The sequence below is a fragment of the Pantoea sp. EABMAA-21 genome (assembly GCF_030053335.1).
Lineage (GTDB): Bacteria > Pseudomonadota > Gammaproteobacteria > Enterobacterales > Enterobacteriaceae > Pantoea > Pantoea communis.
This window is the reverse complement of record NZ_JASGBX010000005.1, coordinates 1-324,125: the sequence shown is the minus strand read 5'-3', so window position 1 is coordinate 324,125 and position 324,125 is coordinate 1. Positions and strand designations below refer to the sequence as shown.

Annotated in this window: 297 protein-coding genes, 4 tRNA genes, 1 rRNA gene, 1 other RNA gene, 1 pseudogene and 1 other annotated feature; of the genes and pseudogenes, 168 read left to right on the top strand and 136 right to left on the bottom strand. The window is 53.0% G+C overall.

What is annotated here, in order from left to right; translation table 11 throughout:
• Nucleotides 1-251: 251 nt before the first annotated feature.
• The 3 genes from rrf to dkgB all read left to right on the top strand — a co-directional run bounded on the left by rrf (nucleotide 252) and on the right by dkgB (nucleotide 1,519).
• Nucleotides 252-367, top strand: a 5S ribosomal RNA gene (gene rrf, locus QMZ65_RS10355).
• 102 nt (nucleotides 368-469) lie between these two features.
• Nucleotides 470-546 (top strand) — tRNA-Asp (locus QMZ65_RS10350).
• A 169-nt stretch (nucleotides 547-715) separates the two neighbouring features.
• Nucleotides 716-1,519: a 2,5-didehydrogluconate reductase DkgB gene (dkgB, locus tag QMZ65_RS10345; RefSeq protein WP_160834045.1), complete on the top strand. Its 804-nt coding sequence runs from the start codon at nucleotides 716-718 to the stop codon at nucleotides 1,517-1,519.
• 12 nt (nucleotides 1,520-1,531) lie between these two features.
• On the opposite strand, the gene yafC is transcribed toward dkgB, so the two are convergent.
• The gene (yafC, locus tag QMZ65_RS10340; RefSeq protein WP_283215943.1) at nucleotides 1,532-2,440 is read right to left on the bottom strand and encodes a DNA-binding transcriptional regulator YafC; all 909 of its coding nucleotides are present in this window, start codon (nucleotides 2,438-2,440) and stop codon (nucleotides 1,532-1,534) included.
• A gap of 100 nt (nucleotides 2,441-2,540) precedes the next feature.
• Here yafC and QMZ65_RS10335 point away from each other — a divergent pair, with 100 nt between their 5' ends.
• Together QMZ65_RS10335 and QMZ65_RS10330 are read left to right on the top strand one after the other, a co-directional pair.
• A complete protein-coding gene (locus QMZ65_RS10335) occupies nucleotides 2,541-3,719 on the top strand; it encodes an MFS transporter (RefSeq protein ID WP_097117582.1) in 1,179 nt (392 codons plus the stop codon).
• 148 nt (nucleotides 3,720-3,867) lie between these two features.
• Nucleotides 3,868-4,668 (top strand): endonuclease/exonuclease/phosphatase family protein, encoded by an 801-nt coding sequence (locus tag QMZ65_RS10330; RefSeq protein ID WP_058961574.1) that lies wholly within the window; start codon nucleotides 3,868-3,870, stop codon nucleotides 4,666-4,668.
• On the opposite strand, the gene QMZ65_RS10325 is transcribed toward QMZ65_RS10330, so the two are convergent.
• From QMZ65_RS10325 to gloB, 5 genes are all read right to left on the bottom strand, one after another.
• The gene (locus tag QMZ65_RS10325; protein ID WP_283215942.1) at nucleotides 4,665-5,360 is read right to left on the bottom strand and encodes a cyclase family protein; all 696 of its coding nucleotides are present in this window, start codon (nucleotides 5,358-5,360) and stop codon (nucleotides 4,665-4,667) included. The genes QMZ65_RS10330 and QMZ65_RS10325 overlap by 4 nt on opposite strands.
• Before the next feature lie 7 nt (nucleotides 5,361-5,367).
• Nucleotides 5,368-5,754, bottom strand: coding sequence for an MFS transporter (locus tag QMZ65_RS10320; RefSeq protein ID WP_283215941.1), 387 nt, complete (start codon nucleotides 5,752-5,754; stop codon nucleotides 5,368-5,370).
• Nucleotides 5,712-6,686: an MFS transporter gene (locus QMZ65_RS10315; protein WP_283215940.1), complete on the bottom strand. Its 975-nt coding sequence runs from the start codon at nucleotides 6,684-6,686 to the stop codon at nucleotides 5,712-5,714. The genes QMZ65_RS10320 and QMZ65_RS10315 overlap by 43 nt, the downstream gene beginning before the upstream one ends.
• Nucleotides 6,687-6,991: 305 nt before the next feature.
• On the bottom strand, nucleotides 6,992-8,362 hold the full coding sequence (mltD, locus tag QMZ65_RS10310) for a murein transglycosylase D (RefSeq protein ID WP_034825415.1): 1,371 nt from the start codon (nucleotides 8,360-8,362) through the stop codon (nucleotides 6,992-6,994).
• Nucleotides 8,363-8,433: 71 nt separating this feature from the next.
• Entirely contained in the window at nucleotides 8,434-9,189 is a 756-nt protein-coding gene (gene gloB, locus QMZ65_RS10305; protein WP_283215939.1) for a hydroxyacylglutathione hydrolase, read from the bottom strand.
• 40 nt (nucleotides 9,190-9,229) lie between these two features.
• On the opposite strand from gloB, the gene QMZ65_RS10300 reads away from it, so the two are divergent.
• Nucleotides 9,230-9,964 (top strand): class I SAM-dependent methyltransferase, encoded by a 735-nt coding sequence (locus QMZ65_RS10300; RefSeq protein ID WP_097117577.1) that lies wholly within the window; start codon nucleotides 9,230-9,232, stop codon nucleotides 9,962-9,964.
• On the opposite strand, the gene rnhA is transcribed toward QMZ65_RS10300, so the two are convergent.
• On the bottom strand, nucleotides 9,949-10,416 hold the full coding sequence (gene rnhA, locus QMZ65_RS10295) for a ribonuclease HI (RefSeq protein ID WP_034825410.1): 468 nt from the start codon (nucleotides 10,414-10,416) through the stop codon (nucleotides 9,949-9,951). The genes QMZ65_RS10300 and rnhA overlap by 16 nt on opposite strands.
• Nucleotides 10,417-10,469: 53 nt before the next feature.
• Here rnhA and dnaQ point away from each other — a divergent pair, with 53 nt between their 5' ends.
• Both dnaQ and QMZ65_RS10285 read left to right on the top strand, forming a co-directional pair.
• On the top strand, nucleotides 10,470-11,201 hold the full coding sequence (gene dnaQ, locus QMZ65_RS10290; protein WP_034825408.1) for a DNA polymerase III subunit epsilon: 732 nt from the start codon (nucleotides 10,470-10,472) through the stop codon (nucleotides 11,199-11,201).
• A gap of 134 nt (nucleotides 11,202-11,335) precedes the next feature.
• A tRNA-Asp gene (locus QMZ65_RS10285) sits at nucleotides 11,336-11,412 on the top strand.
• A gap of 79 nt (nucleotides 11,413-11,491) precedes the next feature.
• On the opposite strand, the gene QMZ65_RS10280 is transcribed toward QMZ65_RS10285, so the two are convergent.
• The gene (locus QMZ65_RS10280; RefSeq protein WP_097117575.1) at nucleotides 11,492-12,985 is read right to left on the bottom strand and encodes an NCS1 family nucleobase:cation symporter-1; all 1,494 of its coding nucleotides are present in this window, start codon (nucleotides 12,983-12,985) and stop codon (nucleotides 11,492-11,494) included.
• Nucleotides 12,986-13,130: 145 nt separating this feature from the next.
• Here QMZ65_RS10280 and QMZ65_RS10275 point away from each other — a divergent pair, with 145 nt between their 5' ends.
• Genes QMZ65_RS10275 through puuE form a run of 3 tightly spaced genes read left to right on the top strand, consistent with a single transcriptional unit; the run spans nucleotide 13,131 to nucleotide 15,575 of the window.
• The gene (locus QMZ65_RS10275; protein ID WP_097117574.1) at nucleotides 13,131-13,853 is read left to right on the top strand and encodes a GntR family transcriptional regulator; all 723 of its coding nucleotides are present in this window, start codon (nucleotides 13,131-13,133) and stop codon (nucleotides 13,851-13,853) included.
• Nucleotides 13,850-14,581, top strand: a complete 732-nt coding sequence (hpxA, locus tag QMZ65_RS10270) for an allantoin racemase (protein WP_283215938.1) — start codon at nucleotides 13,850-13,852, stop codon at nucleotides 14,579-14,581. Before QMZ65_RS10275 ends, hpxA begins: the two co-directional genes overlap by 4 nt.
• Nucleotides 14,582-14,615: 34 nt before the next feature.
• Nucleotides 14,616-15,575 (top strand): allantoinase PuuE, encoded by a 960-nt coding sequence (gene puuE / locus QMZ65_RS10265; RefSeq protein ID WP_097117572.1) that lies wholly within the window; start codon nucleotides 14,616-14,618, stop codon nucleotides 15,573-15,575.
• 107 nt (nucleotides 15,576-15,682) lie between these two features.
• Here the strand turns inward: puuE and hpxZ are convergent, their stop codons facing one another.
• From hpxZ to QMZ65_RS10245, 4 genes are read right to left on the bottom strand one after another with little or no spacing between them, the layout of a single operon-like run.
• Entirely contained in the window at nucleotides 15,683-16,066 is a 384-nt protein-coding gene (gene hpxZ / locus QMZ65_RS10260; RefSeq protein WP_097117571.1) for an oxalurate catabolism protein HpxZ, read from the bottom strand.
• A gap of 2 nt (nucleotides 16,067-16,068) precedes the next feature.
• Nucleotides 16,069-17,466, bottom strand: a complete 1,398-nt coding sequence (locus QMZ65_RS10255; RefSeq protein WP_211727992.1) for an AtzE family amidohydrolase — start codon at nucleotides 17,464-17,466, stop codon at nucleotides 16,069-16,071.
• Nucleotides 17,463-17,648, bottom strand: a complete 186-nt coding sequence (gene hpxX, locus QMZ65_RS10250; protein WP_211727993.1) for an oxalurate catabolism protein HpxX — start codon at nucleotides 17,646-17,648, stop codon at nucleotides 17,463-17,465. The genes QMZ65_RS10255 and hpxX overlap by 4 nt, the downstream gene beginning before the upstream one ends.
• An 11-nt stretch (nucleotides 17,649-17,659) precedes the next feature.
• A complete protein-coding gene (locus QMZ65_RS10245; RefSeq protein ID WP_211727994.1) occupies nucleotides 17,660-19,246 on the bottom strand; it encodes a gamma-glutamyltransferase family protein in 1,587 nt (528 codons plus the stop codon).
• Between the two features lie 175 nt (nucleotides 19,247-19,421).
• Between QMZ65_RS10245 and hpxU the strand changes: the two genes are divergently transcribed.
• The 10 genes from hpxU to katG all read left to right on the top strand — a co-directional run bounded on the left by hpxU (nucleotide 19,422) and on the right by katG (nucleotide 29,091).
• Entirely contained in the window at nucleotides 19,422-20,261 is an 840-nt protein-coding gene (gene hpxU, locus QMZ65_RS10240; RefSeq protein WP_097117568.1) for a MurR/RpiR family transcriptional regulator HpxU, read from the top strand.
• Between the two features lie 194 nt (nucleotides 20,262-20,455).
• Nucleotides 20,456-21,241 (top strand): transporter substrate-binding domain-containing protein, encoded by a 786-nt coding sequence (locus QMZ65_RS10235; RefSeq protein ID WP_097117567.1) that lies wholly within the window; start codon nucleotides 20,456-20,458, stop codon nucleotides 21,239-21,241.
• Nucleotides 21,242-21,245: 4 nt separating this feature from the next.
• Nucleotides 21,246-21,914 carry an amino acid ABC transporter permease gene (locus QMZ65_RS10230; RefSeq protein WP_038648825.1) on the top strand — a complete coding sequence of 223 codons (669 nt, stop codon included), beginning with the start codon at nucleotides 21,246-21,248 and terminating at the stop codon, nucleotides 21,912-21,914.
• Nucleotides 21,911-22,567, top strand: coding sequence for an amino acid ABC transporter permease (locus tag QMZ65_RS10225; RefSeq protein ID WP_058961561.1), 657 nt, complete (start codon nucleotides 21,911-21,913; stop codon nucleotides 22,565-22,567). The genes QMZ65_RS10230 and QMZ65_RS10225 overlap by 4 nt, the downstream gene beginning before the upstream one ends.
• Nucleotides 22,548-23,279, top strand: coding sequence for an amino acid ABC transporter ATP-binding protein (locus tag QMZ65_RS10220; RefSeq protein ID WP_034825388.1), 732 nt, complete (start codon nucleotides 22,548-22,550; stop codon nucleotides 23,277-23,279). Before QMZ65_RS10225 ends, QMZ65_RS10220 begins: the two co-directional genes overlap by 20 nt.
• Before the next feature lie 20 nt (nucleotides 23,280-23,299).
• Nucleotides 23,300-24,535, top strand: a complete 1,236-nt coding sequence (locus QMZ65_RS10215; protein WP_097117565.1) for a pyridoxal-phosphate-dependent aminotransferase family protein — start codon at nucleotides 23,300-23,302, stop codon at nucleotides 24,533-24,535.
• Nucleotides 24,532-25,791 (top strand): allantoate amidohydrolase, encoded by a 1,260-nt coding sequence (hpxK, locus tag QMZ65_RS10210; protein ID WP_283215936.1) that lies wholly within the window; start codon nucleotides 24,532-24,534, stop codon nucleotides 25,789-25,791. Before QMZ65_RS10215 ends, hpxK begins: the two co-directional genes overlap by 4 nt.
• Nucleotides 25,792-25,802: 11 nt before the next feature.
• A complete protein-coding gene (gene uraD, locus QMZ65_RS10205; protein WP_160834033.1) occupies nucleotides 25,803-26,297 on the top strand; it encodes a 2-oxo-4-hydroxy-4-carboxy-5-ureidoimidazoline decarboxylase in 495 nt (164 codons plus the stop codon).
• Entirely contained in the window at nucleotides 26,294-26,629 is a 336-nt protein-coding gene (gene uraH, locus QMZ65_RS10200) for a hydroxyisourate hydrolase (RefSeq protein WP_097117562.1), read from the top strand. The genes uraD and uraH overlap by 4 nt, the downstream gene beginning before the upstream one ends.
• Before the next feature lie 263 nt (nucleotides 26,630-26,892).
• Nucleotides 26,893-29,091 carry a catalase/peroxidase HPI gene (gene katG, locus QMZ65_RS10195; protein ID WP_097117561.1) on the top strand — a complete coding sequence of 733 codons (2,199 nt, stop codon included), beginning with the start codon at nucleotides 26,893-26,895 and terminating at the stop codon, nucleotides 29,089-29,091.
• Between the two features lie 41 nt (nucleotides 29,092-29,132).
• Here the strand turns inward: katG and QMZ65_RS10190 are convergent, their stop codons facing one another.
• The gene (locus QMZ65_RS10190; RefSeq protein ID WP_097117560.1) at nucleotides 29,133-29,906 is read right to left on the bottom strand and encodes an amidohydrolase; all 774 of its coding nucleotides are present in this window, start codon (nucleotides 29,904-29,906) and stop codon (nucleotides 29,133-29,135) included.
• Complete coding sequence (locus tag QMZ65_RS10185) at nucleotides 29,894-31,054, bottom strand: pyridoxal phosphate-dependent aminotransferase (protein WP_283215935.1); 1,161 nt, start codon at nucleotides 31,052-31,054, stop codon at nucleotides 29,894-29,896. Before QMZ65_RS10185 ends, QMZ65_RS10190 begins: the two co-directional genes overlap by 13 nt.
• 130 nt (nucleotides 31,055-31,184) lie before the next feature.
• Between QMZ65_RS10185 and QMZ65_RS10180 the strand changes: the two genes are divergently transcribed.
• Genes QMZ65_RS10180 through QMZ65_RS10170 form a run of 3 tightly spaced genes read left to right on the top strand, consistent with a single transcriptional unit; the run spans nucleotide 31,185 to nucleotide 33,023 of the window.
• Nucleotides 31,185-31,799, top strand: coding sequence for a methylthioribulose 1-phosphate dehydratase (locus QMZ65_RS10180; RefSeq protein ID WP_160867981.1), 615 nt, complete (start codon nucleotides 31,185-31,187; stop codon nucleotides 31,797-31,799).
• A complete protein-coding gene (gene mtnC / locus QMZ65_RS10175; protein ID WP_034825368.1) occupies nucleotides 31,796-32,479 on the top strand; it encodes an acireductone synthase in 684 nt (227 codons plus the stop codon). The genes QMZ65_RS10180 and mtnC overlap by 4 nt, the downstream gene beginning before the upstream one ends.
• Nucleotide 32,480: 1 nt before the next feature.
• Nucleotides 32,481-33,023 (top strand): 1,2-dihydroxy-3-keto-5-methylthiopentene dioxygenase, encoded by a 543-nt coding sequence (locus tag QMZ65_RS10170; RefSeq protein WP_034825366.1) that lies wholly within the window; start codon nucleotides 32,481-32,483, stop codon nucleotides 33,021-33,023.
• A 168-nt stretch (nucleotides 33,024-33,191) separates the two neighbouring features.
• On the opposite strand, the gene mtnA is transcribed toward QMZ65_RS10170, so the two are convergent.
• A complete protein-coding gene (gene mtnA / locus QMZ65_RS10165; protein ID WP_160834031.1) occupies nucleotides 33,192-34,211 on the bottom strand; it encodes an S-methyl-5-thioribose-1-phosphate isomerase in 1,020 nt (339 codons plus the stop codon).
• A gap of 105 nt (nucleotides 34,212-34,316) precedes the next feature.
• On the opposite strand from mtnA, the gene mtnK reads away from it, so the two are divergent.
• Nucleotides 34,317-35,516, top strand: a complete 1,200-nt coding sequence (gene mtnK, locus QMZ65_RS10160; RefSeq protein WP_283215934.1) for an S-methyl-5-thioribose kinase — start codon at nucleotides 34,317-34,319, stop codon at nucleotides 35,514-35,516.
• A gap of 124 nt (nucleotides 35,517-35,640) precedes the next feature.
• Here the strand turns inward: mtnK and fadE are convergent, their stop codons facing one another.
• Nucleotides 35,641-38,085 (bottom strand): acyl-CoA dehydrogenase FadE, encoded by a 2,445-nt coding sequence (fadE, locus tag QMZ65_RS10155; RefSeq protein ID WP_097117554.1) that lies wholly within the window; start codon nucleotides 38,083-38,085, stop codon nucleotides 35,641-35,643.
• Between the two features lie 243 nt (nucleotides 38,086-38,328).
• On the opposite strand from fadE, the gene lpcA reads away from it, so the two are divergent.
• Both lpcA and QMZ65_RS10145 read left to right on the top strand, forming a co-directional pair.
• A complete protein-coding gene (gene lpcA / locus QMZ65_RS10150) occupies nucleotides 38,329-38,907 on the top strand; it encodes a D-sedoheptulose 7-phosphate isomerase (protein ID WP_283215933.1) in 579 nt (192 codons plus the stop codon).
• Between the two features lie 49 nt (nucleotides 38,908-38,956).
• Nucleotides 38,957-39,724 carry a class II glutamine amidotransferase gene (locus QMZ65_RS10145; protein WP_058961548.1) on the top strand — a complete coding sequence of 256 codons (768 nt, stop codon included), beginning with the start codon at nucleotides 38,957-38,959 and terminating at the stop codon, nucleotides 39,722-39,724.
• Here the strand turns inward: QMZ65_RS10145 and dpaA are convergent.
• The gene (gene dpaA, locus QMZ65_RS10140; RefSeq protein ID WP_058961547.1) at nucleotides 39,695-40,438 is read right to left on the bottom strand and encodes a peptidoglycan meso-diaminopimelic acid protein amidase; all 744 of its coding nucleotides are present in this window, start codon (nucleotides 40,436-40,438) and stop codon (nucleotides 39,695-39,697) included. The genes QMZ65_RS10145 and dpaA overlap by 30 nt on opposite strands.
• A gap of 243 nt (nucleotides 40,439-40,681) precedes the next feature.
• Between dpaA and dinB the strand changes: the two genes are divergently transcribed.
• A complete protein-coding gene (gene dinB, locus QMZ65_RS10135) occupies nucleotides 40,682-41,737 on the top strand; it encodes a DNA polymerase IV (RefSeq protein WP_097117553.1) in 1,056 nt (351 codons plus the stop codon).
• Nucleotides 41,738-41,810: 73 nt separating this feature from the next.
• On the opposite strand, the gene QMZ65_RS10130 is transcribed toward dinB, so the two are convergent.
• The 4 genes from QMZ65_RS10130 to pepD all read right to left on the bottom strand — a co-directional run bounded on the left by QMZ65_RS10130 (nucleotide 41,811) and on the right by pepD (nucleotide 47,200).
• The gene (locus QMZ65_RS10130; protein ID WP_283215932.1) at nucleotides 41,811-42,881 is read right to left on the bottom strand and encodes a sugar ABC transporter substrate-binding protein; all 1,071 of its coding nucleotides are present in this window, start codon (nucleotides 42,879-42,881) and stop codon (nucleotides 41,811-41,813) included.
• 27 nt (nucleotides 42,882-42,908) lie between these two features.
• On the bottom strand, nucleotides 42,909-43,907 hold the full coding sequence (locus QMZ65_RS10125) for an ABC transporter permease (protein ID WP_160834030.1): 999 nt from the start codon (nucleotides 43,905-43,907) through the stop codon (nucleotides 42,909-42,911).
• Complete coding sequence (locus QMZ65_RS10120; protein ID WP_160834029.1) at nucleotides 43,904-45,409, bottom strand: sugar ABC transporter ATP-binding protein; 1,506 nt, start codon at nucleotides 45,407-45,409, stop codon at nucleotides 43,904-43,906. The genes QMZ65_RS10125 and QMZ65_RS10120 overlap by 4 nt, the downstream gene beginning before the upstream one ends.
• Before the next feature lie 330 nt (nucleotides 45,410-45,739).
• Nucleotides 45,740-47,200: a beta-Ala-His dipeptidase gene (pepD, locus tag QMZ65_RS10115; protein ID WP_166933648.1), complete on the bottom strand. Its 1,461-nt coding sequence runs from the start codon at nucleotides 47,198-47,200 to the stop codon at nucleotides 45,740-45,742.
• Nucleotides 47,201-47,454: 254 nt separating this feature from the next.
• On the opposite strand from pepD, the gene gpt reads away from it, so the two are divergent.
• The 3 genes from gpt to crl all read left to right on the top strand — a co-directional run bounded on the left by gpt (nucleotide 47,455) and on the right by crl (nucleotide 49,793).
• Nucleotides 47,455-47,913: a xanthine phosphoribosyltransferase gene (gene gpt, locus QMZ65_RS10110; protein ID WP_034825338.1), complete on the top strand. Its 459-nt coding sequence runs from the start codon at nucleotides 47,455-47,457 to the stop codon at nucleotides 47,911-47,913.
• 121 nt (nucleotides 47,914-48,034) lie between these two features.
• A complete protein-coding gene (frsA, locus tag QMZ65_RS10105) occupies nucleotides 48,035-49,282 on the top strand; it encodes an esterase FrsA (RefSeq protein ID WP_283215931.1) in 1,248 nt (415 codons plus the stop codon).
• A 109-nt stretch (nucleotides 49,283-49,391) separates the two neighbouring features.
• Nucleotides 49,392-49,793 carry a sigma factor-binding protein Crl gene (gene crl, locus QMZ65_RS10100; protein ID WP_097117548.1) on the top strand — a complete coding sequence of 134 codons (402 nt, stop codon included), beginning with the start codon at nucleotides 49,392-49,394 and terminating at the stop codon, nucleotides 49,791-49,793.
• A 111-nt stretch (nucleotides 49,794-49,904) separates the two neighbouring features.
• On the opposite strand, the gene ompC is transcribed toward crl, so the two are convergent.
• Nucleotides 49,905-51,023, bottom strand: coding sequence for a porin OmpC (gene ompC, locus QMZ65_RS10095; protein WP_097117547.1), 1,119 nt, complete (start codon nucleotides 51,021-51,023; stop codon nucleotides 49,905-49,907).
• A gap of 246 nt (nucleotides 51,024-51,269) precedes the next feature.
• Here ompC and proB point away from each other — a divergent pair, with 246 nt between their 5' ends.
• From proB to QMZ65_RS10040, 11 genes are all read left to right on the top strand, one after another.
• Nucleotides 51,270-52,373: a glutamate 5-kinase gene (gene proB / locus QMZ65_RS10090; RefSeq protein ID WP_034825331.1), complete on the top strand. Its 1,104-nt coding sequence runs from the start codon at nucleotides 51,270-51,272 to the stop codon at nucleotides 52,371-52,373.
• A gap of 10 nt (nucleotides 52,374-52,383) precedes the next feature.
• Entirely contained in the window at nucleotides 52,384-53,637 is a 1,254-nt protein-coding gene (gene proA / locus QMZ65_RS10085) for a glutamate-5-semialdehyde dehydrogenase (protein ID WP_097117546.1), read from the top strand.
• Nucleotides 53,638-53,989: 352 nt separating this feature from the next.
• Complete coding sequence (locus QMZ65_RS10080) at nucleotides 53,990-54,721, top strand: S24 family peptidase (protein ID WP_283215930.1); 732 nt, start codon at nucleotides 53,990-53,992, stop codon at nucleotides 54,719-54,721.
• A gap of 413 nt (nucleotides 54,722-55,134) precedes the next feature.
• Nucleotides 55,135-55,413: a transcriptional antitermination N peptide gene (locus QMZ65_RS10075; RefSeq protein WP_283215929.1), complete on the top strand. Its 279-nt coding sequence runs from the start codon at nucleotides 55,135-55,137 to the stop codon at nucleotides 55,411-55,413.
• A gap of 181 nt (nucleotides 55,414-55,594) precedes the next feature.
• Nucleotides 55,595-56,062, top strand: coding sequence for a glycoside hydrolase family protein (locus QMZ65_RS10070; protein WP_034825324.1), 468 nt, complete (start codon nucleotides 55,595-55,597; stop codon nucleotides 56,060-56,062).
• Between the two features lie 2 nt (nucleotides 56,063-56,064).
• Nucleotides 56,065-56,409 carry a DUF7940 domain-containing protein gene (locus tag QMZ65_RS10065; protein ID WP_176505737.1) on the top strand — a complete coding sequence of 115 codons (345 nt, stop codon included), beginning with the start codon at nucleotides 56,065-56,067 and terminating at the stop codon, nucleotides 56,407-56,409.
• Nucleotides 56,406-56,699: a hypothetical protein gene (locus QMZ65_RS10060; RefSeq protein WP_283215928.1), complete on the top strand. Its 294-nt coding sequence runs from the start codon at nucleotides 56,406-56,408 to the stop codon at nucleotides 56,697-56,699. The genes QMZ65_RS10065 and QMZ65_RS10060 overlap by 4 nt, the downstream gene beginning before the upstream one ends.
• A gap of 201 nt (nucleotides 56,700-56,900) precedes the next feature.
• Nucleotides 56,901-58,646 (top strand): putative phage tail protein, encoded by a 1,746-nt coding sequence (locus QMZ65_RS10055; RefSeq protein WP_283215947.1) that lies wholly within the window; start codon nucleotides 56,901-56,903, stop codon nucleotides 58,644-58,646.
• 1,180 nt (nucleotides 58,647-59,826) lie between these two features.
• The gene (locus tag QMZ65_RS10050; protein WP_283215927.1) at nucleotides 59,827-61,134 is read left to right on the top strand and encodes an oligosaccharide flippase family protein; all 1,308 of its coding nucleotides are present in this window, start codon (nucleotides 59,827-59,829) and stop codon (nucleotides 61,132-61,134) included.
• Entirely contained in the window at nucleotides 61,131-62,126 is a 996-nt protein-coding gene (locus tag QMZ65_RS10045) for a glycosyltransferase family 2 protein (RefSeq protein WP_097117542.1), read from the top strand. Before QMZ65_RS10050 ends, QMZ65_RS10045 begins: the two co-directional genes overlap by 4 nt.
• A 497-nt stretch (nucleotides 62,127-62,623) precedes the next feature.
• Nucleotides 62,624-63,913, top strand: coding sequence for an HAAAP family serine/threonine permease (locus tag QMZ65_RS10040; RefSeq protein WP_283215926.1), 1,290 nt, complete (start codon nucleotides 62,624-62,626; stop codon nucleotides 63,911-63,913).
• A 37-nt stretch (nucleotides 63,914-63,950) separates the two neighbouring features.
• On the opposite strand, the gene QMZ65_RS10035 is transcribed toward QMZ65_RS10040, so the two are convergent.
• The 3 genes from QMZ65_RS10035 to dbpA all read right to left on the bottom strand — a co-directional run bounded on the left by QMZ65_RS10035 (nucleotide 63,951) and on the right by dbpA (nucleotide 68,276).
• A complete protein-coding gene (locus QMZ65_RS10035) occupies nucleotides 63,951-65,507 on the bottom strand; it encodes a methyl-accepting chemotaxis protein (protein ID WP_166933664.1) in 1,557 nt (518 codons plus the stop codon).
• Between the two features lie 300 nt (nucleotides 65,508-65,807).
• The gene (locus QMZ65_RS10030) at nucleotides 65,808-66,770 is read right to left on the bottom strand and encodes a chemotaxis protein (protein ID WP_034825306.1); all 963 of its coding nucleotides are present in this window, start codon (nucleotides 66,768-66,770) and stop codon (nucleotides 65,808-65,810) included.
• Nucleotides 66,771-66,896: 126 nt separating this feature from the next.
• The gene (gene dbpA, locus QMZ65_RS10025; protein WP_283215925.1) at nucleotides 66,897-68,276 is read right to left on the bottom strand and encodes an ATP-dependent RNA helicase DbpA; all 1,380 of its coding nucleotides are present in this window, start codon (nucleotides 68,274-68,276) and stop codon (nucleotides 66,897-66,899) included.
• 388 nt (nucleotides 68,277-68,664) lie between these two features.
• Between dbpA and QMZ65_RS10020 the strand changes: the two genes are divergently transcribed.
• Entirely contained in the window at nucleotides 68,665-68,862 is a 198-nt protein-coding gene (locus QMZ65_RS10020) for a hypothetical protein (RefSeq protein WP_034825302.1), read from the top strand.
• Between the two features lie 78 nt (nucleotides 68,863-68,940).
• On the opposite strand, the gene QMZ65_RS10015 is transcribed toward QMZ65_RS10020, so the two are convergent.
• Both QMZ65_RS10015 and QMZ65_RS10010 read right to left on the bottom strand, forming a co-directional pair.
• Nucleotides 68,941-70,308: an amidohydrolase family protein gene (locus QMZ65_RS10015; protein ID WP_283215924.1), complete on the bottom strand. Its 1,368-nt coding sequence runs from the start codon at nucleotides 70,306-70,308 to the stop codon at nucleotides 68,941-68,943.
• 89 nt (nucleotides 70,309-70,397) lie between these two features.
• Entirely contained in the window at nucleotides 70,398-71,258 is an 861-nt protein-coding gene (locus tag QMZ65_RS10010; RefSeq protein ID WP_058961528.1) for a LysR family transcriptional regulator, read from the bottom strand.
• Between the two features lie 87 nt (nucleotides 71,259-71,345).
• Here QMZ65_RS10010 and QMZ65_RS10005 point away from each other — a divergent pair, with 87 nt between their 5' ends.
• The 6 genes from QMZ65_RS10005 to yniD all read left to right on the top strand — a co-directional run bounded on the left by QMZ65_RS10005 (nucleotide 71,346) and on the right by yniD (nucleotide 77,046).
• Nucleotides 71,346-72,515 (top strand): cyanate transporter, encoded by a 1,170-nt coding sequence (locus QMZ65_RS10005; protein ID WP_283215923.1) that lies wholly within the window; start codon nucleotides 71,346-71,348, stop codon nucleotides 72,513-72,515.
• A gap of 228 nt (nucleotides 72,516-72,743) precedes the next feature.
• Nucleotides 72,744-74,393, top strand: a complete 1,650-nt coding sequence (gene lldP, locus QMZ65_RS10000) for an L-lactate permease (RefSeq protein WP_097117535.1) — start codon at nucleotides 72,744-72,746, stop codon at nucleotides 74,391-74,393.
• On the top strand, nucleotides 74,390-75,175 hold the full coding sequence (gene lldR / locus QMZ65_RS09995) for a transcriptional regulator LldR (RefSeq protein WP_034830467.1): 786 nt from the start codon (nucleotides 74,390-74,392) through the stop codon (nucleotides 75,173-75,175). The genes lldP and lldR overlap by 4 nt, the downstream gene beginning before the upstream one ends.
• Nucleotides 75,175-76,365, top strand: a complete 1,191-nt coding sequence (gene lldD, locus QMZ65_RS09990; RefSeq protein WP_097117534.1) for an FMN-dependent L-lactate dehydrogenase LldD — start codon at nucleotides 75,175-75,177, stop codon at nucleotides 76,363-76,365. The genes lldR and lldD overlap by 1 nt, the downstream gene beginning before the upstream one ends.
• Before the next feature lie 66 nt (nucleotides 76,366-76,431).
• Nucleotides 76,432-76,860, top strand: coding sequence for an OsmC family protein (locus QMZ65_RS09985; protein ID WP_034830472.1), 429 nt, complete (start codon nucleotides 76,432-76,434; stop codon nucleotides 76,858-76,860).
• 78 nt (nucleotides 76,861-76,938) lie between these two features.
• Nucleotides 76,939-77,046, top strand: a complete 108-nt coding sequence (gene yniD, locus QMZ65_RS25245; protein WP_097117533.1) for a small membrane protein YniD — start codon at nucleotides 76,939-76,941, stop codon at nucleotides 77,044-77,046.
• Nucleotides 77,047-77,157: 111 nt separating this feature from the next.
• Here the strand turns inward: yniD and QMZ65_RS09980 are convergent, their stop codons facing one another.
• Together QMZ65_RS09980 and QMZ65_RS09975 are read right to left on the bottom strand one after the other, a co-directional pair.
• The gene (locus QMZ65_RS09980) at nucleotides 77,158-77,391 is read right to left on the bottom strand and encodes a hypothetical protein (RefSeq protein ID WP_283215922.1); all 234 of its coding nucleotides are present in this window, start codon (nucleotides 77,389-77,391) and stop codon (nucleotides 77,158-77,160) included.
• A gap of 111 nt (nucleotides 77,392-77,502) precedes the next feature.
• Nucleotides 77,503-77,673, bottom strand: coding sequence for a hypothetical protein (locus tag QMZ65_RS09975; RefSeq protein ID WP_007887091.1), 171 nt, complete (start codon nucleotides 77,671-77,673; stop codon nucleotides 77,503-77,505).
• Between the two features lie 213 nt (nucleotides 77,674-77,886).
• Here QMZ65_RS09975 and QMZ65_RS09970 point away from each other — a divergent pair, with 213 nt between their 5' ends.
• Nucleotides 77,887-78,072: a hypothetical protein gene (locus QMZ65_RS09970; protein ID WP_034830477.1), complete on the top strand. Its 186-nt coding sequence runs from the start codon at nucleotides 77,887-77,889 to the stop codon at nucleotides 78,070-78,072.
• Nucleotides 78,073-78,114: 42 nt separating this feature from the next.
• On the opposite strand, the gene QMZ65_RS09965 is transcribed toward QMZ65_RS09970, so the two are convergent.
• Nucleotides 78,115-78,762: a CPBP family intramembrane glutamic endopeptidase gene (locus QMZ65_RS09965; RefSeq protein WP_034830547.1), complete on the bottom strand. Its 648-nt coding sequence runs from the start codon at nucleotides 78,760-78,762 to the stop codon at nucleotides 78,115-78,117.
• A gap of 216 nt (nucleotides 78,763-78,978) precedes the next feature.
• Here QMZ65_RS09965 and QMZ65_RS09960 point away from each other — a divergent pair, with 216 nt between their 5' ends.
• The 3 genes from QMZ65_RS09960 to QMZ65_RS09950 all read left to right on the top strand — a co-directional run bounded on the left by QMZ65_RS09960 (nucleotide 78,979) and on the right by QMZ65_RS09950 (nucleotide 82,683).
• Nucleotides 78,979-81,573, top strand: coding sequence for a bifunctional diguanylate cyclase/phosphodiesterase (locus tag QMZ65_RS09960; protein WP_097117532.1), 2,595 nt, complete (start codon nucleotides 78,979-78,981; stop codon nucleotides 81,571-81,573).
• Nucleotides 81,574-81,893: 320 nt separating this feature from the next.
• Nucleotides 81,894-82,193, top strand: a complete 300-nt coding sequence (locus QMZ65_RS09955) for an I78 family peptidase inhibitor (RefSeq protein WP_097117531.1) — start codon at nucleotides 81,894-81,896, stop codon at nucleotides 82,191-82,193.
• A gap of 172 nt (nucleotides 82,194-82,365) precedes the next feature.
• On the top strand, nucleotides 82,366-82,683 hold the full coding sequence (locus QMZ65_RS09950; RefSeq protein WP_097117530.1) for a hypothetical protein: 318 nt from the start codon (nucleotides 82,366-82,368) through the stop codon (nucleotides 82,681-82,683).
• A 114-nt stretch (nucleotides 82,684-82,797) separates the two neighbouring features.
• Here the strand turns inward: QMZ65_RS09950 and QMZ65_RS09945 are convergent, their stop codons facing one another.
• A complete protein-coding gene (locus tag QMZ65_RS09945; RefSeq protein WP_097117529.1) occupies nucleotides 82,798-83,052 on the bottom strand; it encodes a biofilm development regulator YmgB/AriR family protein in 255 nt (84 codons plus the stop codon).
• Nucleotides 83,053-83,445: 393 nt separating this feature from the next.
• On the opposite strand from QMZ65_RS09945, the gene QMZ65_RS09940 reads away from it, so the two are divergent.
• The gene (locus QMZ65_RS09940; RefSeq protein WP_034830491.1) at nucleotides 83,446-84,753 is read left to right on the top strand and encodes a multidrug efflux MFS transporter; all 1,308 of its coding nucleotides are present in this window, start codon (nucleotides 83,446-83,448) and stop codon (nucleotides 84,751-84,753) included.
• Here the strand turns inward: QMZ65_RS09940 and QMZ65_RS09935 are convergent.
• Nucleotides 84,692-87,772, bottom strand: a complete 3,081-nt coding sequence (locus QMZ65_RS09935; protein WP_283215921.1) for a beta-galactosidase — start codon at nucleotides 87,770-87,772, stop codon at nucleotides 84,692-84,694. The two genes, QMZ65_RS09940 and QMZ65_RS09935, sit on opposite strands and share 62 nt — an antisense overlap.
• Nucleotides 87,773-88,025: 253 nt before the next feature.
• On the opposite strand from QMZ65_RS09935, the gene QMZ65_RS09930 reads away from it, so the two are divergent.
• The 7 genes from QMZ65_RS09930 to QMZ65_RS09900 all read left to right on the top strand — a co-directional run bounded on the left by QMZ65_RS09930 (nucleotide 88,026) and on the right by QMZ65_RS09900 (nucleotide 94,457).
• The gene (locus tag QMZ65_RS09930; protein ID WP_166933682.1) at nucleotides 88,026-88,172 is read left to right on the top strand and encodes a hypothetical protein; all 147 of its coding nucleotides are present in this window, start codon (nucleotides 88,026-88,028) and stop codon (nucleotides 88,170-88,172) included.
• Between the two features lie 210 nt (nucleotides 88,173-88,382).
• Nucleotides 88,383-88,637 carry an anti-adapter protein IraP gene (iraP, locus tag QMZ65_RS09925; RefSeq protein WP_034830496.1) on the top strand — a complete coding sequence of 85 codons (255 nt, stop codon included), beginning with the start codon at nucleotides 88,383-88,385 and terminating at the stop codon, nucleotides 88,635-88,637.
• Nucleotides 88,638-88,773: 136 nt separating this feature from the next.
• Nucleotides 88,774-89,076: a PsiF family protein gene (locus QMZ65_RS09920; RefSeq protein ID WP_034830548.1), complete on the top strand. Its 303-nt coding sequence runs from the start codon at nucleotides 88,774-88,776 to the stop codon at nucleotides 89,074-89,076.
• A gap of 235 nt (nucleotides 89,077-89,311) precedes the next feature.
• Entirely contained in the window at nucleotides 89,312-90,835 is a 1,524-nt protein-coding gene (locus QMZ65_RS09915; RefSeq protein WP_283215920.1) for a sodium:solute symporter family protein, read from the top strand.
• 2 nt (nucleotides 90,836-90,837) lie between these two features.
• A complete protein-coding gene (locus tag QMZ65_RS09910) occupies nucleotides 90,838-91,611 on the top strand; it encodes a glucosamine-6-phosphate deaminase (RefSeq protein ID WP_283215919.1) in 774 nt (257 codons plus the stop codon).
• Between the two features lies 1 nt (nucleotide 91,612).
• Nucleotides 91,613-92,767: an N-acetylglucosamine-6-phosphate deacetylase gene (locus QMZ65_RS09905; RefSeq protein WP_283215946.1), complete on the top strand. Its 1,155-nt coding sequence runs from the start codon at nucleotides 91,613-91,615 to the stop codon at nucleotides 92,765-92,767.
• A gap of 154 nt (nucleotides 92,768-92,921) precedes the next feature.
• The gene (locus tag QMZ65_RS09900) at nucleotides 92,922-94,457 is read left to right on the top strand and encodes an FAD-dependent oxidoreductase (RefSeq protein WP_283215918.1); all 1,536 of its coding nucleotides are present in this window, start codon (nucleotides 92,922-92,924) and stop codon (nucleotides 94,455-94,457) included.
• Between the two features lie 66 nt (nucleotides 94,458-94,523).
• Here the strand turns inward: QMZ65_RS09900 and proC are convergent, their stop codons facing one another.
• The gene (gene proC / locus QMZ65_RS09895; RefSeq protein WP_034830503.1) at nucleotides 94,524-95,336 is read right to left on the bottom strand and encodes a pyrroline-5-carboxylate reductase; all 813 of its coding nucleotides are present in this window, start codon (nucleotides 95,334-95,336) and stop codon (nucleotides 94,524-94,526) included.
• 141 nt (nucleotides 95,337-95,477) lie between these two features.
• On the opposite strand from proC, the gene QMZ65_RS09890 reads away from it, so the two are divergent.
• The gene (locus QMZ65_RS09890) at nucleotides 95,478-95,921 is read left to right on the top strand and encodes a YaiI/YqxD family protein (protein WP_034830508.1); all 444 of its coding nucleotides are present in this window, start codon (nucleotides 95,478-95,480) and stop codon (nucleotides 95,919-95,921) included.
• Here QMZ65_RS09890 and QMZ65_RS09885 read toward each other — a convergent pair whose 3' ends face one another.
• The gene (locus QMZ65_RS09885) at nucleotides 95,922-96,626 is read right to left on the bottom strand and encodes a DUF2076 domain-containing protein (RefSeq protein WP_058961466.1); all 705 of its coding nucleotides are present in this window, start codon (nucleotides 96,624-96,626) and stop codon (nucleotides 95,922-95,924) included.
• Between the two features lie 286 nt (nucleotides 96,627-96,912).
• On the opposite strand from QMZ65_RS09885, the gene aroL reads away from it, so the two are divergent.
• The 7 genes from aroL (at nucleotide 96,913) to ppnP (ending at nucleotide 102,530) form a co-directional block, all read left to right on the top strand.
• Nucleotides 96,913-97,437: a shikimate kinase AroL gene (aroL, locus tag QMZ65_RS09880; RefSeq protein WP_034830512.1), complete on the top strand. Its 525-nt coding sequence runs from the start codon at nucleotides 96,913-96,915 to the stop codon at nucleotides 97,435-97,437.
• Nucleotides 97,438-97,548: 111 nt separating this feature from the next.
• Complete coding sequence (locus QMZ65_RS09875; RefSeq protein WP_034830514.1) at nucleotides 97,549-97,740, top strand: YaiA family protein; 192 nt, start codon at nucleotides 97,549-97,551, stop codon at nucleotides 97,738-97,740.
• A 290-nt stretch (nucleotides 97,741-98,030) separates the two neighbouring features.
• Nucleotides 98,031-98,783: an IclR family transcriptional regulator gene (locus QMZ65_RS09870; RefSeq protein WP_034830515.1), complete on the top strand. Its 753-nt coding sequence runs from the start codon at nucleotides 98,031-98,033 to the stop codon at nucleotides 98,781-98,783.
• A 170-nt stretch (nucleotides 98,784-98,953) separates the two neighbouring features.
• Entirely contained in the window at nucleotides 98,954-100,513 is a 1,560-nt protein-coding gene (locus QMZ65_RS09865) for an OPT/YSL family transporter (RefSeq protein ID WP_058961463.1), read from the top strand.
• A gap of 15 nt (nucleotides 100,514-100,528) precedes the next feature.
• A complete protein-coding gene (locus tag QMZ65_RS09860) occupies nucleotides 100,529-101,461 on the top strand; it encodes a DUF1177 domain-containing protein (protein ID WP_283215917.1) in 933 nt (310 codons plus the stop codon).
• Between the two features lie 2 nt (nucleotides 101,462-101,463).
• Nucleotides 101,464-102,141 carry an AroM family protein gene (locus QMZ65_RS09855; RefSeq protein ID WP_160834046.1) on the top strand — a complete coding sequence of 226 codons (678 nt, stop codon included), beginning with the start codon at nucleotides 101,464-101,466 and terminating at the stop codon, nucleotides 102,139-102,141.
• 104 nt (nucleotides 102,142-102,245) lie between these two features.
• The gene (gene ppnP, locus QMZ65_RS09850) at nucleotides 102,246-102,530 is read left to right on the top strand and encodes a pyrimidine/purine nucleoside phosphorylase (protein WP_034830521.1); all 285 of its coding nucleotides are present in this window, start codon (nucleotides 102,246-102,248) and stop codon (nucleotides 102,528-102,530) included.
• Nucleotides 102,531-102,635: 105 nt separating this feature from the next.
• Here the strand turns inward: ppnP and rdgC are convergent, their stop codons facing one another.
• Nucleotides 102,636-103,547 (bottom strand): recombination-associated protein RdgC, encoded by a 912-nt coding sequence (gene rdgC / locus QMZ65_RS09845; RefSeq protein WP_034830523.1) that lies wholly within the window; start codon nucleotides 103,545-103,547, stop codon nucleotides 102,636-102,638.
• A 145-nt stretch (nucleotides 103,548-103,692) separates the two neighbouring features.
• Between rdgC and mak the strand changes: the two genes are divergently transcribed.
• Entirely contained in the window at nucleotides 103,693-104,604 is a 912-nt protein-coding gene (mak, locus tag QMZ65_RS09840; RefSeq protein ID WP_058961461.1) for a fructokinase, read from the top strand.
• Nucleotides 104,605-104,669: 65 nt separating this feature from the next.
• On the opposite strand, the gene eat is transcribed toward mak, so the two are convergent.
• Complete coding sequence (gene eat, locus QMZ65_RS09835; RefSeq protein WP_034830527.1) at nucleotides 104,670-106,034, bottom strand: ethanolamine permease; 1,365 nt, start codon at nucleotides 106,032-106,034, stop codon at nucleotides 104,670-104,672.
• 270 nt (nucleotides 106,035-106,304) lie between these two features.
• On the opposite strand from eat, the gene QMZ65_RS09830 reads away from it, so the two are divergent.
• Nucleotides 106,305-107,309, top strand: coding sequence for a phosphotransferase enzyme family protein (locus QMZ65_RS09830; protein WP_283215916.1), 1,005 nt, complete (start codon nucleotides 106,305-106,307; stop codon nucleotides 107,307-107,309).
• A gap of 352 nt (nucleotides 107,310-107,661) precedes the next feature.
• Complete coding sequence (gene qhpR, locus QMZ65_RS09825; RefSeq protein ID WP_283215915.1) at nucleotides 107,662-108,723, top strand: AraC-like transcriptional regulator QhpR; 1,062 nt, start codon at nucleotides 107,662-107,664, stop codon at nucleotides 108,721-108,723.
• Here the strand turns inward: qhpR and QMZ65_RS09820 are convergent.
• The 3 genes from QMZ65_RS09820 to sbcD form a co-directional block, all read right to left on the bottom strand.
• On the bottom strand, nucleotides 108,683-109,102 hold the full coding sequence (locus QMZ65_RS09820; protein ID WP_160834007.1) for a cell envelope integrity TolA C-terminal domain-containing protein: 420 nt from the start codon (nucleotides 109,100-109,102) through the stop codon (nucleotides 108,683-108,685). The genes qhpR and QMZ65_RS09820 overlap by 41 nt on opposite strands.
• A gap of 192 nt (nucleotides 109,103-109,294) precedes the next feature.
• Nucleotides 109,295-112,972, bottom strand: coding sequence for an SbcC/MukB-like Walker B domain-containing protein (locus QMZ65_RS09815; protein ID WP_283215914.1), 3,678 nt, complete (start codon nucleotides 112,970-112,972; stop codon nucleotides 109,295-109,297).
• Entirely contained in the window at nucleotides 112,969-114,180 is a 1,212-nt protein-coding gene (gene sbcD / locus QMZ65_RS09810) for an exonuclease subunit SbcD (protein WP_283215913.1), read from the bottom strand. Before sbcD ends, QMZ65_RS09815 begins: the two co-directional genes overlap by 4 nt.
• Nucleotides 114,181-114,377: 197 nt before the next feature.
• On the opposite strand from sbcD, the gene phoB reads away from it, so the two are divergent.
• The 6 genes from phoB to proY all read left to right on the top strand — a co-directional run bounded on the left by phoB (nucleotide 114,378) and on the right by proY (nucleotide 121,828).
• Nucleotides 114,378-115,067 carry a phosphate response regulator transcription factor PhoB gene (gene phoB, locus QMZ65_RS09805; RefSeq protein WP_100702243.1) on the top strand — a complete coding sequence of 230 codons (690 nt, stop codon included), beginning with the start codon at nucleotides 114,378-114,380 and terminating at the stop codon, nucleotides 115,065-115,067.
• Nucleotides 115,068-115,082: 15 nt separating this feature from the next.
• Nucleotides 115,083-116,393: a phosphate regulon sensor histidine kinase PhoR gene (gene phoR, locus QMZ65_RS09800; protein ID WP_097117511.1), complete on the top strand. Its 1,311-nt coding sequence runs from the start codon at nucleotides 115,083-115,085 to the stop codon at nucleotides 116,391-116,393.
• A 92-nt stretch (nucleotides 116,394-116,485) separates the two neighbouring features.
• Complete coding sequence (locus tag QMZ65_RS09795) at nucleotides 116,486-117,406, top strand: PstS family phosphate ABC transporter substrate-binding protein (protein WP_045833908.1); 921 nt, start codon at nucleotides 116,486-116,488, stop codon at nucleotides 117,404-117,406.
• 173 nt (nucleotides 117,407-117,579) lie between these two features.
• Nucleotides 117,580-118,683, top strand: coding sequence for a cobalamin-independent methionine synthase II family protein (locus QMZ65_RS09790; protein WP_160834003.1), 1,104 nt, complete (start codon nucleotides 117,580-117,582; stop codon nucleotides 118,681-118,683).
• 402 nt (nucleotides 118,684-119,085) lie between these two features.
• Complete coding sequence (gene brnQ, locus QMZ65_RS09785; RefSeq protein WP_160834002.1) at nucleotides 119,086-120,405, top strand: branched-chain amino acid transporter carrier protein BrnQ; 1,320 nt, start codon at nucleotides 119,086-119,088, stop codon at nucleotides 120,403-120,405.
• Nucleotides 120,406-120,472: 67 nt separating this feature from the next.
• Nucleotides 120,473-121,828, top strand: coding sequence for a proline-specific permease ProY (gene proY, locus QMZ65_RS09780; protein ID WP_283215912.1), 1,356 nt, complete (start codon nucleotides 120,473-120,475; stop codon nucleotides 121,826-121,828).
• A 127-nt stretch (nucleotides 121,829-121,955) separates the two neighbouring features.
• On the opposite strand, the gene QMZ65_RS09775 is transcribed toward proY, so the two are convergent.
• The 3 genes from QMZ65_RS09775 to QMZ65_RS09765 all read right to left on the bottom strand — a co-directional run bounded on the left by QMZ65_RS09775 (nucleotide 121,956) and on the right by QMZ65_RS09765 (nucleotide 125,746).
• Nucleotides 121,956-123,908, bottom strand: coding sequence for an acyltransferase family protein (locus tag QMZ65_RS09775; protein WP_160834000.1), 1,953 nt, complete (start codon nucleotides 123,906-123,908; stop codon nucleotides 121,956-121,958).
• A gap of 282 nt (nucleotides 123,909-124,190) precedes the next feature.
• Nucleotides 124,191-125,000 carry an inositol monophosphatase family protein gene (locus QMZ65_RS09770; RefSeq protein WP_097117506.1) on the bottom strand — a complete coding sequence of 270 codons (810 nt, stop codon included), beginning with the start codon at nucleotides 124,998-125,000 and terminating at the stop codon, nucleotides 124,191-124,193.
• A 164-nt stretch (nucleotides 125,001-125,164) separates the two neighbouring features.
• Nucleotides 125,165-125,746, bottom strand: coding sequence for an ACP phosphodiesterase (locus QMZ65_RS09765; protein WP_097117505.1), 582 nt, complete (start codon nucleotides 125,744-125,746; stop codon nucleotides 125,165-125,167).
• Nucleotides 125,747-125,851: 105 nt separating this feature from the next.
• Here QMZ65_RS09765 and queA point away from each other — a divergent pair, with 105 nt between their 5' ends.
• Genes queA through secF form a run of 5 tightly spaced genes read left to right on the top strand, consistent with a single transcriptional unit; the run spans nucleotide 125,852 to nucleotide 131,295 of the window.
• Nucleotides 125,852-126,922 (top strand): tRNA preQ1(34) S-adenosylmethionine ribosyltransferase-isomerase QueA, encoded by a 1,071-nt coding sequence (gene queA / locus QMZ65_RS09760; RefSeq protein ID WP_283215911.1) that lies wholly within the window; start codon nucleotides 125,852-125,854, stop codon nucleotides 126,920-126,922.
• Between the two features lie 38 nt (nucleotides 126,923-126,960).
• The gene (gene tgt / locus QMZ65_RS09755; RefSeq protein ID WP_097117503.1) at nucleotides 126,961-128,085 is read left to right on the top strand and encodes a tRNA guanosine(34) transglycosylase Tgt; all 1,125 of its coding nucleotides are present in this window, start codon (nucleotides 126,961-126,963) and stop codon (nucleotides 128,083-128,085) included.
• A 25-nt stretch (nucleotides 128,086-128,110) separates the two neighbouring features.
• Nucleotides 128,111-128,443 carry a preprotein translocase subunit YajC gene (gene yajC / locus QMZ65_RS09750; RefSeq protein WP_034831018.1) on the top strand — a complete coding sequence of 111 codons (333 nt, stop codon included), beginning with the start codon at nucleotides 128,111-128,113 and terminating at the stop codon, nucleotides 128,441-128,443.
• A 25-nt stretch (nucleotides 128,444-128,468) separates the two neighbouring features.
• Complete coding sequence (gene secD / locus QMZ65_RS09745; RefSeq protein ID WP_160867942.1) at nucleotides 128,469-130,316, top strand: protein translocase subunit SecD; 1,848 nt, start codon at nucleotides 128,469-128,471, stop codon at nucleotides 130,314-130,316.
• Nucleotides 130,317-130,326: 10 nt separating this feature from the next.
• Entirely contained in the window at nucleotides 130,327-131,295 is a 969-nt protein-coding gene (gene secF, locus QMZ65_RS09740; RefSeq protein WP_038648607.1) for a protein translocase subunit SecF, read from the top strand.
• Between the two features lie 59 nt (nucleotides 131,296-131,354).
• Here the strand turns inward: secF and QMZ65_RS09735 are convergent, their stop codons facing one another.
• Complete coding sequence (locus QMZ65_RS09735) at nucleotides 131,355-131,918, bottom strand: SadB/YajI family lipoprotein (RefSeq protein ID WP_097117501.1); 564 nt, start codon at nucleotides 131,916-131,918, stop codon at nucleotides 131,355-131,357.
• A 15-nt stretch (nucleotides 131,919-131,933) separates the two neighbouring features.
• A complete protein-coding gene (lysM, locus tag QMZ65_RS09730; RefSeq protein WP_045833917.1) occupies nucleotides 131,934-132,371 on the bottom strand; it encodes a peptidoglycan-binding protein LysM in 438 nt (145 codons plus the stop codon).
• A gap of 172 nt (nucleotides 132,372-132,543) precedes the next feature.
• Between lysM and nrdR the strand changes: the two genes are divergently transcribed.
• From nrdR to pgpA, 6 genes are all read left to right on the top strand, one after another.
• On the top strand, nucleotides 132,544-132,993 hold the full coding sequence (gene nrdR, locus QMZ65_RS09725; protein WP_034831027.1) for a transcriptional regulator NrdR: 450 nt from the start codon (nucleotides 132,544-132,546) through the stop codon (nucleotides 132,991-132,993).
• Between the two features lie 3 nt (nucleotides 132,994-132,996).
• Entirely contained in the window at nucleotides 132,997-134,100 is a 1,104-nt protein-coding gene (gene ribD / locus QMZ65_RS09720; protein WP_283215910.1) for a bifunctional diaminohydroxyphosphoribosylaminopyrimidine deaminase/5-amino-6-(5-phosphoribosylamino)uracil reductase RibD, read from the top strand.
• Between the two features lie 93 nt (nucleotides 134,101-134,193).
• Nucleotides 134,194-134,664: a 6,7-dimethyl-8-ribityllumazine synthase gene (gene ribH, locus QMZ65_RS09715; protein WP_160867938.1), complete on the top strand. Its 471-nt coding sequence runs from the start codon at nucleotides 134,194-134,196 to the stop codon at nucleotides 134,662-134,664.
• 19 nt (nucleotides 134,665-134,683) lie between these two features.
• Nucleotides 134,684-135,103 carry a transcription antitermination factor NusB gene (nusB, locus tag QMZ65_RS09710; RefSeq protein WP_038648596.1) on the top strand — a complete coding sequence of 140 codons (420 nt, stop codon included), beginning with the start codon at nucleotides 134,684-134,686 and terminating at the stop codon, nucleotides 135,101-135,103.
• Between the two features lie 47 nt (nucleotides 135,104-135,150).
• Complete coding sequence (gene thiL / locus QMZ65_RS09705) at nucleotides 135,151-136,128, top strand: thiamine-phosphate kinase (protein WP_034831036.1); 978 nt, start codon at nucleotides 135,151-135,153, stop codon at nucleotides 136,126-136,128.
• Nucleotides 136,118-136,606, top strand: a complete 489-nt coding sequence (pgpA, locus tag QMZ65_RS09700; protein ID WP_034831038.1) for a phosphatidylglycerophosphatase A — start codon at nucleotides 136,118-136,120, stop codon at nucleotides 136,604-136,606. Before thiL ends, pgpA begins: the two co-directional genes overlap by 11 nt.
• 149 nt (nucleotides 136,607-136,755) lie before the next feature.
• Here the strand turns inward: pgpA and QMZ65_RS09695 are convergent, their stop codons facing one another.
• The 4 genes from QMZ65_RS09695 to xseB form a co-directional block, all read right to left on the bottom strand.
• Complete coding sequence (locus QMZ65_RS09695) at nucleotides 136,756-137,730, bottom strand: aldo/keto reductase (protein WP_097117498.1); 975 nt, start codon at nucleotides 137,728-137,730, stop codon at nucleotides 136,756-136,758.
• A 62-nt stretch (nucleotides 137,731-137,792) separates the two neighbouring features.
• Entirely contained in the window at nucleotides 137,793-139,658 is a 1,866-nt protein-coding gene (gene dxs, locus QMZ65_RS09690; protein WP_166933712.1) for a 1-deoxy-D-xylulose-5-phosphate synthase, read from the bottom strand.
• A 19-nt stretch (nucleotides 139,659-139,677) separates the two neighbouring features.
• The gene (gene ispA / locus QMZ65_RS09685) at nucleotides 139,678-140,577 is read right to left on the bottom strand and encodes a (2E,6E)-farnesyl diphosphate synthase (protein WP_034831043.1); all 900 of its coding nucleotides are present in this window, start codon (nucleotides 140,575-140,577) and stop codon (nucleotides 139,678-139,680) included.
• Complete coding sequence (xseB, locus tag QMZ65_RS09680; RefSeq protein WP_034831045.1) at nucleotides 140,577-140,819, bottom strand: exodeoxyribonuclease VII small subunit; 243 nt, start codon at nucleotides 140,817-140,819, stop codon at nucleotides 140,577-140,579. The genes ispA and xseB overlap by 1 nt, the downstream gene beginning before the upstream one ends.
• A 233-nt stretch (nucleotides 140,820-141,052) precedes the next feature.
• On the opposite strand from xseB, the gene thiI reads away from it, so the two are divergent.
• The gene (thiI, locus tag QMZ65_RS09675) at nucleotides 141,053-142,501 is read left to right on the top strand and encodes a tRNA uracil 4-sulfurtransferase ThiI (RefSeq protein WP_283215909.1); all 1,449 of its coding nucleotides are present in this window, start codon (nucleotides 141,053-141,055) and stop codon (nucleotides 142,499-142,501) included.
• Between the two features lie 121 nt (nucleotides 142,502-142,622).
• Here thiI and yajL read toward each other — a convergent pair whose 3' ends face one another.
• On the bottom strand, nucleotides 142,623-143,234 hold the full coding sequence (gene yajL / locus QMZ65_RS09670; RefSeq protein WP_097117495.1) for a protein deglycase YajL: 612 nt from the start codon (nucleotides 143,232-143,234) through the stop codon (nucleotides 142,623-142,625).
• A complete protein-coding gene (panE, locus tag QMZ65_RS09665) occupies nucleotides 143,188-144,108 on the bottom strand; it encodes a 2-dehydropantoate 2-reductase (RefSeq protein WP_283215908.1) in 921 nt (306 codons plus the stop codon). Before panE ends, yajL begins: the two co-directional genes overlap by 47 nt.
• Before the next feature lie 125 nt (nucleotides 144,109-144,233).
• Here panE and QMZ65_RS09660 point away from each other — a divergent pair, with 125 nt between their 5' ends.
• On the top strand, nucleotides 144,234-144,725 hold the full coding sequence (locus QMZ65_RS09660; RefSeq protein ID WP_034831052.1) for a YajQ family cyclic di-GMP-binding protein: 492 nt from the start codon (nucleotides 144,234-144,236) through the stop codon (nucleotides 144,723-144,725).
• Here QMZ65_RS09660 and QMZ65_RS09655 read toward each other — a convergent pair.
• Complete coding sequence (locus QMZ65_RS09655) at nucleotides 144,722-146,494, bottom strand: sigma-54-dependent Fis family transcriptional regulator (RefSeq protein ID WP_283215907.1); 1,773 nt, start codon at nucleotides 146,492-146,494, stop codon at nucleotides 144,722-144,724. The genes QMZ65_RS09660 and QMZ65_RS09655 overlap by 4 nt on opposite strands.
• Nucleotides 146,495-146,785: 291 nt before the next feature.
• Between QMZ65_RS09655 and exaC the strand changes: the two genes are divergently transcribed.
• Both exaC and adhP read left to right on the top strand, forming a co-directional pair.
• On the top strand, nucleotides 146,786-148,306 hold the full coding sequence (gene exaC, locus QMZ65_RS09650; protein WP_097117493.1) for an acetaldehyde dehydrogenase ExaC: 1,521 nt from the start codon (nucleotides 146,786-146,788) through the stop codon (nucleotides 148,304-148,306).
• A gap of 36 nt (nucleotides 148,307-148,342) precedes the next feature.
• Complete coding sequence (adhP, locus tag QMZ65_RS09645) at nucleotides 148,343-149,377, top strand: alcohol dehydrogenase AdhP (RefSeq protein WP_176505736.1); 1,035 nt, start codon at nucleotides 148,343-148,345, stop codon at nucleotides 149,375-149,377.
• 61 nt (nucleotides 149,378-149,438) lie between these two features.
• Here adhP and QMZ65_RS09640 read toward each other — a convergent pair whose 3' ends face one another.
• From QMZ65_RS09640 to QMZ65_RS09605, 8 genes are all read right to left on the bottom strand, one after another.
• Nucleotides 149,439-150,803 carry an MFS transporter gene (locus tag QMZ65_RS09640; protein ID WP_034828088.1) on the bottom strand — a complete coding sequence of 455 codons (1,365 nt, stop codon included), beginning with the start codon at nucleotides 150,801-150,803 and terminating at the stop codon, nucleotides 149,439-149,441.
• 256 nt (nucleotides 150,804-151,059) lie between these two features.
• Nucleotides 151,060-151,947, bottom strand: a complete 888-nt coding sequence (cyoE, locus tag QMZ65_RS09635; protein WP_034828090.1) for a heme o synthase — start codon at nucleotides 151,945-151,947, stop codon at nucleotides 151,060-151,062.
• Nucleotides 151,948-151,960: 13 nt separating this feature from the next.
• On the bottom strand, nucleotides 151,961-152,290 hold the full coding sequence (locus QMZ65_RS09630; RefSeq protein ID WP_034828092.1) for a cytochrome o ubiquinol oxidase subunit IV: 330 nt from the start codon (nucleotides 152,288-152,290) through the stop codon (nucleotides 151,961-151,963).
• Nucleotides 152,290-152,904 (bottom strand): cytochrome o ubiquinol oxidase subunit III, encoded by a 615-nt coding sequence (locus QMZ65_RS09625; RefSeq protein WP_038648564.1) that lies wholly within the window; start codon nucleotides 152,902-152,904, stop codon nucleotides 152,290-152,292. Before QMZ65_RS09625 ends, QMZ65_RS09630 begins: the two co-directional genes overlap by 1 nt.
• Entirely contained in the window at nucleotides 152,904-154,886 is a 1,983-nt protein-coding gene (cyoB, locus tag QMZ65_RS09620; protein ID WP_034828096.1) for a cytochrome o ubiquinol oxidase subunit I, read from the bottom strand. Before cyoB ends, QMZ65_RS09625 begins: the two co-directional genes overlap by 1 nt.
• Before the next feature lie 4 nt (nucleotides 154,887-154,890).
• Complete coding sequence (gene cyoA / locus QMZ65_RS09615) at nucleotides 154,891-155,817, bottom strand: cytochrome o ubiquinol oxidase subunit II (RefSeq protein WP_034828097.1); 927 nt, start codon at nucleotides 155,815-155,817, stop codon at nucleotides 154,891-154,893.
• A gap of 440 nt (nucleotides 155,818-156,257) precedes the next feature.
• On the bottom strand, nucleotides 156,258-157,745 hold the full coding sequence (gene ampG, locus QMZ65_RS09610; RefSeq protein WP_283215906.1) for a muropeptide MFS transporter AmpG: 1,488 nt from the start codon (nucleotides 157,743-157,745) through the stop codon (nucleotides 156,258-156,260).
• A 54-nt stretch (nucleotides 157,746-157,799) separates the two neighbouring features.
• Complete coding sequence (locus tag QMZ65_RS09605; protein ID WP_034828101.1) at nucleotides 157,800-158,378, bottom strand: lipoprotein; 579 nt, start codon at nucleotides 158,376-158,378, stop codon at nucleotides 157,800-157,802.
• A gap of 267 nt (nucleotides 158,379-158,645) precedes the next feature.
• Between QMZ65_RS09605 and bolA the strand changes: the two genes are divergently transcribed.
• From bolA to QMZ65_RS09560, 9 genes are all read left to right on the top strand, one after another.
• On the top strand, nucleotides 158,646-158,960 hold the full coding sequence (bolA, locus tag QMZ65_RS09600) for a transcriptional regulator BolA (RefSeq protein WP_034828103.1): 315 nt from the start codon (nucleotides 158,646-158,648) through the stop codon (nucleotides 158,958-158,960).
• A 301-nt stretch (nucleotides 158,961-159,261) separates the two neighbouring features.
• Nucleotides 159,262-160,566: a trigger factor gene (gene tig, locus QMZ65_RS09595; RefSeq protein ID WP_045833927.1), complete on the top strand. Its 1,305-nt coding sequence runs from the start codon at nucleotides 159,262-159,264 to the stop codon at nucleotides 160,564-160,566.
• A gap of 336 nt (nucleotides 160,567-160,902) precedes the next feature.
• Complete coding sequence (clpP, locus tag QMZ65_RS09590; RefSeq protein WP_008103933.1) at nucleotides 160,903-161,526, top strand: ATP-dependent Clp endopeptidase proteolytic subunit ClpP; 624 nt, start codon at nucleotides 160,903-160,905, stop codon at nucleotides 161,524-161,526.
• A gap of 127 nt (nucleotides 161,527-161,653) precedes the next feature.
• Complete coding sequence (gene clpX, locus QMZ65_RS09585) at nucleotides 161,654-162,925, top strand: ATP-dependent protease ATP-binding subunit ClpX (RefSeq protein ID WP_034828109.1); 1,272 nt, start codon at nucleotides 161,654-161,656, stop codon at nucleotides 162,923-162,925.
• Between the two features lie 186 nt (nucleotides 162,926-163,111).
• Nucleotides 163,112-165,466 (top strand): endopeptidase La, encoded by a 2,355-nt coding sequence (lon, locus tag QMZ65_RS09580; protein ID WP_034828111.1) that lies wholly within the window; start codon nucleotides 163,112-163,114, stop codon nucleotides 165,464-165,466.
• 213 nt (nucleotides 165,467-165,679) lie between these two features.
• Entirely contained in the window at nucleotides 165,680-165,952 is a 273-nt protein-coding gene (gene hupB / locus QMZ65_RS09575; protein ID WP_034828113.1) for a nucleoid-associated protein HU-beta, read from the top strand.
• Between the two features lie 237 nt (nucleotides 165,953-166,189).
• The gene (gene ppiD, locus QMZ65_RS09570; protein WP_034828529.1) at nucleotides 166,190-168,058 is read left to right on the top strand and encodes a peptidylprolyl isomerase; all 1,869 of its coding nucleotides are present in this window, start codon (nucleotides 166,190-166,192) and stop codon (nucleotides 168,056-168,058) included.
• Between the two features lie 139 nt (nucleotides 168,059-168,197).
• Nucleotides 168,198-168,521, top strand: a complete 324-nt coding sequence (locus QMZ65_RS09565) for a ComEA family DNA-binding protein (RefSeq protein ID WP_283215905.1) — start codon at nucleotides 168,198-168,200, stop codon at nucleotides 168,519-168,521.
• A gap of 101 nt (nucleotides 168,522-168,622) precedes the next feature.
• A complete protein-coding gene (locus tag QMZ65_RS09560; protein ID WP_058962233.1) occupies nucleotides 168,623-169,030 on the top strand; it encodes an acyl-CoA thioesterase in 408 nt (135 codons plus the stop codon).
• A gap of 236 nt (nucleotides 169,031-169,266) precedes the next feature.
• Here QMZ65_RS09560 and queC read toward each other — a convergent pair whose 3' ends face one another.
• Nucleotides 169,267-169,962: a 7-cyano-7-deazaguanine synthase QueC gene (queC, locus tag QMZ65_RS09555; protein ID WP_283215904.1), complete on the bottom strand. Its 696-nt coding sequence runs from the start codon at nucleotides 169,960-169,962 to the stop codon at nucleotides 169,267-169,269.
• A gap of 26 nt (nucleotides 169,963-169,988) precedes the next feature.
• Nucleotides 169,989-171,704, bottom strand: coding sequence for an SgrR family transcriptional regulator (locus tag QMZ65_RS09550; RefSeq protein ID WP_283215903.1), 1,716 nt, complete (start codon nucleotides 171,702-171,704; stop codon nucleotides 169,989-169,991).
• 93 nt (nucleotides 171,705-171,797) lie between these two features.
• Between QMZ65_RS09550 and cof the strand changes: the two genes are divergently transcribed.
• Entirely contained in the window at nucleotides 171,798-172,619 is an 822-nt protein-coding gene (gene cof / locus QMZ65_RS09545) for an HMP-PP phosphatase (protein WP_283215902.1), read from the top strand.
• A 34-nt stretch (nucleotides 172,620-172,653) separates the two neighbouring features.
• Here cof and QMZ65_RS09540 read toward each other — a convergent pair whose 3' ends face one another.
• Nucleotides 172,654-173,688: a PLP-dependent cysteine synthase family protein gene (locus QMZ65_RS09540; RefSeq protein ID WP_283215901.1), complete on the bottom strand. Its 1,035-nt coding sequence runs from the start codon at nucleotides 173,686-173,688 to the stop codon at nucleotides 172,654-172,656.
• 115 nt (nucleotides 173,689-173,803) lie between these two features.
• Between QMZ65_RS09540 and QMZ65_RS09535 the strand changes: the two genes are divergently transcribed.
• From QMZ65_RS09535 to amtB, 5 genes are all read left to right on the top strand, one after another.
• Entirely contained in the window at nucleotides 173,804-174,265 is a 462-nt protein-coding gene (locus QMZ65_RS09535) for an Lrp/AsnC family transcriptional regulator (protein WP_034828126.1), read from the top strand.
• 24 nt (nucleotides 174,266-174,289) lie between these two features.
• Nucleotides 174,290-176,059 carry a SmdA family multidrug ABC transporter permease/ATP-binding protein gene (locus QMZ65_RS09530; RefSeq protein ID WP_211728044.1) on the top strand — a complete coding sequence of 590 codons (1,770 nt, stop codon included), beginning with the start codon at nucleotides 174,290-174,292 and terminating at the stop codon, nucleotides 176,057-176,059.
• Nucleotides 176,052-177,827, top strand: a complete 1,776-nt coding sequence (locus tag QMZ65_RS09525; RefSeq protein ID WP_283215900.1) for a SmdB family multidrug efflux ABC transporter permease/ATP-binding protein — start codon at nucleotides 176,052-176,054, stop codon at nucleotides 177,825-177,827. The genes QMZ65_RS09530 and QMZ65_RS09525 overlap by 8 nt, the downstream gene beginning before the upstream one ends.
• A 259-nt stretch (nucleotides 177,828-178,086) precedes the next feature.
• A complete protein-coding gene (gene glnK, locus QMZ65_RS09520; protein WP_007886947.1) occupies nucleotides 178,087-178,425 on the top strand; it encodes a P-II family nitrogen regulator in 339 nt (112 codons plus the stop codon).
• 33 nt (nucleotides 178,426-178,458) lie between these two features.
• Entirely contained in the window at nucleotides 178,459-179,748 is a 1,290-nt protein-coding gene (amtB, locus tag QMZ65_RS09515; RefSeq protein WP_038648536.1) for an ammonium transporter AmtB, read from the top strand.
• 72 nt (nucleotides 179,749-179,820) lie between these two features.
• Here the strand turns inward: amtB and tesB are convergent, their stop codons facing one another.
• On the bottom strand, nucleotides 179,821-180,684 hold the full coding sequence (gene tesB / locus QMZ65_RS09510; protein ID WP_034828133.1) for an acyl-CoA thioesterase II: 864 nt from the start codon (nucleotides 180,682-180,684) through the stop codon (nucleotides 179,821-179,823).
• A gap of 204 nt (nucleotides 180,685-180,888) precedes the next feature.
• Here tesB and QMZ65_RS09505 point away from each other — a divergent pair, with 204 nt between their 5' ends.
• Complete coding sequence (locus QMZ65_RS09505) at nucleotides 180,889-181,446, top strand: YbaY family lipoprotein (RefSeq protein WP_034828134.1); 558 nt, start codon at nucleotides 180,889-180,891, stop codon at nucleotides 181,444-181,446.
• A 306-nt stretch (nucleotides 181,447-181,752) separates the two neighbouring features.
• Here the strand turns inward: QMZ65_RS09505 and QMZ65_RS09500 are convergent, their stop codons facing one another.
• Nucleotides 181,753-182,064, bottom strand: coding sequence for an MGMT family protein (locus QMZ65_RS09500; RefSeq protein ID WP_097117484.1), 312 nt, complete (start codon nucleotides 182,062-182,064; stop codon nucleotides 181,753-181,755).
• 176 nt (nucleotides 182,065-182,240) lie between these two features.
• Between QMZ65_RS09500 and ffs the strand changes: the two genes are divergently transcribed.
• An RNA gene (ffs, locus tag QMZ65_RS09495) (signal recognition particle sRNA small type) lies at nucleotides 182,241-182,337 on the top strand.
• A gap of 128 nt (nucleotides 182,338-182,465) precedes the next feature.
• On the opposite strand, the gene hha is transcribed toward ffs, so the two are convergent.
• From hha to QMZ65_RS09480, 3 genes are all read right to left on the bottom strand, one after another.
• On the bottom strand, nucleotides 182,466-182,684 hold the full coding sequence (gene hha / locus QMZ65_RS09490) for a hemolysin expression-modulating protein Hha (protein ID WP_034828137.1): 219 nt from the start codon (nucleotides 182,682-182,684) through the stop codon (nucleotides 182,466-182,468).
• Nucleotides 182,685-182,708: 24 nt separating this feature from the next.
• Entirely contained in the window at nucleotides 182,709-183,086 is a 378-nt protein-coding gene (gene tomB / locus QMZ65_RS09485) for an Hha toxicity modulator TomB (RefSeq protein WP_283215899.1), read from the bottom strand.
• Nucleotides 183,087-183,232: 146 nt separating this feature from the next.
• Nucleotides 183,233-183,586 (bottom strand): hypothetical protein, encoded by a 354-nt coding sequence (locus QMZ65_RS09480; protein ID WP_283215898.1) that lies wholly within the window; start codon nucleotides 183,584-183,586, stop codon nucleotides 183,233-183,235.
• Between the two features lie 343 nt (nucleotides 183,587-183,929).
• Here QMZ65_RS09480 and QMZ65_RS09475 point away from each other — a divergent pair, with 343 nt between their 5' ends.
• From QMZ65_RS09475 to QMZ65_RS09465, 3 genes are read left to right on the top strand one after another with little or no spacing between them, the layout of a single operon-like run.
• Nucleotides 183,930-184,586, top strand: a complete 657-nt coding sequence (locus QMZ65_RS09475; protein WP_034828143.1) for a metal ABC transporter ATP-binding protein — start codon at nucleotides 183,930-183,932, stop codon at nucleotides 184,584-184,586.
• On the top strand, nucleotides 184,583-185,422 hold the full coding sequence (locus QMZ65_RS09470; protein ID WP_045816335.1) for a metal ABC transporter permease: 840 nt from the start codon (nucleotides 184,583-184,585) through the stop codon (nucleotides 185,420-185,422). Before QMZ65_RS09475 ends, QMZ65_RS09470 begins: the two co-directional genes overlap by 4 nt.
• Nucleotides 185,423-185,443: 21 nt before the next feature.
• Nucleotides 185,444-186,322 (top strand): metal ABC transporter substrate-binding protein, encoded by an 879-nt coding sequence (locus QMZ65_RS09465; RefSeq protein ID WP_283215897.1) that lies wholly within the window; start codon nucleotides 185,444-185,446, stop codon nucleotides 186,320-186,322.
• A 44-nt stretch (nucleotides 186,323-186,366) separates the two neighbouring features.
• Here QMZ65_RS09465 and ykgO read toward each other — a convergent pair whose 3' ends face one another.
• From ykgO to QMZ65_RS09445, 4 genes are all read right to left on the bottom strand, one after another.
• On the bottom strand, nucleotides 186,367-186,507 hold the full coding sequence (gene ykgO, locus QMZ65_RS09460; protein WP_008103894.1) for a type B 50S ribosomal protein L36: 141 nt from the start codon (nucleotides 186,505-186,507) through the stop codon (nucleotides 186,367-186,369).
• Between the two features lie 14 nt (nucleotides 186,508-186,521).
• Complete coding sequence (locus QMZ65_RS09455; protein WP_034828149.1) at nucleotides 186,522-186,779, bottom strand: type B 50S ribosomal protein L31; 258 nt, start codon at nucleotides 186,777-186,779, stop codon at nucleotides 186,522-186,524.
• A 159-nt stretch (nucleotides 186,780-186,938) separates the two neighbouring features.
• Nucleotides 186,939-190,088, bottom strand: a complete 3,150-nt coding sequence (locus tag QMZ65_RS09450) for a multidrug efflux RND transporter permease subunit AcrB (RefSeq protein ID WP_034828151.1) — start codon at nucleotides 190,086-190,088, stop codon at nucleotides 186,939-186,941.
• A 17-nt stretch (nucleotides 190,089-190,105) separates the two neighbouring features.
• A complete protein-coding gene (locus QMZ65_RS09445) occupies nucleotides 190,106-191,296 on the bottom strand; it encodes an efflux RND transporter periplasmic adaptor subunit (RefSeq protein ID WP_034828153.1) in 1,191 nt (396 codons plus the stop codon).
• A gap of 142 nt (nucleotides 191,297-191,438) precedes the next feature.
• On the opposite strand from QMZ65_RS09445, the gene acrR reads away from it, so the two are divergent.
• Nucleotides 191,439-192,077, top strand: coding sequence for a multidrug efflux transporter transcriptional repressor AcrR (acrR, locus tag QMZ65_RS09440; RefSeq protein WP_097117479.1), 639 nt, complete (start codon nucleotides 191,439-191,441; stop codon nucleotides 192,075-192,077).
• Here acrR and rsmS read toward each other — a convergent pair.
• The 3 genes from rsmS to priC all read right to left on the bottom strand — a co-directional run bounded on the left by rsmS (nucleotide 192,074) and on the right by priC (nucleotide 193,174).
• Entirely contained in the window at nucleotides 192,074-192,229 is a 156-nt protein-coding gene (gene rsmS, locus QMZ65_RS09435; RefSeq protein ID WP_064511361.1) for a pleiotropic regulatory protein RsmS, read from the bottom strand. The genes acrR and rsmS overlap by 4 nt on opposite strands.
• A gap of 12 nt (nucleotides 192,230-192,241) precedes the next feature.
• Nucleotides 192,242-192,487 (bottom strand): GlsB/YeaQ/YmgE family stress response membrane protein, encoded by a 246-nt coding sequence (locus tag QMZ65_RS09430; protein ID WP_034828157.1) that lies wholly within the window; start codon nucleotides 192,485-192,487, stop codon nucleotides 192,242-192,244.
• A gap of 174 nt (nucleotides 192,488-192,661) precedes the next feature.
• Complete coding sequence (gene priC / locus QMZ65_RS09425) at nucleotides 192,662-193,174, bottom strand: primosomal replication protein PriC (protein WP_283215896.1); 513 nt, start codon at nucleotides 193,172-193,174, stop codon at nucleotides 192,662-192,664.
• A 57-nt stretch (nucleotides 193,175-193,231) separates the two neighbouring features.
• Here priC and QMZ65_RS09420 point away from each other — a divergent pair, with 57 nt between their 5' ends.
• The 6 genes from QMZ65_RS09420 to htpG all read left to right on the top strand — a co-directional run bounded on the left by QMZ65_RS09420 (nucleotide 193,232) and on the right by htpG (nucleotide 199,657).
• Nucleotides 193,232-193,612: a DUF454 family protein gene (locus tag QMZ65_RS09420; RefSeq protein ID WP_097117477.1), complete on the top strand. Its 381-nt coding sequence runs from the start codon at nucleotides 193,232-193,234 to the stop codon at nucleotides 193,610-193,612.
• A 153-nt stretch (nucleotides 193,613-193,765) separates the two neighbouring features.
• Entirely contained in the window at nucleotides 193,766-194,317 is a 552-nt protein-coding gene (gene apt / locus QMZ65_RS09415) for an adenine phosphoribosyltransferase (RefSeq protein ID WP_097117476.1), read from the top strand.
• A 285-nt stretch (nucleotides 194,318-194,602) separates the two neighbouring features.
• Entirely contained in the window at nucleotides 194,603-196,696 is a 2,094-nt protein-coding gene (gene dnaX, locus QMZ65_RS09410; RefSeq protein WP_283215895.1) for a DNA polymerase III subunit gamma/tau, read from the top strand.
• Nucleotides 196,038-196,099, top strand: a sequence feature (DnaX frameshifting element). It overlaps the preceding gene by 62 nt.
• Before the next feature lie 52 nt (nucleotides 196,697-196,748).
• The gene (locus QMZ65_RS09405; protein ID WP_031377860.1) at nucleotides 196,749-197,078 is read left to right on the top strand and encodes a YbaB/EbfC family nucleoid-associated protein; all 330 of its coding nucleotides are present in this window, start codon (nucleotides 196,749-196,751) and stop codon (nucleotides 197,076-197,078) included.
• The gene (gene recR / locus QMZ65_RS09400) at nucleotides 197,078-197,683 is read left to right on the top strand and encodes a recombination mediator RecR (protein WP_097117474.1); all 606 of its coding nucleotides are present in this window, start codon (nucleotides 197,078-197,080) and stop codon (nucleotides 197,681-197,683) included. Before QMZ65_RS09405 ends, recR begins: the two co-directional genes overlap by 1 nt.
• Nucleotides 197,684-197,782: 99 nt before the next feature.
• Entirely contained in the window at nucleotides 197,783-199,657 is a 1,875-nt protein-coding gene (gene htpG, locus QMZ65_RS09395; RefSeq protein ID WP_058962244.1) for a molecular chaperone HtpG, read from the top strand.
• Nucleotides 199,658-199,747: 90 nt separating this feature from the next.
• On the opposite strand, the gene QMZ65_RS09390 is transcribed toward htpG, so the two are convergent.
• Complete coding sequence (locus tag QMZ65_RS09390; protein ID WP_034828181.1) at nucleotides 199,748-200,617, bottom strand: LysR substrate-binding domain-containing protein; 870 nt, start codon at nucleotides 200,615-200,617, stop codon at nucleotides 199,748-199,750.
• Nucleotides 200,618-200,808: 191 nt separating this feature from the next.
• Between QMZ65_RS09390 and QMZ65_RS09385 the strand changes: the two genes are divergently transcribed.
• From QMZ65_RS09385 to QMZ65_RS09370, 4 genes are all read left to right on the top strand, one after another.
• Entirely contained in the window at nucleotides 200,809-201,639 is an 831-nt protein-coding gene (locus QMZ65_RS09385; RefSeq protein WP_097117473.1) for a DUF6024 family protein, read from the top strand.
• 151 nt (nucleotides 201,640-201,790) lie between these two features.
• A complete protein-coding gene (adk, locus tag QMZ65_RS09380) occupies nucleotides 201,791-202,435 on the top strand; it encodes an adenylate kinase (RefSeq protein WP_211728052.1) in 645 nt (214 codons plus the stop codon).
• Between the two features lie 117 nt (nucleotides 202,436-202,552).
• Complete coding sequence (gene hemH, locus QMZ65_RS09375) at nucleotides 202,553-203,512, top strand: ferrochelatase (RefSeq protein ID WP_097117472.1); 960 nt, start codon at nucleotides 202,553-202,555, stop codon at nucleotides 203,510-203,512.
• 57 nt (nucleotides 203,513-203,569) lie between these two features.
• Nucleotides 203,570-204,871: an inosine/guanosine kinase gene (locus QMZ65_RS09370; RefSeq protein ID WP_283215894.1), complete on the top strand. Its 1,302-nt coding sequence runs from the start codon at nucleotides 203,570-203,572 to the stop codon at nucleotides 204,869-204,871.
• A 140-nt stretch (nucleotides 204,872-205,011) separates the two neighbouring features.
• Here QMZ65_RS09370 and ybaL read toward each other — a convergent pair whose 3' ends face one another.
• A complete protein-coding gene (gene ybaL / locus QMZ65_RS09365) occupies nucleotides 205,012-206,700 on the bottom strand; it encodes a YbaL family putative K(+) efflux transporter (protein WP_034828192.1) in 1,689 nt (562 codons plus the stop codon).
• Between the two features lie 220 nt (nucleotides 206,701-206,920).
• Nucleotides 206,921-208,117 (bottom strand): MFS transporter, encoded by a 1,197-nt coding sequence (locus QMZ65_RS09360; RefSeq protein WP_034828194.1) that lies wholly within the window; start codon nucleotides 208,115-208,117, stop codon nucleotides 206,921-206,923.
• Nucleotides 208,118-208,279: 162 nt separating this feature from the next.
• On the opposite strand from QMZ65_RS09360, the gene ushA reads away from it, so the two are divergent.
• On the top strand, nucleotides 208,280-210,031 hold the full coding sequence (gene ushA, locus QMZ65_RS09355; protein WP_283215893.1) for a bifunctional UDP-sugar hydrolase/5'-nucleotidase UshA: 1,752 nt from the start codon (nucleotides 208,280-208,282) through the stop codon (nucleotides 210,029-210,031).
• Nucleotides 210,032-210,059: 28 nt separating this feature from the next.
• On the opposite strand, the gene QMZ65_RS09350 is transcribed toward ushA, so the two are convergent.
• The gene (locus tag QMZ65_RS09350) at nucleotides 210,060-210,491 is read right to left on the bottom strand and encodes a multidrug/biocide efflux PACE transporter (RefSeq protein WP_160832663.1); all 432 of its coding nucleotides are present in this window, start codon (nucleotides 210,489-210,491) and stop codon (nucleotides 210,060-210,062) included.
• A gap of 90 nt (nucleotides 210,492-210,581) precedes the next feature.
• Here QMZ65_RS09350 and QMZ65_RS09345 point away from each other — a divergent pair, with 90 nt between their 5' ends.
• Entirely contained in the window at nucleotides 210,582-211,451 is an 870-nt protein-coding gene (locus tag QMZ65_RS09345; RefSeq protein ID WP_034828200.1) for a LysR family transcriptional regulator, read from the top strand.
• Here the strand turns inward: QMZ65_RS09345 and ybaK are convergent.
• From ybaK to copA, 3 genes are all read right to left on the bottom strand, one after another.
• Nucleotides 211,448-211,927 carry a Cys-tRNA(Pro)/Cys-tRNA(Cys) deacylase YbaK gene (gene ybaK, locus QMZ65_RS09340; protein ID WP_045816347.1) on the bottom strand — a complete coding sequence of 160 codons (480 nt, stop codon included), beginning with the start codon at nucleotides 211,925-211,927 and terminating at the stop codon, nucleotides 211,448-211,450. The two genes, QMZ65_RS09345 and ybaK, sit on opposite strands and share 4 nt — an antisense overlap.
• Before the next feature lie 333 nt (nucleotides 211,928-212,260).
• The gene (locus tag QMZ65_RS09335; protein WP_166933757.1) at nucleotides 212,261-213,061 is read right to left on the bottom strand and encodes a TraB/GumN family protein; all 801 of its coding nucleotides are present in this window, start codon (nucleotides 213,059-213,061) and stop codon (nucleotides 212,261-212,263) included.
• A 71-nt stretch (nucleotides 213,062-213,132) separates the two neighbouring features.
• Nucleotides 213,133-215,631 carry a copper-exporting P-type ATPase CopA gene (copA, locus tag QMZ65_RS09330; protein WP_283215892.1) on the bottom strand — a complete coding sequence of 833 codons (2,499 nt, stop codon included), beginning with the start codon at nucleotides 215,629-215,631 and terminating at the stop codon, nucleotides 213,133-213,135.
• A 110-nt stretch (nucleotides 215,632-215,741) separates the two neighbouring features.
• Here copA and cueR point away from each other — a divergent pair, with 110 nt between their 5' ends.
• Complete coding sequence (cueR, locus tag QMZ65_RS09325) at nucleotides 215,742-216,158, top strand: Cu(I)-responsive transcriptional regulator (protein ID WP_283215891.1); 417 nt, start codon at nucleotides 215,742-215,744, stop codon at nucleotides 216,156-216,158.
• Here the strand turns inward: cueR and QMZ65_RS09320 are convergent.
• The 5 genes from QMZ65_RS09320 to tesA all read right to left on the bottom strand — a co-directional run bounded on the left by QMZ65_RS09320 (nucleotide 216,134) and on the right by tesA (nucleotide 219,935).
• Nucleotides 216,134-216,592 (bottom strand): NfeD family protein, encoded by a 459-nt coding sequence (locus tag QMZ65_RS09320; protein WP_283215944.1) that lies wholly within the window; start codon nucleotides 216,590-216,592, stop codon nucleotides 216,134-216,136. The two genes, cueR and QMZ65_RS09320, sit on opposite strands and share 25 nt — an antisense overlap.
• Nucleotides 216,592-217,506 carry an SPFH domain-containing protein gene (locus QMZ65_RS09315; protein ID WP_034828210.1) on the bottom strand — a complete coding sequence of 305 codons (915 nt, stop codon included), beginning with the start codon at nucleotides 217,504-217,506 and terminating at the stop codon, nucleotides 216,592-216,594. The genes QMZ65_RS09320 and QMZ65_RS09315 overlap by 1 nt, the downstream gene beginning before the upstream one ends.
• Nucleotides 217,507-217,569: 63 nt before the next feature.
• Entirely contained in the window at nucleotides 217,570-218,424 is an 855-nt protein-coding gene (locus QMZ65_RS09310; RefSeq protein WP_034828212.1) for a thioredoxin family protein, read from the bottom strand.
• Between the two features lie 79 nt (nucleotides 218,425-218,503).
• A complete protein-coding gene (locus tag QMZ65_RS09305; RefSeq protein ID WP_283215890.1) occupies nucleotides 218,504-219,277 on the bottom strand; it encodes an SDR family oxidoreductase in 774 nt (257 codons plus the stop codon).
• 31 nt (nucleotides 219,278-219,308) lie between these two features.
• Entirely contained in the window at nucleotides 219,309-219,935 is a 627-nt protein-coding gene (tesA, locus tag QMZ65_RS09300) for a multifunctional acyl-CoA thioesterase I/protease I/lysophospholipase L1 (RefSeq protein ID WP_224934094.1), read from the bottom strand.
• Between tesA and ybbA the strand changes: the two genes are divergently transcribed.
• The gene (ybbA, locus tag QMZ65_RS09295) at nucleotides 219,903-220,589 is read left to right on the top strand and encodes a putative ABC transporter ATP-binding protein YbbA (RefSeq protein ID WP_160867904.1); all 687 of its coding nucleotides are present in this window, start codon (nucleotides 219,903-219,905) and stop codon (nucleotides 220,587-220,589) included. The genes tesA and ybbA overlap by 33 nt on opposite strands.
• Nucleotides 220,586-223,003 carry a putative ABC transporter permease subunit YbbP gene (ybbP, locus tag QMZ65_RS09290; RefSeq protein ID WP_211728061.1) on the top strand — a complete coding sequence of 806 codons (2,418 nt, stop codon included), beginning with the start codon at nucleotides 220,586-220,588 and terminating at the stop codon, nucleotides 223,001-223,003. Before ybbA ends, ybbP begins: the two co-directional genes overlap by 4 nt.
• Before the next feature lie 44 nt (nucleotides 223,004-223,047).
• On the opposite strand, the gene purK is transcribed toward ybbP, so the two are convergent.
• From purK to ppiB, 4 genes are all read right to left on the bottom strand, one after another.
• Nucleotides 223,048-224,112, bottom strand: a complete 1,065-nt coding sequence (purK, locus tag QMZ65_RS09285; protein ID WP_211728062.1) for a 5-(carboxyamino)imidazole ribonucleotide synthase — start codon at nucleotides 224,110-224,112, stop codon at nucleotides 223,048-223,050.
• On the bottom strand, nucleotides 224,109-224,618 hold the full coding sequence (purE, locus tag QMZ65_RS09280) for a 5-(carboxyamino)imidazole ribonucleotide mutase (RefSeq protein WP_034828223.1): 510 nt from the start codon (nucleotides 224,616-224,618) through the stop codon (nucleotides 224,109-224,111). The genes purK and purE overlap by 4 nt, the downstream gene beginning before the upstream one ends.
• Before the next feature lie 202 nt (nucleotides 224,619-224,820).
• On the bottom strand, nucleotides 224,821-225,537 hold the full coding sequence (gene lpxH / locus QMZ65_RS09275) for a UDP-2,3-diacylglucosamine diphosphatase (RefSeq protein WP_283215889.1): 717 nt from the start codon (nucleotides 225,535-225,537) through the stop codon (nucleotides 224,821-224,823).
• Nucleotides 225,537-226,031, bottom strand: a complete 495-nt coding sequence (gene ppiB / locus QMZ65_RS09270; RefSeq protein WP_034828227.1) for a peptidylprolyl isomerase B — start codon at nucleotides 226,029-226,031, stop codon at nucleotides 225,537-225,539. Before ppiB ends, lpxH begins: the two co-directional genes overlap by 1 nt.
• Before the next feature lie 218 nt (nucleotides 226,032-226,249).
• On the opposite strand from ppiB, the gene cysS reads away from it, so the two are divergent.
• On the top strand, nucleotides 226,250-227,635 hold the full coding sequence (gene cysS, locus QMZ65_RS09265) for a cysteine--tRNA ligase (protein WP_034828229.1): 1,386 nt from the start codon (nucleotides 226,250-226,252) through the stop codon (nucleotides 227,633-227,635).
• A 174-nt stretch (nucleotides 227,636-227,809) separates the two neighbouring features.
• On the opposite strand, the gene ybcJ is transcribed toward cysS, so the two are convergent.
• Nucleotides 227,810-228,022, bottom strand: coding sequence for a ribosome-associated protein YbcJ (ybcJ, locus tag QMZ65_RS09260; protein ID WP_058960844.1), 213 nt, complete (start codon nucleotides 228,020-228,022; stop codon nucleotides 227,810-227,812).
• Nucleotides 228,022-228,888, bottom strand: a complete 867-nt coding sequence (gene folD / locus QMZ65_RS09255) for a bifunctional methylenetetrahydrofolate dehydrogenase/methenyltetrahydrofolate cyclohydrolase FolD (protein WP_211728064.1) — start codon at nucleotides 228,886-228,888, stop codon at nucleotides 228,022-228,024. The genes ybcJ and folD overlap by 1 nt, the downstream gene beginning before the upstream one ends.
• 176 nt (nucleotides 228,889-229,064) lie before the next feature.
• Between folD and QMZ65_RS09250 the strand changes: the two genes are divergently transcribed.
• The 10 genes from QMZ65_RS09250 to QMZ65_RS09205 all read left to right on the top strand — a co-directional run bounded on the left by QMZ65_RS09250 (nucleotide 229,065) and on the right by QMZ65_RS09205 (nucleotide 237,853).
• A complete protein-coding gene (locus QMZ65_RS09250; RefSeq protein ID WP_211728065.1) occupies nucleotides 229,065-229,568 on the top strand; it encodes a DUF1198 family protein in 504 nt (167 codons plus the stop codon).
• A 170-nt stretch (nucleotides 229,569-229,738) separates the two neighbouring features.
• Nucleotides 229,739-229,815: transfer RNA gene (locus tag QMZ65_RS09245), tRNA-Arg, on the top strand.
• Between the two features lie 164 nt (nucleotides 229,816-229,979).
• Nucleotides 229,980-231,182, top strand: coding sequence for a tyrosine-type recombinase/integrase (locus QMZ65_RS09240; RefSeq protein ID WP_283215888.1), 1,203 nt, complete (start codon nucleotides 229,980-229,982; stop codon nucleotides 231,180-231,182).
• Nucleotides 231,179-231,991 (top strand): DUF6387 family protein, encoded by an 813-nt coding sequence (locus QMZ65_RS09235; RefSeq protein WP_283215887.1) that lies wholly within the window; start codon nucleotides 231,179-231,181, stop codon nucleotides 231,989-231,991. The genes QMZ65_RS09240 and QMZ65_RS09235 overlap by 4 nt, the downstream gene beginning before the upstream one ends.
• A gap of 169 nt (nucleotides 231,992-232,160) precedes the next feature.
• Complete coding sequence (locus tag QMZ65_RS09230; RefSeq protein ID WP_283215886.1) at nucleotides 232,161-232,367, top strand: helix-turn-helix transcriptional regulator; 207 nt, start codon at nucleotides 232,161-232,163, stop codon at nucleotides 232,365-232,367.
• Nucleotides 232,368-232,671: 304 nt separating this feature from the next.
• Entirely contained in the window at nucleotides 232,672-233,877 is a 1,206-nt protein-coding gene (locus tag QMZ65_RS09225; RefSeq protein ID WP_283215885.1) for a site-specific integrase, read from the top strand.
• 1 nt (nucleotide 233,878) lies between these two features.
• A complete protein-coding gene (locus QMZ65_RS09220) occupies nucleotides 233,879-235,201 on the top strand; it encodes a site-specific integrase (RefSeq protein ID WP_283215884.1) in 1,323 nt (440 codons plus the stop codon).
• Nucleotides 235,194-236,960 (top strand): DNA-binding protein, encoded by a 1,767-nt coding sequence (locus QMZ65_RS09215; RefSeq protein ID WP_283215883.1) that lies wholly within the window; start codon nucleotides 235,194-235,196, stop codon nucleotides 236,958-236,960. Before QMZ65_RS09220 ends, QMZ65_RS09215 begins: the two co-directional genes overlap by 8 nt.
• Nucleotides 236,953-237,351 (top strand): hypothetical protein, encoded by a 399-nt coding sequence (locus QMZ65_RS09210; protein WP_264253444.1) that lies wholly within the window; start codon nucleotides 236,953-236,955, stop codon nucleotides 237,349-237,351. Before QMZ65_RS09215 ends, QMZ65_RS09210 begins: the two co-directional genes overlap by 8 nt.
• Nucleotides 237,352-237,445: 94 nt before the next feature.
• Nucleotides 237,446-237,853: a hypothetical protein gene (locus QMZ65_RS09205; RefSeq protein ID WP_283215882.1), complete on the top strand. Its 408-nt coding sequence runs from the start codon at nucleotides 237,446-237,448 to the stop codon at nucleotides 237,851-237,853.
• A 315-nt stretch (nucleotides 237,854-238,168) separates the two neighbouring features.
• Here the strand turns inward: QMZ65_RS09205 and QMZ65_RS09200 are convergent, their stop codons facing one another.
• The 3 genes from QMZ65_RS09200 to QMZ65_RS09190 form a co-directional block, all read right to left on the bottom strand.
• On the bottom strand, nucleotides 238,169-238,756 hold the full coding sequence (locus QMZ65_RS09200) for a DUF4755 domain-containing protein (protein ID WP_283215881.1): 588 nt from the start codon (nucleotides 238,754-238,756) through the stop codon (nucleotides 238,169-238,171).
• A gap of 295 nt (nucleotides 238,757-239,051) precedes the next feature.
• Nucleotides 239,052-240,152, bottom strand: a complete 1,101-nt coding sequence (locus QMZ65_RS09195) for a relaxase/mobilization nuclease domain-containing protein (protein ID WP_283215880.1) — start codon at nucleotides 240,150-240,152, stop codon at nucleotides 239,052-239,054.
• 9 nt (nucleotides 240,153-240,161) lie between these two features.
• Nucleotides 240,162-240,554 carry a hypothetical protein gene (locus QMZ65_RS09190; RefSeq protein ID WP_283215879.1) on the bottom strand — a complete coding sequence of 131 codons (393 nt, stop codon included), beginning with the start codon at nucleotides 240,552-240,554 and terminating at the stop codon, nucleotides 240,162-240,164.
• 471 nt (nucleotides 240,555-241,025) lie between these two features.
• On the opposite strand from QMZ65_RS09190, the gene QMZ65_RS09185 reads away from it, so the two are divergent.
• The 4 genes from QMZ65_RS09185 (at nucleotide 241,026) to QMZ65_RS09170 (ending at nucleotide 247,010) form a co-directional block, all read left to right on the top strand.
• Nucleotides 241,026-241,679: a Pycsar system effector family protein gene (locus tag QMZ65_RS09185; RefSeq protein WP_283215878.1), complete on the top strand. Its 654-nt coding sequence runs from the start codon at nucleotides 241,026-241,028 to the stop codon at nucleotides 241,677-241,679.
• Nucleotides 241,676-243,073, top strand: a complete 1,398-nt coding sequence (locus QMZ65_RS09180; protein WP_283215877.1) for an adenylate/guanylate cyclase domain-containing protein — start codon at nucleotides 241,676-241,678, stop codon at nucleotides 243,071-243,073. The genes QMZ65_RS09185 and QMZ65_RS09180 overlap by 4 nt, the downstream gene beginning before the upstream one ends.
• A 65-nt stretch (nucleotides 243,074-243,138) precedes the next feature.
• Nucleotides 243,139-245,256 carry an ATP-dependent nuclease gene (locus QMZ65_RS09175; protein ID WP_283215876.1) on the top strand — a complete coding sequence of 706 codons (2,118 nt, stop codon included), beginning with the start codon at nucleotides 243,139-243,141 and terminating at the stop codon, nucleotides 245,254-245,256.
• A 2-nt stretch (nucleotides 245,257-245,258) separates the two neighbouring features.
• Entirely contained in the window at nucleotides 245,259-247,010 is a 1,752-nt protein-coding gene (locus QMZ65_RS09170) for a UvrD-helicase domain-containing protein (protein WP_283215875.1), read from the top strand.
• Nucleotides 247,011-247,570: 560 nt separating this feature from the next.
• On the opposite strand, the gene QMZ65_RS09165 is transcribed toward QMZ65_RS09170, so the two are convergent.
• The 5 genes from QMZ65_RS09165 to zorA1 form a co-directional block, all read right to left on the bottom strand.
• Nucleotides 247,571-248,407 carry a DUF4942 domain-containing protein gene (locus tag QMZ65_RS09165; RefSeq protein WP_211728198.1) on the bottom strand — a complete coding sequence of 279 codons (837 nt, stop codon included), beginning with the start codon at nucleotides 248,405-248,407 and terminating at the stop codon, nucleotides 247,571-247,573.
• Nucleotides 248,408-248,684: 277 nt separating this feature from the next.
• Nucleotides 248,685-251,927: a type I Zorya anti-phage system protein ZorD gene (gene zorD, locus QMZ65_RS09160; protein ID WP_211728066.1), complete on the bottom strand. Its 3,243-nt coding sequence runs from the start codon at nucleotides 251,925-251,927 to the stop codon at nucleotides 248,685-248,687.
• A complete protein-coding gene (gene zorC, locus QMZ65_RS09155) occupies nucleotides 251,927-253,609 on the bottom strand; it encodes a type I Zorya anti-phage system protein ZorC (RefSeq protein WP_211728067.1) in 1,683 nt (560 codons plus the stop codon). Before zorC ends, zorD begins: the two co-directional genes overlap by 1 nt.
• Entirely contained in the window at nucleotides 253,606-254,346 is a 741-nt protein-coding gene (gene zorB1 / locus QMZ65_RS09150; RefSeq protein ID WP_211728068.1) for a type I Zorya anti-phage system protein ZorB1, read from the bottom strand. Before zorB1 ends, zorC begins: the two co-directional genes overlap by 4 nt.
• 13 nt (nucleotides 254,347-254,359) lie before the next feature.
• The gene (gene zorA1, locus QMZ65_RS09145; RefSeq protein ID WP_211728069.1) at nucleotides 254,360-256,549 is read right to left on the bottom strand and encodes a type I Zorya anti-phage system protein ZorA1; all 2,190 of its coding nucleotides are present in this window, start codon (nucleotides 256,547-256,549) and stop codon (nucleotides 254,360-254,362) included.
• Between the two features lie 331 nt (nucleotides 256,550-256,880).
• On the opposite strand from zorA1, the gene QMZ65_RS09140 reads away from it, so the two are divergent.
• Genes QMZ65_RS09140 through QMZ65_RS09125 form a run of 4 tightly spaced genes read left to right on the top strand, consistent with a single transcriptional unit; the run spans nucleotide 256,881 to nucleotide 264,309 of the window.
• On the top strand, nucleotides 256,881-258,590 hold the full coding sequence (locus QMZ65_RS09140; RefSeq protein WP_211728070.1) for a class I SAM-dependent DNA methyltransferase: 1,710 nt from the start codon (nucleotides 256,881-256,883) through the stop codon (nucleotides 258,588-258,590).
• On the top strand, nucleotides 258,580-259,998 hold the full coding sequence (locus QMZ65_RS09135) for a restriction endonuclease subunit S (protein ID WP_249221614.1): 1,419 nt from the start codon (nucleotides 258,580-258,582) through the stop codon (nucleotides 259,996-259,998). The genes QMZ65_RS09140 and QMZ65_RS09135 overlap by 11 nt, the downstream gene beginning before the upstream one ends.
• Nucleotides 259,991-261,178, top strand: coding sequence for a DUF4268 domain-containing protein (locus tag QMZ65_RS09130; RefSeq protein WP_211728071.1), 1,188 nt, complete (start codon nucleotides 259,991-259,993; stop codon nucleotides 261,176-261,178). The genes QMZ65_RS09135 and QMZ65_RS09130 overlap by 8 nt, the downstream gene beginning before the upstream one ends.
• Nucleotides 261,178-264,309, top strand: a complete 3,132-nt coding sequence (locus QMZ65_RS09125) for a type I restriction endonuclease subunit R (RefSeq protein WP_211728072.1) — start codon at nucleotides 261,178-261,180, stop codon at nucleotides 264,307-264,309. The genes QMZ65_RS09130 and QMZ65_RS09125 overlap by 1 nt, the downstream gene beginning before the upstream one ends.
• 341 nt (nucleotides 264,310-264,650) lie before the next feature.
• Here QMZ65_RS09125 and QMZ65_RS09120 read toward each other — a convergent pair whose 3' ends face one another.
• The 4 genes from QMZ65_RS09120 to QMZ65_RS09105 all read right to left on the bottom strand — a co-directional run bounded on the left by QMZ65_RS09120 (nucleotide 264,651) and on the right by QMZ65_RS09105 (nucleotide 270,304).
• On the bottom strand, nucleotides 264,651-266,102 hold the full coding sequence (locus QMZ65_RS09120) for a hypothetical protein (protein WP_211728073.1): 1,452 nt from the start codon (nucleotides 266,100-266,102) through the stop codon (nucleotides 264,651-264,653).
• Nucleotides 266,102-267,064, bottom strand: a complete 963-nt coding sequence (locus QMZ65_RS09115) for a hypothetical protein (protein WP_249221615.1) — start codon at nucleotides 267,062-267,064, stop codon at nucleotides 266,102-266,104. The genes QMZ65_RS09120 and QMZ65_RS09115 overlap by 1 nt, the downstream gene beginning before the upstream one ends.
• A 141-nt stretch (nucleotides 267,065-267,205) precedes the next feature.
• Complete coding sequence (locus QMZ65_RS09110) at nucleotides 267,206-268,189, bottom strand: helix-turn-helix transcriptional regulator (protein WP_211728074.1); 984 nt, start codon at nucleotides 268,187-268,189, stop codon at nucleotides 267,206-267,208.
• A 21-nt stretch (nucleotides 268,190-268,210) separates the two neighbouring features.
• Nucleotides 268,211-270,304: an AAA family ATPase gene (locus QMZ65_RS09105; RefSeq protein ID WP_249221616.1), complete on the bottom strand. Its 2,094-nt coding sequence runs from the start codon at nucleotides 270,302-270,304 to the stop codon at nucleotides 268,211-268,213.
• A gap of 334 nt (nucleotides 270,305-270,638) precedes the next feature.
• On the opposite strand from QMZ65_RS09105, the gene QMZ65_RS09100 reads away from it, so the two are divergent.
• Nucleotides 270,639-271,886 carry a PDDEXK-like family protein gene (locus tag QMZ65_RS09100; RefSeq protein WP_283215874.1) on the top strand — a complete coding sequence of 416 codons (1,248 nt, stop codon included), beginning with the start codon at nucleotides 270,639-270,641 and terminating at the stop codon, nucleotides 271,884-271,886.
• Nucleotides 271,887-272,229: 343 nt separating this feature from the next.
• The gene (locus tag QMZ65_RS09095; protein ID WP_283215873.1) at nucleotides 272,230-272,856 is read left to right on the top strand and encodes a response regulator; all 627 of its coding nucleotides are present in this window, start codon (nucleotides 272,230-272,232) and stop codon (nucleotides 272,854-272,856) included.
• A gap of 13 nt (nucleotides 272,857-272,869) precedes the next feature.
• Here QMZ65_RS09095 and QMZ65_RS09090 read toward each other — a convergent pair whose 3' ends face one another.
• On the bottom strand, nucleotides 272,870-276,478 hold the full coding sequence (locus QMZ65_RS09090) for an ATP-binding protein (RefSeq protein ID WP_283215872.1): 3,609 nt from the start codon (nucleotides 276,476-276,478) through the stop codon (nucleotides 272,870-272,872).
• 7 nt (nucleotides 276,479-276,485) lie between these two features.
• Complete coding sequence (locus QMZ65_RS09085; RefSeq protein ID WP_034828290.1) at nucleotides 276,486-277,109, bottom strand: response regulator; 624 nt, start codon at nucleotides 277,107-277,109, stop codon at nucleotides 276,486-276,488.
• 738 nt (nucleotides 277,110-277,847) lie between these two features.
• On the opposite strand from QMZ65_RS09085, the gene QMZ65_RS09080 reads away from it, so the two are divergent.
• Entirely contained in the window at nucleotides 277,848-280,547 is a 2,700-nt protein-coding gene (locus tag QMZ65_RS09080) for a cation-transporting P-type ATPase (RefSeq protein ID WP_283215871.1), read from the top strand.
• A gap of 30 nt (nucleotides 280,548-280,577) precedes the next feature.
• Here QMZ65_RS09080 and QMZ65_RS09075 read toward each other — a convergent pair whose 3' ends face one another.
• Both QMZ65_RS09075 and QMZ65_RS09070 read right to left on the bottom strand, forming a co-directional pair.
• Complete coding sequence (locus QMZ65_RS09075) at nucleotides 280,578-281,579, bottom strand: AI-2E family transporter (RefSeq protein ID WP_034828294.1); 1,002 nt, start codon at nucleotides 281,577-281,579, stop codon at nucleotides 280,578-280,580.
• Between the two features lie 63 nt (nucleotides 281,580-281,642).
• The gene (locus tag QMZ65_RS09070; RefSeq protein ID WP_097117448.1) at nucleotides 281,643-282,746 is read right to left on the bottom strand and encodes an AI-2E family transporter; all 1,104 of its coding nucleotides are present in this window, start codon (nucleotides 282,744-282,746) and stop codon (nucleotides 281,643-281,645) included.
• A gap of 182 nt (nucleotides 282,747-282,928) precedes the next feature.
• Between QMZ65_RS09070 and QMZ65_RS09065 the strand changes: the two genes are divergently transcribed.
• A complete protein-coding gene (locus tag QMZ65_RS09065; protein ID WP_211728080.1) occupies nucleotides 282,929-283,168 on the top strand; it encodes a DUF1272 domain-containing protein in 240 nt (79 codons plus the stop codon).
• Here QMZ65_RS09065 and QMZ65_RS09060 read toward each other — a convergent pair.
• Complete coding sequence (locus QMZ65_RS09060; protein ID WP_176505734.1) at nucleotides 283,141-283,308, bottom strand: 2-thiouracil desulfurase family protein; 168 nt, start codon at nucleotides 283,306-283,308, stop codon at nucleotides 283,141-283,143. The two genes, QMZ65_RS09065 and QMZ65_RS09060, sit on opposite strands and share 28 nt — an antisense overlap.
• 253 nt (nucleotides 283,309-283,561) lie before the next feature.
• Between QMZ65_RS09060 and QMZ65_RS09055 the strand changes: the two genes are divergently transcribed.
• From QMZ65_RS09055 to QMZ65_RS09045, 3 genes are all read left to right on the top strand, one after another.
• Entirely contained in the window at nucleotides 283,562-284,011 is a 450-nt protein-coding gene (locus QMZ65_RS09055; protein WP_283215870.1) for a hypothetical protein, read from the top strand.
• Between the two features lie 102 nt (nucleotides 284,012-284,113).
• A complete protein-coding gene (locus QMZ65_RS09050) occupies nucleotides 284,114-284,587 on the top strand; it encodes an RcnB family protein (RefSeq protein ID WP_034828301.1) in 474 nt (157 codons plus the stop codon).
• Between the two features lie 109 nt (nucleotides 284,588-284,696).
• Nucleotides 284,697-285,524 (top strand): Cof-type HAD-IIB family hydrolase, encoded by an 828-nt coding sequence (locus tag QMZ65_RS09045; RefSeq protein WP_097117446.1) that lies wholly within the window; start codon nucleotides 284,697-284,699, stop codon nucleotides 285,522-285,524.
• A gap of 159 nt (nucleotides 285,525-285,683) precedes the next feature.
• Here QMZ65_RS09045 and QMZ65_RS09040 read toward each other — a convergent pair.
• Nucleotides 285,684-286,996 (bottom strand): annotated as a pseudogene (locus QMZ65_RS09040) (iron-containing alcohol dehydrogenase).
• 125 nt (nucleotides 286,997-287,121) lie between these two features.
• Between QMZ65_RS09040 and gntT the strand changes: the two are divergent.
• Nucleotides 287,122-288,438 (top strand): gluconate transporter, encoded by a 1,317-nt coding sequence (gntT, locus tag QMZ65_RS09035; protein WP_045816524.1) that lies wholly within the window; start codon nucleotides 287,122-287,124, stop codon nucleotides 288,436-288,438.
• A 47-nt stretch (nucleotides 288,439-288,485) separates the two neighbouring features.
• On the opposite strand, the gene QMZ65_RS09030 is transcribed toward gntT, so the two are convergent.
• Nucleotides 288,486-289,568, bottom strand: a complete 1,083-nt coding sequence (locus tag QMZ65_RS09030; RefSeq protein WP_211728084.1) for a malate/lactate/ureidoglycolate dehydrogenase — start codon at nucleotides 289,566-289,568, stop codon at nucleotides 288,486-288,488.
• 108 nt (nucleotides 289,569-289,676) lie between these two features.
• Nucleotides 289,677-289,922 (bottom strand): hypothetical protein, encoded by a 246-nt coding sequence (locus tag QMZ65_RS09025; RefSeq protein WP_008103719.1) that lies wholly within the window; start codon nucleotides 289,920-289,922, stop codon nucleotides 289,677-289,679.
• Nucleotides 289,923-290,181: 259 nt separating this feature from the next.
• Here QMZ65_RS09025 and QMZ65_RS25340 point away from each other — a divergent pair, with 259 nt between their 5' ends.
• From QMZ65_RS25340 to QMZ65_RS09010, 4 genes are all read left to right on the top strand, one after another.
• The gene (locus tag QMZ65_RS25340; protein WP_017346848.1) at nucleotides 290,182-290,265 is read left to right on the top strand and encodes a small membrane protein YohP; all 84 of its coding nucleotides are present in this window, start codon (nucleotides 290,182-290,184) and stop codon (nucleotides 290,263-290,265) included.
• A 600-nt stretch (nucleotides 290,266-290,865) separates the two neighbouring features.
• Nucleotides 290,866-291,438 carry a lipid IV(A) palmitoyltransferase PagP gene (gene pagP / locus QMZ65_RS09020; protein WP_349306764.1) on the top strand — a complete coding sequence of 191 codons (573 nt, stop codon included), beginning with the start codon at nucleotides 290,866-290,868 and terminating at the stop codon, nucleotides 291,436-291,438.
• Nucleotides 291,439-291,588: 150 nt separating this feature from the next.
• The gene (gene cspE, locus QMZ65_RS09015; protein ID WP_034829024.1) at nucleotides 291,589-291,798 is read left to right on the top strand and encodes a transcription antiterminator/RNA stability regulator CspE; all 210 of its coding nucleotides are present in this window, start codon (nucleotides 291,589-291,591) and stop codon (nucleotides 291,796-291,798) included.
• A gap of 357 nt (nucleotides 291,799-292,155) precedes the next feature.
• Nucleotides 292,156-292,587 (top strand): GNAT family N-acetyltransferase, encoded by a 432-nt coding sequence (locus QMZ65_RS09010; protein ID WP_283215868.1) that lies wholly within the window; start codon nucleotides 292,156-292,158, stop codon nucleotides 292,585-292,587.
• On the opposite strand, the gene QMZ65_RS09005 is transcribed toward QMZ65_RS09010, so the two are convergent.
• Nucleotides 292,565-293,920: an aminotransferase-like domain-containing protein gene (locus tag QMZ65_RS09005; protein ID WP_283215867.1), complete on the bottom strand. Its 1,356-nt coding sequence runs from the start codon at nucleotides 293,918-293,920 to the stop codon at nucleotides 292,565-292,567. The genes QMZ65_RS09010 and QMZ65_RS09005 overlap by 23 nt on opposite strands.
• Before the next feature lie 135 nt (nucleotides 293,921-294,055).
• Between QMZ65_RS09005 and QMZ65_RS09000 the strand changes: the two genes are divergently transcribed.
• The 6 genes from QMZ65_RS09000 (at nucleotide 294,056) to tatE (ending at nucleotide 298,745) form a co-directional block, all read left to right on the top strand.
• Nucleotides 294,056-295,015, top strand: coding sequence for an ABC transporter substrate-binding protein (locus QMZ65_RS09000; protein ID WP_283215866.1), 960 nt, complete (start codon nucleotides 294,056-294,058; stop codon nucleotides 295,013-295,015).
• 2 nt (nucleotides 295,016-295,017) lie between these two features.
• Nucleotides 295,018-295,812: a deaminated glutathione amidase gene (locus QMZ65_RS08995; protein ID WP_034829032.1), complete on the top strand. Its 795-nt coding sequence runs from the start codon at nucleotides 295,018-295,020 to the stop codon at nucleotides 295,810-295,812.
• A gap of 21 nt (nucleotides 295,813-295,833) precedes the next feature.
• Entirely contained in the window at nucleotides 295,834-296,721 is an 888-nt protein-coding gene (locus QMZ65_RS08990) for an ABC transporter substrate-binding protein (protein WP_283215865.1), read from the top strand.
• Nucleotides 296,718-297,668 (top strand): amino acid ABC transporter permease, encoded by a 951-nt coding sequence (locus QMZ65_RS08985; protein ID WP_058960807.1) that lies wholly within the window; start codon nucleotides 296,718-296,720, stop codon nucleotides 297,666-297,668. The genes QMZ65_RS08990 and QMZ65_RS08985 overlap by 4 nt, the downstream gene beginning before the upstream one ends.
• Entirely contained in the window at nucleotides 297,665-298,435 is a 771-nt protein-coding gene (locus QMZ65_RS08980; RefSeq protein WP_160832616.1) for an amino acid ABC transporter ATP-binding protein, read from the top strand. The genes QMZ65_RS08985 and QMZ65_RS08980 overlap by 4 nt, the downstream gene beginning before the upstream one ends.
• Before the next feature lie 106 nt (nucleotides 298,436-298,541).
• A complete protein-coding gene (gene tatE / locus QMZ65_RS08975) occupies nucleotides 298,542-298,745 on the top strand; it encodes a twin-arginine translocase subunit TatE (protein WP_034829040.1) in 204 nt (67 codons plus the stop codon).
• Nucleotides 298,746-298,877: 132 nt separating this feature from the next.
• On the opposite strand, the gene lipA is transcribed toward tatE, so the two are convergent.
• The 13 genes from lipA to leuS all read right to left on the bottom strand — a co-directional run bounded on the left by lipA (nucleotide 298,878) and on the right by leuS (nucleotide 312,412).
• On the bottom strand, nucleotides 298,878-299,843 hold the full coding sequence (gene lipA, locus QMZ65_RS08970) for a lipoyl synthase (protein WP_034829042.1): 966 nt from the start codon (nucleotides 299,841-299,843) through the stop codon (nucleotides 298,878-298,880).
• A gap of 176 nt (nucleotides 299,844-300,019) precedes the next feature.
• Nucleotides 300,020-300,670, bottom strand: coding sequence for a lipoyl(octanoyl) transferase LipB (gene lipB / locus QMZ65_RS08965; RefSeq protein WP_283215864.1), 651 nt, complete (start codon nucleotides 300,668-300,670; stop codon nucleotides 300,020-300,022).
• Between the two features lie 69 nt (nucleotides 300,671-300,739).
• Nucleotides 300,740-301,003, bottom strand: coding sequence for a DUF493 family protein YbeD (gene ybeD, locus QMZ65_RS08960; RefSeq protein ID WP_034829045.1), 264 nt, complete (start codon nucleotides 301,001-301,003; stop codon nucleotides 300,740-300,742).
• A 159-nt stretch (nucleotides 301,004-301,162) separates the two neighbouring features.
• Nucleotides 301,163-302,374, bottom strand: a complete 1,212-nt coding sequence (dacA, locus tag QMZ65_RS08955) for a D-alanyl-D-alanine carboxypeptidase DacA (RefSeq protein WP_034829047.1) — start codon at nucleotides 302,372-302,374, stop codon at nucleotides 301,163-301,165.
• Between the two features lie 122 nt (nucleotides 302,375-302,496).
• Entirely contained in the window at nucleotides 302,497-303,597 is a 1,101-nt protein-coding gene (rlpA, locus tag QMZ65_RS08950; RefSeq protein WP_283215863.1) for an endolytic peptidoglycan transglycosylase RlpA, read from the bottom strand.
• Between the two features lie 10 nt (nucleotides 303,598-303,607).
• A complete protein-coding gene (gene mrdB / locus QMZ65_RS08945) occupies nucleotides 303,608-304,720 on the bottom strand; it encodes a peptidoglycan glycosyltransferase MrdB (RefSeq protein ID WP_097117589.1) in 1,113 nt (370 codons plus the stop codon).
• A gap of 8 nt (nucleotides 304,721-304,728) precedes the next feature.
• Nucleotides 304,729-306,633 (bottom strand): peptidoglycan DD-transpeptidase MrdA, encoded by a 1,905-nt coding sequence (mrdA, locus tag QMZ65_RS08940; protein WP_034829051.1) that lies wholly within the window; start codon nucleotides 306,631-306,633, stop codon nucleotides 304,729-304,731.
• Between the two features lie 34 nt (nucleotides 306,634-306,667).
• Nucleotides 306,668-307,138 (bottom strand): 23S rRNA (pseudouridine(1915)-N(3))-methyltransferase RlmH, encoded by a 471-nt coding sequence (gene rlmH, locus QMZ65_RS08935; RefSeq protein WP_211728090.1) that lies wholly within the window; start codon nucleotides 307,136-307,138, stop codon nucleotides 306,668-306,670.
• Between the two features lie 3 nt (nucleotides 307,139-307,141).
• Nucleotides 307,142-307,459: a ribosome silencing factor gene (rsfS, locus tag QMZ65_RS08930; protein ID WP_034829055.1), complete on the bottom strand. Its 318-nt coding sequence runs from the start codon at nucleotides 307,457-307,459 to the stop codon at nucleotides 307,142-307,144.
• A 91-nt stretch (nucleotides 307,460-307,550) separates the two neighbouring features.
• A complete protein-coding gene (nadD, locus tag QMZ65_RS08925) occupies nucleotides 307,551-308,195 on the bottom strand; it encodes a nicotinate-nucleotide adenylyltransferase (protein WP_097117437.1) in 645 nt (214 codons plus the stop codon).
• A complete protein-coding gene (gene holA / locus QMZ65_RS08920; RefSeq protein WP_283215862.1) occupies nucleotides 308,188-309,219 on the bottom strand; it encodes a DNA polymerase III subunit delta in 1,032 nt (343 codons plus the stop codon). The genes nadD and holA overlap by 8 nt, the downstream gene beginning before the upstream one ends.
• Nucleotides 309,216-309,815 (bottom strand): LPS assembly lipoprotein LptE, encoded by a 600-nt coding sequence (lptE, locus tag QMZ65_RS08915; protein WP_211728092.1) that lies wholly within the window; start codon nucleotides 309,813-309,815, stop codon nucleotides 309,216-309,218. The genes holA and lptE overlap by 4 nt, the downstream gene beginning before the upstream one ends.
• 14 nt (nucleotides 309,816-309,829) lie before the next feature.
• Nucleotides 309,830-312,412, bottom strand: a complete 2,583-nt coding sequence (leuS, locus tag QMZ65_RS08910) for a leucine--tRNA ligase (protein ID WP_283215861.1) — start codon at nucleotides 312,410-312,412, stop codon at nucleotides 309,830-309,832.
• 343 nt (nucleotides 312,413-312,755) lie between these two features.
• Between leuS and QMZ65_RS08905 the strand changes: the two genes are divergently transcribed.
• Nucleotides 312,756-313,238 (top strand): zinc ribbon-containing protein, encoded by a 483-nt coding sequence (locus QMZ65_RS08905; protein WP_097117433.1) that lies wholly within the window; start codon nucleotides 312,756-312,758, stop codon nucleotides 313,236-313,238.
• Between the two features lie 74 nt (nucleotides 313,239-313,312).
• On the opposite strand, the gene QMZ65_RS08900 is transcribed toward QMZ65_RS08905, so the two are convergent.
• From QMZ65_RS08900 to miaB, 9 genes are all read right to left on the bottom strand, one after another.
• Nucleotides 313,313-314,038: an amino acid ABC transporter ATP-binding protein gene (locus QMZ65_RS08900; protein WP_034829065.1), complete on the bottom strand. Its 726-nt coding sequence runs from the start codon at nucleotides 314,036-314,038 to the stop codon at nucleotides 313,313-313,315.
• On the bottom strand, nucleotides 314,039-314,716 hold the full coding sequence (gene gltK, locus QMZ65_RS08895; protein ID WP_058960797.1) for a glutamate/aspartate ABC transporter permease GltK: 678 nt from the start codon (nucleotides 314,714-314,716) through the stop codon (nucleotides 314,039-314,041). It lies immediately after the preceding gene.
• On the bottom strand, nucleotides 314,716-315,456 hold the full coding sequence (locus QMZ65_RS08890) for an amino acid ABC transporter permease (protein ID WP_034829069.1): 741 nt from the start codon (nucleotides 315,454-315,456) through the stop codon (nucleotides 314,716-314,718). Before QMZ65_RS08890 ends, gltK begins: the two co-directional genes overlap by 1 nt.
• A gap of 161 nt (nucleotides 315,457-315,617) precedes the next feature.
• On the bottom strand, nucleotides 315,618-316,511 hold the full coding sequence (locus QMZ65_RS08885) for a glutamate/aspartate ABC transporter substrate-binding protein (protein ID WP_039330499.1): 894 nt from the start codon (nucleotides 316,509-316,511) through the stop codon (nucleotides 315,618-315,620).
• Nucleotides 316,512-316,950: 439 nt separating this feature from the next.
• On the bottom strand, nucleotides 316,951-318,477 hold the full coding sequence (gene lnt / locus QMZ65_RS08880; protein WP_283215860.1) for an apolipoprotein N-acyltransferase: 1,527 nt from the start codon (nucleotides 318,475-318,477) through the stop codon (nucleotides 316,951-316,953).
• 4 nt (nucleotides 318,478-318,481) lie between these two features.
• Nucleotides 318,482-319,363, bottom strand: a complete 882-nt coding sequence (corC, locus tag QMZ65_RS08875) for a CNNM family magnesium/cobalt transport protein CorC (protein ID WP_034829075.1) — start codon at nucleotides 319,361-319,363, stop codon at nucleotides 318,482-318,484.
• An 84-nt stretch (nucleotides 319,364-319,447) separates the two neighbouring features.
• Nucleotides 319,448-319,921, bottom strand: coding sequence for an rRNA maturation RNase YbeY (gene ybeY, locus QMZ65_RS08870; RefSeq protein WP_097117431.1), 474 nt, complete (start codon nucleotides 319,919-319,921; stop codon nucleotides 319,448-319,450).
• Nucleotides 319,918-320,991 carry a PhoH family protein gene (locus tag QMZ65_RS08865; protein WP_058960793.1) on the bottom strand — a complete coding sequence of 358 codons (1,074 nt, stop codon included), beginning with the start codon at nucleotides 320,989-320,991 and terminating at the stop codon, nucleotides 319,918-319,920. The genes ybeY and QMZ65_RS08865 overlap by 4 nt, the downstream gene beginning before the upstream one ends.
• 205 nt (nucleotides 320,992-321,196) lie before the next feature.
• Nucleotides 321,197-322,621 carry a tRNA (N6-isopentenyl adenosine(37)-C2)-methylthiotransferase MiaB gene (gene miaB, locus QMZ65_RS08860; protein WP_097117430.1) on the bottom strand — a complete coding sequence of 475 codons (1,425 nt, stop codon included), beginning with the start codon at nucleotides 322,619-322,621 and terminating at the stop codon, nucleotides 321,197-321,199.
• A 169-nt stretch (nucleotides 322,622-322,790) separates the two neighbouring features.
• Here miaB and ubiF point away from each other — a divergent pair, with 169 nt between their 5' ends.
• Complete coding sequence (gene ubiF / locus QMZ65_RS08855) at nucleotides 322,791-323,963, top strand: 3-demethoxyubiquinol 3-hydroxylase (RefSeq protein WP_283215859.1); 1,173 nt, start codon at nucleotides 322,791-322,793, stop codon at nucleotides 323,961-323,963.
• A gap of 86 nt (nucleotides 323,964-324,049) precedes the next feature.
• Here ubiF and QMZ65_RS08850 read toward each other — a convergent pair.
• Nucleotides 324,050-324,124, bottom strand: a tRNA-Gln gene (locus QMZ65_RS08850).
• Between the last annotated feature and the right edge of the window lies 1 nt (nucleotide 324,125).

The following is a 324,125-nucleotide window of genomic DNA, read 5'->3' as shown; positions in this document are numbered from 1 at the left end:
AATGACCCGTGAGGCTTAACCTTACAACGCCAGAGGCGTTTTTGAGAGACGCAGAAGTAGATTTTCAGCTTTGTTCATCCGGATAAAAGAATTAGCGATGTCCTGCGGAGTTAAGTCCGAAGGATTTTGCGCTGAGGCAAGGCGCCGACCGGGACGGAACGAAGGAGCATACTGAGGTATGTGACTGAGTTACGCGAGGGAGAGCAACGCAGCATCAGCACAAAAGACACAGGACAGAGCACAAGAATTTGCCTGGCGGCTGTAGCGCGGTGGTCCCACCTGACCCCATGCCGAACTCAGAAGTGAAACGCCGTAGCGCCGATGGTAGTGTGGGGCCTCCCCATGCGAGAGTAGGGAACTGCCAGGCATCAATTTAAGACTCATTCGTGAGTCGTGACCTTTCAGGTGACACTGAAAGGGCGAAACACACGAAGTCAGAACGGTTTTCTGATTTTGGTACAGAATCGGTGGAGCGGTAGTTCAGTTGGTTAGAATACCTGCCTGTCACGCAGGGGGTCGCGGGTTCGAGCCCCGTCCGTTCCGCCACTTAATTGAATAGCCCTGACTTAATAAGTCAGGGCTTTTTCATGTGCAAAATTCAGTGTTAATTATTGATTTAAACGCAATATTCTTCTGCTTATAAGCGGATTTTTCGTCAACAATAAAGCTGCCAAAATACTTCCCATCGCAATAATCCACAAACGATGAGGAAATCATGACAATCCCAGCCTTTGGTTTAGGCACTTTTCGCCTGCAAGATGATGTTGTAATCCATTCCGTGAAAACGGCACTGGAACTCGGATACCGTGCGGTCGATACTGCCCAAATCTATGAAAATGAAGCCGCTGTTGGTCAGGCTATTGCTGAAAGTGGCATAGCTCGTCATCAACTCTTTATTACTACCAAGATCTGGATCGAAAACCTATCGGCTGAAAAGCTAATACCGAGTTTGCAGCAAAGTCTGTCAAAACTGCGCACCAATTATGTTGATCTTACATTGATCCACTGGCCTTCACCCGGCGCAGCAGTCCCGGTGAAAGAGAGTATGCAGGCATTAATGGCAGCGAAAGAGGCGGGCCTGACGCGCCAGATTGGCATATCGAACTTCCCGATTGCGCTAATGAGAGAGGCCATTGCCGCAGTTGGCATTGAAAATATTGCCACCAACCAGATTGAACTCCATCCCTTCCTGCAAAACAGCGAGGTGGTTGAATTTGCTAAGCAGCAAGGAATGCACATCACGTCTTACATGACACTGGCTTATGGAGAGGCACTAAGGGATGCGACCATCCAGTCGATTGCGCACAAACATCAGGCGACACCGGCACAAATCGTTCTGGCGTGGGCGATGCAATCTGGCTTCAGCGTGATCCCTTCTTCAACTAAGCGCGATAATCTGGCCAGCAATATGGATGCTGCTAACTTAACGCTTGATGCGGAGGATATGAAAAGCATCTCATCACTGGATCGCCAGCAGCGGTTGGTTAGCCCTGAAGGGTTGGCTCCGGACTGGGATTAAGTGACGAAGTATTCAGCCCTGCATTCGCCAGGGCTGTTGCTTAACCCACTCACTGAGAAAGTCGATAAAAGCACGTGCACGTTGGCTAACGCCCAGATCGCTGTAATAGACCGCGTTGAACGGCATCGCTACGGGTACTCGCTGTTGTGCCAACACCTCAATAAATGTCCCATCCGCGATTTCACTGTCTACCATATAATCGGACAAACAAGCGATACCTTGATCATCGAGACAAAGTTGTTTAATAGTTTCACCGCTGTTTGAGGACATTCCCGGCACGATGTCATAAAGGTCATGACCATTCTCAGACACAGGCCAACGGTTCAGGCGCAGCGGTTCTACAAATCCAAGGCATTCATGATTTATCAAATCCGATGTAGAGAGGGGGACACCCCTTTTCGCCAGATAAGCCGGAGTTGCTACCAATTTGCGATAGCTGATAAACAGCAAACGTGCTCGTAAGGTCGAATCCGTCAGGTTGCCTGCGCGAATAGCTACATCGACTTTACGTTCAATCAGATTGATAAAGCTCTCCGACGAGATAAGCGACAGGGTGACGTCGGGGTAGCGCTCACGGAAGGGTTTAATCATCGGCAGAATCAAATGCAGAATGACCGGCGTGGCAGCGTCTATGCGCAGAAGACCTTGCGGAGCCTGCTGACGTTCCATGAGCTCATTTTCAGCGGTCGACATCTCCTGCATAAGTTTCTGAACGCGTTTAAAGTAGTCCTCACCTTCCTGAGTGAGCGCGAGCTGACGCGTGGTGCGCGTGAGTAATGCCACTCCAAGTTTATTCTCCAGCTTTTTAACTGTACGGCTCACCGCCGAATTCGCCATCTGCAGTTGTTCCGCCGCACGGCTAAAACTACCGCTTTCGACCACAGCAATAAAAACTTTCAACTCATCCGACGATGCTTTCATTATGCTCCCCGAGGCAAAAGTCTATTCTCACTTTGCATCTTTTTGTCATTAAAGCATGAGTCGATAATGACGCCCATCAAAACATTCATGGGAGTCAATCATGCCACTTGCACTCTGGGCGCTGACTATCAGCGCCTTCGCTATCGGAACCACAGAATTCGTTATCGTCGGTCTTATTCCTACGATTGCGGAACAACTTAACATCACGCTACCTTCAGCAGGTATGTTGGTCTCAATTTACGCCCTTGGTGTCGCCGTGGGGGCGCCAGTGCTTACTGCTTTAACCGGCAAAGTGCCGCGCAAGCCACTGCTGATAGGGCTGATGGTGCTTTTTACGGTGGGCAACCTGGTCGCCTGGTTGGCACCGAACTATGAGACGTTGGTCGTTGCTCGCTTGCTAACGGGACTCGCGCACGGTGTATTCTTCTCGGTCGGTTCAACGATTGCGACCAGTCTGGTGAGTAAGGAGAAGGCTGCAAGTGCCATCGCCATCATGTTTGGCGGTCTGACGGTGGCATTGGTAACCGGAGTGCCCTTGGGTACACTGATTGGTCAGCACTTTGGGTGGCGTGAAAGTTTCCTCGCAGTTTCCTTGTTAGGTGTCATTGCTTTAGTCAGCAGCATGGTACTGATACCGCGTAATGTTGCGCAGCCACCTGTTACCACTTTGGCACAGCAAGCGCGCGTCATGGTGAACCCACGCCTGCTATTAATCTATGCTATTACCGCGTTGGGCTACGGCGGCGTGTTTACCGCCTTCACTTTCCTGGCGCCGATGATGCAGTCATTGGCCGGTTTTTCCCCTGCAGCGGTCAGTGTCATTCTGCTGGGATACGGTATCTCCGTCGCCATCGGTAATATCTGGGGTGGCAAGTTGGCCGATCGTCACGGGGCTGTACCCGCGTTAACGCTGATCTTTAGCACATTGGCGGTATTGCTGTTGATATTCCAGTTTACGGCTAATACACACTTTATGGCGCTGGCAACGGTGCTGGTAATGGGGATTTTTGCCTTCGCTAACGTACCGGGCCTGCAGGTCTATGTGGTGCAGAAGGCTGAGTCCTATGCGCCTGGTGCAGTTGATGTGGCGTCAGGACTGAATATCGCGGCGTTTAACATCGGGATTGCTCTAGGGTCATTGGTTGGTGGTCATATTGTCGAACACTACGGTCTGGCTCAAACCCCTTGGGTTGGCGCTGTCATTGTTTTTATCGCGCTATTGCTGGTAAGACTGAGCGGTCAGCTCGACAAACCCCGTACTGCATTTGCCACGGAATAATGAGGTCAACAACCCGCTAAAGGGCGGGTTGTTACCGTAATATGCTGTGAAGCTAATTCCGACAATTAACAACGCCAATTGAAACCCTGTCCTAAAATCCCTATAACTGTCAGGTGAAGTTTTAGTCGTAAATCAGCCAGGCGGGAAAGTGCGAAAGAAAACATATGCAATGCGTTATACAGCGGGTCAGCCTGCAGAGCGGATATTTCCGCCTGGGGCGATGTTGCATCTGGGACAGGCGCTGCCGCCTGGTGCACCGTTACCTGCGGATCCTGCATTGCGGGTTTTAGTATGGAATATCTTCAAGCAGCAGCGGGCTGATTGGATGTCCGTACTGCAGGGTTTCGGCAAAGATGCTCACCTGGTTTTACTTCAGGAAGCACAAACCACCCCTGAGTTGGTCAAATTCGCCACCAGTAACTATCTGGCGGCCGATCAGGTACCTGCCTTCGTCTTACCCCAACATCCCTCCGGCGTGATGACGCTCGCTTCTGCGCATCCTGTGTATTGCTGTCCATTGCGTGAGCGCGAACCTTTATTACGCCTGGCAAAATCGGCGCTGGTGACGGCCTATCCACTGCCGACCGGCGAAATGCTGATGGTGGTCAATATTCACGCGGTGAATTTCAGCCTGGGTGTGGATGTCTACAGCAAGCAACTTGGGCCGATTGGCGAACAGATTCAACATCATCGCGGACCGGTGATCATGGCCGGCGATTTCAATGCCTGGAGCCGTCAGCGCATGAACGCGCTGTATCGCTTTGCCGCAGAGATGGCATTACACGAAGTGAATTTCACGGATGACCATCGGCGTAAAGCGTTTGGCCGTCCGTTAGATTTTGTCTTCTACCGTGATATGAAAGTTAGCGAGGCTTCTGTGCTGGTCACGCGCGCTTCTGATCACAATCCACTGTTAGTCGAGTTCACGCCAACAGCGCTTGCCCGCTAAGTCTCAATGAACGCAATCGCCCGCACCGGCGAGGCTGACCCGCGTTCAATTCGAAGTGGTAGTGCAAGAAAGCAAAAGTGCGCAGGCAACATCTCTAAGTTGGCCAGATTTTCGATAATAAGATTATCGTTACCCAGTACAGCTAAATGCGCGGGATTTTCTGCATTGCCAAAGGCATCAAGCGAGAGGGCATCGGTGCCAAATACCTTTACACCTTTTGCAATCAGATAAGCAGCACCTTCTGCAGAAAGCCCCGGCCAATCCTGCAGAAATGCGCTGTGATCGGGTTCAAGAGCCCATTTTTCATGCCAGCCTGTGCGAAAAATGACGATGTCATCAGCCTCAATTGCGCCAAAGTCCCTTTCCCAAAGTTGAATATCCTTAACACCAAAAGTGTGGCTGGGCGCAATATGTCGCATATCCAGCAGCAGGCCCCGGCCCATTAACTGGCATACATCAATGTTTTCAATTGTCTTGCCACCTTCAATAAAGTGTGAGGGAGCATCGACATGGGTCCCGCAATGATCCCCCATGATTATCTGGCAGTTATAATTTCCATCGCCGGTTGAATAAGTTTCATTATCCGCACGGATAAATTTCGGGTGTGTCGGCCATACGGGCATGCTGGTTTGATGTAAATGACTCAGTGCTACTATTTTGCTGCTGCGAATCTGTTTCCAGAGAGCTGTCATGTCATCCTCACTTATTCACATTTACCGTTTCTTTGAGCAGGGCAAGGGGAATGCAAGAAAGCAGCAGCATCCCGACGATTACGGCATAGTGCACGCTGAAACCCCACGTATGGATAATCCAGCCGCTAACAGGGGCGACCAGAATGCCAGCGATACCCACCGCCAAACCAATCATCAATCCAAGGCTCGAAGCTGCTGCATGAGTTGAAGGATCAATCAGCAGCGCATACGCAACAGGATAGGGCGAATTGCGGAACAGCCCCCAAAAAATCAGGATCCCCCAGGCAAGTGCAACAGAATGAATAAAAATGCAGAGCGAACAGGCAAGGATCCAGCCCGCGATAATGATCGTCAGAGATGTCTTACGCCCGCGTTTATCCGAAAAACTGCCCAAACGATCTGACCAATCCAGCCGGTGATGCCCGAAGCACCCGAAATGATGGCGGCGGTGGATAGGTCCAAACCGACCTCACGTGTGAGTTGGAGGGTTAAGAAGTTTGCAATCCCCATTTCAGCCCAGATAAAACCAAAGACCAGTGCAATCGCCATCAGGCAATTACGGTTTTTAAGGCAGCTAAAGGAATTTTTCAGGCTGGATTTCTGCGGTTTGGCTTCGATCGGGCGAGTCAGTTTGTGTTCGTCGATCCAATTAAAGACGCGTTGATGATTTTTTTTGGTTCCTATAATCAACTGCAATACCACGATGATTAATCCGATCAAAGGGATAAACAGAAATGCATGGCGCCAATCACCAAACATTAAAATCGCAGCAATTAAAATCGGACCAATGAATTGCCCAAGCGGAAAACCGGTGTGATGTACGCCAATGGCGAAACCTCGATTTTCTTTTTGCCACCACTCGCCGAGCAATGCCACATTAATTGGCTCTGAGCCGCCGGTACCCATCCCCATAAAAACACGCAGCGCCTGAAATGCCCCCAGCGATTTGCAAAATGCTGTAGCAACACCAGATATGATCTCCACCAAAACTGCCAGGCACCAGCTATAGCAGCGGCGATAACCGCTACCGATATAATCGGAAAGCAGGCCAAATAGCACCGCACCTGATAACGTACCGAAGAAGCTTAGCGAGTTAATCCACCCAGCCTGCACTTCACTAAGATTGAAATCCTTCATTATTGCCGGCAATAGGGTGGGTAAGATGATACGGTCTATCGAGTTCATCAAGATAGCAAGTGTCGTGATGACCAGCATGGCCCATGATAAAGAATGGGCACGTGGTAACCAGCGTGGTGTTGTCGTGTTCGTTTGCTGCCCTGAAGCATTACCTGCTTCCTTAAGCTGTTCGTTAAGGCTATCGCTCATTCTCAACCCTTATCCTACCGATGGTTTATCAAATCACTGAACTCACGGTTCAGCGATAGAGTGAATGCACGCCATGTAACATTTAAATTACGAATGCGGCGCCTTTCGTTAACACTATCGGTTGGCTTCTACCATACAAGTTGCTCCAGGTGGATATTTGACTAACATCACGTCTAAGGGTTTTTAATCGGGATAAAAGTCTTCAGAAGGGGAATGAGGAGAGAGGAGAGAGATAACAGGTTGCCACGACCTCGTTGAGGTAATAAAAATGAAAAAGGCTGACAAAAGTCAGCCTTTTCGACGCATTAGGTATCAGGTGTTGCGCTATTCTTCACAAACAGCGTGAGCTTATCGCCCGGCTGAATGTCTTTAGCGTCACTGTTCCAGCGCATAACATCCTGGGTGTTCACACCATGACGTTTTGCAATACTGGCAAAAGAATCACCCTTACGTACACGGTAGGTGATGCTGTTGCCGTTATCCGCCAACTGCGTTGCTTTACCGCCCACCGTCAATTTCTGACCGATGCGAACGGAAGCGCTACGCAAGTTGTTCTGCTGTTTCAGTGCACTGACGCTGACGCCAAGCTTGTTAGCAATTGCTGACAAGGTGTCGCCTTTGCGTACCGTGTAGTTGTTTCCTGCTGCACTGACTTTCGCCATTTCAACAGGCTGCACGGATGCAATGTCACCGGATGCCAGTGAATTGCGCAGTTTAGCAACGTTGGACTTAGGCACCATAATATAGTGCGGTCCGTTTGGCGCAGTGGTGCCATTTTTATAACCGGCGTTGAAGCTCTTCAACTTGTTGAGCGACATGCCGGCCATATCTGCAGCCTGCGTCAGTTCAATTTGCTGTCCCACTTCCACACGTGCTAAAGCACGGCTTTCGTTCGGGGTCGGCAATTTGATACCGTACTGCTTGTTGTTCTTGAGGATTTCACTCAAGGCCAACATCTTAGGTACATAGACCGTGGTTTCGCGTGGTAACGATAAGTGCCAGAAATCAGTCGGCTTGCCGCGCGCCTTATTCTGTTTTATCGCTTTCAGCACGCGTCCTTCACCGCTGTTATAGGCGGCCACTGTTAACAACCAGTCACCGTCAAACATACCGTTCAGACGCTGCATCATATCCAGCGCAACTTTGGTCGAGGCCACCACATCGCGGCGTCCGTCATACCATTGGTTCTGTTTCAAACCATAGTTTTTGCCCGTTTGTGCAACAATCTGCCAGATGCCAGCGGCATTCGCAGAAGATGTTGCATGTGGGTCAAAAGCGCTCTCCACTATGGGTAGCAGTACCAGTTCCATCGGCATTTTACGTTTCTGTATCTGCTCGACAATCCAGTACATGTACGGCTCTGCCCGTAATGTTACATCGTGGAGATAGCTCTTATTTTTTAAAAACTTTGTTTTTTGTTCGCGGATCCGGGGGTTTTCCGGAATCCCCATCTTCAACTCGTCACTAATGTGATTCCAGAGATCGGTATCTTCTGCGAGGCTTGTTCCATCATCCTGCCAGCGCTGCGATAATAATTGATCTCCGTACTTTCCATTTTCACCTTGACCAGCTGAAGACAGGCTCTGTGCATGCTGTACGGGGATATTGGCGTCATTCCTTGATGCCTGACATCCTACCAGCAAGACCGAGGCGAGTAAGATCGCTTTAGCCTTCATGTGTGTGTCAATAGTTCGCTTAAAAGACGAGCAACTATACGTTAGGGGTACACACAACACAACCTTAAATATCAAAAACGGTCTTTCTTCTCGCGTAGATCAGCGAAAGTTTGCCATAACGGGGAGGAAGCAACATTAGTCCCCAAAGCCTTTTGTAAATCAGCATCTTGCGTACGGAGAAATAAATTTATATCCCGCTCAAGTGCCAGTTTTGTTGGCAAAGTAATGCGATTTTCTGCACGTAAGTCCTTAATTTGCTGATACCTTGCCAAAATTTTCGTGTCATGAGGCAGAATAGCCGCAGCAAACTTCATATTGGATAAAGTGTACTCATGAGCGCAGCAAATCAAGGTGTCCGCAGGGAGTTGGTTAAGCTTTTGAAATGAATCAAACATTTGTTCTGCTGTGCCTTCAAATAATCTTCCACAGCCGCCAGAAAACATCGTGTCACCACAGAAAAGATAAGGTGAACTGAAATATGAGATATGTCCTAAAGTGTGTCCGGGTGTTGCGATGACACGGAAATCTAGCCCAAGCAGGGTAAATTCATCATTCTCAGAGACGATGTGTTTTGCCCCCTTATCCGCGGTTTCCTCTGGTCCGTAAACCGCGATATCGGGATAGTGTTGCAATAATTCGGCGACACCGCCGACATGATCGTGATGATGATGCGTGAGTAAAATGGCCACCGGTTGCCACTTGTTGACTCTGATTTTATCCAGCACCGGTTGAGCCTCGCCGGGATCGACGATCAGACAGTTTTTATCATCGTCCGTCAGTGTCCAGATGTAGTTATCCTGCAACGCGGGAATACTGGTAAGATTCATAAACACCTCTCAGGTCGTAGAAAAAGGATGATGGTAGAGCATGAAGCCAGCGAAAACACGCCAGGTTCTGACTGCGCCGCGCTCCTGGCGCGATATGCCATGGGGCGATTATTTTCGCGATGCACTCACGCAGCAGTTGCAGCCTTACCTTGGAAAGCTGTATGGCTTTCATATGCTTAAACTTGGCAGCCTCAGCGCAGAAATCAATACCCGTCAGTGTGCCATATCGCATCAGGTAAATGTGGGCATTGAGGGCGATGACTTGCAGGTGATCGCCAATACCACGCAATTACCTTTTGAAGCGAAATCGATTGATGCTTGTTTGATGGCGCATACCCTGGCATGGAGTCAGGATCCCCATCGCGTGTTACGAGAAGTGGATCGCGTCCTGATTGACGATGGTTGGATGATTATCAGCGGGTTCAACCCGTTCAGCTTGCTGGGGATCAGCAAAGGTATCCCGGGTTTGCACGCCCGTGCGCCATGGAGCGGACGCATGTTCAGCCAGGTACGCTTGCTCGACTGGCTCAGCCTGCTCAACTATGAAGTGGTCTATCGCACCCGTTTTCAAGTGGTGCCGTGGCATCGGCAGGGCGGCAAAGTAATCAGTGCGCACCTGCCCGCGCTGGGATGTCTGAACATTGTGGTGGCACGCAAACGAACATTCCCATTAACGCCCACCAAAGCGAAGAAGAGCTTAAACAAAGCGCAGGTCAGACAAACGGTGAATGCCACCCGGCAATTTCGTGCAGTGAAGGATCAGGATTCGACCTGATAGCCGACATCATCCTGCGTCGGATGACCGGCTGCGCTGCGTGCCAGTTCGTCGCAGCGCTCGTTTTCCGGGTGACCGGCGTGGCCTTTTACCCATTCCCACTTTATTTCATGGTGGCTGAGCGCGAGATCGAGCCGCTTCCAGAGATCGACATTTTTCACCGGCTTTTTATCGGCCGTTTTCCAGCCGCGCTTTTTCCAGTTATGGATCCAACTGGTGATGCCCTGGCGCACATACTGACTGTCGGTGCTGAGCACCACTTCGCAGGGCTGCGTTAGCGCCTCTAACGCCACAATCGCCGCCATCATTTCCATGCGGTTGTTGGTCGTGAGTCGATAACCGGCGCTGAACTCTTTTTCATGTGGGCCATAACGTAAAATGGCACCGTAACCGCCGGGGCCGGGATTGCCCAGGCAGGATCCATCGGTGAATATTTCTACCTGTTTGCGCATCTCTGGTAGACTTCCTTCTGACAAAACGCCAAGTCTGACATAAAACGAGTCCTATGAGCACTGCAAATAACCGCCAGATCGTCCTCGATACCGAAACCACCGGCATGAACATGATCGGTGTGCACTATGAAGGACATCGCATCATTGAAATCGGTGCGGTTGAGGTGATTAACCGTCGCCTGACCGGCAACAACTTCCATATGTATCTCAAGCCCGATCGGCTGGTGGATCCGGAAGCTTTCGGCGTTCACGGTATTGCCGATGAGTTTCTTGCCGATAAGCCGATGTTTGCAGACATCGCCGATGAATTCCTCGAATACATCCGTGGTGCAGAGCTGGTGATCCATAACGCGTCGTTCGATATCGGCTTTATGGATTATGAGTTTGGCATGCTTAAGCGCGGTATCGGCAAAACCGACACCTTCTGTCAGGTGACAGATAGCCTGGCGATGGCGCGTAAAATGTATCCAGGCAAGCGCAATAGCCTTGATGCACTGTGTAATCGCTACGAAATCGACAACAGCAAACGTACGCTGCACGGCGCATTGCTCGATGCCGAAATTCTGGCTGAAGTGTTCCTGATGATGACGGGCGGCCAAACTTCGCTGGCTTTCTCGGCGGAAGGCGATCAGAGCAGCCAAAATACCGGCGATAACATTCAGCGCATCGTGCGTCCGAGTTCAGGATTACGCGTGGTCAACGCCAGCGATGATGAGATTATCGCACATGAAAGCCGTCTGGATTTAGTGTTGAAGAAGGGCGGAAGCTGCCTGTGGCGGGCCTGAATGGGCTGATTTTGCGTGGAAAAGCAACGTAAAGCTGAAAAAATCGGCAAACGATTCATTCCCTCAGAAAAAGCATTGACGGTTCATAAGGCTGCCATTAATATTCGCCTCGTTCTCGACGGGGAACAAAGCGCGGAGCGGTAGTTCAGTTGGTTAGAATACCTGCCTGTCACGCAGGGGGTCGCGGGTTCGAGCCCCGTCCGTTCCGCCAATCATTAAAGAAGCCGATGCAGAAATGCATCGGCTTTTTGCTTTTTCAGGCTGGCATCGGCGCCAACCTGATCACCAGATCAATCCTTCTGCACCGCCACTTCCTGACGATAGGTGCCCACTGAGACTTCACGATCGGCGCGAGCCAGCCAGCGATAGCAACCTGCACCTAATGCCACACCAATAAACCAGCTGAAGTTTGCCACGGCATGCAGTGACGGAATAAAGCTGATCACCAGGCAAATACCTACCGACGGCAGCAGTGCGGCAATCGCTTTCGGGTTAAAGCCCCCGCGATACCAGTAGCGTCCTTTTGGTGTGTCATCAAACAGGTCGTCCACGTAAACCTTGCTGCGCTTAATCAGATAAAAATCGGCCACCAAAATGCCAAACAGCGGGCCGATAAAGGAGCCCAGCACATCCAGCGTGTAATGAATCAACTCCGGTGACTGGAACAGATTCCATGGCGTCAGCAGAACAGAACCCACTGCGGCAATCATTCCACCGGTACGGAAACTGATTTTCTGCGGTGAGCAATTTGAGAAGTCGAAAGCCGGGGAAACAAAGTTCGCCACGATGTTGATGCCGATAGTGGCGATAATCATGGTGAGTAAACCAATCGCGACGGCGACATCATTGCCAACCATGCTCACGGTCTCAATGGGATCGGTAATCATGCGGCCGAACAGCGATTGGGTACCTGACACGATCACCACGGTGACAATCGAGAACAGCAGGAAGTTAAACGGCAGGCCCCAGCGGTTCCCCCGGCGGATTTCCCCCATGCTTTTACCGTAGCGAGAGAAGTCACCAAAGTTGAGTAATGGGCCAGAGAAGTAAGAGACCACTAATGCGGTGGCGGTGATCATCTGCCAGGTTTGCTCACCAGTGCTTAACTGCTTGCTGGCCAGCGTAAAGGAGATACCGTCAAAGCCGGTTTTGTATACAATCCAGCCCGCTAGCGCCACCATCACCACGTAGACAGCCGGACCCGCCACATCGATAAAGCGTTTAATCGCGCTCATGCCGTGCCAGAACACCATCGCCTGCAGGAACCACATCACGCCGAAGCAGCACCAGCCCAGTTGAGACAACCCCAGCCAGCTGCTTTGCGTCATCCCGCTTAATGAAGGGAAGAACTTCAGCAGTACCAGCATCAGCGCATTAGCCGCTAAATAGGTTTGAATGCCATACCAGGCGAAAGCGATCAGGCCGCGAATCACCGCGGGGATATTGGCACCGAACACGCCGAATGCCTGACGTGAAATCACCGCGTAAGGCACGCCCGCCATCTGGCTCGGTTTGGCGACGAGGTTGGCACACAGTTGCACGATGCAGATACCTATCAGCAGACAAAGCAGCACCTGCCAGCTCGCCAGTCCCAACGTAAAGAAGCTGGCGGCGACCACATAGCCACCCATGCTGTGCACATCCGACATCCAGAAAGAGAAAATGTTATACCACGACCAGTTCTGGTCGCGCGTGGGCGCCAGATCTTCATTACACAGGCGTGGACTGTAGTGGGCGTTGGCGCCAGAGGCCACCCCGGAGGTCACTTCAGAATGATTTGGCATGAAACCTGCTCCTCTAACAACATGGGAAAAATAATCACAGCGTGAAACGGTATTGCAGGATCCAGGCCAGAATTGATTTCTTGTATACAAAAAATTAATTTCACGTATACGATGTGCTGTGCACAGATACTTACCGGAGCAGGTAATGAAGAGCGAAACAGGCCAGAAAACGGCTGCCGATCTGAATGATCGCGACGAACCCATCTATCAGGCATTACTCACCGCCATTGTGGAACATCAGCTGCCACCGGGCAGCAAATTGCCAGAAGAGGCGCTATCAGAAGCTTTTGGTGTGAGCCGTACCGGCATTCGCAAGGTGCTACAACGCCTCGCGGCGGTGCAAATGATCACCTTGTCGCCCAGGCGTGGTGCACAAGTGGCCACGCCGGGCGTTGACGAGGCGCGCGATATCTTTGCCACACGCAGCTTACTCGAGTGCGCCAATTTGCCCGCGGTGCTGGCTCACGTTCAGCCACCACACCTTGCTGCCCTGAGCACACTCATTGAGGAAGAGCAGCAGGCTCACGAACAGCACGATGGTGCGGCGGCAATTCGGCTCTCTGCGGCTTTTCATATTCAGCTACAGGCGATTTCCGGTAATCAGGTGCTGACGGATATGGTGACGCGCCTGACACAGCGCTCATCATTAGTGATTGCCGCCTATGGTGCGCCCTGGCAGCGCGGGTGTCGTTGCGATCATCACGATCGGCTGGTGGAGCTACTGCGGCAGAAAGATCTTCCCGCGCTCACCGCAGCCTTACAGCATCACTTCCAACACATCGTGGCCAGCCTGCATTTTGAGCGCAGCGGCGAAACCTTACCCGACTTCACCCGGTTATTTTCCGGTCACAATGGAGCCGCATCATGAGCCTGATTCAGGTGATCAACCCCAATACCAGCCTGGCGATGACAGAAACCATCGGTGCAGCCGCACGTGCGGTAGCGGCACCAGGAACTGAAATTCTGGCGGTGTGTCCGAGCCAGGGGGTGCCTTCGATTGAAGGGCACTTCGATGAAGCCATTGCGGCGATTGGCGTACTGGAACAGGTCAGGGTCGGCAAAGCACAGGGCGTGAGTGGCCACATTATTGCCTGTTTCGGCGATCCGGGATTGCTGGCCGCGCGTGAACTGGCCAGCGGTCCGGTGATCGGCATTGCGGAAGCCGCGATGCACACGGCAACGCTGGTGGCGACACGCTTTTCAATCGTCACCACGCTACCGCGTACCCTGGTGATTGCCCGCCATCTGCTGCAACAATATGGCTTTAGCCATCATTGTGCGGCGTTGCACGCTACCGATCTCCCGGTGCTGGCGCTGGAAGATGGCAGCGGTGTGGCGCAGGAAAAAGTGCGCCAGCGTTGCATTCAGGCGAAGCGAGAAGATGGCAGCGGCGCGATAGTGCTGGGCTGTGGCGGTATGGCCTCACTGGCACAGGAGCTGACGAAAGAGCTGGGTCTGCCGGTGATTGATGGCGTCAGCGCTGCGGTAAAAATGGTGGAATCACTGGTGGCGCTGGGCTTTGGTACCAGTAAACATGGCGATTTAGATTACCCGATCGAAAAACCGCTCAGCGGCGCATTTCAGCACCTAAACTAAGTGCTGGTTGAGGACTGACTAAGGAATTTACAGAATGAGCGATGTATCTGAAAAGAAAGAGTACAGCTTCAACAAAAACTACCCGCGTGACCTGATTGGTTATGCTAACCATCCGCCGCACGCACAGTGGCCGGGCAACGCGAAAGTGGCGGTGCAGTTTGTCCTCAACTATGAAGAGGGGGCAGAAAACAATGTGCTGCACGGCGATGCAGGATCTGAACAATTCCTATCCGATATCATTGGCGCCGCCAGTTACGCCGACCGCCATATGTCGATGGATTCTCTCTATGAATACGGTTCGCGCGCAGGCTTTTGGCGCATTCACAACGAGTTCCAGAAGCGCGGATTGCCATTAACGGTTTTCGGCGTGGCGATGGCGCTGGCGCGTCATCCGGAGATTGTGGACGCCATCAAAGTCGCGGATTACGACGTAGTCAGCCATGGCTGGCGCTGGATCCATTATCAGTCGATGGATGCCAAAACCGAACGTCAGCACATGCAGCAGGCGGTGGATGTACTGCGCGATCTCTTTGGTAAAGCGCCTACCGGCTGGTACACCGGCCGCGACAGCCCCAACACCCGCCGCTTAGTGGTGGAGAACGGTGGCTTCAGTTATGACAGCGATTATTACGGCGACGATCTTCCGTTCTGGACGCAGGTGACCTGCCAGGATGGCACGGTGAAACCGCATCTGATCATTCCTTATACGCTGGAATGTAACGATATGCGCTTCGCCTCGCCACAGGGTTTTAATACCGCCGAGCAGTTCTTTGTCTATCTGCGTGACACCTTTGATGTGTTGTATGAAGAGGGCGACACCGCGCCGAAGATGATGTCGATTGGCATGCACTGTCGACTGCTCGGCCGCCCGGGCAAATTCCGTGCCTTGCAGCGTTTCCTTGACCATATCCAGCAGCATGAGAATGTGTGGGTTTGTACGCGCCAGCAAATCGCTGATCACTGGATGGAGACGCACCCGGCTCCTGCTGTTTAACGACCAGCGATACTCCGCGCCGACACATTTGGCCGGTACGACATGAACTGTCGTACCGGCCCTGACCACGCGAGTTAAGTCTTACTGACGAGCGCCGGTTTACCCCGCTAGCTCATTAAACTCACCTGCGCCGCGACAATCCGCCACCCATAAGGCATGCGCACCCATGTTTGCTGCTGGCGACCAATCTTCTCCACGCCTTCACGCGTAAACTCAGTGCTGCACACCGCGTAGTCATCTCCAAAGGTGGTGATCACCGTATTACGTAGCGTGCGCGCCAATCCCTTCGATGGACGGGCAGCGCGAAATGAACGGATCTCATCAATGCCATACAGATTTTCCCCTGCGCCCAAACGCACGGTGCGATCGTCGTGCCAAAACAATTCATCCAGCACATCGACATTGTTGCTGATCAGCGCTTCTTCATAGCGGTAAAACGCAGCGGTCACCTCAGCCAGCACAGCAGGACGATCAATATGTTCAGGTGTCATGGTTACGCATCCATCAGGGTAGTTTGTGGCAGGGTCAACCCTTGCTGCTGCAGTGCCCAGGCGGCGCGCAGTGCAAGATGTTCTTTAAACGGTGCTGCGATTAACTGTAAGCCAATCGGTAATCCGCTGGCAGTTTGCAAAGGCACGGTACAGACCGGCAAGCCGAGGAAGGAAATCGGCTGCGTTAACATGCCCATACTGGCGCGCGTCGGCAAATCCTGGCCGTTAATATGAATCGTCTCTTGCCCAATGGTGGTTGCGGTGCAAGGGGTCGCCGGTGCAATCAGGACATCGAATTGTTCAAACAGCGGTAACACCTGCTGTTGGAAATGACGGCGGAAGCGCTGCGCCTGCACATACCACGCGGAAGGCAGCATCGCTCCGGCCAGCAGGCGCTCGCGAGAGTTCGGTTCGAATTGCTCGGGAATATTGCGCAAAGCGGGCAGATAGTGATTGCCGCCTTCTGAGGCGGTGAGGATAAAGGCCGCTGAACGGGCAATTTCCGCGTTGGCTAACGTGACGGCTTCGCTGGCATCCAGCGCTTGTGCCACCACTTGCACGGCGGCACGCGCTTCTTCGCTGCACCAGGTCGAAAAGAAACCACCCAGCACTGCGCTACGTATGCCTTCTGCGCCTTTTACTAATCCGTCACTGGCCGGTTCCTTCGCCTGCGCTGCCTGGAAAGCATCGCTGGCATCGTGACCTTGCAGCGCATCGTACACCAGACTCAAATCTTCCACCGAGCGAGCAAACGGACCGATATGATCGAGGCTGGCGACAAAAGGATGGCTGCCACTGCGCGATAAGCGACCAAAGGTCGGTTTGAGTCCATAGATACCGCACAACGAGGCCGGCACGCGGATCGAACCATTGGTATCGGTGCCCAGTGAGAAGTGCACTAAGCCTGACGCGACGGCCGCCGCCGAGCCGCCGGAGGAACCACCGGCCACGCGGCTCAAATCGCGCGGATTATGGGTCGGGCCATAATGGGTGTTTTCGGTGGTAAAGCCGTAAGCGTAGGCATCCATATTCAGCATGCCGGAGAGCAGTGCACCGGACTGACGCAGTCGACTCACCGCCCACGCATCTTCGCGGGCCGCTGCACGTTCACTGAATAAGCTGGCACCAGCAAGGGTGCTGTGACCGGCGACATCAAACAGGTTTTTAACCGCATAAGGAATACCCGCCAGCACAGGCAATACTTCACCGCGCTGGCGTTGCAAATCGACCTGATCCGCCTCGCGCAACATGCGCTGACCGGTGACTTCGGTCCACGCATTGAGTGCAGGATTGTGCTGTTCAATGGCGTTCAACGTCTGTTGCGCCACTTCACGGGCGCTAATATCACCTTGATTCAGCGCATGATTGAGCGCTTTGATGGATAACGATGCCAGTTTCATGGATGAAACACTCCTGCCACTTCCAGACGGTCATCCAGCGGGAAAGCCATGAGCGGTTCAGCCATGGCGGCGATGCGATTGAACTGCACCAGCAATTCAGTGCGACGTGCTTCGTCCAGCTCCAGAGCCAGAATCTGTTCCATTTGAGCGATATAAGCCGCCCAGTCCGGTTGCGAATGCATGATGGTTTCCTTTAAAAGCCGGCTGCGCTGCCGTTGCTACGTGGATCGAAGGCACCTTCCAGCATGCCGTTATTGTGTCTGACGATGGCGCCAGCGTGGCCGACGACTTCGCTGAAATCAGGCAACAGCTCAATGTCATGACCGAGTTCGCGCAACTGCTGCACCGTTTCTGCTGACATACGCGCTTCGAGTTTGAGAGAGTCAGAGGATTGTCCCCAGGTTCGCCCCAACAACCAGCGCGGTGCACTGACCGCCTGTTGAAGTGGCTGTCCCTGAATTACGTGGCGGGTAAAAATTGCTGCCTGCGTTTGTGGTTGGCCATCGCCCCCCATTGATCCGTAAACCATCGTGCGACCATCTTTCAGGCGCGCAGCCGCTGGATTTAAGGTATGGAACGGTTGTTTACCGGGTTTTAGTGCCAGCAGATGGCCCGGTTGCAGGCTAAAGGCTGCACCGCGGTTTTGCCAGGTAATGCCTGTACCCGGTAGCACGACGCCGCTGCCAAATTCGTGATAAATGCTCTGGATAAAGGAAACGGCCAGCCCGCTGCTGTCCATCACCCCCATCCATACGGTATCGCCAGGACCTCGCCCGGTTCCCCACGGCGCGGCTTGTTGGTCATTAATTTGCGTTGCCAGTGTGGAAAGATGATCGGCATCGAGCAGGTCTTGCACATTGAAGTCGATATGGCGCGGATCGGTGATGTGTTCGTCGCGCAAGGCAAAGGCTTTTTTGGTGGCCTCAACAATGCGGTGCACAGTTTGTGCCTCATCCGCCTCTGCCATGTTCAACCGGTCGGTGATGCCCAGAATGGCCAGCGACACCAAACCTTGCGTCGGAGGCGTCATATTCCAGATGTCGCCTTCGCTGTGTGCCAGATGTAGCGGCGTGCAGCGGCGCGCGTGCTGTTTCTGAAGATCTTCCAGGGTGATCGGCATACCCAGCGCGGTCATTTCACGTGCCAGATGGTGGGCCAGTTCGCCGCGATAGAAACTCTCCAGACCCTGTTCACTCAACACGCTAAGTGTATTGGCAAGCGCGGGCTGGGTAAAACGGCTACCGGCACCAGGCACGGTGCCGTCAGGCAAGAAGGTCGCCGCGAAGCCGGGTTGATCAAGCAATTCATGTTGCTTTGCGGCAGTGGCTGCAGCCTGCGATGCGGTAACAGGAATGCCATCGGCAGCATAGCGAATGGCGTCACGCAGCAAACGGGCTAACGGCAACGGCGCAGAACCCAGCTCTTCAGCCAGCGTTAACGCTTCCTGCCAGCCACTCACCGTGCCCGCCACGGTTAACGCGGCTTTGGGGCCGCGATGCGGGATGTGACTTTCGCCGTGATAGAAGTCGAGGTGGGCGAGTGAGCCTGCTGCGCCACTGGCATCGATAGCGATAGGATCGCCATTGAGCGGCACGACCAACCAAAACCCATCGCCACCCAAGCCGTTCATGTGCGGGTAGACAACCGCGATAGTGGCCGCTGCCGCTACCATCGCTTCAATCGCGTTGCCGCCTTCGCGTAAAACCGCCAGTGCGCTTTCACTGGCGAGATGATGTGGGGTGACGGCCATGCCGAGCGGGGCCATGTTGCTCTGTATCATAGTGAACTCTTCATCATTGATTCTTTTGTAGGGGGATTGGGTTAGTGGTCGCCGTAATGGGAGTCCCTACAAATCCGTGAGGTGATCTAAGCAAGAGCTGTTCCAGTTTTGGTCGGACATCAATGTGGATCGATTTGTGCTAGCTTGTGATGAAACGAAAGTTACAGGACCAATGATGAAACAGCTTGATGAACGCCTTCGCAGTCACTATCCGCAACTGTCGCCGCAGGAGCAGCGTATTGCCGATTTTGTGTTTGACCATTTTGATGACCTGATCAGCTACAACAGCGCCGAGCTGGCGCGGCTGAGCGGGGTATCGAAGGCGACAGTCAGCCGCCTGTTTAAACGTCTGGGCTATGAGAAATACAAGGACATGCGTGATGAGCTGCGTACGCTGCGTCAGAGCGGGATGCCCCTCACCGACAATCGCGATGCAGTGCAGGGCAATACCTTACTGTCGCGTCATTACAAGCAGGAGATGGCCAACCTGACGCAGTGGGTGAACAGCATCGACCCGCAGCAGTTTGGCGAAGTGATTCAGGCGCTGGGTGCTGCAAAGCGGGTGTTTATTATCGGCATGCGTAACGCCTATCCGGTGGCATTGCACCTGCGTCAGCAGCTGATGCAGGCGCGTCCGCAGGTACATGTGTTACCACAACCCGGCCAGACGCTGGGCGAGGAGCTGGTGGATATCACAGCGGAAGATATTGTGGTCGTGATGGCCTTCCGCCGCCGTCCACGTATCATCCGCCCGCTGATGCAGCAGCTACAGCAGAGCAACATCCCGGTGCTGGCGCTGTGCGAGCCGCAGGCACAGGGCATTATCACCCTGGCACACTGGCAGCTATGCGCGCCGCTCGATAGCGTCTCCGCCTTTGATAGCTATGCCTCGGCGATGAGTCTGATCAACCTGCTGGCAAATGCACTGCTGCATGAAATGCTGTCGCAAGGCCGTCAGCGTATTCATCAAATTGCCGATCTTTATCAGCACCTGGATGAACTGGAACACCGATAGTGGGCACCACTTTGGTGCTTTGCACCTTTTTTGATCGGGTTTTAATACGGGCGTAATGCCCGTTTTTATCGCCTTAAACTCCGTGTTTATTCGTTTTTCTTCCCTTTGCGCCCCACACCCTGCGGTTGGCACATTAGTTGCAAATCGTTTTATCAAGAATCTTTTGTTTCACGATAAACTCACCGGGGTGCATAATGAAAAAAGTTTTACTGGCAGTCGCAGGCGCAGCATTGCTGATGGCTCAGGTCGGCAGTGCGATGGCCGATCAGCTACAAGACATTCAGAAGCGTGGCGTCATCCGTGTTGCGGTACCGCAGGACTTCCCGCCGTTTGGTTCGGTAGGGACTGATTTACAGCCACAAGGCTATGACATCGACATGGCGAAGTACCTGGCGAAGCAGATGAAACTGAAGTTGCAGCTGGTGCCGGTCTCCAGCGCCAACCGCGTGCCTTATCTGCAAACCGATAAAGTGGATCTGGTGATTTCCAGCATGGGCAAAAACGCCGAACGCGAGAAAGTGATCGATTTCAGCCGTGCTTACGCGCCGTTCTTCCTTGGGGTGTTTGGCCCGAAAGGTGAGCCACTAAAAGATGCGGCAGCATTGAGCGGTAAATCAATTGGTGTGACGCGCGGTGCAGTGGAGGACATGGTGCTGAGCGATGTGGCGCCAAAAGATGCACAGGTGAAGCGTTATGAAGATAACAACACCACGCTGTCAGCTTACCTGTCAGGTCAGGTGCAGTATGTCGCGACCGGTAACCTCGTGGTGGCTGCCATTGCACGCCAGAACGCAGAAAAAGCGCCGGTGCCGCAGTTCATGCTGAAAGATTCACCGTGCTTTATCGGCCTGAAGAAAGATGAGCCAGCGCTGAAAGGTAAAGTGAACGCGTTGATTGAGCAGGGCATCAAAGACGGTACGCTGAACAAGCTGTCAGAAGAGTGGCTGAAAGCCCCACTGCCAGCCAACCTCGGCGCATAACGCAATGATTGGGCAACTCAATTTTGCAGATCTCTGGCCGCACTGGCCAGAGTTACTGGCAGGGCTGTGGGTCACGATTCAGATAACGGTTCTCGCCACCGTCGGCGGGGTGAGCCTGGGGATTCTCGGCGCGGCACTGCGCAGTGGCAAACCGAGCTGGGCGAGTCGCATCTGGGGCGTTTATGTCGAACTGATCCGTAATACGCCATTCGTGGTACAGCTGTTTTTTATCGTCTTTGGTTTGCCCAATCTTGGTCTGAAACTGACGGCGGGCGAAGCAGCGCTGCTGGCGATGTTGATTAACCTTGGCGCGTACAGCACTGAAATTATCCGCGCCGGAATTCAGGTGACGCCGAAAGGGCAGTGGGAAGCTGGCCGTGTGCTGGGGTTGACCCGCACGCAGACTTTTATCCGCGTGGTTCTGCCGCCGTCGCTGCAACGTATTTATCCGGCGCTAGTCAGCCAATGCATCATTGTGATGCTGGGTTCATCGGTGGTGTCGCAGGTGTCGTACGAAGAGCTGACCTTCGCCGCCAACCTGATTCAGTCACGCACTTTCTTGAGTTTTGAAGTCTATCTGGTGACCACGTTGATCTACCTGGCGTTGTCGATTGCCATGCGACAGCTGCTGCTGGCGCTGGGGCGTAAATGGTTTGGAGCGCAGCCCGCATGACAACCTTTACTGACTGGGACATCCTGCGCAACCTGCTGCTGGCGGCGCGCTGGACGATTTTACTGTCGCTGGTGGCCTTCTTTGGCGGCACGCTGGTGACCTTACCGCTGCTGTTTTTACGACTGCTGAAGCGCCCATGGTTGACGCGCTTGATTCGCTGCTACACCGAACTGTTTCAGGGCACGCCGTTGTTGATGCAGCTGTTCCTCGCCTTCTTTGGCGTCGGGCTGTTTGGCATTGATGTGGCGCCCTGGACCGCCGCTTCGCTGGCATTAACTTTCTACACCAGCGCATTTTTGGTGGATATCTGGCACGGCAGTATTCGTGCGCTGCCGAAAGGCCAGTGGGAAGCATCGCGTTGCCTCGGCCTGACTTTTGGTCAAACGCTGTTTCGCGTGGTGGCACCGCAGGCGATTCGCATCGCCATCGCGCCGACCGTAGGCTTTGCCGTTCAGGTGATTAAAGGCACCGCGCTGGCCTCGATTATCGGTTTCGTCGAGCTGACGAAAGCCGGCACTATTTTGAACAATGTGACGTATCAGCCCTTTAAGGTATTTGGCCTGGTGGCGCTGGGTTACTTCCTGATGTGTTATCCGCTGTCGCGTTACAGCCAGTACCTGGAGAAAAAATTCAATGCCGCTCATCACCATTAATCAGGTCCAGAAGTACTACGGCGACAACCACGTCCTGAAAGGTGTCGATCTGGATATCGACAACGGCGAGGTGATTTCGATCATCGGCCGCAGCGGCTCGGGCAAAAGTACCTTGCTGCGCTGCATGAACGGGCTGGAAGGCTACCAGGAAGGCAGCATCAAACTCGGCGGTATGACGATCACCGACCGTGAATCCCAGGCGCGTGAAATCAGCCGCTCGGTGGGCATGGTGTTCCAGAACTTCAACCTGTTCCCGCACATGACCGCGCTGGAAAACGTGATGCTGGCGCCGCGCCGGGTACTGAAGAAGAGCGAAGCCGAATGTCGCGAGCTGGCGACGCAGATGCTGGAAAAGGTCGGCCTTGGCGAACGCATCAACTACTACCCGGCCAATTTATCCGGTGGACAACAACAGCGTGTGGCGATTGCCCGTGCGCTGGCAATGCAGCCGAAAGTATTACTCTGTGACGAGATCACCTCAGCGCTCGATCCTGAACTGGTGGGTGAAGTGCTGAAGGTGCTGGAACAGCTGGCTGCCGAGGGCATGACCTTGATCCTCGTTACCCATGAAATGAACTTCGCCCGTGATGTGGGCGATCGCGTGGTGTTTATGCATCAGGGCCGTGTCTGGGAGCAGGGTGACAGCAAAACGCTGTTTGCCAATCCGCAGACCGCCGAGCTTAAACAGTTTATCTCCACCGTCCGTCTTTAAGTCTTCAAAAGGAATAGCACATGGATATCAGTCAGTTTTCGCAAATTAATCCACCACAACGCCTGCTGATGGGCCCTGGTCCTATCAACGCCGATCCGCGTGTCCTGCGCGCCATGTCGAGCCAGCTGCTGGGTCAGTACGATCCGGCGATGACGCACTACATGAATGAAGTGATGGCGCTGTATCGTGGTGTATTTCGTACCGAAAACCGCTGGACCATGTTGATTGACGGTACCTCGCGCGCCGGTATCGAAGCGATTCTGCTCTCGGCTATCCGTCCGGGCGACAAAGTGCTGGTGCCGGTGTTTGGCCGCTTTGGCCATCTGCTGTGTGAGATTGCCCGCCGCTGCCGCGCCGAAGTGCACACTATTGAAGTGCCGTGGGGCGAAGTGTTCACCCCCGATCAAATTGAAGACGCGATCAAAAAAGTGCAGCCGCGCCTGCTGCTGACGGTGCAGGGTGATACTTCCACCACCATGCTGCAGCCGTTGGAACAACTCGGCGCCATCTGCCAGAAATATGGCGTGCTGTTCTACACCGATGCCACCGCTTCACTGGGCGGTAACGTGCTGGAAACCGATGCCTGGGGACTGGATGCGGTCTCTGCCGGTATGCAGAAGTGCCTTGGCGGTCCGTCGGGTACTTCTCCGATCACCCTCAGCCCGCAGATGGAAGCGGTGATCCGCAAACGTAAGTGTGTGGAAGAGGGCATCCGTACTGCGGATCATCAGGATGGCGATGAGGAGATGATTTACTCCAACTATTTCGATCTCGGCATGATCATGGATTACTGGGGGCCGGAACGTCTGAACCACCATACCGAAGCCACTACCGCGCTGTTTGGTGCACGTGAGTGCGCGCGTTTGATGATGCAGGAAGGGCTGGATAACGGCATTGCACGTCATAAGTTGCACGGCGAGGCGATGCTGAAAGGCATTCAGGGCATGGGCCTCGAAACCTTTGGCGACCTGAAACACAAAATGAACAACGTGCTCGGTGTGGTGATCCCGCAGGGCGTGAATGGCGACCAGGTGCGCAAATTGGTGCTGGAAGATTTTGGTATTGAGATCGGCACCTCGTTTGGCCCGCTACACGGCAAAGTGTGGCGCATCGGCACCATGGGCTACAACGCGCGCAAAGATTGCGTGATGCAAACCCTGAGCGCGCTGGAAGCGGTATTGAACCATGTGGGTTACCGTTCGACACAAGGCGCGGCCATGCAGGCGGCGTGGGATCATTACGGGAGCCACGCATGAGCAAAAGCCTGATGACCGCCAGCGAGGCGCAGTCCGCCGCTGCCCGCGTCATGGCACGCTGCGATGCCCTGGCTGAAATCAGTGAAAGTGAGGATGGTCTGACGCGTGTCTATCTCTCGCCTGAACAGGTCCGCGCCAACGCCCGCGTGGCAGAATGGATGCAGGCGGCCGGCATGACCACCTGGCAAGATGCTGTGGGCAATATCTGTGGTCGTTATGAGTCTGCTGAACCCGGCGCGCAGGCGCTGCTGTTGGGCTCTCATCTGGACACGGTGCGCAATGCCGGGCGCTATGACGGCATGCTGGGTGTGCTGAGTGCTATTGAAACCGTACAGTGGCTGCACGATCGTCAGCTGCGCTTACCGCTGGCGATTGAGATTGTCGGGTTCGGCGATGAAGAGGGCACGCGCTTTGGCATCACGCTGTTGGGCAGCCGGGGTATTACCGGCACATGGCCCGAGAGTTGGGTAACGCATCCGGATGGAAACGGTATAACTGTGGCGGAAGCGATGCAGGATCTCGGTCTGGACGCTGCCAACATTTTGCAGGCAGCACGCGACGTCAACGACATTGCGGCTTACCTTGAACTGCACATAGAACAAGGGCCGTGTCTGGAACAGGAAGATTTGGCGCTTGGCGTGGTGACCGCGATTAACGGCGCGCGTCGTTTGAATTGCAGCTTTATCGGTGAAGCGGGCCACGCTGGCACGGTGCCGATGACCCATCGTAAAGACGCACTGGCCGCCGCCGCCGAGTGGATGGTGTTTGTTGAGCACACCACTGCCGAGCAAGATCCACAACTGGTGGCCACGGTCGGCACCCTGAGCTGTTTGCCGGGCGCCGTGAATGTTATCCCCGGTGAAGTGCAGTTTTCACTGGATGTGCGTGGGCCGCAGGATGAGCCGCTGGAGCGCCTGTTGTCCGCGCTGCTGACACAAGCCGAAGCGATTGCCTTGCGGCGTGGACTGACTTTTACCGCTAGCGAGTATTACCGTATTGCGGCAACCGCCTGTGATGCACGTTTGCAACAGGCGCTGAGCCACGCGGTGGAAACCGTACAGGGCCGCAGCGTTTCTTTGCCAAGCGGCGCAGGGCACGACGCGATTGCGATCGCCGATCGCTGGCCAGTGGGTATGCTGTTCGTGCGCAACTATCGCGGTATTAGCCATCATCCAGCCGAGTCCGTACAGGTAGCCGATGTGGCATTGGGCGTGCAGGCTTATCTGCAAGCGGTCAACGATCTGGCACAGGCTTAAGGAGCCGTTGCATGGAGTTAGCGGTGTTTAACGATGCCACGCCCAATGAGGCACACACAGCGATAGCCCACTGCGTGGCAATTCCTGACTGGCAGCAGGCGCTGGTGGCCGCACGGCCTTTTGCGGATGTGGAAGCGCTCTATACGACCGCCGAAACACTGGCAAAGCGCTGGCAAGGTGCCGAACTGGAACAAGCATTACGCGCTCACCCCCGTATTGGTGAAAAAGCCGCGGGCGCGGGCAAAGAGGCAGTATTGTCACGCAATGAGCAGTCGGCGATGCAGCAGGCCGATGGCGCGCTGCAATTTGCCATGCTGGCGGGCAATCAATCCTATGAAAAGCGCTTCAACCGGGTGTTTTTGATTCGTGCCAAAGGGCGGAGTGGCGAGGAGATGCTGGCGGAATTGCAGCGCAGGCTCAACAATGATGCAGAGACAGAGCAGCAGGAAGCGCTGACGCAACTGCGTGAAATCACCCTGTTACGGCTTAAGGAGAGCATTGTATGAGCACCATTACCACTCACATTCTGGATACCGCGCTGGGTAAACCCGCTATCGGCGTGGCCATATCCCTGGAGCAGAACAGCCCGGAAGGCTGGTTGCCGATAGCGGAGGGGGAAACCGATAGCGATGGCCGTATTAAAGATTTAACGCCCGAGCCGTTAGCACCGGGCCATTATCGATTGACCGCAGAGATCGGTGACTATTTCGCTGCTGACGGACGCGATGCGCTGTACGTCAGTGCACAGATTGATTTTGTGATTGGTTCGGCGGGCAGCCATTATCATCTGCCGTTTCTGATCTCACCGTGGTCGTGGTCAACCTATCGCGGCAGCTAATTTTGTCACGGCCACCCTAAATGGCGACCCTGCAACACTCCAGTGACTGCAGGGTGCGCATTTAGGGACAACTGGCTGCAAACGACACCTGTTTTAGGGACGAAATTATGCGCAGCTGACGATAAAGCCCTACTTTCTGTGCGCCATGTCACACGCTGCGCTTGAAAGACAGAAACTATCAAAACCTTCGGTTCATCCAAATATATTCTTTCACAAGGTACGGTTATCTTTACCGGACAATGTGAAGCAAACGGAGCCGAAAAATGAGCACGCACGACAATAACGATAATGCAGCAGCGTCAGGTAAGTGCCCCTTTCATCATGGGGCGTCTGAAGAAAAAAGCGTACTGGCACGTGGCGCGGGGAGCGGAACAACCAACCGCGACTGGTGGCCAAATATGTTACGTGTCGACCTGTTAAATCAGCACTCCAACCGTTCCAATCCTCTCAGTGAAAACTTCAACTACCGCGACGAGTTCAGCAAGCTGGATTACCCGGCGTTAAAAGCGGATATCCGCGCTATTCTGACCGACTCTCAATCCTGGTGGCCAGCCGACTGGGGCAGCTATATTGGGCTGTTCATTCGCATGGCGTGGCACAGTGCCGGTACTTACCGCACCGTGGATGGTCGTGGCGGTTCCGGCCGTGGGCAGCAGCGTTTCGCGCCGCTTAACTCCTGGCCAGACAACGTTAGCCTCGATAAAGCACGTCGCCTGCTGTGGCCGGTAAAACAGAAATACGGTCAGAAAATTTCCTGGGCCGACCTCTATATTCTGGCGGGTAACGTCTCGCTGGAAAATGCCGGCTTCCGCACCTTTGGTTTTGGTGCCGGACGTGAAGACGTGTGGGAACCGGATCTGGATGTGGATTGGGGTAACGAAACTGAATGGCTGGCGCATCGCCACCCAGAAAGTCTTGCCAATGCGCCGGTGGGTGCCACCGAAATGGGCCTGATCTACGTCAACCCGGAAGGCCCGGAAGCCAGCGGCGATCCGAAATCAGCGGCACCAGCGATTCGCGCCACCTTCGGCAATATGGGCATGAACGATGAAGAGATCGTCGCGCTGATTGCCGGTGGTCATACATTGGGTAAAACCCACGGTGCGGCTGCCGCCAGCCACGTGGGTGTTGATCCAGAAGCCTCGCCAATTGAAGCGCAGGGCCTCGGCTGGAGCAGCAGCTACGGCAGCGGTGCCGGTGCGGATGCGATTACCTCCGGTCTGGAAGTGGTGTGGACGCAGACGCCTACCCAGTGGAGCAACTACTTCTTCGAGAACCTGTTCAAATACGAATGGGTACAGACACACAGCCCAGCAGGCGCGATCCAGTTCGAAGCGGTGGATGCGGAAGCGATCATTCCAGACCCGTTCGATCCCGAGAAAAAGCGCAAGCCCACCATGCTGGTGACCGATCTGACGCTGCGTTTTGACGAAGAGTTCGGCAAGATCTCCCGCCGTTTCCTCAACGATCCACAGGCGTTCAATGAAGCCTTTGCCCGTGCCTGGTTCAAACTGACCCACCGCGATATGGGGCCAAAAGCGCGTTACATCGGCCCGGAAGTGCCAAAAGAAGATCTGATCTGGCAGGACCCGTTGCCTGCCGCGATCCACCAGCCAACCGTTGATGAGATCACCGATCTGAAAGCGAAGATTGCTGCTTCCGGTCTCAGCGCCAGCCAACTGGTCTCTGCTGCCTGGGCATCTGCTTCCACTTTCCGTGGCGGTGACAAACGTGGCGGGGCCAACGGTGCACGTCTGGCACTGGCACCGCAAAACGGTTGGGCGGTGAACGCCAGCGTGATTCACGATGTGCTGCCAACCCTGCAAAAAATTCAGCAGGAGTCTGGTAAAGCGTCGCTGGCGGATGTGATCGTTCTGGCCGGCAGTGTGGGTATTGAAATGGCTGCTGCAGCGGCGGGTGTGGCGGTGCAAGTACCCTTTACACCGGGCCGTGTGGATGCGCGTCAGGACCAAACTGAGGTGGAGTCATTTGACGTGCTGCAACCGCTGGCCGATGGTTTCCGTAATTATCGTCGTATCGCAGGTGGCTCATCCACCGAAACCCTGCTGCTGGATAAAGCACAGCAGCTGACGCTGAGCGCACCGGAATTAACCGTGCTGCTGGGCGGTTTGCGTGTGCTGGGCACCAACTTCGACGGCGGTCAGCATGGCGTGTTCACCGATCGTGTTGGCGTATTGAGCAATGACTTCTTCGTCAACCTGCTGGATATGCGCACCGCATGGCGCGCCACCGATGAGAGCGCCGAGCTGTTCGAAGGCCGCGATCGTGTCAGCGGTGAAGTGAAATACAGCGCCACCCGTGCCGATCTGGTGTTTGGTTCCAATGCTATCCTGCGCGCACTGGCTGAAGTCTATGCCAGCAGCGATGCCAAACAGAAGTTCGTCAATGACTTCGTGGCAGCCTGGACCAAAGTCATGAATCTGGATCGCTTCGATCTGTAATCAACTTGCGATAAATAAAACCCCGGAAAACCGGGGTTTTTTTATGACTTCAATGTATAGCCATCGGCATCTCGCCACGCCGGGAAGCGTTCGCGATAGGCTTGCAGATCGTCCAGCGACAATTCCGCATCGAGACGGGCGCGGGCAAAAGGCTCGCCTGCGGCCAGAATCTCGCCCAATGGCGAAATAATCCGACTGTCCCCGCTGTACTGATGGCTGTTGCCATCGCTACCGACGCGGTTGCAACCGGCAATGTAAGCCTGGTTTTCAATCGCACGCGCTAACAGCAGTGACTGCCAGTGCAGCGCACGTGGTGCTGGCCAGTTGGCAACGTACAGCGCCAGATCGTAATCATTGTGATTGCGAGAGAACACCGGGAAACGCAGGTCGTAGCAAATCTGTGGCAGAATACGCCAGCCGCGCCAGGTGAACACTTCTCGCGTATCACCCGCAACGTAATGCTGATGTTCATTGGCCATGCGGAACAGATGACGTTTGTCGTATTGGTGCACGGTGCCATTCGGTTCAACCAGCAGAAAACGGTTCACGGCGCCTTTTTCAGTCTGGATGGCTGCGCTGCCACCGACCAGCGCATTGCTGGTTTTCGCATGGCTGTGCAGCCATTCAATGACCTGTTGCTGCGGCAGCGAACTCTCTGCTGCTTCCATGGCAAAACCCGTGGTGAACATTTCGGGCAGCAGAATCAGATCGCGACCTTCAATGCCTTTCAATACGCCATCGAAGTGATGAAGGTTGGCTTCGCCGTCCATCCAGCTCAGGGTTTCCTGCAGAACGGTAATTTTTAAAGCTGACATAAGCGCTCCGCAGCGGCGATAAGTGTCGCGGGTTGTTTGGCAAAGCACAGGCGAATCAGCTTGTGCGGGAATGGATCGGCACAGAATACCGACAGCGGAATGGCTGCCACGCCGACTTCTTTGGTTAGCCATTGGCAGAAACTGACGTCATCCAGATCGGAAATGGCGCTGTAATCCAGCAGCACAAAGTAAGTGCCTTCGCACGACAACACCTTGAAGCGGCTACCCGACAATGCATCAACCAGACAATCGCGGCGTTCGCGATAGAAGGCCGGCAGGTCACGATAGTGTTCCGGCTCCTGACGCAGCATATCGGCAATCGCCAGCTGCGCCGGGGTATTAACCGAAAACGTCAGATACTGGTGTACTTTACGGATTTCGGCGCTGATCGCTGCTGGTGCAACACAGTAGCCCACTTTCCATCCGGTCATATGGAAGGTTTTGCCAAACGAAGAGACGGCAACGGCACGCTGGCGTAACTCGGCATGCGCTAACACGCTGGCGTGGCCCTCTGCATCAAAACAGATGTGTTCGTAGACTTCATCGCTCAACACATAGATTTCCTGCTCAGCGATCGCCTGCCATAACTCGGCATGATCGCTTTTTCGCCACACGGTCGCAGAAGGGTTGTGCGGCGTATTCAGAATGACTAAACGGGTTTTCGCGCTCAGCAAGCTGCGGAATTCACTCCAGTCAACGCGGAATCCCGGTGGCTGCAATGCAATGCGTTTCAGCACGCCGCCGGCCAGTTGAACAGCAGGCGCGTAACTGTCGTAGCTGGGATCGAAGCAGATCACTTCATCGCCCGGACGCACCAGCGCCGTAATCGCGGCATACAGTGCCTCGGTCGCGCCGGCGGTTACAGTGATATCACTGTTAACATCGGGCGTGTGACCGTAAAGCTCAGCCGTTTTATCGGCAATCGCTTCACGCAGGGGTAACACACCGATCATCGGCGCATATTGGTTTGCGCCCTGGCTCACATGATAGGCCAGACGATCCTGTAAATATTGCGGGCCGTCAAAATCCGGAAAACCCTGTGATAAATTGATGGCGTTGAACTGCGCGGCAAGGGCGCTCATTTGCGTGAAAATCGTGGTGCCGAGCGCCGGTAATTTGCTCTCGGGAGTCAGGTTGAGCTGCGTCATTATTTAGTGGCCTTAAGCGCGAATGTCGATGCGGAGAAACCCTGTGTTGCTGCCACTCTACACAGGATGCTAATATTTGGCAATCGAGACGCTTAGACGTCTAAAACAACTGCGGAGCCTCACCTTCACTATGACGGATTTTCTCCCACTGGAACATTTAGTGGCCGCCTGCCACTGGATTGGCGCAAAAGGCTGGGCACCCGCGACGGGCGGAAACATGTCGGTGCGCCAGGATGCCGAATATTGCCTGCTAAGCGCATCAGGTAAAGATAAAGGCAGTTTGACGCGTGATGACTTTATTCAGGTGGAGATCGCGACAAACAGTGTCCCTTCGGGACGTAAACCGTCGGCGGAAACCGGGCTGCATACCCTGATTTATCGCTTGTTCCCACAGGCCGGGGCTGTACTGCATACCCATACGGTGAATTCTACCGTACTGTCGCGTGTAGAGAAGGGCAGTGCGTTGCTGCTGAGCGGCTACGAGATGCAGAAAACCCTCGCGGGTCAGGACACGCATCTCAATACCGTTGCGATTCCGCTGTTTGATAACGACCAGGATATTGAGGCACTGGCGCAGCGCATTGAAGCTTTTGCGGCGGACACGCCGTTGCGGTACGGCTTCCTGTTACGTGGTCATGGCTTAACCTGCTGGGGCAAGGACGTCAACGAAGCGCGCCGCCACCTGGAAGGGCTGGAATTCCTGTTTGAATGTGAACTGCAACGTCGACTGCTGGAGACCCAATGATTCGCGCGATTGTTACTGATATCGAAGGCACCACCAGTGATATTCAGTTTGTGCACAATGTCCTGTTTCCTTATGCACGTCAGCATCTGGCAGCCTTCGTGCGGGATAACCAAACGGATGAGAAGGTGGTTGCGGCGCTAAACGCAGTGCGTGAAGAGTCAGCGGCGCCACAAGCATCGCTGGATGACCTCATCGCCACGCTGATCGGTTTTATTGATGAAGATCGCAAATCGCCGGGGTTGAAAGCGCTGCAAGGGATGATCTGGCGTGCGGGTTATGTTGAAGGTCAGTTCACCGGCCACCTTTATCCCGATGTGCTGCCCGCCTTTGAACGCTGGCAGCAACAAGGGATTGCCCTGTATGTTTATTCCTCGGGATCGGTGCCTGCGCAGAAACTGTTATTTGGCTACAGCGATGAAGGTGATTTAACCTCGCTGTTTAGCGGCTATTTTGATACAGCGGTTGGCGCCAAGCGTGAAACCCAGTCGTATCACAACATCGCCGAACACATTGGCCTGGCACCCTCTTCGTTGCTGTTCCTGTCAGATATCCATCAGGAACTGGATGCCGCGGCACAAGCAGGCTGGCACACATTGCAGTTAATTCGTGGCGAGGCCGATAACGCCAGTCGCCATCACCAGGTAAACGATTTTTCGCAGATTAATCCGGAGTCGATTTAACATGAGTGCACTGACAATTTTTAGCGATACCGAGTCCAGCCAGCCACTGTGGCACAGTACCGATGCCGAGGCGATTCGCGAGCGCCTGAACGCCAAAAACGTTCGCTTTGAGCGTTGGGAAGCGGATCGCGATCTGGGTAACGACCCTGACGCTGAAACGGTGATCAAAGCGTATCAGCACGCGATCGATCGTCTGGTGGCAGAGAAAGGTTATCAGAGTTGGGATGTGCTGAGCATGCGTGCAGACAATCCTAACAAGCAGGCGTTGCGCGAGAAGTTCCTGAATGAACACACGCACAGCGAAGATGAAGTGCGTTTCTTCGTCGAAGGGTCTGGCCTGTTTTGCCTGCATATTGGCAGTGAGGTTTACCAGATTCTGTGCGAGAAGAATGATCTGATTTCAGTACCTGAAGGCACGGCACACTGGTTTGATATGGGCTCTGAACCGCACTTTACCGCGATTCGTATTTTCGATAATCAGGAAGGCTGGATCGCCAACTTTACCGGCGACAAGATTGCGGATGCTTATCCTCGTCTGGCATAACGCGCTGTGCGCTTAAACCTGCATACGAATAAATGGAATCAGCCATTGAAAGGGCACTCTTCAGAGTGCATCTGACACCATAGGGCTCGGCAACGTAAGGTCGCCATTTATGGCGACTTTTACATATCTGGCGCACCGTCAACACAGGATACGCCATCTGGTGCACCCTTAAGGCTGAAAAATCCCTTCCTTAACCTGATCTGGCGTCACGACGCCAGTATCCAACACCCAGCCGCTAATCAGTGCAGCTGGCGTGACATCAAACGCCGGGTTGTAGACCACCGCATTATCCGGTGCCCACTGCACACTACCAAAACTGCCGGATACGCCGGTGACTTCACTGGCGGCACGCTGCTCAATCGGGATAGCATCGCCGTTCGGGCATTGACGATCCAGCGTGGTGTGCGGCGCCGCCACATAGAACGGAATGCCGTGATAGTGCGCCAGTACCGCCAGGCTGTAGGTGCCGATTTTGTTCGCCACATCGCCGTTGGCGGCAATGCGATCCGCGCCGACCCAAATCGCATCGACCACGCCGCGCGCCATTAAACTTGCAGCCATCGAATCGGTGATCAGCTGGTAGGGAATGTGCAGCTCGCCCAGCTCCCACGCGGTTAAACGACCGCCCTGCAGCAGTGGTCGCGTCTCGTCCACCCAGACGCTTTTCACCAAACCTTGCTGATGGGCATGCGCAATCACGCCCAGTGCGGTACCCACGCCTGCGGTGGCGAGACCGCCGGTATTACAGTGCGTCAGGAGCTGGCTGCCGGGCTTGACCAGAGCGCTGCCGGCGCGGGCAATGTTGTCACACAGCTGCTTATCTTCTGCCACCAGGCGCAGCGCTTCGGCGCTTAGGGCGTTGACGTGATCGCTCTCCGCCAGCGCAATCTTCATACGATCCAGATTGTTCATCAGGTTGACGGCAGTCGGGCGTGACGCACGCAACACCTCCAGCGCTTCCGCCAATGCCGCGCGGGTGACACCTTGCTCGCCCAACAGCGCCAGCAGCAAGCTGGCTGAAAGGCCAATCAGCGGAGCGCCGCGCACGCGGAGCGCATGGATATGATCAACCAACTGCGTCACAGTGTGCGCAGGCAGCCAGTTTTGTTGTTGTGGCAGCGCTTGCTGGTCGAGGATCCACAGTTGATTATCGCGGACCTCAAGACTGGTGGTACGAAGTGTTTGCATGGTGTGAAATCCCTGTTGCGTTAATGGCGGCTATTGTGCCAACATGCGTGACGGATGTATAGACGTCCAAACGGCTTATTACTATCGAATGTCGAGGAACAGGCAATGTCGCAATACCGTACCTTCACCGCTGCTGATGCGGTGGAATATGCTAAAAAATTTGGCGGTGTGGACGATCCGTCAGCGCTGGTCAGCGCAGAAGAGATCGGCGATGGTAATCTCAACCTGGTGTTCAAGATTTTCGATAACCTGGGACAGAGCCGTGTGGTGGTGAAACAGGCGCTGCCCTATGTGCGTTGCGTGGGTGAGTCCTGGCCGTTAACGCTGGATCGCGCGCGCCTCGAAGCGCAGACGCTGGTTGAGCACTATAAACATTGCCCAGAGCACACGGTTAACGTCACCCATTATGATGCCGAACTGGCGGTGATGGTGATGGAAGATCTCTCCAGCCATCGCATCTGGCGCGGCGAGCTGGTGCAAGGGGCTTACTACCCTGAAGCGGGTCGTCAGCTGGGCGAATATCTGGCGCAGACGCTGTTCCATACTTCTGATTTTTTTCTGCATCCGCACAAGAAAAAGGCCGAAGTCGCGCGTTTCATTAACCCGGAAATGTGCGAAATCACCGAAGACCTGTTCTTCAACGATCCCTTTATCGATCACGAGCGTAATAAATACCCGGCGGCACTGGAGCCGCTGGTGGTCAGCCTGCGCACTGACGATGCGCTGAAAATCGCGGTGGCCGGGCTGAAGCACCGCTTCTTTGCCGATGCCGAAGCGCTATTGCACGGCGATGTGCACAGCGGCTCCATCTTCGTGGCCGATGGTAGCCTGAAGGTGATCGATGCGGAGTTTGGCTATTTCGGTCCGATAGGCTTTGATGTCGGCAGCGCGATTGGCAATCTGCTGATTAACTACTGCTGCCTGCCGGGCCTGCTGGCCCCGCGTGAAGCGGCAGAAGGGCGCGAGCGTCGTCTGAGCGATGTGCATGAAGTCTGGACGCAGTTCTCCAGCCGCTTCCTCGAACTGGCACACGCCAACACTTCTGATGTGGCGCTGGCGTATCCGGGCTATGCGGAAGCCTTCCTGCGCAAAGTATGGAGCGACACCATTGGTTATTGCGGCACGGAACTGATTCGTCGCACCGTGGGCATGTCACACGTTGCCGATTTTAAACAGATTGCTGATGATACCATGCGTACCGAATGTATTCGTAGCTGCATCACGCTGGGCCGTACGTTGATTCTCGCGGCAGATCATATTGCGGATGTCGATGCGTTAATTGCGCGTATTCGTCAGGCGGGGTAAGTCAGGCTTCAATCTTATAAGTGCGCCATTCACTACCCGCTTTGGCAGCGAAACCGCTGTATGTATGCGGGATAAGTTATGCCAGGCCCCATTAAAAAAGCCTCCGTCAGGAGGCTTTTTCGTTTTATGCCGCTTCACTGGCGCGTGTGGCGCCTTTATCCTGCGGCTTCGGTGAGGCCAGTGCCTCCGGCACAAACTCATCGACGTTGATGGCTTTGAGACGGCTGGCTTCAGCGCGCGTCAGTACTTTGGCTTCGCTCTCATCAATCCAGCCCTCTTTCAACGCACGCTGTGCCAGCGCATCCAGACGGGTAAACGACAGATGTTTTTTCTGCTGCTGGCAAAGACGTTCATGAATCACTTCCGCTGCCATCACATCCTGCAGCGCCTGCTCCAGTTGGCCTGCTGGATTGTGTTCGCTTGGCGTCAGGTACATGCCACGGCCCAGCCGCGTACGAGTGGCTGACGGCAGTTGCAACAGCTTCGCCAGCTTGTGGTCCAGTTTGTCAGACGGTGCCGGGCAGTGTTTGCCACCGGCGAAAATCACCATGCGCAGCGCGCCTGCCACCAGGCGATTAGGGAAGTTACGCAGCAGGTCATCCATCGCCACCTCAGCCTGATGCAGCGCATCCTGTACGCCCCAGTGCACCAGCGGCAGATCGGCTTCATTGCGGCCTTCGTCGTCAAAGCGTTTCAGGGTGGCAGAAGCGAGGTACATCTGGCTCAGCACATCCCCTAGACGTGCTGAGATACGTTCACGACGTTTCAGGCTGCCGCCTAACACCGCCATCGACACATCTGACAGCAGTGCCAGGTTGGCGCTCAGGCGGTTGAGCTGCTGATAGTAGCGGCGGGTCACGTCGCGGGTTGGCGATGCGCTGGTGCGGCCTCCGGTCAAACCGAGCCACAGACTGCGCACTTTGTTGCTACCGACATGGCCAATATGGCTGAACAAGGCACGGTCAAAGGCCACCAGATCGTTTTTCGCCGCAGCGTTCATCTCTTCCAGCACCCATGGATGGCAGCGAATCGCGCCCTGGCCAAAGATGATCATGCTGCGCGTCAGGATATTGGCGCCTTCCACGGTAATCGCAATCGGTGCGCCCTGATAAGCCCGCGCCAGGAAGTTGTTGTCGCCCAGCATAATGCCTTTACCGCCGGCGATATCCATCGCATCGATAATGGCGCGCTGGCCTCGGTGGGTGCAGTGATATTTCACAATCGCCGACAGCACCGCCGGTTTTTCACCCAGCATAATGCCGCTAGTGATAAGCGTAGCCGCCGCATCCATCACATAGGCGTTACCGGCAATGCGTGCCAGCGGTTCCTCGATGCCTTCCATTTTACCGATAGAGACTTTGAACTGACGACGGATATGCGCATAAGCACCGGTTGCCAGCGCAATGCTTTTCAGACTACCGGTCGAGTTGGAAGGCAAGGTGATGCCGCGACCGACTGACAGACATTCAACCAGCATACGCCAGCCCTGACCGGCCATCGACGGGCCACCGATGATGAAATCGATCGGCACGAAAATATCTTTACCGCGTGTTGGACCATTCTGGAACGGCACGTTAAGCGGGAAGTGGCGATGGCCAATCTCTACGCCCGGCGTTTGCGTCGGGATCAGGGCGCAGGTAATGCCCAGCTCTTCAGTCTCACCCAGCAGATGATCGGGATCGGAGAGTTTAAAGGCCAGGCCAAGCACGGTAGCAATCGGTGCCAGCGTAATGTAACGCTTATTCCATGTCAGGCGCATGCCCAGCACTTGCTGGCCTTGCCATTCGCCCATGCACACCACGCCAGTATCCGGAATGGCACCCGCATCCGAACCCGCTTCCGGGCTGGTCAGCGCGAAGCACGGAATTTCATCGCCGCGTGCCAGACGTGGTAAATAGTGATCTTTCTGCTCATCGGTGCCGTAATGCTGCAACAGTTCGCCTGGGCCGAGTGAGTTAGGTACACCCACGGTGATCGCCAGGATACCGGAAACGCCCGCCAGTTTTTGCAAGACGCGCGCCTGAGCATAGGCGGAGAATTCGAGGCCGCCATACTCTTTCTTAATGATCATGGCGAAGAAGCGATGCTGCTTGAGATACGCCCACAGTTCCGGCGGAAGATCGGCCAGTTCGTGAGTGATCTGGAAATCATTCGCCATACGACAGGCTTCTTCGACCGGCCCCTCGAGGAAGGCTTGTTCCTCTTCCGTCAGGCGTGGCTGCGGATAGTTGTGCAGTTTCTGCCAGTCTGGCTTGCCACGAAACAGATCGCCTTCCCACCAGGTCGTACCGGCATCAATCGCTTCCTTTTCCGTACGCGACATCGGCGGCATCACTTTCTGGAAGCTGTGCAGCGCAGGTTTGGAGAACATACTGCGACGCATGGCCGGCAGATTGAAGGGCAGCAGGATAATCGCCAGTGGCAGCAGCAGCCACGGCGTCCACAGGCCTGCAGCAGCCAGCCCGGCGGTCCATAGCAACAGGATTACGCTGCTGAGCCGCAGCGAAACTTGATGGTAAAAGAGGGCGCTAATGACAATCAGCGTCGCGACAATCGAGGCAAGCAACATAATGAACCGCTCCGTAAGTTGTAAGAGGTCTGACCTGTTATAAGGTAAGGTTTAGAGCAGTGGTCGCTTTTTAGCAATCTGTTTACATCGCAATTACAACAGAACTCACAAAATCGCACTCTCTGGACACCAACAGAGCAGGAATGGCAAAGCCCGGGCCTTTTTCCCCGATGCAGGCGCTTTGCGGCTTTGTCCCATTCCGTTAAACTTGCAGAGTAAATCTTTCCTCTAAAGGACATCCCTATGTATCAGGACATTATTCGCTCAGAACTTAATGAAGCAGCCGATACGCTTAATAAATTCCTGAATGACGAAGCGAACATTCACGCGATTCAGCGCGCGGCAGTCTTGCTGGCAGACAGCTTCAAAGCAGGGGGCAAAGTGCTCTCCTGTGGCAACGGTGGTTCTCACTGTGATGCGATGCACTTTGCTGAAGAACTGACGGGGCGCTACCGTGAAAATCGTCCTGGCTACCCGGCGATTGCCATCTCTGATGTGAGCCACCTTTCCTGCGTCAGCAACGATTTTGGCTATGACCATGTGTTCTCGCGCTATATCGAAGCCGTAGGCCGTGAAGGCGATGTACTGCTGGGCCTGTCCACTTCAGGTAACTCGGCGAACATCATCAAAGCGGTAGAAGCGGCACGCGCCAAAGGGATGAAAGTGATTACCCTGACCGGTAAAGATGGCGGCAAAATGGCAGGCACAGCGGACATCGAAATTCGCGTACCGCATTTTGGCTACGCTGACCGCATTCAGGAGATTCACATTAAAGTGATTCATATCCTGATGCTGCTGATCGAAAAAGAGATGGTTAAGTAATGACGCGTCACTCCTGCTCACGCGGGAGTGCTGACTTAAGGCGGTTGCTATGTGCGAATTGCTCGGGATGAGCGCCAATGTCCCCACGGACATCTGTTTCAGTTTTACCGGTCTGGTGCAGCGTGGCGGCGGAACCGGGCCACATAAAGATGGCTGGGGCATCACTTTCTATGAAGGAAAAGGGTGCCGCACATTCAAAGATCCTCAGCCCAGCTTTAACTCACCGATCGCCCGTTTGGTGCAGGAATACCCGATCAAATCACATTCCGTGGTCGCTCATATCCGCCAGGCGAATCGTGGTGAAGTGTCGCTGGAAAACACCCATCCGTTTACCCGTGAGCTGTGGGGACGTAACTGGACCTACGCGCACAACGGGCAGCTGAAAGGCTACAAACAGCTGGAGACCGGGACTTTCCGACCCGTTGGCGAAACGGACAGTGAGAAAGCGTTTTGCTGGATCCTGCATAAGCTGTCTGAGCGTTATCCGCGCACTCCGGGTAACTGGCCGGCGGTATTTCGCTACATTGCTGAGCTGGCGGCTGAGATGCGCGAGAAGGGCGTGTTTAACATGCTGCTGTCGGACGGTCGATATCTGATGGCGTTCTGCTCGACCAATCTGTATTGGATCACTCGTCGTGCGCCTTTTGGCAAAGCCAAGTTGCTCGATCAGGATGTAGAAATTGATTTTATGCAGCAGACAACCCCGAAGGACGTTGTGACGGTGATTGCGACACAGCCGCTGACAGGAAATGAAACCTGGCACCGAATAGTGCCAGGCGAGTGGGCATTATTTTGCCTGGGTGAGCGCCAGGAATGACTTCGAGGCAGCATCCGGTGTAGAAATCACCGGCGTGCTGTTCACCGCATATTGACCCGTCGTCGTCACATTAACCGTTGGCGGTATGTGGTACTTCTCGAAGTACGCATAACCCGGCTGCAGTTCACGCCAGAAGTTGATGTACGTTGAGTAGCGATGACGCTGCATATTGCTATCGGTCATATGGAACGGATAGATATTGATCTGTACATCCTGCTGACCGTTGCGCAGCGCAGCGTTGACGTAGGTAAAGATCTCGTCCATTGATGCGTTGGTCATGGCGTAGCAGCCAATTGAGACGCAATCACCGTGAATCATCAAATAGTTACCGTCATAGCCTTTATCACGATCGTATTGATTCGGGAAGCCGGTATTAATCGCGCGGTAGAAACGGCTGTCCGGTTTTAACTGGTTCAGCTTAACGTTATAAAACCCCTCCGGACTTTTAAAATCGCCCTGACGACGCTTAGGCCCTAATCCGCCAGAGAAATTACAAATGCGATAGCTGTCCAGCAGACGATATTCATTACCGATTTTGCCGTACAGTTCCAGCGTACGCTCTTCCTTGAAGATCTGAATAAAAACAGGAGTGCCAAGTAATTGTTTCTTTAACTCTTTGCTCACCGGTGCCGACAGTTGCGTTGGCTCTGGTGAAATGGCCCAGCTAAGGACTGGCATAAGAATCATCGCAAGCCACAATGCGATTCTGCCCATTCTGTGTGTACCTTGAAGTGAAGAGAGACGATGACGCTGAGCGTCTTGGTATTGCATTATCGGAAATATCCGCTACCGCAGCGCAACATTAACATTGTCTGAGGTTTAATCAAGACAGTCTCCGTGAAAATGGTGCAATCCTAAAGGGATTACGACCAGAATTTTGTAAACTTTAATTCATCGCTCAACAAATATTGCCGAAGTTTTTTGCTGCTGTATACTTATCCAGTATTCGGAGGGCGTATGCGCAAAATCATTCATGTCGATATGGACTGCTTTTTCGCGGCCGTTGAAATGCGCGACGATCCTTCATTAACGGATATACCTATCGCCATTGGCGGCAGCCGGGTGCAGCGTGGTGTCATCAGCACCGCCAACTATCCCGCGCGCAAATATGGCGTGCGCAGCGCGATGCCGACGGCAATGGCGCTCAAGCTCTGCCCGCATCTGAAATTACTGCCTGGACGCTTCGATGCCTATAAAGAGGCGTCACGCCAGATACGCGATATTTTCTCACGCTACACCCCATTGATTGAGCCCTTATCACTGGATGAAGCGTATCTTGACGTCACCGATAGCGAGCATTGTCAGGGATCAGCGACGCTAATGGCGCAGGCGATACGTGCCGATATCCTGCGCGAAACCGGTTTAACCGCCTCGGCTGGCATTGCGCCGATCAAATTCCTCGCCAAGATCGCCTCCGATTTAAATAAGCCCAACGGGCAATACGTCATTACACCGCAAGTGATGCCGGATTTTTTACTGACGCTACCGTTGAGCAAAATTCCTGGCGTAGGAAAAGTGGCGACCAAAAAACTGGAAGAGATGGGACTGCGCACCTGCGCCGATGTGCAGAGAGCCGATCTCGCCTTGCTGCTGAAGAGATTTGGTAAATTCGGCCGCGTGCTCTGGGAGCGCAGCAACGGCATTGATGAACGCGATGTGGTGGTGGAGCGCGAACGCAAATCGCTCGGTGTCGAACGCACATTGATGGAGGACATCCACAACTGGGAGCAGTGTCTGGCAATCATTGATTACCTCTATGCTGAGCTGGATCGACGGCTGACAAATATCCGTCCCGACAAGCAAATCGCGCGTCAGGGCGTGAAGCTCAAATTTAATGATTTCCAGCAGACCACGCAGGAGCATGTCTGGCCGGTGTTGAACAAGGATGACATGATCGCAGTGGCGCGGCAGGCATGGGATGAAAGGCGTGCCGGGCGCGGCGTGCGGTTGGTGGGATTGCATGTAACGCTGGTGGATCCGCAATTGGAGCGGCAGCTAGTGTTGGGTTGGTAAAACCTTGAGTATGGCCTTGGCTATCATCCTGGCGGCTTGAAGCGCCGCCAGGATGCCCTATTCGCCCACTGAATTACTTCTTAGTGTACTTCGCTTCCAGCGTGGCAAACCACGGCGCAACAAAATCGTTGTTCACACCCCAGCCTGGAATAATCTTGTTCAGGGTTGCTACGTTAATCGCCCCTTGCTGGCTATTCAGCAACTGCTGCGAAATGGAAGACGCTTTAAACTCGTAGCTTGCCGGAGTGGCTTCACCCGCGATTTTATTGGCCACTAAGCGCATATTGACCGCACCGATGGTTTTTGGATCGACCGCGACCGTCTGCACCCATGGGCTGTTCTTCTCATGCATCAACTGCAAGTCCTGGTTGGACACGTCAATACTGTAGATTTTGATTTCAGTACGACCATTCTCTTGTAGCGCTTTATAAGCACCCTGACTGAACGCATCCCACGACGCCCAAATCGCATCTATTTTACCTTTAGGATATTTTGCCAGGATCGCACCCACTTTGTTGGCGGTGTCGCCCTGTACATCGGTAGAAACTGCGCCAATGGATTCCAGCTGATGAATGCCTGGATTCTCTTTCAGCAGTTTCTCATACACCACCTGGCGGCGTTCCTGCGGCGGGAAGCCTGCGACCCACAGTTTGATGATGTTGGCTTTACCATGGAAATCACTGATCAACTGACCCAGTGACGCCTGCGCCAGCGAGGCATCATCCTGCGCAGTGACGGTCACGCCATTGACCGGCGTATTTACCGGGGTATCAAAGACGGACAGTTTGATACCTGCATCGACAATGTGTTGCACCAGAGCGGTGGAGTAGGGTTCTTTGCCGTGAGAGAGAATGATGCCATCGTATTTCTGGCTGATCGCCTGATTAACAAAGTCCTGGAAACGCGCATCATCGCCGTTACTCAGGAAAGTACTGACTTTAAAGCCCAGTTGACGACCTTGCTGAATGGCACCGGCAATAAACTGCGTGGTGTTATCGTCAGACCCCAGGTTACGGATGATGGCGATGCGCACCGGACCTTCGTGATTCGCAATCGCTGCGGGAACCGGGGTAACGGTATCGGCAAAGGCAGCGCTGGCGTTCAGCAGGCTTAAGGCCAGCAGCGAAAGGGTAATTTTTTTCATTAGAATCTCTTTCTCAGTAAACGCGCCTTAGCGGCGCTGAATGTAGGTAATCGCCAGGGCCAGAGCCAGCACCAGGCCTTTGATAATGTCCATGGCGTAATAAGGCACGGACAACATCACCAGCCCGTTCTGCAACACACCCAGAATCACCGCGCCCACCAGCGTACCGAGCGCGTTAGGTTTGCCGGAACCGGCCAGCGAGAAGCCGATCCATGCCGCGGCAACGGCATCCATCAAATATCCACTGCCGGCGTTCACCTGCGAGGAGCCAATACGCGATGCCAGCAGAATGCCGCCTAATCCGGCCAGCAGCGATGCGAGTACATAGGCCAAAACGCGGTAGCGCGTGGTGCGAATACCGGAAAGGCGTGCGGCTTCTGGATTGCCACCCAGCGCGTACATGCGACGGCCATGCTTGGTCAATGACAGTGCCAGTTGTGCCACAATCGTCACTACCAGCATGATGATCACAATGGTCGGCACCTGACCCAACAGACCGAACGCTGCGGGGATAGTGCCCTCCGCCATATCGCCGCTTGGCATCACCATATTCTCGGTAATCGAACCGCCGAAGCTGTAAGTCATCGCCACGCCCTGAATGACAAACAGGGTGGCCAGTGTAGCCAGCATGTCGGGAATGCGCAGAATCACGATCAGGAAGCTGTTTAGCAGCCCCACCAGAGTGCACAGCAGCAGCGTGATGATAATGGCTTCGGTGGTGCCAAAGCCGTGCCAGACAAACAGCGAAATCACCAGCGCATTGGCCAGTGAGGCGGTTGAGCCTACCGACAAATCGAAGCCGCCGATGGTCAGCGAAATCGACACACCAATCGCAATTACCGTGACGATAGCAATCGAACGCAGGATGTTGATGATGTTGGTGGGCTCGAGGAAGCTGTCCGATGCCAGACCAAACCCAGTGATCAGAATCACCACGGTCAGCAACATGCCCCATTTATAGAGAAAATCGAATAGTTTATGACGCAGAGAAACCTGCGGGTTCAGGGATAGTTCTTTGCTGCTCACGCAGGGGTTCCTCCGGTGGAATAAAGCAATAGCATCTCTTCTGTGGCCTGACGACCTTCCATCTCTGCCACAATGCGCCCATCCCAGAGCACACAAATACGGTCACATAAGCCGACCAGTTCGGAAAACTCGCCCGAAGCGTAGATGATGCCTTTGCCTTCACGTGCCAGGCCGTCAATCAGGCTGAACAGATCGGTTTTGGCTTTGATATCGACACCTTTAGTTGGCTCATCAAGAATCAGCACATCGGCGTTGTTGCGCAGCCATTTTCCAATCGCCACTTTTTGCTGATTCCCGCCCGACAGACGACGCAGAATCTGCGCCGGGCCGGTGGTACGCACGTTGAGGCGCTGAATCACCTCTTCGGCCCAGCGCCAGGCCTGACGATGACCGAACAGGCTCCAGCGGGAAAAACTGTTGTCCGCGCTGACGCTCAGGTTCATGCTCACCGGTTCATCAATGAAAATACCCTCTTTACGACGCTCTTCCGGCACCAGCGCCATACGGTTTTCCACCGAATCATGTGGAGAACGCGGTCGCCACGGTTTGCCGTGCAGCTCGCCTTTTTCTACGCGGCTTTTGTTTGCACCAAACAGCGCCTTACACAGCTCGGTTTTCCCTGCACCCGCTAAGCCGGCAATGCCGAGGATTTCGCCTTTGCGCAGATGCAATGAAATGTCCGCCAGCAGTTGATCATCGTGCAGACCTTCCACCGACAGCAGCAGCGGTTGCTCACTCTGTTCACGGCGAGGTGGATAGACATCGGTCAACTGGTGCCCCAGCATTTTCTCAACAATCTGCTCGCCACTCAGTGCCGCCATCGGGCTGCTTTCAATCAAGCGGCCATCACGCAACACGGTTAAGCGATCGCAGATGGCTTTTAGTTCGTGAATGCGGTGGGAGATAAACACCACGCCAATGCCGTTGCTTTGTAAACGACGCACCACGGTAAACAGACGCTCGCTTTCATGCTGATCCAGCGGCGCGGTCGGTTCATCCAGAATGAGAAAACGGCAGTGATGGGAGAGGGCGCGCGCCAGCAGGATTTGTTGTTTCTCCGCCAGCGAGCAGCGTTCCACCAGACGATTAACATCGATGTTCACTTCCAGCTGATTGAGCAGGGCACGCGCCTGACGGCGGATCTCGCGCCAGCTATAGACATGGCCGGGTTCTGCCAATTGATCGAGCAGGATGTTTTCCGCCACGCTCAACTGCGGTACCAGCGCCACATCCACTTCCTGCTGCACCAAATGAATACCGAGTTTTTTGGCATCGCGCGGGGTGCGAATCGAGACCGGCTGGTCATCCAGCAGAATTTCACCGCTGTAATGATTATGCGCGCCGGATAGCACCGCCATCAGGGTGGATTTTCCTGCGCCATTGGCCCCGGTCAACGCATGCACCGATCCGCCCTCGGTCAGAAAATCGACCTGGGTCAGTGCGGCAAAACCGCCAAAAGCGATGGAGATATTACGCATCTCCAGGCGGTTAATCGCACTCATGGGGCAGGCCTTTCATTAAGAGAGTGGGTGGCATTTTTTCTGAACCCATAACGCTGGGCAACAAACGAAAGCGCATAAGCTAGCACGAAATCTTATTAGCCATCCAGACATCTGGGCGTAACGGCGTCTAAAACTAGAGAGAAAGTGTGGAGTGGTAGAATGCTGGGGTAATAAGCAGGATTTATAGTGAAATATGCTGCATGTTACTGTCGGTCTCAAAATGGATTCCGGCAAATATTGCGACCTTATTAGCAAGAGAATCCTTAACCTCAGGATTGCAGGCATAAAAAAACCAGGCCTTAGCCTGGTTCCTTACAGCATCGCAAAGACTTACGCCTTCTCTGGCACCACGTTCAGCAGCGCAGTCAGCAGTTTCCAGTACAGACCGACGCTCTCAATGTGCACCTGCTCATCCGGTGAGTGTGGACCGGTAATGGTTGGCCCAATCGACACCATATCCATGTTCGGATACGGCTTCTTGAACAGACCACACTCCAGACCCGCGTGAATCACCTGAATGTTTGGCGTTTTGCCAAACAGGGCTTCATAGGTTTTACGCGTCAGCGCCATCACCGGTGAATCAGCATCAGGCTGCCAGCCAGGATAACCGCCTTTTGGTGCGGTTTTCGCGCCAGCCAACTGGCCCAGTGAAGTCAGGGTTTCCACCACCCAATCTTTGCCGGTGTCGATCAGTGAACGAATCAGGCAGATGATTTCGGCATTGTCCTGATCCATGGTCACCACGCCGACGTTCAGCGAGGTTTCCACCACGCCTTTGGCCACGTCAGAGTTGCGAATCACACCGTTCGGGGTGCTGTTCAGCAGGTTGATGAAGCGATCGCGGCTGTCGGTGGTCAGCGCCTGGCCCTGATGTGCCAGCGGCTCGGTGGTTAACGCAATGTTCTTCTCTTTAATGCCCAGCTCGTTCAGCAGCGTGGCCTGGAAATGAGCCGCAGCCGATTTGAGTGCATCCACTTTATGGCTGTCGATTGCCAGCGTGGCAAAAGCTTCGCGCGGAATCGCATTACGCAGCGTGCCGCCAGTGAACTCAATCAGACGCACATCCAGTTCCTGCGCGTAGACCGCAAAGAAACGCGCCAGCAGCTTGTTGGCGTTGCCCAGACCATGATGAATATCGGCACCGGAGTGGCCGCCTTTCAGGCCTTTCAGCGTTAGCTTCAGGGTTTCAAAGCCCGCAGGTACGGCTTCACGGTTTAATGGCAGGGTGGTGATGAAATCAATACCCCCCGCGCAACCCATGTAGATCTCACCCTCTTCTTCAGAGTCGGTGTTGATCAGGATATCGGCTTGTAGCCAGTTTGGCTGAAGACCAAACGCGCCATCCATGCCCGATTCTTCGGTCATGGTCAGCAGCACTTCCAGTGGGCCGTGGGTCAGGCTGTTATCGGCCAGCACCGCCAGCGCAGAAGCCATACCAATGCCGTTGTCTGCGCCCAGCGTGGTGCCGCGCGCTTTGACCCACTCACCATCAACATAAGGTTGGATTGGGTCTTTAGTGAAGTCGTGGACCGTATCGTTGTTCTTCTGCGGCACCATATCAAGGTGCGCCTGCAGCGCGACAGGGGTACGTTTTTCCATGCCCGCAGTGGCCGGTTTACGAATCAGGATATTGCCGACCTGATCGCGCTCAACCCAAAAGCCTTGCTCTTTGGCCCAGTTGACCACGTGTTCGGCCAGCGCTTCTTCATGGTAAGAAGGGTGTGGAATGGAGCAGATTTTAGCGAAAATATCCCACAGCGGTTGGGGGGAAAGTTGCGACAATTCAGACACAATGCATCTCCTGTGTCAGCGCGGCGGACATACCGCTCGCACGCCGGGTTCCAGTGAAAGATCGCCGTCAGCACATCTGACGTGATGTGGCTGAGAATATCACTGTTTTTCACCGGGTGCGTACTCAGGCGCGCTAAAATCCTGCATCCAATGCGACAGATGCTGGTTTTTAACGCGTCAGATCCTTATAATCTCGCGCAACCTTTTCCCCCTTGCCTATTTTTAAACCAACATTGTTGGTCGGGATTTCTTTTATGAGCGAAAAATACGTCGTCACCTGGGACATGTTGCAGATCCATGCCCGCAAACTGGCCCAGCGCCTGCTTCCTGTGGAACAGTGGAAAGGTATCATTGCGGTCAGCCGCGGTGGTCTGGTTCCGGCATCGCTGCTGGCGCGTGAATTGGGTATTCGCTATGTCGATACCGTCTGCATCTCAAGCTATGACCACGATCATCAGCGCGAAATGAAAGTGCTGAAGCGTGCGGAAGGCGACGGTGAAGGTTTCATCGTGATTGATGACCTGGTGGATACCGGTGGCACCGCGCAAGCGATCCGCGATATGTATCCAAAAGCGCGTTTCTGCACCATCTTCGCTAAGCCAGCTGGTCGTTCGCTGGTGGACGACTACATTGTCGATATTCCGCAGAACACCTGGATCGAACAGCCCTGGGACATGGGCGTGGTTTACATCCCGCCAATCGTCAAAAGCTGATTGATGCAACGCAAACAACGCCCGGTTATGCCGGGCGTTGTGCATTCTACGCCTCGCACCCAACATGCGGGTGCAGTACACTCTTAGGCATCTATGCGACTATCGCCGGAGAACGTCTAAGATGTCGGATAAAAACCTCAGCGAAGAGCTTTTTAAGCCCCGCTTTAAACACCCGGAAACCTCCTCTCTGGTGCATCGTCAGCACCATCATCCGGTTCAGGTGCACAACACCCTCGAAGGGGATACCCAACCTTGCTGGTATCGCATGATCAACAAGCTGCTGTGGACGTGGCGCGGCCTGTCTCCGCAGGAGATCAGCGAAGTGCTGGCGCGCATCGCTATCAGTGAGTATGAGCACACCGATGACACCCAACTAGATACAGTGATTGGCTATCGCGGCGGGAACTGGAACTATGAGTGGTCGAAGCAGGCCGCCTTATGGCAACAGCGCGCGATGGAGAATGAAGATCACGAGGAAGCCGGGCATCAGTGGATGCGCGCATCTAATCTCTACAGTATTGCCGCCTATCCCTATATCAAAGGCGATGATCTGGCCGATCAGGCACAGGTGCTGGCAAACCGGGCATACGAAGAGGCCACGCAGCGTCTGCCTGGTGAGCTGAAAGCGCTGACCTTCCAGATCAGCGGTGGCAGCCCGGTCACCGGTTTCCTGCATATGCCTGCTGAGGCCAAAGCCCCATACCCAACGGTACTGCTGTGCGGTGGCCTGGATTCGCTGCAGAGCGATCATTATCGCCTGTTCCACGATTATCTGGCTCCGCGTGGCATCGCCATGTTGACGCTGGATATGCCCTCGGTGGGCTTCAGCAGCAAATGGAAGCTGAACCAGGACACCAGTCAGCTTCACCAGCAGGTGCTGCGTGAACTGAGCAATGTGCCGTGGGTTGATCACACGCGCGTTGCACTGTTTGGTTACCGCTTTGGTGCCAATGTCGCCACCCGACTGGCCTATCTGGAAGTGCCACGCCTGCGTGCGGTCGCGACACTGGGCGCGATGGTGCATAACGTGTTTGTCGATGAGCAACGCCAGCAACAACTGCCGGACATGTACATGGATATGCTGGCCAGTCGCCTGGGGATGCCGTCCGCGTCTGACAGCAACCTGCGCATTGAGCTCAATCGCTATTCACTGAAGGTGCAGGGTCTGTTGGGGCGTCGCACGCCGACGCCGATGCTGGCGGCATACTGGCCGGGCGATTTGTTCAGCCCAGAAGAGGAGGCTCAATTGATTGCCAACTCTTCCGCACAGGGCAAAGTATTGGCAATACCCGCCACGCCGGTGTTCTCCAGTTTTGAGAAAGCGTTAAATCAAATCTGTGACTGGTTAACAAAACAATTGGGTGTATGACTGGCAAAAAACCAACGTTCTGCTACTACTTATATCCGGGATATTTTGCGTTGCGCGCGTGATTCGCGTAACGAGAAACAATTTTACGGTTATTTGAGGGAGAGTTAGCATGACGTTACCGAGTGGTCATCCCCGTAGTCGCCTGCTGAAGCGCTTCACCGAATTGGGGCCGTACATCCGTGAAGGAAAATGTGAGGAACAGCGTTTCTTCTTTGATTGCCTGGCAGCGTGTGTCAACGTTAAACCCGCACCCGAACTCCGTGAGTTTTGGGGCTGGTGGATGACGCTGGAAGCGCACGAAGACCATTTCACCTATGAATACCACTTTGGGTTGTTTGATAAAGAGGGTGATTGGGGTGTGGCAACCATTAAAGGCAAAGAGAACAACGAGAAAGTGGAGAGTACGCTGCGTAATTTCCATGAGCGTCTAAAAGCGGTGTTGAAGGATCTTAAATTGGATCTTAAACCTGCATCGGGTTTTAAAGAAGAGCCGGTGAAGCTCAGCGCTTAATCACGCCATCGTCGGACTCGGCTTTTAAGCCCGCTAAACAGACAAAAAGAAGAAAGAGCCGGTGATGAGCCGGCTCTTTTTTATAGACACATTGAGGGTAAATCAGACGACTTAGAACTGGTAAGTCAGACCAACAGCAACGATGTCGTCGTTGTTCAGTGACAGACGGTTGTCGTCGTTCAGCTGGTTGATTTTGTAATCAACGAAGGTAGACATGTTCTTGTTGAAGTAGTAAGTCGCGCCAACGTCGATGTATTTAACCAGGTCCGCATCGCCGATACCTTCGATGTCTTTACCTTTGGTCTGCACATAGCCGATAGACGGACGCAGGCCGAAGTCGAACTGGTACTGTGCAACCAATTCAATGTTCTGCGCTTTGTTCGCTGCACCTGACACGGAAGCACCGGTCACTGAGTTGGTGCCGCTGATTGGGGTCATGTTGCGGGTTTCGGTGTAGATTGCGGCCAGGTAAACGCTGTTAGCGTCATACTTGATGCCCGCGCCCCATGAATCCGCTTTGTCACCAGAACCGTAAGCACGCGCTTGCTGCTGATTAGTACGGTCAGAAGAGGTGATAGCAGACATCAGGCTGATGCCGGTGCTGCCGATGGTGTAGCCCAGTGACGCACCGTAACCGTCGCCGTTCTGGCGAGAGGTATCAGTGGCGCTACCACGTGCGTTAGCGCTGGTAGAGTCGTTTTTACCCTGGTATTGCAGCGCGAAGCGCAGGCCATCAACCAGACCGAAGAAGTTGCTGTTACGATAAGTCGCAACACCCGTCGCACGCGCAGTCATGAAGTTATCAGTACGCGCAGTACCGTCACCACCGAATTCTGGGAATACGTCAGTCCATGCCTCAACGTCGTACAGCACGCCGTAGTTACGACCGTAGTCGAATGAACCGTACTGACCGAATTTCAGACCCGCAAAGCCCAGACGGGTTTTGTTACCTGAGTTAGCGTCAGAACCTTCAGAGTTGTTAACGTTGTACTGGTATTCCCACTGGCCGTAGCCGGTCATCAGATCGTTGATCTGGGTCTGACCCTTGAAGCCGATACGAACGTAAGATTTGTCACCATCGTTTGAAGCGGCATCACTAAAATAATGCTCAGCTTTAACGCGGCCGTAGAAGTCCAGTTTGTTACCGTCTTTATTATAAACTTCTGCGGCGTGTGCGGTGGAAGCCAGTGCCAGCGCTGATACGACTAATGCCAGTGTGCTCTTCTTCATTTGCTATCAATCCCAATGAGTAAAATTTGTTGTACCCTTGAAAGGGTTTGTAAAACAGGGGACTTTTTACCGACTGGTGATGAAAGTTTTATGACAGTTTTTCTGATTTCTTGTTAATCGCGAACTTTTGGTCTACTGCATTGTCAGGGGATTTTTGTGCTTTTCCCCTTGCTGTTATTGGCTTCCTCGCTCACTCCTGATAAAACGTCCCTTCGCAGAATTTTTTTCTTATATGGCAGGAAAAACATGAGTGGCAGTCAGACCCTTGTGGTCAAATTGGGTACCAGCGTCCTCACCGGCGGTTCGCGTCGGCTGAATCGTGCGCACATGGTGGAGTTGGTTCGTCAGTGTGCACAACTGCACGCGGCGGGTCATCGTATCGTTATCGTCACATCAGGCGCGATTGCCGCCGGACGCGAACACCTGGGTTACCCCGAACTGCCACCTACCATCGCCTCAAAGCAGCTGCTGGCTGCGGTGGGGCAGAGCCGTTTGATTCAGCTGTGGGAGCAGCTGTTCTCAATTTACGGGATTCATATCGGTCAGATGCTGCTGACGCGTGCGGATATGGAAGATCGTGAACGCTTCCTCTACGCACGTGACATGCTGCGTGCGCTGCTCGATAACCACATCGTGCCGGTGATTAACGAGAACGATGCTGTTGCTACCGCTGAAATCAAAGTGGGCGATAACGACAACCTGTCTGCGCTGGCGGCGATGCTCGGCGGCGCGGATAAACTGCTGCTGCTGACCGATCAACAGGGCCTGTTCACCGCCGATCCTCGCACCAATCCGGAAGCGGAACTGATCAGCGATGTGCACCAGATTGATGATGCGTTGCGCACGCTGGCCGGAGGCAGTGTTTCCGGCCTCGGCACGGGTGGCATGGCGACCAAACTGCAGGCGGCCGATGTGGCCTGCCGCGCCGGTATCGACGTGATCATTGCGGCGGGCAGCCGCCCGGATGTGATCAGCGACGTGCTGTATGGCAAACCGGTGGGCACCCGTTTCCACGCACAGCAATCACCGCTGGAGAACCGCAAGCGCTGGATCTTCGGCGCACCGCCGGCTGGCGAAATTGTCATTGATGACGGTGCACTGGCTGCGGTATTAGAGCGCGGCAGCTCACTGCTGCCGAAAGGCGTGCGTGAAGTGCAGGGCAACTTCTCTCGTGGCGAAGTGATCCGCATTCGTAACCTGCAAGGCCGCGATATCGCCCACGGCGTGACGCGCTACAACAGCGACGCCATGCGCATGATTGCCGGTCATCACAGCCAGGAAATCAGCGACATCCTCGGTTACGAATATGGCCCGGTTGCGGTGCATCGTGACGACATGATCGTCAGTTAAGGAGCAGATGATGTTAGAAGAAATGGGAAAAGCGGCGCGTGCAGCGTCGTACAAGCTGGCAGAACTCTCCACTGAACAAAAAAATCAGGTGCTGCTGACGATTGCCGATCGCCTGGAAGCGGAAAGTGCCGACATCCTGGCGGCTAACGAGCTGGATTTGGCCGATGCGCGGCAGAATGGCATGAGCGCGGCATTGCTGGATCGCCTGACGCTCAATCCACAGCGTCTGAAAGGTATCGCTGACGATGTGCGTCAGGTGTGCCGTTTGGCCGATCCGGTCGGACAGTTGATCGATGGCGGCGTGCTGGACAGCGGTTTACGTATTGAACGTCGCCGCGTGCCATTGGGCGTGATTGGGGTGATTTATGAAGCGCGTCCTAACGTCACCGTGGATGTGGCTTCTCTGTGTCTGAAAACCGGCAATGCGGCGATTTTGCGCGGCGGTAAAGAGACCTATCGCACTAACGCGGCTACCGTTCGCGTAATCCAAAACGCGCTGAGCGAGCATGGCCTGCCAAAAGGTGCGGTGCAGGCGATTGAAAACCCGGATCGCGAGTTGGTTAACCAACTGCTGAAACTTGATCGCTACGTCGATATGTTGATTCCACGCGGCGGTGCAGGGTTGCACAAGCTATGTCGTGAAAACTCGACGATTCCGGTGATCACCGGAGGTATCGGTGTGTGTCATCTCTATCTTGATGAAACCATGGAAATCGAACCCGCGCTGGAGGTGATTGTTAATGCGAAAAAACAGCGTCCAAGCGCCTGCAATTCACTGGAAACCTTGCTGATTCACCGCGATCAGGCTGAACGCTTTATTCCTGCATTTGTGCAGCGCATGGCGCAGGAAAACATCCCGCTGCACGGCGATGAAAATGTCCTGTCGCTGCTGCAAAACGGCCCGGCCAGCGTGGTAGCGGTGAAAACCGAACAGTATGACGATGAGTGGTTATCCAACGACCTTAACGTCAAGCTGGTGGCGGATCTCGACGATGCGGTTGCGCACATTCGCGAACACGGTACGCAGCATTCGGATGGCATCCTGACGCGCAGCATTGGCAACGCCAACCGCTTTGTGAATCAGGTCGATTCCTCCGCCGTTTATGTCAATGCCAGTACGCGTTTCACCGATGGCGGGCAGTTCGGTCTGGGTGCGGAAGTCGCGGTCAGTACGCAGAAGCTGCATGCGCGTGGCCCGATGGGTCTGGAAGCGCTGACGACCTACAAGTGGATTGGCTGGGGCGACGATACGCTGCGCGGCTAATTTTCACTTCTGCAACACAATGGGCACCGTAAGGGTGCCCATTTTTTTTGCTTCCGATCCAATTATTTCCAGAGCTTTTTGATTTATTTCTGTCATCTATGGCGCCGACGCGCTTTTTCGCGCATTTTTTGTTTTAGGTGCTGGTATCAGCGTCACAGAACAATCCTGAAAACCCCTGTCAGAACAAGCTGTAGGGCATTCATTGCTGGTTTCCACCCCGTCGAAGAGGATAATGATCATCCAGCTTCATTGATAAAAGCTGTTGGGTAGTAAACTGACGGTAATATAAAATGAACTGGTAGCAAAAAAGAAAATAACATTCAGTCTTTAACTGATGGCAGATTATTAACTGATGGTTAAAAAAGAGAGTAACAGACAAGCTTTTACTGCCAGGCTGATTGCCGCGTGTAATAGCGCGGGAATTGTCGGACATGGACGAAACAAACAGGTTGCACAGGCGCTGCAGAAAAGGGGATACAGGATCTCAACACCGGGGGTCTGGAAATGGTTTAACGCTCAATCGATTCCGGATGACAGTAATCTACTGGCGCTCAGCCAGTTGCTGGACGTGCGCGTAGAGTGGCTGCAGTTTGGCATGGAGCAACCCGATGCCACGGTGAGCCAGCATGCACTTATTGACCCGCAACATCGGTTCCGCGTCGAGAGTCTGGATATTGGGCAGCGAAGCGCTCAGGGCATTGCTGCGCGTGATGAACTGGTCGAAACCATTCAGGCTATCGAGTATGGGCTGGATGAGGCACGCGTGCTGTTCAGCGGCCGTCCGGCAGAGAGCATCCGCCTCATCGCGCTAAACAATGATTCGATGGCCGGCACCTTTGCGCCACGTGATCAGCTGTTCGTGGACATCAGCGTGCATCGCTTTGACGGAGACGGGATTTACCTGTTTACGCTGGATGATCAACTTTATCTCAAACGTCTGCAGCTGCAGCACAGAAAGGTCGCGGTCATCTCCGACAACAAGCGCTATGAGACCTGGTACTTAACGCTGGATGAGGCGGCCTCATTGCAGGTCGTGGCGCGCGTCATCATGAGCCAGGCGCGTGATTACCAGATTTTAGGTTGATCACAAAACGCGCTGAGCAGGTAAAAAAATATTCCGGCTGAAATCATAAATTTAACCGATGGTAAATAAAAAATTAACTGTTGGTGTTTGCCAATGCATTAGAACCTGTTAATAATTTGACCATGGAAGGACGACATCACTGCTCCCGGATGAGCCCGCTCTTAAACAATTGAGGCGCTGCACAAGCGCGATACCCACCACCCAAAGTCAGTGAATTTTGGGATGGGGTGGATGCGCATTATGCAGCGTCGTCAGCTCTCTTCTGACTTCACTCTCCTCTGCTTATCCCTGGCCGCGAACGCAGCCGGGCGGGTCGATGTCGAGTGTTTGCAGTGGAATCACGGACGCCTCGGCTTCAGCCGACACGCCGCGCCTGCCACCCCATCGCCAAAGACTCATTCACAGGAGGAGTTATGGCGATTATCCAGTATGGCAAGTCAGTCTTCACCGGGAACGCGCGCACCCGCCGTCACCGACGCCGCCAGTCACTTAGCCGCCTGAAGCGCAGTGTCGACTGCGCCTTAGGCCTTGAGCCCGATAACCCAAGCCTGCGTAGCGCAGAGCGCATCTGCCAGCGCCAGACGCAATCGCGAGTCGACTGTGCGGTAATGGCCCCCACACCACGTCAGGCCGAAAGCGCCAGCTTCGACAACTGCTGTCTGCCCCACGTCCATTTGTACGCCGTGCGCTAAATCCTTGTCATATTTCCCAGCTTTAAGCGGAACGTTTCGTTATTGCTCACTGTTTAGCCTCGCTTGAGCGTAGCGCGGATTACGCGTGGTCTCAGAAGGGCGGATAGATCAGTGAGATTTATGTTTTGGAGTCTTTGCGCAGTCATTTTTGCATCGTTGCGCCCGTCAAAGAGGAATCGCTATGAGCCAGATTATTGCCATTTTGAATTTTGAAGAGGGCTACCGCGAGGCGCCCTACCTTGATACGCAAGGGTTTCCTACCGTGGCCGGCGGTATCCGCATCGGGCCTAAAGGAGCCTCACTCAGCAACTACATCTTCCAGGTACCGCGACGAGTCGGGGATGTGTGGAAGCAGTGCATTGTGGAGAACAAAGTGCTGGAGATGAACCAGCGTGCTCTGGTGCAGCAAGCGCTAAGCAAGTGCAGTGAGGCGCGCTGTGATGTGCTGATCAGCATGGCATATCAATTGGGCGTTGATGGGTTATCCCTGTTTCGCGGCATGCTGAGCGCCATCACCCAGGGGGACTTTAATGGCGCCGCCAATGCCATGCTCGACAGCTTGTGGGCACGGCAAACGCCCGGGCGCGCACGGCGTCACGCTGAAGTCATGCGCAGCGGCAGCTACGACATTTATCGGGGGCTGTTATGAACATGAGATGGATGGTGTTTGTCATCGCGGTGCTGGCAGCAGTGATTGTGCTGTTGTTGCTCCAGCGTTTTACCACGCTGGAGTTTGTGAAGCATGCGCGACTGTTGTTCAAAACCTGGTCAGTATGGCTGGCTTCATTGGGTTCGATGCTCAGCGCCTGGGCGCAATCCTTCCCCTCATCCGCGCTGGATGCCTGGAATGCATTGCCTCAGGACATCAAAGACATTCTTCCCCACAACTACCTCGGGTTGATTGGTGCCTTCATGGTGGCGATGGGGGTTCTGGCGCAGTTTGTCCGACAGAAAAACCTGATTGAACAGCGCAAGACGCTGGAGGAGAAACCATGACGCTTATTACTTCACTGCTCGGAGGCAGCTGGCACTGGCTGGCTGCGCTGGCGGGCATTGTTGCGGCACTGGTGGCCAGCTACTTCGGTGGCAGAAAGATTGGCAAGGTGCAGCAACAAGCCAAATCAGAGGTGGACTCCGCGAACAAAGCGGCCGTGCAGGCTGTCGCGGTTAACCAGCAGCAACAACAGTTGCGCGAGGAGACTAAACGTGTGGAAGCCAGCAATCTTAATCTTGATGACGCTGCTGCTCGCGACAAGCTGCAGCACTCGAAATACAACCAGCCCTGAATCCCCCGTCGTTATCGACTCTGCTTGCACGCTTTTCTCCCCGATTTACACCCACGGCAACGATGCCGAGCGTATGGATGTTCGCACCGTGCGCGCCATCAACAACCACAACGATCTCTGGGATCAGCACTGCGGCCGATTGGCGCAGTAACGCCGTTCCCACACTTGCATTGCAAACCTGAAAAGGCCGAGGAGGCTATGATGATCGAAGTTAATTCATTCGCAGAACTGCGCACCACCACGCCGACTAAAAATGGCGATCTGGCGTTTTTGCGCCGCTACAACGCGGACTCCACCTTCCATGGAGGCGGTGACTTCACCGGTTTTATTGGCACCACTACTGCGACAGATGATGGCGGTACCTTAGCCATCGGTAATGGCTTTTACTGGAAACGCGTGATTAACGATCCTTCTGACGTGAACGTCTATCACTTTGGTGCCAAAGGAGATGGTTATGCCAATGACACGGACGCGGTTAATCGCATGCTAACCTGGACGCAGAATTACAGCGGTAATATTAAGGACCTGCCGATTCGTTTTCCCGGCGGGAAGTTTCTGATCAGTCCAATTGATATCAGCGGCACCGATAACGCCTTCTTCGGTCTGCAGGGTGATGATGTTGAGCTGGGTTCGTTGCCGCGTACCACGATTATCTCGGATAAGAGTGCCAACCCGGTATTCAAGGTGAAGGCGCGTCGCACCTCAATTCGCGGCATTGCCTGGAATGGTCAGGCTTCAGCAGATATCACCACCAACAAAGGCACCATCACGGCCGATATGTGCAGCAACGTGCAGCCGTTCTTCGAAAATACCTGTATCGAAGGCACCACGGTAAACATCTACTGTTTCCGCGCACAGAATAACGGCGGCACGGTGATTAAAGTGCTGGATACGCTGGACACCAAATTTGACCAGATTTATACCCTCTACACCTATGCGCGCGTCTTCGATGTGGGCTGGTCAAATTCACCGAATGGGGTATGGGATCACTCTACCGCGATTGAGATTTGTAACTGTAACTTCCAGACGGGTTATGGTGACGCCACGTTGTATATGCCGCGCTGTACACAGGGGATTTTGCGCAATGTGTGGATCGAGCACACGCGCAATCCAGGAGACTTGTCGGATGGTGGCTGGACCATTGATACGCTCAATATTGAGGATTGCGGCAATCCTTTCAATCTCAATAATGCGCGCGTGGTGATGCGTCAAATCAACCTGCAGTCTGGCGCGAAAGTGTCGAACGATCTGGTGGCCGGCAGATGGCTCTCCACCTTCGAATATGGTTATCGTCGCGACGAGAGCTACGGTAGTTTCCTGACCGGATCGCTACGTGCCGGCTATTATAGCGGCTACAAGATCACCAATAACACGTCAACTGACAACTGGTATCGCCTGGGGCAGCTGTTCTTCCCGAATGCGAACCAGCAGTGGGTGATGGAGTTTATTGGTAAAGCCGATGCCACCCAGCCCACCGGCACTGCCGGCACCCCGGTTAACGTGGCAAGTAGCGGCAAAACCTGGATCAATTTGCAACGGCTGGAAACGGTGTGGGCGGATGCTTTTCATATGGGGCAGCCCGCCATCCTGGATATGCGTTACGGCCGTGTCGGTACCACTTATGCCGTGGTGTGGGTGAAGCTAAAAGCGAACAGTGGCGACACCATGCTGAACCTGAAAACCACCGGCCCAACGCGTTTCGATTCAGGCTCATGCTCGCTGTTCCAGTCTGATCTGTCAGTTGTTACCGATACCACCAACATGGGCACACTGAAGCCAGCCGCACGCTTTGGCATGCACAATGGGCTGGCGGGGATTGGGGCTAATGAGAAGGGCGTGCTGACGATGGCCACCGCCGCCGGAACGCCAACCAATAAAACCGCGCCAACCGGCTTTGTGCTGGTGAATATCAACGGTGTCGATCGTAAACTTCCCTATTACGACTGAGACGCATCTATCTGGCGAGGCTGCGGCCTCGCTTTTTTTTTGACCAAAATACACGCAGAGCGTCTCAGGTGAGTTGTCTCTTTAACAGTGGTTCCTGGCACGCCAGCCGCATAGGATGGCGATATTCTCAGATGGAATGTGTTAATTCTCTTTTTATTTACGTTAATGCGTACAAAAAAACGTTAATCTGGAAATGGTGTAGTTTTTAGTACGGCACCAGGCAATAAAACGGTTCGATATATCAGGTCCGTTCTTATCTCCAGATTCATTACAGTTTAATTTGCCCGGATAATTTGCAGGTTAACTTACAGAACAAGGTGTTAGCGAAAAATGGTCTTGTAAGTCCATTTCGATCTTATTATTCCTAACAGTATTTGACTGTCGCCTTAATCAGTTTTCTGAAAACCGATTCATCCGCGCTAATCTTTCCCCTTCTGCGATATCCCATTTCCAGCTAAGTAAATTCCGTATTAACCTCCAGGCCATTGACCTCATCGCGTTGTCTGGTGAGAATGCGATTAAAAGTTTGAATCAGATCGCAAAATTAGGGCCCTGAGCCCATTGCAACACGGCTGCGAGAGCCATGTTGAATTAACGCCACTTGCCATTATCGAACAGCGAAAGACGCACCGTGATAATAAAATGGCAGGGCATACAGCAAACATCATTAATGTCGTGACGTTCGTTGAGAAGGCCGTCTAAAGATGCACCTTTTCAATCCCGCCCGGCATTCCTTATGGCGCGAGACAAATCAGTAAGCTGCACCGATTTTAATCATATTGAATGGCATATTGATGATTGGCGCTTTTTGTTGGCGTTGCGGTTAATGCGTTAAGCGCCATCTTGCTTTCAAAATGGATAGTCACATAACCACATGATATTTAACTGAACTTATCGGAGTGCAGTGTGGTTTCTTTGCGCCAAAAATAGCCCGTAACAGGTTGTCAGTACACTGGTAGCTGTAAGCCAGGGGCGGTAGTCTGCGCTTTTAGTTAAATGAATGAATAATAAAATTGCACGATTTGATTAGCGATAATCTTATTTAACCCACCGTTTTATGAGAGTTAAAAGGCCGGCGATTTCTGCCTGAGGAAACTCCTAAATAAATCAAATTTAATGTTAAGCCGGGCGAAAGGGACGTGAAGTTTGGCTTAGTCATGATTCTCACTGAGGTTGATCTGTGAAAGATAAATTAAAAAATTCGATGTGGATGATTGCTGAAAAACTCATCGCAGTGTTTGGTCTGATTTTTGTGACGTCCTATGTCGCGAAATATGTTGGACCGACCACCTTCGGCATTATCTCACTCTCCATGCTGGTGTTTCAGTTTATACAGTCGATCGCCGTGATGGGCAGCGATGTGATTTTGCTGAAGCGTATTTCGCAAAATCGTCATTCAGGTATTCGCCTGATGATGGCGACTTTTCTGCTGGTGATGCTGATTTACTGCGGTTTAGCGCTCAGCGGCATGGTGATCATGGGAGAGGCGTGGAGCCGTGAAGCGCTGGTATTTATCTGCGCAGCGGCGATGGCCTGTCTGTTCTCGTCGATTGATCTGGTCAATATCTACAACGAGGCCATGCTCAACGCTCGACTCAATGTGATCGCCAACGTGATCGGCCTCGCCATCAGTTTGTCAGTGCGCTTCATTATTTCGTATCTGCAACTGGACCCTCAGTTTCTGGCGATCCCCATTGTGCTGGCTACGTTGCTGCCGTTCAGCATCAAGCTGGCGATTTTCTGGCGCTATCATCGCCAGGGGCCGATTCCGGCGCTGCGCCACATCAAAAAGTATTCGCGCTACATGGTGGCTTCTGGCATTTCGCTGGTGTTCTCGGTGATCGCTATCGCGATTTATACCCGCGTCAACCAACTCAGCGTTTCGTATTTCCTCGGTGTAAAGGAGGCGGGGATATTTGCTGTTGCCATGACGCTGGCAACCTCATGGGTGTTTTTACCTAATGCCTTGTTGGCCTCATTTTTTCCGGCGTTCTTTGCCGAGCGTGATGATGAGCAGTCAATTGTCAAAACGCAAAAACTGCATCTGCTGGTCGTGGGGGTGTCCGCCATTGTGATCATGGCGATATGGCAACTCGCAGGCTGGTTTATCCGTGACTTTTACGGCGAGGCGTATCTCGATGCCATCGCGCCGACGCTGCTGCTCAGTGTGGGCGCGATGTGTGGTGTGCTCAGCAGCCTCATGGACCGTTTTATTATTAAGTACAACGGTTATCGCTTTTTAGTGAAAAAGACCTTTGCGGTATTAATTATCTGCCTGGCATCGTCCATTTTATTGGTGCCGCTTTTGGGTTTAACCGGCGCTGCCCTCAGCGTGGTATTAACCGAATTCCTCTCTTTCTCGCTGCTTAATTATTTCTTCACTGCGCAACCGGTGATGCGTATTCATCAGATTTTTATCAACCCCAGGAAACTATGGCAGTTATTTGTCAATTACAAAACCTCAGACAGTAAAGAGAGTTTATCATGAATGAAAAACCACTTTTCAGTATTATTATTCCCGTCTATAACTCACAAAAAACCATCAAGCGGACATTGCTGAGTGTGCTTAATCAGACGTTCAGCGATTATGAAATTGTGGTGGTAAATGATGGTAGCACTGATTCAACCCTAAACGTACTGGAGGAGTTTTCACGTTATTCTCAGGTCACGGTAATAAACCAAAGGAACGCCGGTGTCAGCGCGGCTCGCAACAGCGGATTGCAACAGGCCAGTGGGGAATATGTTCTTTTCCTGGATGCAGATGATTGGGTGGATGATGATTTTCTAATGATCTTCAAACTGAATCTGGATGCATGGCCAACGGAGTCGGTAGATTTGATGGTAGGAAACCTCAACGACGGCCGTGTGGGCAAGGTCTCTCAGGCTGGCTTCTTCAGCAACGAGGATATTCCTTATGTGCTCGGTGAGCTGGAGATGAGCGACAACATTGGTTATTTGCATAATAAGTGTTATCGCCGTCAGATACTGAGTGAGCTGAATCTTCGCTTTATTGAGGGGATCTCAATGAGTGAGGATCTTTTATTTAACCTCAAATTCTTCAGCTGTATTAGCAATTTTCTGGTCACTCAGGGAACGGCTTACCATTATGAAGATGTTGCCGGTTCATTATCCAAGCAAAAGGTGCATTACAGCGAGCTCAAAGTCAGAAAACAGTTTCTGACCACGCTGTATGATTCTATCGTTGAGAAATATCAGGGGAGTAATCTCGATTACCTGCTAAAGGGCATTTCAAAACGCGTGCTGGCGTTAGATATGCAAATTGTCACGGCGATGTATCATTCGTCGTTTTCACCTGCAGATATCGCGCAGGAAATTAATGAAATAAAGCGGGGGAAATACTCGAAAGGGATTTTCATTCTGCTGAATAAAAATGAAAAACTGAAGTACATGATTATGAATTTGAATACTATCACAGCGTACTATTTCCTCTATGCACTCTACAGAATGCGCGCATTCTGATTTGAAATTCTCCCGGGATTATTCTCTGTCATTGTCTGCTGCGGATATTCCTCAGAATACCGAGTGGAACATTGGCTTCGCCAGAGAGCAGTTGCCGGGGGAGTTTCACCTTTCTCTACTGCAGTGCCTGTGGCAACGGTTCGCCGTTGCCACATTTTCCCCGTCCGCATAGCCCACTTTCAACGCCTCCCACTCGCGCATCACTCTCCTGTCAGCATCCCGTTCAGCCTGCAAATCGAACCCGACAAATCCTTGCACTCCTTCATGCTCTCAGGTCAAATAGCGCTCCATGCAAACGTTTGCGCGCGTGAATCATGCATTTTTGTTGATTTAATAACCGATTCGCGCATTTATGACGGCTTTGTGATGCATGTCTTGCGTTCAGGCAACCTTAAGTCGTCAAAAACGCGTAGCATGTGCCCCGTCGCACCAATGGCATGTTTAGCCGCCGTGATTTCGGCAGCATTGTTTAAAAGCTTTAAATTCTGGAGAGACAGATGGACAACTCACAAACCGTTGCGCAGGGCACGGTTGAGGCCCGTTCAACAGGCTGGCGTAAGAGTGATACCGTGTGGATGCTGGGCCTCTACGGTACAGCGATAGGCGCAGGCGTTTTGTTCCTGCCTATCAATGCAGGAGCAGGTGGTCTAATCCCCCTGATTATTATGACCATCCTCGCGTTCCCCATGACCTACTATGCACACCGAGCTCTGACGCGCTTTGTGCTGTCGGGTAAAAACCCCGGTGAAGATATTACTGAAGTGGTGGAAGAGCATTTCGGTGTGGGCGCAGGCAAGATCATCACCTTGCTCTATTTCTTCGCTATTTTCCCGATCCTGCTGATGTACAGCGTGGCGATCACCAACACCGTCGACAGCTTTATCGTGCATCAACTCGGGATGGTCTCGCCGCCGCGCGTGCTGCTGTCATTGGTACTGATCATCGGCATGATGACGGTGGTACGCTTTGGCGAGCAAATGATCGTCAAGGCAATGAGCGTGCTGGTGTTCCCGTTTGTCGCGGTGCTGATGCTACTGGCCGCCTATCTGGTGCCACACTGGCACGGCGCAGCCCTGGAAACGCTGTCGTTCAGCCAAAGCGCTGACGATAGCAGCATCTGGATGACGCTGTGGCTGGCAATTCCGGTTATGGTGTTCTCCTTTAACCACTCGCCGATTATCTCGTCGTTCGCGGTGGCGAAGCGCAACGAGTATGGCGCAGCAGCGGAAAAGAAATGCTCACGCATTCTCGCGAGCGCACACTTGATGATGGTGGTGACGGTGATGTTCTTTGTGTTCAGCTGTGTGCTGAGCCTATCACCGGCGGATTTGCAGGCGGCGAAAGAGCAGAACATCACCATTCTCTCCTATCTGGCAAACCACTTTAATGTGCCGATGATTGCCTGGATGGGACCGATTGTGGCGATGGTGGCGATCACCAAATCGTTCCTCGGCCACTATCTGGGTGCGCGTGAAGGCTTCAATGGAATGGTGGTGAAATCGCTGCGCAGCCGGGGAAAAAACGTGTCGCCTCAGCGTCTGAACCGCGTCACAACCGGCTTTATGCTGCTGACGACCTGGCTGGTTGCCACCTGGAACCCGAGTATTCTCGGCATGATTGAAACCCTCGGCGGGCCGATCATTGCGATGATTCTGTTCCTGATGCCGATGTACGCGATTCAGAAAGTCCCGGCGATGCGTCAGTACAGTGGCAAAATCAGCAATGTGTTTGTGGTGATTGTTGGCCTGTTAGCGATTTCGTCGATTGCGTATTCGCTGATGCATTGATGCAAAAGGGCGGCGCGACTCCTCGCGCCGCTCTGTCTTACACTGCCGCTGTCTTGAAGACGCTCATTGACTGCGCCAGACGATCGGCCTGTTCCTGCAACGCTTGTGAAGCGGCAGAGGCTTCCTGCACCAACGCGGCATTCTGCTGAGTGACCGCTTCCATCTGGGTTATGGCCAGATTGATCTCACTAATACCACTGCTCTGCTCGCTGCTGGCAATGGTAATTTCACTCATGATATCCGCCACGCTCTTCACGCTGTTCACCACTTCACCAATGGTGGTTCCCGCGTGCGTCACCAGACGGCTGCCTTCATCCACTTTCGAGACTGAGTCTTCAATCAGGACTTTGATCTCTTTCGCGGCAGAGGCGGAGCGCTGTGCCAGATTACGCACTTCGGTGGCGACCACAGCAAATCCACGGCCTTGTTCACCGGCGCGAGCAGCTTCAACCGCAGCGTTAAGCGAGAGAATGTTGGTCTGGAAGGCAATGGAGTCGATCACGCTGATGATATCGACAATCTTTTTAGAAGAGAGAGTGATCGCCTCCATCTTCTCGATGACCTGTTCCATCACCACGCCACCCTCTTTGGCAACGGTTGAGGTGGTGGCCACCAGCTGATTGGCTTCACGCGCGTTATCCGCATTGTGCTTCACGGTCGCGGTCATCTGCTCCATGGCGGAGGCGGTCTCTTCCAGCGAGCTGGCCTGCTGCTCGGTACGGGATGAGAGATCAATGTTACCGCTGGAGATTTGATTTGAGGCCACGGCAATGGTGTCAGAACCGGCGCGTACGTTGGACACGATGGTCAGCAGGTTATCGTTCATCGCCTGCAGTGCCTGCATCAGCACGGCGGTTTCATCTTTGCCGCTGACTTCAATGTGCGAGCTGAGATCGCCCGCCGCGACTTTCTCGGCGATGCCTACCGCTTCATTTAACGGGCGGACAATTGAGCGCGTCAACATAAAGCCCAGCAGCACAGAGGCAGCGATCGCGATGGCTGAGAAGATCAGCGTGATTTCAATCGCAGTCGAGCCGTCATCAATAATGCCAGTGCCTTCTTTGCGCAGCTGATCGGACTGTGAGTTGGCGAAAGCCACCGCACTATCAAGGAAGGTATTCTGGGTGCTGGTGATTTTTTTCAGCACAAACGTGCTCGCCTCATCCAGTTTTCCTGCGCGCACTAAGTCCAACACTTCATTCTTTTGCTGCTCAAACAGCTGGCTGGCGGCCAGCAGACCGGCGATTTTCTTTTTACCGATTTCGGTAACCTGAATGGCTTCGATCTTTTTCATGGCGCTGTTGGTGCGCTCGGTTGCCTCATCCAGCTGCTTAAAACGCTGTACGTTGTTTTCCGGGCGCAGCGTATCAATCACCATGCCGCGTAAGTATTTGATCTGATCGTTCACACCATCGCGCACGTCAAAACCCAGACGGACTTTGACATAGCGGTCTTCCACAATGGAGGTGATGCCGTTTTTAATGTTGTTGATTTTCATAATCGACGTCACACCGACTACCCCCAGAAGGGCCACAACAAGTGCGAAGGCTATCCCTAAACGGACGCCCACTTTCATATTCTTTAAGCTCAACATTGGTTCTCCCCGTAATGCTAAATAGTGTTGTTTTCAAGACGGAAAAGCAGGCTGAGGGCCCGCATCAGGCTGATGTTTTATAAGGTAAAGATACTTTCCGGGCGTAATTAATCTGGTATGGCAGCACCGGTTCAAGCGCTATCAGTTATCGGTTGTTAATGTTTTAACTTTAATTTTTTAGAGGTGCGTCACAAAACCGTTAACATGATTAATGAGTGGATCGGTTTTATCAGGGAAGGCAGGACGTAAAAAAGGCGCGAATAACGCGCCTTATAGGGAGGTAGGTGAGATTAGAAAGGATTAACGTTTCTTTTCCAGCACGCGATGGATCACGCTCGACAGTTCATTAATCTCAAATTTCGCCACATAGCCATCGGCGCCGACTTTACGCACGTGGTCTTCGTTGGCACTGCCGGAGAGAGAGGAGTGGATCACCACCGGAATCTGACGCAATGCATCATCACGTTTGATATTACGCGTCAGGGTAAACCCATCCATCTCTGGCATTTCCAGATCGGTTAACACCAGCGCGATTTTGTCGTGGATCGACTCGCCTGCCGCAGCGGCCTCTTTCTGCATCTCGTTAATTTTGATCCAGGCTTCCAGACCGGTGTTATGCATGATGGCCGGAATGCCCATGCTTTTCAGACCCTGTTCCAGCAACTGACGCGCCACTTTGGAGTCTTCCGCGACAATCGCCACCTGGCCAGGCTTGAGGTTGAAATCTTTCGCCGTCTCAGCACTTGGCTCAACGCCACGCACCGAAGGGATGATGTCATACAGAATCTGCTCAACGTCCAGCACCATTGCCAGATTGTTGCTCTGACCGTCGGTATCGAGGCAGGCGATACTGGTGATATTGCGGCTGCCAATGCCGGCTTCGGCAGTGTGCACCTGGTTCCAGTCGAGACGGACGATATTCTCCACCGACTCAACCGCGAAGGCTTGGGTGCTGCGCGCATATTCGGTCACCAGCAGCAGATTGAGGCCGGTTTCCGGTTTACAACCGGTCACTGCGGGCAGGTCGATGACCGGGATAAACTGACCGCGAATACTGGCCATACCGAGCAGCGGTGACTGCATACCCGCTGCACGGGTAATGGTGGGCATCGGTACGATTTCGCGCAGTTTAAACACGTTAATGCCGTATAGCTCAGATTTGCCTTTCAGCTGATCGGAACCCAGGCGGAACAGCAGCAGTTCGAATTTATTGGAAAGCGCAAGGTTAGCGCGTTCATCGATCTCTTTCTGAAAATTATCCATCATGGCCTCAAGCGGAATCTGGGCGGGGTAAAGGGGCAATGATTAACTTATCGGCAGCGCGGAAAAAAAATGAAGGGGCGGGGCAGAAAATTTAGCGCGAGAGTGAATACCCTCGCGCAAAGGGGATTACTTCAGCAGGATGGCGCGGACGCTTTTGCCTTTGATCTTGCCTTCTTTCAGTTTGATCAGCGCTTTCTTCGCTTGTGCGGCATCGATCGCCACATAAGCGTGGGTTTGTGTAAGGTCGATCTTACCGATTTGATCAGCGCTGAATCCGGCTTCACCGGTGAGCGCGCCGAGGATATCGCCAGGGCGGATTTTGGCTTTGCGACCACCATCAATGCACAGCGTCATTTTGGTGGCAGGCAGAGCTTGCGCCGCTTTCCCTTTCAGGGTAGCGGAGGAAACCCAGTTGAGTTTCTGGCTCAGATACTCTTCCAGCGCATTAGCACGCACCATTTCATCGGGCGCGACGAAGCTGACCGCCAGTCCTTTTTCGCCTGCACGACCGGTGCGGCCGATGCGGTGGATGTGCACTTCAGGATCCCATGCCAGCTGGAAGTTCACCACCAACGCCAGCGATTTGATATCCAGTCCGCGTGCAGCCACGTCAGTGGCAATCAGCACGCGGATGCTGCCGTTGGCGAAACGGATCAGCACACGTTCACGATCGCGCTGCTCCAAATCGCCATGCAGTGCCAGTGCACTGATCTGACGATCGTTCAATGCCGCTGCGACGTCATCACACTCACGTTTGGTATTACAGAACACCACGCAAGAAGCGGGCTGCTGCTGGCTGAGCAGGGCACTGAGCAGATTGCCACGCTCACTGGCGCTGGCTTCGATAAATTGCTGATCAATGGCAGGCAGTTCCGCTTTGTCTTCCGTGGCCACGGCCAATGCATCGCGCTGGAAACGCTGGCTGAGGCTGGCGATGGTATCCGGCCAGGTGGCAGAGAACAGCAGCGTCTGGCGTGCATCCGGTGTGAAACCAATGATCGCTTCCATATCGTCGCGGAAGCCCATCTCCAGCATGCGATCGGCTTCATCTAACACCAGCGTTTGCAGTGCGTTGAGATCGAGGTTGTCGCGCTTCAGGTGATCAAGGATGCGGCCCGGCGTGCCGACCACAATTTGCGGTGCGTGCACCAGCGAATCGCGTTGCGCACTCATCGGTTGACCGCCACACAGCGTCAATATTTTGATGTTGCGGGTAAAACGTGCCAGCTGACGCAGCACATTACTCACCTGATCGGCCAGTTCACGCGTTGGACACAGAATCAACGCCTGAGTTTGGCTTCGGGTGTTGTCAATGCGCTGCAGCAAGCCAATACCAAAGGCTGCCGTTTTACCGCTGCCGGTTTTCGCCTGCGCACGCACATCGCGCCCTTCAAGAATGGCGGGCAATGAAGCCGCCTGAATAGGTGTCATGGCGTCGAAGCCCATCTCGCGCAGGTTGTCGAGTTGGCTGGCAGGGAGTTGCGTCAGGGTAGAAAAAGCGGTCACGGGAATGTCTCAAATAGCGGTCAGGATTGCGGCGGTCAGTCTCGCAGAAAGGGCTGCTATCGGCAATGCAAATCGCGCAATTGATAACACATTGAAATCAATTAGCGTGACGATCGTTTGATTAAATTTTCGCCTTTAATAGGTGTAAAATTCTAATCATTTTATTCTTTGTGACCGGTTGCTTCAAAAGATGTGAAACGTCTTTCCTGAATGAAAAGGTGCAATTAGCGTTGATAAAGGGACTATGTAGCGTCTTTTTGACCTGTTTTTGTCTATGTTACGCTTATGTGTCACTTAAGATGGGTAAAATTCCGATTAAAATAACCTGCCGTTTTGCTTTATATTTGGCGCGCCATTTGGCAAACAATAATATCTTCAGAGGTCCACTTTGAGTCTTTACGTCCAGGGACAAAACGAAGACATTCTGAAAATCGTCGGCCGCGCCGTGTTAACCCTGCATCTGCACGGAGAGACCTTATCTTCGGATAAAGTCAGCTCCATGATTGCCTGTTACGCGGAAGAAGAGCCAGCTAGCGACGATGAAAACCAGCGTTTGTATGCGCTGGCGATTCAGATGTTATCGTAAATCCAGCAACTCGTATGGGGCGCTTGCCGCCCCTGCATTTACCGTTCATCAAGCCTCCGTAAGGAGGCTTTTTTGATCTCAGACGCTGAACACCGGCATACCGCTGTGGAAGGTGGCTCGTACCAGCGAGATGCGGGCGACAGCCTCAGCGGAGCAGCTCGCCTCAACCAGCATCATGCTGGCGTCATCCTGGACTTTCGGCCACTGGCGCTCGCCCTGGTTCGATAGCGGCAAGATGCCGCCGGTGGCAATGTGCAGTGCCCGGCTCAAACCAAACTCATCCGAACCGCGATAGAGTTGTGCATACAGGTTGGCTTTCTCCAGCATGCTGCCGGTGCCAAACGGTGACCAGTGATCGATCACGCTGTCGGTGCCGGTCATTACCGTGATGCCCGCGGCCTGCAATTGCGGTAACGGCATGGTGAGTTTGCCGATGGGGATGGTGGACGCCACGCTCATCTGTTGTTCAGCCATGCCTGCAATCATCTTATCGAGCGTTTTGCCTTCCAGCGTGGCCAGCGCAAAGCCATGGCTCAGCGTCACTCTGCCTTTGAGCGGCGGGTTCTTCGCGATGGTGTCCACCATATACTGAATGGCCGCCACGCCAGAAGGTGCGGTTTCGTGCAGATGGATATCGACGCCACGATCAAAATCGAGCGCAATCTGGAACATGACATCCAGCGAGGCCTGCATCGCGCCATCCACATTGGTGGGATCCAATCCGCCAACGTACTGCACGCCCATCTGCATCGCTTCGCGCATCAGGCCATCCACTTTGGAATGCAGTAAACCGTGCTGTGGGAAGGCGACAATTTCACAGGGAAATTCGGGGTGGTTCGCCAGCGCCCGCTTCAGATGCTCCAGGCTTTTTAGGCCACTCACCGGATCGATGTTGCAGTGGCTGCGTGCTTCGGTGGTGCCTTTACTGTGCAGCAAACCGATCAAAGCTTCGGCACGCGCCTGTGAGGTGGGCAGTAACTGCGGGATTAATACCTGCTCACGGGCAATCATATCCATGATGGTTTTGCCCTGACGTGGGCGTGGCGCTTGCCAGGGGCCACTATAAAATGTTTTGTCCAGGTGGATGTGCATGTCACGGGTGCGCGGCAACAGCAGCGAACCATGGGCATCCCACTGCGGAATGTCGGCGTTGCGCGCTTTACCAGCGGCTTCGATGGCGGCAAATTTGCCGTCTTTAACAGTGATATCGTAAAGCGCAGTACGCGTCGCGATGATGTCGTTGCCGTCACGCTCAAAGCCTTCCTCGAGGCGTACGTTGAGCAATTGGTAATGATCCACGCGCGGCGGCGGCGTAGAGATTGGCGCTGCGGCGGAAGAGGGCGATGAGGCGGCGGCGTTCATACCGGCTGCCAGCAGGCTTCCGGCTGCGGTGAGGCGGACGCCCTGGCTAATGAAATCGCGACGGCTAGGTGAAGTGAGGTGCATCAGAGGCTCCAGTCAACAAGTAAAACGTTAATCTGGCAAAACCCGGGGCGCGGCGCTGCGATATTTCCCACTGCTGAGCAGTGGGAAAATCACTGCCACTTTAACTGGCAAAATTCCACTAACGCCACGGCCAGCGCCTGTTGCAAATCATCCTGTGGAGAGCGGCAAAACAGCGCCAGCTCAAAGTGGCTGATCGGCGGTAAGCCTGCGGCTTCGTCCAGCACACGATGGCCGGGCAGGCGACAACTGGCAGGCAGCAGCGTTAAACCTAATCCGGCCGCGCTGGCACTGGCGAGTGCCACCAGACTGGCGCTGCTGTAGCTGATGCGCCAGCTGCGGCCCAGCGCATCCAGCGTCTGACACATCTCCTCGCGATACAGTCCCTGCTGGGGAAATACCACCAGCGGCACTGGCGTCTGCTCAAAGCAGGGGTGTTCGGCGCTGTCCAGCCACAGCAGGGGCTCCGGTCGCGCTGCCAATGGGCGTTCACCGCCGGGTTGCTTGATCAGCATGATATCCAGCTCTTCTCGCTGCCACGCACGATGCAAGTCGACATACATGCCGCTCATCACATCGAGGCGCAGCTGCGGATGCTCGCGGCTGAACTGCGCCAGCAGTGCTGCGGTGGGGGCAGCAAAATCCTCCGGTACGCCGAGGCGCAGGACGCCATCGCGCCACTTGTCGCTCAGCACATCGTGCGCTTCACCGTTGAGCGCAATAATGCGGCGGGCATAGCCCAGTAATTTCTCTCCCTCTTCAGTTAACACCACCTGATGCGAGGTGCGCTCCAGCAACGCTTTGCCAATCATCTCCTCCAGGCGGCGCACCTGCTGGCTGACGGTGGATTGCGATAGATGCACGCGGTCGGCGGCGCGCGTAAAGCTGGCGGTTTCGCATACCGCAACAAAACTGAGTAACTGCTGTGGCGTAAACATCGGCTGACGATTCATTTTTCCACTGATCACTATGGTGTTATTTCATTTCCAAATAGTAATCATTGCTGCGACCCTGACAACCTTTCTACTGCAGGATTGTGTATGAACCGACATTCCAACGGATTGACGCTCGCCGCTTTGGTGCTGGCCGGGCTCAATATGCGTCCGTTACTGACTTCTGTTAGCCCATTGCTGGGCGAACTGCGCCAGGCCATGAGTCTCTCTTCCATTGCCGCTTCGTTGTTACCCGCCGTACCGATGGTGATGATGGGCGCGGTGGCGCTACTCAGTGCCTCCCTGATGCAACGTGTTCCGCTGCAACGTTTGTTGATCGCCGGGCTGGCCCTGCTGCTGCTGGCGCTGGCCGCACGCGGTGTGATTCACGACGGGCAATGGCTGGTTGTCAGCGCGCTTTTTGCCGGGCTGGGGGTTGGCGTGGTGCAGATGGCGATGCCAGGGTTGATCCGCCAGCGCTTTGCCCAGCGCAGCGCCCCCGTTACCGGGTTGTGGGCGGGCGCGTTGATGGGCGGCGGAGGATTGGGGGCAGCACTCTCGCCGTGGCTCAGTGCGCATTTCGGCTGGTCACTGGCGCTCACCGGTTGGGCACTGCCCGTATTGCTGGCGATTGTGCTGTGGTGGATCGTGCGTGTGCCGGTGGCGCAAAGCGCAGAGTCGGTATCTATGCCCTCGCTATGGCGAAAACCGCGCGCCTGGTCGCTGGCACTCAGTTTTGGCCTGGTCAATGGCGGTTATGCCACGTGCGTCGCCTGGCTTCCGGATGCTTATCACCACCTTGGCTGGTCAGCACAGGCGGGCGGCTCGTTACTGGGGGTGATGATCCTTTGCCAGGTGGCTGGCGCATTATTGATGCCCTTGCTGGCGCGCAAGGCGGATCGTCGTCCACAGCTGATCATCAGTCTGGTTTGCCAGCTGGTCGGTATGTGCGGTTTCCTGTTTGCTCCCCTGCTGGCGCCATGGTTGTGGGCGGCGATTGCCGGATTTGGTTTAGGGGCTGCGTTCCCGCTGGCGATGGTGCTGGCGCTCGATCACCTGCCACATCCGCAGGCGGGTGCACGCCTGGTGGCGTTTATGCAGGGCGCAGGTTTCATCATCGCCGGGTGTATGCCGTTTATCGCCGGTCAGTTGCAGGTGCTGACGCGCAGTTTTACCAGCGTGTGGATGATGCAGGGCGCCGTAACGGTGGGATTGATCGTGCTGAATCTTCGCTTTCATCCCCACAGTTATCGTCGGGCCTTTGGTCAGACAGAATGATGATTGGTCCTACCAAAGCGATTTAAATGTTGCCACATCGTCACAGAACACGAAAAATAACCCCAGCCTCGTTGCTTTAGGTTAACAATGCATTAACTATCTGGAGCCAGAAAGCCCCACACTGCAATTTGGTCCTACCAATTTCAGTGAGCAGAAGGGCAAGACCTGCGGCGCAAACCTGCATTGCCGTTGCGCTGCACTCATCTGGTAACCTCTGGAGATAACGGCATGCCGGTGTGGCAACAAAACTACGATCCTCTCAACAATCTGTGGCTCTCCAGCCTGGTGGCGGTGATCCCGATTGTGTTCTTCTTCTTCGCCCTGCTGAAGCTCAAGCTGAAAGGCTATCAGGCGGGCACCGCCACGGTGGTGATTGCACTGCTGGTGGCGCTGTTCCTGTATGGCATGCCGTTGGGCCAGGCGCTGGCTTCCGTGGTCTATGGCTTCCTGTACGGCCTGTGGCCAATCGCCTGGATCATCGTCGCGGCAGTATTTGTGTATAAAATCTCGGTGAAAACCGGGCAATTCGACATCATCCGTGCTTCGATCCTCTCCATCACACCCGATCAGCGCTTGCAGATGCTGATCGTCGGATTCTCCTTCGGCGCGTTTCTCGAAGGGGCGGCGGGTTTTGGCGCACCGGTGGCAATCACCGCAGCCCTGCTGGTGGGATTGGGCTTTAATCCGCTGTACGCGGCTGGCTTATGCTTGATCGTCAACACCGCGCCAGTAGCCTTTGGTGCGATGGGGATTCCGATTATTGTCGCCGGGCAAGTCACCGGACTCGACAGCTTCCAGATTGGCCAGATGGCCGGGCGTCAATTGCCGTTCCTGACCCTCATTGTGCTGTTCTGGATCATGGCGATTATGGATGGCTGGCGCGGTATCAAGGAAACATGGCCAGCAGTGATCGTCGCGGGTGGATCGTTTGCCATTGCGCAGTTCCTCAGCTCCAACTTCCTTGGCCCGGAATTGCCGGACATCATCTCGTCACTGGCCTCTCTTGTCTGCCTCACGCTGTTCCTGCGCCGCTGGAAGCCAGTACGTATTTTCCGTTTCGATGAGAAAACCGCCGTTGACCCGACGCAAACCTCTCAGCGCTATACGCTGGGCCAGATTGTGCGCGCGTGGATGCCATTCCTGTTCCTCACGGCTACCGTCACTCTGTGGAGCATTCCGCCGTTCAAGGCGCTGTTTGCTAAAGGTGGCGTGATGTATGACTGGGTGTTTAGCGTTCCGGTACCGCTGCTGCATGAGCTGGTGGCACGTATGCCGCCGGTGGTGAGTGCGGCAACGCCTTATGCGGCCATCTTCAAGTTTGATGTGCTGTCAGCCACCGGTACAGCGATTATCGTGGCGGCGGTGCTGTCCGTGATCTGGCTGCGTATGAAGCCCGCTGCGGCGATCCAGACCTTCGGTGAGACGCTGAAAGAACTGGCACTGCCCATCTACTCCATCGGTATGGTGCTGGCCTTCGCCTTTATCTCCAACTACTCCGGATTGTCTGCCACACTGGCCTTAGCGCTGGCGCACACCGGCAATGCCTTTACTTTCTTCTCGCCGTTCCTTGGCTGGCTTGGCGTGTTTCTGACAGGATCTGATACCTCTTCAAATGCGTTGTTCGCGGCGTTGCAGGCCACCACCGCGCAGCAGATTGGTGTGTCGGATGTGCTGCTGGTGGCCGCCAACACCACGGGTGGCGTGACGGGTAAGATGATTTCACCTCAGTCGATCGCCATCGCCTGCGCCGCCGTGGGGCTGGTGGGTAAAGAGTCGGATCTGTTCCGCTTTACCGTTAAACACAGTCTGATCTTCACCTGCATGGTGGGGGTGATCACAACGCTGCAAGCTTATGTCTTAACCTGGATGATTCCATGACAGAAAACACGCCGCGATTAGCGGAAACGCTACGGGCGCGATTGCTCGCCTGGATTGAGGAACACCAGCTGGAGCCGGGTATGCGCTTACCGGCCGAGCGCCAGCTGGCCGCTGAGTTCGGTGTGTCACGCTCATCATTGCGTGAGGCGATTCAGCAGCTGATCAGTAGCGGCGTGTTAATCAGTAAACGCGGCGGCGGTACCTGGCTGTGTGAGCCGCAGGAGCCCTGGTCGGAACAGCGTATTGTTGAGCCGATTCGCCAACTGCTGGCGGACGATCCCGATTATCGCTGGGATATTCTGGAAGCGCGCCACGCCATCGAAGCCAGCACCGCCTGGCACGCCGCCTTGCGTGCCACTGAAGCGGATAAAGAGAAGCTGCGCCTCGCTTTTGATGCTCTGCTCAAGATGCACGACTGTGACGATCCCGATATCGCGGCGCAGGCCGACCTGCGCTTCCATCTCGCCATCGCTGAGGCCTCGCACAATGTAGTGCTGCTGCAAACCATGCGTGGTTTCTTCGATTTGCTGCAGTCTTCGGTACTGCATAGCCGCCAGCGCATGTACACCCAGCCGGTGATTTTTAATCGCCTGAATGAACAGCACCAGGCGATGTTCGATGCGGTGATGGCCGGTGATGCCGAGGCGGCACGCCAGGCAGCGATGGATCACCTCGGCTTTGTGCATACCACCTTGAAATCACTCCATGAAGATGAAGCCCGGCAGGCGCGCATTACCCGCTTGCCAGGCGAATCCCTGGATAATCGTAAGGAAAAAAACTGATGATCATCTCTGCAGCCAGTGACTATCGCGCCGCGGCGCAACGCATCCTGCCCCCGTTCCTGTTCCACTATCTTGACGGCGGCGCGTATGCCGAACACACCCTGAAGCGCAATGTGTCCGATCTGTCGGACGTGGCGCTGCGTCAGCGGGTGCTGAAGAACATGTCCGATCTCAGTCTGGAAACCAAACTGTTCAACGAAACGCTGTCGATGCCGGTCGCGTTAGCGCCCGTGGGGTTGTGCGGCATGTACGCGCGACGCGGGGAAGTGCAGGCCGCGCGTGCAGCGGCACTGAAAGGTATTCCGTTCACGCTCTCCACGGTATCGCTGTGCCCGATTGAAGAGGTAGCGCCAGCCATTAATCGTCCGATGTGGTTCCAGCTGTATGTGCTGCGCGATCGTGGTTTTATGCGCAACGCACTGGAACGCGCGAAAGCGGCGGGCTGCTCGACGCTGGTCTTTACCGTGGATATGCCGACGCCGGGCGCGCGTTATCGTGATGCGCATTCGGGCATGAGCGGGCCAAATGCGGCGATGCGTCGCTACTGGCAGGCGGTGACGCATCCGCAGTGGGCGTGGGATGTCGGGGTGCATGGGCGTCCGCACGATCTCGGTAATATCTCCGCTTATCTTGGCAAGCCTACCGGACTGGAAGATTATATTGGCTGGCTGGCGAACAACTTTGACCCGTCGATCTCATGGAAAGATCTGGAGTGGATTCGTGAGTTTTGGGATGGGCCAATGGTGATCAAAGGCATTCTGGATCCCGAAGATGCGCGTGATGCGGTGCGCTTCGGCGCGGACGGCATTGTGGTCTCGAACCACGGTGGACGCCAGCTGGATGGCGTGCTGTCATCGGCGCGCGCACTGCCCGCCATTGCAGACGCCGTGAAAGGCGATATTGCCATTCTGGCCGACAGCGGTATCCGCAACGGGTTGGATGTGGTGCGCATGATCGCCCTCGGTGCAGACACTGTCCTGCTGGGTCGCGCCTTTATCTATGCGCTGGCGACGCATGGTCAGCGTGGCGTTGAGAATTTGCTGAATTTGATCGAAAAAGAGATGAAAGTGGCGATGACGCTGACCGGGGCCAAAACCATTGCCGAGATCACCCAGGACTCGCTGGTGCAGGCGAATGCGCTGCTGAGCGAAGCGGGTTTACATCCGGCTCGACCGCGTGCCGTGAGCTGAGGCGCGGAAAGCAAAATGAGTGGAGTTGTCTATACTGACTGCTGTCTGACTAACAGGAGGAATGACATGACCATTCATAAGAAAGGATCGGCCCATTGGGAAGGCGACATCAAAGGCAAGGGTACGGTGAGCACCGAAAGTGGCGTGCTGAGCAACCAGCCTTATGGCTTCAATACCCGCTTTGAGGGTGAGAAGGGCACCAATCCGGAAGAGCTGATCGGTGCTGCACATGCGGCGTGCTTCTCCATGGCGTTGTCGCTGATGCTGGGTCAGGCTGGGCATCCGCCTAAAAGCATCGACACCACCGCGGATGTGTCCCTGGACAAGAAAGGTGAAGGTTTTGCCATTACCAAAATTGCACTCACCAGCACCATCGCGCTGCCAGGCATCGACAGTGCCAAATTTGATGAGATTATTCAGAAAGCCAAAGCGGGCTGCCCGGTATCTCAGGTGCTTAATGCCGAGATTAGCCTGGACTACACGCTGAATAATTAATCGCCCTTACGGGTTACCAGCGGTAGAATAGCGATGCGCCTTAGGGCGCATCGTTGCTTTCTGCCGTCTGGAGGATGCGTGGGGAAAAAACTGGCTGCAACTAAACACTGGAAAATGATTGTGGTGCTGCTGTGCATCTGCGGCGCGCTGATGCTGATTCGCTGGGCGGCGATGATATGGGGCTGAAAGACTGGATCTGCCGCCATAAGCTCGGCGTGCTAGTGATGGTGATTTTGGTGCTGGAAGGGGTGCACTATCTGCTGACCGCCTCCTGGTTGCCATGGCAACTCGGTTGATTCAGGCGTACTCGCTGTCTGGATGGCGAACGTTACGCACACTGCTGCGCGCAATGCGATAGGCCTTGCGTGGGTCGCCCGCCACAAACTCAAAGGTCGGCGAGTAGTAGAATGGCAACCAGCCTTCAAAGCTGCTCTCCCACTCCCAACGCACCGGGCAGGGCCAGAGAATGCCATCATACAAAATGTAATAAACCCAGCGTCCGTTTGGACGACGGGGGCGAGTAGTCTTCATGGGATTCACAACGGTAATAGTGTAAAGCAGCTTATATTTTGGACGCTATGCGCCAATCTTGCAATGCCGCCTGGCTTATTTTTGTACAGTTCAAATAAAACTGGCACCGAATTAACGGTGCACTTCCCCGCACAGCAGGACCACATTCGGCCGGACTTTATGTATGCGGTCGGCCATTTGCTCACAGGCCACTTTGGTTGGGTAGATACGTTCTGACACGGGTAAGGCGTCACAGGCATCATGTCCACACGCGCTCACTAACAACACAAAACCAATCAGCATGATTGGACTCCTTTAACACGTTCCTGATGATACGGAAGCAGTGGCTGTTCGTTCCTTTTTTTAATCCAGTATAGCCAAACGGCACGAGAGTCAATGATCACCCTGAGCGGCCTGGTGGTGCGAACGGCGAGATTATAACCAGACGGACGCACAACAGCAGTACAATCTGGGCTAAACTGTGCGGCCCTGACAAAAATGATGAGTGAGTGACCAATGTTGAACGAAATTGCCCATCCGGCCAGCAGCCCAAAACAAGCCGCGCTGCAACTGGTGATTGAACTGGTGCGTGCAGGCAAACTCAGCCCAATGCAAGGCGATGCTTCAAACATGATTTCTATTTACGAGCAGTTCAAAGCCCATTTTGAGGCGGACAAGCACAAAGACTCGGCCATTTCCTGATGCTTTTATTCTGAAAACAGCGCAATCTCTTGCGCTGTTTTTTTATGCATAGAACCAGGCGGGCAGAATCGCGATCAGGTTATTCAGCGTATGCAGGAAGATGGGCAGCGCGAGGCTATTGCTGCGCAGACGGGCGTAACACAGCAACAGTGAAAACAGCGTCAGGGCCACGATGGTTTCCCAATGCACGTATTGCGTGTGCATCGCGGCGAACAGCAGCGAGGTGAGCAGCATGCAGGCGAAGCGACTTTTCGGCGCCCATAACAGAAACCCCTGTAACAGAAAACCGCGGAACAACACCTCTTCAAACACTGGCGCGAGCAGCACGGCGGTCAGCAGCAGGATCAACATCGAACTGCGACCCTGTTGGCTCTGGGCAATCAACCAGCCTTCCGGTTGCAGGAATTGCGTTTGCGCCACCATCAGTGCCACCAGCGCACCCACAAACAGCAACGCCTGGCCGGGACGCAGATATCCCAGCGGAATGTCAGTGCGGCGTTGGCAGTAAAAACGATACAGCGGGTAAATTACCGCGAATTCGAACAAGCAGAGCACCGGCACCAGTAAACCGTTATTACGCAGCGCCCCATAGTTGGGAAACAGCGTAATCAGCATGGTCACGACGTAATACACCACAAAGCTCGCGGCGTAGAACAGCGTCAGCGTCACCTTGTCGGATTGGGTGTCCATAGTCAGCTCAATGGGCAGAGGAAAACGCATAGTAGCAATGGCGATCATTGCTGTCGAGATGGCCCCACACAGAATCGCACTGCTCAAAAATTCCGCCGTGAGGACTAAATCTGCGGCGGCCTGCGCCGATAACCGAAAAAACCATTACAGGACAGAGGCGCCATGAACGCGCACCCTGTCTTCTTTTTTGCTGCCTCTGTTTTGCGAGCATATTGCATGAATTCTGAGTATCACCGGCACGCGACCTTGCCTGCCAGGGCTAATATGGAAGCACACACCGTTCGGGTGACGCGACGCAGTCTGCGCACTCTGACATCGCTGCTGTTTGGCGTGCTGCTGCTTTCAGTCGTGATGGTGCTGGTGATAGCCCACCGACAAAACAGCGACTCGATCCAGCAGGATGTCAACCTGATGCGCCAGGCCTGGCTACAGCAGCAGGAGAAGATGATCATCGATGTGCGTGATTATGCGAACTGGGGGGAAGGCTGGAAAAATTTGCACCTGACGGTGAATAAAGTCTGGGCGTGGGACGAAGAGAACTTTGGCCCCAGCCTGTACAAAGAGTATCACTACGATGGCGTGTTTGTGATCGATGGCGCCGGCAAAACGCGCTATGCGGTGGTGAATGGCAAATTGTCAGAGGCGTCGCTGGAGAGCTGGTTAGGTGGGCAAGCTGCACTATTGCTGGCCGCCGCACGTCACCAGCCCGAAGATGGCATCACACGTAACGTGATAATCAATCAGCAGCCGGCATTGGTGGTGGCCGCACCGATCACCCCAGGCAAGGTGCCCGATCTCCCCACCATCTCTGGCCCTTCTTCGGTGATGGTGTTCGTCAACATCATGACTCCGGAAAAACTGCAGGCGCTGGGCAAATCGCTCAATGTGATTGCGCCGCGTATTGCGAATGGCTTAAACGATGCGTTGTATGAACCGCGTCTGGTCGAACCGGTGATTCAGGGCGAATCGCTGGTATTGCGCTGGCAGGCCAAAAATCCCGGTTTTGGTGTGATATGGCTGATGATGCCGCTGTTGCTGTTTACGGCGTTAGCGGTTGCGCTGGTGACGCGCCGGGTGATTCGCCATGCGCTGCATAATGCAGTTATTTCCGATCGTCGCTTTGAAATGCTGGCCATCAGCCAGCGTGAACTGGCGAACAGTGAAGAGCGTTTTCGCGATCTTGCAGAAGCGGCCTCGGACTGGATTTGGGAAGTGGACGATCAGGGCCGCCTTTGCTATCTCTCCTCGCGGTTTGCCGCCGTGACAGGACACGAGGTCAAAAGCTGGATTGGGCGGCCGCTGGATCAACTCCTCAGTCATCCCAGCCATTCGCTGGTGGCCTGGCTGTTGCGTCAGGGCGATGAAATGCAGCATGTGCCGCTGCGCTGCCAGTTTATGGCCGCCAATGGTGAGCGCCGCATCGGCGAATTGATGGCGAAAACCATTCGTCGTAATGGACTGCGCACCGGCTTTCGCGGCACGGTGTCCGATATTACCCATGAGGTGGATGCAGAAGCGCGCATCCAGTTCCTGTCACGTCATGATTTGCTCACTGGCCTCGCCAACCGCATGCAGCTACAGGAATTCCTGACCACACATCTGGAAAATGCCACGCAAGAGGCACCGCTGTTTGTGATCAGCTTCGATCTCGATCAGTTCAAACCGATCAACGATTCTTGGGGCCACGCGGTGGGCGATGTGGTGCTGAATGAGATCTCTCAACGGCTGAAAAACCTGATCGGCCCAGATGAACTGGCGGCACGACTGGGCGGAGATGAGTTTATTCTACTGCTGCGCGAAAGCTCGCGCGCCGGTCTGGAGTATCGCTGCCGCGCACTGCAACGCGCCGTACATCAGCCGATTATCAGCGGATCGCATCAACTGAGTCTTACAGCCAGCATGGGCATCGTCAGCGCACCGCAGGACGCCAGCCAACCGGAAGCCTTGCTACGGCTTGCGGACATCGCTCTCGGCCAGGCACGCACGGCTGGACGCGATCGCTGGGTATGGTACTCCAACGATATGGCCAACCATATTCAATCGAAGCGCGATATGGTGCAGGCGATTGAAGAGGCGCTGCGCAACAACACATTTTCACTGCACTACCAGCCGCGCTATCAACTGCAAACGGGACAGCTGGCTGGCGCAGAGGCGCTGATTCGCTGGCAGGTGGGCGAGGATAAATGGATTACCCCTGACCGCTTTATTCCGCTGGCGGAAGAGAATGGGCTGATCGCTGCCATCAGTGACTGGGTGCTCATGCGCGCCTGCCATGATGCCAGCGATTGGGGCGACCAGCGCTATGTATCCGTGAACATTTCACCGGTGGAGTTCCGCAACAGCGATCTGGTGGATCGTGTGGCGCATGCGCTGGCGGTTAGCGGCTTACCGGCCACCCGACTGGAGCTGGAGATCACTGAAAACGTCACCTTCGAGCATCCCGATCGTGCGCTGGAAATCATGCAGGGGCTGCGTGCGCTTGGCGTGCGGCTAACGGTCGATGATTTTGGCACCGGCTATGCCGCATTGGGTTACCTGAAAACCTTCCCGTTCAATGGTTTGAAAATCGATCGATCGTGGATGAAAGAGTTCCCGGAATCCAGGCAGGCGCAATCAGTGGTGGCGGGGATTGTCGGATTGGCACGCGCCTTTGCGCTCACCATCACGGCAGAAGGGATTGAAACCGAAGCGCAACTCAACGAGCTAAAAGCGCTGTCGTGTGAAGAGGGGCAGGGCTATTTTCTTGGCAAACCGATGCCGCTTGCGGCATTTAATGCGCGTTTGCAGGATGAAAAAGAGGCCGCTCAATAGGCGGCCTCTCGTTGATGGCGGCCGTTTTGCCGCCAGCATTATCGTGGCTTAGCGCACCCGAACCGCAACCACGGTCATCAGGATGGCAAAGCCGATAAAAATAGCAAGTTCCATCATCGTCTCCTCAGATAATTCTTAGTTAATTATAGTGACTGAGTGCGTAATTTTTAGACAGCGCGTGCGATTAATCCTGGAAAATGAGAGGAAGATCGCGTGTTACAGCACAATTCTTCGACCAATCCGCTGGCATTGTTTTCACATCAACGGCTTGCTTTGTTACTCTCGGGAATGGTTCGTTTACTATCCAGGAGGAGAAACTTGTGACCCATTATGGAAAAGCGTTACTGGCCACGGCCTTTTTTGCCTTAACCGCCTGCCAGTCAGCCAGCAAACCGGACAGCACCGCTGCCGCCAGCCACGATCCCGAAACCGATCAGTGTGGCGCATCGCAATATCAGAATTATATCGGCCAGCCACTGAGCAGCCTTGATACCCAACGCTTTGCGGTGCCGGTGCGCGCCATTCCGTGGAACGGTGCCGTCACCATGGACTTCAACCTGCGCCGCCTGAACTTTACTGCTGATCAGAGTGGTAAAATTTCGCGGGTTTATTGCGGATAAATTCAAACGGACATCGCATTGTCATTGGGCTGTCATGGCGCCGGGCGAGGATAGCTGCGCATTACGGAGATTTCCTCGTCACTCTCGAATATGCAATGCTCGTCTTGTTTCTTCCCGCCTCGGCGGGAATTTTTTTATCTATTAATCCGTACTGGATTGATGAGGAGCGACGATGAGACACACCAAAAAAATTCTGCTAATCACCCTGCTATTAAGTCCACTGACGCACGCCTCGAGCGAAGCCGCCTGGCAGCAAAACAGCCAAACCCGGCAGCAAGCCTGTCTGAAAGCCAGCGGCCTGAAAGGGGTGAAGGTGGTGGGGAAACCGATTCAGTATGACGACAGCGTCGGCTACGACGCGGTACTGCTGGAAGGGCGTTATCCGCAGAAGCACATGAAAAATCAGATTGGGCGTGAGCTGTGCCTGTACCAGCGTACAAGCGGAAAAGCGGTGGTCAGCGAGGCCGATCACCTGCGCGCAGTGAAGTAACACGATATTGAGGCGCGCCCGCTTACGGCGCGTCTTGAAGTCCCTGAACGCTGCAGATGTCCTTTAAATCCACCGCACATAAGGCGATTTCTTCGGTGGTTTAATGACGGTACCTTACGGCTTTTGTTGCCTGTCTTCCAGCAACTGCGCCAGCAAATTACGATAGCTTTGGAGCTGCTGCTCATCCCCTTCAAACTCCAGTTTGGCAATCACCCGCGCAATGATCGCTTTGCTGGTCGCGGGCTGACCATCATCCATCAATTCGCGCATGATCGCTGCCAGCAGATCGCTCTCGTGCGGCGCATGCCAGGCAGGGCTGTTAAAGTAGTCGGTAATCGCCCGACTGGCGCTGTTAGGATGTATTCTCATGGCTGACCTCCGCAGAGACAACGATGCCCACCGCCGGTTATTGGCAGCATTGGGAAATATGGGTTAAGCATGGGAACTGTCCAGAACCGGCAGCGCCTCGCCAGCGATGGCCGGTGATTTTTTAAACATAGATGCGGCGTCGAATATTGTCAGTAATGGATAGACATATTTTTTCACGTTTGCGCTTCGTCGCGACGCGCTTATCTTGCTGAGTTGTTTGTTACAGCACATAAAGACACTATAAATCGTGTCCCTTACACTATTTGCTGTGAGCAGAATCACGCAAGGCAGCGGAAAACCGCGTTTTTAACCCGATGCCATGTTTTGCCGTCCAGCGATGTTATGAGGTTGTTAGACTGAACCCTCATTTCATTTTTTCTGATGTAGATGCCCATGCTACGCTCCATCGAGTCCTGGAAGGTCAATCTGATTTCGGTCTGGTTTGGCTGCTTTTTCACTGGATTGGCCATCAGCCAGATCATTCCCTTCCTGCCGCTCTACGTTGAGGAACTCGGTATCCATGGCGCCAATGCACTGAGCGTCTGGTCGGGTCTCACCTTCAGTATCACCTTCATCGTATCTGCTGCGGTGGCACCGCTGTGGGGCAGTCTGGCTGACCGCAAAGGGCGCAAGCTGATGCTGTTACGCGCATCCTTTGGCATGGGCGCGGTGATTCTGTTGCAGGCGTTTGTGACCGAAGCATGGCAACTGCTGCTGCTGCGTGCGCTAATGGGCCTGACATCCGGTTATATTCCTAATGCGATGGCGCTGGTGGCCGCTCAGGTTCCGCGTGAGCGCAGCGGCTGGGCATTGAGCTGTGTCTCCACCGGGCAAATTGGCGGTGTGATTCTGGGGCCGATGATTGGCGGGCTGCTGGCTGACTGGCTGGGACTGCGCATGGTGTTTATTGTCACGGCAGTGCTGTTGATGGTGAGCTTCCTTGTCACGTTGTTCCTGATCAAAGAGACCGGCTACACGCCAGTGAGCAAGCAGGACAAAATGAGCGGACGCGAGGTGTTCCGCAGCCTCGACAATCCTCGCCTGATGATGTGTCTGTTCGTCACCACCATGGTGATCCAGATGTGTAACGGTTCGGTGAACCCGATCCTGACGCTGTTCGTGCGTGAGCTGGCGCCCGATGCGCAGAATCTTGCTTTCCTCAGTGGTGTGATTGCCGCACTGCCGGGCGTTTCGGCGCTGATCTCCGCCCCTCGTTTGGGTAAGCTGGGCGATCGCATTGGCACGCAGCGCATTCTGATGGGCACCATGCTGTTTTCTCTGGTGTTGCTGATGGCGATGTCATTCGTTACCAGCGCCACTCAGTTAGGCGTGCTGCGTTTCCTGCTGGGCTTTGCCGATGGCGCGATGATGCCTGCAGTACAAACGCTGCTGGTACGCCACTCGCGCGATAATGTCACCGGACGCATCTTTGGCTACAACCAATCCTTTATGTATCTCGGCAACGTGGCCGGCCCGCTATTGGGTGCGGCGGTGTCTGCTGCGACCGGCTATCGCTGGGTCTTCTTCGCTACCGCCGTGGTGGTGCTGTTGAATGTCCTGCTTCTGCGCCGCTTCTATCGCCGCCCGAAAACTGAGCTGACTCCACCGCTGAGCCAGCAAGGTGAGGCGGCGAAGAAGTCTACTGGCGCAGCGTCAGCGCGTAGTGCCACTGCTGCTGAGAAAGCAAAAACTCCGGGCTGACGCTGGGGCTCCAGGAATCGTCACCGCCCACGCCCATATGGAAGCCATCAAGGTGCAGCCAGCAGCCTTCCTCTTCCCGCAACAGATGGCGATGCGAGGTATCACGCAGCTGTTCGAGGCTGTAGCGGCTGAGCGAGAACGCAAAATCGCCGCTCGCCTGCCAGCTGCCGGTATCAAGCTGGCGCGTACCGCAGCGCAATCCATTTTCACCGGGAAACACATAGGCGGTACTCAGCGAAGTCAGCGGCTGCTGCCAGTGTGAAAACTGCGCCGCCAGCTGACGATCCGGATAGTTTTCATGCGGGCCCAGGCCGAGCCAGCTCACACTCTGCGGCGCGCTCCTCAACTGACAACGCAACCCGATGCGCGCGGGAGCAGGCAAGCCCGGCGCCTGTTGCACCTCGACACTGACGCTCAACTCACCGTTGCCACCGATCTGATAACGCTTGTGGCTGGTAAAGATCACCTGCCCATTGGCCTCCCACTGATGCCAGGTTTCAATCAGCACGCTGTGTTTCAGACTATCGACCTGCATATCCAGCAGCACCGCTTCCAGCTGGTTATAGCCCGCGTGTTTCCAGCGCTCCACCCAGGCATTGGGATCGACATTGGCGGCTTCACTGGTGCCGATATCGTTATCAATCGGCGCGCGTACAAAGCACTCCTGCAATGACGTCAGCATCGTCTCTTCATCGTGAACAAACCATTGCACCAACTCCCCACTGCGGCGCGAGAAGTGCCAACGCTGTTGCGGCAGTTGCACGGCAACCAAATCATGATTGGCAATCAGCTCTGGCGCGGTGGGCGTGGCATCAATCACACGAGGCATTAACGCGGCGGGCAGCGGCCACTGATCCCAGGCCACGCGGGCATCGGCTTCCGACCATGCGGTGGCAGCGATCTGATGCACCGCGAGATTCAGCCACGCATTCCCCTGTAAATGTTCAGCGGCTGGAATATCAATCGTCTGGCTGCCCTGCGCGGTGAGATGCAGCGGTAATTCGCCCTGCGCGACGGAAACGCCATCCTGTTCAATCGACCAGCGCAGCACTTCATTATCGCTGCCGCGGAACAGGTACTCGCTGGAGATCGTGAAACGCCAGGCGTTACTGGCATCGCGCTGGAACTGGAAGAATTGCTGTGCACGCTGCGCTTCAAACAAAGCCGGATGCGGCGTTCGATCGGCAAACACCAGACCGTTCATACAGAACTGGCGGTCGTTAGGCGTGTCGCCAAAATCGCCGCCGTAAGCCTGCCATGGCTGGCCTTGTTCGTCATAACGCATCAGGCTTTGATCGACCCAATCCCAGACAAAACCGCCCTGCAGGCGCGGGAACTGACGGAAGGCCTGCCAGTATTTGGCGAAGCCACCGAAGCTATTGCCCATCGCGTGCGCATACTCGCACAGGATCAGCGGACGCGTTTCACCCGGCAGGCCAATCCATTTTTTCAATGACCACTTCGGTACGGCAGGGAAGGGCTGATCCTGATCGACGCGCGCATACATTGGGCAGACAATATCGGTGGCGGCAGTATTGGCGCCACCGCCTTCATATTGCACCGGACGGGTCGGATCGCTGCTTTTCACCCATTGATAGAGCGCATCATGGGTACTGCCATGGCCGGACTCATTGCCGAGTGACCAGATGATGATACAAGCGTGGTTACGATCGCGCTGCACCATGCGCGTGATGCGCTCGCTATAGGCGGCGAACCAGCGTGGATCGGCCGATAAACGGTTCATTGGCTGCATGCCGTGGGTTTCAATATTGGCCTCATCGACGACATACAGGCCATATTCATCGCACAGGCGATACCACAGCGGATGGTTGGGATAATGCGCACAGCGAACGGCGTTGAAGTTGTGGCGTTTCATTAATTCAATATCGCGCCGCATGCTGGCTTCATCCACCACCTGGCCATTTTCCGGATGATGTTCATGACGGTTAACGCCGCGAATCAGCAGGGCCTTGCCGTTGACGCACAGTTGACCGTTTTCAATGCTGACACGCCGGAAGCCGACATCGTAGGCTTCGGCTTCAATCACCTGCCCGTTGTCATCCAATAGCGTCACCACGGCACGATAGAGATGGGGCGTTTCCGCACTCCACAGCAGGGGATTTTTTATCGGCAGCACCAGCAGCGCGCGCTCTGGGTAATGCCCACGTTCGTCAATCACCGCACTGCCCGGCGCTTGTTCTTCACTGCCGATGCAGGTTTCGTCCTGCCACAGGCTCACACGCAGACGGCACTGATTAAGCGGTCGTTCACCGGCGTTAATTTTGACACTCACGCGCAGATCGCCACGGATATATTCCGGGCTCAGCGCCGTTTCGATTTGCACGTCGGCCAGTTGGGTTGATGGCTTATGGAGCAGGCTGACGTCGCGGAAAATCCCGCTCATGCGCCACATATCCTGATCTTCTAAATAGCTGCCATCGCTCCAGCGCAACACCATCACTGCCAGTCGGTTCTGGCCACGCTGTATTGCCTGACTGAGATCAAACTCGGCTGGCAGGCGGCTGTCCTGTGAATAGCCGATCCACTGGCCGTTACACCACAGGAAAAAGGCCGAGTTAACACCGTCAAACACAATGCGCGTTTGTCCTTGCGTCAGCCAACTCTCATCGACATTGAATGTGAGCGAATAACATCCTGTGGGGTTTTCCTTGGGAACAAACGGCGGGTTCACAGGAATCGGATATTGCACGTTAGTGTAGATTGGCGCGTCAAAGCCATGCAGCTGCCAGTTTGCAGGCACGGGCAGGGAATGCGCGCCAGGCAAATCCTGCAGCAACCAGCTTTGTGGCACCGCTTCAGGCTGTGAGAAATAGCTGAAACTCCACTGTCCATTCAGTAACTGGCGTGATGGAGAAGGGGCATCGTCGCGCGCACTGACTTCATCGCGCCAGCTGGAAAACGGCGGATGGGCATCCAGACGGTTCAGGCTAGTGATCACCGGATTTTCCCAGTCGCGACGCGCCAGGATATCACTGAGAGAAAGGGTGGGCAGGGTCATGGTAAGATCTCATTGATTGTAATGCGCTCACATTGCGTCATTTCGTGCGGCGTGTAAAGTGATCGACCGCCCGCAATGGTTGAAATTTTCTACAATATGATGATGCCTCTGTGGTTTTTTTGCGGGCGTAGTGCCAGTAATTTGTTAAGCGTGGTGAGCAGAGATGAATAGCGCCGGGTTGCAGAGAATTCTGTATTGTCGTGCCCGTTACCGCCTCATACACTCAGCCCGATTTCACCATCCAGAGGTAATTATGGTCCGTATTATTAAACTCGCTGCCGTTGTGGCATTGGTGACCGCGTTGAGCGGTTGTATCTTCCCACCGCCGGGTGGCGGAGGCGGTTGGGGTGGTCCTGGCGGCGGTGGCGGTCCAGGTCGTGGCTTTATGGGACCCCATTAATTAGCGCCAGACGTTAATGCATGAATACGCGCGAAACGTTTCGAGAAAGCCCTATCAATGAAGTGAAACGTTTCGCCGTTACATATTGAAATTCCGTTTCTTTTTTAACGCTGCGCTTATTCTAAATTTTAAGCAAACCGCCAAAAATCCCTGTTGTTTTAACCCCCTCAATGCTAACGTCTGTTTTCCATCTCTTATTGAGCCTGTCGCATGAAAAACCTTATCGCGGAACTTCTGCTAAAACTGGCTGAGAAAGAAGAAGAGTCAAAAGAATTAGTGGTCCAGGTAGAGGCATTAGAAATTGTGCTGACGGCCATGCTGCGTAAGCTGGATCCTGAACAATTCAACGAGATTGCGGCCGGTATCGCCACCGCGATGCCTCCACTTGCCCCTGCGGCAGAAACCCCAGATACCACTCTGCTGCGTAACTACGTTGAAAAGCTGCTGAATCATCCCCGCGTGTAAGCGTCACGCCACGCTGAAGAACCGATTTTGCTGTTAGCGTGCTCGCAGCAAGCTTTGGACGAGGGAATATATTTTTTTCTGCATTGCTTATTTCCTGCCATGATTAAGAGGCAATAATTCTATGGAGATTCCGGCAATGAAATCGTGTCTTTTGGCAATGATAGCAGCAGGCCTGCTGTTGGCGGGCAATGCGGGTGCAGCAGAGAAAACCGCCCAACAAAATAAAATGACCATGTGTAATCAACACGCATCTTCTCAGGATTTAAAAGGGGATGCGCGTAAATCCTTCATGAGCGACTGTCTGAAAAAAGACAGCAAGATGGGCAGCATGACGCCGCAGCAAATGAAGATGAAAACCTGTAATACCGACGCGGCTGATAAAAAACTCAGCGGCGATGCACGCAAGACCTTTATGAGTTCCTGCCTGAAAAAAGCCTAATCGAATTGCACCTGATTTAAGGGTTCATACTGTGTATGAGCCCTTTTTTATTGCTTCTCACTCGCTCCCATTCACCGGTCAGAAGAAAAAGTAATAGCCGGAGCGTCGTCACATTTTAAACGCGGTAATGCTGCCAGGATGTATTAATCCTAAATAAGGACTAATTAAAAAATAATCTATCCTTCCCCTCGAACCGGATGCTTTCGTCGGGCAGCTTTGACCTGTGGAGACGGCTATGAATGTGCTTGATTATGCTGTGATGGCGCTGTATGCGCTGATGATAGTGGCCATTACGCTCTGGGCGATGCGTAAAGTCGGCAGCACGCGTGATTTCTTTGCGGCAGGCGGGAAAATGCCCTGGTGGTTGTCGGGCGTCTCGCATCATATGTCCGGCTACAGTGCGGCCGTGTTCGTGGCCTATGCGGCAGTGGCTTATAACATGGGCATCACCATCTATTTCTGGTGGGCGTTTCCCATCTCCGTTGCGGTATTAATTGGGTCGCGCCTGTTTGCCCCACGCTGGGCCAGACTGCGAATCCATATGAATATCGAATCGCCGATGGAGTACCTCGCGACGCGTTATAACCTGCCAACGCAAATGGTGCTGGCGTGGAGTGGGGTGCTGCTGAAAACCTTCGACGTCGGCGCCAAATGGGCCGCCATTGCCGTGATCATCAATGTCTTTACCGGGTTAAATCCGTTGATTGGCATCTGCATCTCCGGGGCGCTTAGCCTGTTTTATACCGTGATGGGCGGTTTATGGGCCGATGCCTGTAATGATTTCGGCCAGTTTGTGGTGCAGTTTGTTGCCGCGATTGTCATGGTGGTGGCCGTGGCGATGCATCTGGGCGGTTTCGGCGAACTGTTCACCATCTGGCAGCACTTGCCCGCCACGCACACCGACATCGTTCAGGAGCCGTATACGCTCGGCTTTATCCTCGCCTACTTTGTGATTTACACCCTGAGCTACAACGGCGGCACCTGGAATCTGGCACAGCGCTTCATCGCCGCACCGGCGGGTCGCGATGCACGTAAAGCGGCGTTGCTCTCGGCCGCACTTTACCTGATCTGGCCGCTGATACTGTTCTGGCCGATGTGGGCGGCACCGCTGCTGTTCCCCAATCTTAGCGATCCCTCACGTTCATACTCTGTGATGGCGATGGAATTACTGCCGAATGGGTTAATAGGATTAGTGCTGGTGGCGATGTTCACTCACACACTGTCGATGACTTCATCAGATGCCAATGCCATCACGGCGGTGGTTACGCGTGACATTCTGCCCGGCATGCTGCCGCGCCATTTTCAGCGCGGTAAAAGCTCGCTGCTCGTCGCGCGTCTGACGGCTTTTCTCTTCATCATCACCACGTTGATTATCGCCATGAATGCCAGCCGTTTCGGCGGTGTGCTGTCTCTGCTGATTATCTGGTTCGGTGGATTAGTGGGGCCCATTTCGATTCCGATGCTTTTAGGCTTACTGCCCGCATTTCGTCGTAGCGGCAGTGCCGCGGCGCTGGTGAGTTGGGCCGTGGGCGTGGGCACCTTTTTCTGCGTGAAATTTATCTTAACTGATGTCAGCACTGCCACTCAGGTGGCCGCCCCCGTGATGTCATCGCTGGTGCTGTTTGTGGTGATGGGATGGCTGCGTCGTGCACCGGTCAGTCCGGAAGTCGACGCGCTGCTCGCGGCACTCAATCAGGATCAGGATATGCCCGCCAGTGCGCACTGGCCGAAAAGTCACAACGCTTCTCAGGAGGGATAAGAATGACGCTTTTACAACAGGGAAAGCGCGACTGCTTGTGGGTCAAGCGCTTCGCCCATCGTGATGCATTAGGCATCGCGGCGGCAGAGGATGCCATCGCCTATTTGCAGCAATTACTGCAACAGCAGGCGGTGGTGCGGATGGTATTTGCTGCCGCCCCCTCACAACATGAGTTTCTTGCCGCGCTGGCTGTCGCGCCGAATCTCGACTGGTCGCGTATTCACGCGTTTCATATGGATGAATACATTGGGTTGAATGAAGATGCGCCGCAGCGCTTTAGCCATTTCCTGCGTGAACATCTGTTTGACCGGGTACAACCTGGCGAAGTGTATCTCATCCCTTCAGGTGGCGATCCTGCGGGAGTGTGTCGCGAATATGCGCGCAAGTTGGAGGCGGCACCGATCGATGTGGTCTGTCTGGGCATTGGTGAAAATGGCCATCTGGCCTTTAACGATCCGCCGGTAGCGGATTTCAGCGATCCGCTTAGCGTCAAGACAGTGCAACTGGATCACGCCTGCCGTCAGCAGCAGGTCAACGACGGCTGTTTCCCCACACTCGAGCAGGTGCCGACGCACGCGGTGACGCTGACGATTCCCGCTTTGATGCGTGGCACCAGGCTGTTCTGCATGGTGCCGGGCGCGACCAAACGCGCAGCGGTGCAGGCAACATTGCACGACGCGATATCCACGGCTTGCCCGGCAACCCGATTGCGCCAGCATCCCAACTGCACGCTATATACCGACGCCGATGCCTGCGCGGAGGTGATTTTTGACTGAAATGCTATTACGCGGTCGCGATTACCGCACGCTGGATCCGATTGAGCTCTACATGTGTGAAGGCCTGCTGGCAGAGGTGCGATCGTTGCCAGATCCCGATAACGATCTGATTCTGGCGCCGGGGCTGGTGGATCTGCAAGTTAACGGCTTTCAGGGCGTGGACTTTAATCACTTTCCTTTTAGCGAACAGGATGTGCTGAATGCCACGCACGCGTTGTGGCAACAAGGGGTCACCAGCTTTATGCCGACGGTGATCACCGCTCAGCCCGGAGAGATTGCGCAAGCGTTGCAGCGACTGGCCAGCGCCTGTGAACACTATTCGGACGTCGCGCTGGCGGTGCCGGGTTTTCATCTGGAAGGGCCATTTTTGTCACCGGAGGACGGCCCGCGCGGTGCGCATCCACGGGAGGCGATCTGTGCGCCGGATGTGTTTCTGTTTGAAAGCTGGCAACGGGCCGCGCAGCAGCGCATTGGTTTGCTGACGCTCTCACCGGAATGGCCGCAAAGCAGCGAGCTCATCCAGCATTGCGTGAAGCAGCAGGTGCGGGTGGCGATTGGGCACACCTCAGCCTCTGCCGCGCAGATTCATGATGCGGTGCTGGCGGGCGCTTCGCTTTCAACTCATCTGGGCAATGGCGCGCACCTGCAACTGCCGCGCCATCCCAATTACATCTGGCAGCAGCTGGCGGAAGATGCGCTGGCGGCCACGCTGATTGCCGATGGTGATCATCTGCCCGCTGAGGTATTGAAAGTCTTTTTACGGGCGAAGGGCGAGCAGGCGCTGCTGGTGAGTGATGTGACCTGCTTTGCCGGGCAGCCGCCGGGCATCTACGATTCGGCAATAGGCGGACGCGTGCAACTGAGCGCGGAAGGGCGGCTGAGTATGGCGGATGCGCCACAGCTGCTGGCCGGTTCCGCGCGGGGCCTGCTGGATGGCGTCAATTTTCTGCTGCGGCAACAATTAGCCTCTTTGCAGCAGGCGATTGAGATGGCATCGATTCGTCCGGCACGGCAGTTAGATTTGCCACAGCAGCATGGGTTGGCACCCGGTGCGCCGGCGGATGTGTTGTTGCTGAAACCCCAGCCAGATGGGGGCGTGGCGTTATTCGCCTGTCTCAAACAGGGCAAAAAGGTGTGGCAAGCCGCCTCAGCCTGAAGCGCGATTTTATTTTCCTCGCTAACGGTGTGATAAGTAATAGCTTATCCGCCGTTACGCTTTGTTTCTTCAGCGAAATTCTCCTGCTTTGCCAGGCTTACTTTTTGAAGGGATTTAATGTCGTCAAATCCAATAACAACGCAGGAGGCTAATCGTGAGCTATCAATCTGTCGTGGAACTCAAGTCGCTGGCGCAGCACAAACCCACCAAATTCACCGTGGGTGATATCGATATGGTACTGGTTCGCGATGGCGAACGGGTGCAGGCGTTGCAGGCAAAGTGCCCCCATGCGGGAGCGCCGTTAGAGCAGGGTGCAATTTGCGGCGACAAGCTGGTGTGTCCGTGGCACAAGGCGGTATTTCAACTGCGCGATGGCAAGATGTGTGAGCCGCTGGCATTGGCCAACCTCAAACGCTATCCGGTGCGTGTTGAACAGGGCAAGGTGCTGGTGAATCCACAAGCGATGACACCCGCCAGTGCGCCCGCCGCTCAGGGCGAATCACCGGTGTGCGTGATTTTAGGTTCCGGAGCCGCAGGCAGTGCGGCGATCTGGACGCTCCGCGATGAAGGTTTCAGCGGGCGCATTGTGCTGGTGGAGCGCGAATCCGCCGCCCCTTACGATCGCACCGCGCTGAGCAAGTTTGTGCCTTCGGGAAAAATGGCGATTGAGGATGTGCCTAAACTCCTTAAGCCGGATGTGCTGGGTTCGCTACAGCGTATTCAGGGCGAGGTCGCGCAACTCAAGGCGCAGGATCAGAGGTTGATTCTTGCTGATGGTCAGACAGTGAAATTTGACCAGCTAATTATTGCCAGCGGCGGCGTGCCGCAGCCTCTTAACATCCCCGGTAAGGATTTGCAGGGTGTGCATCTGTTACGTTCGCTAAATCAGGCGGATGAACTGCTCAAACAGGTGGATCAAACAGAGCAGCTGGTGATCATCGGCAATAGTTTTATCGGTATGGAGATGGCGGGTGCACTGCGCAATCGTGATGTGGATGTCACGGTGATTGCCCGCCATCCATTGCCGTTTGCTAAGCAGTTTGGTGAAGAGATTGGACGCTATTTTCACGATCTGCACCGCAGCAATGGGGTGAAATTTGTTGAGGGTGAGCCGGAAGCGCTGGAAGGGAAAGAACAGGTGCAAGCGGTGCGTCTGAAAGGGGGCAAATCGGTGCCAGCAAGTCAGGTGCTGTTTGCCACTGGCGTGAAACCGGCGACGGATTTCATCCATGATTTGCCACTGCAGGACGATGGCAGCCTGCTCGCCGACGGGCAGCTACGCGTTGCTGACAATATCTGGGTCGCGGGCGATATCGCCAGTTATCTCACGCCGCGTGGCCCGCAGCGTATTGAGCATTATCGTGTGGCGCAGCAGCAGGGGCGAATCGCGGCTCTCAATATACTGGGCAAAGGTATGATGTATGATCGCGTGCCGTTTTTCTGGACCGCACACTACGGTACGCGCTACGAATATCTGGGCCATGCCGAAGAGTGGGACGACTACCGACTGCTGGGATCGCTTCAGGACAAAAGTTTTATCGCCTTTTACTGTCGTCAGGGCATCATCGCGGCGGTGTGTTCAGCAGGGATGTACACGCTGACAGCGGCGCTGGTGGAAACCATGCAGCAACCGATGACGCTGGCGCAAGGGCTGGCGCTGTTTGAAGCGTATCAGGGGCAGGGCGCGTAAAGAGCGCTGCACAACATTGGACGGATTCAGGTGCGCAGGCATGCGCACCTGATTAAACCGGGTAGGTTACTGCTTACTTAATGCTTCGGACTTGGCCATGCACTGCTGCATCGCGTTGATCACCGCCGCGCGGAAGCCTTTCTCTTCCAGCACTTTCACCGCTTCGATGGTGGTACCGCCGGGTGAGCACACCATATCTTTCAATTCGCCAGGATGTTTGCCGGTTTCCAGCACCATCTGCGCGGAACCTTTCACCGCCTGTGCCGCGAACTGATAGGCCTGCGCACGCGGCATGCCGCCGAGCACGGCAGCATCTGCCATTGCTTCGATAAACATAAATACGTAGGCCGGAGCCGAACCACTCACACCGACCACGGCATGAATCAGATATTCATTCACCACCGCCGCTTTGCCGAAGCTCTCGAAGATGCCAACCACTTCGTCGACTTCATGCGGTTCCACCAGTACGTTAGGGGTAATCGAAGTCATGCCTTCGTTCACCAGCGACGGCGTATTCGGCATCACGCGGATGATTTTGCGGTCGTGCCCCAGCACGGCAGCCAGTGAATCGAGGGTGACGCCTGCGGCGATCGACACCACCAGCGAATCCTTCTTCAATTGACCCGCGAGATCTTTCAGCACTTTGAGAATCACATTCGGTTTCACGGCACCAAACAGGATATCGACTTCACGTGCCAGACTCTCTGGGCTTTCAGCCGCTGTCACGCCATATTGCTCTGCCATCGCCTGATTGGTGGCCGGTTTGCGGTCGCAAACCCAGATGTTAGCCGGGGCAATCAGCCCGCTGTTGACCAGTCCGCTGATAATGGCCTTCGCCATATTGCCGCAGCCGATAAACCCGATTTTCTTCTCCAGCATCGCTCTATCCTTTAAGTGTTCATTTTCTCGTGCGAGTTAGCTTACGACAGCTGTGCTGAATAACAAGCCGCGTAAAAATATTTGCCATTCTGCCGCAAGCGGGCAAGATCGCTTGCAATTCTGTAGGAAAAAGGAAAACACATGTCGATTTGGGTTGATGCCGATGCCTGCCCCAATGTCATCAAAGAAGTGCTGTACCGAGCCGCCGAACGCGCCAAAATCACCGTGACTTTCGTGGCGAATCAGCCGCTGCGCGTACCGCCATCACCGTGGCTGAAAACGCTGCAGGTCGCGGCGGGATTTGATGTGGCTGATAACGAGATTGTGAAGCGTGTGCAGCCGGGCGAGCTGGTGATCACCGGGGATATTCCCTTAGCGGCAGAAGTGCTGGAGAAGGGCGCTGCGGCGTTGAATCCGCGCGGCGAGCGCTACTCACCGGATACCATTCGTCAGCGTCTGACCATGCGTGATTTTATGGAAACAATGCGAGCGAGTGGCGTGCAAAGTGGCGGCCCGTCGGCGCTAAACCAACGTGACCGCCAGCTGTTTGCTAACGAATTGGATAAGTGGTTACGCCAGCGTTAATCAGACGAAGCTGTCATCGTCGTCGTAGTCGCCGCCACCAAAGTCACTGAAGTCGTTGTTATCCGCAAAGCTGTTGTTATCCCAGCTGGCGTTGTCGTTCAGGAAGGCATTGTTGCTGTCATTACCGTTAAAGGTATCGAGGCTGTTATCCACCTGCGGCAGCGCCGGTTCGTTGATGATATTCACAATCTCTTCCGGCTGAGAATGATGGAACATGCTGGTGAGCATATCGGCCATCACCACGCCCCCGGCCACACCTACAGCTGTCTGTAATGCACCACCGAGGAAACCCGTGCCGCGCGCAGGCGGAGCCGCATATTGCTGTTGGGGCTGCGCGTATTGCTGCTGAGGCTGCTGCGGCGCGCTGCCCCACACTGGCTGTTGCTGCTGCGGTGCAGACTGGCGAGAACCGCCGCCAAACAGACTCGACAGGAAACCACCGCTGCTTTGCTGCGGTGCTTGCTGTTGTTGTTGCTGAGCCTGTGCCAGGCGATTCTCCAGGTCGGCCACCTGAGCGTTGAGTTTTTTCAGCGCTGCTTCCTGAATCAGGATTGCCTGTGACATGTAATAAGGCGCACCAGGCTGGCTCTGCAAGTGCTGTTTAATCAGCTGTTCGGCACCGGCATCACGCGGTCCGCTCTGGGTTTCAGCCTGTTTCAGTCGGCTAAAGAGATTATCAATTAACTGTTGTTCTTCATTCTGCATGGTGTGAACCTCCAATGATTCGTACCTTCTTATATGTGGTCAACGTGACAGAAAGTAAATCAATGGCCTGGTAAGGAAATGTTGCCCGTGCTTACAAATAGGTTGATGCACGAAATACGCATCATTTTATCTTTATTAATCATGTTGATAGTGAATTCATGGCCGTAAATACGCGTAAATCGTGCTTCGCGGGTGGCTGATAAAATAAAATCCAGGTATCATGCGACGCAATATTGACCTGATGACCTTGCCCGTGCGGCATAAATACGGCGGAGGATGAGCCCGGATGTCATTACCCATCTATCTGATCGGCGCACGCGGTTGCGGTAAAACCACTATCGGCCAGGCCCTTTCTCAGGCGCTTGGTTATGCCTTTAGCGATACCGATCATAACCTGCAGCTCACGACGCAGCGCACCGTGGCGGAAATCGTCGCGGCTGAAGGCTGGGACAGCTTCCGTGCGCGCGAAACTGAATCGCTGCGGGCGGTCACAGCGCCGGCAACGGTGATTGCCACCGGCGGCGGGATGGTGTTGGCTGAGGTGAATCGCCGCTTTATGCGCGAACATGGGCAGGTGATTTGGTTAAATGCCCCGTCAACGGTACTGGCTGATCGTCTTGAACGTCAGCCCGAAGCCGCACAGCGCCCGACGCTAACCGGTCGTCCGATTGCCGAGGAGATGAGCGATATTCTGCGCGAGCGCGCGCATCTTTACCGCCAGACCGCGCACCATGAAGTGAATGCCATGCAGGCGCCAGAACAGGTTGTTGATCAAATTCTGCAATCCCTCTCGCTCGCCCGCGCCAGCTAACCCCTTCAGATTTATCCCTCTTTTTTCTCGCGATCCTCCATTGTCTATACTTTATTAGAGACAGGGGGATCGCCGCTGTCTGTGTGGAAACCAGACATAAGAGGGAAATCTATGCCAACCAAACCACCGTACCCGCGAGAAGCGCGCATCGTTGCCGTTGAGAAAGGCGCGGCAGGCAATACTGTGACGTGGTATGAGTTACGCGCTGACCATCCGAAGCCCGATTCACTGATCAGTGAGCACAAAACTGAAGCCGAAGCGCAGGATGCCAAAGCGCGTTATGAAGACGCGGATAAAGAGTAAATCTCGCGGGCAGGGACGCCTGTTAATCAGTGATTACTTTCCGTGGCAAAACAGTTATTTTCAACTGCCTTAAAATGACTAATATGCCCGCCAGAACCGCCATCCTTTTCTGCTGTTATTCCTGCTTGCCTGATGACGTCACTTTATTTTCAGTTTGCGCCGTATTTTATGCTGCGTTAAATCGACGCAAATATAGCCGGTTCAAAATTTGCGCTTGACCCGATCAGCAGAGCGAATTACTTTCACTGTATTGATATAGGAACTCAGTTCCACATAGTGAAACCGACGCCATGACCACACTCGAAAACGCCGCTGCCGTACTTAAGCTTTTCCAGCGCTTTGGCGTGACGCAGGGCCATCCGGGCCTGACCTTCACCGAGGTGGTTGACGCGTTGGGATTGCCGAAAAGCACCGTTTCTCGCCTGCTGGCGACCATGGAAAGTGAAGGATTGCTTGAGCGTGATCCCGATAGTCGCTGTTTCCAGATTGGTCGTGTGTTGCTTTCAGTTGCGGGGCACTACTTATCAACGCCGTTGGTTGATAGTGCTTCTGCGCCGATGGCGCAGTTGGCGGCCAGCAGTGGTTGTATGGGGTACATCTCCGTGCTGGATGGGCAAGACGTTCTGGTGATGCGCATGTATCACGGCCGTTTTTTCACCCAACTCGTCACGCCGCCAGGTACGCGTGTTTCCCTTTCCGGTACCTCTACCGGGCGCGTGCTGCTGGCACAATTGAGTGATGACGAAGTGCGTGCGCGTTTTGCCGATGACTGGCAAGCCGCATCCGCAAACTCGCCTCTGAACATTGATGCACTCTGTAAAGAATTAGCGGTGATTCGCCAGCAGGGCTGGGCACTGGCACGCAATGAGACGTTGCCGGGCATCAGCTCACTGGCGGTGGCGGTCACCAATAAACATCGCGGCGAAAGTGCCGCACTGTGTCTCTCGTTTCTCTCGCAAGAAGCGGCCCCGGGTTATCCGGACGCGCTGCTCAGCGAACTGCGCGCAACGGCTGCATTGATGGCCGAGAAATACGGCGCATAACCTTATTTTCGATTTAAAGGCGTTTATTCGCGCCACACCAGGGAAATAGCAGGTCTTCGGACCTGCCTATTTCAAAAATCAGGGAACGATTTATTAAAAGCGTTGATGTCCCGCGTGTCGGGCATAAAACGTATTACGCGTTTTCTACAGGGTGAAAATACGGGGATAATATGCGTCAACATAATCCAATAAAAAGTATCGGCGTGGGCTTAATGCTGGTTCTGCTGTCTGTAGCAGGTGCCATCATCGGGGTTCAGCTGATTACCACCATTGGGGTGACACCCAATACCTCTATTATCGGTGCGCTGTTTGCCATGTTGCTGGCGCGCATTCCTCTGCAATGGTTCCGTCGTTATCGCTCCATCGAAGTACAGAACCTTGCGCAAACCGCCATCTCTTCTGCCACCTTTGGTGCGGCGAACAGTCTGCTGATGCCGATTGCCGTGCCGTGGGCGCTGGGTGAACCGCAGCTGGTACTGCCGCTGTTTGTCGGTGTCAGTGCGGCGATGCTGCTGGATGCCTATCTGCTATACCGCCTGTTCGATACCCGCGTGTTCCCGGCCAGCAATGCGTGGCCACCGGGCGTGGCAGCCGCGGAAGCGATCAAAGCCGGCGATAAAGGCGGCCGTCAGGCGTGGTTGCTGGTGGTGGGTATTGTCGGCGGCATTGCCGGTTCGATGTTGAAAATCCCCATGTCAGCCTTCGGTACTGCTTTTATTGGCAATATCTGGGCGCTGAGCATGTTGGGTATTGGTTTTCTGTTGCGTGCATATGCGCAACCGGTTGCTGGTATCGATATCAATGCGTTGTATATCCCACACGGCATGATGGTCGGCGCTGGATTGGTGGCGCTGATTCAGGTCGTGCAGGTGATTGTCAGCCGTCGCAACGATCAGCTGAATGTCAGCCGCAGCGACAGCGAAGTGAAGCGTTCTCTCGGCTTCGGCACCGTTGGCTACATCATCATCTCCACGCTGCTGGCACTGGCGGGCGGTTTGTGGAGCCAGATGGGCTTGCCGATGCTGGTGCTGTTTATCGTGTATGCCGCGTTTGCTGCCTTCGTGCATGAATTGATTGTCGGCATCGCCGCGATGCACTCAGGCTGGTTCCCGGCCTTTGCCGTAGCGCTGATAACCCTGATCCTCGGTATTTTGCTCGGCTTCCCGCCGCTGGCGCTCTGCCTGTTGTGTGGCTTCACCGCCGCAACAGGACCGGCCTTTGCCGATATGGGCTACGACCTGAAAGCCGGCTTTATCCTGCGCGGTAACGGTGCCGATCTACAGCAAGAGCTGTGGGGCCGCCGTATCCAGTTAATCGCCGCGATGATCGCCTTTGTGATCTGTATTCCAGTGGTGTGGTACGCACACAACCTGTTCTTCGCCGAAAACCTGCTGCCACCAGTGGCACGCGTTTACGCCAAAACCATTCAGGCCGGTGCCGAGCCAGGCATTGCCGGAAGCTTGCTGATGTGGGCGATTCCGGGTGCGATTATTCAGTTTATCGGTGGGCCGAAGCGTCAGTTAGGCGTATTGCTGGCGACCGGTTTGTTAATCAACAACGCCGCAGCAGGTTGGGCGGTGATGGTGGGGATCGCACTGCGTATCCTGATCATTCGAGTGTGGGGCGAGCGTGGACGTTCACCGATGGAGGTGATGGCCGCAGGGTTTATTGCGGGCGACGCGCTGTACAGCTTCTTCCATTCTCTTTTTGCCAGTAGCACCAAGAAATAACCCAGGGAATTCAATATGAGTTTACAGCAGACACTGCAGGTTTTTGAGTTACTCGATAGCGCCTACGTGGATGGCCAGCAGGTGGTGGATCTTTTTGCCGGCTACCCAGGCGTGACCGCCAGCTTCAAGCGCGTCACCGGCCCGAAAGGGCGTACTGATTTCGTGCGCATTGATATTCCTGGTGCGCAGGGCAAGAGCAAAGGCGGCACCGCACCCACGCTGGGCATTGTCGGTCGTTTAGGCGGCATCGGTGCGCGTCCAACGCGTATCGGTATGGTGTCGGATGCGGATGGTGCAGTAGCGGCGGTGAGCAGTGCGCTGAAGCTGGCACAGATGCAGACCAAAGGCGATGTGCTGGCGGGTGACGTGATTATCACTACTCACATCTGCCCGGATGCGCCAACCCGTCCGCATGAGCCGGTGGATTTCATGGATTCGCCTTGCGATGACATCACCATGAATGACAACGAAGTGATCGACGGTGTTGACGCGATTCTTTCCATCGATACCACCAAGGGTAATCGCATTCTCAATCACAAAGGCTACGCGCTGTCGCCAACGGTGAAAGAGGGTTACATCCTGCGCGTTTCAGAAGATCTGTTGCGCATCATGGAGATGACCAGCGGCCAGCCAGCGGTGACCTTCCCGATTACCACGCAGGACATCACGCCATATGGCAACGGTGTGTATCATCTTAACAGCATCCTGCAGCCGTCAACCGCCACCGATGTGCCAGTGGTTGGTGTAGCGATTTGCGCGGAATCGGTCGTGCCAGGTTGCGGCACCGGTGCCAGCCATGAAGTGGATATCGCGGCGACCGTGAAGTTTGCGGTGGAAGTGGCGAAAGAGTTTGGCCGTGAAACCTGTCAGTTCTATGACAAACAAGAGTACGCATTACTACACTCTTTGTATGGTAGTCTCAGTCACCTGCGTACGCGGAAAGCTTAATGATGAAACAGTCCCTGGTTACCTTAACGATTGGTCAATCCCCGCGTAGCGATATTCTGCCGCTGCTGCAGGATCACTTACCGGAAGAGCAAGTCGCTCACGCCGGATTACTCGACGGCCTGACACTCGCTGAGGTGGAGCAGTTCTTCTCGCCTGAAGCGGGTGAGAAAGTGCTGGTTTCGCGTATGACCACCGGCGAGCAGGTGCGCCTGTCGGGGCCAAAAGTTGAGCAGGGACTGCAACGCAAGATTACGGCGCTGGAACAGCAGGGCTACGATACGATTTTGCTGCTGTGCACCGGTGAATTCGGCACGCTGAAAACCGAAAAGGCGCTGTTGCTGGAGCCGGACCGCATTATCCCACCGTTGGTCAAGGCCATCGTGCAGGAACATAAAGTGGGGATTGTCGTGCCGGTAGAAGAGCAGATCGCTGAGCAGGCCAGTAAATGGCGGAATCTGAACAGCGCGCCATGCTTTGCCGTCGCCAGCCCTTATCTGGCACAGCAGAATGATTTGATCGAGGCGGGCCTGTCGCTGCAAGAGCAGGGGGCGGATGTGGTGGTGCTCGACTGTATTGGCTATCACCAGAAGCACCGGGATTTCCTGCAGAAAATGCTGGGCATTCCGGTACTGTTATCCAACGTGCTGGTGGCGAAGTTAGCGGCAGAGTTGATCGTCTGACTGAGGCCGATCACAAGTCGCGATCTGTATTGCTTTTTCGCGTGACAGATCAGCGAGTTCCCTTGTAATCTGCCAGACACCATAATGTGCTGTGAGGAAGTAACATGCTCAACGTAAGTGAGTATTTCGACGGAAAAGTGAAATCCATTGGTTTCGACAGCGTAACCATTGGCCGTGCCAGCGTTGGCGTGATGGCAGAAGGTGAGTACACCTTCGGTACAGGACAGCCGGAAGAGATGACGGTCGTGAGCGGCGCACTGAAAGTGCTGCTGCCAGGTGAAACCGAGTGGAAATGGTACGAAGCCGGTTCGGTTTTCAACGTGCCGGGTCACAGCGAATTCCACTTGCAGGTGGCTGAGCCAACGTCTTATCTGTGCCGCTATCTGTAAACGCTGACTTTCAGCATGAGTCATCATTAAACCGGGAATGCTTTTAGCATTCCCGGTTTCTTTTTGGCTTCAGCGTAGCCAGGTGGGGGGTAAACGATTCAGGCTTCAGCGCTTGGCTTCGCCGCCTAACGCTTCCACCAGATTACTGATCAACGCGGCCAGTTCGCCGGTCATCAGGGTGAAATCGGCATCAAAACGCTGGGCAAAATCATCGCGGTCGATGTCGTCATTCTGCTCACGCAACGTGTCGCTGAACTTCAGACGCTTGATCGAGGCATCGTCGGCAATCACCAGCTGAATACGCTCCTGCCAGTCCAGAGCCAGTTTGGTCACCACTTTGCCAGCTTCGATGTGGGTGGCGATCTCATCGGAGATCAGATCCTGTTTCTTACACCGGATCACGCCGCCGTCTTCCAGAATCGCTTTCAGCTCTGCTTCATCCATCAGCGCGAAACCGGCCGGCAATTCACCAGAACGCACCCATTCGGTCAGCGTCAGCTCAATCGGGGTTTCCAGCGTTAGCGGCACCACCGGCAGCGAACCGATGCTTTTACGCAACAGCGCCAGGGTGTCTTCTGCTTTTTTAGCGCTGGCGCAATCGACAATGATCAGGTTGTTCACGGTGTCGATCCACATAAACGTCTGACTGAAACGGCTAAACGCGCGTGGCAGCAGGCTATGCAGCACTTCATCTTTAAGCGAGTCTTTCTCGGTCTTCTTCAGCTTGCGGCTCTGTTCCGCTTCCAGCTTGTCGATCTTCGCTTCCAGCGCCTGCTTCACCACCGGCGAAGGCAGGATCTTCTGCTCAGTGCGGGCGCAAATCACGATCTGGCCGTTGATTTCATGCGTCAGCGCTTCGCCGCGGTTGCCCATCGGTGACACCCAGCCGGTTTTCGCCATATCCTGGCTGCCGCACGGCGAAAACGTGAAGGCGTCGAGCTGTTTTTCCAGATCGTCTGCGGACAGCGGGATGTCACGATTCAGACGATAAACCATCATATTTTTAAACCACAACATCGGGATTCCTTACCGTGGGTGCGATCGGGCGCACAAGTCTCAAAGTCAGCGCGCATGATAGCGAAACATCGGATTGGTTTCATTGCCTTTCCCGATTCAGCCTTCTACTGTATCTGTCACCTGAACGAATAATGAGGAATAAATCGTGCGTATTGGGATTGATTTAGGCGGTACCAAGATTGAAGTGATTGCGCTCTCCGATCAGGGGCAAGAGCTGTTCCGTCACCGCGTCAATACCCCGCGCGATGACTATGCCGCCACAGTCCAGGCGATTGTGGATTTAGTGCTGCTGGCAGAGGAGAAAACCGGGGAAAAAGGCACGGTGGGCATTGGCATTCCCGGCACGATTTCGCCGTACACCCAGCGGGTAAAAAACGCCAACTCCACCTGGCTGAATGGACAGCCGCTGGACAAGGATTTGGCGCAGGCGCTGAATCGTGACGTGCGCATCGCCAATGACGCGAATTGTTTAGCGGTTTCCGAAGCGGTGGATGGTGCAGGCGCGGGTCAGCCGTTGGTGTTCGCGGTGATCATCGGCACCGGTTCGGGCGCGGGCGTGGCGATTGGCGGTGAATCGCGCATTGGCGGCAATGGTAATGCGGGCGAGTGGGGCCACAATCCTTTGCCGTGGATGGATGAAGATGAACTTCGCCATCGCGAAGAAGTACCTTGCTATTGCGGTTTGCAGGGCTGTATTGAAACCTTTGTATCGGGTACCGGCTTTGCCATCGATTATCAGCGTTTGAGCGGTAAAGCATTGAAGGGCGCAGAGATCATCAAACTGATTGAGCAGCAGGATCCGGTAGCAGAGCTGGCGATGAGCCGTTACGAAATGCGCTTAGCTAAGTCGCTGGCGCAGGTAGTGAATTTGCTCGATCCGGATGTGATCGTGCTGGGCGGCGGGATGAGTAATAACGATCGCCTGTATCAGACAGTGCCAGCCCTGATGAAGCAGTGGGTGTTTGGCCGCGAGTGCGAAACGCCAGTGCTGAAAGCGGTGCACGGCGATTCAAGCGGTGTGCGCGGTGCGGCATGGTTGTGGCCGCTGAAATCCTAGAAAAAAGGTCGCCTCAATAGCGACCTTTGGACAGGGGCGCAGTTTTGCGCCCTCTGGTCCCGCGATTACTCACCCATCAACATCGCATCCTGCGGCGCATTCTGACGCTGAGTTTTGGTCGCGAGGAAGTAAATATATCCCACCACCATAATCCCCACGAACAGGCCGCCAATCACCGGGTTGAACCACAGCATGGCAATCAGACACACCAGTGACAGCACCAGCGCGATACCGGGAATAATCGGATAACCCGGCGCGCGGAAGCTGCGTTCCATGTCGGGTGCGGTGCGGCGCAATTTGAACAGGCTCAGCATACTCATCAGGTACATCACGATGGCGCCAAATACTGCCATGGTGATCATCGCCGCCGTCAGCGTCATGCCCTGCAGGTTGATCAGACCATCACTGTAGATTGCCGCGATACCAATTACGCCACCGGCAATAATGGCGCGATGCGGCGTCTGGAAACGTGACAGTTTCGCCAGACCCTGCGGCAGATAACCGGCGCGCGCCAGGGCAAAGAATTGACGTGAATAGCCGAGGATAATGCCGTGGAAGCTGGCGACCAGTCCGAATAAGCCAATCCACACCAGCATATGCATCCAGTTTGAATGCTCGCCGACGATCATCTTCATCGCCTGCGGCAACGGATCGTTGATGTCAGACAGTTTACGCCAGTCGCCTGCGCCGCCCGCCAGCAGCATCACGCCAATCGCCAGTACCACCAGCGTCAGAATCCCGGTGATGTAAGCTTTGGGAATGGTGCGCTTCGGATCTTTGGCCTCTTCGGCGGCCATGGCGGCGCCTTCAATGGCGAGGAAGAACCAGATGGCAAAAGGAATAGCCGCGAAGATGCCGGAAAGGGCTGGCATACCGAAATGATCGCTTCCCGCCCAACCGTTAGCGGCAAAATTGGCGATACTGAAGCCCGGCGACACTACGCCCATAAACACCAGCAGTTCCAGCACCGCCAGCACCGTCACCACCAGTTCAAACATCGCCGCCAGCTTCACGCCGAGGATATTGAGGGTCATGAAAACCAGATAAGCGCCGACCGCAGCGGTTTTCGGGTTGAGATCCGGGTACTGCACGTTGAGATAAGCACCGATCGCCATGGCAATCGCCGGTGGGGCGAACACAAACTCAATCAGCGTCGCCAGACCGGCAATCAAACCACCGGTTTCACCAAAGGCGCGGCGACTGTAAGCAAACGGGCCACCGGCGTGTGGAATGGCGGTGGTCAGCTCGGTAAAGCTAAAAATAAAGCAGGTGTACATGGTGGCGATCAGTGCGGTAGTGATCAGGAACCCCAACGTGCCCGCTACGCCCCAGCCATAACTCCAGCCAAAATACTCCCCGGAAATTACCAGTCCAACCGCGATACCCCACAAATGCAGAGTGCCCAGCGTGGGTTTGAGCTTACTCGTCATAATCGTCTCCCCGTCGTGATTGTTGTGCGGCGGCTGCACCGCGCTGTTTTGTTCTATGCACTACAGTGAAGTGATAATGCCGCCGCCTGCAGCGGGAAAACTTGACGCAGGCGCAGTGAGTTTTGTCCTCCACGGTCAACTCTGAGGCAAGAAAAGTGCCAGATGTACGCTGCGGTCAACTTTGGGTTATCTGCGGTCAAGCAGTCAGAACGCTGTCATCCCATGCTGATAACACTTGCTTCCTTTAAGATTGATGCTGGAGACAGATGAATGAGCGCCAAACAATCCGATACCCTTACTGATGCGGAAACCACCGTACTGGCACAGCAGGCGCTGGCCTGTTATCCCGCGCCCTTGCAGGGCGAGCTGAAGCTACTTTGTCGCTCGGAGAACGCCACCTTCCTGTTGCTGGCGGGCGGTAAGCGTTATGCGTTGCGCCTGCATCGACCTGACTATCACAGCAAAGCGGATATCCAGAGCGAGCTGCTGTGGCTCGACGCGCTGCGTGAGATTGGCATTATGGTGCCGCAGGCGATCCCGGCCAGTGATGGCGAAACGGTGCTGACAATAGGCATGCCCGATGGCGGCGTGCGACACGCAGTACTGTTCCACTGGATCGAGGGCGAGATGCCCACCACCGAGGTCGATCCCAAAGCGTTCCAGCAGCTCGGGCACATCACTGCGCGCCTGCATCAGCACAGTCGCAGCTGGCAAAAACCGGCTGGCTTCCAGCGTATCATTTGGGATCATCACACCATGGTCAGCGATCACAGCCACTGGGGCCGCTGGCAGGATGCGCCCAATCTCAATCCTGCCGATCATGGCATTGTCGCTGAAGCGGTAGCGCGGGTCGGGCAAGCGTTGCAGGGCTTTGGTAAAGGACAGGATCGTTATGGCTTGATCCACGCTGATCTGCGCCTCACCAATTTGCTGCTGCACAAAGGTGAAACCCGGGTGATCGATTTTGATGACTGCGGCATGGGCTGGTATCTGCACGATCTGGCGGCGGCGATCAGTTTTGTTGAGCATCATCCGCGTGCCGCCGAATGGGTGGATAACTGGATCCAGGGCTACGAGCGTGTGGCGCACATCACTGATGAGGAGATGGCGCTGGTGCCGACGCTGTTGATTCAACGTCGTATCCAGATGACCGCATGGATGGGCACCCATGCAGACACCGAGATGGCGCTGAGCCTGGGGCCGCGTTGGGCCGATCACTCGGTGCGTCTATGCCGTCGCTATCTGGAAACCAATCAGCTGCCGGTTGGCGTTTGAGTTGCACCAGTAGCGGGCAGCAGTGCGTCGTAGCGGCGCAATTTATTGCGATCTCTGGGGGTGACTTTCACGCCGTTGCGCCATCAATCGCTCCTTGATGTTGTGTGCTGAGCGTGAGCGGGGCGCAACGGAATGCCTCCGTATCCTTGAGCTGCGCTTAGCCAGATGCGCATCACTGCACAGGCTTCGGCATGACACCGGACCTTTAGCAAGGTGCGCATCAACGCGCACGCTGATAAAGGATACCGAATCTAGTCGGGTCATCATTGATGGCGGCCTCTTCAAGCGTCATGGTACGAATCTTGCTGGATCCCACCATTAGTTTCACTCGCGCGATCCCTGTGAGGTTCCGATGCAATCACTGATGACTCCTTCTGAAGCGTACAGCTCGTTCTCGGCACAAGCCAACAACCGTGGCGTGCTGGCAGCAGCTGCAACCGGCTTAAGCACCTTTATCACCGACAAAGGCGGCGATGTTGATCGTATTTTTGGTATCAGCGGCATTGATTCCGAACTGCTGGCCAGCCCGACGCTCAGCCTTGGTCTGGTCAACTATTGCCGAGTGATGGAAGAAGCGGCGCGCCACTCTGGTTTTGATAACTTCGGTTTGCATTACGGCAAGCAGTTCAAACCGCAGTCATTAGGGCTGATTGGCTATATCGGCTTATGCTCACCGACGCTGGAGCAGGCGCTGCACAACGTGGTGAATGCTTTCCCCTGGCATCAGCACGATACGCTGACGCGCCTGGTCGATAAAGGCGACTGCTGGCGGCTGGATTATCAGGTGCGACACGGGGCGATCCTCTCACGTCGGCAGGATGCGGAATTGACGCTCGGCATGTTCCTCAATCTGATCCGTCACGTGGCCGGCAAAAACTGGGCGCCGCGCGAGGTGCATTTTGAGCATCCCCGGCCGGAGCAGTGGCACGAGCACTGCAAAGTGTTTGATGCGCCAGTGTGGTTCGATCAACCGTTCAACTCACTGCTGATCCCCAAACGCGATCTGCTGCGCACCATGCCAGAGCAGGATCCGATGTTGTTAATGGTGATGCAAGATGCCATCCGTCGTCTGAATAGCAGCGCTTCACTGCAAAGCGTGGTGGAGCAGGCGCGTTCGCAGGTCAACTTATCGTTGATGCAGGGCGAACCGGTGCTGGAAGAGATCGCGGATAAAATGGGGCTGTCGAGCTGGTCGTTGCAACGGCGGCTGCGCGAAGAGGGCATCAGCTTCACCGCGCTGGTGGATAAAGTGCGTTGCGAAATGGCCACGCATTATCTTCAACAGAAGCAGCTACCCATCTCGGAGATGGCGCTGCTGCTGGGCTATTCCGAAGTCAGTGCGTTTTCACGCGCTTTCCGGCGCTGGTTTGGCATCAGCCCGCGCCAGTGGCGACAGGATGGGCTGGCGAGTTAGCCTGATGCGGCGCAAAGCCGAACCACGCGGGTTGGGTGCGATCCGGTGGCGGCGGTAATCCTTTCGACTGACCAATCAACTGCCAGGCGCGCAGGCACAGGGTTTCATCACCTTGCGTCTGCGTGACTGCATAGCGCCCGCTGTTTTGCCACTCCAGTCGCACCATACATTGCTGTCCCGCGTAATGTGCCGCATCGGAAAATTGCCGGTTGAGCTGTCGCTGCATCTCATCAGTCCATTTGCAGGATGCGCTGCCCGGTTCGCTCTGTGGCTGGCACAGGTTGGTCATACTTTCCATGGGATGCGATGGGGCATGCTGGCAGGCGCTGAGTAGGGTACTCAACAACAATGTGCCAGCAATACGGCGAAATACGTTCATCAATTTGCCCGGATTTGCAAAACATGGTGGCCAGTTTACCGAGCAGTAGGGGGATTGCTATGGCATTTCTCTGACTCTGATTAGATCCAGAATTTTTCGCTCAATGGCTCGCACGACGCACAGCTGAATATCAGGTGCGGCCAGACAGCCGCACCCTGTGAAAAGAGGCTCATTTGATGGCGGGACGGACGTTTATTCCCCCGGCAACTCCAGCTTGCTGTAACCCAGTCCATTCATCTTCCGCACCCTGATCTGCACCGGAATCCGCTCTTTCATCGCTTCAACGTGGCTGATCACGCCGATGGTTTTACCGCTGGCGTTCAATGCGTCGAGGGCATCCAGCGCGGTGTCGAGTGTTTCGGCGTCCAGCGTGCCGAAGCCTTCATCCAGGAACAGTGATTCAATGCGCGTTTTGTGGCTGACCAAATCAGACAGCGCCAGCGCCAGTGCCAGACTCACCAGGAAGCTTTCGCCGCCGGACAGCGTGCGGGTGTCGCGCGTGGCGTCGGCCTGCCAGGTATCGACCACTTCCAGCTCCAGCTCATCCGTCACGCGGCGCTGCAGTAAATAGCGTCCGTGTAAGCGATCCAGCTGACGGTTCGCCAGCCATACCAGATGATCGAGCGTTAATCCCTGGGCGAAGCGGCGGAATTTATCGCCTTTGGCTGAACCGATTAAATCATTCAGGCGACCCAGTTGCGTCAACTCCACCTCGTCATTGGCAATCTGCGTCAGTAATGATTGCTGCTGCTGACGCTGTTGGGCATCACTGTGCAACTGCTGCTGCGCTTCACCCTGCTGACGGGCATTGTCGCGCAGGGCCAGACGCAGGGATTCCAGCTGTTCAGCAATACCCGCCGCCACTTCGTCACTTAGCGTGGCAGGGCGCTGTTGCTGATGGGCAGTGACGCGCTGCGCCAGCTGTTGGTGCAGGGTAATCTGCTGCTGACGCTGTTGCTCCAGGGCTTGCAGATGCTGGCGCAGATGCTGAATGTCCTGTTCGTCCAGCAACGCGCTGCGCAATGCCTGCTCGTCGGCGAAGGCGCTCTGCTGGAGTGCGCTGTTAAACGCCGTTTCTGCCGCCTGCATACGCAGATGCATGGCCTGAATTTGGCTATCAATTTGCTCACACTGACCATTCAGGCTGTGCAGCTGGCTTTGTGCCTGCTGCCACAGTTGTAACTGCTGCGCCAGCGCCTGTTCGCACTGTTGCAGCAAGGCCTGCTGCTGCTGACGCGCAACGCTCACCTGACGATCGCCAAACAGTTGCTGACGCTGCTGCTGCTGTTCTGCGTGCTGCTGTTGCAGGCTGCTGAGCGCGTGCTGCAATGTCTCCAGCTGCTGCTGCTCGCGCGTCAGGTTGCTTTGCAGGTTGTTCTGCTCGCTGTCGGCTTTAGCCAGTTGCGGCTGTAACTCAGCCAGCAAGCGCTCACTCTGCTGCCAGGCTTGCCAGCGCTGCTGCAACGTAGCCAGCCAACTGGCACGGGCATCGCGTTCGGGCAGCGCAAACTGATGTGCCGTAAGCTGCTGTTCCAGTTGCTGCGCTAACTGCTGCCAGGCGCTATGTTCCTGAGTTTCCCGCTGATTAAGTTCATCCAGCGCTTGCTGCAGGTTGTTAAGTTGCTGTTGTGCCAGCAGTTGTGCGCTATGCTGCTGCTGCCACTGTTGTTGCTGTACCAGATGCGCGTCTTTGGCCTGTTGTAACGCTCGCGCCGCATTTTCGCGCTGCTGCAGTTGCTGCTGCTGCGTGGCTTCCTGCGCATCCTGCTGCTGTTGCCACGCCGTAAAGACTTCCTGCTGATCTAACGTGCAGGTAAGTGCCAGCTCACCGCTGAAAGCTTGCCACTGCTCGCGCGCCACCGCGAGTTGCTGTTCGAATTCGGCAATCTCCTGTTGCAGCACCTGCTGCTGCTGCAGCGACAGCTTGTGCTGTTCACTTTTCGCCGTGCCTGATTCTTTGAGCTTGTTAACCCGCGCTTCCTGTGCCGCCAGCCGCTGCTGGTTTTCACCCGGTTGTAATTGCTGATACTGCGCAATAGCCGGATGCTGGCACGAACCGCACAGCGGGCAGGGCTGATCGGGCTGCAGCCGGGCGCGTTCATCAGCCAACTGTGCAATGGTGCGCTCCAGCTCGCAGATTTTGCGCAGATCGAGCAGCGTCTGGTTCTCACGTTTGTAATCGTCGCGCAGTGCCTGCAAAGCGCGTTCGTCTTGCTGATGCTGTTGCTGTAACAGCGTGAGTTTTTGTTGCCGCTGTTGCAACTGCGGCTGCAACGATTGCCAGCGCGCCGCCAGTAAGCTGAGCTGGTGGCGTGCCGCGCGCTGCTGTTGATGCTGTGTCAGCGCGTCACGCAGTGAGGTGCTGCTGATTTCAGTCTCAAGTGAAGTGAGTACCTGCTCCGCTTGCTGACGTTGCTGGCTGGCCTGCGTCTCAGCCTGCTGCAGAGGTTGTAACCTGCGATTACCTTCGGCAATCACCTGCTGCTGCTGGGTCAGCTGCGCGTTTTGCTGCTGCTGTTGCGCACGAAGTTGTGTCAGCGCCTGCTCGCGTTCATCGAAACGGGCGATATCAGCTTGCCAGCGCGTCAGTTCTGGCCCCCAGTCTGCTACCGCCGCTTCACGGCTGCGAAATGTCTGCTGTTCTGCCAGCTGCTGTTGTAAGCGCTCACGTGTTAGCAGATGCTGACTGAGCGCGATCTGGCTTTGCTGCACTGTCTGTGACTGTTGCGCATGCAGGCGCTGCTGCTCCGCCAACTGCTGTGCTCGGCTGGCGAGCTGTTGGTCGAGCGGAATCACCTGTTCGGTAAGCAAGGTTTCCAGCTGCTGCTGATCGGCGAGTGCTTGCTCACGCTCCTGTTGTGCCGCCTGATAACTTTTTTCACCCTGCTGCAGCGCGGTTTGCGCATTTTGCTGCTGCGTGTGGAGCTGCTGCGCCTGCTGGGTTGCGAGCTGGTAATCTTGTTGCAACTGCTCACGCTGCTGAAGTTTTTCTCGCAGCTTTTCAGCCGGTTCCGCGCGTGCCAGGCGTTGGCGATCGCTTTCCGCCCGCTGCCATGCCTGTTCGGCATCCAGGTTCGCCTGTTCGACTTGCTGCTGCTCCTGCGCCAGCTGTTGCGAGTGCGTCAGCCACTGTTGTTGCTGTTGCGCTTGCTCAAGCTGCTCGCTCAGCGTTTTTTCCTGCGCCGTTAAGGCTTCAACCTGCTGCATCAGCTCTGTGCGACGCGTCTCATCCAGCAGCATCATGCCGCCAGCGCGGGCGCGCAGTGTCTCCAGATCGCTGCGTGCGGTGCGCCAGCGCTCGTAAATCTGCATCGAGATTTGGCCGTAAATTTCGGTGCCGGTGAGTTCTTCCAGCAGTTCGGCGCGTTCGCCCGGCTTGGCGTTGAGGAAGGCAGCGAACTGGCCTTGCGACAGCATCATTGAACGGGTGAAACGGTCAAAATCGAGGCCAGAAAGGGTTTCGATGAGCTTGAGTTTGTCACCCACCTTATCGGCCACAATCTGGTTATCCGCCACGCGCGCCAGCTCGACACGCGGTGCCTGCAATTTGCCATCCGCCTGGCCGCGTGCGCGGTTCTGGCTCCAAAAGGCGCGCCAGGCTTCGCCTTTGATCTCAAATTCCACTTCTGCCAGACATTCGGCGGTGTCACGGGTGATCAGTTCGTTTTGCGTCTGGGATAGCACGCCAAGGCGCGGCGTCTGGTGATAAAGCGCCAGGCAAATGGCATCCAGCAAGGTGGTTTTCCCCGCGCCGGTCGCGCCGGTTATGGCAAATAATCCGTTGCTGGCAAAGGGTTCACGGCGGAAATCGATAAACCATTCACCGCGCAGCGCATTGAGGTTTTTAAAGCGTAACGTCAGGATTTTCATGCGGACGGGTTCTCCAGCGCGGCGAGGGTGGTGCGGAACAGTTGGGTGAGTTGCTCGGCTTGTTCGGCATCTAACTGATCTTCCTGCGCCAGACGGCGGGCGAACACTTCTTCGACTTTCAATTCGCTTAGCGTTTCATTATCCATGCGTGCCAGGCTGCGCTGACGCTGTTCGCGGCTGCGGCGCACCAGCAGCACGTCCACCGGCAGGGCTTCGGTCAGTTGCTCAACGCGGCGCTGCAAATCGCTGAGATATTCTTGCGTATTGATTTCAATATCAAGCCAGACGGGCTGCTCGCGATCTCCCTCGCTAAATTCGCCCAGCTGTTGTTCGATCTCCGCCATTGAGCCTTTCAACATCTGCATCGGCTGGAACTGCGGGATCGGGAGGGGAGTGACGCTATCCAGCTGAGCGCTGAACTCCAGCAGGAACACGCTTTTCTCGCGACCTAATTCATCAAAGCTGAGCGGAATCGGTGAACCGCTGTAGCGAATATGATCGCTATCAGCAATGCGCTGGGCACGGTGAATATGGCCCAGGGCAATGTAATCCGCGGCGGGAAACGCCTGCGCCGGGAAGGCATCCAGCGTGCCGATATAGATATCGCGCACCGAGTCGCTTTTGGTCACGCCAACGGTGGTGAGATGACCGGTGGCAATGATGGGAAGTGCGCGATCTGCCCGCTCGGCCAGCGCTGCGGCATAACACTGTTGATAATGCTGCTCAATCGCTTCCAGCAGTGAGATCTGCTTCTCGCGCCCGGATTGTCCCGCCTGGCTGCGCAAAATATCGCGCGGACGTAAATAGGGAATCGCGCACAGCAGTGCGCCCGGCGTGCCATCGCGTTGATGCAGCGTCAGCACCTGCTGTTCGCCCTGTGGTGTGGCGCTGGTGATCACTCGCGTATTTAAACAGGCGAGTAACTCGCGTGATTCATTCAGGGTAGCGACAGAATCATGGTTGCCCGCCAGCACAATCAATTCACAGTGCGTTGGCTGTAGCGCCACCACGAAGCGGTTAAACATTTCACGCGCATAGCTCGGTGGCGAACCGGTATCAAACAGGTCTCCCGCGATGATTAAGGCATCCACCTGATGCTGCGTAATCTGTGCCAGCAGCCAGTCGAGGAAGGCTTGATGCTCGGCCGCCCGGCTTTTGCTGTAAAAGAACTGACCAAGATGCCAATCCGCGGTGTGAATGATGCGCATGAATACTCCCTGCTTCGTTAAGCGAAGGCGAATTATAACCTCTTCAGATCGCAAAGAAAAAAAAGCGATAGTCGTTGTCACATTTCTGTTTTATCACTATCTATCATAGGGAGGGTTTTTCATAAAAGTGTCATAAAACTGACGCATAATGGCGCCGCAAATCCCAGTGACCTATTGTCACAAAAGCAGGAGTTATAATGGCTAAGCGCATTTTGGTTGTGGAAGACGAAGCTCCCATCCGTGAAATGTTATGTTTCGTGCTGGAACAGAATGATTACCAGCCTATTGAGGCAGAAGACTATGACAGCGCGATTGGTAAGCTGATCGAACCCTGGCCTGATTTAATTCTGCTGGATTGGATGTTGCCTGGCGGCAGCGGTATTCAGTTTATTAAACATTTGAAACGTGAAGCCATGACGCGCGACATCCCGGTGATGATGCTGACGGCACGCGGTGAAGAAGAAGATCGCGTACGCGGTCTGGAAGTCGGCGCCGATGACTACATCACCAAGCCTTTCTCACCGAAAGAGCTGATGGCACGTATCAAAGCGGTGATGCGCCGTATTTCACCGATGGCGGTGGAAGAGGTGATTGAGATGCAGGGTCTGAGCCTCGATCCTTCCTCGCATCGCGTGATGTCGGAAAGTACCCCGCTGGAAATGGGACCCACCGAATATAAATTGCTGCACTTCTTTATGACGCATCCGGAGCGTGTTTACAGCCGTGAACAACTGCTGAACCACGTATGGGGCACCAACGTCTACGTTGAAGATCGTACCGTTGATGTGCATATCCGTCGTTTACGTAAAGCACTGGAAGTAACTGGCCACGATCGCATGGTTCAAACCGTACGCGGAACAGGGTATCGTTTCTCTGCCCGCTACTAAACGGAGTCTTTTACCGTGCTGGAACGACTCTCCTGGAAGAGATTATTGACTGAGCTGGCGCTGGTCTGTTTGCCCGCGCTGGTGCTTGGTCTGTTGTTCGGTTATCTGCCCTGGCTACTGCTGATCGCGGTGTCAGGTGTGATGTTTTGGCACTTTAGAAATCTGATGCGTCTGTCGCACTGGCTGTGGGTCGATCGTTCTATGACGCCACCCGCCGGGCGCGGTAGCTGGGAGCCCTTGTTCTACGGCTTGTACCAGATGCAACTGCGTAACCGCCGTCGTCGTCGTGAGTTGGGTAACCTGATTAAGCGCTTTCGTAGCGGCGCCGAATCCCTGCCCGATGCAGTGATCCTGACCACCGAAGAGGGCACCATTTTCTGGTGCAACGGGCTGGCACAACAGCATCTTGGGCTGCGCTGGCCGGAAGATAATGGCCAGAACATCCTCAATTTACTACGCTATCCTGAGTTTTCCCGCTATATCCGCCAACGCGATTTTGACAAGCCGCTGACGCTGGTGCTGAACAATCAACATCATATGGAATTCCGTGTGATGCCCTACAGCGAAGGGCAGTGGTTGATGGTGGCGCGCGATGTCACCCAAATGCACCAGCTGGAAGGGGCGCGGCGTAACTTCTTTGCCAACGTCAGTCATGAACTGCGTACGCCGTTAACGGTGCTACAGGGCTATCTGGAGATGATGGACGATGCGACGATGAACGAGCGCACGCGCGGCAAGGCGTTGCATACCATGCAGGAGCAAACGCGTCGCATGGATAGCCTGGTGAAACAGTTGCTGACCTTGTCGCGTATCGAGGCCGCACCGGCTATCGATCTCAAAGAGACGGTGGATGTTCCGGGCATGCTGCAACTGTTGCAGCGCGAGGCGGAAACGCTGAGCCAGGGGCGACACAGCATCCATTTCCGCACCGATCCGCACCTCAAAGTCTTCGGTAATGATGAACAGCTGCGCAGCGCCATTTCTAATCTGGTGTACAACGCGGTGAATCACACGCCGGAAGGGACGCGCCTGGATATCAGCTGGCTGCGCACCAAAGAGGGCGCGGAGTTCAAAGTGTGCGATAACGGACCGGGGATCAGCGAGGAGCATTTACCGCGCCTCACCGAGCGTTTCTATCGGGTGGATAAAGCCCGATCGCGCGCCACCGGCGGCAGTGGCTTAGGGCTGGCGATCGTTAAGCATGCATTGAGTCACCATAATGCACGGCTGGAAATCACCAGTATTCCGCATCAGGAAACCTGTTTTAGGTTCGTGCTGCCGCCACGTTTGATTGTGGCGAAGAGCGTGCACAGTAAGGTCAGTTAAGCACGATGAAGTGGCGCAATTGATTGCGTGATGAATCGCGGCGCGACAGAATGTGCAGTTCAATGTTCCTGACCTGATTTGCGGAAGACCTGATGAGATCGCTGTTGCTGTTCACGTTGCTGCTGTGCTCTACGCTGGCACAAAGCCAACAAACCATGCTCACCGGCAATTTGAGCAGCGTCGGTTCCGACACCCTCGGCTATCTGATGACCTTATGGGGCGAGGATTTCAGCCGCCAGTCACCGGGCGTTAACGTTCAGGTACAGGCGGCTGGATCCTCAACCGCACCCACCGCGCTGGCGGCAGGCGCTGCCCAGCTCGGGGCGATGAGCCGCCCGATGCAAATTGATGAACGCCAACTGTTTACCACGCGCTACGGCTATCCCCCGCTGGCGGTGCCGGTGGCGATGGATGCGCTGGTGGTGGTGGTCAATCAGGACAACCCGCTAACGCGTATCGATCAACCGCAACTCGATGCCCTTTTCTCTGTCACTCGTCTGTGTGGTGCGCACTCGGTGCCGCAGCACTGGGGCGATCTTGGCCTCAACCAGGGAGATTGGGCGCGACGCAGTATTCAGCGTTTTGGCCGTAATTCGGCATCAGGTACCTGGGGCTTCTTCAAACAGCAGGCGCTGTGTAAAGGGGATTTCCGCTCAGACGTCGCGGAGTTTCCCGGCTCGGCGGCGGTGGTGCAGGCCGTCGCGGCAACACCCAACAGCATTGGTTATGCCAGTTTTGGTTTTCACTTAAGCGGCGTGAAGATGGTGCCCATCGTCACTGCCAGCGGTGATAGCGTGATGCCGGACGCCGAAACCATTCGCAGCGGCCGCTATCCGTGGTCGCGTCCGCTCTATATTTACGTCAATAAAGCGCCGGGCAAACCGCTGCCGCCGCTGGTGAATGCGTTTCTGCATCAGGTGTTATCACCTGAAGGGCAGCGCCGAGTAACTGAAGCCGGTTATTTGCCACTTTCCGAAAGCCAGATGGCCCAGGCACGTGCCGCCATTGAGTAAAATGGAAGAACGAGCACCCGATCATGAATTTTATTCACGTCACCTGAATTTTCTTCCATTGCCCAATTTGTTTCAGCATGTCACTATTTATGGACATTTAGCCATCCAGATGGCTATAAATAACCGGGTGAAATTATACCCTGACGCAATTATGCGTTTAGCCAGGAGTGAACATGCCACAACAACAACCGTTCCGTGCCGATACCGTCGGCAGTTTTCTGCGTCCTGCGGCGATCAAGCAAGCGCGCGTGCAGTTTGCCAATGGCGAGATCACGGCTGAGCAGCTGCGTCAGGTAGAAGATAAAGAAATCCGCCACGTGGTCGAGCAGCAGCGCGCCAACGGCCTGCAAGTGGTCACCGACGGCGAGTTCCGTCGCGCCTGGTGGCACTTTGACTTCTTTGGCGATCTGCAAGGCGTTGAGCTATTTGAAGCGGAGCAGGGCATCCAGTTCAACGGCGTGCAAACCAAAGCGCACGGCGTGAAAGTCACCGGCAAGGTGGCCTTTAATCCACATCACCCGATGCTGGATCACTTCCGCTTCCTGAAAAGCATTGCGGGCGACGCCGTGGCGAAAATGACCATCCCAAGCCCAAGCGTGCTGCACTTCCGTGGTGGCCGTAAAGTGATCGATGCCACCGTCTATCCCGATCTGAAAGCGTACTTTGCTGACCTGGCGCAGACATACAAAGATGCGATCGCGGCTTTCTACGCGGCGGGCTGCCGTTTTCTGCAGCTGGATGACACTGTTTGGGCTTACCTGTGCTCTTCGGATCAGCAGCAGCAGATCCGTGAGCGCGGTGAAGATCCGCAGGAACTGGCGCGTATTTACGCTGAGGTGCTGAACAAAGCGCTGGAAGATAAACCAGCTGACCTGACCATTGGTCTGCATGTGTGCCGCGGCAACTTCCGCTCAACCTGGATTTCCGAAGGTGGCTATGAGCCGGTGGCCGAGATTCTATTTGGTCAGGTGAATATCGATGCTTACTTCCTCGAATATGACAACGAGCGTTCCGGTGGTTTTGAGCCGCTGCGCTTTATCAAACCCGGCCATCAGCAAGTGGTATTGGGTCTGATCACGACTAAGAACGGTGAACTGGAAGATCCGGAGCAGGTGAAAGCGCGCCTGCAGGAAGCTTCTCAGTTTGTGAGCCTGAACCAGATTTGCCTCAGCCCACAATGTGGCTTTGCCTCGACAGAAGAGGGCAACAGCCTGACGGAAGCGCAGCAGTGGCAGAAGATTCGTCTGGTGGTCGATATCGCCAATCAGGTGTGGTGATGCTGTAAACTTGTGCAAACAGGCGCGTAAATCGCGCCTTTTGTGCATTTAAGAGCCCGGTTTTGCGAGGAGATCTCCCGTGATGCGGAAACTTTAAGCAAATCATCTGAGGTGTTTTCACGCTATTCCACGCTGATAAACTGCTTTGCGTCACTTTCTTGTTATATCCTTCTGGTTTTCCGATCCCGTATTGCCTTTCTTCGCTATAAACGTTTTAATTTGCGCCGTTGTCGATTAATCCCTCTGCGAACAGAAGAAAAGTAGATTAAATCACCTGCGCTTTAACGATTAGGCCCGCATAACGCTCTGAACTCATCAGATAAGCCTTTGTTTTTGTGCATGCAGAGGACAACACGCACTCAACTTCCACCGCAACATCAGCTACAGGCAGTACAGAAGTTTATGACACATCGTTTAACCTCCAAGGATATCCTGGCGCTGGGCTTCATGACGTTTGCCCTGTTCGTAGGCGCAGGAAACATTATCTTTCCACCGATGGTGGGGATTCAGTCTGGCGAACACGTCTGGGTTGCCGCTTTCGGCTTTCTGATTACGGCCGTTGGCTTGCCGGTGATGACCGTTATCGCACTGGCGCGCGTGGGCGGCGGCATTGATGCCCTCAGCTCGCCGATTGGTAAAGCCGCAGGTCTGTTGCTGGCAACGGTTTGCTACCTGGCGGTCGGTCCGCTGTTTGCTACGCCGCGTACGGCGACCGTGTCGTTTGAAGTGGGGATTGCTCCGCTGACTGGTGATGGCGCGCTGCCGCTGTTTATCTACAGCCTGATTTATTTTGCGCTGGTGATTGGCATTTCCCTGTATCCTGGCAAATTGCTGGACACTGTCGGCCACTTCCTCGCTCCGCTGAAAATCGTGGCGCTGACCATTCTCGGTCTGGCAGCACTGCTGTGGCCGGCCGGTGGTATCGCGCCTGCTACGGCTGATTACCAGCGTGCGGCCTTCTCCAGCGGCTTCGTTAACGGCTATCTGACGATGGATACGCTGGGTGCGCTGGTGTTTGGTATTGTTATCGTCAATGCGGCACGTTCTCGCGGCGTTGAAGATGCGAAACTGCTGACCCGTTACACCATGCTGGCGGGCGTGATTGCCGGTGTTGGCTTGACGCTGGTTTACCTGAGCCTGTTCAAACTCGGTTCTGGCAGTGCTGGCCTGGTTGATCAGAATGCCAATGGTGCAGCGATTCTGCATGCGTATGTGCAGCAGACCTTTGGCGGCATGGGCAGCTTCTTCCTGGCAGCACTGATCTTCGTGGCCTGCATGGTGACGGCGGTTGGCCTGACCTGCGCCTGTGCGGAATTCTTTGCGCAATACCTGCCGTTGTCGTATAAAGCGCTGGTGTTTATTCTGGGTCTGTTCTCCATGGTGGTGTCGAATCTCGGCCTGAGCCACCTGATTCAGATCTCGATTCCGGTGCTGACGGCGATTTATCCACCGTGCATCGTGCTGGTGGTGCTGAGCTTCACCCTGAAATGGTGGAATAAGAGCACGCGTATTATCGCGCCAACCATGCTGGTGAGCCTGCTGTTTGGCATCGTTGATGCCATCAAAACCACCAATTTTAAAGATGTGCTGCCGCTTTTTAGCCAGCATCTGCCACTGGCCGATCAGGGACTCTCCTGGTTGCCGCCATCGCTGGTGATGCTGGTGATTGCCGCGGTGGTCGATCGGGCAAAAGGACGCGAACAGGTCGCTGCCCACTCGTAATCGACATTGCTGTTAATTTCAACCACGGGCTTGCCCGTGGTTTTTTCATTTACAAGGTATTGGTGTTATGCAAGAAACCAACAAGCTCAAACGCGGACTGAGCACGCGCCACATCCGTTTTATGGCGCTGGGATCGGCAATCGGTACCGGGCTGTTTTACGGCTCGGCGGATGCGATCAAAATGGCAGGCCCCAGCGTGCTGCTGGCGTACATCATCGGCGGTGCGGTGGCGTACATCATCATGCGTGCCTTGGGTGAGATGTCAGTGAATAACCCGCAGGCCAGCTCGTTTTCGCGCTACGCGCAGGACTATCTGGGGCCGTTAGCAGGTTACATCACCGGCTGGACCTACTGTTTTGAAATCCTGATTGTGGCGATTGCCGACGTGACGGCTTTTGGTATCTACATGGGCGTGTGGTTCCCGGAAGTACCGCACTGGATTTGGGTGCTGTCGGTGGTGCTGATTATCGGTGCCATTAACCTGATGAGCGTGAAGGTGTTTGGTGAAGTCGAGTTCTGGTTCTCCTTCTTCAAAGTCGCCACCATTATCATCATGATCATCGCCGGTTTTGGCATGATTTTCTGGGGCATCGGCAACGGCGGTCAGCCTACGGGTATCCATAACCTGTGGACCAACGGTGGCTTCTTCGCTCACGGCATTGTCGGTATGCTGCTGTCACTGCAGATGGTGATGTTTGCCTATGGCGGCATTGAAATTATCGGTATCACCGCCGGTGAAGCGGAAGAGCCTGAGAAGTCGATTCCACGCGCCATTAACTCCGTTCCGCTGCGTATTCTGGTGTTCTATGTCGGCACGCTGTTTGTCATCATGTCGATCTATCCGTGGAACCAGGTCGGCACCTCCGGCAGTCCCTTTGTGCTGACTTTCCAGCATCTGGGCATTGCAGCGGCGGCATCGATTCTTAACTTCGTGGTGCTGACGGCGTCACTGTCGGCGATCAACAGCGATGTGTTTGGCGTCGGGCGTATGCTGCACGGCATGGCGCAGCAGGGCCATGCGCCGAAGATGTTCCAGAAGGTCTCGGATCGCGGGATTCCTTGGGTCACCGTGCTGGTGATGATGGTGGCGATGCTGATCGCCGTGTATCTCAACTACCTGATGCCGGAAAAAGTGTTCCTGGTGATCGCGTCGCTGGCGACCTTCGCCACGGTGTGGGTGTGGATCATGATTCTGCTGTCGCAAATCGCGTTTCGCCGCAAAATTGGCATAGAGCAGGCGGGTAAACTGCAATTCGCCCTGCCTGGCGGCAGCAAAACCGCCTGGTTTGGCGTGGCTTTCCTGGTGTTCATCATTGCCTTGATCGGTTATTTCCCTGACACGCGCGTGTCGCTGTATGTTGGCTTCGCGTGGATTGTGCTGCTGTTGCTGGCCTGGCCGCTGGCGAAAAAGCAGAAAGCCTGATCATTCTGATGCGCATAACGGGTGGGATGTTTGCCCGTTAAGCGTGGAAGGATAGGTAGTGTTCAGGGCGGGAGAGATTCCCGCCCTGAGCTTTTAAGTATGATGAAAAGCGCAGGCCGAAGCACGACTACCAATTGCTACCCAACGCAATCTCTCCGCCCGCCGGGCTCAGGTGATTGTCATCATAATAGAGCGGCAATCCTCCGCTGGTGATCAAACAGCCCTGCTCATTACACAGATTCTCTCGCAGCGATAACACGCGTACGCCTTGTTGCTTATAGCGCTGCAATAATTTCTCCACGGCCTCTTCCGGGAACTGGAACAATCTGGTGCGCTCAGAGAGCAGCGGCGGAGCTTCCCACTTGCTCAGCCAGGCGCTCAATTCGCGACGAATCGGGATATTACGGTTATTGCTGTAGCGCAGCGGGTCAACGTCCACTGAAGGCGCATCCTCTATTACCGTGACCTTTTTGCCCGCCTGAGTCAGCTGAGCCACCACGCGATCCATACCCGCTTGCAGCGCCTCAAGATTACTCTTTTCAGGATGATCGGTTTCGCGGAAACCGGCACCGGGCAACAGGCTCATACCCGATGCCCAATAGGCGCTGATCACCACTTCGTCCACCTTGTCGCTCAGCACCATCTTCAGCACTTCCTGATTAAAAGTGATGCATTGCTGCGCATGATGTGGCATTTGGCTCACCACGCGCGTGGCACCAATCAGAAACGGGCAGGAGGCTTTGGTGAGTTGATACAGCGGTTTATGCTGACGTTGTGCATAGCCCGACACCGAAGCACGCAGTGCGGCAGCGTGACTGTCGCCAATTAAGGCGATACCGGGGCGATCGGTGTTTGGATGACACTCCTCATGCCTGGAGGGCAGGTTTGCCCCGTAATCAAGCAAGCACGGATTACGCTGCGCCGAAATTTTCCAGCTGTCCGCATTCACGACGAGTTCACTAACCCGCGATTTCATGCCTCCGGTTTGCCACAACAGTAGCATCGCACCCGCCGCAATCAGGGAAGAGGCACAGTAGCCGGGGATCACCCAACGCGTGCCCATGCGCGTCTGGCGGAAGGGCTGCTCGACAAAGCGCCAAGAAAACCAGGCCAGACCCAGCGCTGCGCCGCAGATCATCAAACCTTGCCAGACGGTAAGGGGGTGATCGCTACAGATGCGCGCCAGACTTAGCAGCGGCCAGTGCCACAGGTACCAGGAATAAGAGATCTTGCCGATAAAGCGCATCAGCGGATTTTCTAACAGTAACTGGTTAAGCTCGCTGCGCGCACCGATCATCAGGCAACCCGCCAGCACGGGAATGATCGCCAACCAGCCCGGAAATTGGCTATGGCTACTAAGCAACAGGCTGGCGGAGATAATCATCATCCAACCCAGCAGATTGAGCAGGCTGGCCGCTCGGCCGGTGAGGGGTTGTGGTTTCCACAGCGCCAGCAGCACACCGGCACCGAGTTCCCAGGCGCGGGTTGGCAACAGATAAAAGGCGTGGGTGGTGGCAAACGGTGTGATCCCGATACAGGCCACCAAAGAGATCACACTCAGTATCAGTACCACAGAGCGCATCGAACGTTTGAGTCGTACGGCCAAAAGCAGAATGAATGGCAGCACAATATAGAACTGTTCTTCTATTCCCAATGACCAGGTCATGAGCAGGGGATTTAAATCGGAATCGGTACTGAAATAGTCACCGCTCTTGAGTAGCAGCATATTGGGTACGGCGATAAATACCGCCAGGCTGTATTTGGCCAGCTGGCTGAACTCTAGCGGTGAGAGCAGGATGAAGCCCAGTAGCAGCAATATCGTCATCATGAAAAATAACGCGGGAGCGATACGTTTAATGCGGCGTAAATAAAATTGATAAAATGAGAAGTGACCCTCGGATATTTCCTTGCTGATAATACCGCCGATCAGAAAGCCGGAAATAACAAAGAAGAGGTCGACACCAATAAAGCCACCCTGCAGCGAGGTGACGCCGGAGTGAAAGAGTACCACCAGAATGATGGCGACGGCGCGCAGGCCGTCAATATCCGCCCGATAACGGTGAGAGGCATTCGCAGTCATAATTTAACCCAGAAGTTAGGATAAGAATGGTTATGCGTTCCAGAAAAAATAAATCGGCGCATCCTGTCGCCGAAAAAAGTTACAAAGGAGAAAAATGGGTATTACAAGGGATGATTGACGCTGACAGAATACGCGCTTTTAGCCGCTAAATATCAGGGCGGAAGAAAATTAGAATAATCGCAGATTAAGGTGGTATTTGTATTTACACCGCTGAAGCATAAATAGCGAAAAGATAAGCCCGGATTATCCTTCAGGCTTATCTTTCATGATGTGGTGAATCGGCTACAGGCTGATATGCGCGGGTAACAGTGCTTTGAGCTGAGGGTAGATAACGCTATTGGCGAGCAGCACAGGATTGCCCTGCTGCAGACCGTTGTGACCAAGGTAATCATTGGTTATGCCGCCGGCCTCACGCATCAATACAATACCGGGTAAACCGTCCCACGGATTCATATGCGCTTCGTAATAACCAATTAAACGACCAGCGGCGGCCCAGGCACTCATTAATGCGCCAGAGCCATTACGGATGAACATCCCGCCCTGTGACAGCAAGCCACCAATAAAGGCTGTTAGCGGTTCTACCGGTTGGCTGTTGGAACTACTAATGCCGAGCACGCCCTGATTGAGATGCTGAGCGCTGTGCGCCTGAATACGTTTTTCGTTAACCCATGCGCCTTTACCACGGCAGGCGTGGAAGGTTTCATGATGGTTGGGATCGCAGACCACGCCAATTACCGGCTCATTTTCACAGACAATCGCCAGTGACACGCACCAGTTATGTAATCCATTCAGGAAGTTACTGGTGCCATCAATCGGGTCAATCACCCAGACAAAGCGCGCACCTGTAGTTTCACCACCGCTCTCTTCACCCAGCACGGCGTCATCGGGAAAGCGTTCGTAAATCAGGTGCTTGACCAATTCTTCCACGTTGCGGTCGGCTTCGCTAACCACATCCTGTAAATCCTTTTTATGCTCAATCACCAGTTGATGACGCTGCTGATACCAGGATAAAGCGCGGCTGGCTGCAGTTTTAGCGACATCACAGGCAAAGTGATAACGCGCGTCAAGTTCGGTTAGCGTAGCTGATGACATCTTTCCCTCTTATCATTTTCTGACAAACGAAGTGACAAAAAACGCCGAAACAGGCGACCTGGCGGTGTGACCTACTTAACAAAAGTTAAGAAAGGTTTCATTAAGCCGCAGATGAGTGCGGCTGGCAAGAGGCGTAAATGCTGGGATTGTGAAAAAAAGCGGGTTTAGAGTTGCTGGTGGCGCGCAGCGTCCATCAGGCGCGGATAGAACTGGAAGAACAGCGGTTCAAGTTGCTGATAATGATCGACAAAATCCTGATAGGAGTCGCGCAGTGCTGCCAGACGCGGGCGGCGATGTGCCATACCGCTCAATACGCGGGCCAGCCGCGTTGGTTCGGCATAGTGCTCAAACCAGCGCTCGCGCCACATCACCGAATTGAGTTCGATGAATCCTTCTGGCGTGCCGGGCAGTTGCGGCATGATTTCACGCTCGGCTGCCGCCGTGAACGCGACCAGCGATTGGGAAGGGTGCAGCTGGTCCCAGTGCAGCGCGAGGAAATGATCCCAGATGACATCCAACGTGATGGGCGCAACGCGACGAGTTTCAGCGCGAAAGAATTGCCGCGCTTCACGCACTTCCGGCAGGTTATCCGTCAAAACATCCAGTCGGCGATGCATAGCGATGCCCGCCACAACCGGTTCCGGCCATTGCGATTGCACATTGCCGCGCACGAAGTCGGCCATCAGATTGCCCAGCAGGGAGCTGTCTGCCAGCTGTGCGAGGTGAAGGTGAGCGAGAAAGTTCATGGCGCATTATAGGCAGAATCACAGATATGCAGCCAGTTGTTCAGAATTTGCCGCTTTTCCGCTAAACTATGCCGCCTGTTTTTTGAGTCCTGAAAGAAGTGATGCATGCGTGTAGCCGATTTTGCTTTTGAGTTGCCAGAATCTTTGATCGCCCACTATCCGCAGGCGCAGCGCAGCGGTTGCCGCTTGCTGGCGCTGGATGGCCCAAGTGGGGCGTTAAGCCATGAAGTGTTTACCAACGTACTGGATAAACTCAATCCGGGCGACCTGCTGGTGTTTAACAATACCCGCGTTATTCCGGCGCGTGTCTTCGGCCGAAAAGCCAGTGGCGGCAAAATCGAGATGCTGGTGGAGCGCATGCTGGATGACAAACGCGTGCTGGCGCATGTGCGTGCCTCGAAAGCGCCGAAGCCGGGTGCAGAGCTGCTGCTGGGCGATGACGAAAGCGTCAAAGCCACCATGGTCGCGCGCCACGATACGCTGTTTGAAATCGAATTTGCCGATGACCGCGCAGTGCTGGATATCCTTAACAGCGTCGGTCATATGCCGCTGCCGCCGTATATTGATCGTCCGGACGAAGAAGCGGATCGCGAACTTTATCAAACCGTTTACAGTGCGCGTCCGGGTGCGGTAGCCGCACCGACCGCCGGTTTGCATTTTGATGAACCGTTGCTGGACGCGCTGCGCGCGAAAGGCATCGAAATGGCATTTGTCACGCTGCACGTTGGCGCAGGTACCTTCCAGCCGGTGCGCGTCGAGAACATCAATGACCACATCATGCACTCTGAGTATGCCGAAGTGCCGCAGGATGTGGTGGATGCGGTGCTGGCGTGTAAAGCGCGTGGCAACAAAGTGGTCGCGGTGGGCACCACCTCCGTGCGTTCTCTGGAGAGCGCGGCGCAGGCGGCTCAGGATGCGCTGATTGCACCCTTCTTCGACGACACGCAGATCTTCATCTATCCCGGCTATCACTATCAGGTGATTGATGCGCTGATCACCAACTTCCATCTGCCGGAATCGACGCTGATTATGCTGGTGTCAGCATTTGCCGGTTACAAAATTACCATGGCGGCTTACCAAAGCGCGGTGGCAGAGCAGTACCGTTTCTTTAGCTACGGGGATGCCATGTACATCACCCGTAATCCACAGGCTCCTGACGAAGTGGTTGGAGCTTAATAATCAGACTGTTTCTCTGATTATCTAATGAGGTCAATGTGAAATTTGAATTAGATACCACCGACGGGCGCGCGCGCCGTGGCCGTTTGGTGTTCGATCGTGGTGTGGTGGAAACCCCGGCATTCATGCCTGTGGGCACCTACGGCACCGTGAAGGGCATGACGCCGGAAGAAGTGAAAGACACCGGCGCGCAGATCCTGCTCGGTAATACCTTCCACCTGTGGCTGCGCCCGGGCCAGGAGATTATGAAACTGCACGGTGACCTGCATGATTTCATGAACTGGCAGGGACCGATCCTCACTGACTCCGGCGGCTTCCAGGTGTTCAGCCTCGGTGACATTCGTAAGATCACCGAAGCGGGCGTGCATTTCCGTAATCCGATCAACGGCGACCCGATTTTCCTCGATCCGGAAAAATCGATGGAAATTCAGTACGACCTCGGTTCAGACGTGGTGATGATTTTCGACGAGTGTACGCCGTATCCAGCAGACTGGGATTACGCCAAACGTTCGATGGAGATGTCACTGCGTTGGGCGCAGCGTAGCCGCGATCGCTTTGATTCACTCGGGAATAAAAATGCGCTGTTCGGCATTATTCAGGGCGGTGTTTACGAAGATTTACGAGATGTCTCGGTTAAAGGTCTGGTAGATATCGGCTTTGATGGGTACGCTGTGGGCGGCCTGGCGGTGGGTGAACCTAAAGAGGACATGCACCGTATCCTGGAACACGTCTGTCCGCAAATTCCGCAAGATAAACCGCGTTATTTGATGGGCGTCGGCAAGCCAGAAGATCTGGTGGAAGGCGTTCGCCGCGGTATCGATATGTTTGACTGCGTCATGCCAACGCGTAATGCGCGTAATGGTCACCTGTTTGTGACCGATGGCGTGGTGAAAATCCGTAACGCCAGGTATAAAGATGACACGGCAACGCTGGATGCGGATTGTGATTGTTACACCTGTCGCAATTATAGCCGCGCCTACTTGTATCATCTTGATCGTTGTAACGAAATACTGGGCGCACGTCTGAATACGATTCACAATCTGCGCTATTACCAGCGTCTGATGGCGGGTTTACGTAAGGCCATCGAAGAGGGTAAATTAGAGCACTTTGTTAGCGAGTTCTACCAACGGACGGGTAAAGCGGTTCCACCGTTAAACGTCTGATAATTCTATCAATGAGGGAAATTTAATGAGCTTTTTCATTTCTGACGCCGTTGCCGCAGCAGGCGCTCCGTCTCAGGGAAGTCCTTATTCTCTGGTGATCATGCTGGTGGTGTTTGGTCTGATCTTCTATTTCATGATTCTGCGCCCGCAGCAGAAACGTTCTAAAGATCACAAGAAGCTGATGGATTCCATCTCTAAAGGTGATGAAGTGTTAACCAGCGGTGGCCTGGTAGGTCGTGTGACCAAAGTGGCTGACAACGGCTACGTTTCTATCGCCCTGAACGACACCACTGAAGTAGTTGTAAAACGTGATTTCGTGGCCGCCGTTCTGCCGAAAGGTACTATGAAGGCGCTGTAATTTTTTCTTCCCGAAGGGAACTGCCGTGTTAAACCGTTATCCTTTGTGGAAGTACATCATGCTGGTCGTCGTGATTCTCGTCGGCCTGCTCTATGCGCTTCCTAACCTTTATGGAGAGGATCCGGCCGTTCAGATCACTGGTGCGCGCGGTGGCGCCGCCAGTGAACAGACGTTGGATCAGGTCCAGACTTTATTAAAACAAGATAATATCCAGAGCAAATCCCTCGCTCTGGAAAATGGCGCCATTCTGGCCCGTTTTGACAATCAGGATGCGCAGCTGCGCGCGCGTGATGCCATCACTACCGCGTTGGGCGACAACTATGTTGTGGCACTCAACCTCGCGCCGGCTACTCCGCGCTGGCTGACCATGCTGGCTGCACAGCCGATGAAACTCGGTCTTGATCTGCGTGGCGGCGTACACTTCCTGATGGAAGTGGATATGGATACCGCTCTGGGCAAGCTGCAAGAGCAGAATGCCGATGGCCTGCGCAGTGACCTGCGCGACAAAAGCATCCCGTATACCAACGTCAATAAAATCGCTAACTACGGTGTAGAAGTGCGTTTCCGCGACGGTGCCAGCCGTGATGCGGCGATCAGCTACCTGTCACCGCGTCATCGCGATCTGGTGATCTCCAGCGTCGGCAGCGATACGCTGCGTGCGGTGATGACCGATGCGCGTCTGAGCGAAGCCCGTGAGTATGCGGTTCAGCAGAACATCAATATCCTGCGTAACCGTGTGAACCAGCTTGGCGTTGCCGAGCCTCTGGTGCAGCGTCAGGGTTCTGACCGCATCGTGGTGGAACTGCCGGGTATTCAGGATACGGCGCGTGCCAAAGAGATTCTGGGTGCCACTGCGACCCTGGAATTCCGTCTGGTAAACACCACCGTTGATCCAACTGCCGCGGCGAGTGGCCGTGTGCCGGGTGATTCGGAAGTGAAAGAGACGCGTGAAGGCCAGCCAGTGGTGCTGTACAAGCGTGTGATTCTGACCGGTGACCATATTACCGATTCGACGTCCAGCATGGACGAGTACAACCAGCCGCAGGTGAACATTTCACTGGATGGCGCGGGCGGTAACATGATGTCGAACTTCACCAAGGACAACATCGGTAAAGCGATGGCGACCCTGTTTGTGGAGTACAAGGACAGCGGTAAGAAAGACGCCAACGGTCGTGCAATCCTGGTGAAACAGGAGCAGGTGATTAACGTGGCGAACATTCAGTCGCGCCTCGGTAACAGCTTCCGCATCACCGGTATCAACAACCCGAACGAAGCGCGTCAGCTGTCGCTGCTGCTGCGTGCCGGTGCGTTGATCGCGCCAATTCAGATTGTGGAAGAGCGTACCATTGGTCCAACAATGGGCCAGCAGAACATCACTCAGGGTCTCGAAGCCTGCTTGTGGGGTCTGATCGCGTCCATTCTGTTTATGGTGGTGTTCTATAAGAAATTTGGTTTGATTGCGACCAGCGCGCTGCTGTGCAACCTGGTGCTGATTGTCGGCATCATGTCACTGCTGCCGGGTGCGACCCTCACCATGCCGGGGATTGCCGGTATCGTGTTGACGCTGGCGGTTGCTGTCGATGCCAACGTGTTGATTAACGAACGTATTAAAGAAGAACTGCGTAACGGACGCTCGGTACAGCAGGCGATTCACGAAGGCTACAAAGGCGCCTTCTCCAGTATCGTCGATGCCAACGTCACTACGCTGATCAAAGTTATCATTCTTTATGCGGTCGGTACCGGCTCCATTAAAGGCTTTGCGATCACCACCGCTATCGGTATCGCGACCTCAATGTTCACCGCTATCGTCGGCACCCGTGCCATCGTTAACCTGGTTTACGGCGGCAAACGCATCAACAAGCTGTCCATCTGAGGAGTGCGTTGTGGCACAGGAATATAGTATTGAGCAGCTAAACCACGGGCGTAAGGTCGTCGACTTTATGCGCTGGGATACGCTGGCATTCATCATCTCCGGTCTGCTGATTGTGGCGTCTATCGCCATTATCGGTGTGCGAGGCTTCAACTGGGGCCTCGACTTTACCGGCGGAACGGTGATTGAGATTAACCTGGAAAAACCGGCCGATCTGGACGCACTGCGTGAAGGTTTGGTGAAAGCGGGCTTCCAGGAGCCGCTGGTGCAGAACTTTGGCAGCAGCCGTGACGTGATGGTGCGTATGCCGCCAGCCACCGGTGCAGCAGGTCAGGAGCTCGGCAACAAAGTCGTGACCTCCATCAATGAGACGACGCAGCAGAACGCGACCGTGAAGCGCATTGAGTTCGTCGGCCCAAGCGTGGGTAGCGATCTGGCGCAAGCCGGTGCGATGGCGCTGCTGTCGGCACTGATTGCGATTCTGATCTATATCGGCTTCCGCTTTGAGTGGCGTCTGGCGCTGGGTACCGTGCTGGCACTGGCGCATGACGTCATTATCACCTGCGGCATTCTGGCGTTGTCACACATCGAGATCGACCTGACGATTGTCGCGTCACTGATGTCGGTGATTGGTTACTCGCTTAACGATAAAATCGTGGTTTCCGACCGTATTCGTGAGAACTTCCGCAAAATTCGTCGCGGTTCTTCCTACGATATTACTAACGTGTCGCTGACCCAGACGTTGAGCCGTACCCTGATCACCTCGCTGACCACGCTGGCGATGATTCTGATTCTGTTCATCTTTGGTGGTGCGCTGCTGAAAGGCTTCTCGCTGACCATGCTGATCGGTGTCACCATCGGTACCGTTTCATCGATCTATGTTTCTTCTGCTCTGGCATTGAAACTGGGTATGAAGCGTGAACACATGCTGGTGCAGAAAGTGGAGAAAGAGGGCGCAGATCAGCCTTCTATCCTGCCTTAATTCTGCTGATGAAATGAAACGGGCTGCCTAAGGGCAGCCCGTTTTTTTATGCCTGCTGATCAGGGCGCGGTTTTGGTGGCTGCTGTGCTCTGCACATCATGCACGCGCACGAAGCCGAGTTGCTCCGGCGTCAGTCCGCTCAGGCGCAGCGGCACTGTTACCGAACTGCGTGGCATCAGACTCGCCTCAACCTGAATGGTCTGGCTCAGACTCTCCGCATTCAGCGGTTTGCCACTGGCTGGATCCAGCTCACCCCATACCACGGTGGCGCTCAGCGCGGGGATCGGCTGGTCATCGGTGGAACGGATATTCAGGTTGGCGCGACTACCACTGGCTTCCCCCTCGACGCGAGACAGTGACAGGCGCAATTTGCCCACCTGCGTCTGTAACTCGACGGGAGTGTTGGCTTGCGGCAACAGCCATGCCCCCTGGGTTGATTGCCCATTGAGTTGACCCTGAATTTCCAGCGCCGTTGCCTGATTGGTGAGCTTGCGCATCTGCTGGTTAAGCTGGCTGACTTCCTGATGTAACTCTTTGACCTGCGGTGAAGTCGGCGTTGAACTACAACCACTGAGCACCAGCAGCGAAAGTGCGGCGGGCGCCCAAAACGTCCTGATCGTCATGCATTGTCCTTTCTGTTATTTCGGAATACGTAATACCTGGCCGGGGTAGATCTTATCAGGATGCGTCAGCATTGGCTTGTTTGCTGCGAAAATCTTGTTGTATTCATTGGGATTCCCGTAGACCTGTTTGGAAATCGCACTCAGGGTGTCGCCTTTTTTCACCGTATAGAAATCGGCTTCTGGCGCACTGTCGGTGACGGTGACCTTGTCATCGACCTTGGTAATCCCTGCCACGTTACCGGCGGCCACCAGGATTTTCTCCTTCAGCTCCTGTGAAATGCCATCACCGCTCACGGTAACGGTGTCGCCTTGCACATCGACTTTGACTTTATCGCTGTCAGGTAAGCCGAGTTGATTAATATGATCCTGTAGTTTTTTGCTGGGATCGTCAGCGCCAGTGACGGCATCCCATAACTTTTCACCTGCTTCTTTCACGAAATTGAACAGACCCATGTGACCTCCTGCAAATGTGCCGGATTGGCTGTTTAAGCTTAGTGGCTTTTCTTGTTTACAGAGCGTGACATCCTGCATCTGTGAGCCAGGCGGTGATTCGGTCGCGTGTATTCAGTTGCTTTGAAGATCGCGCTACACTGTGTGGCCTATTTATCTCGCGACAGGAAACGTCATGCATTGCCCCTTCTGCTCCGCTGTGGATACCAAAGTGATTGATTCTCGCCTGGTCAGTGAAGGTTCATCGGTGCGTCGCCGCCGCCAGTGTCTGGTGTGCCATGAGCGTTTTACCACCTTTGAAGTGGCTGAGCTGGTGATGCCGCGCGTGGTGAAAAGCAACGATGTGCGTGAACCCTTTAACGAAGATAAGCTCGCCAGCGGCATGATGAAGGCGCTGGAGAAGCGCCCGGTGAGCGCCGATGCGGTGGATAACGCCGTCAACCACATTAAAACGCAACTGCGTGCCACTGGCGAGCGCGAAATTCCCAGCAAGCTGGTCGGTAATCTGGTGATGGAAGAGCTGAAGAAACTCGATAAGGTAGCTTACATCCGCTTTGCTTCGGTGTACCGCAGCTTCGAAGATATCCGTGATTTTGGCGAAGAGATCGCCCGCTTACAGGACTAAGCCATGACTGACGAACGCTACATGGCGCGTGCGCTGGAACTGGCGCGTCGCGGACGTTTTACCACCACACCTAATCCTAATGTTGGCTGCGTGATTGTACGCGACGGCGAGATTGTCGGCGAAGGCTGGCATCACCGTGCGGGCGAGCCGCATGCTGAAGTGCACGCGCTGCGCATGGCGGGTGAAAAAGCTAAAGGTGCGACCGCTTATGTCACGCTGGAGCCCTGCAGCCATCATGGACGCACGCCGCCGTGTTGCGATGCGTTGATCGCTGCGGGCGTCAGTCGCGTGGTGGCGGCAATGCAGGATCCCAATCCGCAAGTGGCGGGACGCGGCTTGTATCGTTTGCAGCAGGCCGGGATTGAAGTCAGCCACGGCTTAATGATGAGCGAAGCTGAAGCATTGAATCGTGGTTTTCTGAAACGTATGCGCACTGGCTTCCCGTGGATTCAGCTCAAACTCGGCGCATCCCTTGATGGGCGCACCGCGATGGCCAGTGGCGAAAGTCAATGGATCACCTCGGCGGCGGCAAGGCGCGATGTGCAACAATTACGTGCCCAGAGTTCGGCTATTCTTACCTCCAGCGCCACCGTGTTGGCAGACGATCCGTCATTAACCGTGCGCTGGGGCGAACTGAATGAAGATGCACGCCAGCAGCTGGATGAAGCCACGCTGCGTCAGCCGATTCGCGTGGTGATTGATAGCCAGCAGCGTGTGACGCCGCAACATCGACTGATGAGTCAGCCGGGCGAAACCTGGCTGATGCGCAGTGCAATCGATCAGCAAACCTGGCCAGACAGCGTCAGCCAGATTGCGGTGCCGCTGCGCGGAGAGCAACTGGATCTGGTGGCGATGATGATGATACTCGGCCAGCGTCAGATTAACTCGGTGTGGGTTGAAGCTGGCGCCAGTCTGGCGGGGGCACTGTTACAGGTTGGACTGGTCGATGAACTGATTGTCTATGTGGCACCGAAACTACTGGGCAATGCGGCACGCGGTCTGTGTGAGCTGCCTGGACTGGAACAATTGGCTGATGCGCCAGAGCTGAAGTTCAGCGATGTGCGCAGGGTTGGCGCGGACCTGCGGCTGACCCTGACGCCCGCTTAAGCACCGACTGAAAAGCCTGAGCGCGTCGCCGAAGAGTATGATAGAATCCGCCCCCTTCTGCGGGGCCATAAATCAAACACCCAAAGGATATGTATGAAAGTTATCGAAGCTCCTGTTGCCGCGCCTGATGCTCACATTGCCATCGTTATTGCGCGTTTTAACAACTTCATTAATGACAGCCTGCTGGATGGCGCGGTGGATGCGCTGAAGCGTATTGGCCAGGTCAAAGCAGAAAACATCACTGTGGTCTGGGTTCCAGGCGCTTACGAACTGCCTCTGGCAGCGCGCGCACTGGCAAAAGCCGGTAAGCACGATGCAATCGTGGCTCTGGGAACCGTGATCCGTGGCGGCACCGCCCACTTCGAATATGTGGCAGGTGAAGCCAGCTCTGGCATTGCCAACGTGGCGATGACCAGCGAAATTCCGGTGACTTTCGGCGTGTTAACCACCGAAAACATCGAGCAGGCGATTGAACGCGCCGGCACCAAAGCAGGTAATAAAGGCGCCGAAGCGGCCCTGACTGCACTCGAAATGATTAACGTATTGAAAGCCATCAAAGCCTGATTTTTGGAAGGGGAATTTTGTGAAACCTGCTGCTCGTCGTCGCGCCCGTGAGTGCGCTGTCCAGGCGCTTTACTCCTGGCAGCTGTCGAACAACGACATTGCCGATGTGGAATACCAGTTTCTGGCGGAACAAGACGTCAAAGACGTCGATATTAGCTATTTCCGCGAATTGCTGGCCGGTGTGGCGACTAACAGCGCGTACCTGGACGGTCTGATGAAGCCTTACCTGTCACGTCAGCTGGAAGAGCTGGGTCAGGTAGAAAAAGCCATTCTGCGTCTTTCGCTGTATGAGCTGAGCAAACGTTCTGATGTGCCTTATAAAGTGGCCATCAACGAAGGCATCGAACTGGCCAAAGTGTTTGGCGCCGAAGACAGCCACAAGTTTGTTAACGGCGTGCTGGATAAAGCAGCCCCACAAATTCGACCCAATAAAAAATAAATGCGAAAGGCCGGTTTACCGGCCTTTTTCTCATTGAGACCTGACTTATGTCCTGTGGTGAATTCGAACTGATCGCACGTTATTTTAACCGCGTTACCAGCTCCCGCCGCGATGTGGAGAAGGGAATTGGTGACGACTGTGCGTTACTGAACGTGCCCGAAAAACAGACGCTGGCCATTAGCACCGATACGTTGGTGGCGGGCGTGCACTTCCTGCGTGATATCCATCCTGCCGATCTGGGTTACAAAGCGCTGGCCGTGAATCTCAGTGATTTGGCGGCAATGGGTGCCGATCCGGCGTGGTTGACGCTGGCGATTACCTTGCCTGAAGTGAATGAAAGCTGGCTGGCCGCATTTAGCGACAGCCTGTTTGAGCTGCTGGATTACTATGATATGCAGCTGATTGGCGGTGATACCACGCGCGGACCGCTGAGCCTGACGTTGGGGATTCACGGTCTGGTGCCGACAGGACGCGCATTAAAGCGTTCGGGTGCCAAACCTGGCGACTGGATCTTTGTCACCGGTACGCTGGGTGACAGCGCGGCTGGCCTGTCGCTGCTACAACATCGTCATCGCCTGAACGATCCGGCTGTCCATGAAGTGTTGATCAAGCGCCATCTGCGCCCGATGCCACGCGTGTTGCAGGGCCAGGCGCTGCGCAATCTGGCGACCTCGGCGATCGATATCTCCGATGGTTTGATTGCCGATCTCGGCCATATTCTCACGGCGAGCCGCGTCGGTGCGCGCCTCAATCTGGAAGCGTTGCCGCTGTCTGCTGCGTTGCGCGATCATTTTGAGCCGGAACAGGTGCTGACCTGGGCGTTAAGTGGCGGCGAAGATTATGAGCTGTGCTTTACCGTGCCGGAAGTCAATCGTGGTGCGCTGGACGTGGCGCTGGGTCATCTTGGTGTGCCTTATACCTGCATCGGGCAGATTGCGCCTGAAGCCGACGGGTTGACGCTGCTGGAAAATGGCAAGCCACGTCGTTTTAATCACAAGGGATTTGATCACTTTAATGCGAAGTAAAGATGTAGCGAAAAGCCGCCTGCGCCTGAGCAATCCCTGGCATCTGTTGGCAACCGGTTTTGGCAGTGGCCTGAGCCCGATCATGCCAGGCACCGCCGGTTCGATTGCCGCGATTCCCTTTTGGTGGTTGATGACCTTTCTGCCGTTGCAGATTTACTCTCTGCTGGTGCTGATTGGCATTAGCGTGGGCGTTTATCTGTGCCATCGCACGGCGAAAGACATGGGTGTGCACGACCACGGCAGCATCGTCTGGGATGAGTTTATCGGCATGTGGATTACGCTGATGGCGATCCCAGCGATGAGCTGGCAGTGGGTGCTGGCCGGGTTTGTCATCTTCCGCATCTTCGATATGTGGAAACCCTGGCCGATTCGCTGGTTCGATCAGAACGTGCATGGCGGCATGGGCATTATGGTCGATGACATTATCGCAGGCGTGATATCAGCGGCAATTTTGTATGGATTGGGGCTGGTGCTTTAATTCGGCAGGTGCGCCTAACTCACGTGCCCTCTGTCACAACGCGTACGAAAGATTGAGAGCAAGCTGGTGCCGTTCAGGGGCTGGCAATCCGCAGCGTTAAACGGAATGAGTCTGCCAGGATAGCCCGCAGGACGCGGGCTGTGAAATCATTACTCGAATCCTACAACCGGATGCGGTTGATATACCGTCTCCAGCTCGGCGATATCCGTTGAACTCAGCTCCACATCCACTGCTTTAACCAACTCTGCAAACTGCTGCTCGCGCGATGCACCGATAATCGGGGCTGTGACCACCGGTTTATGCAGCAGCCACGCCAGTGCCACCTGTGCACGCGTCACGCCTTTATCGGCGGCAATGGTCGCCAGACGCTCTGCAATCGCCGCATCGTTCTCTTCGGTGCCGGTATAGAGTTTTTCCATCACGTTATCCGATACCGAACGTGCGGTGGTTTCGCCCCATGGACGTGTCAATTTGCCGCGTGCCAGCGGGCTCCACGGCAGCACCGCGATGCCTTCACGTTCACACAGCGGGTGCATTTCGTTCTCTTCCTCGCGCTGAATCAGGTTGTACTGATCCTGCATGCTGACAAAACGCGCCCAGCCATTCTGCTTTTGCAGATCCAGCGCCTGAGCGAACTGCGCAGCATGCATCGAAGAAGCGCCGATGTAGCGCGCTTTACCCGATTTCACCACCTCATTCAGCGCCTCAAGCGTCTCTTCGATCGGCGTGTCGTAATCCCAGCGGTGAATCTGCAGCAGGTCGACATACTCCATGCCGAGACGCGTCAGGCTATCGTCGATGGATTGCAGAATGTTCTTGCGTGACAGTCCCTGAGAAAGGTTGCTGAGCGGGAAATAGACTTTGGTGGCGACAACAACCTGATCGCGCTGGGCGAAATCTTTCAGCGCACGCCCGACGATCTCTTCACTGCTGCCATCGGAGTAGCTGTTGGCGGTGTCGAAAAAGTTGATGCCCGCGTCCAGCGCCTGCTTGATCAGCGGTCGACTGCTCTCTTCGGGCAGGGTCCATGCGTGATTGCCGCGCATCGGATCGCCGTAAGTCATGCAGCCTAAACAGAGACGCGAAACCTGTAAGTCGGTTTGGCCTAAACGAATGGTTTTCATGGGAGCTCCTGCTCTTATGCGTTAGGAATGCCCTAAGCATAGCAGCAGGAGCGGGGAGGGGATTACTGCGCCAGCCAGTCAGTGATTTGCTGCTGAATACCGGCGGCATCCAGCTGATAATCCTGACGAACTTCTTCCTGCGTGCCCTGTGGAATAAATTCATCTGGCAGGCCGAGGTTCAGCACGTGCACACGCAGGCGTTTAGCCATCACGTATTCGTTGACGCCGCTACCGGCTCCGCCTTTGATCGCGCCTTCTTCCAGCGTCACCAGCGAATCATGGCTGGTGGACAGTTCGGCAATCAAGGCTTCATCCAGGGGCTTCACAAAACGCATATCTACCAGCGTGGCGTTCAGCGCTTCAGCGGCAGCCTGTGCTTCAGGCAACAGCGTGCCGAAGTTGAGGATCGCCAGCTTTTCACCACGGCGCTTAACAATGCCTTTGCCCAGCGGCAGGCTGGCCAACGGCTCCAGCGTGGCACCGGTGCCCGTGCCGCGCGGATAGCGCACTGCACTTGGACCCGCCTGATAGTGATAGCCGGTGTAAAGCATCTGGCGGCATTCGTTTTCATCGCTTGGCGTCATGATCACCATTTCGGGCACACAGCGCAGGAAGGCGATATCGAATGCGCCCTGATGTGTTTGCCCATCAGCGCCAACAATGCCGCCGCGATCGATAGCGAACAGCACCGGCAGTTTCTGGATCGCCACATCGTGAATCAGCTGATCGTAAGCGCGCTGCAGGAAGGTGGAATAAATCGCCACCACCGGCTTATAACCGCCAATCGCCATACCTGCAGCAAAGGTCACCGCATGCTGTTCAGCAATCGCCACGTCAAAGTACTGTTGCGGATAGTCACGAGAGTAGCTGACCATGCCAGAACCTTCACGCATCGCCGGCGTCACCGCCATTAAACGCGGATCGTCCGCCGCCATTTCGCTCAGCCAGCTACCGAAAATTTTCGAGTAGCTCGGCAGGCCTGGCGCGCTTTTCGGCAGAGAACCGCTGGCCGGATCGAACTTCGGTACCGCATGCCAGGCGATAGGGTCTTGCTCGGCAGGCGCGTAGCCTTTGCCCTTTTTGGTCATGATGTGCAGGAACTGCGGGCCTTTCAGGTCACGCATATTCTTCAGCGTGCTCACCAGCGTCAGCACATCGTGGCCATCAACCGGACCGATGTAATTAAAGCCCAGCTCTTCAAACAGCGTGCCCGGCACCACCATGCCTTTCAGGTGCTCTTCGGTGCGCTTCACCAGCTCTTTGATCGGAGGTAGGCCGCCCAACACACGCTTGCCGCCTTCGCGCAGACGTGAGTAGGTTTTACCGGAGAGAATCTGGGCCAGACGATTGTTGAGTGCGCCAACGTTTTCCGAGATCGACATCTCGTTGTCGTTAAGGATCACCAGCATGTCAGGTTTGATGTCGCCTGCGTGGTTCATGGCTTCGAACGCCATACCCGCGGTAATGGCGCCATCGCCAATAATACAGGCAGTACGACGTCCTTTGCCTTCGCGCTCAGCGGCAACCGCCATGCCCAATCCGGCACTGATCGAGGTCGATGAGTGACCGACGCTCAATACGTCGTATTCACTTTCGCCGCGCCACGGGAACGGATGCAGGCCATTTTTCTGGCGGATAGTGCCGATACGATCGCGGCGTCCGGTCAGAATTTTGTGCGGATAGGCCTGATGACCAACGTCCCACACCAGATGGTCAAACGGGGTGTTGTAAACATAATGCAGCGCGACTGTTAGTTCGACGACGCCCAGACCCGAAGCAAAGTGGCCGGAAGACCGGCTCACGCTATCCAGCAGATACTGACGCAGCTCGTCACACAGTACCGGAAGTTTTTCTTTCGGTAGTAAACGTAATTCCTGAACCGTGCTCGCTAATGCCAGTGTCGGGTATTTTGCAATATCAAAACTCATCAGAGACTCATTATGAAAGTTATTTATCGCGTTCAATTATGAAGCTTGCCAGTGCTTGTAATGCGGTGGTGTTGTAGGACTGCGCCGCCAGAATCTCTAACGCGCCCAGTGCTTCCTGATAAAGATCCCACGCTTTACTGCGGGCATTATCCAGTCCCATCAGCGCCGGATAAGTGCTCTTACCCAATGCCTGATCCGCGCCCTGAGTTTTGCCCAGCACCGCGGTATCGCCCACCACATCAAGAATGTCATCCTGCACCTGGAACGCCAGTCCGATGGCGTTGGCGTAGGTATCCAGGACCGGAAGTGCCGCACGGCCACGTTCACCCGCCGTCAATGCGCCAAGACGCACTGCAGCGCGAATCAAAGCGCCAGTTTTATGACGATGAATCTGCTCGAGCTGGGCGAGGTCAATGTGCTTGCCTTCTGCGGCGAGATCCAGCGCCTGGCCACCGCACATGCCTGCCACACCGCTGGCCTGAGCCAGTTCGGAGATCATCGCAATGCGATCTTGCGGGCTGACGCCGGGCATCGGCTCATCGGCCAGAATCGAAAACGCCAGGGTTTGCAACGCATCACCAGCGAGAATTGCTGTATCTTCACCATATTTTATATGGCAGGTTGGCTGTCCGCGACGTAACGCATCGTCATCCATCGCGGGCAGATCATCATGAATCAGAGAGTAAGCATGAATGCACTCAACGGCAGCGGCCGGGGCATCCAGGCTGGCCGCATCGGCCTTTAACATCTCGCCCGTGGCGTAAACCAAAAATGGACGCAGACGCTTACCGCCTAATAGTGCCCCATATTGCATGGATTGCACCAGAGGAGAACTCTGAAAAGGAAGTGGATCTATTAAGCGTGTCAACGCCAGATTGACGCGTTCGTGATACGCGTTGAGTAATTTGGCGAAATCCATCAGTCATTTTCCGGCGTGAACGGCGCGAGCGCGGCATCTTTGTCATCGCTGAGCAGGATCTGCACGCGCTGTTCAGCCTGCTGCAGGGTTTGCTGACCGGTGCGTGCCAGCTGTACGCCGCGTTCAAATTCGTTCAGTGCTTCTTCCAGCGGCAGTTCACCACTTTCCAGACGGCTGACGATTTGTTCCAGCTGCTGTAATGCGCTTTCAAAACTGGCTGGCGCTTCGGCTTTTTTCGGCATAATCAGTGTCGACTCACAGGTTAGGAATCATCTTGCAATCGGTCATGGTAGCCGACGAGGATTAATTAGCAAAATAATGAATGTGATTGCGGTTGCAGAAGCGGTCATCTGACAAAGGTGGTATACTTTTGCGCCTCGGATGCGGGCGCCTCTGCGTTACCCGTAATTATATGATTTTACCAGTTAAGTGCCGATGGTTTTAGCACTTATTTGCCCAACGAAGCTGTGTCGCCATGAAGTTTATCATTAAGCTCTTCCCTGAAATCACCATCAAAAGTCAGTCGGTGCGTTTGCGCTTTATCAAGATCCTGACCGGTAACATCCGCAATACCCTGCGTACTGTCGACGACGAAATCGCCGTGGTGCGCCACTGGGACCATATTGAAGTGCGCGCTAAGAAAGAAGCGCTGCGTACCGTCGTTATTGATGAACTGACGCGCATCCCCGGTATTCACCATGTACTGGAGGTTGAGGATCAGCCTTACACCGATATGCACGATATCTTCGAGCAGACGCTGGCACTGAATCGCGAACGTCTGGAAGGGAAAAGTTTCTGCGTGCGCGTGAAGCGTCGTGGCAAACACAGCTTCAGCTCGATTGAGGTTGAGCGTTACGTGGGTGGCGGTCTCAATCAGCACATTGAGACTGCACGCGTGCAGTTGAAAAATCCCGATGTGACGGTCAATCTCGAGATCGAAGACGATCGTCTGCTGCTGATCACCGGCCGTTATGAAGGGCTGGGTGGTTTCCCCATTGGGACGCAAGAAGATGTGTTGTCACTGATTTCAGGTGGCTTCGACTCCGGCGTTTCCAGCTATATGCTGATGCGTCGTGGTTGCCGCGTGCACTACTGCTTCTTCAATCTCGGCGGTGCCGCGCATGAAATCGGCGTGCGTCAGGTCGCGCATTATCTGTGGCAGCGTTATGGTCGTTCGCATCGCGTGCGCTTCGTGGCGATCAACTTCGAGCCGGTGGTGGGCGAGATCTTAGAGAAAGTGGACGACGGCCAGATGGGCGTCGTGCTGAAGCGCATGATGGTGCGTGCAGCGTCGATGGTCGCTGAGCGCTACGGCGTTCAGGCGCTGGTGACCGGTGAAGCGCTGGGCCAGGTATCGAGCCAGACACTGACCAACCTGCGTCTGATTGATAACGCCTCGGATACCCTGATCCTGCGTCCACTGATCTCGCATGATAAAGAGCACATCATCGATTTGGCGCGCCATATCGGCACCGAAGATTTCGCCAAAACCATGCCGGAATATTGCGGTGTGATTTCGAAAAGCCCAACGGTGAAAGCGGTGAAGGCGAAGATCGAAGCGGAAGAGCAAAACTTCGATTTCGAGATCCTCAATCGCATGGTGCAGGAAGCCAGCAACGTCGATATCCGCGAGATTGCGGAGAAGGCACAGCAAGAAGTGGTGGAAGTGGAGACGGTGGTCTCGTTCACCGCAGAGGATGTGGTGCTGGATATCCGTTCTGTGGATGAGCAAGAGGCATCACCGCTGGCGCTGGAAGGCGTGGATGTGAAATCTCTGCCGTTCTACAAATTGAGCACACAGTTCGGCGATTTGGATCAGAACAAAACCTGGCTGCTGTATTGCGATCGCGGCGTGATGAGCCGTTTACAGGCGTTGTATCTGCATGAGCAAGGCTTTAAAAACGTGAAGGTCTATCGTCCGTAACGGTGATAACCTGGTAACGGCGTGATTCATCGCGCGTGTCACACTCGGCACCTTGCCACTGTGACATGCGCAATACATTGCGCCGCTACCGTTAAGTGCTTTCTACTGCATGACAATGCGGTTATTCACGCTCTTCAAATTCCTGATAGTTATAAATCCCCGCCGCTAATACCAACTGTGACGCCACTTCACGCGCTTTCTCTTTATCCACCAGCAGATCAATCAGCTTCAGTGCAAAATCAATCGAAGTGCCTGGACCCTGGCTGGATAGCAGGTTGACGCGCGGATCCCATACCACACGGCGATCCATCCAGTGTTTGTCAGGGATAGTGTCGCGCAAGCCAGGAAAGCCGGTCATATTGCCTACCGGGAACAGATCGTGCGGAATCAGCACCGTGCCAGGTGCGGCACAAATCGCGGCAACGATTTTCCCTGCCAGATGGAACTGGCGTACGGTTTCCACCAGCAGTGGGCTGTCACGGAAGGTCTCTGCGCCCTTGAGGCCGCCAGGCAGCACCACGGCGTCATAATCGTTATCCGCCACCTCAACCAGTGGCGCATCGGCCAGCAGGCGCACGCCGCGTGAGCAGACGATCTCGCGCGTGCCATCGCTTTCGACACTGGCGGTGGTGACGCTTAAGCCCGCGCGGACCAGCAGGTCGATAGTGGTGACAGCTTCAATCTCTTCACTGCCATGTGCCAGGCAAACCAGAACCGATGCGGTCGCGCTCATATTGGGACTCCTTGCGTTTAATCAGATCGTACAAACGGGTGTTCTCCGGCAGCGCAATGCCCTGCGCGCGAGCGCGGCGCAGCAGGTAGCCGGTGATGTAGTCAATTTCTGTCAGGCGCTGGGCGCGCACATCCTGCAACATTGAGGAGGTATTCGCTGCGGTGCTGTCGATGACGTCATAAATGATGTCGCGCAGGTTATCGACCGCAATGTGCTGGCCTTCACGCTCCATCACCCAGGCAATCTCTTCACACAGCGAGGCAATCTGCTGCGGCCAGGCACGCAGGGCACCGTTCTGGCAATCGTGTTCAACGGTAAGCGGATTAATCACGCAGTTCACCGCCAGTTTGCGCCAGCTGGCAGAAGCAATGTTGTCATGCCAGGCCACGTCCGGCAGCGCCTGATGCAGGATATCGGCGATATCGCTCATCGCGGCACTTTCACGTCCGGTGGGACCGATATGTGTGATGCCCTGCGCAACGTGTTTGATCACCGTGCCATCGCGCATCGCCGCGTGGGTGGTAATGCCGCGCAGCAGCGGTTGCTGCAACTCCTTCAGCTCTTCCAGCGTGCCCATGCCATTGTGCAATAACAAAATGGCAGCATGAGCAGGCAGGATGCTTTGCAGGTTTTTGACCGCCGGGGAAACCTGTGGCGCTTTAAGTGTCACCAGCAACAGCTGGCTTTCGGCAAGAAACAGCGGATCGTTGGCGATAAACGTGTGATTGCTGACTTGTCCTTGCGGATCAATTACGTTCACCGAGCAATAGGGCTGCGGCACGCGCAACCAGCCCTGAACCTCATGTCCCTGACGTGCGAGCGCGGCGAGCCAAATTTGACCCAGGGCGCCACAACCCAACACGGTAATTTTCATTTTGCCTCCCGCTGACGGGTTCTCAATTTCACGACATCGTTAAGTATAGCTTTCCGCGTATCGTGTTTAATTAGCGCCATAAGACGCGTATTATGCATGTCACTTTAGTATCAGGAGAAGAAAAGATGCCATCTTTCGATATCGTTTCCGAAGTCGAACTGCCGGAAGTGCGTAATGCGGTGGAGAATGCCAGCCGTGAAATCTCAACCCGTTTCGATTTCCGCAACGTGAGCGCCAGCATTGAGCTTAACGAAAAGAATGAGACCATCAAAATCACCAGCGAATCTGATTTCCAGGTTAAACAGCTGGTGGATATTTTGCGTGAAAAGCTGCTGAAACGCGGCATTGAAGGCGCAGCGATTGAAGTGCCAGAAGAGATCATTCACAGCGGTAAAAGCTGGAGCGTAGAAGCCAAGCTGAAAAAGGGTATCGAAAGCGATATCGCTAAAAAGCTGGTGAAGCTGATTAAAGACAGCAAGCTGAAAGTGCAAACGCAGATTCAGGGTGAAGAGCTGCGCGTGACCGGTAAATCACGTGATGATTTGCAGGGTGCAATGGCGCTGGTGCGCGGTGGCAACCTTGGTCAGCCCTTCCAGTTCAAGAACTTCCGCGACTAATCGCGTTTGTCGCGTGCGGCACGACGATAGAGCGTGCTGCGCGCGACACCTAATGCCTCCGCCGTTTTACTGATATTGCCATTGAAGCGTTGGAGCGTTTCGCTAATCAGCCGCTCATCATGGCTCTGCTTATCTTCCGCTGGCACCGCCGCTGCTCGGCGATATTCGGCTGGCAAATGCACATCAGTGACTTCTTCCCCTTCGTCCGCCAACGCCAGCAGCACGCGCAACAGACTGCGCAATTGCCGCACGTTGCCCGGCCATGGCAATTGTGCCAGCGATGCCAGCAAGGCGGGAGAAAGCTGGATATCGCGATCTGCGCCGCCCAGCTCAATCCACAACCGACCAATAAAGTCTTCGATATCTGGCCAGGCACGCAACGGCGGGATGGTCATGGAAAATTCCTGCAAGCGATAGAGAAGATCCTCGCGGAACTCGCCCTCGGCCACACGCTGCGCCAAATCACGGTGCGTGGCGCAGATCACGGCAAAATTCACCGGCCAGCTGCGACTGGAACCGAGCGGCGCGACCTCTTTTTCTTGCAGCACGCGCAGCAAACGGGTTTGTAGCGCCAGCGGCATATCTCCAATTTCATCAAGAAACAGCACGCCACCATCCGCCTCGCGGATTTTACCGATGTAGCCATTTTTGCTGGCTCCGGTAAAGGCACCAGGCTGATAACCAAATAGCTCGGATTCAATCAACGCTTCCGGAATGGCAGCACAGTTGATGGCGACAAACTTCCCATCACGCCAGCGACTCTGCTGATGCAGCGCACGGCTGACATACTCTTTACCGCTGCCGGTTTCACCGTGAATGCACAACGACACACCGGCATTCATAAGACGCACCATTTTCTCGCCATCGCGACCCAGTGAGAAGGGAATATCCACGCTGGGTTCACTTGGCGTAGCAAAGTGGGTGCGGTGCGGAGCGCGCAGGCGGAAGTAGTAGCGCTGTTGTGCAAAATGAATCGGTAAAGGAATGGTGTTGGCCTGCTGTTCGAGCTGATCAAACAGCTGCTGGAATGTCAGGGTGCCCAACTGCCCGGTGGTGAGATTGAGTTCACGCATCGCCAGGCGGTTTGCGGCGGTGAGCACATTATCGGAGAACACCAGCAGCAACTCATCACTGGTATCAATGCCGTGCGGCTCAACGTGCAGGCTCATCAACCATTGTTGGGGATGCAGGCTTTGCTTAACCCACAAATACTCGATCTGTTTAGCGGCGGCTTTGACCCATTGAAACGTTTGCGGATGCGGGAAGTGCGCTGGGCCAGAGATATCCAGCACGCCCGCAATCTGACCGTTGGGCATTTGCAACGGCATGGCGGCGCAGTAGAGCCCCTGATTCAAGGTGAGAAAATGTTGCTGGCCTTCAATTTCACAGCCATCGTCAATCGCTAGCGCGGTGCCAATCGCATTGGTGCCGCGCCCGCATTCGCTCCACAAATTGCCAGGGGCGAGGGCGAATCGCTGCGCTTTCTCCATCGATTGCATGTCGCCAAAGGTATTCAGTACCAGTCCGGTGGCATCAGAAAGAATCACTACGGATTGTTTTTCCGCCAGTTTCTGCGCCAGCTGTTTGATCACCGGTTGGGCAAATTGTTGCAGCCCGGCATTACTGGCCAGCACATCAGCCAGCTCACCCTGGCGGACGCGAGGAAAATCATCGGCGGTGCGGTCGAGACCATACAGCTGGCTACGAAACCAGGAGTCGCTTAACAGCGGGTTGGTATTAACGGCAGACGCGGCTGAATTTCCCTGCATTGGTAACCTCATGCCTAAGCGAAAGTGTTGCAGCATTGTAGCGGCTTGGTTTCTGCGGTGTTGCGATACGCAACACAGATGAGGATTTTGGTGGCAGAAACCGTGCGTTTAAAAGGGCTATTGGTTTTATAAATTGATGATAGATAAAACGATTTTTCGAAAATTCGCAAGCTGAAAAAAACTGGCACGCCCGCTGCAATAGGTATGTACGGCAGCGGGCTGTTCAATCTGTTGACCCACAGGTTGCCGCTGCCAGCTAACAATAAACGACCCTACACGAAGGAGTTTGCGATGCGTTATGCACATCCCGGCACGCCCGGCGCTTTGGTCACTTTTAAAGCGACCTACGGCAATTTTATTGCGGGCAAATTCACAGAGCCGCTCAGCGGCCAGTATTTTACGAACACCTCGCCTGTTGATGGCAGCGATATTGCGCAGTTTCCGCGTTCTGACGCGCGGGATATCGATTTAGCACTGGACGCTGCTCATCAGGCCGCTGACGCCTGGGGAAAAACCAGCGTGCAACATCGGGCCAATCTGCTGCTGCAGGTGGCCGACTGCATTGAACAAAACCTCGAAATGTTGTCTGTGGCGGAGAGCTGGGACAACGGCAAGCCGATCCGTGAAACCCTCAACGCCGATCTACCGCTGGCGGTGGATCACTTCCGCTACTTCGCCGGTTGTCTGCGTGCGCAGGAAGGCAGCACCGCTGAGATTGATGAAACCACCGTTGCCTATCACTTCCATGAACCGCTGGGCGTGGTCGGGCAGATCATCCCGTGGAACTTCCCGCTGTTAATGGCGGCATGGAAACTGGCTCCGGCGCTGGCGGCGGGTAACTGCGTGGTGCTGAAACCGGCTGAGCAAACCCCGCTGGCGATCACCTTGCTGATGGAGCTGATCGGCGATCTGTTCCCGGCCGGCGTGCTTAACGTGGTGCAGGGCTTTGGCCGTGAAGCCGGTGAAGCGCTGGCCACCAGCAAACGTATCGCCAAAATCGCTTTCACCGGTTCTACGCCAGTGGGCCGTCATATTATGGCGTGCGCGGCTGAAAACATCATTCCTTGCACCGTCGAGTTGGGCGGCAAGTCGCCGAACATCTACTTTGCCGATGTGATGGACGGTGAATCGGACTTTATCGAAAAAGCGGTGGAAGGGCTGGTGCTCGGTTTCTTCAACCAGGGCGAGGTCTGTACTTGTCCATCACGTGCGTTGATCCATGAATCGATCTATGAGCCGTTTATGGCGCGGGTGATGGAGAAAGTGGCAAACATCCGTCGGGGCGATCCGCTGGATACCGACACCATGATCGGTGCTCAGGCTTCCCGTCAGCAATTCGACAAAATCCTGTCTTACATCAACATCGCGCGCGACGAAGGGGGGCAAATTCTAACCGGAGGCGATCGCGCCAGCGTCGCTGCCGAACTGGATAACGGATTCTATATCCAGCCAACCCTGATTAAAGGCACCAACCAGATGCGGTGTTTCCAGGAAGAGATTTTTGGGCCGGTTATCGGCATCACCACCTTTAAAGATGAAGCGGAAGCCTTGTCGATTGCCAACGAAACCCAGTTTGGTCTCGGGGCGGGCGTGTGGACGCGTGATACCAATCTGGCGTATCGCATGGGACGTGGCATCAAAGCCGGTCGTGTCTGGACCAACTGCTATCACATCTATCCCGCACACGCGGCTTTCGGTGGCTACAAGCAATCGGGCGTGGGACGCGAGACGCACAAGATGGCGCTTAGCGCCTACCAACAAACCAAAAATCTGCTGGTCAGCTATGGCACCGCGCCTTTGGGCCTGTTCTGAGTCTGCATCCGATCAAATGAAGAGTGAAAGATGAATATGCAAATCAAAACCACCATGAAAGCCGCCGTTGTTAAAGCCTTTGGTGAACCGTTAGTGATTGAGCAGGTGCCAGTACCGCAAGTGGGACCGGGCCAGATTCTGGTGAAAATCGCCGCGACCGGCGTGTGCCATACCGACTTACATGCCGCCGAAGGCGACTGGCCGATTAAGCCCAATCCCCCGTTTATTCCTGGCCACGAAGGCGTAGGGCAGGTAGTGGCGCTCGGTGAAGGTGTGAAGCATTTAAAACTGGGCGATCGTGTGGGCGTGCCGTGGCTCTATTCCGCATGTGGCCACTGCGAGCACTGTCTGGATAGTTGGGAAACCCTGTGCCTGTCACAGCAGAATGCCGGTTATTCGGTGAACGGCAGTTTCGCAGAATATTGCCTCGCGGATGCGAACTATGTCGGCATCATCCCGGAAAACATCGATTACAACGAAATCGCACCAATTCTGTGTGCCGGTGTGACGGTGTACAAAGGCCTGAAAATGACCGATACCAAGCCAGGCGATTGGGTAGTGGTGTCCGGTATTGGAGGTTTAGGTCATATGGCGGTGCAGTACGCGGTGGCGATGGGACTGAATGTGGCTGCGGTTGATATCGACGATGAGAAGCTGGCGTTTGCTAAGCGGCTTGGTGCCAGTGTGGTAGCGAATGCGAAGAACGTCGATCCCGCAAAAGTGTTCCAGGAAAGTTTTGGCGGCGCGCATGGTGTGCTGGTTACGGCCGTATCACCTAAAGCGTTTGAGCAGGCGATTGGCACCATGCGCCGTGGCGGCACCATGGTGCTGAACGGTCTGCCACCGGGCAAATTTGATTTGTCGATTTTCGATATGGTGCTGGACGGGATTACGGTGCGCGGTTCAATTGTGGGCACGCGTAAAGATCTCCAGGAAGCGTTGGATTTCGCCGGTCGTCACAAAGTGAAAGCCAACGTGGCGGTTGAACCGTTGACCAACATTAACGACATTTTTGCGCGTATGCATGCGGGAAAAATTGAAGGGCGTATCGTGGTGGATATGTCGCTTTAATTAGCGTGATGGTTTGTGGCGGAGCGGTTAATCGCGCCGCCACAGAGTGTGTGACTACTAACTAACAGCTGGCGAGCAGCGCTTCGATTTCGACGCGGCTCGTCACTTTACTGTCGATCTTGATGTAAGCACTTTTCTCTTCCGGCACGATAAATACTGAAGAGACACCCGGCTGCGCTTTTAAACGCTTCTCAAGGTTAGGCACCGCTAATACGGCATCACTGAGTACCATGCGCAGGCTGCTGACGTAAGGTGGCTCCTGCATCGACATCGCCACAAACAGCCAGGCTGCCGCGACAATCGCACCCACCAGAAACACCGTCTGCGCATCAAAGTGACCGAAGATCCAACCGCCCATGCTGCCGCCAATCGCCACGCCAATGAACTGGCTGGTGGAGTAAATGCCCATCGCTGTACCTTTGTAGCCCGGCGGTGATTCTTTACTGATCAGCGAAGGCAGAATGGCTTCCATCAGGTTGAAGGCGAGGAAGAATAGCTGCACGCCAATCACCAGCGTCCAGAAATGACCAGCCGCACCCCACAGTACGATTTCCGCGATAATGATCAGTGCCACGCAGGTAACAAAAACGCGCTTCATGCGGCGTTTCACTTCGGCATAGATGATGAAAGGCACCACCAGAACGAAAGCGACCAGCATGGTGACCAGATAGACTTTCCAGTGTTCAGATGCCGGGAAGCCCGCTTGTTCAAACTGGCCTGGCAAAGCCACAAAACTCGACATCAGCAGGATATGCAGGCAAAGAATACCGATGTTTAATTTCAGGAGTTTAGGGTTGGCTAACACTTCACGAATGCTGGCTTTTACCATGCCGGATTCACGATTCAGCACGTGATTCGGTGCGCTCGGCACCACCAATAGCGTGATAACAATGCCCAGCGAGGCCAGAATAGCGATCATCCAGAACAGTGCATGCAAACCCAGAGCATGGGTGACAATTGGGCCTACCACCATCGCAATAGCAAAGGTCACACCGAAACTGATGCCAATAAACGCCATTGCTTTAGTGCGGTTTTGTTCGCGAGTGAGATCTGAGAGTAGCGCCATCACGGCAGCGGCAATTGCGCCAGAGCCTTGTAAAGCACGACCCAGGATCACGCCCCAGATTGAGGTGGTCATCGCTGCGATAATACTGCCCAGCACGAACACTAACAGCCCGCCAACTATGAGCGGTTTGCGACCGACGCGATCGGACAGCAGACCAAACGGAATCTGGAATACGGCTTGCGCCAGACCATAGATGCCAATTGCCAGACCAATTAAGGTTTCACTGGCTCCCTGCAACGCCATACCGTACGTGGTGAGTACCGGCAGGACCATAAACATTCCCAGCATGCGCAGGGAAAAAACTGTGCCTAAACCCCATGTAGCCCGAAGCTCTACTGGCGTCATTTTATTGTCGTTCATTCCAACCTCTGTAAGTTTATGCCCTTTATACTTCAAGCCGCAGATGCGTTGGCTGCGCACGTTCACCCAGGTCACTTACTTTAGTCAGCTCCCAGGGATTCATGCACTTGCCGCCTTCCTGCATCTCGAATTATTCCGGGCATTTAGCTCTCATTTTAGGGAGCAGGGCAGGGCGGGTAAAACAATTGTTGTTAAGCAGTGGTAACAAAAAGAAAGGGCGCGAAATTCGCGCCCTTTCTGGTGTTGCGGAGCTGTATTACCAGACGTAAGTCAGCAGGTCTTTAGAGGCCGGCGTCATAAAATCAACCGACATCATCACGCTCAATGCTGTGATAGCGACAATCGAGAACACAAACAGTTTACGCGCCCAAACTTTATCGTTTGAGGTTTTGTAACCTGAAAGCGCCATGCCCAACCACCACACACTCACTGCCGCGGCGACCACCAGATACTTGTAACCCGCGTAACCGCCGAGTGTCAGCATCAGCGTAGCAATCATGAACGCCAGGATGTATAGCGTAATATGATTTTTGGCTACCGAGATACCTTTCACGACAGGCAGAACCGGGATGTTAGCCGCCTGATAATCTTTGAAGCGGAAAATCGCAATCGCGTACGAGTGCGGCATCTGCCACAGGCTAAAGATAGCCAATAAGATCAGGGCGCCAGCATCAAACTGGTTGGTCACTGCGCAGTAGCCAATCACTGGCGGTGCTGCGCCAGAGAGGCTACCGATCAGCGTGCCATACACGGAGTTGCGTTTCATATACAGGCTATAAATGCCCACATAGACAACGAAGCCCATCACCGCCAGCCACATGGCCAGCGGGTTAGCGCCGAAATACAGCAACGCAAAGCCAGCAATACCCAATGCGGTTGCATAAACCAGGCTTACTTTCGCCGAGATCAGGCCTTTGACCAGAACACGGTTCCGCGTTCTCTCCATTTTGATATCGATATCGCGGTCAATCACGTTGTTGAATACACAACCCGATGCGACAACCAGCGAAACGCCCACCAGTGAATAGAGAAACAGGGGGTAATCAATGCTGCCTTTCGAAGCCAGCAAGAATCCACCGATCACAGAAATTAAGTTGCCGAAAATAATTCCTGGTTTTGTTACTTGCAGGTATTGCTTAATCATTACGTGTGACTCTTTAGTCGGCCATCATGTTGTAGTTGAGGTTCCACATGATCCACAGTGAGCCGACAACAACAATCAGAATGATGAGTGCTGAGAAGACTATCGCCACCATGTTCCAGCCACCCTCTGACTTGCTGTCTAAGTGCAGGAAGTAGACCAGGTGCACTAACACCTGAACCACCGCACACACCAGAACCACACCCAGAATCGTGCCGTGTGATGCGCCGCCATCCATTACCATCCAGAACGGAATACCGGTCAGGATGATAGAGAGGATGAAGCCGATCATGTAAGACTTCACGCTACCGTGAGAAGCGCCATGTTCGTTAACTGAATGACTCATTACATGGCTCCCATCAGATAGACAACGGTGAATACGCAGATCCAAACCACATCCAGGAAGTGCCAGAACAAGCTCAGGCACATGATGCGGGTGCGGTTGGTTGCAGTCAGACCACGTTTAGAAATCTGGAACATCATCACTGCCATCCAGATCAGGCCAGAGGTCACGTGCAGACCGTGGGTACCGACCAGCGTAAAGAACGCGGACAGGAAACCACTGCGGTCAGGACCGAAGCCTTCCAGGATCAGGTGATGGAATTCATAGATTTCCATGCCGATGAATCCAGCACCAAACAGGAAGGTCAGAGCCAACCAGCTGATGACTGAACCTTTGTTCTGGTTGTTCATCGCGATCACTGCCATTCCATAAGTAATGGAGCTGAGCAGCAGCAGCGCGGTTTCAACCAGCACAAACGGCAGTTCAAAGATGTCTTTACCTGCCGGACCACCGGCAGTGTTATTGACCATAACTGCATAGGTCGCAAACAGGGTTGCGAAGATAATGCAGTCACTCATCAGGTAGATCCAGAAGCCAAAGACTTTATTGGCTCCTGCATCGTGATGCCCATGCTCCGCATGGGCGTCGTGGTGGTGTTTTGCAGTTTCAGTTGACATTATTTCAGACCTGCTTTGCTGATTTCGTCAAAGTGCTTCTTCTCGATCTGCTCGACTTCAGCAACCGGAACGTAGTAATCCACGTCTTCATCGAAGCTCTTCACAATCCAGGTCACAATTGTGGCCAGGAAGGTAAGGCCAGCCAGCCACCAGATATGCCAGATCATCGCGAAACCAAACACAGTCATGAAGGCTGCGATAATCAGGGCTGCGCCGCTGTTTTTCGGCATATGAATTTCTTCATATTTTTCTGGTTGCTTATAGGCTTCGCCTTTCTCTTTCATTTCCCAGAACGCATCGCGCTCGTGGATTTCAGGGATAACAGCAAAGTTATAGAACGGAGGCGGTGAAGAGGTTGCCCACTCCAGCGTACGACCACCCCACGGGTCACCGGTCAGATCGCGGTTCTGGTCGCGGTCACGCACAGAAACGTAGAACTGAGTCAGCTGGCACAGGATACCGCATGCAATCAGTGCCGCACCGCCTGCTGCAACAACCAGCAGTGAGTGGAACTGAGGATCGATGTCCTGGCTGATACGACGGGTCATACCCATGAAGCCCAGTGCGTACAGCGGCATGAAGGCAACGAAGAAACCAATGATCCAGAACCAGAATGCACGGATACCCCATTTTTCGTTCAGGGTGAAGCCGAATGCTTTCGGGAACCAGTAGGTCACGCCAGCCATACAACCGAACACCACACCACCGATAATCACGTTATGGAAGTGTGCAATCAGGAACAAGCTGTTGTGCAGAATGAAGTCCGCACCTGGAACGGCCAGCAGAACACCGGTCATACCACCAATAGAGAAGGTGACCAGGAAGCCGATTGTCCACAGCATCGCTGAGTGGAACTCAACGCGACCCTGATACATGGTGAACAGCCAGTTGAAGATTTTCACGCCGGTCGGAATGGCGATGATCATCGTCATAATACCGAAGAAGGCGTTAACGTTGGCGCCGGCACCCATGGTGAAGAAGTGGTGCAGCCAAACGATGAACGACAGAACGGTAATTGCGATGGTCGCCCACACCAGAGAGGTATAACCGAACAGACGCTTTTTGGAGAAGGTTGCAGTGACTTCCGCGAACACACCGAATACCGGCAGAACGAGGATGTATACTTCCGGGTGACCCCAGACCCAAATCAGGTTGACGTACATCATCATGTTACCGCCCATTTCATTGGTGAAGAAATGGAAGCCGAGGTAACGGTCAAGCGTCAACAGTGCCAGCGTGACGGTCAGAACCGGGAACGCAGCGATGATCAGGACGTTGGTACACAGTGATGCCCAGGTGAATACAGGCATCTTGAACAGGTCCATACCCGGTGCACGCATCTTCAGAATGGTCACGAAGAAGTTGATACCGGTCAGTGTCGTACCGATACCGGATAGCTGGAGACTCCAGATCCAATAATCGACCCCGACGCCAGGACTGTATTCCGCGCCCGAAAGCGGTGGATAAGCCAACCAGCCAGTCTGTGCGAACTCGCCCACACCCAGAGAAATGTTCACCAGGATCACACCGATCGCAGTAAACCAGAAGCTCAGGTTGTTCAGGAACGGGAAGGCAACGTCACGTGCACCGATTTGCAGCGGTACCGCGATGTTCATCAGACCTACCACGAAAGGCATCGCCACGAAGAAGATCATGATCACGCCGTGCGCGGTGAAGATCTGGTCGTAGTGGTGCGGTGGTAATATGCCGGCTTCGCCTGCGGAAGCCATCACTTGTTGGGTACGCATCATTACTGCATCGGCAAAGCCGCGCAGCAGCATGACGAAAGCCATGATGATGTACATGATACCCAGTTTTTTGTGGTCAATGGAGGTGAACCATTCTGACCACAGGTATTGCCACTTACCAAAATAAGTAATCGCGGCAACCAGTGCCAGACCACCTAAGATGATTGCGGCTACCGTTACCACGATAATGGGTTCGTGGTATGGCACTGCATCCAGTGTTAATTTTCCGAACATCGTATTATTCCTCGGCTCCCGCAGCAGCGGCGTGATTCATGTCCATGCCTTTGTGCTCTGGCATGTCCATCTTCCCGTGGCTCATCATGAACTTATCAATAACCTGCTTGAACAGTTCTGGATTCGCAGTTGAGAAATATTCCACCGGGTGATTTTCGCTTGGCGCAGCCAGTTTCTCGAAATCATCCATGGTGGTCAGCGCGTTAGGTGCTGCTTTAACTTTAGCCACCCACTGCTGGAATTCCGCATCGTCTTTGGTTGCAATAGCTTTAAACTTCATGCCAGAGAAACCGCGACCACTGAAGTTCGCAGAGATACCGTCGAATGTTCCTGGCTCATTGGCGATCAGGTGCAGTTTAGTCTGCATGCCCGCCATGGCGTAGATCTGGCTACCGAGCGTAGGAATAAAGAAGGAGTTCATTACGGAGTTGGAGGTGATCTTGAAGTTCACCGGAGTATTTGCCGGGAAGGCAATCTGGTTCACGGTTGCAATACCCTGTTCCGGGTAGATAAACAGCCATTTCCAGTCCAGCGCAACCACATCGATCTCAACCGGCTTCACATCAGAGACCAGCGGTTTGCTTGGCTCAAGTGCGTGGGTTGATTTCCAGGTCAGCACGCCGAGGAAGATAATGATCAGGATTGGAATCGTCCAGACCACGGCTTCCACTTTGTTAGAGTGTGACCAGTTAGGGCTATAAGTCGCATTAGTATTGGTTGCCCGATATTTCCAGGCAAAGAATACTGCCATGAAGACTGCCGGGATAACCACGATCATCATCAAGCCAAAAGCTGTCAGAATCAGCGAACGTTGCTCCAGTGCAATCTGTCCTTTGGGATTTAACAACGCACTATCGCAGCCACTGAGTAATACAGCGCCTGCAATTAATGACAAAATCCCCAAACTTTTATTGTATTTCCTGAGTCTCATTTAACGACCTCAATGACAAAGGGCTCTATTGTCGTTTAAGTGTGCGCGCATTTTACGGGAAGGTTTATGCAGTGTAAACCAGCTTAAGGATGTGTCAGAAGGCTGTTGACACCTTTTGCTAAGGGTGTCACAGATGTTGCGCAGGGTGACAAATTATTAATTGCGACAAGCAGTTGGCGTCAATATAACAAAAAACAATGATAGAAACCGCAGAAAAATCAGGGAAAGCATAAACCGTACTATTAATGCTCATTTATTTAACAATTATGTAGCATTTGGGTGATGAGTTTTCTACAAAGTAATTGCGCACCGGATTTAAATATAATCCAGGGTTGTTAATTTAATGTTTCTTTTTCGCGATGAAAAAAATGCTATTCGTTAAAATGAGTTCGTTGTTATTTTTTTAGCCAAATATTTAGCCGCTGGCAAATTATCATTACTTAACTCAGATTTTTTCCCGGCATTTTTCTTAACGCCAGACAATCCAGAATCATACCTAGCGCCACGGCCACCAGCGCTAGTGCCATGCCCCACTCAAAAAGCGGAGTCAGCAAGGCATTGACATGCCAGACGTCAGCCGCATTTAGTGCCAGCAGCACTAACCAGAGCGCCAGCAGGCCACAGCCGGCGCTAAACAGGCGCACTGTCCAGCGATAGCCTTGCGGCCACAGGCTTCGCATGACAAAACGTCCGTCTTGCTGAATGGCTTGCAGAGTGCCGCGGCTGATCCACAACAGCAATAAGCCAGGCACGCCAGCGAACACAGTGAAAGCGTAGAAGGTCGGCCAGCCCCACAGCTCAACCAGCCATCCCGCTGCCGGTCCGACATAGACACGCCCGACGGCAGAAAGCGCCGAGAGCAGCGCGAACTGCGTTGCGGAAAACGACTTATTGCACAATGTCATCAGCAGCGCCACAAACGCGGCGGTGCCCATCCCGCCGCAAAGATTTTCTATGAACACCGCGCTCGCCATGCTCCATAAATGAGGTGGCGTCACGGCCAATAGCCAGTAAGCGAAGTTGGAAACGGCCTGAAGAATGCCGAAAATCATCAGGGCACGGAACAGGCTCAGGCGTTGCATCAGCACACCGCCGTACAGCGCACCAATGATGGTTGCCAGCAATCCCAGCGTTTTATTCACCAGTCCGACATCGCCGGCGCTGAAACCTACACCGCGAATCAGGAAGGTGGTGGTGAGCGACGCAGCAAAAGCATCACCCAGCTTATAAAGGATAATTAAGGTGATCAGCAGCCAGGCATTGTTACGCAGGAAGAAGTCTTTGAGCGGGAACGAAACGGCCTGACGCAGGGTGTGCGGCTCGCGCGCGGGTGCTGCGGGCTCTTTGGCCAGCAATGTCGCAATCAAACCTGGCAACATCAACAGTGCCATTAACCAGTAAGTCGCCTGCCATCCCAGATAGCGATCGGCCAGCCACAGCGCCAGTCCGCCTGAAATCAGCATCGCCAGGCGATAACCCAGCACGGTAATTGCCGCGCCGCTGCCCCGTTCTTCTGGCGGTAGCACATCGGTTTTCCAGGCATCAAACACGATATCCTGCGATGCAGAACAGAAGGCAACCAGCACGGCCAGGGCAGCCAGCAGCGTCAGATCGCGCGAAGGCTGCATAAAGCCCATGGCGATAATACCGGCGATCAGTGCGAGTTGAGTGACCAGTAGCCAGCCACGGCGACGGCCAAGAAACGGCGGGGTATAGCGATCCATCATCGGCGACCACAGGAACTTAAACACGTATGCCTGGCCGACAAGGGAGAAGAAACCGATGGTTTTCAGGTCGACATTCTCTACGGTCATCCACGCCTGTAGGGTCCCGGCTGTGAGTGCTAAAGGCAGTCCGGAAGCAAAACCGAGCAGCAGTAATACGGCTGCATTACGTTGGGTGAAAATGCGCAGATAGTGAGAAGTCATAACCAACCTGAAATGATGCCCGGCCAAAGATGACCGGGCAGAATAGCTGAGGAATTAGCGGGCGTTCTGTTTAATAAATTCGTGAACGCTGGTGTCCTGCGCCATATCAGCAATCACGTCGCTCAGGGTAGAGTTGACCGCGTTGGTGATCTTCGCGTTAGTGGCGGTGAATGCGCCTTCTACGCTGTAAGTCTGACGATAGTTTTTAACCTGCTTGTTACCGTTTTTCGCGGTGGCAATGATGGAAATGTCAGCTTTGGTGGTAATGCTGTAACGCACGTTACCTTGTGTCACATCAGCGTAAAGACCATTGACGACAATCTGCAGGTCAACCGCACCGTTTGGTCCGATCATATAACCGCGTGCTGTCATCTGCTTCTCCAGCACTTCCTGTAACAGGAAACGCAGATCGCGCGATGGTGTTAAGGTGACTAACTGACCGTCACGATTCACTTTTGCCAGTGCCTGATCGGAACGCTGATCGGCACCGTTAACGCTGATGGTGGCACCCATCAGACCGGGATCTTGCTGTGGCAGCTGGATCTTAGGCTGAATGTTCAGGGTGGTGTTATTGCTGGCACAGCCGGCTAAAATAAACGCAGCCAGCAGAGGGAATAACAGTTTTTTCAACATACTCATTCTCGTTAGCATATGGGTTGGTTTGCAAAACTGCGGCCATCATAGCATTGCGCGACGGCGAAAAAAGCCCCGTGCCAGTGGAAATTGATTGTAAAGGCTTTTTTCGGACAGGCGGTCATGCAACAGCATTGACCTGACGCATGAGCCCGTTAAGATGCGCAGCAGATCAGGAATTATTTCCGGCGCGCCTGCGGGTTGGGCAAAAAACCTACTAATATTTAAACAGATGGGCACAGCGCTCGCCGTTGAGGAGTGTTAACAATGATTCGCGAACAAATAGAAGAAAAGCTGCGTAAGGCGTTCGAACCTGCACATCTCGAAGTGCATGATGAAAGCTATCGTCATAACGTGCCCGCTGGTTCTGAAAGTCACTTTAAAGTGGTGATTGTCAGCGATGTGTTTACCGGCCAGCGATTCCTGCAGCGTCATCGCGCCATTTATGGCGAATTGACCGAAGAGTTAGCAGGGAGCGTGCACGCACTGGCACTACACACTTACACGCAAAAAGAGTGGGATGGCTTGCAAGATACCGTGCTGGCGTCACCGAACTGTCGTGGAGCGGGTACCCTCGCCTAAGTTCACACTTCATCCTCTCTCAAAACGGCCTGCGGGCCGTTTTCTTTTCATCAATTACCCTCAAACGCGATCCATGGCGCAAAAAAGCAGCAAAACCGCTAAAAAGTGGTGAGTTTGCAGCCTCGACTCATTCCAGCGATGCCGCTATAATGCGGCGTCTATTTTTCCGGAATGTCTTCGGGACGCTTCTGGTGACAGGGATTAGGTTCTGCCTGCAGAGGCCGTCCCGATTGTTGGATACGGCGCATTTAATGTGTGGTGTCTGAAGTTGACCGAGCACGTGATTTTTTGAGGTAACAAGATGACAGTTTCAGTAGAAACCACTCAGGGTCTGGGCCGTCGCATTTCGATTACTGTTGCAGCTGACAGCATCGAAAGCGCAGTGAAGAAAGAACTGGTGGAAGTGGCTAAGAAAGTCCGTATCGACGGTTTCCGTAAAGGCAAAGTGCCGGCAAACATCATTTCTCAGCGCTACGGTGCTTCTGTTCGCCAGGACGTGCTGGGCGAGCTGATGACGCGCAACTTCGTTGACGCCATCATCAAAGAGAAAATCAACCCAGCTGGCGCACCAAACTACGTGCCAGGTGAGTACAAAGAAGGTGAAGATTTCACCTACGCGGTTGAGTTCGAAGTGTATCCTGAAGTTGAGCTGAAAGGCCTGGATGCTATCGAAGTCGAGAAGCCAGTGGTTGAAGTCACCGATGCTGACGTTGATACCATGCTGGAAACCCTGCAGAAGCAGCAGGCGACCTGGAAAGAGAGCGATGCAGCAGCGACTGCTGAAGATCGCGCAACCATCGACTTCTCCGGTTCAGTAGACGGCGAAGAGTTCGAAGGCGGCAAAGCGTCTGACTTCGTACTGGCGATGGGCCAGGGTCGTATGATCCCAGGCTTCGAAGAAGGTGTTGTTGGCCACAAAGCGGGCGAAACCTTCACTATCGACGTGAAATTCCCGGACGATTACCACGCTGAAACCCTGAAAGGGAAAGACGCGAAGTTCGAAATCGTGCTGAAAAAAGTGGAAACTCGCGAGCTGCCAGAACTGACTGAAGAGTTCATCAAGCGCTTTGGCGTTGAAGATGGTTCCGTTGCCGGTCTGCGTGCAGAAGTGCGTAAGAACATGGATCGTGAGCTGAAAGGCGCTATTCGTAACCGCGTGAAATCTCAGGCGATTGATGGTCTGGTTGAAGCCAACGACATCGACGTGCCAGTGGCACTGATCGACAGCGAAATCGACGTTCTGCGTCGTCAGGCTGCTCAGCGTTTTGGTGGCAACGAGAAGCAAGCTTTCGAACTGCCACGTGAGTTGTTCGAAGAGCAGGCTAAACGTCGCGTTGTTGTCGGTCTGCTGCTGGGCGAAGTGATTCGCATCAACGAGCTGAAAGCTGACGAAGACCGCGTTAAAGCGCTGATCGAAGAGATGGCTTCTGCATACGAAGACCCGCAGGAAGTGATCGAGTTCTACAGCAAGAACAACGAGCTGATGAACAACATGCGCAACGTTGCGCTGGAAGAGCAGGCTGTTGAAGCGGTTCTGGCGAAAGCCAAAGTGACCGATAAAGCAACCAACTTCCAGGAACTGATGAACCAGACCTCAGCGGCCTGATTCGTTAGTTAACCGAAAGTGCGAAGCCCGCGACTGAAAAGTCGCGGGCTTTTTCGTTTTAGGGTGCTAACCGCATAGATTTGTCCTCTATTTGCCTAATTAATCGGCAAATTGTTCGCTAAGCTCTTTTTCCGTGTTAGCGAATGGGCAAAAGGTTGTTATGCTTGAAACAACTGGGCAGCATCCCCAGATACAGGGAGAATGCATGAAAACAGTGAGACTGGCTGATTAACCGTCCTGTTATGTCGGAGTGAGAAGGCAGCGCATAGTTTTCCCGACGCGCCTCACGTAATATCGGTACAGAATGTTGCCAATGAAATTTATCAGGAGACGGTAATGTCATACAGTGGCGATCGTGAATTTACTGCACCGCACATGGCGCTGGTGCCTATGGTGGTCGAACAAACCTCGCGCGGCGAGCGTTCATACGACATTTACTCCCGCCTGCTCAAAGAGCGTGTGATCTTCCTGACCGGCCAGGTTGAAGATCATATGGCCAACCTGATCGTGGCGCAGATGCTGTTTCTGGAAGCTGAGAATCCTGAAAAAGACATTTATCTCTACATTAACTCGCCAGGCGGCGTGATTACTGCCGGGATGTCGATTTATGACACTATGAAATTTATCAAGCCGGACGTCAGCACCATTTGTATGGGTCAGGCTTGTTCAATGGGTGCGTTCCTGCTGACTGCAGGTACCAAAGGTAAGCGCTTCTGCCTGCCGAATTCCCGCGTCATGATTCACCAGCCGCTGGGCGGTTATCAGGGCCAGGCGACGGATATCGAAATCCATGCGCGTGAAATTCTGAAAGTGAAGCAGCGTATGAATGAGTTGATGGCTGAACATACCGGCAAATCACTGGAAGAGATCGAACGCGACACTGAGCGCGATCGTTTCCTCTCTGCCAGCGAAGCGGTAGAGTATGGCTTGGTCGATTCCATCCTGACGCATCGCCAATAAGACACATCTGGCTGCCCCTTACGCTATAGTTAACGGGGCAGCACGATGAGTTGCATGAATATCGGCCGTTGATGTGCGGCCAGTGCCGTACACCAAATTGGGTCTGAGAACGAAAAGAGGTTAGCTGATGACAGATAAGCGCAAAGACGGTTCAGGTAAGTTGCTGTACTGCTCTTTCTGCGGCAAAAGCCAGCATGAAGTCCGTAAGCTGATTGCCGGGCCGTCAGTGTATATTTGCGACGAATGTGTTGATTTATGCAACGACATCATTCGCGAAGAGATTAAAGAAGTGGCTCCGCACCGTGAGCGCAGTGCACTGCCGACACCGCATGAAATCCGTCATCATTTAGATGATTACGTCATCGGTCAGGAAAGGGCGAAAAAAGTGCTGGCGGTAGCGGTCTATAACCACTACAAACGTCTGCGCAACGGCGATACCAGTAATGGAATCGAACTGGGCAAAAGTAACATTCTGCTGATCGGTCCAACCGGTAGCGGTAAAACCTTGCTGGCTGAAACCCTGGCGCGTTTGCTGGATGTTCCGTTCACCATGGCGGATGCCACCACCCTGACCGAAGCCGGTTATGTGGGTGAGGATGTGGAGAACATCATCCAGAAATTGCTGCAGAAGTGTGATTACGATGTGCAGAAAGCACAGCGCGGTATCGTTTATATCGATGAAATCGATAAGATTTCTCGTAAGTCAGATAACCCGTCAATCACGCGTGACGTTTCCGGTGAAGGCGTACAGCAGGCGTTGCTGAAGCTTATCGAAGGTACCGTTGCCGCCGTTCCGCCGCAGGGTGGACGTAAGCATCCACAGCAGGAGTTCCTGCAGGTTGATACGTCTAAGATCCTGTTCATTTGTGGTGGTGCTTTTGCTGGCCTTGACAAAGTGATTTCCCAGCGCGTGGAAACCGGATCCGGTATCGGCTTCGGCGCTACGGTGAAAGGTAAATCGCAAAAAGCCAGCGAAGGCGAGTTGCTGTCGCAGGTTGAGCCAGAAGATCTGATCAAATTTGGTCTGATTCCAGAATTCATTGGTCGTCTGCCGGTGGTGGCGACGCTGAGTGAATTGAGTGAAGAAGCCCTGATTCAGATTCTGCGCGAACCGAAGAATGCGTTGACCAAACAGTACCAGGCTCTGTTTAACCTTGAAGGTGTGGAGCTGGAGTTCCGTGATGAAGCGTTGACGGCGATCGCTAAGAAAGCGATGTCACGCAAAACCGGCGCGCGTGGTCTGCGTTCTATCGTAGAAGGTGCGCTGCTGGAAACCATGTACGATCTGCCATCGATGGATGACGTGGAAAAAGTGGTGATTGATGAGTCAGTGATTGACGGTCAATCCGAGCCGATGTTGATTTATGGTAAGCACGAAGCTCAGGCTTCTGGCGAATAAATAAACAATCTAACCATGTTGTTATCTTAAAAAAGGGGAAAATGTTTCCCCTTTTGTTTTTCTCTCTCCCCTGACATTGAATGTCGACCAAGCATCCCCATATACTCAATATCCTGTGGGTTGAACTGCAAACTTCTTTTACGCGGTACCCATCACCTGGCGGACATTAAACTAAGAGAGAGCTCTATGAATCCTGAGCGTTCTGAACGCATTGAAATCCCCGTGTTGCCTTTGCGCGACGTGGTGGTTTATCCGCACATGGTAATTCCGTTGTTTGTTGGTCGGGAAAAATCGATTCGTTGCCTCGAAGCGGCAATGGATCATGACAAGAAGATCATGCTGGTTGCCCAGAAAGAGGCTTCAACGGATGAACCTGGTATTAACGATCTCTTCTCTGTAGGGACCGTCGCTTCCGTATTGCAGATGCTCAAGCTGCCCGATGGCACGGTGAAAGTGCTGGTTGAAGGCTTGCAGCGTGCGCACATCACCACACTGGCTGATAATGGCGACCATTTTGTTGCCCAGGCCGAATACCTGATCTCGCCAGAAATTGAAGAGCGTGAGCAGGAAGTGCTGGTGCGTACGGCGATTAATCAGTTTGAAGGCTACATCAAACTGAATAAAAAAATTCCTCCTGAGGTTTTGACCTCACTGAACAGCATCGACGATGCGGCGCGTCTCGCCGACACCGTGGCAGCGCATATGCCGCTGAAGCTGGCTGATAAGCAGTCAGTGCTGGAAATGTCCGACATCAACGAACGTCTTGAATATCTGATGGCGATGATGGAATCCGAAATCGATCTGCTGCAGGTTGAGAAGCGCATTCGCAATCGCGTGAAAAAGCAGATGGAGAAAAGCCAGCGTGAGTACTATCTGAATGAGCAAATGAAAGCCATTCAGAAAGAGCTGGGCGAAATGGATGATGCGCCGGACGAATACGAAGCGCTGAAACGTAAAATTGAAGCGGCAAAAATGCCGACTGAAGCGCGCGAAAAAGCCGAAGCAGAACTGCAGAAGCTGAAAATGATGTCGCCGATGTCCGCAGAAGCCACCGTGGTACGCGGTTATATCGACTGGATGGTTCAGGTTCCGTGGGTCGCGCGCAGCAAAGTGAAAAAAGACCTGCTGAAGGCGCAGGAAACGCTGGATACCGATCATTACGGTCTGGAACGCGTGAAAGACCGCATTCTTGAGTATCTTGCGGTGCAGAGTCGCGTTAGCAAAATTAAGGGCCCAATTCTGTGCCTCGTCGGACCGCCAGGCGTGGGTAAAACCTCGCTGGGTCAGTCGATCGCGAAAGCCACCGGCCGTAAATATGTGCGTATGGCGTTGGGCGGTGTACGTGATGAAGCGGAAATCCGTGGACATCGCCGTACTTACATCGGTTCTATGCCGGGCAAACTGATCCAGAAAATGGCGAAAGTTGGCGTGAAGAACCCGCTGTTCCTGCTGGATGAGATCGATAAGATGTCGTCCGATATGCGTGGCGATCCGGCTTCGGCACTCTTGGAAGTGCTGGATCCAGAGCAGAACATTGCGTTCAACGATCACTATCTGGAAGTGGATTACGATCTCTCCGATGTGATGTTTGTGGCGACCTCTAACTCCATGAACATTCCGGCACCGCTGCTGGATCGTATGGAAGTGATTCGTCTCTCGGGTTATACCGAAGATGAAAAACTGAATATCGCCAAACAGCACTTACTGCCGAAACAGATTGAGCGTAATGCACTGAAAGAAAAAGAGATCAGTGTTGACGATAGCGCCATCATCGGCATTATCCGTTACTACACCCGTGAAGCGGGCGTGCGTAGTCTGGAACGTGAACTCTCCAAGCTGTGCCGTAAAGCAGTGAAAACGCTGCTGATGGACAAAAGTAAGAAGAGCATCAAGATTAATGGTGAAAACCTTCACGACTTCCTGGGCGTGCAGCGCTTTGATTATGGTCGAGCGGACACTGAAAACCGCGTAGGTCAGGTCACCGGTCTGGCATGGACGGAAGTGGGGGGCGATCTGCTGACCATTGAAACCGCCTGCGTACCGGGTAAAGGCAAACTGACTTATACCGGCTCACTGGGTGAAGTGATGCAGGAGTCTATCCAGGCGGCGCTGACAGTGGTTCGCGCACGTGCGGAGAAACTCGGCATCAACGGGGATTTCCACGAGAAACGTGACATCCACGTGCACGTGCCGGAAGGGGCAACGCCGAAAGATGGTCCAAGTGCCGGTATAGCCATGTGTACGGCGCTGGTTTCTTGTCTGACCGGTAACCCGGTGCGCTCTGATGTGGCGATGACAGGTGAGATCACTCTGCGCGGTCAGGTGCTGCCAATTGGTGGTCTGAAAGAGAAGCTGCTGGCCGCGCATCGCGGTGGCATCAAAACCGTGTTAATCCCGGATGAAAATAAGCGCGATCTGGAAGAGATTCCGCAGAACGTGATTGCCGATCTGACCATCCATCCTGTGAAGCGTATTGAAGAAGTGCTGAACCTGGCACTGGAAAATGCGCCTTACGGCATGCAGGTTGCGACGGCAAAATAGTGATTAACGGCAAAAACCGTTAAAAAGCGAAGCTGGCAGGCCAAATGGTGCTTGCCAGCTTTTTTTTGTGCCGCTAATTTAGGGGGCTGTTGAATCAACGATTAAGATGAATACCGTTGTTTCAGCTCCACAGGCTTGATATAACTGGCTGCGCGTTCGCACCGGGCGGGAAGCGCGGGTGCGATGTGAATAATAAAAGAGGGGATGAATAGAGTGAATAAGTCACAGTTGATCGACAAAATTGCTGCAGACGCTGACATTTCTAAAGCAGCAGCGGGACGTGTGTTAGATGCATTCATGGGCTCCGTTTCTGACGCGCTGAAAGGCGGTGATGAAGTGGCACTGGTTGGTTTCGGTACTTTCTCTGTACGTGAGCGTGCTGCTCGTACAGGCCGTAACCCGCAAACCGGTAAAGAGATCACCATCCCGGCTGGTAAAGTTCCGGGCTTCCGTGCAGGTAAAGCACTGAAAGACTCAGTCAATTAATGACCGCTGACACATCCATTGAAGCATTTTCTTCTATGGATTGAGGACGAAAAAGCCGTTCTCATGTAACATACGGGCACATCATTTTTGATGTGCCTTTTTTATTCTTGATGCGCGGCGATGGCCACAGGCTATTGTCTCCGCATGGTTGCCAACTGCCAGCCTGAACAGCAGTTGCACGATGATGACATCGTGTCAGAGCTTTACATTCACACTACAGCGGAGTGTTGTCATACCATGATGGACAATTTACGCGCGGCGTCGAATCATGTCGTGCTCAAGATCATTCTGGGATTGATCATCCTGTCTTTCGTACTGACCGGGGTGGGCAACTACCTGATCGGCGGTGGCAGCGATTATGCCGCCAAAGTTAATGGCCATGAGATTAGCCGTGCAGAGCTTGAGCAGGGCTTTAACAACGAGCGTAATCGTCAGCAGCAGATGCTGGGCGATCAATTCTCGCAGCTGGCCAGCAACGAAGGTTACATGCAGCAGATGCGTCAGCAGGCGCTGTCTCAGTTGATTGATCAGGCGTTGCTTGATCAATACATCAAAGATCTGAAGATTGGCATTAGCGATGATCAGATCAAGCAGGCGATCTTCAATCAAAAAGCTTTCCAGACTAACGGCAAGTTTGATAACGCGAAATACAACGGCTTAATCAATCAGATGGGCTTTACGCCGGATCAGTACGCGGCGGCGCTGCGTAAGCAGTTGGCCACTCAGCAGTTGATCAATGCGATCGCTAATACCGATTTCATGCTGAAAGGTGAAACCAGCAAGCTGGTAGACCTGGTCTCGCAGCAGCGTGAAATTCGTCAGGCGGTGATTGATGTTAACGCGCTGGCAGCGAAACAAACGGCCAGTGATGATGAGATCAATCAGTATTACCAGCAGCATCAGAACAGCTTCATGGCACCTGAGCAGTTCCGCGTCAGCTACATCAAAATGGATGCTGCCAGCATGCAGGAAACCGTGAGCGAAGCGGACATTCAGAGTTGGTTCGATCAACACAAAGCTGACTACTCACAGCCGCAGCGCAATCGCTACAGCGTGATTCAGACCAAAACTGAAGCGGATGCCAATGCCGTTCTGGAAGCGCTGAAGAAGGGTGAAGACTTCGCTACGCTGGCAAAAAGCAAATCCATTGACCCAATTTCGGCACGCAAAGGCGGCGATATGGGTTGGCTGGAGCCGGGTACCACGCCGGATGAGCTGAAAAATGCCAACCTGACGCAGAAAGGCCAACTGTCTGGCGTGATCAAATCTTCAGTCGGTTTCCTGGTGGTGCGTCTGGATGATATCCAGGCCGAGCAGATTAAGCCGCTGGCTGAGATCCATGACGCCGTTGCTGACAAGGTGAAGCAGGAAAAAGCAGTCGACGCCTTTTACAAGCTGCAGCAGAAAGTCAGTGAAGCGGCCAGCAATGACAACGAGTCGCTGGCGGGTGCTGCACAGGCTTCCGGTCTGAAAGTCACGGAAACCGGCTGGATCACGCGTGATAATGTTCCGGCTGAACTCGATTTCGATCAGGTCAAGCAGGCGATCTTCAACGGTGGACTGGTGGGCCAAAACGGTGCGCCGGGTAATAACTCTGACATCATCAGCGTCGATGGCGATCGTGCATTCGTGCTGCGCATCAGTGAGCACAAGCCTGAAGCCGTGAAACCGCTGGACCAGGTGAAAGCGCAGATTGCCGACACGCTGAAGCATGACAAAGCCACACAGCAGGCTAAAGCGCAGGCCGATAAGCTGCTGGTTGATCTGAAAGCCGGTAAAGAAGATGCGCTGAAAGCGGCAGGCTTGACCCTGAGCGCCAGCAAATCCTTTGATCGTAATGCACAAGATCCGGTTGCGCAGTCTGCCTTTAACTTGCCACAACCCGCGGACAACAAACCGTCCTGGGGCGTGAGCGAAGATATGCAGGGCAACGTGGTGCTGGTCGCACTGGATAAAGTCAGCCCGGGTAATATGCCGCAGGCGCAGATTGATGAGATGGTGAAAGGCGTGACGCAGAATAACGCACAGATTGCGTTTGAAGCGCTGCTGGAAAACCTGCGCAAAGACGCGAAAATCAAATACGGCGCGGCTGCACAAAACCAGTAAGCCTCACAAAAAATGTGAATCCGCTGCAACACTCAAAGGCCGCTTCTGCGGCCTTTTCCATTTCTGGAATTGCCCTTTTGAGCCTGAAAACACGCTGTGACACTCTGCTGTGGCTGTCAAACACAAGGAGAAACACAGCATGGTGAAATCAACTTTTCGCGCTCTATGTATCACGCTGGCGCTGGGTGGCGCACTCTATACCACCGGACTGTCCGCGGCCGAAAGCCCCAGCGAAACGCAGGCGACGCAAGTATCCTCGCCGCAAGAGGGACAGGTCAGCATCAATCAAGCCAGCGCTGAACAGCTCGCAGCCGCAATGAACGGCATCGGCCTGAAGAAAGCTCAGGCGATTGTCAGTTACCGCAAGCAATATGGTCCGTTTACCGCCATCGATCAGCTTAAGGAAATACCGGGCATCGGCAATGCGCTGGTCGAACGTAACAGCGATCGCCTGAAACTGTGAGGCGGGTCGCGACTTTGAAGGATTGATAAAGCACCCAATCAGGCTGTGCTATGCTCAACAGGTCATACCAGTTAGTATTCACAGTCTGAACAGGAGCAACAATGCAAACCACCATCAAAGTACGCGGCTATCATCTGGACGTTTATCAGCATGTGAACAACGCACGCTATCTCGAATTTCTGGAAGAGGCGCGCTGGCAATGGCTGGAGGATGTCGATGCTTTTCACTGGCTGATGGATCAGAAGCTGGCGTTTGTGGTGGTCAATATCAATATTAACTATCGTCGTCCGGCGGTGCTGGGCGACGTATTACATATTGAGAGCGAAGTGTCACAGTTGAATGGCAAAAGCGGCATTATTTCGCAGCGCGTGCTGCTGGCGGGTGATAACACCGTGGTGGCAGACGCCGCGTTAACTTTCGTCTGCATCGATTTGCGTACGCAAAAAGCGGTACCGATGGAAGGGGAGCTGCGCGACCGTTTGTCGGCATTGATGGTAGAAAGCCATTAACAGCGGAGCGAGCTGGCGTCAGAAACGCCAGCCAGCTAAACCGCTTAATAAGTTCCAGCCAGCGAAGCCGCTTAATAAGTTCTAGCTAGTTAAGTAGCCCAATGAGTTGCAGCGAACGAAGACGCTCAATCAGTTCCTGCTAGCGAAGCAGCTCAATTATTTCCTGCTAGCGAATCAGCTAAACTCTCCCAACCAGCCAGGCCGCGCAATCACTGCGAGCCACCGATTTAGCGCAATCAGTTAAGGCCGCTTTTTTGTTTCATCGCTGCCATGACGGCTGAAGCATTAGCCTGATAATCCGCCAACCCGCGCGCACGCAGATGGCAAGCCGCGCATTCACCACAGCCATCGCCTTTCACGCCGTTATAACAGGTCAGGGTTTCCGCCCGCACCAGTGGCAACTGCTGCCAGTAATCGGCCAGCGCCCAGGTTTCCGCTTTATTCAGCCACATCAGTGGCGTTTCGAAGCGAACGTTGCGCGCCATACCGAGACTCACGGCATTGTTGAGCGCTTTAACGAACTCATCGCGGCAATCAGGGTAACCGGAGAAATCTGTTTCGCAGACACCGGTAATCACCGCCTCGGCTTCCACCTGATAGGCGTAGATAGAGGCTAAGGTCAGGAACAGAATATTGCGGCCCGGCACAAAAGTGCTTGGCAACCCGCTGGCGTCAGGATCGTAAGTGGGTACTGGAATGTTATCGCGCGTCAGGCTGCTGACTGCCAGCTCATTGAGCAGCGTCACATCCAATACTTTGTGTGCACGCGCCCCCAGTTTGTGCGCCAGTTCTGCCGCGACTTCAATCTCTTCGCGATGGCGCTGACCATAATCGAAGGTGACACAGTGCACTTCACCATACTGCTGCAGTGCCTGAATCAAGCAGGTGGTGGAATCTTGTCCGCCACTGAATACGACAACGGCTCGTTTCATCTCAATTTCCCCAAAAATCAGTGCGTCTATGGTACTGGCTCGGGCGCGGGCTGAACAGCCCCTGCGGTTGCGGGCGGTGGAATCCAGGCGCGGGTGAAATCAAACCAGCCCAATGTATTGAGCTGGATGCCTTCAACGCCGGGCGGGGCAAACACCTGATAGCGATAGTTAAACAGCGGCAACAGATGTCCGTCACCCATCAGCTGCTGGAACAATTGCTGTGTTAATGCTGCGCGTTGCTCTGGGTCGGGCTGATGGGCGATAGCGATGAGTGGCGCTTGTAGTACCGGGGCACGTAAGGGAGTCCATACGGGATCGTTCTCCAGCCAGTTCACCAGGGTAAACAGCGGCGCATCGCCAATTAACCGGTCACCCATCACCACATCGGCATCGCTCAGGTCGATATCGTCACGCCAGTTTTTCACATCATGAAAAACGCAGGTTAATTCGCAGCCCTGATGGGCCAGCAAAGGCACCAGCGCCTGCGCCATCACATGCAGTTCGATAGGAAGATGGTAGTGCAGTGTGAGTTTTTCGGGCAGCTCGACGGTGGTCATCCCGGCAGAGGGAACGGGCCAACCGGGCAGCAACTCCTTGCTCGCGGTAATCAAGCCTTCATCCAACGGTAACTGCTGAATCACGCCACTGTGTTGTATTAATGCAATCAGTGTTGTTGCCTGAGCAGCAGTGAAACTGGCGGAAATGCGCGGTGCCAGATAACAGAAGCCGAGGCTGATGCTGTGATCGACCGGGCGCAATGCGTCCAGCTCGTCAGGATCACCAATGGCGATTTGCACCGGGTGGCGACAGCTGGTGCCGAGACCATGGGCAAACAGCTGTGGAGTAATCCAGTATTCCACCAGCTGAATCAGCGGTCGTTGCAGATGCCAGCGGGCATGACTTTCCAGGCGAACCAGCTCATCGGTGAAATGGGTCAGCTTCCAGGGGCCACTGCCTATATCCACTGCATCAGGATGTGGCAGCAGGCAGTATTGATGTGCCAGACGCTGCGGCAGCCAGTAGTCGCTCTGACGCAATTGAATACGCAGAGCCAGCGGATGTGGCGCCTCGATGCGTTCGATAGAGGCCAGCAGGCGGCTGCCGCGCACGGTTTGCATAATCTGCTGTAACTGAGCAACCAGCTGCGCAGCTTGAATTGGCTCATCGTTGTGCCAGCTGAGCTGAGGTCGTAACCAGAAATACCAGTCACAGCCGCTGCCATCATGTTGCCAGTGATGCGCAAGATCGCCTTCTACATCGTCGCCATTAAAGCGCGTCAGGCCAGAGAAAATCTGCCGCACCAGGTGCTGCTCAGCTCTTCCGGTCAGACGCAGCGGCCGCAGCGGCTCCATCGCGCGATAATAGGGAATACGCAGTACCGGTGCCTGATTCTGCCATTGGCCGCCCATCAGCGGTCTCAGCATTTTCACCAGCCGCTCAGGATGAAGATCCAATACCTGCAACGCTTGTATCGCTTCGCCCGCTTCCAGTTGCTGGGTTAGCAGCTGTTGGCGAAGTTGTTCAGGTGAGATCAGAAATGTCAGTTCGCCTTGTTTTCCCCGGCCGGACTCGCCGCGCCAGTGCAGCCAGCCTGCATCCTGCCACTGGCGTAATAAGGTACGTACATGGCGCTCACTGCAAAAACAGTGTTGTGCCATGGAGGCTACGCTCAAACGCAGAGGCTCGCCCTGGCTGAGTTGCCACAGGCGCTGAAATTGATTAACCCGATGAAGTTGGCGCATGGCTAAACCCGGAACAGTTTCTTGAAAGTATTCACTATTAGTTCCGTAATTACCAGGCGATAGTAGATTCCTCACTCAGACAGGAGACATTGCATGGCTCGCCTCGCGGCATTTGATATGGATGGCACGTTGTTACTGCCGACGCATCGGTTAGGGAATGAAACCATCGACACCCTGCATGCCTTGCATCAGCGCGATATCACCATTGCCTTTGCCACGGGCCGCCATCTGATGGATGTGCAGGTGGTACGTGAACAGCTCACCCTGCCGGCCTGGTTGATCACCGGCAATGGCACACGCATTCACGATCTGGAAGGTCAGCAGCTGTTTGGCTGTGATCTGTCCTCTTCTGTAGCCGAAGAGGTGATCCACACGCATTGGCAAACGCCGACATCGATTCATATCTTCAACGATGAGGGCTGGTTCACCGATAAACCGTTGCTGGGAGCATTGGAAGCACACGTGATGAGCGGCTTCCATTATCAGCTGCGCGATTTGCGTCAGATGTCGGCGCATGAGGTGACCAAAATTTGCTTTATTGCGCCGCATGAGATGCTGCAGGCGTTAAAAGTAGAGTTGCAGCAAGCCCTGGGCGAGCGCGCCAATATCTGTTTTTCCGCATGGGATTGTCTGGAAGTTCTGCCGCTGGACTGCCACAAAGGCGCGGCGCTGGCGCATCTGTGCCAGCATCTGTCGCTATCAATGGCGGATTGTATGGCGTTTGGTGATGCGATGAATGATCGCGAAATGCTGGAGCGCGTTGGCAGCGGGTTCATCATGGGCAACGCCATGCATCAATTGAAATCGTCGCTGCCGCATTTGCCCATTATTGGACATTGCGAGACACAGGCGGTGTCTCATTACTTAAATCACTGGATGAGCACACCACACCTCGATTATTCCCCCGAATGCTGAGGCTTACAGTGAACCGGACAGGATGTCCGGTTTTTTATTGCATCTCACGCAGCCACGGCTGAATATCCCCGATATGCTGCGCGACCCACTCCGGGTTGTAATAGGTGTCCGGATAACGCTCACCACTGTCGCACAGTAGTGTCACCAGCGAACCTTGCTCGCCATTTTTCCGCATGCGTTTCGCCACCTGCAGCATGCCCCAGAAGTTGGTGCCGGTTGAAGCGCCAGGGCGACGACCCAGAATTTTCTCCAGATGAAGCATCGCAGCCACTGTCGCGCCATCGGGTACTTTGATCATTTCGTCGATCACATCCGGTAAAAACGACGGCTCCACACGCGGACGTCCGATGCCTTCAATCATGCTGCCGCGATCGCTGCGCAGCGCGCTGTCACGACTATGCCAGAAATCAAAGAACACGGAGTGCTGCGGATCCACCACCAGCAGACGCGTATCGTGCCCCTGATAACGGATATAGCGGCCCAGTGTGGCCGAAGTCCCGCCGGTTCCCGCGCTCATCACCACGGTATGCGGCACCGGGAAAGGCTCATGCGCCATCTGACGGAAAATACTTTCTGCGATGTTGTTGTTGCCGCGCCAGTCAGTCGCGCGCTCGGCATAGGTGAACTGATCCATAAAATGACCGTTGAGTTCACGCGCCAGACGTTCCGATTCGCTATATAGCTGACAAGGATCGGCAACGAAATGGCACTCGCCGCCGTAAAAACGGATCATTTCAATTTTGCGTTTCGCCGTGCTGGCGGGCATCACGGCAATAAATGGCAGACCCAACAAACGCGCAAAATAGGCTTCTGACACCGCCGTGCTACCGGATGACGCCTCAATGATAGGCGTATTTTCGCGGATCCAGCCATTGGCCAACCCATACAGGAACAGCGACCGCGCCAGGCGATGCTTCAGGCTGCCACTCGGATGGGTGCTTTCATCTTTGAGGTAAAAGCGGATGCCCGGAAAATCCTCCAGCGCAAAGCGAATAAGATGCGTATCCGCAGAGCGTTGAAAATCGGCGTTAATTTCATTGATGGCGTGGCGAACCCAGGGCGTTTGCATGTGACGAATCCGTAATCATTATTGTGCACAGTGTAAGGCACTGGCAGGAAAATAAGGTTGCTTTAATCCGGGTATAATGCCTGAATAAGAGAAAAATTTTCTCCCGGAGCGCCGAATGCTAGATAAAACTGACCGCACTTTGCTGGCGATACTGCAACAGGATTGCACGTTATCACTGCAGGCCTTGGCGGATGCGGTGAATCTCACTACCACGCCGTGCTGGAAACGCCTGAAAAAGCTGGAAGATGATGGCATTATTCGTGCGCGCGTGGCTTTGCTGGATGGGGAGAAGATGGGCCTTTCTCTCACCGCTTTCATGTTTGTCAAAACACAACAGCACAGCAGCGACTGGTTTCAGCAATTTGTTGCCGTGGTACAGCAGATGCCTGAAGTGATGGCATTCTATCGCATGGCCGGAGAGTACGATTATCTGCTGCGCATCCAGGTGGCCGATATGAAAAGTTACGATGCATTTTATAAACGTCTGGTGAATGGCGTGCCAGGCCTGATTGATGTGACCTCCAGTTTCGCCATGGAAGAGATTAAATACACCACCGCGTTGCCGGTAGCGCCCTGAACGGGCACAGAAAGAGAGCGTCTTGTGCGATTATTCAGCCAATTAAGTTGGTATTTCCTGCGCGAGTGGCGGCGATATCTGGGTGCCGTCAGCTTGCTGATTGTGATTGCGTTATTGCAACTGCTGCCGCCGCATGTGGTCGGCGTGATTGTTGATGGCGTGACGCAACACACTTTAAGCAGCGGCAAAATTTTCATGTGGATCGGCGTGATGCTGGTGACGGCGGTCATCGTCTATCTGCTGCGCTATGTCTGGCGCGTGCTGCTGTTCGGTGCGTCCTACCAGCTCGCGGTTGAACTACGCGAAGATTTCTATCGCCAGCTGAGTCGCCAGCATCCGGCGTTCTACTTGCGCCATCGCACTGGTGATTTGATTGCACGCGCCACCAATGATGTCGATCGCGTGGTGTTTGCCGCCGGTGAGGGCGTCCTGACGCTAGTGGATTCGCTGGTGATGGGCTTAGTGGTGCTGGTGGTGATGAGCGTGCAAATCAGCTGGGAGCTGACGCTGCTGGCGCTGATCCCGATGCCGCTGATGGCGATTGCCATTCAGAAAGATGGTTCTCGTCTGCACCAGCGCTTCAAAGTGGCCCAGGCCGCGTTCTCCAGCCTGAACGACCAAACACAGGAGAGCCTCACCAGCATTCGGATGATCAAAGCCTTTGGCCTGGAGGATCATCAATCGCAGCAGTTTGCAGACATTGCCCGCGATACGGGTAAAAAGAACCTGCATGTAGCGCGGGTTGATGCACGCTTTGATCCCATCATCTATATCGCCGTGGGTTTCTCTAACCTGTTGGCGATTGCCGGTGGTGGCTGGATGGTGTGGCACGGTAGTTTGACGCTGGGTCAGCTCACCAGCTTCGTTATGTATCTCGGGCTGATGATTTGGCCGATGCTGGCGCTGGCATGGATGATCAATATCGTTGAACGTGGGAGCGCGGCATGGAGTCGCATTCGCGCGCTGTTGGCGGAAGCGCCGGCGGTGGAGGATGGACAGAAAGTCCTGCCCGCCGACGCTGGTGATTTACAGGTCGCCATTCGTGAATTCCATTATCCCGCCAACGCAGGCGCGGCGCTGAGCCATGTTAATTTTCAACTGAAACCGGGGCAAATGTTGGGGCTGTGCGGTCCAACCGGCTGTGGTAAAAGCACGCTGTTAAGTCTGATTCAACGTCATTTCGACATCGACCAGGGTGACATTCGCTACCATAACCTGCCGCTCACGCAGCTGCGACTTGATAGCTGGCGCAGTCGGCTGGCGGTGGTGAGCCAGACGCCATTTTTGTTCTCCGATACCGTGGCCAATAACCTGGCACTGGGGCGTCCGAATGCGTCTCAGGAAGAAATTGAGCGTGTGGCGCGCATGGCCTGTGTACACGATGACATTCTGCGTCTGCCGCAGGGCTATGACACCGAAGTGGGTGAGCGCGGTGTGATGCTTTCCGGCGGTCAAAAACAGCGTATAGCCATTGCCCGCGCGCTGTTGCTGAATGCGGAAATCCTGATCCTCGACGATGCACTATCCGCGGTGGACGGTCGCACAGAGCATGAAATCCTGCACAACCTGCGGCAGTGGGGCAAAGGCCGCACATTGATCATCAGTGCGCATCGTTTATCGGCGTTGACCGAGGCCAGTGAAATTCTGGTGCTGCAACAAGGTGCGGTGACTCAGCGCGGCGATCATGACAGCCTGCTAGCGAAAGAGGGATGGTATCGCGATATGTACCGCTATCAGCAACTCGAAGCGGCGCTGGATGAAGACGAAGCCACAGAGGAGGCGAATCATGGCTAAATCGCAACGTTTGTGGCCAACCCTGAAACGCCTGCTGTCATACGGCAAACCCTGGCGCAAATCGCTGTGGCTGGCGGTTGGCATGCTCTGGATCGCGGCGGCGGCGGAAGTCACCGGCCCGGTGCTGGTGAGCTACTTTATAGATAATTTGGTGGCGAAATACCAGATGCCCTGGGGCATCGCCATCGGGCTGCTGGTGTGCTTTATTTTGCTGCAACTGCTGGCTGCGGGTTTGCACTATTTCCAGGCGCTGCTGTTTAATCGCGCGGCGATTGGTGTGGTACAGCAGTTGCGCGTCGACGTGATGAACGCGGCACTGCGTCAGCCGCTTAGCGCCTTTGATACCCAGCCGGTGGGGCAGATTATCTCGCGCGTCACCAACGATACTGAAGTGATTAAAGATCTCTACGTCACGGTGGTAGCCACCGTGCTGCGCAGTGCGGCACTGATTGGCGCGATGCTGGTGGCAATGTTCTCGCTCGACTGGCGCATGGCGCTGGTGGCGATTGTCATCTTCCCGCTGGTACTCACGGTGATGCTGATTTATCAGCGTTACAGCACGCCGATTGCACGTCGTGTGCGTAGCTATCTGGCGGATATCAATAATGGTTTCAATGAAGTGATCAACGGCATGAGCGTGATCCAGCAGTTTCGCCAGCAGGCGCGCTTTGGTGAACGCATGGGCGAGGCCAGCCGCTCACACTATCTGGCGCGCATGGAAACTCTGCGACTGGACGGTTTCTTGTTGCGTCCGCTGTTGAGTCTGTTTTCGGCGATGATCCTCTGTGGGCTGCTGATGCTGTTCAGCTTTGCCACGCCCGGGGTGTTTGAGGTCGGCGTGCTGTACGCCTTTATCACCTATCTGGGACGCCTGAATGAACCGTTGATAGAGCTCACCACGCAGCAATCGATGCTGCAACAGGCGGTGGTTTCCGGCGAGCGTATTTTTGAACTGATGGATGCCACACAGCAGGGCTACGGTGGCGATAACCAGCCGTTGGCCTCAGGGCGTATTACCTTGCACGATGTCAGTTTTGCCTACCGCGATGATCGGGATGTGCTGAGCCACATTAGTCTGGAGGTTCCGGCGCGTGGGTTTGTGGCGCTGGTGGGGCATACAGGCAGTGGCAAAAGTACGCTGGCGAATTTACTGATGGGATATTACCCGGTGACACGCGGTAGCATCGAGCTGGATGGTCGTCCCTTACCGCAGTTGTCGCATGAAGCGTTACGCCAAAGTGTCGCTATGGTGCAGCAAGATCCGGTGGTGCTGGCAGATACCTTGTTAGCCAACGTGCGGCTCGGGCGTGATATCCCGGAAGAGCAGGTGTGGCAGGCACTGGAAAAGGTGCAGCTCGCGCCGCTGGCTCGCTCGATGTCGGAGGGCATCCACACGCGATTGGGCGAGCAGGGCAACAATTTGTCGGTCGGGCAAAAACAGTTACTGGCGCTGGCGCGGGTGCTGGTTTCGCTGCCACAGATTTTGATTCTTGACGAAGCGACCGCCAATATCGATTCCGGCACCGAGCAGGCGATTCAGCATGCGCTGCGTGCACTACGCCAGCACAGCACGCTGGTGGTGATTGCACACCGCCTTTCTACCATCACCGAAGCGGATCAGATTCTGGTATTGCACCGTGGTCAGGTTGCCGAGCGTGGCACGCATGCACAGTTGCTGGCTCAACAGGGTCGTTACTGGCAGATGTATCAGCTACAGCAGGCGGGTGATGAACTCGCGGCGAGCATCCCCGCACAAGCAGAAGGGTGAATTGCACCTTTTTTGCGCAGATTTATCGGATTGTTCTGTATTGATGCACTCCTTTGAGGCTGAAAGCACCAAAGGGGTGCAATATTGCAACACCTTTCTTTTGTCCTGTTTCCAAACTGAGCCACCCATCACATAACGAAGCGCGATACAGCGCGTCCAGGCCACTGACTGCTCACCTTTTTTCATTTATGGCACAGCGTTTGCTTATATCTCCTCGTGTCCGCGAGACTCACTAAATTTATTATCTGGAGGGGAACGTATGAAGCTGGTTACCGTGGTAATCAAACCATTTAAGCTGGAGGACGTGCGTGAAGCTTTATCCTCCATTGGCATTCAGGGACTGACTGTTACCGAAGTGAAGGGGTTTGGTCGCCAGAAAGGTCACGCAGAGCTTTATCGCGGTGCCGAGTACAGCGTGAACTTCCTGCCAAAAGTTAAAATTGATATCGCGATTGCGGACGATCAACTCGATGAAGTGGTGGATGTCATCAGCAAAGCCGCTTACACCGGCAAAATTGGCGACGGCAAAATCTTCGTCGCAGAACTGCAGCGCGTTATTCGTATTCGTACCGGCGAGACCGACGAAGCAGCACTGTAACTGGGGCTCTGAATTGTGATGGGATGGAAAGAAATGAATAAAATGATGACTAAGTTGGGCCTCACCAGCCTGGCACTGTTACCGTCTCTGGCCATGGCGGCAGCACCTGCCGTTGCGGACAAAGCGGATAACGCCTTTATGATGATCTGTACCGCTCTGGTACTGTTTATGACGATTCCGGGCATCGCCCTGTTTTACGGCGGTTTGATTCGCGGTAAAAACGTCCTGTCGATGCTGACCCAGGTTGCCGTGACCTTCGCATTAGTCTGCGTGCTGTGGGTGATTTACGGTTATTCACTGGCCTTCAGCGAGGGCAACGCCTTCTTCGGTAACTTCCAGTGGGCGATGCTGAAAAATATCGAGCTGAAAGCAGTGATGGGCAGCTTCTATCAGTATATTCACGTCGCGTTCCAGGCTTCTTTCGCCTGTATCACCGTGGGCCTGATTGTGGGCGCGATTGCTGAACGTATTCGCTTCTCAGCAGTACTGATTTTTGTGGTGGTCTGGTTGACGCTCTCTTATCTGCCAATCGCACACATGGTGTGGGCTGGCGGTCTGCTGGCGCAAGACGGCGCGCTGGACTTCGCTGGCGGTACCGTTGTTCATATCAACGCAGCCGTTGCGGGTCTGGTGGGTGCTTATCTGGTGGGCAAACGTGCTGGCTTCGGTAAAGAAGCGTTCAAGCCGCACAACCTGCCAATGGTCTTCACCGGTACTGCGATTCTGTATGTGGGCTGGTTCGGTTTCAACGCCGGTTCTGCTTCTTCAGCTAACGAAATCGCAGCATTGGCTTTCCTGAATACTGTTGTGGCGACTGCAGGTGCGGTGCTGTCATGGGTGTTCGGTGAGTGGGCAATGCGTGGCAAACCTTCTCTGCTGGGTGCGTGTTCTGGCTTTATCGCCGGTTTGGTTGCTATCACCCCGGCTTGTGGTTATGTCGGTGTCGGCGGTGCGCTGATTATCGGTCTGGCCGGTGGCCTGGCAGGTATCTGGGGTGTGACCACCCTGAAGAAATGGCTGCGTGTGGATGACCCGTGTGATGTGTTCGGTGTGCACGGCGTGTGCGGTATCCTGGGTTGTATTCTTACCGGTGTGTTCGCCTCCTCTTCACTGGGCGGCGTGGGCTACGCAGAAGGCGTGACCATGGGCCATCAGGTTTGGGTTCAGCTGTTCAGCTGCGGCGTGACCATTGTCTGGTCAGGTGTTGTCGCCTTCATCGGCTTCAAACTGGCGGATATGATCGTTGGCCTGCGTGTTCCAGAAGATCAGGAACGTGAAGGTCTGGATGTGAACAGCCACGGCGAGAACGCTTACAACCAGTAAGAAATGCGCGGTAGAAGAGCAGTGCGCTAAAACTATAAAAAGACGAGGGGGCGATAATATCGCCCCCTTTTATTATGCGTCGCGTTGGCGCATGACGCCTTCCTGAACGGTAGTCGCGACCAGTGTCCCATCCTGCGTGTAGAACTCCCCACGTACAAACCCACGTGCACCTGAAGCTGAGGTGCTCACCACGCTGTACAGCAACCACTCTGAAAGGTCGAACGGGCGGTGGAACCACATGGAGTGGTCAATCGTCGCCACCTGCATGTCAGGCTCTAAAAATCCTTTACCGTGCGGCTGTAGTGCCACAGGCAGGAAGTTGAGATCCGAGGCGTAACCCAGCAGGTATTGATGAATGCGGCGATCGTCCGGCAGCTTGCCGTTGGCACGAATCCACACCTGGCGCATCGGCTCATCAACACGGCCCTTGAGCGGGTTATGGATTTGCACCGGCCGGATATCCAGTGGACGTTCAGCGAGAAACTTTTCTTTGAGTTTGAGCGGCAAATGGGCTGCCAGTTTTTGTGCCAGATCCTGCTCCGAGGGGAGGTTATCCGGCCCCGGTACTTGAGGCATAGTGTTCTGGTGCTCAAATCCGCTTTCGGGTGCCTGGAATGAGGCTGTCATGTAGAAAATGGGGTGACCATTTTGCACCGCGCTGACACGACGCGCGCTGAAGCTTTTGCCATCGCGCAGGGTTTCGACATCGTAAATGATGGCTTTTTCGCTATCACCAGGACGCAGGAAGTAGCTGTGGAACGAGTGGATGATGCGCTCTTCCGGCACGGTTTGTTTTGCTGCGTATAACGCCTGACCGACGACCTGGCCGCCAAACACCTGGCGCAGGCCGAGATCTTCACTTTGGCCGCGAAACAGGCCTTCTTCGAGTTTTTCGAGATCGAGTAAATTAAGCAGGTTTTGCAGTGCCTGGCTCATAGCAGATTCCTCTGGGGGGCAATCGCGTCAGTGTGAAAGATCCGACCAGTTTCCGTCAATGATTTTGCCGTGATTTCAGTGAGCTGGCAGTGCTTTTGGGCGCAATCCGGTTTTTTGTGCCAGAATTAAGGGCATTCGGCGGTTGAAAAGCTACCCAACAATTTGTCCGCCGACAATCATAGTGTTCATAAGGAGACGACATCGATGAAACTCTGGCATGTTATTAGCGGTGTGACGCTGGCGGCAGCATTGGCTGGCTGTGCCGATCACAGTAAGCCGGTAGCCACCCCAACGTTAGGTTCCGCCGTTGCAGGACAGCAGGCCGCGATTACGCAGCCAAATGTTAGTGGTTCGGTGTATATTCGCCAGCGCATTGCGTTGCCGCCGGATGCGGTGCTGACCGTTACGCTGTCTGACGCTTCACTGGCCGATGCACCATCTAAAGTGCTGGCGCAGCATGTGGTGCGCACCGAAGGGAAACAGGCGCCATTCCAGTTTGTGCTGCCGTTTAACCCGGCCGATATTCAGCCGAATGCGCGGATTCTGTTGAGTGCGGCTATCGCTATTGATGGCAAACTGGCGTTCATTACCGATACGGTGAAGCCGGTGATCAATCAGGGCGGTACGAAAGCGGAACTGCTGTTGGTACCTGTGACCAATATGGCGATGCAGACCACGCCAGGCGCGGCGACAACGGTGCCGTCAACGTCGCCAACGCAGGTGGTGCCTTCTGCTTCGGTGCCTGCGCCGACGAGTATGTGAAAATCACTCGGTGCTAGTCTGGGCGCACTGCCTGGGAAGCATGTAAAAAACTGGGACGGGGGAGTGTACGGGTAGGCAACACTGTTGCGTAAAGTCGCTGTCTCGTCCCTGATCGCTCGGCACACGCCATCCCTGGCGTGTGACGCTTTACTCCACAGTGTTGCCTACCCGCACCTCAGCATGGGTGTGTTGGGGCGAGTTGTTCCATGGAATTAGCAGACTGCCTCTGATTACTCGTCACTTTCATCTTTGGCGGGGATGCTTTACTCCACAGTGTTGCCTGCCCGCACCTCAGCAGGGGGGCGCTTAGTACTCCCAGCGATACTTCTCTAATTCAATCTCACCGGCATCACTGACTTCGATGCCTTCGGCTTCCAGCGCATCGCGCTGGCGGAAGAGATCATCGCCCTGCAGAGAAATGCGGCCATGGCGATTGATGACGCGGAACCACGGTAATTTGCTGCCCTCGGGTAAGCGACGTAATACGCCGCCGACTTGTCGGGCTGCGCGCGGTGAACCGGCAAGCAGGGCGATATCGCCGTAGGTGGTGACTTTGCCTCTGGGGATTGCGGCAATAATTTGCCAGACGCGCTCGGAGAAATTGCTTGTGTCATTCATACACGCACCGGATTCAGCGAATAAAGGGCGACTTTAACATGCCGGGAGGGCGAGAATCAGGGTTTTACTGGCGAGCTGTTCAAGAAAACAACGGTCACCCGGCCTGCGCTTGCAATTGCCAGGGGGTTACTTGATAATGCCTGCGCTCTCGAAAGAGAGCTCGTCAATGGGGGCCCTGTTGGTTCTCCCGCAACGCTAACTTGTGAACTCGGTCAGGTCCGGAAGGAAGCAGCCGCAGCAGGCGACGCGTGTGCCGGGATGTAGCTGGCAGGGCCTCCACCATTTCTACTCCCCGAAAAAATCCTCAAGAAATCAGTACATAGCGAAACGCTGGCACTCCTTTGCCTGTGAATCATTCCCTGAAGGGAAAAGATGGCGTAACGAACAGCGGGTAAAAATAGTTAGCGGACGAACTTCCAGACAGAAACCGGTACTTTGTCGTAAAGCTTATTCATCGTCAGTTCAGCGAGACGATGATCGGCCGCAGAATAAAATACCGCGAGTTCGTTGTCAGATAATTCGTACTTGTTTTTTTCAATCACCCGTTCAAGGGTGTCAATTGAGCGACAACGACGCAGTCGCATCAAATAGTCTGTTTTGGTTAAGGCTTGGTTGCTCATAAATAAACCGGTCTCACTCTGATGCTAAAAGGAATGGCTGGGTTGTTGGAGAAAAGCGCACTCTTCGGCAAACAGATTAAATAAGCGTCTTGCTGAACGTTGCCACCGTTGAAGATCCTGAGTATTGATTCCATAACTGCTAAACAGCATAAAGGTATCGTCAAGATATTCATCGATTTGCGTAATCAGCGCTTCATCTTCAACGTGCTTAATTTTGTAATTCATCGTGAAAGACGCGATATGCTCAATCAAATCGTTGAGCTGTAAATTGCTTTCCGCAGTAGGGTCATTCACCCAGCCGTGATGGCTGTCAGTCAGTGTCGCCATACTTTCGTCAAACAGCTTCTCACACAGGAATTTAAGCTGGGCAATATCATGCCGTTTTGGTGAGTATTCGTCCATCTTTTTCCCCTCCAGAGCTTGCACAGTGACCGCAGCGCGGCGAGATTTGGAAAAGCTATCAGGAAGCGATCACGAATATTAAGAATTCAGCGACTTTTTAAATATAATCCACATTCATTAGCTTTGCTCACCTCGATTACTAAATATTACAATTCGTCGGCTGGCGAGGGGCGGGTATTGTCTATCACTGAAAACACCAGTGCGCCCGGTACTATCTGGAACAAAATCTCTTCATGCTGGGTAGATGTTTCGTTTAAATCCAGGCAAGGATTAAATAAATCCCACTTAAAATCGTAAAGCATTTTAAATCGATTGTTATTGTGCGGTTGAATGGAAATAATCTTAAAACTGTCGGGAACTAATTGCGCGTTTTGAGAATACCACTGTAAATCACCTGCAAGGGCTTCGGCTATTTTGAGAATATTCCCCTGGATAATAGCCTGCAACTTCTCGCAATCGTCCTCATCCACAGCAATATCACAATGAATAATAGACTGCATTTCGCTTCCGGTAAAAAAAGGAGGATGAATCTATCATTGGGGTTCTGGCCAAATATTGCAAGTTAACTCTGTGCAGAATACGTAATCGTTGCGATGGGATTTATCGCTCAATCGATTCAGATCCAGTGATAGCCACAGAGTAAGCGCCAAATGGTTAACTTTTGAAACACTTTCTCTCGGGTATCGCGCGGGGAAAATCAGGTAGTATAATTGTTATGTTATAACGTTTTTGGTCTCCCTCCATGAATCACAGTGGTTTACTCCTCTCACTTAGCGGCCGCCTGCTGGTCGCGCTGCTGCTTATCGCGTTCCTGGCGCTGGCTATCTATTGGGGAATGCAGAAATGATGCATTTCAACCGCTTGCAGGGCGGCTATCAGGGACAAGCGGTGACGCCGATAGTGACCGGAGAACTGGCGGCAGGCAGCATGACGGCATTAATCGGCGCGAACGGCACCGGAAAATCCACGCTACTGAAAACCATCGCCGGTCTGTTGCCGCCGATTGCAGGGACTTGCGAATTAAAAATTTCGCCTAAGGCGCTTGGCTGGTTACCGCAGCGTAGTGAGTTAGAAACCCGTTTCCCGCTTACCGTTTATGAGCTGGTTGCTATGGGATGCTGGCCGCGCTGCGGCTGGTTTGGTGGCATCAATCGTGCGATGCGACAGGAGATCGATGCCGCACTGGATGCCGTGCAGATGCGTGATTTCGCCGATGCGCAGCCTTCAATGCTTTCCGGCGGCCAGTTGCAGCGGGTGCTGTTTGCGCGCCTGATGCTGCAGCAAAGTAAAGTCTGGCTGCTGGATGAACCCTTTAATGGCATCGATACGCAAACCGTCACGCTGTTGATGTCAATCCTCGAGCAGCAGCAGCAGGCGGGCACCACCTTATTAGTCGTGTTGCACGATCGACCACTGGTCGCGCGTTACTTCAAAGATGTGTTGTCACTTGATGATGCTGACTCCGCTCAAACTCCACTGCTGCGCAGGGTGGCTTCGTGACATTGATTCAACCGTTTATCGAATTTGGTTTCATGCGCCGTGCATTAGTGGCTTGTGTGGCATTAGCGCTGAGCGCCACGCCGCTGGGTGTATTCCTTTCACTGCGCCGTATGAGTCTGGTGGGCGATGCGCTCTCCCACGCGGTGCTACCTGGCGCGGCGATTGGCTATCTGGTTTCCGGCTTATCGCTGGTGGCGATGGGCATCGGCGGGTTGATTGCGGGGTTAGCCGTTGCGCTGCTTTCTGGTGCCGTCAGTCGGTACACCCCCTTAAAAGAGGACGCCAGTTTCTCTGGCTTTTATCTCGGCTCGCTGGCGCTGGGCGTGACGCTGGTGTCATTGCGCGGATCGAGCGTCGATCTGCTGCACGTGCTGTTCGGTTCACTGCTGGCCGTCGATAACGCGGCCATCCTGCTGGTGGGCGGCATCGCGGCGTTCACTTTGCTGATGCTGGCAGTGATTTTTCGTCCGCTGGTGATCGATGCGTTCGATCCGGATTTCCTGCGTGCGCAAGGCAAATGGAGCGCGCCGATCGTGCACGGCATTTTCCTGATGCTGGTGGTGCTCAATCTGGTTGCGGGTTTTCAGGTGCTCGGCACGTTGATGTCGGTGGGATTGATGATGTTACCGGCCACCAGCGCGCGTTTCTGGAGTCGCCATCTCGCCTGCATGCTCGGCATCGCCATGCTGCTGGCGATGATCGCCGCGCTGGTAGGTTTAATTCTTTCCTGGCACTTCTCACTGCCAGCCGGACCTGCGGTGGTGCTGAGTGCGGCCGTACTGTTTTTGCTTTCTGTTTTAACAGGACCGTGTGGCGGCCTGCTGCGCCGTCGATAACTATACAATTAGGGGATACGAATGAAGAAGTTACCGTTGAGTCTGGCGATTGGCGCCATGTTGATTAGCCCACTGACCATGGCGAAAACCGTGGAAGTGGTAGCGAGTTTCACCGTGCTGGCGGATATCGTTAAGCAGGTGGGCGGCGATCACGTTAACGTGAAGTCGCTGGTGCAGCCTAACGGCGATCCTCATACCTTCGAACCAACGCCACAGGATAGCCAGGCATTGGCTAAAGCCAATGTGGTATTTGTGAGTGGTTTGGGGATGGAAGGGTGGATGGATCGCCTGATCAGCGCCTCCGGTTATAAAGGCACGATTGTGGTCGCCTCCAACGGCGTCAACACACGCAAAATGGAAGAAGACGGCAAAACCGTGACTGACCCACACGCGTGGAATAGCATGCACAATGGCGTGATTTATGCCACCAACGTGATGAATGCGCTGATTAAAGCCGACCCGCAAGATGCGGCGGATATCCGCAAGAGCGGTGAAAGCTACATTCAGCAGTTGGAAAAACTGGATAGCTGGGCAAAAACGGAGTTTGCTGCAGTGCCGAAAAGCAAGCGTAAAGTGCTGACCAGCCATGATGCCTTTGGTTACTTTGGCCAGCGTTACGGTGTGAGTTTCCTTGCGCCAGTCGGTTTCTCCACGGAAGCCGAAGCCAGTGCCAGCGATGTGGCATCGATTATCAAGCAGCTGAAGGCTGAGCACATCAAGACTTACTTCATGGAGAATCAGACCGATCCGCGTTTGGTGAAACAGATTGCCAGCGAAACTGGCGCACAGCCAGGTGGTGAACTCTATCCTGAAGCGTTGTCCGAGGCGAACGGTCCTGCTGCGACCTATGTTGCTGCCTTCAAGCACAACGTCGATATCATGTTGCAGAGCATGAAGTAAAAAAAAGGCCGGGGAGCATCCCGGCCAATTATCACGACACTTTCCTACCTTTTCTTTTTTCTTCCCTGAACCGCCTTAAAGCGCGGATTTGTTTTGCAGATCACGTAAATGCGACCTTTACGACGCACGACTTTGCAATCCTTGTGACGGGTCTTGGCAGACCGTAATGAACTTAAAACCTGCATGCGTTAACTCCTGATTAATTGCCGCGCGTCAGGAAGCTGCCGAAACGCTTGTTGAAGCGTGCGGCGCTGCCTTCTTTGGTGAGATCTTTTTGCTTGCCGGTGTAGTGGACGTGGGATTTAGACGAGACATCCAGCGTCACGTACGGCAGCACTTCGCCTTCGAACTCAATGGTGCGTTCGGTTTTAATGGTGGAACCGATTTTGAAATACTCATCGACAGAGGTGTCGTGGAACACCACGGGACGGTAATGAGGATGGATATTGGCTTTCATAACTGCACTCTCATGTAATGTTATAATATAACAATAGTATGAACCTGCAGAGAATTGATTGCAACCGCGATCGCAGTAAGGGTATTGAACGGTCGGGTGAAGGGCGGTGTTCAGGCAATAAAAAAGGCCGCTTGCGCGGCCTTTTCAACAGGTGACAACTTAGTGTTTGTGCTCGACCGGATGGCCTTGCTCAATCTCCGCTTTGTTTTTACCAAAGCGGCGACGTACCACCACGAAGAACACCGGTACGAAGAAGATTGCCAACGCGGTTGCGGTTACCATGCCGCCCATTACGCCAGTACCCACGGCGTTCTGTGCGCCGGAACCAGCACCGGTACTGATGGCCAGCGGCAGAACACCGAGGATAAAGGCCAGTGAGGTCATCAGAATTGGACGCAGACGCATACGTGCTGCTTCCAGAGTTGATTCCACCAAACCTTTCCCTTCCTTCTCCATCAAATCCTTGGCGAATTCAACGATTAGGATGGCGTTCTTCGCCGACAAGCCAATGGTTGTCAGCAGCCCCACCACGAAGTAGACGTCGTTACTGAGTCCGCGCAGGGTGGTGAAGATCAATGCACCGACCACACCCAGCGGCACCACCAGCATAACGGAGAACGGAATCGACCAGCTCTCATACAATGCCGCCAGACACAGGAACACCACAATCAGCGAGATGGCGTACAGGGCAGGGGCCTGGTTACCGGACAGACGTTCCTGGTAAGACATACCGGTCCAGTCATAGCCGATACCCGCAGGCAGTTTGCCCGCCAGCTCTTCCATCAGGTTCATGGCATCGCCGGAGCTCTTGCCTGGTGCAGCCTGACCCAGAATCTCCATTGATGGTAAGCCGTTGTAACGTTCCAGACGTGGTGAACCGTACTGCCACTTCGCCGAAGAGAAGGCTGAGAACGGAACCATAGTGCCGGAGCTGTTACGCACAAACCATTTGCTGATGTCATCTGGCAACATACGCGAGTCAGCCTGGCCCATGACGTACACTTTCTTCACACGACCACGGTCGATGAAGTCATTGACGTACGAACCACCCCAGCCCGCGCCCAGCGTGGTGTTGATGTCAGACAGCGACACACCCAACGCCTGCGCTTTTTCCTGATCGATGATCAGTTTGTACTGTGGCGTATCTTCCATACCGTTTGGACGCACGCCCACCAGCGTATCCGGATGCTGGGCAATCATGCCAAACAGCTGGTTACGCGCGGCGGTTAACTTCTCGTGACCCAGGTTACCCTGGTCCGTCAGCATGAAGTCGAAGCCGGTGGCGTTACCCAGCTCGATAATCGCTGGCAGGTTGAACGGGAAGACCATCGCATCTTTGATCTGACCCAACGCCTGCATGGCGCGTCCGGCAATCGCTGGCACTTTCAGGCTGGCATCGCCACGCTCATCCCACGGTTTCAGGCTGACGAAGGCAATACCGGTGTTCTGACCACGACCCGCAAAGCCAAAGCCGTTAACGGTAAATACCGAGTTAACGCTGTCTTTCTCTTTGTTCAGGAAGTAATCGGTCACCTGATCCAGCACTTTCTGCGTACGTTCCTGGGTTGCACCGGCTGGCAACTGCGCCTGCGCCAGTAACAGACCCTGATCCTCTTCCGGCAGGAAGGAGGTAGGCAGTTTCAGGAACAGATACGCCATGCCGACCACGATCACCAGGTAGATCACCAGATAACGACCGGTGCTACGCACGATGTGACCTACGCTATCGACGTAGTGGTTGGTGCTCTTGTCGAACAGGCGGTTGAACCAGCCGAAGAAGCCAGTGGTTTTACCGTGATCGCCTTTCTTGATCGGTTTCAGCATGGTGGCACAGAGTGCCGGCGTCAGAATCAACGCCACCAGTACTGACAGTGCCATTGCGGAAACGATGGTGATCGAGAACTGACGATAAATAACCCCGGTAGAGCCACCGAAGAAGGCCATCGGGATGAATACTGCGGACAGCACCAGGGCAATACCCACCAGCGCACCCTGAATCTGCTCCATCGAACGTTTCGTCGCTTCTTTCGGCGGTAAACCTTCTTCCGCCATCACACGCTCAACGTTCTCTACCACCACGATGGCGTCATCCACCAACAGGCCGATGGCGAGTACCATCCCGAACATCGTCAGAGTGTTTATCGAGTAACCAAAGGCACTGATAATCGCAAACGTACCCAACAGCACCACCGGCACCGCAATGGTCGGAATCAGCGTGGCGCGGAAGTTCTGCAGGAACAGGTACATCACCAGGAACACCAGCACGATCGCTTCAAACAGCGTTTTCACCACTTCGAAGATCGAGATCTTCACGAACGGCGTGGTGTCGTACGGGTAAACGGTTTTCATGCCAGCCGGGAAGAACGGCTGCAGTTTGGCCAGCTCATCTTTCACCGCTTTGGCGGTATCCAATGCATTCGCACCGGTTGCCAGTTTCACACCGATACCCGAAGCCGGTTTGCCGTTGTAGCGGGCGATGATCTCGTAGTTTTCACCACCGAGTTCAATCTTCGCCACGTCACGCAAGCGCACCTGTGAGCCATCCTGGTTCACTTTCAGCATGATGTTGCCGAACTCTTCAGTATTGGTCAGACGGGTCTGCGCAATGATCGAGGCGTTCAACTGCTGGCCAGGCACGGGCGGTGTACCCCCTAACTGACCGGCGGCGACCTGGGTGTTCTGGGTGCCCAACGCACTGATGACATCGACCGGCGTCAGCTGGTAGTTGTTCAGTTTGTGCGGGTCGAGCCAGATGCGCATCGCGTACTGCGCACCAAACACCTGCGTATCACCGACGCCAGGCGTACGGCTGATCGGGTCTTTGATGTTTGAAGCAACATAGTCAGAGATATCATTCTGCGTCATGCTGCCGTCATCACTGACAAAGCCCGCTACCATCAGGAAGCTGCTGGAGGATTTTTTAACCTGAATACCTTGCTGCTGTACTTCCTGCGGCAGCAGTGGCATCGCCAGCTGCAGCTTGTTCTGTACCTGTACCTGCGCGATATCGGCGTTGGTACCGGACTGGAAGGTCAGCGTCAGGGTTAAAGTACCGGACGAGTCACTGCTCGAGGCCATATACATCAGGCCATCGATGCCGTTCATGTTTTGTTCGATAACCTGGGTTACCGAATCCTGCAGCGTTTTCGCATCAGCACCCGGGTAGGTTGCCTGGATTTCAACGGCCGGCGGCGCAACATTGGGATATTGCTCAATCGGCAAGCTGATAATTGCAAGAGTACCTGCCAGCATAATGATGATGGCAAGCACCCAGGCAAAAATGGGGCGATCGATAAAGAACTTAGCCATGTATCAGTGGCTCCTGTTTAGGACGATGATTTAGCAGACTGTGATTCCGGTGCTGCTTTGGCATCATCTTTGACTTCTTGTGGTGTCACCTGCGCACCTGGCTTGGCACGCTGAAGACCGACGGTGATCACGCGATCGCCTTCTTTCAGGCCATCCGTTACCAGCCATTTGTCACCAAATGCCTGATTAGCGGTGATATTACGGACTTCCACTTTATTATCTGCGCCCACCACCATCGCAGTTGCCTGACCGGTTGGGGTACGGGTTACGCCCTGTTGCGGTACCAGCAGTGCGGTTGGGTTGGTGCCTTCATCCAGACGCGCACGCACAAACATCCCTGGCAGCAGGCGATGGTCCGGGTTCGGGAAGATGGCGCGCAGCGTGATGGAGCCGGTGGTTTCATCCACGGTCACATCAGAGAATTCCAATGTGCCTGTCTGCGTGTATGCGTTACCGTTTTGCATCAAGAGCGTGACGTTGGCTTTGCCGTCATTCTGTTTCAGCTGACCGGATTCCAGTTCTGCGCGCAAACGCAGGAAATCATCACTGGATTGGGTCACATCGACATACATTGGATCGAGCTGCTGCACGGTTGCCAGCGCAGTGGTTTGACCGCTGGAAACCAGAGCGCCCTCAGTGACTGACGATTTACCAATGCGACCGCTGATCGGCGACGTCACTTTGGTGTAAGCCAGATTGATGCGGGCGGTTTCCACATTGGCCTGGGCTGCCTGAACGGCTGCAGCCGTCTGTGCAGCGGTGGCCGCCGCGGTGTCATAGTCCTGCTGACTGATGTACTTAGTACCCAGCAGCGGCTTATAACGTTTGATGGTTAACTGCGCGACGTGTGCATTGGCTTGCGCCTGTGCTAAATCGCCTTTGGCGCTGTCATAAGCCGCCTGGTAAGTTGCCGGATCGATCTGATACAGGGACACGCCTGCTTTGATATCCGTTCCTTCCTCAAAATTACGCTTCAGAATAATGCCTGACACCTGAGGGCGTACTTCTGCCACGCGGAATGCCGAAGTACGTCCTGGCAGTTCGGTGGTAATTTTCAAAGGCTCGTTTTTTAACGTCACAACACCCACTTCTGGGGGCTGCTGCTGGGCGGCTTGCTGGGATTTATTATCATCACATCCTGTTAACACAAAGCTGCCTGAAAGCATCAGGACGGCCGCCAGAGGCGCTAATCCTCTGTTTTTATTCATAAATAAACCTCTAGTGTCCGATATCAAATGATCAATGGATCACAAACCGATAAACCCATTGCTGCGTTAAAACACGGGTCGTGCTATGGTACATACATTCACAAATGTATGTAAACTTGCCAGTTTGTAAAAAAAGTCCTCTATGGCACGAAAAACCAAAGCGCAAGCACTTGAAACGCGGAACCAAATTCTGGATGCCGCTTTAGCACACTTCTCTGAACACGGTGTGGCTGCCACATCCCTGGCAGATATCGCAACAGCGGCCGGCGTCACGCGCGGTGCTATCTACTGGCATTTCAAAAATAAAGCCGATGTTCTGCATGAAATCTGGCTTCGGTGTGACGCTGGGCTTGACGATGTGGAACTTGAGTATCAGACAAAATACCCGGACGATCCACTTTCTGTTATCCGTTCTATGTTGATCTATATCCTTGACGCCACAGCAAAGGATCCACAAAGACGCGCATTAATGGAGATTATCTTCCATAAATGTGAATTCGTTGGCGAAATGTCGACATTACAGGATATGCGTCAAAGTTTACTGCTTGAGTGTTACGACCGAATTGAATTGGTGCTACGTGAGTGTATCGAAGTGGGCCAGTTGCCTGCGGGATTGAACACGTTGCAATCGGCGCGTCTGATGTGCGGTTATATCAACGGTATGATGGAAAACTGGCTGTTTAACCCGCAGGCGTTTGATCTGGCGGCAGATGCGCCGCAGTTGGTGGATGCCTTTATTGATATGCTGCGGCTCAGTCCCACTCTCTCTTCGGCGCGTTAATTAACGCCCTCTGCCGCCTGTTTCTGCTGATAATCGCGTTGGACAATCGCCAGCGCGGCTAACACGGTTGCGGTAGGCACCTGGTTCTCTTCCAGCAGTTGTATCAAATCCACTGCCAGTTTGATCTCATCGGATGCAGTTTCCAGTGACATGATCTCTCCTTGTTAAATACGTAATTTTGCCGCCACCAGCAGCATCAAAATGGAACCCAGCAGTGCCACCCCAAAGCCAGCGGGGTGCAACGTCGCTAAATCACCCGTTGTAAAATAAGTCGCGATGTAACCCCCAATTAACGCACCAATCACGGCCAGCACCAGCGTCGGAACAAACCCACCCGGCCGACCGGGAAAAACCATGCGCTTGATGCAGCCAGCCACCACGCCAATCGCTATCCACATAATTAGGGTCATGATTTTCCTCCTTCATTCATAGGGGGAGTATATATCCTAAATAATTTCAGGTGCAGGCAAGTGGCAAAGGAATGAACCCGCAAGCGCTTACTCAGGTAAGAGATGGGGGGAATGAGCGTAGCCAACACACCTGCCGTGTGAAGTATGACGGGTATAGAGGAAAGTGGGCGGTGATTACCGTGCCGGGCCTGACATTTCCAGTTTGTGCATCGCATGGCGACAGCGTGCCAGCCGCTCGTGCAGCACTTCGATATCGCGGATCAACTGCTGCTGCACGCTGAGGGTTTCGGTGCGCGCCAGATGTTGCTCACGTTGTTCGATCATTGCCAGCAGGCGCGTTTCATAGCCCTGATACTCTTCGCGCTTCGACTGGCGCGGATCAACGCGAGGACGCTCACGCGGGGTGCGCAGTTGCTGGCTCTGGCATTCGCGTTGCAGGGCGGCAATCTGGTCCAGCACTTTCTCCGCCAGCCACTGGCGGCGCATCACATCAGTATCGGCTGCGCCAAGCTGGGTTAAATTTTGCTCCAGCTCAGCGAGATAATCAGCGAGCCGCGTGCCTTTGCAATGGAACAGTTGGGCGTCAAAACGGGGCTGTCGGCAGGCACCATCGCGTTGCTGCGCGATTTGCTGTCGTAGCTGATCGACAATGGCGAGCAGACGTTGATGTGCGGGCGGTTGGGGCATCACTCTGATTCCGACTGTGTTAACGTAGCGCAGTTCCGATTTTATCAGGCATCAGGCATGCAACGAATTTTTCTTCTGTGTCTTGGCTGGCTGGCGATTGTGCTGGGCACGCTGGGCATTGTATTACCTTTGTTACCGACCACGCCATTTGTGTTGCTGGCCGCCTGGTGCTTTGCCCGTTCGTCACCGCGTTTTCACCACTGGCTGCTGTGGCGCTCGCCGTTTGGTCGCTACATCCGCCACTGGCAACAGCATCGCGCCATGCCGCCCGGCGCCAAAGGCCGCGCCATGTTGCTGATTGTCATCACCTTTGCCGCTTCTATTTATCTGGTTAACATGCTGTGGGTGCGGATTATGCTGGGCATCATGTTGTGCGCGCTGCTTTTGTTTATGTGGCGTATCCCGGTAGTGGCAGAAAATGCTGACAGCGGCGATTAAGTGCGGCAGGGTTGCATTTAGACAGGTATTTGCATAGATTTGGGCATCTTCGTGCGTGGCTTCCCTTTTTAAACGTCTTCGCTTAACCCGGTTTCCGGGTATTGGCGCTGTCGGATGCTGCGCGTATTAGATATTTTTCCAGGCGTAACACTTATGACCGCAACTGCTCAGCAGCTTGAACTCATCAAAAACAGCATCAAAAGCATCCCTGACTACCCTAAGCCGGGCATCCTGTTCCGTGACGTCACCAGTTTGATGGAAGATCCGCAGGCCTATGCCGCGTCGATTGCCATTCTGGTTGAACGCTATCGTAACAAAGGTATCACCAAAGTGGTGGGCACCGAAGCACGTGGCTTCCTGTTTGGTGCACCGGTGGCACTGGGTCTGGGTGTCGGTTTTGTGCCGGTGCGTAAGCCGGGCAAGCTGCCGCGTGAAACCTACAGCGAGAGCTATGAGCTGGAGTACGGTTCTGATGCGCTGGAGCTGCACAAAGATGCCATTAAGCCAGGTGATGTGGTGCTGGTGGTGGACGATCTGCTGGCCACCGGCGGTACGCTGGAAGCCACAGTGAAACTGATCCGCCGTGCCGGTGGCGAAGTGAAAGATGCTGCGTTCGTGATCAACCTGTTTGATCTGAGCGGTGAAGCGCGCCTTAACGCGATCGGCATTGATTGCTACAGCCTCGTGAATTTCCCCGGCCATTAAGGCCCTGTGCGCCGCTGGCCTTGGCCATCGCGGCGCATTTCATTGCGCGTTCCTGCCGTCGTACCTTTGTATCAATGTCTGATAAATCGTACCGCTCAAGCGGATGCGCAATGAAATTCAGCGCCTGCAGCGCGGGTATAGGCATATCCTGTTGTGGCTGTTAGACTACTGCCCATATAAACAAGGGTTGCGAAGCTGCATTTTTCCTCTTTGTCTTGTGGCGGAACCCGGTTCACTTAGCCGCACCGCTGTGCCAACTCAATAAATTCCAGTGATTGAATCCACATGAGCTATCAGGTACTTGCGCGAAAATGGCGTCCCCAGGCTTTCGCTGACGTAGTCGGTCAGGAACATGTACTGACTGCGCTGGCCAACGGATTGTCACTGGGACGAATCCATCATGCTTATCTCTTCTCCGGTACACGCGGCGTGGGGAAAACCTCGATCGCCCGTTTGCTGGCGAAAGGTCTTAACTGCGAAACCGGTATCACCTCCACGCCATGTGGTCAGTGTGATAACTGCCGTGAAATCGAGCAGGGGCGCTTTGTCGATCTTATTGAGATCGATGCCGCGTCACGCACCAAAGTCGAAGACACGCGCGATTTGCTGGATAACGTGCAGTACGCCCCGGCGCGCGGTCGCTTCAAGGTTTATCTGATCGATGAAGTGCACATGCTCTCGCGTCACAGCTTTAATGCGCTGTTGAAAACGCTGGAAGAGCCGCCGTCGCACGTCAAATTCCTGCTGGCGACCACCGACCCGCAAAAATTGCCGGTCACTATTCTGTCGCGTTGCCTGCAGTTCCATCTTAAAGCGCTCGACGTCGAGCAAATTCAGCAGCAGTTAGTGCATATATTGCAGCAGGAGCAGATTGCCGCCGAGCCGCGTGCACTGCATCTGCTGGCGCGTGCCGCTGATGGCAGTATGCGTGATGCCCTGAGTCTCACCGATCAGGCGATTGCCATGGGGCAGGGCAGCGTGACGCGTGAAACCGTGGCGCAAATGCTGGGCACGCTGGATGACGAACAGCCGCTGGCGCTGATTGAAGCGCTGGTGGAGGGCCAGGGTGAACAGGTGATGGCACTGCTGAATCAGGCGGCATCGCGTGGTGTCGAGTGGGAAGCGCTGCTGGTCGAGATGCTGCGATTGCTGCATCGTGTGGCGATGGTGCAACTGCTGCCGGCTTCACTTGGCGAGGATGATGTGAATCAGGCACAGCGCTTGCGCGATTTAGCGCGCGTCTTACCGCCCGCCGATGTGCAGCTCTACTACCAAACTTTGTTGATGGGACGTAAAGATCTGCCGCTGGCACCGGATCGTCGCCTCGGCGTCGAGATGACGCTGCTGCGCGCGCTGGCGTTCCATCCGCAGGCGACCATTGCCGAGCCGGTTGCGCGGCCCAGTCTGATCCCGCAGGCGGCACCGCAAGCGTCTGCTGCATCCGCAGGCGTTGCTGCGCCGGCCTCCTCCGCTCAGGTTACAGCTCCAGCTTCGTCAGCCAACACTGCCGCGTCAGCAACGCCAGCGGCTTCCGCTCACGCTGCCGGACCTGCAGCCACTTCTTCGGCACCTCGCACCGCCTCTGCCGCGCAGCCGCAGATGGCGCCGCCAATGCAGGACGCGCCGCCGATGGCTGATGATTACGCCGATATGCAACCGGCGCCAGAACATATGTCCGACTCCACCAGCCAGCTGTTACAGGCGCGAACGCAGTTGCTGCGTCAGGGAGCCGGCAAAGCAAAAAAGAGTGAGCCGGCAGCGCGTCCCGCGCGGCCGGCGAACCCGGCGCTGGAACGTCTTGCCAGTGTCACCGAACGCGTGCAGCAGCGTGCGTCTGAACCCGCGGTAAAAACGCCCGCGAAGCCAGAAGCCTATCGCTGGAAAGCCCAGCAAACGGTCGAGGTAAAAGCGGAGCCCATCGCAACGCCAAAAGCCTTGCGTTCCGCTCTGGAGCATGAGAAAACGCCTGAGCTGGCGCTTCGTCTGGCCGAAGAAGCCCAGCAGCGCGATGCGTGGGCCGCCGAAATAGCCGCACTGACGTTGCCAAAACTGGTGCAGCAGGTGGCGTTAAACGCGTGGAAAGAGGTGGGCGAGAACGCCGTCACGCTGCATTTGCGCAGCAGTCAACGCCACCTGAATTCAGCGTCGGCAAAACAGGCGTTGACGGAAGCGCTCAGTCAGGCAGCCGGACAAACGGTTGAACTGACCATCGTTGAAGACGATAATCCTGCGGTGTTGACGCCACTGGAATGGCGTCAGGCCATTTATGAAGAGAAACTGGTGCAGGCGCGCCAGTCGATTGAAAGCGATACTCACATTCAGACATTGCGTCGATTCTTCGATGCCGATCTGGATGAAGAGAGTATTCGACCCGTTTGAACACCCGCTGTCGCAACGCGTTTGCGTACAGCCCCAGCAGAGAGAGAAGACTATGTTTGGTAAAGGCGGATTGGGCAACCTGATGAAACAGGCCCAGCAGATGCAAGACAAAATGGCCAAAGTTCAGGAAGAGATCGCCGCGCTGGAAGTGACCGGTGAATCAGGCGCTGGCCTGGTCAAAGTCACCATCAACGGTGCACACAACTGCCGTCGTGTTGAAGTTGATCCAAGCTTGCTGGAAGACGACAAAGACATGCTGGAAGATCTGATTGCTGCAGCCTTCAACGATGCAGCACGTCGCATTGATGAAACGCAGAAAGAGAAAATGGCCTCTGTGTCATCTGGTATGCAGCTGCCACCTGGCTTCAAGATGCCGTTCTGATGCAAACCAGTCCACTGCTTGAATCTTTGATGGAGTCGCTGCGTTGCCTGCCGGGCGTGGGCCCGAAATCGGCGCAGCGCATGGCTTTTCAGCTGTTACAGCGCGATCGTAGCGGTGGCATGCGTCTGGCGCAGGCATTGACCCGCGCGATGTCGGAAATCGGCCACTGTGCCGATTGCCGCACTTTCACCGAGCAGGAAATTTGCACCATCTGCGCCAATCCGCGTCGTCAACAAAACGGCCAGATTTGCGTGGTGGAGAGTCCTGCCGATATCCACGCCATTGAGCAAACCGGCCAGTTTGGTGGCCGTTACTTTGTGCTGATGGGCCACTTGTCACCGCTGGATGGTATCGGTCCGCAAGATATCGGTCTGGATCGGTTAGAGCAGCGCCTGGAGCGTGAAACGCTGACCGAAGTGATCCTCGCCACCAACCCAACGGTGGAAGGTGAAGCCACGGCCAATTACATCGCTGAGCTGTGCGGGCAATATGGCGTTGATGCCAGCCGCATTGCACACGGTGTGCCGGTCGGTGGTGAGCTGGAAATGGTCGATGGCACCACGCTGTCGCACTCGCTCGCTGGACGCCACAAGTTTAAATTCTAATCACTTGCCGATGTCTTCACCGACATCGGCTTGAAATTCCCATCATCATCCCCATTTCTCTCTCAACCTATGATCAACCCCGATTTAGTTGAGGTAGCAATGACCATGAAAGGACAAGAGACGCGTGGCTTCCAGTCAGAGGTAAAACAACTTCTGCACCTGATGATACACTCCCTCTATTCAAACAAAGAGATTTTCCTGCGTGAACTGATCTCCAACGCTTCGGATGCCGCCGACAAACTGCGCTTCCGCGCCCTGTCCACGCCGGATCTGTATGAAGGCGATGGCGACCTGCGCGTGCGTATCTCGGTCGATAAGGATAATCGTACGCTGACCTTGAGCGATAACGGTATCGGTATGCGCCGTGATGAGGTGATTGAGAACCTCGGTACCATCGCGAAGTCCGGCACCAAATCCTTCCTTGAATCCATGGGCTCAGACCAGGCGAAAGACAGTCAGCTGATCGGTCAGTTTGGCGTGGGCTTCTACTCGGCGTTTATCGTTGCAGATAAAGTCACCGTGCGTACTCGTGCTGCGGGCGCGAAAGCCGATGAAGCCGTGTTCTGGGAATCGGCGGGCGAGGGTGAGTACACTCTGGCAGAAATTGAGAAAGCCGATCGCGGTACCGAAATCACGCTGCACTTCCGCGAAGGCGAGGATGATTTCCTCGATGCGTGGCGCGTACGCAACGTGATCAGCAAATACTCCGATCACATTGCGCTGCCGGTTGAGATTGAGACCAAAGACGAAGAGAACGACACCACCACCTGGGAGAAGATCAACAAAGCCCAAGCGCTGTGGACGCGCAACAAGTCTGAAATCAGCGATGAAGAGTACAACGAGTTCTATAAACACATCGCCCATGATTACAGCGATCCGGCGATCTGGAGCCACAACCGTGTGGAAGGCAAGCAGGAGTACACCAGCCTGCTGTACATCCCGCAGCGTGCGCCATTCGACATGTTTAACCGCGACAGCAAACACGGCCTGAAGCTGTATGTGCAGCGCGTGTTCATCATGGACGATGCCGAGCAGTTCATGCCGAACTACCTGCGCTTTGTGCGTGGCCTGATCGATTCCAACGATCTGCCGCTGAACGTTTCGCGTGAAATCCTGCAGGACAGCCGTGTCACCCAGAGCCTGCGTGCCGCGCTGACCAAGCGTAGCCTGCAGATGCTGGAAAAACTGGCTAAAGACGACGCCGAAAAATACCAGCAGTTCTGGAAAGAGTTTGGTCTGGTCCTGAAAGAAGGCCCCGCCGAAGACAACACCAATCAGCAGGCGATTGCTAAACTGCTGCGCTTTGCCACCACGCAGAGTGAAGGCGCTGAGCAGACCATTTCGCTGGACGATTACCTGAGCCGCATGGTGGAAGGGCAGGATAAGATTTACTACATCACTGCTGACAGCTATGCCGCCGCGAAGAGCAGCCCGCATCTGGAACTGTTCCGAAAAAAAGGTATCGAGGTGCTGCTGCTGTCCGATCGTATCGACGAGTGGATGATGAGCTACCTGACCGAGTTCGACGGTAAAACCTTCCAGTCAGTGAGCAAAGCGGATGAGTCGCTGAGCAAACTGGCCGATGAAGAGACCGAAGAGCAGAAGGAAGCGGAAAAAGCGCTGGAGCCGTTTGTTGAGCGCGTGAAAACGCTGCTGGGCGAGCGTGTGAAAGAGGTGCGTCTGACCCATCGTCTGACCGACACCCCGGCGATTGTCACCACCGACGCCAACGAAATGACCACCCAGATGGCGAAGCTGTTTGCTGCTGCCGGTCAGGAAGTGCCGGATGTGAAGTATATCTTCGAAATCAACCCGGAGCATACGCTGGTGAAACGCGTGGCGGATACCCATGACGAAGCGCATTTTGCTGAATGGGTTGAGCTGCTGCTGGATCAGGCGCTGCTGGCTGAGCGCGGCACGCTGGACGATCCTAACCAGTTTATCCGTCGTATGAACCAACTGCTGACGGCGTAAGCCATTCAGCGCCCGCGCCGGTTGGCATCAATACCGGCGGCAGGGTTGGCAAGAGACAAAAAAGGTCGGCATTGAATGCCGACCTTTCTTTTAATGCAGCGCCTGATCGCGCAGCCAATCCCGGAACAACGTTATCTCCGCATCATGCTGACGTGACATTTTCGTCATCATCCAGGTGGCGCGGTCCACACGCACAAATCCCAATGGGGCGATAAGCGTACCGTCGCTCAACTCCTGCCTGACCAGTAAGCGCGGGGCCATGATCACCCCTAAGCCATTTCTCGCCGCCTGAATGCCCAGAGTGAGATTATCGAAATGCTTACCGACCCAATAATTGCCACGCGCACCGCTGGTTTTCGCCCACTCGGCCCAGGCGTGCAGCCGTGTATCGGCATGCAGCAGCGGCAGTGTGGCTAAATCCTGCTCATTGTGAAAACGTGCCGCGTATTGAGGCGCGCACAGCGGGCCGATGTAGTCATCGCTGATCAGCGTAGCATCAATATCCTCATCCGGTGACTGCTCATAGCTAAGGATCAGCACATCGGTGTGTTCACTGCGCAGCTGATCGATCTCCACCAGCGGCTGAAACTGCACTTCAATATCGGGATAGCGTTGATAAAAACTGCTAATACGTGGAATCAGCCATTGCGAGAGAAAACTGGGCGCGCAAGAGACGCTGAGGTGATGACGCATGCCGGTGCGAATGCTTTCGCAGGTGGTGGAGAGTTCGCTAAACGCCTTCTGACAACTCACCAGCAAGCGCTCGCCGTGTGAGGTTAATTTGACGCGCCCATTGGTACGGACGAATAAGGGCTTTCCCATCCAGCTTTCCAGCTGTCGAATCTGATGGCTAATGGCGCTGTGTGTCACATGAAGACGCTCGGCCGCCACGCTAAAACTGCTGTGCAGTGCTGCCTGATGAAAATAGTGCAGTGCACGTAACGACGGAAGCGCGGTCATACTCATCCCCTGTGTAAAAACCTAACAGGGATTGTCAGTTTATATCATTTTAATGTCCAGCCGCATTGGCCTAACCTTTCCCCCAGATTATGGCGGGTTGACGGATGGCGTTGTCTGTGTTTAACGCGGCTAATGTTCCCCCTCAATCTGCGACACACACAGCATCTTTATAATTAGAGAAATCTCACGCGATGGATCACCAATATGCTTCTGCCAGGGCGGCGGCAGCGCGCGATCGACTTCGCGGCTTGCTTTCACGTCACTATCGGCTGGAAAATTACGACCTCTTCTTTGCACCTTCTTTGCATATTTCGCGGGTGCTGCTCTCACAACTGTTTTTACGTCAGGAACAGGCGCGCAATCAAACGCGTTACGCTTCGCAATATCCGGTCAGTGAACTGAGTGTGTTACCCGCAGTGCCGATGATGGCTGGTAACATTGCGCTGGTGGAGCATGTCGACATGCTGCAGGGTCGGGTGCGTCCGCTGGCGGAGTGTCAAAGTCAGGGCGTGACCGACGCCTCGGAATCCTTTGCCACCTTGTTGCATAAACGATTAATCAGCGATGCGCGATTGTTTGTGGCGCGGCTCGATCGTCATGCGGCGTTAAGCAGTGACCTGGTGTTAATTGCATTGAAAACCTGCGATTTCAGCACGCTGGTGCGCAGCGAATTGCGGTTATTTGAGCAGGGACTGGCCTTTGGCTCGTCACTGGATCAAACCCTTGAAATGATGGAAAAGAGCGACTGGCGGCCGTTTAATATCGCTAGCGTGGATAATATTACGCTTGAGGCCCCGGTTCAGCTGCAATCGATTCAGCAGCACGGCTTACCGTTCGCCCTGTTCCCCATGCCGGTCAGTCTTACCTTGCCCGACTTACCGCAGGATATGCATCTGCTTCCCGCTCCTCACCGATTGCGCCTGCATGCCAACGTGCGCGGCGGTGTGAACAAAAATCAAAACGTCACGCCGATCCTGAAGAGACGTCTGAAAGACGTGTTAAGCGTTAGCCTTGATTCTTAAAAACGGGCACTCTGCTGGTGTTTTGCGCTAAAGCAAGTCAAAGTAAAGCTTTCACCGGAAGCGCGCCCGTTTCCTTGTGGTGCGCGGGTCATAATGGTATGTTCTTGGCCTTCTCAGATTGATCAATGCGATTCGCAAGGGGAATTACGCAATGCGTATTATTCTGCTCGGGGCACCGGGCGCAGGTAAAGGCACTCAGGCTCAATTCATCATGGAGAAATACGGTATTCCGCAAATCTCCACCGGTGACATGTTGCGTGCGGCAGTTAAAGCAGGCACCGAACTGGGCCAACAGGCGAAAGCCATCATGGATGCCGGTAAACTGGTGACAGACGAGCTGGTGATTGCGCTGGTTAAAGAGCGTATCGCGCAGGAAGACTGCAAAAACGGTTTCCTGCTCGATGGCTTCCCACGCACTATCCCACAAGCTGATGCCATGAAAGACGCGGGCATCAATGTGGACTTCGTGCTGGAGTTTGCCGTACCGGACGAACTGATTGTGGATCGTATTGTTGGTCGTCGCGTGCATGCGCCGTCTGGCCGCGTGTATCACGTCACCTATAATCCTCCAAAAGTGGAAGGCAAAGATGACGTGACCGGCGAAGAGCTGACCACGCGTAAAGACGACCAGGAAGAAACCGTGCGTAAGCGTCTGGTGGAATACCATCAGCTGACTGCACCGCTGATTGCTTACTACAGCAAAGAAGCGGAAACCGGCAACACTCAGTATCACAAGATCGACGGCACCCGTAAGGTGGCTGAAGTGAGCACGCAGCTGGCCGGTATTCTCGGTTAATGCGGATCAGGGGCCGGTTGTCCGGCCCTTTTGCAGCAATTGCTTTCCCCTCCCACGATTTCCGCTACAATTTCCCCCTGATTTTGATCCATTCGTTTTGACATCAAGGAAATACCAATGAGGCAAGAAAAGCCTGGGGTTTTGCTGGTCAATTTAGGCACACCTGATGCGCCTACAACACCTGCCGTTAAGCGCTATCTGAAACAGTTCCTTGGCGATCCGCGCGTGGTGGATACACCGCGTTGGTTATGGTGGCCGATTCTCAATTTCGCCATTTTGCCGTTCCGTTCGCCGCGCGTGTCGAAACTGTACGCCTCGGTGTGGATGAAAGAAGGCTCTCCGCTGATGGTGTTCAGCAAGCAGCAGCGCGATGCGCTGGCGCAGCGCGTGGATATGCCGGTTGAGCTGGGCATGAGCTACGGCCAGCCAAGCCTCGACGGGGCGGTACAGCGTTTGCTGGACCAGGGTGTCACCAAACTGATTGTGTTGCCGCTCTATCCGCAATTCTCGTGCTCGACGGTGGCTGCCGTTTGGGACGGATTATCCGCCAGCTTTAAACCGCTGCGCTCCCTGCCTGAAGTGGCTTTCATTCGCGATTATGCCGAGCATCCTGCCTATATCGCAGCACTGAAGGCTTCGGTTGAGCGTTCGTTTGCGCAGCATGGCGAACCGGACCTGCTGGTGCTGTCGTATCACGGCATCCCACAGCGCTTTGCCGACGAAGGTGATGATTATCCGCAGCGCTGCAAAGACACTACCGAGGGGCTGGCTGCCGCGTTGGGCATCGCGCCGCACAAAATCATGATGACCTTCCAGTCACGCTTTGGTCGCGAGCCATGGTTGACACCGTACACCGACGAAACCATGCAAGGTTTACCGGCCAAGGGCATCAAACATGTGCAGGTGATGAGTCCCGGCTTCTCCGCAGACTGCCTGGAAACCCTGGAAGAGATCAGCGAGCAGAACTGTGAGTTCTTCCTGCACGCCGGTGGCGAGAAGTTCGAATACATTCCCGCGCTCAACGCCGATGACGAGCACATCGAGATGATGGTTCAGCTGGTCAACGCACGCCGATAAAGTGCTGGCAGAGAGTGTGATATCATTCTCTGTCAGATTTCCCTTACGGCAGCCACGATGAAATTTCCCGGCAAACGCAAATCCAAACACTATTTCCCCGTTAACGCGCGCGATCCGCTGCTGCAAGCCACACCTCAAGAGCAGGAAGAGGGCAGTTGGGTGGTGGGTATCGACCAGACGCTGGTGGATATTGAAGCCAAAGTTGATGATGACTTTCTGCAACGCTACGGGCTGAGCGCCGGCCACTCGCTGGTGATCGAAGATGCTACCGCAGAAGCTTTGTATGACGAGCTAATGCGCGATGCGCTGATCAGCCATCAATTTGCCGGCGGCACCATCGGTAATACGCTGCACAACTATTCCGTGCTGGCCGATGACCGTTCCGTATTGCTCGGCGTGATGTGCAACAACATCCAGATTGGCGGCTACGCTTATCGCTATCTGTGCAACACCTCCAGCCGTATGGATCTCAACTTCCTGCAGGGCGTGGATGGCGCGATTGGCCGCTGCTTCATTCTGATTGGTGAGCAGGGCGAACGCACCTTTGCCATCAGCCCGGGTTTAATGAACCAACTGCAGGCGGACAGCATTCCGGAAGAGGTGATTGCCGGGGCGTCGGCGCTGGTGCTGACTTCCTATCTGGTGCGCTGCCAGCCGGGTGAACCGATGCCAGCGGCCACGCTGCGTGCCATCGACTACGCGAAAAAACATAACGTGCCGGTGGTGCTGACGCTGGGAACCAAATACGTGATTCAGGACGATCCGCAGTTCTGGCGCGATTTCCTGCGCGATAATGTGTCGATCGTGGCGATGAACGAAGAAGAGGCGCTGGCGCTGACGGGTGAGCAGGATCCGCTGCTGGCGTCGAATATTGCGCTGGACTGGGTGGATCTGGTGCTGTGCACTGCTGGCCCTACCGGTTTGTATATGGCTGGCTTCACCGAAGATGAATTCAAGCGCAAAACCAATCATCCGCTGCTGCCGGGCTCAATTGCCGAGTTCAACCAATATGAGTTCAGCCGCGCTATGCGTCATCAGGATTGCCAGCAGCCGCTGCGCATCTTCTCGCACATCGCGCCTTATATGGGCGGCCCTGAGAAGATCATGAACACCAACGGCGCGGGCGATGGTGCTCTGGCCGCGCTGCTGCACGACATCACTGCCAATAATTTCCACCGCCAGAAAGTGCCGAACTCCAGTAAACACGCACGCGGTTATCTCACCTATTCGTCGCTGGCGCAGGTGTGTAAGTATGCCAACCGGGTGAGTTATCAGGTGCTGAATCAGCATTCACCGCGTCTGATGCGCGGGCTGCCTGAGCGGGAAGACAGTTTAGAAGAGTCGTACTGGGACAGGTAACAGTGAACCCGTAACGGCGCGATTTATCGCGCGTTTGTTGGCAGCGGTGCTGCTTGAATTGCGCGATTAATCCCGCCGCTACGGTGTCTGTTGAATAGCGGCGCTACGGTATCAGTTGAATTATGGCGCTACGGTGTCTGTTATATCGGGCACTCCCGCACAATCGGGTTCTGCGCAATCTCTTCCTGCAGCACGTTCAACATGCTGTTGGCGATCTCACGCTCGCCCATCACCACGCGATTGGCACCGCGTTCCATGATGTAATTCACTTCATCGTCGTAATGCGCGCGGGCAATAATTTCGATATCCGGACGCTTCTCACGCGCGGCGGTGACAATTTCCCCGGCTTCGTAACCGTTTGGAATGGTCAGCAGCAGCCAGCGTGCACAGTCGAGTCGGGCTAACTCCATGGTATCGACGCGAGCCGCATTGCCCAGCACCGCCTTGATCCCTTGCTCACGCAGCGCTTCAACGCGCGGACGGGAATTTTCCACCACTACCAGCGGCACATCGGCTTCCATCAGCTGCTGGCCCAGCAAGCTGCCAACGCGGCCATAACCCACAATGACCGCGTGATTACAGATATCCAGCGGAATCTGCTTCTCTTCTTCAATCGCCTCTTCCAGCGTCTGCTCTTCGATGGTTTCAGTCTTATCGAGGTAGCGCTCCAGAAGGGTAAACAGAATCGGGTTGAGCATAATCGAGAGGATCGCAGCCGCCAGCACCAGATTGCGTCCTTCATCACTCAACATGCCGAGTGAAATACCTAATCCGGCAAGGATAAAAGCAAATTCCCCAATCTGCGCCAGACTCACTGAAATGGTCATGGCGGTGCGGCGCGAGTGGCCGAGCAGCGTCACCAGCAGCCAGGCGGCGATGGATTTCCCGAGCACGATGATCGCCAGCGCGCCCAGCACCGCCAGCGGCTGCTCGATCAAAATCATCGGGTCAAACAACATACCGACCGAGACAAAGAACAGCACCGCAAACGCATCGCGCAGTGGCAGGGTATCGTGCGCGGCACGGTGGCTGAGTTCGGATTCGTTAAGCACCATACCGGCAAAGAAGGCGCCGAGGGCGAAGGAGACATCGAAGAATTCAACCGCACCGAAAGCGATACCCAGCGCCAGGGCCAGTACGGATAAGGTAAAGAGTTCACGCGATCCGGTGGCGGCACTTTTTGCCAGAATCCACGGCACCACGCGACGGCCGACTACCATCATCAGCACCATAAAGGCGACGACTTTGCCGATGGTCAGCATCAGGTCCCAGAACAGCAGAGAGGGGCTGGCGTTGCCTTCTTCCAGCATCCCGGCAATGGCGGGCAGCAGCACCAGCGTCAGGACCATCACCAAATCTTCAACAATCAGCCAGCCAATGGCGATCTGCCCCCGCTGGCTATCAATCAGTTGACGCTCTTCCAGCGCACGCAGTAACACCACGGTACTGGCGGTGGAGAGACAGAGGCCAAACACCAGACCGGTCATCCACGACCAGCCCATCGCCCACGACAGCCCCATTCCCAGCAGCGTGGCCACCGCGATTTGCGCGATGGCGCCGGGAATGGCGATCGACTTTACCGACATCAAATCCTTCAGCGAGAAGTGCAAACCCACGCCAAACATCAGCAGGATAACGCCGAGTTCGGCGAGCTCAGGCGCGAGGTTAGTATCGGCGACGAAGCCCGGGGTAAAGGGACCGGCGAGCACGCCAGCCAGCAGATAACCGACCAGCGGGGAGATTCGCAGACGGTTGGCAATCATTCCAAGGATAAAGGCGAGGACCAGGCCCCCGACAATGGTGGTGATCAACGGTGTGGTGTGATGCATGCCTGTCTCCTTGTGTGCAAATGTATCCGCTTGTAACAACCTAGTGTAATGCACAATCGCTAATCACGTTTAAACATTTGAGCGGTGAAAAGCGATTAAATTGAAAAATTAAGAAGAAAACGCAGCTTAAGCAGCATTTTCCTCAGTTATCTCATACTATCGGCAGGTTTTACGCAGAATGGAGGGGGGCGAGGAAAAAGCGTTGCCCCCCAAAAGTGGCTTACGCGTGGCGGTTATCAGGTAAGAAAGCGGTTAAAAGGCCGATTAAAGGCAGCCAGGCACAGATTTGATATACCCATTCGATGCTGGTGTGGTCTGCCACTACGCCCAACACGGCGGCACCGAGCCCACCCATACCAAAGGCAAAACCGAAAAACAGCCCGGAAACCATACCAATACGCCCTGGCATCAGCTCCTGCGCATACACCAAAATGGCAGAAAACGCCGAGGCGAGAATCAACCCGATGATCACGCTCAACACGCTGGTCCACATTAAGTTGGCGTGGGGCAACAGCAAGGTGAAGGGCGCAACGCCAAGAATCGATACCCAAATCACGTATTTACGGCCGATTTTATCGCCAATCGGCCCGCCAATAATGGTGCCCGCAGCCACCGCGCCGAGGAAGGCAAACAGATGGAATTGCGAGGCCTGAACAGAAAGTCCGAACTTCTGGATTAAATAGAAGGTGTAGTAGCTGCTCAGGCTGGTGAGATAGAAGTATTTAGAGAAGATCAGCAGCAGCAAAATGCTGATCGCCAACGCCACTTTCTTACGCGGCAGCGGGTTAACCGGCGCAACCGTTGCCTTTGCCTTACTGGCGCGCTGCTGGTGGCTATACCAGCGGCTGACCTGCAGCAGCACGATAATGCCGAGCAGTGCCGCCAGCACGAACCAGGCAAGATGCCCTTTGCCGTAAGGGGCAACGATCATCGCTGCTAACAGTGGGCCTAACGCGCTACCAAAGTTGCCGCCCACCTGGAACAGGGATTGAGCCAGGCCATGACGTCCACCGGAGGCCATACGCGCCACGCGCGAAGATTCCGGATGAAACACCGAGGAACCACTGCCCACCAGCGCGGCAGCGAGCAGCACCTGCGGATAGGTGCTGGAGAACGTCAGCAGCACCAGACCACACAGCGTAAAGCCCATCCCCACCGGCAAAGACCAGGGTTTTGGGTATTTGTCGGTGTAATGACCGATGATCGGCTGTAGCAGCGAAGCGGTGACCTGAAAGGTTAGCGTTATCAGACCTATCTGGACGAAGTTAAGGCTAAAATCTTTTTGCAGCATCGGGTAGATCGCCAGCAGCAGCGATTGCAGCATATCGTTGAGCAGATGCGCGAGGCTGATGGCACCTAAAATGCCAAAAGCGGTCCGTCCCGGTGCGCGTGCCGGGGTTGCGATGTCACTTGCCATAAAAATCCTGAAGAGTGCGGTTATCGTTATCAGTTTGTTACTACCGCATGACTCTATAAGCCTTTAGTCTTGAGTTAAAGTGCCATCTGTGCGACACAGAAGGGTGATAAAGCACATTAAGTCCACGGCAAAGTGGAAAGACGCAGAATAAGGAGATCGGCTTTGTTGTTATTCCCGCGGAGAGGGCGCTGTCTGGCGCTGATCATGCTGTTGCTGCCGATGCTGGCGCAGGCATGGCAGACGGATCGCAGTTATCGATTCAGTATTCTGCACACCAATGATCATCACGGTCGCTATTGGACCAATGCGCAGGGCGAATACGGTCTGGCGGCGCAGAAAACGCTGATGGATAAACAGCGTTATGATGTGCAGGCCAAAGGCGGTGGTGCCTTGATCCTTTCCGCCGGAGACGTGAATACAGGCGTGCCGGAATCGGATCTGCTCAATGCCGAACCCGATATTCGTGGCATGAACCTCATCGGCTACGATGCCATGGCGCTCGGCAATCACGAATTTGATAAGCCGCTCAGCGTGCTACAACAGCAACAGAAGTGGGCCAAATTTCCCTTCCTCTCTGCCAATATCTATCAAAAGGGCAGCGACCAGCGTCTGTTCAAGCCGTGGGCGATCTTTAATCGCATGGGGCTGAAGATCGCGGTGATTGGCCTGACCACCACCGATACGCTGAAAATTTCCAATCCGGAAAATATTGCCAATATCGACATCCGCGATCCGGTGAAAGAGACGGAAAAAGCGGTGGCGGAACTGCGTGCCAGTGAAAAACCCGATGTGATTGTGGCGCTGACGCACATGGGCCATTACGACGATGGACAGCACGGTAGCAACGCGCCGGGTGATGTGGAACTGGCGCGCAGCCTGCCGCCGGGCACTATCAATGTGATCATCGGCGGCCACTCGCAGGATGCGGTGTGCATGGAAAAAGATAACGTCAGCGTGAAAGATTATCAGCCCGGCCAGCCTTGTCAGCCCGATCGCCAAAATGGCGTGTGGATCATGCAGGCAAAAGAGTGGGGCAAATACGTCGGGCGCGGCGATTTCACCTTCCGCAACGGCGAATTGACGCTGGACAGCTATCAGCTGATCCCGGTGAACCTCAAGCACGAAGTGAAGAATCTGGATGGCAGTGTTTCCTGGCTTACCTGGCAGGAAGAGATCCCACCCAACAGCGCAATGATGAAATTGTTGACGCCGTATCAACTGCGCGCGGCAAAGAAACTCGACGTCACGGTTGGCAGCAGTGATGGCGTGTTCGTGGGCGAACGCGACAAAGTGCGCTTTGAACAAACCAACCTTGGGCAGCTGATTCTGCGCGCGCAGATGGCAGCGACCCAAGCGGATTTCGCGGTGATCAGTGGCGGTGGCATTCGCACTTCACTGGCCGCAGGCAAACTGAGCTGGCGCGATCTGTTGCAGGTGCAGCCGTTTGGTAATCAGGTGGTGTCAGTCACGCTGACCGGAGACGAATTACTGAAGTATCTTGCCACGGTTGCCAATATCAAGACCAACTCCGGTGGTTTCGCGCAATTCAGCAATATCAGTCTGGTGGCGGATGGCAAAGCGGTTAGTGAGGTGAAGATCAATGGCGAGCCGCTGCAAAAAGACAAAACCTATCGCATGGCCACCAACAGCTTTAATGCCAGCGGCGGTGATGGTTATCCCAACATCGAGGCGCATGCGGGCTTCAGCAATACCGGACTGCGCGATGCAGATGTGCTGCGCGATTTTGTCACGGCGCACTCACCGCTGAAAATCGCCGACTATGCGCCAACCGGCATCGTGCATTTGACGGAGCAGCAGGTACAGGAGCGCGACAAAGCGCAGGAAAAACCCAGGAAGCGCAGCTACCCGCAAGCCATTTTGGCGTGGATCTGGCCGCGTGCGCTGCACAATTAAAAACGGCGCCCGATTGGGCGCCGTTGTTTTATGCCCGACAGGATTTCTGCGTCAGCCAGCGCTGGCGCAATTTATCCCACATCCAGTTATAAGCCATGGTATAGGGCAGGAAGAACAGGAAGAACGCCACTTCCAGCATGAAGGCTTCCAGCAGCGTGATCTTCAGCATCCAGGCGGCAATCGGCAAACCGATAACGATAAAGCCCCCTTCAAAGCCCAGCGCGTGGATGGCGCGCAGACCGAGGCCGCGTTTTCTCTGCGGCGGCCAGATGCGATCAAAACCGGTGTTATAGATCATGTTCCACAGCATGGCGACCGTTGACAACATAATCGCCAGCGCGCCCATCTGAAACAGCGGCTTTTCCATAATCCAGGCGGCCAGCGGAGCCACAGTGAGAATCGCCAGCACTTCAAATCCTGCAGCATGATAAAAACGTTCTTTCAGCGAACGGGTACGCATATAAACCTCCTTTTGGGTAACGCGACACATTTTCTCACCGCAAAATGCTAAGATAAAATGATTACCTATCGATAAAAGCGATGATTCACCATGAAATACTCCCCGGAATCCCTTGAGGCCTTTGTCCAGACTGTCGCCAGCGGCTCGTTTTCTGCGGCGGCGCGTGCGCTGGCCAAAAGCCAGTCCACCATCAGCAGCGCCGTGGCGAATCTGGAAGACGATCTCGGTTTCACTCTGTTCGATCGCAGCGGTCGCCAGCCGGTACTAACCGAGCAAGGACAGCGCGCACTGGCGCAGGTGCAGCAGATTCTGGCGGCCAGCCAGCGGTTGGATGAGCTGGCGGTGCGGCTGTCACAGGGCGTGGAACCGCGACTCAGTCTGGCGATTTCTGATTTCTGGCAGGCCGATCATCATGAAAATCTGCTCAACCGCTTTGAAGCGCGTTATCCGGATATTGAATTTGAATGCATGATTGCTGAGGACGCGGACGCGCTGGACCTGCTGCAGGCCGGTCGCGTGCATCTCGGCGTGGTGCGTGCGCAGCCGCAGCTGCCGCCTGATTTAGCGGTGGCACGTTTACAGGTGGGGGCGGAAATGGCGATCTATCTGCATCAGGAGCATGTGCTGGCGCAGTCAAAACAGGTGAGTGAAGCTCAACTCGGTGAATTACGTCATTTACGGCTTAATACCTGGGTGCAAAACCGTGAACCCTTGCCTGCTGGCCGAGTGTGGTCGGCGCCTTCTTATTTATTGCTACTGGAAATGGCGGAGCAGGGCTTTGGCTGGAGCGTATTACCGCGCTGGCTGGTGGAGCAGTTTGGTCATCAGGTGCTGAAAGAGTTGCCGGTGCCGGGCTGGCCACAGCGCATCGCGGTGGATGTGATCTGGTCGCGCCGCAATCCGCCGGGACCCGCCGGACGCTGGATGATCGATCAACTCTGCGCCCAGCAACCGGATTAATCGCGGCGCGCCACGTCGGCCAGTGTGGCATCCAGCAGTCGTGCCAGGTCCTGCGCCGCCAGTTCTATATCCAGCCCGCGCTTACCGCCGGAGACAAAGATGGTGGCAAATTCTGCAGCCTGCTGATCAATCACCGTTGGCAGACGTTTTTTCTGCCCCAGCGGGCTGATGCCACCCACCAGATAGCCGGTGACGCGCTGTGCCAGTTGCGGGTCGGCCATATCCGCTTTTTTGGCGCCCAGCGCCTTTGCCACTTTTTTCAAATCGAGCTGCGAGGAAACTGGCGTCACGGCTACCGCCAGCGCTTTGGCATCGCCGTTGAGCGCCACGAGCAGGGTTTTGAACACCTGGCGTGCATCGAGATTGAGCTTACGCACCGCCTCATCACCAAAATTTGTTTCGTGGCTGTCATGCTCATAAGGATGAAGGGTAAAGGCGACCTTTTGTTTTTCCAGCAGTTTTACGGCGGGTGTCATGTTCTGTCCTTGCTACGAAAATTCTTATTTCAGTTTTGGTGAATAATACTGGCGAAATTCTGAACTTTGCGCGAAAATTGGCCCGCGCCAGCAATGCTGGTGATAACCAAAATCATAAACAAATTCCTCTTTGACGGGCCGATAGCGATATTGGCCTTCTTTTTTGCCTGCAATTCACTGCTTACTGCTTACTGCTTACTGCTCATCCGCTGTGCCAACCCTCCGCCGCGCATCCGGCAAAGCACATTTCCGCACAATCAGAGAGACGCACGTCATCGATCTGATAACTTTCAGGACATGAGGATGCATAAGGTCTTGCGGTGACGGCATTTGTTACGATTTCAACAATCCTGGCAGGTTATCCTCGCCATACAGATGCAGTGCACCAACAGCCACCACATAGCGGCCTTTCGGCAGCGCCTGCAATAACTCGCGCCAGTGCTGATTACGATTGCGCATCAGCGTGTCATTGAGATCGCTGCTAAAGGTGGTCGGCAGGGCCACCGGTTGCTGCGTGGGCGGTGCATCCAGCCACCAGCTGATCATGGTTTGCAGCAGGCGGGCGTTGGTGTGCCAATGCTCCAGCGTGTCCAGTAACAGCGATAAACCCTCCTGCGGTAGCGACTTCAGCAGTGCGATCTGGGTCTCCGGGCCTTCCAGTTCAATAATGCGCTTATTAGCCGATTTCGCCGCCATCAGCAGTTGGTAATCAATGCCATATTGCGGCCGTAACCCCAGACGCTGCGCCTGTTGTGCCTGCAGCATCAAGGCGATTTGCCAGAACGGCAGCGTGTCGAACACTGCCATGGAAAGCGAAAGCTCATCGCACAGCACATCCAGTCGCTGCAACACCTCGGCATCCAGACGCATTGCCAGCGGTGCACAGGCATCATCATTGCTGAAGGGCGATGCACCCTGGGTAATATCCGCTTCGACAATCAGTGCGTCGGCCTTGCTCAGCTGACGCAACAGACCGGCGGGCAAAGGCTGCATATCGCGCGTGCCCATATGAATACTGCCCGCCAGATGCAGGCGTCGATCGCCCAATTTGATATCCATTGCCGGCCAGGTATAGCGTGCCGGGAAGAGGCTGGCGGCCATCTGCTGGAAGCTGTGCCACAGACTGCGTCTCATGCCCTGTCCTTTTGAAGTCAAAAATCCATGCTAGCGATTTCAGTCACTGAAAAACAGGGCAGAGAGGGCGATTAGCGTTTTGCTGGCTTAAAGCGCAACAAACGATTCGCGTTACTCACCACGGTAATCGAAGACAGCGCCATCGCCGCGCCCGCCACGATTGGGCTAAGCAGCAAACCCGTGAACGGGTAGAGCACGCCCGCCGCAATTGGAATCCCCAGGCTGTTATAGACAAAAGCCCCGAGCAAGTTCTGGCGCATATTACGCAGTGTCGCGCCTGCCATCGCCAGCGCATCGGCAACACAGTGCAAATCGTTGCGCATCAACGTCATGGCAGCGGTTTCGACGGCTACATCGCTGCCGCCACCCATGGCAATCCCCACATCGGCCTGCGCCAGCGCGGGCGCATCGTTGATGCCATCGCCGACCATCACCACTTTGCGCCCCTGCTGCTGCAACTGCGCAATCGCCTGCGCTTTGCCTTCGGGCAGCACGCCCGCGATCACTTCATCAATACCCGCTTCGGCAGCAATCACCTGCGCGGTTTTTTGGTGATCGCCGGTCAGCATGATTAACCGATAGCCCAACTGGTGCAGGCGCTGTAACGCCTCCGTGCTTTCCGGACGCAGGCTGTCACGCAGAGCGATCAGGCCGAGCAACTGACGGTGATCGGCCAGCAACACTGGCGTGGTGCCTTGCGCGGCGAAACGCTCGATATCTTGTTGTGCAGCGCGGTAATCAATCTGCTGCTCATCCAGCAGCGCCTGATTGCCGAGCAACAGCGTTCTGCCCGCCACTTTAGCGCTCACGCCTTTGCCGCGTATTGTACGAAATTGCTTAGTCGGCTCATCGCTGAGATCGGGTGCTGCCGCCAGAATCGCTTTCGCCAGCGGATGGTTCGAACTTTGTTCCAGTTGCGCCGCAGCGCTCAGCACCTGCTGACGATTCCAGTCGCCATACACCAGCACATCGCTCACCTGCGGGGTGCCACGTGTCAGCGTGCCGGTTTTATCAAACACGATGGTATCGACTTCGCTGGCACGCTGCAGCGCATCAGCATCGCGCACCAGCACGCCCAGTTCTGCCGCGCGACCGACGCCGGCAATCACCGACATTGGCGTCGCCAGCCCCAGCGCGCAAGGGCAGGCGATAATCAGCACCGTGGTGACAATAACCAGCGTGTAGGCCAACTGCGGCTGCGGGCCGACCAGATACCACACCAGACCCGCCAGCAGGGCAATCGCCACCACCACTGGCACAAACACCGCTGAGATGCGATCGGCCAGGCGGCCAATGTCCGGTTTACTGCTCTGCGCCTGGCGCACCAGGTTGATGATGCGAGCCAGCGTGGTGTGGCTGCCGGTGGCGCGTGCCACGAAGCGCAGCGTGCCATCCTGCACCAGTGTCCCGGCATAGACTTTATCGCCGGGCTGTTTCGCCTGTGGCACCGCTTCACCGGTCAGCATTGCTTCATCAAACCAGGCTTCGCCGCTGTCGACTTCGCCATCCACCGGCACGCGATCGCCGGTGACCAGCTTCAGCAGCATGCCGGGCTGGACCTCGCTCAACGGCATCAGCGTTTCGCCCTGTTCACCGATCACACGCGCCTGAGCAGGGGTGAGATCCAACAGGCGTTCGAGGGCTTTGGATGCCCGCTGGCGTGCTCGTTGTTCCAGCGCATGGCCGAGGTTAATCAAACCGACGATCATCACGCTGGCTTCAAAATAGAGATGTCGCGCCTGCATCGGGAAAAATTCTGGCCACAGCGCCACGCTCATCGAATAGAGCCAGGCGGCGCCAGTGCCTAAGGCCACCAGCGTATCCATGGTGGCGGTGCCGTGCTGTAGGCTGCGCCACGCACTGCGATAGAAATGGCCGCCGGCGATCACCATTACCAGCAAAGTGATCACGCCGAGCGAGCGCCATAACGTTTGGTTGGCGTCACTCAACATCATGTTGTCGCCGAGCATGCCCCAGATCATCATGGGCACGCCGAGCAGCAGCGCCAATGCCGCCTGCCAGCTAAAGCGGCGCATCGCCTGCTGTGCGCTGACCTGCTGGCGTTCACGGCGCGTCTGTTCATCGTCGATCACTTCAGCGGAATAGCCCGCCTGATCCACTGCGCCAATCAGCGCCTCGGCTTGCGCATCGCCTAACACCAGCGCGCTGCGCTCCCCGAGGTTGACGCGGGCCTGACTGACACCTGGCACTTTCTGCAACGCCTGTTCCACCCGGCTCACACAGCTGGCGCAGCTCATGCCGCCGATCAGCAAATGGTGAACAGGAAGGTTTTCTGCTGCCGGTTGCGACACCGTTGTCAGCGCCTCCGGCGGCGGCTCTGTTGCTGTCAACGGCTCAGGCTTTGGGCTGTCTTTCACCGCCGCGTGATAGCCGGCCTGTTCAACGGTCGCAATCAGATCGCTGGCGCTGGCGGCACCGGTAACGCGCGCTTCCTGCTGCGTGACATCCGCCTGTTCCACATCGTCGCGCTGCTCCAGCGCTTCTTTCACCCGTTTGACGCAGTGGCCACAGGATAAACCGTCCAGCGCCAGTAATTGTGTGTGTGACATCTTAAACTCCTTAAACGAGAGGTTTGACTGTCTGCAAACTTTGCATTAGTTATAGAGCCTAAACCTTCCATTCAGGGGAAGGTCAAGCGGTCATGAGGTGAAGACAAAAGATGAACATCAGCGATGTGGCAAAAAAAACCGGGCTAACCAGCAAGGCGATCCGTTTTTATGAAGAGAAGGGCGTGGTGACGCCGCCGTTACGTAGTGACAATGGCTATCGCAGTTATGCCGCGCACCATATCGATGAGCTGAATCTGCTGCGTCAGGCGCGTCAGGTCGGCTTTACGCTGGACGAGTGCCGCGAGCTGGTGAACCTGTTCAACGATCCCGCTCGCCACAGCGCGGATGTCAAAGCGCGCACCTTGCAGAAAGCAGATGAAATCGCTGCGCACATCGAAGAATTACATGCGATGCGCGCGCGACTGCTGGAACTTGCTGAAGCCTGCCCCGGCGATGACAGTGCCGAGTGCCCGATCATCAATCATCTGGCGGGCTGCTGCCATCAGGGCGAAGGGAAACGCGGTTGAATCTGCAGCGTGATACCGATCACACCGGTGACGATCACGGACGTTCCGGCGGGCAAATCTTCTGTCGCCTGCACTCGCCAACTGCTGTCGCCTATGCGCACATGGCCTAACCCATCTTTAAGGGTGTTATCAAGGGTCAGGTGCATCCCGATCAGCTGCGATCCTCGTTGATTCAAGGTGTTAGGCTGCTGAGCAACCTCGCGGTAGCGCATCCAGCGATACCAGAAGTAGACACACAGCAACGTCAGCACCGCGAACAAAATGCCCTGATGCGTCCACGAGAACGGGAAAAGCCATTCAATTAGACCGACCAGCACCGCCGCTAATCCACTCCACAGCAGATAACCGCTGGTGCCGAGCATTTCAGCCGCTAGCAGCAGGCCGCCCAGCGTCAGCCAGAACCAGTGCGGATGGGCAATCAGCTCAATCAGGATCACGGTTTACGCTCCTGACGGCTCTCCTTCAACAATTCGCCGATCCCGGCAATCGAACCCAGCAAACTACTGGCATCCAGCGGCATCATCACGACTTTGCTGTTATGAGATTCACCGATCTTCTGCAACGCATCGGTATATTTCTGCGCCACAAAGTAGTTCACCGCCTGAATATCGCCTGCGGCAATCGCTTCCGATACCGCGCGCGTGGCGTTGGCTTCCGCCTGCGCCTGACGTTCACGCGCTTCGGCCTGCAGGAAGGCGGAGGTACGTTCACCTTCGGCTTTCAGAATCTGCGACTGCTTGTCACCTTCAGCACGCAGTATCGCCGCCTGGCGCACGCCTTCTGCGGTAAGGATGTCAGCACGCTTGGTACGTTCGGCTTTCATCTGCGCATTCATTGCCGCGATTAATTCCTGCGGTGGACGCACGTCACGAATTTCGATACGGGTGATCTTCACGCCCCACGGATTGGTGGCTTCATCGACGATGTGCAGTAAGCGGGTGTTGATGTTATCGCGCTGCGACAGCATCTCATCCAATTCCATGCTACCCAGTACCGTACGGATGTTGGTCATGGTCAGATTGAGGATCGACAGCTCAAGATTGCTGACTTCATAGGCCGCGCGCGCAGGATCAACCACCTGAATAAAGCACACAGCATCAATGGTGACGTTGGCGTTATCTTTGGAGATGATTTCTTGCGAGGGGATATCGAGGACTTGTTCCATCATATTGATCTTGCGACCAATACGATCCATGAACGGCACGATCAAACTCAGGCCGGGGGGCAGGGTTTTGGTGTAACGGCCAAAACGTTCCACCGTCCACTGATAGCCTTGTGGCACAATTTTTACACCGGCCCATACCGTAACGAGTGCGAGCACGATAATGACGGGAATCACAGTCAACATATAACCTCCTGGTTGTCAGATTATCGGGCCGAGTCGTTCGGCCCGTTGCACGCGCGGTACCGATCAGTACAGCAGCGAGTACAGCTGGCGGCGATAGCGTGTGGCGAGAGCATCGCCCGTGCCGAGCGCGGCCAAAATCTCCTGGAACATCTTACGTACCTGACCTTCTCCGGCACTGAGATCGCTCTTCAGGAAGCTGAACAGCAGATCCAGCGCTTCTTCGTTACGGCCCACCTGGTGCAACTGTAATGCAAGTTTAGCAGCCAGTTCCGCATTCGCGGGCTCGGCTGCCAGTTGTTCCTGCAGTTGCTGAATTTCAGGGGTATCCGCAGCTTGTTTCAGCAGATCGATTTGCGATACCAGGCTTTGATAACGGGTGTCCTGATCCTGCAATGGCACCACCGCCAGCACCGCTTCTGCTTCTTCGCTGCGGCTCAGGGTGATCAGCACTTCTGCCAAGAGGAAACCAATTTCACTGTTCTGGTTGCTCAGCGCCCAGGCGTCTTTCAGCAACGGCAGCGCATCCAGCGGTTTGCCTTCTTCCATCAGCTGCATCGCCTGATGGGTTTTGATCTCTTCTTCACGCGGCAGCACTTTTTGCAGCAGCGCGCGGATCGCCTCTTCCGGCTGCGGGCCCTGGAAGCCATCCACCGGCTGCCCGTTCTGGAACAGGTACACGGTTGGAATCGAGCGCAGACCAAACTGCGATGCCACCATCTGCTCTTTATCACAATCCAGTTTGGCCAAAATGAACTGACCCGCATACTCCTGTGCCAGACGTTCCAGCACCGGCGTCAGCTCCTGACAGTGTTGGCTGCGATCGGACCAGAAATAGAACAGCACCGGCATCTGCGTGGATTGTTCCAGCGTCTGGTGCAGGTTGGATTCGTTGATGTCGATAATCAAAGCGTGTGACATGAATACGTCTCTTTGCAGAAAGTGTGTTGAGAATATGGGGGCAAGCTGCCCCGCTTCAAGTTCAAATCTAGCTTGTCGATCAGTTGCTGCGCAAGATGCGATCCAGCATCCAGCCCGGTAACAGGCGTTTCAGCAGGCTCATTACCCATGCGACCAGCGTCACCGGATAGCGCAGCCGCGGATGTTTGCTTTCCAGCGCGTGGCGCAGCTTGGGTAAAATGGCTTCCGGCGGCAGCGTAAAGCGTGCGGCAATGCCCGGATTACGCACCGGTTTATCCTGCTCGCCCTGATGCACATTATCGGTGAAGCGCGTGGCAATCGGGCCGGGCTCGATCAAACTCACACGCACGCCAGAAGCGCGGACTTCCATACGCAGCGCATCGCTCCAGGCTTCCAGCGCCCATTTGCTGGCGGCATAGGCACCGCGTCCGGGTGTGGAGATCAACCCCAGCACCGAGCTGGTATTGATAATACGCCCATTGCCGCTGGCTTGCAGGGCAGGCAGCAGGCGCATCGTCAGTTGATGGGTGCCAAACAGGTTGGTGGAGAATTGTTTTTCCAGCTGCGCGCGTGACACGCTACTCAACGGACCATACTGACCAAAGCCGCCGTTGTTGAACAGGCCATGCAGGCGATGCTCGCACAATTCCAGAATATGGTCGGCTGCGGCATCCACGCTGGCTTCATCATCAAGATCGAGCAGCACGCCAATAAAGCCCAGCGCCTCCATGCGCGCCACATCATCTGCGCGACGGCAGGCCGCAATCACGCGATAACCGCGAGACTGCAAATCGCAGGCGGCCGCTAAGCCGATGCCGCTGGAGCAGCCAGTGATTACAATTGTTTTTTGCATTTCTTTACCTGTTAAAAATCACACGCCTGCTTTAATTCTGCTTTACTAGCGGAGCCAGTTCGTTGGCCATCAGATTGGCGATAAATGGCTGCGCATCCGGATTGGGGTGAATACCGTCCTGCTGCATCCATTCCGGCTTCAGATAGACCTGCTCCATAAAGAAGGGCACCAGAGGAATGTTGTACTGCTGTGCCAGCTGCGGATAAATCGCGCTAAACGCTTCGGTATAACGACGTCCATAATTAGCGGGTAAACGAATTTGCATCAGCAGCGGCTGCGCTTTAGCCGCTTTGACTTCGTCGATCACTTTACTCAGATCCTGCGCGATATTGGCAGGCGGGAAGCCGCGCAGGCCATCGTTACCGCCCAATTCGATTAACACCCAACGGGGTTGATGCTGTTTTAATAGGCCAGGCAAACGCGCCAGCCCTTGTCCGGCGGTATCTCCGCTGATGCTGGCGTTAATAATCTGGGGCTGCTGTTGCCAGGTTTTATTGAGCAGGCTGGGCCATGCCGCAGTGGCGGACATGCGATACCCGGCGCTCAGGCTGTCGCCCAGTACCAGCAAGGTATCGGCGGCGGCGATGCGGGACACCAGCAGAAGCAATAACAACAGGAAGGGATAATGCCAGCGGAAAACATTGTTGCAGTTCATCATCTTACTAAGTCCGTCGGTCAGGGAGAGCATCAGCTGACCATCCTTACCGGAGTTGAGCTGGTTGTCAAACCAGCTGAGACCATTGCGCTGATTGGCGAATCGGGTTCCGGCAAATCCACATTACTGGGCATTCTGGCCGGGCTGGACGATGGCAGCAGCGGCGAGGTCAATCTGCTCGGCCAGCCGCTGCATCATATGAACGAAGAGCAACGTGCCGCGTTGCGCGCGCGGGAAGTCGGCTTTGTGTTCCAGTCCTTTATGCTGGTGCCAACACTCAATGCGCTGGAGAACGTGCAGCTGCCTGCCTTGCTGCGCGGTGACAGCGATCGCGATAGCCGCGCCCAGGCGGTGGATCTCTTAACGCAACTTGGCCTGAAAGATCGTCTGCATCACCTGCCCGCGCAGCTTTCGGGCGGGGAACAACAGCGTGTGGCGCTGGCACGCGCGTTTAGCGGCCGTCCCGGTTTGCTGTTCGCCGATGAACCGACCGGCAACCTGGACCGCAAAACCGGCGATCGCATCGCCGACTTACTTTTCTCTCTCAACCGCGATTTCGCCACCACGCTGATTCTGGTGACGCATGATGAGCAACTGGCGGCGCGCTGCGATCGTCGGCTGCGCCTGCGCGACGGCAAGCTGTGGGAGGAGACATGATTTGGCGCTGGTTCTGGCGTGAATGGCGCTCGCCGTCACTGCTGATTGTCTGGCTGGCTTTGACGCTGGCGGTGGCGTGCGTGCTGGCGCTGGGCTCGATCAGCGATCGCATGGAGAAAGGGCTGAGCCAGCAGAGCCGTGATTTTATGGCGGGCGATCGTACCCTGCGCAGCAGCGCGCCCGCGCCGGAAGCCTGGCTGAACAAAGCGCGCGATGAAGGGCTCTCTGTCAGTCGTCAGCTCAGCTTTATGACCATGACCTTCGCCGATCAGACGCCGCAGCTGGCGGACGTGAAAGCGGTGGATGATGCCTATCCGATGTTCGGCACCTTGCAGACCGATCCGCCGGGATTAAAACCGCAGGCGGGCACGGTGCTGGCCGCGCCACGCTTGCTTGCGCTGCTGAATCTGAAAGTTGGCGACAATGTTGATGTCGGTGACACCACGCTGCGCATTGCCGGTGAAGTGATTCAGGAGCCGGATGGCGGCTTTAATCCGTTCCAGACGGCGCCGCGCCTGCTGATGAACCTCGCGGATGTCGATAAAACCGGTGCCATCCAACCCGGCAGTCGACTCAGCTGGCGCTACAAGTTCTCCGGCGATCCGGCTCCGCTGGCGCGTTATGACAGCTGGATCCAGCCGCAGTTAAAAGCCGGTGAGCGCTGGATCAGCGTCGAGAACTCCGAAGATGCGCTGGGTCGCTCGATGCAACGCGCCCAGCAATTTCTCCTGTTATCGGCACTGCTGACGCTGATGCTGGCGATTGCCGCCGTGGCGGTGGCGATGAGCCATTACTGCCGCAGCCGCTACGATCTGGTGGCAGTGCTGAAAACGCTGGGCGCGACGCGCAAAGCCTTGCAACGGTTGATCATCGGCCAGTGGCTGGCGGTGTTGCTGCTGGCGGCGATAGCGGGCAGCGTGCTGGGGCAGGGGATTGAGGTCATCCTGCTGGCGATGCTCAAACCAGTGCTGCCTGCCGCCTTGCCTGCCGCCAGCTTCTGGCCGTGGCTGTGGGCGATTGGCGCGATGTTTGTGATTTCGCTGCTGGTGGGATTGCGCCCCTATCGGCTGCTGATGGCGACGCAGCCGCTGCGTGTGCTCCGGCGTGATGCGGTGGCGAACGTCTGGCCGCTGCGGTTTTATCTGCCTGCGATGGCGCTGGTGGTGGTTGGCCTGCTGGCTTTATTGATGGGCGGCAGCAAAATGCTGTGGGCGCTGTTGGCGGGCGTGGTGATGCTGGCGCTGCTGCTGTCACTGCTCGGCTGGGGCACGCTGTTGCTGCTGCGTAAGCTGGTGGTGCGCAATCTGGCGATGCGTCTGGCAATCAACCGTCTGCTGCGACAGCCGGTGATGACGCTGAGTCAGCTGGCGGCATTTTCGCTCTCCTTTATGCTGCTGGCGTTACTGTTGGTGATGCGCGGCGATCTGCTGGATCGCTGGCAGCAGCAGTTACCGCCGGATGCGCCGAACTACTTCCTGCTTAACATGACGCAGGAACAGGTGCCGCAGGTGCGCGACTTCCTCAATCAGCATCATGTTAAACCTGAATCCTACTATCCGATTGTGCGTGCGCGTCTGACGGAGCTGAACGGCAAAGAAGCCGATCCGAAGATGGATAACGCGCTGAACCGCGAGCTGAATCTGACGTGGCAAGCAGAGCGTCCGGATCACAATCCGCTGTTGGCCGGAAGCTGGCCACCGAAAGCGGGTGAAGTGTCGATGGAAGTGGAGCTGGCGGATCGCCTTGGGCTGAAGCTTGGCGATACGCTGACCTTCAGCGGTGATACCCAACAGTTCAGCGCCAAAGTCACCAGCCTGCGCAAAGTGGATTGGGAAAGCCTGCGGCCGAACTTCTTCTTTATCTTCCCGCCGGGTGCACTGGACCAACAGCCGCAAACCTGGCTCACCAGCTTCCGCATGGACAGCAATCCGGCGCTGCTGGCGCAGCTCAATCGCGCCTTCCCGACGCTGAGCTTGCTGGACGTCGGCAGCATGCTGAAGCAGATCGGTCTGGTGCTGGCGCAGGTCAGTCAGGCGCTGGAGATCATGGTGGTATTGGTGACGGTGTGCGGTGTGCTGCTGCTGCTGGCGCAGATTCAGGTCGGTATGCGACAGCGCAGGCAAGAGCTGGTGGTGTATCGCACGCTGGGCGCGAGTAAACGCCTGTTGCGCGGCACGCTGTGGTGCGAGTTTGCCTTGCTCGGCGTGGTGTCGGGTATTGCAGCGGCACTGGGTGCAGAAGCGGCGCTGTGGGGATTACAGCGCAAGATCTTCGATTTCCCCTGGGAGCCGGACTGGACGCTGTGGATGGCATTACCGATTAGTGGCGCGCTGCTGTTGTCAGTGTGCGGTGGCTGGCTGGGCGTGCGACTGCTGAAAGGGAAGGCGCTGTTCAGGCGGTTTGAAGCGGCTTAATCTAGTGCACAAAAATCAAAGGCCGCTTGCGCGGCCTTTTTCATTTACAGCTTCTCAACCGCCCAGGCAATTCCGCTGGCGTACTCTTTCGGTAGCAGCGGCACCAGCGCGTTCAGCGCCGCCGCGAGGCGTGCCTGATCGCTATCGGTGAGATTTAAGTGCCCAACCTTACGGCCCGGACGCACTTCTTTGTCATACCAGTGCAGATGCACCAGCGGCTGTTGCAGCCAGTCGACATTCACGTCGGTGCCAATCAGATTCACCATCACCGACGGCGCAAACACCACCGGCTTCGGCAGCGCCAAACCCAGCACCGCACGCAGATGCAGCTCAAACTGGCTGATCGACGCGCCGTTCTGCGTCCAGTGACCGCTGTTGTGCACGCGCGGCGCCAGTTCGTTGATCAGCAGGCCTTCTGGCGTGATGAAACACTCCATCGCCATCACACCCACGTACTTCAGCTCATGCATGATCGCGCTAAGCATCGCTTCCGCCTGCTGCTGTTGCGCAGCATCGGCCTGCGGAAACGCCACGCTGGTGCGCAGAATGCCGTCCTGATGCAGGTTATGCGTCAGTGGATAGAACACCGTGGTGCCATCCTGACCGCGCGCACCGACCAGCGACACTTCACCGCTGAAGTTGATGCCTTGCTCAACGATGCACTCGCCGTAGCACTCATCCGGCAGCGAATCGGTTTCATTGGCGCGCAGACGCCACTGACCACGACCGTCATAACCGCCGGTGCGACGTTTCACAATCGCCAGTTCGCCCAGCGAGCTGAATACCTGCGGCCACTCGCTTTTATCCGCCAGAAACTGCCAGGGCGCCGTCGCCAGGTTCAGCTGATCGAGCAGCTGTTTCTGCGTCAGGCGATCGGCCAGACGCGGGAAGATATCGCGGTTCACAAATGCCGGATGCAACGCCAGCTCGCGCGTTAACGCAGTTTCCGGCCAGCGCTCGATCTCTGCGGTGATCACGCTTTCGGCTATCGGCAGGGCAGAAGGTTCAGCATCCAGACCTACCGGATACACCGCGATGCCCAGCGGTTCACCCGCCTGGCGCAGCATACGGCCTAACTGACCGTTGCCGAGTACGCAAACCGGTTTCATGCATCCACCCGCGGATCTGGGTTGTTCAGCACTTCGTCAGTCTGGGTTTGACGCCAGGTGGCGAGACGCGCCGCCAGGTCTTTGTCATGCACCGCCAGAATCTGTGCCGCCAGCAGCGCAGCGTTAGCCGCACCGGCTTTACCGATCGCCAATGTGCCGACAGGAATGCCGCGCGGCATCTGCACGATGGAGTAGAGGCTATCCACACCGCTCAGCGCGGCGCTTTGTACCGGCACGCCCAGCACCGGCACCAGTGTTTTGGCAGCAATCATGCCCGGCAGATGCGCAGCACCGCCCGCTCCGGCAATAATCACATGGAAACCGTTATCTGCGGCGGTTTCGGCAAAGCTGAACAGTTTGTCTGGCGTACGGTGAGCAGAGACCACTTCAACGTGGAACGGAACATCCAGGCTGTTAAGAATTTCCTCGGCGAACTGCATGGTAGCCCAGTCACTTTTAGAACCCATGACGATGGCGATACGAGCCGGGGTGGCGTTGGATGACATGCGGTCAACTCCTGTGAATAGTCAAACGAACCTGGCCGGGCGGGCAGGTAAAGAAGGGCACAGAGAATAGCATGAGAAGAGAGCAAGGAAAACGGTTGCGTAGCCGGAAAACGGGCAATGATGCGTGAAGATGGGCAGATGATGAATCTTCATCCCGCTGAGTGCCGAGCACTGGCGCGCCCGACTATTTCAGGATTCGATTTTAAAACGGGAATTCGATCAGCTGCACGCCATCGGCATCAACCTGAATCATTGAGCCATTTTCATGCCAGGCGCCGAGCACCACGCGCTGGGCGCTTTCACCTTGCACCAACAGCTCATGCACCGCCGGACGGTGGGTATGCCCGTGAATCAGAATCCGCACCTGCTGGCGCGTCATCGTATCGATCACGGCTTGCTGATTGACATCCATGATGCTCATCGACTTGTGCTGATTGGCTTGCTTGCTGTCGGCGCGCATACGTGCGGCAATGCGCATGCGGATGCGCAACGGCAGGGCGAGGAACAAGCATTGTAGCCAGCGCTGATGCACTTTGGCGCGGAAGCGTAAGTAGCCTTCATCGTCAGTACACAAGGTATCGCCGTGCATAATCAGCACGCGATGGCCGTACAGGCTGAGCACTTGCTCTTCCGGCAGCAACGTCATCCCGCTGGCGCGTGCAAAACGCTTACCGAGCAGGAAGTCTCGATTGCCATGGATGAAGAATGTGGGGATCGGCAGGGCTTTCAGTGCCGCGGCGATTTCGCGGTGAAGCGGATTGGGATCGTCATCGCCAATCCAGGCTTCAAAAAGATCGCCGAGGATGTAAAGCGCATCGCAATCGCGCGCTTCACCCTGCAAAAAATGCAGAAAACCGGCAGTCATTGCCGGTTCTTCTGTGCACAGATGCAAATCTGCGATAAACAGCGTGCGCGACATTACTCGCTAACAGTCACTTTCTGGATGACAACGTCGTCAACCGGAACGTCCTGGTGCATGCCGCTGCGGCCCGTTTTCACCGCTTTGATTTTCTCAACCACGTCCATGCCTTCAACCACTTCAGCGAACACGCAGTAACCCCAGCCCTGCAGGCTTTCGTCACGGAAGTTCAGGAAGTCGTTGTCTGCTACGTTGATGAAGAACTGTGCAGTCGCTGAGTGTGGCGCCTGAGTACGGGCCATTGCCAGCGTACCTTTGGTGTTCTTCAGGCCGTTGTTGGCTTCGTTACGAATGTCTTCTTTGGTGTCTTTCTGCTTCATGCCAGGCTCAAAACCGCCGCCCTGGATCATGAAACCGTTGATAACACGGTGGAAGATGGTGTTGTCGTAGAAACCTTCACGGCAGTAGTCCAGGAAGTTTTTCACGGTAGCCGGCGCTTTGTCATCGAAGGTTTTGATTACGATGTCGCCATGGTTCGTCTGGAAAGTGACCATTATATTCGTCCTGTTACGGGTGTCGTCAGTATCAACTGCCGCGCCTGCTAAGCGGCGGGGCATTTTTGTAGACGCCTCTTATATCACAAATTCCGATGGCTCGTCAGTAAGGCAGCCACAGAAGGTAAGCGAGCGATGCACAACTGAGAAAAATACGGCACAATACCCAGCTACGCTGGAAAGGCGTATCCCGCAAACGTTAATAACGGAATCGTTCAATGCTGAAGATCTATAACACCCTGAGCCGTCAGAAAGAGGAATTCAAACCGATCCACGCTGGTCAGATCGGCATGTACGTCTGTGGAATTACGGTTTATGACCTTTGTCATATCGGTCATGGGCGTACCTTCGTTGCATTTGATGTGGTGTCACGTTATCTGCGCTATGTGGGCTATCAGCTCAAATATGTGCGTAACATTACCGATATTGAAGACAAGATCATCAAACGTGCCAACGAAAACGGTGAGAGCATCGAAACGCTGACCAACCGTATGATCGCTGAAATGCACAAAGATTTTGACGCACTGGGCATCCTGCCGCCGGATCTGGAACCGCGTGCCACGCGCCATATCCCTGAAATCATCGAACTGGTTGAGCGTTTAATCGAACGCAAACACGCTTATGTGGCCGATAACGGCGACGTGATGTTCGATGTGCTGAGCGACAAAGGTTACGGCGTGCTGTCGCGTCAGGATCTGACTCAGCTGCAGGCGGGCGCGCGCGTTGAAATCACCGAGATCAAACGCAACCCGATGGACTTCGTGTTGTGGAAAATGTCCAAACCTAACGAGCCCGCGTGGAATTCGCCGTGGGGCAACGGTCGTCCGGGCTGGCACATTGAGTGTTCCGCGATGAACTGCAAACAGCTCGGCACCCACTTCGATATCCATGGCGGTGGATCGGATCTGATGTTCCCGCACCATGAAAACGAAGTGGCGCAGTCAACCTGTGCGCACGACGGCGATTACGTCAACTACTGGATGCACTCCGGCATGGTGATGGTCGACCGCGAGAAGATGTCGAAATCACTGGGCAACTTCTTCACCGTGCGCGATGTACTGGCGCATTACGATGCGGAAACCGTGCGTTACTTCCTGATGTCGGGCCACTATCGCAGCCAGCTTAATTACGGCGAAGATAACCTCAATCAGGCACGTGCGGCGCTGGAGCGTCTCTATACCGCGCTGCGTCACACCGATGCCAGCGCTACGCCAGCAGGCGGCGAAGAGTTTGAAGCGCGCTTCCGCACCGCAATGGATGACGACTTCAACACGCCGGAAGCCTATTCGGTGTTCTTCGACATGGCGCGTGAAGTTAATCGCCTGAAAACTGAAGACAAAGCCGCCTCTGATGCACTGGCCGCGAAACTGCGTCAGCTGGCGAACGTGCTCGGCATCCTGCAACAGGATCCAGAGCAGTTCCTGCAGAGCAGTGCGCAGGTGAATGATGACGAAGTGGCAGAGATCGAGCATTGGGTCAAAGCGCGTTCTGATGCGCGTGCCGCAAAAGATTGGGCACAGGCGGATGTGGCGCGTGACAAGCTGAATGAGCTGGGCGTGATTGTCGAAGATGGTCCGCAGGGTTCGAGCTGGCGTCGTAAGTAATATTGTCGGGTGCGCGGTTATCGGCACCCGAATAGGCAGATTGAAGGGTGCGCTGTCATCAGCACTCGAATTCTCAAGTCGCAGAGTTCACGTTGATGCGTACCTGAATTTACCAGCCACAGAATAGCAAAAGGGGCGAACCGCAGTTCGCCCCTTTATTATTTGCCTGAATGCTTAAGCTACAACGGTAATTTCATAACCGGCGAACTCAACTTTCTGGCCTGCCACAATCTTGCAGCGCTTACGCGTTTCGATTGCGCCATCCACGCGCACTTCGCCATCCGCGATAGCCACTTTTGCCTGCGCACCGCTCTGCACCCAACCTTCAAGTTTCAGCAGGTCACACAAATCAACGTGGGCATGTTCGCCCAAAGAAAAACTGGCCATTATGCCTCCTCCACGTCGTGATACTCTTCGCACGCGACTAATGTATTTTGAATCAGGGTCGCAACGGTCATGGGACCAACGCCGCCGGGAACCGGGGTGATATAAGACGCACGCTCAGACGCGCTCGCAAAATCCACATCGCCCACCACTTTACCGCTCTCCAGACGATTGATGCCAACATCAATCACCACCGCGCCTGGCTTGATCCAGTCACCCGGAATAAAGCCCGGTTTACCGACCGCCACCACCAGCAGATCGGCATGCTCAACGTGATGACGCAGGTCTTTGGTGAAACGGTGCGTGACGGTGGTAGTGCAGCCCGCCAGCAGCAGCTCCATGCTCATCGGACGACCGACGATATTGGATGCGCCAACCACCACAGCGTTCAGGCCGTAGGTATCGATATTATAGCGCTCCAGCAGCGTGATGATGCCGCGTGGCGTACAAGGACGCAGCTTCGGCGCACGCTGGCACAGACGACCGATGTTGTACGGATGGAAGCCATCGACATCTTTGTCCGGCACGATACGTTCCAGCACTTTGACATTATCGATGCCGGCTGGCAGCGGCAGCTGAACCAGAATACCGTCGATTTCGCTGTCATTGTTCAGCGTATCAATCAGTTCCAGCAGTTCGGCTTCGCTGGTGGTCGCAGGCAGATCGTAGGAGCGGGAGATAAAGCCCACTTCATCACAGGCGCGACGTTTGCTGGCGACATAGATCTGCGACGCGGGGTTCTCACCCACCAGCACCACTGCCAAACCTGGTGCACGTTTACCAGCTGCCAGACGCTGCTGTACTTTTTCGGCAACCTCAAGGCGCACCTGCTGCGCAATCGTTTTACCGTCAATAATTTTTGCTGCCATCAGAGAGGAAATCCATCTGTAGAGAGTTAAATCGGGGATTGGCGCCTATTCTGTCAGAAGCGCGTGCGGCTGTCAGGTAGAGATTCATTTCGCCTGTGCGTTTCACGACTTTCCGCAGTGACGTGAGGCCGCCTTAACGCGTATTATGTCCCTCAGGAAATTATGTGGATGCCGTGATGATTTGGTTAATACTCGCCACGCTGGCGGTGGTGTTTGTTGTAGGGTTTCAACTACTGACGGCCGGTTCGCGCCATGCTGCGCAAGGGCTGAGTAAAAGGCTGCAACTGCCGCCGGTGCACATCGAATCGATGCTGTCGCTGATGGGTAAGGATGCGGCAAAAGAGTTCACCGATTACATCGCGGGCGATAATGAAACCCATCTGGCTAACGGCGCCGCGGTGATGCTGATCTGGCAGGTGTTGATTGTCGATGGCAGCGACGAGAACGCGGTGCGCTGGCACGGGATTCTGACTAAAGCTGGATTTTCGGGACTGATATCGCGGCAGCAGCTGTTGCTGGCGCTGGGATTTCTGCGTCAGCTGGAGCCGGAGAGTGCTGAACTGCATGCGCTGCGAGAGCAGTATAATGCGCGGTTTACGCAGCAGGGGATTGAGCTGGAAGGGGAGTCTGGCGAGGTGAGTAATCTGGTTTCGATGAGCGAGTGGCGTAAGCGGCATTGATGGCTGGGTGGATTGTTGGGCATGGGTATTGAGGGAGGATGGCGCGCGACGTGGGGCGTACTGCTCGGTCTTTGGGACGAATTGTTCAATGATTCAACACTCTGGCGCCGCAGGGCGGCAAAAACGTTGACGCGAGAGCGTGCAAACGTATAATCCGACGCAACCACTATGCGCCCTTAGCTCAGCTGGATAGAGCACCGGCCTTCTAAGCCGTAGGTCACAGGTTCGAATCCTGTAGGGCGCGCCATTTTTTCTTCTACCAACATCCTTTCTAGTCTACTTTTTCCTTTTAAATCAGAATATAACACTTCTCTACGGTCCAGTTTGGTCCAAGGTGACCTATTGCGTTCTTGTTTCGATTGGGGGCAGGATAGGGGGCATTGCTAGGTTCAATCAACTGGATGCCCCCAAATGAAGCTTACAGCTCGACAAATCGACTCTGCGAAGCCTAAGGAAAAATCATACAAGCTTGCCGATGGTGGTGGTATGTATCTGGAAATTTTTCCCAATGGAACAAAAAGTTGGAGACTTAAGTATAGGATTTTAGGTAAAGAAAAACGTGTAGTCTTTGGCACCTATCCAATACTTACCCTTGCTGAAGCAAGGATCAAACGATCTGAAGCTAAGAAACTCCTGTCTGAAGGTGGCGATCCAAGCCAGCAAAAACAGGATATCAAAGCAGCGAAGATTATGGCTATAAGCAACAGCTTTGAACTAATTGCCATTGAATGGCATGAACATAAGAAACCTTCCTGGTCTGAGGGCTATGCTGATGACATTCTTGAATACCTGAGGAAGGATGTCTTTCCCTACATAGGCAGAAGACCTGTTGCTGAGATCAATGCTAAGGAAATGCTCGATGTTCTTCGTAAAATGGAAAATCGTGGTGTTCTTGATAAGCTGAAGAAAACTCGCCAGGCATGTCGTCAAATCTTCACATATGCAGTCATTTCTGGCAGAGCAGAGCATAATCCAGTCTCAGATCTGGTAGGTGTGCTGAAAGCACCAAAACAAAAACATTTTCCACATCTTTCAGTAAATGAACTGGGTGAGTTCCAAAGGCACCTGGAGAACTATTCGGGAAGTAAAATCACTCAAATCGCTACTCAACTTCTTATGCTTACTGGACTCAGGACGATTGAGCTTCGTTCAGCAGAATGGACAGAAATTGATTTCGAAAAACGACTGTGGCAGATACCAGTGGCTCGTATGAAGATGAAAAGACCTCATATTGTTCCTCTATCCCAGCAATCAATTGGTCTTTTGGAAGAGTTAAAAAGTTATACTGGTGGCTTCAAATTTATTTTTCCTGGAAGAAATGACTCAAGGAAAAGTATGAGTGAAGCAAGTATAAACCAAGTGATTAAAAAGATTGGTTATGACGGAAAAGCAACAGGTCATGGCTTTCGTCATACATTGAGCACCATATTGCATGAACAAGGTTTTGATAGTGCATGGATTGAGACTCAACTTGCACATGCTGATAGAAATACTATTCGTGGCACCTACAACCATGCTCAATATCTGGAAGGACGTCGTGAAATGATGCAATGGTATGCCGACTATCTCAATAAATTAAAAATTGAATCTAAGCTCGGAAAGGTGAAGCAATGAAGGTGAACGAGATCAACAGAGAGCTTCAGTCATGGTTCAATATTGAAAATTATCAAGATGTAGAAAAATTATCTTTGAGGGAATTTTATAAAGAATTTCAAGTCAGGAGGAATATATTTGAAGGAATGGACTTCTTTGAAGGAGATGATACTACATTCGAAATGATCTTAGATGGAAAACCCTTAATCAGTCAAACAATGAATATGGGAGAGTTATCTAACCACAATAACAGCCATATTCATCAGGTAAGTTTTAGACAAATTGAAAGTTTAAAGAGAAATCTTGAGTTTTTTGCTCCTGATTCTTTTGTAAAAGGAACGGAAGAACTTAAAAACGAAATCAAATCTCAGCCTATAACTTCTATTATGAAAGATGTAATAAGAAAGGATAGTGATAATAGGCTGTTCATATCATTCGACATTAAAAACTCCTCTGATGAAGAAATTATAAATGCACTAAAGGTTATGCTTCCTGTTTGGAGGGACGATTATCAGATTAAAGAAAGCAAAATTGAAAAATTTGGATTGGCTAAAATCATCAAGCTTATAGATTATCGAATACTACCCATGATGGACTTACTTCTGTGGGCCAAGTTTAAAAAAATAGCCTTAACGAATACCGTTCTATCAAGGATTCTATACCCAAGATTAACAGATGAGATTCGAGGAGAAGAACAACTTAAGGAAACTGATCGTCCTTTAGCTGAGAAAGCCTTGTCTGGAGAGACATGCAAAAGCATTGAGAATTTTATAAATAAAAACAATCATATGGAGGGAATTCCTCTTAGTGGACTCAGAAGTTTACTGTAAGGAATTTCATGTTTAAATTAAATTTGCAAGTGGGAGATAAAATTAATTTTTTTCCTCCCCCTTTTTTCCAAGCGATTAACGCATAGAATTCTATACACCAAAACTCCCTTCAATAGCCTATCTGCTGGGTATTAGTATCAACTCATCGACCAGACGAGGAGATACAATCATGAATACAGCAACTCCAAGCACCACACGACTCATCCGCTTACCTGAAGTGCTACATAAAACTGGTTACAAGAAAGCATGGATTTACCGATTGATTTCTGAAAATAGATTCCCTAAACCTATCAAATTAGGTTCGAGAGCTGTGGCTTTTATTGAGACCGAGATCGAACAGTGGATTTTAGAAAGGGTTATTGAGTCTCGTAAATAAATATTATTTTGTAAAGTTTAAATGCAAAGGTAGGTGCATATTTTACTAAATTTTTAACAAAAAAAAATCGCACCTCTTTTTTAAAAGGTTTCGAGATGCTCTTCAAAATATCGGGTATGGATACCCGTAACTAGCCTTACCGGTTTCTTTCACGTGAAAGAAAATTTTTTTAAGCCTCTATTTTTATTAAATTAAATATAAACAAAGCCTACTTATTTAAAACGAAATTTGCAAAATTAAATCTCATGAAATAGAGATTAAGTCCGAATGATAACGCAATGTAAATATTTAGGAGGATTATAAAATGCCCTACAAGATAAAAAGATTAATTATGAGTGACGGTGAACGATATTGTCTGATCGTGAACAAGGAAGACGATATGCCTCTATATTATCCTAATCTCTTCATGACTTCGGTTTTGCGAAAAAAGGGAGCATCAGTTTCGACCCTGGAGATTGCATCAACAAATCTCATCGTTCTAATGAGATTTCTGAGCCGAAATAAAATTGACTTAGAGAAAAGAATCTTCAATAGAGAATACTTGACTCCTTTTGAAACAGAAGAGCTTGTTGACACTTTTAGGAGAAACTTCTCAGGTTTGAAAAGTAATAATAAAGTATTACCTATAAATAGTGATGTGGCAAAAGGAACTTATGGATATCGAATACATACAACATGCACCTACATTAAATGGTTATGCGATATAATTCATAAATCAAATAACATTAACGACAAGCAGAAGGTTAATACATTCATAAATAGCATCAGAGCGAATAAACCAAATCCAAACTCGTATAAAAATTATAAACCTAAAGAGAAAACTCTTAAAGACGAACAGATTTATATCCTGTTCAACTTGCTTGAAGTTGATAACATTGAGAATCCATTCAGTGTTGATGTTAGATTTCGAAATAAACTGGTTTTTTTACTCCTGTATCATCTCGGAATTAGAGCTGGTGAGCTGCTTAATCTACGAATTGCCGACTTCGACTTTTTGACGAAAACACTAACTATAAAAAGAAGACATGATGATAAGAGCGATATTCGGAAAGTCCAACCATTAGTTAAAACTTTAAGTAGAGAGATTCCTTTAAGAGATGACCTAATTGATGCAGTTTATCATTATATCTTTAATGATAGGGAAAGACATTGTAAAAATAAAAGCCATGATTACTTGTTGATTACTCATGGTAATGGGAGAAATGAAGGGGAACCTCTTACTGTTCATGCATATGAAAAATTAATATCAACTATAAAAACCAAAGATTCTAACTTAAATAATCTCTCAGGACATATGCTAAGACACACTTGGAACTATTCCTTTTCGAAATCAATTTCAAAAGGAAAATTAAAAACCTGTTCAGAAGATAAATTAAGAAATTATCTTATGGGTTGGTCTGATAATTCTAATATGTGTGAAATCTATAATCGTAAGTTTCTGGTCGAAAATGAAAAGGAAGTTGTTCAATCACTTTATGATTACAGAAATAAAATCTTAAAAGGAAACTAAAATGTTGGGATATAAAAATCTTAAGGCAGATATATGTCATGCAAGAATGAAAGGTTATTTATTTGAATTGAATGATGATAGGTGGAAGCTAAGTAAAGATATTATTGTATATCCAAAAAATGTAACCCAATATTTACATTCGGATCTTAAAGAAGGCTATGTTAAAACACTCGCTTATTTTGCAATGGAGTATAGTTCCGGGCATACAAAGAAAATCAATCAGATCTTTACACAATGGGGAAGGGAGTTAGGCTTAACAGTAATTAATAAGAAGTCGATTTTGGATTTCAAATCTTATCTTGGAAAGAATCAGGAAAATAGACTAAAAATCATTAAGAATTTCATTTTAAAATGGCATGAACTTGGCCACTTTGGTGTGGAGGTGTCTTCAGTTCAACTCCTTAATAAATTGTATATTAGGAGTGCAATTTGTGGAGATGCAGTAAAACGAAGGAATCCCGACTGTGGTCCCTTTGATCAGAGAGAAATGGAAAGCATCTTGAAAAAGATACATGCTCTTGATGATGAGGGGAAGATAAGTGTAGATACCTACTGCTTTCTTTTGCTGTTGATTTATACAGGAAGAAGGACACAACAAATTTCTTCCATGCGAATTAAAGATATAGTTAAAGTTGAAGATAATGTATTTATAAATATTCCGAAGGTTAAGCAGAGACAAAATTTCAGGAGTGAGTTTTCATCTGTTGAGATAAGTGATTTTTTGTATAAGAAGCTCACTGAACTTTCACAATCAGTATTAAGTATTGTTGAAAAACAGATTGGGGCGAAAGTTAATGAAAACATAGGTAGAGAACTGCCATTGTTTATTAACAAAAAAGAACTAGCATTTTGCTCAGAAGAAGGAATGTTAATCGCTAAAATCGAATCTGACTTTCTCCACTCAAAGAACAGAGGTATCACAAAGAGAATAGATAATCTTTTCAGAATTAACCCGGTTTTTTCTGCAAGGACAGACAAACCAATAAAAGTTAATCCTGCCCGTTTTAGATATACATTAGGAAGTGAATTAGCAAGGAAAGGAGCTTCAATTCACACAATTGCTAAAGCATTAGATCATAGTAGTGTAGCTTGCTCAGGTATTTACATTAAAAATCATGCCGATAATGCATCTGAAATAGACAAAAGAATGGATGTTTTTTTTGAACCGCTCTCAAAGTTATTTCTTGGAGTAGAACCTGAAACTAATGCCAATAGGTTTATAGAACTGATTAGATCTACTTTTCATGTTGCACAAAATGAAAGTAGTAATACTCATTGTAAAAACTGTAGGTTTTTTGAAAGCTGGGGAGGCATGTATGAATAATTATGATAATGTTAAGAGGTTAAAAGACACAATTTATTCGAAAAACTTAGACTGTTTCATAAAAGAAATGGAAGGCGATTTTTTTCTCGAAAAGAAAAAAATGGTATGGGATTCCCTTGTATGGGATCGATATTATAATTTCTATAAGTATAATTTTTTTAAAAGTAAACGGAAATTGCCTCTGGATTCGGGTTTTATGTTATTTTCAAAAGCATATATTAAACACTTACATTCTTATGGAAGAAGAAATGATTATAACCAGAGAATGAATGTGCTAAAAATACTGGAAGGAGTTTTATTGAATGAATTTCAGTCAGCTAAAATATATAACTGTAGTAACTTTATCTTCGAAAGATGTGTGGAGATTTTTACTAATATTTACTCTGAGACAACCGCATATAATGCAGGAAAAGAACTCAAAGAAATTGAAAAGTTCTTAAGGGAATACAATTTAGCTGATTTAGGATATGTGGAATGGTTTAATCCTCTTAAAATGCCAATCTATGAAGTTAAAAGCTATGATCACAATCTTGCAGGACATGACAAATTGCCTGATATTTCATACATAGTTGAACTCGCAAAAGTCTTTGCAAAGGATGATAAATCTCTCTCTAAAAGGGATATGTTCACTGCTTCAGTCCTGACTTTACTGATGTGTGCACCGAGTAGAATAAGTGAAATTCTCTCATTGCCAGCCGACTGTGAAGTGTGGGAACAAAACAGTAATGGTATAGAGAGGTATGGTATTAGGTTTTTTTCAGCAAAAGGATACGAGGGGGATGTGAAGTGGATTGCATCATCTATGGTTCCTGTTGCCAAAAAAGCTATAGCAAGATTAAAGCTGTTATCACAAAGCGGAAGAGAACTGGCTCAATATTTAGAGACATCTGAGATCTACAGGAACTCTCTAAGTAATGAGATAAATAATGACTATTTGTTATCAGCAGAACAAGTTTGCAGTGTGCTGGGCTTCACTAATTTATCCCCCTCATCAATAAATAAAAAGCTAAGCACATTAGATCTGATCCCTAATGATTACACTTATTCTTTAAAATCTCTAAACGAAATATTGAAACAATGGGCACCGGATGATTTTCCTTGGTATGACAGGAAAAAGAATATCAAATACTCGAATGCCCTTTGTTTGTTAAAAGTCTGTGATTTTAAGAGATTGTCTAAAAGTAGTGGTAAATTGTTCTTCAAACCAGTAAAGCATAATATTTCTTATGATATCGAAAATGGAGGTATTTTTTCCAGATCCAAACAGCAGTCTGCTTCAGACTCATCATTAAAAACTCATTCAATAAGGCATTTTCTAAACACATTGGCACAAATAGCTGGTATGTCTGAGTTTGACATAGCAAGGTGGTCTGGAAGGCAGTGTATAGCCCAAAACAGTGTTTATGATCATACACCACATGCTCATATGGTTGCTCAAGTTGTAAAAGCAAAAGCATTAGAAAAAGTCGGAAATGTAATACCAGTTAAAATGATATTTGAAAAAAAACTTGATGAGAATAAAGAAATTACTGGGACAACCTTAGTGAGCAAACATGGGCTTTGCAGGCTTAAATATGCAATGCAACCATGTAAGTATTATCCTGTGAGCGAATCTGGTAGTGATATAAAAGAAATAAGGGATTTGCAATGTAAAATACTCTCGATTGCTGAATCTGATTTCAGAGACGGTAATAGGGCGGCAGAAAAATGGAAAGACTTTCATACTAAAACAATAACTAAAGGAGAAATAAATGGCTAAACACCTATCAAGACTTGATGAAAAGAATATAATTCATGTTATTAATATCTGGTCTCACAACCAAAAGTTAACATGGGAAGCTCTATGTGATGAGGTAACTCTGATAATCGGAAAGAGACCTACACGACAATCACTTAGTAGTCATTCATTGATTGCAGAAGTATTTAATGAAAAGAAAGTAAAGATCAAAAGAGGGGATAAAGAAATTGTTAAGCCTGCTAATTTAAAAATAGCCGCTCAAAGAATCAAGAGACTACAAGCAGAAGTCGAGTCTTTGACTAAAATAAATAATAAACTTTCTGAACAGTTTGTTGTTTGGCAATATAATGCATTGCTTCATCAGGTTACTCGTGAGCAATTAGAAAGACCATTATCAAAGAAAAATCTTTAACTGATAGGTGTTACCTATTGACAGTGGTGGATTATTTGTTAAAAGTTTAATTGTCAGGATGACATTTCAAATAAATATAGCAAGGATGCTTATTATGAATAAATTACAACGATTTTTACCAGACCAGCGGTTTTTGATACTTCTAAATCGCTTTATTTTAAAATACGATGAATCTGAGTGTAATAAAGAGAAAATAGTAAAAGATGCATATCTTTTTTGCATAGGATATTTTCTAAAGTATCAACAGGATTATGATAACCCTGCTCTTAAGGGTTCAACAAACATTATCGCCGTTCTCACCTCTGCCTTACTCAGCCCTAACTTTCATACTATACCCGAGACCATTAGCCTCGAAAAAGTTCTCTATTTTTACAAGTTTATTGTCGAATACATAGTGTGGAATGAGTATGAAGTTGAGAAAAGCTTTAGAGATCATAAGCTAAATTTTGAAAGGACGGCAGTGTCACCGAAGTATAAATCATTGATAAAAAAGAGAATATGAATTTGTTTATTAATAAAAAGCACCTAACAGGTGCTTTTTTGTTAAGACTGTTTTATCATTACTGCGGGCTAGAGGCCCTAAAAATAATAATAAGACAGGGAGTTCAATATGAAATATTTATTTTTGATATTGATGTTCATTGTTTTAATGCTAATTAGTCCATCTGCTGGCGGTTGCATGTAAAACGGTTATACAACAGTGGTAGTGGATTCTACCACTGTTGTTTTTTTATATTCTATATTTTCGTATAAGTCAATTTTTATTATAGAGTCTCTAATTCTATAAAGTTAATGATCAATTTATTATGTTTTATAATCATGCTTTATTGATGACTTTATCAAAAATTTGCATCCATCTTTTCAACTGAACTTCTGTATTACGAGAACCCTCCAGAGAATTGAAGTCACCACTCGTAGGGAAAAACATAATTCGCCATTCAGGATATTCAATATCATCAACAGTGATGAAAAATCCTGAATCCTGGAAGTTATGTGTTCTATCAAGCTCTTTTTCGATACCAGTCCTTTGTCTGTTAGTTGTTAAGTTATACCGCCACTCTTTCACCGCCAAGAAAGGATAAGATTTTTGTTTATTTTCTTCTTTGAGATGAATAATTTCTTTCTGTTCATCGATTTTCATCCATGTAGGACCAAATTCATGGGTCCAGATTCCATCATTTTTAGTATTGAGATAGTCCCTGGTGCTGGCATTCCATTTTTTAATTCGAAACTTTTTATATGCAAACATTAAAAGCATGATGCTTACGAAAATCCAAACGAGAGCGAGCTGGATCAACCCTTGAATACCTGAGAAATAGAAAATGGCTACTGGTAGAGCAATAGCTATCCATACCCGTTTCATCATCAGAAAATTCGGCTGTTTTACTTCTGTCATCGCTGTCATGTAAATGTCCTATATGGGAGGGGCTGAATTTTGGGCGCACGTGTTTGTCAGCATTTTTGCCGATAATTCAGTAAGCTACATCGCTTTGTTTGAAGTCACTTTACGACTCAGAATTAGTTACTAGCAAATCATTTATACCGATCGATCGGTTTCTTTTGATAGTCATTAACTATCACGTGTAGATAATTGATCAGTAATAACGATCGATCGTTTTTGTCTATCAATATGATTTGAAATGGAAATATTTATTGCATTTGTCATAGGGGGCGATTTTAACTCACTGAAAACTAGTAGGTTAAACAGGTTTGAAGTGCGATTTTCTTACCGAATCTTGAGAATCCACTTTTGAAAATCCCAGCAGATTTGGATTTTCATCCATGATTTTCTTAATGAGACAGGCTTTCCTGGCTGGCTTAAGAACTGATAAGCCTATCGCTTTCATAATGCCAAGGAACTCGCTGAGGTAAGGTATCCACTGCAACCAGCGAGATCGGATAAGTTCTGTAGAATTTGCTGTAAGGGGTATATCTGTGGGATGAACTTCAATGGGTCCTGAAAAGTTTTTATTGAAGGCAATTGATACCAGAGCAACATCTTCAACTGGTTGAGCCATGATGACTCGCTTACTTAGGTTTGACCAACTGTATGCTTTACCGAGCTGGGATGCCTTAAATGCGACACCGCCATATTCGAATGAAAAACCGTTCATCTTGCCTGTAGATGCAACATTGGCTATCGCTAAAATATTTTGCTTTTGCAGTTCACCGATGAAGTCTTCAATAGTGATTTCATCAAAGAAGGTGAGAACTGCATCTATAGCTCCCTGTATCACTATCTTGGGAGGTTTCTCCTTTGTTCTGACCTGCATCATCTTTTCGTTACGAGTGAGCTTCTTTTGCTTCTGGGGCTGTTTTGCAGGAGAAGGACCTTTCGTTCTGGTGAGCTGATGCTCTCTTTCAAGCTCTTGAATGATACAAGTGCTGATGAGGTTTTCGTTCCTGCCGAGATAAAGTTGGCCATCTACCAAAACATTTATACGGGAAGCAATGATGTGTATGTGTTGACCTGCTTCGTCGTCATGCAGAACATAACAGCGCAAGTGAGTATCTGAGAAACCCATTCGCTTCATATAATCGTCAGCAATGTCTCTCCATTGATGATTTGTGAGTGATTCACCGACTGGGAGACGAAGGGAGTTGTGCCATACCGGTTTCGCAACATCTTCTCTCAGTTGCTGTGTTCTGGCGAACTCTGCTGTCAGCTCTTCTATTGAGATGCCCACAAGATTACCACCAATCACCAAAGGTGTGCTTTTATGGTGCGGAGCAGGGGCAAGAGCATACGAGATGACTCCACGGAAGTTCTTACCCCGGCGAATCCTGTTCATCCCCTTCATTTAGGATGTTTACTTATCGAATGTCAGCAGAGCATCTCTTACATGCGACAGCTTCACTTTCAAAGCAGTTAACTCTTGTGAAAGAGGCTGAGCATCTTCCCCTCTGCGGAGAAGGAATGACCCAAGATCGTTGAGTTTCTGTAGTGAAGCAGTTAGTTGTTGCCAGGCTTCATTATTTATCTCAGGGACCGATGGTGGCAATTGCTGAAGAGCCGAGGATCTTAGCCAACAGCTTTTACTAAGCTGGTTTCGAGAGTTATTGACTCGATTGAGTTCAAAATCGTTAAGACGAACCGTTACGGTATGCTTGCGGATGCGGTTAGATGGTAGCTTCTTTGCTTTTGGATCATCACTGAACGACGAGGGAAACTCGTCATCAAATATATTATTAAATTTCTCCATATCAACTCCTTCGATATTAATTAGATAGTAAGTCCGTATGCTATGCATAATTAATTATCATAATATGCAAATGTGTCAATGGCTTAGATGTTGATTTTGAACTTGATTTTCCTTTTTCAACCGGAGGGAAGAAAAAGCAAGGCAACTGAGCATCGCTCAGTTAGCCCTTGCTTCAAAGTAGAAGAAAGAAATTTAACGATTTAATAATGGAAAAATGAATGCAACTGAATATTTAATATAGCTAAAAGCTATTAAAACATTAATTAATATTCATTTATTGCATTTTTATTTAAGTTGTAAGCGGTAATTTTTTATTAAATATATGATATTTATAGATAAAATTTCATTGTGAGTTTGCTGAAACTTATTGACATACATTTATTAGACCTGTAATTTATTAGGAATGTTCTTATTTTTATGAAATGATCTCTATAAAGACATAAGGGAATTTTCTATGATTGGTCAAAATTGATGGATAAAGATAAAATTGAGTTGATTATCAAATCACTTACAAGGACCGATAGTTATCTAAACTATGCAAATACTAAGTCAACCATATTATTAACATTGTCATCAGCTATCTTGACTATAGTTGGTGTTAACCTGTCAAAAGTGCTTCCGTGTGGAATTGAAGGATATAGTAATTTTTCATGGGTTTTATTTATACTATTCCTTATTTTAGGAGTGTTGCTTAACATCTTTTCCATTATTAAGTCGCTAGGTTCAATGGCTCCCTTTATTAAGGAGAGTAGCAGAGAGAACATTTTTTCTTTCGTTGATATTACTCATTACTACAAAAGTGGAGATGACTACTTTAATAAAATAGCTAATGAGAATTATTTGGATTTAGGAAGGCAATTGTCAGTATTGAATTATACGCTATCAGAAGGATTAATAAAAAAGTACAAAGGGCAAAAAGAAGCAGTTTTATATTTGAAGTTGTCACTTTTGTCCTTTTTAATGACGATATCATTTCCTTGGGTAGAGTATGCTTTGGGTTTATTTAATGATGAAGAGAGCGGGGTAATAATTTTAAGTCTTCTTGTTATTTTGCTTCTATTAATTATCGTTATTTTGGTTGCCTTCATAATATACCTATTACTGATGGGAAGAAATAAAAAATGAGCATCAAAGATCTGTATAAAAATTTAAACTCAGACATTGAAAAAATATCTAAAAGAAGTAAGTCCGAAAGCTATGATTTCTTCAGCAAAAGAGCTTTTGACTCTGCGGGGATGGAGAATTTAGAGCCGGTATCGGAAAATGCGAGAGATGTGGCCCTAGAAAGTTTTGACAAATCAATACTTGAAAGTGTTAATTCACAGAATGTTGTAATAAGAGATGGCTTAACACCGATCAATGATTATGAAGGTGTTCGTGGCTTACGGGAAGCTTTTGGGAAGCCTCAGAGACAGGAAGTGCCTGCAATAGGAACCCATCCTGAATTTAGAGGTTTAGAATTAAATAACACAACTAAGTTTGGTTATGTAGTCACAATGTTTGTAGATATAATAGGCTCTACAAAACTTGGTCTTTCATACAGTCCTTCAGATGTATTTCTCTTTAAAAATAACATCATAACTGGAATTATTGAAACAATTAATGCATTTGACGGGCATGTGCATAGAATCATGGGAGATGCTGTCATGGCTTTCTTCCGAAGTAATGAAAACGAAGAACGCAATACGTTAGAAAATAGTGCTATCGATGCCATTAATTGTGCAGCATATTTTATTGAAGTAATGAATGAAATAGTAGTGCCGCAAATAAAGGAAGTGGCAGATGAAAATATCGGTATCAGAATAGGTATTGATATAGGTGAAAGTGATTATGTTCTATGGGGTAATTATGGGATACCTGGTGTTAATGAAATAACTGCCACATCTTTTTATGTAGATATAGCATCTAAACTACAGCATAAGGCTCCTAAAAATTCCATTATGCTTGGCGAGAGCTTAGTAAAAAAATTAGGGCTTACTACTGATGATTACCTTGAATATAAAATGAAAAATAGTGAGCGGGATAGGTATGTCATTGACTATACATCTAAAAATAAAGAGAGATTACGGTATCGGCAGTATTTGCTGAATCAAGCCAAATACTTTACACTCCTTCCGCACGGTGTTAAACCCTGTCGTATTAAAGTAGTGATTACTTATAGCAACGACGTATATGGATTTTCTAACAAACAGAATTATATAAGCTGTGGTTCAGTTGTTCCCAAAAACAAATGGATCAAGTTCCATGCTTTTTTTCATGAAGGTTATGGAGAGAACTATGAATCACTTAAATTCAAATTTCGTGTTGTGAACAACGGAGCTGAAGCAAGTAAAAAAAATAACAATGACAATCATGAAACTGAAATTACAAAAAAAGCTCATGAAAAAGAAAATGGTATATTTCATGCTTATCACCATGAAAAAGCCTCTTATAAAGGGTTGCAGCATATGTATATTTCTGTAATTTCAAATGGAAATACAATAGAAGGGGAGTTTCCGTGCAGTATATTTATACAGTAATGTTGTTTTAAATTATTTCCCCCTGCAATCATGTAGCTTATTCTTTTTTAAATCGGAGTTTTTCAATGTATATTAAAGAAATTTCAATAAGGAATTATAGAAATTTTTACAAGTCAAAATTCCAGTTTTTGAAGGGGGCTGTCAATACAATTATCGGAGAAAATGCTTCAGGCAAGACAAACCTTTTTAATGCCATGAGGCTGATCTTGGATGATTCGCTCCCATTAAATTCTCGGATACTTTCCAGTGAAGATTTTAATCGAGGTCTGGAAGAATCATTTGGGCATTGGATTATTATTACCTTGTATTTTGATGATTTGAGTGAATCTGAAGAAGAACAAGTAATTGCAAATTATTCATTAAATGATGGAAACGATGAGTTAGGAACTGAAGGTAATTATACTTTTATATTCCGTCCTAAATTTCATGTAAGACAAGAGCTTTATGATTTGTCTTTAGCTAATGATAATTATGAGGCAAGAAAAGATGCTTTTTCAGAGTATGTTTCAAATCATATTATCTCTAAAGAGCATTATGAGGCTGTTGCCTTTGTCAGAACGAAAATAGATTTTAGTGATGATGAAGTTTATAAAGACATAGTTGGAGATTTCTTAAGTCTAAGTTTTGCAAATCCAAATGATGATGCTGAGATGTTGGGTTGTAAAAAACCGCATTTCTTTTCTCTTGGTAGCGAGGTAGCCTGCACATATGTCAAGGCATTAAGAAATGTAGTTGCTGATTTAAAGTATTATAAAACAAATCCATTGTATAAATTGCTCACATTAAAAAGCAAACAAATTAATAGCAGTCCCGATATTGTTGATGATGTAAAAGGAGTTAATAAAAAAATATCATCTATATCTGAAATTAAAATGCTAAGTGAAAAGATTTCGGCATCCTTAACTAATACTGTTGGTTCAACATATTCTCCAAAAATAATGGTGTCGTCACAGCTTCCAGAGGATTTTGTTGAACTTATACAGTCACTCGGATTAGTTGTTGAAGACTCCTTAGATTATAACGGTTCAGGAAGATTAGATGATTTGAGTTTAGGTGGGGCTAACCTCATTTATCTCGCATTAAAACTTTATGAATATGAAGAAATCAGAGATGCTGAAGAACATATTACTCATTTCCTATTAATCGAAGAGCCAGAAGCTCATATCCATACCCATATTCAGAAAACTCTCTTTGATAATTTTAACTTTCAAAATACACAAGTATTTGTTTCTACCCATTCTACACAGATAAGCTCAGTATCAAATATATCTTCAATGAATGTTTTAGCACGACATAAAGGCTATACTGAAGTTTATAGGCCCTCCAATGGTTTAACCCCAAAAGAAATCTATTCGATTGAAAGATATCTCGATGCAATTCGCAGTGATTTGTTATTTTCAAAGAGTGTAATTTTAGTAGAGGGTGATGCTGAACTTATTCTTATACCTCCAATGATAAAGAAAACTTTAGGTATCAGTTTAGATGAGTTAGGTATAAGCCTTATAAAAGTTGATGGGACGGTATTTAAGCACTTAGCTAATCTGTTCCATAAAGACAGGTTAAAAAGGCGGTGTGCTATATTAACAGATTTAGATTCAGCCTATGTTACTAAGGCTGATGATATATTTGACTCTAAATTTGTAGAATCTTTAGTAAATGCTGATATTGATGGTGCCCAACGGAAAGCTAAATTGGATGTTGACATAAAGCATAACGAGTTTGTTTCAGCATTTTATGCTGATAACACATTTGAGACTGAGTTGATTAAATATAAGCAAAATAGTCAACTGTTTATAAAAGTTATGGAGGGAAGTTATAGCAAACAATCGGAACTTAGTAAAAATATTAATGATATCAAATCCGATGATGAAAGAATAAGGTATATGAGAGCTTTAAAATTTGCAAAAAGGATTGGCAAAGGCTGGTTGGCTACTAATATGGTTGAGTATTTAGAAGTTGATAATCGCATCCCAGATTATATTTTAAAGGCAGTTAAATATGTCATTAATGACAGGGAGCTACTTCCTGTTTTTGAGAAGATGCTTTCTTATAACTTATCTTTGATGCGAAAAGCTGAATGGGAAGAGGAAAGAAAAATATCTAATAAGCATGATTTTAATAGTAAAATGCAAGAGTATGGTGTCCTTTGCCCTGACAGTTTCTATAGACTTTGGGAGTTATAATTATGCCCTATAAAAATCTAACTGATGAGCAATGGAATGCTGTCAAACATGATGGTAATTTATTGTTAACTGCCTGTCCAGGCTCAGGCAAAACAAAAACTCTTGTGTCGAAATTATGTTACTTGTTAGAAAAAAAAGAATCCTCTGGGGTAAGTAAAAAGAGAATTATTGCACTAACTTATACGAATATAGCTGCTGATACTATTTATGAAAGGTTAATGTCTTTTGGTGTTGACACTAAAAACCTCTGGATCGGCACAATTCATAGTTTTTGTCTTAATTGGATTATTAAACCTAATTTAGATAGAATTCCGAGGCTGTCTAAAGGTTTTAGTGTTATTGATGAACATGAAAAAGAACATCTTATTGATGAATTAAAGGATAAGTATGAATTAGGATTTTTCGACCAAGTTAGCACTATATTGAATGCTGATTTTAAGCCAATTTATCTAAAGGGCGATATTCGATATGCTTTAGTGAAAGAATATCATTTCTATCTCAGCACTAACCGTCTAATTGACTTTGATTTAATTCTTAATATAACACTTAAACTATTGACTGAAAGGAAATCATTGTGTCGGAAAATATCTTTGTTATTCAGTCATATTCTTATAGATGAATACCAAGACACTTCTCTGTTGCAATATGATATCTTAAAGCGTTTATACAAAAACCATAATAACCATTTGACTTTAATTGGTGATAGTGAGCAAGCTATTTATACTGGGCTTGGGGCTATAGTAAAAAACGAAACTGAATTATCCGTTTTTTTTAATATTAAAGACTTAGCAGTTATGAATCTGACTGGTTGTTTTAGGAGTAGTCAATTAATTATTGATTTCTATAGCAAGTATAAAGATGGTAATTTTAAAATAAATTCGTTGTCAAAGTATAAGGATTTCCAGTCAGTCATTCTTAAGGAAGATTCTGTAGATAAGTCTCAATTATCATATTATGTTTCTGGTATTATCAAAACCCATATTAAACAGGGTATTAGTCCATGCGATATCGCAGTTCTTTGCCCAAGTTGGTTTGATGTTATAAAACTATCGGGTGATATTTTGCTCTTAAATAATGATTTCGAGTTAGACGGAGTTACTATTTCTCCTATTCCTAAGAACACTGAAAACCTTTGGTTGATGTTTATTAAGTTATTGTTTATCAAAAGAATACCTAATAATTTTATTATTCGAAAAAAAATAGTTGATGATTTCGTCGCTGAGATAAATATCAATTCTCCAAGTTTTAATGATTTCTCAAATAAATTCGTTTTGGCGAAAATTAATCATTTGGCTACTATTGCCAATTATAATGTAAATATCGAAGATTGGATTGTAAGTGTTATAACTGATTTCTGCAATTTTTTTAGATTGGATCTTAGTGATGGTTCTTTTTATCATAGCGAGATGAATTCTCTTGTTAATGCTACATTAAAGAGAATGAAAAAGTATAAGATGAAATATAAAGCCAATGATTTACCTGCCTTTTTTAATTCAAGATCTGGTGTTAAAATAACAACATGCCATTCAACTAAAGGTGATGAATATGAGGTCGTCATATGCACTGGATTGCTTGAGAATAAAATACCGCATTGGAGTGTTATTAGGAATAATAGTCGCCAGCATAGTGACTATGTTGCTAGGCGACTTTTATATGTAATTTCATCTCGTGCAAAGAAACATTTATATATGATCTCAGAGCGTGGTTATACAACAAGGAGTGGTATTCCTTATTCAGCCACACCTCAACTTTAGTTTAACCATCAAGGCTTAATAAATTTTCATAAGTTCTTTTCAAGAATTTTATAAGCCTTTTCCTTTCCTCGTAGTAGTTATATCTTTCATAGACTTTTTTCAAACCCTTTCAACTTGTGGTTGGGGCATCTCTCAGCAACATTTTGACGAACGGACAATGAAGTAAGCAGGCTTCGGTTGGTTCTTCTCAAATCATGCATAGGAAATATTCTACATCACCCATGATTTCAGGTAAATTTTCCTTAGCATGGCTTATGATGAACTATCAGACTTTAGTTTCGCCTGCTGAGTATGTCTTTTCCTTTGTGTTGGGACTTTCTAAGCATTAATAAAACTTTTATGCGTAATTGACTAAATAGTACAGGGGGCATTTCTGGGGGCAGATCACAAATTGAAATGAAAAAAATCACATATAGAACAGAAGACTGGCTAGAAGGTTTGAATCCTGTAGGGTGCCAAATTAAATCAATAAATTACATTTGTTCCCTTCTCGTATTTATAAAAATCAAACGTCTCTGTAACGGCTGGTATAAGTTAAGTTTGATCAACTTAAATCCATCCTAACGCGCTGCTGCAAGCATCCCCGGATAGTGCTTAGCAATGATGTCGTTCATCCTATCTACTAGCTCAGGCCTCTTAAACGTCAGGTGTGCAGTACCTTTCTTAAAGTAGCGAATTGTGAAGTAGGCATCATCGTAAACATCCTTGTCGGGATTATCGCGGATATGCTCCATCAGACGCATCGAAATATCGCCATGTGTATCGGATATCGTTTTGCTATCAAGCGAAAACAACATCCGTTCCAAATCTGCAAATTGGTCTAGACGAAATCTACTCGTTAGGCTGTAGCCCCAGCGGTTGTGTGTTACCAAGCTTTTCATAATGATTTTCTTACCAAAAAAGCACGGGCAGTTGGTTTTATAATCCCATGACAGCCCCTTGAATACATTGATAATCCCACGCTCAATCATATCGGTTGTGCTCTTATGCAACTGTTCAAAAGTGCTGAGAATATTCTCCTCACAGATAGCAGGAAAATCGCCATCTTCTAGATTCTGATACCATTGAGAACGAGCCTGCGCGTCCATCAGAGCTAGCATGCCGAATTTCAGCATCAGGTCTTGCCACACGCTGCGGTCGATATTTCGGGTGATCACTGGCATCGCTATCTCAATATTTTCCATCAGCCAGCAATCATACTGAGGTCCTGACTTCATTGCCCATTCAGCGGCACAGCCGCCACCGATCCCTGCAGTTAATTGAGAAATGGTATTAAGTTTCTGAATCAATTGCTTAATTTGTATCAGAGCTTCATCGCGTCCGTTTATGATGAACTTGATGTTGGTTGAGTTAACCAACTCGTTATGCTCAGTAATCACTTCTGGCTCAATGCGCATTGCAAAACCCCATAAAAAATCCCTGCCGGTAATGGCAGGGACATTATGCGATTTCAGAAAATGAACAGAATTTAAGAAAGATAAATCTGGAAAGCAGTACGCAATATTTAACCAAAGTTGAGGCATTTCCGTTTGGATTGACTCGAAAAGAATATGGTGAGAGTCAATTCAGAAGACCAAATTATCATCTTAACAAATTTCATTTCCGCAATGTGTCTATCCTGATTTTTAGATTTAAGATGAGCGAGATGAAATTTAACAACCATACTTTAAAAGCTCACACGCCCTTTAAAATTTCCCCAAAATCTGTAGTACTCAAATCAGGTGTAGAGCAAAGCATATCTCTAGCTAACGAACGTCGACGTTGAAGAAGATCATCAAGCGTTTCTTCAAAGGTTGTAATTTCACCGTCCCTCACGGTCGGATAATAGACGTACACATCTTTTGTTTGCCCTATTCGATACGCCCTATCTGTAGCCTGGTCTTCTTTGGCTGGATTCCAGCAGCGCGTAAAATGAATAACATGATTTGCCTTCTGGACATTAACACCAAATCCGACTGCAACAGTTGAGAGAATAATCACCCCAAATCCTGGCTGTGCCTGAAAATCATCAATCAGACGTTGGCGGCTGTTTTGACTATGATTTTTGGTGCTGGTATCACCATTTATTATTACAGGGCGGAAACCAAATTTTTGATTTATGGCGTGTTGAAGTTCGCGCTGCAAGTCACGAAGTTCAGTAAAAATAATCACCTTATCTTTACTAGTATGTTTAATTTCTTCTAGTTTCTTGATCATCCAGTTCAATTTTGGTGATTCCCCCTTGGAACGGAGATCTGGAACCACCACAGCAGGATGCGCACAAATGAGTTTCAGCTTGTGTAATAATCCCAACATACCTGTTCCGGCCTGCTGCATGCCTTCGCTTAGTGCTTGTTGTTGCTGCCAACTTGCAATAGATGAAAGGTACAACTGTTTTTGGGCGCTTGAGAGAGGCAGATGTTTACACTCTGCCACTTCAATTTTTTTTGGTAAATCACGCGCAACTTCTTCTTTGGTTCGACGCAAAGTTTGGGGTTCGATAAGAGCTCGCAGGTTATCAAGACGAGCAGTATCGCGGCCTAATTCATTCTCAATTGGGCGAACATAATGCTTACCGAACTCATTGAGTGCTCCTAGCAATCCTGGTTGAGCGAAATCGAATAAGCTCCACAAATCTACAAGTGTGTTCTCTACCGGTGTACCGGTGCATGCAACTTTAAATCTGGCTTGTATAGCGTTGGCAGCATGTGTGATTAACGCTGCTGGGTTTTTTATTTTTTGCGCTTCATCGCAAACCATAATGGACCAAGGTTGCCGCGCTAGAGAAAATTCTTGATCTCGTAGCGTTTCGTATGTTGTGAGAATGATTTTTGCTTCACCTTGCCAGCCCGGTTTAAGCAGGTTTTTAATGCCCTGAGACTGCAGATGTGCAGGGATGGCTTGTTTGGGATATTTCACCGCTTTAATAGTCTCACCATACAATTTCAATACCGGTAATCCTGTGGTATGGAAGAAGTTATCCAGCTCACGTTCCCAGTTATCCAGAAGAGAAACAGGGGCAACGATGAGGCTGGGTGGCTCATCTGGGAATTTTTCGATGAACCATACCAGGAAACTCAGGATTTGCAGCGTTTTCCCCAGCCCCATATCATCCGCCAGTAAGCAACCTGCCGTTTCCTGTGGTGAAAGAAGGAAGAGCTGCTGGAGCCACGCAACACCTTCCCGCTGATGATCTTTGAGCCGGATATGTTCTTTCAGACTAAGGGGAATTTCAGGCTCGGCATGACGAGCATTGAGGAGCGAATTCCGGCGCTGTTTGATGTAGGCCGCTTTTTCAATATTCTGTTCAATTTTAAGGACGGCCCGAGCCGCTTTAGCATCAACATTGCCCTGCGATTCATTTGCCGTGTTTTGCTGTTTTTCCCAGTTCTTACAGAAGGTTTTAGCCGTATCCAGTGGTAATTCAGCGTCATTCCAGGGGGAGATGATATGTGATTCACCAGCCGCTTCTGCCTGAGTGATTCTTTCCTGCAGTTCATCGAGATGGTGCAGGTTTTCAGGCTGCCAGCCATCCAGTGTTTCGACCGAAAATGCAGAGAAATCGATGTCATCGGGGAGCCAATTTTCACTTTGCGCTTTGGTCAGCCAGGGAGATGATATTTTTTCGAACTCGCCAATACCGATAACACGATCGCCATATTTACCGATATCAAGGACATCATCGAATTCTTTACCTTCGATTTCCTGCTGCCAGCGAGATAATAGTGACTGGCAATCATGCCATTGCTGTTCGGTGAATTGGCTCAGTTCCAGCTCGTAACCCTGCCAGGAGCCTGCAGGCATTTGTGCCGCAACACTGATTCCCAATGCCTGAATAAATTTATCCAGCTCCCAAGGGGCGGTAATGAGGAAGGTGACTTCCGGTTGTGGTACTGGCGAGACGGGCTCCAGAACCAACGTAATATCCTCTATCTTGTTCTCATCATTTAGACGGGGCTGGAGCCTAAAGTGATGGAAGAAAATATGGGCATCAAATAGTGCCTGTTCATGCTCTTCAGGGGCAATCACGCTAGCGGCATCTTCACCCAGGAATGTGTAGGGGTTGCGAACAAATGACAGAGCTTCGCTTCCGGCTACTCGGCGGCCTGGAATGGAATGAATTGAATTGAGAACCTCTTTCACCTCGGGAGGAATGATGACATGGCTGAGCTCGCCATTTTCTCCGGGGATGCGATAGCTATCATGAACCTGAGCGTTTTTGTCAAAACTGCCAAGCCAGTTGGCAGGCTGATCATCGAAGTGAGGCTCAATCTCTATCACGGCAGTATCAGCAATCGTTGCTTTTCGCAGGCGTAACGATAATGAGGTCGGTTTGATGACGTGTGTTTTTTCTAAATAATCATCAAATTTTGCAGCGGCTTGTTTCGCACATTTACGGACAGCAGCCCATCCCAACTGGTTAGTCGTTTCGCTGGGAGATTGTGATTGCTGTGCACTGAGTTGCTCAACCGACTGCTTGAGTGCCCAGTTTTCTCGCGATAATAAATGCTGCTGGTTTTCATGGTTAAAAATAGCACCAGTGCGGTTTAAACGTATGAGGTGACGGACCGGGAGCGTGGCCCATTCAGCAATCCAGACGCGAAAATCACTGTCGCTTAATGCCCCTCGCGAACTTAAACTTGCGCGTAATGGCAAAACCTTAGGGACGCCAATCAGAGGCAGGCTACTGGCATGCTCTTCATCTTCCAGCAGGCGGTACAACGCGTCCCAGCTCAGCAACCATCGGTCTGTGAGTGATATCAGATAGTCTTCTTCAACCAATTGCTCAAGCCAGGATGCCAGAGCCCAAAGCTCCGGCACATCAACCAACGATTGTGGAAAACTAAGGCCGCTGTCTTCGACTTGGTACTTATTCTTCAGATGACGTTCTATCTGCTGACGGTTTCCCGTCAGTTTACTTAACAGACGTTTGAGCATTATTTGATCCAGTAGCGATGTGGTTCTTTAGTGACGGGGGCGAAACCGAGTCGGAGCAACTCTCTTTCCGTTGTGTCATGCGGTGACTTGAGCTGAACAGACAGCACACCACCTTTTTGCCGGTTATCGCTGACGACGCAAGAGGTGTTTTCAACCAGACGCTGTATGGCTGTATCTCTCAATGGGTTGATGATCATAACATCAGATACAGAGACGGGAGAGGGAGCTTTCTTGTCTACAAACTTGATGGGTTCTTCAGCCATCCAACGGATACCCAGCTTGCGCAGCTCATCGTCGTATTTCAACATCCAGCCGGTAATACGGACCTTGTTATAGCCCTCAGCCCGAGGGGTATGCGGCAGTCGAAGAACATTACGGTATTTATCTTTTAAATGGATATTAATATCTAATGAACTTGTCTCTGGATTGAACGGCGCCTGACCTACTCGATAAGCGTACATTGCGTTCCCTGTCCCGGAAAACTCCACGAAAATGTAATCGTTAATCTGCATGATCATGGCGTTATCAAAGCTACGTCCACCACGCAAATGACTCAGCCGTCCACGATTCTCCTCGCGGAATTTCATAAAGTCGCTACCACGATCGTGCCAGGCATCTGGCCCCATCACGATACGAGTGAATCCCATCTGATTGGCGAAACGCAGCCAGTAGTGCAACCTTGCCTGGTCAACATCGCCATTGCCGCGAAGCAGTTCGAAGAAGTGCATCAGGTCTTGTTTTGCTAGCCAGCCCCGCACCATGGCTGCAACGGGTTCAGAAACATATTGATGCCACTTATTCTGCTGGCTTTTTAGCTGCGGGTTATCCCAGTATTCCAGTGCGGCCTGTTTCAGTGCTGTATGAGCCTGATCGCGATAAGTGGAATGGTAATAGCGCGTCAGCGTTGCGGTCATAATGTCGTCGCGAAAACGTAGCCACTGCGCAGCCAGACCTAACAACCAACTAATTTTCTCCAGGAATTGTTGATCGTCAAGCGTATCGAGTTGTGCCAACAACACCGTGAAAATACGCTTCCATAACCAGCTGCTATCGGGGATTTGCGCGATTTTTTCCAGTGATGATAGAGAGTTATTCTCACCGGAAAGTAGCTGTTGGGATATCATGCCGCCCGCTTGCGGTGTAAAAATATCGTGATAAAACTCAATGGTTTTCATCCACGACTTTTCTCTGCGGATAGCGGCTTTCACCACAGAGTAGCCCTGGGCGATGTGCCTACGTAGTACGCACCAATGTGGATTTGCCTCAGGAGATTCATGCTGATATGCAAAGTAACTTGAACAAAGCGCTGCCCAATCCTTTCGTTTCAATTCCTTAGATTCAAGCCGCTTCTTAATAGCGTTGTCTACCTCAGGAAAAAATACGTCATCCTCAAGCAAGATTGGTCGGTCTGGATATAACGGATCGTTATCGGCAAGACCATAAAATACCATCCGCCATTCTCGCTCCGTGAGTTCTTTTGCAAGACGAAGGCGACGTAGAGCCTCCAACCGCATTTCTTGTGGTGGTGAGGGGATTTTTTCTGCTTTATCAAACCGTTTTTCCATATCGAAGGCAGCGGAAGCCAACGTTTGGAAATCATTATGCAGATAATTTTCTTCCCTTTGATTGGAAAAGAGTCTCGCAGCAATGCGCTGAGAAAGAGAATCCAGGGCTGGCGTCATTGAGGCATTACCAACTGACAGACTTCTTTATTGACGACAGGGGTAAAATCCACCTCATCGGCTTTATCACGCTTATCTTTTAGCCCGAAAAACTGCATACGTAACTCGACGCGTCGGCTAGCTTCTTTACTTTCCTTAGCATTATTGAAGGAGACGCCACCCGCCAGGAAGAGTTTACGTATTTGGATCTGTTGTTCTGCAGTAATACTTTTTTGCAGCGAACTGCGGCTATCGAGCAAACTACACATTACCCATTCAGATCTTTGTAGAGAGAGATGTAGGTTATACAGATATGAGCCGTCAGTATCGGTAAACCCTTCAATGACAATTTGCTTAAACCACTTCTTACCTTCTTCACTGTCGGCAGCATCAAGCACCAGCGGAACAACATCCTGCAGTGCTTTTTGCCCTTCAGCATTCAGGAAAAAACGGTTGTGATCGAAACGCCCGGCTTCACCAAAACTGATTCGGTTATCATGGCAATCCACCACAATGCTTTTGTTAACATCACGGGCATGTAGCTCGAGGCGCTCACAGAGTCTGGATATATCCTGCCCTCTTGTTTTTTCACCTTGCTCGGCGCGTTGAATCCGCTGTGTAACTGAGCTTAACGAAGCGACCATGACGACCAGAAACAGGACCATCATGGCCGTCATTAGGTCGGCATATGAGATCCAGAACGGTTTCTCTGCTTCATCGCCGCGGCGTTTCTTAATGCCAAATGCATTTTCAAACATCAGCCGTTATTCCTTAGGCTCTAACGCGTGAAAGGACATCATCCAGCTCACTCACACTTTCACCGATTTGTTCTACAGAACTGGCGAGCAGATTTGAGGCTTTCGCCAATTCGACATCAAGTTTGCCCAGCGTTTTATCCAGACTGCGAGAAACCCCGTCTGAGAAGTCCTCAAATCCTTTTCCAAGCACGCTACTGACATTTTCCATGAACGTCTGTGCTTCACGGTTATAACTCTGCAGGCGCTCGCCATGCTGTTTAAGATCGGCAATAAATTGACTACGTGTTGTTTGTTCTGACTGAGTATTTGTGGCCAGAAGCTCCAGCATGGCAATGGATTTGCCGACAGCCTCTCGATTGTTACGATAATCAGCCACTATGGATGAGAGTTCGCTGGTGGCAAGGGAGAGGGATGAACCTGCGGATTGTGCTTTATTAAGCACATCAGCGGTAAGGTGATTGGCTTCCGAGACCCGATCTCCTGCATGTTCAAAACGTTCAGCTGCCTGGCGCATTTTGTCAGCGCCGTTTTGCATGTCCTGAATCTGTCGATTGTTTTGTTCTGCAAGCTGGCGAAGTGTTTCAGTTGTCCCTAGATGTTGGCTAGCAACAGTTTCAATCAGCTGTTTAATCTGATCGTCAACCTCACTCATTACACGCTGTGTCTGCTCATGAAGAGACTGCTGGTTCGCCTGCTGAGTTGCTGAAATTTGCTGCTGGCCCTTATCGAACAGCCCAAAAAGGCTACCCAACTGTTCACCAAGCGTCTCAACCGAGGTTGCCATCTTTTCCATTGTGGCACTTTGCCCTTGTTGTAAAGAGTTTTGAATGGCTTCTATAAAGGCGGCCATATGCTCTGCTTGTGCCTTTTCTCGCGCTTCGCTATCAGCGAACATTTTCTCCAGTTGTTGGGCCATACGCTCACCGGCCCCTTCACCTTCAGCGCCAATTCTGGCTACAGAGGCCTGCAGGCTGGTGAGCATATCATTCATGCCAGACTGCATAGCTTGCTGACCTGTCTTCATCTCTGATAACAATTGCTCAATAAGTTGGGCGCTACCCTGACGGGAATCATCACTCACCTGGCGCATGTCTTGTAATAAAGTGGCAAAACCAGTTTGCATAGTCTGAATGGCGCCAACGGTTTGCCCCATCATTTCGTTGAGATTAGTAAACTGTTGACCAAATGTTGTATCAAGCTTAGCCATAAACGCTGTCAGAACATCCTGTAGCATGTTCTGCACCATACCGCTTTGATCGCCACTTGCGGTCTGCACGGCACCAGCAATTTTATCTAGCGGTGACTTTAGACTGTTTTCAATTGCACTGCTTACATGCTCAGCAAACTGTTGCCCGGATTCGCGATAGGTGGTGCTAAGTGTGGCTGCCAGGCGTTCGTTTTCCACTTTTTGACTTTCGGCCAGATGCAGCAACATATCGCGTAAGTCGGTAACCAGACTCTCTTTTAGATGGCGTGCTTGGGTCGCACTTTCATTACTGGATTTCACTAACGAGGCGAGATACTCCTCGCCCACGCCACTGTCGTAGAGAGAATCCAGGGCGGCCGTGAATTTTTCCAGATATTTGTAGCATTTAGCGATGGACAGCTTTTCTAGCCAGGTAACCAGAATTGAGGCGAAAATAGCGACAGCTGATCCCAGAAAAGCGTATAGCACATCGTGCAGTAGGTTATTGACGCTGCTGGTGACTTGTTCTGGGGTGCTAGGATCAAAGTGACTGAGGCCGATCATCAGGCCATAGAAGGTGCCGATAATTCCCACGCCAGTCAGAATACCAGGAAGGTGCTTGAAGAATTCCGTGTTCAGTGGAATATCAACCAGTTGTTGTTCCGAGAAAAAGCTAGCGCTTGGGGCTGTAGCACGAACGCGAACGATTTTTTCTTCTCCATTCTCCAGTTCGCGCTGTTGGTGCAAAGACTCCCCGAATTCACTCCAGGCATGTTTTAGTTCAGGCCGATGAAACAGTTTCTGCAGATGCTCAAGCTGAGATTCTGGCTGGTTTTCTTTGATGGAGATGATGGATTGAGTGTGGTTTCTTAAGCCAAATATAATTCTGATAGCTCTGATTAAATAAAAGAAAAAAAAGCAAATGACTGCAAAACTCACCAAACTAATAACAGTGACTGGCACTTTATGGGGTTCCACAGAAGTAAGAACAGCTAAAATAGAATTAAGCCAGGACATTGATTTACCCGTATAAAAATTAATCCATTGTTAAATACACCAAAGACAACTTTCTGAATCAAATAAAAAATAAGCTGCAATGGTTGTCATTGTGTCTCTACGTTGTCCCTGTGTGACACAAAACGTTCAAGGGAGGAACGATACAAAGCAGAGCAACGAGTAAAGCGGTTGTCCAGTTTCCTCCTTTTTACCCGTTAAATGCAAACTTCTTTATGCTCCAATGTTTGTAATCATTGACGTACCGGGTATCATTTTGCGAAATGCATCCCAAAACCGAATCTGCGATCAGACATGGCTGCTTTTTCGCCGCGATCTACCCCCGAGGATTTTGATGAACAACGCTGAACAACAGTTTCTTAATGAGCTGGATAACAAATTCTGGAAAGCCGCTGACAAACTGCGCGCCAACATGGATGCCGCTAACTACAAGCATGTTGTGCTAGGGCTCATCTTCCTGAAGTACGTTTCTGATGCCTTTGATGCCCGTCAGCAGGAGCTAATCACTCTGTTTCGTGACGTCGGCAATCCTGACAACATTTATGCCATGTCTCGCGATGACTATGATTCAGACGAAGAATACGCCCAGGCAATTCAGGAAGAGCTTGAGGTCGAAGACTTTTACACCGAGAAGAATGTTTTCTGGGTTCCTAAAGCCGCACGTTGGGAAACACTGAAAAACAAAGCCATGCTGCCGACCGGCACAGTGCTGTGGGTGGATGAAGCCACCGGACAGGACGTAAAACTGCGTTCTGTTTCCTGGCTGGTAGATAACGCACTGGATGAAATTGAAAAAACCAACGCAAAACTGAAAGGTATTCTGAACCGCATCAGCCAGTACCAACTGAGTAACGAGGTGCTGACCGAGCTGATTAACACCTTCTCGGACGCTAACTTCAGCAATCCAGAATACAACGGTAAGAAACTTAGCTTAAAGAGCAAAGATATTCTTGGTCACGTCTACGAATATTTCCTTGGTCAGTTTGCCCTGGCGGAAGGCAAGCAGGGTGGTCAGTACTATACACCTAAAAGTATCGTGACCCTGATTGTCGAAATGCTGCAGCCCTACAACGGGCGCGTGTATGACCCGGCAATGGGTTCTGGCGGGTTCTTCGTCTCCAGCGACCGCTTTATTGAAGAACACGCAGGTGAGAAGAAATACAACGCAGCTGAGCAGAAGCGCAATATCTCTGTCTATGGTCAAGAGTCAAACCCAACCACCTGGAAGCTGGCGGCGATGAATATGGCCATTCGCGGCATTGACTTTAATTTCGGTGGCAAAAACGCTGATACCCTGCTGGACGATCAGCATCCAGATCTACGTGCCGATTTCGTAATGGCTAACCCGCCATTCAACATGAAGGAGTGGTGGAGCGCGAAACTGGAAAACGACGTGCGCTGGAAATACGGCACGCCACCGCAGGGCAACGCCAACTTTGCGTGGATGCAGCATATGATCCACCACCTTGCGCCGAAAGGCTCGATGGCACTGCTGCTGGCCAACGGCTCAATGAGTTCCAATACCAACAACGAAGGTGAAATCCGTCGTAACCTGATCGAAGCCGACCTGGTAGAATGTATGGTGGCGCTGCCAGGACAGCTGTTTACCAACACCCAAATCCCGGCCTGTATTTGGTTCCTGACCAAAGACAAAACAAGCGGCAACGATAAAGCGCATCGCAAAGGCGAAGTGCTGTTTATTGATGCTCGCCAGATTGGTTTTATGAGAGACCGCGTACTGCGTGATTTTACCCGCGAGGACATTGCCACAATTGCTAATACCTTCCACGCCTGGCAGGCGGATAAAGATTACGCAGATGAAGCTGGTTTTTGCTTCTCTGCAACGCTTGAAGATATTCAGAAAAATGACTTTGTTTTAACCCCAGGGCGCTATGTGGGTGCTGCTGAGCAGGAAGCAGATGATGAGCCGTTTACCGATAAACTGTTACGACTGACCGCACAGCTGAAAAACCAACTGGAAGAGAGCGAAAAACTGGAAGTGCAAATTAAAGTAAATCTGGGGGGGCTGGGTTATGAGTTCTGAGTGGCCTGTTGTACAGATAGATAACATTAAAGCTGATGTGAAAAATGCGATAACTATTGGCCCCTTTGGTTCAAGAATGAAAAGTGATTGTTATGTCGAATCTGGTATTCCAGTCATACGAGGAACGAACCTCGGCCCAACATCTAATTTTATAAATGACTTTGTATACATTACAGAAGATAAAGCCGACGAATTGGCTTCATGTAATGTTTATAAAAATGACATCGTATTTCCTCACAGGGGCTCTATAGGTGAAGTTGGAATTGTAGAAAATGATCAACGATACGTTCTTTCCAGTAGCTTGATGAAGTTAACATGCGATCCTCATAAGGCATGCCCCAGATTTATATACTATTTTTTTAAAAGTAATGTTGGTCGTCATGAGTTGCTCAAAAATGCATCTCAAGTTGGTACGCCAGGCATCGGACAGCCATTGTCATCTCTAAAATCTATTGAATTATCTTTACCACCGTTAAAAACACAAGAAAAAATAGCTATTATTCTTGGGGATTTGGATAAGAAAATTGACCTTAATTGGCAAATAAACCAAACCCTCGAGCAAATGGCGCAAGCCCTTTTCAAAAGCTGGTTTGTCGATTTTGAACCTGTAAAAGCAAAAATCACAGTGCTGGAAGCAGGTGGTACTCAGGAAGACGCGACGCTTGCAGCCATGACGGCGATTTCCGGGAAAGATGCTGATGCTCTGGCGGTTTTTGAGCGTGAGCACCCTGAGCAATATGCCGAGTTAAAAGCTACGGCAGAACTGTTTCCGTCTGAGATGCAGGATAGTGAGTTGGGGGAGATTCCTGAGGGATGGCATCATGGGCCATTGAGCAACATTGCTACTTTTGCCAATGGTAAAGTCGATGTTTGTTCTCTGACACCTGAAACGTATATTTCAACTGAGAATATGCTGGAAAATCGCGCTGGTATTTCTACAGCCTCTTCACTGCCCTCAGTAAATAGTGTTCCTGAATTTAGATGTGGGCACGTTCTAATTTCCAATATTCGTCCTTATTTTAAGAAAATTTGGTTGGCTCGTTTCAACGGGGGACGTTCAGCGGATGTGCTAGCTTTTGAAGCGCTAGACGCAGTCACTGTAGAATATGTTTATAACCTCCTTTATCAAGAGGCTTTCTTTAATTTCATGATGCTGACCTCTAAAGGTGTCAAAATGCCTCGTGGTGATAAAAAAGCGATAATGGGCTGGCAGTGCGTATATCCCGCAAAGAAAATTTCAAACGCTTTCTCAAAAGCAGTTGGTGAATATTATTCATTCATTGAAATTAACAATGCGCAGAATAAAACGTTAACCCAACTCCGCGACACCCTCCTCCCCAAACTGCTCTCCGGCGAAATCACCCTGCCGGAAGCCGAGCAGGCGGTAAGCGAGGCGGAAAATGTATAAAGTCGATACGCCGACCAATAGCCTGCACTCTCTGCAGGAGGTGTCTTTCAGCAGCCTCGGTTATACCGAGCGCTATCACCTGCAGGAGTGGCTGGCGAAGAACCCGCAGGCATTGACCCGCGATAACGACGACGAACTGCTGATTATCCAGAAAGAGTTCGCTGGGTTTGATGACACCAAAGAGCGCCTCGACCTGCTGGCGATCGATAAGCAGCGCAATCTGGTGATCATTGAAAACAAGCTCGATGACTCCGGGCGCGATGTGGTGTGGCAGGCACTTAAATATGCCGGTTACTGCGCCAACCTGCGCAAAGATCAGATCCTTGACATCTTCCAGCTCTATCTCGACAAATACGAACCGGAAGAAACCCGCCCAGCAGCGGAAGTGATGGCGGAGTTTCTGGAGTGCGAAAGCCTGGATGAAGTGCAAATCAATCAGAGTCGCACGCAGCGAGTGATGATGGTGGCGGCCAGCTTCCGCAAAGAAGTGACCAACACCGCGCTGTGGCTGATGCAGTTTGGCCTGCGGGTGCAGTGCTTTAAGGTTAAGCCCTACAAATTCAACGACGATGTGTTTGTTGATATTCGCCAGGTGATCCCCACACCTGAAGCCGAATCCTTCATGATTGGCATGGCACAGAAAGAAGCGGAAGAGCAGTCCACCAGCGGCGAACTGAAAACCCGGCATTATCTGCGCAAGGCCTTCTGGACCAAAGCGCTGGAACGCCTCAAAGCCAGCCAGTGTACGTTGTACAACAATATTAGCCCCTCGACCGACCACTGGCTCAGTGCCGGGTCTGGTATTAGCGCGGTATCGTATAACCTGATTTTCAGCAAAAAAGAGATCCGTGTTGAGCTGTGGATTGCCAAATCTTCGGCTGAGAGCAATACCTTTGCGTTTAACTGGCTCTATGAACACAAAGCGCTAATAGAGAAGTCGTTTGGTCATGGAATGAAGTGGGAACCGTTGCCGGGCAAAAAATCGTGCCGTATCTCTTTTGCCACGCCTGCTACCAGCCTCGATGAGAGCAACTGGCCAGCGATGATAGACTGGCTGCTGGTTAACCTGACGGCGTTTGAGAAAGCGCTCGAGCCTTTTATCGCCCCACTGAATATGGCGCTTAAAGATATTTCTAACGCGCCGGAAGAAACGGAAGAACCTGAGACAGAGGAAGCCTGATGCTGAGCGAAGACGATTTAGAGCAGCAATGCCTGAAATGGTTTGCTGAACAGGACTGGGAAGTGCTGCACGGGCCCGATATCGCGCCAGATGGCGACAATCCGCTGCGTGCCTCATTTCATGATGTGTTTTTGCGCCCAGTGATGCTGGAGCAGCTACAAAGTATCAACCCCCATCTCCCTGCTTCCGTGCTGGAAGAGGTGATACTAAGTATTACCCGTCCCGAAAGCCCGGATCTGGTCGTTAGCAATAAGGCCTTTCATCACCTGCTACTCGACGGTGTGCCCGTAGAGTACAAACGCGAAGATAAGACGGTTCACGATAAAGCGCTGCTGATGGATTTTAACCATCCTGGTAATAACCGCTTTATGGTCGTGAACCAGGTGGCTATTCAGGGGATAAAACAGATCCGTCGCCCGGATATTATCGGCTATATCAACGGCCTGCCGGTGGCGGTGATTGAGCTGAAAAGCCCGATTGATGCCAATGCCGATATCTGGGCTGCGTTTAACCAGTTGCAGACCTATAAAAACGAACTCAGCGACCTATTTATCTGCAACGAAGCGCTGGTGGTGAGCGACGGGCAGAATGCGCGTATCGGCTCGCTGACCGCTGATGAAGAGCGCTTCCTGCCGTGGAAAACCGTGGCTAACGAAGACGACAAGCCGCAGTTTGACTGGCAGCTTAAAACCGTGGTGCAGGGCTTCTTTAACCGGGAACTGCTGCTCGATTACATTCGTTTCTTTGTGTTGTTCGAAAATGACGGTAAACGGCTGATCAAGAAAATTGCTGCTTATCATCAGTTCCACGCGGTGCGTGAGGCGGTTGCGGCAACGATTGTGGCCTCTACCGGCAAACATCTGCCATTACGGAGTAACATCCAGCCCGGCAGTAAAAAAGCGGGCGTGGTGTGGCATACTCAAGGTTCCGGTAAAAGTATCTCCATGTGCTGTTACGCCGGGAAACTGCTGCAACAGGCAGAGATGAACAACCCGACCATCGTGGTAGTGACTGACCGTAACGATCTCGACGGGCAGCTCTACGCCACCTTCTGCCAAGCGCAAGATTTACTGAAACAAACGCCGTTACAGGCCAACGACCGCGACGAGTTGCGCGAGCTGCTCAATGCCCGTGAATCCGGCGGTATTATTTTTACTACCGTGCAGAAATTTGCGCCGTTGGACAATGAGCAGAGCCATCCTGCACTTAACGCACGCAGCAACATCGTGGTGATTTCCGATGAAGCGCACCGCAGCCAATATGGTTTGAGCGCCACGCTGGACAGACAAACTGGCGTCTATAAATATGGTTATGCCAAACACATGCGCGATGCGCTGCCGAACGCCTCTTTTATGGGCTTTACCGGTACGCCAATTGCGTCTGAAGATAAAGATACCCGTGCCGTGTTCGGTGATTACGTCTCTATTTACGACATTCAGGATGCGGTTGATGACGGCGCCACGGTGCCTATCTACTACGAATCCCGACTGGCAAAACTAGACCTGAATCATGAGGAGCTGGAAACGCTCTCCGGTCAGGTGGATGAGCTGGTGGAAGATGAAGAGACCGGCCAGCAAGAGAAAACCAAAGGTGACTGGAGCCGTCTGGAAAAGCTGGTGGGTTCTGAGCCGCGTATTGAGCAAGTTGCCGCTGACTTGGTTCAGCACTTTGAAACTCGTAACGCAGCCATGAATGGCAAGGCGATGATTGTCGCCATGAGCCGCGATATCTGCGTGAAGTTCTACAAGGCAATCGTGGCAATTCGCCCGGAGTGGCATAGTGAAGATGTCGAACAAGGGGCAATCAAAGTCATCATGACCGGCTCGGCATCGGATAAAGACCCTCTCCAGCCGCACATCTACAACAAACAGACCAAAAAACGTCTTGAAGCCCGCTTTAAAGATTTGAACGATCCGCTGAAGCTGGTAATCGTCCGCGATATGTGGCTGACCGGGTTTGATGCGCCGTGCTGTCACACCATGTATATCGACAAGCCGATGCGCGGCCATAACCTGATGCAGGCCATCGCGCGGGTTAACCGCGTGTTCCGGGATAAGCCCGGCGGGCTGGTGGTGGATTATATTGGTATTGCGAACGAGCTGAAGCAGGCGCTGAAAACCTATACCGACTCAAAAGGAAAAGGGCAGACCACGGTTGATGCCCGGGAAGCCTTTGCCGTCCTGTTGGAAAAAATCGACATCATCCACGGGATGTTTGCACCCTCGGCAGGAAAACCAGGCTTTAGCTACGTGGGCTTTTCTCGCGATCCGTTGGTGTTCTTGCGCGATGCGGTGAACTACATTCTGGGTCTGGATGACGGTAAAAAACGTTATCTCGATGTTTCATTGGCGATGAGTAAAGCTTGGTCATTGTGTAATACCTTGGATGAGGCGAAACCCTTACAGGAAGAATTCGCATTCCTCTCGGCAGTCAGAGTGGGGCTTATCAAGCTTGATCCCAAGGAAAAATTTAGCCAGTCGGAAAAAAATTCTCTGCTGAGTAAGATCCTTGATAACGCGGTTATTGCTACTGGGGTTGAGGATGTCTTCGCGCTGGCCGGGCTGGATAAACCCAATATCGGCCTGCTGTCGGATGAGTTCCTGGAAGAAGTGCGGGAAATGCCACAGCGCAATCTGGCGGTAGAACTGCTGGAAAAACTGCTGAATGACGGCATTCATGCCCGTTCTGGTAATAACGTGGTGCAGCAGAAGAAATACTCTGACCGCCTGAAAGCGGTTCTGCTCAAATACAATAACCGTGCGATTCAGACCGCACAGGTGATTGAAGAATTGATCCAGATGGCTAAAGAGTTTCAAGAGGCGATGGCGCGTGATGAAGCTTTGGGGCTGAACCCGGATGAAATCGCGTTCTATGATGCGCTGTCAGAAAACGAAAGTGCTGTGCGTGAGCTTGGTGATGATATCCTTAAGAAACTGGCTATCGAGGTGACGCTTAAATTGCGTAAATCTACAACCGTAGATTGGCAGGTACGCGAAAGTGTGCGTGCACGATTGCGTATTTTGGTGCGCCAGACGTTGCGTAAATACAAGTATCCACCTGATAAAACACCTTATGCTGTCGAACTGATACTCAAACAGGCGGAAGTTGTTTCGAATAGCTGGACGGTTTAAATTCGTTATATCTTAACTGGCTGTGGTGGATACGCAATTTTTCTCTGGCATGAATTTTCTGCAGACCATTACGACAAGTATTAAGATCTGCACCCATTCTCATTTTATAAAGAATGGGTGCAGATTCTGTTTGGAGTGTGTTTAAAACCTTTTGATAATTATTCATACAGAGCTATTCCATCACAACTAAACTCTATTGCTTCAGCTCATTTTGTATAACATAAAGTTTTCTGATTCTTTTAAACGCTGAATGATAATGATTGCTATGTAGCATACTGAATTAAATCATTCGCACCCGACTGGGGTTCATCCAGTGCACAACACAGGTCAGTAGCCCATCATCACGCCATCATAAAAGCATCCAAATCATCCGCGTCTTTAATAATCTTGTTTTCCTCTACTCCATAAGCTTGAGCGAGTGTAATACTGGCTTCGAGCAATTTGCGATTATTTTCGACATTGAAAGCTGCTGCTGTCAGTTCACCTAATGCCGTGAATTCGGACAGGATTCGCTTAAGCGCTAGCTGCTCAATGTCATTAAGTCGAAGGGTAAAGTGGTCCATTCTGGCTTGCAGAGCCCGCCGGGCTTTACTGTCCAGATTTTTGGCAACAGTGACCATGAACTTCCCAGAGATAGAGCCAATTACGGCCCCTAGCACTGGAATAGGGATTAACGACTGGCCTGCAATGGTCATAGCACCGACGATAGCGGACTCGGCACAAACAATGAGCCCGAGCTCGGTAAACTCATCAAGATCTATGTCACCCTGCTGGTAAGATAATGCAAGGCTTCCAACCCCTTTAGCTGCGGTGACTAGTGCACTGGCGAAAGGTGCTCCCATCGAGGCATAGTTAGTTAGTGTATAAATTGCTCCAGCGGATACCCCACCGATCGCTGCACCTTTTAGCGTATCCAGCCCCACGTCCTGCCAGTCTTGTGCGTCGAACTCACCACAAAAGATGTTTTTACCATCACGATACTTGCGATATATCCCCGTTCCGAGAGCAAAAACGCCACCAAAAGCAGCACCTATCGCTGTCGCCCGCATGGCTTCGTTCAGAGAGGGCTGATGGTCCTCAATAATTTCAGCTTTTTTAGCCTCGTTCTGCTTGCCTAATTCCTGATCATGCTTATCGAGTGTTTCATCGATTTTCCCCCATTGAACGTCTTTGTAATCTGAGACTCCAGGGCGCACGACATCAGTGAATGTCCGCCCCGTCGAGCTTTCAATTTCGGCAACTTTATCCTTAATTGCCTGCATAGTTTTTTCGCTCAATCCCTCTACCGGCTTGCCGTCAATGACGTCCTGGATGGTCTGCCAGGTATCTTTCGGAATATGATAAAATTGCTCACCCTTTGTAAAGTCGGGATAAGTTTCCATGTGGTTGAGGACATGAGTTAGATTTTTATTAATGCCATTTATAAATTTTGACTGTACTTCAATTCCATCAATCTTATAGTCCGCAGGGGCGGTGCGGCCCACCCCATTAAATGTTGCCCCTAAAGCCGACTCATCAACTAATCCTTCATTGATCGCCTGTTGTGCATTGCGCACGCCCACTTCAAGTTGTTCAGCAATCTCACCATGCTTGGTACTCATCGAACCCAGAATGTTATTTGGTGACGCAATAAAATCACGCACCTTCTGCATTTGTTCGCCCGCAAAAGTAAAGGCGCTGTCCTGCTGCGCCAACTTTAACAACTCATCCTTGATGCGGGCCTGGTTAAGGGCATTAACCGCACTGCCTATAACTTGATCGCCTACCGCATCATGACTATTCACACTGTTCATTACTGGATTTTCTTGTTAATCAGTTTTGACAACGCATTGATATGGTTAATCAACGCCCCTAACTGATCTTTCTGATGTGCATTGAACTGGCTATAGTCCCGTGGCGCGGTCTTTTCCAGCACATCAACAATGCTTTCAGTACCATGATAATGTTCGGACGTTAACACCTTCAGTTCTTGCGCACCGCGTTCCATTACTCTCAACTCGCTGGTTTTGGCACGAACATGGCGGTCTTCCTTTTGAGCTTCCTCAATAATTTTTCCATTCTTACGGCGAGCCAGTAAGGTGCCACTTGCTATGCCTACTGCGCCAATTCCCCAACCAACTGGACCCGCTAACGCCAGTAATGCACCTCCTGCAGACATGCCTCCGCCGCCAGCAGCCAACGCTCCACCACCAAGCCATGCCAATGCAGCATTTGTTGCTGCAGCGCCGCTTAAAGTTGCAATGGCGGTACCCGTTGAGGCCGTACCAAATGTCGTTGCAATGGCTAAGGCTGCCGTAGGGGCAAAGGCTGCGACACCAGCGCCAACTGCAACCCCTGCAGCTGCCGTGCCCTTTCCGACATGGGACGCGCGGTATTCCTCTTCCAGTTTTTCAACCACATTATCGAATTCAGCTATCTCCGCCTTTAATTCACTCCAGGATTTATCAAATTCTTTTGGCTTATTGGCTAATCGATTAACAAAGCTTTCGCCGCGCGTAATCAAATTTTTACTGCACTTTTGGCGTAGCAGGAAAAGGTCAGTAATTGCTTCCTGGGTATTTTTCGCTTGGGCCTCATATTGGGTAGTTGCCCTAGAGAGACTGGCTAAGGCTTCTTTTCTTTCTGAACCTCGTAACATTTTTAACTCCTGCTGTAAGTTGTCAAAATTGGTCTTAATTGTGTTGCCATCTTTTTGTGAATCGTCGCTTAGTATTCTTTTTTGCGCTGCCAAACGCTTAACTACTTCATCATCCAATAATCCTGTAATGAAATAGTTTTAATATTAGATATTTTCTTTCTGTCACCGCATTGCCAGCAACATTTGTAAGCTCTAAAACAGCACACTCATTTAATGCCCAGGCACTTTTATGAAATTAGTTATAAATCCAACATGACCTTATCCATAAACCGATTGTTTGGTCACTATCGGCACCCGTCTCACATCACTCACCGCATCACCAAACGCGGCCAAAAACCATTTCAGCATCGCGCTATCAACCACGGTGGCGGAGATTTCCAGTCGCTCTTCACCAATTTCCCGATGCGTTTGATCCGTTGATAACGGAGATTCAATTAGGTGGAGTCCAGCAGTGCGATCAATTTCAAAAGTAAGGAAAATCATTTCCCCTTCACCAAATCCAAAGCGGCCGTCGTCGTCATATTTTTTTAAGTTGAATTCGGATGGTCGCTCGAAGGTAAAGGTGCTGACGCTCGCGGAAAGGATACGGTTGAGCGCCAGACTACGTTCATTGTTGTAACCTTCGAAGCGGCAAACCAGATAGAGGCGAGGCCCTTGCTGCGCCAATCCCAATGGCATTACTGTGTTTTCGCTTTCTTTGCCGCTCGCATTGCGATAGGTGATGCGTAATAAGTGATTGAGATACAGCGCTTCACTGACGGATTCAAACACACCTTCAGCGATGGGGGGCGGCAGTAATGGCTGGCTGGTTGCCACGATACGCACTTTATCTGGCCACTCCGCTTCAAGGCGGGTAGGGCCGTTGTCATGCAAATTACGCTGCGCCTGGGTAAACAACCCGGTCATGGATTTAATCAGTCGGGTCGGCAAAATAGGCTTCAGATGCGCTTCTGCCATCGCCAATAGCAACGACTCCTGCGGCGTCAGCATTGGAAGTGAGACGCCACTAGAATTCTCCAGCCAACGATAGCCATAAGGACGGTTGCGGTCGTCGCGCTCGATATCAAAATGGTCGCAAAGCATCTCCAGATTGCGCTGAATAGTCCTTACATCGCGCTCGATTCCAGCATGCTGTAGCTGCTCATGAAGCTCTTTTGCCGTGATTTTTCTGCCGCGAGGAATACGGCGCAGAAGCTCAAGAGCGAGCACGGTGGTCTCAATGGTTTCAGGTCTTTTAGCCATTTTGATTTCCTATCAAATTACTTAGTGCAAAAAGCCAATCGCCGGTTTTTCGCGTTTCTTCATCCAGCACTCGGCTTTCAGTGCGGCAATAAAAGCCGCTGTTGAACTCACTGGCTTAAATTGATGCTGACGTGCTACCAGTGCAAAATCGCCCGGCGTCAGGTAGTCCAGTTTAGATATTTCTTTAATTTCAGTAGATTGCGGTTCATTGAGCTGAAGCTCACGAGAGTAAAGATTCAACAATGCGACCGCCTGGTCATCACACAAATAGTTGAACCGCACCTTAAGATCGAAACGACGCAGCGCGGCGGCATCCAGCACATCAAATCTGTTCGTGGTGGCGATCAGCACACCTTCAAACAGTACCATCTGGCTTAACATTTCGTTGGCACTACTCACTTGCCAATGGTGATGGAACTCGTCGCGTGCGCTAAGAAAACTATCAATCTCATCAATCAGCAGGATCGCATTGTCGCGATGCGCTTGTTCAAATAACGCCGCAATGTTCTGTTCATTTTCACCGACGTAGCGGCCAAAAAGCTGTGAAGCCTTGCGTTCTATAACGACCTTATCTAACTGCTTCGCAAGCCAATGTGCCCATGCCGTTTTACCCGTGCCCGAAGGGCCAGAGAGGCAAAAACGCGCTGAGTGACCAGGTGTCAGAGCTTTACCAATCTCATCGAGTGGATTATCACAATTGATAAATGCCGTGTCATACAACGCGGGTATTTGGGCCGCAACATGGTTTTTTATCGGCTTATGCCCCTGAGCCTTTAGGGTGTTATTGATTAAATACATTAAAGTCTCAGGGCGTTTTTCCTTTGAGAGCTTGTCGCCAATGCCCGCGAGGACGTTTGCTGCCCGGTTAATAACCGCTGGGGCCAGATAAGAGGCCTCCGCTAATTGGGCAACAGCGCCTGGTGCCAGTATTTCGCCACAAGCTTCTTGAATGATCTTTGCCCGCTGATGACGTGGTGGGGCATTGAGCTCAATAACCATGTCAAAGCGGCGTACCATTGCGGGGTCCATATAATCAATGTCATTGGCTACCCATAGAGTGGGAACAACATTCTCTTCCAATAGACGATTGATCCAGGCTTTCGCTAATGGAAGCGGACTGCTGTTATGAATCCCGGGACTTTCGACAAAAACATCTTCTGCCTCATCGAGCAGGATGATGGCTCGTTCATCGATGAATAAGCGCTGCGCAGCACGCCAGGCACGTAAACGACGGCTGCCACTGATCGGGCGCAGGGATTCATTCTCACTGCTGACTTCATACAGGGGAGTTTGCAACTCATTGGCAATCAAACGACAAAGCTGGCTTTTGCCGCTACCCGGTTGGCCATGAATCAGGATATTGACCCCGATACTTTGGGTGCTCAGCGCATGATGCAACCACTGACGCAGAATATTAACTGCCGGGATGTGGGCATAATTATCAAGCTTTAGATGGGCTGGCCCACAGATGTTGATCATGCCTTGCAGGAGACGCGCTGGACTTGTCTCACCCGCGTAAAGGCGTTCTGCCAGGGTGGGTGAGAATGGCTCAAGTTTATTGCGTAGTAGATGCGCACCGTTCATTTCAAGGCTAACCAGACCGGTTTTGGTCAGAGTGCTGGAGGGGCCAAGTGCCTCGCGTACCTCGGTTTCAGTGATATCCAAAGTCATCGCAAGTGTCCGATAAACTTTGGCGGAGGTGAGTGGCCCAAGCCATTCCGTAACGTCGTCAAGCAGCCTTTCCTGATGGAGCTGTAATGTGAACTCCAGAATAGATTTTTCAACGCTGTTCAAGCCAATACGCGTGGCAAACCTGCTCATTGCAGTTTGAAAAATAGAAGCTTGGGTTAATGAGTTATGTTGTTCAGCATCGTGAAAAATCTTACGTAATCTTTTCAGCAACGAATCTTGATCCTGCTGACTCAGGTTAAAAGAATGCTCATTGCTGAGGTGAAGATAATCAGCCAGCGGTTGGCTACTGAATCCATGCTGGGTAATAAACTGTTTGTGCGCGCCCAGGCGAAATAGTATCCGCAAGATCCATTGCTGCATTTTGGTATCCTGGTAATTCATTTCAGCGACTTGACTTACTTCAGCAGACATTACAGTGTTCATATTCTTCTCCTTGTGAAAGCACTATTTTTAAATTGTGCTGAGACATTTTGTGTCGCATGAAATGAAAAAGTTTTTTTGGAGATGTTGGTTGGCTGCGACACAAGTTGTCGCAAGGATATGAGTGTTTTCGGTGCAGTTAATAATTATGATATTAAATATTTTCTTGCAAATGCCGACAACCGTTTTATTCTAGAGGGTGGTTTTTTAAACGTTGGCCGGGAGTGGTTTATAGATACACAATGTGTCCCCTGAAGGGGAACGTATTCAGAGATAAGTTAGTCAGGTTGGCGAATTAAAAATTAATCCGATAAAATTATATACAAAGGAATGCGTTGTGGAAAAAAATGATGATTGGGGAAATTTAAGGGAATTGCTGCAAAGCACCGTACTGCTTCAGGAGAGCTATCAGCATGCAAAGAAGCGTTACTCCAAAAAAATCGCTCCAGACTTTCGTTTATTTCGCTTCTTTAATATAAATGAAAATACGCTTTCTAAGTGTTTTGCGTTTCTTCTTAAGCCAGATGAAACTCATGGCCAGGGCGAGTTATTTCTCAATGGTTTTTATCAGTTAATAGAAAGATCCAAAGCGATTACCACCAAAAAACAAACTGAGGTTTATACAGAGTATACGATTTCCGGAAGTAGAAGAATCGATATCTTGATTGATGGCGAAAATGAGTTAACGGCTATTGAAAATAAACCTTGGGCAGTCGATCAAAAAGATCAACTTCAAGATTATGCGCAATGGTTAGCTGTAGAATCACACCGCAGAGGCATTGGATGGTCATTAATATATCTTTGTAATAATGATATAAATGAGTTTTCTTTAAGGTCTGACTTGGCAGAGGAAATAAAGCGAAATGTAAAGCCTGTTACTTTTATCCAGGTTGAAAGATGGCTATCACATTGTGCGTTATACATTGAGGCACCTGCTGTACGCTGCTTTGTTGATGCTTTGATAAAATTTATTCGCGAAGATATTAATGGGGATATCGCTATGGAATTGCAAAACGAACTGACAGAGAAGTTGGTGGCCTCACCACAAAACCTCCGAGCAGCACTATCAATTGCACAAAATATACGTCAAGTTAAGGAGCGACTCTGGCGCGATTTCATCATTCATCTTCGCCAGCAACTGTTACCTATTGGAACTCAAGTGGTGACTAATGATGAATTGAGTTTGGGAGGTAAGTACGCTTCATTCTCGCTCTTATTTAAAGAAGGCGATGATTTTAAATTATGCTGGGAGTTTAGTACATCTGACTACCGCAACCTGGCTTACGGGATTTGCTCGGTCAATGAACCCGACGAGAAGATACACCTTGAGTGTTTTCCAGCCATTGCTTCAGCTATGAGTGATGTTTTTCCTGAAATTGATGCAACTATTGGAACGACAGAATGGTGGCCATGGTGGTGCCATGCTGATGTGGGTATGGATGTTCCACGCAACTGGAATATGGATGCTGAAGCCTGGAGCTTACTACTTGAACGCGGAGAAGGAAGCTTTGCGCAGACGATCGTTAGTATGGCAAAGCGTATCCACAATGAAGTTGATTTGTCTCTGTTCAGAGCGACGAACTAAAATTGCATGAAGCAAGAACTCAACCCGAACATTTCCGGTAATTGAATACTTCCACCAGTTTTATTCGCCAGCATCAGTAACACTTCATGTGCCCGGCCAGTGATTCCCGCAACACAGGCCGGGCACAAATCCCTCCTCACATTCCCGTCCCATCACACTCATTACGCATTTATTTTAGCGATCCCCACATTCACCGATATAACCGTTAAGGGATCGTTTTGGAGAGTGGTGGCTGGCGAGACAAGGAAGAGTCAATTTGGTGCTGATGCCTGACGGTTAATGACGCACGTCAATTCACCCAGCCGCTCTACTTTATCGGTCAATGCGCGGGACGGGGTGAAAAATGGAAAAGGTACTGATTGTTGACGATCATCCAATCACGCGATTAGCGCTCAAGATACTGATTGAAGAAGATAATCGGGTAGTCGTAGGAGAAGTGGGCGATGGCATTCAGGCTATAAAGTTTGTGAAAAAACTGCAGCCGGATTTAGTGATTATTGATATCGATATCCCGGTGCTCAACGGTATCGATGTCATCAAGCGCTTGCGCCAGAGTGGGCACGAGATGGGCATTCTGGTGCTCTCCGGCAAAGACAGCGAGCACTACATTCGCCGCTGCGCCACGGCGGGTGCCAACGGATTTATGAGTAAGTGCAAAGATTTAACCGAGCTGAGAGATGCGATTCGCGCCATCAGCAAGGGGTACGGTTTTTTCCCGATGAATTGTGCGCGTCAGGGCTTGCATCTTGAGGATGAAAACAGCGACCAGCGCAAAATTGACGAACTGTCGCCCAAAGAGCTGAATGTATTGCGGCAGCTGGCGCGCGGCGAGAAAGTGGTGGATATTGCGCGAGGTATGAACATCAGCGATAAGACCGTCAGCACCTATAAAAGCCGGCTGATGATGAAGCTGGAGTTAAAGAACCTGGTGGATGTGCTCTATTTTGCCCAGCGGCACAACCTGGATTGAGGCGCTGGGCATATCATGCGCTGAACTCGTCTTTGAGAAAGGTTTCGATAGCCTGATTCAACACATGCACGCAGCCCAGCGTTTCATCAAGCATCTGGCCGAGATGGCGTTCATCGGCTGGGGCGCTACAGGCTTGCTCTAATTCGCGGCACTGATCGGCAATCGAGACTGCGCCGATGATCTGCACCGAACCTGCCAGACGGTGCAGGCTGCGCTCCAGCGCGGGCCAGTCGCGATTGTCGAAACAGGCGCAGGCAACCTGCATATCATGCAAATTTTCATCGCGGGTAGCGCTGAGCAGGCGCTGCAGCATCTCGTTGTCCTGATGAGCCAGTTCGCGCAGGGCGTTGAGGTCGAGCAGATGATTCAGTGCGACATGGCCGGGATAGGGCACAACAGTCGGGCGCGGCACTCTTTGCAGCAGTGCTTCCAGCTGCGGCAGGCGCAACGGTTTGAACAGGCAGTCATCCATGCCTGCTTCGAGGCAGCGGGAACGCTCTTCCGGCTGTGCGTTGGCGGTCAGTCCCATAATGGTGAGCGGCTCGCGCTGTTTTTTACGCAGTTCGCGCGTCAGGGTGAAGCCATCCATCACCGGCATGCTGCAATCGGTGATCACCAAATCAATCTGGTTTTCCTGCCACAGCCACAGCGCCTGTTCGCCATCCTCGGCTTCGATCACTTTGTGTCCCAGTCGGGTGAGCTGGCGTTTCAGCAGCAAGCGGTTGGCAGGATGATCATCCACCGTCAGGATGGTTAACGGCAGGCCACAGGCATCCTGCTGGCGTATCGGTTCCACTGGCACGCTGACCGCTTCACGGCAATCTACCGGAATGCGCACGCAGATGCGGGTGCCGCGCCCCGGCTGGCTGTGCAGCGTCAGGCTGCCCGCCATCATCGCCACCATTTGTTCGCAAATCGCCAATCCAAGTCCGGTGCCGCGCTGTTTTTTGCCCGATGCGGACTGTTCGTAAGGATTGAATATCAGTTGCTGATCCTCTTCGCTGATGCCGATGCCGGTATCCTGCACCGTGAGTTCCAGCGTAGCGCGATCGCCTTCTCCAGGTTTGCTACGCACTTGTACTTCCACCGTGCCGCGCTCGGTGAATTTGATGGCGTTGCTGATCAGGTTTGAGAGGATTTGCCGCAGACGCATCGGATCCAGCAGCAGTTCGTCCGGATGCAGCACGTCAATCTGATAGTGCAGCAGCAATCCTTTCTGGCGCGCCAGCCCTTCGAACACGCGCACCACCGGTTCGGCCAGCGTATCGAAGCGCACCCATTCCGGCGACAGTTCCAGCTTGCCCGATTCGATTTTCGCCATGTCGAGGATATCGCCAATCAGCCCCATCAGCGATTGCGCGGATTCATAGGCGACGCGCACCGATTCTTTATCGCACGGTTGTTGCAGACGATTGGCGACCGCCAGCTCCAGTAAGCCAATAATCGCGCTGATCGGCGTGCGGATTTCGTGGCTCATAGTGGCGAGGAAGGTACTTTTGGTGCGGTTAGCTTGTTCGGCGCGCTCGCTGGCCTGCAGCAGATCGCGGGTCAGTTGTTCATGTTCCGTCACATCCTGCCAGCTGCAAATCATTCCGGCGATGTTGCCGTGATTATCGCGAAACGCCACTGCGCGGTGGATGACATCACGCAGTTCGTGGCCGTTATTGATCTGGCCGCGCTGTGGTGTCATCTCCATTGACGTTTGTTCCGCCAGTAAGGCCATTTGCGCCTGGCAAATAGCGTGCAACGGATGCGCGCTGTCGCTGAGCGGCAATTGGCTGATATTGGAGTGTGCATCGTTGAAGAACTGGCTCCAGGCCGGATTTTTGTTGGTCATCTCGCCTTTGTGGTCAATGACGTAAATCGGCACCGGCGTGCCGTTGAACAGGGTTTTCTGGAAGGTGGCCTGTTCCTGCAGTCGCGCCTGCGCCTCTTTACGCTGACGCACCGCGCGGTGCAGATGGTAGTTCCAGAACAGTGAGGTGATCACCAGCACCGCGAAGATTCCCGCCAGCCAGTAAAACTCGTGTCGATAGGCCATCCAGGTGTCGAGTTTGACATCGGGCGTGCCCTGCCATTTCATCGCCAGCAGCGAGATATCGCGCGGCGGGATGGTCGCCAGCACCTTGTTCAGGATGCTCAGCAGTTCCGGGTTATCGCGCCCTACGGCAAAGGCGATCCGCGCGGGATTTTCCCCGAGGCGCGAGACAATCTGCAGGCGATTACTGAAGTAACGATCGATCATGTAGCGCGCGGCAATCAGGTTATTCACCGCGCTATCCACCCGACCTTCATTCACCATCTGTAGTGCAATACTGGCGTTCTCAACGGTGACCAACTTGATGTGGGGGAAATTTTCCTTCAGCCAGCCGGTGAGCTCATGCTGGGGCGTAATCGCCAGCGTGTCGGTGTCATTGAGTGATTTGGGCGCACCCAGCGTGTTTTTGCTCACCAGCACATACGGCGGCAGCACGTAAGGGCGGGAGAAGAGGGCGCGCGCTTCACGCTGCGGGCTGTGGGCCAGCGAGCCAACCAGCTCAACTTCATGGCGGCTGAGCCGGTCGAACATTGCGTTGACGGAAGAGGCTTCGATCATGGTGAAGTCGATACCGGTGCGCAGATGAATCAAACGCAGTAAGTCTGCAGTCATACCGTTAAATTTGTTGTGCCGATCTTTTAGCGTGAAAGGCGCATCGAGCGGGTTCATCACCACGCGCAGCGTCTGATGCTGAGCCAGCCAGCGTCGCTCACGGTCAGTGAGTTGCAGAGGCGGCGCCGCCATCATCGGCGGCATGCTTTGCACCCATTGATGGAAGATGGCTTTGTGCTGCTGCAAGGGAATGGCATTCAGCACCGCATTGACGCCCCGATACAGTGGCGCATTGCGGATGGGAAAGACAAAGCGCGGTCCGGCATCGGTGGGCTCAAAAATGCGTATCACGGAGAGCGTCGAGGCGTAGTTGCGTTCAATCAGGTAATTGGCGGTGTTGAGATTGCCAATAAAGTAGTCGTTTTCGCCAAAGGCTAATGACGCCAACGCACTGAGCGCAGAAGGATAGCGGGTGATTTTCGCTTCCGGATAGCGCGCCTCGATCCAGGCGTCGCTCAGGTAGCCTCGCGGCATGGCGATCTGCATCGGCGAATTATCATCACTCATTTCAGACATGATGTTATCGCGTGACACCATCGCAGGGTAATCAGAGGCAAACGGGGTACTTAATAATAGCTCTGCGCCAGTGGGTTCCGGGCTGCCCGCGCTGTCCACCAGCATATCGACCTTGCCTTGCTGCAGCGCATCGAGCGCCGCACTGCGACTGCTGTAATAGTGCGTGTTGATGTGTAAACCGAGGTAATGCAGAACTAAAGCGGTGTAGTCGGCGGAGATACCTTCCAGCGTGTTGGCATCGATGACCATATCGAACGGCGGATTTTCAGGCGCGTAAATCGCAACGCTGACTTCGCGCTTTTCGCCCAGCCAGCGCCAGTCGTTGTCGGGGAGATCAAAGGTCAGCAGGACATTTTGTTCACGGCTGACCAACTGCATGATGCGGGGATCTTCAGCCCTGACTGGCTGGCTCATCAGGCAGAGCATCAGGCCAATCAGGAGGAGTAATTTAACCATCACTCTGTCAGGCGATATTATTGCGTTTGGCAAACTCGTAAAGGCCGACCATATTTTGAATGTCGAGCTTTTCCATTAATCGGCGTTTATAAGTGCTGACGGTTTTATCACTGATTTTCATCCGCTGTGCCATTTCCACCACTTTCATTCCTTTGGATAAATACACCAGCACCTGCAATTCTTTGCTGGAGAGGCCGGCAATTTTATTTTTGTCTTCCTGAATATCGTCCGGTAAACCCTGACGTCGGCGATTTAAAGGAAAGAAGCCATATCCGGCATTAATCGCGCGAATGGCATCGTGCAATTCGGTCATATTATTGCGTTTACTAATAAAACCATCGGCACCGGCAGTGGCGCTGCGCTTGATGTAGTGGTCAACGTCCTTGCCGGTCAGTACCAGAATGCCACCGTTGAAGCCGTTGTGGCGCAACCTTTGCACCAGGTCGATGCCGTTGTAAGAGGGCATATCGATATCCACGATGATCAAATCCGGCGACAGTTTCTTGGTGAGCGCTAATGCTTCAAATCCGTCATCCGTTTCGCCCACCACATTCATGTTGTCCGTTTCAAGCAGCAGTCTTAACGCCATCCGAACCACCGGATGGTCATCAACGATAAGAACTTCCTTCATATGGCTGTCCTGTTTATTGCGGTGAATGGAATATTCATAAGGATTGGTTTTATTGGTTAGCAGATTTTAAGAGTAAAGTTTAAATGGCGCAAATAATTATTTTGTAAGGTTTTCCTGATGCAATAAATATCATGACCTGACGTGTTATTTATATATTCACTATGGTTTTTAATCAGTTTTCTAATTATGCGGTGAGTCTTTTAAATTCAGTGATGTCACTGGGCGTTAAGGTGATGATTTCGACGTGAAAGCAGTATAAAAGTTATCACTGTGGGTAAATGTTAAGGTGTGCAGGTAGTGGTCTTATCGGTCGAAATGAGAAATAAGAACCTCTCGTCTAAAAGACGAAGTGTAACCTTGTTTAGATAGGGTTTAATTTTACCTGAAGGTAAAGTTATTTATGTGATCCTAAGAGTAACGTCATAAAATGTCACTAAACTCATAGTCATGCCAGTAAGTAACCTTGCATAAATAAACAAGTGAAGTTGGACCAATATGCTGTTTTAAATGATTAAATTTATGTTTTTGTTGTGATTTTTTATCGGTAAATAAAGCATCATCACCTCTGATTTCCAGAGTGTGATTAATTCAACACTGAATGGTTATTAGCGATGTTAATTAACGGTCTAATTAACTAAAACATGACCCCGGTCATCTCGGTAAAGATTAATAATATTAAACTGGGCTTTTGTTTTACTCTCCTTTTTTCATTTTATTGTCAACCGCGCGGGGTGAAATATGACCGTTGTTCCTTTCCGTCCAGATCGATCGGATTCATCTGATCGACCCTTATATCAGCTCGACAGTGCCAGCGCTTTTATCCGCTTAAACAGTTCGCCCAGTGGCTTGCAGACCGAAGAGGCGCAGGCGCGTCTGGCGGCTAACGGGCGCAACGTGCTGCCACAGAAAGCCGAAAAATCACTGCTGATGCGCTTTCTGGCGCATTTTAAAGATGTACTGATTTACATCCTGCTGGCGGCAGCGGTCATTACCGCGGTGATGGGCCACTGGGTGGATACCTTTGTCATTCTCGGCGTTGCTGTCATCAACGCACTGATTGGATTTATCCAGGAAAGTAACGCCGAGAAGTCATTGAAAAGCATTCAGAACATGCTTTCGAACGAAGCGATGGTATTGCGCGATGGGCGGCAGATCACCGTGCCGACCGAAGAGCTGGTGGTCGGTGACGTGGTGTTGCTGCGTCCTGGCGACAAAATCCCTGCCGATCTGCGTTTGTTCGACGTGCACAATTTGCGGGTAGAAGAAGCCATCCTCACTGGGGAATCCACGGTGGTGTCCAAATTAAGCGATGCGCTGGAAGGCGAAAAGTCGCTCGGCGATCGGCTGAATCTGGCTTATTCCGGTACTACGGTGAGTTCTGGCACTGCCGCAGGTGTGGTGATCGCCACTGGCGGTGATACCGAGTTGGGGCACATCAACGCGATGATCTCCTCCATCGAAGAAGCAAAAACGCCATTGCTGGTGCAGATTGAAAAACTCGGTAAGGCGATTTTCTACATCATTTTGCTGATGATGGCCGCGCTGTTCGTGTTCGGTTATCTGCTGCGCGACATTCCGCTGGCGGAGTTGCTGCTGGCGGTGATCAGCCTGGCGGTCGCGGCGGTGCCAGAAGGTTTACCGGCGATTATCTCAATCATTCTCTCACTCGGCGTGCAGTCGATGGCGCGCAATCACGCCATCATTCGTAAGCTGCCAACGGTCGAAACTCTCGGCGCCATGTCGGTGATCTGCTCCGATAAAACCGGCACGCTCACCATGAACGAAATGACGGTGAAAGCGCTGGTGCTGGCCAACAGTCACTGGCGCATCAGTGGCAACAGCTATGAGCCGAAAGGGGAGTTTCATCTGGAAAGCGGCCAGCGTGATGAGGCGCTGCTTAATGGCTTTTTACAGACGGTAGATATCTGCAACGAGAGCCAACTGAGGCAGGATAATCAGGGGCACTGGGGGATTGTCGGTGGCCCCACCGAGGGCGCGCTCAAAGTATTGGCGGCGAAAGCGGGCATCAACTCGGAATCCGTGCAGGTACTGAGCAAGCTGCCGTTTGACTCGGCCTACAAATACATGGCCGTGAGCTGTTTGATTGATGGCAAGGCGTGTCTGCTGCTGACCGGTGCACCGGATGTGCTGCTCGCGCTGTGCCAGCAGCAGCAAGGCGAAAACGGCGCCGAAGCGCTTGATCGTGATTACTGGAACGCCGCAATCACCTTTTATGGCAGCGAAGGGTTGCGCACCGTGGCCGCCGCCTGGCGCTGGCTGCCGGAGGGCCAGCAGCAGATCGATCACGCCGATCTGCGCGAGGGCATGATGATGCTGGGTCTGGCGTGCATGATGGATCCGCCGCGTCCGGAAGCGATTACCGCCATACGCGACTGCCAGCAGGCCGGGATTCGCGTCAAAATGATCACCGGCGATCACCCGGAAACGGCGATGGCCATCGGTCAGATGTTAGGCATCGGCAACAGTGACAGCGCCGTCACCGGCTATCAGCTGGAGCACATGGATGATGCGGAACTGGGCAAAGCGGCTCGTGAGTACGACATTTTCGCACGCACCAGCCCGGAACATAAGCTGCGTCTGGTGAAAGCGCTGGCAGAGAGCGGGGAGATCGTCGGGATGACCGGCGATGGCGTGAATGATGCCCCTGCGCTGAAACAGGCCAATGTCGGCATCGCCATGGGCATCAAAGGCACCGAGGTGACCAAAGAGTCGGCGGATATGATTCTGGCGGATGATAACTTCGCGACTATCGCGGCGGCGGTGAAAGAGGGGCGTCGCGTTTACGATAACCTGAAGAAAACTATCCTGTTTGTGATGCCGACCAACCTCGCGCAGGGGCTGTTGATCATCATCGCCATTCTGATGGGCAATCTATTACCGCTGACGCCGGTGCAGATTCTCTGGATGAATATGGCGACCTCAGCAACACTCTCATTTGGGCTGGCATTCGAAGCCGCCGAGCGTAATATCATGTGTCGGCCGTCGCGTAACGTACGCAGCCATGTGATGGATGGTTACGCCATCTGGCGAGTGGTTTTTGTCGGGTTACTGATTTCGATTAGCGCCTTTGTACTGGAAGCCTGGTTGCAGCCGCGTGGTTATTCGCCGGAGTTTATCCGCACGGTGCTGTTGCAGATGCTGGTGACTGCCCAGTGGGCGTATATGCTCAACTGCCGCAATAGCAATGGCTTCTCACTGGATGCTGGCTTGCTGAAAAATCGCGGTATCTGGCTGGTGACGCTGGTGCTGGTGGCGCTGCAGGCGATGATTATTTATCTGCCGCTGATGAATACGCTGTTTGGCACCGAGCCACTGCCGGTTAAATATTGGTTTATTTCGCTGGCGGTCAGCGCCGGGATATTTGTGCTGGTGGAAATTGAGAAGCATCTGACGCGCGGCTGGCGCGTCGCCCGATAACTCACTCTGGCTGGCGCGTCGCCCGATAACTCACTCTGGCTGGCGCAGTGCCAGCCAGACTTTTTTCAGCAAGAAGGTGAGAGGAATCGCCAGTATCGCACCGGTCATGCCCAGCAGCGCTTGCCAGAACAGGAAGGCCAGCAGCTGCACGGTCAGGGTGAGATTGAGGCGCTTGCCGAGCATCAGCGGTTCCAGCACCGAACTGAGCAGCAGGTTCAGCACCACAAAGAATCCCACCATCATCAGGCTGGTTTGAGTATCGAACAGGATAAAGGTTTGTATCACCGGCGGAATGGCCGCGAGAAAGGAACCGAGCACCGGAATGTAGTTGAAGATAAACATCAGCACGCCCCACAAAAAGGCGAACTTCAATCCCAGCAGATGCGCCATGCCCCAGACAATCACGCCGCCCAGCAGGCCGGTCAGCGTTTTCACCCGCGCATAAACAATCACACTCTGAATCCCTTCTTCCAAAGCGATAAACAGCGCAGTGTGCTGTTTACTGGCGCGCAGGGTGCGTTTCAGCAGCGGCAGCTCAATCAGCATAAACAGCAGCATCAGGAACACCATCAGCCACCACGAAAGCAGGCCGGGGATTAACGACAGTTGATAGGTGACAAAGCGCACCACCGCACCGGCATCGACAAAATTCAGCATCTCATCGGCGGTGAGGGCAATGCCCATCTGGCTCAGAGAGAGCGTCAGGTATTGCAGCTTGGCTGCTACCAGATTGGGTGCCTGACGGCTGAGTTTGATCAGGTCGGGCGCGGAGGCGCTAAGTGACATGATGGTGATGACGATCAGCAGCAGCAAAATCACAATCACCAGCAGAGAAGAGAGCGTACGTGGGATGCCGCGTCGCGCCAGGCGGCTAATCAGTGGATCGAGCATCACGGCAAGAAATATCGCCAGCAGCACCTGATTGATCAGCGGCGCACCAAGGCGCAGCCCAAACAGCACAAGGGTCAGACATGCGAGCAAAATAAGCGCCTGCGCTAGCGGCGCGAAAGATTTTAACCAACCCTGGTACATCGATGCAGTTCTCCGGTAAACGGGCGGTTGCCGTGTGCAGCAACCGCCTGACAGGGAAAGGCCTTACTCGCGAGATTTCCCCTCTTCAATAAACTCTTCGTCGATCTCCTCGACATTGTCGCGGTTGTCGCGCCCGGAGAGCAGGTTCCAGCAGGCGATAAACAGCGCGGCAATCAACGGGCCGATGACAAAGCCATTGATACCGTAAACTTCCATGCCGCCCAGCGTCGAGATCAGGATCAAGTAGTCAGGCATTTTGGTGTCTTTTCCGACCAGCAGCGGACGTAAAATGTTGTCTACCAGACCGACGATTACCACAAAGAAGCCGACCAGGAACAGACCCTTCCATATCGCGCTGGTGGCGAAGAAGAAGATCGCCGCAGGCACCCAAACGATGGCGGAACCGACCGCCGGGATCAGCGACAGGAACGCCATCAACGCACCCCACAGCAAGCTGCCGTCAATGCCGGTGAACCAGAAGGCAAGACCGCCCAACACGCCCTGAACCACCGCGACCACCACCGTGCCTTTGACGGTAGCGCGTGAGACGGCGGCAAATTTCACCATCAGGTGATGCTTCACATAGGTAGAGAGCGGCAGTGCTTCCAGTATCAGATTCACCAGCCATGGGCCATCCTTCAACAGGAAGAACAGCAGATACAGCATCACGCCGAAGCCAACCGTAAAGGTGAACGTTCCTTTACCGATCATGAACACGCTGCCTGCCATGTATTGGCCGCCTTTGAGGGCAAATTCAGACAGTTTCTGCTGAATCTGGCCGGCATTGTTGAGGTTGTGTTCCGCGAGATAACTCTGTGCCCAGTTCGGTAAGTGCTGCATTAATTCGGCAAACACCGTCGGGAACTGTGACGAGCTGTTCTGCAGTTTGCTGTACACCGTATTGACTTCAACTACCATCGACGAGGTGATAATCGCTAATGGCGTGAACACGATTAGACAGATGATCGCCAGAGTGGCAAAGGCAGCGAGCCCGTTACGATCGCCCATTTTGCGGCGCAGCAATGACTTCAGCGGATGGAAGATCACCGCCAGAATGGCTGCCCAAAAAATGGCAGAGAAATATGGTGTCAGCACATCAAAAAAGGCGTAGGTGACTATCGCCAAAATAACAATAAAGAAGCCGAAGTTAAGTCCTTTAATACGCATTCAATTGTCTCGTGAGTAAACGTGGCGATTGAACTATAGAACGTGATTAGCGGAATGTAATGCTTTTAAGCCACGCGTGCGGACATCGGATGTCCCGATTTGTCCTGCTTATGTCTGCAACCGGGCTGGCGCGTTTGAGGTAACACGGTGATGATGGTGAAAAATCTGACTGGAGATGAACCATGCTGGAACTGCGTCCCAACTGCGAATGCTGCGATAAAGACTTACCGCCGGACTCACCCGATGCGCGCATCTGCTCGTTCGAATGTACCTTTTGTGTCGACTGCGCGGAAACTACGCTCAACCATCGCTGCCCGAACTGTGAGGGAGAACTGGTGCGCCGTCCGGTGCGCCCGGCCGCAGCGTTAGCACGTCATCCGGCCTCGACCACGCGTCATTTATCGGCTGCCGCGACACGCTGAATGAGTTCGCGCAACTGCGCTTCGTTGAAGACTTCAATGCCGTGCTGGCGCAGCAGCGTGCGAGAGATGAGCAACTTATCGCTGCCATTATAACGAACCGTCAATCCCATCAGGCAGGCACTGACTAATATTCTTTCCATGACTCCATCCTTCGGAAATAAATCGCAGCGGTAACGTAATATTCTAACGCTGATATCGAAGTTGAAATAAAAATCCATTAAGCGAGTTAAAGCCTGCGCTATATTTAGCGCGATATTAATCACGATTGTGAATTAATCGAGGTGCTGCAGGATTCTAACGTATTAATGCTGGGTAAATTGATGAATAACGCTGAAGTCTGATTAATGAAAGGGTTGGCCGACGCAGGTTGAAGGGAATGGTATTGATTTAGCAGTGTTTTATCGCCTGGTGGTTGTGTGGTTATCGTTGGGGGCAGGTTCGTTTCTATCACCACGACGGTGCGAAATTTATCAAACCGCTATTCTGGTCAGAGCACAGACCTTATTTGTGCATCAGATCCCTCGCACAGCAGATTATTTTTCTGCGCCATTTTATTTTTACGGTTTTTTCCGAAAAGCAGGGGTTTTTAAAAGAATTTTGCATTTTAAAATGGTATTGTTTATCCGCAATGCTAGTGATGTGGCGTTGTGTGCTTCAGTTTTACCCTCAATTTTAGGGTTTACCCGCTTTATGCAATTTATGGAAATAGCATTCTCCACCCGATCCTCGCGATCGGGTTTCTTTCCTCTCCGCTGTAGTATGAATCCGCTGACTTTAAGACCAGATAATGTCAGAAAAGACACAACCGTTAAGAAATCGATAATTTGCAGTAATTTAATGTAAGTCTGCGGTTTTTAAGAGTTTTGGAAATCCTCTTTTGCTTTTGATTGGTGAATAGTGTCTCTCGACGGCGCAGTAACTGCCGTTATCATTGGAGGCAACATCATGAAAAAAACAACATTAAGTCTTATTGCGTCACTTATTGCATGCAGCACACTGTTCTCTTCCGTCTCCTGGGCAGATGGCCCGGGCGACCAGCGCTGGCAGCAGCACGGCGGCGACCAGCATCAGGATCATGGGCGCGGCCCTGACCATGGCGGCGATCGCGGCCCCGATCATGGCTACAACCATGGCCCGGACCGTGGCCCGGATCACCATGACCGTTATGCCGACCATCGTGGCCCAGATGGACACCATGACGGCGATCACTTCGCCTGGAACGGCCATGACTTCCGTCGCGGTCACCCGATGCCGCCAGAATTCCGTGGCCCGCACTATCGCGTAGATGACTGGCGTGAACGCCGTCTGCCAGAGCCGCCGCGCGGTGAGTACTGGTCTTACATTGACGGTAATTACGTCCTGATTGCTGCCGCCACTGGCGTGATCACCTCGCTGCTGCTGAACGGCGCATTTAACTAATCACCCCCACGGATGGCTACGGCCATCCGTGTTTCTCTCTGCTTTATGCCCTCACCAGGTTATTCTCTATGCGACCCTTTTTTCCCCTACAGCGCGCTAAGGAGTCATGATGACCGTGGTAAAAATGGTGGCAGTAGACAAGGACGGCACCTTTCTCGACGATAAAAAGCAGTACAACCGGGCTCGTTTTCAGGCTTGTTATGAAGAGATGAAACGGCGCGGCATCAAATTTGTGGTCGCCAGTGGCAATCAATATTACCAACTCAAATCCTTCTTCCCCGATATCTCCAGCGAAATTGCCTTCGTCGCCGAAAACGGTGCGTGGATCATCGATCGCGATGAAGAGCTGTTCTGCGGCGCATTCAGCCGCGACGATATCGATGCGGTACTCGACACCCTGCACAACGGGCACTACCCGGAACTGCGTTATATCCTCTGCGGACGTGAAAGTGCTTACTACTTCGAAGGTCTCGACGAGAGCTGGCTGGTGAAGATGCGCCACTACTGCCATCGTCTGAAGCCGATTCGCAGCCTCGATGAGGTCGCGGATGACAAACTCTTCAAGTTCGCCCTCAATCTCTCCGATGATTATGTTGAACCGTTAATGGCCGATATCGAACGCTTGCATCAGGGTTCGGCCGCAGCGACCTCCAGCGGCCACGGATCTGTGGATCTGATTGTGCCAGGCAATCACAAAGGCCATGGGCTCGATCTGCTCGGCAAACGTTGGGGCATCGATCGCAGCGAGATTTTGGTGTTTGGCGATGGCGGTAACGATCTGGAGATGTTGCAGCAATCGGGATTTAGCTTCGCCATGGCGAATGCACCGCAAAAAGTGAAAGATGCCGCACGCTATGAAGCGCCCAGCAACAATGAAGAGGGCGTGCTGCAGGTGATCGAACAGATGCTGGCGGGCAAACCGCCGTTTAGCCTCTGAGCGTCATTTGACACTTAATTCATTGTTTGCTTTGACGATGCGCGGAGCGTATGCAGGCGCGGCGAGATGAAGCGGCGCAACATTGCGCGGTAAAGTGGCGGGAAAGTCATGTTGTGCGGGTGTGCTTTGGCGCACCCGCATCGTCTAAATCAACCGATGTTATGCAACGTGCCAGGCCGCAGTAATCATCTCGGTGAGGGTGGAGGCATCGTAACTGACCCAGCCGTTTTTACTGTTGGCGCGCGCGACAATCCAGTCAACATCGGTGGCGTTCAAGGTCGGCCCATCCTGCCAGAACGGCACAATCGCATGCGCCTGCAACCAGGCTTTCAGCGCTAACGCTGGCGGCGCCGGATCGTCCGGTAGTAGCGCTTGCCCCAGCTGTGCCATCAAACGCTGCTGTTCAGCGTGCTCGGTTTCCGCCAGCACATCGAGGAATGGGAACAGCAAACGTCCACACACTTCTCCGTGATGGAAAGGTTTGATGGCGCCCAGTTCACCGGCAATCCCATGAATCACGCCCAATCCCGCACTGCTCAGGCAGACACCGCCCAGCCAGGAAGCCATCATCATCGCTTCTCGTGCTTCATCACCTTGGGCATCGTCGCGATTCAGATTTGGCCATGCCTGAAAGAACAGCCGCAGCCCATTCAGCGCCGTTTGTTGGGTAAACAGATTGCCTTTACGCGAAAGGTACGCCTCGAACAGATGGGTAAAGGCATCAATGGCGCAGGTGGCCAGTACGCTATCTGGTGTGCCCTTGAGCAAATCGGCATCCAGAATTGCCACCTGTGGCACAAACACCGGATGGCGCAACGAGGCTTTCACCTGAATATGCTGCTGATCGGTCACCACGGCGTTTTGCGTCGCCTCACTGCCCGTTCCCGCTGTGGTGGGAATGGCGATCAGCGGCAGAGTGATCGCCTGAACCGGCGTATCACCCACTTTCTCCAGGTAACGTGCGGTATTCAGCGGATGCTGCATCATGGCGCTGAAAGCTTTAGCGGCATCCAGCACGCTGCCACCGCCTATCGCTACCACGCGATCCACATGGCCGCGCCAGCGATTCACCCAGGCATCAATTTCATCGGGCGAGGCTTCATGGCTGACAATTTCATAGCCCAGAATCTGGTCATTGAGTGCCGCGCCCAGTCTTTGCCAGGCAGGGCCGTTAAGAAAAGAGCGGCCACAAAACAGCAACGTCGGTTGGGGATGGGCAGCCAGTAGCGGCAATAAACGGTCAATGCTGCCACGTCCAAACAGGGTTTGTTGATTACTGTACAACTCGATCAGATTCTCACTCACCTGCAGATCCTTTTTTTGAAGGGCATAAAGACCTTAGTGTAACCAAAAGCGGTGACGCCCCCGATGCAAACATTCTGATAACTGCCTGGCAAAAAGTTGATCACCTTCGCAAAACAGAAATTCCCCCCGCACGGCTGATGCTTTGTGCGCAATGTTACCCTTAACATGATACCCGTAACATTGTGCGGCAGACCGCGTGCCTCTCAGCGATGTCACCGAATCGACTGTCCTTTGGGATCAACAAAACAAACCGCTGCCGACATGCTGTCGTGCGCAAAAGTGGAGAAAAATTATGCCATTACTCTATGTGGCGATTGGCGTAGCCTTACTGCTGCTGTTAATGATTCGCTTCAAGCTGAACGGATTTATTGCGCTGATCCTGGTCGCGCTGGCGGTGGGCATGATGCAGGGTATGCCCGTCAACAAAGTGATTGGATCGATCAAAACCGGCGTGGGCGGCACACTTGGTAGTCTGGCGCTGATCATGGGCTTTGGCGCGATGTTGGGAAAACTGCTGGCTGACTGCGGCGGTGCCCAGCGTATTGCCACCACGCTGATTGCTAAATTTGGTCAAAAACACATTCAGTGGGCGCTGGTCTTAACCGGCTTCACGGTGGGCTTCGCGCTGTTCTATGAAGTGGGCTTTGTGTTGATGCTGCCGCTGGTGTTCAGCATTGCGGCATCCGCGCGCGTACCGCTGTTGTACGTCGGCGTGCCGATGGCTGCGGCACTCTCTGTGACACACGGTTTCCTGCCTCCGCATCCTGGCCCTACCGCGATTGCGACGCTGTTCAACGCCGATATGGGTAAAACGCTGCTGTATGGCACCCTGCTGGGTATTCCGACCGTGATTCTGGCGGGCCCGGTGTATGCGCGCTTCCTGAAAGGCATCGACAAACCGATTCCTGAAGGTTTGTGGAACCCGAAAACCTTTACCGAAGCGGAAATGCCCGGCTTTGGCGTCAGCGTCTGGACGGCGTTAGTGCCGGTAGTGCTGATGGCCTTGCGTGCCGTGGCGGAGATGGTGTTGCCGAAAGGGCATCTGTTGTTGCCGTATGCGGAGTTCTTTGGTGACCCGATTATGGCAACGCTGATTGCGGTACTGATCGCCATCTTCACCTTTGGTCTGAACCGTGGACGTAGCATGGATGAAGTGATGGGCACCATCACCGACTCGATCAAAATCATCGCCATGATGCTGTTGATCATTGGTGGCGGCGGGGCGTTCAAGCAGGTGCTGGTGGACAGCGGTGTCGATAAATACATCGCGAGTATGATGCACGAGACCAATGTATCGCCGATCTTTATGGCGTGGTCCATCGCGGCGGTGTTGCGCATCGCATTGGGTTCAGCCACCGTGGCGGCGATTACCGCCGGCGGGATCGTTGCACCACTGATTGCCACCAGCGGTGCCAGCCCGGAACTGATGGTGATTGCCGTGGGTTCTGGCAGCGTGATCTTCTCTCACGTCAACGACCCGGGCTTCTGGCTGTTCAAGGAATACTTCAACCTGACCATCGGTGAAACCATCCGCTCCTGGTCCGCGCTGGAAACCATTATTTCGGTGTGTGGTTTGGTCGGCTGTTTGCTGCTGGCTAACGTGATCTGAAGGAAATTAGCTGAGGCGATGTGCCTCAGCTTTCTTATTACTGGGGTCTACTGCGCCAGCGCGCGGAAGGCCGCCAGCTCTTCATCGGACATGCCCGCTTGTAATGCGGCTGCACAAATCTGTTCCCAACTGTTGCTGTCGAGTGGAATCCCCTCGCGATCGCGTTCGATACGATTCTGTTCTTCCCATTCACCCGGCACCTGAATCGGTGCATCGCCGCTATGTGGCGAGCGTTTTACCCATTCGAGGAACGATTCTGCTTCTTCCTGCATCGCCGGGGCATCAAACGCTTCGGGATTAACGATGATGGTGGTCATGCAGTTGAAAATGGCGTCATGGCTGCTGACCAGCGTGGCATCGTGCGTGGTGCGACCACCGGAAAGCGCACCGCCCAGAATTTCGCACATCGTGGCCAGCGCGTAACCTTTGTGCAGACCGAAGGGCATCAGCGAGCCATAAGGTGCCTGATGCATCACGCCGGGTTCGGTGGTGGGCTGCCCCTGATGATCGATCAGATAACCGGGCGCGACCTGTTGCCCTTTGTTCCACGCCACGCGTGTTTTGCCGTAGGCAATCCCGCTGGTAGCGAAATCGAGCAGCAGCGGTTTGGCATTTTGGCGTGGGAAGATGGCACAGAAGGGGTTGGTGCCAAAACGACGGTCGCTACCGTTAAAGGGCGCAACCATCGGATCACCCATCACGTTGACGAAATGGAAAGAGACGAATCCCGCAGCTGCGCACTGTTCTGCCCAATGACCGATACGACCAATATGGTGGGAGTGGTGTAAGCCGACCGCAGCGATACCCAGCTTCGCTGCACGCTCAATACCCAACTGCATCGCCTGATGTGCCGCCACCTGACCAAAGCCGTTATGACCGTGCAGGGTGAGCACCGCACCGGCATCCTTTTCAATGGTGGTGTGCTGGTTCAGCTGCAGGAATCCCTGCTTCAGTGAACTCATATAGCTCGGGATCATTCCTACGCCGTGTGAATCGTGACCGGCCAGATTGGCGGCCACCAGATGGTCAGCCACTAAACGTGACTCTTCGGCGCTGCTGCCGGCATGTAACCAAATGGCCTGAACAAATTGATGTAACTGGGAAGGGGGAAGTCGGTAAAGGGCACTCACGCGGTCAATCTCCTTGTCATGTTCGATAATGCATCCTGCGCTTAAAGCTATCATTACCGCAAGTGAGTGTTATCAAAAGCAAAGGGCCACAATCTGTGGCCCAAAAACTCAATGCGGCTGCTCAAAGCCCGCTTTAACCATCTGATCGCGCAACGCGCGGGTAATTTCACGGTTCCCACCCGTGACCGGATAAATGACATTGTTGACGACATCGTCAAGGTAATGCTCTTCAAACTCTTGCATGGTGAGTTGGGTGCCACCTTCATCATTAATAGCAATGCTGCCACTGATGTGGTTGCCGTAATCCTTTGCCTTCAGGCTGTAACGCCCCATGCTGGTATTAATCGTGCTCATAAGATCTCCTTGTTACGTAGGCATTGATAACAATTGAGGCCTGCTAGAGGCGCTGTAAGTTTAGACAGCACGAGCTGGCGGTGCGCAGCGGGAGAGAGAGATAAAATCGCGACATGCGACCCGTCTCGCAGAAATAAAACTGAACGGAAGGCAACGCTCATCACCATGCGTGACAGTGCTCGCACTGCACAGCGAACGCAGAAGGATCATCTATACTGGTTAACAGGCGCGTTATTTTTCATCACTGAAGGAGCGAACAATGAAAATAATTCTGTGGATTATTGCCATCATTTTTATCGTGGGATTACTGACGATTACGGGTGTATTCAAACTGATTTTTTAGCATGAACAGGCACCTGAGGTGCCTGAATTCTTTATTCTGCCCGGGACGCGGCGAATTCGCTTAATGTCAGCATTGCCGGAATCATGTCCCGCCAGTCAATCGGTTTATCACAACCCGCGCAACACGCACCATGGTGTGGGTTATTTCTATCCTCTTCCACTTTCGGCAATGTGAAATAAAATTTAGCGCAGCCGCAGCGTCGACAGCGAATCGTCATTTCAATGTTCCTCCCTCTCCATCCTGGAAAGATGAGATTTATCTTATTCGCCCTCAGAGTTCAATTCATAAATTTAATTAATTTATTTCAGATATAAATGATTGTCGTTAAGTTGCTGAAAATTAAGTTGTCTCTCTGGGTGATTATCACGCTGAGAGTGCATTTAATGTGCATTTTTCCTGACGACCGGGATATTTCTTTCCTATAGAAAAACCACAACCTAATCTAAATCATCGGAAAATAATGGTGTAACACAGACTATCCCTGGAGTTTTTAACCGCTTTTTTAGATATCGTTTTAAGTTGTTGCGCTAATAATCGCCCACTCACCGAATGCGCCTTTTACTGGGGCGAATTTAAGAGATGACTTAATAGGATTTTTATGTGAATCGGCACATTTTATCCGCACTTTTGGGCGGAATTTTGACGTTACCCATGACGTTTTTGGCATCAGCAGTCACAACATCGCAAGCCGTTGAGGCGGGATGGAACACATTTAGCACCAATGTTGAGCAAACCTGGTCGCAGCCACAGCATCATGACTTTTACCTGCCCGCTATCACCTGGCATAATCGCTGGACCTATGATGACGAGCATATCGAAAAGTACAACGAGCGGCCGTGGGGTGCAGGTGGCGGTGTCTCTCGTTGGGATGAGAAAGGCAACTGGCATGGGCTCTATGCCATGGTGTTCAAAGACTCGTTCAACAAATGGGAGCCTATCGCTGGCTATGGCTGGGAAGCGACCTGGCGGCCATTGAACGACCAGAATTTCCACATCGGTGCAGGCTACACCGCGGGCGTCACCGCGAGAGATAACTGGCGCTATATCCCGGTTCCACTGGTTTTGCCATTAGCATCAATAGGATATGGACCAGCCACTTTCCAAATGACTTATATTCCAGGGACTTATAATAACGGCAACGTCTATTTTGCCTGGCTGAGATTCCAGTTTTAGCGTGTGAAAAGCGTCAAAAAGTGTGAAGGGGATGCAAAAAATCAATATTTATCACTTTTTCATCAATTCTCACTGGACAAATGTCACCGCAATTGCTGTACTAGATGCCGACACAGTTTAGTGTCCATTTTTCATGTAAAGGTAATATAGATGTCCAAGATCAAAGGTAACGTTAAGTGGTTTAATGAGTCGAAAGGCTTCGGTTTCATTACTCCAGAAGATGGCAGCAAAGATGTATTCGTACACTTCTCTGCAATCATGAGCAATGGTTTCAAAACTCTGGCTGAAGGTCAGCGTGTAGAGTTCGAAATCACTGACGGCGCTAAAGGCCCATCTGCTGCTAACGTTATCGCTCTGTAAGTTAACAGTTAGAATTTTGAAAACCCGCCTAATGGCGGGTTTTTTTTGTCCTTTTTACATGTGCCACCAGGTCAGGGAATAGCCCAACACGGCCGCCATGGCGACGAAAAGCGCCATCACTTCATTGTAGCTAAGTGGAATCAGGTTTTTCATGTGCGCGCCCCAGAGGTGTATTTCACTCAGCATCGCAAAGCCAGGTTAAGCCAACCTTAAGCCGTGATGACAGTCTGATGACAGGGCACATTCTGCGGCGTATTTCACAGAACGTGGCAGTAACATTCTCATAACAATCCTTACTTGCAGCTTTTTACGCAACAACGCTATATAACTGCATGCAAGGACTTATGAGGAGGCAGGATGAATATACGTCAGGCACTGGCAAAAGACAGTTTTGTCCTGAGTGCGCTGTTAACCGAACTGGGTTACAGCGGCACTGAAAAGTTTATTGATACGCGTCTGGCGCAGTTATGCAGCCATCCCGACGAAATTTTATTGGTGGCAGAACACGGTAATCAGGTTCTGGGGTTTCTCTCTTTGCACTTTATCCCCCAACTGGCGCTGCCCGGTGATTTCGCCCGCATCAGCTATTTTTGCATTGCGGAAGGCGAGCGCAGTAAAGGCAGTGGCCAACAGCTGCTCAGTCATGCCGAGCAGCTAGCGCGTGAACGGGGCTGCGATCGCATGGAAGTGCATTGTCACGCTTCCCGCCTTAAAGCCAACCAGTTCTACTCGCGTGAAGGCTATGTAGAATCTCCGCGTTATCACATCAAAGATCTGGGCTCGCTTTAAGTTCACGCCCGGTGGCGATGACCAGCGCGTCAGCAATGCTTTCAAGCTGATCGAACGGGAGCAGTGAAGCACTGACGCGAATAAAGGGCTCGCCGTTGAGGCAACAGCGTTCTCCCGGCAGTACAGCAATGCCGCGTGCTGCCAGGGTGATCATGGCGTACTGCTCTGATTCCACCGGGATCTGTACGCTCAACCCATCTCGCTCTTCCAGCACCACTCCGCGTTTTGCCAGTGCCGCCAGTAACTGCTGGCGACGCTGCGCGTAAACGGTCTTCGCCTGTTGAATGCTCTGCTGTGTGGCTTCATCGGTGAGCATCCATGCCACCGCATCCTGCAAGATACGGCTGGTCCAGCTGACGCCGAAATTACGCCACGACTGCAGTCGTTTCACCATGTCTGCCGTCGCGGATAACGCCGCCAGGCGCAGATCGGGACCATAGGCTTTGGAAAAAGAATGAACGTGAATGACCCGTTCCGGGAAGTGGAAACCGAGGCTCCAGGCCGGCCAGCGCGACAGATCGCCAATGCCATCATCCTCGACAATCGTCGTGGTACTGTTCGCCAGCACCCTTGCTAACTCGGCGCTGCGACGCTGAGTCACGCTGTAGCCGGTGGCCGAATGCGTGCGCGGCTGATAGATAAACATCGCCGGTGATTTTTGCAGATGTGCGGCCAGCGCCGTGGGTATAGGCCCCTGATCATCACAGGGCAGCGGCAAAATTTCTGCGCCGATATTTTCCAGCATATCCAGCAAACGGGTGGCCGTGGGATTTTCAATCACCACCCGATCGCCCGGCGACAACAGCGTCTGCACAATCAGGTTCATGGCATCAAAACCGCCATCCGTGGCCAGCCAGGCTTCCGCCGGATAGGGCCAGCGTGGACTGATGGCCGCTTGCAATTGCGGGGAGATCGCTTCGCGCTGATAGCTGTTTAACTCAGGTGAGGCAATCCCCGCGAGGATCGCCCGTTTAAGATCGGGTAGCAACGCCGGATCGGGTGACGCCATCGCCAGCGCCGCCCGGATGTTCTCGCCGTAGTTACCAATCTTCTCAAAGCGGATAGGGCGTGGCAGTACGCTGTTGCCACACACCCACACGCCACTGCGTCCTTTACCCGCCAGCACTTTCTGCTTCTTCAGTTGCGCCCAGGCAGCAGAAACGGTTGCCGGACTGACGCCCAGCCGCTCCGCCAGTTCGCGCACCGCAGGCATTTGCATGCCAACAGCAATTTGGCCGTCCCGAATTAAGGATGAAGCGGTAAGCGTTATTCCCTTTACCGAAGCATCGTCTATTTGATGGCTAAGCCACTCGACATCTACCGTTTGCGTCATAAGAAAATCATTTGTTCAGTAACAAAGAATTGATTGTTCAGATTAGTATTCGCGTTTTAGACTCAAATTCAAGCACTATTTGCTTAATAAATAAACAGCGCCAGATCTCTGGCCGAAAACGGGGAAAGCACAATTATGGTAACCATAAGACTGGCGGTGCGTGACTGGGATTATTTCACCCCGCTGGCACTCGGCGACATCAAACCAGAAGGCTTCACGCTGGAGATTGACCGCGTGGGCACGCTGGTTGATAACCTCGCGACCAGCGACAAATACGACGCGGGTGAAGTGTCATTCAGTCGCTATGCTCAGGCATGCGCCAGAGGCGATAACGCACTGCTCGGCCTGCCGCACTTCCTGATGCGCGGCTTCCGCCAGCGCTGCATCATCACTACCGCTGACAGCCCGATTACCACGCCCGCTCAGCTGAAAGGCAAGAAAATCGGGGTGACCGGCTGGCAGGATTCTGGCAACACCTGGACGCGCACCGTGCTGCGTGAAGCTGGCGTGGAGATCGATGATGCGTACTGGTTTGCCGGCCGTCTGACCGAAGAGCATCCGATTGTGGATCGCCTCGCGGGATTCGGTCGTCCGGGCCGCATTGAGCCGGCACCGGGTGAGCGCCCGCTGATCGAACTGCTGAAGGCCGGTGAGCTGGATGCGGTGTTCACGCCCTTTATGCCAGAAGGTTTCTTCCTGAAAAATTCTGGCCTGCGTCAATTGCAAAACGACTTTGTGACTGCCGAGCGCGACTACTTTAATCGCGTCGGCTACGTGCCGGGTATCCATCTGCTGGCGATGAAACCGGCACTGGCGGAAATGCATCCCTGGCTGCCGCAGGCGTTGAGCGAAATCATCGATCGTTCGTACCAGATGTGGATGCAGAAACGCGAGAAATACGCCGACACCACACCGTGGCTGCTGGATGATTTGCGACGTACCGCGCAGGAATTACCGTCGGACTGGAATCAAAACGGATTCTCCGCTAACAAAAAGATGATCGCCGATTTTGCTAACGAGCTGTTCCAGCAAGGCTTAACCAAAACATTACTGACGCCGGAAGCGATTTTCCCGGCAGCAGTGCAAGGGGAGTGAAGATGAAAGTTGCAATGGGGCAGTTTGCTGTCAGCCGGGAATGGCAGGAAAACACCGATATCTGCATCGGTTTAATGAACAATGCACTGGCCGGAGGCGCGGATTTACTGGTCCTGCCAGAAGGCGTGCTGGCGCGTGATATTGCCGACCCTGATCTGGTACTGAAAGCCGCACAACCGCTGGATGGTCCTTTCATCACGCAGCTGCTGGCAGTCAGCAAAGGCAACGATTTGACTACCATGATGAGCGTGCACGTGCCAACTGAAGGCAACAAAGCGCTCAACGTGCTGATTGCCATTCGCAACGGTGAACTCATCGCCGCCTACGAAAAGCTGCATCTTTATGATGCGTTTGCAATGCAGGAGTCACAGCGCGTGAATCCAGGCAACGAAATCCCACCGCTGGTGGAAGTGGCCGGGATGAAAGTGGGCCTGATGACCTGCTACGACGTGCGTTTCCCTGAGCTGGCGCGCCGTCTGGTGCTGGACGGTGCTGATGTGCTGGTATTGCCTGCCGCGTGGGTCAAAGGCCCGCTGAAAGAGATGCATTGGGAATTGCTGTGTACGGCAAGAGCACTGGAAAACACCTGTTACATGGTGGCCGTGGGCGAATGTGGCCCGCGTAACATCGGCAACAGTCTGGTCATCGATCCTCTCGGCGTGGCGATAGCCAAAGCGCCAGAGTCGGCGGCACTGGTGTTCGCCGACCTCGATCCACAACGTATTGCCTACGCACGTAGCGTACTGCCGGTGCTGGAAAACCGCCGTTTTGCTCGTCCTGAACTGAAACCACTTTGATAGATTTTGGGGAACTGGCTCATGAATAAACTTACAACAGCAATAACGTTGGCGCTGGGGCTGACAGTCAGCGCAGTGCAGGCAGCGGAAACTATCCCAACGCAGAAAGTTGATCAGGCGCTGCATGACCGCTTGCCAGCAGAGATTAAAAGCGCTGGAAAAATGATTTCGGTAAACAACGGATCGTTTCCTCCTTATGAGATCGTGAACGGTCCACATTCGATGGACGGCGCCTCAGCCGACCTGACGAATGCTTTGGCTCAATTGCTGGGTGTGAAAATTGAACATGCCACAGTCAGCGGTTTGTCGGGTGTTTTAACTGGCATTAATTCGGGCCGTTATCAGATGGCGATTGGGCCGATTGGCGACTATCCCGATCGTCAGCAGAAAGTCGACTTCATAGATTTTGTGCAGGAGTTCGTGGTGTTCGGCGTGCAGAAGGGCAATCCAGCGAAAATTAACGGTCTGGAAGACACCTGCGGCAAGCGTATTGCTGTGATGGCAGCCGGTTCAGCTGAGCAGGTGATTCGTAAGCAGTCGGACGCTTGCGTTGCCGCGGGCAAACCTGCGGTGGTGGTGCAATCTTTCACCGATCAGCCTTCATCGATTCTGGCAGTACGATCTAAGCGTTCTGATGCATTCTTCTCTTCACAGGCACCGCTGACCTACTTTATCGAGCAAGCCAATGGCCAGCTGGAGCTTTCCGGTAAAGGGCAGAAAAACGGCTTTGGCGACATTTTCCAGGGCACGGTGGTGCCAAAAGGTTCCGAACTGGGCAACGTAGTACTCGACGCCTATAAAGAGCTGTTCGCCAACGGCACCTACGCGGCGATCATGAAGAAGTGGAAACTCGACGGCAATATCTTGCAGCAGCCGGGTCGTAATCTGGCGCAGGGGACAGCAAAATGAATCCGGTCACCCACAATACGCGAGCCAGGGATAAGGCCAACGTGCAGCAGCGCGATGTCGCTTTCGCCCGCAGTGCGCCCACTTATGGACGCTGGATCTCATGGATTGTGGTACTGGTGGTCGCGGCCAACTTTCTCTGGCTGGTGGCGACCAATCCCAATTTTGAATGGAAAGTGGTGTTGCAGTGGTTCACCGAAGGTTCGGTGATGAAAGGGCTGCAGGTGACGCTCGGGCTGACGGTAGTCTCGATGATCCTCGGTACGCTGCTGGGGCTGCTGCTGGCGGTATGGCGTCTTTCGGAAAATAAACTGCTGAGCGGCATCTCGTCGCTTTACATCTGGTTTTTCCGGGGTACGCCGCTGCTGGTGCAACTGATCTTTTGGTACAACCTGTCGACGCTGTTTCCGAACATTTCGATTACCGTACCCTGGACGGATATTACCTTCGCCAGTTGGAATACCAACGATCTGATTACGCCGCTGACCGCTGCGTTTGCCGGACTGGCACTGAATGAAGCGGCGTATATGGCGGAGATCATTCGCGCCGGGCTGTTGTCTGTGGATCAGGGGCAGGTGGAAACCACTCAGGCGTTTGGCATGAGCCGCAGCCGTGCATTGCGCCGCATTATCATTCCTCAGGCGATGCGATCCATTATTCCTCCCACCGGCAATCAGCTGATCAGTATGATTAAAGCGACCTCGCTGGTCAGCGTAATAGCCATGGGCGATCTGCTTTACTCGGTGCAGGCCGTTTATAACCGCACCTTTGAAATTATCCCGATGCTGATGGTGGCCGTGATTTGGTATCTGCTGATCACATCGATCCTGAATATTGGGCAGTCAGCAATTGAACGCTACTACGCACGCGGCACCAAACGTACCGTGGTGAATAAACGCCGGACAGACACGGCTGTCGCAGCCACACATCAGCTGAAGGAGGATGTATGAGTGAGATTCAGCCGCTGGTCTCTGCGCGCAATGTCCAGAAGAGTTATGGCGATAACGAGGTATTGAAAGGGATCGATCTGGATGTGTTTCCAGGTGAAGTGGTGGTGATTCTCGGGCCATCGGGATCGGGCAAATCGACCTTCCTGCGCTGTATAAACCATCTGGAAGATATGAACGCCGGCTCCATCATGGTGGGTGAAGAGCAGATTGGCTACGAATTGAAGCGTGGGATTCTGCATCGCCTGTCGGCACGGCGGATTGCTCACCAGCGTCAGAAGATCGGCATGGTGTTTCAGCAATTCAACCTCTATCCACACATGACCGTGCTGCAGAACATTATTGAAGCGCCCATTGGTGTGCATAAGTTTCCCCGCCATGAAGCGTTGCAGCATGCGCGCGAACTGCTGACAACGGTGGGATTGAGTGACAAAGCCGATGCCTGGCCACGCCATCTTTCCGGCGGCCAGCAGCAGCGTGTGGCGATTGCTCGTGCGTTAGCCATCAAACCGGCGTTGATGCTGTTTGATGAGCCGACTTCCGCGCTGGACCCCGAACTCGTGGGAGAGGTGCTGGCGACGATGCGCACGCTGGCCGATCGTGGTCTGACCATGATCGTGGTGACACATGAGATTGGCTTTGCACGTGAGGCGGCGGATCGGGTGGTATTTATGGATGGCGGCGTGGTGGTGGAGCAGGGAACACCGGAGCAGGTGATCGGTAATCCACAGCACCCGCGTACGCAGGCCTTTTTGAGCCGCTTTATTTAATGTTGCGCGGGTGTTGATCGTAATCTGTTACAGATTCCAGTTGTGACAGCTGATAAACTGCGCGTTAATGGTTATGTCTGTTTTCGCTAGGGTTGAAAGGTAAAGTATGGAAGGTTTCAGCATTGCCAAACTGCTGATCATCGGTGCACTTATTGTACTGCTGTTTGGTACCAACAAGTTACGTTCACTGGGTGGTGATCTGGGTTCCGCCATTAAAGGCTTCAAGAAAGCCATGAAAGACGATGAATCCACCGCAACCAAAAGCACCGCTGAAGAAGCGCCGGCTGAACGCGTGAGCCACAAAGAGTAATCCGACTTCAAACGTCAATAAGTGTAAATATTTATGACGTTGATAAAAAAACCAGACTGCTTCCAGTCTGGTTTTTGTTTTTTGGCACGGGTGAAAAAAGCCTGGCTGCGGGCGTCACACCCGCAGAACCGATTATTTCACTTCCAGCCCTTTGGCCTGCATATCCGCATGATAAGAAGAACGGACGAATGGGCCACAGGCCGCGTGGGTGAAGCCCATCGCCATGGCTTCCTCTTTCATCTCATCAAACTCTGCCGGGCTCACATAGCGCTGTACCGGCAGGTGGTGGCGGCTTGGCTGTAAATACTGGCCGAGTGTGAGCATGGTGACACCATGACGACGCAGGTCACGCATCACTTCTACGATTTCCGCATTGGTTTCACCCAATCCGACCATCAGGCCAGACTTGGTTGGCACATCAGGATGCGCTTCTTTGAAACGCTCCAGCAGCTTCAGCGACCAGTCGTAGTTGGCGCCAGGGCGTACCTGACGGTAAACGCGTGGCACGTTTTCCATGTTGTGGTTGAACACATCTGGCGGCGTGGCGGTGAGGATTTCCAGAGCACGATCCATACGACCACGGAAGTCAGGCACCAGCGTTTCAATTTTGATGTTAGGGCTTTTTTCGCGAATGGCAGTGATGCAATCGGCAAAGTGCTGAGCCCCGCCGTCGCGAAGATCGTCGCGGTCAACCGAGGTGATCACCACATAACGCAGCGCCATATCGGCAATAGTTTGTGCCAGTTTCAGCGGTTCGTTGGCGTCAGGCATATTTGGACGGCCGTGGGCGACGTCGCAGAATGGGCAACGACGCGTACAAATCGCACCGAGGATCATAAAGGTGGCGGTGCCGTGGTTAAAACATTCAGCGAGGTTAGGGCAGGAGGCCTCTTCACACACCGAGTGCAGACCATTTTTGCGCATGGCGGCTTTGATACCCTGAATGCGGCTGGAATCCGCAGGCAGTTTGATCTTCATCCACTCCGGCTTACGCAGAATCTCTTCACGCTCGACCATCACGGTTTTCACCGGAATCAGCGCCATTTTGTCGGCATCGCGATACTTGACGCCACGTTCCATCTGAATTGGTTTACTCATAAATCTGCAGGTTCCGGTCGGGATTGCGATTTGAAAGCTTCCTCACTCAAACTGAGAACCAGGCTTTCAACTTTATTTGAAAATATGGCAAAAATTATATCATTTCGTCTGCGCATAAGCAGCCGATATGCGAGTGCTAAAGTTACAATTTTGTAAATGAGCACAGACAGTCAAGGTCAGACCCTGGCATCATTTTGCCATTCAAGCTGGGTGAAACCCATTAAGCGGGCGAAATGTTTTACCAAACGGGGTTGTACGTCGGCGGTTGTGACCCCAGGCTGCTTTTCACTTAACTGCGTCATGCGCATGCCGGCATAACCGCAGGGATTGATGCGCAGGAAGGGCGCCAGATCCATCGCCACATTTAATGCCAAGCCGTGGAAGGAGCACCCTTTGCGAATGCGAAGGCCTAATGAGCACACTTTGTCATCGCCGATATAAACGCCGGGTGCGTCGGCACGTGCGCGCGCAGCGATACCATAATCCGCCAGGGTGGCGATCACGGTTTCCTCCAGCGCAGTGACCAGCTCTCTGACACCGATTTTGTGACGTTTAATATCAATCAACACGTACATCACCTGTTGCCCAGGCCCGTGATACGTCACCTGGCCGCCACGATCGCTCTGCACAACCGGAATATCGCCCGGCATCAGCAGATGTTCGGCTTTGCCTGCCTGGCCCTGGGTAAACACCGGATGATGTTCCACCAGCCAGATTTCATCGGCAGTGCTGCTGTCACGTTGATCGGTAAACTGATGCATCGCATCGGAGATAGGTTGCCAGTCGCGCTGGCCCAGTTGACGAACAAGAAGCGTGTTAGCTGACAAAGCGGAGATCCGGTAGAGAGTGAAGGGCTGAGTATAACGCTGGCAAAGCCGCCTTTGCCAGCGCGGGTATTACAGGACCATGCGCACGATATCGATGTTACCCAGTTCTTCGTACAGGGTTTCTACCTGTTCGATATGCGTTGCGGTGATGGTGATGGAAACCGAATGGTAGTTACCTTTGCTGCTCGGTTTCACTGCCGGGGTATAGTCGCCGGGGGCGTGGCGCTGCACCACTTCAACCACTTGATCAACCAGCTCCGGTTGCGCCAGACCCATTACTTTATAGGTGAAGGGGGTAGGGAATTCGAGCAGTTCATTCAGTTTGGTTTTCATGTTGGCTCCGGTGCTTAAAATTGAGAAGAGAAGCCCGAAGGCCGCCCCTACAACAGGTGATGCATAAAAATCGATAAGGGAGGCTTTCCAGCCTCCCCTATACGTTTGAAACGGGGATTTCTAATTATATGGTATCAGACAGACGATTTTTCAAGCGTCTTAGCCAAACCAGTGATGGAACATCAGTTTGATGTAATCAATGATACGGCTGAAGAAGCCGCCTTCCTGCACTTCGTTCAGCACCACCAGCGGACGCTGTTCAATGGTTTTGCCATCCAGCTGGAAGTTGATGCTACCCACCACCTGGTTTTTCTGCAGCGGTGCATGCAGTTCGGTATTGGTCAGTACATAGCTGGCTTTCAGGTCTTTCATACGGCCGCGTGGAATGGTCAGGTAGGCATCTTTTTCAACGCCTAACTGGACACGATCGCTGTTACCAAACCAAACCGGCTCAGAGGCGAACTCTTTGCCTGCTTTCAGAGGTGCGACGGTCTCGAAGAAACGGAAGCCCCAGGTCAGCAGCTTTTTACTTTCGGTTTCGCGACCTTTATAAGTGTGACCGCCCATGACGGCAGAGATCAGACGCATCTGGCCTTCTGTGGCAGAAGCCACCAGGTTGTAACCTGCCGCATCAGTGTGACCGGTTTTGATGCCGTCAACGTTCAGGCTGGTATCCCACAGTAAACCATTGCGGTTCATCTGTTTGATATTGTTGAAGGTGAACTCTTTTTCACGGTAGACCGAGTATTCGTCCGGCACATCACGAATCAATGCCTGGCCGATCAGCGCCATATCACGCGCCGAGCTGTACTGGCCTTCAGCATCCAGGCCGTGCACGGTCTGGAAGTGGGTGTTTTTCAGACCTAACGCGCCAACATAATTGTTCATCAGGCTAACAAACGCATCCTGGCTGCCGGCAACGTAATCGGCCATCGCTACACAGGCATCATTCCCTGACTGCAACACGATACCGCGCGTCAGTTGAGAAACCGGTACGCGATCGCCTGGCTTCAGGAACATCAGTGACGAGCCTTTGAACACCGGGTTACCGGTTGCCCAGGCGTCTTTACCGACGGTGACGATATCATCGTTATGGATTTTGCCTGCTTTGACCGCCTGACCAATCACATAGCTGGTCATCATTTTGGTCAGACTGGCGGGATCGCGACGCGCATCGGCGTTCTTTTCGGCCAGGACTTTACCTGAGTTGGCATCGATCAGCACATAAGCTTCAGCATCGATTTCCGGGACGCCCGGGATCATCGTCTTAAGGTTAACATCGTCCGCAAAGGCGGCATGGCTGAGAGAAAGGGCGACCAGTGATCCCACTGTCAGGCGTTTCAGAAAACGAGAGGGTTTCAGCGTATTCATGTTAAGGACTACAACATCCGTGGGCTAAGAGTGAAAAAAGTGCCTTACTATAGCAAACGCCCGATCGAGCGACATCTTGCTTTGCAAATCAGTTTCAGCAGTAAAGGTAACTGCCCGTAACATTACGGACGGGCAGTTGTAATAAATGAGCTCATTTGTGCTTCAGTGGTCAGGCGCTGTTGTAACGCAGCGGCTTCCGCCCGGCTGCTGTAGCCGCCGAGTTGAATACGATAAACGTTGCCATTGGCTTCCACATTGCCGGGGACGCCAAAACGTTTACCCAGGCTGGTCGCCAGTTGACGGGCGCGCGCCGCATCATTGACCGCACCGACCTGAACGACATAACCACCGGCGGTATGCGTACTCTGAGGTGCAGCGCTGGCTGGAGCAGAAACCGATGCCGCGACAGGCGCAGCGGATGTTGCCTGCACAGGCGTGGCGGCCGGTTCACTGCCTTCCAGTACACCGTTTGCTAAAGGCTGAGGCGCGCCGAGGAAACCGCTGCTCTGCACCGGGGCACCGAGTCCACCGTTACTCTGCAGGGTGCTGTTATCGACTGCGCGAACATCCTGTGGCGCAGGTGCAGGCGTGGTATTGGCGCTGCCATCCATCATCACCATGCCACCGTTAAGATCCGGGCGCGCGGGCAGGGCGTAGCTCTGCTTCGCCACTGTGGTGCCAATGGTGCCGGGGCCGGAAACAGAACCATCCGGTGCGACTTTGATGTAATCCACGCGAACACGGGAATTATTCGAGATATTCAAACGGTCGCCTGCCGCGCGAGACAGGTCAATGATGCGGCCGGGGGTATACGGGCCACGGTCATTAACACGCACCACGATCTGGCGACCATTGGCGAGGTTAGTGACGCGCACATAGCTTGGCAGTGGCAGAGTAGGGTGTGCCGCAGTTAAGGCGTCTGGATCGTAAGCTTCGCCGATCGCTGTGCGATTACCTTGTGCTTCTGCACCGTACCAGGTGGCCAACCCAACTTCGCTGAAGTTCGAAGGATCCTTGATTACGCGATAATTTTTACCATTAACGCTGTAATCCTGGCTGGTAGAAGGATTGATCGGTTCATAGCGCGGTTCAACGCCTGGGATTTCCACCACCGGGCCATTATAGGCCGGCTGCGGTGGCGCAGTATTATTCTGCTGTTCCGGTGCGGAACAGGCAGCCAGTACCAATGATGCCAGTGCAACCCCAAGCCAATCCTTACGCATGTGCAGCCTCTTAAACGCTTTTAGATAACATTTTTCGATGAGTATGGATCGACATCACGATGCCAAATCCGGCCATTAATACAATCAACGCCGACCCGCCGTAGCTCACCAGCGGCAGCGGAACACCGACCACGGGTAAGATACCACTTACCATACCAATGTTAACGAAAACATAGACGAATAAAATCAACATCAAACCACCGGCCATCACGCGACCAAAGGTGGTTTGCGCGCGCGCCGCAATAATCAGGCCGCGCAAAATCAGCAGCAGATACAGTACCAGTAACACTAATACGCCGACCAGGCCGAGTTCCTCTGCTAGTACCGCAAAGATAAAGTCGGTGTGACGTTCAGGCAAAAACTCCAGCTGTGACTGGGTGCCATGCAGCCAGCCTTTGCCACGTAAACCACCGGATCCAATCGCAATCTTGGACTGAATAATGTGATAACCGGCACCGAGCGGGTCACTCTCTGGATCGAGCAGCATCATCACACGGTCGCGCTGATAGTCATGCATCAGGAAGAACCACAGTACCGGAATAAAGGCCGCCACCAGCAGCACCGCCAGGGCAATCAGCTTCCAGCTCATGCCCGACAGGAACAGCACAAACAGGCCGGACGCGGCGATCAGAATCGAGGTGCCGAGGTCAGGCTGTGCCGCCACTAACAGCGTCGGCATGAAGATCAACACCAGCGCAATGCCGGTATTTTTCAGCGTCGGTGGGCAGACATCGCGGTTAATAAAGCGCGCCACCATCAGCGGCACCGCTATTTTGGCGATTTCCGAGGGCTGGAAACGCACAAAGCCAAGATCGAGCCAGCGCTGAGCCCCTTTACTGATATGGCCAAAGGCATCCACCGCCACCAGTAATATCACGCAGACAATATAGAGATAGGGCGCCCAACTTTCATACACGCGCGGCGGCACTTGCGCCATGACCAGCATGATAATGATACCCATGGCAATCTGACCGAGCTTACGCTCCATCATGCCAGGATCCTGACCGCTGGCGCTCCAGATGACGATGGCGCTGTAAGCCAGTAGCGCAAGGATGATCAGCATAAACAGGGGATCGATATGGATACGCGTCCAGATCGATCTTTTCTGCGGGCTATCGTTCATGGACATCTTTATTCACCTTCGTAGCCAGGCGGCGTCGGTGCGGCTTCAGGCAGCACGGTATTGTTGTCGCCTAGCATTATGTGGTCGAGAATCTGACGCATCACCGTACCCACTGCCGGGCCGGCACCGCCGTTCTCCAGAATCATGGTTACGGCAACGCGCGGTTTGTCGTAAGGCGCGAAAGCCGTCATCAGTTTATGGTCACGCAGGCGTTCAGCAATTTTGTGCGCGTTATAGGTCTCGTTCTCTTTCAGACCGAATACCTGCGCAGTACCGGATTTCGCGGCGATTTTGTAAGGCGCATCGGCAAAACTTTTGTGCGCCGTCCCGTTCGCGCGGTTGGCCACGCCGTACATGCCATCTTTGGCGATTTCCCAATATCCCGAGTGGATGTCGCCAATCGGCGCATCCGGCGGCTGGCGATACGGCACCATGGCCTGACCTTCACGGGTGGCGCGCAGCAAATGCGGCACTTTGATAATGCCGTCATTGATCAGAATCATCATGGCTTTGTTCATCTGCACCGGCGTTGCAGTCCAGTAACCCTGACCAATGCCCACCGGAATGGTGTCACCCTGATACCACGGCTTCTTAAAGCGCTTCAGCTTCCACTCACGCGTTGGCATGTTGCCGGGACTTTCCTGCGGCAAATCAATACCGGTGCGATGGCCATAGCCAAATTTGGTCATCCACTCTGACAGGCGATCAATGCCCATGTCGTAGGCGACCTGATAGAAGAAGGTATCGGCAGACTCTTCCAGCGACTTGGTGACGTTAAGACGGCCGTGTCCCCATTTTTTCCAGTCGCGATAGCGTTTTTCCGAACCGGGCAACTGCCACCAGCCGGGGTCAAACAGGCTGGTATTGCGGTTAATCACCCCTGCACTCAGCGCAGAAACGGCAACATAAGGTTTCACCGTTGAAGCTGGCGGGTAGGATGCCTGTAACGCGCGGTTATACAGCGGACGGTTCTCATCGCTCAGCAGGGCTTTGTAATCCTTGCTGGAGATGCCATCGACAAACAGATTAGGGTCGTAGCTCGGTGTGGACACCAGCGCCAGAATTTCACCGGTGCGTGGATCGCTGACCACCACGGCGGCACGGCTGCCGGTCAACAGGGTTTCGATGTACTGCTGCAGTTTCAGGTCAACGGTCAGATAGATATCGCGACCGGCCTGAGGGGATTGCTCGTGCAACTGGCGGATCACCCGGCCGCGGTTGTTCACTTCAACCTCTTCGTAGCCGGTTTTGCCATGCAGCACATCTTCGTAATAGTTCTCGATGCCCAACTTGCCGATATCATGCGTCGCGGCATAGTTAGGCCATTTACCTTCATCATCGAGGCGCTTAACGTCGCGGTCGTTAATTTTAGAGACGTAGCCCACTACATGCGTCAGCGTCTGACCGTAGGGATAATAGCGGCGCTGATAACCTTTCACTTCCACACCGGGGAAGCGGTACTGATTGACGGCAAAGCGCGCCACCTGCACTTCGTTGAGTGCGGTTTTTACCGGAATGGAGGTGAAACGACGTGAGCGCTTACGCTCTTTTTCAAAGGCGTCGAGATCGTCGTCCGTCAGATCCAGCACCGGGCGCAGATCCTGCAGCGTCTGCTTCAGGTCATCGACTTTTTCGGGTACCAGTTCAGCCTGGTAAATGGTGCGGTTCAGCGCCAGCGGGACGCCGTTGCGATCAAAGATGATGCCGCGGCTGGGCGCAACGGGCACCAGCTTGATGCGGTTCTCATTGGAACGGGTGCTGTAATCGTCAAAACGCAAAATTTGCAGATGATAGAGGTTGACCACCAGCACGCTGGAGAGCAGGAAAATGCCAACAAAAGCCACCAAAGCCCGGCGGACAAAGAGTTTCTGTTCGGCAGTGTAATCGCGAAAGGCGTTGCTCTGTAATTTCATCCGCTGCGTTTATTGTCTGGAGGTTGTCAGGCGTTTATTCACGGTGATAAGGATGATTCGTGGTGATGCTCCAGGCACGATACAGGCTTTCAGCGACCAGCACACGCACCAGCGGATGTGGCAACGTCAACGTGGACAGCGACCAGGTCTGCTCGGCAGCGGCTTTACAGGCCGGCGCCAGTCCTTCCGGGCCGCCAATCAACAAGCTGACATCGCGGCCATCTTGTTTCCAGCGCTCAAGCTGTTGCGCCAGCTGTGGGGTTTCCCACGGCTGCCCTGGAATATCCAGCGTGACGATGCGGTTGCCTTTGCCGACGGCCGCTAACATCGCTTCACCCTCTTTTTCCAGGATGCGCTTGATGTCCGCATTCTTGCCGCGTTTACCCGCAGGCACTTCGGTCAGTTCAAACGGCATATCCTTGGGGAAGCGGCGCAGATACTCCATGAAACCGGTCTGAACCCAGTCAGGCATTTTGGTGCCGACGGCCACAAGCTGCAGTTTCAAGGCTTAGCTCCAGAGCTTTTCCAGCTCATACAGCTGGCGGCTCTCTTCCTGCATCACGTGTACGATCACTTCGCCAAGATCAACGACGACCCAATCAGCGGCAGCCTTACCATCGACGCCCAGCGGTTTTAAACCCGCAGCACGGGATTCCTGAATCACGTGATCGGCGATCGAAACCACATGACGCGTCGACGTGCCGGTGCAGATGATCATGCAATCGGTGATGCTAGATTTGCCCTGAACATCAACAGCAATGATGTCCTGGCCTTTAATATCGTCAATCTTATCAATAACGAAATCTTGGAGTGCTTTACCTTGCAAAAGGTTCCCCTTAAAAACAGGTGATTACGAGAAGGCTGAATGCCCGGAAAACATAGCCTAAAATGAAGCGGCGCAGTATAGCACGCAACGATCAACCGCGATATAAGCCAGCGCGATCGATGTAGTCGATAACCGCATCGGGCAGCAGATCGGTGCAGGATTGCCCCAGGTGACGACGCTGGCGTATTTCCGTGGCGGAGATGTCAAACAGCGGCGTATCAGCCAGCCAGATATGGCCTGCCGGTGCTTGATGCAACTGTTCTGCGTGCTGTGCACGATGCGCATCCAGCCACTGCTGCATCTCAGGCGTTTCCATCTGCGTTGCATAGCCCGGTCGCTGGCACACCAACAGATGGCACAGAGAGAGGAGATCCTGCCAGCGATGCCATTTGGCTAACGTTAGCAGAGAATCTTGTCCGATGATAAACCCGAGGGGCTGTTCTGCACCGCGTTCCGCACGGAGTGCTTCAAGGGTTGCCACCGTCCATGACGGCGTATCCCGCTCCAACTCTCGCGTATCAATATCAAACAGGGGGCGGGTCGCAATGGCACAGCGCAGCATTTCCACGCGTTGCCGGGCACTGGCTTCGGGCTGTGGGCGATGCGGTGGCACGTTATTCGGCAGCAGCGTGACCTTTTTCAACCCCACCTGTTGCGCCAGCGCTTCCACCGGGCGCAGATGGCCAAAGTGGATAGGGTCGAAGGTGCCGCCGAACAGCGCGTAGAGTTTAGACATCAGTGAAGCTCAGGGGAAAATCGCGGTGACACAGCAGCAGCGACAAGGTCTCCAGCTGCGGCCAAAGATTTTGACCATAATCCTGCTTCATGGTCAGCTCCAGTTCGGCGAGCAGATGAACGGCGCGTTGCAGACGACGTGCATCAAGGCGTTGCAGCGCATCGGTAAACAGTGCGCGACGGTTTTGCCAGATGCGCTGTTGATCCATTAGCGCGCGCAGGCCCTGTTTACCCTGATTGCGCTGCAAATGCAGCAGCGTCAGTAAATCACGTTGCAGAGAACGCAGTAAAATCACCCCTTCAGCATCCTCTTTTTCCAGCTGATGCAGGATATGCAGGGCGCGCTTACTTTTGCCCGCCAGCAGGGCATCCACCCAGTGGAAAGGGGTAAAATGCGCAGCGTCATTTACCGCGTCTTCCACGCGGGGCAGAGTGAGTTTGCCATCCGGCCACAGCAGTGACAGACGTTCCAGCGCCTGCGCCAGCGCCAGCAGATTACCTTCGTAGCAGTAGCACAGCAGTTGAATCGCCGCGTCATCAACACTCAACTTCATGGCTTTGGCACGGCTCGCGACCCAGCGCGGCAACTGCGCTTGTTCGGGCGTCTGGCAGGGAACCAGCACGGCATGAGCGCTGAGCGCTTTAAACCAGGCGCTGTTTTCCTGCGCTTTGGTCAGTTTTGCCATGCGCAGCACCAGCAGGATATCGCTGTGCAGCAGGCTGGCGAGTTTAACCAGTTGCTCGGCCATCGCTGCATTGGCACCGTTTTCTGGCAGTTGCAGCGTTAAGGTCTGGCGTTGAGTGAACAGGCTGAGTGCCTGACAGCTGGAAAAGATCGCATCCCAGTCGGTTTGCGCATCAAGAGTGACACTGAAGTGTTCTTCAAAGCCTTGAGAAGATGAGGCCGCGCGAATGGCATCGGCACTTTCCTGAATCAGCAACGGTTCATTGCCGGTCAGAAAATAACAGGCGCGCAGCCCCTCACGAAGCTGCGCGCTCAGTTGTTCAGGATAAATCCTGATCATTGCAGACTGGTTGCTGACGAAGAGGGCACTTCTGGTGAATTCTCACCTGGTGCGATGATCTCCGGCTGTGGCAACGTGTCTTTGTTGCTTTCCTGCGCGGCATGAACCGTTAACAGTTTACGCACCAGCTGCTCGGCGGCACGCTGGCGCATCTCCTGCACGATCATGTCTTGCTCGGCATCCTTCGCCAGTGCGGCATTCGGGTTGTCGAAGAAAGAACGGTACACGGTGGTGCTGATCGGGTAGATGCCTTTGCCCGGGATCAGAACCTGCGCGGTCACTGTCATCACCAGTGAATACTCAGCAGTGGTACCGCTGATAAACACTGACGCGGTATCACGTCCCTGCACTTCTGCGCCTAAGCGCAGAGTCGGGTATTTGGCACTGGCCTGTTTGCTGTCATTAACAATGGTGACATCATTGATACGCAGCTGTTGGCGCACGGTGCGCGCCATTGGGCCATACGGATCGCCACTCTGGACGATCAGCGTTTTCATCTCGTTAGGCACCATGGTGGTGCCACGCGGGTGAAAACCACAGCCTGCGGTGATCATCACCGCGAGCAGGACAAACAGCCTGATAATCAGTTGTCGCACAGTTCCTCCTGAACTTAACCTACGACCAGGTTAAGCAGTTTGCCAGGGACATAAATCACTTTACGAAGTGTGACGCCTTCCAGATATTTCGCCACAATGTGCTCCTGCGCAGCACGCGCCTGAACCTGCTCCTGCGTAGCATCCGGCGCAACGGTAATCTTGCCGCGCACTTTGCCATTCACCTGTACAACGACCAGCAGTGAATCTTCCACCATCGCGGATTCATCCGCAACCGGCCAGCTGGCTTCATCGACACTACCTTCTCCGCCCAGCGCCTGCCACAGAACATAGCTGGCGTGCGGCGTGAACGGATAGAGCAGACGAACGACCGCCACCAGCGCTTCCTGCATCAGTGCGCGATCTTGATCGCTCTCCTGCGGGGCACGAGTCAGCTTGTTCATCAACTCCATGATGGCAGCGATAGCGGTGTTGAATGTCTGGCGACGACCCACGTCATCGGCCACCTTGGCGATGGTTTTGTGCAGATCGCGACGCAGCGCTTTCTGATCGTCGTTCAGTGCATTGAGGTCCAGCGCCACGGTGGCACCTTTCGCTACGTGTTCGTAGGCCAGTTTCCACACGCGCTTCAGGAAGCGGTTCGCACCTTCTACACCCGATTCCTGCCATTCCAGCGTCATTTCTGCTGGTGAAGCAAACATCATGAACAGACGCACGGTATCGGCACCGTAACGTTCAACCATCAGCTGTGGATCGATGCCGTTGTTTTTCGACTTGGACATCTTGCTCATGCCGGCATAAACCACTTCGCGGCCTGCGTTGTCGACAGCCTTAACAATACGACCTTTTTCATCGCGCTCAACGCTAACATCAACCGGAGAAACCCAGTTACGCTCGCCGTTCGTGCCGGTGTAATAGAACGCATCGGCCAGAACCATACCCTGACACAGCAGACGTTTGGCTGGCTCATCAGAGTTCACCAGGCCGGCGTCACGCAGCAGCTTGTGGTAGAAGCGGAAATACATCAGGTGCATGATGGCGTGTTCGATACCACCGACATACTGATCTACCGGCAGCCAGTAGTTCGCAGCGGCAGGATCCAGCATGCCTTCGTTGTAATTGGCACAGGTGTAACGTGCGTAATACCAGGACGATTCCATAAAGGTGTCAAAGGTATCGGTTTCGCGCAGCGCTGGCTGGCCGTTAACCGTGGTTTTCGCCCACTCAGGATCGGCTTTGATCGGGCTGGTGATACCGTCCATCACCACATCTTCTGGCAGAATCACTGGCAGCTGATCTTCTGGCGTTGGCATCACGGTGCCGTCTTCCAGTGTCACCATTGGAATTGGCGCGCCCCAATAACGCTGACGGGACACACCCCAGTCGCGCAGACGATAGTTGACTTTACGCACGCCGACGCCTTTCGCCGCCAATGCATCAGCAATGGCGTTGAAGCCCGCCTGATGATCCAGACCGTTGAACTCACCCGAGTTGAACAGCGCGCCTTTATCGGTCATCGCCGCTTCGCTCAGATCAGGCGTTGAACCATCCAGATTCAGGATTACTGGTTTGATGTTCAGGTTGTACTTAGTCGCGAACTCCCAGTCACGCTGGTCATGGCCTGGAACAGCCATCACTGCGCCGGTGCCGTATTCCATCAGGACAAAGTTAGCGACCCAGACTGGGATCTCTTCGCCCGTCAGCGGATGGATAGCAAACAGGCCAGTGGCCATGCCTTTCTTCTCCATCGTCGCCATATCTGCTTCAGCCACTTTGGTGGTGCTGCACTCTGCGATGAAGTCAGACAGCGCAGGGTTGCTGGCCGCAGCCTGGCGCGCCAGTGGGTGGCCAGCTGCCACAGCAATGTAGGTGGCACCGAGGAAGGTGTCCGGACGTGTGGTGTAAACCGTTAATTTCTCTTCGCTGTACGCCACATCGAAGGTGATTTCCACGCCCTCAGAACGGCCAATCCAGTTACGCTGCATGGTCTTGACCGTTTCAGGCCAGTCTTCCAGCTTATCCAGATCGTTGAGCAGTTCTTCCGCGTAAGCGGTGATTTTCACGAACCACTGAGGAATCTCTTTGCGCTCTACTTTGGTGTCACAGCGCCAGCAGCAGCCGTCGATAACTTGTTCGTTAGCCAGTACGGTTTGGTCATGCGGGCACCAGTTCACCGCTGAGGTCTTTTTATAGACCATGCCTTTTTCATACAGCTTGGTGAAGAACCACTGTTCCCAGCGATAGTACTCTGGCTGGCAGGTCGCCAATTCGCGGCTCCAGTCATAGCCAAAGCCCAGCAGTTTGAGCTGGTTCTTCATATATTCGATGTTGTCATAAGTCCATGGTGCGGGCGCGGTGTTGTTTTTTACCGCAGCGCCTTCGGCTGGCAGTCCAAACGCATCCCAGCCAATCGGCTGCAGGACATTTTTACCCAGCATGCGCTGATAGCGCGCAATCACATCGCCGATGGTGTAGTTACGCACGTGGCCCATGTGTAGGCGGCCAGAAGGATAGGGCAGCATAGAAAGGCAGTAGTATTTCTCTTTGCCTTCCTGCTCGGTCACTTTAAAGGTTTCGTTTTCGTCCCAGTGCTGTTGGACGCGGGATTCTATCTCTTCCGGGCGGTATTGCTCTTGCATGGCTGCCTGTGGTCCTTTATGAAAATCGTTAACCCTGAATAGTTCACGTCACAGGCAGGCGGCAAAGGTGTGAATACGCTCGCGCTTAACGAAGTAAGCGACGGCGTGAACACGTGCAGCCAACGCACCTGCGACTTGAAGTATGACGGGTTCGCATACATTTAGATCCGCATAGCATACCCATAAGGCTCTTCCTCAACAACATTTCACGCCCCGGCTGAGCGGATTTCTACTCAATGCGCCGCCGCTTTCACCCTTTTGCGATTTACTCCGCTTTCGTCACGGCAAATATGACAGAACAGCTAAACTTACTATCAGCTATTCCCGCGGAAAGGAGAACAAAATGAATAACGTGGCGCAGGAGTATCGTGCAACGATAGCGGCATTAACCCAGCGGCTGGAACAGGGCGAGCGTGATGTTGATGCCCTGGTCGCTGAGGCTCGGCAGGAGTTATTAGCGAAAAAGACGCTGACCTCTTCTGAAGTGAATGAGGTGATGCGGGCGGTCAGGCGTGATTTACATGAGTTCGCGCTCAGTTATCAGGAATCTTCAGATGTGCTCGGTGACTCCGTATTCTTGCGCGTCATTCGCGAGAGCGTATGGAAAGAACTGGTGGATATCACGGACAAAAGCCAATTAGAGTGGCGCGAGGTGTTTCAGGATCTACGACATCACGGTGTTTATCAAAGCGGTGAAGTGGTGGGGTTGGGTAACCTGGTGTGTGAGAAGTGCGGTTTTACCCGGGCGATCTATACACCGGAGAGCTTAACGCGCTGCCCGGAGTGTGGGCACGATCATTTCCAGCGTCAGCCTTTTGAGCCTTGATTTGCGGAAAATCGCGCCGCTGCGTGATTAATGGGGAAACCCCATCCATACAGCGGCGCAATTGAGAGCGCTAATTAATGCAGGATCTTCGCGAGGAAGTCTTTTGCGCGGTCGGACTGCGGGTTATTAAAGAAGTCATCTTTGTTAGTGTCTTCGACAATTTTCCCTTCATCCATAAAGATCACGCGATTGGCCACTTTGCGCGCAAAGCCCATCTCGTGCGTCACCACCATCATGGTCATGCCTTCGTTCGCCAGCTCAACCATCACGTCCAGCACTTCGTTGATCATCTCTGGGTCGAGCGCAGATGTCGGTTCGTCAAACAGCATCGCGATGGGGTCCATACAGAGCGCGCGGGCAATCGCCACACGCTGTTGCTGGCCGCCCGAGAGTTGTCCAGGGAACTTCTCCGCATGCGCAGCCAGACCAACACGCGTCAGCAGCTTGAGACCTTTCTCACGCGCAGCGGCTTTATCACGCTTTAACACCTTGACCTGCGCCAGCACCAGGTTATCGACAATGCTGAGGTGCGGGAACAGTTCGAAGTGCTGGAACACCATACCGACTTTGCTGCGCAGTTGTGCCAGGTTGGTTTTCTTGTTGTTCACTTCGGTACCGTTAACCTGAATGCTGCCTTCCTGCACCGGTTCCAGACCGTTCACCGTTTTAATTAAGGTTGACTTACCTGAGCCGGACGGTCCACAGACCACCACCACTTCACCTTTTTTTACTTCGGTGGAGCAGTCGGTCAGCACCTGAAAGTGACCATACCACTTAGAAACATTTTTCAGGCTAATCATTTAAACCGTCCTCTTTCTTTTCAGATAGCTAACCAACAGCGAAGCGCTCAGGCTGATCACAAAATAGACCAGACCGGCAAACAGAACCATTTCAACCTGGGTACCGTCACGCTCGCCAATCGTCGAGGCGGTACGGAAGAAGTCAGCCAGGCTTAGCACATACACCAGCGAGGTATCCTGGAACAGCACAATGCCCTGCGTCAGCAGCAGTGGCACCATGGCGCGGAACGCCTGCGGCAGGATGATCAATTTCATTGATTGCCAGTGCGTCATACCCAACGCGAGCGCAGCATTCGACTGTCCGCGTGAGATGCTCTGGATACCCGCTCGGATGATTTCCGAATAGTAGGCCGCTTCAAACAGTGCAAAAGCAATCATGGCGGAAATCAGGCGAATGTCAGTTTTGGGAGAGAGTCCCAATACCTGTTGCAGTAATGCAGGCACCACCAGATAGAACCACAGCAGCACCATCACCAGCGGGACGGAGCGGAACAGGTTGACGTACAGCTTAGCGAACCAGCGAATCGGCGCGAACGGCGACAGACGCATCACGGCCAGAATCGTGCCCCAGATAATGCCGAACACCACGGCGACGGCGGTAATCTTGAAGGTGATGATCAAGCCATTCCACAAATAGGGCAGGCTGGGAGGAATCGAACTCCAGTCAAACTCGTACATTATTTGCCTCCCAGATTGCCGGGCAGGCGAATTTTACGTTCTACCAAACTCATAATCAGCATGATCACCAGGTTAATACCCACGTAAGCCAGGGTAATGGCGGTGAAAGATTCATAGGCGTGCGCCGAGTAGTCGAGCAACTTACCGGCCTGCGCCGCCATATCCACCAGACCAATGGTCGAAGCGATGGCAGAGTTTTTCACCAGGTTCAGCATTTCCGAGGTCATCGGCGGCACAATCACGCGATAGGCATTCGGCAGCAGCACGTAGCGATAAGTTTGTGGCAGCGTCAGCCCCATCGCCAACCCTGCGTTTTTCTGACCGCGTGGCAATGATTGAATCGCGGCACGTACCTGTTCACAAACGCGCGCAGCAGTGAACAAGCCGAGGCAAATGGTTGAGGAAACGAAGAACTGAATATTGGGGTCCAGTTCTGCTTTAAACCACATCCCCAGTTTTTCGCCCACCAGTTCTGGCGCCACCAGGTACCAGAAGAAGAACTGGACGATCAGCGGGATATTACGAAACAGTTCCACGTAGCAGGTGCCAATGGTCGACAGCAGTCGATTGGGCACGGTACGCAGAATGCCGAAGAAGGAACCTACCAGGAAGGCGATAATCCAGGCGCAGCAGGAAACCGCAACGGTAACCTGAAATCCGGACCACAGCCAGCCGAGGTAAGTCGTATTGCCGAACGGGGCCTGTTGTAAAAAGATGCCCCAGTTCCAATCGATACCCATAACGAGCTCCGGTAAAAAAAGGGTAGCGAGGCTACCCATAAGATTGTTGAGCGGTGTCTTGCGTCCTGCTTCAGGGGAACGACCTGTTGCAGTCTGTCTGTCCGCACCGCGTGTTCAGCAATCGAGAGGGCAGCCTGACTGCCCTTGTTTTCATTGTTAATTCAGAGTGCTTTATCGTTTGGTGCTTTGAACAGCGCCTGCATGTCAGAAGACAGCTCGAAGTTCATGTTTAGATTCTTCGGTGGGATTGGCTGTTTGAACCAGGTATCGAACCACTTAGCGGCTTCACCCGAGGTCTGCGCTTTGGCAATGGTGTCATCCATCAGCTGTTTGAACTGCGGGTCTTCTTTACGCAGCATACAGCCGTAAGCTTCTTTTGACTGAGGTGTGCCAGTGATCTGCCAGTCGTCTGGTTTCTTCGCTTTAGCACGTTCACCTGCCAGCAGAGCATCATCCATCATAAAGGCCACGGCACGACCGGTTTCCAGCGTACGGAAAGAATCGCCATGGTCTTTGGCGCTGATGATGCGCATGTCCATTTTCTTCTCATCGTTCAGCTTGTGCAGCAGAACTTCAGAAGTGGTACCAGAGGTCACGACAACGGTTTTGCCTTTCAGGTCAGCGAAATCTTTGATGTCGCCACCCTTTTTCACCAGCAGACGCGTACCGATGATGAAGACGGTATCGGAGAACGCGGCTTGCTGCTGACGTTCCAGGTTGTTGGTGGTAGAACCACATTCAAAATCGTAAGTGCCGTTTTGCAGCAGTGGAATACGGTTCTGAGAGGTGATCGGCAGCATTTTTACTTGCAGATCAGGCTTGTTCAGCTTGGCTTTGATCGCCGCTACGATGGCGTTTGAGTAGTCTTGTGAATAGCCAACCACTTTTTGCTGGTTGTCGTAGTAAGAAAAGGGAACTGATGACTCACGATGCCCAACGACGATCACGCCGCTATCATTAATTTTTTTCAGGGTGCCGGTGAGATCTTCCGCCTGGGCCGCTCCCGCTGCTGCTCCCAACAGCAGAAGAGATAATGCCACTTTGCGTGTCTGCATGTTCCTACTCCTTTGAATGGATGTTGCGCAGAACATAAACTGCGCAGATTGTGATGTTGTGTGTATTTCGTGCTGCTTTTTTAGTTATCCCTTAGCGCAACTGCGCGCAGGATAGTGATTAACATAGCGAATTGTTAACGCAATGAAACAAAAAAGTTTGTTTTTTGCGAGCCGCTCCGCACCATTAAGAGGCAATAAAAAGCCATTGCGCCGTTTCGGTGCGTGTCAGTGCCAAATAATAGTGCGTGAACATGGCATTACGCTGACAAAACGCTGATGTTGAGAAAATCACTGAAATAAATAGCAATGATCGTGCCAGCACGGTGAAATGCGTGAAAAAGCCAGCAGAGAATCTGGTAAAGCGTAGCCGATGGGAGCGGAAAACAGCGCAAAAAAAAGGCGAAGTGAGCACTTCGCCTGTCAGAATGTGATCGGAGTGTCAGTGGCGACGACGAATAATCGCCAGGACGATGCCGATTAACGTCAGAATCCATACCGGCCAGATGCCTGCTTTGGCATAAGGGGTCTCACCAGTGGTGGGTGTTACCCTGGCTTCCAGCACGTCACGCGTGAACTGCGGGATCTCTTTTTCAACCTCGCCGTTGGCATTCACCACCGCCGTGACACCGTTATTGGTGGATCGCAACAGCGCACGGCCCAATTCCAGTGCACGCATACGCGCCATCTGGAAATGCTGCCACGGGCCGATGGAATGACCAAACCAGGCATCGTTAGAGACGGTCAGCAGGAAGTTGGTATCAGGACGGAAGTTGGCTCGTACCTGCTCGCCCAACACAATTTCGTAGCAAATGGCGCTGGTAAGATCATAACCCGCCACCTTCAACTGCGGCTGCACATAGGCACCACGGCTAAACGACGACATTGGCAGATCGAAGAACGGCGCCAGCGGACGCAGCAGATCTTCCAGCGGCACAAACTCCCCGAACGGCACCAGATGGTTTTTCTGATATCGGTTATGGCTTTGATAGCTGTAAGGCTGCTCGCCGCCCAGCACAATCACGGAGTTGTAATCGTGGTAGCGGTTATCCCCTTCAATGCGTGAATCGACAATCCCGGTAATTAGCGAGCTGCCGCGCTCGCGCAGTTCGGCATCCAGCGCTTTGAGGAACGGCTGCTGATTGCTTTCAAGGTCGGTAATCGCCGATTCCGGCCAGATAATGATGGGCGCTTTGCCCATATAAGGCTGGCTGTAAGAGGTGTACACACGCAACGTATTCAGCAACTGCTGTGGGTCCCACTTCATCGACTGGGGAATGTTGCCTTGCACCATCGCCACGTCCACGCTGCGTTCCGGCAGCGGCTGATACCACTGCAACATGCGCAGTGGCCATGGCAGCAGCAGCAATACCGCGGCCGCCACCAGGCTCTTCACCGTACGATGATAAAGCGCATGCACCATCAGACCGGCGATCACCATTAACAGGAAAGTGATGGTTTCAACGCCCGCCAGCGGCGCAAGGCCTTTGAGCGGACCGTCGATCTGGCTGTAGCCGAACTGCAGCCACGGGAATCCGGTCAGGATCCAGCCACGCAGAAATTCGCTGATTTGCCACAATGCCGGTGCCGCCAGCACCAGACGCCACAAGGTCGCACGTGGCCACAGGCGATTAAGCACCGCCGCAAACAGCATCGGATAAATCGCCAGGTAAGCGGCCAGCAATATCACCAGGAAGATGTTAACCGGGCCAGGCATACCACCAAAGGTGGCGATGCTGACGTAAACCCAGTTAATGCCACTGCCGAACAGCCCAAAGCCCCAGACGAAGCCAATCGCGGCGGCTTGAGGGCTGCGGCGATCCAGTAGCAACAGTTGCAGTCCCGCCAGGGAAACTAATGCGGCAGGCCAAAAATCATAGGGAGAAAAGGAAAGGGTGCCAACGGCACCCGCAATCAAAGCCAGCAGCAGGCGAACCCGCTGCTGCGAGTAGAGAGAGGCTAAAGCCATAAAATTATTCGTCTTCCAGTTGCGGTTGTGGAGAGTCTTCCGGAATTTTCACATGCACCTGGATGATACGGCGGCTGTCGGCCATCGCGACTTTGAATTGGTAACCATCAATGTCGATGCTCTCACCGCGCGCGGGAAGGTGGCCGAATCCCTGCATCACCAGACCGCCAATGGTATCCACTTCATCATCACTGAAGCTGGTACCAAATACCTCGTTAAAATCCTCGATAGGCGCAAGCGCACGTACGGTATAGGTATGGCGGTTTAACTGACGGATATCACGATCTTCTTCATCGTCATATTCATCTTCAATTTCACCGACAATCAATTCGAGGATATCTTCAATCGTGACTAGCCCGGAAACGCCACCGAATTCGTCAATGACAATCGCCATATGATAGCGCTGGGAACGGAACTCTTTCAGCATGCGGTCAACACGCTTACTTTCAGGCACGACAACGGCGGTGCGCAGCACTTTCTCAATGCTGAAAGGTTCAGACGCGCTGCTCATAAACGGCAGCAGGTCTTTGGCCATCAAAATGCCTTCGACGTGGTCTTTATCTTCGCTGATCACCGGGAAGCGCGAGTGGGCGGAATCAATAATGACCGCAAGGCACTCTTCAAGACTTTGGTTGCGTTTAAGGGTGATCATCTGGGAGCGCGGGATCATGATGTCACGCACGCGCTGCTCGGCAATATCCAGCACCCCTTCGAGCATGTCGCGGGTGTCCTGGTCGATCAGCTCTTTTTGCTCAGAATCGCGGATCAGTCCCAGTAGCTCATCACGGTTTTTGGGTTCACCGTGAAAAAGTTGGTTAATTAACAGGGAGAAAAATCCCTTTTTACTACTGGGTGCGTCGCTGTTTTGAGAATGGTCGTCGCTCATGGCGTTTTTATTTCGTTCTCTCTGGTGAGGGAAAGGAACTGCTGGCATCCGCGCCAGCAGCGCAATAACCTGAACCTAAGGGGATCAGGCGTCTTCTTTCTCCGAAATGTACGGGTCAGGATAACCAAGAGCAAGCATTATCTCGGTCTCCAGCGCCTCCATTTCTTCGGCTTCTTCATCTTCAATATGGTCATAACCCAGCAGGTGTAGCGTGCCGTGGACTACCATATGCGCCCAGTGGGCTTCAACGGTTTTGCCTTGTTCTTCCGCTTCTTGCTCAACAACCTGACGACAAATAATCAGATCGCCCAGCAGGGGCAGCTCAATCCCTGGTGGCGCTTCAAACGGGAAAGAGAGCACGTTGGTCGGCTTATCCTTACCGCGATAAGTCAGATTAAGCTTATGACTCTCCGCTTCATCCACCAGACGGATGGTGACTTCACTTTCCGGCTGGAAAGGCGTCACGGCGGCTTCGAGCCAGCGCTGGAAAGCAGGTTCGGCTGGCAGGCCATTTTCATCGGCACAGGCCAACTGTAAATCTAAAATCACCGCGCTCATGAAGGCTCCTGCGGGCTGGATGGGGCGGCAAGTTGAGACGCCAGCGTTTCACGCTTGCGCTCTTCTGCCAGTTTGTCACGGCGCTTCTGATCGGCTTCTTCCCACGCTTCATAAGCATTCACGATGCGTGCGACAACCGGATGACGCACCACGTCTTCGCTGTGGAAAAAGTTAAAACTGATTTCATCGACTTCCGCCAAAACTTCAATGGCATGACGCAGGCCGGATTTGGTGCTGCGCGGCAGGTCAATCTGTGTGACGTCACCGGTGATCACCGCTTTGGAGTTGAAACCGATACGTGTCAGAAACATCTTCATCTGCTCGATGGTGGTGTTCTGACTCTCATCGAGAATCACAAAGGCGTCGTTGAGTGTACGTCCACGCATGTAAGCCAGCGGAGCCACTTCAATCACATTGCGCTCCATCAGCTTTTCCACGCGCTCAAAGCCGAGCATTTCAAACAAAGCATCGTAGAGCGGACGCAGGTAAGGATCGACTTTCTGGCTCAGGTCACCCGGCAGGAAGCCCAGTTTTTCACCGGCCTCTACCGCAGGGCGCGTCAGCAGAATACGGCGGATTTCCTGACGTTCCAGGGCATCAACGGCAGCGGCCACCGCCAGATAGGTTTTACCGGTACCAGCTGGACCCACACCGAAGGTGATGTCATGGTCGAGGATATTAGCCACATACTGCGCCTGATTGGGCGTACGAGGTTTAATCACACCGCGCTTGGTTTTGATGTGAATCGCCTTACCAAACTCCGGCACGCTTTCGGCGGTTTGCTCCAGTACACGGCTCTCTTTGATCGCCAGATGCACCTGGTCCGGTTCAATATCCGGGATTTGGCCACGCACTGGCGCAGTACTCACGTACAGGTCACGCAGAATGTTGATGGCTGCGTCAACGCTGAGCGATCGGCCCACCAGTTTGAAATGGTTGTCCCGGCGGTTGATTTCGACACCGAGGCGTTTTTCCAGCTGCTTCACATTGTCATCAAACGGACCGCACAGGCTCATCAGTCGGCGGTTATCAGCCGGTTCAAGGGCGATTTCACGAGTTTCGATATTCAAATGAATCCTTTGGGTCACTCAGGGCCAGTTGAAGAAGGTGTATCCAATGCTCCATCACAGATTGAGCATCTATACGGAATTATTTATGGGGCAAGGCCCGGCTGCAAGTTACAGAAGCGATATTTGGGCGTTGCAGGTGGAATGCAAGGGGCACGGGATGAAACAGGCGGCAGCACCTTGTGCACTGCCGCGCAAAGTTGGAGTATCAAGGCTGGTAAAGACCGACACCGATGTCATTTTCACGGCGCGTGCGGGCTATCACCGCATCGGGGCTGAGGCTGACACGCAATGCCATTTCATCTTCAGTGCGGATCAGTTTGCCACGCAGCGAGTTGGCATGGACATCGACAATTTCCACGTCAACAAACTTACCGATCATCTCAACAGGCGCTTCGAAGTTCACCACGCGGTTGTTGTCGGTGCGTCCGGTCAGTTCCATGACATTTTTACGTGAGATGCCTTCTACCAGCACACGCTGTGTGGTGCCGAGCATGCGGCGGCTCCACGCCATCGCCTGCTGATTGAGGCGATCCTGCAGAATATACAGGCGCTGCTTTTTCTCTTCTTCCGACACATCGTCAGGCAAGTCAGCGGCTGGCGTACCCGGACGTGCCGAGTAGATAAAGCTGAAGCTGACATCGAAATTCACGTCGCCCACCAGTTTCATGGTCTGCTCAAAATCCTGCTGCGTTTCGCCAGGGAAACCAATGATGAAATCTGAACTCATCTGAATATCAGGACGTGCTTTCTGCAGTTTGCGGACGATGGATTTATATTCCAGCGCGGTGTGCGCACGCTTCATCAGCGTCAGGATACGATCGGCACCGCTCTGAACGGGCAAGTGCAGGAAGCTCGCCAGCTCTGGCGTGTCACGGTAGACATCAATAATGTCATCAGTGAATTCAATCGGATGGCTGGTGGTAAAGCGGATGCGGTCGATGCCATCAATGGCCGCCACCAGACGCAACAGTTCCGCGAAGCTGCAGAGCTGGTCATCAAAGGTCGTGCCGCGATATGCGTTGACGTTTTGGCCCAGTAAATTCACTTCTCGCACGCCCTGCGCAGCCAGTTGCGCGATTTCCAACAGAATATCGTCACATGGACGGCTCACTTCCTCACCGCGGGTGTAAGGCACCACGCAGAAAGTACAGTATTTGTTACAGCCTTCCATAATGGAGACAAAGGCCGTCGGGCCTTCTGCACGCGGTTCTGGCAGACGGTCAAATTTCTCGATTTCCGGGAAGCTGATGTCAATCACCGGGCTTTTCGTCCCGCGCACCTGATTCAGCATCTCTGGCAAGCGATGCAGCGTCTGTGGACCAAATACAATATCCACGCAATTGGCGCGTTCACGCAGGCGTTCACCTTCCTGCGAAGCGACACAGCCGCCGACGCCAATAATCACGTCAGGATTTATCGCTTTCAATTTCTTCCAGCGTCCTAACAGCGCGAAAACCTTCTCCTGCGCCTTCTCACGGATCGAGCAGGTGTTGAGCAGCAGGACATCCGCCTCTTCAGCGTCCTCGGTCAGGGTGTAACCGTGCGTGCTGTTCAGCAGATCGGCCATCTTTGATGAATCGTACTCATTCATCTGACAGCCCCAGGTTTTAATATGCAGTTTTTTGGTCATCTAACTAGCCATTGATTCAGAGCAGGGAAGTGCAGGGCGCGTATTGTAATGCTTTGCTGCTGTTGTGACCAGCACAGCAGGGTCTGAGATTGTGCAGCAAATTTCCGGTACACTTTATCTATCAACGTGATGACGTGAGCTATCACGACAAGCAGAAGGATTAGAGTCAATGCAGGATTCACATTTTGATGTGGTGGTGGTGGGCGGCGGTATGGTCGGTGCCGCGCTGGCTTGTGGACTGGCACAGCAGCAATTTCGTGTGGCGGTGATTGAACGTGCCGAACCCGCTGCGTTTGATGCAGAAAGCCCGCCCGATGTCCGCATTTCCGCGATTGGAGCCTCGTCGGTAGCACTGCTGCGTCAGTTGAATGTGTGGGAACGCGTGCTGGCGATGCGCTGTGCGCCTTATCGCAAGCTCGAAACCTGGGAGTGGCAAAGTGCACATGTGACCTTTGATGCTGCCTCGCTGGGCTTGCCAGAGCTGGGATATATGGTGGAAAACAGCGTGCTGCAACGTGCGCTGTGGGAAAAGATGCAGGAAGAGGGGATCACGCTGATTTGTCCCGCCAGCCTGCAGCAGCTTCAATCGCATCGTGGCGGCTGGCAGGTCCAGCTGGATAATGGTACCACGCTGGATACGCGGCTGGTGGTTGGCGCGGATGGCGCCAACTCGCGCGTGCGCCAGCTGGCGGGAATTGGCGTCCGTGGCTGGCAATACGCGCAGTCCTGCATGCTGATTAGCGTCGAATGTGAGCATGATGCGGGGGATTCGACCTGGCAGCAATTTACGCCAGAGGGGCCACGTGCTTTTCTGCCGCTGTTTGATCGCCACGCTTCTCTGGTGTGGTATGACGCACCGGCGCGTATTTGCCAGCTACAGGCGTTGCCATTGTCACAGCTTGAAAAAGAGATTCACGCCCATTTCCCGGCACGCGTTGGGCGGGTTCAGGTCAAGAAAGCAGCCTCATTCCCGTTGGTTCGGCGCCACGCTACGCGCTATGTTTTGCCGGGATTGGCGCTGGTGGGTGATGCAGCACACACCATCAATCCCCTTGCCGGACAGGGCGTAAACCTCGGGTATCGCGATGTTGATGCGTTGATCAATACGTTGGTGGAGGCGCGCAGCCAGGCTCAGTTATGGTCATCGGATGCGGTGTTAAAGCGCTATCATCGTCAACGCTATAACGATAATTTGCTAATGCAGGGTGGGATGGATCTGTTCTATTTTGCCTTTAGCAACACGCTGGCCCCATTGCGTTTTGTGCGTAATCTGGGATTGATTGCAGCGGAGAATGCCGGAGCGCTGAAACGTAAGGCGCTGAAGTACGCGTTGGGCTTATAGATGGCAGAGCGTCGCAGGGCGCTCCTGGCATTATCCCGGATGCAGAAAACAATAAAGCCCGCAAAAGCGGGCTTTATTGTGCAATTTGGCTGGGGTGCAGGGATTCGAACCCCGGAATGCTGGTATCAGAAACCAGAGCCTTACCGCTTGGCGACACCCCAA

Bases quoted from the DNA above. Each gene is read 5' to 3' on its own strand.
- dkgB (WP_160834045.1), top strand. From the start codon at position 716: ATGACAATCCCAGCCTTTGGTTTAGGCACTTTTCGCCTGCAAGATGAT.
- yafC (WP_283215943.1), bottom strand. From the start codon at position 2,440: ATGAAAGCATCGTCGGATGAGTTGAAAGTTTTTATTGCTGTGGTCGAA.
- QMZ65_RS10335 (WP_097117582.1), top strand. From the start codon at position 2,541: ATGCCACTTGCACTCTGGGCGCTGACTATCAGCGCCTTCGCTATCGGA.
- QMZ65_RS10325 (WP_283215942.1), bottom strand. From the start codon at position 5,360: ATGACAGCTCTCTGGAAACAGATTCGCAGCAGCAAAATAGTAGCACTG.
- QMZ65_RS10315 (WP_283215940.1), bottom strand. From the start codon at position 6,686: ATGAGCGATAGCCTTAACGAACAGCTTAAGGAAGCAGGTAATGCTTCA.
- mltD (WP_034825415.1), bottom strand. From the start codon at position 8,362: ATGAAGGCTAAAGCGATCTTACTCGCCTCGGTCTTGCTGGTAGGATGT.
- gloB (WP_283215939.1), bottom strand. From the start codon at position 9,189: ATGAATCTTACCAGTATTCCCGCGTTGCAGGATAACTACATCTGGACA.
- QMZ65_RS10300 (WP_097117577.1), top strand. From the start codon at position 9,230: ATGAAGCCAGCGAAAACACGCCAGGTTCTGACTGCGCCGCGCTCCTGG.
- rnhA (WP_034825410.1), bottom strand. From the start codon at position 10,416: ATGCGCAAACAGGTAGAAATATTCACCGATGGATCCTGCCTGGGCAAT.
- dnaQ (WP_034825408.1), top strand. From the start codon at position 10,470: ATGAGCACTGCAAATAACCGCCAGATCGTCCTCGATACCGAAACCACC.
- QMZ65_RS10280 (WP_097117575.1), bottom strand. From the start codon at position 12,985: ATGCCAAATCATTCTGAAGTGACCTCCGGGGTGGCCTCTGGCGCCAAC.
- QMZ65_RS10275 (WP_097117574.1), top strand. From the start codon at position 13,131: ATGAAGAGCGAAACAGGCCAGAAAACGGCTGCCGATCTGAATGATCGC.
- hpxA (WP_283215938.1), top strand. From the start codon at position 13,850: ATGAGCCTGATTCAGGTGATCAACCCCAATACCAGCCTGGCGATGACA.
- puuE (WP_097117572.1), top strand. From the start codon at position 14,616: ATGAGCGATGTATCTGAAAAGAAAGAGTACAGCTTCAACAAAAACTAC.
- hpxZ (WP_097117571.1), bottom strand. From the start codon at position 16,066: ATGACACCTGAACATATTGATCGTCCTGCTGTGCTGGCTGAGGTGACC.
- QMZ65_RS10255 (WP_211727992.1), bottom strand. From the start codon at position 17,466: ATGAAACTGGCATCGTTATCCATCAAAGCGCTCAATCATGCGCTGAAT.
- hpxX (WP_211727993.1), bottom strand. From the start codon at position 17,648: ATGCATTCGCAACCGGACTGGGCGGCTTATATCGCTCAAATGGAACAG.
- QMZ65_RS10245 (WP_211727994.1), bottom strand. From the start codon at position 19,246: ATGATACAGAGCAACATGGCCCCGCTCGGCATGGCCGTCACCCCACAT.
- hpxU (WP_097117568.1), top strand. From the start codon at position 19,422: ATGAAACAGCTTGATGAACGCCTTCGCAGTCACTATCCGCAACTGTCG.
- QMZ65_RS10235 (WP_097117567.1), top strand. From the start codon at position 20,456: ATGAAAAAAGTTTTACTGGCAGTCGCAGGCGCAGCATTGCTGATGGCT.
- QMZ65_RS10230 (WP_038648825.1), top strand. From the start codon at position 21,246: ATGATTGGGCAACTCAATTTTGCAGATCTCTGGCCGCACTGGCCAGAG.
- QMZ65_RS10225 (WP_058961561.1), top strand. From the start codon at position 21,911: ATGACAACCTTTACTGACTGGGACATCCTGCGCAACCTGCTGCTGGCG.
- QMZ65_RS10220 (WP_034825388.1), top strand. From the start codon at position 22,548: ATGCCGCTCATCACCATTAATCAGGTCCAGAAGTACTACGGCGACAAC.
- QMZ65_RS10215 (WP_097117565.1), top strand. From the start codon at position 23,300: ATGGATATCAGTCAGTTTTCGCAAATTAATCCACCACAACGCCTGCTG.
- hpxK (WP_283215936.1), top strand. From the start codon at position 24,532: ATGAGCAAAAGCCTGATGACCGCCAGCGAGGCGCAGTCCGCCGCTGCC.
- uraD (WP_160834033.1), top strand. From the start codon at position 25,803: ATGGAGTTAGCGGTGTTTAACGATGCCACGCCCAATGAGGCACACACA.
- uraH (WP_097117562.1), top strand. From the start codon at position 26,294: ATGAGCACCATTACCACTCACATTCTGGATACCGCGCTGGGTAAACCC.
- katG (WP_097117561.1), top strand. From the start codon at position 26,893: ATGAGCACGCACGACAATAACGATAATGCAGCAGCGTCAGGTAAGTGC.
- QMZ65_RS10190 (WP_097117560.1), bottom strand. From the start codon at position 29,906: ATGTCAGCTTTAAAAATTACCGTTCTGCAGGAAACCCTGAGCTGGATG.
- QMZ65_RS10185 (WP_283215935.1), bottom strand. From the start codon at position 31,054: ATGACGCAGCTCAACCTGACTCCCGAGAGCAAATTACCGGCGCTCGGC.
- QMZ65_RS10180 (WP_160867981.1), top strand. From the start codon at position 31,185: ATGACGGATTTTCTCCCACTGGAACATTTAGTGGCCGCCTGCCACTGG.
- mtnC (WP_034825368.1), top strand. From the start codon at position 31,796: ATGATTCGCGCGATTGTTACTGATATCGAAGGCACCACCAGTGATATT.
- QMZ65_RS10170 (WP_034825366.1), top strand. From the start codon at position 32,481: ATGAGTGCACTGACAATTTTTAGCGATACCGAGTCCAGCCAGCCACTG.
- mtnA (WP_160834031.1), bottom strand. From the start codon at position 34,211: ATGCAAACACTTCGTACCACCAGTCTTGAGGTCCGCGATAATCAACTG.
- mtnK (WP_283215934.1), top strand. From the start codon at position 34,317: ATGTCGCAATACCGTACCTTCACCGCTGCTGATGCGGTGGAATATGCT.
- fadE (WP_097117554.1), bottom strand. From the start codon at position 38,085: ATGTTGCTTGCCTCGATTGTCGCGACGCTGATTGTCATTAGCGCCCTC.
- lpcA (WP_283215933.1), top strand. From the start codon at position 38,329: ATGTATCAGGACATTATTCGCTCAGAACTTAATGAAGCAGCCGATACG.
- QMZ65_RS10145 (WP_058961548.1), top strand. From the start codon at position 38,957: ATGTGCGAATTGCTCGGGATGAGCGCCAATGTCCCCACGGACATCTGT.
- dpaA (WP_058961547.1), bottom strand. From the start codon at position 40,438: ATGGGCAGAATCGCATTGTGGCTTGCGATGATTCTTATGCCAGTCCTT.
- dinB (WP_097117553.1), top strand. From the start codon at position 40,682: ATGCGCAAAATCATTCATGTCGATATGGACTGCTTTTTCGCGGCCGTT.
- QMZ65_RS10130 (WP_283215932.1), bottom strand. From the start codon at position 42,881: ATGAAAAAAATTACCCTTTCGCTGCTGGCCTTAAGCCTGCTGAACGCC.
- QMZ65_RS10120 (WP_160834029.1), bottom strand. From the start codon at position 45,409: ATGAGTGCGATTAACCGCCTGGAGATGCGTAATATCTCCATCGCTTTT.
- gpt (WP_034825338.1), top strand. From the start codon at position 47,455: ATGAGCGAAAAATACGTCGTCACCTGGGACATGTTGCAGATCCATGCC.
- frsA (WP_283215931.1), top strand. From the start codon at position 48,035: ATGTCGGATAAAAACCTCAGCGAAGAGCTTTTTAAGCCCCGCTTTAAA.
- crl (WP_097117548.1), top strand. From the start codon at position 49,392: ATGACGTTACCGAGTGGTCATCCCCGTAGTCGCCTGCTGAAGCGCTTC.
- ompC (WP_097117547.1), bottom strand. From the start codon at position 51,023: ATGAAGAAGAGCACACTGGCATTAGTCGTATCAGCGCTGGCACTGGCT.
- proB (WP_034825331.1), top strand. From the start codon at position 51,270: ATGAGTGGCAGTCAGACCCTTGTGGTCAAATTGGGTACCAGCGTCCTC.
- proA (WP_097117546.1), top strand. From the start codon at position 52,384: ATGTTAGAAGAAATGGGAAAAGCGGCGCGTGCAGCGTCGTACAAGCTG.
- QMZ65_RS10080 (WP_283215930.1), top strand. From the start codon at position 53,990: ATGGTTAAAAAAGAGAGTAACAGACAAGCTTTTACTGCCAGGCTGATT.
- QMZ65_RS10075 (WP_283215929.1), top strand. From the start codon at position 55,135: ATGGCGATTATCCAGTATGGCAAGTCAGTCTTCACCGGGAACGCGCGC.
- QMZ65_RS10070 (WP_034825324.1), top strand. From the start codon at position 55,595: ATGAGCCAGATTATTGCCATTTTGAATTTTGAAGAGGGCTACCGCGAG.
- QMZ65_RS10065 (WP_176505737.1), top strand. From the start codon at position 56,065: ATGAGATGGATGGTGTTTGTCATCGCGGTGCTGGCAGCAGTGATTGTG.
- QMZ65_RS10060 (WP_283215928.1), top strand. From the start codon at position 56,406: ATGACGCTTATTACTTCACTGCTCGGAGGCAGCTGGCACTGGCTGGCT.
- QMZ65_RS10055 (WP_283215947.1), top strand. From the start codon at position 56,901: ATGATCGAAGTTAATTCATTCGCAGAACTGCGCACCACCACGCCGACT.
- QMZ65_RS10045 (WP_097117542.1), top strand. From the start codon at position 61,131: ATGAATGAAAAACCACTTTTCAGTATTATTATTCCCGTCTATAACTCA.
- QMZ65_RS10040 (WP_283215926.1), top strand. From the start codon at position 62,624: ATGGACAACTCACAAACCGTTGCGCAGGGCACGGTTGAGGCCCGTTCA.
- QMZ65_RS10035 (WP_166933664.1), bottom strand. From the start codon at position 65,507: ATGTTGAGCTTAAAGAATATGAAAGTGGGCGTCCGTTTAGGGATAGCC.
- QMZ65_RS10030 (WP_034825306.1), bottom strand. From the start codon at position 66,770: ATGGATAATTTTCAGAAAGAGATCGATGAACGCGCTAACCTTGCGCTT.
- QMZ65_RS10015 (WP_283215924.1), bottom strand. From the start codon at position 70,308: ATGCACCTCACTTCACCTAGCCGTCGCGATTTCATTAGCCAGGGCGTC.
- QMZ65_RS10010 (WP_058961528.1), bottom strand. From the start codon at position 71,258: ATGAATCGTCAGCCGATGTTTACGCCACAGCAGTTACTCAGTTTTGTT.
- QMZ65_RS10005 (WP_283215923.1), top strand. From the start codon at position 71,346: ATGAACCGACATTCCAACGGATTGACGCTCGCCGCTTTGGTGCTGGCC.
- lldP (WP_097117535.1), top strand. From the start codon at position 72,744: ATGCCGGTGTGGCAACAAAACTACGATCCTCTCAACAATCTGTGGCTC.
- lldR (WP_034830467.1), top strand. From the start codon at position 74,390: ATGACAGAAAACACGCCGCGATTAGCGGAAACGCTACGGGCGCGATTG.
- lldD (WP_097117534.1), top strand. From the start codon at position 75,175: ATGATCATCTCTGCAGCCAGTGACTATCGCGCCGCGGCGCAACGCATC.
- QMZ65_RS09985 (WP_034830472.1), top strand. From the start codon at position 76,432: ATGACCATTCATAAGAAAGGATCGGCCCATTGGGAAGGCGACATCAAA.
- QMZ65_RS09980 (WP_283215922.1), bottom strand. From the start codon at position 77,391: ATGAAGACTACTCGCCCCCGTCGTCCAAACGGACGCTGGGTTTATTAC.
- QMZ65_RS09975 (WP_007887091.1), bottom strand. From the start codon at position 77,673: ATGCTGATTGGTTTTGTGTTGTTAGTGAGCGCGTGTGGACATGATGCC.
- QMZ65_RS09970 (WP_034830477.1), top strand. From the start codon at position 77,887: ATGTTGAACGAAATTGCCCATCCGGCCAGCAGCCCAAAACAAGCCGCG.
- QMZ65_RS09965 (WP_034830547.1), bottom strand. From the start codon at position 78,762: ATGGACACCCAATCCGACAAGGTGACGCTGACGCTGTTCTACGCCGCG.
- QMZ65_RS09960 (WP_097117532.1), top strand. From the start codon at position 78,979: ATGAATTCTGAGTATCACCGGCACGCGACCTTGCCTGCCAGGGCTAAT.
- QMZ65_RS09950 (WP_097117530.1), top strand. From the start codon at position 82,366: ATGAGACACACCAAAAAAATTCTGCTAATCACCCTGCTATTAAGTCCA.
- QMZ65_RS09945 (WP_097117529.1), bottom strand. From the start codon at position 83,052: ATGAGAATACATCCTAACAGCGCCAGTCGGGCGATTACCGACTACTTT.
- QMZ65_RS09940 (WP_034830491.1), top strand. From the start codon at position 83,446: ATGCTACGCTCCATCGAGTCCTGGAAGGTCAATCTGATTTCGGTCTGG.
- QMZ65_RS09935 (WP_283215921.1), bottom strand. From the start codon at position 87,772: ATGACCCTGCCCACCCTTTCTCTCAGTGATATCCTGGCGCGTCGCGAC.
- QMZ65_RS09930 (WP_166933682.1), top strand. From the start codon at position 88,026: ATGGTCCGTATTATTAAACTCGCTGCCGTTGTGGCATTGGTGACCGCG.
- iraP (WP_034830496.1), top strand. From the start codon at position 88,383: ATGAAAAACCTTATCGCGGAACTTCTGCTAAAACTGGCTGAGAAAGAA.
- QMZ65_RS09920 (WP_034830548.1), top strand. From the start codon at position 88,774: ATGAAATCGTGTCTTTTGGCAATGATAGCAGCAGGCCTGCTGTTGGCG.
- QMZ65_RS09915 (WP_283215920.1), top strand. From the start codon at position 89,312: ATGAATGTGCTTGATTATGCTGTGATGGCGCTGTATGCGCTGATGATA.
- QMZ65_RS09910 (WP_283215919.1), top strand. From the start codon at position 90,838: ATGACGCTTTTACAACAGGGAAAGCGCGACTGCTTGTGGGTCAAGCGC.
- QMZ65_RS09905 (WP_283215946.1), top strand. From the start codon at position 91,613: ATGCTATTACGCGGTCGCGATTACCGCACGCTGGATCCGATTGAGCTC.
- proC (WP_034830503.1), bottom strand. From the start codon at position 95,336: ATGCTGGAGAAGAAAATCGGGTTTATCGGCTGCGGCAATATGGCGAAG.
- QMZ65_RS09890 (WP_034830508.1), top strand. From the start codon at position 95,478: ATGTCGATTTGGGTTGATGCCGATGCCTGCCCCAATGTCATCAAAGAA.
- QMZ65_RS09885 (WP_058961466.1), bottom strand. From the start codon at position 96,626: ATGCAGAATGAAGAACAACAGTTAATTGATAATCTCTTTAGCCGACTG.
- aroL (WP_034830512.1), top strand. From the start codon at position 96,913: ATGTCATTACCCATCTATCTGATCGGCGCACGCGGTTGCGGTAAAACC.
- QMZ65_RS09875 (WP_034830514.1), top strand. From the start codon at position 97,549: ATGCCAACCAAACCACCGTACCCGCGAGAAGCGCGCATCGTTGCCGTT.
- QMZ65_RS09870 (WP_034830515.1), top strand. From the start codon at position 98,031: ATGACCACACTCGAAAACGCCGCTGCCGTACTTAAGCTTTTCCAGCGC.
- QMZ65_RS09865 (WP_058961463.1), top strand. From the start codon at position 98,954: ATGCGTCAACATAATCCAATAAAAAGTATCGGCGTGGGCTTAATGCTG.
- QMZ65_RS09860 (WP_283215917.1), top strand. From the start codon at position 100,529: ATGAGTTTACAGCAGACACTGCAGGTTTTTGAGTTACTCGATAGCGCC.
- QMZ65_RS09855 (WP_160834046.1), top strand. From the start codon at position 101,464: ATGAAACAGTCCCTGGTTACCTTAACGATTGGTCAATCCCCGCGTAGC.
- ppnP (WP_034830521.1), top strand. From the start codon at position 102,246: ATGCTCAACGTAAGTGAGTATTTCGACGGAAAAGTGAAATCCATTGGT.
- rdgC (WP_034830523.1), bottom strand. From the start codon at position 103,547: ATGTTGTGGTTTAAAAATATGATGGTTTATCGTCTGAATCGTGACATC.
- eat (WP_034830527.1), bottom strand. From the start codon at position 106,034: ATGACGAGTAAGCTCAAACCCACGCTGGGCACTCTGCATTTGTGGGGT.
- QMZ65_RS09830 (WP_283215916.1), top strand. From the start codon at position 106,305: ATGAGCGCCAAACAATCCGATACCCTTACTGATGCGGAAACCACCGTA.
- qhpR (WP_283215915.1), top strand. From the start codon at position 107,662: ATGCAATCACTGATGACTCCTTCTGAAGCGTACAGCTCGTTCTCGGCA.
- QMZ65_RS09820 (WP_160834007.1), bottom strand. From the start codon at position 109,102: ATGAACGTATTTCGCCGTATTGCTGGCACATTGTTGTTGAGTACCCTA.
- QMZ65_RS09815 (WP_283215914.1), bottom strand. From the start codon at position 112,972: ATGAAAATCCTGACGTTACGCTTTAAAAACCTCAATGCGCTGCGCGGT.
- sbcD (WP_283215913.1), bottom strand. From the start codon at position 114,180: ATGCGCATCATTCACACCGCGGATTGGCATCTTGGTCAGTTCTTTTAC.
- phoB (WP_100702243.1), top strand. From the start codon at position 114,378: ATGGCTAAGCGCATTTTGGTTGTGGAAGACGAAGCTCCCATCCGTGAA.
- QMZ65_RS09795 (WP_045833908.1), top strand. From the start codon at position 116,486: ATGAGATCGCTGTTGCTGTTCACGTTGCTGCTGTGCTCTACGCTGGCA.
- QMZ65_RS09790 (WP_160834003.1), top strand. From the start codon at position 117,580: ATGCCACAACAACAACCGTTCCGTGCCGATACCGTCGGCAGTTTTCTG.
- brnQ (WP_160834002.1), top strand. From the start codon at position 119,086: ATGACACATCGTTTAACCTCCAAGGATATCCTGGCGCTGGGCTTCATG.
- proY (WP_283215912.1), top strand. From the start codon at position 120,473: ATGCAAGAAACCAACAAGCTCAAACGCGGACTGAGCACGCGCCACATC.
- QMZ65_RS09775 (WP_160834000.1), bottom strand. From the start codon at position 123,908: ATGACTGCGAATGCCTCTCACCGTTATCGGGCGGATATTGACGGCCTG.
- QMZ65_RS09770 (WP_097117506.1), bottom strand. From the start codon at position 125,000: ATGTCATCAGCTACGCTAACCGAACTTGACGCGCGTTATCACTTTGCC.
- QMZ65_RS09765 (WP_097117505.1), bottom strand. From the start codon at position 125,746: ATGAACTTTCTCGCTCACCTTCACCTCGCACAGCTGGCAGACAGCTCC.
- queA (WP_283215911.1), top strand. From the start codon at position 125,852: ATGCGTGTAGCCGATTTTGCTTTTGAGTTGCCAGAATCTTTGATCGCC.
- yajC (WP_034831018.1), top strand. From the start codon at position 128,111: ATGAGCTTTTTCATTTCTGACGCCGTTGCCGCAGCAGGCGCTCCGTCT.
- QMZ65_RS09735 (WP_097117501.1), bottom strand. From the start codon at position 131,918: ATGACGATCAGGACGTTTTGGGCGCCCGCCGCACTTTCGCTGCTGGTG.
- lysM (WP_045833917.1), bottom strand. From the start codon at position 132,371: ATGGGTCTGTTCAATTTCGTGAAAGAAGCAGGTGAAAAGTTATGGGAT.
- nrdR (WP_034831027.1), top strand. From the start codon at position 132,544: ATGCATTGCCCCTTCTGCTCCGCTGTGGATACCAAAGTGATTGATTCT.
- ribD (WP_283215910.1), top strand. From the start codon at position 132,997: ATGACTGACGAACGCTACATGGCGCGTGCGCTGGAACTGGCGCGTCGC.
- ribH (WP_160867938.1), top strand. From the start codon at position 134,194: ATGAAAGTTATCGAAGCTCCTGTTGCCGCGCCTGATGCTCACATTGCC.
- thiL (WP_034831036.1), top strand. From the start codon at position 135,151: ATGTCCTGTGGTGAATTCGAACTGATCGCACGTTATTTTAACCGCGTT.
- pgpA (WP_034831038.1), top strand. From the start codon at position 136,118: ATGCGAAGTAAAGATGTAGCGAAAAGCCGCCTGCGCCTGAGCAATCCC.
- QMZ65_RS09695 (WP_097117498.1), bottom strand. From the start codon at position 137,730: ATGAAAACCATTCGTTTAGGCCAAACCGACTTACAGGTTTCGCGTCTC.
- dxs (WP_166933712.1), bottom strand. From the start codon at position 139,658: ATGAGTTTTGATATTGCAAAATACCCGACACTGGCATTAGCGAGCACG.
- ispA (WP_034831043.1), bottom strand. From the start codon at position 140,577: ATGGATTTCGCCAAATTACTCAACGCGTATCACGAACGCGTCAATCTG.
- xseB (WP_034831045.1), bottom strand. From the start codon at position 140,819: ATGCCGAAAAAAGCCGAAGCGCCAGCCAGTTTTGAAAGCGCATTACAG.
- thiI (WP_283215909.1), top strand. From the start codon at position 141,053: ATGAAGTTTATCATTAAGCTCTTCCCTGAAATCACCATCAAAAGTCAG.
- yajL (WP_097117495.1), bottom strand. From the start codon at position 143,234: ATGAGCGCGACCGCATCGGTTCTGGTTTGCCTGGCACATGGCAGTGAA.
- panE (WP_283215908.1), bottom strand. From the start codon at position 144,108: ATGAAAATTACCGTGTTGGGTTGTGGCGCCCTGGGTCAAATTTGGCTC.
- QMZ65_RS09660 (WP_034831052.1), top strand. From the start codon at position 144,234: ATGCCATCTTTCGATATCGTTTCCGAAGTCGAACTGCCGGAAGTGCGT.
- QMZ65_RS09655 (WP_283215907.1), bottom strand. From the start codon at position 146,494: ATGCAGGGAAATTCAGCCGCGTCTGCCGTTAATACCAACCCGCTGTTA.
- exaC (WP_097117493.1), top strand. From the start codon at position 146,786: ATGCGTTATGCACATCCCGGCACGCCCGGCGCTTTGGTCACTTTTAAA.
- adhP (WP_176505736.1), top strand. From the start codon at position 148,343: ATGCAAATCAAAACCACCATGAAAGCCGCCGTTGTTAAAGCCTTTGGT.
- QMZ65_RS09640 (WP_034828088.1), bottom strand. From the start codon at position 150,803: ATGAACGACAATAAAATGACGCCAGTAGAGCTTCGGGCTACATGGGGT.
- cyoE (WP_034828090.1), bottom strand. From the start codon at position 151,947: ATGATTAAGCAATACCTGCAAGTAACAAAACCAGGAATTATTTTCGGC.
- QMZ65_RS09630 (WP_034828092.1), bottom strand. From the start codon at position 152,290: ATGAGTCATTCAGTTAACGAACATGGCGCTTCTCACGGTAGCGTGAAG.
- QMZ65_RS09625 (WP_038648564.1), bottom strand. From the start codon at position 152,904: ATGTCAACTGAAACTGCAAAACACCACCACGACGCCCATGCGGAGCAT.
- cyoB (WP_034828096.1), bottom strand. From the start codon at position 154,886: ATGTTCGGAAAATTAACACTGGATGCAGTGCCATACCACGAACCCATT.
- cyoA (WP_034828097.1), bottom strand. From the start codon at position 155,817: ATGAGACTCAGGAAATACAATAAAAGTTTGGGGATTTTGTCATTAATT.
- ampG (WP_283215906.1), bottom strand. From the start codon at position 157,745: ATGACTTCTCACTATCTGCGCATTTTCACCCAACGTAATGCAGCCGTA.
- QMZ65_RS09605 (WP_034828101.1), bottom strand. From the start codon at position 158,378: ATGTTGAAAAAACTGTTATTCCCTCTGCTGGCTGCGTTTATTTTAGCC.
- bolA (WP_034828103.1), top strand. From the start codon at position 158,646: ATGATTCGCGAACAAATAGAAGAAAAGCTGCGTAAGGCGTTCGAACCT.
- tig (WP_045833927.1), top strand. From the start codon at position 159,262: ATGACAGTTTCAGTAGAAACCACTCAGGGTCTGGGCCGTCGCATTTCG.
- clpP (WP_008103933.1), top strand. From the start codon at position 160,903: ATGTCATACAGTGGCGATCGTGAATTTACTGCACCGCACATGGCGCTG.
- clpX (WP_034828109.1), top strand. From the start codon at position 161,654: ATGACAGATAAGCGCAAAGACGGTTCAGGTAAGTTGCTGTACTGCTCT.
- lon (WP_034828111.1), top strand. From the start codon at position 163,112: ATGAATCCTGAGCGTTCTGAACGCATTGAAATCCCCGTGTTGCCTTTG.
- ppiD (WP_034828529.1), top strand. From the start codon at position 166,190: ATGATGGACAATTTACGCGCGGCGTCGAATCATGTCGTGCTCAAGATC.
- QMZ65_RS09565 (WP_283215905.1), top strand. From the start codon at position 168,198: ATGGTGAAATCAACTTTTCGCGCTCTATGTATCACGCTGGCGCTGGGT.
- QMZ65_RS09560 (WP_058962233.1), top strand. From the start codon at position 168,623: ATGCAAACCACCATCAAAGTACGCGGCTATCATCTGGACGTTTATCAG.
- queC (WP_283215904.1), bottom strand. From the start codon at position 169,962: ATGAAACGAGCCGTTGTCGTATTCAGTGGCGGACAAGATTCCACCACC.
- QMZ65_RS09550 (WP_283215903.1), bottom strand. From the start codon at position 171,704: ATGCGCCAACTTCATCGGGTTAATCAATTTCAGCGCCTGTGGCAACTC.
- cof (WP_283215902.1), top strand. From the start codon at position 171,798: ATGGCTCGCCTCGCGGCATTTGATATGGATGGCACGTTGTTACTGCCG.
- QMZ65_RS09540 (WP_283215901.1), bottom strand. From the start codon at position 173,688: ATGCAAACGCCCTGGGTTCGCCACGCCATCAATGAAATTAACGCCGAT.
- QMZ65_RS09535 (WP_034828126.1), top strand. From the start codon at position 173,804: ATGCTAGATAAAACTGACCGCACTTTGCTGGCGATACTGCAACAGGAT.
- QMZ65_RS09525 (WP_283215900.1), top strand. From the start codon at position 176,052: ATGGCTAAATCGCAACGTTTGTGGCCAACCCTGAAACGCCTGCTGTCA.
- glnK (WP_007886947.1), top strand. From the start codon at position 178,087: ATGAAGCTGGTTACCGTGGTAATCAAACCATTTAAGCTGGAGGACGTG.
- amtB (WP_038648536.1), top strand. From the start codon at position 178,459: ATGAATAAAATGATGACTAAGTTGGGCCTCACCAGCCTGGCACTGTTA.
- tesB (WP_034828133.1), bottom strand. From the start codon at position 180,684: ATGAGCCAGGCACTGCAAAACCTGCTTAATTTACTCGATCTCGAAAAA.
- QMZ65_RS09505 (WP_034828134.1), top strand. From the start codon at position 180,889: ATGAAACTCTGGCATGTTATTAGCGGTGTGACGCTGGCGGCAGCATTG.
- QMZ65_RS09500 (WP_097117484.1), bottom strand. From the start codon at position 182,064: ATGAATGACACAAGCAATTTCTCCGAGCGCGTCTGGCAAATTATTGCC.
- hha (WP_034828137.1), bottom strand. From the start codon at position 182,684: ATGAGCAACCAAGCCTTAACCAAAACAGACTATTTGATGCGACTGCGT.
- tomB (WP_283215899.1), bottom strand. From the start codon at position 183,086: ATGGACGAATACTCACCAAAACGGCATGATATTGCCCAGCTTAAATTC.
- QMZ65_RS09480 (WP_283215898.1), bottom strand. From the start codon at position 183,586: ATGCAGTCTATTATTCATTGTGATATTGCTGTGGATGAGGACGATTGC.
- QMZ65_RS09475 (WP_034828143.1), top strand. From the start codon at position 183,930: ATGATGCATTTCAACCGCTTGCAGGGCGGCTATCAGGGACAAGCGGTG.
- QMZ65_RS09465 (WP_283215897.1), top strand. From the start codon at position 185,444: ATGAAGAAGTTACCGTTGAGTCTGGCGATTGGCGCCATGTTGATTAGC.
- ykgO (WP_008103894.1), bottom strand. From the start codon at position 186,507: ATGCAGGTTTTAAGTTCATTACGGTCTGCCAAGACCCGTCACAAGGAT.
- QMZ65_RS09455 (WP_034828149.1), bottom strand. From the start codon at position 186,779: ATGAAAGCCAATATCCATCCTCATTACCGTCCCGTGGTGTTCCACGAC.
- QMZ65_RS09450 (WP_034828151.1), bottom strand. From the start codon at position 190,088: ATGGCTAAGTTCTTTATCGATCGCCCCATTTTTGCCTGGGTGCTTGCC.
- QMZ65_RS09445 (WP_034828153.1), bottom strand. From the start codon at position 191,296: ATGAATAAAAACAGAGGATTAGCGCCTCTGGCGGCCGTCCTGATGCTT.
- acrR (WP_097117479.1), top strand. From the start codon at position 191,439: ATGGCACGAAAAACCAAAGCGCAAGCACTTGAAACGCGGAACCAAATT.
- rsmS (WP_064511361.1), bottom strand. From the start codon at position 192,229: ATGTCACTGGAAACTGCATCCGATGAGATCAAACTGGCAGTGGATTTG.
- QMZ65_RS09430 (WP_034828157.1), bottom strand. From the start codon at position 192,487: ATGACCCTAATTATGTGGATAGCGATTGGCGTGGTGGCTGGCTGCATC.
- priC (WP_283215896.1), bottom strand. From the start codon at position 193,174: ATGCCCCAACCGCCCGCACATCAACGTCTGCTCGCCATTGTCGATCAG.
- QMZ65_RS09420 (WP_097117477.1), top strand. From the start codon at position 193,232: ATGCAACGAATTTTTCTTCTGTGTCTTGGCTGGCTGGCGATTGTGCTG.
- apt (WP_097117476.1), top strand. From the start codon at position 193,766: ATGACCGCAACTGCTCAGCAGCTTGAACTCATCAAAAACAGCATCAAA.
- dnaX (WP_283215895.1), top strand. From the start codon at position 194,603: ATGAGCTATCAGGTACTTGCGCGAAAATGGCGTCCCCAGGCTTTCGCT.
- QMZ65_RS09405 (WP_031377860.1), top strand. From the start codon at position 196,749: ATGTTTGGTAAAGGCGGATTGGGCAACCTGATGAAACAGGCCCAGCAG.
- recR (WP_097117474.1), top strand. From the start codon at position 197,078: ATGCAAACCAGTCCACTGCTTGAATCTTTGATGGAGTCGCTGCGTTGC.
- htpG (WP_058962244.1), top strand. From the start codon at position 197,783: ATGACCATGAAAGGACAAGAGACGCGTGGCTTCCAGTCAGAGGTAAAA.
- QMZ65_RS09390 (WP_034828181.1), bottom strand. From the start codon at position 200,617: ATGACCGCGCTTCCGTCGTTACGTGCACTGCACTATTTTCATCAGGCA.
- QMZ65_RS09385 (WP_097117473.1), top strand. From the start codon at position 200,809: ATGGATCACCAATATGCTTCTGCCAGGGCGGCGGCAGCGCGCGATCGA.
- adk (WP_211728052.1), top strand. From the start codon at position 201,791: ATGCGTATTATTCTGCTCGGGGCACCGGGCGCAGGTAAAGGCACTCAG.
- hemH (WP_097117472.1), top strand. From the start codon at position 202,553: ATGAGGCAAGAAAAGCCTGGGGTTTTGCTGGTCAATTTAGGCACACCT.
- QMZ65_RS09370 (WP_283215894.1), top strand. From the start codon at position 203,570: ATGAAATTTCCCGGCAAACGCAAATCCAAACACTATTTCCCCGTTAAC.
- ybaL (WP_034828192.1), bottom strand. From the start codon at position 206,700: ATGCATCACACCACACCGTTGATCACCACCATTGTCGGGGGCCTGGTC.
- QMZ65_RS09360 (WP_034828194.1), bottom strand. From the start codon at position 208,117: ATGGCAAGTGACATCGCAACCCCGGCACGCGCACCGGGACGGACCGCT.
- QMZ65_RS09350 (WP_160832663.1), bottom strand. From the start codon at position 210,491: ATGCGTACCCGTTCGCTGAAAGAACGTTTTTATCATGCTGCAGGATTT.
- QMZ65_RS09345 (WP_034828200.1), top strand. From the start codon at position 210,582: ATGAAATACTCCCCGGAATCCCTTGAGGCCTTTGTCCAGACTGTCGCC.
- ybaK (WP_045816347.1), bottom strand. From the start codon at position 211,927: ATGACACCCGCCGTAAAACTGCTGGAAAAACAAAAGGTCGCCTTTACC.
- QMZ65_RS09335 (WP_166933757.1), bottom strand. From the start codon at position 213,061: ATGAGACGCAGTCTGTGGCACAGCTTCCAGCAGATGGCCGCCAGCCTC.
- copA (WP_283215892.1), bottom strand. From the start codon at position 215,631: ATGTCACACACACAATTACTGGCGCTGGACGGTTTATCCTGTGGCCAC.
- cueR (WP_283215891.1), top strand. From the start codon at position 215,742: ATGAACATCAGCGATGTGGCAAAAAAAACCGGGCTAACCAGCAAGGCG.
- QMZ65_RS09315 (WP_034828210.1), bottom strand. From the start codon at position 217,506: ATGTTGACTGTGATTCCCGTCATTATCGTGCTCGCACTCGTTACGGTA.
- QMZ65_RS09310 (WP_034828212.1), bottom strand. From the start codon at position 218,424: ATGTCACACGCTTTGATTATCGACATCAACGAATCCAACCTGCACCAG.
- QMZ65_RS09305 (WP_283215890.1), bottom strand. From the start codon at position 219,277: ATGCAAAAAACAATTGTAATCACTGGCTGCTCCAGCGGCATCGGCTTA.
- ybbA (WP_160867904.1), top strand. From the start codon at position 219,903: ATGCCAGCGGAAAACATTGTTGCAGTTCATCATCTTACTAAGTCCGTC.
- tesA (WP_224934094.1), bottom strand. From the start codon at position 219,935: ATGATGAACTGCAACAATGTTTTCCGCTGGCATTATCCCTTCCTGTTG.
- ybbP (WP_211728061.1), top strand. From the start codon at position 220,586: ATGATTTGGCGCTGGTTCTGGCGTGAATGGCGCTCGCCGTCACTGCTG.
- purK (WP_211728062.1), bottom strand. From the start codon at position 224,112: ATGAAACCGGTTTGCGTACTCGGCAACGGTCAGTTAGGCCGTATGCTG.
- purE (WP_034828223.1), bottom strand. From the start codon at position 224,618: ATGTCATCCAACGCCACCCCGGCTCGTATCGCCATCGTCATGGGTTCT.
- lpxH (WP_283215889.1), bottom strand. From the start codon at position 225,537: ATGTCGCGCACGCTGTTTATCGCAGATTTGCATCTGTGCACAGAAGAA.
- ppiB (WP_034828227.1), bottom strand. From the start codon at position 226,031: ATGGTCACTTTCCAGACGAACCATGGCGACATCGTAATCAAAACCTTC.
- cysS (WP_034828229.1), top strand. From the start codon at position 226,250: ATGCTGAAGATCTATAACACCCTGAGCCGTCAGAAAGAGGAATTCAAA.
- ybcJ (WP_058960844.1), bottom strand. From the start codon at position 228,022: ATGGCCAGTTTTTCTTTGGGCGAACATGCCCACGTTGATTTGTGTGAC.
- folD (WP_211728064.1), bottom strand. From the start codon at position 228,888: ATGGCAGCAAAAATTATTGACGGTAAAACGATTGCGCAGCAGGTGCGC.
- QMZ65_RS09250 (WP_211728065.1), top strand. From the start codon at position 229,065: ATGATTTGGTTAATACTCGCCACGCTGGCGGTGGTGTTTGTTGTAGGG.
- QMZ65_RS09240 (WP_283215888.1), top strand. From the start codon at position 229,980: ATGAAGCTTACAGCTCGACAAATCGACTCTGCGAAGCCTAAGGAAAAA.
- QMZ65_RS09235 (WP_283215887.1), top strand. From the start codon at position 231,179: ATGAAGGTGAACGAGATCAACAGAGAGCTTCAGTCATGGTTCAATATT.
- QMZ65_RS09230 (WP_283215886.1), top strand. From the start codon at position 232,161: ATGAATACAGCAACTCCAAGCACCACACGACTCATCCGCTTACCTGAA.
- QMZ65_RS09225 (WP_283215885.1), top strand. From the start codon at position 232,672: ATGCCCTACAAGATAAAAAGATTAATTATGAGTGACGGTGAACGATAT.
- QMZ65_RS09220 (WP_283215884.1), top strand. From the start codon at position 233,879: ATGTTGGGATATAAAAATCTTAAGGCAGATATATGTCATGCAAGAATG.
- QMZ65_RS09215 (WP_283215883.1), top strand. From the start codon at position 235,194: ATGAATAATTATGATAATGTTAAGAGGTTAAAAGACACAATTTATTCG.
- QMZ65_RS09210 (WP_264253444.1), top strand. From the start codon at position 236,953: ATGGCTAAACACCTATCAAGACTTGATGAAAAGAATATAATTCATGTT.
- QMZ65_RS09205 (WP_283215882.1), top strand. From the start codon at position 237,446: ATGAATAAATTACAACGATTTTTACCAGACCAGCGGTTTTTGATACTT.
- QMZ65_RS09200 (WP_283215881.1), bottom strand. From the start codon at position 238,756: ATGACAGCGATGACAGAAGTAAAACAGCCGAATTTTCTGATGATGAAA.
- QMZ65_RS09195 (WP_283215880.1), bottom strand. From the start codon at position 240,152: ATGAAGGGGATGAACAGGATTCGCCGGGGTAAGAACTTCCGTGGAGTC.
- QMZ65_RS09190 (WP_283215879.1), bottom strand. From the start codon at position 240,554: ATGGAGAAATTTAATAATATATTTGATGACGAGTTTCCCTCGTCGTTC.
- QMZ65_RS09185 (WP_283215878.1), top strand. From the start codon at position 241,026: ATGGATAAAGATAAAATTGAGTTGATTATCAAATCACTTACAAGGACC.
- QMZ65_RS09180 (WP_283215877.1), top strand. From the start codon at position 241,676: ATGAGCATCAAAGATCTGTATAAAAATTTAAACTCAGACATTGAAAAA.
- QMZ65_RS09175 (WP_283215876.1), top strand. From the start codon at position 243,139: ATGTATATTAAAGAAATTTCAATAAGGAATTATAGAAATTTTTACAAG.
- QMZ65_RS09170 (WP_283215875.1), top strand. From the start codon at position 245,259: ATGCCCTATAAAAATCTAACTGATGAGCAATGGAATGCTGTCAAACAT.
- QMZ65_RS09165 (WP_211728198.1), bottom strand. From the start codon at position 248,407: ATGCGCATTGAGCCAGAAGTGATTACTGAGCATAACGAGTTGGTTAAC.
- zorD (WP_211728066.1), bottom strand. From the start codon at position 251,927: ATGCTCAAACGTCTGTTAAGTAAACTGACGGGAAACCGTCAGCAGATA.
- zorC (WP_211728067.1), bottom strand. From the start codon at position 253,609: ATGACGCCAGCCCTGGATTCTCTTTCTCAGCGCATTGCTGCGAGACTC.
- zorB1 (WP_211728068.1), bottom strand. From the start codon at position 254,346: ATGTTTGAAAATGCATTTGGCATTAAGAAACGCCGCGGCGATGAAGCA.
- zorA1 (WP_211728069.1), bottom strand. From the start codon at position 256,549: ATGTCCTGGCTTAATTCTATTTTAGCTGTTCTTACTTCTGTGGAACCC.
- QMZ65_RS09140 (WP_211728070.1), top strand. From the start codon at position 256,881: ATGAACAACGCTGAACAACAGTTTCTTAATGAGCTGGATAACAAATTC.
- QMZ65_RS09135 (WP_249221614.1), top strand. From the start codon at position 258,580: ATGAGTTCTGAGTGGCCTGTTGTACAGATAGATAACATTAAAGCTGAT.
- QMZ65_RS09130 (WP_211728071.1), top strand. From the start codon at position 259,991: ATGTATAAAGTCGATACGCCGACCAATAGCCTGCACTCTCTGCAGGAG.
- QMZ65_RS09125 (WP_211728072.1), top strand. From the start codon at position 261,178: ATGCTGAGCGAAGACGATTTAGAGCAGCAATGCCTGAAATGGTTTGCT.
- QMZ65_RS09120 (WP_211728073.1), bottom strand. From the start codon at position 266,102: ATGAACAGTGTGAATAGTCATGATGCGGTAGGCGATCAAGTTATAGGC.
- QMZ65_RS09110 (WP_211728074.1), bottom strand. From the start codon at position 268,189: ATGGCTAAAAGACCTGAAACCATTGAGACCACCGTGCTCGCTCTTGAG.
- QMZ65_RS09105 (WP_249221616.1), bottom strand. From the start codon at position 270,304: ATGAACACTGTAATGTCTGCTGAAGTAAGTCAAGTCGCTGAAATGAAT.
- QMZ65_RS09095 (WP_283215873.1), top strand. From the start codon at position 272,230: ATGGAAAAGGTACTGATTGTTGACGATCATCCAATCACGCGATTAGCG.
- QMZ65_RS09090 (WP_283215872.1), bottom strand. From the start codon at position 276,478: ATGGTTAAATTACTCCTCCTGATTGGCCTGATGCTCTGCCTGATGAGC.
- QMZ65_RS09085 (WP_034828290.1), bottom strand. From the start codon at position 277,109: ATGAAGGAAGTTCTTATCGTTGATGACCATCCGGTGGTTCGGATGGCG.
- QMZ65_RS09080 (WP_283215871.1), top strand. From the start codon at position 277,848: ATGACCGTTGTTCCTTTCCGTCCAGATCGATCGGATTCATCTGATCGA.
- QMZ65_RS09075 (WP_034828294.1), bottom strand. From the start codon at position 281,579: ATGTACCAGGGTTGGTTAAAATCTTTCGCGCCGCTAGCGCAGGCGCTT.
- QMZ65_RS09070 (WP_097117448.1), bottom strand. From the start codon at position 282,746: ATGCGTATTAAAGGACTTAACTTCGGCTTCTTTATTGTTATTTTGGCG.
- QMZ65_RS09065 (WP_211728080.1), top strand. From the start codon at position 282,929: ATGCTGGAACTGCGTCCCAACTGCGAATGCTGCGATAAAGACTTACCG.
- QMZ65_RS09060 (WP_176505734.1), bottom strand. From the start codon at position 283,308: ATGGAAAGAATATTAGTCAGTGCCTGCCTGATGGGATTGACGGTTCGT.
- QMZ65_RS09050 (WP_034828301.1), top strand. From the start codon at position 284,114: ATGAAAAAAACAACATTAAGTCTTATTGCGTCACTTATTGCATGCAGC.
- QMZ65_RS09045 (WP_097117446.1), top strand. From the start codon at position 284,697: ATGACCGTGGTAAAAATGGTGGCAGTAGACAAGGACGGCACCTTTCTC.
- gntT (WP_045816524.1), top strand. From the start codon at position 287,122: ATGCCATTACTCTATGTGGCGATTGGCGTAGCCTTACTGCTGCTGTTA.
- QMZ65_RS09025 (WP_008103719.1), bottom strand. From the start codon at position 289,922: ATGAGCACGATTAATACCAGCATGGGGCGTTACAGCCTGAAGGCAAAG.
- QMZ65_RS25340 (WP_017346848.1), top strand. From the start codon at position 290,182: ATGAAAATAATTCTGTGGATTATTGCCATCATTTTTATCGTGGGATTA.
- cspE (WP_034829024.1), top strand. From the start codon at position 291,589: ATGTCCAAGATCAAAGGTAACGTTAAGTGGTTTAATGAGTCGAAAGGC.
- QMZ65_RS09010 (WP_283215868.1), top strand. From the start codon at position 292,156: ATGAATATACGTCAGGCACTGGCAAAAGACAGTTTTGTCCTGAGTGCG.
- QMZ65_RS09005 (WP_283215867.1), bottom strand. From the start codon at position 293,920: ATGACGCAAACGGTAGATGTCGAGTGGCTTAGCCATCAAATAGACGAT.
- QMZ65_RS09000 (WP_283215866.1), top strand. From the start codon at position 294,056: ATGGTAACCATAAGACTGGCGGTGCGTGACTGGGATTATTTCACCCCG.
- QMZ65_RS08995 (WP_034829032.1), top strand. From the start codon at position 295,018: ATGAAAGTTGCAATGGGGCAGTTTGCTGTCAGCCGGGAATGGCAGGAA.
- QMZ65_RS08990 (WP_283215865.1), top strand. From the start codon at position 295,834: ATGAATAAACTTACAACAGCAATAACGTTGGCGCTGGGGCTGACAGTC.
- QMZ65_RS08985 (WP_058960807.1), top strand. From the start codon at position 296,718: ATGAATCCGGTCACCCACAATACGCGAGCCAGGGATAAGGCCAACGTG.
- QMZ65_RS08980 (WP_160832616.1), top strand. From the start codon at position 297,665: ATGAGTGAGATTCAGCCGCTGGTCTCTGCGCGCAATGTCCAGAAGAGT.
- tatE (WP_034829040.1), top strand. From the start codon at position 298,542: ATGGAAGGTTTCAGCATTGCCAAACTGCTGATCATCGGTGCACTTATT.
- lipA (WP_034829042.1), bottom strand. From the start codon at position 299,843: ATGAGTAAACCAATTCAGATGGAACGTGGCGTCAAGTATCGCGATGCC.
- ybeD (WP_034829045.1), bottom strand. From the start codon at position 301,003: ATGAAAACCAAACTGAATGAACTGCTCGAATTCCCTACCCCCTTCACC.
- dacA (WP_034829047.1), bottom strand. From the start codon at position 302,374: ATGAATACGCTGAAACCCTCTCGTTTTCTGAAACGCCTGACAGTGGGA.
- rlpA (WP_283215863.1), bottom strand. From the start codon at position 303,597: ATGCGTAAGGATTGGCTTGGGGTTGCACTGGCATCATTGGTACTGGCT.
- mrdB (WP_097117589.1), bottom strand. From the start codon at position 304,720: ATGAACGATAGCCCGCAGAAAAGATCGATCTGGACGCGTATCCATATC.
- mrdA (WP_034829051.1), bottom strand. From the start codon at position 306,633: ATGAAATTACAGAGCAACGCCTTTCGCGATTACACTGCCGAACAGAAA.
- nadD (WP_097117437.1), bottom strand. From the start codon at position 308,195: ATGTCTAAACTCTACGCGCTGTTCGGCGGCACCTTCGACCCTATCCAC.
- holA (WP_283215862.1), bottom strand. From the start codon at position 309,219: ATGATCAGGATTTATCCTGAACAACTGAGCGCGCAGCTTCGTGAGGGG.
- leuS (WP_283215861.1), bottom strand. From the start codon at position 312,412: ATGCAAGAGCAATACCGCCCGGAAGAGATAGAATCCCGCGTCCAACAG.
- QMZ65_RS08905 (WP_097117433.1), top strand. From the start codon at position 312,756: ATGAATAACGTGGCGCAGGAGTATCGTGCAACGATAGCGGCATTAACC.
- QMZ65_RS08900 (WP_034829065.1), bottom strand. From the start codon at position 314,038: ATGATTAGCCTGAAAAATGTTTCTAAGTGGTATGGTCACTTTCAGGTG.
- gltK (WP_058960797.1), bottom strand. From the start codon at position 314,716: ATGTACGAGTTTGACTGGAGTTCGATTCCTCCCAGCCTGCCCTATTTG.
- QMZ65_RS08890 (WP_034829069.1), bottom strand. From the start codon at position 315,456: ATGGGTATCGATTGGAACTGGGGCATCTTTTTACAACAGGCCCCGTTC.
- QMZ65_RS08885 (WP_039330499.1), bottom strand. From the start codon at position 316,511: ATGCAGACACGCAAAGTGGCATTATCTCTTCTGCTGTTGGGAGCAGCA.
- lnt (WP_283215860.1), bottom strand. From the start codon at position 318,477: ATGGCTTTAGCCTCTCTCTACTCGCAGCAGCGGGTTCGCCTGCTGCTG.
- corC (WP_034829075.1), bottom strand. From the start codon at position 319,363: ATGAGCGACGACCATTCTCAAAACAGCGACGCACCCAGTAGTAAAAAG.
- ybeY (WP_097117431.1), bottom strand. From the start codon at position 319,921: ATGAGCGCGGTGATTTTAGATTTACAGTTGGCCTGTGCCGATGAAAAT.
- miaB (WP_097117430.1), bottom strand. From the start codon at position 322,621: ATGACCAAAAAACTGCATATTAAAACCTGGGGCTGTCAGATGAATGAG.
- ubiF (WP_283215859.1), top strand. From the start codon at position 322,791: ATGCAGGATTCACATTTTGATGTGGTGGTGGTGGGCGGCGGTATGGTC.